This window comes from Arthrobacter sp. CAU 1506, assembly GCF_005047635.1.
GTDB lineage: Bacteria > Actinomycetota > Actinomycetes > Actinomycetales > Micrococcaceae > Crystallibacter.
This window is the reverse complement of record NZ_SUKC01000001.1, coordinates 56,556-517,928: the sequence shown is the minus strand read 5'-3', so window position 1 is coordinate 517,928 and position 461,373 is coordinate 56,556. Positions and strand designations below refer to the sequence as shown.

Sequence of the window (461,373 nt, the reverse complement as noted above, 5' to 3'; positions counted from 1 at the left end):
CACCGACGCCGGCATCCCGGACGAGGTCCGGTCACGCTATGCCGAACTCGGCGTCAACCTGCTGGTGGCCTCCGAAACGGGGGAACCGGCGTGACGGAACAGGATGCGCCCGTGGCGGGCACCGCCGTCGTTGTTCCGGAAGGGGAGCCGGTCACCGCCGTGACCAGTACCCGGCTGGCGGACGGGCGGGAACTGCTGTATTTCGACGACGGTGCGCAGCCGGTTCCGCGGACCACACAGGACACCCGGGAGCTTCCCGAACGGACGCCCGCCGGCGAGCTGCGGTACGACGTGCTGACCGGGGAGTGGGTGGCGCTGGCCGCGCACCGGCAGACCCGCACCTACTTGCCGCCGGCCGACGCCTGCCCGCTGTGCCCCAGCACGCCCGACTACGCCTCCGAGATCCCGGCCGCGGACTATGACGTGGCCGTATTCGAGAACCGGTTTCCCTCGCTCGGTCCGGACCTGCTGGCGGTGCCGGAACACCCGACCTGGGGCCGGGCCGACACCGCCGGCGGACGCTGCGAGGTGGTCTCCTTCACCTCGGCACACACCGGCTCGTTCACCGGCCTGGACACCCGCCGGGTGCGGACCGTGATCGACGCGTGGGCGCACCGGACCGCCGCGCTGAGCGCGATGGACGGGGTGGCACAGGTGTTCTGCTTCGAGAACCGCGGTGCGCAGATCGGCGTCACGCTGCACCATCCGCACGGACAGATTTATGCCTACTCGTACCTACCGCCGCGCGGGGCGGTGATGGCGGCGGCCGCGCAGCAGCACTTTGCCGCGTCCGGAGGGCGGGAGACGCTGACCGGATCGGTGCTGGCGAAGGAGCGTTCCGACGGCTCGCGGATGGTGCTCGAGGGTGAACATTTCAGCGCCTACGTGCCGTTCGCCGCGCGCTGGCCGCTGGAGGTGCATCTGGTGCCGCACCGGCAGGTGGCGGACCTGGCCGGACTCACCGGCGCCGAGCGGGACGAGCTGGCGGAGCTGTACCCGCAGCTGCTGGGACGCTTCGACGCGCTCTACGACAGCCCCACGCCCTACATCGCCGCGTGGCATCAGGCGCCCGTGGATCCGGCGCTGCGCGAATCCGGCTACCTGCACCTGCAGCTGACCTCGCCGCGCCGGGCGGCGGACAAGCTCAAGTACCTGGCTGGCTCCGAGGCGGCGATGGGTGCCTTCATCAACGACACGTTGCCCGAACAGGTCGCGGAGGCGCTGCGGGCGGCCGGCGGCGGGGCCGGTGCGGATGCCGGCAGGGCCGGTGTGGTCGCTGGCGGAACTGGTGCGGATGGCGCCGGGACTGATGCGGCCGGCGACGGGACTGATGCGGACGCTGTCCGGACTGATGCGGACGCCAGGAGCGGGCAGTGAGCGCCGACGCCCTGGCCGCCCGCACCGCTGACGCTTTCGCCGCACGGTTTGGCCGCACGCCGGCCGGGGTATGGGCCGGGCCCGGACGGGTGAACCTGATCGGCGAGCACACCGACTACAACGGCGGTTTTGTGCTGCCGTTCGCCATCGACAAAACAACGACGGCGGCGCTTGCGGTCCGTGGCGACCGCACCGTCCGGGTTGCCTCCGCCCTGTCCGGGACCGAAGCCGTGGAAGTCGACCTGGATGGCCTGCGCCCGGGCGCCGTGACCGGCTGGGCTGCCTACCCGCTGGGCGTGGCCTGGGCACTGGAGCAGGCCGGGGTGCGGCTGCCCGGCTTCGACCTGCTGGTGGACTCCGACGTGCCGGTGGGTGCCGGACTGTCCTCGTCCGCGGCGCTCGAGTGCGCCGTGGCGGTGGGCCTGGCTGAACTGGCTGGGCTGGATGGCTCGGTTCGGCGGGGAGGATTGGCTGCGCTGGGCGGGCCGGGCGGGCCGGGTGAACCCGGTGGCCCAGGTGGACTGGCGCGGCTGGACCGGCGGGCACTGGCCGCCGTCGGACGCCGGGCCGAGAACGACATGGTCGGCGCCCCTACCGGCATCATGGACCAGTACGCCTCCCTGTTTGGTGCCGCCGGATCCGCCGTCTTCTTGGACTGCCGCAGCGAAGAGGTGCAGCTGGTACCGCTGGAGTTGGACGCCGCCGGCTTGGTTTGCCTGGTCCTGGATACCAAGGTTTCGCACGCCCACGCCACCGGTGACTATGCCCGCCGCCGCGACTCCTGCACCCGGGCGGCGGAAGCCCTGGGCGTGCCGCTGCTGCGCGAGGTTCCGCTGGACCGGCTGCCGGAAGCACAGCAGTTGCTCGACGAAGAGACGTTCCGCCGCGCCCGACATATCGTGGCCGAGAACCAGCGCGTGGTGGAGACGGTGAAGGTATTGCGCTCCGAGGGGCCTGCGGCCATCGGCCGGCTGCTCGACGCCAGCCACGGTTCCATGCGCGACGACTTCGAGATTTCCTGTCCCGAGCTCGACCTAGCCGTGGATACCGCCCAGGCCAACGGCGCACTCGGCGCCCGGATGACCGGCGGGGGATTCGGCGGGTCCGCCATCGCGCTGGTTCCCGTGGGTGACCTGGATAAGGTGCGGGATGCGGTCTTGCGGGCTTTCGCCTCGCGCAGATACCGGCAACCCGAGCTGTTTACCGTGCTCCCGGCGGACGGAGCCCGCCGGCTGCTGTAAGCCCAACCTCCATCCAGATCGACTATTCAGATAACGCCCGTTCGGGCCTGAAAAGGGCGTTATCTGAACAGTCGTTGGGGACAGCCGATGAGGCGACGCGAGCGAAGCGAAGAGGTGTCTGGCTACCGGGCTCGGGAGCCAGGCCGGGTGCGCCAAGATTAGGCGGACTGGGCGGCTTTGAGCTGTGCCTGCAGCCCGGCGATCAGGGCCTCGAGCCCCAGCTGGAAGGCGGCGTCGGCGGCCGATCCGGTGTCGCTGAGATCCTGCGTCCGCACAGCGGAAGTGAAGACCGGGTTCGCCGCGGCCAGCTCTCCTGATTCGAAGATGTCGGCGGGCGCTGTCACATCGAAGGCCGAACCGAAAATGAAGGACTCCAGCGCCACGATCGCCGGCACCACCTGAGGTTCAGGCCAGCCCGCGCGCAGGAAGCCGGCCGCCACCGCCTCGTACATGGCCAGCGTGTGCGGCGCACCGGTCACGGGCAGCACCGCAATGACCGGAATCAGCGGGGCGTGGTGCGTGAAGACGTCCCGGTAGGACCAGGCCCAGCGGCGCACCGCGTCCGGCCACGGAAGTTCGGAGAAGGCAGCCACGTCGACGCGGGCCATCAGGTGGTCCTGCAGCAGCAGCAGGACGTCGTGCTTGGAGGCCACGTGGTTGTACAGCGCCGACGGGGCCACGCCCAGGCTGCGGGCCAACCCGGACATGGTCAGTCCCTCATAGCCGCGCGTTTCGATCAGGCCGAGCGCCGCCGTCGTCATGAGCTCCTTGGAGAGCAGCTTCTCGGTGGGGCGGCCGGCCGGCCGATGTCCGTTCGGGGGAGGGGCAGGGGCATCGTCGCGCGCCGAGCGTGTTGTCACGACAAACTCCTTCTTCCTTGTCCCCTCGGGGCTGCGGCGGTACAACCCGTGTCACCATCCTACGCAAGCCTTTTCAAGATCCTGTGGTGCAGGTTACAGTGGACGTTAAATGAATGCAGTTCATTTAGGCGGAGGCCGGAAACAGGCCGCGTTCCGCAGCAGTACTAACGGGAGTTGAGCAACAGTGAGCAAGTTGAAGCGGGACGTTGTGGTAATCGGGGCCGGACCTTCCGGGCTGACCGCGGCACGTGACCTGAAGCGGGCAGGTTTGTCCGTGGCGGTGCTGGAGGCGCGGGACCGTGTGGGGGGCCGCACCTGGACCGATGTGGTGGACGGCGCCATGCTCGAGATCGGCGGCCAGTGGGTGTCCCCGGACCAGACGGCCCTGCTGGAACTGCTGGGGGAGCTGGGCCTGGAGACCTACAGCCGCTACCGCGACGGCCAGAGCATCTACCTGGATCCCGTCGGCGAGGCCAAGCGCTACACCGGCGCCATGTTCCCGGTCAGTGACTCCACCGAGGCGGAAATGAACCGGCTGATCGGCCTGCTGGATGCCCTGGCGGCCGAGGTGGGCGCGGAGGAGCCGTGGGCGCATCCGAAGGCGCGCGAGCTGGACACCATCTCCTTCCACCACTGGCTGCGCCAGCAGTCTGCCGATGAGGAGGCCTGCAACAACATCGGCCTGTTCGTGGCCGGCGGCATGCTGACCAAGCCCGCGCATTCCTTCTCCGTGCTGCAGGCGGTGCTGATGGCCGCGTCGGCGGGCTCGTTCAGTAACCTGGTGGACGACGACTTCATCCTGGACAAGCGCGTGGTGGGCGGCATGCAGGAGGTGTCCGTCCGGATGGCCGCCGAACTGGGCGAGGACGTACTGCTGAACGCTCCGGTGCGCGCGCTGCGCTGGGACGACGACGGCGTGACCGCCATCGCGGACGGCGTCACCGTTGAGGCCCGGCACGCCGTGATGGCCGTGCCGCCGAACCTGTATTCGCGGGTCTCCTTCGAGCCGCCACTGCCGCGCCGGCAGCACCAGATGCACCAGCACCAGTCACTGGGCCTGGTGATCAAGGTCCACGCCGTCTATGAGACCCCGTTCTGGCGGGCCGACGGCCTCTCCGGCACCTGCTTCGGCGCGGGGTCGGTGGTGCAGGAGGTCTACGACAACACCAACCACGCGGACTCCCGCGGCACCCTGGTCGGTTTCGTGAGCGATGAAAAGGCCGACGCCATGTTCGAGCTCAGCCCGGAAGAGCGCAAGGCCGCGATCCTCTCCGCCATTGCCGACTACCTCGGCCCGGCTGCACTGGACCCGGTGGTGTACTACGAGTCCGACTGGGGTTCCGAAGAGTGGACCCGCGGCGCGTATGCCGCCAGCTACGATCTGGGCGGGCTGTCCCGCTACGGCAAGGACCAGTTGGCGCCGGTGGGGCCGATCTACTGGTCCTGCTCCGACCTGGCCGGTGCCGGCTACCAACATGTGGACGGCGCAGTGCGGATGGGCCACGCGACCGCCGCCCGCATCCTGGCGGCACATGCTGCGTCTCGCGGCGAGCTGGCCGGTGCTGCCGGGCTGAAGGGCTAGGGCGTGCGCCGGTACGTTGTTGCCTACACGGCCACCGACAGCGGACGCGAAGCGATTAATCTGGCAACGGCGTTGGCACGCCGACAGGGCGGGAGCCTGGACCTGGTCATGGTGCTGGCGGAGTCCTCGCCGTACTCGGGTGCCTACCCCAGGCCGGAATCCGGATACGACGCGATTCTCTCCGACCAGATCCAGGAGTGGCTGGCCGAAGGGCTCAGCCTGGTTCCCGACGACGTGACGGCCCGCGCCCACGTGCGCCGGGCCGAATCGAACGCAGAAGGCCTGATTGCTGCGGCCGAGGAATTCGATGCCGCGCTGATCGTGATCGGCGCCGGACGCAGCAGCGTGTTCCGCCGCTTCAGCGTGGGAACGGTGGCCAGCGGGCTGCTCCATGCCTCGACGGTGCCGGTGGCCCTGGCGCCCCGGGGCTACCGCCGCACCGAGCCGGTCACCCGAATCACCGTCGGGCTGGGCAATCGGGCCGGCGCCGACGACGTGTTGCACGTCGCCCTGGATGCAGCCCGGCGGCGCGGACTGGCCCTGCGCCTGCTCTCGCTGGTGACGCTCGATTCGTCCGACCTGGACGCCGTGTCCCGTGCCGAAACCCAGATGAAGGAGCGCCTGGCCCAGGCCGAAACCATGCTGGCCGGCCGGGTGACGGCCCACGTTGCGCAAGGCCGCTCCATCGAGGACGCCATCGATGCGCTGGAGTGGGACGACGGGGAAGTGATGCTGATCGGTTCCAGCCGGCTGGCACCCCATAGCCGGCTGTTCCTCGGGGCGACCGCCAGCAAGGTGCTCCGCGCCCTGCCGGTGCCCATGGTGGTGGTGCCTCGCGGCTATCGGAGCTCGCCACTACCCACTGACAACCCCGAGCTGTCCGAGGCTCCGGAACTTTTCGACGACGACGGCCACCAGGAGGCATGACCATGACCAGCACCATTGAACGGGCCGGAAAGGCTCCGGGCGGGTTGAGCCGCAAGGGATTGAAGTCGGGGTCGGTCGGCCTGCTGGGCGCCGTCGTCATCGGTGTTTCCTGCATTGCCCCGGCCTACACGCTGACCGGCGCGCTCGGCCCCACCATTGCGGAAGTGGGCGTGCATCTGCCGGCGATCTTCCTGGTGGGCTTCATCCCGATGCTCCTGGTTGCGCTGGGCTACCGGGAACTGAACAACGCCATGCCGGACTCGGGCACGTCGTTCACCTGGGCCACCCGCGCCTTCGGCCCGTGGATGGGCTGGATGGGCGGCTGGGGGCTGATCGCCGCCACGGTGATCGTGCTGTCCAACCTGGCGGCGGTGGCGGTGGACTTCTTCTACCTGATGCTCGCCCAGGTCACCGGCAACGAGGCGCTCGCCGACCTGACCAACAACCTCCCGCTGAACATCGCCACCACCTGGGTATTCATCGGACTGGCCTGCTGGATCTCGTACCGGGGCATGGAGACCACCAAGACCTTCCAGTACGTGTTGGTGGCGTTCCAAGTGGTGGTGCTGATCTGGTTTGCGGTAGCCGCCTTCGGGCACGTGGCCGGCGGCACCGCGTTCAACGCGCTGGAAATCTCGGCCGACTGGTTCAACCCGTTCGGCGTGGAGTCCTTCTCTGCCTTCGCTGCCGGCATTTCGCTGTCCATCTTCATCTTCTGGGGCTGGGACGTCACGCTGACCATGAACGAGGAGACCAAGAATCCGGAAAAGACTCCGGGCAGGGCCGCAACGGCCACCATCCTGGTCATCGTCGTCATCTACATGACCGTGGCACTGGCCGTGCTGGCCTACGCCGGCGTGGGCACCGAGGGGCTCGGGGCCGGCAACCCGGAGAACCAGGAAAGCATCTTCGCCGCGCTGGCCGGCCCGATCATGGGGCCGTTCGCCATCTTGATGTCGCTGGCCGTGCTGAGCAGTTCGGCGGCCTCGCTGCAGTCCACGTTCGTCTCCCCGGCCCGGACCATGCTGGCCATGGGACACTACAAGGCGCTGCCGGCCGGCTACGGGAAGATCAGCCCGCGCTTCAAGTCGCCCAGCTACGCGACCGTCGCCGCCGCGATTGCCGCGGGCGGGTTCTACACGGTGACCCGGGTGCTGTCCGAGAACGCGCTGTGGGACACCATCACCGCGCTGGGCATGATGATCTGCTTCTACTACGGCGTCACCGCGCTGGCCTGCGTCTGGTACTTCCGGGCCGAGGCATTCACCTCCCTGCGGAACCTAGGGCTGAAGTTCGCCGCTCCGCTGCTGGGCGGAATCATCCTGCTGGTGATGTTCGTGCAGACAGCCGTCGACTCGCTGGACCCTGACTACGGTTCCGGCTCCTCCATCGGCGGAGTGGGCCTGGTGTTCGTGCTCGGCTGCGGCGTGATCCTGCTTGGGGCAGTGCTGATGGTGCTGATGTACCGGCGCAACCCGGAGTTCTTCCGCGGCGCCACACTGCGCCGGGGCGTGGCTGCCGAAGACCTGGCGGACCGCTACTGACGCCAAGCGTCCACGGCTGGCGCAAAGTCACTGACGCGCGGACGCTGACGCAACTGACGCAAGGACGCACGACGTCGGTGCCGCACCCCGGTGGGGTGGGGCACCGCCGTCGTGCTGTCGCCTGAGGGACATCCGTAGCCGCCACAGGCCTACATGGCTACAGTGGCAGCAAGGCTGAAGGAAGGTGCCATGATCACTGCGGACGAATTCACGCCGGACTACGTGGCCGATCTTGCGTCCCAGAACGGGATGACGATCCAGCCGAAATCCGTGCGGTTCAATGAAGCCGGGCTGGATTACCTGGTGGCCTTCGCCACGGCCAAGGACGGCAAGAAGTGGGTGCTGCGGATCCCGCGGCGGCCGGACGTGTCGGCGAAGATCTCAGATGAAGCCAAGATCCTGGACCTGGTGAAGAACAAGATCTCCGCCGCGGTGCCCGACTGGCGGATCCGAAACCGATCGCTGATTGCCTATCCCGAACTGCCGGGCGAGCTGGGCCTGACGGTAGAAGACGGCGAACCGGTCTGGCATTTCGACCGCGAGTCGCCGGCCTACTGTGCCTCGCTGGGGCGCCTGATCGCCCAACTGCAGCGGATCAGCGCGGCCGAAGCACAGGCCAAGGGCGTCCCGGTGCTGACGCCGGCCGAAGTGCGCGACGAATGGCGCACCAACGTGGCCACGGTCAGCGCCGAGTTCCGGATTGCCGACGAACGGATGGAGCGCTGGACGGCATGGATCGGCGACAACAGCTACTGGCCCGACTTCACGGCGTTTGGGCATGGGGAGCTCTACCCCGCCCATTTGCTGCTGGACGAGGAGTATGAAATCCGGTCAGTGCTGGATTGGACGACGGCGAGGGTGGGCGATCCGGCAGCTGATTTCAGCCTCCACCACATGATGTCCACGGCCGAGGCCTTCGACTTGACGGTCCGGGCTTTTCTGGACGCGGGCGGGCGCGTGCCGCCGCGGCTCGGAGAACACTGCGCGGAACTGGTGGCCGCCGGCCCCGTGGTCTACGCCATGTACGCCCTGCAAACGGGACACCCCGATCACCAGGGCACGGCTGCCGCCCTGCTGGATCCTTCCGGCGCATGAGCTGACGGGCCGACACTCCGGCACGCGGGCTGGCGGCTATCAAGCCGGGCGCCTGAACTGGCGGGCCGCCCGCCCGGCCCGTGGCCCGGCGGCTGGTGTGTCCGGGCAAGAATGACCGGCGCCCGTTCGCTGGCGCCGGTCATTGGTCTAGAGGGGTGTTACTTTTTGCGGCCCTTGCCCTTGGCGAGGGGATTGGCCTTGGTGAGCGGCCGGGCGGTAGCAGCCAGGACGCTGGCTTCCGGTGCGGATGCCTCGGCCAGAAGCGGTTCCTGCACGATCGTCGTGCTGGCCGGGACGTCCGCTTTCGCAACGGCAGGGACAACGGACTCAGCCAGCGGGGCCGGTGCGATGAGCACCGAAGCCGGCCGCGCGCCGTCGTCGTTCGATGCCGCCTCCAGCTGGAGCCGGGCCGGAGCCGCCGGCAACGCTGCAAAAATGCGGTCGGCTACCAACGCCGGGGAAGCGGGGCCCTGAGCCGGACCGGCGGCAGTGAACGGCACGGCGTTGGAAGGAACGGGGCCGATGTCATCGGAATGCTCGAACAGGGCACTGGTGAAGCGGTCCGCGTAGCCCAGCCGCTTGGCAATCAGCCAGAGGGAGGCGCCGACAATGACCATGGTGGCGACCACCGCGATGCCGGTGCCGTAAATCCGCAGCAGCGCGTTGACCGGGGAGAGGGCATGGACCGGTGTGGTGTCCAGCAGCCAGACGATGGACCAGAACACCGCGGTGGCGGCCAGGGTCAGCAACGGAAACAGCAGGCCAGCGGTACGGACTTTCAGGACCAGCATCTGCCGGATGGCGGACAGGCGGGTAGAAAGAGTGAGCAGATCGTGTTTGCCACCTTGCTCAAGAGCCTTTGATGACATCGCCGGTCGTGTTCCTTTCCGAGTCGGTTCGTGGGGAGGGTTCACCGCGCAGGAGCTGCTCGGCGAAACGGGTAAAGAGTCGGGCAAAAGCCTCGCGGTCGTCGTCGGTCCAATCCGACAGGATTTCGTCGACAACGGCGGCCCCGGCCTTGCCAATGTTCCGGTGCATCCGCCGGCCGGCTGTGGAGGCGGTCAGCAGGGTGGCCCGGCCGTCGTCGGGATCCGCCTGTTTGTCCACCAGCCCCTTGTCCTCAAGGCGGCGGACCTGCGGCGTCATCGTGGACTTGTCCACCCCTTGCTGCGTGGCCAGCTCCGAAACGCGTACCGGACCCTTGTCGTCGATGTACTCCAGCAAGGCGACGTCGGTAGGTGTCAGGCCGGCTTCGCGCGGATCGAACAGCTGTTTCCGCGTGTCGGCATGGGAGGCCCAGCGCACCACCTGAGCCACGGCGTCACGGATCATGACACCCGGATCGGGCTGTTTGCGGGGGGTGGGAGGCATGTCTCAATCATAGTCCATTCCGTTTGGTTGTGCCAATCAAACCAACTGTCCTCTTGGAAGTGGATTCCAGGGGCCGGTTTTCGGCATTTCCGGATGGTTATTTGTGATCTGGATCATGGCTGCGGCGTTCTCGCCAGCGGTCCGACGACGGGCGGCGGGCCGGGGTGTCTGACGAAGGGTTTGGTCACCGCCCACCAGCCGGTTTCGCAAAGCCACAACAGCAGTGAGCCGGCGGCGGCTGCGGCGAGCACGGGGGAGAACAGGGCGAAAGCCGGAACCATCACGGCAAGCACCGGCCAGTCCCGGGCCCAGGCCAGGCACAGCAGGCCGGTCAGCAGCACGGCGGCGGTGACCGGCAGCGGTCCGGCACCCGCTGCGGTGAACCAGATGGCGGCAATGAACGCGAGCGCCCCCACCGCGACCGACGCCGCTAGCAGCAGCCCGCGCACCCTGGAATGCTCGAGGTAGGCCTGGATCGATATGCCGGCCCACATCAGCCGGGCACGCAACGCGGCCACTCCGGTATCCAGCAGGGCGCGGCGAAACTCTTCGTCATAGACGCGGCGCAGCCGCAGCGCTTCCCCGGCCGGCAGCGTTGAGCACTCGGCCATCCGCTGGTCATGCAGCAGGGCCGGGGCCGTTTGCCGCCCGTAGCTGGCGATGAGCCCCCACATCCAGGTGGGCACCGAAGCCAAATCCGTGGAGTTGTTGGTGAGTCCGGCGGAGAGATCGTGTGCGTCGATCCTGACGATGGCCGAAGCTTCCTCCGCCCGGTAGTAAATCGGTTGCGCTAACTGGAAGCATCTCTTGGTGCGCTGAACCAGATAGATGGCCGTCAGGGGCTCGGTGGCGGCGGCGTCCTGGTAAAACGGCATGTGGCCAGTGTGACATCCGGGGCAGACGTTGCCTATGGGCAACGTGGGGTAACGCCGCGCCACAAGCCGCAATGGCTGAGTCGAGTGCTGGCGATCAGGCCTTCCCGCGCGGTAGCGTCCAGAGCATGACCGTGACAGTTGTGGCAGGAAATCCCAAACCCGGCTCCCGGACGCTGGCCGCCGCTGAACAGTTGGCCGAACAGATCACCGGCGCGCCGGCGGACCACGCGGTGGATGTGGTGACCTTGGGCCCGGGCCTGCTGGGGTGGGGCGATGAGGGCGTGGCCGCTGCCGTCAAGACGGTGCAAGGCAGCGAATTGATCATCGTGGCCTCGCCCACCTTCAAGGCCACCTACTCCGGCGTGCTGAAACTGTTCCTCGACCAGTTCGCCACCGGTGACGGGCTCGCCGGGGTGGTGGCGGTGCCGCTGATGCTCGGCGCCGGGCCGGCCCACGCGCTGGCACCGGAGCTGCTGCTGAAACCGGTGCTGGTGGAACTGGGCGCCACGATCCCGGTTCAGGGGCTGTACTTGAACCAGGAGTCCTGGCAAGACCCGGAAAGCAGCGCAGCCTGGCTGGAGAAATGGCGGCTGGTCATCCAGTCCCTGCTCTGATTCCCGGTCCGGCCCCGGCAGTTACCTTCGCGGCGAGGGCATGGCAGACTCGTGGCATGAGTCCTGTGAGCCGCAAGCGCAAGCCGAAAAAGCCAAAGAACCGGCAGCCCGGCTCGGGCAGGCAGTCCGGGCCGGAGAGCGACCCGCTGCTGGAGCTGTACGTCGAGCTGGAACGCCCGTTTGCCGACACCCTGGAGACGGCCAGCCCGATTGAAGCCCACTCGTTGGGCGGCTACCTGCTGGATCTGTGGGACACCCAGGACGACGCCGGCCGGCAGCGCCGCAACGAACTGTTCTACGCCTGGCTGGACCTGGCCGAGGACCGCAACGGACCCGGCGCGGTGCCGATGCTGCGCGCATTGGCGTTTCTGATCGGCCGTCCGGAGATGCGCCGCGACGCCGAAACGCTGGCAGACCGGCTGGTAGCCGACGGCTTTACCGAGCCGGAGTGGGCCAAGCACCCGGTGACGGTGACGGCCCTGCACCGCTATGCGGACGTTTACGGCGACGAAGCCAACATGCTCTTCGAGTTCACTGCCGGGAACGAAAAAGTCGGCCTGCTGGCGCTGCTGGACGGCAATATTTTCGGCGGGACGGTGACGGAAACCGGGCTGGTGGACGACCCGGCCGCGACGCTCAAGGACCTGAACGAAGACGCCCAGGAAGAAGGGCTGGTGCTCGACGCCGACGCCGACCTGACCGGCACCGCACTGGACGCGTGGGAAGGGCTGGACGCCTCGTTGGACCTGCCCGAGCACATGGTGGATGAAGACTTCGGTGCCCGCCGCTGGGTGGCCCAGGCCTGGCTGCGCACCATCATCGAGCTGGCGGACGAGACGGAGGACGAGAGCGAGGACTGGCTCTCCGACGAGGACTACGCTGAACTCGACGACGCCGAAGCCGGGGCCGCACCCAGCGCAAGGCCGCAGCACGAAGATGCCCAACCGGCGGGCGGCAGCCTGGACGGGGACATCGAGGCGCTCCGGCAGGAACAAATCGACGAAATGGCCGCCCGCTATGTACGGGAGACCGGACGCGAATCAGCCTCGGAACTCGGCATGGTGAAACAGATCCTGGGCTACAGCTGGGATTACGACGGCGGACGGTTCACCCGGGTGAGTCCGGTCAAGTTGGATTTGATCAGCGAGACGCTGCTGGCGGAGGGCGGCTTGGAACCGGTGGACCCCGCCGAACTCACCGCGTTCCTGCACCGCTGGGTGGACTGGTGCGCACCGCGCGAAGAACTGTCCGAGCACGGCGTGGCGGCGCTGCACCAGCGTTTGAACGGCGAGTAGCCGGGCCGCGGCCGCCCCCGGGATCGGCACAACCCGCCGTCGTCAGGGGCAGGCGGCGGCCAACTGGTCCGGATCTGCGCGGTAGCCGAGCACCACGTCCGGGTCCAGTTCCACGGTTTCACCGTTGAGGATGTAGTCACGGGGCGTTCCGTGCAGCACATTCAAGGTGAGCCGCAGGATCGTCCCGTGCGCCACCGCGATGATGTTTTGTTCCGGGTAGGTGCGCAGCAATGCCTGCAGCCCGGCAATACCGCGGACCGCCACGTCCGCCTCCGGTTCGGCTTGCCGCATCAACTCGTCGATGCGCGGCCGGTCCATGCCGCGCAGGACGGTGCCTTCGATGCCGCGGTAATTACGCTCAAGGAGCTCGGGGACCGTTTCCTCCAGTTCCAGGCCCAGCTGGTTGCCGATGATCTGCGCGGTTTCCACGGCGCGTCCCAAAGGCGAGGACACCAAGACGTCCCAGCGGCCCGCGGACAGCGAGGTGCCGGCGTCGTGCGCCTGCTGCCTGCCCAAGCTGTTGAGCGGCACATCAGTGTGACCCTGCAGCCGCCCGGCCGCGTTCCAATCGGTTTGTCCATGGCGTACCAGTGCCAGCACCCTGCCCCCTTTGTCCGGTGGACGGGACGGCCCGCGGAGACGGACGATCCCGCCTACCACCATAGCCCGGCCGCGGCCCAGGGGAGCCCGGCGGTTGGGGAGGTGGGCTGTGGGCTGCTCTCGGTCACCGGGCGGCAACGGTCCGTGCCGGCCCGCTCCGGCGACGCCGGACCGGCCGAGACGGGGCGGGATGCGTCGTTCCCCGCGGACGTGACCGGAACCATGCTCGAGGGTGCCGCGATACCGGCGGGGTCGGGGATACCTTTAGTGCGTGGTCAAAGTTGTGGGAATCATCCAGCCGGTCGAAACCAAGGAATTGTCGGCTGAAGGCGAGTCGTATGCCGACGCCAGGGCTGCCCTCGAAGCGCAGGTGCCGGAAGGCTGGCGCTTGCTGCAGATCTTGACCAAGTAGTCCCGGCCGGAGGAGATAGTCCTGGCCCGGAGTAAACACTCCCGGTTAGAGGATGGACCCCGCGGGAAGGAACCACCGGGTACATCGCCGTGCTTGTCCGGGGCGGGAGCCTGTTGGAGCAGCGCGGCGCCGGATCTAGTCGCCGAACAGGCCGCGGATGTCGGTGGCGGTGAGCTTGGACGAGAACATGGCGTCGTCTTCGAGCACGGACGAGATCAGCTTGGCCTTCCGCTCTTTCAACGCCATTACCTTCTCCTCGATCGTCCCGCGGGCCACCATGCGGTAGACCATGACGTTCTTGGTCTGGCCGATCCGGTGCGTGCGGTCCACGGCCTGGGCCTCGGTGGCCGGGTTCCACCATGGATCCAGCAGGAAGCAGTAGTCGGCCTCGGTCAGGTTGAGGCCGAAGCCGCCGGCCTTGAGGCTGATCAGGAATACCGGCGCACTGCCGTTTTTGAACGTCTCGATCACCTCGGCACGGCGTCGGGTGGAACCGTCCAGGTAGCAATAGTCGATGCCGGCCGCGTCCAACTGCTGGGCGGCCTTTTTCAGATAGCCGGTGAACTGGCTGAAAATCAGGGCCCGGTGGCCCTCGCCGATGACGTCTTCGAGTTGTTCGAACAGCACGCCGAGCTTGCTGGATGGCACCGAGGCGTACTTCGAGTCCACCAGAGAAGGGTCCAGGCTCAACAGCCGCAGCAGGGTCAGCGACTGGAAAATGGTGAACCGGTTCTTGTCCATGTCCTCGACCAGCCGCAGGACCTTCTGCCGTTCGCGCTGCAGGTGCGTGTCGTAAATTCGCCGGTGCTTGGGCGTCAACTCCACCTCCAGTACCTGCTCCTGCTTCTCCGGCAGGTCGCGGGCCACCGCTTCCTTGCTGCGGCGCATCATCAGCGGTTTGATCCTGCGGCGCAGCTTCTGCAGCAGTTCGGAGTCCTGGTTGCGCTCGATCGGCCGCTGGTACTGGTCAACGAACCGTACGGCGGAGGGGAACAGTCCGGGCGCCACGATGGAGAAGATGGACCACAGCTCCATCAGGTTGTTTTCCATCGGCGTGCCGGTGATGGCCATCTTGAAGGGCGCGCGCAGATCGCGGGCACACTGATGGACCTTGGTGGCGCGGTTCTTCACGAACTGCGCCTCGTCCAGGATCAGCCCGGCCCAGTCCGTCTCCTGGTAGGTCTCGAAATCCAGCCGGAACAGCGTGTAGGACGTGACCACGACGTCGGCGCCCGCAGCGAGCTCCGACAGCGGCCGGCGGCTGCGAATCTGCGTGTCGGTAATGCCCTCGATCTTCAGGTCGGGGGCGAAGCGGCGGCTCTCGTGGACCCAGTTCGACACCACGGAGGTAGGTGCCACCACCAGGAACGGGCGGGCCACGGCCGGCTCGCCATTCTCCTTGGCATGCAGCAGCAGGGCCAAGGCCTGCAGCGTCTTGCCCAGCCCCATGTCGTCCGCCAGCACACCGCCCAGCCGGTGCCGCCAGAGGAAGGCAAGCCAGTTGAAACCTTCGGCCTGGTAGGGGCGGAGCTCGGCGTCCAGACCGGCCGGCAGGGGAGTCTGTTCCACTTCCTCCAGCGACAGCAGGCCCTGGACCGATTCCCGCCAGGTGCGGGCCTGCACCGTTTCGGTGGCGACTTCCTCCAGATCCTCCCAGAGCGAGGCCTGGTAGCGGCTGATCTGCAGTTCCCCGGATTCCCGGTCCTGCATCTGCCGGGCTTCATCCACCAGTTGGCGGAGTCGGTCGAAGACCGGCTGCTTCAGCGAGAGGTAGGACTTGTCCACCAGCAGCAGCCGCTTTTGGCCGCGGGCCAGCGCCTTGAAGATGTTTCCGAACGGCACGGTGCGGCCGGCGACGCGGACCATGACGCCGAGGTCGAACCAGTCGCTCTCCTCGGTCTCCACCGTGCTGATGGTCAGTTCGGGTGCTTCGGTCAGCTCCTGGTAGTCGGGCTTTTCGCCCACAATGTCCACACGTACGCCGTCCAGCTGCTCCAGCGCGGGCAGCGCATAGCGGGTGAAGTCCACCGTGGCCATGTCCCGCAGCGTGCGCGCCGCCGTCGTGCCCGCACCCGGCACCGCCGCGGCGGCCTCCAGCAGGTCCTGCTCGGCGGGCAGGTCGCGGTAGTGGCTGGTGTCCGGTTCCGCGTCGACGGGAAACCGCAGCGGCTTGTCCCCGTGGCGGTATTCGATGTGCCAGCCGAGCTGCAGCACGTTGCCCTTGCGGTAGGACGCGGTCAGCACCAGTGCCGGCGGGACAATCTCGGGGAAACTGACCGATTCGTCGCTGCTGGCCACCGCAATGCGCTGGCTGAGCGCCGGATAGTAGCGCTCCATGAACTGCTCGACGTCGGCGGCCGGCACCGTCAGCGGGGTGCCGGAGAGCAGCAGGTTCGCTTCCTGGTCGGTGACGGTATGCGCGGTGGGAGCCAGCGTGATGACGGTCTGGCCCGAGAAGTCGTAGTGGTACACGCCGTGCGTGCCGACAATGCCCGCGGTCTCCGTGGACAGCTCCTGGCCGTCGATCCGCAGCGACGGGGTCAGGACCAGGTCGGCGGTTCCCGGGTGGTCTCCGGCGCCGCTGTCCTCGGCACCGGCGGCCGACGCTGTCCCATCGAGATGGGCGTCCAGGCCGATCACGGCCTGCTGTCGGATTTCGACGACGGTGTCCGCCTTGGCGCCTACCAGTGCGATGCCCAGCCGCTTGGCTTCGGCGAAGAGCTCCCAGAGCAGCGGGCTGCTGAACTCGTCGAGGAAGAGCCAGTCGTTGTCTTCGCCGAAATAGGTCAGCCCGGTGGCCCGGTGCAGCGGCGCGAACTGGCTGAACCAGCGGTGCTGTTCGGTGTCCAGCGGCAGGCCGTAGGTCTTGTAGCTGATGGTGTTCCAGCGCAGTTTGCTCCGGATCCACCGGCCGGTCTCGTTTTGCAATACGGGGCGGACGCCCACCCGCAGCCGGTTTCCGGCCTTGCGGCTCCAGCTCGGTCCGGCTGCGGAGGTCTGCGGCATGGAGAGGCCCGAGGGTCGGTACTGGCGGTCGTTACGGCGGCCCGGCTCCATCAGCTCAAACTGCAGCCCCAGCCCGGACGTGCTTTTCGCCTTGGTCTTCGCGGTTTTGCCTGCACTGCCCGTGGCTCCGTCCGGGGTGCCGCCGATCAGGCCAGCGAGTGAATCCTGCCAGCCGGCCTGCTCCGGTTCCGGCTCGCGCGCAAAGGCCTGGCTGGTGATCAGGTGCTGGCTGTTGCTGTTGAGGAGCACCGCGGCCACGTGCTTGCAGTCGGAGCCCACCGGGCAGCTGCAGGAGGCCGAGGCCGGACGCCATTGGCCACTCTTGCCGATCTCCAGGTAGATCCGGCAGCGGTACGGCAGCGCGGCGGTACCGAGAACTTTGGCGGTCAGGAGCCGGACGGACGGGTCCCAGTCCAGCTCGGCCACGGATCCGTCGGAGGCATAAATTTTGCCGCGGGCAAAGGCGGCGCCGCCCACCAGCCTGATGATTTCGCTGACGTCAACCAGCGGAAAAGTGTGTGCGGCCATGGCCTCCATCATCTCATGGTGGAAGCGGCGGCCGGCACCGGGCGCTGAAGCTGTGGACAGCGAGAACGGCCGCCCGGGCAGGACCCGGGCGCGGCCGTTTTCTCCGCCAGAGAGCTAGGCGGTCGGGAGTACCGCCGGCTTCTTGTTCTTGGGATCCAGGATCAGGGCCAGCGCAATGCCAAACAGCCAGATGTCCTTGGCTACAGGGGTGCCCTCGGCACTGGGGCGGACGTTGTCCTCCTGCGTCATCTGCGGCGTCTTGAAGTACATGGCCAGCAGCGACCCGGAGAACGCGGCCAGGCCCAGTCCGGCCAGCCGGCTGGGCACGAAGGGCAGCAGCAGCGCCGCGCCCAATGCGGTCTCGCCGTAGGCAAGCATCTTGCCGAACTTCTCCGGATCCATCTGCTTCAAAGCGGGAAACGCACGGCTGCCCATCTGCTGCATGCCGGCGGCACTTTCCTTGTCCAGCTTCTGCTTGCCCAGCCCGGAGTTGAGGATGAACGCGCCGCTGGTGAGGCGCAACGGAATATGGCTCAGTTTCATCGGGAGTCCTCGAATCTGTGTTGTCCGCTGGTACGTTCGAGCCTACGGTCCCGCCGCACCGACCGCTAGACCCATACCCCGGCGGTCGACCAAGTGAGCGCCAGCGAACGCGTGGAGACCCCACGCGCCATACCTCCGGTGGTCGACCGGTCTCTACTCGGCGCTGGCGCGCCTCCTTCGACCACCGACAGCGCCAGCGAACGCGTGGAGACCGGTCAGCGCGGCGCCACCCCAGCCTTACTTCTTGGCGGCGCGGACAACCCGGGCCACGGCCCGGCCAGCGCACCAGACCAAGGGAATCAGCACAGCCAGCAGCGCCACGGTGTTGGGCCGGAACGTCGCGGGCCCGTCGCCGCGTCCGGCGTAGACTCCGAGCGGCAGGGCTATACCGCCTCCGCCACCGCCGGCGGCTCCATCGGCATCCCCGCCGCCGCCGAAACCGTACTGAACCCAGGCCACCGGGACCACGGTCTCGCCGCCCACCTGCAGCGGTTCTCCAAAGGTCCGGGCGACGCCCAGGGATTTGAGCTGTTCGGCCAGCCGTTCCGGTACGGACGGTCCGCCTGGTGGCCCCGGCGGCCGCTGGTCCTTCCGGGATGACGGGGCAGATTCGGGCGATACGGATCCGGTTTCTGTGGGCATGGGCACATCCTAGTGGAACGGGTCGAGGCGCTGAATAGCCGAATCTTTGGCTGAAGCATTCACCCGGCCAGGAAACCCAGCACGCCCCGGGCTTCTAGGTTCAGTTCCCGGCGCTTGACCCTGATGGCAAGCCGGTAATAGTCCACCAGCTGCTCGCAGAGGACCGGCCACGTCCGGCCCTGCACGGAGTGATGAGCCGCTTCGCCGAGCGCCCGGCGCTTGGTGTCGTCGCCGGTCAGGTCCCGGACGTACTCGCGCAGTTCGTCCAAGTTCCCGGGCCGGTAGATCCAGCCGGTCCTCGACGGGTCGACCAGGTCCAGCGGCCCGCCGCGGCCCACCGCCACCACGGGTACGCCGCTCGCCATCGCCTCCTGGATGGTCTGGCAGAAGGTCTCCGATTCGCCAGGGTGAACAAACAGGTCGAACGAGGCGATGCGTCGGGCCAGGTCTTCGCCGGTCTGGAAGCCGTCAAAATGCGCACCAGGCAATGCGGCCCGCAGTTCCTCCTTCAGCGGGCCGGAACCGACCACCACCAGCCGGGTCCCGGGGAGATCGGCCAGCACGGCCAGATCCGCCACTTGCTTTTCCGCCGCCAGGCGGCCCACATAGCCGATGATCCGTTCGCCGTTGGGCGCGACGGAAGCCCGCCAACCGGCGTCGTACTTGTCCGGATGGAAGCGGTTGGTATCCACCCCGCGCCGCCACAAGTGGACCCGGATGCCGCGGCTGCGCAGCTGCTGCATGGCGAACGACGACGGCGCCAGGGTCAGCGTGGATGCGTTGTGGATGCTCTCTACGCGCTGCCAGAGCAGTTCCTGCAGCCAGGGAGCGCCGTACCGGGCAGCATAGGCCGGGACCTCGGTCTGGTAAACGGAGACTGTGGGCAGGCCGAGCTGCTGCGCGGCCTGCACCGCGCGCCAGCCCAGAATGAAGGGGGAGGCTACATGGACCACGTCCGGCCGGAAGCCGGCCAACACCCGGCGGATGCGTGCCACGGTTCCGGCGGCCACGCGCACATTCGGGTAGCCGCGCAACGGGATGGACGGCAGCCGGTGGACCGGGTAGCCCTCCACCGTTGCCGGTGCGGTGTCTTCCAGCCACGACGACGTCGGTGCCACCACCAGGACGTCGTCTCCGCGGCGCCTCAGGTGGGCGATGACCTGCAGCAGGGAATGGGTCACACCGTTCATATGCGGCAGGAACGATTCGGCGACGATAGCTATCCTCACGCCATCCACCCTGCCTGCCGTCGGCAACGCGCAGGCAAGCAGGCGTGATCGTGTCGGTGAACGGCGGCCCAACTCCGCTCTGGCAGGGTGGTCGGGTGACCATGGGACTCTTGGCGCTGATCACCGGCGCGATCTTTTTCGGTTCGGTTGCCCAGCGCATCGCGGGCATCGGGTTCGCCCTGCTGGTGGCGCCGATTCTGGCCATCTTGTTGGGGCCGCACGAGGGCATCATGATGATCAACATCTGCGCAGTGGTCTCCTGCGGGCTGATTGTGCCGCGGGTGTGGCAGCAGATCGACTGGAAACTGCTGCTGTGGCTGTCCGTTCCCGCCGTCGTCGGCACTGTCGCTGGCTCTTGGCTGGCGGTGCAGGTCCAGCCCGCGGTGCTCTCTACCGTGGTCGGCGCGGTGGTGATGGCCGGGCTGGCCGTCGCGGTGGTGCTGGGCCGCGCGCAGGTCACCGTGTCCGGGCAGCTGCCCAAGGCGCTCGCCGGGCTCGGGTCGGGGCTGACCAACGCGCTCGCAGGAGTGGGCGGTCCGACGGTGAGCGCCTACGCCATCCTGTCCCATTGGCCTCCGCGACCATTCGCAGCAACGCTGCAGCCGTTCTTCCTGCAACTGTGCCTCATCACCGTGGGCGTGAAACTGGCGGTGGATCCAGGCAGCGTGCCGCACCTGGCGTGGTGGATGTGGGCGGTCATTGCCCTCGCGATCATCGTCGGCATCTTCGCCGGCGAACGGCTCGGCCGGCGGCTGCGTGACGAGCACGCCAGAGCTGCGGTGGTGGTGCTGGCCTTTCTGGGAGCGGCCGGTGCGTTGGTTAAAGGACTGGTGGATCTGCAGGCCTGAATGCCGTTCCTTTCCGTTTGTTTTGGCTCCCGGTGATAGGGGCTGGCTTTATTTCCTAAAGCGGGTATGGTCTCTAGCAAGACATCCCGCTTGAGAAAGAGGAGCAAGAATGTCCGGAAAAACACCTGCGCGCGAAAGCGCGAAAAAACAGGGCCGCAGCATTAAAGAAAAGCGTGCCGAAAAGCGCGAAAAGGCGAACTTGGAGAGTGAAACCATTCCCAAGCGCCGGAAGCGTTAGCGCGCCGGAACCGTCACCGTCCGTGGAAACGGCGGCCCAGTTGCGGGGCTGACGTTTCGAGGGGGCACGGGCCGATGGCGCCGGCAGAACCGTGGCAACACGGTTCGTGCTGACTGGCGGAACCACGGAAAGAGTCCGCGGAATGAGTCTTCCTGCGTTGAATTTCCGTTCGATGAATATCCGCCTGCGGGGCGGCCGGATGATTTCAACGTCATCCGGCCGCCCATTCCATTTAACAATTGCTTCCGCGAAGGCCGGCGCTCATTAACGTGCAGGTGGGTGCAGGGACGGGCGTCCGGTCTGGTCCGTCCTGGCGGGCCAAAAGTCTGGCGTGTCGCCGGTGAGCGGCGTACGGTTTTTCTTGCTGGGGGTCCAACATATGGAGAGGACCAGCGCCATGGAGTGGATCCGGCCGGAAGACTCCGGCTACGACGAGGCTCGAAAACTTTTCAACGCAATGATTGACCGGCGGCCGGCCGTCATTGCCAAATGCAGCAGCCCGGATGATGTGGGGGAGGCCCTGCGCTACGCCCGGGCGCATCAGCTGGACGTGGCTGTTCGGTCCGGAGGCCATTCAGTAGCGGGCATGTCCATGAACGATGGCGGACTGGTCATCGACGTCCGCCCGATGAAGACGGTGACGGTGGACGCCGAGGCCAGGACCGCCACCGTGGGCGGCGGCGTGACCTGGGGTGAGTTCGACCGGGCGGCCCAGCCCTTTGGACTCGCGACCACCGGCGGCCGGGTCAGCACCACCGGCGTGGCCGGCTTCACGCTCGGCGGCGGATCCGGGTGGATGGAACGGAGCTGGGGTCTGGCATGCGACAACCTGGTCTCGGTGGATCTGGTGACGGCATCCGGCGAACTGGTCACCGCCAGCGAGCGGGAGAATCCGGACTTGTTCTGGGCGCTGCACGGCGGCGGCGGAAATTTGGGCGTAGCGGTTTCGCTGACCTTTCGGATGCATCAGGTCGGCGAGCAGAGCTTGTCCGGCCTGATGTTGTGGCCCGCCGAGGCTGCGCCCGACGTGGCCCGCGCCTACCGCGACTTCGCACCGGATGCTCCCGCCGGAGTGGGGACAGCACTCGCGTCCGTGATTGCCCCTCCGGAGGAGTTCGTGCCGGCCGATCTTCAAAACAAACCCGCGCTCGGCGTGGTCTTTGTCCACGCAGGAGAGCCCGAAACCGGCGAACGAACGCTCGAGACCGTACGCAGCTGGGGGCCCGCTGCTGACGTTGTGGCGCCGCGGCCGTATGCGGAGTTCCAGTCGATGCTCGACGATCAACCCGACCAGTTCAACTATTGGTCCGCGGAATACCATGACGAGTTCCCGGACCCGGCAGTCGACGTCTTCCTGGAATACGGCGCCAAGTTGCCGCACCCGTCGTCGCAGCTGCTGCTGCTGCCGTGGGGAGGCGCCGTCGCCACGGCGGAAAGCGCCAGCACGCCGATGGCCCGGCGCGACGCCACTTGGGTGAGCCACCCCTTCGCGCTCTGGCAGGATCCTGCCCAGACCGAGGAGGCCATCGGTTGGGCGAAGGGATTCCGCCGGGAGATTTCCGACTTCGCCACCGGCGGGGTGTACCTGAACTTCATCGGCCATGAGGGGCAGGACCGGATCAAAGCTGCGTTCGGGGAAGAGAACTACAACAGACTGGCCCGGATCAAGCACACGTACGACCCACTGAATGTGTTCAACGGCAACCAGAACATCGAACCCGCCGCCTGAAGTCCGCCCGGCTTGACCCAACAGCAGGAGCCGAGCCCCCGCCGTCGTGCTCTGTGACAGTACGACGCCGGTGCGTCACAGCTGTGTGCCAATGGCTACGGCGCCGAGTCGCTGAGCGGGCCGGGGCACCCGGACTGGCACCATAGAAGCAATGAAACTCACGTCGCGACCGGGCGGTCAGGCCGGACTGCCGATGCCCCTGTGGCTGCAGGGTGCCTTCGAGTTCTTCCAGTGCGCCCTGCTCTCGGCCATCGTGGTGCTGTTGCCCCTGGTGGGCGTGTGGTTTGCGGACGGTTTTGACGATCGCAGTTTCGATTCGCTGGCTCGGCTCGGTGGCCAGGCCTGGCTGCTCATCCACGGTGTCCCGCTGGAACTGGCCATTCAAACCGGAGCCAGTTCGGCCGAAACGATGCGCGGGACGTTGTCGCTGGTGCCGTTGGGGCTCACGCTGATCCCGTTCTTCCTGTCCTGGCGGGCCGGGCGGCGGCTGGCCCGGGCCTCCTACACGGACCAACTGTGGCAGGCGCTGGCCGGTGCGCTCGGAACCTACGCTGCCGTGGGAGCGGCGACCGCCTACCTGGTACGGACCGATGAAGTGGAGATTTCCATCCTGGCCGGAGCGCTCATTCCGCTGCTGCCCGCGGGGGCGGGGCTGATTGTGGGCGCCTACCGGGAAGCCGGGTCCTGGGCCCGGCTGATCGGTGTCGACGCGGCCGCATGGGTGGCCCGCACCAGTCAGCACTCCCGCTGGGCCGGATCCTACGTGTGGGCCGGAGTCCGGGCTGGGCTGCTGGCGGTGACTGCTGCGGTGGCCCTTTCGGCGGTGCTGCTGGCGGTGGACCTGGGCCTGCACTGGGCCGAAGTGGTGGAAATCTACGAACAGCTCAGTCCCGGCATCGTCGGCGGCGTGGTGCTGACCGTGGCGCAGTTGGGACTTGTACCGAACTTCGTGGTGTGGGCGCTGTCGTGGAGCTCGGGTGCCGGATTCGCCATTGGCACCGGCAGTTCTTTGGGGCCGCTGGCCACCACGGTGGGACCCATGCCCGCCTTGCCGGTGCTGGGCGCGCTGCCATCCGGCGAGCTGACCTACGGGCTGGTCGCGCTGGCCGTGCCGGTGGTAGCTGGCGTGCTGGCTGGCTGGTGGTTCCTGCGCGAGGGGGAGAACCATTTCGACGAGTGGCTCTCCATCAAGATCCGGGCCCGCTGGTTCACCGCCACCACGTCCACGCTGCTCTTGGGGCTGTTCGTGGGCGCGGTCGCCGGGGCAGCGGCCGCCGCGCTGGTGTGGTTGTCCAACGGTTCGCTGGGCATCGGGCGGCTGACGGAGATCGGCCCGGACCCGTTGTGGACCGCGCTGTGGGTTGCCGGCGAGGTGGCGCTCGGCACCATGATCGGCCACGTCGTGGCGCCGTGGCTGGAGCGCGAACCGGCCAGGGCCCGCAGCCGGAAGTGACCTACTACGGGTTCAGCAGGTTGGAAAAGTTCAGCAGCTTGTCCTCATAAGTGCCCAGGCATGCTTCGCGCGCGGACTGCGTGACGGCTAGCTGGTTGCAGTCCTCGAAGGCAGCGGTCAGAGGCCAGAACAGCACCTGCGCCAAGGTGGTCAGCAGGAAGAACGCGCCGGCGCCGATGCCCAGTACATAGGTGATCCGCAGCGAGCCCGGCAGCCCTGCACGCACCGCTTTCACCAGGCCGATCACGGCCACCACGATGCTCGCCAGGGCCAGCGCCGGAGCCACCGCTTTCCACGGGAGCGGGAGAGCCGTTGCCAAGAAAGTGGACGCCAGCAATAGCAGGAGCACACGGACAAACAGCCCCGCCGACTTGATCTGTTCCTCGGTCGGCTCCGGGCGCGTGGTCTGCTGCATGGATTAAGCCTAGGCGAGAGGGACGCATAAAGTTGATTCCATGCGCATAGTGGTCCTCGTTTCCGGCTCCGGCACCAACCTTCAGGCCGTTATTGACGCCGTCCGGGAGGGCAGGCTGGAAGCCGAGATTGCCGCGGTGGGCAGTGATGTCCCCGGCTGCCGCGGGTTGGAACGTGCCGCCGCGGCGGGGATCCAGACGTTCACCGTGGCGCCCGCCGGTTTCGCCTCCCGGCCCGAATGGAACCGTGCCCTGGAAGAAGCCGTTGCGGCGTACAACCCGGAGGTGGTGCTGCTGGCAGGCTTCATGCGCATCCTTGACGCCGAATTCGTCAGTCGCTTCGAGGGCCGCCTGGTCAACACGCACCCGGCCCTGCTGCCGTCCTTCCCGGGCGCCCACGGCGTGCGCGACGCCATGGCCCACGGCGTCAAAGTCACCGGCGTGACCGTGCACCTGGTGGATTCCGGCGTCGATACCGGCCCCATCCTGGCCCAGGCCGCAGTGCCGGTGCTGGACGACGACACCGAAGAGTCGCTGCACGAACGGATCAAGGTGGAGGAACGCCGGCTCCTCGTGGAGACACTCGCCAAGCTGGCCTAGGCTTCCTTGAACCACGACGCCGGTGCTCGCCCAGGGGCGTCGGCGCGGTTCTCAGCGTCAAGACACCCGGTGTTTACCTGCCGCTGTCAAGGGTGGCGCACGCTTTCCACCTGCTGGACACCAATCCTGTGGAAAACCTCCGCATCCTCTAACGCGTCTGGTTAGACTGGCTCGCACTAAGCGTCCAGCCCGTCCAGCACCCGGGGGTCTGAGTGAGCCAGCAGCCAACACTCATAGGTACAACGCGCGCCCGAACCACCTTCCTCCTCCTCGCTGCGGCAGCCCTCGCCCTCTCCGCCTGCACAGGACCAGCCGGCGCCGAGCCGTCACCCAGCCCAACACCCGTTGCCTCGGCGTCAGCCAGGCAAAGTCCTGACGCCACTTCTACATACAAACCGGCGAGCGAAGAGGGGCCGGCAGAGAACGTTCCAGTCCCAGAAATGCCGAAAGACGCCTCGCTGAAATCCCAGCAGGGACTGGAGGCTTTCATTCCGTATTGGTTCGAGACAGTCTCGTATGCGTATGAAACCGGAGACTTGGAAAAGATCAAGTCAATAACGAGCCCTGAATGTGCGCTGTGCAATGCAGTGTTTGAAGATATCAGTTCATGGACAGTCGAGGAGCGGTGGATCGTCGGCGGCAAACTTCAAGTGACCAAAATTGAAGATCGCTATGTGCAAACGACGAGCGGGGGATACGCTCCTTATATCTTTTTTAGTCAAGAACCCCTTTCTTACTATTCAAGCGGCTCCCTCGAGGGCGAGTCCGACGGCATCGCAGAGCCAACCCTTTGGATTCCCGAAGTTCACTACCGTGCCGGTGCGTGGCATATGGTCGACTTGGCCCGTCCTGAAGGCGCCAAGGAATGAAAACGCGTAAGTACCTGCCCGGAATCACTTCACTGCTGGTTGCCCTGATGTTTGCCTTAGGAAGCGCACAAGCTTCTTGGTCCGCGGATTCCAACCTGCCGCCTATCAGGGGCGACTTCGAGGAGACCGACATCGTGTTGGGGGCGGAAGAAACAATTCCGGGAGCACCGCCTGAAAACAATAACCCGGCAGTACTGCCCATCGGTTCAGGTTCGGTTCCGGTGCCGCCACAGCGAAAGTTTGAACCGGTGTGCATCCCAAATCTTGCTGATGTCTCCATCGAGTGCGTTCTTGTCAACGCGAGCTGTTCCGTAGGCCCGGACGGAACGCTGATGCGCATTCTTGAAGCACCGGCGGGTCAGAATCCGCCTCAGTGGGTGGATACGACTAGAACCATTTGTCAGTACTCAGATAGGCCGCTAGAAGCGACTGCGGATGGTGGCGATGAAATGCCGGTGGTCACCATTGAGTTCTTTCGGCGGTTGCCTATTGCCCCGTCGGGTCTGACCGTTGAGCCTGTCCCTCACACTTTGGTCGGAGCTGAAACTAACGTCTATGCCACCCCGAATGAGCAGACATTCAATGAGGAAATTGACGGCTTTGATGTAACTGTTCGCGCGATTCCGACCTCATACACCTGGAGCTACGGCGATGGCTCCTCACTAGGTCCGACAAGCCAACCAGGAGGACCGCTCCCGGCTGATCGGCTGGGTGAGAAGACGGCTACAAGTCATCGATACACGGAGACCGGTGACGTCCAGATTTCGTTGACGACCACGTACCGGGGTGAATACTCCATCAATGGTTCGGCCTGGATTGCGATCTCGGGCGAGGCGCAGATAACTAGCGCGACAGTGGAGCTCAGCGTCTGGCGGTCAGTGGTGAATAACTACGCGGACAACTGTCTGGACAATCCGGAGGGCGCGGGCTGCTGAAGCGGCACACCATCCGTCTGTGATCTAGCACACTTGAAGCACTCTTTTCAGAGTTTGGTCCGTCTCCCGGCGGTAGGGTATCTGACGGTGCTGACGCCGCCTAGAGGCGTAGAAGTCGGTTCCCTCTCAATCCGTTATCCAAGGGGAGACCATGAAGAAGTTGATGATGTCCGGCGCCGTGCTGACTGTGGCAGCTGTTGCACTTGTGGGCTGTGGCAGCGAGGCCGCATCGGAGAAGCCCGAAGCTAGCAACAAGCCGATGTCGGCCACCACTGACGCGCCGGCGCAGAATGTCCGGACGCCGGAGAAGAACGACCGGATGGCTGAGGACACCGCGCAGGGTCTGGCGTCTTTCACGTATTACTACTTTGACACCAAGAACTATGCGATCCAGACCGGCGATGCAGACCTGATGCGTGAAGTCGCCGCAGACTGCGCCAGCTGCCTGGCCGAGGCGGACGACATCGAGGCCGTTTACGCCGACGGTGGCTGGATTGTGGGCGGCCAGCCGAAGGCACTGAACGTGGTGGCGCTGGACGAGGCCAAGAACGACAAGGGCAATCTCAGCGCCGTCGTCCCGTACATGGAAGACGGCAGCACGACCCTGGACAAGGACGGCAAGACCGTCGATACCAAGAAATGGGATTCGGACGGAACCACTCTGACGGTCACCGCCAATTACGCCGACGGCGCATGGTCGATGGTGTCTGTCAAGGAGACTCCGGACGCCGGCATCCCTCAGTAGGCTCTAGGACAACTACGTTGGCCTGCGCCCTTCCGCCTGGTGGCGGAGGGGCGCTTTTGAGCGTGGGCACCAGGCAGATTTCCCCCGAACTATAGGAGCTCTGCGCCTTTGGTCTCGGGGGAGAAGCGCGACATCCACAGTACGGCGAACAGCACCAAGATCCCGGCGATGGCGAACGACCATGCGAGGCCCAGATACGGCCACATGACTGACGCGAAGATCAACGGGCCAAAGCCGGCTCCAACGCGGGAGAACGTCGACGCCCAGCCGAAGCCCGACCCGCGCAGCTCGGTGGGGTAGAGCTCCGAGACGTAGGTATACAGCACCGGAATAGCGATCTGCACCACCATCCCGTACACCATCAGCAGGGCCACCACCGCCGGGGGCACCTCGATGAGGAGTGCGACGACGACGAGCATCAGCGCCGACAGCGGGCCGGTGATGGCGAGGATCCACTTTCGCCCGGTCTTTTCGACGAAGTATGCAGCGATGATGACGCCCACCAGACCGACGGCGGCCATGCCGGCAGTGGTCAGAAAGGCGCGAGCCGCGGCGAATCCGGCGTCGATAAGAATGATCGGCATCCACGTCAGCGCCAGATAGTAGACCAGCAGGATGCTGAAGAACAAGGCCCAGGCCGCCGTCGTAATCTTCCAGTTGAATTTCCAGACGGCTTTGAATTGCGCCAGGACGTTGACGGCGGACAAGCGTGGTGCTTCGGATGCTTCGGGCAGCCGCCATTCGCGTACGGTTCCGCCGGTGCGCTCGACCATGCTGTTGATGACTTCTTCGGCCTCCGCCGTGCGGCCGCGGCTGACCAGGTAGAGCGGGGACTCGGGCACCGACCTGCGCACCCAGAAGACCAACAGGGCGGGCAGCACCATGATCAGCATGGTGAAGCGCCAATCGGCCACGGTGGCCATGATGATCGCGGAAACAAAACCGCAGAGCGCGGCGCCCATGGGCCACCACCCGTCCATGGCGGTGAGGACGCGACCGCGCTGGCGGCGCGGCGTGAATTCGCCGACCAGCGCGTAGTCCACGGGTACGCAGCCGCCCAGTCCGAAGCCGGCGATGAACCGGAAAACGCAGAACCAGACAATGTCCGGTGCGAACGCTCCCAGGACAGTAAAGACCGAGAAGACCAGCAGCGTGGCGGTAAACGCCGTTTTGCGGCCGATGAGGTCGGCGATGGATCCCCAAATGAACGCACCTAGAGCCATGCCGATCAGATTGGCGGTGCCGATCCAAGCGGCTTGGGCGGGGACGAGGTCCCAATGGTCGGACAACAACGGGATGAGAACGCCGTTGAGCGTGACGTCCCAGGCATCGAACATGAAACCTAGTCCGCCAAGCAGGAAGATCTTGCCTTGGACCCGCCAGCGCCAGGGCAGTTCCTGCACAATTTGGTCGCCGGTGGGCAGGTGGGCGGTCTGCGTCATTCGTGGCCTTCCAGGGGAGTCGCTATCCACACTTTAGTCGCGTTCGGCAGATGAGAGGGTTCTCATGGAGTTCTCCTCAAGGTCTCACGTTGGGTGTGCATGCTTGAGCCATCATCACCTCCCAATGCACCGTGAAAGGCAGAACATGAACAAGCGCACCCTGTGGATCGCAACCGGAACCCTCGGCGTGATGGCAATCGGCGCCGGATCTGCGGTCGCGGATTCCGCCTTCGGGAACGAGGACTCAGGACCGGGCGTCGTCCAACAGGCGCAGATGCCCGCACTTGTCCCCGTCGCGGAAACCAGCATCTCCCCGGCTGCGGTAAATCTGGACAAGCACGACGTGAAGACCGCGGCGTCCGCGGTGACGGCCCAGAGCGCACCGTCGCCGGTATCCGCGCAGTCGGCGGCCAGTCCGGTGTCCGCGCAGAGTGCGCCGTCGCCTGTGTCTGCTCAGTCGGCAACCAGTCCGGTGTCCGCGCAGAGTGCGCCGTCGCCGGTCTCAGCACAGTCCGCTGCTTCCGCCCCGAGCGCCCAGAGCGCTGACTGACCAGCAGTCCTCAAAGCCCGCCAGGTCCCGGATCTCCCCACAGCATCGGGACCTGGCGCATTTAACCGCGGAATGCGCAGCGCGGCCGGGCCCGGCCCGGCGTCAGTAGTCCACGATCCTTCCGAACGACGGCGGTGCCTGCGGCGTGCGTCCGCAGACGATGCGTCCGCGCATCCGTTGGAAGATGTGCGGCGGCAGATCCAGCGCCGCGGCGAAATCCTGTTCCGAGCTAAAGCCGCCGCGCTTCCCTCGGGCCTCGACCGCCTTCTCGGCGAGCGTTCGGGAGAATCCGGGCAGGGCTTCGAGCTCGCTTGCGGAGGCGGTATTAACGTCCACTGCGTGAGTGTTGCCGGCTTCGGCCGCTGTGGCGGCGCCCGCCGAGGAGGCCACGCCCGCCGGACCCGAATGCATCGAGGGTGGGCTGCCGGCAGCGGTCCCGGTGCCGGCCGGAGTCGCCGAGCCGCGGCGTGCCGCACGGGATTTCCCCGAAGTCTGCGTACCTCGTGCCTTGGCGCTGCTGCGGGAACCGGCACGGGGCTTTCCATCGGCTCGGCTGGCCCGGTCCTGCGGCTGGCGGCGGGTGTTTAGTTGGCTGCCGGAGCGTGCCCGGGTGGTGCGCCCCGTGGTGCGGGACGGTTGGGCAGCGACGCGGTCGCGGTTCCACTTGAACCGCAGGTATTCGGGATTGATCGCGACGGCGAAGCTGCTCCCGGCCAGCCAGCAGGTCAGGAGCAGCCAGGTGGCGATCTCTTCCTGGACGCCGACACCATCGAGCAGGGCCAGCGCAACACCGCTGAGCGTGACGTGGACCAGGCCGAGGATCCACCACAGCGGACGCTTCGCGCGGGAACCAACCACCAGCAGGGCCGCTCCGCCAAGGAATCCAAAGGTCCCCACGGGTACCAGCAGCCACCAGCTCTGGCGGATGTTCCATCCCAGGGTGGGCTGTGCGGGAGCCATCAGTAATCCACCGACCTTCCGAAGGACACCGGCTGGGCCGGCGGGAGCTTGCAGGCTGCCAGAGGACGCAGCCGGACCAACTCGGATTCCGGGATCCCCAATGCGGTCCCGAAGTCTTCCAGCGAGCGGAACGGCCCACGGTCCCTGCGCAGCCGGACAGCCTTGCGTGCCTTGAGCCGGCTGAGTCCCGGCAGCTGCTGCAGCGCAGCCGCCGATGCGCTGTTGACGTCCACCGGAGGGGCCGGCGTCCGGGAAGGCCCGGCGGCGGTGGACTTGGCAGCGCCGGCGTAGTAGCTGCGGGGATCAAGGCCGGGATCATTGAGGAGCTCGGCCGCCTTGCCTGCGGGGCGCGGGGCAGGCGCCGTGCCGGGCGGGCGAGCAGCCGCGGCGCGGGACCTGCGGCCGAAGATCGCACGGGCGGTGGGATGAGCCGTCGTTGTGTCCGTGGCATTGTCCGCAGGTGCGCGGCAAACGAGGGCGGTCCAAACAGAGCCCGGGGACCCGGCGGCCAGCACCCAGCGGTGGCGCAGCCAAGACGGATTGATCCCGAGCGCATGTAGGGAACTGATGATCCAGAGCAGGGTACGGGCGGTGCCGCCGGCTTCCGGGTTCATGGCCAGGGAGACCAGCAGCACCACCAGATAGAGGCCGCCGGCGGAGAGCCAGGCAGCCCGCCGTGCCAGCAAGCCAATGATCAGGAAGCCCGCCCAGGCCAGGAATCCGACGCCGAGCAGCGGCAGCAACAACCACAGACTGCCGGCAGCCAGCCAGAGGACAGGCGGTTTGGCCGCCCGGGAGGCGAGGGCGGGGGAGTGGTTAGCGGCGGACATTCAGGACCATGGTGACGCTTTGGTCTTCTTCGACCGTCTCCGATGCGAGCTCCAGGCCAGCGGTGTGCGCCCGTTCACGCAGCTTCCGGACCACCGCTTGCTGGACCCTCCGGGCGTAGGCCTCATCGATGGCCTGGACGATTTCCGCCGCCCGCTGCCGGTCGACGTCCTCACCGCTGAAGTGGACCTGCCAGATACCTTCGCTGTCGCGATCGAACACCGCGGTAGCGTCCGTCCAAGCAGCTTCAAGGGAGTCCTCCGCAGCGCGGACGACCTCGGCCTGCGTGTCCGCCAAGGCAGCCTGCAACAGGTCCAGATCCCTCATGCGTGTCCGCACCTGGACCTGCGGCACCGCTTCAACCTCATCCGCCTTATTCGTTTCATTGTTCTTGGCTTTGTTGTCGATGGCGGCGTTGACGGCAGCAACTGCGGCGATGGCGGCAGGGATGAGCAGTACGGAAACACTCACGGGGTTTCTCCTGATCGGGTGTCGGCCGGGACCGGGCGGGGCGTGATGGTGGGGACAAAAGTGCGGCCGGATGCGGTGGAGCGGCCGGAGCGGGGCCGGTCCGCGGCGGCGCTGCCGGAGCCGGGGCGGTCGGCGCGGGTACCAAGGTCGGCCAGCAGTGCGTCCAATTGGTCGTCCGAGGCCCAGCCGTTCAGCCCGATGGTGCCGTCCGGCGCAACCCGGATCTCGATCCGGTCCGGTTGAGTACCGACGTCCTTCAGCAGGTCGCGGTAGCGGCTGGTCAGCGCGGTGAGGCCTTGGTTGGTGGAACCGATCCACGGCCGCTGCAAATCGGGCCGATCCTGCAGATAGGGGCCGTCTGCCAGCAGGTCGGTGGCAGCCAGCAGGCCGGCGATGTCCTCCCGCTCCTCGGCCCAGCGCTTCAGGTCTCGGTGATGGTAGCCGGTAAACGTCATCACCGAGAGCCCCGCGTCCCGGAAGGAACGCGCGACGACGGCGCTGGCCGCCGCCTGCTCGAACGGTTCGCCGCCCAGCAGGGTCAGCCCCTCGGACCCGCCGGCGATCGCCTGGTCAACAAGCCCGGCGGCGAAGTCGCCGGTCGGGACAAGGGCTGCACCGCGGTCCGCCCAGAGGTGGGGGTTGAAGCAGCCGGGGCACCTGATGGAGCATCCTTGCAGCCAGAGCGCAGCCCGCCGACCGGGACCTTCGGCATCGGTGGCGGGAAGGAACCGCGCATACCGGATGGCGCCGGCGTCGGTCCTCGGCGGGACGGTGCCGTTGTTGATCCGGGGGACCGGTGCCTGTCCGGTTAGCTGCTCAGGCGCACGGGGGCTACTCTGTCGACTCATTGCTTACGTAGTCACTGGCGGTGACCGCGGTGCGGGCGTAGTCCGCGGTGTAGGAGCTGGAGACAGTTTCGGCTTCCAGCAAGTCTTCCAACAGGGTGATGTAGTCCAGGCAGTCGCTGCCGAAGATGTTCTTGGTTTCCGCCGCCACGGTGCCGTCGGGGCCGACCATGACAATGAGTTGTTGCTGGTCCATCGCTTCTCCTTCGGGGTCGGGTGGGTCTAGAAGTCCACGGTGCGGCCGCCGCGGACCGGCTGCCCCGCCGCCACGGCCGGTCGGGCACCTGTGGGGTGCTGCGGATCGGCCGGCGGACGGGCGCCGCTGTCCAGGTCCTCGCTGGCAGTTGCACCGACGGCCCGCAAGGCTGCCCACTGCCGGATGGCACTGACTTCTTCCGCCTGCGTGATGGCCAGTGGAATCATGTTGGACACGGCGCGCTGCAGGTCGGCCAGGTGGACGTGGCGGTGTTCGGCAAAGGCGTCGAAGAGCGCGGCGATCACGGCCTGCTCGATCTCCGCACCGGAGTAGTTTTCCGAAGCGTCGACGAGCAGCTCGACGGCGGCCGGATCCTTGGCGATGACGCCCAGCTGGTTGGCGGGGGTGCTTTGGCCGGCCATCTGGATCTGCCAGATCGCCCGGCGTTCGGCGTCGCTGGGAAGGTCGACGAAGAAGATTTCGTCGAACCGGCCCTTGCGCATGAATTCCGGCGGCAGCCGGTCGATGTTGTTGGCGGTGGCGACGACGAACACCGGATGGCGTTTCTCCTGCATCCAGGTCAGGAAGGAGGCGAAGACCCGGGCGGAGGTGCCCGAATCACCTTCACCGTTGGTACCGGCAAAGCCCTTCTCGATCTCGTCGATCCACAGGATGGCGGGGGAGATGGCTTCGGCGGTGGCAATGGCGTTGCGCATGTTTTGCTCGCTGGAGCCGACCAGCCCGGAGAAAACCCGGCCGATGTCCATCCGCAGCAACGGCAGTCCCCAACCAGACGCCATCGCCTTGGCGGTCAGGGACTTGCCGCAGCCGGGAACGCCGGTGATCAGCACGCCCTTGGGCGAGGGGAGACCGAAGTCCGCGGCTGCATCCAGCCAGGATCCCTGGCGTTTGGCCAGCCATCGCTTGAGGTTGTTCAGGCCGCCGACCTCGTCCAAGTTGATCTTGACGTCGACGTAATCCAGCAGCCCGGACTTGCGGATGGTTTGGCGCTTTTCGTCCAGCACCACCTGGACGTCGTCAGCGGTCAGTTCGCCGTCGTCGACCATGGCGCGGGCGAAGGCGTTTTCTGCTTCCGCCATGGTCAGGCCGAGCGCCGCTTGGACCATGTTCTCCTGGTCGGCTTCGCTGAGCGCGACCTTGATCCGCCCGCCGTCGGAGTTCTGCCTGATCATGTGCGTGAGCATGGCCCGGATCTCGGCGTGGCTGGGCAGCGGAAAGTCCACCAGCGTGACGGCTTTGTCCAGTTCCGGCGGAATCCGCAGCAGCGGGGCCACGATGATCAGCACCCGCCCGGCGCTGCCCTGCCGGAACGCGGCGGAGACTTCGCGGACTTTCCGGACCACTTCAGGGTCCGCCGGGCGCTGGTCGGTGCCGAAGTAGGCGTGCAGGTCGAAGAAGATGAAAACGCCGGGGTCGTGTGTACCGAGCACCCGGTCCAAGGCCCGCGCCGGGGCAGTGGTGTTGGACTGCTGGCCGTCACTGGGGGAGAGCAGTCCTGTGCTGGCATTCCAGGTCCACACCGGCCGAGGTGTACGCAGCGCGGCGGCGCACTTGAGCACCTCGGCGTGGACCCGTGCTTCTTCGTGGCTCTCCACGTACAGCACGGGGATCCGGGCCTTGAACGCCTGGTCAAGCGTTTCGGCAAACGACATAGGTGTCTCCCCTTGAAAGAACTGAATCGGGATCTGGCTCTACTTTAGGCACAGTTCAGGCGGGGTCCTCAGCGGCCCACGCGGAAGCTCCATTGGCCGTCGGGGGTGTCGACCAGAAAATACGTCACCGGGTATGGCTGCCAGGAGAACTTGGCGGAGCTGCTGCCGATCTTGTTGACCACCAGGTTCCGGCGTGATTCCTGCCAGGTGTAGACGGCGATGTTGGATTCTCCGGTGTAGGTGAAGTCGGCCAGCACCTCTTCGCCCTCATAGCGCACCAGGGCTGGGCCATCACCAGTGAGCGTTCCATCTGCCAGATCGGTATAGGGAACCGGCCGGACCTCCAAGTGCCAGTCGCCTTCGGATTCGACGGTGAGGGTGAACTCGTCCCGTGCCGAGGCCAGCAGCCCGGTGGCCGGTCCGGTCAGATCGACGGAGTTGAAGAGAAAGTGGACCGGCCACTGCGGGTTGTCCGGGTCATCCACCGCGACGCTGACATCGACGCTGCTCTTGACGACCACCTCGAACGGGCCGTAGTAGCCGGACGGCCGCTGGTACTCAATGGCGCCATTGCGGGAGCCCGCGTAAATGCCGGGCCGGTCGGATTGCACCGGGGTTTCGTTCTCCGGGCCTGCCCCTGTGCCGTTGGCATCTCCGCCCTCGTCGGCTCCGCTGCCCCCGGCCTCCCCGCCGCCCCCGTTGGTTTCGCCGCCGTCGTCGGTTCCGGGAACCGGCGCATCGCCGGCGCCGGCCGCTGCTGCCGGTCCTGCCGCCGAATCTGCTGGGGAACCTGCCTCGCTGCCCCCGCCGAACAGGCGCGGCACCAGTCGGGGCACGGCAACGGCCAACGATCCGCCGAGGATCAGCAGCCCGACCAGCCACACCGCCAGTGAAAAGCGCCCGATCCGCAGTGCCGCGTCTTCCGCCGCCGGTGCTGACATGTTCTGCTGTTCTCCTTCTGCTGCCTTCATGAGGTTACCCACACCGCGGACCGGCTTCATACTCGGGGCCGGAGAGGTGCCCGGCGCTAGACTGGGACCATCCCCGAAGCCATCCATACTTGGAGTTTTGCGTGAGCTTGAAGCAGCTTGACCGTGTTCCCATTCGCCGTGCGTTGATCTCGGTGTACGACAAGACCGGGCTGGAGGAACTGGCGCAGGGCCTGCACGCCGCCGGAGTGAGCATAGTGTCCACCGGCTCGACGGCGAAGAAGATCGCCGCCGCGGGCGTTCCCGTCACCGAAGTTTCCGAGATCACCGGCTTCCCGGAATGCCTGGACGGCCGGGTCAAGACCCTGCACCCGCGCGTTCACGCCGGCATTCTGGCCGACCGCCGGCTGGACGACCACATCCGGCAGCTCCAGGAGCTCGACGTCGAGCCGTTCGACCTGGTGGTGGTCAACCTCTACCCGTTCGTGCAGACCGTAAAGTCCGGCGCCAGCCAGGACGACGTCGTGGAGCAGATCGACATTGGCGGCCCCTCGATGGTGCGGGCCGCAGCGAAGAACCATCCGAGCGTGGCGGTGGTCGTGGACCCGGCCGGCTACGGCGCTGTGGTGGAGGCTGCCGCGTCCGGCGGTTTTGACCTGAAGACCCGCCGCCGGCTCGCGTCCCTGGCGTTCGCCCACACCGCCGCCTATGACACCGCGGTGGCCAAGTGGACCGCCGAGCAGTTCGGCGACGACGCCGAGACCGCCGAATCCGGCTCGGCCGGGGCACCGAAGTTCCCGCCCTACGCGGGACTGGCGCTGGAGCGTTCCGAATCGCTGCGCTACGGCGAAAACCCGCACCAGGCCGCCGCACTGTATGTGGAAGCAGGCGCGGAGCCCGGCATCGCCCAGGCCGTGCAGCTGCACGGCAAGGCGATGAGCTTCAACAACTACGTCGACGCCGATGCGGCCGTGCGGGCGGCCTTTGATTTCGCCCAGCCTGCCGTTGCCGTGGTCAAGCACGCCAACCCGTGCGGGATCGCCGTCGCCTCTCCGGGCGCCGCAGATCCGATCGCCGATGCGCATGCCAAGGCGCACGCGACCGACCCGGTGTCCGCGTTCGGCGGTGTCATCGCGGCTAACCGGACGGTGACCGCCGGGATGGCGAACACCGTCAAGGACATCTTCACCGAGGTCGTCGTGGCCCCGGGCTTCGATCCCGAGGCCGTGGAGATCCTGTCGCAGAAGAAGAACATCCGGCTGCTGGTGCTGCCCGAGGGCTTCGCCCGGGACACGGTGGAGTACAAGCAGGTCTCCGGCGGCATGCTGCTGCAGGCTTCGGACCGGATCAACGCCGACGGCGACGATCCCGCCAACTGGACGCTGGCTGCCGGCGAGGCTGCCGACGAAGCGACGCTGGCTGATCTGGCCTTCGCCTGGCATGCGGTGCGCTCGGCGAAGTCCAACGCCATCCTGGTTGCAGCCAATGGTGCGGCCGTGGGCATCGGGATGGGCCAGGTCAACCGGCTCGATTCCTGCCGGCTCGCCGTGGAGCGCGCCAACACCCTCGGCGTCGCGGTCGGCGGCGGAGCCGATGCTGCCGGCGGGGCGGCCAACGTGCAGGACGCGGCAGCCCCCGAGCGGGCTCGCGGCGCCGTGGCAGCCTCGGACGCGTTCTTCCCGTTCGCCGATGGACTGCAGATCCTTATCGACGCCGGTGTCCGCGCCGTGGTGCAGCCCGGTGGATCCGTCCGCGATGAGGAAGTAGTGGCGGCGGCCCAGGCGGCCGGCATCACCATGTACTTCACCGGAGCGCGCCACTTCTTCCACTAACAGTGGCGGTCTCCGGCAGCATCCGCCCAGGGAACGAAACCGGGCCCACTCAGCGGAATGCTTGCCAGCGCGGTGCCGGGCACATAGGTTCAAAGGGAACCGGTGTGTCCGGCACCGGCGGTTAAAGGAGGCACACTGTGCTGGCGATGCAGACGACGACGGCAGCAGCAGGAACAGGCGACATCTGGCTGGGTGTGGTGATTGTGGCGGTCATCGTGGCCGGTGCCGCAGCCTTCTTCATGGCCTCCCGGCTGCGTAAACCGCGCTCCTACGAGTCGGCCAGCCGGCATGAGGCGGTGCGGGAGGCTGAGGCATCCCGGCCTGGCGGCGCCAAGGACTCCCACCTGGAACAAGGAAACGCCGCACACCGCTCGCAGGTCTTCGGCCCGGGGACCGGTCTCTGAGGCGAGCCGCCTCCGCAAGGCAGGGTGCCGCCGTCGTGCTTGGGTGCGGTCTCTGAGGCGAGCCGCCTCCGCAAGGCAGGGTGCCGCCGTCGTGCTTGGGTGCGGACTCTGAGGCGAGCCGCCTCCGCAAGGCAGGGGGCCGCCGTCGTGCTTGGGTGCATGTAGGGCGCGGCCCTCAGCCAGGGCTCGGCCCTTGGGCAGGGGACCGCGCCGCGCTGAGCCTCCCCGCGGCTGTTCATGATGAAGGGTGCGCGTCTTCGACCGGGACCGATTCAGTCTCCTCGGGTAAATTGGAGGAGTTGAGTAAACACTGAAGACCCACTTTTTGCAGGGAGACGCCTCACCCATGGCCAAGATTATCTATACCCACACCGACGAAGCGCCGATGCTGGCCACGTATTCGTTCTTGCCGATCGTTGAGGCCTACGCCTCCACGGCGGGTGTGGAAGTGGAGACCCGCGACATCTCGCTCGCCGGCCGGATCATTGCCGTTTTCGGTGACTACCTCACCGCGGAGCAGCGGATCGGGGACGCCTTGGCCGAACTGGGCGAACTGGCCAAGCAGCCGGAAGCCAACATCATCAAGCTGCCGAACATCAGCGCCTCCGTGCCGCAGCTGAAGGCCGCCATCAAGGAGCTGCAGGAGCAGGGCTACGCACTGCCGGACTACCCGGACGATCCGTCCTCCGATGAGGAGAAGGACATCCGCGCCCGCTACGACAAGATCAAGGGCTCCGCGGTCAACCCGGTGCTGCGCGAGGGCAACTCGGACCGCCGCGCGCCGCTGTCGGTCAAGAACTACGCCCGCCAGAACCCGCACAGCATGGGTGCCTGGACCGCCGATTCCAAGACCAACGTGGCCACCATGGACGCCGACGACTTCCGCTCCAACGAGAAGTCCGTGGTGATGCCGGCCGACGGCAAGATCAAGATCCAGCTGGTGGCCGAGGACGGCACCGTCACGGTGCTGAAGGACTCCTTCCCGGTGCTGGCCGGCGAAGTCATTGACGGCACCGTGATGCGCGCCGCCGCGCTGGACGAGTTCCTGGCCGCCCAGGTTGCCCGCGCCAAGGAAGAAGGTGTGCTCTTCTCCGCGCACCTGAAGGCCACCATGATGAAGGTCTCCGACCCGATCATCTTCGGCCACGTGGTCAAGGCCTACTTCTCCGAGCTGTTCGAAACCTACGGCAGCAAGCTGGCAGCAGCCGGCCTGAGCCCGAACAACGGCCTGGCCTCCATCCTGAACGGGCTGGACGCATTGGATCCCGAGGACCGCAAGGGCGTCCAGGAACTGATCGACAAGGGGCTGGACCAGGGACCGGCCATCGCCATGGTGGACTCGGACAAGGGCATCACCAACCTGCACGTCCCCTCCGACGTGATCGTTGATGCATCCATGCCTGCCATGATTCGCACCTCCGGCCACATGTGGGGACCGGACGGCCAGGAAGCCGACACGCTGGCGGTGCTGCCGGACAGCTCCTACGCCGGCATCTACCAGGTAGTGATCGACGACTGCCGTGCCAATGGCGCCTACGATCCCACCACCATGGGCACCGTTCCGAACGTCGGGCTGATGGCCCAGGCCGCCGAAGAATACGGCAGCCATGACAAGACCTTCGAGATCCAGACCGCCGGCACCGTGCAGATTGTGGACGAGGCCGGCACCGTGCTGATCGAGCACCACGTCTTCCCGGGCGATATCTGGCGCGCCTGCCAGACCAAGGACCTGCCGATCCGCGACTGGGTGAAGCTGGCCGTGACCCGCGCCCGCGCCAGCCAGACCCCGGCCGTGTTCTGGCTGGACGAGACCCGTGCGCACGACGCCAACCTGATCGCCAAGGTGAACGAGTACCTCAAGGACCACGACACCGAGGGCCTGCAGATCGAGATCATGTCGCCGGTGGAGGCCACCGCGTTCACGGTGGAGCGCATCCGCAAGGGCGAGGACACCATCTCGGTGTCCGGCAACGTGCTCCGTGACTACCTGACCGACCTGTTCCCGATCCTGGAACTGGGCACCAGCGCCAAGATGCTCTCCATCGTGCCGCTGATCAACGGCGGCGGCCTCTTCGAGACCGGTGCCGGCGGCTCCGCTCCGAAGCACGTCCAGCAGCTGCTCTCCGAGAACCACCTGCGCTGGGATTCGCTGGGCGAGTTCCTGGCCTTGGCCGTGTCCTTCGAGCACCTGGCCACCAGCACGGACAACGCCCGTGCGCAGATCCTGGCCGACACGCTGGACGCGGCCACCGGAACGTTCCTGCTGGAGAACAAGTCGCCCAAGCGCAAGGCCGGCGAGCTGGACAACCGCGGCAGCCACTTCTACCTGGCCCTGTACTGGGCCCAGGAGCTGGCCAAGCAGGCCGCCGACACCGAGCTGGCGGAGGCCTTCGCCGGGATCGCCGCCCAGATGGCCGAGCAGGAAGAGGCCATCGTCGGCGAGCTCAACGCCGTGCAGGGTTCCCCGGTGGACCTGGCCGGTTACTACCGGCCGGACGAGGCCAAGGCCGCCGAGGTCATGCGCCCGTCCGCCACGCTGAACAGCATTGTGGCCGCGCTGACCGCAACGAACTAACCCGAGAGGGGCGGAAGCCGGACGCTCCGCCCGGCTTCCGCCCTGCACAACGACGGCGGCCGGGCACCTTCACGCAGAAGGTGCCCGGCCGCCGTCGTGCCCGCCCAGCTCAGTCCGCTACCGGGACGGCATGGTCGTTCGCGTAGCTCACGCCCAGCTGGGCGCGCACGCCGTCGAAGAGCCGCATGGTGTCCACGGTGTCGGCCCAGGGCATGGTGGGACTTTGCAGCAGGCCGGCCTGGATGCAGCGGGTGACTTCCCGCAGTTCAAAGACGTAGCCGTGGCCGACACTCGGAAAGGTTTCCACCCGTACCTCGCCCAAATGCGGCTGGACGGTCAGCTCGGTGGGGTGGTGCAACGGTGCGTTGCTCTTCAGCCAGCCGCCGGTGCACGCCACGGTGGCGGTGCGCGGCGAAGATGCCTGCAGCGAGCAGGCAAGCTGCGCTTGCGCCCCCGAGCCATAACTGAGCGTCATGGCGTTCTGCGCGTCCACCCCGTCGTCGTTGACATAGCCGGTAGCGGAGACCGTCTGCGGGAAGCCCAGCGCTCCCAGCGCCCAGGTCAGTGGATAGACGCCCAGATCCAGCAGCGCACCGCCCCCGGCTGCCGGATTCCAGAGCCTGGCCGCCGGATCGTACACGGCCGGAAACCCGAGGTCGGCCTGCACCCAGCGGACCTCGCCGAGCTCGCCGGAGGCAAGGATCTCCCACGCGCGGTTGATGATGGGCAGGAACCGGGTCCAGACCGCTTCCATCAGGAACAGTCCGCGGGCCGCGGCCAGCTCGGTCAGCTCCACGGCCTCCCGGGCATTGATGGTCAGCGACTTTTCGCACAGCACGTGCTTTCCGGCTTCCAACGCCCGCCGTGCGATGGCGTAATGCTGGCCGTGCGGGGTGGCCACATAGACCACGTCCACCTCGGGGTCGGCGAAAAGCTGGTCGTAGCCGGCACCGGCAGCGCCGTCGAAATAGGCAGTGGCGAAACCGAAACGCCGCTGGAACGCCACGGCATTGGCCTGATTCCGCGAGCTGACCGCCTGCAGCACGGCATCATCCAAACGGGTGAGGTCTTCGCTGATCAGCGTGGCAATGGCGCCGGTGGACACCACTCCCCAGCGCAGCGGCCGCCCGGTGGCCTCGAGCGGGCCGGGAGAACCGGGCTCAACACAGGGCGGTGTCGCGATGCGGGGCATGTGTGTCATGGCTCCATCTTGCTGCCGGCCGGTCCGGACGTCCATGGGGCTGATCAACCATTGTCCCAACCCTCCCGCAAGGAAGCGGGGCCCTACCGGTGCCGACCTATGGGTGGTACAAAGTAAGCAGGCTCAGTATTTCCGACACTACGAGGAGGAACTGCACATGGATACCGGAATGCTTATCGGCATCATCGTCGCGATAGTCGTACTCCTGATCATCATTGGAGTCATCGTCTTCTTTGCTCGGAAGCGGAGCGAGCAGCGGAAGCTGGAGGAACAGGAAGAGCACCGTCGGCAGGCGGCGGAAATGCGGCAGGGCGCTCAAGCCTCGTCGGTGGAGGCGCGGGAGCGTGAGGCAGACGCCATGCAGGCGCAGGCCGAGGCCCAGCGCGCGGACGCAGAGGCTGAGCGCGCCAAAATGGAAGCCGAGCGGCTGCGCCAGGACGCGACGCAGCGGCAGCAGGACGCGCAGGGAATCCGCCGCGAGAGCGAAGACACGCTGCGCAAGGCCGATGACCTGGACCCGGACATCAACACCACGGACCGTGACAGCAGGTCGGACCGCCACCGCGACGGCGGTGCCCAGTACGACGGCGGCGCCCCGCGCGACGCAGGTACCCAGTACGACGGCGGTGCCCCGCGCGACGCAGGTACCCAGTACGACGGCGGTGCCCCGCGCGACGCAGGTACCCAGTACGACGGCGGTGCCCCGCGCGACGCAGGTGCCCAGTATGACGGCGGTGCCCAACGAGGAGGCGACTTCGATGCCGACCGTCGGACAGACACCGACACGACCCGCGGCACGGATGCCGGGACGGACCCGGCCCGCGACGGCGATACTTCCGCAGCGCAGGGCGACCAGGCAGGCCGGCACGCCGACGACACCCGGCATCCCGATGACCCCCGCCGCGGCGAAGGCGGCAGCCACAGCATCTAAGCGGAAGCCGGCTCTTTCGCCGTCGGCCGGCTGGCCCTTCTGAGCATCGGCAGGATACTCAACAGGCAGCCGGCCCCGGCCGCCAGCATCAACACCCTGTAGTCCACAAACCCGATCAGCGCGGCCGCACCCAAGGCCGCCATCACCTGCGGCAGGTTCAACAGCAGATTGGCTGCCGCACCGGTCCGGCCCTGCAAACGGGCCGGACTTTCGGTTTGCCGCAGGGTCACGTAGGCGATGACCGTCCACATCACTCCGCAGCCCACGAGGACCACTGCCGCCAGAAACAGCGCCACGGAGTTGCTGGCGAGCAGCGGGATCGCCACACCCAGCAGGACCAGTCCGAGGGCCATGGTGCGCTGCAGCCCGAGCATGCGGATCACTCCCGCTGCGGTCAGCCCGCCGAGCACCGAGAAAACCCCTTGCACGCTGGAGAAAAGCGCCAGGGACTCCGGTGGCAGTCCAACTCCTTGCTCGATCGCTGCAAAGAGCGTGACGTTGAGGATGCCGGTGGCCGCCACAGCAATCATCAAGGTCAACGTGGCCGGCCGCAATTGCCGGTGCCGCCACAGGAAACGGAACCCGGCCAGCGAACTGGACCAGAAGGTTTCACCTGCCTCCGGCTCGTGCTGGGTCTCGCTGACCCGCACGGTCAGCATGACGGCTGCCGCGGCCAGGAAGGAGACGCAGGTGGCGGCAATGACAGGTGCCATGCCCCACAGCGCGAAAATCCCGGCGCCCGCCAGCGGAGCTACGATGCGCAGGCCCTGGTCGATGGTGCTGAGCAGCCCATTGGCCGGAGCCAGCAGGCGGTCCGGCATCAGGTCCCGCAGCAGGCCGCCCTGCGCGGCGGCGGTGAGGTAGGAGGAGGCGGCATAGGCCGCGAGGACCAGATAGACCAGCCAGAATTGGTCGGCGTCCTGCACCAGCAGCAATGCCAGCACCACCGCCGCGGCCACGACGTTGTTCAGCACCATCAACCGCCGGCGGCTGTACCGGTCGGCAAGCTGGCCAATCAGGGAAGCGAACAGGGCCGGAGCACCGAAGGCAGCAAAAACCAGGCCCGCCGCCGCATCGGAACCGGTCAGCGTTTTAGTCCAAATGGCAGCCGTCAGGAACAACGCCGAATCGCCGAGGTTGGTCAACAGCCAGGCCAGTGCCAGCCGGCGGAAGGGCGCGACGGCGAGGGCCTGCCGGTTGCTGCCGACGTCGGCCGTGCGCTGGCTGCCGGCGCTGCTCACGGCTGCCCGGGATCGGGGTTGAGCACGCTGAACAGGTGGGTCTTCCGGGCACCCTGCGGCCGGAGCGATGGATCCTCGGCTCGCCCCTCGAAGCGCCGGCTGAGCTTGAGCAGGTCGTCGCGGAGTTGCTTGATCTCATCGGGTGTGGCGTAGAGCTGGGTGGAGCTGATGACCGACAGGTCCAATTCGTTCGCGGGCAGGTCCGCGGCGCGGCCGGTCCAGGCCCTGAGCCGTTGGAACTGGCGCTCGAGCTCCAGATCGGCCAGCGCTACGACGGCATGGCGGGAGCCGGGAAGGGTGTGGTCGATGGTCTGCGCGCGGCTGCGTGAGACGGGCTTCCAGGGTTTGTCCCGTCCGGCCCGTTCGCCCGGTTCGATGTACCCGTGTTTGGCCAGGATGCGCAGGTGATAGGAGCAGCTGGCCACGGATTCTCCGGTGGCCGCGGCGCACTCGGTCGCGGTGGCTTGGCCGGCACCATCGAGGACGTCGAGCAGTTCAAGCCGCAGGGGATGGGTGAGCGCGCGGATGTGGACCGGATCGCTGACCACCTGCTCTCCGGGAGCATTCTGGTGGCCGGGCCTGGTCTCTGAAGGCCGGGCATCGCCGTCGTCGTTGGTCGTCTGCATCTTGCTAAAGATATCTTTAGCAAGATTCCTTTAGCAAGGTTACCGCTGTCGCTGGAGCGTCGGCGGGCTCAAGGTGCCGGACGGCAGGACGGCGGCTGTTCGGCGAAGAGGAACCAGTCCGGAAGGTCCGCGGTGAAAGCCTGGGCGATGCCGGATGTGCCGGCGGAGCGCCAGTCCACCACCGCGTCCACCTCTACCTCGTTCTTGTTCCATTCGAACCAATTGACCATCTTCAGCTGCGGGTACTCCTCCGGGATGCTTGGATCGAACAGCTGCTGCCACCACGCCTGCTTGATCGCCAGCTCCTCGGCTCCGGCACGTCCGGGGATGCTCAGGGCGGCCGTCTCCGGGACAGCCACCGGCTTGCCGCGGACCTCGCCGTACTCGGCGTAGAAATCGGGGACGGCCGTGTCATCACCGCCGTCGCCGTTGTACGTGCCGGTCAGCTGCTGCAAGAACTTCCCTTCTTCCGGCACAACGTTGGCACCCCAGGGGTAGCTGTTGCCCCAGTGGTACAGCGACATCCCGACCCAGTCGACCGCCTCGTCGCCCGGATAGTACGGCGCGTACGGGTCGTCATCGCCGGTGATCTTCCCGTCCTGGTTCGTGTCCAGGTCCCGGAAGGCCTGGGTCTGCGGCTTGACCTGATGCCGTCCGCCCGCAAACGGGTAGCCGCCGCCGTAATTGGGCGCCCACATGGTGGCGCTGCCCGGGGCGATTCGGTGGATCGACTCCGCCACCCGGCGGAACGCCTTCTTGTACGCGGCCGGCTGCTGGCCCCATTCGTACCAGGAGCCGTTCATCTCGTGGGCAAAGCGGACGATGACGGGCACGCCGGCCCGGTTGTAACGGTCCGCGGTGGTGGCGAGATCATCCGTGACCTGGGACGTTACCGCTGACAGCCCCGCCCGCGGCTCGAGGGTCAGGAGCAGGATTCCGCCCTCCGACCTGACCTGTTCAAATGCTGCTTCGAGGTTTGCCGCAGCATCGCTGCTCAGCGGAAAGGAAGCGAAGCTGACGACCACGGCCGGTCGGTGGCGCAGGGCTGTGCCGTATTCCTGCAGCGTCTCCTGCTCCCAGTCCAGATTCACGCCGGAGAGGATTCCGGACGCCGGGGCCAACGAGGAACCGTCCTGGGGTACGCATACGGCAGGGGAGGGGGCTGCGGAAGACGGCGCGGGGTCTGCCGAGCAGGCGGACAGCCCCAGCATCAGCACCACTGAAGAAACCGCCGTCTGCCATACCCGATGCGAAGTCACGTTCCCCATTCTGCAATAAGACCCGCCGCGGACGGCTCAGCCCCGGGCGCCGAGGCTGAGCCGTCGGGGTCATCCCTTGACGGAGCCGCTCATCAGGCCGCCGACGAAGTACTTGCCCAGGATGATGTAGACCAGCAGCGTGGGAAGCGAGGCGATCAGCGCGCCGGCCATCGACGCGGCGTAGTCGGTCAACTGCCCGCCGGCCAGGAAGCTCAGCGCGATGGTCACCGGACCGTTGGAGCCGGAGGAGAAGAACGCGGCGAACAGGTAGTCGTTCCACGCCGAGGTGAACTGCCAGATCAGCACCACCACGAAACCCGGGGTGGAGATCGGCAGGATTACCGAGGCGTAGGTGCGCAGCAGCCCCGCGCCGTCCATCCGTGCGGCTTCGATCAGCTCGTTCGGGACGGACTCGTAGTAGTTGCGGAAGATCAGCGTGCAGATGGGCAGGCCGTAGACGATGTGCAGCACCAGCAGCGAGGGAATGCCGTTGGGTACCCCAAGGCCCTGCATCAACTGGGTCAGCGGGATCATCACGGCCTGGTACGGAATGAACATGCCGAACAGGATCAGCGTGAAGACCACGTTGGCGTATGGGAAACGCCAGCGCGACAGCACGAAGCCGTTCATCGAACCGAGGAAGGCGGAGATGATCGACGCCGGAATGACCATCGCGAAGGTGCGGCCGAGCGCCGGGGCCAGGGTGTCCCATGCCTTCTCCCAGCCCGCGGTCTCCCACGTGGTGGGCAACAGCCACGCGGTGGAGGGATCGGCGTCGGACGGGCCCTTGAAGCTGGTGATGAAGAGGACATAGGCCGGGATCAGCACCACGAACACGAAGAGCAGCAGGATGGCGTACTTGAGCGTCCGGTTCATTCGCTGCCGGCCGGTGCGCGGTGCCGGGGGACGGGGCTTGGCGACCTCGACGGGCGGCGGGACGGTTGCGGTGGTCATCAGCGTTTCTCCTGCCGCGAGGTGTAGACGAGGTAGGGCACGACCACCAGCGCCACGAGCACCAGCATGATGGTGCCGATGGCGGCCGAGTCGGCGTAGTCGCTGCCGATGTACTTGACCCACATCATGGTGGCCGGGACCTGGATGTCATACGTGTTGGCATCCGGGACGATCGCGCGGATCAGGTCGAACAACTTCAAGGACATGTGGCCGATGATGATGACGGCCGAGAGCATCACCGGGCTGAGCTGCGGGAAGATCACGTGCCGATAGAGCTTCCATTCACTGCAGCCGTCGATCCGCGCCGCTTCGCGCAGTTCTTCCGGGATGCCGCGGAACCCGGCCAGGAACAAGGCCATCACGTAGCCGGAGAGCTGCCAAATGGCCGGCACGGCGATGGCCGCAATGCCCCAGTTGGGGTCCGACCACCAGCTGTTCTGCAGGAAGCCGAGACCCACGCTGTCCAGCAGTCGGTTCAGGCCGGTGGTGCGCTCACCCCCGGACTGGTCGGTCTGCAGGCTGGAGAGCAGCCAGCGCCACACCACGCCGGAGGCGATGAAGGAGACAGCCATCGGGAAGAGGTAGACAGAGCGGAAGAAACCTTCGCCGAATGCGGGCCGTTCCAGGATCCAGGCCCAGAGGAAACCGAAGATCAGCGTGCCGGCCAGGAACACCACGGTGAGCAGGAGCAGGTTGCGCAGCGCGTGCTGGAAGTCTGCGTCCCCGAACAACCGGAAGTAGTTCTCCAGGCCGACGAAGTCCGACGACGGCCGGGCGGTGTGCTGGTTGGTCATCGAGATACGGACGTTTTCCGCAATCAGTGCATAGACAAAGACGGCCAGCAGGATGAGGGTGGGGGAGATCAGGGCCAGCGCCGGGCCCCAGGTCTTGACTTTTTTGAACATTGAATTCTCCTTGTGCCGCCGGCACACCGGTGGGACGTGGAAGGGCGGGCGCGGTGGTTCTGCCGCGCCCGCCCGTCCGGGGTGTGCTGGTTACTGCTGGAACTTCTCGGCGATGGACGCCGCCGATTCCTGCAGCGCCGCCACGTCCTGCGGGCCGCCGAACTTGCTCACCGCGGTGCTCAATTCGTTCAGCCAGGCCACGGGTACCGCGGCGCCGTGGGCCAGCGAGGACACGATCGTGTCGGTGGAGAAGTCCTCGATGGCGCTCTTCTGGTACTCGCCGAACTTGTCGGCCGGCACGTCCGTGCGGGCGGGGATGGAGCCCTTCGCCGCGTTGAAGGCCTGCTGGCCGTCAACGCTGGAGATCGTGGTCAGCCACGCCTTGGAACCATCGGGGTTCTGGGCGCCCTTGGGCAGCGTGAACGAATCCGCCAGGAAGTCGAAGACGCCGTCGGTCCCGGGGGTCGGGAAGTAGACGTAGTCCTCGCCGGGCTTCTTGCCGTCCTGCGAGAACTTGGCTTCGGCCCAGTCGCCCATCACGTTGTAGGCGGCGGCGCCGTCCTCCACCAGCTGCGTGGCCGGACCCCAGTCGCTGAGGGTGTCACGATCGGAGTTGGTGTAACTGAGTGCCTTCTTGTAGTTCTCGATGGCCTTGGTCACGTCTGCGCCGGCCCAATCGGTGGTGCCGTCCCAGAGGCCGTTGTAGCCTTCGGCGCCCAGGGTGGCCAGCAGGATGTTCTCGAACAGCTGTACCTGGGTCCAGGTGCCGGCCACGGCCAGCGGAGTGGTCCCGGACTCCTTGATCTTGTCCATGTCCGCGAACCAGGCGTCCAGGTCTGCCGGCGGCTTCTCCGGGTCCAGCCCGGCCTTCTCGAGCACATCGACGTTGGCCCACACCACGTTGGCCCGGTGGATGTTCGACGGGACGGAGTAGATCTGGCCGTCAACGGTGAGGCGGTCCAGCAGGTCCTGCGGGAAGGCCTCGTTCAGCTTCGCATCCTCGTAGAAAGAACTCAGGTCTTCGAGCTGGTCCGCGGCGATGTAGTCCTGCAACTCGGCGCCGGCGTGGGCCTGGAACGAGTCCGGCGGATTGCCCGACTTCAGGTTTGCGGCCAGGACGCTCTTGGCCTGGCTGCCGGCGCCGCCGGCTACGGCAAGGTTGTTGAACTCCAGGTCCGGGTACTGCTCGGCGAAGATGTCCACCAGTGCGTCCAGTCCGACCTTCTCGGAACCGTCCGCCCACCAGGTGAAGACTCCGACCGAACCCGTCGCTTCTGAGGGGTTGGCATCCTCAACCGCGCTTCCCCCGCCGCACGCGGACAGGAGCAAACCTGCAGCCGCAACGCTGGCGAGCATAGTTATGCGTCGCATAACGCCTCCATCAATCAACTGTCTGTGGCCACGGGGTCTGCACGACCCGCACACGGATGTGTGGCTTGAAGGAAGTTAACTCCGTCACAGGCCTTGTCGTCAAGAGTTGAACGCAAAGCGTTACGCAACCGTGGGTTTGGCGGCCAGCTTAGACAAACGGCAGTTCGGCCTGTTGGAGCACCAGCGTGGCTGCCCCCAGGGCCTCGGTGCGGCTGCCCAAGGTGGACATCGCCAGCTCAGTCGATTCACCGACGACCGGCACCACATGCCGCAGCAACCCGCGCCGCACCGGGTCGAGCAGGATGCTGCCGAGGCCCGTGAGCGGACCACCCACCACGATGAATTCGGGGTTGAGCAGGTTGCAGACATTGGCCAGGGCACGACCCACCGCCACACCCGCATCGTCGATCACCCGGAGGGCCGCCGGGTCTCCGTCCAGGGCGATCCGGATAATGTCTTCCGTGCCCAGCGGGGTGCCGCGCCCGTGGCTGAGCAAATCGATCATGGTGGAGGTGGACGCGACGGTCTCCAGGCAGCCGCGGTTGCCGCACCGGCAGATGATCCCGTGCTCGGCGACGGTGGCGTGCCCGATTTCGCCCGTCACTCCCATGTGGCCGTAAAACAGTTCGCCGTTGAGGACCAGGCCGGCACCGATGCCGGAGCCGATTTTCAGGAACACCAGGTTCTGGGCGTGCTGGAACGGGCCCCAACTGACCTGCGCGAGAGCGCCCAGATTCGCGTCGTTGTCCACGAACACATCCGCGCCGAACCGTTCCTGCAGCCGGCCCAGCAGGTTGATGCCCACCCATTCGGGCAGGATGGCACCGTGGATCACCGTGCCCGTCCGCCGGTCGATCGGCCCGGGAATCCCGGCCCCGACGCCGAGCACGGCCCCCGGAGAGACCGATTGTTCATCCAGCAGGCGCTGGACCAGCCGGGCGGCGGCGTCGATGCCCTGCTCGGCGTCGTGGCCGAGGGGCAGTTCCACGGCATCCGCGGCGAGCACCCGGTGGTCAAGGCTGACCAGCACAACCTGAACGTGCCGTCGGCCGAAATCCACCCCGACGGCGACCGCGCCGCGGCCATCGATCCTGACCGACAACGCGCGGCGGCCGGAACTGGTGGTTGGTGAGGTGCTGACCAACCCGTCGTCGGCCATGGCCTTGACGATGTTGGACACAGTCGCGGTGGACAACCCGGTCTGCCGGGACAGTTCGGCCTGGGTCAGCGGGCCGCGGGCCATCAGTGCCTGCAGGATCCGCTGGCTGTTCCGCCGGCGCAGGGCGCTCTGGGAGCCGGGCCGGTGCTCGGCTCCGCGCGGAACGGAGCGCGACGAGGCCTCGAGGGTGGGCGGCGGATCGGCTGACATACACAAAAGCGTGCGCCAGTGGCCGCTTGTAGTCAAGAAGTTAACGCAAGATTGTCCGGAATGAGACGCCGGGGCAGCCGGTACCGAGCGGGTAGAGCGACTGCGCCGCGGCGGCCGGTGGTGCGTTACGGACGGCTACTGCTCGGCGGCGTCGTCGATCGCGTCGCGGTGCAGGGCTGCAATCTCCACGTAGCGGGCGGCGTTGTCCAGCACGGATTGGTACTCTTCCTCGGTCAGCTCGCGGCGGACCTTGGCGGGGACGCCTGCAACCAAGGAGCGCGGTGGAATCTGTGTTCCCTCCAGCACGACGGCGCCGGCTGCCACCAGCGAACCTGCGCCCACCACAGCACCGTTCATGATGGTGGCGCTCATCCCGATCAGGCAGTTGTCCTCGACGGTGCAGCCGTGGATCACGGCGGCATGGCCGACACTGACGCCGGCGCCGACCGTGCAGGGAAAGCCGGGGTCCGCATGAAGGACCACGTTGTCCTGCAGGTTGCTGCGTTCACCGACCCGGATCGGAGCGGTGTCACCGCGGACGCTCACGCCGTAGAACGCGCTGGAGTCAGCGGCCAGGGCCACGTCCCCGCTAAGCGTGGCCGTGGGGGCAACGAAGGCGGACAGGTCGACGGCCGGCAGCATGCCGGCAATGGTGATGATGTGGGCCATTGCACCAGCCTAGCGTCCCTGAACTTGGTGCGCCGTGGAAGCCAGTCGGCGGAGCTTCAGTGGGTTCGTGACGGCGGGGCCGCCCAGTCACCGGCCCGGTCAGGGCTTGGTGACGATGAAGAACTGGTAGTGCCGGCCGGTCCCGGGGCGGTCCCAGGTGGTGAAGCCGGAGACCAGGCCGTGTTCGCCGAAGAGCCGGCGCACGGTGTCGTCTCGGCGGCGGCTGTAGAAGCGGTTGGGCTCGAAGTCATCGTGGGCAACGATGACCTCTTCGTCGTCGCCGGACCATAGCCCGACCGCCAGCGGAGCGCCCTCGGCCAGCACACGCATCGTCTCGGCCAGGACGTCGGAAAGGTCCTGATCGGGAATGTGCAGCAGCGTGCTCATTGTCCAGCCCGCCGAAAACGTGCCGCTGGCGAACGGCAGCTCGCGCACCGAACCGACCACCGCCTCCAGGTTCTTGGCTCGGGCGAATCGGACATTTTCCTCGGACAGGTCGACGCCGGTGTAGTGGATACCTGCGGCCTTGAACGCCAGCCCGTCCGCACCTGTGCCGCAGCCGATCTCCAGCACGCTGTGCCGGTGTGCCGCGACAAGGGATGCGATGAACGCCTGCCTGGCCTCGTCCCGTTTCGGATCCCGGGCGCGCAGGTCACGGTCGGGGGCTTGGCGGTCATAGAACGCCTTCAGCTCCGGCTCGTGGTTGCCCATCCGTCGAGCGTACGCCTCCGGGGCGCCGCGGCACAGAGCCGGGCGCCGCCGTCGTCATCAAGCGTCCCCGGGTGCACGGCGGCCGGAGCACTGTGGCACAGAGCCAGGCGCCGCCGTCGTGATCAGGCGTCCCCCGGGTGCTTTGCGGGCTGGACTAGTTGAAGACGACGGTGCGGTTGCCGTCCAGCAGCACACGGTGTTCGGCATGCCACTGCACCGCGCGGGCCAACGTGCGGGCTTCGACGTCGCGGCCCAGCGCCACGAATTGTTCGGCGGTGTGGGAGTGGCGGACCGGGATGACTTCCTGGTCGATGATCGGGCCCTCGTCGAGGTCCGCGGTGACATAGTGCGCGGTGGCACCGATGAGCTTCACGCCGCGGGCATGCGCCTGGTGGTAAGGCTTGGCGCCCTTGAAGCTGGGCAGGAAGGAATGGTGGATGTTGATCGCCTTGCCGGCCAGTTCGGTGCAGAGTTCGTTGCTGAGCACCTGCATGTAGCGGGCCAGGACCACCAGTTCCACGTCGTGCTCGGCGGCCAGGTCCAGCAGGGCCTGCTCGGCCTGCGGCTTGGTGTCCGGCGTGACGGGGATGCGGTGGAAGGGGATGCCGTAGAACGCGGCGAGATCGGCCAGATCCGGGTGGTTGGAGACGATGGCGGGGATCTCGATCGGCAGTGTTCCGGAGCGCTGGAGGAACAACAGGTGGTTGAGGCAGTGGGCGGACTTCGACGCCATCAGCAGCGTGCGCATCTTGACGCCCTCGCGGCGCAGCCTCCAGGTCATGCCGAACTCCTGCGCCACCGGCTGCAGCCGTTCGTGGAGCGCTGTGTAGGACTGGTGGGTAGCCACCGCCACCCGCATGAAGAAGCGACCCGACTGCGGGCTCTCATACTGCTGGGATTCGGTGATGTTCCCCCCGGCCTGCACCAGGGCGCCGGCAACGGCATGCACTATGCCGGGGCGGTCCGGACAGGAAAGCGTGAGGGTGTAGGCGGTGGGAGCGGCAGCGTCAGTCACGAGTCCTAGGGTACCGGCTGGGGTTCGGCTTCTGCGGCAAGGCGACGGGTGGCCGCAACGGCGGCGGCCCGCCCGGCGCGGGTGGCACCGACCGTGGACGCAGACGCTCCGTAGCCGACCAGGAAAAGGCGCGGCTCCTTGACCACCGAGACGCCATCCTCGGCCATCAAGATCCCACCGCCGGGTTCGCGCAGCCGCAGCGGCACCAGGTGGTCCAGCGACGGCCGGAAACCGGTGGCCCAGAGGATCACGTCCACCTTCTCCATGGAGCCGTCGGCGAACTCAACGCCGCCTTCGGTGATGCGCTCCAGCTTCCCGCGGGAGACGAGGATGCCGGCCTCAATGCCGCGCTGATACGTCTCGGTCAGCGGCAGGCCGGTGGCGGCCACCACGCTGAGGGTGGGCAGGCCGGCGCGGGTGCGCTCGTTGACGCGGCGTTCCACGTCGACGCCCCATTCCTTGTCGAACGGGGTGGCGGTGAAGTCGGGGGCGCGCCGGGTGGACCAGAGGGTGTCGGCCCCGGCGGCATCCAGTTGCAGCAGGAACTGCAGCGCCGAGGTGCCGCCGCCCACCACCAGCACCCGCTGTCCGCGGAACTCATCGGCCGACCAGAAATCCCGGGTGTGCAACTGGCGGCCGCGGAAGGTTTCCTGCCCGGGGTAGTGCGGCCAGTACGGCTTGTCCCAGGTTCCGGTGCCGCTGATCACAGTGCGTGCCAGCCATTCGCCGCCGGTGTCGCTGCGCACCCGCAGGAGGGCACCGTCGTCGTCGATTGAGGTGACACGGACCGGGCGGTGCACGGGCAACTCGAACTGCTGCTCGTAGGCACCGTAATAACGGCGGACGACGGCGGAGGACGGCTCGTGCGGATCCGGAACCCCCAGCGGCAGGCCGGGAAGGTCGTGCAGGCCGTGCGCGGCGTCGAAGGTCAGCGAGGGCCAGCGGTGGCGCCAGGCGCCGCCCGGACCGTCATTGGCGTCGAGCACCACGAAGTCGCGTTCGGGAACCAGCCCGCGGCGGGCCAGTTGGTAGGCGGCGCTCAGCCCGGCCTGGCCCGCGCCGATCACCACGGTCTGCAGTTGCTGGCCGCTGCCTGTTGCCTGGTCCGCCACGGTGCTCCCCTGTCGATTGTTGACGCTTCAACTTCTATGGGCTGTAACGGCGGCAGGCTTCAGGGTATTCCGGCGGGGGCTGCTACCCCGAAGCCGTTTTCTCCTGGCTCCGATGGGGCTATGGTGGCAGCAGCGATGACGGAAGGCCTTGCCATGACGCATCTGGAACGTCACAACTCGCTGCGCCGCAGAACCGGGCGGGTCCTAGTGGCCGCCGCAGTCGTTCTGGCCCTGGCCGGTTGCACCGGTAACGGCAGTTCCGGGCCGACCGGATCCGGCATGGCCACGCAGACGCAGGGCGGCGGGGGAGCGCAGACCGGGGAAGCCCAGCCGGCCCGAAGTATCCCTGACATCGTGCAGAGCGTGCAGCCGTCCGTGGTCACCATCTTCACCAAGGGTGGCTTGGGCAGCGGCGTGGTTTATTCCAAAGATGGACTGGTCCTGACTAACGAACACGTGGTCGGTGACAGCACCAAGGTGGAAGTAGCATTTGCCGACGGACAGCGCACTACGGGACAAGTTCTGGCGACGGACGCGGTGTCGGACCTGGCGCTGGTGCGGACCGTACGCAAGGGGCTCCCGGCCGTCACGTTTGCACCGGCATTGCCCAGGATCGGCGAGCTGGCCGTGGTGATCGGTTCGCCGCTGGGCTTCGAGAATACTGCCACAGCCGGCATCATCTCCGGCCTGCACCGCTCCATTCCCGGCTCGTCCTCGTCCAGTCTGGCGCTGGTGGACTTGATCCAGACCGACGCCGCGATCAGCCCGGGCAACTCGGGCGGCGCCGTCGTCAATGGCCAAGGCCAGTTGGTGGGCATCAGCGAGGCCTATATCCCGCCGGAGGCAGGCGCGGTGTCGCTGGGCTTCGCCATTCCCGCCGCAACCGCTCAGGAAGTTGCCGGGGAACTGCTCAAGAACGGCGTCGCCAAGCACGCCTTCATGGGACTGGCCCCTGCCACGATCACGCCGGAGATCGCGCAGCAGTTGGGGATGACGCAGGCCGGCGGCGTCGTGGCCCTCAATGTGACCAACGGAGGGCCGGCCGACAAGGCGGGAATCCAGCCCGGAGATGTGCTGGTGAGCGTGGACGGCGAGGATCTGGAAACGGCCGAGGACCTGCTGGCCGTCCTGCGGAAGCACGAGCCGGGCGATGTGGTCACGGTGGAAATCCGCCGCGGCAACGAAACCAGCACGGTGAAGGTCACTCTTTCGGACCGTCCGGCGGGGTGACTGGCTGTTAGGATTGGCTCGCCGCGACTGGCGTTAGGTGGGACACCACCAGGAAGCGGCAGCAGGGACGGGGAATCTTCGATTGCCGCTCCTGAAGATGCAGACCACGGATCGCACGCCTGGGACGTAAGGTCACGTTTGGGCCGGACTGTGTCCGGGGCCGGTAACGCGTCATGCGTGCGGTACCGGCACCCGGTAATCTGGCCTGTAGCAGTGAGATAAGCCCACCACCCAGGAGATTCTCCCCGTGACTTCCACGCCCTCTGTGACCGATCTGCCGTTGTCCCAGGTTGATCCTGAAATCGCAGCTGTGATCGACGCCGAACTCAGCCGCCAGCGCGACACCCTTGAAATGATCGCCTCCGAGAACTTCGCGCCGCGTTCGGTGCTCGAAGTCCAGGGATCGGTCCTGACCAACAAGTACGCCGAGGGGTACCCGGGACGCCGCTATTACGGCGGTTGTGAACACGTAGACGTCGCGGAAAACCTCGCTATTGAGCGGGCCAAGTCGCTCTTCGGCGCGGAATTCGCCAACGTCCAGCCGCACGCCGGCGCGCAGGCCAACGCTGCCGCCCTCTCCGCCCTCATCCAGCCGGGCGATAAGATGATGGGCCTGTCGCTGGCGCACGGCGGACACCTGACGCACGGCATGAAGCTGAACTTCTCCGGCAAGCTCTACCAGGTGGCCGCGTACGAAGTTGACCCGCAGACCTTCCGGGTGGACATGGACAAGGTCCGCGAGCAGGCCCTGGCCGAGCGCCCGAATGTGATTGTGGCCGGCTGGTCCGCCTACCCGCGGCAGCTGGACTTCGAGGCCTTCCGGTCCATCGCCGACGAGGTCGGAGCCTACTTCTGGACCGACATGGCGCACTTTGCCGGGCTGGTCGCGGCCGGTCTGCACCCGAACCCGGTGCCGCACTCGGACCTCGTGACCTCCACCGTGCACAAGACCCTGGCCGGTCCGCGCTCCGGCGTCATCCTCGGCAAGGAAGCCTTCGCCAAGAAGGTCAACTCCGCGGTGTTCCCGGGCCAGCAGGGTGGTCCGCTGATGCACGTGGTTGCGGCCAAGGCCGTGGCCTTCAAGATCGCTGCCGGCGAGGAGTTCAAGCTGCGTCAGGAACGCGTGCTGGAAGGCGCCCGGATCCTGGCCGAACGCCTGACCGCCGCGGATGTGGCCGAGGCTGGCGTCTCGGTACTGACCGGCGGCACCGACGTGCACCTGGTGCTGGTGGACCTGCGTAACTCCGACCTGGACGGCAAGCAGGCGGAAGACCTGCTGCACGAGGCCGGCATCACGGTCAACCGCAACGCCGTGCCGTTCGACCCGCGCCCGCCGATGGTGACCTCCGGCCTTCGGATCGGTACCCCGGCGCTCGCCACCCGAGGCTTCGGCACGACCGAATTCACCGAGGTCGCCGACATCATCGCCACCGCGCTCAAGGGCGGCGCCGACGTAGCCGCGCTGCGCGCCCGCGTGAAGAAACTGGCCGACGACTTCCCGCTCTACCCGGGCCACGAGGAGTGGTGATATGAACCTGTACTCAACCCCGCCGACGTCGCGCGTGCTGGATGGCAAGGCCACCGCGGCGCAGATCAAAAGCGAACTCACCGAGCGGGTCTCGGCGCTCAAGGCCAAGGGCATCGTGCCCGGACTGGGCACCGTGCTGGTCGGCGAGGACCCGGGCAGCAAGTGGTATGTGGGCGGCAAGCACAAGGACTGCGCCGAGGTGGGCATCGAGTCCATCCGCCGGGACCTGCCGGACACCATCTCGCAGGAAGAACTGGAAGCCGTCCTCGATGACCTGAACGCGGATCCGGCCTGCACGGGCTACATCGTGCAGCTTCCGCTACCCAAGCACATCGATACCAACCGCATTCTGGAAAAAATCGATCCGGCCAAGGACGCCGACGGTCTGCACCCGATGAACCTGGGCCGGCTGGTGCTCAACGTGGGCGAGCCGCTGGACTCGCCGCTGCCCTGCACCCCGCACGGCTGCGTGGAGTTGCTGCTCCGCCACGACATTGAACTGGCCGGCAAGCGCGTGCTGGTGGTGGGCCGCGGTGTCACCGTGGGCCGTCCGCTGGGGCTGCTGCTGACCCGGAAGACGATCAACGCCACGGTGGTCCTAGCCCACACCGGGACCCTGGACCTGGCCGCGGAACTGCGGGAGGCCGACGTCGTCATTGCCGCCGCAGGGATGCCGCACATGATCAAGGCGGCGGACCTCAAGCCCGGCGCCGTGGTGCTGGACGTGGGAGTGAGCCGGGTCGAGGACGAGGAAGGCAAGGCCCGGGTGACCGGCGACGTGGAGCCCGAGGCCCGCAACGTGGCCAGCTGGCTCTCGCCCAACCCCGGCGGCGTCGGCCCGATGACCCGCGCCATGCTGCTGGCCAACGTGGTGGAAGCCGCCGAACGCCAAGCGCGCTAAGCCCGCGTTACGCCAAGCGCGCTAAGCCGGCCTTCAAGGCCATAGGAAGGCGGCATCCCGGTCCGGGGTGCCGCCTTCCTGCCGATTCCGGGCGCCCTGCCTGGTGGCTTGGCGTTTTTGGGTAACCGGCAGTGGGCCGCCGGGCGCCCCGCCCGCGACTTGCTTGCCGCCGGGTGCAACGCCGACGACAATTGAGTGGCAGAAAATGGTCACAATATCCAGTCCGGAGCAGCCATTTTTCGCCACTCGATGATCTGTGGACAACGTCGGCGCCGAGAGACCCGGCACGGACATAATGTCCGCATGGAACCGGAACCCCCTACATCGTCGAACAACCCAAAAACGGAACTGGGCTTGGGCCCAGCGTCTGACGGCCCGGGACGGCGCAAGCCCCGGTCGCGCCTCGGAGAACGCCCGGTGCTTCAATCCTTGCCCGCCCACTTCCAAGATTCGGCGTTCACCATCGCAGATGGACACAAGCTGGGCCTCAGCCGGACCCAGTTGCGCCATCCGGCTTTGATCAGCGTCGGTCACGGAATCCGTGCCTTTCGGTCCGCTGACTTGGATCTGGCTGCCACGGTCCGTCCATTCACGCGCCTGAACGGTGCAAGCGCCGCCTCCCATGACACGGCTGCACGTCTGTGGAACTTCCCGGATCCTGAACGCCGCCCGTATGACCGGCGTGTCCACATCTCACGCCCCAGCGGCGGCGGACGCATGCAGCGCCCGGGCGTAGTCAGCCACCGTTCGCGCATCCTGCTCGGAGAAGTCACCATTGTGGAGGGGATATCCCTGACGACCCGGATACGTACCTGGCTGGACGTGGCGGAAGCTCTGGATCTGGACGACCTGGTGGTGATTGCGGACTACCTACTGCGCAATCCCCGGCCGGAGTTCGAGGGCAGGTCGGAGGCATATGCCACCCGGGAAGAGCTAGAGGAGATGCTGCGTCGCCATCCCGGGAAGAGGGGTCTGAGGCGCGCCCATCAGGCATTGGCTTTGGCCCGTGTGGGAGCGGACTCGCCGCCGGAAACCAGGCTGCGACTGGCCATGGCCCGTGCCGGGTTGCCGGAGCCAGAGGTGAACCAGCCGATCAGGAACCGCGACGGCGGCATCCTGCATTCGCCTGACCTGTCACTACCCGAATACCGGATCGCCATTGAGTACGAGGGCGAAAGCCATGGCATCGCAGACCAGATCGCGCGGGACATTGAGCGCGAAGAACGCGCACGGGCCGCCGACTGGATGAAGTGCGGATCTCCAAGCGGCACATGGCGAACGGCGGCAGACGCGCGGTCGAGAAAATCTCCGCGGCGCTCCGTCAGCGTGGCTGGCACCGGCAGAACGCAGCCTGATTGTTCGCCGCCTATGACCTGCAGTCGTAGCCCCTGACCGTTGCCAGGTGTGCTGCCCGAGTGCCCGAGCGGGAGACAGGCGACGAAACTGAGTTCCGGCAGCGGCTGGAGGTCTTCACAGAGACGCGGTCGCCAACAGGCGCGCACGAAAGAGCGGACCGCAGGCAGGACCGCAGAGCGGAAAAGGCGGGTGCCCTGCCGGAATCGCTTCCGGCAGGGCACCCGCCTGATGGTCAGCAGCGCTGGATCCGCGCAGCCCGTGTGTTCAGACGCCCACCTTGACGGCGTCGTCGGTGGAGACGCCGCGGCGCTTGTCGAAGATGGTGGCGCCAACTTCCTGCTCAGCCTGGTTCTTGATCGACAGGTCGATCCCCGGGCGGTCACGCAGGATCAGCACGGCGATGATGGAGATGACGGTCATGCCGAAGAGGTACATGGAGACCGAGCTGCTGGCCCCGGTGGCGTTGATCAAGGCCTGGGCGATGGTCGGGGCGAACGCGCCGCCGAGAACCGCGCCGAGGGCGTAGGCAATCGAGACGCCGGAGTAGCGCACCGAGGCCGGGAAGATCTCGCTGTACCAGGCCGCCTGCGGGCCGTAGCCCAGGCCCAGTCCAACGCTGAACAGGCCGACGGCAAGGTAAAGCATGCCCAGCGAACCGGTGTCAATGAGCCAGAACAGCGGGAAGACGGTCAGCAGCTGGGCGCTGAAGCCGATCAGGTACGTACGCTTGCGGCCGATCTTGTCAGCCAGGATCCCGGCGAGGGCAGTAAAGATGAACCACATGGCCGAGGCGAACGTGATGGCCAGCAGCACGTCGGTGCGCTCCATGCCGATGGCGTCGGACGTGGCGTAGCTGGGGATAAAGCCGCCGGTGGCCATGTAGCCGGCGGCGTTGTTGCCGGCGAAGACGAGAGCGGCCAGGATGACCAGCAGCCAGTGCTTGCGGAACAGCTCGACGACGGGGACCTTCTGCTGCTGCTTCTTGTCGGCAATCTCCTGGAAGACCGGCGACTCGTCCACGGCCCGGCGGACCAAGTAGCCGACCGCGATCAGCACGATGCTGAGCAAGAACGGGATCCGCCAGCCCCATTCCAGGAAGGCTTCGCCGGGGGAGATGACGCCAGTCATCAGTGTCATCACGCCGGAGGCCAGCAGCATGCCCAGCGGGACACCCAGCTGCGGGAACGAGCCGGCGCGTCCGCGGCGGTCGCGCGGAGCGTGCTCCACGGCCATCAGTACAGCGCCGCCCCATTCGCCGCCGGCGGAAATGCCCTGCAGGATACGCAGCAGCAGCAGCATGATCGGCGCGAGGACACCCACGGTCTCATAGGTCGGCAGCACGCCGATCAACGTGGTCGAAATGCCCATCAGGATCAGGGTGATCACCAGCATGGCGCGGCGGCCGAGCTTGTCGCCGTAATGGCCGGCCAGGAAGGCGCCCAGCGGCCGGAACAGGAAGCTGATGCCGACGGATGCGAACGCGAGCAGGAGGCCGATGGACTCACCGGCGGGCTCGAAGAACAGGTGCGCGAAGACCAGTCCCGCCGCCGTGGCGTAGATGAAGAAGTCGTACCACTCGATGGTGGTGCCGATGATCGTGGCAAACGCGACGCGACGCTGGTTGGCGCCGGTCGAATGCCCTGAAACTGCTGTACTCATGGTTTCCTTCAGGAACGGTTACGTCGAGGAGTTCGGCGTGGTGTTGGTGGGGCGAAGGGGATTAAACGACGACGGCGGTAGCAGTCGGCGCCGATGGATTCCGTGGCCGGAACCGGAGTGAAGCTCGCGGTTGCGACGGCATAGACAGGATCCGCCATCTGTGACGGACGCAACTATTGAACTTGTCACTTATTGTGACACGTCTTACTTCCCCCGGTAAACTTCAGAAAACCGGTGAACATCTTTGATTGGACTGAAGAACCATGGCGGACTTCACGCTGCGGCAACTGGAGCTCTTTGCGGCCCTGCCCGATCATTCGACGCTGGGCTCTGCGGCAGCGAGCCTGCGCATCTCCGAATCCGCGTTGTCCCAGGCCATCACGGCGCTGGAGCGGGCCGCCGGAGAACAGCTGTGTGTGCGACGGAAAGCGCGCGGCCTGCAGTTGACCCCCTCCGGGCAGTTCTTTGCCCAGCGTGCGCGCCAGCTGTTGCGCGACGCCGGCGCCCTCATCAACGATCTGTCCGGCGCCGCCGGCGAGCTCAAGGGCCCAGTACGGTTGGGCTGCTTCGCGAGCTTTGCCAGCACGGTCCTGCCCTCGGTGCTCGACCAGTTGCCGGAACAATACCCGGGCATCAGCGTGGACGTCACCGTCGGTTCACATGACGAGTTGCTCCCTGCGCTGGATGCCGGCCAGCTGGATTTGGCCATGGTCTACGACATGGAGCTCCCCGCCGGTTATCACCAGCGCACGATTTACCAGACTGAACTTCAGGCGGTGCTGCCGCCGGAGCACCCGCTGGCCGCGCAGCCCACCGTGGATCTGGCAGATCTGGCCGAAGAACCGCTGATCATGTATGAATCGAGCCCCAGCACCGCCAACACCTACCGGGTCTTCGCCGACCGCGGTCTCCGTCCCCGGATCGTTTCGTCGATGCCGCAAGTGGTGCTGGTCCAGGCGCTGGTCGGCCGGGGATTAGGCTACGCGCTTTTGATGTCTCGGCCGGAGGCTCCGGCCGTGACCGTAGAAGGCAGGAGTGTGGCGGTCCGTCCGCTGTCCCCTCCGGTATCCCGAACCACGATGTGCGCCATCTGGCCCGAGACCATGGTGCTCAGCCCGCGAGCCGAGGCCGTGCTGGGCCATGCGGTCAGGGCGCTCAGCGGTAGCACCATCAGGTAAAGCACGCCCGCGCAGTAATCCGGCGGCAGCGCTTAGCTGCCGGGGCCTAGCGGCCACGGTGGCCGAGGCAGCAGCGACTGCGAGAGCCGGAATGATGATGGCGGCTAGACCGAGACGCTCCAGCGGCGGCGTTAGACGGTGGCGGGTTGTTGTTTGGAGTAGGCCTTGAGATCGAAGTCCGGGTCGGCGGCTTGTTCCGGGGTGAGGGGGAGGCCGGCGGCGAGGAGGCGGCGGGCGGCCATGTGGTCGGCGGGTTGGTTGACGGACTCGACGGCCGTCAGGGTTCCGTTGCGGAAGCAGAAGACGGAGAACTTCTCCTCGGCCGGGTTGCCGCGGAGCACGGTCTGGTCGCCGGGGGCCACCAGGCCGGCGATCTGCAGGCGCAAGGGTCCTTGGTTGGACCAGAACCAAGGCAGGTCGGCGTAGCCCCCAAGCTCGGCGCCGGTGCCGCCCGCGGGCTCACTGCCGGGCATGCTTCCGGACTCGACGCCGGTGCCGCTACCAGGCTCTTTTCCAGGCCGACTGGCAAGGATAGCTGCGGCGGCGTGACGGGCCTGGTCGGTGGCGTTCTGCACGGATTCGAGCCGGGTGCGGGTGCCGGCGTGGGTGTTGGGGAAGGACGCGCAGTCGCCGAGGGCGTAGATGTTCGGGTCGCTGGTGCGCAGGCTGCCGTCCACCACGATGCCGTTGTCCACGTCCAGGCCGGCGGCGGCGGCGAGTTCGGTGCGCGGGGTGACGCCGACGCCAACCAGGACCAGGTCCGTGGGGTAGCGGTGCCCGGTAGTGGACACCGCGGCGGTGACGTGCCCGTTGTCGCCGTCGAACGAGGCGATGCCTTCGCCCAGCCGCAGGGTCACGCCGAGACGCCCGTGGGCGTCGGCGAAGAAACCGCTCATCACCGGGGTCAGGGCGCGGCCCATCGGCCGGTCGGCGTATTCCAGGACGGTGACGTCCAGGCCGCGGGCGCGGGCGGCGGCGGCGAATTCCAGGCCGATGAAGCCGGCACCGATCACGACGACGGAGCGGACCGTGTCGAGGCGGGCGTGCAGGGCTTGGGCATCGGTGAGGGTGCGCAGGCCGTGGATTCCGGCCAGGTCGGCGCCGGGCACGGCGAGTTCGCGGTTGGCGGCGCCGGTGGCCAGTACCAGGGTGGAATAGGCCAAGGTGGTGCCGTCGTCGAGGGTGGCGGTCCGGGCGGTGCGGTCGATCGAGGTGACGCGCACGCCGAGGCGGGCATCGACGTCGTGGGTGGTGAAGAACTTTTCCGGGCGCAGTGGCAGCGGGACCGGGTCCTTGCCCGCGGCAAGGTAGTCCTTGGACAACGGCGGGCGCTGGTACGGGTGGTGGGTTTCCTCACCGATCAGGGTGATGGCGCCGGTGTAGCCTTCCTTGCGCAGCGAATCCACCAGCTGGATGCCGGCCTGGCCGTTGCCAACAACAACCACGTTGTCAGGAGTAGTTATCGCGTTCATGGAGGGCCTTTCGGTAAGGGGGTGGGAGCCAGGCCGCGGTGGCCGGATCAGTCCTGTTCGTCGGGAATGTCGACTTCGATGGTGTTGAAGTGGTCTCCGGCCGTGAGCTGGCAGCCGAGGCGGCTGCGTGCCGGGTTGCGGGGAGAGACGGTGGTTTCAAGCATTTCTTCTTCGGCGCCACTGATGGCGGGCAGTCCGTCAAGGTATTCGTCGCGGACGTAGACGTGGCAGGTGGCGCAGATGGCCTGGCCGCCGCATTCACCGATGATGCCGTCTACACCGTGGATCACCGCAGCCATCATGACCGTCATGCCGGGCTCGGCGTCGAGGCTGTCGACGTTCCCTTTGGCGTGGTGGTAGGTGATATTCGCCAAGATTCTTCTCCTTTTGGGCTGAACCTTGATCGTAGGTGCTGTACGGCTGGCTGGCTGGCGGTAGCTGCGGCGGCTTTGGTCAGCTTAGGTTGCGGCTCGCTCACGATGGTCGGAACGCGCTGGGCCGCGCCACCCCTGGGCCGCGCCGGCTGCGATGCGCCGCGGCGGCCGCCCTGCCCCCGGCGCGGTGCCGGGTCGGCAGCGCCGCACGACCCGGCAGCGCACTGTCCTGGGTCCGCCGGTTCCGCAGAGCCGCACGACCCGGCAGCGCCCTGTTCCGGGCCGCACTGTCCCCGAACCGCCGGGTCCGCGCCCAGCCTAGATCTGGTCGTCGGGGACGTCCACTTCGATCTGCTCCAGTCCATCGCCCACCGTGATCTGGCAGCCGAGCCGGCTGCGGGTCTCGTCGCGGGGGCCAGCGGTGCACTCGAGCATCTCTTCCTCGTCGTCGCCGATGTCCGGCAGGCCGTCGAGGTACTCGGGCCGGACGTAGACGTGGCAGGTGGCGCACATGGCCTGGCCGCCGCATTCGCCGACGATGCCGTCCACGCCGTTGGTGACCGCGGCCCGCATCAGTGACGTGCCGGGGTCCACGTCCAGGACGTCAACGTTGCCGTCGGAGTGGTGGAAGCTGATCTTTGCCATGGGGGAGTCTTTCCTTGCTGTGGAGGTGGTGGTGGAGAGTTGGGATGACTAAGTACTGAGGGGTTTAGCCCCAGAGCACCGGCATTTTGGTCATACCGCGGAAGACCCAACCGGCGTCTACCGGAGTGTTGTCCGGGTCCAGGCGGAGGTTCGGCAGTTCGCGGAAGACCTGCGGCATGGCGATCTGCGCCACCGAGGCCCGGGCCACCCAGGCGCCGGCGCAGAAGTGGTTGCCGCCGCCGAAGGCCAGGTGTGGCTTCTTCTCCCGGTTGATGTTGAACGACTCGGGGTCTTCGAAGACCGCCGGATCGCGGTTGGCAGCGCCCACGACGATGCCGAGCCGGGCGCCGGCCGGCAACTGCACGCCTTCCAGCACGGTGTCGGCGGTGGTCTCCCGCGGGTACATGCCGATCGGGGCCACCCAGCGGACGGATTCTTCGAACGCCCGCGCGTACAGTGTCTCGTCGGCCAGCACCTGGGCCAGCTGGTCCGGGTTGTCCAGCAGGGCCCACACCGTGGTGCCCAGGACGTCGCGCGGTTCGTTCAGCCCTCCGCCGATGGTCATTTTCATGTTCGCCCGGATGGCTTCGAGCGGGATCGGCATCGACGTCATGCCGGAGAGCAGGCTGGCATCAGGGTTCTTGCGCAGGTAGGGCAGGATCTCGTCGATCGCGTCGTCGACTTCGTTGTAGGACTGTTCGGACTTGGCCCAGACCTCGGGATCGTCGGCGTAGTTGCCGGTGCCGTCAATCATGGTCTGCGACCAGCGCTGCATGTCTTCCTGGCTGGCGTTGTGGAAGCCCATGATCAGGCGCAGGTTTTCCGCGGCGTAGGGGGCGGCGTAGTCCCAGATGAAGTCGGAGCCCGGCCCGGCGGCCTTCAACTGCGCCAGGTACTTGTCGCTGTTGGCCTGGAAAATGGCGTTCCAGTGTTCCTTGATGGCCTTGGGCCGCAGCACGTTGCCGTAGGACTTCCGGTCGACGTCGTGTTCCGGGTCGTCCTTGCGCAGCATCGAGTGTCCCATGGCCCGCTTCATCAGCGAGTTGGTCTCGTCGGCGGAAAAGCGCTCCTGGTCCTGTTCGATCACGTGGCAGGCCTGATAGCTGGTGACCATGTACCGGTTGACGGCGGGCACCCAGTGCACCGGGGACTCGGCGCGCAACTTCTGGTAGATCGGGTACGGGTTCCGGTACAGGTCCGGGATGGTGACCCAATCCGCGGTGGGAACCGGGCGGGCGTCGGTAGCGGCGGCGGTCATGCTCAGGTCTCCTGATGTGTGGCGACCGGGACATATGCCCCGGTGGCTGTTCGGCTTACCCCTCGCCGTCGGCGTGAGGTGTGTCTCGAATGAGTGTGACAGCAGACATATCCGCCGGTAAAGTTCATATTTTGTGGAAATATCCACTGAAAAGGCGTGGTTTCTCGCTTGGCACGGCTGGAGGTTTGAGTGGTCCGCTATACGTTGCGGCAGCTGGCGTACTTCGTCGCGGTAGCGGAGAACGGAACTATTGCCGCCGCCGCTGATGAACTGCGTGTTTCGCAGACCGCGGTGGCCGCCGCCGTGAAAGAGCTGGAACGGATTTTCGGCACGCAGTTGACGGTCCGCCGCAAGGCACACGGAGTGACCCTTACCCCGGCGGGCCGGCAGTTGCATGCCCGGGCGGCGGCTTTCCTGCGCGAGGCGGAGGAACTGGAGCTCAGCACCAGCAGCGGTGGGGGAGAGCTGGCGGGGCCGCTGGTGGTGGGCTGTTACCTGACCCTGGCGCCGACCATCCTGCCCGGGCTGCTCGAGTTCTTTGCCGCCGAGCACCCGAAAGTGCAGTTGGATTTCGTCGAAGGTACCCAGGACGCCGTTCAGGACAAGCTGGTCGCCGGTGAACTGGACTTGGCCATTGTGTATGACATGGACCTGCGGCCCGGGCTGGAGTCGGTGCAGCTGGACGCCATGCAGGCCTATGCGCTGTTGCCGGCGGGCCACCGGTTGGCCAGCCGGGAAGCGGTGGCGCTGGCCGAACTGGCGGAGGAACCGATGATCCTGCTGGATGCCCCGCCCAGCAGCCACCACACCATGTCCGTGTTCCGCGACGCGTCGGTCGTGCCCAAGATCCGCTACCGCACCACGGACTTCGAACTGACCCGTTCGCTGGTAGGGCGCGGCATCGGCTACTCCGTGCTGGTGCAGCGGCCGGCCGGGGACGCCACGTACGAGGGCCGGCCGTTCACCGCCTTGCCGATCGAACCCGCGGTCCGCCCGGTGGACGTGAAGATCGTCTGGCCGGAAGGGATCAGGCTGACCGACCGGGCTGCAGAGATGGTCCGGTTTGCGGTTGAGGCTCATGCGCCTCGTCATGGTGGATCCGGTCGCTGAGTTCGCCCAGCGGCTGACCGCCGCCGCCCCATTGACTGGCGATGATCTCGGCCGCGATGGACACCGCGGTTTCCTCCGGAGTTCGCGCCCCGAGGTCCAGCCCCACGGGGCTGTGCAACCGGGACAGCTCCTCGCTGCTCAGGCCTGCTTCGCGCAGCCGCTGCAGGCGGTCGTCGTGGGTGCGCCGTGAACCCATTGCCCCCACGTACGCGGTCTTGCTCCCGCGCAGCGCCACTTCCAGCAGCGGGACGTCGAACTTCGGGTCGTGGGTCAGCACGCAGATGACCGTCCGCTCATCCAGCAGGTCCTGCTGGAGTTGCTCGGTCAGGTACTGGTGCGGCCACTGCACCACCACCTCGTCCGCTTCCGGAAAACGCGCTCGGGTGGCGAAGACCGGCCGGGCATCACAGACAGTGACCTGATACCCCAGGAAACTTCCCATCCGTGCCAGGGCGGCAGCGAAGTCGATGGCGCCAAAGACCAGCATCCGGGGCCGGGGCGCGAAGCTGCCGAAGAAGATCCGCATCCCCTCGCCGCGCCGGTGCCCGTCGGGCCCATAGGTCAGCGTGGAATTCCGTCCGGCGGCCAGCAAACCCAAAGTGTCGTCCGCGACGGCGTGGTTGACGCGCTCGGTTCCCAAGTCGCCGTCGAAGCCATCCGGCCGGACCACCAAATGCCGCCCCAGCCACTGCGGATCCGGGTGCTCAATCACCGTGGCGATGCCCACCGGGCGGGAGGCGGCGATGTCGGCGGCGACCTCATCGAGTCCCGGAAAGGTCCCGCGGGAGAGCGGCTCCACGAAGACGTCCAGGATGCCGCCGCAGGTCAGTCCCACCGAGAACGCCTCGTCGTCGCTAATGCCATAGCGCACCAGCGTAGGCTGGCCGCTGGCGGTCACCTCGGTGGCCAGTTCGTAGACCGCGCCTTCCACACAGCCTCCCGACACTGAGCCGATGGCTTCCCCGGCGGCGGTGACCGCCATCGACGCGCCCGCCGGCCGGGGTGCTGACTTGAAGGTCCGCACCACGGTGGCCAGGCCGGCCGTTTCCCCTGCATGCCAGCCGGGCAGCAACCCAGCCAAAACGTCGCGCACGGCTACACGCCTCCGGATCGCAGTATGGCCACGGCTTGCCGTCGTCCGGACCGGCGCCCGGCCAGGTGTGCCACCGCGGCGGCGACTACGACCAGGCCCAGCACCTTGCCCGGACTGCGCAATTGGTCGGCGAGCACTTGCTTGGCCAGGGCGAGGCCGTCCATACTGCTGCCGCCCTGCTGTCCCGCTCGCGCCGCAGCAGGGGCGGGGGAGGAGGACGACGGCGGTGCGCCCGGCGCCGTCCCGGCCGCGGACCCGGGCTTTGGCTGAGCAGCGGACGACGACGCCGAGCGCGAAGGCCTGCCGGCCGACGTGGCCGCCGATGAAGGTGCCGCAGATGCCGACCCGGCGGATGACGCCGCGGCCGACGAAGCTGCGGTCGGCGAAGACGCGGTCGAAGGTGCATCGGTTGAAGGTGCGGTGGATGAAGGCCCGGCAGATCCCGCTGCGGTTGACCCCGCGGCTGCAGAAGCGGGCGTTGCCTCGGCACTGTTGCCGGCCGCGTTGGTTTCCGGCGCCGAGATCATCTCCTGCAGGTTCTTGGTGAACACGGCCAGCATCTGGTCGGTGACGCTGCCGATCACGCTCTTGCCCATGGCCGCCGCCTTGCCGGACAGGGTCAGGTCGGCGTTGACGCTGCCCTCGGTGGCAGCTCCGGATTCGGACAACTGCATGGTCACCGTTGCCTCTGCGGCACCCTGTCCCCGTGTTTCGCGCGCCTTCCCCTGCAGCTGCGCCCGCCGGCCCGCGGCGTCGCGCTCGATCACGTACAACGTGCCTTTGTACTGCATGGTGACCGGCCCCAGTTTCACCTTCATGCCGACCTGGTACTCGTCGTCGGAGGTCTTTTCCAGGATCTGCGCTCCGGGAATGCACCCGGCCACCCGGTCGAAGTCCATCAGGGTGTCCCAGACCGTCCCTATCGGTGCGGTGACGGAAAACGTGCGTTCAAGCTGCATTACCGTGTCCTTTGCCTGGTGAACTGGTTGGTCCGCAGTCCGGAGCCCGGGCTGCGGTCGGAGCGGATGGCCGCAGCTACCTCCGCCAACGCGGAGTAGCTGTGGCCGCTGACAAACGCATCGCAGTATGGCAGGGCGGCCGCCATGCCGCCGGCCAGCGGTTGGTAGCCTACGGCCACCTTACGGGGATTGATCCAGATGATCCGATACGCCAGCCGCCGCAGGCGTTCCATCTGCGCCGCGACCTGGGCGGGATCGTCCTGCGCCCAGCCGTCCGAAATGACCACCACCACGGCGCCGCGGGCCATGCCTTGGCGGCCGTAGTCGTCGATGAACCGGTGCAGGCTTTCGGCAAGGCGCGTGCCGCCGGCCCAGTCCCGCACCTCGGCGGCGGCGCGGGCCAGCGCGGTGTCCGGATCGCGGACGGCCAACTGCCGGGTGATCCGGGTCAGGCGGGTGGAAAAGACGAAGGCTTCCGCCCGGGCCCCGGCAGCCGCGCCCTGCAGCAGCGAGAGGAAGACCCGGGTGTAGGACTCCATCGACCCGGAGACATCGCACAGCAGCACCAACCGGCGTGGCTTTGGCCGCCGTTGGGCAAAGACCAGCCGGGCAGCATCAGGGCCGTTGCGGCGCGCGGTCCGGGCGGTGCGGCGGATATCCAGCCGGGAGCTGCTGCGGGCCGATCGGCGGGTCCGCCGGCTGTCCCGCACCGGGGTGGAGAGCACAATGCGGCGGACCAGATTCCGCACGACGGCGGTCTCCTCCTCGGTCAGTCCCGCAAACGACGTGTGGTGCAGCCGCTCCTGGCCCGAAGCCATCAACAGCACCGATTCGCGTGGCGGACCCTCGCCGGAGCCGACGCCGTCCCGGCCCGGGAACATGCCCGGCGGCAGGGCCGTTTCCGGCACCGGGCGGTGGTCGGACGGGCTGCTGGCTCCGGTCGGCCGCTCGGTGGCGCCTTGGCCGGACCACGGCGGGTGGTGCGGATCGCCGCGGTGTTCAGCCGGATCCGGGACAAGGCCGGTGGCAGTACCGAAGACCGCCGCGAACACGGCGTCGAATACCGGCAGCTGCTCGCGGTCGGACACCAGCACCACGCGGCAGGCCCAGTACAACGTGGTCCGGTCCGCCGGCGGCAGCAGAGGCAGGGCTTCGGCCAGCCGCCCCGCGCGGTCCGGCGAGGTGGGCACCCCGTTACGGCGCAATGCCGTCGTGAGGCTGGCACAAAATGCCGCCGTATCAGCGGGCGGCACGGCGCCGTCCAAGCCGCGCTCAGTCATGGCTGCCAACCAGCCACGCGCCGCCTCGGGCGGCGATGAGTTCAAGGTCGTCCCGGTTCTTGAGCACGGAGCCCCAGGTCCGTTCGGCGCTCGCCGCATCCAGCCGGTCCGCGCCCAGCAGGCTGAGCGCGGACACCCAGTCGATGGCCTCGGCGATGCCCGGGGGTTTGACCATGTCCACCGTCCGCAGCCGGGCGATGGCGGCTGCCGCCTGCAGCGCGATGGATTCGGTGCTGGACGGGACCCGGCGCCGCACGATCTCGGCGATCTTCTCCGGGGCCGGATAGTCGATCCAGTGGTAAAGGCAGCGGCGGGTGAGCGCATCGTGCAGGTCGCGGGTCCGGTTGGAGGTGAGGACGATGATGGGCGGATGCACGGCCCGGATGGTTCCCAGCTCGGGCACGCTGACGGCCGCTTCGGCGAGCAGTTCAAAGGTGAAGGCTTCGAACTCGGCGTCCGCCCGGTCGATCTCGTCCAGCAGCAGCACGGCCGGCCGCGGACCGGGGTGCTCGATGGCCTGCAGCAACGGCCGGCGCAGCAGATATTTCTCGGCGAAAAGGTCGGTTTCGGCGAGGTCGGTGTGGTGGACCTCGGCCAGCCGGATGCCCAGCAGTTGGCGCTGGTGGTTCCACTCGTAGAGGGCTTCGCCGGCGTCGATGCCTTCGTAGCACTGCAGCCGGTACAGCGGAGTGTCCAGCACCTGGGCCAACGCCTTGGCGGCTTCGGTTTTGCCCACTCCGGCTTCGCCTTCGAGCAGGATCGGCTGCGGGAGCCGTAGGGCCAGGAACAAGGCGGTGGCCAGGCCCGCATCCGCGACGTAGTCGACCGCGTCCAGTGCGGCAATCAGCGATTCCACGTCAGGAATGCGTTCCCGAAGCTCCGCCCGACCGCCGTCCTGCGCGTCGGTCCGCGCCGCCGAGGTCATGGCGTGCTCCGCAGCTCGGCCAAGACCTGGCGGTAGTCGTCCTCGGTGTCCACGTCGCGCGGGACCGGGCCCGGCACGGCGACCTCGGTCACGTCGGCGGCGCGCTGCTCCAGCAGCTTCCACACCGCCTTGTCGCCGTGCAACTGGGCCAGCAGTGGGAACAGCGAGCGGTGGAACGCGAACGGGTGGCCCACGCCGTCGTCGTAATGGCACACCGCCAGCGGCGCGTCGCCCCGTGCAGCGAGCAGCGTGTGCACCGTTGCCGGTGTCACTCCCGGCTGGTCGCCGAGCAACAGCACCACCGCTTCGGTCCGCGGGTGCAGCGCCGGAATGGCCGCCGCAATGGAGGACGAGCAGCCGTCGGCATACGCAGGGTTGTCCACCACGTCGCAGCCGCTGGTGTTCACGGACCGGCACACCGCCTCGGCGGCCCCGCCCAACGCCAGGACGATTTGGTCAAACCCGGATGCGCGGGCGGTGCCGAGCACTGCATCAAGCAGCACACCGTTGCCGTAGGGCAGCAGCTGCTTGGGCCTGCCGAGCCTGCGGGATCCTCCGGCGGCGAGCACCAGGGCGGCGGTCCGGCGTTCAGGAGGCGACGGCATAATGCTCCGGATCCTTGAGGAACGCGGACCGGCAGCCGGCGGAGCAGAAGTAGATGGTCCTTCCGGCGTGTTCGGTGTGCAGCGTGGCATGTATGGCCGGAACCGTCATGCCGCAGACCGGATCCAGGGCAGTGGCGGGCTCAGCCGATCCGGCTTCAGCCGACGCCGACCCCGCTTCGTCCGACGCCGGTTCCTCGGCGGCTTCAGCGGCGCCCGGTTCGTGGCTTCCCGCTTCGGCCGACGCCGGTTCCTCGGCGGCTTCAGCGGCCCCAGCGCGAACCCCGCCTGCCGCCGGCGGAGCGGACGCCGCGGAGCGTTCAGAAACCAGCTCGGCCAGGATGGACAGCGCGGTTTCTTCCGGTGTGCGGGCGCCCAGCGCCAATCCTGCCGGGCAGTGCACCCGGGACCGCAGTTCCTCGTCCACGTCCAGCGAGGCGAGCACCTCATGGCCTCGGCGTCCGCTGGCCACCAGCGCCACGTAGGGGACGGAGGCCTGCAGCGCCGCGGTCAGGGCTGTTTCCTCCTCCCTGCCGTGCGAGGCGACGATGAGTGCGGCATCATCCGGCCGGGGTTCCGCCGCGCTGCCGGCCACCAGTTCGGGTTCGAACCCCAGCACCGACCCCAAGGCGGATAGCGCCTGGGCAATCGGGCCGGAACCCACCACCACTACGCGTGGGGCCGGCAGGTAGGGCTGCAGGAAGATTTCCACCGAGCCGCCGCTGAGGCACGGATTCGCCACGGTGACCGCACCCTCCTCCTGGTTGCGGACCGGCTCGCCCGGCATCACCCGCAGCAGCAGCGGTTCGCCGGAGGCCAAGGTCCGCAGCCCGTAGTCGCGCACCGAAGCTTCCACACAGTTCCCGCCGACGAACCCTTCGATCGCTCCACCGGCCAACACCAACGCGGTGTCGCCGGCGTGGGCGCTGGTCGGATGCTGGGCGCGGACCACGGTGGCGCGGACGTACGGTTCCCGCCGCCTGCTCAGTTCATCTGCCCTGGCGGCCAGGGCCAGCTCACGCGGCGGCATGTCACACCGGTGGCCTCGGCCGGCCCTGCATGGCCTCCCAGACGCGGGCGGGGGTGCACGGCATGTCCATATGCGTAATCCCGAACGGCGCCAGTGCATCGACCACGGCGTTGACGATGGCCGGCGGAGACCCTACCGTGGCGGATTCGCCGATGCCCTTCGCGCCGATGGGATGGTGCGGCGACGGCGTGACGGTGAAGCCGGTTTCCCAGTCCGGAACTTCCATCGCCGTCGGGATCAGGTAGTCCATGAAGGAGCCGCCCAAGCAGTTGCCGTCTTCGTCGAATTCGATGATCTCCATCAGCGCCATCCCGACGCCGTCGGTCAGGCCGCCGTGGATCTGGCCCTCAATGATCATCGGGTTGATCCGGGTGCCGCAGTCGTCCACCGCAATGAACCGGCGGACTTTCACGCGGCCGGTGCCGGGGTCGACGTCGACCACGCAGATGTAGGCGCCGAACGGGAACGTCAGGTTCGGCGGATCATAGGTGACCACGGCGTCCAGATTGCCGTCGATCCCTTCCGGCAGTGCGACCGTGCCGTGGGCGCCCAGGGCGATTTCCGCCATCGTCTTGCCGGCGCCCGGGTCGCCCTTCACGAACCAGCGGCCTTTCTCCCATTCCAGGTCCTCGGGACGGGTTTCGAGCATTGCGGCGGCGATGAACTTCGCCTTGTCCCGGACCTTGCGGGCCACCAGCGCCACCGCGCCGCCGCTCACCGGCGTGGAGCGGCTGCCGTAGGTGCCCAGGCCGAACGGCGTCTGGTCGGTGTCGCCGTGCACCACGTCGATGTCCTCCGGCGGGATGCCCAGCTCTTCGGCCACGATCTGCGCAAAGGTGGTCTCGTGCCCCTGCCCCTGCGATTGCACGGACAGCCGGACCACTGCCTTGCCGGTGGGGTGGACCCGCAGTTCGGCGCCGTCGGCCATGCCCAGGCCAACGATGTCGAAGTGCTTGCGCGGGCCGGCGCCGACGGTCTCGGTGAAGAAGGAGACTCCGATGCCCATCAGTTCGCCGCGCTCGCGCTTCTCGGCCTGCTCGCGGCGCAGGTCCTCGTAGCCGGCCATCTTCATGGACAGCCGCATCGCAGGTTCGTAGTTCCCCGAGTCGTACTCCCAGCCGGTCTTGTTGGCGTACGGGAACTGTTCCGGCCGGATGAAGTTCTTCAGCCGCAGTTCGGCCGGATCCATCTCCAGTTTCCGGGCCAGCACGTCCACCATGCGTTCCACCAGGTACACGGCCTCGGTGACCCGGAAGGAACAGGCGTAGGCCACGCCGCCCGGTGCCTTGTTCGTGTACACGCCGGTGACTTTGCAATGGGCCGCCTGCAGGTCGTAGCTGCCGGTGAAGATGCTGAAGAAGCCGGCCGGGTTCTTGGTGGGCTGGGCGGTGGCGTTGAACGCGCCGTGGTCGGCCAGCACATTGGTCCGCAGCGCCAGGATCTTGCCGTCCTTGGTGGCGGCGATTTCCCCGCGCATCAGGTAGTCCCGCGCGAAGGAGGTGGACATCAGGTTCTCCGACCGGTCCTCCACCCACTTGACCGGTTTGCCGGTGACGATGGACCCGACGACGGCGAGGACGTAGCCCGGGTAGATGCCCACCTTGTTTCCGAAGCCGCCGCCGATGTCCGGGGACACCACACGGATCTTGTGCTCGGGAATCCCGGCCACCATCGCATACAGGGTGCGGTGGGCGTGCGGCGCCTGCGTGGTCTCATACAGGGTCAGCGCGCCGTCGATCGGATCGAAATCCGCCACCGCGCCGCAGGTTTCCATCGGGGCCGGATGGACCCGCGGGTAGACCATATCCTGCGCGACGACGACGTCGGCCGCGGCGAACACGGCCTCGGTTTCGTCCGCATCACCCATCTCCCAATCGAAAATGTGGTTGTCGGTGCGGCCCTCGAGGTCGTCGCGGATGACGGGCGCATCGGCGTCGAGCGCTTTGCGCGCGTCGATGACCGGCGGCAGGATGTCATATTCGACGTCGATCAGTTCCAGCGCGTCGCGGGCCGCGTAGCGGTCTTCGGCGACCACGAACGCGACTTCCTGGCCTTGGAACCGGACCTTGTCCGTGACCAGCACGGCCTGCACGTCCGCGGACAGCGTCGGCGCCCACGCCAGGTTCAGGCCTTCCAGATCCTTGCCGGTAATGACGGCCTTGACCTTGGGGTGCGCCAGCGCTTCGGATGTGTCCATCGAGACCAGCCTGGCGTGCGCCACTGGGGCACGCAGGATCGCGCCGTGCAGCATGCCGGGCAGCACGATGTCGTCGACGTAGTGTCCCTTGCCGCGGATGAACCGCGGGTCTTCCTTCCGCTGGATCCGGCCGTATCCAATCGGGCGGTCCTTGTCTCCCGCGGCCGGATTGGACGGACGGGCGCTTTCTCCCTGTCCCGACGCCGGACGCTCCTGGGTGGTGGTCATGCTGTCACCTCTTCAGTGTCGCTCGGACCGGCAGCATCCGACGCGGCGGCGCCGCCGTTGGGGTGGTCCGCCGCCCAGTGGACCGAGCGGACGATCGTGGCGTAGCCGGTGCAGCGGCAGATCTGGCCGGAGATCGCTTGCCGGATCTCGCCGTCGTCCGGGTGCGGGTTCTTATCCAGCAGCGCCCGGGCGGTGAGCATCATCCCGGGGGTGCAGAATCCGCACTGCAGTCCGTGCTCCTCCATGAACCCTTGCTGGACCGGATCCAGTGCGCCGTTGCTGGCCAGTCCTTCGACGGTACGGATCTCGTGTCCGTCCGCCATTGCCGCCAGCACGGTGCAGGATTTCACCGGCTGCCCGTCCATCAACACCACGCAGGTGCCGCAGTTGCTGGTGTCGCAGCCCCAGTGGGTGCCGGTCAGGCCCAGTTCTTCGCGGATGAAATGGACCAGCAGCACGCGCGGTTCGATGTCGCGGGTCACTTCATTGCCGTTGACGCTCATGCTGATCTGCATGGTTCAGCCTTCCTGTTCTGCGGCGCGGGCGCAGGCACTGCGTAGCACCCGGCGGGTCAGTTCGTCGGCCAGATGCCGCTTGTAGTCGATTCCGCCGCGCTGGTCGGAGACCGGTTCGCAGGCGGCGGCGGCCATCCGGCCCGCCTCGGTGAATAGGTCTTCGTCTGGCCGCCGGCCGTGCAGCAGGTCGCCGATGCCGGAAACGGTGCCGTCCAGACCCACTGCGGTGAGCCCCACCGAGGCGTCGTCGATGGTGCCGTCGGCTGCCAGCACGACCGCCGCCCCGGCCGCAGCGACCGCCCAGTCGCCCACCCGGCGCTCGACCTTTTCGTAGGCGCTGCCGGACCTGTCACGGATGGGAAAGCGGAGCTCAACCAAGAGTTCGTTCTGTCCGACGGCGGTCTCGTACGGGCCGCGGTGGAACTCATCCATCGATACCGTGCGCTCGCCGGCGGGCCCCCGGATCACGGCCTCGGCCTGCAGCACATCGCAGACGGTGGACAGATCCTCGGCCGGGTCTGCCTGGCAGAGCGAGCCGCCGATGGTGCCCCGGTTGCGCACCACCGGATCGGCAATCACCTGTTCGGCATCGGTCACGATCGGGAACAAGCGCGCCACGTCGGACGACTCGAAGAGCGCGGTGTGGCGGGTCAGGGCGCCGACCCTGAACACGTTCCCTTCGCGCACCAAGAAGTCGAGTTCGGCCAGGCCGTTGATGTCGATCAGCCACTCCGGCCGGGCCAGCCGCAGTTTCATCATGGGCAGCAGGCTATGCCCGCCGGCCACCAGCCGGGCGTCCGGCCCATGGCGTTCCAACAGGGCAAGCGCGTTGTCCACGTCAGTGGCCCGCGCGTAATCGAATGGAGCAGGAATCTGCATGGTCTACCCCTCAAAGACACGTCGCCCTCACCGTTGAGGGCCCCCCATGGGGCACATGTTGCTCCCCGGCCCGAGGGGTGTCAAGATCCTCATAAGCGAAAGGTTATGACCTGCGATGGCGATGACTTTGAACCAGCTGAAGGCCTTTGCCCTGGTGGCACGGCTGGGTTCGCTGCGGGCCGCAGCCCAGGAGCTGGAGGTTAGCGAGCCGGCGGTTTCGGCCTCGTTGGCTGCGCTCCGCCAGGATCTGGGCGATCCGCTGTTCGTCCGGTCAGGCGGCGGCATTGCCCTGACGCCCGGCGGACGTGCGCTCGCGGCGCATGCCCAGGAGATCGTCGGGCTGGCCGACCACGCGCGCCGGGAGGTAGCCCACGCCGAGGCCGCAGCCGGCAGCCTGAGGGTGCTGGCCACCGCTGACTTTGCCGAGCACGCCGCCGGCCGGCTGGTGGACTACTACACCAAGCGGGTGCCCGGCGCGACGGTGGACGTGGTGGTGGAGCCAGCGGCGGACATGGCCGCCTTGTTGGCCAACCACGCCTACGACATAGCACTGGGAGCCCGACCGCAGCCGCCGCGGCATCCTGCCCTGGAGGTGGTCCCGTTCCTGCGCTACCAGCGGGTGCTGGTGGCATCGCCCGGCCACCCGCTGGCCCGGATGGAGGGAACGCTCCCGGCCGGGCAATTGCTGGGCCACCGCTGGTTCACCGGACCGGCCGGCCTGGACGGGCTCGATCTGCAGGGCTGGCTGGGAGCGCTGCCGGCCCCGGCGGAAACCATCGAGATGTCCAGCGAAACCAGCGCCTTGGCCGCCGTCCGGTCCGGTGAAGGCATCATGTTGGCCCTTGAGCACATCGTCCGTCCGGAGATAGCCGGCGGGGCACTGGTGCGGCTGCCCGCCGCCGGCACGCCGCTGTCCGGACTGTGGTGGGCCAGCACCCTGGACCACGGCCGTGCTTCCGCCGCCGCCCGGACCCTGCAGCGTATTGCCGGAACGGCAGAGGCCACCGCAGCCATGGTGGCGCCGGGAGGGCCCAGGGGACTGGCCCGGCGTGGCTCCAAAGTACACGTGGCCCTGTGGAGCTGAGCAGGAGATGACCCGATTGGCTTTCCTCAACCAGTGATGTGATCTAGGCTATAGCAGTGCCTCAAACATCTCTTTCACACCGGCTGCCCCAGCAGGCTCCCGCCGCCGTCATCACCGCCCGGGATGTGGTGAAGACCTACGGCGATTTCAACGCCGTCGATGGAATCTCGTTCGACGTCCAGCCGGGGGAGTCCTTCGGGCTGCTTGGGCCGAACGGTGCGGGCAAGTCCACCACCATGCGGATGATCGGCGGCGTCTCGCAGCGGACCGCCGGCGAGCTGAGCATCATGGGCCTGGACCCCGACCAACACGGACCGGAAGTGCGCGCGCATCTGGGGGTGGTGCCGCAGCAGGACAACCTGGATGAGGAACTGAAGGTCCGCGACAACCTGATCGTCTACGGCCGCTACTTCGGGCTGCCGTATTCCTACTTGCGGCCCAAGGCCGACGAGCTGCTGGAATTTGCGCAGCTGACGGACAAGGCCAAAGCGAAGGTCGATGCCCTCTCCGGCGGCATGAAGCGGCGCCTGACCATTGCCCGGTCGCTGATGAACGATCCGAAGGTTCTGCTGCTGGACGAGCCCACCACCGGCCTCGATCCGCAGGCGCGCCACATCCTCTGGGACCGGCTCTTCCGGCTCAAGGAAGCGGGCGTCACCCTGATCCTGACCACCCACTACATGGATGAGGCGGAGCAGCTGTGCGACCGGCTGATCGTGGTGGACAAGGGCAAGATCATGGCGGAAGGTTCACCTGCGGCCCTGATCCGCGAGCATTCCACCCGCGAGGTCCTCGAGCTTCGGTTCGGTTCCGAACGGAACACCACCGTGGCCCCGGAGCTGGGAGGCATCGGGGAGCGGCTCGAAACGCTGCCCGACCGCGTCCTTATTTATGCAGACGACGGCGAGGCGGCGCTTGAGCAGGTGTCGAACCGCGGGCTTCGCCCGATCACCTCGCTGGTGCGGCGCTCCAGCCTGGAGGACGTTTTCCTCCGGCTGACCGGCAGGAGCCTCATTGACTGAGCAACAGCCCTCACAGGTGCCCGGCGGGCAAGAAGCGGAAGCCGCCTCGCACGCCTCGGCTGAGCCCGCTGCCGGACCGGCCCAGGCACCCGAACCCGACGCCGCTGCGGCCGCCGGCTCGGTTGACGCCCGCGTCCCGGCGCAGCTGACCCTGCGCGAGGTCGACGCCCTGACCCGACCGGTGACCGGTCTGCGCTCGCCGCTGACGCCGCTGCAGTCGGCCGAACGAGCCCGCAACTTCGGCTCGTTCTACTACATGGAGCACTGGCTGCGGCAGCTGCGCGGCTACGGCTGGACGGTGCTGATGACGGCCGTCGGCACCCCGCTGGTCTACCTGTTCGCGATGGGTGTGGGCCTGGCGACGCTGGTGGACGCCAACACCGACGTGTCGCTGGACGCCGGCAACGGCCAGGCGGTGCCGTACCTGGTCTTCGTGGCCCCGGCGCTGCTGGCAACCGCCGCCATCATGGTGGCCAGCGAAGAGAACACCTACTCGGTCATGTCCGGCTTTAAATGGCGGAAGACCTACTACGGCCCGAACGCCTCCCCGCTGCAGAGCCAGCAGCTGGTCAACGGGCACTCCATGGGTGTGCTGGCCCGGCTGCTGCTCACCACCGGACTCTATTTCCTTTGCCTGGTGCTGTTCGGTGCAGTGGTTGAACCGACCGGCTGGGTGATGATCTTCACCGCCGCGCTGGCCGGGATGTCCTTCGGTTTGCCGCTGATGGCCTACTCGGCCGGCATCGAAGAGGACCGCGGCCAGTTCGCGCTGGTGCAGCGGTTCATCGTGATGCCGCTGTTCCTCTTCTCCGGTACCTTTTTCCCCTTGGACGCCATGCCGCTGCTGGTCCGCTGGATCGGCTGGGTTTCGCCGCTGTGGCATTCCACCGAGCTGGGCCGGGTGCTCAGCTACGGCTACGCGGAACCGCTCTGGCTGACCGCCCTGCACGTGGCCTATCTGGCTGTCCTCTGCGTGGTGGGGTGGATCTTCGCCCGCCGCGTCTACATCAGGAGGCTGGGCAAATGAGCCAGCACATTGCTTCGCAACCGCTGCGGCTGGAACCGTCCCGGCGTCCGCTCGGTTCGCTCTACGCCGGCAACGTCCGCGCCGTCTTTTCCCGCGGCGTGAAGGCCACCTGGGGCACCAACTGGGCGATCATGATCAGCGGTTTCGTGGAACCGGTCCTCTACCTGGTGGCGATGGGGATTGGCCTGGGCTCGCTGATCGGCACCGTCACCGGTCCCGGCGGGGCAGAAATCGGCTACGCGAACTACATCGCCCCGGCGTTGCTGGCAGTCTCCGCCATGAACGGTGCGGTGTACGACTCCACCTGGAATGTCTTTTTCAAGCTGAATTTCGCCAAGCTCTATGAAGGCATGCTGTACACGTCGCTGGGGCCGCTGGACGTGGCGCTCGGCGAAATCCTGCTGGCGCTGTTGCGCGGTGCGCTCTACGCCACGGGTTTCACCGCGGTGATGGGCGCGATGGGCTTGATCACGTCCCCCTGGGCATTGTTGATGATCCCCGCCGCCGTGGTGGTGGCTTTCGGCTTCGCGTCCTTCGGCATGGCGATCACCAGCTATATGAAGACCTTCCAGCAAATGGACTGGATCAACTTCATCATGCTGCCGATGTTCCTGTTCTCCGCGACGTTCTATCCGCTCACCGTCTACCCCGAGCCGATCCAGTGGCTGATCCAGGCCTTGCCGCTCTGGCACGGAGTGGAAATGCTGCGGCAGCTGAGTGCAGGCGTCTTCACCGGCGCCATCTGGATCCACCTGCTGTACTTCCTGGTCATGATTGTGCTCGGGCTGATCCTGACCACAGGCCGGCTCCGCAAGCTCTTCCTGAACTGAGGTGGAAGCGGGCGAAGGTATCCGATCGACACGCGGCAGGGCCGTGCGTCACGCTGTGGGCGGAGTCGGCGCACGCGGCCGCGCGGATTTGAGAGAATAGGCCCATGCGATCTCTTGGCCCCGAGTCTTCCTCTGTTTCGTCCGCCGCCCGGCAGATGCCGCTCAAAGCCGGCAACATCAGCCTGGCCGTCCTGGTGCTGGTCTTCCTGGTGGCAGTGGTCTTCGCCGCCAATGAAAACGACGTCATCGGCTGGATCGTCGTCGCGGTCTCCTTGGCCTGGCTGATCCTGGCCGCAGTTGTCGTCTTCAGCGTCCGCGGCGCCACCCGCAAGGCCAAGGAGAAGCTGGCCAGCGTTCAGGCCGACTACGCCGGCCGGGTGAACCCTGCTCCCGGCGGGGGCACCGCCGTCATCGATGAACAGGTGTCGCGGGCCAACGCTGTGCGGGACGAAAAGCTGGACCACAGCTTCAAGATCATCCAGGTCCAGGCCAAGGTGATCCGCGACTACCGTGGCAAAGATGAAGGCATGGTGGACCGCGCACTCGAAACGGTGGAAATCACCGCCCACAATGGCCGCGGCATGATCCACAAGGAAGAGGACGGCGGAACCGTCACCGGCACGGTTGTCAGCTGAACTGAAGGGTTGGGTAAGGTAGTCGGGTGACTTTGGCAACCGTTTCCTCCGCACCCACCACCTCCCGCGACGCAGCAGCCGGACTGATTCCGGCCGGCAAGACGCTGCGGATCGCCAGCGTCAACGTCAACGGCATCCGCGCAGCCTACAAGCGCGGCATGGCCGACTGGCTGGCCGCCCGGGACGTAGACATTCTGTGCCTGCAGGAAGTGCGCGCGCCCGACGCCGTCGTGCACGAGTTGCTGGGCAGCGATTGGCACATCCTGCACGCAGAAGCGGAGGCCAAGGGCCGGGCCGGCGTCGCCATCGCCTCCCGGGTAGCGCCGACGGCTACCCGGAGCCACATCGGCGACGAATATTTCCTGTCCTCCGGCCGCTGGGTGGAGGCCGACTTCGCCGTCGAGGGCATCGACGGCGAAAAGACGTTGACCGTGGTCAGCGCCTACGTCCATTCGGGCGAGGTGGACACCCCCAAGCAGGTGGACAAGTACCGCTTCCTGGACACCATGTGCCACCGGCTCCCGCAGTTGAAGGCCGAGCGGGACTACGCCCTGGTGGTCGGCGACCTGAACGTGGGACACACCGAACTGGACATCAAGAACTGGAAGGGCAACGTCAAGCGGGCGGGATTCCTGCCTGAGGAGCGGGCCTACTTCGACCGGTTCTTCGGCGAGGAGATCGGCTGGCGCGACGTCCACCGCTCGCTGGCCGGCGCCGTCAGCGGACCCTACACCTGGTGGTCCTGGCGCGGCCAAGCCTTCGACAACGATTCCGGCTGGCGGATCGACTACCAGGTGGCTACCCCGTCGCTGGCCGACCTGGCAACCGCGGCCGTGGTCGACCGCGCCGCCACCTACGACGCCCGCTTCTCCGACCACGCACCGCTGGTCGTTGACTACCAGTTCTAGAAAGCACCCCGATGAGCACAGGAACCACAGAACCGACCCACACCGCCCGGGCTGACAACGGCCAGACCGTGCCGCCGCAGGCTGCGCGCCCCAGACTGCTCTCCGGTATGCAGCCGTCGGCCGACTCGCTGCATCTGGGCAACTACTTGGGCGCCCTGGTCAACTGGGTCAAGCTGCAGGACGAGTATGAAACGTTCTTCTTCATCCCGGACCTCCACGCCATCACCGTGGACTACGATCCGAAGGACCTGGCCCAGCGCACCCGGGTCACCTGCGCCCAGTACATTGCCGGCGGCATCGACATCGAGCGCACCGCGCTGTTCGTCCAGTCGCATGTTCCCGAACACGCCGAGTTGGCCTGGGTGCTCAACTGCGTGACCGGTTTCGGCGAGGCGTCCCGGATGACCCAGTTCAAGGACAAGACCCAGAAGAGCGGTACCGACGCAGCCACCGTGGGCCTGTTCGCCTACCCGGTACTGATGGCGGCGGACATCCTGCTCTACCGCCCCTACGGCGTGCCGGTGGGGGAGGACCAGCGCCAGCACCTGGAACTGGCGCGAAACCTGGCCCAGCGGTTCAACCACCGGTTCGGCGAGACGTTCGTGGTGCCGGAAGCGGTCATCCCCAAGGAGGGAGCGAAGATCTACGATCTGCAGCATCCCACGGCAAAGATGTCCAAGTCGGCGGAATCGCCGGCTGGCCTGATCAACATCCTGGACAGCCCCAAGCAGGCTGCCAAGAAGATCAAGTCCGCCGTCACCGACGACGGCACCGAGATCCGCTTTGACCGTGAGGCCAAGCCGGGGATCTCCAACCTGCTCACCATCTACTCCACCCTCACCGGCAAGAGCATCGCCCAGCTGGAGGAGGAGTACCAGGGCAAGATGTACGGGCACCTGAAAGTGGATCTGGCCGACGTCGTCGTCGAGACCCTTGCACCGGTGCAGTCCCGGGCCCAGGAACTGCTGGACGACCCGGCAGAACTTGACCGGCTGCTGGCCCGCGGGGCCCAGAAAGCCCGTTCAATTGCATCGGCTACACTCGCTGATGTGTACAGCAAAGTCGGTTTCCTGCCCGCCGGAGGCGGACGCTAGCCATGAGCCAGCAGGACCAGGACAGCATCGCCCGCGTGGAGCACGACGGCGGTACTGACCCGGGTGCCCGGCCTGCAGTCGGGAGCGTCGGAGTGGTGATCGGGATCCCCGAGCCCATGGCCAGCGAACTGCGCGGCTGGCGGGCGTCCTTCGGGGACCCGCTGGCCGCGGTGATCCCGCCGCACATCACCCTGATCACCACCACCCCGGTGCACGACTGGGATGAGGCGACCGACCACGTGCGCTCGGTTGCCCGCCAGCAGGCCCCCTTCACGTTGGCCATGTGCGGAACGGGTAGTTTCCGTCCGGTCTCGCCGGTGGTCTATCTGGGCATCCGGGACGGTTTCAACGATTGCGTTGAACTGCACCGCAAGCTGCAGTCCGGGCCCCTGGAACGCGAACTCGAGTTCGACTTCCACCCGCATGTCACCGTGGCCCACGATGTCAGCGACGCCAGCATGGATTCGGCCGAGAGCAAGCTCGCCGGTTATGAGGCAGCCTTCCTCGTCAGTAGCATGGGCCTCTACGAGCACGATGCGACGGGTGTGTGGAAACTACGGGAAGAGTTGGCCTTTGGCGCCGAATCCGCAGGAGAAGGCTGACGGAAGGCCGGACCCGCTGCAACGGCAGCAAATGGTCCTCGCTGCCCTAAGGCTGCGGCGCGAAGCAGGCCGGGCCAGGCGCGAAGGCGGCAGATGGAAGGGGATGCTGGCCAGCGCCCAGTACCGGCTGGCGCAGCTCAATTCCTGGCGACTGATGCGGGTCTTCAATCTCTACGCACTGCGGCACGGGCCGCTGCTGGCCGCCGGCTGCGCCTACAACCTGTTCTTCTCGGTGGCAGCGATGCTGGTCGCAGGGTTCTCCATTCTCGGCCTGGTGGTCTCCGGCAACCGTGAACTGCAGCTGGCCATCATCCGGGTGCTGGACGAGACCACCCCAGGCCTGATCAACACCACCGGCGAAACCGGGGACGGCCTGGTCACACCCGAGCAACTGTTCTCGCTGGGCGGCGGATTCGGCGTCAGCCTCGTCATTTCCACGGCGCTGATGATCTGGACGTCACTGGGGTGGATCGCCGGACTGCGCACCGGCATGCGCGGCATCTTCGACCTGCCGCCGCTGAAGAGGAACATCGTTCTGGTCAAGCTCAAGGACACGGGAACGCTGCTGATCCTGGCCGTGGCCTTGATCGTGACCACGGCCCTCGCCGTCGTTGCTAATACCGCCCTGGGCCTGATCGTGGACTGGCTGCACTTCGAAGGCGCCGCTGCCGAACCGCTGGCGCGCATCGGCAGCATCGTGATCATGCTGCTGCTGGACATGGCGGTGGCAGTGGTCCTGTTCCGGGTGGCATCAGGGATCCGGATGCCGCGCCCCATCATGCTGCAGTGCGCGTTGATTGCCGGAGCCGGGAGCACCGTGCTCCGGTACTTCTCCTCGATCCTCTTGGGCAGTGTCGGCAACAATCCGCTGCTGGCCTCTTCCGCCGTCATCTTAGGCCTGTTCGTGTGGTTCTACCTGCTCAGCCAGCTGTACATGGTCGCCACTGCCTGGGGAGCCATCGGCAAGGCGGACGCGGTGGCCAGGCATGCGTTGGCAGGCGGCCGGGGCAGCCGCTCGCTGCGGCGGCGGGCATGGCGCCTGCGCCGCCGGAAGCCCGGGAAAGGACCCAGCCGGAACGGGGGAGCGGCGGTCGTCTGACAGCCGTCCGGACCGAGGCTTAGGTCCCCACACCAGCCCTAGGTCCCCACGCGAGCCTTCGGTTCCCACGCGGGCGTTAGGTCCCCCACGCGAGCCTTCGGTTCCCACGCGGGCGTTAGGTCCCCACGCGAGCCTTCGGTTCCCACGCGGGCGTTAGGTCCCCACGCGAGCCCTAGGTTCCCACGCGAGCCTTAAATGCCATGTGGCGCCGACTCCTGGGCGGAGTCGGCGCCACGTGGGGCTAGTCCCGGGATGACCCGTTGGACTGCTGGAGCAACTAGACGGAGCGGCTCAGGACGGCCTGCTTGACCTCGGCAATGGCCTTGGTCACCTGGATGCCGCGGGGGCACGCCTCGGTGCAGTTGAAGGTGGTGCGGCAGCGCCACACGCCTTCCTTGTCGTTGAGGATCTCCAGACGCATGTCACCGGCGTCATCGCGCGAGTCGAAGATGAAGCGGTGCGCGTTCACGATCGCGGCCGGACCGAAGTACTGGCCGTCGGTCCAGAACACCGGGCACGAGGACGTGCAGGCTGCGCAGAGGATGCACTTGGTGGTGTCGTCGAACCGCTCGCGGTCCTCCGCGGACTGCAGCCGCTCGCGGGTGGGCTCGTGGCCGTTGTTGATCAGGAAGGGCATGATCTCGCGGTAGGACTGGAAGAACGGCTCCATGTCCACGATCAGGTCCTTCTCCACCGGCAGGCCCTTGATCGGCTCCACCGTGATCGGCTTGGAGGTGTCAAGGTCCTTCAGCAGGGTCTTGCAGGCCAGGCGGTTGCGGCCGTTGATGCGCATCGCATCGGAACCGCAGACGCCATGGGCGCAGGAGCGGCGGAAGGAGACCGAGCCGTCATGCTCCCACTTGACCTTGTGCAGCGCGTCCAGAACGCGGTCCGTACCGTACATGGTGACCTTGAACTCGTCCCAGCGGGCTTCCGCGGAAACCTCGGGATCGTAGCGGCGAACCTTCAGGGTGACGTCGAAGCTGGGGATTTCGCCGCCGCCGCCGACCCCGGGAGCCAGCTCGACCTTAGACGGTCCTTCGGGAATTTCGGTCGGGGTGCTCATCAGTACTTCCTCACCATCGGTTCGTAGCGCGTGAATACCACCGGTTTGGTATCCATGCGGATGCCTGCCGTCACGTCGGTGACGGCATCGGCATCCAGGTAGCACATGGAGTGCTTCATGAAGTTTTCGTCGTCGCGGTCCGGGAAGTCCTCGCGGAAGTGTCCGCCGCGGGACTCCGTGCGGTGCAGCGCGGCCACGGTCATGACCTGGGCCATGTCCAGCAGGAAGCCGAGTTCCACGGCCTCGAGCAGGTCCAGGTTGAACCGCTTGCCCTTGTCCTGGACGCTGATGTTCTTGTAGCGCTCACGCAGCGACGCGATCACGTTCAGCGCTTCGGTCAGGGACCGCTCATCGCGGAACACCTGAACGTTGGCGTCCATGATGTCCTGCAGTTCCTTGCGGATCTGGGCGACACGCTCGGTACCGGCGGCACCGCGGACGGTCTCGAGCAGGTCCATCGTGTACTGCTCCGGGTTCTCCGGCAGTTCCACAAAGTCCGCGGTCTTGGCGTACTCGGCCGCGTTGATGCCGGAGCGCTTGCCGAACACGTTGATGTCCAGCAGGGAGTTGGTGCCCAGGCGGTTGGAGCCGTGCACGGAAACGCAGGCAACCTCGCCGGCGGCGTACAGGCCGGGAACAACGGTGTCGTTGTCCTGCAGCACTTCGCCCTTGATGTTGGTTGGAATGCCGCCCATGGCGTAGTGCGCCGTGGGGAAGACCGGCACCGGCTCGGTGTACGGCTCGACGCCCAGGTAGGTGCGGGCGAACTCGGTGATGTCCGGCAGCTTGGCGTCAATGTGCGCCGGCTCCAGGTGGGTCAGGTCGAGGAGGACGTAGTCCTTGTTCGGGCCGCAGCCGCGCCCTTCGCGGACCTCAAGGGCCATCGAGCGGGCCACAATGTCGCGCGGCGCCAGGTCCTTAATGGTGGGGGCGTAGCGCTCCATGAAACGCTCACCGTCGGCGTTGCGGAGGATTCCGCCTTCGCCGCGGGCGGCCTCGGAGAGCAGGATGCCCAGGCCGGCCAGGCCGGTCGGGTGGAACTGGACGAACTCCATGTCCTCCAGCGGCAGGCCGCGGCGGAAGGCGATGCCCATGCCGTCACCGGTGAGGGTGTGGGCGTTGGACGTGGTCTTGAAGACTTTGCCCACGCCGCCGGAGGCGAAGATCACGGACTTCGCCTGGAAGACGTGGAGTTCGCCGGAGGCGAGGTCATAGCTGACGACGCCGGCAACGCGCTTCTGCTTGTACGGCGTGCCGTCTTCGCGGACGGCGTCTTCCTCCACCATCAGCAGGTCCAGCACGTAGTACTCGTTGTAGAACTCAACGTTGTGCTTGACGCAGTTTTGGTACAGGGTCTGCAGGATCATGTGGCCGGTGCGGTCCGCGGCGTAGCAGGCGCGGCGCACGGGGGCCTTGCCATGGTCGCGGGTGTGCCCGCCGAAGCGGCGCTGGTCGATCTTGCCTTCGGGCGTCCGGTTGAACGGCAGGCCCATCTTTTCCAGGTCCAGCACGGCGTCGATGGCTTCCTTGGCCATCACTTCGGCGGCGTCCTGGTCTACCAGGTAGTCCCCGCCCTTGATGGTGTCAAAGGTGTGCCACTCCCAGTTGTCCTCTTCGACGTTGGCCAGCGCGGCGCACATGCCGCCCTGGGCAGCGCCGGTGTGGGAACGAGTGGGGTACAGCTTGGTCAGTACTGCCGTGTGCGCGCGCTGGCCGGATTCGATGGCCGCGCGCATTCCGGCGCCACCTGCACCGACAATGACGACGTCGTACTTATGGACCTGCATACTGGATGCTCTTTCTGTTGAACTGAAGATTGCCGCCGCTTCAAACCCGCGGCGAGGCAGCGGGACCGCGTTCTCCGCGGACCCGGTTACGGTGCCGGGCAGAAGGACGGCAGCAGCTCAGCGCTGGCGTTGGCCGGGCAGGGATCGAAGGTGAAGATCACCAGGGTGCCGAGCACGATGATGACGGCAGAGGCCACGTACAGCACCATCTTGAACCAGAAACGGGTGCTGTCCTTCTCCGCGTAGTCCTCAATGATGGTGCGGACACCATTGGTGCCGTGCAGCATAGCCAGCCAGAGCATGGCCAGGTCCCACACCTGCCAGAACGGGTCCGCCCACTTGCCGGCCACGAAGCCGAAGTTGATCGCATGGACGCCATCGCCCAGCATCAGGTTGACGAACAAGTGGCCGAAGACGAGCACGACCAGGATGAGGCCGGAGAGCCGCATGAACAGCCAGGCGTACATCTCAAAGTTGCCCTTGCGCCCCTTGTTGCGCATGTACTCGGGAGCAATGCGTGCGCTGCGGGGAGCCTGGATTTCAGAGTTGACCGACATGAGTTAGTGACCCCCGTTGAAGGCGAACGTGAAAGCGAGCGTGAGGTGGCGGATGAGGAACGGAATCATGACGATGACCGCCAGACCGACGACGCCCCACAGAAGCTTGGCCTGGTTCTTGGGGCCCTTCTTCCAGAAGTCGATGAGGATGATCCGCAGCCCGTTGAAGGCATGGAAGACGATGGCTGCGACGAGACCGGCTTCCAAGACGGCCATGATCGGGTTCTTGTACGTGGCCATGACGGCGTCGTAGGCACCCGGAGATACCCGGACCAACGCGGTGTCGAGTACGTGTACCAAGAGAAAGAAAAAGATTGAGACGCCCGTGATGCGGTGTCCTACCCAAGACCACATGCCTTCTCGGCCGCGGTATAAGGTCCCTGCTGGTGTCTTCGACACTGAATTACCCTCCCTGCATCGCAGAGGCGCAGCGTGGCTTCCACGCAAGAGTTGACGCCGGTGCGAGAGCGCTCTTTAGCTCAAGACTAATCTAGGCTTCGCTGAGGGCTTATTCAATTTAGGAACCAGCCAGTGTGACCTTTTTAACAGCAATCGGCAAGAGGGTGGCCCCGCCGCGGTATTCCGCGGGATTTCGGCGATATACGCAACTTAATCATGCCCTAATTGTGGTTTTTCGTTCCGTCCTGTGCGGGGCAACTGCCGTCGGCGCACGAAATCAGCCCCGGGGTGGAGGCCAGCAGCTTTTCAGGGGATTACCGTGGAGAGGGTGAAGACTCAAGATGCAGGCCGGGGCGCGGCCGATGATGCCGTGCTGGATCGTTTCTATGCCGTGATCCCGGCCGGCGGTACCGGGACCCGGTTGTGGCCGCTGTCGCGGGCGGCGGCACCTAAATTCCTGCATGACCTCACCGGGTCCGGGTCCACGCTGATCCGCGCCACGTATGCACGCCTGGAGCCGTTGTGCCACGGGCGGACGCTGGTGGTCACCGGCAAGGTCCACCGCCAGGCCGTCTGCGCGCAGTTGCCGGAACTGGAGGACGCCAACCTGGTGCTGGAGCCGGAACCGAAGGACTCCGCGGCGGCCATCGGCCTGGCCGCGGCCATCCTGCACCGCCGCGATCCGCGCATCATCATGGGATCGTTCGCCGCCGACCAGGTGATCACCCCGGTAGAAGATTTCCAGCAGGCGGTGCGGGAGGCAGTGCATACCGCGGCCGAAGGCTACATCGTCACGATCGGGATCACGCCGACCCACCCGGCCACCGGCTTCGGGTACATCCGCTCCGCCGGGGCGCTGCAAGTGCCGGGGGCTCCAAACGCGCATGCGGTAGCCGAGTTCGTGGAGAAGCCGGACGAGCAGGTGGCGCGCGGCTACCTGGCGACCGGGGAGTATTCGTGGAACGCGGGCATGTTCGTGGCCCCCGTGGACGTACTGCTCAAGCACCTGGAGACCAATGAGCCAGAGCTGTTCGCCGGGTTGACCGAGATCGCCGAGTCCTGGGACACGCCGGAGCGCGGAACGGTGATGCGGCGGGTCTGGCCCGGCCTGCCCAAGACAGCCATCGACTACGCGGTGGCCGAACCTGCGGCGGCCGCGGGGGACGTGGCGATGATCCCTGGTTCGTTCTCCTGGGACGACGTCGGCGACTTCGCCGCCATCGGGCGGCTGAACACCGCCAGCGAAACGTCCGGGCTGACGGTGCTCGGCGACGGGGCGAGGGTCTTCGCCGAGTCCGCTACCGGCGTCGTGGTCTCCGATACCAAGCGGGTGATCGCGCTGATCGGGATCGACGACGTCGTCGTGGTCGATACCCCGGACGCGCTGCTGGTCACCACCAAGGAACACGCGCAGAAGGTGAAGTCGGCCGTGGAACACCTCAAAGCCAGCGGCGATACCGACGTCCTGTAGCGGAACCGGCGGAGCGGAACCGGCGGAAGCTGGCAAAAGTTACCGGGAAACACCAGTGTCCGGCACCCCGCCTGAGTCGGCACGCGCGCAAGTCGCTAGAGTGCTTGTGTGCAGAAGATTTCAGAAACTCCGACGGCCAATCTCAATATCGGCGTCTGGGCATCGCCGCTGCTGGATGAGCTGAGGCACTTCCGGCGGGACCTGCACCAGCATCCCGAGCTGTCGCACAAGGAATTCCTCACCACCGAGAAGCTCGCGGCCCGGTTGGCGGCCGCAGGACTGGAACCGCAGCGGCTGGACGGGACCGGGCTTTTTGTGGACGTCGGCGAAGGCCCTCTGGCCATCGGACTGCGCGCGGACATTGACGCGCTGCCGATCCTGGAGGAAACCGGCCTGGCCTACGCTTCGGTCAATACCGGCATCAGCCACGCCTGCGGGCACGATATCCACACCACGGTGATGCTCGGTGTAGCGCTTGTGCTGCGCAAGCTCGACCTGGAAGGCGAGTTGCCAGCGCGCGTCCGGGTGATTTTCCAGCCGGCCGAGGAAACCATGCCGGGCGGGGCTTTGGCCGTCATTGAGCAGGGCGTCCTGGAAGGCCTGCCGCGCATCCTGGCGCTGCACTGCGACCCGCGGATCGACGTCGGACAGGTCGGTACCCGGATCGGCGCCATCACATCCGCCTCCGACACCATCCGCATCCAGCTCAATGGCCGTGGCGGACACACCTCGCGTCCGCACTTGACGGAGGACTTGGTGTTCGCGCTGGCCGAGATCGCTGTCAGTGTGCCGGCCGTGATCAACCGGCGGATCGACGTCCGCAGTGCTGTTTCGCTGGTCTGGGGACAGATCCAGGCCGGCGCGGCCCCGAACGCCATCCCGGCCGTCGGCTACATGGCCGGAACCATGCGCTGCCTCGACGGCGAAGCCTGGCAGGCCGCCGGGGAACTGGTGGACGAGGTAGTGACACAAGTAGCGGCACCGTTCGGCGTGGACGTGAAACTGGAACACATCCGCGGGGTTCCGCCGGTCATCAATACCGAGCGGGAGACGGCGCTGATCGAAGCCGCGGCCCGGAGCGAATTGGGTGAAGACGCGGTGACGCTGACCCCGCAGTCCATGGGCGGCGAGGACTTTGCCTGGATGACACAGGAAGTGCCCGGCGCCATGATGCGGCTGGGAACGCGGACCCCCGGGGGCGAAACCTTTGATCTGCACCGGGGCGACTACACCCCGGACGAGCATGCCATCGGCGTGGGCGTCCGGGTGATGGCCAAGGCAGCGACGCTGGCCGCACGGCGCCACCGGGATATCGCGGCCGGAGCTACCCAAAAGTAACAACTTTTCAACAATCCGGGCGCGCACGTCCGATGGCGTCGCCCGTTGCCCGGCGGCCCACTACTGTAGGCTCATCAACTGTGCACCTGCAGGCCAGGTGTTGTGCCACGCGGAGTACAAGGCATGCGCCGCACTTTGTGAAGCAACCATTGAACTGTGGCGTGGGCAGACATTCTTTTATGGAGGATAATTGAAGACTTCACTGCGCAAGATCAAGCGTGGCACCGGCCTCTCCGCCGCAGTGCTCGGCGCGTCCGCCCTGGTCCTGACCGGCTGCGGTGCTCCGCCGGCCCAGGAAGGCGGCAGCGGCAGCCCGGCAGCGGAAGCCACCGATTACCTGGGCTGCATCGTTTCCGACTCCGGCGGATTCGACGACCGTTCGTTCAACCAGTCCAGCTATGAAGGCCTGAAGATGGCCGAACAGGACCTGGGCATCAAGATCCGTGAAGCGGAATCCCAGGCCGAGACCGACTTCGGCCCGAACGTGGACGCCATGGTGCAGGCCGACTGCAACATGATCCTCACCGTGGGCTTCCTGCTGGGCGACGTCACCAAGGAAGCTGCGGCAGACAACCCCGAGACCAACTTCGCGATCGTCGACTACAACGACCCGGAGTTCACCGACAACGTCAAGCCGATCGTCTACGACACCGCCCAGGCTGCGTTCCTGGCCGGCTACGCCGCCGCGGCAACCAGCGAGACCGGCAAGGTGGCCACCTACGGCGGAATGAACATCCCGACCGTCACCATCTTCATGGACGGTTTCGCCGATGGCGTGGACTACTACAACAAGCAGAAGGACGCCAATGTTGAACTGCTCGGCTGGGACAAGAAGTCCCAGAACGGCACCTTCGTGGGCAACTTCGAGGACCAGGGCAAGGGCAAGACCAACACCCTGAACTTCATCAACGAAGGCGCCGACATCATCATGCCGGTGGCCGGGCCGGTTGGCCTGGGCACCCTGGATGCAGTGATCGAGGCCAACGCCGACGGCAAGGAGGCCAAGGTTGTCTGGGTTGACTCGGACGGCTACGAGACCGCGGGCAAGGCAGAGGAATTCATCCTCACCTCCGTGATGAAGCTGATGGGCAACGCCGTCGAGGACGTCATCAAGACCGACACCGAGGGCAACTTCGACAGCACCCCGTACGTCGGAACGCTGGAAAACGGCGGCGTGGCACTGGCTCCGTTCCACGATCTCGACGCTGCGGTATCCGACGACACCAAGTCGGAACTGGACACCATCAAGGAATCGATCATCTCCGGCGAGATCAAGGTCGAATCCAAGGCCAGCCCGCAGCAGTAAGCATGAAGCGAACCGCCGCTCTCCGTGCCGGACATCGGTGCCGAGGGCGGCGGTTCGTGCTGTCAGCAGCCGAATCGGTTTAGGCTAGGCACAGCTTGAAGGACCGGCACCGCCCGACGATGCCGGACGAGGACCGTCGTACCTACGGACAAAGAACAGGTGGGTTGGGGTTTGAAGCTCGAGCTCAAAGGAATCACCAAACGGTTCGGTTCCCTGGTCGCCAACGACCACATTGACCTTGTGGTCCAGCCGGGCCAGGTGCACAGCCTGCTCGGCGAAAACGGGGCCGGGAAGTCGACACTGATGAACGTCCTTTACGGGCTCTACGAGCCGACCGAAGGCCAGATTCTGGTCGACGACAAGCCGGTGACCTTCGACGGGCCCGGCGACGCCATGGCTGCCGGCATCGGCATGGTGCACCAGCACTTCATGCTGGTCCCGGTCTTTACGGTCGCGGAAAACGTGGCGCTGGGCAACGAGGCCACGAAGGCCGCCGGCATGCTGAACCTCGACGACACCCGGGCCCGGATCCGGGAGATCTCGGACCAGTACGGCTTCCAGGTGGACCCGGACGCCGTGATCGAGGACCTGCCCGTCGGCGTGCAGCAGCGCGTGGAAATCATCAAGGCTCTGGTCCGCGACGCCGAAGTCTTGATTCTGGACGAGCCGACCGCTGTGCTCACGCCCAAGGAAACCGATGAACTGCTGGGCATCATGGGCCAGCTCAAGGCCGACGGCAAAGCGATCGTCTTCATTTCGCACAAGCTGCGCGAGGTCAAAGCGGTTTCGGACATCATTACCGTGATCCGCCGCGGCAAGGTGGTCGGCGACGCCCCGCCGTCGGCTTCCACCACGGAATTGGCGGAAATGATGGTGGGCCGGGCGGTCAGCCTGACCCTGAACAAGGCAGCAGCGCAGCCGGGAGAGGAAACCTTCACGGTCTCCGACCTCACCGTGCTTTCGGCCACCGGCCAGCGCGTGGTGGACGGACTCAGCTTTGGCATTGCCCGCGGCGAGATCATGGCAGTGGCCGGCGTGCAGGGCAACGGACAGACCGAACTGACCGAGGCCATTCTGGGCTTGCAAGACCATGTGTCCGGCTCCATCCGGCTGGAAGGCCACGAGTTGGTGGGGAAAAAGGTCAAGGACATCATCGAAGCCGGGGTCGGCTTTGTGCCGGAGGACCGCAGCGTCGAAGGCCTGGTCGGTACCTTCTCCGTGGCGGAAAACCTCATCCTCAACCGTTATGACCAGCCGCCCTTCGCCCGCGGCCTGGCCATGAAACCGGCCGTGATCAACAAGAATGCCGAGCAATACATTGCCGAGTTCGACGTGCGCACGCAGTCGGCGGAAGCCGCGGCGGGCACCTTGTCGGGCGGAAACCAGCAGAAGGTGGTGATGGCGCGGGAGCTGTCGAGGCCCTTGAAGCTCTTCATCGCCTCGCAACCGACCCGTGGCGTCGATGTGGGCTCCATTGAGTTTCTGCACAAGCGGATCGTCGCCGAGCGCGACGTCGGCACCCCGGTGCTGATCGTCTCCACCGAGTTGGACGAAGTGCTGGAGCTGGCCGACAGGATCGCCGTGCTGTACCAAGGACGGCTGATGGGGATCGTGCCGGCGGGCACTTCGCGCGGCGAGCTGGGCCTGATGATGGCCGGCATGAACGCCGAGGAAGCGCAGGCACAGCAGGCACAGGTCGAAGCAGAACAGACAGACGTCGAAGGAGGCGAGGCATGAGTGCGGATGAGACCGGTCAGCAGACCGGGAACCGGCCGGAACACGGTGGCAAGCCAGCGGCCAGCGACGAGCAGCGGCTGCTAGCGGCCGCCGAACTCGGCGACGGCACCCAGGCGCCGCCGGCGGTCCCGGCCTCGGCGGAGCGGCTGCAGCCGGAACTGCGCGAGCAGCAGACCGTGATCCAGCGGATCGTCACCGGCAATGCCCTGGTATCGGTCCTCGCGGTGGTGCTGGCGCTGGTCGCCGGCGGCATCCTGATCGCACTCACCAACGAAGAAGTGGCCCGGACTTCCAGCTACTTCTTTGCCAGGCCGCAGGACATGTTGATCGCGGCCTGGACAGCTTCATCCGAGGCCTACATCGCCCTCTTCCAAGGGGCTGTCTTCAACGCCGACGGGTCCACCTTTACCCGGATGATCTACCCGCTGACCCAGACGCTGACGGTGGCGGCGCCGCTGATCTGCGCCGGTCTGGGCGTTGCGCTGGCTTTCCGTGCCGGGCTGTTCAACATCGGCGCCCAGGGCCAGATCATCATCGGCGCCACCCTGGCCGCCTGGGTGGGTTTCAGCTGGCACCTGCCGGTGGGGCTGCACCTGCTGCTGGTCATCCTGGCCGGCATCGTGGGCGGCGCACTCTGGGGCGGCCTGGTTGGCTTGTTGAAGGCCAAAACCGGCGCCCATGAGGTGATCGTCTCGATCATGCTCAACTATGTGGCCATCAACTTGGTGCTGTACCTGCTGACCATTCCGGCCTTCCAGCGCCCGGGATCCACCAACCCGATCAGTCCCCAGCTGGACGAGACGGCCATGTACCCGCCGCTCTTTGGCGACGCCTTCCGTCTGCATTGGGGCTTCATCGTTGCCATCCTGGCCACAGCCTTTGCCTGGTGGCTGCTCAACCGTTCGACGATCGGCTTCGAGTTGCGCGCCGTGGGCTCCAACCCGCATGCCGCCCGGACCGCGGGCATCAGCGTCACCAAGGGCTACGTCGTGGTCATGGTGATCGCCGGTGCGCTGGCCGGCCTGGCCGGCACCGCCCAGGTGGCCGGCACCGAACAGGTGTTGACCGCCGGTGTAGCGGCCAGCTTCGGCTTTGATGCCATCACCGTCGCGCTGCTGGGGCGCTCGACGCCGTGGGGAACGTTCGCGGCTGGTGTGCTGTTCGGCGCATTCCGCGCCGGTGGCGTCACCATGCAGACCAACACCGGCACCGCGATCGACATTGTGCTGGTGGTCCAGTCCCTGATTGTCCTGTTCATCGCCGCTCCGCCACTGGTCCGGGCAATTTTCCGACTGCCTGAGCCGGGCCGGTTGACGGCGAAACCCCGCAAGACCGCAAGCACCGGAGGTGCAGCATGAGCACGGCTACTGCCACCGAACCGCAACAGGGCTCGGCCCCCACGGACGTCGTGCGCAACTGGAAGACCCCGGTCATCCTCGCCGTGCTCTCCGTCCTGTCCCTCCTGGTCTTCGCCATCGGTGCCCCGGACAACTCCGTCACCTTCCGGCTGTCGGCTACCAACGACGCCCTAGTGCTGCCCGATATCGTGCTGTCGGCAGTCGTCACAGGCTGGGTCACCGCTATCCTGATGCTCGCCGCCGCCGTCTGGTCGTTCCAGCTGGTCCGGTCCGGCCGTAAGGTCCCCGGCTGGCTGGTGACTGTTTTTGCCGTCCTCTTCATTGTCGCTTTCCTGACCTGGGTGGTGGGCAGCGCCCGCACGCCGAACGTGGCCCTCTACGGGCTGCTGGCCGGTTCCTTCACCTTGGCCGTTCCGCTGATCTTCGGATCCCTCTCCGGCGTGCTGTGCGAACGGTCCGGCGTGGTCAACATCGCCATCGAAGGGCAGTTGCTCTTCGGCGCGTTCTCGGCTGCGGTTGCCGGATCGCTCTCCGGCAACGCCTTCGTTGGCCTGGCCGCCGCGGCCATCGGCGGCGTCTTGGTGTCGGCGGTGCTGGCGGTGTTCAGCATCAAGTACATCGTCAACCAGGTGATTGTCGGCGTGGTGCTCAACGTGCTGGTCTCCGGCCTGACCGGATTTCTGTTCTCCACCGTCCTCTCCTCGGATCCGGCCAAGTGGAACTCGCCGCCGCGCCTGCCGATCATCAGCATCCCGGTGCTGTCCGACATCCCGGTGCTCGGCCCCATCCTGTTTGAGCAGTCGGTGGTCGGCTACTTGATGTACATCGCGCTGGCGGTCATCTACGTGGGCCTGTTCCACACCAAATGGGGCCTGCGGACCCGTGCGGTCGGCGAGCACCCCAAGGCCGCCGACACACTGGGCGTGAAAGTCAACCGGATGCGGTTCATGAACGTGTTGCTGGCCGGCGTCGTCGCCGGGTTCGGTGGCGCCTTCTTTACCCTGGTCCTCGTCTCCAGCTTCGGCCGGGATATGACGGCCGGGCAGGGCTACATCGCGCTGGCGGCGCTGATTTTCGGCCGCTGGAACCCGCTCGGGGCCTTCTTCGCCGCCCTGCTGTTCGGTTTTGCCACCAACCTGCAGTACGTGCTCAGTGCCCTCGGCTCCACGGTGCCGAACCAGTTCCTGGCCATGCTGCCCTACGTGGTGACCATCTTCGCGGTCGCCGGTCTGGTGGGCCGCGCCCGACCGCCGGCCGCCAGCGGCGTGCCGTACATCAAGGGGTAAAGGATGGAACCGACGACGGGCCGACCGGTTGACTGGGACGCACTCCAACGAGCCGCAGCGGACGCCATGCAGCGGGCCTATGTGCCGTACTCGGGGTTCCCGGTCGGCGCGGCGGCACTGACCGACGACGGGCGGGTGGTCTCCGGCTGCAACGTGGAAAACGCGTCCTACGGGCTGACCCTGTGCGCCGAGTGTTCGCTGGTCAGCCAGTTGAACATGACCGGCGGCGGAAAACTGGCTGCCTTCAGCTGCGTGGACCGGGACGGCAGCGCGCTGATGCCGTGCGGCCGCTGCCGGCAGTTGCTGTACGAATTCCGGGCGCCCGGCATGCTGCTGATGACGCCGGCCGGCGTCAAGACCATGGACGAGGTGCTGCCGGATGCCTTCGGTCCGCAGCATCTGGCTTGATAACCCGGCACAGATCAAGTGAGGAAGAGGGCATGAACGAAACTTTTGACGCGGTGGACATCATCCGGACCAAGCGCGACAAGGGAACGCTGAGCCCGGAGCAGATCGCCTGGACCATCGATGCCTATACCCGCGGGGTCATCGCAGACGAGCAAATGTCCGCGCTGAACATGGCCATCCTGCTCAACGGCATGGACCGGGAAGAGATCTCGCATTGGACGACGGCGATGATCGCCTCCGGCGAGCGGATGGACTTTGCATCGCTCGGCAAGGCGACGGCGGATAAGCACTCGACCGGTGGAGTGGGGGACAAGATCACCCTCCCGCTGGCCCCTCTGGTGGCCGTTTTCGGTGTGGCCGTGCCGCAGCTGTCCGGACGCGGACTGGGCCACACCGGCGGCACCCTGGACAAGCTTGAATCGATCCCGGGCTGGCGGGCGCTGCTGACCAATGACGAGATGATGAACCAGTTGGCCGACGTCGGCGCGGTGATCTGCGCGGCCGGCTCCGGCTTGGCCCCGGCGGACAAGAAGCTGTACGCGCTGCGGGACGTGACCGGAACGGTGGAAGCGATCCCGCTGATTGCCTCTTCGATCATGAGCAAGAAGATCGCGGAAGGCACCGGCTCGCTGGTACTGGACGTGAAGGTCGGCAGCGGTGCCTTCATGAAGGATGAGCGCAACGCCCGCGAACTGGCCGAAACCATGGTGGCCCTGGGCAAGGACGCCGGCGTGAACACCGTGGCCCTGCTCACGGACATGAGCACCCCGCTGGGGCTCACCGCGGGCAACGCCATCGAAGTCGAGGAATCGGTGGAGGTGCTGGCCGGCGGCGGCCCCGAGGACGTGGTGGAGCTGACCGTCAAGCTGGCCGAGGAGATGCTGCAGGCGGCCGGCGTGGCCGACGCCGACCCGGCGTCAGCGCTGCGCGACGGCCGGGCGATGGATGTCTGGAAGTCCATGATCCGCGCCCAGGGCGGTGACCCCGACGCGCCCTTGCCCGTGGCCAAGGAATCCGAGGTGGTCTACGCGCCGGCTGACGGTGTGCTGGTCCAACTGGACGCCCTGTCGGTGGGCGTGGCGGCCTGGCGGCTGGGTGCAGGACGCGCCCGCAAGGAGGATGCCGTGCAGGCCGGTGCCGGCGTTCGGCTGCATGCCAAGCCCGGGGCAACTGTCCGCGCTGGCGAACCGCTCATGACGTTGCTGACCGATACCCCGGAGAAGTTCGACCGCGCCAAGGACGCGCTGCGCGACGCCGTCGTTATTGCTCCCGAGGGAAGCCGGCCTGCCCGCCGGTTGATCATTGACCGGATCGCCTAGCCCCAGCCGAAAACATCTGGGGATAGCCGTTTATAGATTCGCTGGATAAACCTCTTCCCGGCCTTACCACACCCCGCTACGATGATGTGTGCGGCCGGAGCCAGGGGGAGGGCTCCGGCGCACTGCAGGGTCTGCGGCATCGATCGTTGGGGGCCCGGTCAGGGATTTACCCGATAGCGGCACCAAATGCGGCATGGCATCGTTGGACTAGACATCCAGCGGACAGGAACACCTCGTGCAGACTTTTATGGACGCGCTCAGCGTCTTCATCATCGACGCGGCAGCACAATGGTGGATCTACCCACTGCTCTTGGCGCTCTGCCTGATCGACGGCATCTTTCCACCGGTACCCAGCGAATCGGTCGTCGTCGCGCTGGCCGCGATCGCCATCTCGGCCGGAGCGCCCAACATCTGGCTGATCGTTGCCGTGGCGGCGGCGGGCGCCATCGCCGGCGACAACATCGCTTATCTGATCGGCCGCAGCATCGGAGCGGACCGCTTCCGCTGGATGCAGCGCCCACGCGTAGCCGCCGCCTTCGCCTGGGCCCGCCGGGAACTGGACCGGCGCGGCGCCCTGCTGATCTTGGGCGCCCGCTACATCCCCGTGGGCCGGGTAGCAGTCAACATGACGGCCGGGGCCACCGGATACCACCACCGCAAGTTCGTCCTTTTCTCGGTGGCGGCCGGCATCTCGTGGGCCTTGTACTCGGTGGGCATCGGCGCGCTGGCGGGCCAGTGGTTCCATGACCACACGCTGCTGGCCGCGGGCCTGGCCATCGTGCTGGCACTGTCGCTGGGCCTGGTGCTGGACCATGCAATGAAGCTGGTCGGCCGCCGCCACGCCGCACGGCTGCGTGCGGCAGCACAGGCCGCGCACAGCCCGGCCGGGCCGGCCGGAGCAGGGCAGCAGGCCGCCGACGACGACGGCGCGTCGTCGGCCGCCGGGGCCCCAGCCCAGGCGTGGCGGCATCCCGGCGACCAACCGCCGGAATCCGGTTCGCGCACGGTGCGCTTTGAGCCGTACGTCCATGCCAGCGTGCCGTCGCGCAACCGTTCCACGGCCGCTCTGGACGATTGAACCGGCCCGCAGCAGGCGTGCCGGTTCAGGCAGGCCACGTGCTCGCGTAAGGTGGTGCGTGTGACTGAGCCTGATTACTCCGAAGACACCGCAGCCGACATGGACATCGACATCCGCAGCCTGCCGAAGGTATCTCTGCACGACCACCTGGACGGCGGTTTGCGTCCGGCCACGATCATCGAACTGGCCGCGGCCGTGGGCCACGAACTGCCCTCCACCGATCCGGTGGCCCTGGGCGAGTGGTTCCGCGAGTCGGCAGACTCCGGTTCGCTGGTCCGCTACCTGGAAACCTTCGATCACACGGTTGCCGTCATGCAGACCAAGGAAGGCCTGTTCCGGGTGGCACAGGAATTCGTCGAAGATCTGGCCGACGACGGCGTCGTGTACGGAGAGGTCCGCTGGGCGCCGGAGCAGCACCTGGCCAAGGGCCTGACCTTGGACGAAGCGGTGGAAGCCGTCCAGGCCGGACTGGAAGCGGGCGTGGACGCGGTCGAGGCCAGCGGACGGCCCATCCAGGTGGGACAGCTGATCACCGCCATGCGGCACGCCGACCGTTCACAGGAGATCGCCGAACTCGCCATCCGCCACCGCGACCGCGGCGCCGTCGGCTTCGACATCGCCGGTGCCGAAGACGGCTTCCCGGCCTCGCGCTTCAAGGACGCCTTCACCTACTTGGCCGAACACCAGTTCCCGGTCACCGTCCACGCGGGCGAGGCGGCCGGAGTGGACAGCATCGCGGATGCCCTGGTCAGCGGCCGTGCACTGCGGCTGGGCCACGGCGTGCGGATCGCCGAGGACATCACCGTGGACTTCGGCCCGGACGAGGAAGACGGCGAAGAGGTCGGTATGGTCACCCTGGGCCGCGTCGCCAGCTGGGTCCGCGACCGCGGCATCCCGCTGGAGTGCAGCCCGTCGTCCAACCTCCAGACCGGAGCCATCGCCGTCTTCGGCGAAGGCATCGAGGCCCATCCGTTCGACCTGCTGTACCAGACCGGGTTCAAGGTCACGATCAACACGGACAACCGTCTGATGAGCGGGGTAACGCTCTCGGACGAGTACGAGTTGCTGGTGGAGACCTTCGATTACGATCTGGACGACCTGTTGGAGATCACGCTCAACGCCGCAGAAGCCGCCTTCCTGCCGCTGGAAGAGCGCGAGGCACTGGTCGAGTTCATCGCCGAGGGCTTCCGCAGCCAGCTGGACTGACGGGACCATGCCCGACTCCGTTCCTCCATCACCCGGACGGCGCCGGGACAGCACGACGGCGGAGCCCGGCCCGGGCTGGGCGGTTCCGCGGCTGCTCGAGGTGGTCGCGCAACTGCGCGACCACTGCTTGTGGACTGCCGCGCTGACGCATGAATCGCTGATCGAGTACCTGGTCGAAGAGGCGCACGAGCTGGCCGAGGCGATCGAAACGGGCCACACCGGCCCGGCCGACGTCGCCGAACTCAGGGGCGAACTGGCCGACGTGCTGTTCCAGGTGCTGCTGCATGCCCGGTTGCAGGAAGAACGCGGGCATTTTGATTTCGACGCCGTGGCTGCCGCACTGACCGCCAAACTCATCCGGCGGAACCGGCACGTTTTCCGGCCGGACGGGTCCCTGCAGGAGACGTTCCCGGAGACCATCGCCGAGATCGTGGCCAGCTATGACGCGGTCAAGGCCGCAGAGAAGCCGGAGCGCAGCACTCCGTTCGACGGCGTGCCGACGTCGCTGCCGGCACTGACCCTGGCGGCTAAATCCCTGGACCGGGCACGCCGCTCCTCGGTCGTCGACCAAAGCGCTGAGTCCCGCCCCTCGGTCGTCGACCAAGGCGCCCAGCACCAGCCGTCGGTCGGCGACCAAAGCGTCCAGCACTGCCCCTCGGTCGTCGACCAAAGCGCTGAGTCCCGCCCCTCGATCGTCGACCAAGGCGCGCAGCGCCGCGTGGAGACGCAGCCGGTGCGCCACAACGCCGACCCTGCCGCGAAGGGACCGCATCTGCCAGAGGAACTCCGCGCGGCCTTTGAGGGCCTTGGCCGATCACCGGGGGAAGCCGAGGTCGGCGAGGCGCTGTTCGCCGTCGTCCGCCGCGCTGCAGAGGCAGGCGTGGACCCGGAGCAGGCCCTCCGGGCCGCAGTCCGGCGATTCCAGCAGCGCGTAACGGAAGAAAACTCCACCGGCTGATCTCGATTAGTCTTAAGCCGGACCTTGCGGCCGGCTGTTGCCTTGCCTGCAGACATTCCATCTTTCGTTCCAACGAACAGGAGCTACTCCATGGCGCTGATCGATGCCATCCACGCGCGTGAAATTCTTGATTCCCGCGGCAACCCCACCGTTGAAGTTGAGGTGCTGCTGTCCGACGGCTCGATGGGCCGCGCCGCAGTTCCGTCCGGCGCCTCGACCGGTGCCTTCGAGGCCGTCGAACGCCGCGATGGCGAGAAGGGCCGCTACCTGGGCAAGGGCGTCAGCCAGGCCGTGGCCGCCGTGCTGGACACCATCCAGCCGGCACTGGTGGGCCTCGACGCCACCGACCAGCGGTTGATCGACCAGACCATGCTTGACCTGGACGGCACGTCCAACAAATCCGATCTGGGCGCCAACTCCATCCTGGGCGTCTCGCTGGCCGTGGCGTCGGCCGCCGCCGAGTCCGCCAACCTTCCCCTGTACAAGTACCTGGGCGGACCGAACGCGCACGTGCTGCCGGTGCCGCTGATGAACATCCTCAACGGCGGTTCGCACGCCGACTCCGACGTCGACATCCAGGAGTTCATGGTGGTGCCGCTGGGCGCCGCAACGTTCTCCGAGGGGCTGCGCTGGGGCGTGGAGGTCTACCACAGCCTGAAGGATGTGCTGAAGGAGAAGGGCCTCTCCACCGGGCTGGGCGACGAGGGCGGGTTCGCTCCGAACCTGCCCAGCAACCGCGCAGCCCTGGACCTGATCACCGAGGCGATCACCCGCGCCGGCTACACGCCGGGCAAGGACATTGCCCTGGCCCTGGACGTGGCGTCTTCCGAGTTCTACCAGGACGGCGCCTACCAGTTCGAAGGCAAGGCCCTGACGGCAGCGGAGATGAGCGCCTACTACGGTCAGCTGGTGGCAGACTTCCCGCTGGTGTCCATCGAGGACCCGCTCGACGAATCCGACTGGGACGGCTGGGCAGCCCTGACGGCCGAGCTCGGCGACAAGGTGCAGCTGGTGGGCGACGACCTGTTCGTCACCAACCCGGAGCGCCTGCAGCAGGGCATCGACGCCAAGACCGCCAACTCGCTGCTGGTCAAGGTCAACCAGATCGGGTCGCTGACCGAAACCCTGGAAGCCGTGGCCCTGGCGCAGCGCAATGGCTACACCACCATCACCTCGCACCGCTCCGGTGAAACCGAGGACACCACCATCGCCGACATCGCCGTGGCCACCAACGCCGGCCAGATCAAGACCGGTGCCCCGGCCCGTTCGGAGCGGGTGGCGAAGTACAACCAGCTGCTGCGCATCGAGGAAGAGCTCGACGACGCGGCACGCTACGCCGGTCGCAGCGCTTTTCCGCGTTTCACGGCGTAGTTCGGCCCAACCCTCGGTAATGTCTTAAGCGGGGACCGGCCGTCAGCCGACGCCGGCCCCCGCACGACAACCACGGTGAGGAGCCCCCATGTCCACCCGACGCCCCAACATGCCGCGGGCTGGCCGTCCGGCCGGCAGCGGGCCTGCGCAGGGCGGCGGACAGGGGGCCGGAACGGACACCGGCGGCAGGGAACCAGAGACCGGAAAAGTCATCCGGGCCGACTTCGGCCGGACGTCTCCTGCGCCGGTGAACCGCGCGCCGGGGGACCGGACTGCCGCCGGCTCCCCGAGCACCCCGGAGGCGGGCCAGCGCCGGAGACCGAAGCCACCGGCGAAGCCGAAGCCGGCGCCCTCGGAAGCCCGCGCCGCCGAACGCCGGCAGCTGTCCGGGGGAATCAGGCAGCCGGAAGAACCGGCCATGCGCCGGGAACCCCGCGAACCTGCCCGGGAACCCCGCGAACCTGCCCGGGAAGCGCCTGCCGATGCCGTCCCGGTCCCGGCCAAAGCCTTCTCCGGCCGACTGCTGGCGCTGGCGGTGGTCCTGGTCTCGATCACGGTGCTGCTGGCACCGTCGGTGCGGGTTTTCATTGAGCAGCGGGCGGAACTGGCGGCCCTGCAGGAGGACATCGCCGCCAAGAAGGACTCCAACGAGCAGTTGACCAAGGAGCTGGCCCGTTGGGACGACCCGGCCTATATCAAACAGCAGGCGCGGGATCGCATATTCTATGTAATGCCGGGGGAGAAGCGGTACATGGTCACCGGCGCGGAAGGACTGGGTGAGTCGGACGAACACGCATCCGCCACGGCTCCCGAGGATTTGCCGTGGGTCGACGCACTGTGGAACTCGATGACCCGGGCCGCCACCGACGCGCCCGCCGCCGACTAACATCCCGCCAGCCACCGCTGCCGGATCACACGGCATGCTGCCAGACCAACCGCAGCGCCAGGAAGGACTGAGCCATGAACACCGCTCAGCGTACACCCACCCCCGAAGACCTCGACACGCTAAGCCGCCAGCTCGGCAGGCCGGTACGGGACGTCGTGGAAATCGGCGCACGTTGCGTCTGCGGAAACCCGCTCGTCGCCACGACCGCACCGCGGTTGGGCAACGGCATCCCGTTCCCCACCACCTACTACCTGACCCACCCGGTCATTACTGCCGCGGTGTCCCGACTGGAAGCGGCCGGGGTGATGACGGAAATGACCGAGCGGCTGGAGAGCGATGCTGAACTGGCCGTCGCGTACCGGCGCGCCCATGAGCAGTACCTGGCCGCGCGCGACGAGGTGGGCCACCGGGCCGGTATCGGGGACGTGCCGGAAATCGCTGGTGTGTCGGCCGGCGGTATGCCCACCCGGGTCAAGTGCCTACACGTGCTGGTGGGCCATTCGCTGGCCGCGGGCCCGGGCGTGAATCCGCTGGGCGACGAGGCGCTAGAGGGCATCGCGGAGTGGTGGACGGCCGACCGCTGCTATTGCGCCGGCGCCTGGGACGTTGAAGGTGCCGCGCCCGCCCGCGACCTGAGCCGGCATACCCGGACGCAGGGCCTGTCCGCCCACGAGCTGGCCGCCAAGAAGGCCCGGCGTTCCGTCAGCAAAGAATCCTCCGACGGCGACGACGCCGGAGCTCCGCAGACGCCAGCCGGTGGAGTGATCTCCTAGTGGCACGGGTCGGAGCCATCGATTGCGGAACCAACTCGATCCGCCTGTTGATCGCCGACGTTCAGGACAGCGGGCTCAGCGACGTGGTCCGGGAGATGAAGATCGTGCGGCTGGGGCAAGGCGTCGACGCCACCGGAGCGCTGGCACCCGAAGCGCTGGACCGGACGTTCGCAGCGGCGGAAGAATACGCAGAGCAACTGCGCAGCCTGGGCGTCGAAAGCCTGCGATTCGTTGCCACCTCGGCAACCCGCGACGCTGTCAACCGGCAGGTTTTTGTCGACGGTATCCGGGACCGCCTCGGTGTGGAACCTGAAGTGATCAGCGGCCGCGAGGAGGCCGAACTGTCCTTCGCCGGCGCCTCCAGTGTGCTGGCGCCGGCGCCGGGCGAAAAGGTCCTGGTGGTCGACCTCGGCGGCGGCAGCACGGAGTTTGTGCTGGGCACCGCCGACGGAGTGGTGGCCGCGCTCAGCACGGACATGGGCTGCGTCCGATTCACCGAGCGGCACCTGCGCTCAGACCCGCCCACTGCTGCGGAGATTGCCGAAGCCGTGGCCGACGCCGAACAGCATCTGGCTCGCGTGCTGGACGAGGTGCCGCTGGCGGAGGTGGACCGGCTGGTAGGGGTTGCCGGATCCGTCACCACGATCACCGCGCACGCCCTGCAGTTGGACCGGTACCGTTCCGAAGAGATCCACGGGGCTCGCCTGGAAGGGGACCGGCTGGATGCGGCCTGCACCTCCTTGCTGGAGATGACGCGGCAACAACGTGCTGCGCTACCGTACATGCACCCCGGGCGGGTGGACGTCATTGGCGCCGGAGCGCTGATTTGGCGGACCGTGTCACGGCGGCTCACGGCATTGACCGCCGGTCGGGTGGACGGCGCAACAGCCAGCGAACACGATATTCTTGATGGAATCGCCCTGAGTGCCGCCAGCCGGCTGCCCACCCAGCAAGCCCCAGGAACCTAGACAGCTGTGCCAACCGAAGGGACATCCATGCGCCACCGCGACAGTGAACGGCCAAGCAGGCGCTCGTCCGCCGCGAAGGCCCTTTCGCTGGGGTCGGCGATTGCAGTGCTCGCCTCGCTGGTACTGGCAGGACCGGCCCAGGCTGACTCCACCCGGGACAAGCAATACTGGCTGGACTCCTACGGGATCCGGGCCGCCTGGGAGGACTCGCAGGGCGAAGGCGTGAAGGTCGCCGTCATCGACAGCGGCGTCGATGGCACCCATCCGGACCTTAAAGGGGCCATGGCGGGCGGCACGGACGTCTCCGGATCGGGCGATCCGGACGGTCAGCGCGGGATCGGACAAACGCCCGAGCACGGCACACTGGTGGCAACCTTGTTGGCCGGGCGTGGACATGCCCCGGACAAAGACAACAAAGATGACAAGAAGAAGGACAAAGAACCCAATCCCAAGGACAAGGGAATCGGTGCCGGCACCGACGGCGTGATCGGCGTGGCGCCCAAGGCACAGATCCTGACCGCCTCAACCTGGCTCGGGACGCCGAACCCTTCCGGCGTCGGTGTCGACGAGCAGATCCCCGCGGCCGTCCGCTGGGCAGTCGATAACGGCGCCAAGGTCATCAACATGTCGCTGACCAGTTCCAGCACTTCCTGGCCGGAGAGCTGGGACGCCGCATTCCTCTATGCCGAACAGCATGACGTGGTGGTGGTTGCCGCCGCCGGAAACCGCGCCGGAGGGACCGAGCAGTCGGGCGCTCCCGCCACCATTCCGGGGGTCCTAACCGTGGCCGGACTTAACCGCGACGGCGAAGCCAGCCAGGAGGCCTCGGCCCAGAGCATCGTCATTGGCGTTGCGGCGCCGGCCGAGGACCTGGTCGGCGGGCTGCCCGGCGGGCTCTATGCCGACTGGTCCGGAACGTCCGGTGCCACCCCGCTGGTCTCCGGCGTGGCCGCACTGATCCGCTCCAAATACCCGGACATGAGCGCCGCCCAGGTCATCAACCGCATCATCAGCACAGCCAAGGACTCAGGCGTACCCGGACATGACCCGATCTACGGTTACGGTCTGCTGGACGCTGAAGCGGCATTGAACGCCGAAGTCCCCGAGGTATCAGCCAACCCGCTGGGTTCGATTGCCCAGTGGATCACCGTGCACCGCCGCGGCGAGGTTGCGGCGCCGGAATCGCAGTCTCCGGTGCAGTCCAAGGCCCAGGCCCCGGAGATTCCGGAACCGACCACGCCGGTGGCAGTTCCTCCGCGCACCGAAAACTCGGTACTGCCGGCCATCCTCGTTTTCTCATTCGGCGCGCTGATTGCCGGTGTCCTGGTGCTGGGCGCCGTGCAGACCGTCCGGGCGCGCCGGGCTGCCCGCGGAGCGCAGGCCGTCGAGGAAGCGGACACCGGCTTCATTCCGCCGATTCGCGACGGCCAGCAGAAGCCGACCAAGCGCTGATACTGTGGCTCCGGCCACTTCGTGAAAACTTTCACAAAAGGCGCTACACTGGAGGGCATGGCAAACACTGATGCTCTGTCCGATCGCCCGCGCGTCCTTGTGGTCGGCGGCGGCTACGTTGGTCTCTACGTTGCGCTGAAGCTCCAGAAAAAGGTAAAGCAGCACGGCGGCATCGTCACGTTGGTGGATCCGCTGCCCTACATGACCTACCAGCCGTTCCTGCCCGAAGTGGCTTCCGGCAGCATCGAAGCCCGGCATGCCGTGGTCAACCATCGCCAGCATCTGCAGGACACCGAACTCATCACCGGCCGGGTCACCTCCATCGACCATGCCGCCAAGAAGGCCGTCATCACCCCCGTAGCGGGCGAGGCCTTCGAACTGGACTACCGCGACGTCGTCGTTGCCGCCGGCGCCGTGACCCGCACCTTCCCGATCCCGGGGCTGGCCGAAGCCGGCATTGGCCTGAAGACCATCGAAGAGGCCGTGGAACTGCGGAACAAGGTGCTGGAGCGGATCGAGACCGCATCCCAGCTGCCGGCAGGGGCGGAGCGGACCCGCGCCCTGACGTTTGTTGGCGTCGGCGGCGGTTTTGCCGGCATCGAGGCGATGACCGAAATCGAGGATCTGGCCCGCGCTGCGGTCAGGAAGAACGCTCGGCTGCGCCAGGAAGACCTGCGTTTCGTGCTGGTTGAGGCGATGGGCCGGATCATGCCCGAGGTCACCGAAGAGCAGGCCAAGTGGGTTGTCGAGCACATGCGCTCCCGCGGCATCGAGGTCATGCTCAACACCTCCCTGGCCAAGGCAGAGGGCGGCGTGCTGGAACTGATCAACATGCCGGACAAGACTCCGGCCGAAACTTTCGAGGCCGATACCCTGCTGTGGACCGCCGGAGTGCAGGCGAATCCGGTGGCTCGCAGCTTTGGCTTCCCGCAGGATGAACGCGGCCGGATCAAGGCCGACGCCACCCTCCGGATTGTTGACGAGAACGGCCCGATCGACGGCGCATGGACCGCCGGCGACGTCGCCGCCGTGCCGGACCTGACCGGCGGCGGAGTGGGCGGTTTCTGCGTGCCGAACGCCCAGCACGCCATCCGCCAGGCCAAGCGGCTTGCCAAGAACATCTATGCGGCCCGCTGGGGTGTGGGCAGCGTCAAGCAGTACAAGCACAAGAACCTGGGTGCTGTTGCCGGCTTCGGCCTCAACAAGGGTGTCGCCAAGATCATGGGCATCAAGCTCAAGGGCTGGCCGGCATGGATGGCCCACCGCGGCTACCACGGACTGGCCATGCCCACCGTGGAGCGCAAGATCCGCGTGATCTCGAACTGGTTCTGGACCATCTTCCTGGGCCGCGACACCACGCGGTTGGCTGACCTGCAGACTCCGTACCGCCAGTTCCGCGAGGCCGCGTCCCCGCAGCCGCGCCCGCAGGCCGCCGCAGCTCCCCAGCCCGCAGCAGAGACCAAGGGCACCGAGTCGGACAAGGAACTCGCTTCCACCGGCCGCTAGCCACAGCAAGGCAGCAGGCCCGGCCACCGCACGGCGGTGGTCGGGCCATCTGTTTTAAGCCTGCTGCTTTGGGTCTGCGGCTTTGCCGCCTGGCCGCGGCATAGAATGTCTTGGTGCTCATGAGGACAGAACAACCAGCGGACCGTCCTGCCGTCCTCAACCTCGTGGCCCGGGCCTTCGCTGCCGGTGACGGTTCCGAACCCGTTGAATCCCGACTGCTGGCCGAGTTGTACGCCTGCGACGGGTTCCTGCCGGAGTTCTCCCTCGTCGCCGAGGATGCGGGAACCGTCGTTGGCCAGGTCATCAGCACCCGCGGTTGGATTGACGGGGCACCCGCGCTCGGACTGGGACCGATCGCGGTGGAACCGGACCGCCAACGTGCGGGCATCGGCGCTGCCCTGCTGGCCGAAACGCGCCGGCGGGCCGAGGCCGCGGGGGAGAGCGTCATCGTGCTGCTCGGAAGCACTGATTACTATCCGCGCTTCGGCTACCGTCCCGCGAGCGAGTCCGGCATCCAGGCGCCGAATCCAGCGTGGGGCGAGAACTTCATGGCGCTTCCGCTGGCATCAGTGCCGCCTACGGGGGCCTTTGCCTACGCTGAGCCTTTTGGGCGCCTGTAGGGCGGCAGCAGGCGATCCAGTACCCTAGATAGGTGCAGGAACGCCACGCCCCCGTAGTCCAATGGCAGAGACAACCGACTTAAAATCGGTCCAGTGTGGGTTCGAGTCCCACCGGGGGTACGCGAAGAGTGTGACGAGCGTTACAAGGATGTAACCGAAAACGCTTATTTTCAACAACAAATTCGACTAGTTTTCTCAGTAATCAGGAATACCTGGTAATCGCATCAAAGGTTCATAAACCTTTAGATCGAGGGGAAAACATACATGACTGCAACACGTAACGCAGTGCTTTTCGGCACCGGCGGCAACTCCGCGCGGGCGGGGAAGCTGGCCGCGCTCGGATTGGGGATCGCTTTGTTTGCCTCGGCCTGCGGCGGAGGGTCTTCCACGCCGTCGGAGACTGGAGGGGGAGAGTCCTCGGCACCGGCGGCGGCATCGGGTCTGACCTGTCCCGGCCCCGGCGAGGACGGGGGACCCACCGGCGGTGCAACCGGAAACCCGGCGGACGTTCCCGCGTCCAAGGGATCCACCGATACGCCGCTGAAAATCGGCACGCTGCTGCCGACCACCGGAACTTTGGCCTTCCTCGGCCCACCGGAAATTGCCGGCGTCCAGCTTGCCGTGGACAAGATCAACGAAGCCGGCGGCGTGCTCGGCAAAGACGTGGAAACTGTTCAGCGCGACTCCGGTGACACCACCACGGACATCGCCACCCAGTCCGTGACCGACCTGCTCAGCGAAAAGGTCAACGCGATCGTGGGAGCGGCGTCCTCGGGTGTTTCCTTTACCGTGATCAACCAGATCACCGGCGCGGGCGTCCTGCAAATCTCCCCGGCGAATACCTCGCCGGACTTCACCACGTGGGATGACAAGGGCCTGTACTGGCGCACCGCTCCGTCGGATGTGCTGCAGGGACGCACCCTTGGCAACTACATGGTGACCTGCGGTGCCCAGACCCTCGGCATGATCGTACTGAACGACGCGTACGGCACCGGTCTGGCAGACAACGTCAAGCAGGCCTTCGAAGGCTCCGGCGGCCAGGTGGTGGCAACCGAGATGTTCAACGAGGGCGATTCGCAGTTCAGCTCGCAGGTTGATGCTGTGGTCAACGCCAAGCCTGACGCCATCGCGCTGATTACGTTCGACCAGATCAAGTCGATCGCACCGTTGCTGCTGTCCAAGGGCGTCAAGGCCGACCAGCTGTTCCTGGTGGACGGCAACACCTCGGACCTGAGCAAGGAACTTGACCCGGGTGCCATGGCAGGGGCGCAGGGAACCATTCCCGGCACCTTCGCCAAGGACGAATTCCAGGCGCAACTGGCGAAAGTCGACGACAAACTGAATTCCTACTCATACGCGGGCGAGTCCTACGACGCGGTGAACCTCGTGGCGCTGGCCTCCGAGGCAGCCGGCAGCACCAAGGGCGAGGACATCGCCAAGGAGATGCAGGCTGTGTCTGAAGGCGGTGAGAAGTGCTATGACTTCGCCGGTTGTGTGACGCTGCTGCGCGACGGCAAGGACATCGACTACGACGGCATCTCCGGGCCGATCACGTTCGACAAGAACGGTGACCCGACAGAGGCCTACATCGGCATCTACCAGTACGACGACACCAACGTACCGCAGCCGAAGCTTGAGGAGTTCGGCAAGCTGGAGTAAGGCGGTTCACACTACCGTACTAGCGCAGAAGGCCCCAGTCATCGGCTGGGGCCTTCTGCCGTTCCGACTCTACGCAGGCCGCCTGAGGCCGCTCCGGGAACTGCAATCGGGTGCGCTACTCGACGCCCTGACAGGCCCGGGGAAGGCCGGCTACCGTGCGTTTGGCGACGACACTCTTGTGACGCCTCTCTGGCTGGCACGGAGGGCCGCGTACGGTGGGTCCAACGGAGGGACCAACGACAGCGGCGGACGACGGCTCGAAGCCCCTCGCCGGCCCGAACTGCCGCCCCGCGTGGATCGAGCGGAAGACCAACGACGGCGGCGCCCGCCCCGCGAAGGGCAGGCGCCGGCGTCGATCTGGTGGGGCTGGAGATGCCTAGGCAGTATCCGCCAAGGTGCCCAGGTAGAGCTGGATGACCTTCGGATCCTTGAGCAGTTCGCGGCCGGTGCCGGTGTACGCGTCCTTGCCCTGGTCCAGGACGTAGCCGCGGTCGCAGATCTGCAGGCAGCGGCGTGCATTCTGTTCCACCATGATGACCGAGACGCCGGCCCGGTTGATCTCGTGCACCCGCAGGAATGTCTCGTCCTGCTTCACCGGGGAGAGGCCGGCCGAGGGCTCGTCCAGGAGCAGCACCGCCGGGTTCATCATCAGGGCCCGCCCCATGGCCACCATCTGGCGTTCGCCGCCGGAGAGCGAGCCGGCCCGCTGCGCGCGCCGCTTGGCCAAGTCGGGGAAGATGCCGGCCACAAAGTCGAAGCGCTCCTTGAAGTCCTTGGGCCGCTGGAACATGCCCATTTCCATGTTCTCTTCGATGGTCAGCGCGGAAAAAACGTTGTTGGTCTGCGGAACGAAACCGATGCCGCGGCTGACCAGCTTATTGGCTTTCAGCCCGGTCAGGTCCTGACCGCGGACCACAACCGTGCCGGAATGCACTTTGACCAAGCCGAACATTGCCTTCAGCAGTGTTGACTTGCCGGCGCCGTTCGGACCGATGATGCCGATCAATTCGCCTTGGCGGGCTTCGATGCTGCAGCCGTTCAGGATGTTGACGCCGGGCAGGTAGCCGGCCACTAAGTCCCGCACGACGACCACCGCTTCCCCCGCCTCCACAGTGGTTGGGCTTGTATCCGCCCGGTGCGCATTCATGCCTGGTCCTTCCTGTTCGGGTCTTGGCCGGCTTCGCGGGCCTCATCCCCGCTCGAATCGTGCTCGCTGATGTGGCTGCCGAGGACACCCTCGTCAGCCGTGCCCACGACCGACTCCGCGTCCTGGGCGAGTTCCTCGGTGAGCGCTTCGACGCCTTCCGCGTCGCCAAGGTCCACGTCGTGGTGGGCGCCCAGATAGGCGTCAATCACGGCGGGGTCCTTCATGACGACGCCGGGCGGGCCCTCGGCCACGATCCTGCCTTCGGCCATGACCACCACCCAGTCCGCAATGTGGCGGACCATGTGCATGTCGTGTTCGACGAACAGCACGGTCATTCCCTCGGCCTTGAGGTTCTTGACATGTTCCAGCAGGGACTGGGTCAGGGCCGGGTTCACGCCGGCCATCGGCTCGTCGAGCATGACCAGCTTGGGCCGGACCATCAGGGCTCGGGCCATTTCCAGCAATTTGCGCTGGCCGCCGGAGAGCGAGGCTGCGTAGTCGTCCCGTTTGGCGTCCAGTTTGAATTTCACCAACAGGTCCTCTGCCTGCTCGGTGATTTCCTGTTCCCTGGGCCCCCAGATCTTTTTGAAGAGGGCCCTGAAAAGGTTCTCGCCGGACTGCTCCGTGGCGCCCAGGCGCATGTTTTCGATGACGGTCAGCTTGCCCATGACCTTGGTCAACTGGAACGTGCGGACCATCCCCATTCGGGCCACTTTGTAGGAGGGCACGCCTGCCAGTGAGTGGCCTTCGAACGACCACTCACCGGACTGCGGGATGTCGAATCCGGTGAGCAGGTTGAACAGAGTCGTCTTGCCGGCGCCGTTTGGCCCGATCAGCGCTGTGATCTGGTGCCGGGGGATCTCCAAATACTCCACGTCCACAGCGTTGACACCACCGAACTGGCGCGTGACGTCCTTGGCCACCAGGATGGGATCGCGCTTTCGGCAACCGGGACCAGGTTCGTCGGCCGCGATGGGCCGCGTGTCAGTCATGTACTCGTTGGTTACGGGTGATTGGTCCGGGGCGGCGGTGCCGCCGCCTGCCGCGATGCCGTCTTGTTCGCTCATGCGAATACCAGCTCTTTCTTGTTGCCCAGCACCCCTTGGGGCCTGAAGATCATCAGCAGCATCAAAGCGACACCGACCAGGATGTAACGCAGCTGACCGGCCTGGGTGGTGGTCAGGAAGGTGATGTAGCCCGCCTCGATGGCTCCGTAGAGCAGCCCCTGGGTCAGCGAGAGCACTACCCAAAAGATCATTGCGCCGACGACCGGGCCGAGGACAGTGGCCATGCCGCCCAGCAGCAAGCACGTCCAGAGGAAGAACGTCAGTTCCGTCTGGTAGTTGGCAGGTTGCACAGCTCCACGGGGGAGCGTGAAGATCATGCCCGCAAAGGTGCCCAGCAGGCCGCCGAAAATCAGTGACTGCATCTTGTAGGAGTAGACGTTCTTGCCCAAGGAGCGCACGGCGTTCTCGTCTTCGCGGATGCCTTTCAGGATCCGGCCCCAGGGGCTACGCATCAGCAGGAACACCAGCAGGCAGCAGAGGGCAACCAAGGTCCACGCAACGACCCGGATCCAGAGGTCCCGCTCGTTCATGCTCGTCAGGCCGAAGTTGTAGGTGCCCTGTGGGAACGGGTTCATAGCGTAGAACCCGCCTTCAAACGCGGCCAACCCGTTGGCCGAACCGGTGATGTCGGTCAGTTCGTTGGTGGTGACCACATACCGGATGATCTCGGCGGCGGCGATCGTGACAATGGCCAGGTAATCGGCACGCAATCGCAGGGTAGGGATGCCCAAGAGCAAGGCAAAGATCACCGATCCGACGACCGCAATCAGGACGCCGACGGCGAACGGGACGTCCCACAACAGGGTCGGTATGGCGAATCCATAGGCGCCGATGGCCATGAAACCAGCTTGCCCGAAGTTCAGCAGTCCGGTGAAGCCGAAATGGACTGCTAGACCCAGGGAAGCCAGGGCGTAGGCGGCCGTCGTCGGGCTGACGATCTCGCCGAGTGCGTTGGTAAATATATTGAGGAAATCCATGGTGTTGCCTCCTAACCCACACGCTCTCGACGGCCCAGGATTCCCTGAGGCCGGAACAGCAGGACGACGATCATGATCAGCAGGGCGCCGACGTACTTAAGGTCCGCTACGAGCCAGAGCGTCGACAATTCGACGAACAGTCCGACGATGACCGAGCCCACCAAGGCCCCGAACACGGTGCCCAGTCCGCCCAAAATGACGCCGGCAAACACGAGAAGCAGGATCTGCTGGCCCATATTGAAGGTGACACCTGGACGGTAGTAGGCCCACAGAATGCCGCCGAGGGCAGCCAGCACACCGCCCACTGTCCAGACAATCCTGATGACTCGGTCGACGTCGATGCCGGAGGCCGCCGCAAGCGCGGGGTTGTCGGCAACGGCTCGGGTGGCCTTGCCCAGCCGGGTTTTGAGCAGCAGCATGGCGATCAGGACGATCACCACCAGGCTGATAATCAGCGAGAGCAGGGTGTTGCGGCTGATGGAGATGACGCCAATCTCCACGATGGGGCTGCTGGCCCCGGGAAGCTGCTGAGTGGCGCCACCGAAAAAGAACAGGATGGTATAGCGCGCGGCCAGCGCCAATCCGATGCTAATGATCATCATGGGGATCAGCGCTGTACCCCGCCGCCGCAGTGGCTTCCAGAGCCAGCCATCCTGCACCCAGCCGAAGGCACCGCCGAAGATGACACCCAGCAGCATCGCCAGCCAGACGGGGAAGCCCGCAACAGAAAAACCGAACATCACGACCGCCCCGAGTGTGACCATCTCGCCATGGGCAAAGTTGGTCAGGCCGGTGGTGCCATAGATCAGCGACAAGCCTACCGAAGCCAGGGCCAGCAGCAGGCCGAAGCTCAAGCCCGCAATCACGCGTTCGACGAAGATCTCGCCGAAACTGGCGCTCTGCACCACAATGCCTTCGCCTAACGGAAAGACGGCTGCGGCATTGGACGTGTTGGTGAAGGTGACTTCGCGGGGATTCGGAGTCCCCTTGGCCAACTCCACGCCCTCCGGCAGGGTGGAGACGTCAACCTCCACTTGGTAGGTCCCTTTGACCGGAACTCCGATGGACCAGGTTCCGTTGTCCCCGGTGGTCGCCTCGCCGCTGAATCCCTCGCCCGTCGCCGTGATCCGCACTCCCGGGACAGGACCGTCGGTGTTCCGCATAACACCGCCGATCTTGTAGGGGGAGGGTTCCGCAGGCGCCGTCGTCGCTCCGGGCGCGGGTGAGGTGGTCGAAGCCAGTGAGGGGGGAGCGGACAGCAAGATCCCCGTGATGATCGCCAGTAAGGCGAGTAGCGTCCCCAGTGGCCGAACAAGCTTCGGCATCGCTATCAAAATATGAACCTCCACAGTGTGGGGTGGTCCGCCGGATCACCGGCAGGCACTGACAGCGTCTGTGACAAAAATCACCGACGTGTCGTTTATGTTACCTGCGCCTCAGGTGGTCGGGTGGTCGGTTCTGTCGCGATCAGGTAACAACTGTGAAGCAGTTGTTAAGCAAAGATAAAACGTTGGGGCACCACTGAGCAGGGCGGCTACAGAGAGCTGCGCGGACCAAGGTTGGCGCTCCTGTTCGGGCGGCTCCAGAGAGCGGCGCGGACGAGGCCGGTGCTGCTGTCCGGGTGGCTACAGATAGAGTCCGGTGCTGCTGTCCGCTTCCTCCGGCTGGGACACCGCGTGGATGTCACGCTCTCGGAGCAGGGTGTAGTCGGTGGCGTTGACCTCTACTTCCGCACGGTCCTCCGGGTCGAAGAGCACGTGGTCGCCCACTGCAACCTGGCGCACCTGCGGGCCGGCGGCTACCACCTCTGCCCACGCCAAGCGTTTGCCCATCACTGCCGTGGCCGGAATGACAATCCCTGATGATGAACGGCGCTCGCTGCTGTCCTGGTCCGGGGCCACCAATAGGCGGTCATGGAGCATCCGCAGGGGCAGTTTGTCCTGCGCGGAGGGGCGGGGCTTATTGGAAGGACTGGGAGGAGTCACCGGAGCAGTCTACCCGCGGCGGGCGCCGCCCGGGCCCGGCTGCTCCGCCCGCCCCGGCTGCTTCGCCGCGGGCGCCGCCCGGGCCAACTGCTTCGCCGCGGGGCTGCTCCTCTACGGGACGGCTGCTCCGCCGGGCAGGGCGCCGCCCACCGCGACGCGAAGGACCGCAATGCCATGTCCGGAAGAGTTCACCGGCACGTTATGGAATTTTCCGCGGTGTCGTTCGTTGGGATTGGTAGTGTAAGCATTAGCTCGCCCCCCTGACGATGGAGGACAACAAGATGGCAATCGGAGGAAATCCGGTTTTCAACAATCCCAACGCGTTCCGCAGTTCACCAGCGGGATCTGCGGCCGCCGGTTCGACCGCGCTGGCCGGCCAGACGCAACTGACCAGCCAGCAGTTGCAGGACCTGTACAACCAGCCGTCCGCTGGCCCTGCCCAGACTGGCCGGATGACCTACGACGATGTCATCTTCAAGACTTTGGCCTGCCTGTCCCTAGTGGTTGTGGGCGGCGCCATCGGCTGGATGTTCCCGATCCTGATGATCCCGGGCATGATCGTCGGCCTGGTGCTCGGCCTGGTCAACGCCTTCAAGAAGGAGCCGTCCAAGGGGCTCATCCTGGCGTACGCAGGCGCCGAGGGCCTGTTCGTCGGCGGGCTGTCCATGTTTATTGACGGCATGTACCCGGGCGTCGCCCCGCAGGCCGTGCTGGGCACCGTGTGCGTCTTCGCCGTCACCTTGATGCTGTTCAAGAGCGGCAAGGTCCGGGCCACGCCGAAGGCCATGCGCTTCTTCATGATTGCGCTGCTGGGCTACGCACTCTTCTCGCTGGTGAACCTCGGCCTGATGTGGTTTGGCGTGCTGGACAACCAGTGGGGCATGCGCGGCGCTGAGATCAGTATCATGGGCATCAGCATCCCGCTGGGCGTCATCATCGGGCTGATCGCCATCGGACTGGCCGCCTTCTCGCTAATCGTCGATTTCACCTCGATCGAGCAGGGCGTCAAGCAAGGCGTGGACCGCAAGTACTCGTGGACGGCGGCCTTCGGCCTGACCGTGACCTTGATTTGGCTGTACGTGGAGATCCTTCGCCTGCTCGCCATTCTGCGCGGCGACGAATAAACCCCAGTTTCCTTTTGAACCGACCCCGGCCCTGTGCCGGGGTCGGTTGTTTAAGCGGCAGCCGGTACGGTGGACCCTATGACGCGGGAGCGCGGCCACGGAGCCACCGGAGAACAGTTTGAACTACGGCGCGCCGGATCGCGGGCCGTGATTACCGAGCTGGCGGGCAGTCTCCGGCTGTTCGAAAAGGGCGGTGTGCGGCTGACCGAGACGTACGATGACGATCGCATCCCGCCCTCGGCCTGCGGCATCCTGTTGGCGCCGTGGCCCAATCGGGTCGCGGAAGGCCGCTGGACGCTCGACGGCGAGATCCAGCAACTGGACATCACGGAGCCGGGGCGCGGACATGCCATCCACGGGCTGCTGCGCAATACCGGCTACCGGCTGGTTGAACGGAGCGAGCACCGCTTGGTGCTGCGTGCCGAGATCTTCCCGCAGCACGGGTACCCCTTCCGGCTCAGCCACAGCGCCGAATACTCCCTGGACCAAGCCGGAGACCTGACCGTGCGGCAGGAGCTGCTGAACCTGTCCGGTGCGGCGGCGCCGGTGGCGCTGGGCGCCCATCCATTCCTTCGGCTGGGAGACGAGCCTGCCGACCGATTGACGTTGACGGTCCCCGCCGCACGATACTTCCCGGCGGATCCGCAGACCATGATTCCGGCGGCGGATGTCCCGGTCGATGAGCAGACCGATCTCCGCACAGGTGCCCGGCTGGCGGAACTGGCGATGGACCGTGCCTATACCGGGCTGTCTGCCGGGACTGGCGGCCGGGTGGTGAGCACCTTGGTGTCGGACAGCGGTTCGATGGTCGGTCTGTGGCAGGACGAAACATTCCAGTACGTGCATATATTCGTCACCTCCAAGTACCCGGGCAGGGCCTGTGCGCTGGCGGCGGAACCGATGACGGCGCCGGCGGACAGCTTCAATTCCGGCATCGGGCTGACATGGCTGCGGCCCGGCGGTTCTTTCGGCGGCAACTGGGGCATTACGGCGCAGCTTCACTGAACACATGTCGGGGTGACAATATGAAACTATTGGGTCTATGAACCGGTCATTCCCCGAAAACCGCCCGCTGCCGGCGGGACGATCGGCCGGCACCGACGGCAGGCACCACGTGCGCGAGGACGTGCCCTATGCGCTGCGGATCAGCGCGGCGTGGGCCTGGCGGGTGGGCCTGATCCTGGTTGTCGGCGGACTGTTGGTCTGGCTGCTCAGCTTCGTCTCGCTGCTGATCATCCCGCTGATGGTCGCCGCCCTGATTTCCGCCCTGATTTCACCGGTGGTCCGGTTCCTGCGCAAGGCCAAGGTGCCCAAGAGCCTGGCCGTGGCCATCACCATCCTTGGCTTCCTCGGCTTGATCGGTGGCGCGCTCTCCTTGGTCGGCCGGCAGCTTTACATCGGCTTCAGCGAGCTGTGGGACCAAGTGCTCCAAGGCATTGGCCAGGTTCAAGGCTGGCTGACCAATGGGCCGCTCCGGCTGACCAACGAACAACTCAACTCCTACCTGAACGAAGCCTTGCAGCAACTGCAGAGCAACAGCAGTGCGATCTTTTCGAGTGCCCTCAGCGTGGGTTCCACCGCCGGGCATCTGTTCACCGGACTGCTGCTGACCATCTTCGCGCTGATCTTCTTCCTTTACGACGGCGAGCGGATCTGGCGTTTCATCGTCGGCCTGTTGCCCAAGAAAGCCAGGGCGGCCGGCAACGGCGCAGGCCGCAAGGGCTGGACTTCCATGGTGCAGTACATCCGGGTCCAAATGTTCGTGGCCTTCGTGGACGCGGTCGGCATTGGTGTCGGCGCCGCCATCATCGGTGTCCCGCTGGCCCTGCCGCTCGGTGTTCTGGTCTTCCTCGGCTCGTTCATCCCGATCATTGGCGCGCTGGTGACCGGGTTCGTTGCTGTGCTGCTGGCACTGGTCGCCAACGGCTGGGTCAATGCGCTCATCATGCTCGCCATCGTGCTGGGCGTGCAGCAGCTCGAGGGGCATGTGCTGCAGCCGCTGGTCATGGGCAAGGCCGTGTCGCTGCATCCGCTGGCAGTCGTGCTTGCCGTGGCAGGCGGCTCGATGGTCGCCGGCATCGCCGGGGCACTGTTTGCCGTGCCCCTGCTCGCTATCCTCAACTCCGTCGTCAAGTACATCGCCGGGCGGGGATGGGAAACAGATCCGGCACTGGGGGCTCCTCCACCGGTGGAAGAGCCCTACATGGCCCCTGAGCCGGCGCTGGCTTCGCCCGGTCCGGGCAACCCGCCAGAGACTTCAGATCAGGAACCCGTCCGCCGACGCCGCGTCCAGCTGCGCAGAAAAGAGTCCGACAAGTGACAGCCACCACCCAACTGCCCGTCACGCTTGATGACATTCAGGCAGCACGGAAAACCCTTGACGGAGTCATCGCCAAGACGCCGATCGAACAATCCCGCGCGCTGGGCCGGATGGTCGGTTCCGATGTCTTCTTCAAGTGTGAGAACCTGCAGCGCGCCGGCTCCTTCAAAGTCCGCGGAGCCTATGTGCGCATGGCGGGGCTGACCGACGAGGAGAAGTCGCGCGGGGTCGTGGCCGCCTCCGCCGGGAACCACGCCCAGGGAGTGGCGGTGGCTGCGGCCCGACTGGGCATCAAGGCGCGCATCTTCATGCCCCTGGGCGTGGCGCTGCCCAAGCTGGCAGCCACGCGGGGCCACGGCGCCGAAGTGGTCCTGCATGGCCACAACGTGGACGAGGCCCTCGCCGAAGCCAAACGCTTCGCGGAGGAGACCGGCGCGGTGTTCGTGCACCCGTTCGACAGCCCGGACATCATTGCCGGCCAGGGCACGCTCGGCCTGGAAATCCTGGAACAGGTTCCCAACGTGGACACCATCGTCATGGGTGTCGGCGGCGGCGGACTGCTGGCCGGAGTCGCCACCGCCGTCAAGGCACGGGCCAAGGAGTTGGGCCGCGAGATCAAGGTCATCGGGGTGCAGGCGGAAAATGCTGCGGCCTATCCGCCGTCGCTCGCCGCCGATGCCCTGGTGCCGCTGCAAAAGGTGTCCACCATGGCCGACGGCATCGCCGTGGGTCGTCCCGGGCAGCTGCCGTTCTCGATCATCAGGGAACTGGTCGACGACGTGGTCACCGTCAGCGAAGACGCCCTGGCCCGCGCCCTGATCTTCTTGATCGAGCGGTCCAAGCTGGTGGTCGAACCGGCTGGCGCCGTCGGCGTGGCCGCCTTGATGGAGGGCGTCATCCCGAATCCGGGAACCACGGCGGTCATCCTCTCTGGCGGAAACATCGATCCCATGCTGATGCTGAAGGTCATCCAGCGGGGCCTGTACGCCTCCGGCCGCTTCATGTCCGTGCGGATCATGCTTGACGACCGACCCGGCTCGCTGGCCCAGATTTCGCGGATCATCGCGGAATCGGACGCCAACGTTACCCGTGTGGACCATACACGGATCGGCGGCTCCATCAGCATGGGCGACGTCGCCATCACCATCGACATCGAGACCAAGGGGCACGAGCACTGCGAACTGGTGCTCGGCAGCCTCCGCGCCGAGGGCTTCCAGCCCGTCGTCGTCCACTGACCCGTGGCCGGCAGTCAGGCCCTGCGCCCCGCCCAGGCCCTGGCCGGAGCCGGGGTATTTGCGGTGTTGCTCTGGGCAGCCTTTCTGGTCAATATGATCGCCGGAGGCTACTTCAGCCCGCTGCTGGGGATTGCGCCCCGGCGGGTGGACGGGCTGGACGGCGTGCTCTTCGCCCCGCTGCTGCATGCTGATACCAGCCACCTGTTGAGCAACACACTGCCGCTGCTGGTGCTCGGGTTCCTGACGCTGCTGGAAGGGATCCGGCGGTTCCTGGTGGTGCTGTCCTGCAGCTGGCTGGCCTCCGGGCTGGGCGTCTGGCTGACGGGCGCGGGACTGACGATCGGCGCTTCGGGCGTGGTCTTCGGGCTGCTGACCTATCTGTTGGTGCGCGGCTTCTACAACCGCAGTTGGCGACAGATCTTGCTGGCCGCGGTCATCTTCATTTTCTACGGCTCGGTGCTGTGGGGTGTGCTGCCGACGGCGGTGCCCGGCATTTCCTGGCAGGCCCACCTCTTCGGGGCAGTCGGCGGAGTGATCGCCGCCGTGCTGCTGCGCCGTCGAAAGCCCCGACTCGGCTGACCGCATGGGCGTCCGCCCGTCACGGCTGCCGGCTATCGACCCGTACAGACGCGGAAGGCGGGTTCCCTCAGGGAACCCGCCTTCCGCGTCTGTCAGCGTGCTTGATCAGCCGGTGTAAGGAGTGGCCGAGATGATTTCCACCGAAATCTGCTTGCCGTTCGGGGCAGCGTAGGTGGTGGAATCTCCCGCCCGCAGACCGTGGATGGCCGCGCCGAGCGGGGACTTTTCGCTGTACACGTCCAAGTCGGATTCGCCGGCAACCTCGCGGCTGCCGAGCAGGAAGCGCTCGGTGTCGCCGGCGACCTTGGCCTCGATGACCATGCCCGGCTCGACGACTCCGTCATCTGCCGGTGCTTCGCCCACGTGCGCATTCCGCAGCAGGTCGGTGAGCTGGCGGATCCGGGCTTCAGCCTTGCCCTGTTCTTCCTTGGCCGCGTGGTAGCCGCCGTTCTCCTTGAGATCCCCCTCGGAGCGGGCCTGTTCGATGCGGTCGACGATCTCTGCCCGGCCGGGGCCCGAAAGGTGATCCAGTTCAGCCTTCAGGCGGTCGTAGGCTTCCTGAGTGAGCCAGGCGACGGGTGCGCTGGAAGTGGACACGTAGTTCTCCTTAATTGCTGCCGGAGCCGCTGGACGCGGTGCCGGCACGGTGGCACTTTGCACAAAAGGCCGCCATGCCGGCGGCCACTTGATGCAAAGACCCCGCCGTGGTGGTGAATCAATTCGTTCTGGGATGTTCCCAGTTCACCAGCTTGGCGGGGCGGAATGTATTTGCTCAATTGTAGTCAGCCGTCGCCGGATTTCCCAATAACAAGGTGGTAAAGGAAGTTTTCACCCATTCGGGGTGCGGCCGGCCGGACCGGTAGGGGCCGGATGGCGCGGTACCGCGGTGAGTGCTGCGTCAGCTGTTGGCGTCGTCGGCCCAGCAGCTGTCCACACCGCCGGAGACCGCCATGGATTCAGTCCTGAGCTGGACACGGTGCGCTGTGGTCCCGGAAGTAGCTTCGTCGGCGGGACCAATCGTGGCCACCTTCCAGCCGACCACCGCATAGTTGTCGCTCAGGGCCTGCACCGCGCAGTGAACGGTGGCTTCCGGATCCTTGGTGACTTGGAAATCCACGGTGATGTGTCCGGCGTCGGCCACGGTGAAGCCAACGTCCTTGCTCTCAATCTGCGGCCCGTTTTGGCCCAGGGCAAAAAAGCCTGCGCCAATAACGGCGACTCCAAGGGCTCCGCCAGCCAGCGCAAGTTTGGCGCGGCGGGACAGCGATCGCCGTGGTGTGCCGTAACGGTTGGAAACAGTTAAGCTGGAGGAAGTCTGAGGAGTACGGGGGCCTGCGGTGCTCACGCCCTCAAGTTTATCCTCCCGCCCACGCCAGATTTCCCAGGAGCAGCCACGTGAGCTTCGATGCATCCCAGCCAGCGCAGAGTGACGGCCTGCGCCTGCTGGCGGTCCATGCCCATCCGGACGACGAATCCAGTAAAGGCGCGGCCTCGATGGCGCGTTATGCCGCCGAGGGCGTCCAGGTGATGGTTGCTACCTGCACCGGCGGTGAGCGCGGAGACATTCTCAATGCCGAGGCGGCCTCGGATCCGCAGGCGCACCGGGACCTTGCCGGGATCCGCCGGGTCGAAATGGCGCAGGCCGCGGCCGAGTTGGGTATCCAACAGCGCTGGTTGGGGTTCGCAGATTCCGGCCTGCCGGAGGGAGACCCGCTGCCGCCGCTGCCGTTCGGCAGCTTCGCCACGCTGCCGCTGGAGCGGGCCGCCGCGCCGCTGGTCAAACTGGTGCGTGAGTTCCGGCCGCATGTGGTGATCAGCTACGACGAGAACGGTGGCTATCCGCACCCGGACCACATCATGGCCCACAAGGTGGCGGTGGAGGCGTACCACGCAGCCGGTGACCCCGAGCGTTATCCGGAGGCGGGCAGCGCCTGGGAGCCGCTGAAGCTCTACTATGACCGTGCTTTCAACCCGGAGCGGTTCCGCGCACTCCACTATGCGCTGGAGGAAGCAGGGCTGCAGTCGCCCTACGCGGCGCGCCTCGCGGCATGGCTGGAGGCCGACGCCGAAGGCCACCAGCCGCCGATGCCGAACCACCGCACCACCACGCAGATCGACTGCGGCGACTTCTTCCGCCACCGCGACCGCGCGTTGCTCTCGCACCGGACCCAGGTGGAGCCTGCGGGGTTCTTCTTCGCCGTCTCCGAGGAGATGCAGCGGACGGTCTGGCCCTGGGAGGATTTCTCGCTGATCCACGCACGGGTGGAGACCAGCGTGCCCGAGACGGATTTCTTTGCAGGCATAAGATAGTGCCTGCAGCCAACCAGCGCCGGAGCCTCGTGTCCCGGCTGCACCCAGAAAGAGACTGATTTGCCCCTGATCCAGATCCTTGCCGCCGTCGCCGCCGGTGCCGGCGAGCCCACCCTCCGGCCCGGACTCGACGCGGACCAGGTTTCGCCTGGGCCGTGGGGCTTCTTCTTCACCTTTGCACTGGCCGCCGTCGTGGTCTTCCTGGTCTGGGACATGACCCGGCGCATCCGGCGGGTCCGCTACCGCTCGCAAGTGGACGAGAACCTTGCCGCGGATGCACGGCAGACCGGGCCCGGATCGGCCGGACCCGCCGGAGCCGGTAACAGCGGGACGGAGCACTATGCCGGGGGAGAGGCGCCGGCGGCCGGCGGAACCAGCGAAGCCGGCGGCGGCTCGGGCCGTCCGGACCGCGGGGACTGACCGTGGCCGGCAGACTGCGCTCGGAGGCCTCGGCCTACCTGCGCCAGCACGCCGGAAATCCCGTGGACTGGTGGCCCTTTGGTGACCAGGCCTTCGAACAGGCACGTCTGCGCGACGTGCCTGTTTTTGTTTCCATAGGCTATGCGGCCTGCCACTGGTGCCACGTGATGGCGGCGGAGTCTTTCGAGGACCAGGCCACCGCAGAATATCTGAACGAGCACTTCATCCCGGTCAAGGTGGACCGGGAAGAACGTCCGGACGTGGACAGCATCTACATGTCGGCCACTCAGCTGATGACCGGGCAGGGCGGCTGGCCCATGAGCGTGTTCGCCCTGCCGGACGGCAGGGCCTTTTACTCAGGCACGTACTTCCCGCCGCGGCCGCAGCCGGGCCAGCCGTCGTTCCGTCAGGTCCTGCAAGCGGTCCAGGAGGCCTGGGAGCAGCGGCGCGGGGCCGTGGAGACCACGGCTGCGTCGGTGGCGCAGGCGCTGGCACAGGCAGGGGAGGCGAACCGTGGGCTCCTCGGCGACCTTTCCGTGGAGCACGGTGGCGGCCCGCCGCTGCCGGCCGAAGGCCCGGAGGCCGGATGGGGGCCGGTACGGATGCCGCCCGCCGACGCCGGGGGAGATGACCGCCAGGCGGTCCTCGAAGAAGCCGTCGAAGTCTTGTCGGGCCAGGAGGACACGGTCTTCGGCGGTTTCGGCGGCGCGCCCAAATTCCCGCCGTCGGCCGTGCTGCATTTCCTGCTCCGGCATGCCGGAGCGTCCCGCTCCGAATCGGCGCAGCTCGCCGCCGAATTGTCCGCCCGCACGTTGCGGGCCATGGCGGGGTCCGCGTTGTACGACCAGCTTGAGGGCGGTTTTGCCCGCTACACGGTGGACCGCCGCTGGACGGTGCCGCACTTCGAGAAAATGCTCTACGACAACGTCCAATTGTTGCGCGCCTACACGCAATGGGCCGTCCAGTCGCCGGCGGGACCGGACCGGGAACTTGGTTGCGCCGTCGCGGCGGGCACTGCCGGGTGGCTTGTGGACCGGCTGCAGCTGTCCCACGGGGGCATCGCTTCCTCGCTGGACGCTGACACCGTCGTCGACGGCGTCCACCACGAGGGTGCCACCTATGTGTGGTCTCCCGCTGAACTGCGCGAGGTGCTCGGCGACGACGACGGCGGCTGGGCGGCGTCCGTCATGGGCGTGGGCGAGCGGGGCAACGTCACCGCCACGCGGTCGACGCTGCATCCCGGGCGGCCATTGGAACCCGACGAACAGCTCCGCTGGGCGGCGCTGCGTCCGGTACTGCTGGCGGCCCGGCAGCAGCGGCCACAGCCGGCGCGGGACGAAAAAGTTGTGGCCGGCTGGAACGGGCTGGCCGTGGCCGGGCTGGCCGAAGCGGGAGAGTTGCTGGACCGGGCCGACCTCACCGAGGCCGCCGTGGCGGCGGCCAACTATGTGCTGTCCGTGCATCTGGACGACACCGGCCGGCTGGCCCGCGTTTCGCACGATGGTTCGGCGCAGCCCTTTGAAGGGTTGCTGGAGGACTATGCCGGCTGCGCGGAGGGATTGTTCTCGCTGTACGCCGCTACCGGGAACAGCCGCTGGTACCGCGCCGCCGAGGGGCTGGTCCTCCGGGCCGAGACAGTGTTCCTGCGGGACGGCACGCTCAGCGACCAGGCTGTCCCGGCCGCCCAGGTGGCAGCCGCCGCCGGAGCCGTTCCGCCGGCTGACCCGCTGGAGAGTGCCACCCCCAGCGGCACCAGCCTGTTCGCCGGCGTGCTGGCCACCTACGCGGCCTACAGCGGGTCGGCAAAGCACCGCGAACTGGCCGGCCGGCTGCTCGGTTACCTGGGTCGGATCGCGGCCCGCGCGCCGCGCGCCGCTGGGTGGGGCCTGGCCGCAGCTCAGGCACTCGCGGCCGGACCGGTCGAGCTGGCCGTGACCGGAGCCCCGGGTGCAGCCGCTGACCTGATCACTGCTGCGCGTGCCAGCGGTAGCCCGGGCATCGTCGTCGCCCGCCACCCGGCGGAGCCAGGACAGGAAGGGCCGGCCCCGCTGCTGGCGGACAAACCGGTTCCGGCGGACGGCGCGTTGGCCTATGTCTGCCGCGGGATGGTCTGCCGCCGCCCGGTGCCAACCGCCGCTGCCTTGCTGACGGAGCTCGGCCTGACAGGGCCCGGCGCGGCAGGTCGCTAGCGCCGCAGGCAACAAAACGCCGGACGCCTCTGACGCCGGCGGCGGTCCTTAGCCGGTGGAGCCAAGCACCGCGATCATGATGGCAATGTAGTGGCAAACGAAAGCCACCACGGTGAAGGCGTGGAAGAACTCGTGGAATCCGAACCAGGTCACCGAGAAGTTCGGCCGCTTGATTCCGTAAACGACGGCACCGGCAATGTAGAACGCGCCGCCCGCGCAGATCAGCACCGCGGCGGGGACGCTGGCAGCGAAGAAGTCGGGCAAGTAGAACAGCGCCGCGAGTCCCAGCGCGCAATAGATCGGGACGTAGAGCCAACGCGGGGCGTGCGGCCAGAGCACCCGGAAACCGACACCGGCGATGGCGCCGGCCCAGATCAGCCAGAGCAACAGCGTGGCCTTCGGCGGTTCCAGCAGTGCCCACGCCAGCGGCGTGTAGGTGCCGGCGATGACCAGCATGATGTTGGTATGGTCCAGACGCTTGAGCAGCAGCTTGACCGGCGGGCTCCAGTTGCCGCGGTGGTAGACGGCGCTGACGCCGAAGAGCAATAGCCCGGTCAAGGCATAGACCGCGCAAGCCCATTTTCCGGTCGCAGTCGGCGCGAGCGCCACGAGGACGATCCCTGCTGCCAAGGCCAGGGGAGTGGCACCGGCATGCAGCCAGCCGCGAAACTTCGGTTTGATATTGAGTGCGTCCGCAACCTGCTCAACAGCCCGCTCGACCGGTCCGTCCGTCGCCTCTACCCGTGCCCTCGAACCGTCAATATCGCGTGGGTACGGCCCGGCAGCAGCACGGTGTTCACTCATGCGGATATTCTAGCGCCCGCGCGCCTTTTGTTACTCACGGGTAACAAGGGGTGTGTTCGGGACCGCCCGAGCGGGAGGATAGAATTCGAAGTCGTGAATGGGCGATCAGGAAGGCAGGGTGCGGTGTCACTTCCCGGCGTCCTCTACCGCCTCTATGAGCGTCGCCTGCAGCGCTCGCTGGCCCCAAACCGCATCCCGGGCCACATTGGAGTGGTGGTGGACGGCAATCGGCGCTGGGCCAGGCTGGCCGGAGCGCCGACGAGGGAAGGGCATCAAGCCGGCGCGGACAAGATTCTTGAGTTCCTCGGCTGGTGCGGCGACCTGGGCGTCAAGGTGGTCACGCTCTACATGCTGTCCACGGACAATATGGGCCGCTCGGAAGACGAGCTGCGGGAGTTGCTGGGTGTCATCGGCAATACCTTGGACCGGTTGGGCGAGGGCAAGAACGTGCGCGTCCATCCCGTCGGTGCGTTGGAGACGCTCCCTGCAGACCTTGCCGCCAAACTCCGCAGCCTGGGTGAGCAAACCGCAGCCGTGGAGGGTGTCCATGTCAACGTGGCAGTGGGCTACGGTGGCCGCCGGGAAATTGTTGACGCGGTCAAGGGCCTGTTGCGCCACGCAGAGGCCGACGGCAGGGGCCTGGCGGAGGTCGCGGACGCGTTGACCGTGGACGATATTTCCCAGTACCTCTACACCAGCGGCCAGCCGGACCCGGACCTGGTGATCAGGACGTCCGGCGAACAGCGGCTGTCCGGCTTCCTGATGTGGCAGAGCGCCTACAGCGAATATTACTTTTGCGAGGCGCTGTGGCCTGACTTCCGGCGCCTCGACTTCCTGCGGGCGTTGCGCGATTACGCCAGCCGGCAGCGGCGTTTCGGCGCCTGAGGCGGGCCGGCAGGAACAGCTGACGCGCCGGCGTCGTTCGGTTCATCCAAAATTCGCAAACTCGACATGGCTCCGGCTCTTGTGCTGGCGAATTACATCAGCGTAATTTGGGACCATCAGTCAGCAATCCGCAGATTGATCGGGAGGCCACCAGTTTGATGCGCAGAGCGAACGCTGCATCGGGGGAGGCCGGTTCCGGCCTGGTGGCCCTACCGTCCGCGCCCCGCACCAGAGCTTCGGAGCCGTCGTGCTCCGGACGGGAGCCAGCATGACCGCCAGCAATAACCAGCGCCGCACCGCCACGACCGGACTTGGGAAGCAGCCCGAAGCTGCCACCTCGTCCGGTCTTGTTGTTTCCGCCGGGGAAGCGGAAGCAACTCGGGCCTCTTATGTTCTGGACACTTCCGTGTTGCTGTCCGATCCCCGGGCACTGCTGCGGTTCGCCGAGCACGAAGTCATCCTGCCGGTGGTGGTGATCACCGAGCTTGAAGGCAAGCGGCACGATCCGGAACTGGGATATTTTGCCCGCCAGGCGCTTCGCCTGCTCGACGACCTGCGCGTGCAGCACGGCGGCCTCAACCAGCCCATCCCGCTTGGCGCCGACGGCGGCACGTTGCGGGTGGAACTGAACCACATCTCACCGGAGGTGCTGCCCGCCGGGTTCCGCGGCGGCGACAACGACAGCCGGATTCTGGCGGTGGCCAAGAACCTGGCCGACGAGGGACGCAACGTTACGGTTGTCTCCAAGGACCTGCCGATGCGGGTGAAAGCGTCCGCGATGGGGCTCCAGGCAGATGAGTACCGCAACGAACTGGTCAAGGACTCGGGCTGGACCGGGGTGGCCGAACTGGACGCGGCCGACGACGACGTCAACACTCTGTACGCGCATGAGCCGGTATTCATTCCGGCGGCAGCGGAGATGCCCGCCAATACCGGATTGGTGCTGCTGTCCAGCCGCGGTTCCGCACTGGGCCGCGTCGGCGCGGACAAACAGGTACGGCTGGTCAAGGGCGACCGCGATGTGTTCGGCCTGCACGGGCGTTCCGCAGAGCAGCGGCTGGCGATCGACCTGTTGATGGACCCGGAGGTGGGGATCGTCTCACTCGGCGGCCGCGCCGGAACCGGAAAGTCCGCGCTGGCGCTCTGCGCCGGACTCGAAGCCGTGCTGGAGCGGCGAGAGCACCGGAAAGTCGTGGTGTTCCGGCCACTGTATGCCGTCGGCGGGCAGGAGCTGGGGTACCTGCCAGGCTCCGAATCGGAAAAAATGAACCCGTGGGCGCAGGCGGTGTTCGACACCCTCGGCGCGCTGGTCTCTACCGAGGTTGTCGAGGAAGTCATGGACCGCGGCATGCTGGAGGTGCTGCCGCTGACCCATATCCGGGGCCGCTCGCTGCACGACTCCTTCGTGATCGTGGACGAGGCGCAGTCCCTGGAGAAGAACGTCCTGCTCACGGTGATGAGCCGGATCGGCCAGAACTCCAAGATCGTCCTCACCCATGATGTGGCGCAGCGGGACAACCTGCGGGTGGGCAGGCACGACGGCATTGCGGCGGTGGTGGAGACGCTCAAAGGACATCCGCTCTTCGGCCATGTGACGCTGACCCGGTCCGAACGCTCACCCATCGCAGCGCTGGTGACCGAGCTGTTGGAGGGCGCGGAGATTTAGCCAGCCCGGTCCGATCAGGCGTTGCTGCGGTTGGCCAGAATCGGGCTGTCAACGCCAGCGGACGGCAGGGTCACGGAGACTCGGGTTCCGGCACCCGATGCGGATTCAATATGCAAGGTGCCGCCGGCATCATGCACCGTGTCGCGTAGGATGCGGAGCCCGAGGTGGCCTTCGCGCGCCGCATCCGCCGGACTGAAGCCGTCGCCGTCGTCGACAATTTCGAGTAACACTGCGTCCCCCCAGTCCCTGAGCGACACCCGCACCACCTGGGCGGACGCATGCTTGGCGGCATTGGTCACGGCCTCCCGTGCAACCCGGTAGAGCAGGGCAGGCCGGACCATGTCCGTCGGGGCCGAAGCCTCGATTTCCAACTGCCACTCCGCCCCTCGTCTCCGGACCAGCTCGCCCAATCCGTCCAGGGCAACCGGCAGTCCCATGGCCGAGAGATCGGGCGGATACAGCGCCACGGTGATCCGGCGCAGACTGGCGATGCTGCCCTGGACAATGTTCTTGGCCAGCGTCTGGAAGGCGTGGTCTGGCTTTGTCTGCTGCTGTTCGCGTGATTCCAAACTGTAGGCCAGGGCAGCCAAATCCTGGATGACATCGTCATGCAGGGTGCGGGCCAGCTTCTGGCGTTCACGATCCGAAGCGGTAATCGACTGCTGGAGCAATCGGCGGCGGACTTCGCCGTCGTCTTGCAGGCGGCGCGCCATGCGGATGGCAGGGGCCAGCTGGAGCAATTGCAGCACCGCCAGCGCCACCAGGACGACGGGAAGGATGCCGAGCATCTCGTCTTCCATGCGGTTGATTTCATCCGGTGGATAGATCAACTCGAAGATGTAGTCGCTGCCGTTGCCCCCGGTCGCTTGGACGTAGACTTCCACGAATTTGTCGTGGTCCACTTCGAAGAGATCGGGGCCGCCGGTCGGCGCGCCCAACACCGAGACGGGTGTGCCGTCCTGGAGCTGGGCCGAGAGGTTGTCGGGAAGGTCGAACTGCTGTCCGACCAGCTCATCGAGGTCCGAATAGAGGATCGTCCCGTCTGCATCCCCGACCGTCACCCTGAGAATGTGGCCGTCGCGGATCAGCGGGTCAACTTCGGCATCCAGTTCCGCCACGGCTGCGGCATCCCCGGCCAGCAGGGCATCCGTGACGTCCGGGGCAAATTCATGCTCCACAATCTGCTTGGTGCGTTCGGCAACGTGAGCCAGCGCCTGGTCGACGGCCAAGGAACGGGCCACCACGACCACAGGAATCGCGACGATGATCAAGGCTGCCAGCCCGGACAGCGTGAAGCGCCGCACCGCCGCCTGCATTTCCGAGCCCTTCCGCCTCCGCCCTTCGCTCCCGGAGTCGAAGAGCACGCTGCGCCGGAATCGGGAGCCCAGGTCAACGCTCATGGCCAGCATCCAGCAGCTCCAGCCGTTGCGCCGTGGCGACGGCCTCAAGCTGCGAATGGGCACCGAGCTTGGCCAGAATCGACTTCACATAACCCCGGCAGGTGTGCTGGGAGATGCCCAGCGTCCGGGAATTGGTGCGGACGTCGTAGCCGGCAGCCATCAAGGCCAGCACCTGGTGCTCACGTTCGGTCAACGCCGGGGTACCCGGCGGCTTGGCAGCGGGCGTCCGGCGGTTTTGGCTGAGGATGGCGGGATAGACCACCATGCTGCCGCTCTTGGCAGAGCGGATGGTCTCCAGCAGGGTGGACAGCGATCCGTCTTTGGGCAGGAACCCGCACAGGCCCGAGCTGGCGGCACGGGCGAGTACCTCGGGCGACGGGTTGCCGGTCAGCAGGATGATCCGGGTAGCGGGCTCGGACGCAAGGATCTGTTGGGCGGCGTCCAGCCCGTTGCCGTCGGGCAGGTGGTAGTCCATGATCACTACATCCGGCCTGGCCCGACGGCACAAGGCGACCGCTTCACCAACGCCGGCGGCATTGCCGACGTTGATCAGATCCGGCTCCCTGCCCAGCGCATCAGACAACAGCTCCGCGAACGTGGTGTGGTCATCCACCACGGCAACACGGAGTTCATGCTCATTCCCCAAAGAGCTCATTTTTACCCCAACTCAAGACACTATGGACTTGACCCCACTATGAGTATGCATGGCCAGTGAAAGGTTGTACATACTCCGAACGGGGCAGATCTCCATGTTCTTCAGCCGGCCATGAGCGCCTTGGTCAGGAAGGTCTTGACGATATCCCCAGCCGCGGCGTAATGGGATTCGAGCGGGACAGAAGCCATCCGATGCGCGGTCGGGGTGCGGTTGTCCGACGGCGCCAACCGTTCGTTGAGGACCAGGAGCGCGCCGAGCACCTCCGACAAGCTGGACTCGGCGGTGGCGTGCAGCAGCCGCCCGTACACTTCCTGCAGGCCAGGACCCGGGCAACACCCCAGTTCGTCGCTGAAGAGACGCCGGCACCGTTCATAGGCCTGCAGCCCATCGGCATGCCGGTCGCTTTGCTCCAGCCCCACGATGAGTGCTGTCCAAGCCGCTTCGTTCAACGGAGCGGCAGCGATGCAGCGCTGCGCCCAGAGCACCGCCTCATCGGCCCGCCCTAGGGTCAACGCGGCCTCCGCCGCCAACAATTGGGCATGCTGCACCATCTCCGCGTGGGCGGCCCGCGCTTCCTCAGCCCATTCCGGCGTTAGTTCATCCCCGAGCAGGGGCCCGGACGCTAGCGAGAGCGCATCGGTCAACAACGGATAAGCGCTGGCCGGAGAGGCGAACTCGGCGGCGCGAAGCAGCCGCTGGAACCGGTACAAATCGACGTCGACCATCTCCCGGTCAATCATGTAGCCGCCGTTGGCTGTGCGCAGCGGCCCGGACTTGGCACTGCCGGGTTGCAGGTTGCGGCGCAAGATGCTGACGTAGCTTTCCAGAGTGGCCAAGGCTTCGCCTGGCGCCCGACCGCCCCACAACATGTCCACCAGACGGTCTTTGGACATCGGCGAACCGACGTTCAAGAGCAGGATCTCCAGAACCTGACGTGGTTTTGGTCCACCGAGCTTCTCCGCCGTCAACACGGTATTTCCCCGCGAAATACGCAAATTTCCGATCATTTGAACTGAAACGGGCACGGCCCGTCCACTCATTTGCTCCACGATTCCCCCTCGTAGCATGCACCCCCCAATGAGTACATAACCATCGTGTGATGTGATCGTCGTGGCAGGACAGCCCATCGTGGGGGATTCCTGCACCCCCAATTTGCGGGGGTGCGGTACAACACCGGGTTTTCCCAAGGAGCCCCGGCGATTCTGTCATCGTGCCTCCGAGGCCTGCGGTGCAGCGCACGCGGTACCAGTGCTGCACCGCAGGTCGGCCCGGAGCCCACGCCGCCGGGCCCTGGCCCTCGTCCCCCCAAAGCCAGGGCCCGGTCAGCGCCGGAGCAGAGCGGTCAAGCCGGATGAGGCCGGACCGGCCAAGGAATGTGTTCCCGCACATCGGTGAGGTTCATGCTGACCTCGAGGAACAGGTCGTCGAGCATGTACTCGTCCACACCCAGAATGGTCAGCGAATGGCCGCGTCCCTGCAGCGGCCCGTCCAAGGCAACCGCAGAGACACAAATTCCCGTCCGCCAGTCGATCCGCACCCGAGTGTGGCCTTCCAGCAGCAGCGGGTTGTCGGCGTCGTAGGGCCGGTAGGTGAGGTTGGGCGAGACGACGGCCTCCAGTGTGTGGCGGCCCCCGCGTTCGGTTTCGCTCAGTTCATGAATCTCGACCGGGTTGGCGAAGGGAGTTTCGTAGGCCACCGGAGCATTGCCGGCCAGTTCAACCGGATCCAGCATCGCCGACCAGCGTCCGTTGCCGAAGATCGGTTCCCCGTACGCGGCCTCGGGCCGGCGGCTCACCAGATCGATGCCGTTGAACACGGGTGTCACCAGATGCGGCGGCAGCAACCAGGACTTGCGGGTGGCGCTGACGTAGAAGCCATCGCGCGAGTCGTTGATACCTGTGGTGCTGTACAGCAACTGGCCCTCGGCCGACTCAACCCGGAGGGCACCAGGACGGCGGGTCCACGCACGCAACATGCCGGCAGACGGGTCCTCCTCCGCACCGGGGTTGACGGCGCGCAGTTCGAACCGCAGCGAGTCCCACTTCCACGGCGAGGACCGGCAAAGGCATCTGAAAACTTCCGCATTGCCGGCCGCGTCGCCGGTTCTCAGCACGCTGGCGCCGTTCATATCCACAGTGTAGCGGCCGGGTCACGCGGCCCGGCTCGGGGTGCAGTAGGTTGGGTCCATGGTCGAGGAATTGGTGCTGCTGTGGCCCGACCATACGCTGGCATTTTGGCTGCTGTTGGCCGCTGGCGGTTATCTGCTGGTCGTCGGGATTGGGTTGAGCTGGATCGATCTGCGCACGCACCGGTTGCCGAACCGGATCGTGTTTCCGGCCTATGCCGTCTCCTCGGTGCTGCTGCTCGCAGCCTCGCTGGCCGGCCACGACGGCCAGGTCTTCTGGCGCGTGTTGGCCGGTGGCGCCTTGCTCTGGGCGTTTTACTTCACCGTCCGGTTCGCTTATCCGGCGGGCATGGGATTTGGCGACGTCAAGCTCGCCGGCGTGCTGGGAATGTACCTCGGTTATCTGGGTTTCGAACACCTGCTGTGGGGAACGTTCGCCTCGTTCCTGTTGGGCGGTGCGTACGGACTGCTGCTGGTGCTGCTGCGGCGCGGCACCCTGAGCAGCCATGTCCCGTTCGGGCCGTTCATGGTTGCGGGAACGTGGGTGGCGCTGCTGATCCCGTAGCGACGTAGGCTTGGATGATGCCTACTCCCGATTTCGTCCTGCGGCTGCGCGAGAAGATTGGCCACGACCTGCTCTGGCTGCCAGGGGTCACAGCCGTGGTGCTGGATGACCGAAACCGGGTGCTGCTGGGCCGCCGCGCGGACAACGGGCGCTGGACGCTGATCACCGGAATCCTGGATCCGGGGGAGCAACCCGCCGTGGGCGTTGTGCGCGAGGTTCTGGAGGAGACCGGCGTCGTTGCGGTCGTTGAACATCTGGCCGAAATCTATGCGGGAGGTCCGATGGAATTCGTCAACGGCGATCAGGCCCAGTTCCTGACGCTGAACTTCCGCTGCCGGTACGTCAGCGGAGAGGCCCGGGTCAACGATGACGAATCGGCCGAGGTGGGCTGGTTTGGACTGGATGAACTGCCGGAGTTGACCGATTATCACCGGGCCAGGCTGAAGGCAGCGCTGGGGGCCACGGGCGTCCCCGACTTTGTCCGCTGAGGCAATGGGACGAAGCTATTGGACGTCCGAGTCGGGTGGTGGAAGGACCACTTGGCGGTCTTCGTCGACGGATTCGACGCCTTCGATCCCGGCAAGGGCCGCACGCTGTCCATCCGGAAGTGAACCGGTGATCATGCCCAGGGTGGAGAGCACGTTTTCCACGTGCATGCCTCCAGCCGTCAACTGCTCGGCAATCCGACCGGTATCGGAGAGGTAGTCGTGGCGCACCGTAACGGTGATCTGCATACCACCCATGATATGTCTCCGGCGGGTGGCCGGGGGAAGTGATTATTGCGGGGCAAGCACCAGCCCTGCGCCGACGTCGACCGACAGCAGGGGCAAACGCTCGGCTTCCTGGACCAGAGTGGCCCACAGTTCCAGTCCTCGCCGCCCGGTAGATTGCGCCCACAACGCCGCCACGCCGGCAGCATGCGGCGTCGCCATACTGGTGCCGCTGATGGTGTTGTACCGCTTGGGCATGGGCCAGGACGAGTACACATAGACTCCAGGACCGGCGCTGTCCACCTGCCCTCCGCGCAGCGGGAGGCTGCGGGCTGAAAAGAACGCGATGTCGAGGGCCTGGTCCAGGGCCGCCACTGCCATGATGAACGGGCTGTTGGCCGGGGAGCCCACAAATCCAAAGTCTCCTTTCCGGCGGTCGGCATTATTGCCCGCCGCCGCGACGATCAACGATCCCTGTTCCAGCGCCCGGCTTCCGGCCGCGGTGTAGGGCGGATGGATCTGTGCCACATCGGCGCCCAAGGACATGGAGATCACGGCACAACTGTTGCCCACCGCCCAGTCGATCCCGGCCAGGATGCCTGCATCGGTCCCGGAACCGGCATTGCTGAGCACCTTTCCGGCAAAGATCTCTGCTTCGTGAGCCACTCCGTAGCGCGGACCTGTCCCGGGAACCTTGGGGCCGCACGCGATCCCGATACAGTGCGTGCCGTGTCCGTGCCCGTCCTGGGGCGGCTCCCCGGTGACGAAGGACGCGCTGGTGATGCCCCGGCCGGCGAAATCCGGGTGCGAGCCGTCGACGCCGGTATCCAGTACCGCGACCCGCACCCCTTGTCCGGAGTAAGGGGATGAGACGGCCCTGGTCGCTTGAAGCCCCCACGTGAAGTTGTTGTTGTCGGCGAACTCTGCAGGTGCGGCACCGCTGTCCCGGCCAGTGTGCGGGCCTGCCGCCAGACGTCCGGCCAGGTCGGCCACGCCGTCGCGGTAGCCGGCAACGTAGTCGTCGGCCGACCCCAGCACATCGTGGATGAGTTCGGGCGAGACCGAAAGGACCCGGTGTTTGTCTGCCGAGCTCACCTGGAGCGCACCGATTTGGTCAGGCGCGGCGTCGACGACGGCGATGCCCAAGTTCGCGAAGAGGGTTGCCTCCGCGCCAGAGGCCATGTCCGGATCCACACCACGCGTGCCGAAGTCACGGCTGTCCGTCACGTTATTAAGCCCTGCTGCCTCGGCCAGGATGCCGGCGCAGTCATCGGAGCGGTCGGCGAAGACGACGATATAGCGTCCAGTAGTTTTCGGATGTTCCGGCAGGGGATAGTCGGCCGTCCTCAGGGACGGGGTCTGCGAATCGCCAATCATGGAGACCTCCTGGGCAGTTCGGCATGTCCCCGGGGATGGATCTGGCAGCTGCCGCATCCGGCTTCCACCGGCCGCCCAAGGGGCACGTGTGCGCTCATACTAGAGACGGCCCACCAAGGGCACAAGCCATTTTCAATCGTTTCAGCCTGCGAAGGTCAAAATCGCTGGAGGGCCCCGTCCTCACGGACGAAGCCCTCCAAAAACGGACACTCTGGATCGATGCGGAAAGCTTAGCTCCGCGCGCCCGACGGCGGTCCGGCTGCCTCATCGGCAGTAGGCGATGCCTGCCCTGCTGGCAACGGGTCGCCACCGGAATTTGTCTCCGTCTGGACGCTGTGCCGCCGGTCCGGATGTTCCGCTTCCTGCCGTTCCGCTTCCAGGCGTTCTGCCTCCTCGCCACCGATCGCTTCGCCGCGGGCGACCATGCCGGCCACGTCGGAGAGCGGTACTTGCTTGAGGAACAGTGCCAGCAGGAAGGCGGCAGCGATGAACGGCACGAGGTACCAGAACACGGGAGCCAACGAATCGGCGTACGCGGTCACGATACCGTCGCGGACCGGCTCCGGCAGCGCTTCCATGACCTGGGGGTCCAAGGTGGCGGTGGCATTGCCGGCGTCGGCGGCTGAGGCGCCGGCATCGGTGAAGACGGCAGTCAGTTTCTCGGAGAGATTGTTCGTGAAGATCGTTCCGAAAATCGCCACACCCAGTGCTGCGCCCACCTCGCGGAAGTAGTTGTTCGTGCTTGTTGCCGTCCCGACCATGTCAGGTGCCACGGCGTTCTGGACTACGAGAACCACCACCTGCATGATCAGGCCAAGGCCGGCACCAAAGACGAAGAGATAGGCGCAGATCAGCCAGATCGGCGTATCGGCAGACAGGGTGGTCAGGGCCAGCAGGGCGACGGCGGTGGTGACAGTACCCGCAATCGGGAACGCCTTGTACTTGCCGCTTTTGGTGATGGCCAGTCCCGACCAGATCGAGGTGCCCATCATGCCCACCATCATGGGCAGCATCAGCAGACCGGATGCCGCGGCCGAGGTGCCGGAGGACATCTGCAGGAACGTGGGTACGAAAGCGATCGCCGCAAACATTCCGATACCCAGGGTGAAGCCGATGGCTGTGGCGTTGACGAAAACCGGGTTTCGGAAGAGCGACAACGGGATGATGGGGTCGTCGGCGCGTGCCTCAACCCGGATGAAAGCCGCGACGGACAGCAGCAGGCCGGCGCCGAAGGCCCAGGTTTCCGGAGCGGTCCAGCCGTGTTCGGCATCGCCGCCGAAATCGGTGAAGAAGATCAGGCACGTGGTAGCGATGGACAGCAGCACCACACCGGCAAGATCGATCTTCCGGGTGGCTTTCTTGGACGGCAGGGTCAGGGCGAACCAAGCGATGGCGAAGGCAGCCAGACCGATCGGGATGTTGATGTAAAAGGCCCACTGCCAGGTCATGTGGTCCACGAAAAAGCCGCCGAGCAGCGGGCCCGCGACGGCGGAAAGCCCGAAGATCGCTCCCAGCGGCCCCATGTACTTGCCGCGTTCATTGGCCGGCACGATGTCGGCAATAATCGCCTGGGAAAGGATCATGAGGCCGCCGCCGCCCAAGCCCTGGAAGGCACGGAAGATGACAAAGCCCCAAAAATCAGTGGCCAGCGCACAGCCGACTGAGGCCAAAGTAAACAGTGCGATCGCAATCAGGAAGAGGTTGCGGCGGCCCAGCACATCGCCGAATTTGCCGTAGATCGGCATGACAATCGTGGTGGCCAGTAGATAGGCGGTGGTGATCCAGGCCTGGTGCTCCACTCCGCCGAGCTGGCCCACGATAGTCGGCATCGCGGTGGAGACGATGGTCTGGTCGAGGCTGGCCAGCATCATGCCGGCAATCAGCGCCGAAAAGATGATCCAGATGCGTCTTTGGGTCAGCAGCAGCGGCTCGGAAGCGCGCGCAGCAGTGGTAGTCATGGCTGTGTCCTTCGGAACGGTAACGGGCGGTGGAATCAGGAATCAGGAATCAGGAGTCAGGCCGCTCGGGGCGGCCGGTGGTCAGTCGGATGGCGGAGCGGGCGGAAGGTGGACCGCTCCGGTGGCGCCGGGCCGCGGCGCGACGGCTGCCAGCGCCTCGATGGCGGAGGTGAGGATGTCGCGGTAGCTGCGTGAGTTGTCCGGCGCGAAGAACATCGTCCCGGCGTACTTGGCCACGCTGGCCATGGCGCCGATGGCCATCTGCAGCCTCGGGTCATCGGCCGGCAAGGATTCCCGTTCCGCCAGCATTGCCACGTAGTGCTGCTCGACGGCGCTGGAACCGTGCATGGCTTGTTCCATCAACCGGGGCTCGGCCGTGATGGCATCCTTGAGGGCAACGACTTCCGCGCGGGTCATGGCCATTGACTCCATCATGCCGACGGCCAGTTCAATGAAGTCCGGCCAGAGGGAGTCGGAGACCACGTCTGGCCCTGTGCTGCCGCCGCCTGCAATAAACGCTTCCGCCAGGGCCTCCGGAATGTCATCGCCGGGGTGGCCCAGGATGGCATCTTCCTTGGTGGGGAAGTAATTGAAGAAGGTGCGCCGGGAGATGCCAGCGCGCTCGCAGACCTGCTCGACGGTGAACCCGTTGATGCCGCTGCGGGCTGTGAGCAGCCGGGCCGCGGCCGTGATGGCTGAGCGTGTGGCGGCGCGTTTGCGCTCGCGCAGGCCGCCGCCGTCGTTATTTGCATCATCTGGCACGAAGTGTACTTTTGCACTATTTGGTAAATAGTGCAACAAAGTGGTCTGGGCCACATCCGGCCGGCGAGGGGACGACGGCGCAGAGGAGGGCGACCCAGACAAGCGGGGGCGACCCAGACAAGCGGGGGCGACCCAGACAAACGGAGGGCGTCCCGGCCGAAGCCGGAACGCCCTCCGAAGCCCGCGGGGGAGCGGTGGACTACTTCGCCTGCGGCGGCACCGTCATGGAGAGCACGTCCAGGGCGGAATCCAACTGCTCTTCGGTCAGTTCGCCGCGCTCAAGGAAGCCAAGCGCGACGACGGACTCGCGCACGGTCAGGCCCTCCTTAACCGAGTGCTTGGCGATCTTGGCGGCGTTTTCGTAGCCGATGTACTTGTTCAGCGGAGTGACGATCGAGGGGGAGGCCTCGGCCAGGAAGCGGGCGCGCTCCACGTTGGCGGTCAGCCCGTCGATCATCTTGTCCGCCATGACCCGGGAAGTGTTGGCCAGCAGGCGGATGGACTCCAGCAAGTTGGCGGCCATGACCGGAATGCCCACGTTCAGCTCGAACGCGCCGTTGGTGGAGGACAAGGCAATGGTGGTGTCATTGCCCACGACCTGGGCGGCCACCATGATGGCGGCCTCGCAGATGACCGGGTTGACCTTGCCCGGCATGATCGAGGAGCCCGGCTGCAGGTCAGGGATGGCGATCTCGCCCAGGCCGGTGTTGGGGCCGGAGCCCATCCAGCGCAGGTCGTTGTTGATCTTCATGAACCCGTAGGCGATGTTGCGCAGCTGGCCGGAGGCCTCGATCAGGCCGTCGCGGTTGGCCTGCGCCTCGAAGTGGTTGCGGGCCTCGGTCAGCGGCAGGCCGGTGTCGGCCGCCAGCAGCTCGATCACGCGCTGCGGGAACCCGGCCGGTGTGTTGATGCCGGTACCGACGGCGGTGCCGCCCAGCGGGACCTCGGCCACGCGCGGCAGCGAGGCTTCAATGCGCTCGATGCCGTAGCGTACCTGTGCGGCGTAACCGCCGAACTCCTGGCCCAGGGTGACCGGGGTGGCATCCATCAGGTGGGTGCGGCCGGACTTCACTACGTCCTTGAACTCCTCCGCCTTGCGCTCCAGCGAAGCAGCCAGGTAGTCCAGCGCCGGGATCAGGTCGTTGATCAGCGCCGAGGTGGCTGCCACGTGCACCGAGGTCGGGAACACATCGTTGGAGGACTGCGAGGCGTTCACGTGGTCGTTCGGGTGGACCGTCTTGTCGCTGCCGGCGTCCTTCAGGGCGCGGGTGGCGAGCTCGGCCAGAACCTCGTTGGTGTTCATGTTCGAGGAGGTGCCGGAACCGGTCTGGAAGACGTCGATCGGGAAGTCGCCGTCGTACTGGCCGGTGGCTACCTGGTCGGCGGCGTCGGCGATCGCCTTGGCCAGTTCGCCGTCCAGCACGCCCAGCTCGGCGTTGGCGGTGGCGGCAGCCTTCTTGATCCGGGCCAGGGCCTCGATGTGGGCGCGCTCCAGCGTCTTGCCGGAGATCGGGAAGTTCTCGACGGCGCGCTGGGTCTGCGCACGGTAGAGGGCGTTGACCGGAACCCGGACCTCGCCCATGGTGTCGTGTTCGATGCGGTATTCAGCAGAATCAGCAGAAGTCATGGCTCCAAGCTTATGCCCGCCGCGGCGCGGGTCCGAATCGTGTTGCGCCCGCTGCCCGCGGTGCGACGGCGGCCCGTGCGAGGGGCCGCCCGGGCTACAGCGAACCGTGTCCTGCGACCAGGTCGGCGCGGCCGTCCGCCAGTCGGTAGGCAACGCCGACCACGGCGGTCCGGCCGGCGTCGACGGCTTCAGAAATGGCGCGCGAGCTGTCCAGCAGGCGTTCGGAGGACTGGCGCACGTTTTCGATCACCATGTCGTTGAGGTCGTCGTGTCCGGCACGCCGGGCGGCCAGGACCGACGGAGTGATCCGCTCCACCAGGTCACGCAGCCAGCCGCGCGGCATCACACCGGTGTCCACCGTGTCCTTGGCGGCGGTGACGGCGCCGCAGCTGTCGTGGCCCAGGATGACGATCAGCGGGACGTTGAGCACGTCCACGCCGTACTCCAGCGAGCCGATCACCGAGTCGCCGAGGACGTGGCCGGCAGTGCGGACCACGAAGGCATCGCCCAGGCCCAGGTCGAAAATGATCTCTGCCGCGAGGCGGGAGTCGGAACAGCCAAAGATGATGGCGAAAGGATTCTGTTCGTTGACCAACGAACTGCGCCGTGCGGCGTCCTGGTTGGGGTGGACCGACGTGCCTGCAACAAAGCGTGCATTGCCGTCGAGAAGTTTTTGCCAGGCTTGGGCGGGAGTCAGTGAGGTGGGCACGAAGCAACCTTACTGCTTGCAGCGGCACGGTCCGTGCATCCGGGACGCGCCGAGACGTTCGTTACTTGCGGTCCAGCTCTTTGGCGACGGCGGTGGCCAGTACGTCGAATTCGTCCAGTTCCGCTGTGCCGCTCAGGATGACGGTGACATCGCCGCGCTCCAGCACCAGGCTGCGCTCGCCCTTGCCGGCATCACGCAGTTCCCAGCTGGCCCCGGCCTTGCGGTCGCCGGTGACGGGTGCGTAGTCCGTCGTCTGGCCGATCCAGGTGGGATTCGCCTTGTCGGTTTGGACCAGCCCGATGTACTCCCCACCGGGCGTGAGGTAGCCGACTTCCCATGCCGGTACCTGGGCCGTGCCACCGGTGTTCCACCGGGCGTAGTTGGAGGTCCAGCCGTCCGGCAGGTCAACGGCGAGCGGCAGGTAACCAGCGGTGGATTCGGCCTGCAGCGCGACGCCCGGGACGTCAATATTACGTTTGTAGACATCGGGCTTACTGCCCGGGTTCAGGAACATCACCGGCAGCAGCACTGCCAGCGTGAGCCCTACGGCCAGCAGCATGCCCACGACCGGGGCTTTCGCCCGGTTGGCCTGCTTGGCCGTCAGCACGGGTTTGACCGGCAATTCAGCCGATCCAGCCGTTTCGGTCGATTCCTCGGGACGTACTTCACTCACCACTCCATGATCTCAGATACCCGCCGCCCGCGCGCACACCGGCGGCTGCCCACCGGCGGGACGCTGACCGCGACGCGTCTGGATCCCCAGGTGCTGACGACTATGATCGAAAGCAATGGAAGATGTCCGCACCGCAGATTCATCCACCACGGCACCACAGCCGGTGTTGTCTGAAGAGCTACTCGAAGATGAGGTCGAAGTGTCCCACGAAGCCCAGGCTGATCCCTTTTCCAACTTCCCCCCGTCGATGCGTGTCGGCGACAACGAGCCGGACCGCAACCTGGCCCTGGAACTGGTGCGCGTCACCGAAGCCGCGGCGATTGCCGGCGGCCACTGGGTGGGCTACGGAGACAAGAACGGCGCCGACGGCGCAGCCGTGGACGCCATGCGGGCGTTCCTGTCCACGGTCAGCTTCAACGGCGTGGTGGTCATCGGTGAGGGCGAAAAGGACGAAGCCCCGATGCTGTTCAACGGCGAAAAGGTCGGCGACGGCACGGGCGCCGAGTGCGACGTCGCCGTCGACCCGATCGACGGCACCCGGCTGACGGCGCTGGGCATCAACAATGCGCTGTCCGTGCTGGCTGTCTCCGAGCGCGGCACCATGTTCGACCCCTCGGCCGTGTTCTACATGGAGAAGCTGGTCACCGGCCCCGAAGCCGCGGACCTGGTGGACCTGCGCCTGCCCATCAAGCAGAACCTGCACCTGATCGCGAAGGCCAAGAACAAGAAGATCAACCAGATCAACGTGATGATCCTGGACCGCGACCGGCACAAGCCATACGTCGAGGAGATCCGCGCTGCCGGAGCACGCACCAAATTCATCATGGACGGCGACGTTGCCGGCGGCATCGCAGCGGCCCGCGAAGGCACCGACGTGGATGTCCTGATGGGCATCGGCGGCACGCCGGAAGGTATCGTCACGGCCTGCGCCATCAAGTCGCTGGGCGGCGTGATCCAGGGCCGGCTCTGGCCCACCAGCGACGAGGAAAAGCAAAAGGCCATCGACGCCGGCCACGATCTGGACCGGGTGCTGACCACCGATGACCTGGTCACCAGCGACAACTGCTTCTTCGTGGCCACCGGCATCACCGACGGCGACCTGCTGCGCGGCGTCCGGTACAAGAACCACAAGGTCCTGACCCAGTCGATCGTGATGCGTTCCAAGTCCGGCACCATCCGCTTCGTCGAGGGTGAGCACCAGGAATACAAGTGGGACCGCTTCGAGCGGAAGCTCTAGCCGCCCACCGGCATAACGAAAACCCCGCACCGGCCCAGGCTGGTGCGGGGTTTTCTGTTCCCGCCGGCACGCCGGCGGGGACAGCCGACGCCGGGTCAGCGGGGCAGCTTGCTTCGCAGCTTCCGCAAGGAGGGTACGACGGCGCTGCGCACCTTGTGCACGGCGGGCACGACGGCGGTGCGCGCCTTGTGCACGGCGGGGCCAGCCGACTCGCGGGCCTGGCGGGTGAGCAGGTAGGCCCGGTACATGAGCTGGTTGACCGGCAGGTCCCAGCTGCCCGGATAACTGACCTCATAGCCGCCGAAGGACCGTTTGAACCGCGAGAACCCGGCCCATTGATGGTCGGGCTCGTCTTCCGGGCTCACGCCCCACATATCGAAGCGGTCGATGCCGGCGGCACGGGCGTCCATCATCATGGTGACCACCAGCGGAATTCCGGCATTGAGTTTGCGGTGGGCATCGTCGGCGGCGGCGTGGGCATAGACCCGGGTCGATTCCGTGTCGTAGGAGAGCGCTGCCGCGATCGGCGTTCCCTCCAAGCGCGCAATGAAGATTTTGGCCGCGCCGGCCGGCACCAGGTTCCGGGCAGCCTGCCGCAAGTAGTCGTCCGACTGGGCCTTGAAATCGGCGCGCTCGGAGACATCGTGCAGGAACCCCAGCAGAATGCCGATGTCTTTGGGATCGGTCGAGACGTCGAAGGTGACGCCCTTCTTGTGGATGTTTCGGTAGAGGTTTCGGCTGGTGCTGCGCATGCCGGCCAGCAAGTCCTCTTCCGGCTGGCTGAGATCCAGCATCCAGGTCAGTTTCGGCTGGACGTCCACCGGGGCCTTGACCAGGCCCAGGGATTGCAGCGCAGCCTGCGGCCGCTGGCCGAGGTCCGTGCCGACGGGTTCGATCCGCACGTAGTGGGCGCGCTGTTCGCCAGCCAGCGAACGCAAGGCCGCCAGCGCGCGGACCAGTGCGGCGTGGTCTGCAGCCGCGGGGCCGTACGGGACATACAGGAACCGGCCCAGCGGCGTCTTTTCCGTAATGGCCAGGAAGGTCCAGCCGTCTCCGCTGCGCTCAAAAACCTCTTTGCCCAGGCTCCGTTGGAAGCGGGCCCACGGTTCGGACTGCAGGATCGAAGCGGTCAAAGTGTTGCTCCCGTTCGTTGTTCGTCGAATTCATGAGTGCTGCCGGACGTGGTGACCGCAAACAACACGGCGCCGGCACCGGTTCCGGCCGCCGGATGGACGTTCACTGGCTGTTCGGCAGCCGGAATGAAGGCGGCCTCGCCGCGGCTGATCGTCAGGTCGGATTTCGGCGAGTCCAGCAGCACGCTCCCGGAGACCGCCAGCACGATGGTGGGACCATGCTGCGCCAGCGGCACCGGGTTGCCGCCGTCGGACAATTCAATGCGCTGGAGCTGGAACTCGGCAAACGGCGGGCAGTACAGTTCCTGGCCCGCGTCGGTGGTGGTGCGTTCCACGAACGGAGGCGTGATCGGGCGGAAATCGGTGATCTTCACCAGCTCCGGCACGTTGATGTACTTGGGCGTGAGGCCGCCGCGCAGCACGTTGTCCGAGGTCGCCATGACCTCGACGCCAAGGCCCTGCAGGTAGGCGTGGATGTTGCCGGCCGGCAAGCACAGCGCCTGGCCGGGGGAGAGGGTGACGAGGTTCAGCAGTAGCGAGATCAAGGCGCCAGGATCGCCTGGGTAGAGTTCTGCCAGACGGGCGGCCGCTGCGTATTCGTTGCCCAGGCTTCCGGCGGGTTCAGCCGCCAGGACGCGGGCCGTGTCGGTGGCCAAAGCGGCGGAGCGGTCCCCGCCGTCGAGCAGGGCGACGAAAGCGCCTCGCAGGGCCGATTCTTCGTCGCCGGCCTCCAGCAGCTGCAGCACCTCGTCCAGGAGTTCAAGGCCGGCGCCGGACTCAACGAGCTTGGGCCGCAGGCCGGCCAGCAGCCGGGCGGCGTCGCGCGGGGAACGGAAACCGCACAGCGCCTGGAAGTCGCTGAGCGCAAAGATCATCTCCGGCTTGTGGTTGTCATCGCGGTAGCTGCGCTGCGGGTCGTTGAAGGAGATGCCGGCGGAGTTTTCCGCCGCGAATCCGGACTTTGCCTGCTCCAGCGTGGGGTGGACCTGAAGCGAGAGGGCGGAATCGGCGGCGAGGACCTTGGTCAGGAAGGGCAGGGTGGCGCCGAACAGGCCCAGCACCGGTTCGCCAAGGGTGGCGCCCGGATTCTCCTTGATGAATTCGTCCAGCGGTTGGTCCCCGTCGGCCAGCTGAACCGTGGAGGGGGAGTCCGGATGCGCGCCGATCCAGAGTTCTGCTTCCGGCCCGCCGGAGGGTTCCCGGCCGAACAGCTCGGCGATCGCCGTCGTCGAACCCCACGCGTAGGGTCGCAGTACATTGGTCAACCGGTACATCTTGAAGCCTCTTTCTCGTCCTTGGGTGAAATTCGATCCTGCCGGAACGACCAGGCGCGGCCCGTCAGTGGGAAGTCATCCCAGCCGGCACGACCCGGCCTCGCCGGAAAGCCGGATCAGGGGAGCGAGCATTTGCCGTTGTCGGCCAGCAGGGATCCGATCGTAGCGGTATCGCCAATCTCGGCCAGCTGCTGGAGGTATTCCTCAGTGATCTGCGGCTCCGCCTGGGCCGGGGTATCCGCCGGTTTCGGTGTGGACTTCTTCGGCTGCTTGGCGCCGCCGTTGGACCCGCCGCCGGAGCGGCCGTCGTCGTTCTTGGAGGTCTTCTTTTCAGTCTCCTGTTCCTGGGTGAACAATTCCTGAACCCGCGGGTGGATCTGGGAGAAGTCCGGGTACGTGACGAAGTTGTCCGCCGCGGTTCCGAAGTCCGGCGGTCCAATAGTCAGCCGCTCCGTCTTCTGGTCTTTGGCCTTCAGCGCCAGCGAGACGAAACTGCCCAGCTGGGAACTGGGGATGTCCGTTTCCACCACCTGCTCGCCGGCTTCGGCCAGCTGTTGGAAGCGGGTCAGCACGGTAGCCGGGTCCAACTGGTTGACCATCGCAGACATGACGCACTGCTGGCGCTGGACGCGGTCGTAGTCGGTGGCGAATTCGCGGGAACGGGCGTACCAGAGGGCGTGGAAGCCGTCGAGTTCCTGGACGCCCGGGGCAATCCAGCCCTTGGGCGGGTAATGCTGGTTGGTTCCGGGAATGGTCTTGTTGGAGATCGGCACCCAGCCGCCGGCGTCCACGGTGATGCCGCCCATCGCGTCCACGAGCGCCTCGAAGCCGCCCATGTCCACCAGCGCGTACGCCTGGATGTCGATGCCCAGGATGCCGCTGACGGCGTCCTTCATGGCTTCCGCCCCCGGGTTCTTGGCGTCCGGGTAACGGTCGGCATGGTTTTGCTCCACGTCCACGTACAGGGCGTTGATGATGCACTCGTCGCCGCAGTCGAAGCCTTCCGGATAGACCTCGTGCATGGGAGAGTCGGCCGGGAACGGAGCGTTTTGGAAGTTTCGCGGAATGCCGAACATGACGGTGTGGCCGGTCTCCGCGTTCACGCTGACCACCTGGATGCTGTCCGGACGCAGCCCGACCCGTCCCGCGCCGGCGTCGCCGCCCATCAGCAAGAAGTTGTAGCGGCCGTCGACCGGGTCGAACGCCGGGCGGGTTTCGAAGATGGTGCCGAAGGCATTGCGGCTCACGTTGAGGAGATACGCGGCGTAGCCCAGGCTGCCGCTGGTGACCACCATCAGGATGGCCAGTGCCACCGCCACCGCGGGCCGGGCTCCGGGAGCCAACAGGTTGGGCCGGATGATGCGCAGCGTGTTCAGGAACAGGAAGGCCCAGAACAGTGCCAGCGCGGCCAGCACAAGGATCAGGATCAGCGACGTCCAGCGGCCGGTGGCCAGGTTCACCAGCAGCGTCCAGTTCAGCAGGGCGATCATGCCGGTTGCCAGAATGGCAGCCCAGACCAGGAGCGTGACGGCCAGTGCTCGCCGGCCCAGCGCACGGTCCCCGGCCACCAATTGCGCACTGCCCGGGATGACCAGGGTCAGCAGCAGCAGGACGAACGCGCGCTTGGTCCGCATGGGCGCCGAGGCGTGCTGCGGATAGCGGACCGGATCCGTTATTCCGCGGGCCGACGCGCCGGACGGCCGCGTGGCCGGCTGGGGGCTCACTGGTTAGGCCTCGCCGGAGCCGGCGACACGTTCGCGCAGGGCGGCTCCCTTGTCATAGGCGGCCTGGCGCAGGCCTGAGGCGAACTCCAGCAGGGCCGGCTGCAACCGCTCGGCCAGCCCATCGCCGCCGGCAGCCAGCATGCGCACCGCCAGCAGCCCGGCATTGCGGGCTCCGCCGACGGACACGGTTGCCACCGGAACCCCGGCGGGCATCTGCACGATGGAGAGCAGCGAGTCCATGCCGTCCAAGTACTTCAACGGCACCGGCACACCAATCACCGGGAGCGGAGTCACCGAGGCGAGCATGCCGGGCAGATGCGCGGCACCGCCGGCGCCGGCGATGATGATGCGCAGTCCGCGGGTATGCGCCTCCCGGCCGTAGCTGATCATGTCCTCCGGCATGCGGTGCGCGGAGACAACGTCTGCCTCGTACGGGATGCCGAATTCTTCCAGCGCCTGCGCGGCGGCTTCCATCACGGGCCAGTCGGAATCCGAACCCATCACGACGCCGACTATCGGCTTTTGGCTCATGGCTTGCCTTCCTGAGGATCCACACCGTCACGGATGATCGAGGCAACACGGTCCGCGCGGCGGCGCAGGTCATCCACCTGGGATGCGTCCTGGCCCACCACGTTCACATGGCCTATCTTGCGGCCCGGGCGGACCGACTTGCCGTAGCCATGGACCTTGACGGCGGGCTCGGCCGCCAGCGCACGCGGGTAGGCCGAGAACAAGTCTGTATTTGCGCCGCCCAGATAGTTCTTCATCACGACGACGCCGCCGAGTGCCGAGGTATCGCCCAGCGGAAGGTCCAGGACCGCCCGCAGGTGCTGCTCGAACTGGCTGGTGACGGAGCCGTCCTGGGTCCAATGCCCGGTGTTGTGGGGGCGCATGGCCAGCTCGTTGATCACGAACCCGGGGCCACGGCCGGGCGTGGCGAACAATTCTGCGGCCATCACACCGGTCACGCCGAGTTCGTCGGCGAGCTGCAGTGCGGCCTGCTGGGCGGCTTCGGCGACGTCGGCGGGCAGGTCCTGCGCGGGTGCAATCACCTCGTCGCAGACCCCGTCCACCTGAATGGTGTGGACAACCGGCCAGGCCCGGGCTTCGCCGGACGGCGTCCTGGCTACCAGGGCCGAGAGCTCGCGGCTGAAGTCGACCTTCTCTTCGACCAGCAGCGCACCGCCGGTGAACCAGTCGGAGGCGTCGGCCGCCGCGGAAGCATCGTGGATCATCCGTACGCCCTTGCCGTCGTAACCTCCCCGCGGCGTCTTGAGTACCACCGGCCAGCCGGTCTGCTCACCGAAGGCCACGAGCTCGTCGACCGTGGAGACGGACCCCCAAGCAGGGTTCGGCAGCCCCAGCTTCTCCACCACCTCGCGCATGACCAGCTTGTCCTGCGCGTGGATCAGGGCGTCCGGATGCGGCTGGACATTCACGCCGTCCGCAATCAGGGCCTGAAGATGTTCGCTGGGAACATGCTCGTGGTCAAACGTCAGGACGTCCAGGCCGTGGGCGAAGTAGCGCAGGGCCTGCAGATCGCGGTAGTCGCCGACCGGTGCCTTGGCGACGGCGGAGACCGCCGAGACATCGTCGGCCTCGGCCAGAACACGCAGTTCAAAGCCGAGCTCCACCGCACAGGGGGCCATCATTCGGGCCAATTGGCCGCCGCCTACAACACCGATTACTGGAAAACTCACCTTGTCAGGTTACCGAACCGACTCTGGCAGAACTGCATTGCGCATCCCCCGCGCCGGGATGTCCTAGGTAACGTCCAGTTTTGGGCAATACAATGATGCGTTGGCCGGCGCGATTCCGGCGTCAGAACGAAAGGGCTCTTCCTTCGATCATGAATCGAACTATTTCCGAGCGCATCAGCGGCCTGGTTTCCCTCTTTTGGCGGGAAGTAGCGAAGTTCGGCACGGTCGGCGGGGTCGCCTTCATCGTGGACAACGGCGTGTACTGGTGGCTGATCAACGGTCCCATGGACGACAGCGTGGTGAAGGCGCGGTTCGTTTCCGCGTCCGTGGCGACGCTGTTCTCCTGGGTCGCGAACCGTTACTGGACGTTCCGCCACCGCCGCCAGGCGAACGCGCTGCGCGAACTTGTGCTGTTTGTGGTGATCAACGTCATCGGCATGGTCATTTCCGCCGGCTGCGTCTGGATTGTCCGGTACCCGCTGGAGGTGACCGAACCAACCATGCTGCTGTTTGCCGGCATCTTCGGTACGGTCCTGGCCACTGTCATGCGGTTCTTTGCCTACCGCTTCCTGGTGTTCAATGTGGAACTGGATGCCGAACCGGAGTTTGCCGCCGACCGGGAGATCTTCGAGAGCAACCGTGGCCAGCATGTGGCGGCCGAACTGCCGGCGGAAACCCCGGAGGTTGACGGCCCCGCCAACCCCACGAGGAGTTAGCCGGCCACGAGAGCCGGACCCGGCAGGAGCCGGGCGGACGGGGACCCGGGCCGTGCCCTGGCCGGACCCGGCAGGAGCCGGACGGCGGCTGCGGACGGTCCCCTAGAGCCGGTCGCTGACCCTTTCGCTGTCCAACAAGCGCTCGGTCACTTCCACGTCTGCGTGCACCAGGACCACGGTGCCGCCGCCCTGCCACGTGGCCAGGGACTCTCGCAACACTTCGGGCCAGGCTGTCTGCGCCGGTACCAGCAGGTTCCGAGCCGGCGACGGCTGGCCGAGCAGCTCGGCGAAGGTGAGGTCTCCGCCGTCGTACTCCAAGGCCCTGCCGTCGGCCGCCAAGCTATCCACCCCCAGATAAATATCGGCGTAGGACCGTACTTCCGCCGCGTAGTCCAGGGTGCCGTCCGGCACGTCCCCGGGCCAGCGCAGCTGGAGCGCCCCCGGGGCCACGAGCACTTGGTGCGTGCTGTCTCCGGTCAACTGGTCGGGATCGGCTGCCACGAGCACGTCGGGGGCGGGACCGGTCGGATCCAGCCGGACGGTAGCGCCGGCCTGCCATGCTGCCAGCACCCAGACCAGTGACCGCCAGTGGGGAGCCATGCGAAGGCCCACGGAGGTTCCTTCGCCGGCGTCCAGTTCCTCGGCCAGAAGGTTGGCGGTCTTCGCCACCCAGTTGTCCACGACGTGGCCGGACAACTCAACGCGCTCGCCCTCCGGTCCGTACCAAACCAAGCAGGGGGAGGAGTCCGGGCGCAGCCGGGCAAGCAGGTCGGTGATGGTGGCGGTAGGGTTCACGGTGTTCCTTTGGTGCGGACGGTGGACACCTGCCGCTTGATGCGGCGGCGGCCGGGGTTTCGTTAGCTGCAACGGGTGTGGCATGCGTCACGCTGGCAAGATCTTCGCGTGGCGTGCCCGGTTTTGGGTCCGCCTGTCTCTAAGATTCCCGCCGGCACTTGACTTGGACCGGATTACACCCGTGTAATTAGGTATTAAACGTGTAACAGCATTCTCGTATTCGGCGCTGAGATCCAGCACTGGAGTCGAACTTAGCACCATGCTGGTACAGCAACACCGGGAGGGCTGATGGGGCAGACAGAACGTATTGCGCACCGGCGAGAGCTCGAGGCACAGGCTTCGGCATCGCAGGGGTCGCGCGGCGTACCGGCAGATTGGTATGTGGATCCGGCTGATCCGGCGGCAGCAGAGCGCTTCCGTGAATCCAGCCAACAAACACTCGAGGATGCGGCCACCGCGTTCCTGGCCGCGCACGAAGCGCTGGCCCAGGAGCCTGAAGCCGAGGTGCTGGAACTGTCCGCACCGCGCCTGCTGCGGGAACCGGCCGAGGCCGAACCCGAGCAAAAGCCGCTGTGGATCGGACTGCCAGGTTTCGGGACCGGCTACGAGGACGAGGGCGAACTCGGCTGGCAGGCCGATGCCCTCTGCGCACAGACGGATCCGGAGGCGTTCTTCCCTGAGAAGGGAGGCTCTACCCGCGATGCAAAGAAGGTATGCGGGGCGTGCACAGTGCGCTCGCAGTGCCTGGAGTACGCGTTGGCCAACGACGAGCGTTTCGGCATCTGGGGAGGGCTGTCGGAGCGCGAGCGCCGCCGGCTACGGAAAAGAGCGCTCTAATTCAGCAGCAAGTTCGCGTTACCGCCGTTGTTGTAGCCCATAACGGCGCTTCCTACCTACCGCAGACACTGGCCGCGCTGACTCAGCAGACGCGGCCAGTCGACGTCTATCTCGGCGTCGACACCGGATCGTCCGATGGATCCGCGGACCTGCTGCGCACCCAGCTGCCTGCCGGGGCCCCGGTGGCGTCGGCGTCCGGCCGCGCAGGCTTTGGTGCCGCGGTTCGGGTGGGGCTGGCGGAACTGCCCAAGCACGCCGGAGAAGATTCTGCGGCCCAGGAGTGGCTCTGGCTGCTGCACGATGATTCCGCGCCGGCTCCGGACGCGTTGGAGGAATTGCTGCTCGCCGTGGAAACGGCGCCGTCCGTCACCATCGCCGGCTGCAAGCAGGTGGACTGGGAGAACCCGCGCCGGCTGGTCGACGTCGGCCTGACCGTGAGCCGCTGGGCCGAGCGGCTCACCATGATCGACCTGGACGAGCTGGACCAGGGCCAGTACAACGGCCGCAGCGACTTCTTCGCCGTCAACTCCGCCGGGATGTTGGTACGCCGCGACGTGTTCGACCAGCTGGGCGGATTCGACTCCGCCCTGCCCGGGACCGGCGACGACTTGGACCTGTGCTGGCGGAACAGGCTGGCCGGGCACCGCGTAGTGGTAGTGCCGACCGCGACGGTCCGCCACGCCACCCGGTCCAGTGACCACACCACCGCCAAGGCCGCCCGCAAGGCACAGATCCACCTGCGGCTGAAGCATGCGGCCTGGTGGAAGGTGCCGTTCTTGTGGATCGGCGCCCTGCTGGGCGGGCTGTACAGCTTCTTAGCCTCCGTAGTGGCCAAAGACCCGATGCACGGCTTGCGGCAGCTCGGCGCCACGCTCGTGGCCCTCTTCCGTCCGGTCGGCTACTTTGCCTCCCGGCGCCAGGCAGCCAAGACCCGGAAGACCTCGCGGGGGATAGTGCGTCCGCTGACGGTGCCGCAGCGCGAGGTCTGGGCCTACCGGCGGTCACTCGCCGAGTCCCTCCGCCCCGAACTCGCCGCAGGTGTGCTGGGGGACGGATCCGGCACGGACGCCGGCAGCGGTGACCAGCCCACCGGCGGGTCCGATGACTTCGCTGCGCTGGCGGCGCCCGCGCGGACCTGGGTCGGCACGGGACTGGTGGTCGCCGCCGTCGTGCTGGCCATCGTGTCCGTGGTTGGCATGTTCGACTTTTTCGGGGCCCCGGCGCTCGTCGGCGGCGGGCTGCTGCCGGTATCGGCGTCCGTCGCCGAGATCTGGCACAACGCGTCCAGCTGGTGGATCTCGCTGGGCTCGGGGCTGCCCGGGCACGGCGACCCCTTCGGCTACGTGCTCGCAGTCTTGGCGCTGCTGGGGCTGGGGAACGGCTCCGCCGCGGTGGTGACGCTGGTCATGCTGGCCATGCCACTGGCCGCTGCCGGGGCCTGGTTCGCCGCGGGGGCCCTCACGCAGCGGCGCGGCCTGCGCTTCTGGGCCGCCATCTTCTGGGCGAGCGTTCCCGTCTTCCAGGTCGCTTTGGGGACCGGACGTCTGGGTGCGCTGGTGGCCCATTTGCTGATCCCGTGGGCCGTGCTTGGCCTGTTGCGGGCCACCGGCTCGGCCGTGCAGCGCGTCGATGCCAACCGGCCGCTGTTGGCGCTCGAGACCGTGCATAAACCGGGCATCAACGGGAATCCTTCATGGACCGCGGCGGCAGCGGGCGGGCTCTGCCTGGCCGGTATCACGGCGTCGGCACCGGCTTTGTTGCCGGTAGCCGTTGTCTTCGTTGTCATCCTGGTGCTGTCGTTGGGCCGCCGGGCCAAGACCGTCTGGTGGTCGTTGGTCCCGCCGTTGGCACTTGCCCTGCCCATGGTCATTGCCGGGCTGGACGATCCGCGGTCGCTCTTGGGCGACCCCGGCCTGCCGCTGGCCTTCAACGCTGCCCCGCTGTGGCAGCAATTGATGGGTTTCCCGCTGGCCTTCGGCCCCGCCGACGGGCTCGCCGGCGCAGTTGTGCTGGAACATCTGGCGCAAGCGCCGTGGGCACTGGCCTACGCCTTGGTCGCGGCCGTGCCGATGCTCGCCTTGGCGGTAGTCGGCGCGATCGGCGGCGACGGAGCCGCCCGCGCGCGCTTGCTCTGGCTCGGTGCGTTCCTGACGCTGGCGGCTTCCTATGGCTCGTCGTTGCTCGCCACCGCCGTTGCGCCGGGAGCTGTGGTCACGCCGTTTACGGGGCCCTTTGTCTCGGTGTCGATGTTCTTGCTGCTGGCCGCGGCCTTGATCGCCGGAAACCGGATGCAGCGGGGCATGGATTCGTGGGACCGGTCGCGGAACGGCCTGCGGCGCACCGTGGCGGTAACCGCCGTCGTTCTTTTGGGGCTGGGCCCGGTGGTGGGCCTGGCGCACTGGCTGGTGCCTCAGTTCACCGGCTACACAGCCTCCACCGAGGCCCGCACACTGACCGATTTCGGCACGCAGATGTCCATCGAGCCCGGGGCCGACCGCACGCTTCCCGCCACGGCGGCTGACCGGGGAACCGGGCCGGAGCAGGCCCGCGCGCTGGTGTTGACCGCGGGTACCGGCGGCACGGTGACTGCGGCCGTGATGCACGGCAGCGGAACCACCCTGGACCAACTCTCCACCAGCTATGCGGCGCGCTCCTTGGAGGGTCCGCTGGTCGAGGCCAGCGTGGGTGACGACGACGAGGCCGACGCCGAACTGCGCAGCACGGTGGCTGTCATCGTGGCAGGTACCGGGGTGGACCCGCGGCCTGCGCTGGTGCGTCTTGGCGTTGACTTTGTGGTGCTGCAGGAATCCGACACGGCGGCGGAACTGCTGGCCGGCCGGATTGACGCCGTGCCTGGGCTGACCTCGGTGGGTCGCACCGATGCCGGCTGGCTCTGGCGTGTTGTTGGGACCGCGGGCGACGACGGGACGGAGGCCGGTGCGTTGACGGCACGGGTGCGTTTGGTCGATGCCAACGGCGCCCTGCTGCAAACGGTGCCGTCCGGCTGGACCGCGGCTGAGGCTGAAATTTCCGCCGGAGACTCCGGACGGCGGCTGATCCTGGCCGAGCGCAAGGATCCGGGCTGGACAGCAACCTTGAATGGCCAGCGGCTGGAAGCATCGGAGGACGGCTGGGCCCAGGCGTTCGAGGTCCCCGCTGCCGCTGGAACCGTGAAGATTGGCTATGCCAGTCCGTGGTCGCCGTGGATCGGCATCCTGCAGGTGCTCGCGATCGGCCTGACCGTCCTGTTGGCCATTCCGATCCCGGCGCGCCGGCGGTTCACACCGCGCCGAATCGACCACATCAAGACCACCGGGACCGATGCCAGCACCGCCGAGCTGCAACGTGCAGCTTTCGAGGACCCGGACGACGATGCCACCGCCGCGTTGGCCGGAAAAGGACAGCAACGATGACTGAGACGGGTGGCCGCGGCGACCGGCCGGAGGCGACAGGAGCAGGGACCGGGGCGGCACCTGCTCCCGGTCCCACCGAAGACGGTGTGAGCAAGCAGCACGACACAGCTGCTGCCCGGCCAGCCGACGCCGGGACCGAGTCCTCGGCCGACGCGGCAGCTGAGCCTACCCAGCCGGCCACAGCTGCTGGCGAGGCCGCTCAACCTGCTGCAGGTGAGCCAACCCAGCCGGCCACGGCCGCTGCCGAGCCGGGCCAACCGGCGTCAGCTGGGCCAATCCAGCCGGCCACCGACGCGGCCGAGCCGGCTCAACCGGCGGCGGCAGCGGAGGCCGACGCCGAACCTTCGGCCGCCGCATCCGGACCCGCACAACCAGCAGCATCCGAACCCGCGCCGGCTCAGCCGGCAGAAGCCGTGCAGCCGATCGACCGCAAGACTGCCCGCCGTGCCGCGCGGCGTGACCGGACACGCGATGCCGCCGCAGGCAAGATGCAGGCACGGTCGGGCGGTACCGCCGCACTCGGAGCAGGGCACAGCCGCGGCCGGCGGACCTTCGGCGCCGTCGCCGGAGCAGGAATTCTGCTGCTGACCGGCGCGGCGGTGGCCGCCGGCAGTCTCGCGGACGCACCGGGCGCCGCCACCGAGCTTCCACCCGTTTCCGCCGCCGTCCCGGCCGGCGACTACACAGCGGTCTGCCCGGAGCCGCTCCGGCTGCTGGATTCGGCCGCCGACGCCACCGATCCGCAATTCAGCCCGGTCTCCACCACGGCCCAGACCAGGGCACGGGCCCTGGTGCTCAGCGACCTCAGCGGCAATGTCCCCGGCAGCGAGCTGACCGAACTCGGCGAAGACACGCCGCTCAAGCGCATCGCCGAACCCACGGCAGAGTCCTCCGGCGAGACCAAGGTGGTCGCATCCGTCGTTTCCGGGCAGGAACTGTCCGCGCCCACGGTGCTGCGGGCCGATCCGGTCGGGGAGACCACAGCCTTGGCCGGCGCCGCGATGACCTACCGGGCCTCCGACGGCGACCTGCGCGGACTGGCCGCGGCCAACTGCATGGCGCCGGCCAACGATTTTTGGCTGCTCGGGGCCTCCACCACGGTGGGCACCACGTCGGTACTGAAGCTGCACAACAGCTCCGAAACCCCGTCCTCGGTCAACCTGGAACTGATGTCAGGCGAGGGGCCGATCCAGGCCGCCGGTACCCGGGGGCTGCTGCTGGCACCGGGGGAATCCCGGTCCATCGTGCTGGCGGGCCTGGCCGCAAACCAGGAATCACTGGCCGTGCGCGTCCAGTCCTCCGGCGGGCCGGTGACCGGCTTCATCCAACAGAGCGTCCTGCGCCAACTGACGCCCGGCGGCGTCGAACTGCTGCAGGCATCGGCTCCGGCCGGCACGCGCCAATTGGTCACCGGCATCACCGTCGAAGACGCCAAGCTGGCGCGGAAAATCCGCGAACAGGACGGCTATGAGAACGCGGCGCCGGCGTTGGAAGTTGCGGTACCTGGCGTAACCGACGCCGTCCTTGAAGTGCGGGTCATCGGCTCGGACGGACCGGTCAGCCTCCCGGGCGGCGGCGTCATCACTGCGGCCGCCGGCAGCGTCACACGGGTTCCGCTTGACTCGCTGCCCAACGGCACTTATTCCGTCGAAGTCAGCGCCGATGTTTCCATCGCGGCCGCCGCACGCGTCAGCCGGGCCACGGAGGAAGCGGCCCCGGTGGACTTCGGGTGGGCACCGGCCGCCGGCCGGCTGGGCAGCAACCACCTGGCTGTCGTCCCCGGAGGACTGAACTCCCGGATGGCCTTCAGCGCACCGGCCGGCGCGGCAAAGCTGGACATCACCCCGGTGGATCTGGAAGGCCGGCTGGGGAAGAAGCAGACGGTCGATGTTCCGGCCGGAACGACCGTGTCGCTCAACCCGAAGGCCAACGACGCCGATCCCGCGGCCTTGTTGATCAGTGCGTCGGGCGAAGCAGTCTACGGTGCCCAGGTGCTGACCAGCGGCGGTTCAGCCGACGTCGCCGTCCTGCCGGTGCCGGCCGGGACGCAGGCGCAAAACGCTGTCCCGGTCAATATCGGGTACTGAGTCAGGGGCGGGTCCGGCCGTAGCCGGGGTCGACGGCTTCCGGAGCCATGTTCAGCAACTGCGCGGTCTGCTCCACCACCACGTCGTGGATGATCTCCGGAAGTTCGGCCCGCAGCCGGGCCGCCATCTGCACCGGATGGCGGAATACGGTCACCACCGCCGGCCGGCCCGGAACGGCCGGAGTGAAGCTGCCCAGCGGTGCCGCTTGCCCGCGCGCCAACAGTTCCTCGAGATGCGGCGGAATGTCCTCGACCACGAATTGGGCCGCTTCGATCCGCTCGCCCCAGAAGTACTCCAGCCGCTCGGCAGACTCGGAAACCCACTGCTCGAACTGCTCGGGCCGGGTCAGATGGCCGGGCAAATGCGCGGGCAGCAGATCGCCGCGCAGGCCGCGGCCGCGGCGGTTCCGGCGTCGTACGGGAAAAGGACGGCGCCAGCCACCGCCGTCGCCACCCAGCGACACCGTCAGTGAAGGTCCGTTCTCCATATACCGACTTTAAGCCCGGCAGAGAGAATTCGGCACTGCCTATCGGCGGTGTGCCGGGAGGGCCCGCCGCGGCAAGAGGCTGGGTAGCCTGATTGTGACCTAATCTTTCCGGGCCTGTCCGTGCCGGTGGCCCGGAAGCAGAGCCGCCCGGAGTAGGATTCTTTCTCGTGGGATCCATTCGTCAATGTTCACGCTCGGCCTGTCAGCGGTCGGCCATCGCTACTTTGACGTACGTGTATGCAGATTCCACCGCCGTGCTGGGCCCGCTGGCCACCTACGCCGAGCCGCACTGCTACGACCTGTGCGCTGAGCACGCTGAGCGGCTGACGGTGCCCCGCGGCTGGGAAGTCATGCGGCTGGCGCTGCCCACACAGGCACCGGCCCCGAATCCTGACGACCTGCTGGCCTTGGCGGACGCGGTCCGCGAAGCTGCCCGCACACCGGAGGTCTCTGATGATTTGCCGCAGCCGCGCGGGCAGCGTGAACCGCTGGAACCGCCGGCCGGTGCTGCCGGCACCCGGCGCGGACACCTTCGCATTCTGCGCGGACAACCGTAGAACGATACGCTGGGAAGCGGGCAGCCCGCATTCCCGGCACCCTGCTGTCCGCTGCGAGGCCCCGCCCGCCGTCCACCTGACGCCGGCACAGCTGAAGCCGCTGATCGACCGAAGGACAACATCCGCATGGCACATCTGACACCCGAACTGCTGGCGGTCCTGCGCTGCCCGACGACCGGATCTTCCCTGGTTCAAGAGGGAGACGAGCTGGTAGCGACCGGACGCACCGCAGCAGGTGAGCGGCTGCGCTACCCGATCGAAGACGGCATCCCGGTGCTCTTGCCGCAGGCTGCCGTGGGCGCCGACGCCTCCGATTCCACCCCCGACGGCCCCGCTGACAACGCTTAGGAGCATGACTGTGACGATCGACTACAAGGTCAAAGACCTCTCGCTGGCCGCTGCCGGCCGGCACCAGATCCGCTTGGCGGAGCACGAAATGCCGGGCCTGATGGCACTGCGCGAAGAGTTTGGCGCAAGCCAGCCGCTGGCCGGTGCGAGGATCGCCGGGTCACTGCACATGACCGTGCAGACAGCGGTGTTGATCGAGACCCTGACTGCCCTCGGCGCCGAGGTCCGCTGGGCTTCCTGCAACATCTTTTCCACCCAGGACGAGGCCGCCGCCGCCGTCGTCGTGGGCAAGGGCACGCCGGAGGACCCGCAGGGTGTGCCGGTCTTCGCCTGGAAGGGCGAAACGCTCGAAGAATACTGGTGGACGGCCGAGCAAATCCTGACCTGGCCCGGCGCGGCCGAAAACCCCGAGCTGGGGCCAAACATGATCCTGGACGACGGCGGCGACGCCACGCTGCTGCTGCACAAGGGAGTGGAGTTCGAAGCCGCAGGTGCGGTGCCGTCAGCCTCCGCCGAGGACCCGCACGAGTTCACCATCATCCTGGATGTGCTGCGCGCTTCACTGGCCAAGGACCCGCAGAAGTTCACCCGGGTGGCCGCCAGCATCCGCGGCGTCACCGAAGAAACCACCACCGGCGTGCACCGTCTGTACCAGTTGGCCGAGCAGGGCCAGTTGCTGTTCCCGGCCATCAACGTCAATGATGCAGTCACCAAGTCCAAGTTCGACAACAAGTACGGCATCCGCCACTCGCTGCCGGACGGGATCAACCGGGCCACCGACGTCCTGATGGGCGGCAAGACCGCGGTTGTCTGCGGCTACGGCGACGTCGGCAAGGGCGCAGCCGAGGCGCTGCGCGGCCAGGGCGCGCGGGTTGTGGTGACCGAGGTGGATCCGATCTGTGCCCTGCAGGCAGCCATGGACGGTTACCAGGTCACCACCTTGGACAAGGTCGTGGGCGAGGGGCACATCTTCATCACGACCACCGGCAACAAGGACGTCATCATGGCGTCCGACATGGTGAAGATGCGAGACAAGGCCATCGTGGGCAATATCGGCCACTTCGACAACGAAATCGACATGGCTGGGCTGGCCCAGGTAGCGGGCGTGCAGAAGGTGGAGATCAAGCCGCAGGTCCACGAGTGGGTCTTCGACGCCGGCTCCGGGGCCGAACGCTCCATCATCGTGCTGTCCGAGGGGCGGCTGCTGAACCTCGGCAACGCCACCGGCCACCCGTCGTTTGTGATGAGCAATTCCTTCGCCAACCAGACCATCGCGCAGATCGAACTGTTCACCAAGCACGGCAAGCCGGCCGAGGGATCGGCCACCGGCGAGCCGGAGTACGCCAAGCAGGTCTACGTGCTGCCGAAGGTGTTGGACGAAAAGGTTGCCCGGCTGCACCTGGACGCACTCGGCGTCGAACTCACCGAACTGAGCAAGGAACAGGCCGAGTACCTGGGCGTGGACGTTGCCGGCCCGTACAAGCCGGACCACTACCGCTACTGATTCCTGACTAACGACGACGGCGATGGGCACCCACGCGGTGCCCATCGCCGTCGTCGTTCCCGGGAAGGTTACCGGATTGTTGGACGGCCTACGCCGCGCCGTGGCCCGGCGCATGCCCCCGGGCGACCTACCATGGAAGCAGGGCCGTGCTGTGCCCGGGCGGCGAGCACCATGCCGTGAGTCTCGTGAGTTTGGGTTGGGATGACTGAGGAAAAAAAGAAGCGCAAGGGCCTGAAGATCGCACTGCTGTGCATCGCCGGCGTGCTGGTGGCTGCCGCGGCCGCCGTCACCGCAGCTACCGTGGCGTCGCCCACCTTTGCCGCCCAGTTGGGCCGTGTGCTGGCCGTCGCGCCGGCCGAGCGCCCGGGATTCTCGGAGCCGGTTGCCAAGGCGATGTCCTTCGGCGTCTCCCCGGAGGACAAGGCTGTTGAGGTCAACCCGGCCACCGTCGCCACGATTACCGCCAAGAATGCCACCATCAAGGACGTGGTGCTGGCCCCGGCGAAGGGCGGTAAACCGGTTGCCGGTGAACTGTCCCAGGACGGCAGCGCGTGGAAAGCCACCGAGCGGCTGGACTTCTTGACCACCTACGACTTCAGCTACACGCTGGTGGACAGCGCCGGCGACGAGACCGCCAAGCAGCAGAGCTTCACCACGGTCCTGGCGCCCAACCAGGCCGACGGCTGGATGTACCCGTTGGACGGACAGAGCGTGGGCATTGCGCAGCCGCTGGAGTTCAATTTCAGCGAACCCGTGCTGAACAAAAAGAAGGTGGAGGAGGCCATCAAGATCACCACCTCCGCCGGGCAAAAGGGCGAGTTCTACTGGTACTCGGACACCAAGGCCCGGTACCGGGCGGCCAAGTACTGGGCACCCAACAGCACGGTCACCGTGGACATGAAACTCTTCGGCGTGGAGTTCGGCAACAAGATGATCGGGATGAACGACGAGAAGATCACGGTCAACATCCTTGATGACCGCCGGGCCATCGTCGACAACAAGACCAAGACCATGAAGATCTACGTGGCCGGCAAGCTGGCCCAGACCTTCCCGGTCACGCTGGGCGACCCCAACTGGCCGTCCAGCAAGGGAATCCACCCGATCATGGACATGCACAAGTCGCTGCCGTTCAACCCGCGCAGCATCGGACTCAAGCCCGGGGACCCCGACTGGTATGAGCCGTTCGACGCCAAGTACGCCAGCCGGCTGAGCAACAGCGGCGAATTCGTCCACACCACGCTGGACCCCTCGGCGCTGGGCGTGCGGAACATTTCACACGGCTGCGTGGGCATGTCCGAGGCCGGCGCGAGGTATTTCTACGAAACGATGCGCACCGGGGACATCGTGGATATCCGCAACACCGACGGCGCCTTCCTGGACTCGACGGACGGCTTCGGCGACTGGAACGTGGACTGGAAGACCTGGACGTCGCAAGACAAGGGCTAGCGGCTGCTGAGCGGACGAACTCAGCGGACCGGCCGGTGCTCCTCATCCTGGAAGGGCAACGAATGCAGCCGCGCGCCGCGCTGCACGGCGCGTTCGTGCTGCCGGGCCAACCGGTAAAAGTCGCGTTCGCGCCGTTCAGCCATGACCGCCAGCAGGTACATTTCCGGCGGAGTCCCCGCCGGCGGCGGGGGAGAGACGTAGCCGGAGGCCTCATTGGCCAGGGCGGTGGCCAGCCTGGCCCGGGAGGCGGGGATCATTTTGGGCGCCTGGGACAGGAACTGCACAATCCTGCGCGCCAGCGGTTCCGGCAGCCTGCCCATATCGGCCAGCTTCACCCACGGCTCCAGCTGCGGGCGAACCTCCGGCAGGACCTTCGGCATCACGCCGACCCGCTCCCGCATACTGTAGGTGCCGGCCAGGAGATCGCCCAGCCGCTTGGACCTGTCGTTGAACAGCGCGGCCATGAACGCAACCGAACCGAGCAGCAAGTACAGCTCGAACACCGCCAACAGCCCCCGGATGAGGGCATGCCGGAAACGGATGGCACCGCCGTCGTCACGGACAATGCGCAGCCCCATGACCCAGCGGCCCAGCGACTTCCCGCGGGTCAAGGTTTCGACGGCGATGGGCACCACTACCAGGAAGAACAACACCACGGTGATGGCCAGCGCCCGGGCGGCCGCGGCGTCGAAGCCCACATCCAGGGTTTCAGCCATCAGTACGAAGGCGGCTATCAGCAGCGCCACGTTGGCGAGTACATCGATGATCGAGCTGAGCGCGCGGACCCCGAAGGACGCCGGCCGCAGCTCCAGCACCACGGCCTCGCCGGTGATGACGTTGCTCATCGGACCCCTTTCCCGGGCGGCCTGTGCCGCCTGGTTCCACTCTATCCATCCGTGCGCCGCTCGGCGGCCCTGCGGAGCGTTGCCCCGGCCCGGTGCCGGATAGGCTATGGGTGTGGATATCGATGCCTTCACCGCTGTGCACCAGCACGATTGGAAGCGGCTGGACGAACTGAGCGCCAAGCGCAGGCTCACCGGGGCTGAGGCTGATGAACTGCTGGTGCTCTACCGGCGTACCTCGACCCACCTGTCGATGATCCGCTCCGTGGCCGCCGAAGGCCAACTGTCGGCGGCCCTCTCCACGCGGCTGTCCCGCGCCCGGACCCGCTTCACCGGTGCCCGCTCCAATTTTGCCCGGGACGTTGCCGAGTTCTTTGTGCTGTCTTTGCCTGCCGCGTTCTACCGGCTGCGGTGGCTGACCGTGATTATCGGCGCCGTGTTCATCCTGGTCGCGTGGCTGTTCGGCTCCTGGGTTGCGGGGAACCCGGAGGTCATCAAGGCCATCGGCTCGGACGAGGAAATCCGGAAGTACGTGGAAGAAGACTTCGTCAATTACTACTCCGAAAACCCCAACGCGTCGTTCGCCGGAATGGTGTGGACGAACAACGCCTGGATCGCGGCGCAGGCAGTGGCGTTCGGCGTCACCGGGCTGTGGGTGCCGTACATCCTGTTCATGAACGCCCAGGGCGTCGGCATGGCCGGTGGAATGATGGCGGCCTACGACCGGTTGGACGTTTTCTTCCTGTACATCCTGCCCCACGGGTTGATGGAACTGACCGCCATCTTCATCGCCGCGGCGGCCGGTCTGCGGATCTTCTGGTCCTGGGTCTCGCCCGGGCGGCTGACCCGCACCGCATCGCTGGCCCGGGAGGGCCGGTCGCTGATCACCGTTGCCCTGGGCCTCGTCCTGGTGCTCTTCATCTCCGGCCTGGTCGAGGGCTTCGTGACGCCCAGCCCGCTACCGGACTGGCTGCGCCTGGGCATCGGCGCGCTGGTGCTGGCGGGCTACTGGGTCTACACGCTGGTGCTGGGCCGGCGGGCCTACCTGGCGGGGGAGCGCGGCGACCTGGGCCGGTTCGACGCCGGCGAGACCGCCGTCACCGGCTAGAAGCCGGGCGGGCCGCGCCCGGGGTGGCAACCGCGAAGCATCGCCGGCCAGCGGTAGTCTCATAACCAGAGAGGCCAGCGGTACAGAAAGAGGCGACGGACGTGGCAGTCGAACAGACGAACCCCGGCGGAGACGGACGCAGAGCCCGAACGGCGCCCGTAGAGGCAGCCGGTGTTGAGCCAGAGCGGGCTCCCGCACCCCCGGTACCTGCCGCCAACGGCCGTTTTCGGGACGGAGCCAACCCGCTTCCGATGCGCCGGCCCAGCAGGCTGCCGGATTTGAGTGCCGTGGGGCAAGATCGCGGGACCGCGCCCGACGGCCGAGCCGCGGATAGGTCCGGAGCCGAACCTGCGACGGCGGCTGCTGCCGGGCGCCCCGACCGAAGCGGACCGGCGGCTGCCCCCGCCGCTGCCGCCTCAGGCAAGGAGGGCCAGAGCGGCAGCGCAGGCCCGTCCCGTCCCGACACCGCCAACGCAGGCATGACCGGCCCGGACGCCGGCAGTGCCGGCCCGGCCGGCGCGGAGGGCGAAGTGCCCGCTGCCCGGAGACCGGTACCGGCTGTGGCAGCGGCTCGGCCCGCCGGAGCGGACTCGACCGCCGGCGGCGACGCGAATCCTGCGACCACCGCGCTCTCGGTTCGTCCGCCGCGTTCGGAAGTGGTACGGCGCACTACCGCGCGCGAGGAGGCAGTGAACGCCAAGCCCTTGGCCGGACGCATCCTGCAGGTGGTGCTGGCCGTGCTGTTCCCGCTGCTGCTGATCATCGGGGCCATCCGGCTGGTGGCCACCCCGCTGTTCCTCTGGGTCGAATACCACCGGCCCGGCTTCCCGGCCGACAGCTTCGGCTTCAGCACTGAGGACCGAATGACGTTCGGCTCCTACGCGGTGGACTACCTGCTGAACTTCGCCGGCCCGCGGTACCTGGGCGACCTCACCGGTCCGAACGGCGGCAGCCTTTTCCTGGACTCTGAGGTCAGCCACATGGCTGACGTGAAAAGCGTTTTCCTCGCGACCATGATTGCCGGAGCGGTGATGCTGATCCTGGCAGTGGTGTGCGTGGTGTACCTTGCCCGCCGCTACCACGGCGGTGTCCGGCGCGGTCTGTTCGCCGGTTCGGCCGCAACGTTGATCCTGATCCTGGTGCTGGGCATCCTCGGGGCGCTCAATTGGCAGCAGTTCTTCACCGACTTCCACCGGATCTTTTTTGCTGACGGAACCTGGACCTTCTATGTGGACGATACGCTGATCCGGCTGTTCCCCGCCCAGTTCTGGATGGACTCCGGAATCGTCATCGCCCTGCTGGTGCTGATGGTCTCCTCGCTGGTGCTGGCCCTGACCTGGCCGACACGCGGACGGCGGAACCGGAGCGCGGCCGCTGCGGAAGAACAGCGGCGCCGGCATGAACTGCTGCTGGCCCGGGAGCAGGACCAGACAGCCTAAGGCTGCAAGCGGGCCGGCCGTCACCGGGGCAGGGCGGACGTCGCCAGGGCAGCCCGGCCGCCACGGGGGCAGGGGCTAGCTGTAGAGTCCGTCGATCTGCCCGGCGAAATCCTCCAGCACGGTCATCCGCTTAAGCTTCAGCGACGGCGTCAGATGCCCGGAAGCCTCGGTCAGGTCCTGCCGCAGCACATCGAATTTCCGGATCTGCTCCGCCCGCGAGACCAGCCGGTTGGCATGATCCACGGCTTGCTGCAGCTCGGCCCGCACCGCCGGATCTTCCGCCGCGGCGGTGAGGTCCATTGGGCTGCGGCCGGCCGCCGCCAGCCATCCGGTGAGTCCCTCTTCATCGAGGGAGACCAGTGCCCCGATGAAGGGACGGCCTTCGCCGACCACCACGGCCTGGGAGACCAGCCGGTGCTCGCGCAATGCGTCCTCCAGCGGCCCCGGAGCCACATTCTTGCCGCCTGCTGTCACCAGCAGATCCTTCTTCCTGCCGGTGATGGTGAGGTAGCCGTCGTCGTCCAGTGTGCCGACGTCGCCGGTGCAGAAGTAGCCATCCCGGAAGGATTCGGCATTGGCTGCCTCGTTGTTGTGGTAACCGGGAGTGATGCCGATGCCCTTGATCAGGACTTCGCCGTCGTCCGCGATCCTGATGGTGGTGCCGGGCAACGGCAGGCCAACGGTGCCGATCCGGTTGGCTCGCGGCAGGTTGACCGCCGCGGGGGCGGTGGACTCGGTCAGCCCGTAGCCTTCCAACACCGGCACGCCGATGCCGGTGAAAAAATGCGCCAGCATCGGATTTAGCGCCGATGCACCGGAGACGGTGTACTCCACCTGGCCGCCGAAGGCCGCCCGGAGCTTGCCGTACACCAGCTTGTCGAACACGGCACGCTTGGCCTTCAACGCCAGGCCGGGGCCGGCACCGGCGCCGCGGGCCTGGGCGTCCCGCGCCTCCGAGTAGGCGACCGCCGTCTGCGCTGCGGCGTCGAAGATCCGGCCTTTGCCGCCGTCGTGCGCCTTCTGGCGGGCAGTGGCGTAGACCTTTTCGAAGACGCGCGGAACCACCAGCAGGAACGTCGGCTGGTAGCTGGCCAGGTCTTCGATCAACTCGGCCATGCTGGAGGTGTGGCCCATCTTCACTCCGGCGGCCAGGCAGATCACCTGCACCGCCCGGGCCAGGACGTGGGCCAGCGGCAGGAACATCAGCGATTTGGCATCCGGACGCTTCAGGATGTCCGGCAGGAACTCCACCGTGTTGACCGCCAGTTCGGCGAAGTTGCCGTGGCTGACAATGCAGCCGCGCGGCCGACCGGTGGTGCCCGAGGTGTATACCAGCGACGCCGCGTCCGCCATGCCGCGGGAGGTGCGGCGCAGTTCGAGGGCCTCGTCGGTGATGTCGGTTCCGGCTGCCTTCAGCTGGGCCAGTCCATCGGCGTTCCGGTCCAGCTGCCAGACCAACAGTTCGGCCGGCAGGCCGGACATGGCCTGGCCTACCACGGCCGCCTTGGCAGCGTCCTCGGCGAACACCATCTTCGCCGCGGAGTCCTGCAGTATCCACTGCACTTGGAGCGGGGAGGACGTCTCATAGATGGGAACCACGACGGCGCCGGCGAACCAGCCCGCCAAATCCACCACCGTCCACTCAAACCGGGTCTTGGACATCACCGCAATGGTGTCGCCAGGCTCGATGCCGGAAGCCATGAGACCCTTGGCCAGCGCCGTGACCTGGCCCAGGAGCTCCGCCGCCGAGACATCGGACCACGCGCCGTTGCGCTTGACGGCGTAGAGCGCCCGCTGCGGGTCGCGCTGGTGCTGTGCCACCAGGATGTCCGTGATGTTCGACCCCGCCGGCATGGTCGCCAGGAGTTCCGTTACCGCTTCTCGCACTTCGTGCCCACTTTCTGCTTCCGGTAAAAGTTGTGCAGTCTTGCCTGCATTAGATCCAGCTCGGCATCCACATGCGCCAGCGCCACTGGTTGTAATCGATCAGCTCTGCGGTCCACACCGGCAGGAAGAAGGCCGATACCAGGAGCGCTGCCGCCACAAAGAGCCCGACCACCAGCACGCCCTGCCGCCGGCGCCATGGCGGGTCGGTGGGCCGGCCCAGCGCCAGCCCCAGTGTGTAGGTCAGCGCCAAGACCAGGAACGGCTGGAAGGAGATGGCGTAGAAGAAGAAGGTAGTCCGTTCCGGGTAGAGGAACCACGGCAGGTAGCCGGCCGCGACACCCGCCAGGATGGCACCCGCACGCCAGTCCCGGCGCCCGGCCCAACAAAACAGCAGCACCAGCAGGCAGGCCGCAGCAGCCCACCAGATCAGCGGATTCCCGACCACCGTGACGGCTTCGGAACAGCCCCCGGCCGCATGGCAGGCACCCTGGCCGGCTTCTTCGGACTGGTAGTAGAAGGAGGTGGGGCGGCCCATGAACAGCCAGGTCCAGGCGTTGGATTCGTATGGATGCTCCGAATGCAAGCCGTTGTGGAAGGTGTAGGCGCTGCGGTGGTACTCGGCCAGGGAACGCAGCCAGTCCGGTAACCAGCCCCAGCTTCCGGAAGGGTTCGACGCCGCCCAGTTCCGGTCATACGCGTTGTTGGAGCGCAGCCAGCCGGTCCAGGAGGCCAGATACGTCAAGGCCGCCACAGGAATCATGGTGAAGAACGCCGGCACACCGTCGCGGAGCACACCGGCCGAGAACCACTCGCTGATGCCGGCGGTCCGGCGGGCGCTGAGGTCCCAGAACACGCACAGGAGCCCGAACACCGCGACGAAGGCCAGTCCGGACCACTTGGTTCCCACCGCCAGGCCCAGGGAGACGGCGGCGGCAAGCCGCCACGGCCGCCAGAGGATCCACGGGCCGTACAGCAGCCGTGACGGGTGCGGTACCCCGGAGGAGCCGGTGAGCCGGGCAATTTTCGCGGCCAGCCGGCGTCGTCCGTCGCTGCGGTCCAGCAGCAGGCAGCCGAACGCAGCGACAATCCAGAACATCAGGAAAATGTCCAACAGCGATGTCCGGGAGTGGACCAAATGGTGGCCGTCGATGGCGGTCAGCAGGCCGGCGATCCCGCCCAGCGCCGTCGACTTGAACAGGGCCTGCGCGATCAGGGCGATGAGCAGGATGGACAGGGTGCCCGTCAGCGCGGCGCCGAACCGCCAGCCGAAGGCATTGTCCGAGCCAAAGAGCCACATCCCGGCGGCGATCATCCATTTGCCGACGGGTGGGTGCACCACATACTCGGGGGTGTCCAGGAGGACGTCCGGACGGCCAGCGTTGAAGGACTCGTTGGCGTCGTCGGGCCAATCCCGTTCATAGCCGGACTGCAGGTAGGAGTAGGCGTCCTTGACGTAGTAGGTTTCGTCGAACACCAGCGAACCCGGTTCGCCCAGGCGGTAGAAGCGGAGCACGCCGCCAAGGACGGCGATGAGCAAGGGAAGCAGCCAGGCCCAGATGCCGAACTGTGCCGGAACACCCAGCAGGCGGCGGCGCAGCACGGCCTCGCTGAAGGCCCGGCCCGGTGTCTCCAGCCAGCGTCCGCGGCGGGCTTCCGCAGCAGGAGCGGGCGTGCTATGGGTCACGGCCATCATGTTACCGGCCGGTAAGTATGTGGGTGTGCCGCGACGCCAAAGGGGTTGCCGGCCGCACCAAGGCGGCCCTCGCTGCGGTCGGGCACATACTGACTCTATATAAGGTGCGGGCGAAACAGGCCATGGGCTTCCGCCGAAAGCGGCTGGATCCCCGTCCGCCGGGCTGCGGGTAGGGTTGTCCATGTGAATGAGCGGGAAGCTGGCGGTCCGGCACTGGGCCAGCCAGGGCAGATTGTGTTGGCGGGGACACCGATCGGCAATGTCAGGGACGCCTCACCGCGGCTGGTTGAACTGCTTCAGACAGCCGATGTGGTCGCGGCGGAAGACACACGCAGGCTGCATAAACTGCTGCAGCTCCTGGGCATCACCGCCGGCGGCAAAATCATCAGCTACCACGAACACAATGAAGCCAGCCGCACCGCCGACCTGCTGGAACTGGTCCTGGCCGGCAGCACGCTGGTGATGGTGACCGACGCCGGCATGCCGGCCGTCTCCGACCCCGGCTTCCGTTTGGTCGAAGCGGCCGTGGCGGCGGGAGTCCTGGTTACCGCGGTGCCCGGCCCCTCGGCTGTGCTGACGGCGCTGGCGCTGTCCGGTCTCCCCACCGACCGCTTCACTTTCGAAGGATTCCTGCCCCGCAAGCAGGGGGAGCGCGCGGCGCGGCTGGCGGAGCTGGCCGGTGAGCGGCGGACCATGGTGTTCTTTGAAGCACCGCACCGGCTGGCGGCCATGCTGCGCGCGCTCGATGCCGGGTTCGGTCCGGAACGGCAGGCAGCCGTGTGCCGGGAACTGACCAAGCTGCATGAAGAAGTCCTGCGGGGTCCGGTCCGCGAACTGCTCGAGTGGGCAGAAACAGAAGAAGTACGCGGCGAGATTGCCGTGGTGGTGGCCGGTGCTCCGGAGGCAGCCCCCGAACGGCCGGAAGACCATGTGCAGGACGTCAACGCACTGGTGGCCCAAGGCGCCCGCCTTAAAGAAGCGGTGGCCGCAGTGGCAGCCGATGCGCGGATCAGCAAGCGGGAACTGTACTCGGCAGTCCTGGCTGCCCGATCCGACACCGTCAGCTAGGCGCGGACGGTGTCGGCCGCCGTCGTCGTCACATAACGCCCTCGCCCGGGTTCGATGCAGGTGCTGCGGGGCAGCCGTTGATATTGTCGATCTGCACAGTAGGGACCGCGGAATGTAGTGCACCCTCGCATTTACACCTGTGAAGCGGAAACCTACTGTGAAGGAAACCGGGCACTGCGCCCACGGACTCAATCCTGAACATTTGGAGGCACCGCCATGGCTGAAACCGCAGCCCGCGAAGCAGAACTGCTCGCCAAAGTACCTACCGGCCTGCTGATCAACGGCGAATGGCGCGACGCCTCCGACGGCGGCACCTTCGAGGTGGCGGATCCTGCCACCGGCAAGGTGCTGGCCACCTTGGCGTCTGCCACCAGCGAGGATGCGCTCGCCGCCCTCGACGCTGCCGACAAGGTGCAGGCCTCCTGGGCCCGCACCGCTCCGCGTGAGCGCGCCGAGATCCTGCGCCGCGGTTTCGAACTGGTGACTGAGCGGGCCGAGGACTTCGCCCTGCTGATGACCATGGAAATGGGCAAGCCGCTGGCCGAATCCCGCGGCGAGGTCGTCTACGGTGCCGAGTTCCTTCGCTGGTTCTCCGAAGAGGCTGTCCGCGACTACGGCCGCTACCTGACCACGCCGGAGGGCAAGAACAAGATCCTGGTCCAGCGCAAGCCGGTCGGTCCCTGCCTGCTGATCACCCCCTGGAACTTCCCGCTGGCCATGGCCACGCGCAAGGTCGGGCCCGCCATCGCCGCCGGCTGCACCATGGTGCTGAAGCCGGCCAAGTTGACCCCGCTGACCAGCCAGCTCTTCGCCCAGACCATGATCGAGGCGGGCCTTCCGGCCGGTGTGCTGAACGTGGTTTCGTCCAAGAGCGCGTCCGGGATCTCCGGTCCGCTGATGCAGGATTCGCGGCTGCGCAAGGTCTCCTTCACCGGATCCACCCCGGTGGGCAAGCAGCTGCTCAAGGACGCCGCCAACAACGTGCTGCGCACCTCGATGGAGCTCGGCGGAAACGCCCCGTTCATCGTGTTCGAGGACGCCGACCTGGATAAGGCCGTCGAGGGAGCCATGGCCGCCAAGATGCGCAACATGGGCGAGGCCTGCACCGCGGCCAACCGCTTCCTGGTCCAGGCCTCGGTGGCCGAGGAATTCACCACCAAGTTTGCCAATGCCATGAAGGCGCTCAAGACCGGACGCGGCACCGAGGCCGACACCACGGTGGGCCCGCTGATCGACGGCGGCGCCCGCGACGACGTTCACGCCTTGGTGACCGCAGCCGTGGAAGCCGGAGCGTCCGTCAGCACCGGCGGTGCGCCGGTGGACGGTGACGGCTACTTCTACCAGCCGACCGTGCTGGCCAACGTTCCGAACGACGCCGACATCCTCCGCAGCGAGATCTTTGGCCCGGTCGCACCGGTGACCACGTTCGAAACCGAGGAGCAGGCCATCGCCCTGGCCAACGCCAGTGAGTACGGTCTGGCTTCCTACATCTACTCGCGTGACGTGAACCGCATGTTCCGCGTCTCCGAGCAGATCGAATTCGGCCTGGTGGGCTACAACGCCGGCGTGATCTCCAATGCGGCCGCCCCGTTTGGCGGAGTGAAGCAGTCCGGCATGGGCCGCGAGGGTGGCGCAGAAGGCCTGGACGAGTACACCACCGTCCAGTACATCGGGATCGCGGACCCCTACGCCAAGTAGTCTTGATCCGCCCGTCGGCCGTCCGCTCCGGACGGCCGGCGGCTGAACAGCGAGGCGGGCCAGAACAGCCCCGCCAAGCGCCGCTTCCAGCCGGCCCGCTCTTGGAGCCGGCCCTTGACGGCTTCCACGTCCGCCCAGCGGGCAGCGTTGTGGCCGTCCGGCGCCGGAGTCTCCGGTGCTGCATACGCCGCCCGTTCGTAGCCTGCCCGCAGCCGGGACAAGGCGGCGGAAGACTCACCGGTGACCACTCCGGCGTCGTCCAGACGTTGTTGGAAAGCCCGCGGCGTCTCCGTTGCGGCCGCTGCCCAGCCGAGGTCCTCTGCGACGTCCACGGCTTCTACCCACGCGGCGACGGCGGCCCTGCGTCCGGTTCCGCCGGCTGCCAGCGCCGCCCGGCGCCGACTGGTGCGACGGCGGCGCAGCAGCAGCGGCGTCAGCAGGAGGCCCAGCACCACGGCCGCAACCGCCGCCGACCACAGCTGTCGGGACAGCACGTCGTCCTCGGCAGGAGCCGGCGAATTTGGTTCCGCCTGCTCGCCGGCGGCGCCGGCGCCCGGCCGGGGCTGGTTTGTGGGCCGGAGAACGTCCTCCGGCTGCGTGGGGGAGCCGGGGGTGGTTTCGGTCTGCGCGTACGCCGGCAACACGCCGCGTGACGGGGTTGGCTCGAAAGAGACCCAGCCGACGCCGCTGAAGAAAAGCTCCGGCCAGGCGTGGGCGTCCCGGGAATCGATCTCGTACTCCTTCAGGTCCGCACCAGGGCCGTCAGTGAGCACGGTTCCGGTGGGACGACCCGGTGCATAGCCAACCGCCATCCGGCTGGGGATGCCGGCGATCCGGGCCATGATGGCCATGGTCGCCGCGTAGTGGATGCAGTAACCGGACTTCTCCTCCAAGAAGGCCGCCACCACGTCGAATCCGCTCTGGTCATAGCCGCCGTCCACGGGGGCCTGTTCGGAGTACACAAAACCGGAGGTCCGCAGGTAGGTCTGGATGGCCATGGCCTGCTCGAACGGACTGTCCAGTCCGTCAAGAACCGACGCGGCGGTATCGGTAATGATGTCAGGCATGTTGCGCGGAAGCTCGGAGAAGACCGGGTCGACCACAGCATTGTTGGCGGGCTCGGCGGCGCGGAGTATGTCCCGGGTCAGCCGAGGCTTGACGCTGCGCACTTCGTAGTCCTGATTGGCGGTGGTGGTGCCCGATTCCCCGCGGATATTCAGCGTGCTTGGATCCCAGCTCCATTGGCCGCGGGCACCGGAGACTTGCGCCGGAGCGTAGGGAACCAGCAGCCACGGGCTGGTGAAAGACGCCGTGCTGATGAGCGTGGTGGTCACCTCGCCGGATGCCAGCAGGTTCTGCACGCCGGGTACGTCCAGTTCGTCGATGCCGGTTCGTTTGTTGCCCCCGAATGGGCTGGGGCTCCAGCGCGCACCGGTCAGGTTCTCCAGCGTGACCGATCGCAGGTACAACGGCTCTTGGGCATCGGTGGCATAGGTCATCCGGCCGAAGGCCCCGGGCCGCCGGAGGTTGTCGCCCAGACTGACCACCGGATTCAGCCCGGTGGGCGCCCCCCAGTTCAGCCGCGACCCCTCCGGGAACAACCCGGAGGAGAAGCCCGGAATGGCCAGCGGGAGCACCAGCGCGGCCGCCAATCCGGCCGCGGCGATGCCTGAGGCGCGGCGCAGATGCTCAGACGATGCCAGGCGGCCCCGGCCGCTGCCGTCGGCGGCGAGCCAATGCGCGCATCCCAGCAGCAGCAGATAACCGGCGGCGGCCGCCAAGAATCCGGCCGCGCCGATGCTGTTCGGTTTGATCATTGCCGGAACAGAGACCAAACCCAGCAGGCCCAGACCGCTGATGGCCGGCATCTGCAGCGGGACGGCCAAGGTGTCCACCAAAAGGGCGATCAATCCGACTCCCACACAGGCCGCCAGGGCAACACCCGGGTTGACCAGCACCGGCGCCACCTGCGAGACCACGGTGTCCCGGGCTTCCTCCAGCAGGGGATCCAGGGCCGCGAAGGTGTCCGGCCCGGGGATGACGCCCAGGAAACTGGTCGGAGCCAGGAACATGGCATTGACCGACATCACCAGAGCGGCAAGCCCCAGCAGCGCCCCGGTCAACGGCGGCCACTCCAACCGGCGTGCCAGACCGGTGGCGGCCTCGATGGCACCAACCGTGACGGCGACTTGGAACAGCCAACTCCAGCCCTCGAGGACTCCGTGCAAGTTGGCGGCGGTGAGCAGCACAGCCACGGCGACGGCGGCGCTCATCAGCCACGGCGCGAGGCCGGGGGAGGGAGGCCGGCCGCCAGCGCGGCGGGATGTTCCCGGCGCCAGGCGGTCGGCGGGCTTGTCCAGCGTGACGGTCACGACGCCGCTCCTGTTCCCACCGGCTCGATGCGATCGCTGAGGTCGAAGTGGGCCCAGGCAGCCGACACCGAGGCTTTGGGACTGACCGCCACGGTCCGCCAGCCACCGGTGCGCAGGAGGTCCATGGCGGCCCTCGCCTGTTGCGGGCGTTCGGTGACGATCAGTGCGAAGGCATGCGAGCCGAATTCGGCAGCAGGTGCCAGCAGGCGAGCTTCGTCGACGCCGATCTGGCCCAGGATCGCGACCAGCGGCCCCTTGTATTTGTGCGCCGCAAGTTTGTCCATCAACCGGTCCCCGAACGCAGGCGCGGCCGGATGCCGCTCGGACTTGCGGTGGTCGTCGGCCAGGCCCAGCGCGGCCAGCCCTTCAGCCAGATCCTGATAGCCCGCCGGCCCGTCGAATTCTTCCTGACCGGGCGACGGAGCCGACGGGGACTCCAGGACCGCCGCCGCGGCGTGTGGGTCGAGGAGCCGCACAGTGTAATTGCGCTGGAGGAAGTCGTTGGCGGCCGAGGCGACGGCGGTGACGGCCCATTCGAAGGTGGGCGAGGTATGCAGCAGATCGCCGTGATGGCTGCCGCCATCGCCGAACGACGGCAGGAGGCCGGCACCGAAGGCCGACGCGCGCCGGTCCAGCACGATCGTCGCTTGCGGGGTGGTCACTGATTCTTCCTGCCGGACCATGAGCTCGCCCTGCCGGGCGGTCGCTGCCCAGTGGACCCGGCGCATCGGATCGCCGTACCGGTATTCGCGGGTCATGACGTCGTCGTCGCTGGGATTGGCTTGCCGCCGGGTGCTCGCCGTGCCGTCGGAGCCGCGTGCCCCGGTCAGCGACGTGGCAGGCAGTTGCACGGGGGCCGGGGTGACCACCAAGGGGCTGGTTTCCCCCAGATGGTGCCGGTGATTGGCCAATCCAAAGGGATCAGTGAAATCTGCAGTGACCGGTCCGATGGCGAACAGCCCGCGCTGGCTGGAGCGCAGCTTGTATTCGTAGATGCTCGCTCCGGACCGGGACGGGTGCCGCGCCGGGAACCGGAACGACGGCGGCTTGCCAAAGCGCAGCGGCAGCTGCTCCTCCATGTAGACGAGCCCGGGCGAACCCCCGCCGCGGCGCACCGTCAACTCGACCTGGGCGACGACGCCGGTTTCGACGGCGGCGGGCCGGAACTTCCGTTCCACGGTGAACTGGGGCTTCAGGAGCACCATCGCCGCCGCCGCCAGCAGCGGCAGGGCGATGAGGAACACGCCCAGCGCCAGCAGGTCGCGGCGTCCCAGCACCTGCGCCAGCAGCAGCGCCAGCGTGCCGGCCGCCACAAATCCCCAGCCGCGAAGCGTGATGTACCGGGTAGGCAGCCAGCCGAACGCGTCCATGGCCGTCAGGGGGAGACGCGGCGGGACTCGCCGCCCACCGGGACCTTGGCCACCACGGACGCCACCACGCTGGAAGCGTCTTCGCCGGCCGTCACGGCTTTCCGGTCGAGGATCAACCGGTGGGCCAGCACGGCTTCGGCCACGCTGGCTACGTCGTCGGGCAGGACGAAGTCGCGGCCGTTCAGTGCCGCCGTCGCCTTGGCCGCACGAAGCAACTGCAGCATGGCCCGCGGGCTAGCCCCCAGTCGCAGATGCGGATGGTCCCGGGTGGCCCGGCCGATGTTGACCGTGTATTCCTTCACGGCGGGCGAGACGTAGACATCGCGGACCGTTGCGACCATGCTGCGTACCTCGTCCACTGTGACCACGGGACGCACGTTTACCAGCGGTGAGACGGACTGGTGGGTCTCCAGCATGTCCATTTCCGCACGCAGGTCCGGATAGCCCATGGAGATCCGCGCCATGAAACGGTCCCGTTGGGCTTCCGGCAGCGGGTAGGTTCCTTCCATCTCAATCGGGTTCTGGGTGGCGATCACCATGAAAGGAGTGTCCAACGGGTAGGAGGTGCCGTCCACCGTGACTTGGTGTTCTTCCATGCATTCGAGCAATGCCGACTGCGTCTTGGCCGAGGCACGGTTGATCTCGTCGCCGATGACGATGTTGGCGAACACCGGTCCCGGCCGGAATTCGAACCGGTGCTTGTCCTGGTTGTAGATGGAGACGCCGGTGACATCGGAGGGCAGCAGGTCCGGGGTGAACTGGATCCGGTGCACACTGCAGTCGATGGTCTTGGCCAGTGTTTTCGCCAGCATGGTCTTGCCGACGCCAGGCACGTCCTCCAAGAGCAGGTGCCCCTGGGCGAGCAGAACGGTCAATGCAAGCCGGGCCGCTTCCGATTTGCCGTCGATGACGGTCTCGATCGCAGCCCTGATCCGACCACAGGCGTCGTGGAACTCGGCGAGCGCGAGCCCCTCACCTTGTCCCGGCTCAGCGCTGTGTCCCAGCCCAGCGCTGTTGGAGCGGATAGTCCCGGCCTCTGCCATGTCCTGCTGCGTATCCATGAAAGTACCTTCCGGTATGCCTTCCCCGAGGGCCGGTTGTCTCAACCCTACTTGCTGCCTGTGTGATGCGGTAGACACATGAAACGTTTGTTTGAGACGCCGCTGACGGCCGCTCAATCGCAGCCGGAGCTTCAGTAGGCTGGCATCATGGCCAATTTTCCAGCCGCGATTGCCGGCGAAACACCCCCCGCCTACACAGTTGACAGCACAGCAGCCAAGGCGTCAGCCGTGCGCAGCCCCACCGAGGGCGACGGCCGTCGTCGTAATCTGAGCTATCCGCCGGCCCCCGAGCCGCTGCCGGTGCCGGTGATGGACAACCACACCCATCTGGACTTTCGCGACGGGCTGGTGTCGGTCACGGTCCGGCAGGCAATGGACGCTGCCGAGGCGGTTGGCGTCGCCGGTGCCGTCCAGGTTGGTTGCGATCTGGAGTCCTCGCGCTTCACGCTCCAGGCGGTCCAGGCCGAGCCCAGGCTGCTGGGTGCGGTGGCCATCCATCCCAATGATGCGCCGCCGCTGGCCGAAGCAGGAACGCTGGAGCAGGCCCTGGCGGAGATTGAGGAGATAGCCAGGCACCCGCGCATCCGGGCCATCGGTGAGACCGGCCTGGACTACTACCGCACGGGAGCCGGCGGCCGGAGTGCCCAGCACGAGTCGTTCCGCCGCCACATCGACATGGCCAAGCGACTGGGCCTGGCCCTTCAGATCCACGACCGCGACGCCCACGAGGACGTGGTCCGGGTGCTGCGCGAGGAGGGCGCACCGGAAAAGGTGGTGTTCCATTGCTTCTCCGGGGACGCGTCGCTGGCCAGGATCTGCAATGACAACGGCTGGCACATGTCCTTCGCAGGCACTGTTAGCTTCAAGAATGCCGACGGTCTGCGCGAGGCGCTGGCCACGGCCGAACCGGAACTGGTGCTGGCCGAAACGGATGCGCCGTTCCTGACGCCGCATCCCTACCGCGGTCGCCCCAACGCCAGCTATCTGGTGCCCTACACCGTGCGTTCGATGGCCCAGGTGCTGGACAAGGATCTGGCCACGTTATGCACAGAAGTGGCGGAGAACACGCAGCACGTTTACGGCTCGTGGCGCAGCGAATGACACCTAGGTGTTTTTCCTAGCCAGCCCCCGAAAGCAGGCAGGCGAGGCTTCCGGAGTCAGCTGCTGCGCAGTGCGGCCCGTGACTACCCGCCGGTAGCCCGGCTTGTCGCCATGTCACGTTTCGATTACGGTAGGTAGCTAATGGCCGGGGTCGGGGAAGGCATCCGGACATTGCCACACCTTTAGCGGTTGCCGTTGGACGTTCCGTTCGTACGCCCAAACAGCCGTTGTAGGTGCTGCCTGCACTCGCATCGTGCCGTGGAAATCGGCGCGCCCTTGGCGTGTGCCTTTATGTCCCCGTGCCCGGATACTGCAACAGATTCGGGAACCGTGACTAACGCGCTGAAGAACCGCTGGGTGAAAATCGCCGGCCAGGTCGTCGTCATGACCGCACTGGTCCTTGGGCTGGTTGCTTTTGTAGGCAACAACAAGTCCGTGACGCTGACGGTAGACGGGCAGGCCAGCACTGTCTCCACCTTCGGTTCGACGGTGGCGGATGTACTCGCCGAATCCGAAGTTGAGGTAGGCGAACTCGACGACGTCACACCAGCAGTCGGTGAGGAAATCTCCGACGGCGCCAGCATTGAGGTGGTCACCGCCAAGCCGGTGAACGTCAACGTGGACGGCGACAGCTCCACGGTCCACACGACGGCCGCGACGGTCCGGGAACTGCTGGACGAGCTGGAAGTGACGGACAAGTCCGCCCTGTCGGCTCCGCTGACCGCCGAACTGGCCTCGGTGGGCGCGGTCACCATCTCGACCCCGAAGCGTGTCACGATTGCCGTCGACGGCAAGACCCGCAAGGAAGTCACCACCGCGACCACCATCGGGGACCTGCTGCAGGAGCATGACATCAAGGTCCGCAAGGACGACAAGCTCTCCGTTGCCGCCAAGGAGCCGGTCGAGGAGGGCATCAAGGTCAAGGTGACCCGGATCGACCGCGAGCGGGTCGAAGAGACCGAGTCCATCGCGTTTGGTACCGACGAGACGACAAACTCCGGCATGTACGCCGACGAGGAAAAGGTCACCCGGGCCGGCGAGGCCGGCGAACGGGTCAAGGTCTACGAGATCGTTCTGACCGACGGCAAGGAAACCAGCCGGAAGCTGGTCAAGGAAAAGGTCACCCGCGAACCGGTCAGCCAGAAGGTCACTGTCGGCACGAAGAAGCGCCCGGCCAAGGTCAACAACGCCAACGTGGGCGGCACCTGGCAGGCGCTCGCAGAATGCGAGTCCGGCGGCAACTGGTCCATCAACACGGGCAACGGCTACTCCGGAGGCCTGCAATTCAGTGCCAGCTCATGGCTGGGCGCCGGCGGCGGCAAGTACGCCCCGTACGCCTACATGGCCACTCCGTCGGAGCAGATCGCGACCGCTGAAGTGCTGCGCGGCAACGGCGGATGGGGCCACTGGCCGGCCTGTGCCTCCAAGCTGGGATTGCTCTAAGCATCCCGCCAGTTATTCCTCCCTCGTCGGGCCCGGGCATCACTGCCCGGGCCCGACGTGCATTCAGCGGGCGGGGCGGCGTCCGCCCCGGCAGCGGCCGCCGGACCGATACGATGGCACAGTGACAGAACCACATTCCGCTCCCGGCACCGGCTCCCGGCAGAACGACGGGGAAGCCGCGGCCGCACCCACCAAGCCGCTGCTCGGGGCAGCCGACATCCGCCGGCTCGCCGCCGAACTGGACGTTCGGCCCACCAAGACCCTCGGTCAAAACTTCGTGATCGACGGCAATACCATCCGCAGGATCGTGGCCACCGCTGACGTTGAGCCCGGCGAGACCGTGCTGGAGGTTGGTCCCGGCCTCGGCTCCCTCACGCTGGGACTGCTGGATGCAGCCGGGCACGTGGTCGCCGTCGAAATCGATCCCAAGCTGGCCGCCCGACTGGAGCAGACGGCGTCCGAATGGCGTCCCGAGGCTGCCGGCCGGTTGGACGTGGTGCTGGCTGACGCGCTGCAGGTCACCGAACTGCCGAAGGCGCCGGACGCACTGGTTGCCAACTTGCCCTACAACGTTGCCGTGCCCGTGGTCCTGCACCTGCTGGAGCACTTCCCGTCGCTGCGGCACGGCCTGGTCATGGTCCAGGACGAGGTGGCCGACCGGCTGGCGGCCAAGCCCGGCTCCAAAATCTACGGCGTTCCCAGCGTCAAGGCCGCGTGGTACGGCAGCATGCGCAAGGCGGGGGTGATCGGCATGAACGTGTTTTGGCCGGCCCCGAAGATCGCCTCAGGCCTGGTGGAATTCACCCGCGGCGCGCCGCCGGTCACCCGTGCCCCGCGCCGCGAAGTCTTCGCCGTCATCGATGCAGCCTTCGCGCAGCGCCGCAAGACGCTGCGGGCGGCCCTGGCCGGGTGGGCCGGGAGCGCGGCGCGGGCGGAGGAAGCGTTGCGCCAGGCGAATGTGGATCCCAGCGCCCGCGGGGAAGTGCTGGATGTTGCTGCCTTTGCCCGGATCGCGGAATTCAACCATCCGCTTGTCGGCTAGGAAGATGGTGGCATGAGCAGAACACGTCCGGTCCGCGTGATGGCGCCGGGAAAGATCAACGTCTCCTTCCGGGTGGGCGGTCCCCGGGCGGATGGCTACCACTCGGTGGCCAGCGTTTATCTGGCGCTGTCGCTCTACGAGGAAGTCACCGCCACGGCACGCGACGACGACGCCATCACGGTGAGTGTGCGCAATGGAGTGGGACTGGACTTCGACCTGGACGGGATCCCGCTGGACGCCTCCAACCTGGCTGTGCAGGCCGCGGAACTCATCCGCGAAACCTCCGGCCATCCGCAGGGCGTTCACCTGGACATCACCAAACGGGTCCCCATTGCGGGCGGGATGGGCGGCGGTTCCGCCGACGCGGCTGCCGCCCTGGTGGCCTGCAGCGCGCTGTGGAACACCGGCTACTCGCGCGATGAACTGATCGGGCTGGCCGGCGGACTCGGCGCGGACGTGCCGTTCGCGCTGCACGGCGGAGTTGCGGTCGGACTCGGGGTGGGGGACCGGTTGACTCCGGCGCTGGCGCGCAGCGAAATGCACTGGGTGCTGGTTCCGGCCTCGTTCGGTCTGTCGACGCCCAAGGTTTATGCCGTGGCGGACGACCTGCGGGCCCGCCGGGGAGAAGTGCCGGCCGAGCCCGAACAGGTGGAGCCGGCGATTCTGCAGGCGATGCAGTCCGGCGACGTTCACCAGCTGGCGGGTTATTTGCACAATGACCTGCAGGAGGCAGCCATCGAACTGGCACCCGAGCTTGCCGATATCCTGGAACTGGGCCGGGTCGAAGGCGCGCTGGCCGGACTGGTTTCCGGTTCCGGCCCCACCGTCGCCTTCCTGACCGCAGGACGGCAGGAAGCGGCAGAACTGGCACAGCGGCTCTCGGACGTCGCCGGTGTGGTGGCCTTGCCGGTCCGCGGACCGGTACACGGCGCCCGCATTATGGCTTGAGGCCCCGGCCGCGCGAGGCCAGCCTACGGTCCGCCTGAAGCACTCAGTCAAAGCAACAGAAAGCAGCATCCTTGGTCCACTTGCTCGGCGCAGAAAACGTCAGCGTCTCCTTTGCCACCCGCACCATCCTGGATTCGGTGTCCCTCGGCTTGAACGAAGGCGACCGGATTGGCATGGTGGGGCGCAACGGCGACGGCAAGTCCACCTTGATGCGGCTGCTGTCGCAGCGAAGCACGCCCGACGACGGCCGGGTCACCAAACGCGGCGACGTGAACGTGGGCTATCTGGACCAGCAGGACGTGCTTAACGGCGACCTGCCGGTTGGCGTGGCCATCGTCGGTGAAGCAGCCGAGCACGAGTGGGCGTCGAACCCGCGGATCCGCGAGATTATGGACGGGCTGGTGGGCGACGTCGACTGGCATGCCACGGTGTCGTCGTTGTCCGGCGGGCAGCGGCGCCGGGTGGCCCTCGCCAAGCTGCTGATCGAGCCGCATGACGTGATCATGCTCGACGAGCCGACCAACCACCTCGACGTCGAAGGCGTGGCATGGCTTGCCCGTCACCTCAAGACCAGGTGGCGCCCGAATGAGGGTGCCTTCCTGGTGGTCACCCACGACCGCTGGTTCCTGGACGAAGTGTGCACCCGCACGTGGGAAGTCCACGACGGCGTCGTCGACCCGTTCGACGGCGGATATGCCGCCTACGTTCTGGCCCGTGCCGAACGCAACCGGATGGCCGCCGTCGTCGAAGGGAAACGGCAGCAGCTGGTCAAGAAGGAGCTGGCCTGGCTGCGCCGCGGGGCGCCGGCCCGGACCGCGAAGCCGAAGTTCCGGATCGAAGCCGCCAATGAACTGATCGCCGATGTGCCCGAGCCCCGGGATACGGTGGCGCTGAACAAGATGGCCACCGCCCGGCTGGGCAAGGACGTGCTGGACCTTGAACATGTGACGTACACGCCGCCGCCCCGGCCCAGCGATCGACCAAGCGAGGAACGAGCGCGCCCCGGTGATCGACCAAGCGAGGAACGAGCGCGCCCCAGTGATCGACCAAGCGAGGAACGAGCGCGCGGAGATCTCAACGGCGGATCCGGTCCGCTCTTCGACAACATCACCCTCCGGCTGGCACCGGGCGAGCGGCTCGGCCTGGTGGGCGTCAACGGCGCAGGCAAGACCACCCTGCTGCGGCTGCTCAACGGAGAAATCGAGCCGACCGCCGGCAAGGTGAAGCGGGGCAAGACGGTGCAGACCGCCATGCTGACCCAGGAGGTCCGCGAACTCGACGATGTCTTGGACCTGCGGGTGGTGGAAGTGATCCAGCGCGAACGCCAGGTCTTCAACATCGGCGGGCGCGAGGTGTCAGCCGGGCAACTGGTGGAACAGCTCGGCTTCTCCAAAGAGAAGCAGTGGACTCCGGTGCGGGACCTCTCGGGCGGCGAGCGGCGGCGGCTGCAATTGCTGCGGCTGTTGGTCGGCGAGCCCAATGTGCTGATGCTGGACGAGCCCACGAACGACCTTGATACGGACACGCTGGCAGCGGTGGAGGATGTGCTGGACGGATGGCCGGGCACGCTGGTGGTGGTCTCGCACGACCGGTACCTGCTGGAACGGGTGACGGACCACCAAATGGCGCTGCTGGGCGACGGCAAGCTCCGCGGGCTGCCTGGGGGAGTGGACCAGTACCTTGAGCTGCGCGAAGCGGCGCTGGCCGGCAAGTCTTCGGCGGTTCCGTCCGGCGGCAGCGACTCTGCCGAAACGGCTGCCGGCACCGTGCATTCCGAAGCGGACAAGCGTCAGGCGAAGAAGGACCTCAACCGGATTGAACGCCAGCTGGGCAAGCTGGGTCAGCAGGAGGTCAAGCTCAAGGAGCAGATGGACGCAGCCGGCGCCAAGGCCGACATCGATTTTTCCGGGCTGGCGGAGATGAACCGGAAGCTGCAGGAGATCGCCGAAGAGAAGGAAGGTCTGGAACTGGAGTGGCTGGAGGTCTCCGAAATCCTGGAGTGACCGCTGCCGCCCAGGGAGAGTTTCCGGTCAGGACGCAGGTCCACGGCGTCCTGCCGCCCCGAGAGAGTTTCCGGTCAGGACGTCTTTCCGGTGTTCCCCCAGAGGCCGGCGTCGCGGACGGACTGCTGGATCTTGGTGGTTGCCGAGAGCAGCGCCTCGCGCTCCGCGGCCGAGAGCGGATCAAAAACGTTCTCCCGCACAAAGGTCACGTGGCCGGGCGCCGCCTGATGGATGACATGCCAGCCGGCCTCGGTCATTGAGACGTTGAAACCGCGGGCGTCGGTGGGGCAGGTTACCCGCTTCACCAGTCCGCGGGCTTCCATGCGCTTGAGCAAGTGGGACAGCCGGCTTCGCTCCCAGTCCAACTGCTGGGCGATGTCCCGCGCCCGCATGACTCCTTCCTCGGCCTCCGACAGGGAGGCCAGGACCGAATACTCCACGGCGGAGAGGTCGGAGTCCCGCTGCAGCTGCCGGTCCAAGGCCGACTCGAAGCCCCAGAGCAATTCGCGGAAGGCGCGCCAGATCTCCTGCTCGTGATCGTCCAGCCAACGGGTTTCGGAGTTCACGCTGTTCCCTTTCTCGCCCTTAGTTGACAATTCAAGTTTGCGTCCTGCATCATTGACGTGTCAACAAAACCATGACGTGTCAACAACATCGGCACGTCGGGACCAGACCTCGAAGGGGTTCATTCATGACCAAGATCGCTATCGTCACCGGCAGCACCCGTCCGGGTCGAGTCAACAAGCAGGTTGCCGACTGGGTTCTCGCCCAGGCAGCCGGCCGCACCGACGCCGAGTTCGAGGTTGTCGACATCGCCGACTTCAACCTGCCCCTGCTGGACGAAGCTTACCCGGCCGCCTACCAGAACTACCAGAACGACCACACCAAGACCTGGTCGGCCAAGATCAGCGAGTTCGACGGCTTCATCTTCGTCACCGGCGAGTACAACCACACCGTCACCCCGGCCCTGACCAACGCCCTGTCCTACCTGAACGTCGAGTTCAACAACAAGGCTGCCGGCATCGTTTCCTACGGTTCGATGGGTGGCGCCCGTGCCGCCGAGCACCTGCGCAACATCCTGTCCGAACTGCAGATCGCCCACGTGCGCAACCAGGTCATGTTCTCGCTCTTCACCGATTTCGAGAACTTTGCCGATTTCAAGCCGACCGAGCAGAACGCCGGCACCCTGGCCCCGATGATCGACCAGCTGGTCCCGTGGACCAAGGCCATGGAGTCTGTCCGCGCCGCCGCTGTCGCTGCCAACTAACCTGCGGAACCGGCGGCCTCTGGCTGCCTGACGCTCCCCGCAGCAGGGCGCTCTGTGCTTCCCGGAAGGGAGCCGGGGCGCCCTGCCGCCGTTAAAACCCTGCGCTGTTAAGCTGGTTCCCGGCCGGAGTGGCTGGACGCATGGAATCGACAGCAGCCTGAAGCACAGCCTTGCGGGGGATCGGGAGAAGGAGGGCCTGCGTGGACGCGGGAAACACTGCGGCGGGCCTGCCCAGCAAGGCGCGCACCCGGCGACGCCTGCTGGACCATTTCGAGCGATCCGCTTCCGCTGCCGGCTTCCGCCTGGATGGCGACCAGCAGGAGGCGGTGCGGTTGCTGGCCAATGCCGGTGCCTCGTTGACGGCGGGCACTGCACTGGCGCTTCCGGGCAGGCGGCGCGGGCTCTACCTGTGGGGGCCGGTGGGGCGGGGCAAAAGCTGGCTGGCCCGAGAGTTTTTCGAAGCGCTGGATCTGCCGGAGAAAAAGCGCTGGCACTTCCACGACCTCTTCCGCCAGCTGCACGCCCACCGGCGCGATGCGCAGGATCCGGCTGCCCGGCCGCCGGGAACCAGCGCCGTCGACATGGCCATTGCCACCTTGCTGAAGGACTGTTCCCTGCTGGTCGTGGACGAGTTCCACGTCCATGATCCAGGCGACGGCCAACTGCTGGCGCGGCTGCTGCGCGAGATACACCGCCGCGGAATCACCCTGGTGGCCACCTCCAATTATCCGCCCGAGCGGCTGATGCCCAGCGAGAACTTCCATTCCCTGTTCGAGCCGACGATTGCGTTGATCCACAGCACCATGCACGTTGCCTCCATCGCCGGCCCCATGGACTACCGAACGCTGTCCGCCGGCCGGCCGAGCGGCCAGAAGAACGACGGCGGCGCCCGCCCCAAGCGGTTCAGCGACGGCGCCATGGTGCTCGCCCCGGAAGGCCCCAATGACACGCGGATCGCCGAAGCTGGCCTTGCGTGGCCGACAGCGGCCGAGGCCCGCGAGCTGCGACCGGGGAGCCAGCCGCTCCCCGCGCTCCGGTGCACGGCGGATGAAGCATGGTTCGATTTTCAGGATCTGTGCGAAGGCCCCACGGCGGCCTCCGACTATTTGACCCTGCTGCCGCACTCGGCCCACTGGGTCATTTCCGGAGTGCCGCGCCGCGGAGACATCAGCATGAATGGATGGCAGCGCTTGAGCAATATCGTGGACATCCTCTATGACGCGGACGTGCCGTTGACGCTGATTTGCGCTGAGCCGCTGGACCTGGGGCCGTCAGCCAGCCCGTCCGCGGTGGACGTCTCCCGCATTGCCAGCCGGCTGCGGACGCTCGGCAGCGTGGGCGTCGGCGGCTGACTGCCCCGCCTGCCGGCCGCGACGGCGGGAAAGGGCCACGCCCAGCAGGCAGACCATGCCGCCGATTACGGCCACCGCCGTCGGAACTTCCCCGAGGAACAGCCATCCGAGCAGGATGGCAACCGGTGGAACCAGGTAGGAGGATACGCTCAATTGCCCGGCCGGCATCCGCGCCAGGGCATACCCCCAGGTGCTGAAGGCCAGCGCCGTGGGAACAACGCCCAAATACACCACGCCCATGGTTGCTGCCACCGGCGCACTGGCCAGGTCGGCCAGGAGCTCGCCGGCGAAGGGCAGCGATGAGACCGCCCCGACGGTGCAGGCCAGCCAGGTGACTTGGCTCGGGGGAACGCTGCCCAGCGCTGGCTTCTGCAGCAACACGCCGGCCGAATAGGTCAACGCCGCCGCCAGCGCCCACAGCAGTCCGGTCCCTCCGGCGCCGCCGCCGCCGGTGCCGAAGCCAATCAGGACCACGCCCAGGAAGGCAACGCCGGCACCGACCGCCAGCCAGCCGGGAATGCCCTCACGCAGGAACAGCCCGGCGCCCAACGCCGTCAGGATGGGGGCGAAATTGACGATCATGGCGGTAGTGCCGCCGTCGAGCGTCTGCTCGGCGGTGTTGAGGGCAAAGTTGTAGACGCCAAACCACATGAGTCCGCAACCGATGATCAGCAGCCACGCCCTGGGGTTCGGCGTCACCCAAGGCCGGCCAATCAGCAGCAGGGCGAGTACGGCCGAGCCGATGGCGAGCCGCAGCAGACTGAGCGCACCGGGTCCGAAATGCGGCAAAACGCCGCGGATCACGATGAACGCGCTGGCCCACGCCAACACAGTCACCGCGATGGCCGCGAGGACCAGCGGCGGGATGGCGCTGATCTGCCGCGCGACGGGTGGCTGTGCTGCGGCCTCGCCACTCAGGTGCGGTTTCATATGGTCTGTTTCTTGGTGGTGCGGATGCCGATCGCCAGCCCGACGGCGGCCGTCAGCACAGCGGCCAGCAGACCCCAGAGCACATCCGTGCCGATGTTGCCGGCGAAGAGTTCCCGTTCGGCGTTGACCAGATAGGTGAGCGGGTTGTACCGGCTCAGCACCTGCATCCAGCCAGGCCCTGCCTCGATCGGCAGCATAATGCCGGAGAGAATCATCAACGGGAAGAGCAGGGTTTGCTGCACGCCCCAGAACACCCATTCGGTGCCCTGGGTGATGAGGGCCAGGGTGTAGGAGAGCGCGCCAATCCCGATCCCGAAGATTCCCAAAATGAGCAGGCCCAGAAGTACGTGCAGCGGATAAAAAACGAATCCGAACGGGATGCAGACCAGCGCGATGAGCAGCCCTTGTGCCACCAGCGGCGCCCATTCCTTCAGCGCCCGCCCTATCATCAGCGAGGACCGGGACAACGGCGTGGCCAGAATCCGCTCGTACGAGCCGGTCATTAATTCGTACTGCAAATTGGATCCGGTCATGGTGGTGCCGAAGAGGGAGATCATCACGACGACGCCGGGCAGGAACCACTGCAGCGAGCTCTCCCCGCCGAAAGCCTCAGTGCCAACGGCGGCGCCGAGCAGGGGACCGAACAGTGCCAGGAAAATCAGCGGCTGCAGCAGCGAAAAGACCAGCGAGAACGGATCCCGCAGAACCAGCAGCAGCTCACGCCAAAACACGAACCTGGTGTCCTGGACAATTTTTCCCAGGCCCGGTTTGGTGACGGCGGCACCGTCGGGGTGGGCGAGATCTATCGATGAGGCGTGCATTAGACCTCGGCTCCTTCCCGCAGGCTGCGGCCCGTCAGTTCCAGAAACACGTCGTCGAGGGTCGGTGGGTTCAGCTTTAGCGACGTCGCAGGAGCGCCGGCATCGTCGAGCGCTTTGAGTAGCCCGGGCGCAAGCCGCGCCCCATCGGGCAGCCGGACACGGAAACTGGCACCGCCGTCGTGCCTGCTCTCTTCCAATTCCCCGTCCGCTGCCGCTTGGCCCAGAACAGCGCGCGCTGCCGGGACGGAGGCGAGAGCGACCTCCACCGCCAGCAGGTCTCCGGCCAGATTGGACTTCAATCGGGCAGCTGTGTCGTCGGCGATGATCTTGCCGTGGTCGATCACGATCACCCGTTCGGACATGGAGTCCGCCTCGTCCAAATAGTGCGTGGTCAACACGATGGTGGTTCCGTGCTCCGCGCGCAACCGCATGATGTGGTCCCACAGGTTCGCACGGTTCTGGGGGTCCATGCCGGTTGACGGCTCGTCGAGGAACAGCAACTGGGGCGAGTGCATCAGGCCCAGAGCCACATCCATCCGGCGGCGCTGGCCGCCGGAGAGCTTGATGACCGTCCGCTTTTCCAGTTCCTGCAGGTCCATCGTGACCAAGAGTTCGCGGGCCCGGGCGCGGGCATCGGCGCTGTTCATGCCGTAGAAGCGGCCCTGCATGATCAGCTCGTCGATGACCCGGTAGCTGTGGCCGCCGCCGTTGCCTTGGCCGATGTAGCCGATGCGGGAGCGCACTCCAGCGGGATCTGCCACCACGTCGACGCCGGCCACCCTGGCACTGCCCGAAGTCGGGGAAAGCAGCGTGGTCAGCATCCGAAGCGTCGTGGACTTGCCGGCTCCATTGGGGCCGAGGAAGGCCACCAGTTCGCCTGGTGCGATATCGATGTCGACGCCTTTGACCGCCTCCACCGTTTCCTTCTTGTTCTTGAAGTGCTTCGTGAGCTTGTCGGTATGGATCACTGGATTTCCCCGGTCGGTGCCATGCCCAAAACGCTACGCCCACGGGAGTGGCGAGTCTATGGAGTGCGGAGGGATTCAGGACAGGAACGGTCCTTGAACAGCTGGCCCCGGGCGGAGTCGCTCCGCCGAGGTCCGGTGTCTTCGCCGCGGTTGGGAACTCCTGCGTAATCTGCCATTGACCGTCCGAGTGCACTGCTAGTCTTCATTCATAACGTCAGGGGGACCGGGACGACGCCGGGCCGCGTTCAACGCAGGAGGAATCGCCGTGCGGACCGTTGCAGGTGAGCTCGGGCCAGCAGTTCGCCCAACGGTACTGGTCGGTGCAACCGATGCTGCCATCCGGGAGTTTGTGAGCGCAGTCCTCGAAGCCGACGGGATGACCGTGACGGCCTATGCCACCGTCGCACAGGTGTTGGACGAGCTGCAGCGAAATCCACCGGACATCCTCCTGGTGGACGCCGGCGACATGTCACTCGCAGGGATGGAAGCCGTTCGACGGCTGTCCGACCGCCAGTCCGGCAGCCAATGGCGCGTGATGCTGATGGCTACCGAAGACGAACTGCCGCTGGTTGAACGCGGCTATGCAATGGGCGTCTCGGACTATCTGATCAAGCCGCTGTCGGAGTCCACCGTAGGCAACCGCGTGCGCGTGACGCTCGCCAGGTCGGAACAGCGGAGGCGCGAGCGCAACGGCGTGGCTGTCCTCCGAGACCAGATCCGGCGCGTATCCGAGGGCATCCGCAGCACCAACGACCCGAACGAGATGATTTCCCTTGCGCTGAGTGGGATCGGCGCGGCCTTTGAAGCGGACCAAGTCTGGATCCGCACCTTGGACGATGAACGGGTTCCGCACACCGACGCCCAGTGGGCCTGCGAATCCGCGCAGGACACCATGGCCATGCCGCACCGCACCGAGGAGCAGGTGCTGCAACTGGCCTCCGCTCTCTGGACCAAGGGCAGCGTCCTCACGTCGGCGGACGACGGCAGGATCGACACTGCAGACCACCCCGACCTGGCCGAATGGTTTGCTACGGCGCGTGGCAAGGCGTCAGTGTTGGCGCCGCTGGGACAGGGGACGAAAGCGTTCGGGCTGATGTGCCTGATCCGGCACGGCCAGCCGCGGCCGTGGTCACCGGCCGAAATTTCGCTGCTGCAGCATGTGGCCGGGAATCTGGCCCACGGCCTGATCCAGGGGCACTTGATCACGGCGCAGCAAGAAGTCGTGGAAAAGCTCCGCGAACTGGACCAAGCCAAGTCGAACTTCGTGGCCACGGTCAACCACGAGCTCCGGACCCCGTTGACCTCGATCACCGGATACCTGGAACTGGTGCTGGACGGAGACGCGGGCGAAGTCCCGGAGTCCGTCGCCCGCATGCTCAAGGTCGTGGGGCGCAATGCCACCCGCCTGCGCGAGCTGATCGAAGACATGCTGACGCTGTCCCGCATGGACTTCCAGAGCAGCGGACTAACCACGGAACCGGTAGACCTGCCGCAGTTGCTGCGCATGGTGGCCACGGCACTCGAGCCGGCGGCCCAGGCCAAGAACGTCAGACTTGTGGCCGAGGGACTGGATACCCGGCTTGCCGCAGACGGTGATGCCAAGATGCTGGAACAGGTCTTCGCCAACATCATGTCCAACGCCGTCAAGTTCACCCCGCAGGATGGGGCGGTGCGGGTCACCGTCGGCTCCGGCCCTGATAACGACGACGGTGTTCCCTGCGCCATTGTGACCGTCGCTGACAGCGGGATCGGCATTCCGGAAGAGGACCTGCCGCAGCTGTTTTCCCGTTTCTACCGCGCTTCCAACGCGCACGCCATCCAAGGCACCGGTCTGGGCCTGGCGATCGTCAAGGGAATGGTGGACCAGCACCGCGGCAGCGTTTCCGTCGAGTCCACCGTCGGAGTGGGCACTACATTCACCATCACGCTGCCACTTTCGGCCGACGACGGTCAGCACCGCGCCGCCGAAGCCACAGACTCTGTGACTGTTTCCTAAAGCACAAAGGCCGTGACACGCATCCGAAGATGCGCATCACGGCCTTAGCCGGTGAGCGGAACGCATCCCGCTCAGCTCAACTACTTAGTGCGGCCAGTTGCCTGCGTTGGTGGAGAGGCCACCATTGAAGGTTTTGCTTTGCACAACAATGTTGGACAAATCGGAGGAATCTGCTGCTGCGGCAGGCGCGGCTGCACCGACCACTGCAAGGACGGCTGCAACCAAAACGGTTGCGGAAAACTTCTTCATGGAGACTCCCTCATTCACTTGTTATGCATGGATCTGCAAATCCATGCAGGACCTGCCGACATTGCAAGTGTACAGAGCAGGCAGCTGTGGAGCTAGAGGTGAAACGACACATTTCGCTGCTCCCGTAGACATCTCGCTTTGCGAATAAGATCAGTGTGAGAGTCGTCTGATCTGCGCAGGTGGCAAAACAGTGGGAGAGGAACGCACATGGTGATAGCAGCTGGTGCTGGCGATGGCATATTGCTAGAGCTGAGGGCGCGGGATGCCTTTGCCAAGCGTGACTATGTATTGGCGCGCAATATCGCCAGGGAGCGCGCAGAGCAGGCTGCTGCCGAGGGCGATCAAGGGACATGGTGGCACATGACGTTCTTGGAAGCTGAATGCTTCCGAGATGCGGGCCTCTTTTATGAATGCATTAACACCGCCGGGATGCTCGAAGCCCACGCGCTGACAGGTGACTCTCCTGAACTACTTAGCCGGGTGTTGACGATAAAATCAGTCGCCGCTCAGGGAGCAGGTGAACTGTCGGACGCGCTGACGTTCGCAACCTCGGCTGTGGCATTGAGTGAGTCCGCTGAACTGCGGAGTGAGATCAGAGTGTCCGCCCTGACGGCTCTTGTCGCAGCCTTGGCTGAAAACGATCGAATGGATGAAGCCTGGCAGCAATGCGAGTGCCTCATCAAGCTGCTGGAGGCATCGGACGACGCTCAAATGGCGGGAAAGGGATACTGGGCGGTTGGAAATGTCGCTTTCCTTCGCCAGGACCCGCGAGAGGGCGTAAGGTACCACCAGCTTGCGGCGGAACACCTGTCTCCGTCGAATGATCTATCGCTTTGGGCCTGGTTCAATAGGGCCTCGGCAGCGATGAGATTCGCCGCTGGAATTGCCGACACTGAAGCGGAAGACTGCATGGACCGTGCAGAATTGGCAGCTTCCATCATCGGCTTGACGGATGACGTCCGCCGCATGAACCAATTGAACCGGGCTCACTGGCACTTTCAGCGAGGCGAAATTGATGAAGCTGCCCAACTTCTGGTGCCGATCTGTGAGGAGTCGCCGTCAATGGCTCATCAAACCGCCGGGGAAGCCAACTTGCTGCTCAGCAAGACGCTCAGAGTGAAAGGTGATTGCTCGGCGGCGCTGCGTCATTTGAAAGAAAGTCGAGCCTATTTCGACCAGTCGGGTGCCAAGGACCGTGCTGCCCAGGTTGCGGCGGAGATCGCAGGGTTCCCGCAGGCTTCGTAAATGTATTATTCGTCGTGTCATTGCGCGTGTCGTGAACACCGTTCGTTTACGCTATGAACAAATGACGGACAGTCGTTGTGGCAGTAGGTAATGAAGCAGTAAGTTCTGGATTTGTTGGACGGGAGCGCATGCTCCCTTCGAATCGTTGGGGAGCGAATGCACGTGTTAGGTCATGGCTGGTCCGAAAGGGTTACAGGAGAAGTATCTAACGACAACACGGCCGTATGGGCCGCGTAGCCGGCGCGGTCGACGCCGCTGCTGCAGACATCAGCCGTTCCGGCGACGGAATTATCAGCGTCGATCTGCCGAGGGGCGCTGCTTTCACGGACGAAGTTGCCGTCAGCACCTCGTCACAGCTTCAGGTTCTCTCCGGCGGCCGACCCTGCCGCGTGCTGATGCGGTTGAAGGGCGTGGCTTCGATTTCGCGCATGGCTCGTTCGATGCTTGGCCGGCAGACGAACGCTTCCGCGATTGCCTTGGTCGGTGAATCGCCCGTGGACCGGGTGATTGCCAACTTCGTGCTGGGGGCTGAACCTTCCGACTGCCCCGTTCGCTATTTTGACTCCGAACCGCAGGCCCTTGAGTGGCTGGAACGGGATAATGCCGCATAACCCCGACCCGCGGCTGCAGCGGCTGGTCGATGGCATGGTTAGCCTGGCCGGCGGGGACCTGACCACACGAGTCGAACCGTCGGCGGCACGGGACGAGATCGACGCGGTGATCACCGGGGTGAATCTCCTGGCTGAGGAATTGCAGCTGAGCTACTCGGAGCTGGAACGGCGCGTTGAAACCCGCACCGCGGAGCTGCGGCAGGCTCATCGGGACATGAGCCGGATGGCACTGACCGATGCCCTGACCGGTCTGGCCAACCGAACCGCTTTGGCCAACGAGATGGCCGCCGCCCTCGAGGACGCACGATCCGGCCAGCGAGCTCCCGCCCTGCTGCTACTGGATTTGGATTCCTTCAAGCAGGTCAATGACAGTTTCGGACACGACGCCGGCGACCGCGTGCTGACGGTGGTTGGCAACCGGCTTCGGTCGATCGTGCGTGATGTAGACACAGTCGCGCGGTTGGGCGGAGATGAATTCGCTATCCTGCTGCCGCGTGCCACCACCGATCTCGCGCTCCAGGTGGCCCACCGGATCCTGGGCGTCCTGAACGACGATATCCGGCTGGACGAACTGACGGTGTGGCCGCAGGCCAGTATTGGCGTGCGAGTGGCAGATGCCGGGCAGAGCTCGCAGAGCCTGCTACTGGACGCGGATACGGCCATGTATGAGGCGAAGAAGGATCCGCAGAATCGCATCAAGATCTTCCAGTCCCACATGCTGCAAGCGCGCCAGCTGCACAACCAGATGGCGTCCGAACTCCGCGGGGCCATAGCCACCGGGGGATTCGAGCTGGAATACCAGCCGGTGGTGGATCTGTGCACCGGGCGCCCGCTGGGGGTGGAAGCACTGGTCAGGTGGAACCACCCGATTCGGGGCCGCATCATGCCCAGCGACTTCATTCCGATGGCCGAGCAGACTGGCCTGATCATTGACCTGGGGCGTTGGACTCTGTCGGCGGCTGCGCATCAGTTTGCTGAGTGGTCCGCTGCGCTGGACTTGGACCCCGGGTTCCAAATCCGTGTCAATCTCTCGGTAGCCGAACTGCAGCGGATCGACTTGGTGGACTACGTCCGTGGCGTCTTGAGGGATTCCGGGATAGCCGCCGAATCGCTGGTCCTGGAAATCACCGAAACCGGCCTGGTCACCGGCGGCGAAGTGGAAACTTACTCGTTGCTCGCCCTGCGCAAACTCGGCATCGGCATCGAAATAGATGACTTCGGCACCGGCTACTCGTCGATCAGCTACCTGCGCGAGTTGCCGGTGGACCTGGTCAAGGTCGACCGCTCCATCATTGCCACGCATTCGGCCGACGGATCGCAGCAGGATTTCATCGCGGCGGTGCTGCAGCTCATCCGTGCGGCGGGCTTGGATGCGATTTTCGAAGGAATCGAGACGCGGGAACAGGCCGAGCAGTTGCGTGATCTGGGCTGTACCGGGGGCCAAGGGTTCTACTTCAGCAAACCCGTAGCAGCCGACCGGATCGCCCATCTGCTGCGCAGCGGCGCTCGGCTCCCCGTCGCAACCGAGGCAGTAGACACCGACCTCGCCGGCATGGCGTCCTCGGTGCTCCCCGAATAGCGCCCCGGTCGCAGTTCGGTAGGCCGTGGAGTTAGTGGGCTACGGGGTAAGTGGCCACCGGGCGCCCGGGCCACGTTGAGGGCAAACGCTCCCGCAACAGGTCCATAGCCGCCGGCGGATTCACCGAAACGACACCAGCCGGACGCCAAGTCGCATTGGGGTCGGAAACCGTGGCAAAATGGACACTTGTGCCGAGCAGGTAATCCTGCTGCGGCACATTCCGCCCTGGTGTAATGGCAGCACCCCAGCCTTTGGAGCTGCGGAGTATAGGTTCGAATCCTATGGGCGGAACGATCACCGGCCGGTGAAGATGCGGTGTGGCGGGTAGGATGCCGTTAACCCCAATGCTCCGGCTACACCGGAATCAGCGCAGCGAGGAGTGCCACTTAGTGAGCCCCCAGGACGTCCCTGAAAAAAACGTCACATCAGCTTTATCGCCGGCAGCGGTCATTGTTCTGGCCGCGGGGGCAGGCACCCGGATGAAGTCCAAGAAGCCGAAGATCCTGCATGAGATCGGCGGCATTTCCATGGTGGGCCACGCCCTCGCCGCAGCCCGCGGTCTGGCACCCGAGGTGCTGGCCGCCGTCGTACGCCATGAGCGGGACCGTGTGGCTGAGCACATTTCCGCACATGACCCTGACGTCCTGGTTGTCGATCAGGACGAGATCCCCGGCACCGGTCGGGCCGTGGAGGTGGCACTCGAGGCGCTCCCGGCAGGGCTGAACGGAACCGTGGTGGTCACCTACGGGGATGTGCCGCTCCTGACCAGCGAATTGCTCCACGACCTGGTGGCCGAGCATGCCTCCAGCGGCAACGCCGTCACCGTGCTGACCGCGGTCCTCGACGACGCGGGCGGGTACGGCCGCATCATCCGGGCCGCCGACGGCAGCGTGCAGGGGATCGTTGAGCACAAGGACGCGACCGAGGAACAGCGCGCCATCCGCGAAGTCAATTCCGGCATTTATGCCTTCGACGCCACGGTGCTTCGCGGTGCGCTGGCCCAAATCACCACCGACAACGCCCAGGGCGAGAAGTACCTCACCGACGTGCTGTCGCTGGCGCGGGCCGACGGCGGGCGCGTGGCCGCCGTCGTTACCTCCGACCGGTGGCAGGTGGAGGGCGCCAATGACCGAGTTCAGTTGGCCGCCCTTGGAGCGGAGCACAATCGGCGGATTCTGGATGCTGCCATGCGCTCCGGCGTCAGCATCGTGGATCCCGCGTCCACCTGGATTGATTCGACCGTGACGTTCGGAACCGACGTGACGCTCCTGCCCGGGACGCAACTGCACGGGACAACGCATGTTGCCTCGGACGCGGTGGTGGGGCCGGACACGACGCTGAAGAACGTGACGGTTGGCGAGGGGGCATCCGTGGTCAGGACACACGGTTCCGACTCAGAGATCGGACCCGGTGCCACGGTGGGCCCCTTTACCTACCTGCGCCCCGGAACCGTGCTGGGTGAGAAGGGCAAGATCGGCGCATTCTACGAAACCAAGAATGTGACCATCGGCAAGGGCGCCAAACTGTCCCATCTTGGCTACGCCGGGGATGCTGAAATCGGCGAGAACGCGAACATCGGCTGCGGCAACATCACTGCCAATTACGACGGCGAAAAGAAGCACCGCACCGTCATCGGCGCCAACGTGCGCACCGGCTCCAACACGGTCTTCGTCGCCCCCGTGCAGGTTGGTGACGGCGCCTATTCGGGTGCCGGTGCCGTGATCCGCAAGGATGTCCCGGCCGGTGCGCTTGCCGTCAACGTTGCGCCACAGCGGAACCTGGAAGGGTGGGTCCAGAAGAACCGCCCCGGCAGCTCCTCCGCGGAGGCTGCCTCTCGAACCTCCTCCGATCAATCTCCAACTGTAGAAAGTGATCCTTCATGAGCGGAATCAAGGCACAGGGCGAAAAGAGGCTGGTACTGGCTTCTGGACGCGCACATCCTGAACTGGCGCAGCAGATCGCCAAAGAACTGGACATCGAACTGCTGCCGACGTCCGCCTACGACTTCGCGAACGGCGAGATCTACGTGCGGTTCGAGGAAAGCGTCCGCGGCACCGACGCCTTCGTCCTGCAGGCGCACCCGGCCCCGATCAACGAGTGGCTGATGGAGCACCTGATCATGGTGGACACCCTCAAGCGCGCCTCGGCCAAGCGGATTACGGTCGTGGCGCCGTTCTACCCGTATGCCCGGCAGGACAAGAAGCACCGCGGCCGCGAGCCCATCTCGGCCCGCCTGGTGGCGGATATGTACAAGACTGCCGGCGCGGACCGGTTGATCTCCGTAGACCTGCACACCGCGCAGATCCAGGGATTCTTCAACGGACCGGTCGACCACCTGATGGCCATTCCGCTGCTTGCCGACTACGTCCGCACCCGGGTGGATCTGGACAACGTCACGGTGGTTTCCCCGGACACGGGCCGCGTCCGCGTCGCCGAGCAGTGGGCCGAGCGCCTTGGCGGTGCCCCGCTCGCCTTCGTGCATAAATCCCGCGACGTCAACGTGCCCAACCAGGCGGTATCCAAGCAGGTCGTGGGCCTGGTTGAAGGCCGCACCTGCGTGCTGATCGATGACATGATCGACACCGGTGGAACCATTTCCGGTGCCGTCCAGGTCCTGAAGAACGCCGGCGCCAAGGACGTAATTATCGCGGCCACGCACGCAGTGTTCTCGGATCCGGCTGCCCGCAGGCTCTCCGAAAGCGGAGCCCGAGAAGTGGTGGTGACCAACACCTTGCCGATCCCGCCGGAGAAGAACTTCAAGGAACTGACCGTGCTGTCGATCGCCCCGCTGATCGCCCGTGCGGTCCGGGAGGTCTTCGAAGACGGCTCGGTGACCAGTTTGTTCGACGGTAAGGCCTGATAAAGGACGTTGCCGGCTGAGTTTGCCTCGGCCGTCACGGCTCCCTGCGAGGGGCCGACGATGGGAAGCCTGAAGAAATTCGGGCCAGCCCGTGCCATCGTCGGCCCCTTTGCCATGTCCCCGTTTCACGCCTAAGTTCTGTGGCCGCCGCTGGTCAATCCACCGTATGAACCGGAGCTGACCCCCCTCCCCGTCAACCCGTGCGGAGCACATACCCAGCCGAGTGTTCGCTACAGTCCCGCTGCGCCGGACCGCCTGCTGCAACGTTCAAGGTTTGCCCAAGAATCGGGTGATATTCCTAGGACGTCAGCATCACCGGAGGGGGGCCGCAGCATGACTGTGGTAAGTCGCATGCCGCTAGGCTACGCAGGCAAAGGGCGGTTCCGCGGCTCCTCCGAGCCGCACTCATTCCCACGCGTCAGCCGTTCAACCCAACGCGGCTGGAGGCGTTTCCTGCCGATTGGCCTACTGGTGTCGGACACGGTCGTGATCGTCGGTTCCGTCGTCTTCGCCCAGAGTCTGTGGGCCGGAAGGAGCCTGGAGCGGCTTCAGATGACAGGGTCCTCCTGGCTTCTCGCGGGGACGCTGTGCGCCGTCTGGCTGGCAGCGATGTCCGTCGGCCAAAGCCGCGCGATTCCGATCCTGGGCTCAGGGACCGATGAGTACCGGCGCGTCATCAATGCGACGTTTGCGGCCTTTGGGCTATTCGCCATCTGTGCCATGCTGCTGAAAATCGACGTGGCACGAGGCCTGTTGGTCACGGCGCTTCCGACTGGGGTAGCCGCGCTGTTGCTGACCCGACACTGCTGGCGGCGCTGGCTTGCGAACAAGCGGGCCGCCGGCGCGCTGTGCGAGCGGGCGCTGCTGGTCGGACCCGCCGCCGATGTGGAGTTTGTCGGCCGCCGGATGCTCAAGACGCCTGGTTGTGGCTACCGCATCGTCGGCGCCGCGGTTGGCGAGACCAGCCCGGCGGACGACGAGCCCGGCAGCGTCTTGACCATTCCGGTCGTGGCAACCCCGGACGATGTGCATGAAGCCGTCAGGCGCTTGGAGATTGATGCCGTGGTGATCGCGGGATCCGAGTTGGACCGGACCGAGCTCCGCGAGCTGGGCTGGGCGCTGGGGGAGACGGGCACAGTCTTGGTGGTGGCCAGCAGCGTGGGGGACATCTCCGGACCCAGGATCAACTGGCGTCCGGTCGAGGGGCTGCCCCTGATGCGGATTGAGTTGCCGCATTTTGACGGTGCAAAGTACGTCCTCAAGCGGGCCTTCGACGTGGTTGCGGCAGGTGCTGGACTGATGCTCGCCTTGCCGCTGCTGTTGGTGGTGGCGGCCGCTGTCAGGCTGGACAGCCCCGGACCGGTCCTGTTCGTCCAAGAACGGATCGGGCTGGGCGGCAAAGCGTTCCGGATCCTCAAATTCCGCTCCATGACCGTCGATGCCGAGCAACAACTGCTCAAAGTCCTCGGCGGCGGAATGAGGGCGTTCTATAAGACGAAGCGGGATCCCCGGGTCACCCGGGTCGGGGCCTTCATCCGCAAGTACTCCATTGACGAACTGCCGCAGCTCATCAACGTTCTCCGCGGCGACATGTCGCTGGTAGGCCCCCGCCCTCAGGTGGCAGAAGAAGTGGAGCTTTACGATGCGGCCATGCGTCGGCGGCTACTGGTCAAGCCCGGCATCACCGGGCTATGGCAGGTCAGCGGGCGCAGTGACCTGGACCTGGACGAAAGCGTCCGGTTGGACCTGTATTACGCGGAGAATTGGTCGCTCGCCGGTGACGTGGCCATCGTCCTCCGGACGGTTCGGGCTGTGCTCCGCGGAGCTGGGGCCTATTGATGGCAGCGCCAGGAGTCAGCGTTGTCATCCCGGTATTCAACCGCGCCGCCACTGTGGAGCGGGCGGTGCGGAGCGTCCTCGAGCAGTCCCCGCCGGTGCTGGAGGTACTGGTGATCGATGACGGCTCCACGGACGAGACAGCCCGTGTGGTCGGCCAAATCGCCGCACAGGACTCCAGGATCCGGTATATCCGGCAGCCGCACGCCGGGGCCAACGCCGCGCGCAACCGGGGCATCGAGTTGGCGGAAGGAACACTGGTTGCTTTCCAAGACAGCGACGACGAGTGGTTGCCGGGCAAGTTGCAGGCGCAACTGACGGCGCGGCAAGCCGCTGGGGGACCGGCGCTGGTATTTTGCCGGCAGGCCGTGCACGAGCCGGGCAGGCCTTGCCGGCTGGTACCCGACGGCGTGGATCCTCCCGGGGGGCACCGTCGTCAACTGCTGCGTGAAAACCACATCTCGACCCAGACGGTGTTGGTCGACAAGGCGCTGTTGGCTGCCAGCGCCGGGTTCGATCCTGTGTTGCGCAGGCTCCAGGACTGGGACCTGTGGCTGGGAATGCTGCGGCAGCGGAGGCAGCAGGTGGTGCTGGTTCCGAAGGTGCTGGTCAACGTCTACCGGCAGCCGGACAGTATCAGCGAAGACGACCCAGCGTACTACGCCGCCTTGGAACGTATAGTCCGCAAGCATTGGCCCCTGCTGGCTGCACACCCGTACGCTCTACTGCGGCATTTGTACCGGATCGCCAGGGGCCGGCTCGCAGGTGCGATGCCGCCGTGGCTCTTTGGTTCCGGCCGGACGGCACCATGACATCCGCGCACCTGGGCCGTTACGTGGCGCTCACCACCTTCGGCAATCTGGTGCCCCCGCTGGCGGGCCTGGTCATCGCCCCACTGCTGGCCCAGTCCCTGGGCGTCACGGGACGTGGAGAACTGGCAGCGGCCAACGCCGTGTTGCTGGTGGCCACCATTGCCGCTGCTTTCGGACTGCCCGAAGCACTGACCTACTTTGTGGCGCGGGGCCGGGACTATGTAGGAGGCCTCCTGGCCCGCTCCGGGGCATTACTTCTGCTGGCGGGCATCGTCGGCACGGCAGTGCTCATGGCGGCCGCCCCGCTCTTGTCCGGAGGGGACGATCGGGTTGTCGGCCTGATCCGGCTGGCAATTCTGGCCCTGACACCAGCCCTTTTGGTAGGGGGTTTGCGGGGCGCGGCCGCCGGCTGTCAAGCGTGGGGGCTGATCAGCGCGGACCGCATCCTCGCCGCCCTGGTCCGGCTGGCCGCCGTTGCCCTGTTGGCGCTGTCCGGGAGTCTGACCCCCGAGTCTGCGGTGGCCGCCATCGCGGTGAGCTATTTCATTGGTGCAGCCGTCTATATCCGGCTGCCCGCCCTGGTCCGGCAACTCCCGGGCTGCCGTCCGGACGGCCCGGTGAGCGACAGCGGGCTGTTCAGGTACGGAATGGTTCTGTGGCCAGGAGCTTTGACCGGGATTCTGTTGATGCGGGCAGACCAACTGCTGCTTGCCCCGTTGGCGGGCGTCGCGGAGCTGGGCATCTACGCCGTTGCCGCGACGATAGCCGAGGTCTCCTTGGTGTTCAATGCGGCGGTGAAGGACGTCATTTTCAGTGCTGAATCGGCTGACCAGGACGAGCATCGCCTGGGGGCGGCAGCACGGATCTCCACCTTAATCACCGTCCTGGTTGCCGCCGGCCTGATCGCGTTGTCAGCCTGGGCTGTGCCGCAGTTTTTCGGGACTGACTTCCTGCCGGCTGTGCCGGTCCTGTGCGTGCTGCTGGCCGGGACGGTGCTCGGCAACCCGGGTTCCGTGGCCGGCGCCGGGCTTGGCGCGCGGGGCCGACCGGGGCTGCGCAGCTGGTCTTTGGGGGCCGCCTTGCTGGCCAACGTGCTGCTGCTGATGTTGCTGGCCGGACCATGGGGTGCCATGGGGGCGGCCATTGCGGCCTTGGCTGGCAACGTCCTCGCCGGCGGGCTGAACGTCTTGTGGCTGTGGCGTTGCTTCGCCATACCACCGGGGCTGCTGCTGCGTCCGCGCCGTTCAGACCTCTGGGCGCTGGGACAGGGGCTGAGAACGGCGACCGGCCGGCTCTCGGTTCGGGCCCGGGCGGATCGGACCACGAGGGTACCGTAGGCACCGCAACGGCTCTCCTGCAGGGGAGCCGGACAGAAACCAGACGAAGCATGCGCAGGCCCATGCCTGCGGAGAACGTCGAAGGTGAAGCCGAATCAACGCTCCAGCGCCACGGCGGGGCTATGGATTTCGGCCGGGTTGGAAGCCGCTATCCCGGTAACCAGCGGCGACGAGGGAACCCCGTGGTGCGCGGCATGAACGGCACGTTCCCGGTGATCGCGGCGCTCGCGGGCACTGCGGGAGGGCAGGCGGTTCATCACCACACCCAATATGGACGCGCCAGCCCGCGCCAGGGAGCGCACGGCGTCACCCAGTTCGTCGTCCTGGGTATCCTCCCGAACCACCACCAGCGCCCCGTCGGCCATCTTGGTCAGAACCGCCACCTCCGGCGCGGACCGAAGCGGTGGCGCGTCCACCAGCACAATAGCTCGCTGGGCCAGCTGGGCGAGCAGGACTCCGGCGGCGGGCGTGCCGAGCAGCTCATCAGGTTCGCCCATGCTGCTGCCTGCCGCGATCACCTGCAAATTGCTGCGGCGTGCCCAGGTTTGCAGGACGTCCTCCGGTCGGCAGGTGCCGGCCAGTAATTCGCCGAAGCCTGGGCCCTCTCGGACGCCAAAAATATCGGAGATGGAGCGTGCATGTAACTGGGCGTCGACCACGATCACCGGCTGACCGGATGCCGCAATAGTGACGGCCAGTTGCGCGGTGAGGAAAGAGCGCCCCGACCGCGGCATCGGACTGGTAATAACGATGGAGCGCAGCGGCCTGCCGACGTCGGTAAAGCGCACGCCGGTCCACAATGACCGCAGAGCATCCTGCATCGCCTCGGAACGGGGCCACGGCAACTCGACGCCGGTTCTCCCGCGGACATGCCGGCGGTTCCGTTCCCGCGGCAGGACGCCGAGCACCGGCAACTGGAACATTGCTTCTACTGTCTCTGCGCTGCGAACCCGGCGGTCGCTCGCAGAGCGCACGACGGCGATGGCCAGGCCGACGACCAGGCCGCCCAGTCCGCCGAGTCCTAGCGCCAAGACGGGATTCGGGAACACGGGTCGAAGGGGCAGGGACGCCGTACCGAGGGGATCCAGCCTGATGAGTTCGTCGGCACCGCCGGAGTGCCCTTCAATCTGGCGGATTTGCCTCGCCAAGGCCGCAAGCCAGGCGTCAGCCAGGGTGACTGCGTCTTCAGCCTTGGCCGCCTCCGCCGTGATGCGCAGGATCGTCGTTCCCGTGGGATTGTCGACGCTGATTTGCTCCAGCAGTTGCGCGGCCGGAACGGATAGACCCAGTTCGGTACGGACGCGCTCCGCGACGGGAAGGGATTCGGCGATGAAGAGATAGCCAGCGGTTTTGGACTGTGCCACACTTTCCGCCGACTGCAATGAGGCCACGTCCGGTCCCGGTGTCACAACGATGTATCCGCTGGCCTGCGTGGCATACAGCGGGCGTTGGACTTGAGTCCATGCCAGGGCGGTGCCCAAGCCAAGCGCAAGACAGGCCACCACGATGATCCAGTAAGTTGCGAGCAGGCGTCCGTAGTCGCGAATCTCCACCGGACCGCGCTTCGCACCGGATGATGCATCGTTCATTTCCGTCTCTCCCCCAAGTCGACGCGATGCCTCGCAGTCTAGTCCAGCCACGACCCGCCAGCCTTGGGATTTTCTGACGAACGGCTGTCGGAAGCCCTGAAAGTCACCTACATTGAGCGGATGGGGATGCGCGTGGGGGACGCTCGGCCAGCCGTTCGGCAGGCGCCGGCTGCTGCACCGCTGTTGGCGGCCGGACTCATTGCCGCTGTGTTCATGAGCGGGATCATCAACTTGTTGCCAGCACCGGCCGGGATAGCGCCGGGCAGCCTGGTCATTGACGCACTGGTCATGATGATGGCGTTGGCGGCCGTGGCAGAAACCATTCGCTGCCGTGGCAGGGTCGTCGTCCCGGCGTGGCTGCCTGCATTCGGGCTCCTCCTTGCCACCTACTTGGCTCTGCTGCCGCACGGGCCGGAGGCATTCCCTGCGAAGCTGCTCGACCTGCGGAGCCAAGTGCTCTACATCGTGGCGGGGGTCGCGGTAGCCATTGCGGTGCCCCGAAGCAGCGATCGACGGATGCTGGTCCGGGTGGCGATGTGGTCGGCCTTCGCCAGCGCGTTGTTCGGTATCTGCCAGTTCGTTTTCCGCGGCGTGCTGCCGGTGTGGCTGCTGCATCCGGCAGACGCAGACCTCTTTGGCTATTGGGGGACGGATATTATCCGGTCCAACGGGTTGCTCGGCAACACCATTGTCTACGCCAACGTGCTGGTGCTTTTCCTTGCGCTGTGGGCCGCCCAGTTGGCTGTCGGGTTTAGCTGGCGACGGCTTGCCGCCGTGTGCGTGCTGTTCGCGGCGGTTCTGACCACCTTTTCCCGGATCGCCATCGTAGGAGCCGTGGCCATTTGCGCCGTGCTGCTCATTCCTGCGCTGCTACGGTGGGGCGTTCGGCTACGCCGGATGAACCGTGGAGCTGCCTGGGGGCTTTTCGGCCTGCTGCCTGCCTCGGCGGCGCTCGCCGGTCTGGCACTGGGAGCCGCGGGGGCGTTTGACCGGGTCGCCTCAACCTTCCTGATTGGGGACCTCTTCCTCAATCGAAACCCCTCCGTGCAGGCCTCGACGGCGATCCACAACGATTTCATCGATGTCGCCTGGCGGATTCTTTCCCAGAGTCCCCTGGTGGGGGAGGGCATCCACTCTCAGAGGGCCGATTCGATCAACGCACGAAGCTCGGTGGTGATTCTTGATGGCGCTGCCTGGCAAGTACTGGCCGAGGGGGGTCTGCTGCTGTTCGCCGCGTTTGCTGTGCTGGCGGCCGCGGTGGCTTTGGCGCTGGTGCGGCTGATCAAGGCAACCGGGCACTTCGCAGCAGCAGGGCTGTTGGCTTTCTGGATCTACGAGTTCTGCGCCGCTGTGTTCGTGAACTCGGCCTTGTTCGGAAAGGCGAGCTTTCTGCTGATGTGGGTATTGGTCGGCGCAGTCACCGCGGAGGCTGCGTCGCGAGACCGGGGAGAGCTCCATCGGATGCTGACGCATAGATCGATTCAAGACGCGCCGTCGTCCTCATGATGTCGAAGTCCCTGATCACCCGCTCCCTGCCAGCCAGTCCCATTCGGTCCCGTAAATCTGCGTCTTCAAGCAGAGCGGTGATGTTGGCCGCGAGTTGCTCCATGTCGCCCTCCGGTGCCAGCAGGCCGGTTGTTCCGTCTTGGACTGCCTCCGGTATGCCTCCGCTTTGGTAGGAGGCCACCGGAAGACCGTGCGCGGCCGCTTCCAGAAACACCAATCCGAATCCTTCAGTCTGGTGTGTGGAAGTAGTCACCGAGGGCCCAACGAAGACTTTCGCACCGGCGAGCAGGGTGTGGATACCAGGCCCGTCCAGCATGCCCAGGAAGTCCGCTTGAATACCAAGCCGTTGGGCAAGAAGGACCAGTTTGTCACGCTCTGGTCCGTCCCCGGCGATGCCGACGCGGATTTTCCTGTTGCCGTTCCGTTCTGCTGAAGCGACCGCACGCAGCAGATGGTCCACGCCTTTCACCGGCACCAGGCGGCCAACGAAGACAACATCGTACCCGGGGGTGCGGTCCACCCGGTCCGGCACCGGAATACCCACATGCGCCACGCTGCAATTCGGTTCGCTCGCCCCCAACGCGACTGCTTGCGCCTTGGTGAAATCCGAAACGGCAATGACATGGGCGGCGCCGCGGAGCACCCGCGCAACCGAGCGCCGGTATAGGTACCCCATGAATCCCGGCCGGCGCGGCGCCTCGGTCACGTCGTTGCCATGAACGGTCACCACATACGGAATGCCCAGCCTCCGCGCGATCAGGTCCACGCCCCGCGCCTCGGAGGCGAAATGGATGTGGATGAGGTCCGGCTGCAGGGATTTCAGGTAGGCTGCGAGCCGCGGATGCCAGCCACAGAAGGTCAGAAGGCGTTCTTCCAGGCCGCCACGCAGACCCGGGCGCCCCAGCAAGATATCGGATTCGCGGGCCAACGGGCTTGGCTGCCGCCGAAGCCCCAGCGGCGTCGGGGTCCAATTGACCAGGGCATCCATCTGGTGGCGAATGAAGGTCTCCGAACCGGGGAGCCAGCAACTCTTCCACACCACGACCTCGCCCACGAATGCCCCTTTCTTGGTCTTAGCTCCGCGCCGCCACCGCTGAACGCAGCTCATCAACGGCGGCATGCCCGCTGCCGGAGCCAGCTGCCAGCCCCAGCTTGAGGCCCCGCATCACCCAGCGGGACGCTGCCCACTCACCGCGCAGGACGCGCACACCCAGGCGGAGCATGGCGCGCCAAGCCAGCCCACAGTAGGCCGTCCCGCCAAGCCGCCGAGCCAGCACCGCCAGTCCCATCATCGAGTACGCATCAATCCATCCTCCCGCGCGTCCATGCGAGGCGGACAGCCGATGCAGCACTGTCGCGTCGGGCACAATGTGTGTCTCCAGCCCGAAGCGGCGGCAGCGCAGGCAGTATTCGACGTCTTCCCAGTACATAAAGAAGCCTTCATCGAGCGTTCCTACCCGGTGGAGAACATCGATGGGCAACAGAACGCAGGCGAAAGTGGCGAAGTCGGCGATGCTGCCGGCCGCCAGCGGCAGCACGGACCCGGTGGTTGGCCGGAAGCGGTGCCCGGCAGATTGGAGCCTGCCATCCGGGAAGCGGATCACCGGGGCGATGATACCGGCCTCGGGGCGGCGGACGGCATGGCGGATCAGGAGGTCCAGGCACCCAGGCGCCAGCTCGGCGTCGTTGTTCATCAGCAGCAGATATCTGGTGCCTGGGCTGCGGGAATTGATTCCCAAATTCACGCCGGCGGCGAACCCCAGGTTTTTTCGGGACTCGATCAGCTGAACCCGTCCGGTATGTGCCGCAGCAAACTGGCGCAGCGAACCGCTTGATTCGTTGTCCACGACGATCACCTGGCCCGGTCCTCCCGGGGTCAGCAGCGATTCGACGCACCGGCTGGTGCCCACCGGATCCTTCCAATTGAGCACGACGGCGGTGACGGCGAGCAGGTCAGAGCCCACGCAGAACACCCCCTACCCGGTCAGCAACCCTGTTCCAACAAAAGCGTCCGGTGTCGAAGCCACTAACCGGCTGAGGCTGCTCCAAGGCATCGCGGAGCGCCACGCGCCACTGCCCGACGTCCGTGGCCGATTCAACGGCGGTGCCATAGCCGGCGCAGATTTCGCGAACGCTTTTGCAGCCCTGCCAGTAGACCACGGGCGTGCCGCAGCTCAGCGATTCCACTGCCGGCAGCCCAAAGCCCTCCGCCGTGGAGGGCAGCACGGTGGTGGCCGCGCCCCGGTAGAGGGACGCCAGCCTGCGGTCGTCCAGCCCGGAGAGCACTTCGGCCCGTTGGCTGAGTCCGTGCCGTGCGAGCGCTGTACTGAAGCGTGTGTGGTCGGGGGAAACCACGATCAACCTTGCCTCCGGCAACCCGGCGAGTGCCGTCAGCATGGTCGGAACGTTCTTGTGCGGCCGAAGCGCCCCAACATAGAGGAAGTAGGGTCGCCTCGGCCTGGACGCAGCAGCACCCGGTGTGAACTCACTGGAGCAGCCGTTTCCCGCATTGATGACTTCGACCGTGTCGTCACGGACCCATCGGCGGATTTCTTCGGCGGAGGTTTCCGAAACCGTGAGGACCCGCCCGAGCCGCCTGATGACTGGACGGATCAATGCTTCGTAGTAAGCCAGACGTCGGGAGCGATTGGGCAGGCCTGGCCGCAAATGGATCAAGTCGTGCAGGGTCAGCAACTGCGGGACCGCGCTGGCAAGCGGGTTGAAGCCGGGCGAATAGAACAGGCGGGTGCTGCGGCCCAGCCGGAACCCGTCCAGCAGCCCGGCAGGAGACGACGGATTGCGGCCGCTGCTCAATCCTGACCATTCGAGCCCGCTGAGCCGGCCCGTGACCTCTCGGGCGTAGCGGGCTATGCCATGGTGTCCCGAAAACCGGGTGTCGATGGTGATCACCGTTGGGCTCCCGGGCCAGCTGCCGCCGTCAGCAACGGGGCTGCCTCGCCGGTGTGGCGGCTGACCCAAGCCCCCATCCGCTGTTGGAAAATGTCCTCGCCGAAGTCCATCGCACGCTGGCGGGCGGCAATGGCGCCACACGTGAGCGCGGCGGCGATCCCCGCGCGGAGTGAGTCCTCGTCGTCGAAATCGGCCAAGCCGCCGGTGACGCCATGGACTACGGTTTCTGCCGCCCCGCCGAGAATATTGGCCAACACGGGAGCCCCGGCGGCCATCGCCTCCACTGGCATGATCCCGAAGTCTTCAACCGCAGGAAAGACGAACAGCCGGCATCGCTGGTAGAGGGCGAATAGCAAAGCGTCCGAAATCCTGCCGGTCAAGTGAACGGGCACGCCGGCGGATCGGCCTGCTGCCGTGAGTTGCTGGGCCAGCGGACCCATCCCGGCGATGACCACGGGCAACTGCAGCAGACGGCCGGTTTCGATGACCTTGTCCAACCGCTTATAGGGGACCAGCCGGGAAGCGCCCAGGACAAAGTCTGCCGGTAGCGCCGCCAAGGCGGCGGACTCCTGCTCCGATAACAGCGACGACCAGTCGCCAACTGAAGCGATCCGGTGGACACCGACGGGAGGGTGGATGACCTCGGCGTCTCGTCCCCAGTACCGCCGGATCCGTGCCCGGACAAAGCTGCTGTTGGCGGCCACCGCGGAACTCTCTTGGGCACGGGAGGCATCCAGTGGTTTGAGCGCGGCCGCGGCTGCGCGAGCCAGCGGATGGCTTCCGCGGGGGTCGAATTCGGGCGTCCACAGGTAGCGGGCGGGGGAATGCACATAGGAGAGCTTGGGGGTATCCCGGGTGCAGTGGGGGAACTGGACATGGTGGGCGAACAGATGGGAGCTGGTCAGTATCCAGGAATAGCGTGCGGGGGCACGCCGGTAGCGCCAGACGAGGGGCATCAGGGGAAGCGCCGCCAGCTTGTGCCTGCGCAAGGGCGTGCGGGCCAGCCAGCTCTCGTTCACCGTCTCCGGCAGGAATCGATCGGGGGCATCGTTCCACAGGCAATGCAGGTGGGCCGTCGGGTACAACCGGCTCAGCGCTGCCAGGACGTTTTCGGAGCCGCCCAGCGGCGCGATCCATTCATGAACCAATGCCCCGACCATGATGATGATCCTCCGTCCCGCCCGTTCGAATGACAGGAGGCTAGGTCCGACCGGATGGGAAAACCTTGGGGTCATAACCTTGGGCTCCACTAACGCTTGATCGGCTGCTGGCTCAGTTCCGCCGACCCCGCAGTTTTCCGCTGCTGCCGCAGCACTGGTAAAGTAGGGCCATTGCCTAGGCGAGGGAGAGCGAAACCGGCTCTCCGTTATCGACGGTGGCTAGCAGCTTCGCTTCTCTGCGCTGGTATTCGGTGCGGCGGGACGGTTTCTAGACACCCGCCCTGAACCATCCAGCACAAGGAGAAACACCATGTCCGAGCAGAAGCTCGCCGCTGAAGTCCGCAACGAATTCGGTAAGGGTGCCGCACGACGCGCCCGCCGCAATGCACAGATCCCCGCCGTGATTTACGGCCACGGCGCAGAGCCGCTGCACGTTCTGCTGCCGCAGAGGGCCACCACGCTGGCGCTGCGTACCGCCAACGCCCTCCTGACCCTGGACGTCGACGGAGCAGAGCACCTGGCCCTGGCCAAGGACGTCCAGCGCGACCCGATCGCCCAGATCATCGAGCACGTTGACCTGCTGACCGTGCGCAAGGGCGAGAAGGTGCACGTCGACGTCAACATCCACGTTGCCGGCGAAGTTGCCGCCGGCGCCGTCTTCGATCTGGAAGAGTTCACCGTTCTGGTTGAAGCCGATGCGACCGCTCTGCCGGAGACCCTCACCATCAACGTGGAGGGACGCGAGATCGGCGAGCATGTCCACGCCACCGACATTGAGTTGCCTTCCGGTGTCAGCCTGCTGATTCCGGAAGACACCGTCATCGCTACCGTTTCCGCACCTGCAGTGGCAGAGCCTGAGCCTGAGGCCGCGGCAGCCGAAGCCGCTCCGTCCGCCGAAACCCCGGCCGAGTAGCAACTCCCCGTCGAAGCCCCCGGCGACTGCCTGACGCATTCGCCGGGGGCTTTGGTCTATCCCTAGGATGATCCTGGGTCCCCTGCATCTACCATCCAAGGAGCACCTGTCCCGTGAGCAGCGACACCTGGCTGATGATTGGCTTGGGCAACCCCGGCCCGGGATACAGCGGCAATCGCCATAACGTCGGCCAGATGGCCCTCGACGAGCTGTCCCGCCGTATCGGCGGTTCGTTCAAGTCGCACAAAACCCACGCGCAGGTCGTGGAAGGCCGTCTGGGCATCGGAGGGCCACGGGTGGTGCTGGCAAAGCCGCTCACGTTTATGAACCTTTCAGGAGGTCCGACGGCGGCGCTGTGCAAATTTTTTTCGATCGCACCAGACCATGTGGTTGCGCTGCACGACGAGATCGACATTCCGTTCAACACGATTAAGCTCAAGATCGGCGGGGGAGAAGGCGGGCACAACGGCCTGCGCGACATGTCCAAGGCGCTGGGTACCAAGGACTATTACAGAGTCCGCATCGGTGTGGGCCGCCCGCCTGGACGCATGGACACAGCGGACCATGTGCTGCGCGATTTTTCCACGACGGAAAAGAAGGATCTCCCGTTCCTCGTGGACGACGCCGCCGACGCAGCCGAAATTCTGGTGCGCGAGGGACTGCTGGCGGCGCAACAGAAATTCCACGGCACGGCGAAGCAACAGTGAACCTCTAGCGTCACAAAACCGTCGATTGGCCAGTCCGGGCGCGGTTGCCTAGAATCGACTTAGCCATATTTGGCTCCACAAGCGGGGGTCGACGATGGGCGGCTTACGAGACTGGGCCACCCCCATCCCATCGTCGGCCCCTTTCCAATGCCCACGTCCGGCCAGCGACACCGTTTCGGTGGCTGGCCGAAGGAACGCCGGCAACGAAGACGAGTTCCGGGCGTCTTGCGGGCAACTGCCGGGACGTGAATCCGTGCACGCATGCGCCCCGCCGACCGGCTTCGTTTCCCCAATGTACCGAGGTCGCCCTGAAAAATGGCCCTGTTGGGAATCGCGATTTGCAGGTACGCTGAGCTTCAGCCAGCAGGAAGGCTCATCGAGCGGGGGGCCTGCGGCTGAAATTTAGGTATTGAATCCGGACTTGGGGGTCCGAATTCAGTAATAACGGTTTCTTGGGGGGACCGGTATGACCCAGCCAACTTTGTTGTGGCCTTTCTCCGGCCGCACAGCTCAGGTCGAGGCTCTTGAATCGCTGCTGTCCGGTCCTGGCCGGCGAGGGGTTGTGGTTGTCGGCGAAGTTGGAGTGGGAAAGACGGCCCTGATCCAGCACGTCCTGCGACGTGTAGGAGGCCAAGCGCACGTAGTACATCTGCGCGGTTCTGCTTCACTCGAAGGCACGTCCTACGGGGCATTCAACGTCATCCTCAGCCGGCATCAAGAGGAACTGAGCCATCCTTTGCGGATCCTCAGTGGCATCGCGGATGCGATCCGAACCAAGGCGGCAGGCCGGCCCGTGATCTTGTTCCTGGACAGCGCGGAATTTCTGGACAGCCACTCCGCCCTGACCGTCGCACAGTTGACCGCAGCCGGCATCGTGACTCCGGTGGCCGCAGTCCGGGATCTGACCCACGCCCCTGAGCTGATGCGCATGTGGACTGACGGCGCACTGGAGCGGTTTGATCTGGAAGGGCTGTCGCCCGAGGAATGCCGGGAGATGCTCGCCGAAGCCCTCAGCGGCCCCATCTCAGAGACGGTCACCATGCAGCTCTGGGGAGCGTCAAGCGGCAATCCAATGCTTCTTCAGGCGCTGGCAGAGGAACAACGCGACGCCGGCCATCTGCTGCAACGCGAGGGCGTTTGGGTTTGCCGCGATGACCTGATCGAACACGGCGGACGCATCGCCGAAGTCGTGGATCTGGGTCTCGGACATCTCACCGCGGCCCAGCGTTCCCTCTTGGAAATGTGCGCGCTGGCAGGGGAACTGCCGCTGTGGGTGGCGACCGCGCTGGCAGGCCGGGACGACGTGGACCAACTGGAGGCCCGGCGTCTGGTCAGTATCAGGTTGGTCAACGGGCCGGTGCTGGCCGTGGGCAGTCGGTTCTTGAGCGAGGTCATCCGGGACAACGTGCCTCCCGGCCGGGCCAACAGACTGCTGGAGCGGCTCGAAGGACTCACCGATGACACGGGCTTAACCCCCAACGGTCGGCTCGCGCACACCCTGTGGCGGCTTGAATGCCGGAGAGACGCAGACCGTGGACTGGCCTTGGAGAGCGCCCGATTGGCGAACCGAGCAGGGGATTTCGAGACGTGCTTGCGGATTCTTGACTCGCTGGGAAACGAAAACCGCGATCCGGAAGTAACCCTGGTCCAGCTAGTTGCCCTGGTCGGTTCCGGACAGGAAAACAAAGCCCGGCAGTTGCTTGAATCGCTGGGCGCCATGCAGCTCGACCCCAGCGCACAGCTGGAACTGGACCTTGTCACGGCGGAACTGGCCGAACACGGCGGCGACCACGAATCCGCCCATCGGACGATCGCTGCAGCCAAGGACCGGATAGGAAATGTCCCAGAGGACGCCGACAAGGCGGAGCTGCGCCTTCGGATCGAGCTGGCCGAAGCCGAGTTGTTCGCGCGTGAAGGCCAGCATGCCTCATCCATTCCGGGGTTGGAGCAGGCTCGGAAGGACCTGCCAAGCAACGGTGGAGAAGATTCTCTCCGTGCGGACTGTCTCCTTGCCGAAGCCATGGCTGTGGCGGGCAGGAACGAGGAAGCGTTGCAGCTCGCCCAGACGCTTCTGGAGCGGCACAAGCGGGAGGGACACCCCGCCGAGGTACTGGAATCAGCCGCCCGGGGCCTGTCCGTAGTCCGCCTTACTGCCCGGGAATGGCAGGTGCCCGACACCGTTTCCGGGGTCGAGCAGTCTCCTGAGGCCGCACAGGGGCGCATTCCCAGCGCAATTCCCAGCGTGGCAGCGGGCGTCATGCAGGTCCATTGCGGCCGTGCAGCCCAGGCCTTGAAGACGCTCCGACCACTGACCAGCCAGTTGCGGCAGTTTGATCCTGACGGTCTCATCGGGATCGCCTCGGCTGCGGCCGCTTATGCAAGCTGCCTTTGCGGCGATGTGGAAGAAGGCCGGCAGTATCATCGCATGGCCCAGGAAAGCCGCAGCGTTCACAGCAGAGCTGCCTGGATCTTCGACTGCGACAGGGACTACTTCCTGGAGATGGCGACTGCTTCCTTCACGTCCAAAGATGTGGCCGCCGCCAAACTGCTCGAACAGGCCGAACAGCACCGCTTACGAGGGGCGCTGACCGCCGAACTGTTTGCCATCAGTGGCGCGGTGCGCCTTGGAGAATCTGAGGCCGCGGAAGAACTAGCCACCAAGGCCTCGATTGTCCAAGGTGCATTCGCCAGGATCTGCGAGCACTATGGAAAAGGATTGGCGGGCGGGGACCCTGATCAGCTGTTGTTGGCCGCCGAGCGCGCCCACCTTATCGGACATGATCTGTTTGCCCTGGACGCAGCATCGGCTGCGGTCTCGTTGGCTCAGGTCGCCAACGATGGGCCAAGGACCGCAGCGGCGAGGGCACGCACCCAGCAGTATCGGGCATTGTTGGGACCGGTCGGAGTGCAGAGTGAATCACACATCCCGCTCACCGCAAAGGAAACGGATATCGCTTTGCGCGCCGTCGGCGGCTTGACGAACCGACAGATCGCGGACGAACTCGTCGTGTCCGTCCGGACCATTGAGAGCCACTTGTACCAGATTTACGCGAAGCTGCATGTCAGTGGCAGGGCGGAGCTCTCAGATGTCCTCGAGGTGTCCTGCAAGTGAGCCCCTTCGGCGCGGGAAACGCTTCCTTCGTCGGCCGCGCCTTTTTCCGCCAAGGTCTCACGTCGAGTCTGGAATCGGATCTGGTGAATGGTGCAGTGCTCGTGGCCGAGGCCGGGATGGGAAAGTCCGCGCTCGTCCGCCACGTTCTCAAGGACCCAGCGGGTGGAACACTGGCCATCTGGATCCAAGGGTCTCCGGTTCTCAGCGCCGTCCCGTTCGGTGCGATGGCGCCGCATCTATCCCTCGGGACCTTTGCGGATGCACTCTCCGCGCTCGCCGTCCTGCGCGGATTTCGGGAGTTTTTGGAGATATTTCAAACGGGCGCTGGGGTCCGGCCAGTGGTTGTTGTTGACGATGCCCAGCATCTCGACACGGACTCCGCGTTGCTTCTGGCCCAGCTGACAGCTGCCGAAGAAGTGCGGCTTGTGGTGCTCACCCGGTCGATAACAGAGTTGCCGCATGACCTGCTCGCGTTGGGCAAGGATGGGCTGCTGCGTCGGATCGATCTGGCGCCTCTGACGGCTGCAGAGGCACACGGTCTGTGCGCTTCCCACCTGGGAGGCGATGTCCTGCCATCCGCGAGCCGATATTTCCACGCCGCGGCCGGGGGCAATCCTTTGCTCATGAAACTGCTCATTGACCGTAGCCGAAGCGTCGGCCACGTGGTGCAGCGCAAAGGGTTCTGGATGCTGTCGGGAGAACCGCCCAAGCCCGGCCGCCTGATTGGTGACCTGGTGCAGGCCCAACTGTCCAGCCGTTCCGCATCAGAGCGGATGCTGCTGGAAACTATTGGACTGGGCGAACCGGTGCCGCTTTCGGCGCTGCTGGACCTGGGCAACCCATCGGCCGTGGACGCCCTGGAAAACGACGGACTCATTACGCATGAAGGCTCGCCGACGGGCCTCACTCGGCTAACGCAGCCCCTCGTCGGCGCCGTCATCCGCGAAACCGTACCTATGGGACGCCGGATGGGCCTGAGGAATGCGCTGACCCAGGTTTTCAATCCGGAGGATGAACCCGCGGCACATACACTCCGCTGGGTCGAGTGGGCGCTTGACTGCGGTAGCCCCGTGTCCTCCAGCGGCCTCCTGCGTGCTGCAGCCGAGGCCAACCAGTTCTTCGATCCGGACTTTGCCATTCGGACTGCCACAAAGATCACGGACCCAGAGCTGGCTGTAGAGGCAACAGTTGAACTTGCCCGCGCACGGATGCTCCGAAATGAGCTCGAAGATGCGGAGGACCTTCTCAGCGGCCTCATAGCTGCTGCAACGAGTCTGCAAGCGGCTGAAGCTGCGGCGTGGATGTCGGCCAGATATGTTTTGGCGGCCAAAAAACCCGGATCACGGGTGGGGAAATACGCCGAAGAATGGCGCGCAGCGATTGAACGCATAGCGCAGCAGCCTGACAGCGATACATGCCCTGAGCAGTTGAAGATCGCCCGGGAGAGCAATCAGTTGCTGGAGTATTACGCGCTGAACTGTGAGGGCCTGTACTCACGTTCGCTGCCCGGATTGACTGCCATGGCCCAGCAGGACGCGAGTACACCGGTCAACAGAATGCTGGCGCTGGCCCTGTTGGGCGAGGCCCTGGCGTTCTCCGGAAAAACTGAATCAGGGCTCCGGGCCAGCGCTGAAGCCATGCACCTGATGGGCGCCGGCGGCCACGCCACGGCGGTTCACGCCGGGCTGGTAGTTCGCCGGCACCTGGAACTGCTGATCCTCGGGGGCAGATGGGAACAGATTGAAGCTGTCCTTGCCTTGTACCCGTTCACCGAACCGCGGGCATCGACTTACTTCGGCGGCACAGTCGGTCTGGCCCAGGCAAGGGTGCTGTGCCGGCAAGGCCGGTTTGACCTGGCGTTGCCGCAGATCGGCATGAGCATCGAAGCACTGCACCAACATGACATGGAACAGCTGTTGCCACTGGCCCTGGGATTGGGCGCATACGCCGCGGCTGTCTGCGGCGAAAGAGAACTGGCTGAACGCTACAGCGACGAATTCGAGGCGGGGCGTGCCACCGGTCATGCCCCCACGTTGATGCTCGGCCGCTGTTACGTTGTGGCGGCGCGGGCAGCCATGGACGAAAACTCCGCGGAGCTGATGAAACTGGCGGACCAGTTAGCCTCCCTCGGGCTGGTCGCCGTCGAAACACAAGCTCTGGAGCTGGGCCTTCATTTAGGACGCGTCGACCTGCTGCTCCGCCTTGCGGAGACCCCGGATCAGGGGGAGGGGGCGGACCGCAGGATTCTGGTCCGCATGGCGAAGGCCTACGTCGAAGGAGACGTTGAAGCCATGGTCTCCGCTGCAGCCGAGGCCACCGAAGGCGGCTATACGCTGATTGCTGCCGCCTGTTTGGACAGCGCCCTAGCGTACGCGCAGGAGCTGCCCCGCCATCCTCAGCTCGCCAAGGTGCGCCGGGACATCATTGCCGCCAGAGAGCAGCTGTCGGAGGTTCCCAAGCCCGTACCGGCCCTGGCGGCAGGAGCACTGCCGCAGCTAACCCGCAGGGAGTCGGCGATAGCTGCACTGGTGCGGCGCGGTGCTTCGAACAGGGAAATCGCCAATGAGCTCTCCGTGTCCACACGCACGGTGGAAGGCCATCTTTACCGGATGTTTTCGAAGCTGGGTATCAGCCGACGGGAAGATCTTCCCAAACTGATCGGCAAATAGACGTACCGCCACGAGCGCTGCCCGCGCTTGGGTTGCCCCTGACAGGCCGCTGGGCATTTTTGGTGAATCGTACTTCCGAGTACCCGTCCGCCGGTACTGAGTGGGAGCCCCCGGATGGCCCAAAGACTTCAGATAAAACCCAGTGGTGAGTACTCGTGAGAGCCCATGACCGGATCCGTAGGCTTCTGGACACGAAGAACTTCTCAAACGGTTTTCCTGTTTGTGGGGGTTTAGCTGGGGGTAGTTGGGGTTTTGAAATGATCGATGGTCTTTTCGGGGGAAAAGTGCGGCCCGGCCGCTCTCCCATCCTTAATCTCGCGTGTTCTGCCGGCCGGTGGGGGGATACCCGCCGGGAGCACGCAGATCGCCCTGCCTGCCGCTGCCATAACGCAGCCGAGCCGAGCCAGGGCCCCCAATACGGAGCCGGCGGCGCATGGGCTTGAATTCAAAGCCCTGCCCCCAGCCGCCGCCGGCTCCTTACACGTCCAGACCGGGAGGCCGCCCCGGTTCCAGTTCTCGACGCTCAGGCTGAGGGAGAATTGCTGTGCATAGTCCTATGACCTTGACCCGCGAATTAGGCTTTCGCACCGTCGTCCCGCGACCGCAGACAAGGGCTGCGGTTCATTCCGGAGTTGCGTGGCGCCGGCGCTACCTGCTGATGCTCCGACTCACGGATGGTTTGCTGATCGCCGCGACGATGGTGGCTTCGACGATCTGGCTGGATTCGGCCGGCGAGCAATCGTCACGAGCCGTCCTCGGCCCCGCCGCGGTTGCGGGATTCATCGCCGTGGTGTGGTTCGGGATGACCAGCCTGATGCGCACCCGGGATCCCAGGCTGATCGGCGTCGGTGCGGGCGAGTACAAGCGCGTCGTGGACGCCAGCGCAGCGACGTTCGGACTGGTGGCTGTGTGCTACGTGTTCCTGGACGCTCCCGGCCCGCGCGGATTCTTCTTCCTGACCTGGCCCGCGGGGCTGATCTTGCTACTGGCGGGGCGATGGTCCTGGCGGCGCTGGCTCAACTACCAGAGCCGCTTCGGGCACTATCTGTCCAAGGTCATCGTGATGGGGAACCGCCACGACGTGGGCTACGTGGTGGCGCAAATCGCCCGAAAATCCGGTGCCGCCTACGACGTCGTCGGTGTGGCGCTGGAAGGAAAGCTGAAGTTCCCGGCCCTGCAGGTCGGAAAGAACGCCGTGCCTGTCCTGGGGAATCTGGATACGATCCAAGACGCCGTAGCTGCCAGCGGCGCCGACGCGGTCATAGTCGCCGGACAATTACACCGCGGGAACGGGTACATCCAGCGGCTCAGCTGGGACCTGGAGAAGACCTCCACCGAACTGGTAGTTGCCTCCGCCCTCACCAACGTGGCCGGACCGCGCATTCGCGTTCGGCCGGTTGAAGGCCTGCCGTTGATGCATGTCGAACTGCCGTCATTCACCGGTGGCCGGCACGTCATCAAGCGCTGTCTCGACGTCGTTGGATCACTCATCGCGCTGACCATCCTTGCCCCGGTCATCGCCATCCTGGTGGCGGCCGTGAAGCTGGACAGCCGCGGCCCTGGCTTTTTCGTCCAAGAGCGAGTGGGCAAGGGCGGACGGACCTTCCGGATGTACAAGCTGCGCTCGATGGTGGACAGCGCAGAAGACGAACTTGCACAACTCAAGCATTTGAACGAAGGCAACTCAGTCCTCTTCAAGCTTCGGGACGACCCCAGGGTCACCCGGGTTGGCCGCTGGATCCGGAAGTATTCGCTGGACGAGTTGCCGCAGCTATACAACGTCTTGCGAGGGGACATGTCCCTGGTGGGTCCGCGCCCGCCTCTGCACGATGAAGTCAGCAAATACGAAACCCATACCCACCGGCGCCTCTTCATCAAGCCGGGCTGCACCGGACTGTGGCAGATCAACGGACGCTCTGACCTGAACTGGGAGGAGAGCGTCCGACTGGACCTCTATTACGTGGAGAACTGGTCGGTCTTGGGCGACCTGATCATCATGTGGCGGACAGCGAAAGTCATGCTGAATCCCGTGGGGGCCTACTGATGAAAAGAGGTGGGCGCCTCATGGCCGCCGCAGCCCTGATCGCCGCCTTGACCGCGTGTTCCAATGCAGCCGCCGTCGCAGAGCAGCACCCGGGGCCGGGAACCGCAGGCGCTTCGGCGGCGCCAATCGATGACCCCAGACCGAGTCCGGAAGCAGGGCAGCCTAAGGGCCCCATCGGGGGCCCTGCCTACGAGGCCAAGAAGCCCGGGTTCGCCATGGTTGACCGCGGGAAGAGCGGGAAGCAGAAACGAATAGCGGTCTCAGCCGCCAGTTTCGCCGGCCAAGCGAAGTACGACGACGGGGTCACCGTTTCGACCGGCAACTTCAGCGAGGGAGTGGTCACCGAGCAGGGCGCCGGCGCGATGACCGGGGCACGCTACGTGCGCTTCACGGTCACGGTCCGCAACGGTTCGGCGGAAACGCTGGATCTAGCGGCAGTAGTGCCCACTCTGCTGTACGGCTCCGATCAGATACCGGCCGCGCCGCTTTACACCGGCGTCCAGGTAGCGGATCTGGTCGGCACCGTGGCTGCCGGCGCTTCGGCGGAAGGAACGTATGCCTTCTTGGTCCCTGAGGATGCACCGAAAACGGTGCTGTACCTTGACCTCAACGGCACCCACGCTCCGGCCTCCTTCACGGGTGATCTGCCATGATCGCCAGGCGGATACCTGCTTCCCTGACCGGCGCCTTTTGGGCGCTGGCTGCCCAAGGCAGCCAGGCAGTCGGCAGTTTCCTGATTATGGCCCTTGCGGCCAGGACTCTGGGGATCGAAGAGCTGGGCAAACTGGGCGTCCTTTACGGTGTGCTGGTGCTCTGCGCGGCGACGACGAGCGGTTTTGTTGGAGATTCCCTCACCGTGCTGGACCGCTCGGGCAGAAGACTCCGGGCCGGGATGCAGCTGTGGCTGCTGACGTTGAGCTGTGCCTGCGGTGTCCTGGTGCCGGTCGTTAGCCTCACCATCGGCTTCGTGTCCGGAATGGAAGCACTACTGCTCGGCCTGGCCGTTGCGGCGTACCTTGTGGAGGATGTGCTCCGTCGGCTGCTGATGGCACATCTCGGCTTCGCGCGGATTGTCGTGATGGATCTGTCGGTCACCTGCGTCGCACTGTCCATAGTGTGGCTGCAGAATGTGAACGGGCAGCCGTCGCTGACCGGATACCTGGCCGCGATCGCCTGCGGCCAGGCAGCGGGAATAGTTGTAGGCGCACTGCTGGTCCCGGGGCCGGACCGCTACCTGGTGCGGCTCAACGGCGCGGATTGGAAAGCCGTGGCAGCCTACGGATCGTGGCGAGCGGCCCAGCAGATGCTTCGACCGGGCCTCATGACCTCCACGCGGCTGGCGCTCCTGGTTCTGGTCTCACTCGCGGCCACGGGCCAACTGGAGATTGCGCGTATTTACGCGGCTCCGGCCATGCTTTTCGTGGGCGGGATTTCTTCCTACCTCTTCGCGGCCTACGCGAAGAACAGGGCCTCCACGGTTGCAGCCCTGCTGGCGCAAGCCGACCGCGCCATCCTCGCGGTTCTGGGCATCACTGCCGCAGGCGCTGCCCTAGCGCTGTGGGCGCTGCCCGTTGCCGGACCGCTGGCAACTGGCCAGACCCCCAACTTCCTCGCAGTTGCCGGCTGGCTGGCCTATGCCGCCTCAGTGGCCCTCGTTTCGCCCTATGGGGCACTGGCTGCCATCAAGGGGAGCGCCAAGCGTGTTTTCGCGCTGCGGTTGGCTGACACGGTCCTGTCGCTGGCCTGCGTTGTTCTGGTCTTGCACCTGACCGGGGAATTCGCGCTTGCTCCGTGGGCAGCGGCGCTGGGGTCAGCCCTCGGCGGTGTCGCCATTCGACTTCTTCTGTTGGTTCCGCTGACACGGGACGAGATGCGGACAGCCCGCATAACGTCACCTTACGAAAGGCAGTCGGGTACGCATGTCTGAATCTAAACGGCACGTCGATGTTTACCCCGGCGCCTCCGCCAGTCGGGGACGTATCCGGCGCAGCCAGGTGCTCCTTGTCGCTGGCGCCATGCTGGCCAGCCTGTTTGCCGCATTACCGGCGCACGCTGCGGACTCAACGCAGGAAGGCACGGTGCTGCCGCAGACGGTGAGCGCGGACGTCTTACCCACCCCTCAAATCAACGGCGTCGTCTGGAGCACCGCGGTGAACGGGAACACCGCCTACGCCGTCGGCAGCTTTACCCGGGCCCGGCCGTCCGGGGTTGCCGCCGGCGGCGCAGGCGAAGTCCTCCGGAATAACGCCATGGCGTTTGAGATCAGCACCGGGAAAATCCTGCCGTGGAATCCGAACCTGAATGCCCAGGGCAAAGAGGTGGAAATCAGCCCGGACAAGACGCAGATTTTCGTCGGCGGGGACTTCAGCGCGGTCGGCGGCCAGCCGCGCAGCAAGATCGCAACATTTGACCTCGGCACAGGGGCTCTGCAAAGCTTCGGCACCAGCGTCGGCGGCCAGGTGGAGACCATCTCCGTCACCGGGAGCACGGTCTACATCGGCGGCTCCTTCGGCAGCGCGGGAGGCCAGCCCCGACAGAATGTCGCTGCCCTCAATCGATCCAACGGCGCGCTCCTGCCGTGGGCTCCAGCCGCGGACAGCATCGTGCACGGCGTCATCGCCTCGGCCGACAACAGCCGGGTCGTTATTGGAGGCCGGTTCCAGAATCTCAATGGCGAGCGCAAAATCGGCATCGGGGCCGTCAACGGAATCACTGGTGCATCGCTGCCCTGGAGCAGCACTCCGATCCCGCAAACCCGAGGCGTCGACACCTCGTGGGTAACCCAGATGATCGAAAAGGACGGGGTTGTCTACGCCGGGGCCAACGGAATGGGCGGGCACTGGTTCGACGGCCGGTTCGCCGCCGACTTCGCGACCGGCGACCTGATCTGGATGGACAACTGCTACGGCTCCACCTCAGACATCGCGGTGATGGACCAGGTCATGTACAGCGTCTCGCACGCGCATGACTGTTCTTCGCTGGGCGAGTTCCCGGAGGAGGATCCGCAGGTCTGGAAGCGGGCGCTCGCGGAGACCACCTTTGCTACCGGAACGGACCAAGCGCCGCCGGGCAGCAACAGTACATACTCCGGCCAGCCTGTTCCCACGCTGCTGCACTGGTATCCGGCACTCAACACCGGCTTCTTCACCGGCCAATACCAAGGCGGGTGGGCGCTGGCCAACAACGACACCTATCTGGTGGCCGGCGGAGAGTTCACCACGGTGAACGGCGTCGCGCAGCAGGGGCTGGCCGTCTTTGCTTCCCGCACCGTCGCACCGAACAAGATCCGGCCCGAGTACACCGCCGACCTCAAGCCGTCGACCGTTTCGCTCTCGGCCGGATCTGTCCGCGTCGCCTGGCCCACCACCTGGGACTACGACGACGCAACGCTGACCTACGAAGTCCTGCGGGACAACAGCCTCACGGCCATCGCGACCCTGAACGAACCCTCCATCTGGTGGAAGAAAAAGTCCATCGGTTTCATCGACACGGGGCGGACGCCGGGGGCCACACACACTTATCGAATCAGGGTCAAGGATCCCGCCGGCAATGAGTACATCGGGCCGCGGTCCGCCCCGGTGACGGTAGCCGCCACGGCGCCGAACGCTTACGGCGACGTCATCAAGGCGGACGGGGCATCCACCTACTATCCGCTGAATGAAACCTCCGGCACAGTCGCCTTCGACCATGCCGGGTTCAACGACGGCGATGCCGGCGACGGGGTCACCCGCCCCGTCGAAGGGGCGATGCCCGGCGACACCGCAGCAGGCTTCAGCGGTGCCGGCACGGCGTCGATCGCCACCCGGAACTTCGCCCCGGCACCGGATACCTTCTCGCTGGAGACCTGGTTCCAGACCACGTCCACCAGGGGCGGCAAGATCGCGGGCTATGGCAATACGCGCACCGGTGACTCGGGCAGCTATGACCGCCACGTCTGGATGGATAATTCCGGCCGGCTGTGGTTTGGAACCTGGCTGGGCTATGCCGCCACGGTGAACTCGTCGAAGAGCTACAACGACGGCCAATGGCACCAGCTGACTGCCACCCTGGGGCCCCAGGGCATGGTGCTTTATGTTGACGGCGTGCGCGTGGCCGATCGCTCAGATGTGACCTCCGGGCAGAAATACGGTGGCTACTGGCGGATTGGCGGCGACAATCTCAACGGGTGGCCGAGCCAGCCGAGCTCGAGCCGCTTCACCGGCAACCTCGACGACGTGGCCATCTATCCGACAGTGCTTGACCGGCTGACCGTGGCCAACCATTATCGGGCCAGCGGGCGCACGCCGGACATCGCTCCGGTGCCGACGGACGGGTACGGGGCCGCGGTGTACGCTGACGATCCTTCCCTCTACTGGCGGCTCGAGGACGCCAGCGGTCCCACCGCAGCGGACACCAGCCTGTACGGCAACCCGGCCCGCGTCGCGGGCGGTGTCACGGTGGGAGTGCCCGGCGTCATCAGCGGACCGGGCGGCAAAGCGTTCGCCTTTGACGGCGCCAGCGGCATGGCCGCCGCCAGCAGCGCCGTCAACAACCCCAGGGTGTACTCCGCGGAAGCGTGGTTCAAGACCGGCACCGTCCGGGGCGGCAAGATCATCGGCTTCGGCAACTCGAACACCGGGCTCTCCAACAGCTACGATCGCCACGTCTATATGCGCGACGACGGAAAACTGACCTTCGGCACGTATACCGGAGCGATGAACACCATCACCACCGCACTGCCGTACAACGACGACAAGTGGCACCACGTGGTGGCGACCCAGTCCGGGGCGGGCATGAAGCTGTATGTGGACGGGATGCTGACCGGCTCACATCCGCAGACCGCCGCCGAACCCTACACCGGCTACTGGCGCATCGGCGGGGATCGGGTCTGGGACGGGGCCTCCAGCGGCTATTTCGCGGGGACCATAGATGAAGCCGCGGTCTATTCGACCTCCCTGACCCTGGAACAGGTGCAGGCGCACTACGCCTTCGGCGGCACCCTGAACAAGGCCCCGGTCGCCGACTTCACCAGCGTCGTGGACGGCAAGAACGTGGTCTTCGATGCCCGGGACTCCTCCGACGCAGACGGCCGGATTGTCGCTTACAGTTGGGACTTTGGCGACGGTACAACGGGTGAAGGGGCCGGCATCCAGCACCTCTACAACGAGGTGGGAACGTTCACGGTCACCCTGACTGTCAAGGACGATGGCGGTGCCACGGCGAGCAAGCAGGCGGAGGTGACCACCGTCCGACCGAACGCGGCTCCGACGGCGGCTTTGACCAGTACCTCCACCGGGCTACGGGTTTCTTTCGACGCCACCGGCTCGGCAGATTCCGACGGCACGATCGCCGGCTATGCCTGGGACTTTGGCGACGGCAGTACGGGGACCGGCGTCGACCCAGTCCACCGCTATGCAGCCGGCGGCGAATACCAGGTAACCCTGACCGTTACGGACAATGACGGAGCGTCGGCCGCCGCCACGGTTCAGTTGGTGGTGGCTAATGCCGAGCCGTCCGCGGTGTTTAGCTTCAGCACCGATGGGCTGGACGCTGCCTTCGATGCGGGCGGATCGGACGATCCGGATGGCGGGGTTTCCGGGTACGCCTGGGATTTCGGTGACGGCAGTACCGGTAGCGGCAAGACAGTCTCCCATCGCTATGCACAGGCCGGCACCTATGAAGCAGTGCTCACCGTGACTGACGACTTGGGCGCCAGGAGTACGGCGAGCCAAAGCGTGACCGTGAACGTGCCCGAAGGGCCCGGCGCTGTCTTCAGCAAGGAGGTCACCGGCAGGACCATCCGGCTGGACGCGTCCGGCTCCGGTTCGCCCAACGGCACGGTGACCGGTTACGCGTGGGACTTCGGCGACGGCGAGCGCGCTGCTGGCGCCACGGTCAGCCACGCCTTCGCTGCCGACGGCACCTACACGGTCACCCTCGTGGTGACGGGCAGCAACGGCGGGACCAGCAGCTATTCCGAAGAGATCACCGTCGCCAATGCTGCTCCGGTGGCCGTCTACCAGTCCACGGCGGACGGGCTAAACGTCGCTTTTGACGCCGCCGGATCCAGCGATCCGGACGGCACGGTGGAATCCTACGCCTGGGACTTCGGCGACGGCAGCCAGGGAACGGGGGCCACGGTCGAGCACCAGTACGGCGCTTCAGGCGACTACGAGGTGACCCTGACCGTTACCGACAACGCCGGCGCCGAGGCAACGGTCACCGGGACCGTTTCCGTGGAGGGCAGCCAGGGTCCGCTCACCTACGCGCAGGATTCGTTCGGCCGCAACGCCACGGGCGGTTGGGGCCAAGCGGACCAAGGCGGAGCCTGGCAGCGCCTGGGATCGGCCGCCAACTTGAGCGTGACAGACGGCCAAGGCAAGCTGCGGATGGGCAGCCCGGGTGCCGGGCCGAGGGTCACTTTGCCGGGAGTCGAGGCCAGCGACACGGAAATCGCCGTCCAGCTTGGCAACGACAAGGCCGCCACCGGAGGCGGTGTCTACAACCACATCGTGGTCCGCGAGGTTCCGGACGTGGGCAGATACGAGGCGGCCGTGCGGTTCCGCGCCAGCGGCCAAGTAGCGGTCAGCCTGTACCGCGTCCTCAACGGCGTGGAAACGTTCATCGCCAACGAGACGGTCATTTCCGGCCTCACGATCCAGCCAGGGGACCTGCTGAACGCCAGAGTGCAGGCAACCGGGACGTCGCCGACCCAGATACGCTTCAAGATTTGGGGCCAGGGCTCCTCCGAACCCGGGCAGTGGCAGTTGACCGCGGCCGACTCGACGTCCGCCCTGCAGGTGCCGGGACGGATCGGACTCGGAGCCTACCTGTCAGGCTCGGCCACCAACGCACCGGTCCACTCCCTATGGGACAACCTGTGGGTGGGCCAGACCAGGGCCGAGTGATACCAACGAACACACTCGCCGGCCGGTCGTCGATGGCGCGACCGGCCGGACGGGACTAAGGAGGAAGGTAACGGTGCGGAAACGCACCCGCCGCCGGTGTGCCGCGGGTGCTATGTTGTGTACACCTCCGGTTGGGGCACTGGAAAGGTGGGAGCAATGGATTTGCGCGACTACGGCCGGGCATTCGTGAGCCGCTGGGTCATCATCCTTGTCTTGACGCTGGCAGGCATCGCCGGTGCCTTGGCAGCAAGCAATGCAATGCCCCGGGTCTACGAGGCGCATGCCACCTTGTTCGTGAAGGTTGAAACAGGCTCGGGTTCGGCCTATGAAAGATCCCAGTTCAGCCTGCAACGGGTCAAGTCCTATCCGAGCCTGGTCAAGAGCCCGGAAGTCTTGGAACCGGTGATCCGCGAACTGGACCTCGATCTCAGCCTGAGCGAACTCAGGGACAGCATTGCGGCGGACAACCCGTTGGAGACGGTCTTCCTCAACGTCAGCGCCGAGTCGTCCGAACCGCAAATGGCGGCGGACATCGCCAATGCGGTGGCAGAACACCTGGGCCAGCACATCCAGCGGCTGGAAACCACATCCGGAGACAGCAGGGTTACCGTCGTCCCGGAGCTGACAGTCCCGGCCTCGGCGCCGTCCAGCCCTGCTTCGCCGCGGACCGTTTTGAATGTGGCCGTGGGAGCGCTGGTCGGACTGTCCGGCGGCCTGCTGTTCGCCATCGCTGCCTTCCGGCTAGACTCCCGCCTTCGAACCAGCCGAGACGTTCAGTCCGCCGTCGGCATGGCGGTAGTGGGGCAGCTTCCCCGCTACCGCGGCCGGGACGGTAAACCGGGCGAGTGGCCTAGCAACAGCAAGCATTGGTTGGCGCACCGCGAACTCCTCACCAACCTGCTGCTGGCGGGGCGAACGGCGCTGCCGCCATTGCTGTTGTTGGTACCTGCTTCCACGCGCGCCGGCGCTACTTTCCAACGCAGGAACTTCGCGCTTATGGTGGCGGAGCTGGGTAAGGACGTCTGCGTTTTGGAGGCGGACTCCACGCTGCCGCCGGCCTTCGGACACGAACAAGACGGCGCTGGGCTGACCGAAGTCCTCAGCGGGAAGACGAACCTGCCCGCCGTCATCAGGACCACCGAGTCCGAGTCCGTCTCCTATATCTTGCCGGGCAGTTCTGCGAACACGAAGGGCCGCAGCCTCGACAGGGCGCGCCAAGCCGTGCCCGTCCTGGACGAACTCAAGGTGCGATTCGACATGACGCTGGCCGAAAGCGCCGTAACGTCCAGCCCCTTGAACGCGCAGCAGTTGGCTCCTTCCGCGGACTACACGCTGGTGATCTGCCGCTACGGCAAGACCAAGAGGGACGATTTGCGCCGGACTTTTGCGGAACTGGCCGCGGCCGGGAGTTCGCCGCAAGGAGTGGTCATGACGGGGGTGCCGTTGCGCAGGCGGCCTTCCGCCGTGCCGCTCATCCATCAGGCGGAGGCAGTGGCCGGCCGGCATTCGCGGGTCCGCGACGCTGACGTGAATGCCTGAAACCGGCGTCAAGCGGGCAGTTGTCCCGTTTTTGATCTGGCTGCTCGTGGTCGTCAGCCTGGTGCGTTGGCGTCAGGGCAGCATCTACAGCGGAGGCGCCGATCCGGTTGTGGTGATCAAGGCAATGATCCAGTGCGTCGCCCTGCTGGCAGCCGTGGTTGTGCTCATCCGTACCCCGGTGCGGCAACCAGTGGGCGGACGCTCCCTGGGCCTGTTGCTGTTAATCGTGGCGGTATCATCGATCGGCGCCTACGCTCAGGGCACCACGGCGCCTTCCACGGTACTGGCGCTGCGCGTGGTGCTGCTGGCCGCTACCGTGATCATGCTGCTGCTCTCGTTTCCCGCCCGGTTGGCGGTGAAAACACTGCTGGCGGCCATGGCGGTGGTGGGAGCATTCAGCGCCATCACCGGCCTCGGGCTGATGCTCTCCGGGGGAAGGCTGGGCGGAGGCATCCCGCCGTTGTCGCCCAACGACATTGCCTCGCTGTGCGGCCTTCCCGCCCTGGGCGTGCTGCACGAGATCGTCCACGGGCGCGGCTCGGGCAAACTCGTGGCTGTTTTCGCCGGGCTTTCGGGCCTGGTTTTGGCCACCGGATCCAGGACGGCACTGTTCGCTTTGGTCGCAGCGATGCTTGTGGTGCTGCTGCAGGTGCGCAGGCCACCGATCGCCGTCGCCGCCATGGTGCTCATCGCGGTGCCCACCGCCGTCGCAATCATCGCGTACACGCCTACCCTGGCCAACATCGTGACCAGGGGGGACAGCTCGTCGCTGGTCACACTCAATTCCCGCACCATCAGCTGGGAAGCGGTGCTGGAGATCCCCTTCCATACCTGGCAAAGGTGGCTGGGCAGCGGGCTCTCGGTGAAGCAGATTGCGGTGGCCGGCCAATACTGGGATGAGCAGGTTTTCGACTCCAGCTGGATCTCCGCGCTGGCCCAGGCCGGGCTGGTCGGAACTGCGCTGCTGGCCGTGTGGGTGGTGCTCACCTGCTGGGACAGCCTGCGCACGCCACACCTCGGCACGTTCACCAACGGGGCGCTGCTGTTCATCCTGTTCCGCAGCGTGACCGAGAACGGACTGGTTGATGCCAGCGTAGACTTCGTGGTTTTCTTCACCTTGTCCGTGCTGCTGGAAAAGGCCAGCGCAGGCAGCCCGCCGGGTGCAGCGGCCGGCTCCGCTTTCCCGGGTCCGAAGGAATACCCCGCCACGTCACCATCCCGGTTCTGAGGCCCCGGCCTTTGAGGCCTCGGCCCTGAAACCCCGGCTTTTGAGACCCAGGCCTTGAGGCCTCGGACGGGAGGCCACCAGAGGCAGGCCATTCCGACCCGGCCGATCTTCCACAATGTGCAGGGCAGCGCCCGCCTGCTGTGAGTACATGCCGGGTCACTATCAGTACTGCGCGACCTGCTGCGAGTAATGGGTCCGGTTGACTTACGTACCACTCACTCATGTGCCCTCAGCTGATTTTTCCTAGGCTGTGGCTTGGGGCAGCGGAGCGGCCAAACGATCCCTGAATTCGGTAGTTGCCGCGCCGCTGAGCAATGCATGTGTGATCCATCTGGGGGAATGACCATGACTGTAGTTGGCTACGCGGCAGGAGCATTCGATCTGTTCCATGTTGGCCATCTGAATATCCTTCGCCAAGCACGCTCACGGTGCGACTACCTGATTGCCGGTACGGTGTCCGACGAGATCTGCTACGCGACCAAGGGCCGTTATCCGGTGGTGCCGCTCCAGGAACGCTTGGAAATCGTCCGCCACATCACCTTCGTTGACCGGGCCGTGGCCGAGGTTTCGCCGGACCGGCTGCAGACCTGGGCGGAGGTCGGTTTCGACGTCTTCTTCAAGGGCGACGACTGGAAGGACACCGAGAAGGGGCGCCGGCTGGAGCGTGATTTCGCCACTGTTGGCGTCTCAGTGGTCTATTTCCCGTACACCGTCCACACCTCGAGCACAGCGCTGCGCCAGGCGCTGGCCACCCTCGACGGCACACCGTCGTCCCGGGGCAGGTCCGGCACGGCGGTGAATGAGTAGCCGACCGCCGGGTTGCGGCCAAGTAACCGCACCATACACAGACACAACCATGCTGGGGATGGGGATATGTCAAAATCACCTGAAGACCGAAGGCCGTTGCGCATCGCGCTGATGGGAACGAGGGGAGTACCTGCGCGCTACGGCGGATTCGAGACCTGTGTGGAGGAAGTCGGCCGGCGGCTGGCTGCCCGCGGCCATGAAGTGGTGGTCTACTGTCGGAACACCACCGGAGCCGACGCCACACTGCGCGAGTACGCCGGCATGCGGCTCGTGTACCTTCCCGCGCTGCGCCGCCGCAGCCTGGAGACGCTGAGTCATTCCGGGCTGTCAGCCGTTCATCTGGCGGCGAACCGCGTAGACGCCGCCGTGGTGTTCAACGCAGCGAACGCCCCGTGGCTGCCGCTGCTGCGTGCCGCTCGAATTCCAGTGGCCACGCACGTGGACGGGCTGGAGTGGAAGCGGGGCAAGTGGGGGCCGGTCGGGCGGAAATATTACCGGCTGGCTGAATCCATGGCGGTGCGTTGCTCGGACGCCCTGATCGCAGACGCCGCCGGCATCCAGGATTACTACAGCGACCAATTCGGTGCCGCCACCCGGCTGATCACCTACGGCGCGCCCCTCATTGCCCCGGGACGGATGGAGCGGCTAGCCGAACTCGGGCTGGAACGGGGCCGCTATCACCTGGTGGTGGCCCGCTTTGAGCCGGAGAACCACGTCCACTTGATCGTGGAAGGCTATGTTGCCAGTGAAGCACGGTTGCCCTTGGTGGTGGTCGGCGGCAGCCCCTATGGCGACGAGTACACGCGCCGGGTCATGGACCGGGCAGACGAGCGGGTCAGGTTCCTGGGCGGGGTGTGGGACCAGGAGTTGCTGGACCAGCTCTATGCCAACGCACTGGTCTACTGGCACGGGCACTCCGTGGGCGGCACCAATCCCTCGTTGCTGCGGGCCATCGGCGCGGCGGCCCCCACCAACGCCTTCGACGTGAACTTCAACCGCGAGGTGCTCGCCGAAACCGGCAACTACTTTTCCACGGTTGCGGAGGCAGCCGCCCTGGCTTCAGAAGCCGAAGCGAGTCCGGAGGCCGCCAAGACCCGGGGCCTGCTGGGGCAGCAGCGCGCCGCACAATACGACTGGGACGTGGTCGCCGACGGTTATGAGCAGCTCTGCCGGGATCTCCACGCACGCAGGGTGCGGCAGTCCGGTGGCCGCCGTCGTCCCTCCGCCGCTGACCGGACCCCGGCCGGTGTGGCATGACCCGCCAGTTGCTGGGACGGGAGCGGCCGGGCTACCTGGAGACGGTCCGGATCCTGGCCAAGGCGCAGAAAACGGTGGCCCCAGGAGCCCCGGCCTATTCGGTGCTGGTCAACCGCCGGGCCGGCAGGTTGCTCGCCGCTGCAGCCTACCGGGCCGACCTGACACCGAACATGGTCAGCGCGATCAGCGCGCTGTTCACCCTGTCCGCCATCGCCTTCCTGGCCTTCACGCCGACGAACGGCGGGGCAGACGGCCCGGCGGGGCCCGTGGTCTGGGCCGGACTGGTGGTGTGGGCCGGGCTGGCCGTTGGCTATGCGTTTGACTCCGCGGACGGGCAAGTGGCGCGGTTGCGCGGAGGGGGTTCGCTCAGCGGCGAGTGGCTGGACCATGTGCTGGACAGCCTGAAGAACTCCAGCGTGCATCTTGCTGCCCTGGTCTGTGCTTACCGCACGTTCGGGTTGGAGGATCCGGCCTGGCTGCTGATCCCGATCGGCTACTGCTTGGTGGACGGGGTGGGTTTCTTCACGATGATCCTCACCGAACAGCTCCGGAAGACGCATTTGTTGAAGTCCGGCACCGCCGCCACACCGCGCAGCGGGTCCAGACTGAAGTCGCTGGCCCTGTTGCCGACAGACTACGGAATCTTCTGCTTTGTGTTCCTCTTCGTGGGCGCACCCGTGCTGTTCATGTGGCTCTACACGCTGTTCTTCGCAGCGAACCTGGCCTACCTCATGTTGGCCGGCGTGAAGTGGTTCCGCGAGCTGGGCCGTCTGGATCCGGCGGTCCCCTCTGCCGACGGAGGTGGACGGAATGCCTGAACGCAGCGACGAAACCGAGGCCGGCATGCCCGAATCCGGCAACGCGGAGCGCGGACGGCGCAAACAGCGCTGGATTGCGGCCGCTCTGGTCGGCGTCGCGGGAGCGGCGGTGGCCGTCGCCGCGGCCTGGTCCGCCTGGACCGGCGCGGGAACGACGACGGCGCCCCCTTCGGACGGCGCGGTGGCTTCCGCCGCGGCGGGCCAGGAGGCAGCTTCCGGAAAGACCGGTCAGACGGGCGAGACCGTGACGCCCTCCGAAGACGATGCGGAGAAGTCCGATAAAAAATCCGAGGAGGAGAAGACCGACCAGGCCAAAACGAAGCCCAGTGAAGCGGCAAAGGAATCCGGGGACGGATCCGTCGATAACTCACCCTCCGGCTCGCTGGCCGTGGCCAAGGACGCCGATCGCGCTGCCACACCGAAGCCCGTTGCTCCGGCCGTCGAACTGGAGGAGACCGCCGATGTCGCGGGCGGCGTCGCCACGATCTCCAAGATCGAGGCCATCGAAGCCAAGGCGGAAGGCATTGGGCAGATCGCCGGGCCGGCCATCCGTTTTGTGGTGGAAGTACGGAACACCTCGGACCAAGAACTGAAACTGGACACCGCCGAGATCACCGTGGAGGCAGGCGCGCAAAAGCTACCCGCCATCCGGCTTGACGGTTCCGGCACCAAGCTCTTCCCGCTGGAAGTCGCGGCGGGCAAGAGGGCCTCCGGCACCTTTGTTTTCCTAGTACCCGAGGACCAGCGGGGTCAGGTGCGGATTTACCTGAACTACGCTGCGTCCGAGTCTGTGGTTGCGTTCGAAGGCGCAGCTCCAAGAAAGGCAGGATAGCTATGCATACACGCTGGCGCAGGAGCGCCGTCTTCCTATCCTCAGCAGCATTGGCAGCCTCCATAGCCATCGTGGGTGTTCCGTCCGCGACCGCGGACTCACTGCCGGAGAACCCAGCGGATCCGCTGACTCCGGCCACCGTCACTGCCGACCGGCTGCCGACGGCGCAGATCAACGGCGTCGTCTGGTCCCAGGTGATCATCGGCAACACGGTGTATGTCGGCGGGAAGTTCACGTCCGCCCGGCCGGCGGGTTCAGCGGCTGGAACCAACGAGGTGGCCAGGTCGAACATCATGGCCTACAACCTCACCACAGGGGCGCTGATCGGTTCATTTGCCCCGCGTTTCAACGCCCAGGTGCTCACCCTCGCGGCCTCACCGGACGGATCGCGGCTGTACGTGGGCGGGGATTTCACACAGTACAACGGGACCACCCCGGTCTCGCGGATCGTGGCACTGAACCCGTCGACGGGTGCGTTGATCCAGGGCTTCCAACCGCAGGCCTCCTCGTCCGTCCACGGCATCGTGGCCACGAACAACACCGTCTATTTCGGCGGCGACTTCAACTTTGTGGGGAGCGTGGCGCGCGGCAAGCTGGCGGCTGTTCGGGCGTCGGACGCGGCGCTGCTGAACTGGACACCCCAGGCAGCGGGCGGCCAGGTCAACGGGCTGGCCCTGTCTGCGGACAACACCAAGATCGCCGTCGGCGGCGCGTTCACCAGCCTGAACGGATCGGACCGGCCCGGCTACGGGCTCGGCGTACTGGACACGGCAACCGGAACCCAGTTCCCGCTGCCAGCCAGCGCCTACATCCGCAACGGCAGCGACAACGGCTCAATCACCAGCCTGACCTCGGACGGAACCCACTTCTACGCCAGCGGCTACACCTTCGGCCGCATCAGCACACTGGAGGGCGTGGTCTCCATCAGATGGTCGGACCTGGGAACCGAATGGGTCAACGACTGCCACGGTGACACCTACTCGGTTTACGCGGGTCAGCGCGATCTGATCTATCTGGCCGGGCACCCGCACCACTGTGCCAATGTTGGCGCCTTTCCGCAGGAAGTGGATTGGGAATGGCATCGCGGTATGTCGTTCAGCAAGGCTGTGGGCGGCACAATCACGCGGGAGCTGTACGACTACACCAACTTCGAAGGCCTGCCGCGGCCGGAGCTGCAGAACTGGTTCCCGGACATGAACTCGGGTACTTTCACCGGACAGTTCCAGGGTCCGTGGTCAGTCACCGGTAATGACCAGTACGTGGTGATGGGCGGCGAGTTCACCAGGGTGAACGGCGTGGCCCAGCAGGGACTGGTGCGCTATACCGTGCGCCAGAATGCACCGAACCTACGGGGACCGGAAGTCAGCGGGGCCAATTTCGTCCCCACGCTCAGCTCCCCGAAGAAGGGGACTGTCCGCGTCCGCTGGCAGGCCAACTGGGACATGGACAATAAGAAGCTGAGCTACAAGGTGATCCGTGACGGCAACCTTGCCAGTCCGGTCTACACCACGAGCGCTTCCACAACGTTCTGGGACCGGCCGGGCATGACCTTCCTGGACACCGGGCTGGTGCCCGGACGGCAGTACTCTTACCGCATCATCGCCACTGATCCCACCGGTGTGGAGGTCCGCGGCAACACGGTCACGGTCACCGCAGCGGCGGAGGATCCGGCGGCCAGCGCCTACGCAGCCACAATCAAGGCCGACCAGCCAGCCAACTACTGGAGGTTCGGCGAAACATCGGGTGCCGTGGGCATCGACCAGTCGGGCAAGGACGACCTGCGGCTGAACGCCGGAGTGACCCTGGGCACTGCCGGAGCGGTGGCTGGCGATGCGGACGCTGCCGGAACCTTCAATGGAGCGTCAACAGGGTTTGCCTCTACAACCTCCCGGGTGAAGCCGGCGAACACGTTCAGCACCGAAATGTGGTTCCGCACTACCACCACCCGAGGCGGGAAGCTGATCGGCTATGCCAACTCGACCACCATCAACTCGGACCTGATGGACCGTCACCTGTACATGGCCAACACCGGCCAGTTGTACTTCGGCGTCATCCAGAACGGTTCGCGGCAGACGGTCAACAGCACCGGCAGCTACAACGACGGCAAGTGGCATCATGCCGTGACCACGCTTGGCGCGAACGGCATGCAACTGTTCGTCGACGGGCAGGTGGTGGCCCAGCGGGCGGACGTGACCAAGGGCCAGGAAGTCCTGGGCTACTGGAGGATCGGCGGAGACAGCCTGAGCCGGTGGAGCCCGCGGCCGACCAGCGCCTACTTTGCCGGCGATATCGACGAAGTAGCCATCTACCCGGCAGTGCTCAGCGCCGCGCAGGTGCAGAACCACTTCACAGCCGGCACCACGGGGACGCCATCCAACGCGGCTCCGACAGCCTCCTTCACCGCCACGACCAATGGCCTTGGCGTGGCTGTGGACGGGTCCGGGTCCTCGGATCCGGACGGCACCATCGCCAGTTACGCGTGGGAGTTCGGCGACGGCGCGACGGCCAGTGGCGCGACGGCGTCGCACACCTACGCGACGGCCGGCACCTACACGGTGAAACTCACCGTGACCGACGACGACGGCGAGGCGCGGAGCAGCAGCCAAGAGGTCACCGTCGATGCCGGGCCGCCGCCCGCGACCAACATCGCGGCGGACGCCTTCGGACGGACCTTGGCCTCCGGCTGGGGGAGTGCCGACACCGGAGGGGCATGGACCCTGCGCGGATCGTCCACGCACTTCACCGTCGCCGATGGGGCCGGACGGATGCGGATGAACGCCCCGGGGCACGGGCCGGGCTCTTCACTGAATGCAGTCTCGGCGACCGGCACGGACACCAACGTGCGGTTCTCATTGGATAAGCCGGCCACCGGCGGCGGAATTTATGTAGATGTCGTCGGGCGGCAGGTCGGCACCACCGGGCAGTACATGGCCACGGCCAGGGTGGCATCCAACGGGGCGGTGACACTGCAGGCCGTGCGGGCCGTCGGCTCCACGGAGACCACGTTGCGGCAGGCCACAGTTGCTGGGCTGACCTATCAAGCCGGACAGCAACTGCAGCTGCGCCTGGAAGTCACGGGCACCTCGCCGACCACCGTTCGGGCCAAGCTATGGCCGGCCGGGACGGAGGAGCCCGCGGACTGGCAAGTGTCCGTCACGGATACGGCGCCGGAACTGCAGGTGCCGGGAGCCGTTGGGCTGGGGGTCTACGCCTCCGGCTCCGCGACCAACACACCGGTGTTCGCTTCGTTCGATGACCTGACGGTGAAAGCGAGCAACTGACACCACCGGGTTGCGGCGCCACGCTGGGGCGGGACCTTCACGGTCCCGCCCCAGCTTTCGTTCCGGCGCCCACCGCGCTTCCGGCGCCCATCGCGCCTTCGGCGTCCATCGCGCCTTCGGCGTCCACCGCGCTGCCGGCGCCCACCCCCAATTCACGGAGACGGACGGAGCAGCGACCAAGCCCTGTCCGGCGCGGCTCCAGGGGAGCGGACTATCTGCCAAAGGCGCCGAGCGAGCGCGTACCGGCCGGCTGGCCAGCCAGTTGCGCGATCTCCCGGGGCAGCGGCTGGGCGAAGGTGGAATTCCTGCTGGTGATGATGTCGCCTGGCCGGTAGCCGGAATCGAAGGGAGCAGCACCTTCGAGGTACAGGTGCTGGAGTTCCTGGCCAGTCGCTGACATGAAGTCGTCCGGACGGGCGAACAGTGCGGGTTCACCGGCATCCTTGGCCCAGATCACGGCTGACCCCGGTGACGCGGGCCGGGCGCGATGATAGACGTTGCCCAGGGCCGTGACCCTGAGCTGATCGGCACTGTAGGTTCCGGAATAGTCCTCCACGCACAGCAGGCAGTCGGCAGGCGAGCCCGGGTTGGAGATGATGTTGTTGCGGATCTCAACCGGGCCGTTGATCCAGGACATCGCCGGATCCGGGAAAGGCTGCCGCGGGTCATGCCCGGGCGTGTCCGGGTCGCTGGCACGCCTGCCGTCCTGGACGATATTAACCGCGCGCCCGCTGGCGCTGATGGTGTTGTTCCAGATGCGTACATCGCTGGTGTTGTTGACTTTCAGGCCATGCCCGGCGTTGCCGGCTATCACGTTGTTGACGACATCGGCCTGGGCCGAAAGTTCAAGCGTCAGCCCGTGGCCGGAGTTGTCCAGCATGTCGTTCCCGTGGACCGCCGCATCAAAGACCGACTCGTCCAGCCACAGGCCCGGTCCGGCATTGTCCCGGAAGACCGAGTCACTGATATCGACACCGCGGCTGCGGCCGACCTTGACGCCGCCGGAAACCGGTGCGGTGTTGAAATGTTCGGTGTTGTTTCGTTCCGCTAACAGGCCGGACACCTGCAGCCCGTCGGCATAGGTGGCCGCCGCCCCCAGCATCCCGTTGCCGACCAGACTGACCTTGCGCAGCGCCACGCTGCCGGCCCCAACGAAGAGGCCGGTGGTTGCATTGTCGGTGATGGCCACGTCGTCCAGCACGGCGTTCGGGGCTTCCACGGTCACCGCCCCCATCTGTGGAACCGCGGTCGCGTAGCGCCGGATCCCCACGCCGTGCAGTTCGGATCCGGCTCCTTGGATGCTGAGCGCCCTGCCCAGCGTGCTGGCCCGGACGGTGCGGTCCTGCGGATCCGAACCGAGGTACAGGCGGTCCGCGGCATAGTCCACGTAGAAGGTGCCCGCCGTGACCTCGGACCGGCTGCCCACCTGCCGCTGCGGAACGCCGTCGATCCAGACCTGGTCGGGATGCGCAGCCATCGGGTGCTGATCGCTGACAAACTGCCACCCCTGCGATGTCCCGTCGGGGGCACCGCGCTTGTAGGTGGGGCTGGCATCGAACTCGGCTGTCCAGCCGTCGACTACATAGACGTTGCCCTGCCGGGCGAAACCGGTCACCGGCTGGCTGCCGTCCAGCCACACCTCTTCCCCCGGGTAGGACCGCAGAATCAGTTTCTTGGCTGGTGGAATGGTCACGAACTCGTGATAGCTTCCGGCACGAAGCACGATCGTTTGGCCGGAGGCCGCCCTCGCCACGGCGGCCCGGACGGTGCGCAGCGGTGCCGCCGGTGAGCCGGCCGCGTCGTCCGACCCCTCGGGCGAAACCACCACGGTGCCGGGCACAGCCGCTGCCGCAGCGGAAAGCCCTGCAGCGGAACCCGACGTCGCAGCCTGGCCGGCGGCGGACGGAACGGGAGGCGGCGGAGACAGGCACAGCAAGCCAACAGTCGCTACGGCACCGGCGACCAGGAACTTCACTGGCGGCCGATGGTGTGGCGAGGTGGAACCATCCGTCATCGCAGATCTCCCCGCTCTGGTGGAGGCGGAAGTTGCACAACTTTATTGCCGTTGGCCGCAAGCCGCAACCTGTCCGCTAGACTGGCGCGCACCGGTTGGCCGCAACGGGGCGGCCTGCTCGAGCGCATCGACGGCGGTACGCATGTCCCCTGGGGCGGGCGCGTCCGCCCGAACCGAAAGGGCTGATTATGTCCGGCTTCACCGTGCAGCGCGAGGACGACTTCGACTTCCTCAGCAGTGAGTATGACGACCTCTTTGCGCTATCCGCTGCGACGCCGTTCCAGCACGGCGTGTGGCTGGACCGCCTGTACACCCTGCTCGCACCCGCCCGGGAGGCGGCAAAGGTGGTGGTGACGGTACGGCGCGACGACGGCCACCTGGTCCTCGTCCTGCCGTTTGTCCGCCGTCGCGTGGGTCCGATCCGCCTCGTGGAATACGCCGACTTGGGCGTGGCCGACTACGCTGCCCCGGTACTCGACGGGACCGCCGGTCTTGGTGCCGACCCCTCGGTGGCCCGCCGCATTCGCGAGGCCTTGGGCCGGTTCGATCTGCTGCGGATCGAACGCGTCGCCGACTCGCCCGATGCCGTGACCGCACTGCTGGCTGGCGCCACGAGTGCCAGGCATCTCTACGACACCCATTTAATGTCGCTGGCTTCTTCGGTAGAGGAATGGCGAGGCGGCCTGGACGCCGGTTTCGTCCGCCATCTCGACCGTAAGCACAAACGGCTGCGGCCCAAGGGCGAGAAGCGCCTGCTGGAGATCACCGACGTCAGCGCCGTCGACGACCTCATGCGGCGCATGCAGGAGTTCCGGGCCGCGCGCTTTGCGGAGCGCCGGGGGATCGATCTGGTGCAGGACCCTGACTGCTTTGAGTTCTACTGCGCGGTGGTCCGGGACAGCGTCAAGACCGGGGCACCGGGAACGTTGGCCGTGCTTGAGGTGGGCGGCGAGCCAGTGGCGATTGCCTTCGACCTGATCGCTCCGGACCGCGACCTGTTCCTGCTGGTGGGCTATGACATGCAGCGGCTGCGCAACTACTCGCTGGGCCTGCTGATCGTGGAGGAACTCGCCAAGGACGCGATCGGCCGCGGGCAGCGGTTCTTCGACCTCACCGTCGGTGACGAATCCTATAAAGCTGATTTTGGCGCCTGGCGCCGTCCGCTGTACGAGGTGCGGGTCATCGCCACCCTGCGCGGCCACGCCTACGTTCTGGGCAGGACCGCTTATTTAAGGTCCAGGCGGATGGCCAAGAAGACCGTGGAAGCATGGGCGCGGCTCCGGGCGGCCAGGGCGGCGAAGAAAGCCACGTCGCCCGCTTCCCCATAAAGTCCAGCAGGGCCCGGCGGAACGAACCGCCGGGCCCTGTCAGCAGGAAGCGACGGATTACTCCACGACGTCGAAGGTCAGCGTCTCGGTGAACTCCCGTCCGTGGACGTCGGTAGCGGTGACCTCGGCAGTGTGCTTGCCGACGGCGAGATCGGCCGGCAGTTCCAGCCGCCAGAGGTGCATGGAGCGGTCGGCCAGGCCGCCACCGTGGACAAACTGCTCCTGGATGGCCGTCGGGTCAGACCACTCAGCGCCGATCAGCGGGGTTTCGCCCTGCATTTGCTGGGTGCGGACGGCCTCGGTGGTGTCGCCGCCGTCCAACGTGACCTTCACGGTGGAACCGGTGCTGCCCATCCAGAAGTTGGTGGTCAGCCAGGTGTGGTCGGCCAGTTCCTCGCGCGAAACCTGCAGCGGATTCTCCAGGGCCGGAGCCGTTCCGCGGGGCTTGGTGACGTGCTCGGCATACCAGGTGCGGTAGGCCGGGGTGTTCAGGCCCAGTGCCATCTGCTGGGTTTCGTCGCCGCCGCGGATGGTAAAGCGTTCCTTGACCTCGGTGTTTTTGATATCCAGGGTCAGCACGCCGGGAGGAGTGCCGTCACGCTGCACCGCGGTGGGGTAGCCCTCCCCGAGGACGCGTCCGCCGTACCAGTGCCCGGAGACTGCCGGCACTGTCAGGTGGGTAAAGGGCAGGCCCGCGTCGCCGACCTCGTCGCGCCAGCCGGCCATGAGATCGCCTTCACGCAGGTTCTCGGCCATGTGGGTATGGCCGCCGAGCGAAACGACTTCGCGGCCCTCAAGGATTCCGTAGACCTCTTCCAGTTGCTTCATCGTGTGGGAGTCGCTGTAGAAGAACTCCAGCAGTGGGCTGTGGCCGGCCAGCACAATCACCCGGTCCTTGGGCACCTTGGCAATGTCCGCGCGGAGCCACTCGAGCTGGCGCTCGCCGAGGGAGTACGTGTAGTTGCTCTTCTTGGCGGGGATCGTCGTCGGATATTCGATGTTGCTCAGGGCGACCACATGGGCCTTGCCGGCGTCGTAGGAGTAGTACTCCGGGCCGAACTGGCTGCGGTAGGTATCGAACTCGTGCTCGCCGTCGAGGGCGTCGAAATCGAGGTCGTGGTTGCCAGGGAGGAAACGGGCCGGACCGTTGAGCATACCCGTCAGTTCCCGGGTTTGCTCGAAGAGGGACAGATCGTCGCCCACAATGTCACCGATGAATAGGGCGCCGCAGCCTGCATAGTCGATGCGCCCGGCCAGATCGGTGAAGACGCCGTTGCGCGCGAACTCCACCTCCTCCTGGTTGTAGGTCTGGACATCGGCGCCGAAAGCGCAGTGCTGCTCGGGCGACTGCGTGAGCTGGCTCTTGACCAGCGGGAAGTTCACCTTGTCAGGCAGTGCCCCGGTTGGTTGGATCCCGCCGAATTTCAGATCAGGGGAGCCTTCGGGCAAATGGTTGTAGAAGAACTGGGCCACGTTGTCCTCGTCCACCGGCACCTGGTAGCCGCGAGGCTGGGTAACGAAGACGGTCATGTTGTCAAAGACCGGCAGCTGGTAGCGGCCGTGGCTGTCCGTGGTCACCACATCGCGGCCATTGGAGACGGTTACGCCGCGCACGCCGGATTCGTTCACGTCCTGCTTGGAGTTTTTGTTCTTGTCATCGAAGACCGTGCCATCAAGGGTCTGCTGGTCAGGGTCTGAACCACTGACGACGTCGATGCCTCCTCGGTAGGCCGAAGCGGCCCAGTCGTTGTCGGCCGGTGCGGGGCCGGGCGCAGCGGCGGCGGGAGCAACCCCGGTGCCGGCGGCGAGCAGAGCCAGGGCACCGACGGTCAGGCGCAGCAGTCGGGACAGTCGGCTTGTTGGCGGAGTGGGAGATGAGTGCATGGAAATTGGACCTCCGGTCGAGTGATTACCGGCCGTTCAGATGCCGGCACGGCCCACTGTTGCCCATGCGAATGAACGGGCAGCCCCGCGGGAGGAATGTCCGCGTCGCCTGCTGGAAACGCGGCTCAGCGGAAATTAACGGCGAATGCGCCACCGGACTTGCCGGGCAAATTCATGGGGTCGATTCGGCACCTGGAAAGGTTCGGGCGGACTCGGGGCCCTTCCCATGGTGAAGGCCCGTCCGCTCGCTCCGCGGGCGTCAGCGCCTGCGGCCCGCGCCGGGCGTCCCGGTGATGACTTCGGCGATGCTGCGTCGGTACCGGTGCGGGGCGTGGCGTTCCAGGGCGTCAGCGGCGTCGTCGGCGGCGGCGGCACGGTAACGCTCCCAGTCCACTGCCACCCGCTCCAGGGCATCGGCGAGCGCCGCGGCGTCATCCGGTGCGGTGAACTGGGCGCAGGCATAGTGCCCGGCGGCCTCGCGGAGCCCGGGGACCGAGCTGGCTACCAGCGGCCGGCTGGCCAGCACCGCCTCCACGGCAGTGTTGCCGAACGACTCGTCCAGCCGCGACGGAACCACCGCGGCGTCCGCGTCGGCCAGAACGTCCCAAGGGGTGGGCTGGAAACCGTGGAAGAGGACCTCCTCGCCCAGACCGAGCTCGCGGACGCGGCCCCGCAGGGCGTGCTCGTAGTCCTCGTAGCCGGGGACCGCGGTGCCGACAATGGCCAAAGTGGCGGCCACACCGCGCTGCCGAAGCCGCGCGACCGCTTCCACGGCCACGTCGGCTCCCTTGCGGTGCGACAGCCGGCCCACGTAGGCCACCCGCAGGCCGCCGTCGAGCCCCATGCGGGCGGGCAGCGGCCCTTCCGGTCCCGGCACGCCGTTGTAGACAACCCGGGCCTGGCCGCGCAGCGCCGGCAGTACGTGTGCCAAGGTGTCCGCGGTGAAGCGGCTATTGGCCACGATCAGGTCCGCCAGCAGCAGCGGCAGCGCTGTCGCCAGCTGCAGCCGGCGCGGGGTATGGCGCTCTGCTTCGTGGACGTGGGCCACGGTGGGTACGCGGTACAGCCAGCCCACCAGCGGCCACAACGGGACGGCCACGGTGTTCACGTACAGTACGTCCGGACGGTAGCGGCGCATCACCCGCATTCCCCTCCAGAACCCGTAGAGGCCTTCGCCTGCCAGGCGCAGCAACCCGGTCGGCGAGAGCAGGGAGCGGCGCAGCACCAGGGTGGGGCTGAACTCCACCAAGGCGCCGCGTCTGGTCAGCTCCTTCACCAACGGCCCGGGGCCGGGCAGGGCCACGGCCACTTGATGTCCATGTTCCAGTAGCGCCTGGACGGTTTCCAGCAGCACCCGGTCCGATCCGTACAGGTCCGCGGAGGGGTGGGCCACAAGTACGTGCAGGGGAGTATCTGTTGATGTCATCGCATTCCCTCCATGGGCCAAGGCCGCCTCGTTTCGACTGCGCCGATGTTGCTCATCGCGGCGCGAAGTACGATTCCGGTGCCGCCGGTATCCGGCCGTCGGGGAACAACGCGTCGGCTTGTGTGTCGTATTGGCGGATCCAGTGCTCCTTGGCCTCGAGTCCCTGGTCCCACAGCCAAGGTTCCAACTGGTGTTGGGTGAGGAAGGCAGCGTCCGGTTCGGCGGACTGGTTGTAGGGGAAGTCGGAGTAGTAGACCACCTGCTCGGGGAAGGCCGTTCCCAGAGCCCTGGCCACCAAGTGGTCCACATGCCTGCCGACACCGAGTGGACAGAAAATGAGTTCCGCCTGTGTCTGTTTCATCAGCCACGCCACCTGGCTGCGCAACTCGGCCATCAGGCGGCGGTCGCCGCGGGATATCCGTCCGCGCACAATGTTGAACCGATAGGTGGGGTAGGTGTGCACCAGTTCCGGCAGGAAGCGGGCCAGAAGATCCGGGGCCGCCGCGGGCTTCCGGCGACGGTAGATGGCATCGGTGGCGCCGAGGTGGAGATACTTGACGCCCAGGTCCCGCAGCACGGCGAGGTCTTCGGCGCGGCGGGCCTCGAAGAGCGCGGCGGCGTCCTCTACCCGGGCCAGCCGCATGAAGGTGCGCGCCGACCGAGTGTGCGGCGGCGGTGCCGATTCGGTGAAAATGGTCGCGACCGTGACCTCGCGGCGCGTGGCCTCGGCCTCAATCAGGGCGCCGCAGGACAATACTGCGTCATCCAGGTGGGGCGACAGGAAGAGCCAGGGGTCGTCGGCGGACACCGCGCTTGCGATCCGGCGGGGGACTGGGAGCGTCACTGGGTGGGCCCTCCGGAAACGGTGAGTGGAGGTGATCCGGCCGCCAGCGGACCGCACACGGGATCCGTGGCCAGATAGTCGCGCAGTGCCGCGAAAGCCTCAGGCGGCCTGAAGCCGGTGGCTTCGATTTTCGCCAGCTCCAGCGTGCTCCGTTCCGGCCGGGGCGCGGCCGGACGGGAAGCACGATAGTCAGCTGTGATCACGGGGATCACCTGCTGTGGGTCCTTGCCCAGCAGCCGGTAGATCTCCGCCGCGACCTCGGCCCAGCTGGTGACCGGTCCGGAGTTGGTCAGGTTGTAGGTGCCGAAGGGCGCACCGCTGTGCAGCAGGTGCCGGATTCCCGCCGCCAGATCGCGGGTGAAGGTGAGGCGCCCGTACTGGTCGGCCACGACCGACGGCGAGGCATCGCGGGCCGCCAGCCCCGCCATGGTGCGGACGAAGTTTTTGCCATCCCCGACCACCCAGCTGGTCCGAACGATGTAGTGCCGCGGAGCGGTCGCCGCGGCGGCGTCGCCGGCGGCCTTGGACTGGCCGTAGACACCCAGGGGCGAGGGCGGTTCAGCCTCCGGGTGCGGTTCCTGGGAACCGTCGAACACATAGTCGGAGGAAAGGTGGACGAGCGTGAGCCGGTGTTTGGCCGCGATGGTCGCCAGCCGCGAAACGGCGGTGGCGTTCAGCTGCCAGGCCAGGCGGCGGCCCTCGCTGGACTCCGCACCGTCGACGTCGGTGTAGGCGGCGGCGTTGATGATGGTGCGGTAGGCACTCCAGTCCCGTGACCGGTAGGACTCTTCACGCGTGAGGTCGAAGTCAGTCCGGGACGCGAATTCCGCGTCCGGCAGCGCCTGACGCAGGGCCCGGCCCAATTGGCCGTCCGCCCCCAGCACCAGAATGCGCTGTGGCTTCATCGGCACCACGGATCGCAGGGGCGGGTGGTGCAGGTCCTTCTCCGACAGTTCGGCCTCGGCCAGCGGGATCGGCCACGGGATGGCGGCGGCCTCGTCGCCTGCGTTCAGGTACACGTAGTCCTCTTGGGCCCGGGCGTTCCAGTGGTCATTAACCAGATAGCTGTACACCGTGTCCGGCTCCAGCGTTTGAAAACCGTTGCCGACACCGCGCGGCACGAACACCGCCCTGTCCGGTCCCAGTTCCAAGCAGAACCGCTCGCCGAAGCTAGGCCCGTCGCGCAGGTCAACCCAGGCGCCGAAGATCCTGCCGGCAGCTACGGAGACATATTTGTCCCACGGCTCGGCGTGGATGCCTCGGGTGGTGCCGACCCTGGCGTTGAAGGAGATGTTGTTCTGCACCGGGCCGAAGTCCGGCAGCCCCAGCGACACGAGCTTCTCTCGCTGCCAGTTTTCCTTGAACCAGCCACGGTTGTCCCCATGGACAGGCAGGGAAACCACCAGCAGACCGGGGATCGATGTCTGCTCGATGCCGTGCTGCGGGGCGCTCACTGGCCGCGGCCCGAGTAGAACAATTCAGTGGATGCTTTGGCGCCGGACCAGAAGTCCGGGTTGTCCCGATACCAGTCCACGGTGTCCGCCAAACCGGTCTCCAGGTGCACGAACTTGGGCTCCCAACCGAGTTCCTCGCGCAGTTTGCTGGAGTCGATGGCGTAGCGCAGGTCGTGTCCGGCACGGTCCGCCACCAGGTCGAAGTCGTCGGCGCGTCGGCCCAGCAAGCCCAGCAGGATGCCCAGCACCTCGCGGTTGCTGCGCTCGCCGTCGGCACCGATCAGGTAGGTTTCCCCGGGGCGTCCGTCGTCGAGAATCCGCAGAACAGCCGAGGAATGATCCTCCACATGGATCCAGTCGCGCACATTCCGGCCGTCCCCGTAGAGCTTGGGCCGGCGCCCGGTCAGGATATTGGTGATCTGCCGGGGGATGAACTTCTCCACGTGCTGGTAAGGACCGTAGTTGTTGGAACAATTGCTCAGCGTGGCGTTGACTCCAAAGGAGCGTACCCAGGCACGGACCAGCAGGTCGGAGCCGGCCTTGGTGGATGAATACGGGCTGGACGGGTTGTACGGGGTGTGTTCGGTGAACCGCTCGGTCCCGTCCAGTGGAAGATCTCCGTAGACTTCGTCGGTCGAAATGTGGTGCAACCGTGTGCCATGGCGGCGCGCTGCCTCCAGCAAGGTGTACGTGCCGATGACGTTGCTGTGCAGGAACGGCTGCGGGTCCGCCAGCGAATTGTCGTTGTGGGTCTCCGCCGCGAAGTGCACCACCGCGTCATGGTCGGCCAGCAGCCGGTCCACCAGTCCCGGATCGGCCACATCGCCCCGCACCAGGCGGCAGCGGTCCGACGGCAGGCCATCGAGGGAAGCGGCATTGGCCGCATAGTTCATCTTGTCCACTACGGTTACCTGGTCATCGGTATGGGCCAGCACGTGGCGCACAAAATTCGATCCGATGAAACCGGCACCCCCAGTTACCAGTAGCTTTCGCATAGGCCCTAATGTAGCCACCGCTGGACCGCGCGACTAGAGTTGCGGCCAGATTGGCGGACAACGATGCGGGCAGGTCCGCTCAACCCCCATAGCGGGTGCTCTCCAGCAGGTCCAGCAGATAGGTGCCGTAGCCGCTCTTGGCCAGCGATTGGCCGTGGCCGTGGAGCTGCTCGTCGTCGATGTACTTCATCCGCCACGCGACTTCTTCCGGCGAGCCGATGGGCATGCCCTGGCGGCTGGCGATCGTCCGGATGAAGTTGGAGGCGTCGTTGAGCGAATCGAAGGTTCCGGTGTCCAGCCACGCAGTTCCGCGGGGGAGGATCTTGACGGTCAGGCGGCCCTGGTCCATATACAGCCGGTTCAGGTCGGTGATCTCCAATTCGCCCCGGGCCGAGGGCCGCAAGGTCCGCGACATCGCCACGACGTCGTTGTCGTAGAAATACAGCCCGGGAACCGCGTAATTGCTTTTGGGTTTCTGCGGTTTCTCTTCAATGGAAACCGCTGTGCCGTTGGCATCGAATTCGACGACGCCGTAGGCGCTCGGATCCGCCACCCAATAGCCGAAGATCGTGCCGCCGTCGACTTTGGCAACGTCCTCGAGTTGCGTGCCCAGACCGGGACCATAAAACAAGTTGTCGCCCAGCACCAAGGCGCACGCGTCGGTTCCGATGTGGTCCGCCCCGATGACGAAGGCCTCGGCCAGCCCGTTGGGCGCCGCCTGCTGCCGGTAGGTCAGCGAGATGCCGAACTGGGACCCGTCGCCGAGCAGGGCCTGGAACTGGGGTGCATCCACCGGTGTGGTGATGATCAGAATGTCCCGGATTCCGGCCAACATCAGTGTGGACAGCGGATAATAAATCATCGGCTTGTCGTAGACCGGTACTAGCTGTTTGCTGATGCCAAGGGTGATCGGATGCAACCGCGATCCTGTTCCCCCAGCCAGAATTATCCCCCGCATAGCGTTATTTCTAGCGTGGCGGCACCACTTTGTATAGAGGATGGCCGGCTTTGACGCGAGCGGCTTTGACCGCCCCGCAGTCTGCAGCGGCTGCCGTGCCACCGGCCGGCTAGCTCCTGGCTACTGGTCCTCCACGGATTCCAACAGCCCCGCATCCTCCCGGACGGCGGACAGCGCGATGTCCTTGTAGCCGACTGACTCGAACAAGACCGTGATGCGGTCGGGCTGGGTCCCCATCACGATGCCCGGTCCCCATTCACGGTGTTTCACCGGCCGCTGGATCTCATATCCCTCCGGCATCTCAGCCTCCCACGCTTCAGCCACGGCCTCCGACCCGGCTTCGCAGTTATCGCAGTTCCCGCAATAGCCGTCGGTCTCTTCGCCAAAGTAGTTCAGCAGCCAGTCGCGCCGGCAATGGTCCGTCTCGGCATAGCCGCGGGCCATTTCGATCCGCGATTCATCGATCCGGTGCTGGGATTCGGCTTCGGCCACTGCTTTGTCCGCAGCCGACGAGGGATCCACCCCACCCACCGCCCGATAGCCGTTGCGGTCCACGGCGATGCTGCCGCTGTGTTCCAAGAGGTTGAGCAGCCGGGCCTGTTTGCGCTGCGAGAGGCCGGTCCGTTCGGTCAGCGCGGCCGGGCGGAGCGGACCTTGCTCCCGGACGGCGCCGTACACCGCGGCGAGATCGCCTGGATCGGGGGCACCGCCGGCAAAGAAGCGCTGCAAACCCAAGTCCGCGGACCGGTAGTGCAGCACTGCCCGCGCGGGTTCGCCGTCCCGGCCGGCGCGGCCGATTTCCTGGTAGTAGCTGTCCAGCGAGTCGGGGATATCCGCGTGCACCACAAACCGGACGTCCGGCTTATCAATGCCCATCCCGAACGCGGACGTGGCCACCACCACGTCCACCTCGCCATCGAGGAACCGTTCGTGGATCGCCACCCGGTCGGCGGCCCGCCGGCCGGCGTGATAGGCGTCCGTGCGCAGGCCGCGCTCGGCCAGTTCGGCGGCGTAGCGCTCCGTGTCCTTGCGGGTGGCCGTGTAGAGCAGCCCCGGCCCACCGAATCCGGCCACCTGCTCCACCACGGCTTGGCGCTTGCCGCGGTCTTCGTGGTGCCGCCGCACCTGAAGGTTGAGGTTTGGCCGGTCGAAGCTCTGCACCGTGACGAACGGGTCGCGCATGCCCAAGCGGTCAATGATCTCGGTGCGGGTATGCGGCGATGCGGTTGCCGTCAGTGCCACCACCGGCGGGTGCTTCAGCCGCTTCACCACCGGCGCGAGGGTCAGATAATCGGGCCGGAAATCGTGGCCCCACGAGGAGATGCAATGCGCCTCGTCCACCACGAACAGCGAGATCTCCAGCTCCGCCAGCCGCTGCAGGGTTTCTTCGCGGGCCAGCTGTTCCGGTGCCAGGAACAGGAACTTTGCCCCGCCGCTGGCCGCGGCGTCCCACGCGGCGCGTTCGGCCGACGCCCTCAGCTGCGAATTCACGGCGAAGGCCCGGCCGGCGCCCAGATCGTCGTTAATGGCATCCACTTGGTCATACTGCAGCGCGATCAGCGGCGAAATAACGACGGCGGTGCCCGGCAAGGCGACGGCTGGCACCTGATAGACGGCTGACTTCCCATGCCCGGAGGGCATCACGGCCAGCACATCCTCGCCGCGGGCGGCTGCGGCCATCGCATCCAGCTGCCCCTCCCGGAGGACGGTCCAACCGAACGATTCTTCGGCGACCCGGCGCAGTTCGCCGTGGTTAGGTGGCACAGGATGAGTCGGCATGGGGCTCCAGAAGTTTGGTTCGGGACGATGGTGCGTAGTTTCGTTTCTAACCACCCGGCGGGCCGTTGTATAGGGCGGGTGAAGGCCGTGAAGAGCAGTTCCGGCAGCAGGACCCCCGGGAATCCGGGGCCAGGCGGCAACCCGCAGGATCCGAGTAAGGCTGGGCTCACGTGACCGGCGGCGAGCGAAGTGGGATGATTAGCGCAGACTTGTCTTGCGTATTGTCGGACGTTGGCCGCGCCACGTGCGGGACAAGCCGGTTCCAACCATCGATCCAAGGAGCACCCCAAGGTGTCTGTGGTATCCACGCCCGCAACGCTCAAACATGCCGCCGGCATGATCGACGACGCCGAGGCCCGGCGCATCCGCAACGACTTCCCGATCCTCAGCCAGCAGGTGAACGGCTCGCCGCTGGTCTACTTGGATTCCGGGGCCACCTCGCAGAACCCGCTGTGCGTGCTGGAGGCGGAGCAGGAGTACTACGAACAGCGCAACGCTGCGGTGCACCGCGGCGCCCACATGCTGGCGGTATCGGCCACGGATGCCTTCGAAAACGCGCGCGAAACCGTGGCCGGCTTCATCAACGCCGGTATGGACGAAGTGGTCTGGACATCCAACGCCACCGAGGCGATCAACCTCATCGCGTACGCCTTCTCCAACGCCAGCGTCGGACGCGGCGGAGACGCCGCGGCGCGGTTCGTGGTGGGGCCGGGCGACGAGTTGGTGGTCACCGAGATGGAGCACCATGCCAACCTGATTCCCTGGCAGGAACTTGCCTTCCGCACCGGGGCCACGTTGCGCTATATCCCGGTGGACGACGCCGGGGCGTTGCGCCTCGACGAGGCCGAACACATCATCGGCCCGCGCACCAAGGTCGTGGCCTTCACGCACGCTTCCAATGTGCTCGGGACCATCAACCCGGTGGCCACCCTGGTGCGGCTCGCACGGGAGGCGGGCGCCGCCGTCGTCCTCGATGCGTGCCAATCGGTGCCGCACATGGGCGTGGACGTGAAGGCGCTGGACGTGGACTTCGCCGCCTTCTCCGGGCACAAGATGCTTGGTCCCACCGGCATCGGCGTGCTGTACGGGAGGGCGGAACTGCTCAATGCGATGCCGCCGTTCCTGACCGGCGGTTCCATGATCACCACCGTGACCATGGAAAAGGCCGAGTATCTGCCTTCTCCGCAGCGGTTCGAAGCCGGGACGCAGCGGATTTCGCAGGCGGTGGCATTGGCCGCGGCCGTGGACTATCTGCGCGAAACGGGCATGGACCGGATCCATGCGTGGGAAGCCGAACTGGGGCAGCGGCTGGTCGCCGGTCTGGAGGCCATCGACGGTGTCCGGGTGCTCGGCCCCGCCGCGGGCGCCGAGCGGATCGGGCTGGCAGCCTTCGATGTGGACGGCGTGCATGCCCACGATGTGGGGCAGTTCCTGGATGACAAGGGCATTGCCGTGCGCGTGGGCCATCACTGCGCGCAGCCGCTGCACCGGCGCCTCGGACTGGTGGCGACCACCCGGGCCAGCACCTACCTGTACAACACCACCGACGACGTCGACGCTTTCCTGGACGCCGTCGCCGGGGTCCGCCCGTTCTTTGGAGTCAACTGACGTGAGCGCCGAACTGCAGCAGCTGTACCAGCAGATCATTCTGGAACATGCCAAGAAGCGGAACGGGTCGCCGTTGGCAGATCCGCCGCCGGGCGACAAATCCGGTGAATCGCACATGCTGAACCCCACCTGCGGGGATGAAATCACGCTGCGGGCAGCCGTGCACAACGACGGCGCCGCCACCACCCTGTCCGCCATCAGCTGGGACGGCCAGGGCTGCTCCATCTCGATGGCCTCGGCGTCCGTGCTCAGCGACCTGGCGCAGGGCATGGACCGGGAGGAACTGCTGAAAGTGGTGGACAACTTCCGCGAGCTGATGCGTTCCCGGGGGAGCATCGAGGCCGACGAAGAAATCCTGGGCGACGCCGCCGCGCTCTCGGGCGTCTCCCGCTACCCGGCTCGGGTCAAATGCGCCATGTTGGCGTGGGTGGCGCTGGAGGAAGCCCTGTTGGCGGCGAACTGACCCTCAACGCCGCAAGGGCCGGGCAGTTCGCTGCCCGGCCCTTGCTATGTCCTGCTGCCTACCCCGCGAGTCCGCGGGCGCCGATCACCAACGTGGCAATGCCCAGGATCATGGAGGTGGTTGCCTTCATGAACTCCATGGTGAAGTAGCGGGTCATGGCGCCCTTCTCGTCCTTGGACCGAGGGTCCTTCCACACCCGGATGAGGTGCGGCACCCAGACGAGCAAAGCCCACAGGCCGGCGAGGACCAGAACCCAGGCCAAGGCGGCTGGAATGTTCACTGCTGCGGCCCCGGGTTAGGAGCGTCCGGACAGCCAGGCCTCGGCCTGCTGCGCCTGGATGTTCAGAGCCTTGCCCAGCATGGGTTCGGCCGCGGCGGCGATCTTGCCACCCAGGAACGGGATGGAGGATTTCACATCGCCGGTCAGGTCCACGCGGGTGGAGCCCCCGTCGGCAACCAGCTGCTGGACCGCGTTGACGTCCACCGGCGCTCCGGCCACCTTCATGGTGACGTCGGCAGTCCGCGAGCCGTCGGCCGCAGGCGCCTGCCACCGTTCAGTCTGGGTGACGGTGAGCGAATCGCCCAGCATCTTCTTGGCGATCTCGGGCAGCCGTGCGCTGGGAACCTTGCGGACCACGGTCAGGGTGAAGGCGCCGGACACGTCGCCGTCGCGCTGCACCGACTCCAGGGAGCCGCCGACCAACTCGCTGATGTGGCGCAGAAACGCCTCGTCGGTAAAGGTTTCGGTGACCTTGGCTGCGGGGTAGGGCAGGGTGGTTGAAGCGCTGAGCGCCATAAAGACTCCCGGATTTCTCGGAACTAGTTGGGCCAGCATCCATCCTACTGTGCGCGGTAAAGTTGGTTTTCTGACCCTCAGTTCCGCCGAACTGGAGGGTATTCGTGTTGCGCCCCGACCGGAAGAAGATGGAAACAATGAGCCTGAACGGACTGCGCACAGCCCTCGCCCAGGACGATTCGTTCGCCAAGGTGCGGCTGCAGTCGGCCCGGCCGGTGGCAGAGCGCAGCGAGGATCTGCAGATCGGCGCCCCGCCCGGGTTGCGCGCAGCGCTGCTCGCGGAGATGGTGCAGGGGCTGGAGACAGATCTCCACGCGGCCGCGGGCGGCCTTGGTCGATCACCGGAGGGGGCCGCGGGCGGCCTTGGTCGATCACCGGAGGGAGGGTCTCCACGCGGCGCTGGCGCGCCTTGGTCGACCACCGGCGGGGTGGTGCTGGCGGTCACGGCAACCGGGCGGGAAACGGAAGACCTGGCCGCTGCGCTGCGGAGCTACCTGCCGGATGAGTCCATCGAGGAGTTCCCCAGCTGGGAGACGTTGCCGCACGAGCGGCTGTCGCCGCGGTCAGACACCGTGGGGCGCCGGCTCTCGGTGCTGCGCCGGCTAAAGCACGACGACGGTGCGGCGCCGCTTCGCGTGGTCATCGCGCCGGTGCGCGCAGTACTTCAGCCGCTGGTCCAGGGGCTGGGAGAGCTGCAGCCGGTCGCGCTGGCGGTCGGCGACGAGGTCGCCTTTACCGACGTGGTCCGTCGGTTGGCCGACGCGGCCTACGCCCGGGTGGACATGGTCAGCCGGCGCGGCGAGTTTGCCGTGCGCGGCGGGATTTTGGATGTCTTCTCGCCCACCGACGACCACCCGGTCCGGATTGAGTTCTTTGGCGACGAAGTTGAATCGATGCGCTGGTTCGCTGTGGCAGACCAGCGCTCCTTGGCCGGCGAGCACGTCAAGCACCCCACCCGGCTGTATGCCCCGCCGTGCCGGGAGCTGTTGATCACGCCCTCGGTGATGAGCCGTGCGGCCAAGCTCAAGGACCAGATGCCGGCGGCCGCGGACATGCTGGAAAAGATCGCCGGGGGCGTCGCGGTCGAAGGCATGGAGTCACTCTCGCCGGTGCTGGTGGATGCCATGGTGCCGTTTGTCGGCGAGTTGCCGCCCGGATCCATCGCAGTTGTCATTGAGCCGGAGAAGGTGCGCAGCCGGGCACACGATCTGGAGACCACCAACGACGAATTCCTGGCCGCTGCCTGGGCCACCGCCTCCGAAGGAGGCGACGCGCCGCTGGACCTGGCGCTGCAGGGGGACTTGGAGCAGGCAGGCTTCCGCTCGCTGGGCGACACGCGCACGGCAGCCGGCAAGCATGAGGTGTCCTGGTGGTCCATTACCTCGTTCAACCCCGACGACGAAACCGTGCTGGACATCGACACGCTGACCATCGCGGCCCGGGAACCCAGGGGCTATCAGGGCGACGTCGCCGAGATGATGGAGTTCATTGGCTCCCGCGTACGCGACCAGTGGCGCGTGGTGGTGGCCACTGAGGGTCCCGGACCCGCCTCGCGCATGGCCGAACTCTTCCATGACGCGCAGATACCGGCCACGCGGGTGGAATCGCTGGAGAACGAACCGCAGCCGGGAATCATCGAAATCACCACGGCCAGCACCGGCAAGGGGTTCGTTTTCGACGGATTGAAGCTCGGCCTGCTGACCGAGGCCGATCTGCTGGGCCGGGCCTCGGCACGCTCCACCAAGGACATGCGGAAAATGCCGTCGCGGCGGCGCAATGCGGTGGATCCGTTGCAGCTGACCGAAGGCGACTTCGTGGTGCACGAGCAGCACGGCGTGGGCAAGTTCGTCGAGCTGGTGCAGCGCTCCACCGGAGCCGGGCCCACCAAAGCCATGCGCGAGTACCTGGTCCTGGAGTACGCCCCGTCCAAGCGGGGTGCCCCCGGGGACCGGCTGTTCGTGCCGACCGACCAGTTGGACCAAGTCACCCGGTACGTGGGCGGCGAGACTCCGGTCCTGTCCAAGATGGGCGGCTCCGACTGGGCCAAGACCAAGAGCCAGGCGCGCAAGGCGGTCAAGGAGATTGCCGGCGAGCTGATCCGCCTGTATTCGGCCCGGATGGCGTCCCGCGGGCATGCCTTCGGACCGGACACGCCCTGGCAGCGTGAGCTGGAAGAAGCATTCCCGTACATCGAGACCCCCGACCAGTTGACCACCATCAACGAGGTCAAGGCGGACATGGAGCGGGAAATCCCGATGGACCGCCTGGTCTCCGGCGATGTGGGCTACGGCAAGACCGAGATTGCGGTCCGCGCTGCCTTCAAGGCGGTCCAGGACGGCAAACAGGCGGCAGTGCTGGTACCCACCACGCTGCTGTCCCAGCAGCACTTCGAGACCTTCAGCGAACGCTTCTCCGGATTCCCGGTCAGGGTCAAGGCGCTGTCCCGCTTCCAAACGTCCAAGGAAGCCAAGGACACCATGGAAGGGATCAAGAACGGCAGCATCGACGTGGTCATCGGGACGCACCGGCTGCTCTCCAAGGAGGTCCAGTTCAAGGACCTGGGCCTGGTCATCGTGGACGAGGAACAGCGGTTCGGCGTCGAACACAAGGAAGCGCTGAAGAAGATGCGTACCAACGTGGACGTGCTGGCCATGTCCGCGACGCCGATCCCGCGGACCTTGGAGATGTCGCTGACCGGCATCCGCGAGACATCCACGCTGGCCACCCCGCCGGAGGAGCGGCACCCGGTGCTGACGTACGTGGGCCCGTACACGGACAAGCAGACGACGGCGGCGATCCGGCGCGAGCTGACGCGCGAAGGACAGGTCTTTTTCGTGCACAACCGCGTCTCGTCCATCGAGCGGCAGGCGGCGCGGATTCGGGAACTGGTCCCCGAAGCCCGGGTGGAAGTGGCGCACGGGCAAATGAGCGAGTCCCGGCTGGAACAGATCATCGTCGATTTCTGGGAAAAGCGGTTCGACGTGCTGGTCTGCACCACCATCATCGAAACCGGGCTGGACATCTCCAACGCCAACACGCTGATTGTTGACCGCGCGGACCGCTACGGCCTCTCCCAGCTGCACCAGCTGCGCGGCCGGGTGGGCCGCGGCCGGGAGCGCGCCTACGCCTACTTCCTGTTCGACGCCGAGAAACCGCTTGGCGAAGTGGCGCTGGAGCGGCTCAAGGCGGTGGCGGCGCACAACGAACTGGGCGCGGGCATGCAGCTGGCCCTGAAGGACCTGGAGATCCGCGGTGCAGGCAATCTGCTCGGCGGGGAACAGTCGGGGCACATTGCCGGCGTCGGCTTCGATCTGTACATCCGGCTGGTCGGCGAGGCCGTGGCCGACTTCCGCGGCGAAACCGAGCAAAAGGTTGCCGACATGAAGATCGAGCTGCCGGTCAACGCCCACCTGCCGCACGACTACGTGCCGGGGGAGCGCCTGCGCTTGGAGGCCTACCGGAAGCTGGCGCAGGCGGCCACCGACGAGGCCATCGCCGAAGTGGTTGCCGAACTCACCGACCGCTACGGCGAGCTGCCGGAGCCGGTGCAGAACCTCGTCGCCGTGGCACGTTTCCGGGTCCGGGCCCGCGCCGCCGGACTGACGGACGTAGCGGTACAGGGCAACTTCATCAAGTTCGCGCCGGCTGCACTGCCGGAGTCCAAGGCGATGCGGCTAACCCGGATGTACCCCGGCTCGCAGGTGAAGCCCGCGCTGGACTTCATCCTGATCCCCAAGCCCAAGACCGCCAGGATCGGGGGCAGGGACTTGGCCGACCAACAGATCCTGGAGTGGGCGCAGGGTGTGATCGACGCGGTGTTCACCGACTAGCGGCGCCGCTTGCTAGGCAGCCAAGGCCGCATAGCGGCCGTCGGCGTCGAGCAGTGTTTCGTGGGTGCCGCGTTCCACGATGCGCCCCGCCTCGAGGACAGCGATCTGGTCCGCGTTGCGCACGGTTGAGAGCCGGTGGGCGATGGTGATCATGGTCCGGCCGGCAGCCAGCCGGTCGAACGCCTGCTGCACGGCGTGCTCAGTCTGCGTGTCCAATGCGCTGGTCGCTTCGTCCAGCACCAGCACCGGCGGGTTGCGCAACAGCGTGCGGGCAATGGCAATGCGTTGCTTTTCGCCACCGGAGAACCGGTGCCCGCGTGAACCGACGACGGTGTCATAACCGTCCGGCAGCGCCACGATATGGTCGTGGATCTGGGCGTCCCGGGCGGCCTGCTCGATGTCGACATCACTGGCATCCGGCTTGGCGTAGCGCAGGTTTTCACGCACCGTAGTGTGCAGCAGGTAGGTGTCCTGGCTGACCACTCCGACGATGCGCGCCAGATCGGCCAACCGCATGGACTTCAGGTCCACGCCGTCGATGGTGATGCGCCCCGCCGTCGGATCATGCAGGCGGGCCACCAGGGCGGCCAAGCTGCTCTTTCCCGAACCGGTCGGTCCCACCAGGGCCAAGGTGGAACCGGCAGGGACAGCCAGGTTCACCTGCCGGAGGGCCGGTGTTTCGCTGTCCGGGTAGCTGAAGCTGACGTCCTCGAAGCGGACGTGTCCGGCTACCTGTGAAGGCACAACCGCAGCTGGCGAGGCCGGTTCGGTGATCTCCACCGGCAGGTCGAGATACTCGAAAATCCGGGCGAAGAGCGCCAGCGAACTGGTGACGGTGATCGTGACGTTCAGCAGTCCCAGCAGCGGTCGGAACAACCCGCCTTGCAGCGCGCTGAACGCCACCACGGTGCCGATGCTGATGTTCCCTGCCGCCCCGGGCAGGCCGGCGGCGAAGTAGATGACGGCCGGTACCGCGGCGAAGATGATGCTCATCGTGGCCATCCGCCAGCGTCCGGCCAATTCCGAACGCAGTTCCAGATCGGTCAACCGCTCGGATGACGCCGAGAACCGGGCGGCGAGGTCGGCCCCGGTGCCCAGGGTCTTGCTCAGCTGGATGCCGCTGACCGAGAGTGACTCTTCGATGGTCACGTTCATGTCTGCCAGTTCCCGCTGGCGGCGGGCGGTAAGGGCCCGCCGAACCTTGGCCACCCTGCGGGTCAGCACCACTGCCGGGGGCATCACCAGCAGCGAGATCAGCGACAGTTGCCAAGACAGTGCCGCCATGGCGACGGCGGTGGCGACGACGGTGGTCAGGTTGGTCGCGATGCCAGTGGCGGTGGACGTCACGACGGACTGCATGCCCCCGATGTCTTGGGTGATGCGGGATTGGATTTCCCCGCTGCGGGTCCGGGTGAAGAAGCCAACAGACTGGCGCTGCAAGTGGGAGAAGACATCCGTCCGCAGGCTGTGCATCACGTGCTGGCCCACTTTGGTGGCAATCCAGGTCTGCAGGACGCCGAACAGGGCGGTGACGGCCGCGACGGCCAGCATACCTGCGGTCAGCAGGGCCAGCAGCGGCAGTTGCTGTTGGGGCAGGGCCGTGTCGATGACGGCGCGCAGCAGGAACGGCGAGGCCATGGCGGCGGCCGAGGAAGCAACGATGATGGCCGTGACCAGGGCCAGCTGTCCCCGGTAGGGACGGAAGAGGGCCACGATCCGCTTGAGCGGAACGTGCCGTGCTTGTTCTTTTTCTGCAGCCGTCGGTTCCTTCACGGGACCGCGGCCGGGGTTCATTCCGAATGTTTCCGTCGGAACCACCTCGTTTCATGATGGTGCGGTTGAGAGACAACTGCCCGGATTGCTGAGGTTACCTCACTATGAGGCTACAACAGGGAAACTTGATAGCCTATTCCCGTGGCTGATGACAATCTACTCGACGCGTTCTGGGCCGTGTCGCGCCAACTGAGGAAAGCCACCCGGCAGGGGATGGACCCGCTAGGGGTGGCGCCGTCGCAAGCGCGCGCGCTTCGTATGCTCCGCCATCACGGCTCGTTGCGCCTGGGCGAACTCTCCGAGCGGCTCCGGATAGCACCGCGATCGGCCACCGAAATCGTCGATGGCTTACAGGAGCGCGGTTGGTGCGTCCGCGAGCCCGATCCGACCGACCGGCGCGCCACGGTGGTTGTCCTCACAGAGGCAGGGCAGGACATCGGGCGAACCATCCGAAAAGTCCAAGTGAAACATGCGGAAGAATACTTTGCCGCGCTGTCCGCAGCGGAGCGCTCAGAACTCTCGGCGCTCTTGGGCAAGCTGACAGCGGCCGAAGGCTAAAACGCTAGCGGACGAACAGGAACCAGAGAACGGCTGCCGCAGCGGCAAGGACGACGGCGGTAGCCACGGCCCAAGCGGTGCCGCGACCCTTCCCCCGCTTGGCTGCTGGCGCGGGCTGGGCATCGGTACGAACGTACCGGGTCGTGCCATCGGCTTGGCCGGAGGCCGGCGGAACCACCTGGATGAGGCCGGTGCGCAGTTCGCGCCGGGCAGGCAGGGGAGTTCCGGAGGGGGCGGAGACCAGCGGCACCACCGGGATCATCCCGGTGGGCGGGGCTGGTTCAGCGGCGCCGGTGCGGACGTCGCGGCGGCGCGGGAACGGCGTGCCGTCGGGAGTGGGACTCATCAACTCGACTTTCAACCGGGCAACCGGAGGTCAGGGAAGGTTGGACAGCACAGTGGCCCGGTGATCTACACGGGATGGTGCCTACAGCCATCCTATGTCTGGCAAGGGCCGAATCCCGGGAAGCCGGGCGTGCGTAACATCTCAATGCCGCATCATTTACGGCCATCGGCTGTTCGATGGGCGGCGGTCGGCCTCGGCTCCACCCCGGGGGCGGCGCCGGGGCGGAGCCCGGGGAAAATCATGCGTGCGGAGCAAACAGGCCGGATGGAATCTTCTTGTGATGGATTCGCCCTGTTTGTTCCCGGGACCGGCGCGTATCCTGACGCTAAGGGAACGGACTAAAAGGCCATCGTTCCGTCGTGATCGAAGGGGTGCTTCATCATGGTAGATCTGGGCTTGGTGTGGCTGTTCGGCCTCCTGCTAGTGGCCATCGTGGCAATGCTGGCCATCCTCGTGGTCAGGGCGTTTATGGGGCTGCGCCCAAGCACCGTGGAGGATGCTGTTGCGGTGGCTTCTGCAGCCGGCAGGATGGACCGACCGCACGGACGCAGCACCGCACGGCAGATTCTGGACCAGCGCTTTGCCCGGGGCGAGCTGACCGCTGACGCATACCGCGAGGGCCTGCGGGTCTTGGGCGAGGACCGTTAGCCGCCCGCAGGCAGCGCCCGCAGATATTGGTCCAGGGTGTCTCCGCGCAGCGCCCGGCCGACGGCCGCAATGGCTGCTTCGTCGCGCAGCACAATCGACTGCCCGTCGTCGGACGTACCGATGCCTGCCGTGGGAAGAGTGAACATCTTGATGTCGTCTGCCCGCAGGTCGCGGAGTTCCAGGGCAAGACCTGCGACGCCTGCAGCATTCAGCCCTTCGTCCACGGCCACGTAGGGAGCGGTCTTGGAGACCACGTCGCTGATCCGGCCAGGGTTGGTCAAGGTCTCCATGGTCAGGAACTTCGCCAGCGCGGCGCGGATAAATTCCTGCTGGTTGCGCACCCGTTGATAGTCTCCGTCCGAGTAGGCATAGCGTTCGCGCACAAAAGCCAGCGCCTCCTGGCCGTTCATCAGCTGTGGCCCTGCATTGAAGCGCCGGCCGGGCAAGTGGCTTGAGTCAAAGGCCTGGTCCACGGTGATCTCAACCCCGCCCAGGGACTCCGTCAGTGAGCCGAACCCCTCAAAATCCATCACAGCTACGTGGTCTATCCGGGTGCCGAACATCTCTTCCACGACGCGGACGGTCAGCGGCGCTCCGCCATGGGCGTAGGCGGCATTGATTTTCGCTTCGCCATAGCCGGGGATGTTGGTCCACAGATCACGCATGATGGACATGACGTGCAACTGTTGCCGGTCGGCCGGCAGATGGAGCAGCATCATGGCGTCTGTCCTACTGCCCTGGGAGCCGGCGACGAGCGGGTCCCCATCGGCTGCCACCGTGTCCGTTCCGAGCAGCAGAATATTGATCGGGGACCGCGAGTCGGGCCGGGGCTCCGCGGCAGCTGGCCGCAGAGAGGCCTCCGGGAAGGCTTGGGGGATGCGCACGGCCTGTGAATCGAAGGCGTCCGAGAGCTGCGCCAGATAGGTCACCGCGGCAGCGCCCCCGGCCGCCACCACCAAGACCACGGCCAACAGGACTGCGGCCAAGCGTCGTCTCCACATACGGCCCCCTCGCCGGTCCAACTCCGTCAGAGAATTCCTGGTTTGCCCGCCGTTGACACGAAGGCCTTGAACACGCCGGACAGGTCCTTCCCCGAAACCGTCTCGGCCAGCTTCCGGAAATCCTTGGGCGAGCCTGAACCGTCCCTGACCCACTGACGAAGGATCTTGGAGAAGTTCTTGTTGCCTACCTCGGTCCGCACCGCGTGCAAGGCCATGGCCGAGCGGGTCTGCAGGCTGGTGGAGTACAGGTTGTCCGGTCCCGGGTCGGACAACCTGAACTTCCAGAACGGGTCGGCGGCATCGATGTCTGCATAGAAATCGAAACTGTCCTGGGCGCTTCCGGGATCCTGGTCTTCCGCCCAGAGCCATTGCGCGTAGGTCCCCAGACCCTGGTTGAGCCAACTGTCCTTCCACCGGTCGATCGGCACCTGGCTGCCGAGCCACTGCAGCGCGAGTTGCCGGACAACGAAGGAGTCGCCGCTGGCCTCGCTGTAGAAGTAATCCATCGGGTAGACCGGCCTGGCCTGGGTCTCCAGGGCGAAACCGAGGTCCTCGACGTTGTCGACGATGCCTCCGGCACTGGCCAGCGGATACTTGCCGAACACTGAGGAGAGGAACTCGATCATCTTCGGCTGCTTGTCCAGCGACTGCTGGATCTTGTACCCCTGCGACGGCGGCGTGCTGCTCCCGGCCGTCCATTCGTTGTCGTTGCCGGGGCTTCCCTTGGGCGCCCCTTTCGGGCTCCAACCGTCCCAGCGGTCGCCGTCGCTGTCGAAGGAGGTTGAGCCGTTGCCGCCGGACAACTGTATGTCCTCGACAAAGACGCCGTCGTTCTGTCCGGTGATGTCGCTGGCATAGGTGATGGAAAGCTCCACATCCTCCCCGGCGAAGTCCGCCAGATCGAACTCCCAGCGCTCCCAGCCGTCGCTGGTACCGGTGGCCGCCCACCACTGTCCGGTGGACCCCTTCGCGGAACAGGTACCGTCGTCGTCGCTTTGGTAATGCTTCAGGAATGGATGGACCTGATGCCACGCCGGGCACGAATTTCCGGTGCTGTCCTGCGCGATTCCGGTGGTGTCCTTCAACGTGGTCCAGTTGTCCTCGCCCGGCGTACGCGCCTCGACGAAGGCGTAGTCCCAGCCGGGTTCGGTGTCGCGGAGCATCCAAAAGGAGAACTCCGCGCCGTCGTCGGGCACGCTGATCGTTTGGCTGAGGCGCTTGTAACTGGCGTCGTCGGTTTGCGACCAGGCCAAGCCGTCGCCGTTGCGCGGAATGACCGTCTTCTTGAGCGCCGGGTCCATCGCGTCGACGTACGTGATGCCGCCCTTGGCATACTCGTCCAGGGCGAAATGCCCGACGGCGATGGTCGCCAGATGCGGCGAAAGCGGCTCCTGGGCCTCCCACTGGTAGACAGTGCGGCCCGGGGTGCGACTGGTCCCGTGCGGCAGCCCGTTGGCTACGGCCTGCCATCCGTCCGGGACCGAGATGTTGAACTCGTAGCTGGCACGGTCACCGGGGTAGTTGTTGACCGGAAACCAGCTCGGCGCGCTCCTCGGATGGCCCGTGACAATGGCTCCGTCATTGGTGTGGATGAATCCCGCAGGACCGGGCAAGGCAAGCGTTTGGGGGACACCGGAATACTCCACCACCGTGGTGAAAGTCCGTCCGTCCGGTACGCCGCGGGCAGGTGTGACGCTGAGCTTGGTGCCTTTGTGCTCGAAGCGTGCTTCCAGCCCGTCAACGCTGACTGAATGGACCATCAGCCCGTCCAGATCCAAGCTGAAGCTGGCCAGGTCCTGGGTGGCGCGCGCCGTTATCGTGGCGTGGGCGCCGAGTTGGTCTGTCGGCGGGTCATACAGCAGATCCAGCTGATAGTGGCTGGCGTTGTAGCCCGTATTGCCCGCGTCCGGGAAGTAGGGATCGCCGATGCTGGCAGCGCCGGGTTCAAAATAGGGCTGGCCCGGATCGGGGGCTGCCGCAGCCGGAGCAGCCGGGAGCAGCAGGCAGGCGAGACCGAGGGCAGCACCCGCGGCAAGAACCCTACTGCGCCGAGTCATCTCTACTTCGTCCCCCCATTCGGCCAGCGCATCCGGGCCGGACCCGCAATCAGCTAGGGTCGGCGGCATTGGCGCTGGCCATCCACCTAACATGCTCCTGTTTGCGGGCCCTGTCAACGGATGCGCGATGGGCCCGTACAGCTTGGCTGTACGGGCCCATTGTGGATGGCGGAACTTGGAAAAACGCTACGGGCGTCCGATGCCCTTGAACGTCCAGCCGGCTTCACGCCAGGCCACGGGGTCCAGCACGTTGCGCCCGTCCAGGATCTTTTTCTCGGTCACTTGGTTCGCCACCGCGGCCGGATCCAGCTCGCGGTATTCCTTCCACTCGGTCAAGAGCACCAGGACATGGGCACGGTCAATCGCGGTCTTCGTATCGGGTTCGTAGCTGAGCTCCGGGAAACGCTGCTTGGCATTCGCCAGGGCCTCGGGGTCGGTGACCGTGACGGTGGCGCCCTGCAACTGCAGTTGGGCGGCAACGGACAATGCCGGAGAGTCCCTGACGTCGTCGGACTCGGGCTTGAACGCGGCTCCCAGCACAGTGATGCGCTTGCCGATCAGTGATCCTCCGGCCAGCTCGCGGGTCAGTTCGACAACCCGGCTGCGGCGCCGCATGTTGATGGCGTCGACCTCCCGCAGGAATGTCAGGGCTTGATCCGCCCCGAGCTCGCCGGCCCGGGCCATGAACGCCCGAATGTCCTTAGGCAGGCAGCCGCCGCCAAAGCCGACCCCCGCGTTGAGGAACTTGCGGCCGATGCGCTCATCCATGCCGATCGCGTCGGCGAGTGCCGTGACGTCGGCGCCGGCAGCGTCGCACACCTCCGCCATGGCATTGATGAAGGAGATTTTGGTGGCCAGAAAGGAGTTCGCGGCCGTCTTGACCAGTTCGGCCGTGGCGTAGTCCACCACCAGTCGGGGCGTCCCCTGCGACAGCGGCACAGCATAGACCTCGTCCAGGGCTTTGGTGGCCGCTTCGCCGGCGGGGCCGGAGGGAACGCCGTAGACGAACCGGTCGGGCGTCAACGTATCTTTCACAGCGTGGCCCTCCCGTAGGAACTCCGGGTTCCACGCAAGGACAGCCTCCGGAGAGATCTCCTGGACTTCATCAGCCAGCCGGGCGGCGGTGCCCACCGGCACGGTGGACTTGCCGACGACCACGTCGCCGGGATTCAAGTGTTCAGCCAGCGACGTGAAGGCGGCGTCGACGTAGCGGAGGTCTGCGGCGTTCTCGCCTTTGCGCTGGGGCGTGCCCACGCAGACGAAGTGCACGGCGGCACCCGCGGCCGCTGCCATGTCCGTGCTGAAGGCAAGACGGCCGGTTTGCTGCGCATCCGTCAGCAACTCCGGCAGCCCAGGCTCAAAAAACGGTGCCCGTCCCGCCTGCAACTCGCTGATTCTGCGCGCATCCACGTCGATCCCGATCACGTCGTGCCCGAGTTTGGCCATGGCGGCCGCGTGAACGGCACCGAGGTAGCCGCACCCGATGACGGAAATACGCATACTGGTCCTTTGTCCGTGCGGTGAGAGAGACTAGTTCGACTTTATCGTGTTACCGGGCGCCGGTTGCGCCGCTCCAACCAGGCATACGCCAGCACCGTGCCCAGCGCGGCCCCCAGTGTGTTCACCCAAACATCCTGAAGGGATGCATACCGGTCCGGCAGGAACGACTGCTGGCACCATTCGATCGCGGCGGAGAACACCATCGCTCCGGCCGGCGTGAGCCAGCGTAATCCGGAGGGCAGCAGCAGGGCAGCCAGGAAACCAAGCGGGACGAACATCACAACGTTGGCGCCGGACTCCACCAGGTTGTAGTCGAGCCAGTCGGGCAGCCCCGCGCGGTGCAGCGCCGACAGGACCTCCTGGATGAAGCCCTGAGCGGCCGCGTCCACCGGCGTGGGCCACAACACGACGAGGGCGACACCGAAGACGTAGACGGCCAGCATCGCAGCCGTGAGGGCGCGGGCGCGTGCCGCAGGTGTGCCAAACCGCATGGGCGTCCTTCCCCTCAGGCCGACCGGGCTGAAACAGGTCAGGCAGCAGGCCATCATGCTACCGGTGAGGGCATTTTGGTCTATTTTTGTTGGTTTCAGCACCCAAACCATTGCCAACTCTTTTGCAATTGCTTCAGATCGGGTAGCTTCCGGGCAGGATCCTGCTACGGGGATAGCGGGATCCATCATCGCACCCTATGGAGGAACCAGCATGAAAACTCACCGTTTCAGGCGCGGAGCGGCCATCACCGCCGCTACCGCTTTGGCCCTCGGGATCGGGCTGCCGGCCCAGGCCGACAACGGAACGGATACCAGCGCCCTCCGGGACGCTGTCACCGCCGAGAACATCTTTAGCCATCTACAGGCTCTGCAGGACGTGGCCGATGCCAATGGCGGCAACCGCGCCGCGGGCACCCCCGGCTACGAGGCATCGGCCCAGTACATCGAAGCTCAGTTGACGGCCGCCGGCTACACCCCGGTTCGGCAGACGTTCTCCTATGAACGCTTCGTGCTCAACAGCGCGGACTTCGAGCAGGTGGCGCCGACGCCGACCGTCTACACAATGTCAGAGGACTTCCTGGGCATGGATTACTCCGGCTCCGGCGACGTGACGGCACCGGTGAGCGCGGTGGACATCAATCTGGCAGGGGACAGGGCGTCCACCAGCGGCTGCGAGACCACCGACTTTGCCGGCTTCCCGGCAGGAAACATCGCGTTGATCCAGCGGGGTAGCTGCGACTTCGCGGTAAAGGTGGCGAATGCCGCGGCGGCAGGAGCCGTGGCGGTAGTGATCTTCAACCAAGGTAACGGCGGTACGCCGGACCGGCTTGAACTGTTCGGCGGTACGCTGGGCACGCCGCAGGCCATCCCTGCGGTGACCACCAGCTTCGATCTGGGTGCTGAACTGGCCGGCACGGCCGGCCTCGAAGTGCGGATCGCGGTGGACGCTGAAATCGTCCAGACCGAGACGTTCAACATTCTGGCCGACTCAGCTGGACGTGCGGACCGCACCGTGGTGGTCGGCGCCCACCTGGATTCGGTCTCGGAGGGTCCGGGCATCAACGACAATGGTTCGGGCAGCGCGGCGATTCTGGAAACTGCGCTGCAGATCGCAGCCAGCGGAGACGAACCGCGCAACCGGGTGCGGTTCGCCTTCTGGGGCGGTGAAGAAGACGGCTTGCTCGGATCCGAGTACTACGTTTCGCAGTTGACGCAGAAGGACATCAAAAACCATGCGCTGAACCTGAACTTCGACATGGTTGGTTCGCCGAACGCCGTCCGCTTTGTCTATGACGGCGACGGCGATGCGTTCGGGCTGACCGGACCGAATGGGTCGGCGAACATCGAGCACATCTTCGAAGACTATTTCGCCTCGCAGGGGCTGGCCACGGAGCCGACGGCGTTCGATGGCCGCTCGGACTACTTCGCGTTCATCAACAACGGTATCCCGGCCGGTGGTTTGTTCACCGGTGCCGAGGAGATCAAGACCGAGGAGCAAGCAGCCATCTACGGAGGTACGGCGGGTGAGGCCTACGATCCCTGCTACCACCAGGCCTGCGATACCATCGCCAACGTGGACCCCGTGGTTCTCGAACAAATGGCCGACGCGATCGCGCACAGCACGCTGACGTTCGCGGAGACCACCTCGGCGGTGAACGGCACCGCCAAGGGCAAGGGCAAGGGAACCGATACCAGCAAGATGATGTTCAAGGGCCACCAAGCCATTCGTTAGAGCCAGGCAACATCCGGCCAGCTGTCGGCATCACCGGTTTACGCCGGCAGCTGGCTCAGGGAGGCCGTCTTCGGGCGGCCTCCCTTTTCGTCGCGCAGCGGGATGGCGACCCGGAACGTGGTGCCGGATCCGAGCACGCTGCTAAAGGTCAGCGTGCCGCCGTGTGCCTCGGCAATCGACTTGCTGATGGCCAACCCCAGCCCCAGGCCGGGGATCGCAGCTTGCCGGACAGAACTGGTCCGGAAAAACTTGGTGAAGACTTCAGCCTGGTCGGCTTCCGACATGCCCATTCCCGTGTCGCTGACCTCCAGCACGGCTGCGCCGTCGGATTCCAGCGCCCGCACGGTGACCCGGCCGCCACCGGGCGAGTATTTGATGGCGTTGGAGAGCAAGTTGTCCAGAACTTGTCCGATCCTGGTGGGATCGACGTCGGCTACGACCGGTTCGGCGGCATCGATCACCAATTCCACGCCGGCATGTTCTGCCCTGGGCAGCGCCGAGGCGACGCTGCCGGCCACGATTTCTGCCAGTGCGGTGCTGCGCGGTTCAATGCTCAGGGTGCCAGCCGCCGTGAAGAGCAGATCTTCCACAAGTTGGAGCAGGCGCTCGGAATTGCGCATCGCGATGGTGAGGGAATGGATGACGTGTTCCGGCAGCTGGTCGGCGTCCTCGAGCGCAAGATCCAGATAGCCCATGATGGAGGTCAGCGGTGTGCGAAGCTCGTGGGTGACGCTGGAGACGAACTCTTCCTTGACCGTGAGCGCGTTGACCAGGTCGGTGACGTCGCTGAAGGCCATGACGGTTCCGTCGAACCGGCCGGTGTCGTCCTGCATGGGGCGGGCCGTGCACAACATGGCGCGTTGGTTCTCGCCGGCGCCGATCCAGACCAAAACGTCCGAAAAGGTCTCCCCGCGCACGGCCCGGCGGATGGGCCGGTCCTCAAGGGCGAAGGGCGTTTTCCGGTCGGCTTCGAAGACCAGCAGGTCGGCCTCGTCCGGATTCTCGATTCCCTGCGGCATGGCCACCGAGCGGTCCCGCTGTTGTTGCACGTTGCTCAGAATGTCGCGCCCGTTGGCGTCGGTGACGAGGACGCCCACGGCGACGGCGTTCAAGACGGTATCCAGCCGGCGCACGTGGACCTTGCTCTCTTCCAGCAAGGCGCGCAGTTCGCGGTCTTTGCGCGCCAGGGTCAGTTGCTGCGCCGTCGAGCTCAAGGCGAAAACGGAGGCGGTGACGGACACCGTCAAGGTCACAATCGGGACCAGGGCCGGGCCGACCAGAGCTTCAGCCGTTACCGGCTCCGGTCCGGTGAACACCGGGATCCAGATGATCAGCAGCGGGGCAACAAAACTGATGAGGCGCGCAGCAGCGGGCGCGATTTCGGACCATGCCATCCAGAAAACCGGGAAGACGGCCAGCAGGCTGATCCCGGAAAGCTCCGACCCGCCGCCCTGGCGGAGGAATCCGATGGCAACGAAATCCAGCAGCGGGATCACCCAGTAGGAGGGGTAGGGCAGCCGATCCCAAGGCACCACGGCGCTGAGGATCAACAAGACGCCGACGCCGGCCAAACCTGCGATGAAGTGCGGGTTGGACAACAGTTCCGAGAAGAACACCGCAGCGAGCAAAGCCGTGAGCGCCACAGACACGCACAGCGGCAGATGGCTCAGGACGACCCGTGCACGGAGGGATAGCTCATGGAACTGCTGGCGGCCGATCAGCAATGACACCAGCGGGCTTGGTGCGGCAGACACGCTCGAAGATCCCCCTTCTCCGGGCAGCCCACCTGCCGGCTACTCTGCGGGGCACGGGCTGGCCATAACTGGTTCAGTATGGCACGGGCCTGGCTGCAGATAGCGGAACCGTACGCTGTGTGACGCGGGTCGCAACGGCAGCGCCGCAGCGGGCCGGAGGCAACCAGGAGTCAGCCGGTTGCGCCCCGGCCCTGCTGATAGACGTCCGGGATGCCGTCCTGGTCGGCATCGGCGGTCTCCAACTCCTCAACCTGGCGGTAATGCCGGTTGCGGGCACGCAGCAGGACCGCAGCCAGCACTGCCGAGGCCAGGGAACCGGCCAACACGGCCACCTTCGCGTGGTCGTGGTGTTCGGTGCCGAGCGTGAAGCTCAGGTCATTGACCAGCAGCGAAACGGTGAAGCCCACCCCGGCCAGCACCGCCACGCCGAGCACATCGATCCACTTCAGTGACGGATCCAGGCTGGCCTTGGTGGACTTTGTCAGCACCCAGGTGGTGAGCATGATGCCCAGCGGCTTGCCGATCACCAGTGCTGCGACGATGCCGATAGCCACCGAATCGGTGAAGGTGCGGCTGATGCCCTCCCAGCCTCCGAGGGCCACACCGGCGGCGAAGAATGCGAATACCGGCACCGCGAACCCGGTGGAGAGCGGCCGGAAGCGGTGTTCCAGTTGTTCTGCCAGCCCGGGGCCGGCGTCCGGGCCGCCGTGCTTCTTGCTGCGCAGCACCGGGACCATGAAGCCGAGCAGTACACCGGCAACAGTTGCGTGCACGCCGGAGGAGTGCATCAGCGCCCAGGTGACAATGCCGAGCGGAAGCAGGATCACCCAGGCCGCCAGATGGCGTTGGGCAAAGAACTTGGGGAATCTGTGGGTCAGGAACGCGAAGGCACCCAGCGGCAGCAACATCCACAGCAGGTACGGCACCTGGACGTCGGAGGAGTAGAAGAACGCGATGATGGCGATCGCGATCAGGTCGTCCATCACGGCCAGGGTCAGGATGAAGATCCTGAGCGCACTGGGCAGGTGCGAACTGATCACGGCAAGGACAGCGACGGCGAAGGCAATGTCCGTCGCCGTCGGAATGGCCCAGCCGCGCAGCGCTTCAGGACCGGCGCTCAGGTTCACGATCACGAAGATCAGGGCCGGCACCGCGACACCGCCGAAGGCCGCGGCAATGGGGACGATGGCCCGGGCCGGGGAACGGAGGTCGCCGGCCACGAACTCACGCTTGAGTTCCAAACCGGTCAGGAAGAAGAAGATCGCCAGCAAGCCGTCAGAGGCCCAGTGGCCGATGCTGAGGTTTAGGTGAAGGGGTTCGATGCCGACCTGGAAGTCGCGGATGGCGAAATAGCTGTCGGCTGCGGGCGAGTTGGCCCAGATGAGTGCCGCGACGGTTGCGATCAGCAGCAGGATCCCGCCCACCGTTTCCTTGCGCAGCAGTTCGCTGATCCGGAGGAACTCGGGATAGCTGCCGCGGCCCAGGATGGTTTTCTGGCCGGAAGGTGGGGGAGTTGCCATGCATGGCTCCTGACGGTTGGTCGCCCTGAGGGCTCGGTCGATTACCCGACGACCAGACTTCCCGTCACACCGTATGCCAGTTTACACGCCCGGCACGCACCGGCGCCGTCGTGCTTAAAGGCGCCGGGCGCGCAGCCAAGGGGGCAGATCCTGCCGTGCCCTTGGCTGCGCGCCCGGGAAGCCTTCAGCGTTGGCTCAGGCGTCGTGGTAGGTGTCGGAGCGCCCGATGATTTGCTTGGGAATGAAGAAGGCCAGCGTGAACAGGCCCAGTCCGATGGCGAACGCCGGGATGGGGCCGATGACCGATTCCAGGCTGAAGGCGTACAGGGAGCCGAAGAAGATCAGCATGATGATCACGAACGTGATGATGTTGCTGACCAAATGTCCCTCGCCCGAATGGGTGCGCTGCTTGGGATGGGCCATGGGGTGTTTCTCCTCAATAGTGCGATGCGGCATCAGTAGCCGCCGGCGGCTTGCTCACCCTTAACAATAGCCACTGATGAGCTGGCGCCAATTCGTGTTGCGCCGGCCCGGAGCATGGCGCGCGCGTCATCGATGGAACGCACGCCGCCGGAAGCCTTGACACCCAGGTGCGGACCCACGGCATCACGCATCAGCGCAATATCTTCGACGGTCGCGCCCCCGCCGCTGAATCCGGTGGAGGTCTTGACGAAGTCCGCGCCGGCCTCGGCCGCCGCTTCGCAGACCATCCGTTTTTGCTCGTCGGAGAGCAGATGGGTTTCCAGAATGACCTTGAGGATGGCGCCGCCGGCGTGGACGGCATCCGCCACCGCTGCTATGTCCGCCAAGACCGCGTCACGGTCATTCGCGCGGGCGGCGGCAATGTCGATCACCATATCGATCTCGTCGGCGCCGTCGAGGTTGGCGCCGCGGGCCTCATAAACCTTCACGTCGGTAGGCGTGGCACCGAACGGGAAGCCGATCACCGAGCAGGTCTTGACGCCGGACCCCTTGAGCGTGCTGTGCACCAGGGCAGTCCACAGGGGGTTCACGCAGACTGCGGCGAAGCGGTATTTAGCCGCCTCCTCGCAGACGGTGATGATGTCCTCGCGGGAAGCTTCAGGCTTCAGCAGGGTGTGGTCAATGACCGAAGCGATCGACGTCGGGTCGTGATAGGTCTCGCTCGGCGCGGATCCGGGTGTGCTGTCTTCAGACATGGCCATCCCTTTCATCTGCTGGGTCCAGGAACATCCATCCTTGCATATCGACGACACCTGCCGGGGGAGCCCAGCGCACAGCTCCGCCCGGGCAGGCGGCGCAGGGCCTACCTGTCAGTGCCTGCCGCCGGTCGGATGGCCGTGCTGCTCGGCGTCGCGCCGGTGCTCCTCGAGCTTGTCCTCGGCGTCCTTCCGCCGGCGGGCGATGGCACGCTCGTCGTCGGCCGGGCCGTGTTCTTCCGACGCCCTGTGTTCCGGCTTGTCGTCGGGACTCGGGTGCCTGCCCCCCGCGGCTGGCGAATAGTCCTCATCAATGGCCATTGCAGCATCGTCCCACAGTCGTGCCTAGCGCAAAAGGTGCTATTCCGCCAGTCCCAGGGCTGCGCGGATTTCCGCCTTGATCGCCTGCAGAGCGTCTGCCGCCGCGGCGCGCACGGCCGGCAGCTGCGCCGCCGATCCGACCGGCCGGATGACCTCCAGATAGCACTTGAGCTTGGGCTCGGTGCCGCTGGGCCGGATGATCACACGGGTCTGGTCCTGGCTGAGGAACAGCATCCCGTCGGTGGGCGGCAGCGCTTCGCTGCCCAGGGATAAGTCCGTGTGGGCCGTCACCGGGGACCCGGCGAATGACGACGGCGGCTGTTCGCGGAGCCGGTCCATCATGGCCGGAATCAGGGCCAGGTTTTCCACCCGGACGCTGAGCTGGTCGGTGGCGTGCAGCCCGTAGCGCAGGGCCAACTCGTCGAGCAGGTCGAAGACCGTGCGGCCGGAGGCATGCACGTCGGCGGCCAGCTCCGCGAGCAGCAGGGCCGCGGACATGCCGTCCTTGTCACGGACCAGATGCGGTGCCACGCAGTAGCCCAGGGCCTCCTCATAGCCATAGACCAGCCCCGGGACGCGGGAGATCCACTTGAAACCGGTGAGGGTCTCGACGTGTTCCACGCCCGCATCCGCCGCGATCTTGCCCAGCAGGCGGGACGAGACGATGGAATTGGCGAAGACGCGGCTTTGGCCGGGCGCACCGTTGTCCGGGGCCAGCTGGTCCTGACCGGCGAAGCGTGCCGCCATGTGGGCGCCGAGCAGGGCACCGACCTCGTCGCCGCGCAGCATCCGCCAAGCCCCGGTCCCGGGATCTTTGGCCGCCAGGGCAGCACGGTCGGCATCGGGGTCGTTGGCGATGACCAGATCGGCATCGACGTCCGCCGCGGTTTCCAAGGCCAGATCGATGGCTCCGGCTTCCTCCGGGTTGGGGAAGGCCACGGTGGGGAAAGCCGGATCGGGGTCCGCCTGCACGGCAACCATGGTGACGTCAGTGAATCCAGCCTGCTCAAAGACCGCCCGCATGGTGGCCCCGCCCACCCCGTGCATGGGGGTGAGCACGATCTTCAGTCCCCGCTGCGGGAACAGCCGGGCATCGGCCAGGGCGGTCACGGCCGCGGTGTAGTCATCGGCGATCGCGTCAGGCAGGACTGTCCAGCCCTCTGCCGCCAGCCGGATCGATTCCAATGCCGGGCCGTAGTCGATCCGGGCGGCGATCTCGGCGTCGTAGGGTGCCACAATCTGAGCCCCGCGCCCGCCTTCGTCCACGGCGCGTCCGCCCAGGTAGACCTTGTAGCCGTTGTCGTTGGCGGGGTTGTGGCTGGCGGTGACCATCACGCCCGCTTCGCAGCCCAGCGCCCGGACCGCGTACGCCAGCACCGGCGTCGGCAGGGCCGAGGGCATGAGGAAGGTCTCGATCCCGGCGGCAGTGAAGATGGCAGCGGATTCGGCGGCAAAAACGTCAGAATTCCGGCGCGCGTCGAAGCCGACCACGGCGCGCGGGGTGTACGCGCCGTCGGCGGTGTCCAGCAGGAACCGGGCCAGCCCGGCCGCGGTCCGGCGAACCACCACCCGGTTCATCCGGAACGGACCGGCGCCCAGGGCAGCCCGGAGTCCGGCCGTACCGAAAGCGAGGGGGCCGGAAAACCTGTCAGCCAGTTCTGCCCGGGCATCAGCGGCATCCGGGCCATCGCCGCCCGCAGCGGCCACCAAGTCCTGCAGTTCCTGCCGGGTCTGCGGGTCAGGGTCCGCCTCCAGCCAGGCGAGGGCAGCGGCCATGAGCTCGTCGGTTGTTGCGGTCAAGTCGCTTCCGTTCACAGCTTGGCGACGATGCCGGCCAGCAGCCTGGAGATCCGCGGTCCTGCGGCCTGTCCGGCTTCAATGACCTCGGCATGGCTCAGCGGAGTGTCGCTGATGCCGGCGGCCAGGTTGGTCACCAGTGAAATGCCGAAGACTTCCATGCCGGCATGACGGGCGGCAATGGACTCCAGCGCCGTCGACATGCCCACCAGATCGGCGCCGATCCGCTTGGCGTACTGGACTTCCGCCGGCGTTTCGTAGTGCGGGCCGGTGAACTGGGCGTACACGCCTTCGTCCAGGCTGGGGTCGACTTCCCGGGCCACAGCGCGCAGCCGCGCCGAGTAGAGGTCGGTCAGGTCGACGAACGTTGCCCCTTCCAGCGGTGAGGCGGCCGTGAGGTTGATGTGGTCGCTGATCAGCACCGGCGTCCCGGGTGCCCATGCCGGGTTGAGCCCGCCGCAGCCGTTGGTCACGACCAGGGTCTTGCAGCCGGCCGCTGCTGCGGTGCGGACGCCGTGGACGACGGCGCGCACACCCTTGCCCTCGTAGTAGTGGGTGCGGGCTCCGAGCACCAGAACACGTTTGCCGTCCGGGGTCAGGACGGACCGGATGGTGCCCACGTGGCCTTCTACGGCGGGGGCGGAGAACCCGGGGATGTCTGCGGCCGAAATCGTATGCGTGGTCTCGCCGATGAGGTCGGCGGCCTCGCCCCAGCCGGAGCCGAGCACCAGCGCCACGTCATGGGTATCAACGCCGGTCTGCTGGGCCAGGAAAGCGGCTGCCTCGGCGGCCAGTTCAAAGGGATCTGTAGTCACAGCACCTAACCTACCCGGTGCCCAACTGCTGCTGAAAGCACCGGGCGCGGCTCCGCCGTCGTCGAACGGACCTTCCGGAAGCCCGCGGCCGGCCCCAAGGCAGTCAGCACCCTGCTGCGCGTGCGGTGCAGGTTGAGGCCGTGAGGGGCATGCGACAGAATGAAGTCCGTGACAAGCCAAATAGATTTCAGTGCCCCGCGTCTGGCGATCCTGGGCGGGGGCCCCGGCGGGTATGAGGCGGCCATGGTGGCCAATTCGCTCGGCGCCAAGGTGACCATCATCGAGCGGCAGGGACTCGGCGGCTCGGCCGTGTTGACCGACGTGGTGCCGTCCAAGACCCTGATCGCCACCGCGGATGCCATGCGGCGGGTGGCCAGTGCCCATGACCTGGGTGTGCGGTTCGATGAGCATTCGAAGGCTGCCTACGCCGATCTGCGTACCGTGAACGACCGGTTGCTCAAGCTGGCCGAGAGCCAGTCGGCGGACATCCACCACGGCCTGGAACGTGCCGGCGTGCGGGTTATTCTGGGCGACGGCAAGCTGGCCGGGCCGAACACGATCGTCGTCACCACCGATTCGGGGACCCAGACCGTGGAAGCCGATGCCATCCTGCTGGCCACCGGCGCCACGCCGCGCGAACTGCCCACCGCCAAGCCCGACGGCGAACGGATTTTCAACTGGGCCCAGGTCTATAACCTGACCGAGATTCCCGAACATTTGATTGTGGTCGGGTCTGGCGTCACCGGAGCAGAGTTCGCCTCCGCCTACCGGATGCTGGGGACCCGGGTCACGCTGGTCTCCTCGCGTGACCGCGTACTGCCCGGCGAGGACGCGGACGCCGCCGCAGTGCTCGAGGACGTCTTCGCCCGCAGCGGCATGACGGTGCTCTCCAAGTCACGCGCCGCGGGGGTTGAGCGCACGGACGACGGCGTGCTGGTCACGCTGGCCGACGGGCGTGTGGTGGAGGGCTCGCACTGCCTGCTGGCCGTCGGCGGTGTGCCGAATACCGCCGGGATCGGGCTGGAAGAGGCCGGGGTTGCGCTGAGCGAGAGCGGCCACATCAAGGTGGATGGCGTCTCCCGCACCACGGCGCCGAACATTTACGCGGCGGGCGACTGCACCGGCGTGCTGGCCTTGGCATCAGTGGCCGCAATGCAGGGCCGGATCGCCGTGGCCCACCTGCTCGGCGACTACGTCAAGCCGCTGAAGCTGACCCAGGTGGCCTCCAACATCTTCACCAGCCCGGAAATTGCCACCGTCGGCGTTACTGAAGAAGATGTCGCCTCCGGTCGGTACCAGGGCGACATCATCAAGCTCTCGCTGAACACCAACGCACGGGCCAAGATGATGAACGTCTCCGACGGCTTCGTCAAGATCATCGCCCGCCGCGGTTCCGGCACCGTGATTGGGGGAGTGGTGGTGGCGCCGCGGGCCTCCGAACTGATCTTCCCGATCGCCTTGGCCGTCACGCAGAAGCTGCATGTGGACGATGTCGCCAACACCTTCACGGTGTACCCGTCGCTGACGGGCTCGATTTCCGAGGCCGCGAGGCGCCTGCACGTCCATCTGTAGGCGGCAGGTCCGCCGTCATTCCTGCATAAAGTGCGCCACATTGTCCGACTATGCGACTACAATCACCATTAAGTAGTGGTTGAAACGATGAACCATCGTAGATCGGTTGGGGGACAAGGAATGAGCGAGCAGCGAACTGCCGTCATTGTGGAGGACGACCTGGACATCAGGGAGCTGATCTCCACGGTGCTGTCCAGCTCCGGATTCACGGTTCATACTGCATCGTCCGGCATGGAAGGCGTGGCCGCGATCAAGCGCCACAATCCGGATGTTGTCACGCTGGATCTCGGCCTGCCGGACATCGACGGCTTCGAAGTCGCCCGCCAGGTGCGGCGCTTCAGCGATACCTACATCATTATGCTGACGGCGCGGGCCGAAGAGCTGGATACGTTGTTGGGCCTGGAAACGGGTGCCGATGATTACCTGACCAAGCCGTTCCGTCCCCGGGAACTGCGTGCCCGGATCACCGCCATGCTGCGGCGGCCGCGCGCCACCAAGGACAACGACGGCGGTGTCGCTGCAGGCGGGGAGACGCCCTCGGCCGACCTGGCCGCAACCAGCGCCGCCCCGATGCCGGAACCCGTCCTGCAAGCTGCCGGGGTGGGAGGCGGCGGGCAATCCGGCCTGCAGCTGTCACCGTCCGGCGTGGCACCGGCCGCCGCCGGAGCCGGCACGGTCCTTGCGGTCGCGGCCGAGGCCGGCGTCGAGTCCACCCATTCGGTGGCAGTTCCGACCGCAGACGGAGTGCTGGAGCACAACGGGATCGTCGTGGACAACCGTTCCCGGACGGTCATCCGCTCCGGACGCGAACTGGACCTGACCCGCAGCGAATTCGACCTGCTCTACGCGTTGATGGAGAGCGGGCGGGTGGTGCGGACGAAGGCCGACCTGGTTCGCCGGTTGCGCAACGAGCCGTACAACACGGGCGGCTACATTTCAGACTCCGACGAGCGCACGATTGAAGTGCACATGGCGAACCTCCGCCGCAAGCTCGGCGACGATACCAAGGCCCCGCGCTGGATCAAGACCGTCCGCGGTGTGGGCTACAGCTTGGCGCCGAAGCGGTAGGCGTCCCGTCACCGAGCGGCCACGGCCTCGGCCGCCGCTTCAGTGGCGGGGCTTGTGCTGGAAGGTGTCCGGTCCGCTACTGCGCCAGATGGTAGTTGCGCAGCTGTGCCGTGGTCGACATCCCGCACGCGCGCAGGTCATCCAGCAGCGTGGCGGCGGCATCGAACAGCTGTCCCTGGACCAGTCCTTCAAAGTGCTCGGCCATCCGGCCAAGTCGGCCTGCCCCCACCATGCTGCTGGAGATCTTCAAGCTGAGGATGGCATCCATGGCATCTTCGGCATCCCGCGCCAGCACTGCACCCGACACCCGGCCGTAGCGGTGCTCCCACAGCTCCACGTAATTAGTGATGAAGCGCCGGCGCATGCTGCCGTCATGATCGCCGAGATCCGTCGAGAGTTTCTCCAGCACGGAGTCCAGCACCAGCGGAACCTCTGCTGCCACGGCGGTCATGCCGTCCCCTCCGTGTTGGAAGCGGAAGGGCGCCCGGAATCGCACATGGGGCGGTGCTCCTTCCAACTGGTTGCGTTTTAGAACTACTTCTCATCGTAGGGGACTGCCGTGTCCAACCGGGGTGAGCGCGCCAAACCTTGGGTAACTCTTGAGCACCAATTTTGGCTGCTGCCCATTGGCGGGGCCGTGTGCGGCTCCGTCAGCGGGGCCGTGGGTGCCGCAGCGGGCGTCGCCGGATGCTGCCGGAATGCAGCCGGATGCGGACGGCGTCGCCGTGTCCCAGCCGTTGGCGCCTCGAGGCGCTCAGCGAAAACTGATGGAGTCTTTGGCAAACCTGATGCCCACCTTAAGGAGCCTCGGTCAGAGTTTTGTCAGAGGTCGCAGGTCGCATCAGGCCTGGACCTCGTCTCCGCAAGTCCACCATCCGTGGGGAACAGCAGCCCAGCACCTTGTGCATGGTCCGGAGGGAGTGCTCCGGCCGGGTCACGGTGCCGGGCTGCTGGTTCTCTATCTGCCGAGCCCGGCCCGCCGCAGAGCCTCGGCCATAGCCGTGTTGGCGGACGCTCCGCTACCGGACCCCCGCTGATCATGTCCGCCGGGCTTCTTGCCGTCCCGGCTGCCGGACCGGCCTCCACCCGAGCCCGAACGTGAGCCGTCCCTGCTGCCGCGTGCCTCCCCGGGACGGCCGGCCTGGCCAGCACCTCGGCGCTGCTCCCCGGCGGGCGCTTCGTCGTCGAGCCGAAGAGTCAGCGAGATGCGTTTCCGTTCCGGGTCGGCCTCCATGACCTTGACCTTCACCACTTGGCCGGACTTGACCACCTCGTGCGGATCCGAGACGAACTTGTCCGACATCGCGGAGATATGCACCAGACCGTCCTGATGCACACCGACATCCACGAAGGCGCCGAAAGCGGCCACGTTGGTCACGGTGCCTTCCAGCACCATGCCCGGCTTAAGGTCTGAAATCTTCTCCACGCCCTCGGTGAAGGTGGCGGCGGTGAAGTGCGGGCGTGGATCGCGTCCCGGCTTTTCCAGTTCGGAAATAATGTCCTGCACCGTGGGCAGGCCGAAGCTTTCGTCGACGAACTGCTGGGGGTCCAGCACGGCCAGCGACTGGCCTCCTCGCGCGGCCGCCGTGGCGGTGGTGCCGGCCGCGGCAAGGATCTTCCGGGCCACGCCGTACGCTTCCGGGTGCACGCTGGAAGCGTCAAGCGGCTCGGCCCCGCCGGTAATGCGCAGGAAGCCGGCGCACTGCTCGAAGGCCTTCTCGCCCAGCCGCGGCACCTTTTTGAGCTCGGCGCGCTTGGCGAACGGACCATTAACATTGCGGTAGGCGACGATGTTTTCGCTCAGTTGCGAGCCGAGTCCGGCCACCCGGGACAAGAGGGACGGCGAGGCAGTGTTCAGGTCCACGCCGACGGCGTTGACACAGTCTTCGACCACGGCGTTGAGCGACCGCTCCAGCTTGGTGGCGGTGACATCGTGCTGGTACTGCCCGACGCCGATGGACTTGGGGTCGATCTTGACCAGTTCGGCCAGCGGATCCTGCAGGCGGCGCGCGATCGAGACGGCACCGCGTAGCGAGACATCCAGTTCGGGCAGTTCCGCCGAGGCCAGTGCCGAGGCGGAATACACCGACGCCCCGGCCTCCGAGACCACCAGCTTCTGGAGCTTGCGGGTGGAACCCATCAGCTTGATCAGCTCGGTGGCCAGCTTGTCCGTCTCGCGTGAGGCGGTGCCGTTGCCAATGGCGACGAGCTCGACTGCATGCTTGTCCGCCAGCCGTGCCAGCGCGGCCAGGGACTCGTCCCATTTCTTGGCGGGAGCATGCGGGTAGATGGTGTCGGTGGCCACCACCTTGCCGGTCCCGTCGACCACGGCGACTTTCACGCCGGTGCGCAGCCCGGGATCCAGCCCCAAGGTGGCCCGGTTTCCGGCCGGCGCCGCCAGCAAAACGTCCCGGAGATTGGCAGCGAAGACCCGGACAGCCTCGTCTTCGGCTGCGGTAAAGAGCCGCACGCGGAGGTCGATGGCCAGCTTGACCAAGATCCGGCGCCACCCCAGCTGCGCGGTCTGCATCAGCCAGCGGTCTGCCGGCCGACCCTGATCCGCCACGCCCAGCCGCGATGCCACCGCGTTCTCAAACCGGCCGCGCGCCTGTGCGTAGTCCTCGGAATCCGCGGGGTTGCCCTCGCTGATGTCCAGGTTAAGTACCCCTTCTTTCTCGCCCCGAAGCAGGGCCAGCACGCGGTGCGATGGAAGGCCGGAGGGGTCCTGGGCGAAGTCGAAGTAGTCGGCAAATTTTTGCCCGGTTTCCGCCTGGCCTTCGCGGACCTCGGCCCGGACCAGGCCCTGCTTCCACAGCCGTTCCCGCAATTCGGAGACCAGATCGGGATCCTGGCTGATCTGCTCCACCAGAATGGCCCGCGCGCCGGCCAGGGCATCCGCCGGCTCGTTGATGGCGTGCTCGGGATTGAGGAATTGCGCCGCGGCGGCCAGCGGATCCTGCGAGGGGTCGGCCTGCAGGCCCATGGCAAGCGGCTCCAGCCCGGCCTCGCGGGCGATCTGGGCCTTGGTGCGCCGCTTGGATTTGTAGGGCAGGTAAATATCCTCGAGCCGGGCCTTGGTATCCGCTGCGTTGACGGCGGCTTCCAGCTCAGTCGTCAGTTTGCCCTGGGCGGCAATGGCCTCCAGCACAGCGCGACGGCGGTCTTCCAGCTCGCGCAGATAGCGGAGCCGTTCTTCGAGATCGCGCAGTTGGGCGTCGTCCAGCGTCCCGGTGGCTTCCTTACGGTAGCGGGCGATGAACGGGACCGTGGCACCGCCGTCGAGCATTTCCACCGCCGCCTTGACCTGCCAGACATTGACTCCCAGCTCCTGGGCGAGCTGGGCATAGATCCGCGCATTGAGGGCGGCTGGATCAGGAGCAGGCAGAGTCGTGAGGAGGGCGGGCTGTGCAGGCGCTGATGTTTCGGTCACCGATCCATTGTGCCGCATGGGCTGGCTGCCTTACCTGCCGGGATAGTAGAAGGCGTAGTCATCGTAGGGGTCGCGCCAACTGGATTCGTCCCGGTGGATGCGCCGGACCTTGCCGGCCGGTACCCACGCCGTCCGGGCCGACCCCTGCACATCAATCCACTTCAGCTGCACGCTGGTCCGGTCCCAGGAGACTGCCTTGGCGTGAAGCGTGGTGCCGTCCAGATCCACCTGCACGTACGGCTCACGGCAGTAGGGTGCGCGCACGGTCTGTGACGGGTGCGCAATGGCGCCGGGGACACGTCCGCCGTGCGAGCTGGCGTACCTGCTGGCAGTCATCACATCGACTTTGTTCATGGTGGCAGGCTGTCAGCCGGTCCGGACATTTTTGGCGGCAGGACACTGACGTCGGGCATCCGCACGTCGGGACCTGCGCTATCTTTGCCCGCCTGCCCTGTGGTCTGGCTAACAGCAGACACCGCTTAGCTGCTCCGACGAATGCAGTCACCGCAGCATGCCCTCTATATGTGATCTACGGCTCCCTACCACGACCGTCCACATAATGAAATGGATGTCCGAAGTGCGGACTCTTCAGCATAGAATCTATGCGATATTCATCCGAGCGAAAGCCGTTATTCAATGTCCACACCAGCACCAGTCACCCAGGGGGCGCCGGCCGCGCCGGTGAACTCCCGTGGCCGCGTCATCGTCGCCAGCCTTGTCGGCACGTCTATCGAGTTCTACGACTTCTACGTCTATGCCACCGCAGCCGTGCTCGTTTTCCCGGCGCTGTTCTTCCCGAATGCCAGCGGCGCCGTCGCACTGCTGAGCTCGTTCGCGGTCTTTGGCGTGGCGTTCATCGCGCGCCCGCTGGGATCGATTGTTTTCGGGCACTTCGGCGACAAGTACGGCCGCAAGGGCACCCTGGTGGCATCCCTGCTCACCATGGGCATCGCCACGTTCCTGATCGGCTGCCTGCCCACCGCGCAGGTGGACGGTTGGTCCTTCTGGGCGCCGGCCCTGCTGGTCGTGATGCGCTTTGCCCAGGGCCTGGCCCTCGGCGGCGAATGGAGCGGTGCCGCACTGCTGGCGACCGAAAACGCGCCGGCTAACAAGCGGGCCATCTACGGCACGTTCCCGCAGCTGGGAGCGCCGATCGGGTTCATCATCGCCAATTCGCTGTTCCTGCTGTTGAGCATCAACCTGAGCAATGACCAGTTCATGGCCTGGGGTTGGCGCATTCCGTTCCTGGCCAGCGCCGTGATGGTGATCATCGGTCTGTGGGTCCGGCTGAAACTGGTGGAAACCCCGGCCTTCCAGAAGGTAGTGGACAAGGGCGAAGTGACCAAGCTGCCGCTGGGCCGCGTGTTCAAGACCAGCTGGCGCCAGCTGATCTTGGGCACGTTCATCATGCTGGCGACGTACGTGTTGTTCTACCTGATGACCACCTTCACGCTCTCCTACGGCACCGCCGCCACCAACACGGCGGACGCTGCCGCGGCGGCCGAAGCGGCTGGAAAGCCGTTCGACCCGGACACCTTCGCCGCCGGCCTGGGCTATGCCCGCAACGACTTCCTGCTGATGCTGATCATCGGCGTGGTGTTCTTCGGAATCTTCACGCTGGTGGCTGGTCCGCTCGCCGAGAAGTTTGGCCGGAGGAAGACCTTGATTTGGGTGTCACTGGGCATTGTGGCCTTCGGTTTCCTCTGGGTGCCGCTGTTTGGCGGCGGCTTCGCTGGCACCATGGCCCACCTGATCATCGGGTTCACCCTGATGGGCCTGACCTTCGGACCGATGGGAGCGATTCTGCCGGAGCTGTTCCCGACCAACGTGCGCTACACCGGCTCCGCCGTGGCCTACAACTTCTCGTCGATCCTCGGCGCTTCGGTGGCTCCGTTCATCGCGGTGGCGCTGTGGCAGGCCGCAGACGGAAGTACCTTCCTGGTTGGCCTCTACCTCAGCGCAGCCGCAGTGCTGACCTTGATCGCGCTGCTGCTCAGCAAGGAAACCAAGGACATGGACTACGAGAACCAGTCAAGCTGATTGGTCCGTTGGACACACGGGAGGACCCGCGGCCGGTGGCCGCGGGTCCTCCTTTGTTTACTGGCTCAATGCCCCCTATTCAGCAGCTAGCGGGTTGGCCGGGCTGGGCACTATACCGGTGGCGTTGGAGCGGGCCGTCTCGGCCTGTCCGCGGTCATCGGTGTAGCTGATGGTGAGCCGGATCTGGTGGTCCTGCTGCGCCGTGGTCACGATGAACGTGTTGGCGGTAGCACCGTTTCCGGTTGCACCGGGGATGTCGGCCCAGGTGGAGCCGTCGGCGCTCTGCTGCCAGGTGTAGACGCCACCCGGCTCTTCCAGAACGCTTTCGGCGCCGTCGGCGTCCTCCAGTTGCTGGCTGATCCGCAGAATGTCACCAACACTCGGATTAGCCGGTGCGATTGTCAGCCCCGTGGGTGCATCATTGATGTTCGCCACCTCTTCCGTTGCGTCGGAGGCAATCTGCTCGTGGATTCCAGCGCCGTCCACGTAGGTCACCAGGACACGGACCGGGAAACCGACCTCGGCATCGCCAAGGGTGAATTTGCCCGTTTCGTTCGCCTGCGTAGTGACCCACATGTTGGTGAAGGGATCCGTACCGGCCTCGGTCAGGATCTGCAACGAGTAGGTCAGCTTCGAATCGATGCCGTCAGAGTCGGTGACTCCGGAGGCGTCGGTGGTGAGCGTGCCGTTCTCGGTGATCGGATCCGTGTAGTTGAGGACAACTTCGCCCTCGGCTTGGCCGCAGTTTCCGGTGGTACCCAGCGGCAGGCAGACAACCGAGTCGTTGAACTTCAGCCGTTCGATGTTCCGGACCACGTTGGCCATCTCCGGAGCTTCCAAGGTGTTGGAAACCTCGAAGACGCCCGGCTCGAGTTCCGTGATGGTGTAATCCTCACGGATGCCCTCGAACACCGCGGTGTCAATGACGCCCGGCTGGTTCTCCAGCTGCTTGATCTCGCGGACGATGTGCAGGTCGCCCGGGTTGATCTGGCCCCTGAACACCCTGGTGGTGAAGGCACTCATCGAGTTGGCGGATTCCACCGGGCCGCCAGCCGGGCGGTGCTCCACCCGAACGTTCAGCCAGGCATCGCCGTCGACGAAGTTGCGCCCTTGCCGCGGTTCGATCAGGTCGCTGCCCAAACCGCCGATGATGATGTTGTTGTTCACATCGCCGTCGTAGCTGACCGGATCATCCTTCAGGAACGGGCGGGCATACTCGGGAACGGCTCCGCCGCCGAGCAGGTCGCGCAGGCCGGCAATCCGGTCCAGGTTCTCCTGGGTCAGATCGTGGCCGTAGCCGATTTGCTCGTTGCCGAAGGTCAGGTCGATGCCGCCTTGGGAGCCGCGCAGAATATCGTTGCCGTTGCCGCCGGACAGTGCCTCGGTTTGCAGGTACCGGTCACGGATACCCGTGAGGTCCTGCGGCATGCCGACGATGAAGCCCATGTCGGCGTTGACCATGTTCGGCTGGTTCTTGTAGCTCACCCAGTCGAACCCGAGGACACCGGAGAACCGTTCGGTGCCCGGACCGGCGATCATGATGTCGTCGCCGCCTTCGGCATCAAAATCGGTGTTTCCGCCGTTGCTGATGATCACGTCGTGACCGCCGTGGTACAGGTTGGGGTCATTGAACAACGTGTTGCCCATATCGCCCTGCAGCAGATCCGCGTTTCCACCGCCTTCCAGCCAGTCGTTGCCCTCGTCGCCGTACATCGTGTCGCGCCCGGTTGAACCCAACATGAAGTCGTCGCCGAGGCCGCCGTGGGCGGTCACCCCGTCATGGCCGCCGAGCATGAAGTCCTTGCCCGAGCCGCCGAAGGTCAGGTCGGCAATGCCCGGTCCGGGGTTGAGCGCGTCGTTGCCCGCTTCACCCTGGAGCCTGTCGCCGTCGCCGAACAGGTCGGTGATGATGTCGTTGCCATCGCCGCCCATGAGCGCGTCGATGCCATCGTCGCCTTCGAGCCGGTCGTTGCCGCCCTTGCCCCAGATGGAGTCATCGCCCAAGCCTCCGCGGATAGTGGAGGGCTGGTCGGTGTCCTGGATGGTGACGTGCTCCGCGCCGGTGAAGCGCCATCCGTTGGCCTGGCTACCGGTCAACCCGGCAGCGTTCAGGTCCGCCTGCGAGCTGTCCAGATCGAAGGTCAGCTGCGGCGCCGCGAACACGTCGTGCGGCACACGGTCCGCGGTGGTGTTCCGGATGACGAGCTGGGAGAGCGAGTTGGCCTCCAAGGAGTGGAACAGCGTGTTGCCCAGATTGCGGGTCAGGTAGTAGAAACGGTCGCCGTTCTGCAAATCTTCGAGCTGCTTCTCGAACACGTAGTTGAACGTGGCCCCGAGCATGCCGCCGAAGATGTAAGGCTTCTCCGCCAGGCCTCCCATCCAGAAATCGACGTCGTCGAGACCGGTCTCTGCAGCGGGGGCGTTCATGAAGTCCGTGTCCGCTGCCAAGGCCTCGCCGGCGGCGCGCTTGGCTTTCAGCGTGGTTGCCTCCTGCACCGACGGGTGGATGCCGTAGGCCGCGATGAAGTTGGAGATGGACTCCGGGTTCTTCATCGAGAGCCGGAAGTCTTCCCAGCTTTCATACGGCTGCAGGGTCGGATCGCCGGACTGCTCGAAGAACGTCGCCCGGGCTGCCTGCATCCCGGGCGTGCCGGTGTCACGAGCACGCATCATATTGATGGCGGGCAGATCCAGCGGCAAGCCCAGCAACTGGTTCCGCAGCGTATCGGTGACGAACTCATCGATGCCGTTGGCGGTCTGGTTGGCCAGGCCCTTCAGAACGGATCCTGCAGCTTCTTCTCCGCTGAGCGCTGTGCCGTCCGGCGCCGTCCCGTAGGCCTTCGGATTCAGGAACGCGTCGAACAACGGAATGTCGACAATCTCTCCGTTGACCTCGCGCGGCAGCGTCTCGCGCAGCATCGAGTGCCCGAACCGGTAGACCACATGCGCGAACTCAGCGTTGATGGCCGAGTTCACCTGCGGCTGGTAGGAGTTCTCGTTCAGGACTACCGCGTCGATCGACGGGGCAATCCGCCGCGCGAACTCTTCGAACACCAGGTGCTGGTACTGCATCTCGGTCATGAACCGGGCCGCCTGGAAGAGCCGTTCGCCGTAGTCCCAGAAGCCGTCGGCCTCGTAGCGGGCCTGCAACTCCTCGGGCATGGTCTGCAGCTCATCATGGATCTGTTGCATCATTCGGTTGTGCTCGGCGTGGAACACATGGTGGACCGAGGTCAGACCGATGTTCTCGTTGCCGCGGCCGTCGCCGGTGATGAAGTGCTCGCCGAGGGCCACGTTGTCGTAGCCCGGGATAACCGGGCCGCCCGGGTTATTCGGATCTACCGGCCGGTCCGGTGCGGGTGTCGCACCATGGGCGATGTCGTCCAGGAAGGACACGTTCGCTGTCTCCCCGTCGGTGGCTACCGGGTTGTCGCGGTTGCCTTCGATGAAGCCGCCCTCGTCGGCGATCTGGGCCTGGCCGTTGGCGCCCAGAATCAGGTGGCCGTACGGGTCGGTTGCCAGCAGCGGCACATCCAGGGCGTCAAAGTCGTCCATCTCGAAGCCGAGGACGTCCCGCGCCTGATTCTTGACGTCGTTCCACGTCGGCAGTCCGCCGTTCACTCCGTTGAGGATGCGGCCGGTGGGCTTCGGGCTTCCGTCGGGGCCGACCTCGTACTGCCGCATGAACGCGTTGTGCGCGGCGTGCGAGCCGTAGGTCTGGTTCTGGTCCACGAACGGGGTGGTGCGGTTGGTGTGTTCGCGGCCTTCGCCGTCGGCGATGGTGGCCCGGCTCAGCGTGAGGAAGTTGGTGCGCGATCCTTCCACGTACAGCGGATCGTCTTCCTTCAACGGGACGACGATCGTGCCGTTGCCGCCCTTTTCCACCAGGTCCAGGCCGTGGTCGAAGAACTGGCCGAAGATCACGAACAGCGATGTCGCGGAGGCGGAGAGGCCTTCGTCGGTAGCGATGTCCGGGATGAATACGTTGGTTCCCGTGGTCAACGCCTGGGCCTCCTGCAGGATGGCGTCGCTGACCGTTGCGGTTCCGCCCAGGACGTTGATGCGCTGTGGGCTCAGCCGCGCGATCTCGGCGGCAACGCTGGCAGGAATGGCACCCCCGGAGGGGACCAACAGGATGGGAGCCTTCTTTAGCGCGGCAGCCGGGATGGCAGCCAGCGCATCCGGAAAGTTCTCGCCGGTCGCAAGCCAGACCTCAGAGGTTGACGCGTCGTAAGTGGCAGCGGAAATCATTGCTGCGGTCTCGTACCGGGTCGCTCCGCCCAAACGGGTCACCGTCCCGCCATTGGCGTAGGCAGCCAAGTCGGTCTCGACCTGGCTGCTGATGGTTGCCGCGCCGCCCAGCACCACAATCTCGCTTGGTGCCAGCCGGGTCAGTTCTGCCGCGGTCGGGGCCGGGATGTCCTGTGTATTGACCAACAGGATCGGGTGCCCGTCACGAGCGGCCGGAGCCGCGGCGGCGAGGGCATCCGGGAAATTGTGGCCGAAGGCGATGTAGACCTTGTCCGCTCCGTCCGGGAAAGCGTCCGCGCTGAGCCGTGCCGCAGTCTCAAAGCGAGTGTCTCCGGAAATCCGCTCAACGGTTGCCTCCGGATGCGACGAGGTCAGTTGGTCGAGCACGCCATTGCTGACAATCCCTTCGCCACCCACCACAACAATGCGTTCGGGCTGTAGACGAGCCAGTTCATCTGCCGTGGCCTGCGGAATTCCACCACCAGTCACCAGCAGAAGCGGCCCCTTGCCGGCGCTCGCAGCCGGTCCGGCCGCCAGCGCGTCGGGGAAGTTTTCCCCGGTGGCCAGGTAGACCACGGGCACATTCGGCGCGAAGTTCGCCTTGCTGACCTGAGCGGCCGTGTCATAACGGTCCAGGCCGGCGGTCCGGCGTGCTTCGCCCGTCCCTTCGATGGAAGCGCCCTCGATCCGCTCGGCGGCACTGACGGCTGCCGGGTTGGACGTCGTTTGGTCGACGATGAGGTTGCTGATGGTGCGCGGTTGCGAGTCGTAGACAAAGCCGTCGGTCTGCTCGTAACTGGTCATTGGGCCGGGAGTGGGCAAATTGTTGCCCGGGGCAAAAGGCGGAGTGACTTCTGCCTGCTTATAGTCAGCCTCCAACAACCGGGGGAACGTCGTGCCCGCCGTGCCGTAGCCGTCTTGGCCGGGCATCAGGTTGTTCCACCGTCCGTCGACCGTGCGCAGGCCAAACGGCAGCAACGGCGATCCCACGCAGGGATCGCCGTCGAGGTCGTAATGAGTCTGCTCGGGGACATTGAAGGTCGATGTCGATTTGCACAGCGGCGACGAGTTCGGGTTGGTCAGGGTGTCCTCGGCGTGCGCCTCGGAAATGTCGATCTGCTTGATGATGAATTCCAGATCTCCCTGCGAAACATTGAAGTCCTGGCCCGGCGGCGGTGCCGCCGCAGCCACTCCGCCGGGTAGCATCACCCCGGACAGAATGACGGCGCTGCCGGTGGCCAGCGCTGCCAGACTGAGACTTGTTCGGCGGCCCGGTGACCGGTGCCGCGGTGAGTTGCCCATTTTTTCTCCCCATCTCAGGGGGCCCGGCTCTTGGGCGCCGAACCCGCAAAGCAATGGCCGTTGCTGCCGGACTGGTGCGCAGACCGGCAGGGCCACTGGTGTGGAGGTTGTCACGGGCACCCTTGGGAAAACCTGCGGGCATGTACGCGGCGGCAGGGCAAGGCAGCTCCGCTGGCAGGAGCGGGGCACAGCAAAGGCCCGCCGCCCCGGAGGGGACGGCGGGCCGGAAACCGCTGAAGGAGCAGCTCAAGCGGTCACAGTCAGACGGTGCTGCTCCTCCTGTTCGTGATGAAGCCCCAGATCACCAGCACGATCAGGGCTCCAATAATCGCCCAGATCCACGATGCGAGGCTGAAGAAATCGTTCATATTGACACTCGCTACCATGCCGCCGATCCATCCGCCCAGCAGGGCGCCGATGACGCCCACGATCAGGGTGGCGATCCAGCCGCCTCCCTGCCGTCCCGGAAGGATCAGTTTGGCGATGGCGCCGGCAATCAGTCCAAGCAAGAGGAATGCTAGAAAACCCATGACGTGCATCTCCTTGATGTAGGTGATACTTCATTTGTCTCCCGGCCGGGCGGCCGGGTCCTGCTCCTTGTAAGCATCACGGTACAGCATAGGAAGCCTGCTTATAAGTTCCCGCGCCCACTTGGCGCTAAAACGTGACGGAACTACAACGGCTGATACAGTCGGGCCGGAAAAGCGCTGCTAGTCCACGATCGTGGCCAGCACCGCACCGGCGGAAACAGTGTCCCCGGCCTTGGCGGAAAGCCCCGAGATCGTCCCGGCCTTATGGGCCGTGAGCGGCTGTTCCATCTTCATCGCCTCGAGTACGACGACGAGATCGCCTTCCGCAACCGCGTCGCCTTCGGCGACGGCGACTTTCACAATCGTGCCCTGCATGGGCGAGGCCAGGCCGTCGCCACTGGCGGCGGCGCCGGCGGACGCGCCGGACCGCCCGCGGGCGCGCTTGGGCTTGCCATTGGACTTTGCGGCGGCGCCCGTGCCCGAGCCGAGGCCCGCCGGAAGCACGACCTCCAACCGCTTGCCCCCGACCTCGACGGTCACGCGCTGGCGCTCACCGTCCTCGTCGGCCGAGGCTGCCGAAGCGGGCTGGAAAGCCGGAATATCGTTCTGGAACTCGGTTTCGATCCAGCGGGTGTGGACGCTGAACGCCCCATCCTCGGGGGCGAACGCCGGGTCGGCCACCACGGCGCGGTGGAACGGAAGCACGGTCGGCATGCCGCCGATTTCCATCTCGTCCAGCGCCCGCCGCGCCCGTTCCAGGGCCTGGCTGCGAGTGCTGCCGGTGATGATCAGCTTGGCCAGCATGGAGTCGAAGTTTCCGCCAACAACTTCGCCTGCTTCGATGCCCGAGTCCACGCGGACGCCGGGGCCGGTGGGAAGGCGCAGGGTCTCGACCACACCCGGGGCGGGCATGAAGTTGCGCCCGGCATCTTCGCCGTTGATGCGGAATTCGAAGGAGTGGCCGCGCACTTCCGGGTCCTCGTAGCCGAGCTCTTCGCCGCGGGCCAGGCGGAACTGCTCGCGGACCAGGTCAATGCCGGTGACTTCCTCCGAGACCGGGTGCTCAACCTGCAGGCGGGTGTTGACCTCCAGGAAGGAAATGGTGCCGTCCTGGCCGACCAGGAATTCGCAGGTGCCGGCGCCCTGGTACTTGGCTTCGCGCAGGATTGCTTTGGAGGCGGCGTAGAGGCGTTCGTTTTGCGCAGCGGACAGGAAGGGTGCCGGAGCTTCCTCCACGAGTTTCTGGTTGCGTCGCTGGAGCGAGCAGTCGCGGGTGGACACCACCACCACGTTGCCGTGCGCATCGGCGAGGCATTGGGTTTCCACGTGCCGCGGAGCATCCAGGAAGCGCTCCACGAAGCATTCGCCGCGGCCGAACGCCGCCGTGGCTTCGCGGACTGCTGATTCGTACGACTCGGCGATGTCCTGTCGGTCGCGGACCACCTTGATGCCGCGGCCCCCGCCGCCGTAAGCGGCCTTGATGGCCAGCGGCAGGCCGTGGGCGTCGGCGAAATCAAGCACTTCCTGCACGCTCGCCACCGGATCAGGGGTGCCGGGCACCAGGGGAGCGCCGACCCGTTCGGCGATGTGCCGTGCCTGGACCTTGTCGCCCAACTGGGCGATCGCGTCGGGGGAGGGGCCGATCCAGGTCAGGCCGGCGTCGATGACCCGCTGGGCGAACTCGGCGTTTTCGGAGAGGAAGCCGTAGCCGGGGTGGACCGCGTCGGCACCGGCAGCCTGGGCCACCTGCAGCAGCTTGTCCATCACCAGATAGGATTCGGCGGCGGTGTTCCCGCCGAGTGCGAAGGCCTCGTCCGCCAGCCGGACATGCAGGGCATCCCGGTCCGGGTCGGCATAGACAGCGACCGAGGCAATGCCCTCGTCGCGTGCTGCACGGACTATGCGGACGGCAATTTCACCACGGTTGGCGATCAGTACCTTGGTGATGCGCTGGGTCATTCGATGCTCCTTCTATCCTTGAGGAGCCTAGCTTGCTTTTGCGGGAATCGCTCACGAATCATGCCGTTTGTGCGTGTGCCACGGCTGTTCTTTGTAGGAGTCCTACAAAATCGTTGGGAGGGTCATTTCCAAAGGTCGGTGATGGGGACGTTGGCACTGGCCAACAGCCGGCGCAAGGTGGAGACAGACAGCCCGACCACGGCATGCGGGTCGCCGTCGACGCGTTCGATAAAGGCCCCGCCCAGCGAGTCGATGGTGAAAGAGCCGGCAACATGGAGGGGTTCACCGGTGGCCACGTAGGCGTCGATCTCGGCGTCGGAGAGCTGGGCGAAATGCACCGCGGCGGAGGCGACCGCCCCCACGGTGGCGCCCGATCCGGCGTCGTGGTTTTCCGAGTCCTCGGTATCGAAGGCAGTGGGACGGCAGTCCACCAGCCAGTGGCCGGTGTGCAGCACGCCGTGCCGGCCGCTCATCCTGCGCAGGCGTTCGCGGGCGACCTCCGGCTCATGGGGTTTGCCGTACGGCTCGCCGTCGAGTTCAAACACCGAGTCGCAGCCGAGCACCAGGGTGCCCTCGGACTCGGGCAGGGCAGCCACCGCTTCGGCCTTGGCCCGGGCCAGCAGCAGCGCGGTGTCGTGCGGGTCGGTGGTCCCATAGCGGGCCGTGACGGCGTCCTCGTCCACCTCCGAGACCAGGACCTGGTGCGTTATGCCGGCTTCGGACAGCAGCTTGGTGCGGGCGGGGGACGCGGAGGCGAGGATCAAGTGGAGGTCGGTCACCCGGTCTAGCCTAGCCGCTGCCGGAAAAACCAACCTTGCTTAGCGTGTTTTCGCCCTGTGACCTGAGCGTAAAGATTCGCCGCGGTTACCCGCTGGCCCGGTTGCCTGACCGTACGATCTTTCGCGGGAGCCGCTGCTCCCGCCGGAGAGTACGCCCCGCCTGGGGTCGAAGGGACCCGGCACAGGAAAGGGCCGGTGCACCGTTGGGGGATGCATCGGCCCTCCTGTTTGCCCGCAAAAGCCCGCGGATAAGTCAGCTCTCGGACGGAGCCGACTCGTCGCCTAGCAGCGCGCGCCGCAGGGTATCCAGGCCGACTGAGCCAATGTTCAGCGCCTGGCTGTGGAAAGCCTTGATGTCGAATGCCGCGCCCTCCCGGCGCCGCCGCTCGTCGCGGATTTCCTCCCACAGCTTCTGCCCCAGCTTGTAGGACGGGGCCTGGCCCGGCCAGCCGAGGTAGCGGGTGAACTCAAAGTCCAGCTGGCCCTTGCTGATCGCAATGTTCCGGCGCAGGAACTCGTAGCCCTTCTCCGGATTCCAGGTTCCGGATCCCCAGCGTTCGGGGACATCAAGTTCCAAATGGACGCCGATGTCGAACACGACGCGGGCCGCCCGCATCCGTTGCGCGTCGAGCATTCCCATCCGGTCGCCCGGGTCGGCCAGATAGCCCAGTTCTTCCATGAGGCGCTCGGCATACAGTGCCCAGCCTTCGCCGTGGCCGGAGACCCAGCAGATGTTCCGCCGCCAGTTGTTCAATAGCTCGCGGCGGTAGGTCGCCGTGGCAACCTGGAGGTGGTGGCCGGGAACGCCCTCATGGTAGACCGTGGTGGTTTCTTTCCAGGTGGTGAAGCTGTCCTCGCCTTCCGGCACTGACCACCACATGCGGCCGGGGCGGGCGAAGTCGTCGCTGGGCCCGGTGTAGTAGATGCCGCCTTCATGGGTCGGCGCGATCATGCACTCCAGCCGGCGCATCGGCTCGTAGATCTCAAAGTGTCCGGACAGCTCGTCCACGGCCTTGTCGGACAGGTCCTGCATCCACGCCTGCAGTTCATCGGTGCCGTGGAGCTGCCGCTCCGGGTCGGCATCCAGCAGTTCCATCGCTTCCTCGATGCTGGCGTCGGGCTTGATCTGCTCGGCGACTGCTTCCTGCTCCGCGATGATCCTGTCCAGCTCCGCCACGCCCCAGGCATACGTCTCTTCCAGGTCCACCGCGGACCCCAGGAACCGGCGCGACATCAGCGCGTAGCGTTCGCGGCCGACGGCGTCCTTCTCCGGGGCAGCCGGCAACACTTCGGTCTCCAGCACCTCAGCCAGCTGGCTGTAGGCAGCGGCCGCGGCTTCGGCGGCCGCAGCCAGCCTCTCGCGCAGGTCCTCGGATAGCTCGCCCTCTTCGACCGCAGCCTGCCCGGCCAGCGTCCGGAAGAAACCGTCCTCGGCCGCATAGGCTGTGGTCTGCTCCATGACAATGCGCACCTGCCGCTTGGCAGCGACCAGCCCGCGGTCCCTGGCCTCGCGGAGGGAGGACACATAGCCGGCGATCGCGTCGGGGACGTTGGCCATCCGGCCGGCGATATTGTTCCAGTCCTCGACGGTCCGGGTGGGCATCAGGTCGAAAATGGCGCGGATGTCCTGGGACGGCGAGGCGATGTTGTTCAGGTCCGCCAGATTCCAGCCGGTTTCGTGGATCTCCAGATCGAGTCCCAGCCGCTCTTGCATGGCGTGCAGCGTGACCCGGTCCACGTCGTCGGTGGGTTCCAGATCCTCCAACCGCCGCAGGGCTTCCCGGGTGGCTTCGGCGAAGGCTTCCGCTCCTGCCGGGGAGAAGTCCGGGTATTCGGTTTCGTGTCCGGGGATGCCGAGGGAGGTCGCCAGCGACGGGTCCAGTTCCAGCAGGGTTGCCGTGTAGGCGTCCGCTACGGCGTCGATGGCGGACGGAATGCGCCCGGTTTCCGGGGTCTTGGTCAGTTCAGATGTCTGCTCAGTCACACCGAGAGCCTACCGGCAACCAGTTGCCTTGGGCCACGTAACGCTGCCGCGGCGGCCATCCGCGCCCGGAATCTCGCTCTGCCGGCAGTTGTCACCGGATCGTAGCCAGCGGCATCTGGCCCCTGACCCCGCCAGCGCCTAGGTTGGGGTCAACAGTCAGGAGAACAGGGTGCGACGAAGGACGACGGCGGCGCTTGCCGCCTTGGGATTGGCGCCGGCGGTCATGCTCGGCGGCTGCGCGGCGCCTCCCGAGCTGATGAGGGCGGAAGGCGTGGCCAGGGCCGACGCGGCGGCCGCAGAGTTTCCGGCCGAGATCGACGCACTCCGGCGTTCGGCCTTCACGCTGGGGGCGGCCATGCTCGCTGCCGCGCCGGAGCAGAACCAGGTCACCGGGCCGGTGAGTTTGCTCTACGCGTTGGCGATGCTCCGCGCCGGCGCCGGCGGCACCACTGCGGAGGAGATGGACAGGGTCCTGGGCCTGCCGGAGCAGAACCTGGACGCCGCCTTGAACTCCCTGCTGGCCCAGTGGGAAGAATTCGACGGCGACCCCGGCTCGGTCGATGAGGAAGAGCCGCCCGGCAGGCCGCTGATGCATCTGGCGAACGGGGTCTTCGTGGATGCGCAGACGCCAACCGGCGACAATTACCTGCGCCTGCTGGCGAAGTATTACGGTTCCGGCGTCTACCCGGTGGACTATTCCGCTCCCTCCACCAAAGCAGCGATGGACGCCTGGGTGGACCAGCACACCGGCGGCCGGATCACCGAGGCGCCGGGCAGCTACGACCCCGGCAACACGCTGACCCTGCTCAATGCGGTGTATTTCGCGGCCGCCTGGGAACAGCCCTTTGACCCGTCGGCCACGGAGGACGCAGCTTTCACCACTGCGTCCGGGGAAGAGGTTTCCGTGCCGATGATGGGAAACCTGGTGCAGGCTTGGTACGCGCGTGGGAAGGGTTGGCAGGGCCTGGACCTGCCCTACGGCGACGGCTTCGTCATGCGGCTCGTCCTGCCCGACGGCGGCAGCCCCGTGCTGGATCAGGCCGGGCTGGCGGAGGTGGCGACAGTGATGGATAACGCGGGGGAGGCCCTGGTCGTTCTGGAGCTGCCCCGCTGGAACCACACGCACCGGCAGGATCTGCTGCCGACCCTGCACGGCCTGGGACTAGACGAGACCTTTGGGCCGGATCCGGATCTGGAGGCGATCCAGCAGTATGCCTCGGTGACCGGCGCCGCTCAGCAGGCCAACATCACGGTCGGGGAAAAAGGAACCATCGCCGCGGCGGTGACCCAATTCGATGTGATGTCGGGATCGTTGCCGCCGCAGCCTGATATCGAGCTTTCGTTCGACCGGCCCTTCCTCTACCAGATCATCCACCTGCCCACGGGTTTCCCGCTCTTCCTCGGCACGGTGATGGATCCGCGCTGAGCAACCGATCAAGCGGGCACACCGCCGTCGGAATGATCTAGCGGAAGGTGTGCCGCCAGGCTCCCGGGCCGTGCGAGACGAAAGGCCGCAACAGCGGCCGCCGGGGACGCCCGGCGCGGCGCGACGGTGTGCCGGGCTGCCCCGAGGACTGGAGGGCGGCAACGACGGCGGTCAGGGCCGCGAGTTCCTCGGGAGTCGGGTTGCCCTTGGCCACCGTCAGCAGCGGAGGCATCCGCTCGGCATCGTTGCCGGACTGAAATCCGGCGGCGTCGGTTGCGGGCGCTGCGGTTCCTGGCTGATTACTCATAGCGGAATGTTCCCGTGCTTCTTGTGCGGCATGGTGGCCCGTTTGTCGCGCAGCGCGCGCAGGCCGCGGACCACCTGGAGACGCGTTTCCGACGGGGCGATCACGGCGTCGACGTATCCGAGTTCGGCAGCCTGGTAGGGGTTGAGCAACTCTTCCTCGTACTGCGCGATGATCTCCTGCCGGCGGGCCTCGACGTCGCCGCCATCCGCGGCCACGGCGGCAAGGTCACGGCGGTAAAGGATGTTGACGGCGCCTTGGGCCCCCATGACTCCGATTTGCGCCGTGGGCCAAGCCAGGTTGAGGTCGGCACCGAGCTTCTTGGAGCCCATCACGATGTAGGCCCCGCCATAGGCCTTGCGGGTGATGACGGTCAGCTTCGGCACGGTGGCTTCTGCGTACGCGTAGAGCAGCTTGGCGCCACGCCGGATGATGCCGTTGAACTCCTGGTCCTTGCCGGGCAGGAAGCCGGGCACATCCACCAGGGTGAGGATCGGGACGTTGAACGCGTCGCAGTGACGCACGAACCGGGCAGCTTTTTCCGAGGCATTGATGTCCAGCGTGCCGGCGAACTGCATGGGCTGGTTGGCCACGATCCCAACCGTGTGTCCTTCGACGCGGCCGTAGCCGATGATGACGTTCGGCGCATACAGGGACTGCATCTCCAGGAAGTTGCCGTCGTCGACGACGTGCTCGATCACGGTCCGCATATCGTACGGCTGGTTGGCCGAGTCCGGAATCAGCTCATCCAGGGTCAGGTCGTCATCGGTGATCTCGAGTTCTTCGTCGAAGTCGAGTGGCGGGGCCTCCGCCAGGTTGTTCGAGGGCAGGAACTCCAGCAGTTCGCGGACGAATTCGATGGCGTCGGATTCATCGGCGGCCAGATAGGTGGCGGTGCCGGTGGTGGCATTGTGCTGCCGTGCCCCGCCCAGCGTCTCCATGTCCACCTCTTCGCCGGTGACGGTCTTGATCACGTCAGGTCCGGTGATGAACATGTGGCTGGTCTTGTCCACCATCACCACAAAATCGGTCAGGGCGGGGGAGTAGGCGGCGCCGCCGGCGCACGGACCCATGATCAGCGAAATCTGCGGCACGACGCCGGAGGCGGCAACGTTGTTGCGGAAGATGTCCGCGAACATCGCCAGCGAGGCCACGCCTTCCTGGATGCGGGCGCCGCCGCCGTCGTTGATGCCGATCACCGGGCAGCCGTTGCGTAGGGCGAATTCCTGCACCTTGACGATTTTCTCGCCGTTGACTTGGGAGAGCGAGCCGCCGTAGACGGAGAAGTCCTGGCTGTACAGTCCCACCAGGCGACCATCGACGGTGCCGTAACCGGAGACGACGCCGTCGCCGAGCGGCTTCTTTTTCTCCATCCCGAACGCAGTAGACCGGTGCGTTGCCAAGGCATCGAACTCGACGAAGGAGCCCTCGTCTACCAGCATTTCGATGCGTTCCCGGGCGGTGTTCTTGCCACGAGCATGTTGCTTCTCGATCGCCTCGGCGCCGGAGGGCTGCAGGGACTCTGCCTGGCGGCGGCGGAAGTCCGCAATCTTGCCTGCAGTGGTCTGCAAGTCAAGGTCTTGATCGAGGCTCATGAAATCTCCGGATTCTGCCGAGGGTGTCGGACGCTGGCGGCCTGCAGGCTGTTAAGTAGGTTTCGTACAAAACAGCGGAGCACAGGCGCGTCGCTGAACCAAGTCTAGTGAGCAGTAGCGGGACGCCTGCTGTAGGAACCCTACAATTTCGCCGCTACTGCTTTTGGCCACCACCTGTGCTCAGCCGTGGCTGGCGGAAGACCGGAGGGATCGCGGCCCGCCGCACGGCTCTTCAGCAGCCTGCGGTCAGTAGGATGGAACACATGAGCCAGAGTTTTCCCGACGTCGACCGCCCGGCCCTGGACTTCGACGGTCTCAGCGACGCGCTCTGTGCACCCTTGGGCCCGTACCGGAAGCTTGAACTGGTGGAATCCACCGGCTCCACCAACACCGATCTGGCTGCTTGGGCAGTGGCGGACAAAGTGGGCTGGTCGGACCTCAGCATCCTGGCCGCCGAGGAGCAGACGGCGGGCCGCGGCCGACTGGAACGCCAATGGACCGCGCCGGCGCGCTCATCCGTGATCGTGAGCATCCTGCTGCGACCCTTCAACCGAGCCGGCAACCCGGTGCCTACGCAGAGCTACGCCTGGTTCTCGCTGCTGGCGGCCGCGGCCCTGGCAGAGGCGCTGGGCGAGTACGCGCAGCTCAAGGCAGAGGTCAAATGGCCGAACGACGTGCTGGTCTCCGGGCGAAAGATCGCCGGAATCTTGGCCCAAGTCGTCAACTACCCGGACGGGTCGCCGCCCGCCGTCGTTCTCGGCACTGGCCTGAACGTGACGCTCTCCCGGGACGAGCTTCCCGTTCCCACCGCCACCAGCGTGGCCATTGAAAAAGGGCGGACTACGGACCGCAACATTCTGCTGATGTCCTATGTGCGCGTCTTCGCGAAGCGGTACCGGCAATTCTGTGATGTCAATGGCGACCCGGCGGCTGGATGGAATGACGGATCGAGTCTGCTCTCGCGGATGCGCGATGTGATGGTCACGCTGGGGCAGCAGGTGCGGGCCGAGCTTCCGGACGGAAAACAGATCATCGGCGAGGCCTTTGGCCTGGATGCCTACGGTGCCGTCAAGATTCGGGATGCTGAAGGCACCGAACACGTCGTGGCGGCCGGCGACGTCGTGCACCTCCGGCCGCACGAGGGCTCCTAAGTTGACCCGGACCCCCAGCCGGATCCGGGAGCCGCATTGCGGTTGAAACTGGATCCGGGGGAACGCGTGATTGTCATGACGCGGCCTCAGGCCCGGAAACTGACGTGGCCGGTAGTGGCCGCACTGCTGGTGCTTGGCGGCGGCTCCTATCTGCTGGCGAACCTGAGCAGCTCCAACCCGCCGGACTGGATTATCGAGTGGCGGCCACTGCTGCTCTCCGGACTGGCCGTGGTGGTGGTGGCGCTGCTCTCACGCCTGTTCCTCTTGCCGCTGATGCGCTGGATGAGTACCCGGTACGTGCTGACCAGCAAGCGGCTGATCGTCCGCCGGGGCATGGGGCGGCGGCATGAGCGCCAGCTGCTGCTGGTGACCATCGCCGAGCTGCACAGTGAGCAGTCGATCATCCAGCGGACGCTGCGCAGCGGCAACCTCACGATCGACCTCGGGCACGGGCGGACCAGCCGGATCGTTGACGTTCCCGAGGTCTTCCGGTTCAGAGCTTTGGTGGTGGAGGCGATTGAGCAGCTGCCGCGGACCGCCATGTTTGATGGTGTAGACATGGAAACAGAAACCGAGTGGAACAGCTGGGACAGCTGACAGAGGAGGATGCACAGTATGGACACGAGCAGCGCGCAGGATGAACCGCGCCGGCCACCGGTGCCGCGTGATCCCGAGCTGCCCCAACTGCTGCGCCGCGAAGTACCGCCGCCGGCCGCGGACGAGCCGGACGAAGAGCTGGAAGAGACCCGGCCCGAGGACCCGGAACCCATCCTAGAAGCAGAGCCGGTACCTGAAGACGTGCGGGCCACCGGTGGGCACCCGGCTGGCGAGCCTGAGCCCCTTACGCTGTCCATGCCCCGCGTGCCGTTGCCCGCCCAGACCGCTCCGGCCGGCGACTCCAACGGGAAGGTGGACCGGCAAGCGATCAAGGACCTTGAAGTCCGCCTGCTCGGCTCGGAACGGACCATGAAACGCCGCGAAGTGGCCGCCGGCGCCGGTGTGTCTCTGTTGTCGGCCAGGAAGATCTGGCGCGCCCTCGGCTTCGCCAACCTCGGCGATGAGGATCTGGCCTTCACTCAGGCCGACCTGGACGCGCTGACCACCATCATTGACCTGGTCCGCGAGGAGCGCCTGACCGAGGAGGCGGCGATTTCGATCACTCGGTCTGTCGGCCAGATGACCGACCGCATGGTGGTATGGCAGGTGGAGGCCCTGGTTGAAGAGATGGTGCACCAGCGGGGCCTCACCGATGCGCAGGCCCGCCAGCGGCTGGTGCATGAACTGCCGAACCTGATCGACTCCCTGGAAAAGGTCCTGGTCTACTCCTATCGCCGGCAGCTCAATGCCGGGGTAGCCCGCCTGACCGTGCGGGCCGAAGCCGGCCTGGGAGCAGGAACCGGTGCGGACGAGGACGACTCGCTGCCCTTGTTGCGGGCCGTGGGCTTCGCAGACCTGGTGTCCTACACCAGCCTGTCCCGTCAGATGAACGAGAAGACGCTGGCTCAACTGGTCCAGCGCTTTGAAAACCGGTGCGCCGAGATCATTTCGGTGGGCGGCGGCCGGCTGGTGAAGACGATCGGCGATGAAGTGCTCTACATTGCATCGTCACCGCAGGCCGGAGCTGAAATCTCGCTGGCACTGGCTAAGGCGATCGGCGACGATGATTTGCTGCCGTCCGCGCGGGTGGCCATGGTGTGGGGCAGGGTCCTGTCCCGCCTCGGCGATATTTACGGTCCCACGGTCAACCTGGCCGCGCGGTTAACCACACTCGCCGAACCCGGAACCGTGCTGGTCGACGCCACCACTGCGTCGACACTCGCCGGCGACGAGCGGTTTGTGCTGATCCCGCAGAAAGTCCGCACCGTTCGCGGCTTCGGCGAGGTCAACCCGGTCACCCTTGCCCACGGCACCGGCAAGGGCCTGGTCGTCGACTAGCTTTGGCTCGCGGACCGCTCGCGCCGCCTGATGCGCTCGCTGTCAAGCCGTGCCCTGCGCCGGCGGACCAGAACTTTCTTCGCCTTTCTGGTTGCTAGCTCGGCATGGGGTGCTGCTGCTGAAGTTGGCCCGCTCGGCGGCGTGCTGGGCAGCTGCGGTGCGGTGGAGGTGTAGAAGTGGGTGTGGCCGGGCAGCGGCGGTGCGGTGCTGGTGTAGGTGTGGCCGGTCGGGGCGGTCGTTTTCACCTTGTGCCGTGGGCCGTCGATGGGTGTGGCGGTCCAGCCGTCGGCTGCTTTGGCGTGTTTGCAGCGTTCACACAGTCCTTGCCCGTTGGCGAGGGTGGTGGGCCCGCCCTCGGCCCAGGCGATGATGTGGTCGATGTGCCGGATCGGTGCGTCGCACCAGGGACTGCTGCAGACCGCGTCCCGGGCCATCACCATCCGCCGGATCCCGTCCGGGAACTTCCGGGCCTTCGAATCCATGCCCAGCAACTGCCCGGTCCCCGGCGCGGTATAGAGCCGCCGGATCCACACGTCCTCCACCCCGCCGATCTTCAGGTTCCGCAACCGCTCCCGCCGGGCCGTCTCGCGGGCGGCCTGCCAACCCGGCTCGGTCCCCGCCGGCGGAGCCTTCCGCCCGAAGCCGTCACCCGGCGGGCCGGCCAACCGTTCGCGCGGCGGGCCTTGGCCTGCCCGGGTTCCGCCGGGCGGGCTTTGGCCTGCCTGGCCGCCTCTTGGATCGGCATTGGCACTCTCGGGCGGGTTCTGGGGCAGGCGGATCAGGTCGCGGGCGTATTGGGCCGGGACGATGCCGTAGCCGGTCAGCCAGGCAGGTTCGCGCTCGCCCTGCAGCAGGGCCCGGTCGGTCATCACCAGCTGCACTTCCAGCCGGGCCGGGTCGGCGGTGCTGCGGCCGGTGACGCGTTCAAACACGGTATCGGCCATCACCTGCCCCCGCGACCGGGGATCCCCGGCGTTCGCCAGCCGGTCGGCTTCCCGTTTCAGGGCGGCCATCACCGCAACGCCTTGCGCGACCGGCAGCAGGGTGCGGACCGAGACCATCACATCGGGTTCGGGCCGGGAGGAGACATGCCGGTCCGCTTCGGCTTTCGCGGCCCGTTTCACCACTGCGTGCGGGTCCAGCCGGTACGCGGCGCGTTTGGCTTCGGCCTCGAGCTGCCGGTTCCCGAGCCCGTGCAGGCGTTCCGGGTTCCCGGCCAGTTCCGCATCCACCAGCGCGCGGTGTTCCGGGGTCAGGCAGTCGGTTTCATTGACCAGGATCGCCGCCCGCCGCTCGTTCAGGACCCCGGCCTCGAGCGCTTTGAGCGTGTGCGGCATCTCAGTGACCAGAACCCGGGCCCGGCCCAGCAGCAAAGCGCCGCAGTTCGGGGACTCCCGGCGCGCCAAACCGACCTGCTTGGCGATCCCTTCACCCCGCCGGGCAGCGGGCACGCCCTTGGCGGCCCGCTCGGCCAGCATCTGCTGCTCCAAGGCGACGATGAGCTGGGCCTGCTCTGCGGCGATCGCGTCCTTCGCGTTCTCCCGCGCGGTGATCTGGTCCACCAACTCCGCCGCAGACGCCTCCAGATCCACCGGGGGCAACCACACCGCGGACCCGTTGCCCGCGGGCAGGCCGCCCGCAGACACCCCACCGTCAACATTCCGGGCCGGGTCAGGCTGGACGGAGGCCGGCGCCGCGCCAGGCGGTTCAGGTACTGGCGGATCAAACATCTTGAGCGTCTCAATCTTCAGCGCGCCTCAAGGACACGGCATCGAATACGAACGGTCGCGGAACAATGCCCGCAGACGCCATCAGGAAACCCCCACCCCAATGACCAACGATAGGGACTGAACTTCTACTGGAATCAGCCTATGGGCTGCTTCGGACAGTATCGGGAGTCTTTTTATGGTTGTGGCCAACTATCGCTCTGCAAAGGTTGTGTAGGACGGGAGGCCGGTGCGACTTGGGACGCGCGGAAGAGCGCTGCGGCTGGGGAAGCTGAGGAAGAAAGGGAGGCCGGTGAAGGGGATGAGCGCACAGAGAGCGCGAGTGACGCACAGTCGGCGGCAGCTCTGTCTACCGCCCGAAACTGCTGCAAATGAGCAGGAAAATATCAGGGGAACCACAGCGGAAGGTCAGGCAGCGCTCAAGCGGAACGCACCGCCGTCGTGCCCAAACAGGGGAGTTCTCCCCATCTGTCGGGTTTACGCCCGTTGGTTATACGTGCAATAGTCGGTAAGGGTCCGTGGCATGTCAGGGGCCGTCTTTCGGTGCCTTTCGGGCAGGGTCGTTGCCTGCTGCAGGCACAAACGAAACCGTGTGCTGACAAGGGAAGAATGACATTGCGGGGGAAGATGTTGGGGCGGACGCGGCGGCGCAAGACGCTTGCATCAACGACAACTTTCTCCGTGGCGACGGCCCTGGTGGTGGGCGGCGCCATCTACTACCAAGGTTTCCCCACCGCTGATGTCGATCTGAACGACGGCGGTGTGTGGGTCACCAACAACAGCCAAGGCATGGTGGGCCACCTTAACTACCAGTCCCAGATCCTCGACGGCGGCTTCCGCGCCAACAGCGACGGGTTCGATGTCATGCAGAGCGCGGGCACGGTGTTCATGGAGAACCAGGACCAGGCCATGCTCAGCCCGGTGGACGTGGCGCAGATGGAACGCGGGTCGGAGCAGCAACTGCCGGGCACCGCGGACGTGGCTTTCGGCGATCAGTTGCTGTCCATCACGGATACCGTCAGGGGCCAGATCTGGATCAGTCCGGCCAACGAGCTGGGCTCGTTCAACGAGGAGACGGCCGAGCCGCTGCTGACCGATGCCAAGGGCAGCGTGGCCACTGTATCGAAGCAAGACACCGTCTTCATTGCGGACCCGGAGGCCGGCGAAGTAGCCCGCTACAAGCTCAATGAAGAGGGCGTAGCCGAACGCACCGGCGCCGACCGGGTGGACGCTCTGGCCGAAGCCGGGGATCTGCAAATAGCGGCGGTGGGCGAAAAATCCGTGGTGTTCGACGCCGAGGCCGGACTGCTGGTGCTGCCCGGTGGCCGTGAGGTCACGTTGCCGGACACCCGAGGCGGCGTGTTGCAGCAAAGCGGCGACGACAGCTCTTTTGTGGCGGTGGCCACCGAATCCGCGTTGATCAAGCAGCCGCTGAACGGGTCGGACGCTGACATCACGCCGATGGAAGGCACCGGAACGCCGGCGGCCCCGGTTCAACTGGCGGGCTGCCTGCACACGGCCTGGGCAGGGATCAACCACTACCTGCGCGACTGCGGCAACGACGCCGACGATCTCGCCCAGCCAATCCAGGGGATCGGGGCGAACGCGTCGCTCGTGTTCCGGGTGAACCGGGATGTAGTGGTGCTCAACGACGTGAACGCCGGCAACGTCTGGCTGGTGCTCGAAAACATGCAGTTGGTGGACAACTGGAGCGACCTGATCCCGCCGGAGCAGGAGAACGAAGAGGACGAAGAGGACTCGGCGGACGAAAACCCGGTCAACACCCTTCCCGACCGCACCGAAGAAAACCAGCCGCCGGTGGCGCAGGATGACACGTTCGGTGTCCGGGCCGGCCGCACCACCACGCTGACCATCTTGGACAATGATTCGGATCCCGACGGCGATGTCCTCACCGCCCGGCTGCGCGGCGACGGTCCGAGCATCGGCGAGGTCCAGGGAATCTACGACAGCACCGGCCTGCAGATCCTGGTCAATGGGGACGCGTCTCCGGGCCGGTACACCTTCGGTTATGAAGTGGACGACGGGCGCGGCGGCACGGATACGGCCCGGGTGTCCATCGACGTCCGCGCCGATGGCAGCAATCTGCCCCCGGAACCGAAGCGGAAGACCACCATCTTGGTGGAACAGGGCCGGGAAATCAGCCAGAACATCCTCAGCGACTGGATCGATCCGGACGGCGACGACCTGTTCCTGGAGGGCGCGGACAACACCGCCGACGGCGACCTGGTCCGCACCCGGCCCGACGGGCTGCTGACCTTCCAGGATGTTGGCAAGACCTTCGGCAAGAAGGACGTCACCGTCAGGGTGTCGGATGGTTCCGAAACCACCGAAGAGGTGGTGGTTTTCGACGTCCGGCCACCCGGCGCGCTGCCGCCGCTGGCCAACGCGGATCATTTTTCCGCGACCGTGGGCGAGGAAATCCAGGTCGCGCCGCTGAAGAACGATCAGGACCCTAACGGCGGCGAGCTGCGGTTGGCCAAAACGGGCTCGGTAGCCAACGCCACGATCGTCCCGGATTACGACGCCGGCACGGTCAAGTTCACCGCGGACGAGGCCGAAACCTACTACTTCACCTATCTGGTCACCAACGGCCCGTCCAGCACCACCGGCCTGATCCGGATCGATGCGACGGAGGACGACGGCGACGGCGCTCCGGTGGCTGTGCGGGATGTGGCATTGCTGCCGCAGAACGGGCAGGTGCTGGTGGATGTGCTGGCCAACGACTCCGACCCGGCTGGCGGCGTCCTGGTGGTCACCTCGGTGGAAGCGAACGGCGCGCCGGTGGCCGTCGAGGTGCTGGACCACAACATTCTGCGCATCTCCGATGTGAAGGGACTGCATCAGCAGGCCACCATCGGCTACACCGTGTCCAACGGCACCGCCTCGGCCACGGGCGAGGTCAGCGTGATCTCCGTGGACGGCTCAAAGAAACTGCTGCCGCCGCAGGCCGAAGCCGATACTGCCACCGTGCGCGTCGGCGATGTGGTGACCGTTGACGTGCTGGCGAACGACACCCATCCCAACGGCGAGACCTTGACGCTGGCGGACGAACTTCCGGAGACCCCGGACCCAGCCGACGGCCGGATCTTTACCGCTGAGAACACCGTGCGCTTCATCGCCGGGCAGCAGGCGAAAACCGTGTATGCGGTGTACGAGGTGACCGATCCTGCCGGCCAGAAGGACTCCGCCCAGCTGCGGATCAACATCATCCCGCGCGACGACGAGTCGAATTCCCAGCCCGCGCCGAAGAACCAGGAAGCCCGGGTCATTGCGGGTTCCACCGTCAGGATCCCCATCCCGCTTAACGGCATTGATCCCGACGGCGACTCCGTGTATCTGACGGGTATCGCCACCGCACCCGACCAGGGCGCGGCGGTGGCCGGACCCAACTACATCGATTACACCGCGTCCGCACAGGGCGCCGGGACGGACAAGTTCACGTACCAGGTCAAGGACCGGCTGGGCGCCGTCAATACCGCCACCGTTCTGGTGGGCATTGCCGCGGCACCGGAGAGCAATCAGAACCCGGTGGCGATCGACGACGCGATCACGATCCGGCCGGGCAGAACCGTGGCCGTGGACGTGCTGAAGAACGACTCTGACCCGGACGGTGACCCGCTCCGCCTGGTTGCCGACAAGGTTGTCGGCGAGCCCGAGTCCATTGGCGCCAAGGCGGAAGACGGCCGGGTCTACCTGACCACCCCTGTCGAAGCCGGCACGGTCAACGCGCGGTACACCGTGGACGACGGCCGCAACGGCTCCGCTGTGGGCACAGTGACGGTCCAAGTGGACCCGGACGCGCCGCTGGAGGCGCCGCTGGCCCGCGACGACCGGGTGGAATCGGCCGATATCAAGGGGCGCACCGCCGTCGACGTCCCTGTCTTGGAGAACGACGAGGATCCCGACGGTGTGGCCAAGGAGCTGGAAGTCATCGTCGACGGTGACTACCCGACGGCGCGGGCGGTTGCCGATGGCCAGGTCAACGTGGAACTGACCGAGGACGTGCAGCTGATCCCTTACACCGTGCGGGACGTGGATGGGCTGCAGGCCACCGCGGTCATCTGGGTGCCGCCGCTGGGCGAGCAGTATCCGGTGCTGCGCGACAACACACCGCGCGAGGTGACCGCAGGGGATGAGCTGCAGCTGGACCTGACCGAACTGGTGGAGGTCCGGCCGGGCCGCACGCCGCGGATCACCGAAGCGGAGAACATTCGGGCGATCGGCACCAGCGACGACGAGTGGATGGCGGATGAGAGCACGCTCAGTTACAAGGCGGACATCGACTACGCCGGCCAAGGCTCGATCACGTTCGAGGTGACCGACGGTTCCGGGCCCGACGACCCCGAGGGGCTCAAGTCCACGCTGACCATCATGACCAAGGTAATCCCGAACGCGGACCGGAATTTCCCGCCGGAGCTGACCACCGGCACGCTGGACGTCGCCAAGGGCGAAGACGCCGTGAGCTACGACCTGCGCCCGCTGGCCAGCGACCCGAACCCGGAGGACCTGGAAAAGCTGGAATTCGCCGTGGAAGGCGGGACCCCGGAAGGCTTCGACGTCCGTCTGGAGGGCAGCGTGCTGCGGGTGTCGGCGGATGCTGAGATCGACACGGGAGCCACCGGCGTCGTCAATTTCTCCGTGACTGACGGCCGCTCGGACAAGGTGACCAGCCGGGTGACGGTGGCCGCGACCGCTTCCACCCGTCCGCTGCCTGTGGCCAATGACGACGAGGTGTCGGACGCTGTGCAGGGCGAAGCGCTGCCGGTGGATGTGCTGGCGAACGACGTCAATCCGTTCCCGGAAACACCGCTGACGATCGTGAGCGCAACGGCGGGCAATGGCGGCACCGCGGAAATCGACGGCGAGCGGATCATCGTGACGCCTGGCGCCGACTTCTCCGGCACCATGAATGTGGAATACACGGTGGAGGACAAGACCCGCGAAGGCAGCCGGCAAGCGACGGCGAACGTCTCGCTGGTGGTCAAGGGCCGGCCGGAAGCACCGAGCACGCCGCTGGTAGATTCGGTCCGCAACCAAAGCGTGGTGCTGTCCTGGACGGCCCCGAGCGACAACGGCGACCCGATCACCGGATATACCGTGAATGCCGCCGGCGGGGGATTCAGCCAGCAGTGCGCAACCACCACCTGCACGCTGACCGGCCTGACGAACGACGTGGAATACACCTTCACCGTGACGGCGGAGAATAGCGTGGGCACGTCCGACCCGTCTGCGGAGTCTGCTGTGGCGCGGCCGGATGTGCGGCCCGCAACGCCGGCGGCGCCACAGCTGAAGTTCGGCGACAAGTCCCTCAGCGTCTCCTGGACCGCCCCGGAGAATGAGGGCTCGGCGATCGAGAGCTACACCCTGGAGATCTCGCCGGCACCGCCGAACGGGCAACTGCAGAAGACCGGCCTGACCGGGACCAGTTACCAATGGGAGGGACTGGAGAACGGGCAGGCCTACGAAGTCCGGGTGCAGGCGCATAACCGTGCTCCGGAGCCCAGCGAGTTCAGCGCCTACTCGGCTGCGGAGGTGCCTGCCGGTCCGCCGGCTGCCCCCACCGCGCCGGCAACCGAGCGGGTCAAGTCGGTGGGCGACCAGAGCCAGCTGAAGGTCAGCTGGGCGGCACCGTCCAACAACGGCAGCGAAATCCTCGACTACACCGTGCGCGAATACCAGGGCGGCAAGCTGACCCGGACCTTCCCCGCGGTGAACGCGACCTCGCAGACGGTGACGGCGCCCAACTCGGAGACCGCGTACACCTATTCCGTCACGGCGCGGAACAAGGCCGGCTCCGGCGAGGCCAGCCCGCAGTCCAATGCCCGGCGCGCGGTCGGGGCGCCGGACGCGCCGACGGGTGTTGCCCTGAAGGAAGCGCAGACCGGAGGCGCAGGGCGATCGGTCACGGTCTCCTTCAACGAGCTCACCGCCGCACAGCGCAACGGCGCCCAGGCCGGCGAAGTCAGCTACCGGGCGACTTTCAGCGACAGCCGGACCATGGCCATTTCGAACGGCCAGCAGGTGGGCGGCTTCACCAACGGCAAGGCCGTCAACGTCCGCATCACCGCCGTGGCCAACAGCGACGGCGCGAGCTACTCCAGCGCGCCGAGCGCTGCCTCCGCGAATGCGACGCCGTACGGGGCTCCCGGCAACGCTACAGCTTCGGCCACCGGGCAAAGCGGGGAGACCAACAGCCCTCAGGTGACTGTCAACTGGGGCCCGCCCAACACTGCCAGCCATGACGTTGCCAAGCTGCAGATCAACGTCGAGGGCAAGGGCTGGGAGAACGTCTCCGTCGCGTCCGGCAGCCGGACGGTCAACGTCGGCCACAGCACCAAAGTGGACATCAAGGTCCGAGCCGTAAATTCCAAAGGCAACAGCGGTGCAGTCGCATCGGCCTCCGCAACGAGCGGCAGCAAGCCCAAGCGGAAGCCGCCGACGTCATGGACGCTGACAGTGGGCGGACAATTGCCGGAGGGACACCGTACCTGCATGGATGAACGGGTCGGTACAAACTTCAATCCGGGACCACCCGTTTCGTGCGACGGCGATCATTGGGCAAACGACCGGGATAACCCACATCAAACGCTCGTATCGAATTGTTGGATCAAGCGTTCGGGCGATATTTATTGGTATCAGCAGAGCGGTGGCGGCCGGTCCAAGAACATTGGCCTGTTCGTCAAGGGCATCCACGTCACGCACGGCGGAGGGTCGGACTTGGGCAACGGACCGCCCAGTGGCATGCCTGGGTGCGGCTGAACAAGGTCTGGATATGGGACCAGTGCAGCCCACTCCGTAAAGTAACTAGAGGCTTTTGACACCGATGCACGACGAAGAGAGATCGAGAACAGCATGACGATGACTTCCGAGCAGGCCGAGTGGTTCGCCGAGACGTTCGAGAAGCTGGCCGCCAATGTGGGCCAGGCGGTGCTGGGTAAGAACCAGGTGGTGCGTCTGGTGCTCACCGCCATGCTGGCCGAGGGGCATGTGCTGCTGGAGGATGCACCGGGGACGGGCAAGACGATGCTGGCCCGGTCGCTGTCCGCCACGGTGCAGGGTTCGAACTCGCGCATCCAGTTCACGCCGGATCTGCTGCCGTCGGACGTCACGGGCATCACGATTTACGACCAGAAGACGCAGAAGTTTGAGTTCCACAAGGGCCCGATCTTCGCCACGGTGGTGCTGGCGGACGAGATCAACCGTGCCTCGCCGAAGACCCAGTCGGCGCTGCTGGAAGTGATGGAGGAAGGCCGGGTGACGGTGGACGGCGTGACGTACGACGCCGGCCGCCCCTTCATGGTGATCGCCACGCAGAACCCGATCGAGCAGGCCGGTACCTACCGGCTGCCGGAAGCCCAGCTGGACCGCTTCTTGATCAAGACGTCCATCGGTTACCCCGACCGGGCGTCGACGGTGGAACTGCTGGGCGGTGCCAGCACCCGGGACCGGTCTGCGGCGCTGACTCCGATCATCACCACCGACGCGGTGCGGGACATGGCGGATCTGGCCGCCACCAACCACGTGGACACCTCGGTGCTGGAGTACGTCTCGCATTTGTGCGAGGAAACCCGTAATGCGGTGGAGTCCCGCTTGGGCGTGAGCGTCCGCGGCGCCTTGGCCATGGTCCGCGCGGCCAAGGTCTGGGCCGCGAGCCAGGGCCGGAACTTCGTGCTGCCGGACGACATCAAGGAACTGGCTCCGGTGGTCTGGAACCACCGGTTTGTGATGGACCCCGAGGCGGAATTTGCCGGCGCGACGCCGGAGGCCGTGATGTCCCGCGTGCTGGCAGAGGTGCCGGCCCCGCAGCAGCGGGTGACGGTCTAAGGCCGTGCCCGAGATACTTTCGCGGCTGGAAGCGGCTGCATGACGGAGACGACGACGAAGCGGGAGCCGGACCAGACCAGCAGGCTCGGCGGGCTCGGCGAAACGATTCGCCAGGTAGCCCCGCACAAGTCCAGCAAGCTGCATCCGGCGTCGTTGGCGGCCGAAGCTGCGTCACTCACCGAGCAATACATGCTGCCGGGCTGGCACCGGATCCGACGGACCACGGGGCATTACCTGAGGCCGGTACTGGATACGGTCAGTCCGCTGGGCTGGGTAGTGGCCGGCAGCGCCCTGCTGTTGGTGGTGCTTGGAACGGCCTTCGGATGGCAGGAAGCCAAGATCGCAGCGCTGATGGGACTGTTTCTGCTGCTGCTGGCCATCGGTTTTGTCATCGGCCGTTCGTCCTACGGCGTGGAATTGGACTTGGCGCGCACCAGGGTCGCGGTCGGTGACCGGGCCGTGGGCAGCGTGGCCGTAACAAACACCGCGGACAAGCCGTTGCTGCCGGCCGCGCTGGAGCTGCCGGTAGGAGCAGCCACCGCCGTGTTCCAGCTGCCGCGGATGAAGGCCGGGCAGGTGCACGAGGACCTGTTTACCATCCCGACGCAGCGCCGCGCCGTCATTGTGGTGGGTCCGGTCCGCTCGGTGCGCCAGGATCCGCTGGGCCTGCTGCGCCGCCAAATGATGTGGACCGAAGCGACCGACCTGTTTGTTCATCCGCGCACCACCGCATTGGGCAGCTCCGCGTCCGGCTTCATTCGCGACCTCGAGGGACTGCCCACCAAGGAATTGGCCAGCGCCGACGTCTCCTTCCACGCGCTGCGCGATTATGTTCCCGGCGACGACCGCCGCTACATCCACTGGAAGACAACGGCACGCACCAACTCGCTGATGGTCCGCCAGTTCGAGGAAACCCGCCGCGCGCACCTGGCCGTGGCGGTCTCCACCAACACCGAGGAATACAGCTCGGAGGAGGACTTCGAGCTGGCCGTCTCCGTGGGGGCGTCCATCGGGCTGCAGGCCATCCGCGAGCAGCGCAACCTGAGCGTGCTGACCCAGCGGGGCCCGCTGCGCAGCGAAACCGGCCGCATTCTGCTCGATGAAATGACCCGGATCGAAGGCAAACCGCAGCGGTCCACCGCGGTTGAGTTGGCCCGAAGCACCGCCGAGGCCGTGCCGAACGCTTCGGTCATGTTCCTGATCGTCGGCGACCAGGTGTCCGCCACCCAGCTGCGCCAGGCGTCGTCCGCGGTGCCGGCCGGCATCCGTGCCTTCGCCATCCGCTGCGGCGGGGGACTCGAGGCCGCTCGGGCGACCATCGGCGACCTGTCTGTGTTGTCGCTGCCTAGCCTGGACGATCTGGCCATCGTGCTCCGGAAGGCGGCCGCATGAATGGCGGTGGAAACGCTTCGTCGCCGGGCCGGCGGCCTGACCGGGCCCGCCGTCGTGCGGCGGGCGCAGTGAACGGCGCCCGCGGGGGACTGGGGGCGTGGCTGCCACGGCCCGGACGCCAACTAGCCATCGACGCTGCGGCCTTGGTGCTGCTGCTCGGACTGGGGCTGGCTGGCTTCCACCATGTTTTCGGCGGCAACGGCCGTTATCTGACCGCGGGATTCGGCGGCATTGTCGTCGGTCTGCTGCTGTCGCTGGCCTGTGCCCGGTACCGGTTGGGGCTGTTGTCCACGGCCACCGCCGGGCTCGGCGCCTACCTGCTGCTGGGCAGCGCCTTCGCCGCTCCCACCGAAGCCATCGGCGGAGTGCTGCCGTCGCTCGAATCCTTGCGCACCGTGCTGACCGGCTTCGTCTTCGCGTGGAAGGACATCCTCACCGTTGCCCCGCCGGTGGGAGTCTCCAACGGCATGCTCGTGGTGCCGTTCCTCGGAGCACTGGCCGCGGCCCTGCTGGCCGGCACTTTGGCCTGGCGCGTCCGCAGACCGTATTGGCCGCTGCTGCCGGTGCTGGCATTCTTCCTGCTTGGCATCGCCTTCGGCACCGACGTGCCGGCCCTGCCGGTGCTACGCGGCGTGCTGCTGGTTGCTGTATCGGCGGCCTGGCTTGCGTGGCACCGCCATCTGGTCCGCGGCGATGCGTCCGCGGGCGTGGCGGCCAGCCCGGCGCTGGCCGACCCGGCCGCGCACCGGGCGGGGCTGCGGCGCAGGCTGGGCATGGGCGCCGGCATGCTGGCGGGCGCGGTGGTGTTGACGGCGCTGGCCGGCCCGGCACTCACGGCGCGGGGCGATCGCGAGGTGCTGCGCGACGTCGTCGTTCCGCCGGTCAATCTGTATGACTACCCGAGCCCGCTGATGGAATTCCGCGGCTACGTGAAGGACCGGCCCGACGAGACGCTGTTCACCGTGGCGGGGCTGCCGGAGGGCCAGCGGGTGCGATTGGCGGCGCTTGATACCTTCGACGGCACGGTGTACAACGTCAATCCGGAAAGCGGCGGTAACTTCACACCGGTGGGCGACGCCGAGTCGCTGGGCCAGATATCCGGCGACGGGACGCGGTTGGACATCCAGATTGCGGACTACAGCGGGGTCTGGCTGCCGGTCGGCGGCCGGATCAACGGCGTGGCGTTCCACGGCCAACGGTCCGGCGAGCTGGGCGGTTCGTTGTTCTACAACGACGACGCGAAAACTGCGCTGACCACGCGCTACCTGCAGGCCGGCGACGGCTACACGGTGGAGACCACGTTCCCGAGCCGGTGGGAAGACGCCCAGCTGGCCCAATACGACTTCGCGTCCGTCCGTTTGCCGGAACCGGCCCGGGTGCCTGACATCATCGCGGCGAAGGCCAACGAGTTCGTCGGCGAAGCGACGGTACCGATTGAACAGGTCCGCCAGTTGGAGCGGAACCTGCGCGAGAACGGTTTCTTCAGCAACGGCAAGGAAGACGAGGCCCGCAGCCTGTCCGGCCATCATGCCGGGCGGATGATCCAGCTGCTGGATGCCGACCAGATGATTGGCGACGACGAGCAGTACGCCGTCGCCATGGCGCTGATGTCCCGGCATCTTGGCATCCCGGCGCGGGTGGTGATGGGTTTCTACCCGGATCCGCAGGAGGACCGCTCCGGCTCGGCACCGGTGGAGATCAAGGGCGAGGACGTGCACGCCTGGGTGGAGGTGGCGTTCGAACACGCCGGCTGGGTCGCGTTCGATCCCACGCCGGACGAAGACAACGAGCCGACGCCGCCGCAGCAGGAGCCCAAATCCACGCCGAAGCCGCAGGTCCTGCAGCCGCCGCCTCCGCCGCAGGAACCGGCCGAATTGCCGCCGGACACGGCGCCGGAACCACAGGACGCCGAGCAGCAGGACAGGTCCTTCTGGGACCAGTGGGGCTGGCTGTTTGTGGCGATCGGGATGGCAGCCATTCCGCTGGCGGTGCTGCTGGCGCCGCTGTTGCTGATCGCCTGGCTGAAGCTGAGCCGGCGCAAGCGGCGGGCCAGCGAAGGCCTGCCCAGCCAGCGGGTGGGCGGAGGCTGGCGCGAAGTGGTCTCGCTGGCCACGGACATGGGAGCACAGGCCGCCAGCAACGCGACCCGGCGCGAGCATGCGACCGCCTTGGCGGAGCAATTCCCGACGACGGCGGCGGGCACCACGCTGCTGGCGCACCGGGCCGACGCAGCGATCTTCGGGGCCGCCGAGCCGACCGAGGTCCAGGTGCAGCAGTATTGGGACCATGTGGACCAGTCGCTGGCGGAGATGAAGGGCTCGCTGGGCTTCTGGCAGCGGCAGCGGGCCAAGTACACCCCGCGGTCGCTGGTGGCCGACGCCAGGCGGCGGCTCGCGCAGCGCCGGAGCGGTCCGGCCGCCGCTAGAATCCCTAAAGTAGACTCACAGGCCGGACGGTCGGAAAAAGGCGGGAGCAGCACGTGGCAGCAGGACTGAATCTGGTCAGCGCCTCGGCCGGAAAACGGCTCGGGGCGTGGCTGATCGACAAGATTCCGCCGGCCGTCCTGATGCTGGCCGCCTACGCCGCCACCGTTCCGGCGCTGATGCAGGCGGCAGCCTCGGGCAGCGCCTCCGCGGCCGCCTCGGCGGTGGGCGGAATGTTCCTCTGGATCGGCCTGGCTTCGCTGCTGTCGCTGGCCTACACGGTGTGGCTGTGGGGCTGGGAAGCCACCACCGGCAAGACTCCCGGCAACCTGGTGCTGGGCCTCCGCACCGCCAACGAGGACGGCCTTGCGGCGGGCTGGGGCGCCATCTTCCTGCGCGGCCTGATCATCGCGGTGGGCGGGCTGGCGCTGGCCGTCGGCGCCGTCGTCGTGGTGGTCTCCAATGTGTGGGACCGGAACCACAAGCGGCAGGGCTGGCATGACAAGGTGGCCAAGACCCTGGTGCTGGATGTGGCGCAGGGCCGCGACCCGCTGACCACCGGTGGACTGTATGGGCCCGCGGCCTTTGCGCCGGAGGGCACCGACGTACACACCGGTTTCGCCGGCGCGGCTGCGCAGGCACAGCGTCCAAACGAGGCATTCCCGGTGGAAGCGGCCCGGCAGCCTTCCGGCGTTATTTCCGCCATCCCTGGATTCGGCTCCGACGCGGCACCGGCGGTCGCGTCAGCGGCTGCGCCCGTCCCGACCGCTGCGCCGGCCATCGCCCAGGTGCCGCCGAGCTCTCCGATGGCTGGAGACCACGCCAGCCGCGATGCCGAGCCTTCGTACGCCTTGGCCGCGGCGGGACCGGCAGCGCCGGGACAAGTCGCGGCGGGACCGGCAGCGGGAGGTGCGGTTGCGGGCGGTCATCCCGACGATGAATTCGCTGCCACCATGGTCCGCGCCTCCAACACGCCTGCAGGCCCCCTCACCATTACCTTCGACGACGGGCGCGACGTGGTGCTTGAAACGACTGCGCTGATCGGGCGCAACCCTGCGGCAGCCGCCGGCGAGGACATCGACCAACTGATCGATTTCGCGGACATGGGACGCTCGGTATCCAAGACCCATGTGCTGCTGCGCGTCGACGGCGCCACTGTGTGGGTCACCGACCGCAACTCGACGAATGGGAGCGCCGTGACCGGTGCAGACGGCATCCGCCGGCCACTGGTTCCGGGGATACCGGTGGCAGCGGTACCCGGTGCCACCGTGGAATTCGGCGACCGCAGCTTCACCATCGGAGCGGCATGAACGCGGCTTCGGGTGCCGGCGACATCCGGCTCAACGTCGGCGCGGGCTCCGATCGCGGACTACGGCGGATGCTGAACGAGGACGCCTATCTGGCCGACGGCACCATGTTCGTCGTGGCCGATGGGATGGGCGGACATGAGGCCGGGGAAGTGGCCAGCCGCATCTGTGTGGAAACAATGCGCGATTATGTGGCGAGCCACGAGCTGGGCGCGCACGAGCTCGAACAGCTGATTGCCCGGGCCGACGCGCGGATCAGGGATGCAGCCGCCTCCCGGGCGGGCACTACCGTGTCCGGCGCGGCGCTGGTTTCCGAACGCGGTGTGCCCTACTGGCTGGTGTTCAACGTGGGCGATTCGCGCACTTACAGGCTGCACCAAGGCAGGCTCGAACAAATCAGCGTGGACCACTCCGAGGTGCAGGAACTGCTGGAGGCCGGACGGATCACGGCACAGGAGGCCCTGGTCCACCCGCGCCGGCACGTCGTCACCCGGGCGCTGGGAACCGGCGAAGACAACCAGCCGGACTTCTGGATGGTTCCGGTGGAACCCGGGGACAGGATCATGATCTGTTCCGACGGACTGACCTCGGAGGTCAGTAACGACCACATCTACACGATCCTCACCTCTGTGTCCCACCCGCAGGAAGCTGTCGATTCGTTGATCCAGGCGGCGCTGCGCTCCGGCGGCCGGGACAACATCACCGTGGTGGTGATTGACGCCGACGGCCTCGACGGCGAGCCCGAGGACGCCTCGACCGCGCCACGGCAGGAGGACACGACGACGCTGCCACGACTGCCGGCTCCCGGAGAGCCGGCCCCGGAGGAGGATGACCGGTGACCGGCCTGACCTACTCCCCGGGAGCGTGGATCGGTCTGGTCAGTGGCGGTACCGCCGTACTTCTCGAACCCGGTGCCGCCGATGACCTGGTGCAGCAGCTCTGGCGGGAGTTGGAGTCCGGCTCCACGCTGGAGTCTTTGCTGGGTACCATCGTGTCCTGCTGCGGCGCCAACCTGTCCGCCATGCCGCAGTTCGGCATCATCTCCTCAACCGGAGGCATCCACGCGGTGCTCCGTGGAGACGTGGTGGTTTCTGCCGATTCGGACGGCCAGGAACTCAGCGGGCGGGGAGTCTCCAGCTGGACCGAGGGACGGCTGGCGTCAGACAAGGTGACTATTGCGGCCGGATCCGGTGCGAGCGGAACAGCAGCCCAGCCGGGACCATGGCTGCCGTTGCGCGCCGGAGCCGTCCAGTTGGGGATCCTTCGGCTGGGCCGTGTGGTCGAGGCTTCCGATGATGCCCGGGCGTCCGGTGCCAGCTCCGACACCGCCAAACCCCGGCCCGAAGCCGCCGTGCGGCCGCGGCATGCCGAAGCCGCTGCACCGCGGCAGGCCGGGGCCGCCGTACCGGTGCCCGCTTCCGTGGGAGCCGAATCAAATCTGGACATGACCGGCATCTACGTGCCAGATGACGAGCTCGTGGACGAGCCCGACGATGAGCTCGACGACGCTGCGGCCGCGGCTGACCCGGCCTCTGCCGTCGAACAGCCGGCCGGCGGCCAGGCGGACACGCACGGCGAGGCAGCCGTTGACGATCTGGACCAGACGGTCATCCACGCCGCCGCCCAACGCGCCAACTTGCCACCGGCACCGCCGCAGCAGTCGAACGTGCAGGGGAGGGGAGCCGCCGTCGCGCCCGACACCCCGGACGGCCGGGCAGGCGGGAATCCGACCCGACCGGCAGACCTGATCGACGCCGTACCCTGGCTGACGCGCTCCGCTTCGGCGCGCGCTGAGGTCCCGCCGACCGGGCAGCAGACCGCGCAGCCGACCGTGCTGCCGACCGTGCAGCCGACCGCGCAACCCGCCGGGAGCGACGAGGGCGACCACGACGGGCAGACGCTGATGCGCAGCGAGCTGCCCGATCTTTCCGCAGTGCCCGCTGCCCCGACGCCCGCTTCGGCGTCGAGCACCGCGCCGAGCACGGCGCCGATGGTGCTGGCCCGGATGTGCCGGCACGGCCATGCCAACCCGCCGACCACTTCCGCCTGTGCCCTCTGCGGCGCTGCGCTGGAGCAGGACGCCCAGGAGGTGCAACGGCCGGCACTTGGCCGGATGCGGATTTCCACCGGCGACGTGGTGGAGCTGGACCGGCCGGTGATCGTCGGACGGCAGCCTTCGGCCAACCGGGTGCAGGGCAGCGTGATGCCGCGGCTGGTCCCGGTCCACAGTGCCAGCGGGGATATTTCGCGCTCGCATGTGGAAGTCAGGCTGGAAGGCTGGCACGTGATCCTGTCCGACCTGAAGTCCACCAACGGCACCGTGCTGCTGCGCGGCCGGCAAGCCCCGCGGCGGCTGGGCCACGGGGAAGCGGTCATGCTGCTGGACGGCGACATCGCGGACCTGGGCGACGGCATCTCGCTGCGCTTCGAGGACCTTCCGTGAGCGTGAAGCGCCCGCCCGCACCGCCACCGAACATTGACGGTTACCGCTATGTCCGGCTGCTGGGCTCGGGCGGATTCTCCGACGTGTACCTTTACGAGCAGGACCGGCCCAGGCGCCAGGTAGCCGTCAAGGTGCTGCTGTCAGGGCTCAGGACCGAGGACGCACGCCGCCGCTTCGAGTCCGAGGCGAACCTGATGGCGCAGCTGTCCACGCACCCGTTCATTGTCACCATCTACGAAGCCAACCTCACAGCCGACGGGCATTCCTACCTGGCCATGGAGTACTGCTCGCGGCCAAGCCTGGATGCGCGCTACCGCCAGGGACCGCTGGGCGTGGACGAGGTGCTGACCCTCGGCATCCAGGTGGCCTCCGCCGTGGAGACCGCGCACCGGGCGGGAATCGCGCACCGTGACATCAAACCGGCCAACATCCTGGTCACCGATTACAACCGGCCGGCGCTGACCGACTTCGGCATCTCCTCCTCCGGCACCGACGCCGCGGACAGCGACGTGGGGATGTCCATTCCGTGGTCGCCGCCGGAGTCCTTCAAGGGCGACGCCGGAAACGGCACCCGCGGCGATATCTGGGCGCTGGGCGCCACGGTGTACACACTGCTGGCCGGCCGCTCGCCGTTCCTGCAGCCGGGCGGGAACAACTCGCAGCGCGAACTGATGGACCGGATTTCGCACGCACCGCTGCCGCCGCTGGGCCGCGCCGATGTGCCGGCCTCGCTGGAGCTGGCCCTGGCCACCGCGATGGCCAAGGCGCCCGCCTCGCGGTTCAAATCCGCCCACGCCTTCGCGCTGTCCCTGCAGCGGGTGCAAGCCGAACTGAACCTATCCGTCACCCCGTTCGAGGTACTGGAGGAGGCCCCGTCTGCCGGCGCGGGGGATGCCGACGACGGCGAGGCGACCCGGGTCCGCGGGATCGTCTCGATCGACCCTGCCGCGGCACCGCCGTCGGCAGGATCCGTTTTCCCGGAGCGCACCGAACGGCTGCCCGCACGGCAGGACGGACGTCGCCTGGAACTGGAGCCGGAAGCCTCCACTGTGCTGAGGGACTCCACAGCAGACCAGCGGACGGAATCCGGCAGCGGAGCGCGTCGCCGTCCCTGGACGTGGGTGGCCGGCGCTGTCGCCGCGGCGGCGGTGGCCGCCGGCGCGATCTTCGTGCTCAACGGACCGGCGCCCGAGGCAGCCGTGCCCGATGCGCCGGTCAGCCGGGCGCCGGCCAACGCCTTGGAAGGCCTGTCCGGCAACGTGGTGCCGCCGGAGGAGTTGGACGGCCGGGTAGAAGGAACCGAAGCGGTTTTCAGCTGGACCAATCCTGACCCGCGCGACGACGATCTGTTCATCTGGACGCCCGTCACCGCACTGGGCCAGGGCGAGCCCGAACGCACCGGCGAGCCAACGGCGGTGCTGCCGTTGGCGGAAAACGACCGGACCTGCATCGAAGTAGTGGTGGTGCGGGCCAACGGCCGGGCCTCCGACCCGGTCCGCGGCTGCGCCGACGAATAGCCGGGTGCCCGCTGGAATAGAGTTAGAAGGCGGGACCATGAAACGATCAACTCGCGTCGACCCGTTCGGTCAACACAACATCAAGGGGGCTACCGGTGGCGGATGTGAGCATTGAGTTCTGCGGGGAATGGTATGAACCCAAGGACGACGACGTGTTCACCATTGGTCGTGAAGGCGACCTGGAGATCGACGACAATCCGTACCTGCACCGCAAGTTCCTGCAGGTCGCCCGATACGACGACATTTGGTGGTTGGCCAACGTAGGGTCCCTGATCTCGGCCACCGTCGCCGATTCCACCGGCGGCATGCAGGCCTGGCTGGCGCCGGGCGCACGGATCCCGCTGGTCTTCAGCCTGACGAACATCGTGTTCACTGCCGGCCCGACCACGTACGAGTTGTCCGTCCACGTCAAGACGCCCTCCTTCCGCCAGGAACACCGGGACACGGACGCGGTGGGGGAGACCACCATCGGCCCGGTGATCTTCACCGACTCGCAGAAGGCACTGATCCTGGCCCTGGCCGAACCCATGCTCAAGCGGGACGGCACCGGGCTGAGCTCGATTCCGTCGTCCTCACAGGCGGCCGCCCGGCTGGGCTGGCCGTTGACCAAGTTCAACCGCAAGCTGGACAACGTCTGCGACAAACTGGACCGCGTGGGCGTCGCCGGACTGCGCGGTGGCGGCGGCAAGCTTGCCACCAACCGGCGGGCGCGGCTGGTGGAACACGCGGTGACGTCCCATCTGGTCACCGCGGCGGACCTGGCGCTGCTCGACCAACAGTTGGATGCCGAAGACTGAGCGCAACGTGCCGTCGCCCGCGGGCCGCGGCACCGCCGTCGTCGCCTGAACCGGGCTCCTGGGGCAAGATAGTCAGGTGAGCACAGTCGAAACATCTGCCAACGAGATTCCGAGCGATGAGATCCGGGACGAATACGAGCAGCTGACCGAGAACGTCCGCAAGTACCGCTACGCGTACTACAACGAGGACGCCCCGCTGGTCTCGGATGCCGAATTCGACGCGCTGTACCGGAGGCTGGAAGAAATCGAGGCGCTGCACCCGGAACTGGTGGCCAACGACTCGCCCACCCAGGAAGTCGGCGGCGAAGTCTCGGCCGCGTTCGCCCCGGTGGAGCACCTGCAGCGGATGTACTCGCTGGAGGACGTCTTCTCGCTGGAGGAACTGAAGGCCTGGGTGGACCGCGCCACCGCCTCCGTGGCGAACCTGGGCAACGGCAGGAAACTGCGCTGGCTCAGCGAGGTGAAGATCGACGGACTGGCCGTCAACCTGCTCTACCGCAACGGCGAACTGGTCCGTGCGGCCACCCGCGGCGATGGCACCACCGGCGAGGACATTACCCACAATGTGCTGACCATTGGGGACATTCCGCGCAAGCTTACGGGCAGCAATTTTCCGGCCGAGGTGGAGATCCGCGGCGAGATCTTCATCCCCACGAAAGACTTTTTGGCCCTGAACGAACGGATGGTGGAGGCCGGCAAGGCGCCGTTCGCCAACCCGCGCAACTCCGCGGCCGGCTCGCTCCGCCAGAAAGACCCGAAGGTGACGGCGGAGCGGCCGCTGCACATGTTCGTGCACGGAATCGGGGCCCGTGAAGGACTCGACGCGGAAAGCCAGTCGGACACCTACGCCCTGCTGAGCGGCTGGGGCCTGCCCACCAGCCCCTACTTCAAAGTGGTGGACAGCTACGAGGACGTGCTCGCCTTCATCGAGCACTACGGCGAGCACCGGCACGACCTGCTGCACGAAATCGACGGCATCGTGGTCAAGGTGGACGATTTCGGCTTGCAGCGCGCGCTCGGCCACACCTCCCGCGTGCCGCGCTGGTCCGTGGCCTACAAGTACCCGCCGGAGGAAGTCCACACCAAGCTGCTGGACATCCGCGTGAACGTGGGCCGCACCGGCCGGGTCACGCCCTACGGCGTGATGGAACCGGTGAAGGTGGCCGGCTCCACGGTGGAGATGGCCACGCTGCACAACCAGGACGTGGTCAAGGCAAAAGGCGTCAAGATCGGCGACATCGTGGTGCTGCGCAAGGCCGGCGACGTGATCCCGGAGATCGTCGGCCCGGTCATGGCGCTGCGCGAGGCGCAGGATCCTCCGGTCCGCGACTTCGTCATGCCCACCGACTGCCCCTCCTGCGGTACGCCGCTGGCGCCTGCGAAGGAGGGCGACGTCGATATCCGCTGCCCCAATGCGCGCTCGTGCCCTTCCCAGCTGCGTGAGCGCGTCTTCCACCTTGCGGGTAGGGGTGCGTTCGACGTCGAGGCACTGGGTTGGGAGGCCGCTGTCGCCCTCACCGCGGGGCCGGGCCCGGACCCGGCGACTATCGGCGGCTACCCGGCGCCGGAGGGTCCCGGGGTCCTGACGGACGAGGCCCGCATCTTCGAGCTCGCTGAGGATTACCCCGACCCGTCACTGCGCGAGGCGCTGGCAGAGGTCAAAGTGTGGCGGGAAAAGCGCTCGAAGGGTACGGGCACCGGCCAATGGGAACTCGTTCCGTACTTTTGGACTAAGCCGACGGCCAAGACCCCATCGAAGCCCGCCGCCAACACGGAAAAGCTCTTCAAGGAGGTCAAGAAGGCCAAGACGCAGCCGCTGTGGCGTGTGCTGGTCGCCCTGTCCATCCGGCATGTCGGGCCCACCGCTTCGCGTGCGCTGGCCACCGCCTTCGGGTCGATGGACGCCATCCGGGCAGCCAGCGAGGAGCAGTTGGCGCATGTGGACGGCGTAGGCCCGACCATCGCTGCCGCATTGAAGGAGTGGTTTGCCGTGGACTGGCACGCCGGGATCGTGGATGCCTGGGCGGCAGCCGGCGTGCGGATGGCCGACGAGGTGGACGAGAGCACGCCGCGCACGCTGGAGGGGCTGACCGTGGTGGTGACGGGCACGTTGCCGAACTTCAGCCGCGACGAGGCCAAGGAAGCAATCATTATCCGCGGCGGCAAGGCCTCCGGATCCGTCTCGAAGAACACCAGCTACGTGGTGGCCGGCGAGAACGCCGGGACCAAACTGGACAAGGCCGAAGCCCTCGGACTGCCGGTCCTGGACGAGGACGGGTTCCGCCGACTGCTGGAAACCGGCACAGCATGACGGCGGAGCGGCCGGCCGCCGACGTCAGCTGGCAGCGGATCCTCTCCACGCTGGCCAGTCATCGGCTGCGCGGACTCTACGCTGCGCTGGTGCTGGGCCAGCAGCCCGAGATGACCGCCAAGGAACGGCAGAAGCTGCTCGACGCCGGCTTGGTGATGGACGACGGCGGTGCCCTCACCATCGCGCCGGACATCTTCAAGGAGGCACTGGCGTCGGCGCGGACGCCGGAACCCACCGGCCCGGAACGCTTCCTCGCCGGCGGGCTGGTGGTGCTGCCGCACCGCGCGGCCGACCGGCTGGAACTCCTGGGCTACCTCGGCGACCGCGTCAGCGCCGCCGGAGAAACGTTGGCCGAGAAGGAACTCAATGCCAGGCTGGCCGCCTTCACGGAGGACGTGCCGATGCTCCGGCGCGCCATGGTGGACTACGGCTTCTTGGTCCGCGAGCCGGACGGCAGCGCCTACCGCCGGGCGCCGGGGCAATAGCCCAGCGGCCTGCTGCAGGGTCCGAACCAGAAACGCAGGCGTGACTCGCATCACCGGCCATGGGAGCATGGACGTGTGGAGCGGCCATGAACGAGTTTTTCGCCGATGGTTTTCCCTGGTGGTTCATCTGGGTGGGCTTCGCTGTGGTCTCCGGCATGGGGCAGCGGGCCAAGCGCGCCAGGCGCCAGCAGGCCCGGAACCGGGCGAGCGGCCAGCGCCGCGAATCCGCGTGGTCGGAGGCCGCCCGCCGGGAGGCAGACCGTCGGCATGCCGCCGCGGCCGCCCAGCAGCAGCGGCTGCGCGATACCGAGAAACTGATGGCGGAACATCATGCGGTGAACGTTCGCTGGCTGGACTATGAGCTGGATGTGGCGAAACTGATCGACTACCCGATGATGTCCGACGTTCGTGAACCGCTCACCGTGGCGTTCCTGCGCGCCAAACGGACTGCGGACGGGCTGCTCCCGGTCACTGCTGCGGAGATCGCCACCGACGAGCGGCTGCGCGACTATCGAGAGGCGGTGCGCGCCTACGAGGTCGCCTTCGACATAGCCGAACGCGAAGCCCGTCGGATCCGCGACCAGCACTTCAGCGGCCCGGAACGGTTGCGGCTGAATACCGCCCGCCGGCTGCTCACCATCGCCGTGGACCGAGCTGCCACACCGGCCGAGCGGCAACTGGCCTACAGCCGGGCGCGCAAGCAACTGGACGGCCTGTTGGCTCTGCCTGCCGAGGCGCTGGCGGCCCTGCAACGGCAGGTCAATCCCGAACTGCTGCCGCTGCCTGACCCGCAGGCTGCGCCACTGTCTGACCCGCCGGCTTCGCCGCGGCGTGGCCGGCCCGAGCAGCGTCCCGGGCCTCTCTCCGACCCTCAACCCGGCTGAACCGGAACCGTCCCGGGCCGCCATACCTGCGCCCGCACCTCGGTGGTCGACCAAGGGAGCGCCAGCGACCGCACCTCGGTGGTCGACCAAGGGAGCGCCAGCGACCGCGTGGAGACCGCGGATCTCCACGCAGGCGCAAGCGCCTTTGGCCGATCACCGGACTGGCCACCGCACCTCGGTGGTCGACCAAGGGAGCGCCAGCGACCGCGCGGAGACCGCGGATCTCCACGCAGGCGCAAGCGCCTTTGGTCGATCACCGGACTGGCCACTGAATTCGCGCGCACCGCGCGCGGTGCGCGAAACTGGTAGGGCACGCACCGCCGTCGTGCTTTCCCCTTTTCCCGCGAGGACCCGCCCCAGCACATGCACATCACCATCCGCCCCGCCACCGCTGCTGATTACGACGACGTGGAGCGCCTGACGCGCGAGGCGTACCTCGCCGCCGGCCATTTCCCGGCCGCCGACCATCCCTACTTGGTACACGTCTCCGACGTGGCGCACCGGGCCGCACGCGCGGAAATCTGGGTGGCCGAGCGCGGCGGGCACGTCGCCGGCGCGGTGACGCTGGCGACAGCGGGCGGGGAGTATGCGGACATCGCCCGGGAGGGTGAGCTGGAGTTCCGGATGCTGGCGGTCGATCCGGGCCTGCAGCGGTCCGGTGTCGGGCGGGCGCTGGTGGAAGCGATCGTGGCCCATGCCCGCACCCTGGACGGAATCGACGCGGTGAGCCTGACCACCGGCAGCGACTGGACCGCCGCGCACCGGCTGTATGAGTCACTCGGGTTTGACCGCGTACCGGAGCGGGACTGGCCGGTGCCCGGCACCGATATCCGACTGCTGGTCTTCGTCAAGCGGCTCTAACCCGCAGCCCCGCCGCCGCGCCGCCGCGGCGGTGGCACGCTGCGCGGGCTCAGCGCCGGCGCAGTGTGAAGGAGTCGGCGAAATCGCCGCCGCCGGCACGGACGAACTCGGCGCTGAGCGCGTTGTCGGTGGCCCGGATCTGCAGAAACCCATGCGTCGGGTCCGCATTCCTCCCCGAATAGGCGGCGAAGTACGGCGCCTCGGCATCCTTGGTGTTGACGTCGCGCAGCGGCCGCCCGCCGGTGCCGACGGTTGCAAAGACCGTGCCGGCGCCGGACTGGAAGTTGCCGTCGGTGTCCGCGATGCACGCGCTGCTGCTCTTCGCCGGCACCAGCGAGGGACAACCGGGGCCCAGCGCCAGTTGCTGTGTGCGCTGGTAGAGGTGCTCGTGGCCGTTCAGCACCAGGTCCACCTTTTTGTCCAGCAGCAGATTCGTCACTGCGGAACCCGGATCGCACCCGTAGCGGCCCATCGTCAGGCACGGCAGGTGCGTGGCCACCACGACCCACGGGATGTCCGCATCACGGGCGGAGTCGATGGCCGACGCAGTCCAGTTGTAGTGCTCGTTTCCGGGCACGTAGTCCCATCGGCCGGATTCCGCGAACCGCAAACCCGGCGAAATCATGATCAACCGCAGCACGGGATGCTGCTGCGGGATGTCCACGAACCATTGGCGCCCATAATCGCCTTTGACGCCGGGCAAACGCGGAGGCAGGCAGTCCGCGAATGCATCGATGGAACCATTCCGGCCATCACTTTCGTGGTTGCCGGAGAGCAACTGCAACGGAAGGTCCGGCCCCAAGTGGTCCGTGACGAAACTGCACCACGCCGATTCCGTGCCGCGGCTTCCATAGGACAGGTCTCCGAGCGCCAGGCCGAACTGTGAGGTGCTGCTGGCCATCGCGTCCAGGACCTTCGCGGCGGTCTCGCCGTCACCGAAATCCCCGGCTGCCGCGAAGTCCACCGTCCTGGCGGTGCTGCCGGCCGGATTCGAGGCGGGCGGCGGCTGGCTTGCCGCGCCCGGGACGCTGGTCTGCGGTGCCGGAGCGGGGGAACTAGGCGGAAGCGTGCCGCAGCATGAGAGCAGCAGGGCGCCGAGGGCCGCTGCTGCCAGTCGAGCCGCACGCATTCAGGCCTCCTCGCCACGGACGGGGCGCCAGTCTAGGCACTGGGCAGATGGCAGTCAACGTGATCACGCCGCCGTCGTGCGGCCGGGGAGGGGCCACAGTCGGATGCCCTGCCAGCTTGGCCACTCCGGACCATTCTGCGCCGGTAGACTGAACTGGAAAAGCAATCCATCCGCGTAGGAGACTCATGTCTGAGATCAATCGTGCGGCGGTGGCGCATCTGGCGCGCCTGGCCCACATTGAGATGACCGCCGAAGAACTGGACAAAATGGCCGGGGAACTGGACGTTATTGTCGATTCGATCAAGTCCGTCCAGGAAGTTGCCCGGCCCGACGTGCCGGCGACGTCACACCCGATCCCGCTGACCAACGTGTTCCGCGAGGACGTGGTGGGGGAGACCCTGAGCCAGGAACTGGCACTGGCGAACGCACCGGACGCGGCCGACGGCCGGTTCAAGGTTCCGGCGATCCTGGACGAGGAGTAGGACGCACCCATGAGTGAATTGATTACGCACAGCGCCGCGAAACTGGCGGAACTGCTGGCCGCCTCCGAGGTCTCGTCGACCGAGGTCACCCAGGCACACCTGGACCGCATTGCCGCGGTCGACGGCGACGTCAACGCCTTCCTGCACGTGAACACCGATGAGGCGCTCGCCGTCGCAGCTGACGTGGACAAGGCGCGTGCCGCCGGCGAAGAGCTGCATGCGCTCGCCGGCGTCCCGATTGCGATCAAGGACCTGATTGTCACCGTCGGCCAGCCCACCACCGCCGGCTCGAAGATGCTCGAGGGCTGGATGAGCCCGTACGACGCCACCGTGATCAAGAAGATCCGTGCGGCGCGGATGCCGATGCTGGGCAAGACCAACTTGGACGAATTCGCCATGGGTTCCTCCACCGAACACTCGGCCTTCGGCCCCACCCGCAACCCGTGGGACCTGGAGCGGATCCCCGGCGGATCCGGCGGCGGTTCAGCGGCGGCGGTATCGGCCTTCGAGGCCCCGCTGGCGCTGGGCACGGATACCGGCGGTTCGATCCGGCAGCCGGCCGCGGTGACCGGCTCGGTGGGCGTGAAGCCGACCTACGGCGGAGTCTCCCGCTACGGCGCCATCGCGATGGCGTCGTCGCTGGACCAGATCGGGCCGGTCACCCGGACCGTGCTGGATGCCGCGCTGCTGCACGAGGTCATCGGCGGGCACGACCCGGCCGACTCCACCTCGCTGACCGATCCGGTGGGCGCGCTGGTTGAAGCCGCCCGGAGCGGCGATGTGCACGGCATGCGCATCGGCGTGATCAAGGAACTGCAGGGCGAAGGCTACTCCGCCGGCGTACAGGCACGCTTCGACGAGGCACTCGAGTTGCTGCGCGGCGCCGGCGCCAACGTGGTGGAGGTGTCCTGCCCGAACTTCAAGTACGCGCTGGGCGCCTACTACCTGGTCATGCCCTCGGAGGCCTCCTCCAACCTGGCCAAGTACGACGGCGTCCGCTACGGGCACCGGGCGCTGCCGGAGGACGGCTCGATGACCATCGAACGCGTCATGGGGGCCACCCGGGCGGCCGGCTTCGGCGACGAGGTCAAACGCCGCATTATCCTGGGTACCTACGCCCTGTCGGCGGGCTACTACGACGCCTATTACGGCTCGGCGCAGAAGGTCCGCACCCTGGTGCAGCGCGATTTCGCCGCGGCTTTTGAAACCGCCGACGTGCTGATCTCGCCGACCGCTCCGACCACGGCCTTCAAGCTGGGCGAAAAGCTGGACGATCCGATGGCCATGTACCTCAACGACGTGGCCACCATTCCGGCGAACCTGGCCGGTGTCCCGGGCATTTCGGTGCCGGGCGGCCTGGCCGACGGGCTGCCGGTGGGCATCCAGTTCCTGGCCCCGGCCCGTGAAGATGCCCGCCTGTACCGCGCAGGCGCCGGCCTCGAAAACCTGTTGGAAGCCACGTGGGGCGGCCCGCTGCTGGCCCAGGCTCCCGCTCTCGGAGGTGTGAAGTAAATGGCTGAAACTCAAGAACTGGTCGCCTTCGACGAAGCGATGGCCAAGTACGATCCGGTCCTCGGCTTCGAGGTCCACGTTGAGCTGAACACCAAGACGAAAATGTTCTCGGCGGCTCCGAACGCGTTCGGCGATGTGCCGAACACGAACGTGTCGCCGGTGGACCTTGGCCTGCCCGGTACGCTGCCGGTGGTCAACAAGTCGGCGGTGGAGTACTCGATCATGATCGGGCTGGCGCTGAACTGCAAGATCGCCGAATCCTGCTTCTTCGCCCGGAAGAACTACTTCTATCCGGACACCCCGAAGAACTTCCAGACCTCCCAGTACGAGGATCCGATCTGCTACGACGGCTACTTGGACATCGAGCTGGAAGACGGCGAAGTGTTCCGCGTGGAGATCGAACGCGCACACATGGAAGAGGACGCCGGCAAGCTCACCCACCTGGGCGGCGCCACCGGGCGCATCCAGGGTGCCGAGTACTCGCTGGTGGACTACAACCGCGCCGGCGTGCCGCTGGTGGAGATCGTCACCAAGCCGATCGTCGGAGCCGGCTCCCGTGCCCCCGAGCTGGCCCGTGCCTACGTGGCAGCCGTCCGCGAGATCGTCAAAAACCTGGGCGTGTCGGATGCCCGGATGGAACGCGGCAACGTCCGCTGCGACGCCAACGTGTCCCTGATGCCGAAGGGCGCCACGCAGTTTGGCATCCGGTCCGAGACCAAGAACGTGAACTCGCTACGGGCGGTCGAGCGCGCGGTCCGCTTCGAGATCGAGCGCCACGCTGCGGTGCTGGAATCCGGACAGAAGGTTGTCCAGGAAACCCGCCACTGGCACGAGGACACCCGGTCCACGACCTCCGGCCGACCGAAGTCGGACGCCGACGACTACCGCTATTTCCCGGAGCCGGACCTGGTGCCCGTCGTCACCACCGAAGCGTGGGTCGAGGAACTGCGGTCCCGGTTGCCGGAGCCGCCGGCCGAACGCCGCAAGCGGCTGAAAGCCGACTGGGGCTACTCCGATGCCGAATTCCGCGACGTCGTCAACGCCGGCGTGATGGATTCGATCGAGGAAACCATCGCCGCCGGTGCCTCTGCGGCAGTGGCCCGGAAGTGGTGGATGGGCGAGATTTCACGCCGGGCGAAGGAAGCCGAGGTCGAACCGTCGGAGCTGGGCGTAAGCCCGCAGACCGTGGTCGAGCTGGACCGCCTGGTGCAGGCTGGCAAGATCAACGACAAACTGGCCCGCCAGGTGCTCGACGGCGTGCTCGCCGGTGAGGGCAGCCCGGAAGAGGTCGTGGACAAGCGCGGACTGGCCGTGGTGTCCGACGATTCGGCGCTGCTGGATGCGATCGACGCCGCACTGGCCGCGCAACCGGACGTGGCGGAGAAGATCCGTGGCGGCAAGGTCCAGGCTGCCGGAGCAATTGTGGGCGGGGTCATGAAGGCCACCCGCGGGCAGGCCGACGCCGGCCGCGTCCGTGAACTCATTTTCGAACGCCTCGGCGTTCAGGCCTAGTTAGGGGAGAACTCATGCACAGGATTGCTCTGGGATCGGCTCGCACCGATATTGGCCCGGTTCCTCGGCGCGTCGTCCGCACCGGTCGGGGCACGTCCACCGGCACCGACATCGGACCGACGCCGCTGACCTAGCGGTTCCACAGGCCACGGCCTGCTGTCGACAACGCCCCTGCCGTCACCGGCGGGGGCGTTGTCGGTGTTGGGCGTTGTCGAGTGTGGTGTGCAGCAGCGTGTCCGGTTGGCCCCGGGCGCTCGCGGATGATCTGATGGAAGTCCCGCATCAGATCTTTCGGCCGGCAATCGCCCGGGCCGCTGGCGGGTTCTGCCTCTCGATTGAAGGAAGTACGGAAACAGATGGCCTTGATGCCCGCTGCGGAAATCGACGTCACCAATGACTTGGTGCAGCGGTTGTTATCCGACCAGTTTCCGGACCTGGCCCGGCTGCCCTTGGTGCGCGTGGCCAACGGGTGGGACAACGTCACCTTCAAACTCGGCGCCGAGTTGGCCATCCGGCTGCCGCGTCGCGAGGCGGCCGCGGACCTGGTGGTGAACGAACAGCAGTGGCTGCCGTCGCTGGCCCCGGAACTGCCGGTGGCCGTGCCTGCGCCGGTGCGCTGCGGCAGGCCGTCGTCGTACTATCCCTGGTCCTGGTCGGTGGTGCCGTGGCTCGAAGGCAGGCCGGCCTTGCGCCTGCGCGCGGAGGAACGGCGCTCGCTGGCCCCCGGCTTGGCTGCGTTCGTGGCCGCGCTGCACGTGCCCGCGCCGTCCGGCGCACCGATGAATCCGGTCCGCGGGGTCCCGCTGGCCTCGCGCAATGCCGCCATCCTGCAGCGCTTGGATTCGGGCCTTATCCCGCAGCCAGAGCGCGTCGCGGCGCTGTGGCGGCAGCTGGCGGGGTTGCCGGCCTGGGACGGACCCGCGCTGTGGCTGCACGGCGACCTGCACCCGGGCAACCTGATAGTGGACGGCACCCGGCTGTCCGCGGTGATCGACTTCGGCGACATCACCGCGGGCGATCCGGCCACTGATCTGGCCGCCGCCTGGCTGGTGTTCGACGGTGCGGGACGCCGGGACTTCATCGCCGCGGTCGAATCGCGCACCGATGTGACACCGGAGACCTGGCAGCGCGGCCGCGGCTGGGCGCTGGCCATGGCGACGGCGCTGCTCGCCGGTTCCGACGACAACCGGCTGTTGCGCGGCGTCGGGGAGCGCGCACTGTCCGGGGTCCTGTCCGACAGCTAGGCGGCCGTGCCGAACCCGCAGTAGGCTGACTGACCGCAGGACAGTTGGCTGGATCGGAGGAGGGACGATGCCCGGAAGCGAAGGATTGCGGCTGCACGCCACCGTTTTGGGCGCCCCTGATCCGTTGGCCCTGGCGGACTTCTACGGCCGGCTTCTGGGCTGGGACATACGCACTCAGGAGCCGGATTGGGTCACCCTGGCCAATCCATCCGGTGGTCCAGGGCTGTCCTTCCAACTGGAAGATGGCTACCGCAGGCCGGTCTGGCCGGAGCAGCCCGGTGAGCAACAGATGCTGGTGCATCTGGACCTTCTGGTCGATGATTTGGCCGCTGCCTGCGCCCATGCGGAAGCCGTGGGCGCTGAACTGGCGGCATTCCAGCCTCAGGACGACGTCCGCGTTTACTTCGATCCGGCCGGCCACCCGTTTTGCCTTTTCGAGCACTAGAATCGCTCGGCCGCCCACACTGGTGGCAGCACGACCGTGCGACGGCGCCCGGCAGCACGACCGTGCGACGGCGCCCGGCAGTGCTGCCGGGCCCGGCTCAGCTGTCGAAGAGCCGGGAGCGGATCAGGAAGCGCTTGCCCTCGGGTGCCTCCACGGAGAACCCGCTGCCGCGCCCGTCCACCACATCCACCGTCAGATGCGTGTGCTTCCAGTACGCGAACTGCTCCCGCGACATCCAGAAGTCAAGGCTTCCGCGGTCCGGAAGGTCGAACGTGCCCAGCAGCACATCCGCATCTGCTGTGAGGAATTCGCCGGCCGGATAGCACATCGGCGACGACCCGTCGCAGCAGCCACCGGATTGGTGGAACATCAGCTGCCCGTGGGTATCCCAAAGCTTTTGCAGCAACCCGACGGCCGGACCGGTCAGCGCCACCCGGGAAAAGTCTTCCCCGGGCAGCGCTGCCGTGGCCTCGAGCGCCGCCTCGTGTTGTGCAGCGGGAGGGCTGGATGCACCCGGCCGCTGCGATGAAGCCGACGCCATGAGCGGACCTGTCTCTAGAAGAAGCCGAGCTTGTTCTCGTTGTAGCTGACCAGCAGGTTCTTGGTCTGCTGGTAGTGGTCCAGCATCATCGCGTGGTTTTCGCGGCCGATGCCGGAGGACTTGTAGCCGCCGAACGCCGCTCCTGCCGGGTAGGCGTGGTAGTTGTTCACCCACACCCGGCCGGCCTGGATTTCGCGGCCGGCCCGGTAAGCGACGTTTCCGTTGCGGCTCCAGACGCCGGCACCCAATCCGTAAAGGGTGTCGTTCGCGATCTCCAGGGCCTCGTCGTAGCCGCCGAACCGGGTCACCGAGACGACCGGCCCGAAGATCTCCTCCTGGAAGATGCGCATGCTGTTGTTGCCCTCGAAGATGGTCGGCTTCACGTAGTAGCCCTCGGCCAGGTCCCCGTCCAGGATGTTGCGCCCGCCGCCGGTCAGGACCTTTGCCCCCTCCTGCTTGCCGATGTCCATGTAGGAGAGGATCTTCTCCAACTGGTCGTTGGAGGCCTGCGCGCCAATCTGGGTGTCCGTGTCCAGCGGATTTCCCTGGATGATCGCCTCGGTCCGCGCCAGTGCATCGGCCATGAACGAGTCGTAGATGGAGTCCTGCACCAGCGCCCTCGACGGGCAGGTGCAGACCTCGCCCTGGTTGAACGCGAACAGGGTGAAGCCCTCCAGCGCCTTGTCGTAGAACGCATCGTTCTCCGACGCCACGTCGGAGAAGAAGATGTTCGGGCTCTTGCCGCCCAGTTCCAGCGTGACCGGGATCAGGTTCTGTGAGGCGTACTGGCTGATCAGCCGGCCGGTGGTGGTCTCGCCGGTGAAGGCGATCTTGCGGATCCGCGGGCTGGAGGCCAGCGGCTTGCCCGCCTCCACGCCGAAGCCGTTGACGACGTTGACCACGCCGGCCGGCAGGATGTCCGCGATCAGTTCCATCAGCACCAGGATGGAAGCCGGGGTCTGCTCCGCAGGCTTAAGTACGACGGCGTTGCCCGCCGCGAGTGCGGGCGCCAGCTTCCAGGTGGCCATCAGGATGGGGAAGTTCCACGGAATGATCTGGCCGACCACACCCAGCGGCTCGTGGTAGTGATAGGCGGTGGTGTCGTCGTCGAGCTGGGAGAGCCGGCCCTCCTGCGCGCGGATGGCGGAGGCGAAGTAGCGGAAGTGGTCGGCGGCCAGCGGAATGTCCGCCGCCAGCGTCTCTCGCACGGCCTTGCCGTTGTCCCAGGTCTCCGCCACGGCCAGCAGTTCGAGGTTCTCCTCAATCCGATCGGCGATCCGGTTCAACACCGCCGCCCGGTCCGCTACCGACGTCTTGCCCCAGGACGGTGCCGCCTTGTGTGCGGCGTCGAGGGCCAGATCAATGTCTTCTGCGGTGCCGCGTGCCACCTCGCAGAACGGCTTGCCGGTCACGGGGGAGATGTTCTCAAAGTACTGGTTCTTGACCGGGGCGACCCATTCGCCGCCGATCCAGTTCTCGTACCGCTGCTTGAAGCTGACCGGTGATCCCTCGGTTCCGGGCTGGGCGTAAACAGTCATGTCGACTCCTTCGGCTTCGGTTCCGGACCACGCCGGTCCGGCAGACTGCACTGTCTGTGCTGACGAGCCTAGGGAAGTGAAGGTTGCATCGAGGTTGCACCCGGCACGGCGTGGTCGGTTCGGGGCGGCGACGGTAGCGTGGGGCACGCCGAGGGCTCCCGGTGTGGGCAGGCCCGGATCCCCCGTCATCGGAGGAGTCAGTCATCCTCGAAGGAACCGGTCAACGAACGGAGAAGGTCATGGGAAAGGTCATTATTCATGCCACGGTGACGCTGGACGGCTTTATGGCGGACAGCACCGGCGGCGTTGACTGGATGTTCGATTTTGAGGCTGCGGACGAGGACCGCGAGGTGCTGAACACCATCTGGGACGAGATAGGCGCCGTGGTGGGCGGCGCGAACAAGACGCAGACCATCGAAGAAGGGGAGATGCCGTACGGCGGCATGCTGAAGGTGCCTGTTTACCTGATGACGCACAGCGCCCATGAACCGGTGGAAAAGGACGGCACCACGTATACCTTTGTTGTCGACGACATCAGAGAGGCGGTTGAAGCTGCCAAGCAGGCTGCCGGCGACAAAAGCGTCAGCCTGTTGGGCGGCAGCATCTCGCGGCAATGCCTCGCCCTGGGGCTGGTGGATGAAATACAGCTGCACATGCTGCCCCTGCTGCTCGGCGAGGGCATCTCGCTCTTCGGCGGGCTGGGTGAGCGCATCGCCCTGGAGCGGGTAGAGACGGCAGCCTACGCCAGCGAGACCCACCTGCGGTTCCGCGTGGTTCGCTAACCGCTCCCCGGAGGGACGGGCCGGCAGGGGCGTCGGGCGTGGTCAGCCGTCTCCGGCCTCCAACTGCTCCAAGCGGGCGACGACGCCGGCCCGCTTAGGCGAGCGCGGCGGCAGGAGGCGGAGCGCTGCCAGCCAGGCATCGCCGTCGTTCTTGGCCTCAGGCAGTTGCAGGTAGCGCATTACCGTTTCCGTGGAGGCATTGCTGAGCACCGACTCGCGCAGCGTGGCGCTGACTCGGTGGCGGAAATCGACGACTCCCGGAGCCTCCGACCCCGGAACGAGCTGGCCTTGGTACAGGTCGAGTGCCTGGCGGTAGGAGCCGCGGGCCAGGCACTGCAGGACCCGCTGCGCGTCGACGGCCAGCGGCTGAGGCAGGCGGTACGGCCGCGATTCGGGCACCGCGGCTGCGCTGATGCCGGCCAGCAGTTTGCGCAGCCGGACCATCTCGGCCCGCAGCGTGGCGCCGCGGGCGTGCGGGTTCAGCTGGTCGGCCAGTTGCTCGGCCGTCAGGCCGCCCGGGTGCAGGGCCAACAGGGTGAGGATCTCGGTGTGCCGCTGGGACAATTCGATCCGCCGGCCGGCCAGCTCCAGCAGGCCATGGTCCCGGCCCGTGATGGTGAGGCCGGCTGGCTGTTGAGTGGCCCGGTTGCTGGTTCCGGCTTGCAGGCGGATGATCCGCAATTCGGCCTCGGCGGCAGCCACTGCCGCCCGGACCAACGAGAGCGTCTGCGGGGCGGCGGCTTCCTCCCGGCCGGTCAAATCCACCACGCCGAGCACAGCGCCGGAATCAGGATCGTGGATGGGGACGGCGGTGCAGCTCCACGAATGGACCGCCCGGCTGAAGTGTTCGGCGCCGGCGATCTGCACCCCCTGGCCCAGGGCGAGGGCCGTGCCGGGGGCACTGGTGCCCACCGACGCCTCGGACCAGTCGGTGCCCGGCATGAACATCATGCCCTCCGCGCGTTGCCTGAGCCGCGTGTCTCCGTCCACCCAGAGCAGCCGGCCGTGTTGGTCCCCAACGGCCACCAGCATTCCCGCCTCATGACTGGGTTCCACCAGCAGCCGGCTGAAGACCGGCATGATGGCGGCCAGCGGATGGTCCCGGCGGAAGGCGTCCAGTTCGTCGTCAGCCAGCACCAGCCGCGCCAGCGCACGGTCCGGGTCGGCGGCGTGCCGCAAGGACCGTTGCCACGAGTCGCGGACCACCGGGCGCAGGGCGCCGAGGCGCAGGCTTCCGGAACGGCCGGTCAGAGCTTCCGGATCAAGCCCTTCGTGGGCTTTGTAGGCTCGGTCCTGCACGGGCCGGGACGTTGGCTGGGCAGAGTGCGGCACTGGAGATCCCCCTATGTACCGGATCACCGCCACGGATCTGTGGCAGGAGTCACAGTCTAGCCTGCGGTGGTCGGGAGGTTCCACCGAGCGGGGGCTCAGGCCGGCAGCAGCCGCAAGGGCAGCGAACTGTAGCCCTTCAGTGTGTTGTGTAGGTACGGCACCGGTTCGCCGGCAGGCTCGATCCGCTCCACGTTGTGGGCCAGCCAGGTCAGGACAACATGCATCTCCAGCCGGGTGATGGGCTGGCCGACGCAGCGGTGGATACCGTTGCCGAACGCGATCATGCTGGCGGCGTCGCGTTCAATCCGAAAGACGTCCGCATCCGGACCGAACTGGGCTTCGTCCCGGTTGGCCGAACCCAGGAACAAGGCCAGCTTGCTGCCGGCCGGTAGGCTGACGCCGGCGATCTCCGTGTCGGCGGACGTGGTCCGGTAGAACGACTGGAATGGGGACTCGAAGCGCAGCACCTCGTTGATGGCCAGCGATACCATCCGCGGGTTGTCCCGCAGGATGCTCCATTGTTCCGGATGCTCGGCAAAGAGCTTGAGGGCGTTGCCGATGCCGATCACGGTGGTATCCAGGCCCGCGGACAGCAGGGCCCTGACCACCAGCGGGGCCATCTCCGCCGGCAGATCGCCGCTGTCCACGTACTGCCACAGTTGTTCGCCCATGCCTCCGGGGCTGAGGTTTTCCCGCCGGGTCCGGTCCATCACCCACTCCGGTGTTCCGGCACCTTGTTCGAAGTAGTAGCGGTGGCGTTCGTTCTCCGGGCCGAAGTGGCTGAAGTTCATCGCCCCATGGGTCAGCAGGTTCTCCTCGCGGCCCTCCTGCGGAATGCCGACGGCGTCGCCGAACGCCCGGAGCGGAAACACCTCGGCCAGATCCTTGACGCCGTCGATCGAACCACGCTCCAGCAGTTCCGGCAGCAGTTGTGCCGCGAAGGCTTCGAATCCGGCCCGCAGCGCCCGCGTCCCCTTGGGCGAGATCACCCCGGCCATGGCGTTCCGCATCACGGTGTGCCGCGGCGGGTCGGACTCAAGGATGCCCTGCGGCCGCCAGTTTGGTTCCTTCAACAGGTCCTTGGGACCCACGCCGGCGCCGGAGATGAAGGTCCCGTGGTCCGCGAGGATGTCGCGGCACTCCGCGTAGCGAGCGAAGGCCGGCACCTGGTACTTCTCCAGCCAGACCGCCGGGCCGGCTGCCCGCATCCGGCCGAACAAGGCGTACGGGTCGGCCAGCACGTCGTCGGAGTACGGGTCGTCGGCGATCGCCGGAAGGATCTGATGGGTCCTGGTTGCCACGGGCAGGTCTCGCTCACGTCGAAAGGGGATAGAGGAAGTGCTTGCCAGCAAAGCTACCCCGCCGCACGCCGAGCGCGCACTGTGACGCGCTCCACTTCGCCGGGGCACTTACGTAGAGTTGGCCTAGTGACCCGGACCACCGTCCGGGCGGCCGCGTGATCCCGGCCGGACCAAGAGACCCGGCCGGACCAAGAGATAAGGACAACGCATGAAGGCGCTCTTCAAGTCCGGCCCACAGGCCGGCTTTGAGCTGGTGGACCGACCGGAGCCAGAACCCGGCTTCGGCGAGGTCAAGATCAAGGTACTGACCACCGGCATCTGCGGCACTGACCTGCACATCCAAGCGTGGGACGACTGGGCGGAGGGCTCGGTGGCCAGTCCGCTGATTCCCGGCCACGAGTTCTACGGCGAAGTGGTGGCCGCGGGCCCCGGCGTGCGGGACGTGCAGGTCGGGAACCGGGTCTCGGGCGAGGGGCACATCGTCTGCGGCACCTGCCGCAACTGCCGGGCCGGCCGTCGGCAGATGTGCATCCGCACGATCAGCGTGGGAGTGCAGCGGGACGGCGCCTTCGCCGAGTACGTGGTGATACCGGAAACCAATGTCTGGGTGCACACTGATCCGGAGGTCACGCCGGAACTGGGTGCCATCTTTGATCCGTTCGGCAACGCCGTCCACACTGCCCTGAGCTTCCCGCTGGTCGGCGAAGACGTCCTGATCACCGGTGCCGGGCCCATCGGACTGATGGCGATTGCGGTGGTCCGGCACGCCGGCGCGCGCAAGGTCGCTGTCACGGATGTGTCAGCCTCGAGACTGGAGCTGGCCAAAAGGATGGGCGCCGACATGGTGGTCGATGTGAGCCAGACCCGGGTGGCGGAGGCACAGCGGCAGCTGGAGCTGGCCGAAGGTTTCGACATCGGACTGGAGATGTCCGGCCGTGGCTCGGCGCTGCAGGCGATGATCGACAACATGACCCACGGCGGACGGATTGCGCTGTTGGGGCTACCGGCCGAAGACATCAGCATCGACTGGGCCAAGGTGGTCACGCACATGCTCACGCTGAAGGGCATCTACGGCCGCGAGATGTTCGAAACCTGGTACGCGATGAGCGCCATGCTCTCGTCCAGCCCCGCACTGCACCAGGCGATATCCTCGGTGATCACGGACGTGCTCCCGGCCGCCGAGTGGCAGCGCGGGTTCGACATCGCCCGGCACGGCGAAGGCGGCAAAGTGGTCCTCGACTGGACCCGGATCTAGGGGGAAGCATGTACGGAACGTTGAAGGAGCAACTGGCAGCCGAGCTGGAGGAGATCCTGGATGCCGGACTGTTCAAGGCAGAGCGCCGCATCACCACACCGCAGTCCAGCCACATTAGCGCCGGCCCGCTGGACGGCGCCGCCCGCGAAGTGCTGAACTTTTGTGCCAACAACTATCTGGGGCTGGCGGACCATCCGGAGATCATCGCCGCCGCGAAAGCCGCCATGGACGAGCGCGGGTTCGGCATGGCCAGCGTCCGGTTCATCTGCGGCACGCAGGATCTGCACCTGCAGCTGGAACAGGCGGTGTCCCGCTTCCTCGGAACCGAAGACACCATCCTGTTCTCGTCCTGTTTTGACGCCAACGGCGGGGTTTTCGAATCCCTCTTTGGCCCAGAAGACGCAATCATCTCCGACGCCCTGAACCACGCCTCGATCATCGACGGCATCCGGCTGTCCAAGGCGGCGCGCTTCCGCTACGCGAACCGGGACATGTCCGAACTTGAGGCCAGGCTGCGGGAAGCGGCGGAGTTGAACGACGGCGCGGGCGCCAGGCGGACGGTCGTCGTCACCGACGGGGTCTTCTCCATGGACGGCTACCTGGCCCCGTTGGAGCAGATCTGCGAACTGGCCGTAACCTACGGAGCGCTGGTGATGGTTGACGACTCGCACGCCGTCGGCTTCATGGGAGCCAGCGGCGCCGGGACGCCGGAACATGCAGGCGTATCGGACAACGTGGACATCTACACCGGCACCTTCGGCAAGGCCCTGGGCGGCGCCTCCGGCGGCTACGTGTCCGGACGCCGCGAAATCGTGGCGATGCTCCGGCAAAAGGCCCGGCCCTACCTGTTCTCCAACTCGGTTGCCCCCGCCATCGTTGCCGCCACGCTGAAGGCGCTGGAGCTGGTGGGCGGTTCGGCCGAGCTGCGGTCCCGGCTGCAGGACAACACCGCGCTGTTCAGGAGCCGGATGGCGGAAGAAGGCTTCGACCTGCTGGAAGGTGTTCATCCGATTGTCCCGGTGATGTTCCACGATGCCGTGCTCGCCGGCAGGACCGCCGAGGCGATGCTGGACCACGGCGTGTACGTCACCGCCTTCAGTTACCCGGTGGTCCCCAAAGACGCCGCGCGGATCCGCGTGCAGCTCTCGGCCGCCCACACGGCGGAGGACATTGAAGCCTGCGTCGCCGCATTCGTCGCCGCCCGGCAGGCGGTACAGACCGTATGACCACGATCAGCTGTGACGTCCTGATCATCGGCGGCGGCATCGCCGGGCTGTCGCTGGCGGCCGAACTGGCCGGCCGGGTGCGCGTGGTGCTGGCGGAGGCCGAACCCACACTGGGCTACCACACGTCCGGCCGATCGGCACGGCAGCTGGTTCCCAGCTACGGTCCGCCGGCCATCCAGCAGTTGACCGTCCGCACGCTGGACCTGCTGCACCGCCGGCAAAGCGAGGCCGGGCTGCGGGTCCTCAGCCACCGGTCGTTCCTGTTGATCGGATCGAAAGCGGCCGTGAAGGAGCATGCCAGCGGCCAGATGGAGTTCATCGGCCCGGACGATGCGCTGGAGCTAAGCCCGGAGCTGCGGCCCGGCGCTTTCGAAGCAGCCGGACTGGACCGAACGTCGTTCGGCTGCCGCACGGACGTCCTGCTGCAGCACCACCAGGACACCGCGCGTGCCGCGGGGGCGCGGTTCCTGACCGGAGCGCGTGTCGAATCGGCCCGCCGGCACGGCAGCGGCTGGCGGGTGGTCGCGGGAGGAGAGACGGTCGACGCCGGAACAGTGGTGAACGCAGCCGGCGCGTGGGCAGAGCAGGTTGCTGCCTTGTTCGGAGCGCAGCCCCAGGGGCTGGTGCCGTATCGGCGGACCGCGGCGGTGGTGGACGTGGCCCGGCCGCTGTCGCCGCGGCAGCCCATGGTGGCCGCGGCGGATGACAGCTTCTACTACCGGCCGGAGAACGGCCAGGTGCTGGTCTCGCCGTCGGAAACCGTGCCGAGCGAGCCCGAGGACGCGCGTCCGCGGGACACCGACGTGCAGCGGGCCATCGCCCACGTCAGCAGGAGCACCACCCTGACCATTACCGGTGTGGCCATGGCCTGGACCGGGTTGCGGACGGAGCCTGCCGACGGGCATCCGGTGGTGGGCTTCGATCCCGAGGTCGAAGGCTTCTTCTGGCTGGCCGGGCAGGGCGGTTACGGATTCCAGACGTCGGCCGGAATCGCCGAGCTCGCCGCGGGACTGATCCTGGGCGAGCACGACGGCGCCGGCGACGTCCCCGCCGCCCTCAGCCCGCACCGTCGTACCTTCACGCGCTAAAGGCCCCAACAGGGGCGCTGTTACGCGGGCTGTCCGGCGGCCTCGGCTTCGTAGGCGCCGTAGAAGCGCAGTCCCAGTTCCCGGGCGCCGGCCGCGTTGTAGTGGATGTGGCCTTCGTCCTGGCCGGCTCCGGCGGGTCCTTCGACGAACGCAGTCCGCGGCCGGAGCGAGGGGATGGCGCGGTGCGCGGCATCGATGCCGCGGCGTCCCGGATCGCCGGGGAGCCACTCCGGCACCATGCCGCCGATCAGGAACGGCGCCGGGCCCAGGGCCTCGCGGACCAGATCGATGATCTGCAGCAGCTTGGCCTGGTACCACTCCTGGCTGGAGCCCAACACGGCATCCGCCTCGCCCTGGTGCCAGAGGACCGCGGCCAGGCGATTGTGTGGATTCAAGGCCAGGGCGCGGCGGCCGGCATCCACTGCGCGATGGAACAAATTGGTCCGGGCGGCGGTGTTGTCCGGGTCCCAGGAGTAGTCGGCGTTGCCGGTTATCGACGTGCCGCCCAGGGCCGCAGGCACCAGCAGTACCTTGCGGCCGGCTGGCTGAGCCAGCCACAGCTGCCGGGCGAATTCAAACCCAGGACCGACGGCGGGCCGGCCCTCCACCCGGACGCTGGAGACGTGGCAGAGCGGTTCGCTGGCGGTCATGACCTGGCCGGTGCGGGGACCGGAAGCGGCCAACTGATCGATGCCGTCCAGCTCCACATCGATGGCGGGGTCGAACGGCAGTCCGCAGCCCTGCATGTTGGACTGGCCCAGCAGCAGGACCACGTCGTAGCCGGCCTGCCGGGGGTCCACCCGCCCGTTCGGGGCGGTTCTCACCGCCGCCGTCGCCGTCGGTGCCAGGAGCTGGACCAGCGCGCGGTGGGTGGCCGACGTCGGATCGGCGACCAGCCGCGCGAGCTGCTCGTCGCCGGGGGTGGCATCAGGCCGCACCGAAGCTGCGGCACCGGCCGTGCCGAGCACCCCGGCACCGATTCCGGCGGCGAGCACAGGCACGGTTCGCTGCAGCAGTTTGCGGCGGCTGGGCCGGGCTTCGGGTGTGTCGGCGCCCATGCGGCAGGTCCTTCTCCGGCGCCGGCCCCCCCATGATCCCGACGTTGGTTCCGGCCCGGCGATCCGGAACCAACGGTGTTTCCGGCACCAGTGTAGTGCCGTTCGGGTCAGATCAGTGCGCTCCCGGCAGCCTGCTCGGCGGCGTCCAGCAGCGCGCCGCTGTCCACCAGCACGCGGACGGCCTCGATCTCCGGGGAGAGGTAGCGGTCGGTGCCCGGCCCGGCCACCACCGTGCGGATTTCACGGCGCACGGCGGTGACCGCAGGCGCGGACTTGGACGACTCCACACCGCCGTCGCGCATGTCCAGGGCCCGGGCGCTGGTGAGCAGTTCGATGGCCAGCACCCGGGTCAGTCCGTCCAGGGCGCGGCGCAGCTTCAGCCCGGCAGACCAGCCCATCGAGACGTGGTCTTCCTGCATGGCCGAGGACGGGATCGAATCCACCGACGCCGGATTGGCCAACCGCTTGAGCTCGCTGACAATCCCGGCCTGGGTGTACTGCGCGATCATGTGCCCGGAGTCCACACCTGGGTCGTCGGCCAGGAAGGCGTTCAGCCCGTGACTGCGGGCGGTGTCAAGGAACCGGTCGGTGCGCCGTTCGCTCATCGAGGCCAGGTCGGCCACGGCAATGGCCAGGAAATCCAGGGCGTAGCCCACCGGAGCGCCATGGAAGTTGCCATTGGACTCCACCCGGCCGTCCACGGTGACCACTGGATTATCTACGGCGGAGGACAGCTCGTAACCGGCCACCGACTCCACGTGGGCCAAGGTGGCGCGTGCTGCGCCGTGCACCTGCGGGGCGCAGCGCAGCGAGTACGCGTCCTGGACCCTGGTGAACCGGTGCTGGCCGTGCTTTTGCTCCTCGATCAGGACGGACCCGGCCAGGACGGTGCGCATGTTGGCGGCGGCGGCAATCTGGCCGGGATGCGGCCGGAGCGCGTGCAGGTCCTCGGCCAGCACCGCGTCCGTTCCCAGCAGGCCTTCAATGCTCATGGCGGCAGCGAGGTCGGCGGTCTTCAGCAGCCGGTGCAGGTCCGCCGAGGCCATGATCAGCATGCCCAGCATGCCGTCGGTGCCGTTGATCAGGGCCAGCCCTTCCTTCTCACGCAGTTCCACCGGTTCCAGCCCGGCGGCAGCCAGCGCGTCGGCCGCAGCGACCAGTTCGCCGTGCTTGTCGCGCACCTGGCCTTCGCCCATCAGGGCGAGCGCGCAATGGGCCAGCGGCGCCAGGTCGCCGGAGCAGCCCAGCGATCCGTATTCACCGACGATGGGGGTGATGCCGGCATTGAGGATCCCGGCGTAGGCCTGGGCCACCAGGGGCCGGACGCCGGTGCGGCCGGTGGCCATGGTGGACAGCCGGTTGAGCATCAGCCCGCGGATCACCTCCCGGTCGACTTCGGCGCCCGAGGATGCCGCATGGCTGCGGATCAGGCTGCGCTGCAGTTGCGTGCGCAGGTCCACCGGAATCTGTTTGGTGGCCAGGGCACCGAAGCCCGTGCTCACCCCGTAGTGCGGCACGTCGTCGTCCACCAACGCCTCGATCACCTTTCGCGAGGTGGCCATCGCCGCGAGCGACTCCTCGCTGAGTTCCACGGTGGCCCCGTGGCGGGCGACGGCGACGACGTCGGCCGGGGAGAGGGGTCCGACGGAGACGGAGACTGAAACGGTCTGGAGCTGGGACTGTGACATGGTGCCTTTCAAGCAGTAACGGGATGGCCGGGGTGCCGGGGGCTAGTCGGCGATCAGCGCCTCATAGTCGGGGTTGTTCTTCAGCACGCCGTACTTGACCGCGGCCGACCCGAGCTTCTCCAGGCCCTCCCGGTTGATCTCCGGGTACCAGCGGGACATCACCACGGTCTCTGCGAGCTCGGGCGTGATCTTCGCGTAGTCCTGGATGACGGTGCGTACCTCGTCGTCATTCTCCGCAGCGAACTGGAAGGACTTCTCCAGCGCCCTTTGGAACCGCTCGACGAGTTCGGGGTTCTCCTGCATGGTCTGCTCGGACGTGAAGTAGAAGGCCGAATCGAAGTCTTGGGTGAGGTCGGTCATCGGGCTGGACACAATTTCGCCGCCGGCTTCGAGGATCTGGGTGCGGAACGGCTCGGTGGTCCAGGCCGCGTCAACGTCGCCGCGCTCCAGCGCCGCCGGCATGTTCGGGTAGGGCATTTCCACGAAGTCGACGTCGTCAGGGTTCCCGCCGGCTTGTTCAACGGCGTTCCGGATGGTGACATCGGCAAAGTTGTTCAGTGCGTTGACGGCGACCGTCTTGCCCACCAGATCGGCCGGGTTCTCGATTCCAGCGTCCGGCAGCGCGGCGACCTCGGTCACGTCCTTGCCGGCGACGTTGGTGGAGCTGGAGCCGTTGGAGACGACGGTGATCGGCAGCCCCTTGTCCCGGGCGATCAGCAGCGACACGACGTTCGAGTAGCCGAACTGGTATTCGCCGGTCATGACCGCCGGCACAATAGCGGCGCCGCCCTGGGCCAGCTGGACCGAGAGCTGGATGCCTTCGTCCTCGAAGTAGCCCTCCTGGATGCCCAGATATACCGGCGCCACGTCCGTGATCGGGATCAGTCCCAGATTCACCTGGTCCAGGGCGGCGTCCGCCGACTGGTCCGCGGGTTGCGATCCGCCGCCGGGTGAGGAGGGGCTGCCGGAGCCGCAGCCGGTCAGCAGGAGCGCGCCAGCCAGCACGGCAGCCGAAGCGGTGGCCAGAAGGGGACGGCGGGCGCTGGGGGCCGCGGACAACAGGTGGGGCATCAAGGTCTCCTTTTTTCTGCCGATGCATGGCATGCCCGTTTCGATCAGTAAAACAAGCGGGCTGTTACCTGAAACTACCCAGCCGACGTGTGGGGGGTCAATACTTTTGGCGATAATTCTTGCCGCTGAATGAAATTGGTGTTTTACTGGCTGCAATAAATCCAACACAGCGGAGGAGCAGCATGGTGCCAAAAGCGAGCGCGGATCCCACCACCAGGGCGGCCGACCGCGCGCTGGCGCTGCTCCGCATCGTCTGCGAGAACGACGGCGTCAAGCTCGCCGACGCGGCGAAGGCAGTCGACTTGTCCGCCTCAACGGCGCTGCGCCTGCTGCGGACCCTCGAAGCCAACGGATTCGCGGCCAAGCGTGGGAACGCCTTGTACCGGCCGGGCTTTCGGATGGTGCAGCTGGGCGTGCAGGCGCTGAGCCACGAGTCGCTGGTCGACGCCAGCCGCGATGTCCTGCGCGCGCTGGTAGACCGGACCGGCGAATCCGCCTACCTGAGCGTGACCGCCGGGAGCGAGCACGGACTGTACGTGGCTATCGAAGAAGGCACCCACACCGTGCGGCACGTGAACTGGGTGGGTCGGACCTTCCCGATCGCGGGCAGCGCGGCCGGAGCTGCCCTGAGCGGCCAGGTGGACCGCGGCACGTTTACCGTCATGGCGGACAGCGTGGAGGCCGACGTGACCGCCGTCGCGGCTCCTGTCTTCGCCGGAGACAAAGTCGTCGCTGCTCTGAGCATCGTCGCCCCGAGTTACCGCACCACACCGGAGGCAGCAGAAAAATTCGGGCTGCTGTTGGCCGAACAAGCCGGCGCACTCTTCACCGAGCCGGAAACCACGTCCTAGCCAGTTGCCCCCCCAGATTCATCCAGACCCAATTCTTCCCAGCCAAATTCGTCCCAGCCAGAAAGGGCACAACAATGACGTTCACCCAGCATGATCCCTCCCGGAGCATCCGGGCTTCCCGCGGCACCACACTGACCGCCAAGAGCTGGCAGACCGAGGCGCCGCTTCGGATGCTGATGAACAACCTGGACCCCGAAGTGGCCGAGCGGCCCGAAGACCTGGTGGTCTACGGCGGCACCGGCCGCGCCGCGCGGTCCTGGGAAGCCTACGACGCGATCGTCAAGACGCTCGAGGACCTGGAAGAGGATGAGACGCTGCTGGTGCAGTCGGGCAAACCGGTCGGCGTGCTCCGGACCAACCCGTGGGCGCCGCGCGTGCTGCTGGCCAACTCGAACCTGGTGGGGGACTGGGCCAACTGGCCGGAGTTCCGTCGGCTGGAAGCCGAGGGCCTGATGATGTACGGCCAGATGACCGCCGGTTCCTGGATCTACATCGGCACCCAAGGCATCCTGCAGGGCACCTTCGAGACGTTCGCCGCCGTCGGGGCCAAGCTGCACGAGGCGGGCAAGACCGGATCACCCACGCTGGCCGGGACGCTGACGCTGACCGGCGGCTGCGGCGGCATGGGCGGGGCCCAGCCGCTGGCGGTCACTCTCAACGACGGTGCCTGCCTGATCGTCGACGTGGACGAGGCCAGGCTGCACCGCCGCGTGGGCAAGCGCTATCTGGACGAGGTGGAGACGGATCTGGACACCGCCATCGCCAAGGTCCTGAAGGCGAAGGAAGAAGGCCGCGGCTGGTCCGTGGGCTACGTGGGCAATGCCGCCGAAGTGTTCCCGGAGATCCTGCGCAGGCACCGGGCCGGCGAGCTCACCGTGGACGTAGTCACCGACCAGACCTCCGCCCACGATCCGCTGTCCTACCTGCCCGAAGGAATCTCGGTGGCGGACTGGCAGCGCGAGGCAGAGGCCGATCCGGAGGGGTTCACCAAGAAGGCGCAGGCCTCGATGGCCCGGCACGTGCAGGCGATGGTGGAGTTCCAGGATGCCGGCGCAGAGGTCTTCGACTACGGCAACTCGATCCGCGACGAGGCACGCAAGGGCGGCTACGACCGGGCCTTCGAGTTCCCCGGCTTCGTTCCGGCCTACATCCGTCCGCTGTTCTGCGAGGGGCTCGGGCCGTTCCGCTGGGTGGCGCTGTCGGGCGATCCGAAGGACATCGAGGTCACGGACGCTGCGCTGAAGGAACTCTTCCCGGAGAACGAACACCTGCACCGCTGGCTCGACGCCGCCGCCGAGCGGGTGGAGTTCGAGGGGCTGCCGGCCCGCATCTGCTGGTTGGGCTACGGCGAGCGGCACCAGGCCGGCCTGCTGTTCAACCGTCTGGTGGCAGAAGGCAAGGTCTCGGCACCGATCGTGATCGGCCGCGACCACCTTGACTCCGGCTCTGTTGCCTCGCCCTACCGCGAGACCGAGGCCATGGCCGACGGCTCCGACGCCATCGCCGACTGGCCGCTGCTCAACGCGCTGACGGCCGCGAGCTCCGGAGCCACCTGGGTCTCCATCCACCACGGCGGAGGTGTTGGCATCGGTCGTTCCATCCACGCCGGCCAGGTCTCGGTGGCCGATGGCACCGAACTGGCCGCACAGAAGCTGGAGCGCTTGCTGACCAACGATCCGGGCATGGGTGTGATCCGGCATGTGGATGCGGGCTACGATCGGGCCGTCGAGGTGGCGGCCGAGCGCGGTGTCCGGATCCCGATGAACGACTAGGTAGGCGGCCTGCGGCCGGCTTTCGCCGGCGCTTCGACACCTCGCTCGTTCCTCGCTCGGCGAGGCGCGCCTACACGAAAGCCGGCCTCCGGCCTTTCTCACGAATGTTCGGGGATGCCTGCATACGCTGATTTATGTATCCAGGCCATCGGCCCTCCCAGTAGCTAAGAAGGAAGTTGGTTTATGCAGACCGTCACGTCACTCTTGGAGTCCATTGCTGATGTCGGGCGGGATGGGCAGCGCGGGGGGTATTCGCGGCCGGTGTTTTCGACCGCGGAGCTGGATTTGCGCGGCTGGTTCATTGAGCAGGCCGGGCGCCGTGGCCTGGAGGTGGAAACGGACCGCAACGGCATCATCTGGGCGTGGTGGGGCGGGCCGCAGCGCGGTGCACTGGTCACCGGAAGCCACCTGGATTCAGTGCCGGGCGGCGGAGCCTTCGACGGTCCGCTGGGCGTCGCCTCCGCGCTCGCCGCCGTGGACGTGCTTAAAGAGCGCGGCGTGCAGCCGAACAGGTCGCTGGCCGTCACGGTCTTTCCGGAAGAGGAGGGTTCGCGGTTCGGTGTGGCGTGCCTGGGTTCGCGGCTGCTGGCCGGGGCCATCGATCCGGACAGGGCCCGCAACCTGCGCGATGAGCACGGCACCACCTTTGCCGATGCCGCCCGGGCCAATGGGCTGGATCCGGCGCACCTCGGGCGCGACGACGAGGCGCTGGCACGGATCGGCGACTTCATCGAGCTGCACGTGGAGCAGGGCCGCGGCCTGGGCGAGGACGGCCCGGCCATCGCCGTCGGCAGTTCCATTCTGGGCCACGGGCGGTGGCGGATCAGCGTCGCCGGACAGGGCAACCATGCCGGCACCACGCTGATGGCCGACCGCGCGGATCCGATGGTGGCCGCCGCGCAGATCATTCTGGCCGTGCAGCAGACGGCCGCCAAGCAGTCTGACGCCCGGGCGACCGTCGGGCGGATCCAGCCCGTTCCCGGCGGCACGAATGTGATTGCCTCGCGGGTGGATTTGTGGCTGGATGCTCGGCATCCCGACGACGCGGTCACCGCGGAGCTGGTCGAGACCATCCACGGCAAGGCCCAGAAGATTGCCGCCTTCGAGGGCTGTTCGGTGTCACTCACCGAGGAGTCCTACAGCGGCACCGTGCACTTCGATTCCGCCCTGCAGCGCCAGCTGGAAAATGCCCTGCCCGGTGCCCCGGTGCTGGCCACCGGCGCCGGCCACGACGCCGGCGTGCTGGCCGCGCGGGTGCCGTCGGGCATGCTGTTCGTGAAGAACCCCTCCGGCATCTCGCACTCGCCGGAGGAATACGTGGAGCCGTGGGACGCCGACGCCGGCGCCGCCGCGCTCGCCGATGTCCTGGAGGCGCTGCTGTGAGCCGCATTTGGTGCGAGCGTGCCTGGCTGGGGCCGGAGGGCGTGGCGGATAACATCCTGCTGGAAAACGACGACGGCGGTGCCATCACCCACGTGGGCACGGCACCGCGGCCGGATCCTGGCGCCGGCGTCCTCACGCTGGACGGCGTGGTCTTTCCCGCCGCGGCCAACGCGCATTCGCACGCTTTCCACCGCGCGCTGCGCGGCCGCACGCATACCGGCAGGGGGGACTTCTGGACCTGGCGGGAGCAGATGTATCGGGCGGCCGGTGCGCTGACCCCCGGGAAGTACGAGCGGCTGGCCACCGCCGTGTTTGCCGAGATGGTGACCGCCGGTTTCAGCAGCGTGGCCGAATTCCACTACGTCCACCACCGCCCGGACGGCGCTGCGTACGGCAGTGCCGCGGCCGGGGACGGTCCAGAGGGCGCCGGCCCCCGGGGCGAGGATGATGACCTCGACAGCGAGCATGCGATGGAACTGGCGCTCTGCCGGGCCGCGGCAGCAGCCGGAATCCGGCTGACCCTGCTGGACACCTGCTATCTGGCCGGCGGGATCGGTAAGCCGCTGGCCCCTGAACAACAGCGGTTCGGCGACGGCGACGTACACGCCTGGCTGGACCGGCTGGATTCGCTCCGGAAGGCGGTTGCAGCCCGGTTCGACCCGGCCCGGATCACCGTGGGCGCAGCATTGCACTCGGTGCGCGGCGTGCCCGAATCCGCGCTGCCGGTCATTGCCGACCGGCTGTCGCCGGAGCTGCCGCTGCACATCCATTTGTCCGAGCAGCCGGCCGAGAACGAAGCCTGCCTGGCCGAGTACGGCGTCACGCCCGCCGGACTGCTGGCGCGGCACGGCCTGCTGTCGCCACGGTTGAGCGCCGTCCATGCCACCCACCTGACCGCCGAGGACATCGACCTGCTGGGCGGTGCGGGCGCCACCGTGGTGATGTGCCCGACGACCGAAGCCGACCTCGCCGACGGGATCGGTCCGGCCCGGGCTTTGGCCGACGCCGGCGCCCGCATCGCCCTCGGCACCGACCAGCATGCCGTGGTGGACCCGTGGCTGGAGATGCGGGCGCTGGAGCACGGCGAACGCCTGGCCAGCGGGCAGCGCGGCCGGTTCACTCCGGATGAACTCCTGCAGGCCGCGTCGGCCGGAGCCGTCGCAGCGATGGGGACTCCGACCGCGGGCATCGCCGTCGGCTTGGCAGCCGATCTGGCCGCGGTCAACCCCGCGACCATGCGGACGGTGGGCTCGGATCCCGGCCAGTTGCCGTTGACGGCCACGTCAGCGGATGTCACGGCCGTCGTCGTCGGCGGGGAACTGCTGGCGGCCAACGGCGTCCACTCGCGGCTGGGCCAGCCGGCCGACCTGCTGGCCGCGGCATTGAAGGAGATCGCATGAGCACCGTCATTACCCATATCGGCGAACTGCACACGCAGGATCCGGCCCGCGGCGCCGAGGCAGTGCTGCACGATGCCGCCGTGATCATCGAGGGGGAGCGGATTGCCTGGCTCGGCCCCTCGGCGCAGGCGCCGGAGGCCGACGAACAGTTCGACGCCGGCGGTCGGGCGGTGTTGCCGGGCTGGGTGGACTCGCATACCCACTTGGTCTTTGCCGGCGACCGCACCGCCGAATTCGAAGCCCGGATGGCCGGACAGTCCTATCAGGCCGGCGGGATCGCCGTCACCACCGGCGCCACCCGCGAAGCCAGCGACTATGATCTGACCCGGCTGCTGCTGGCCCGTGTCGCGGAGGCATCGGCCGGCGGTACTACCTACCTGGAGACGAAGACCGGCTACGGCCTGGACGTGGAGCAGGAGGCCCGCAGCGCCCGGATCGCCTCCACGGTGGTCGACGAGGTGACCTACCTGGGCGCGCACCTGGTCCCGGACGGCATCGACGCCGACGAGTACACCGACCTGGTCTGTGGCGACATGCTGGCTGCGGTCCGGCCCTATGTCCAGTGGGCGGATGTGTTTTGCGAACGCGGCGCCTTCACCGAGGAGCAGTCCCGCCGGGTGCTCGCTGCCTGCCGAGATGCCGGGCTGGGGCTGCGCGTGCACGGCAACCAGTTGGGCGAGGGGCCCGGCGTCCGGCTGGCGGTGGAATTCGGCGCGGCCAGCGTGGACCACGTGAACTACCTTTCCGACGACGACGTCGCGGCGCTCGCCGGAACCTGGGCGGGCTGGGACCGCGCCAGCGGCACGGGGGAGCGCGGCACGGTGGCCACCTGCCTGCCGGCCTGCGATCTGTCCACCCGGCAGCCGCTGGCGCCGGGCCGGCAGCTGCTGGATGCCGGCGCGGAAATTGCCCTCGCCTCCAACTGCAACCCCGGCACCTCCTTCACCAGTTCCATGAACTTTTGCGTGACGACGGCGGTGCTGCAGATGGGATTGAGCGTCCAGGAAGCTGTCCGCGCGGCGACCTACGGAGGTGCCCTAGCCTTGGGCCGCCACGTAGGCCGGGACGCGGACGGGCAGCGGGCAGTGGGTTCCATCGCCGTCGGGCACCGCGCCGATCTGCACTTGCTGAACGCGCCCTCGGCCACGCATCTTGCCTACCGGCCCGGCATGCCGCTGACGGCCGCGGTGTGGCGGGCCGGCATGCGCTCGGCCGGGAGGGGCTGAGCCGGGCTCCGACGCAGGTACGGGACAGCGCGCGGGTATTCAGCCGATGTGTTCGTAGCGGTTGGGGTCTTTGACGTCGTGGCAATGCGCCAGCACCTCGACGGCGCGGTCCGGGTCCTGGTCCTTGAGTGCCTGCAGAATGCTGCGGTGATCATGGATGACCTTGGCCTGGTGGTCGGGTCCCTGCCGATAGGTCAAGGTAATCCTGTGCTGGATGGGGTGGTTCCAGATGGAGGAAATGACGCCGCGCAGGTAGTCGTTGGCAGCGGGTTCCACCAAGGCCAGATGGAACGCGCGGCCTAGCCGGAACAGTTCGCCGCTGTCCTGCGGATCAACGATCTCTGTCTCGTCGATGAGGCCGCCCAGCCGCACCAGCTGCTGGGGTGTGTAGGAGCCGATGGCGTTCCGCACCGCGAGGGATTCCAAGGCGTAGCGGACCTCGAAGACGTTTTCAATCTCGCGTTCGTCGAGCTGGTTGACGATATAGCCCTTGCCGGGGACAAGCGTGGTCAGTCCCTCCAGTGTCAGTTGGGTGAGAGCATCGCGGACAGGTGTGCGGGACACGCCGTATTGCGCTGCCACCCCTTCCTGGGCCAAAGCGGAGCCTGGCTTGATGGTCCCGCTGATGATGTCGGCGCTCAGCTGCTCATGGACGCGGACCGCCAGCGGTCTCACGTCATTCGGTATCGCAGCCACAGTGGCCTCCTTCTGTTGTTCTTTTGTGCACTCTAGCGTTCAGCAGGCAGCAGGACGCGCAGCGAGCCGGAAAATCGGGTGAAACGGTAACCTGCTGATCCTTTTGCGGAAAGTGCTTGACGTCACATCTACGCTCTGAATACAGTGTATACACACGTGATGGAGGAGAACCGAAAATGTATGTGCTGAACACTTGGTATGTGGCTGCGTGGTCAACGGAGGTCACGCGCAAGCCGGTGCGCCGGGTTATCTGCGAGCAGCCGATCGTCCTGTTCCGGACCCAGGACAACGAAGCCATTGCCCTGGCGGACCGCTGTGCGCACCGCGCCTTCCCGCTCTCCGAGGGCCGGACCGTCGGTGACTCGGTGGAGTGCGGCTACCACGGTTTTACCTACGGCCCGGATGGCATGTGCACCAAGGTGCCGGCGCAGACGTCGATCCCGGAACGCGCCAAGGTGCGCAAGTACCCGGTGGTGGAGCAGGACGGCTGGATCTGGGTCTGGACCGGCGATCCGGAGCTGGCCAATCCCGCTGACGTCCCGGACACCCACTGGATGGTGGACCCGGAGTGGGCCACCGTCACGCATTCGTACCACTTCAAGTGCCGGGCCGACTTGATCCACGACAACCTGTTGGACCTGACCCATGAGTCTTTCCTGCACCAGACCACGGTGGGTGACGACTACATCTACGAGCACGGGATCACCGTCGAGGTCGACGGCAACGTGGTCAGCGTCGACCGCCTGATGCCCTCGGTTGAAGCGCCGCCGCTGTACGCCGAAACCATGGACGCCCGCGGACTGTTCGACCGCTTCCACTGCACGGAATTCTTCGTCCCGAACCTGCATGTGCTGCACTCGGGCATCACCGGCGAGGGCAAGCCGCGCGAAGAGGGCTTCCTGATCAAGGTGCTGAACGGCATCACGCCGATCGACGCGCACAACTCCTGGTACTACTACGCCTTCAGCCGCAACTTCGCCGTCGACAACGAGCAGGCAACCGAGGACCTGCGCATCGGCCTGGCCACGGTGCTGGACGAGGACGCTTCCGCGCTGGAGGCACAGGAGATTGGCATGCAGACCCGCCCCGAGGGCGAGTTCGACGTGCTGATCGCCCAGGACGGCGGCGTGGCCCGGGCCCGGCGCATCCTGGCTGCGCTGCTGAAGCAGGAACAGCAGGCGAAGGATGCGGCCCGGCCGGCCGCCCGCCGGGAGCCGGTCGCTCCCCGGACGGCATAGGTCCCGCCCATGTGGATGCTGATCAGAGCCAACCCGCTGGGCGGCGAAACGGCCGCCGAAACGGGCGCCAAGATCCTGGCCGCATGCCCGGACTCGGCTGAGCGCGGCGACCCGTGGCGGTGGACGGTGCAGCTGGACGAAACCGGCCCCGAACCCACCGTTGAACTCGAAGCCGATGCCCGCTATATCGCCTCCGAAAGCCACCGCTACACCGGCAGCTACACGGGCACGCTGCAGCGCGGGCCGGGCGAGCAGCTGATCGTCACCGGACTCGGCGGCGAAGCACTGGTCGCGGCGGCGGACGGCCCCTGGGAACGCTGGTTGCGGGCCGGCGACGTCTTCATCGTCGAGGGCGAGGAAGCCGAGACCATCCGGCTCTCGCTCGCCGCCGGCGAAGCCGCCGTCCAGGTCATCACCCTCGCCCCGCGGAAAGCCAAGGTCCTGCGGTGGGTCCCTTGACCGACCACGCCCTTGTCACGAGTCGCCGGACGCACCTCCCTGCTGCACGTCGAAACCGAATTTCTAGCACCGAGGCACTGGTCGTCTCCTGACCAGTGCGGATATCCAGACCCGGACAATGCCGTCCGGACCATGAAAGGAAAGTCCATGCGTCATTCACATCACCGTGCCAGCCGTTCCTACCTCTTGGCCGGATCCGTCCTGCTGGCCGTGTCGCTGACCGCCTGCACCAACGCCTCCGGCGCGGCCACGGGTCCAGCAAATACCGGTGCGCCAGCAGATGCCGGCGCTGCAGCAGGATCCGTGGAAGTCAACGAAGCGGCCCGGGACCTGCTGCCGGACGCGATCGTGGCCTCCGGCACGCTGAAAGTCGCCTCCGACCCGACCTACGCCCCGTTCGAGTACTACGACACCGACAACAAGACCATGATCGGCTTCGACGTGGACTTCGCGGATGCCGTCGGCGCGGCCCTAGGACTGAAGGTGGAGCACGTTCCGGCAACTTTTGACACGATCTTGGCCGGCCTGGCCTCCGGCAAGTACGACATGGCGATGTCGGCCTTCTCCGTCACTGAAGAACGCGAGAAGATCGTCGACTTCGTGGAGTATCTCTACACCGGCACGGGCATCGCCGTCGCTCCCGGAAATCCACTGGGCATCTCAATGGACCCGCTGAGCATGTGCGGAAAGAAGATTGCCGGCCAGAAGGGATCGATCCAGTCGATGGAGTACCTGCCGGGGTTCTCCAAGGAATGCAACGCGGCAGGTAAAGAAGAAATCAAGATCCAGAACTTCCCCGGGCAGACCGACGCCAACCTGGCGCTGGCTTCCGGCCGGGTTGACGGGGTTATCGCCGACAGCGTGCCGCTGGCCTACCAGGGCAAGGAATCCAACGGCCAGTTCGAACTGGCCGAGGGCGAGGACTACGATGCCGTGCCGTTCGGGATTGCCCTGGCCAAGGACACCGGTATGAAGGAAGCCGTTGCCGCCGCAGCGAAGGGAGTCATCGCCGGGGGCCACTACCAGGAGCTCGGCGACAAGTGGGACTTCCCGGAGTCCGTGCTGATCACCGCCGACACGATCGACCAGAAGTAGCGGAGAGGACGCAGCCGCATGACTGCCGTGACTACCCGAAGCGAGCAAACAGCCCCTACGGCCGATGGCTACACCGTCGTCAAGGCCAAGCATCCCGGCCGGTGGCTGGCCGCAGCGGTGATTGTTGTGATCGCCGGACTGCTGGCGCGGTCCGTGATGACCAACCCCAACTTCGGCTGGGACGTCGTCGGACTCTACCTGCGCGATGTGTCCATTGGCCGGGGCATCCTGGTCACGCTTGGCCTGACCGCGGTCAGCATGGCCATTGGCATCGTGCTGGGCGTTGTCTTCGCAGTCATGCGGCTCTCCGTGAATCCGGTGGTGCGCAGTGCCGCCTTCGCCTACGTCAACTTCTTCCGCGGCACGCCGGTGCTGGTGCAGCTGCTGTTCTGGTTCAACCTGGCGGCACTCTATCCGGTCATCACGCTCGGCATTCCCGGCGTCGAACTGGACGCCAACCAGCTGATCACCCCAATGACGGCAGCAATCCTCGGTCTTGGCCTCAACCAAGGGGCATACATGTCCGAGATCGTCCGGGCCGGAATCCTGTCCGTGGATCACGGGCAAACCGAGGCAGCGGAGGCCCTGGGCATTACCCGGATGCAGACCATGCGCCGGGTGGTGCTGCCGCAGGCGATGCGCGTCATTATCCCGCCCACCGGCAACGAAACCATCGGCATGCTCAAGACCACCGCGTTGGTCAGCGTGATCTCGGTGCCGGAGCTGCTGTACTCGGCGCAGATCATCTACGCACGAACGTTCGAGACCGTGCCGCTGCTGATCGTCGCCAGTCTCTGGTACCTGCTGATCACATCGATCCTGACCATCGGCCAGTACTACCTGGAGCGTCGCTTCGCCCGCGGCAACCAGCGGAACCTGCCGCCCACGCCACTGCAGCAGCTCAAGCGGTTTTTCGCCACGCATGACGCTCTCTCCCTGAAAGGCACCAAGAAATGACGGTTACGCACGGCGTTGAGCCGATGGTGAAAGCCGACGCCATCTGTAAGAATTTCGGCTCCAACCAGGTGCTGAAAGGCATTGACCTGCACGTCCAGCCGGGGGAGGTGGTCTGCCTGATCGGTCCTTCAGGATCCGGCAAGAGCACGTTCCTGCGCTGCATCAACCATCTTGAAACGGTCGACGGTGGCCGCATGTGGGTCAACGGCAAAATCGTGGGCTACGACCTCAAGGGCAGCAAGCTTTATGAACAGAGCCACAACGACATCTGCCGCAGCCGCACCGAAGTCGGCATGGTCTTCCAGCAGTTCAACTTATTCCCGCACATGACCGTGATGGAAAACCTGATCGAAGCACCGCGGCTTGTCCGCAAGGAGAAAAAAGCCACTGCCATGGCCCGGGCCATGTCCCTGCTGGAGAAAGTCGGGCTGGCGGAAAAAGCCGACGCATATCCGCGCCAACTCTCCGGCGGCCAGCAGCAGCGGGTGGCAATCGCCCGCGCCCTGTGCATGGAGCCGCAGCTGATGCTCTTTGACGAGCCGACCTCGGCCCTGGACCCCGAGCTGGTTGGCGAGGTCCTGAAGGTCATGAAGGACCTGGCCAACTCCGGCATGACCATGGTGGTGGTGACGCACGAGATGCACTTTGCCCGCGACGTCGCCGACCGGGTGGTCTTTATGGCGGACGGCTATGTGGTGGAGCAGGGACCTGCCCGCGAGGTCATCACGAACCCTCAGAACGAACGCACGAAGGCCTTCCTTGCCTCGGTGCTCTCCGAACCGGCCGCGGCCTGACACGGCGGAGGTGAATCATGACTGAAGAATTTTTCGACGTCGAGGTCCGCTCCATCCGGCGCGAGTCCAGCAGCGTGGTCTCGTTGGAGTTGGAACACCCGCTGGGTGAGGACCTGCCCGAGTGGGAAGCCGGCGCTCACGTGGACGTCCTGCTGCCCAACGGCCTTTTGCGCCAATACTCGCTCTGCTCGGAGCGGTCCAGCCGCTCCGCTTGGCGTTTAGGCATTCTGCGCGAACCCGAGGGGCGTGGCGGTTCGGCCTATGTGCACGACTTGCTGAGACCGGGGACCAAAATCCAGGTCCGTGGGCCGCGCAACAACTTCGTCTTGGCCCCCGCGGGCAGCTATGTCTTCATCGCCGGCGGCATCGGTATCACCCCGATTCTGCCGATGATTCGCGAGGCCGCAGCGCTTGGAGTGCCCTGGCGCTTGGTTTACCTGGGCCGGAGCCGCTCTTCGATGGCTTTCCTCGAGGAGATCCAAGCGCTCGGTGGAGATGTTCACATCCACGCTGACGACGAGAGCGGACTCTACCCGCTTGCCGAACTGTTGGCGGACCAGCAGTCGGACCTGCACGTCTACGCCTGCGGCCCCGGGCCGCTGCTCAATGTCATTCAGTCGATTGCCGACGGCTGGGAGGAGCCCGGACGATTCCACTGTGAGCGCTTTACAGCCACGGGCGAGGCCAAGGCGCCGTCGGAGGTCCGGGACACGGCCTTCACGGTAGAACTCGTGGACGGGACGGAAGTCCCTGTTGGATCCGATGAAACCATCTTGCAGGCCCTCGAAGCGGTCGGGATCAACCCCCTGAACTCCTGCCGTGAAGGAATCTGCGGCACCTGCGAGACGGCGGTGCTGGGCGGCGAGATCGATCATCGTGACTCGTTGTTGTCCGACCACGAACGTGAAGCCGGGGACACCATGATGATCTGCGTTTCACGATGCAAGGGCAATCGGCTGCTGCTGGACCTTTAGAAGCGTCTGGGATTCTGCTACCAGAAAGGAAGTTCTGACGGTGGAAAGTGAGCAACCGGTACGGATATTTGCCGCGAAGCGAATCATGGCCATGGACGGAACGGAACCGGAGGCCTTTGCCGCACAGGACGGCAGGATCATTGCGGTTGGATCCCGGCGTGGACTGTCCGCGCGCTTTCGGTCGGCGGATCGAATCGACCTCGACGGCGCCTTGGTGGTCCCGGGCTTCAATGACGCTCATAGCCACGTCTCGCAAGCGGCATTGGCCCGCGTCCGGGTCGACCTTGCCGACGTAACCGATGCAGAAGAGCTGCAACGGATGATGAGTGAACGTGCTGCACTGGTCGGCGAGGACGATTGGGTGCTCGGACACGCGTTCGACGAACGGAACCCCGGCCTGGGAGGGATGGACCGTCGTTTTTTGGACGGAGTATCAACGACCCGGCCGCTGGTGCTGATTCATTACAGTTTCCACAAAGCGGTGGGCAACAGTCGGGCCCTTGAATTGATGGGATACCGCAGCGCGCAAGACGCACCGGCCGGTGGAGAGCTGATGACCGATGCCGACGGTCGGTTAAATGGGTGGATGTACGAACGGGCCTGGCTCGATCCCTGGCTGCCCGGGCTTCAGGGAACATCCGTCGCTTCCGCCGGCGAGATGAGAGCGCAGGTCGCCGCCCTGCGTGCCGTCAACGACGAGATGCACGCCGTCGGCATCACCTCCTATTGCGATGCAATCGTTACCGCCGTGGAGCAGGACATGTATGCCGCTGCGCTGGCTGACAACGTCCTGACACCCCGCGTGAACATGCTGCAGTGGTACAGCTGTTTTGATGAGCAGGCTGGATCGCCCTCCTTCAGCAACCCGGAACGATTGCGGTTGGCTGGTGTGAAGATGATGCTGGACGGGGCGCTGTCCGGAGGCACCTGCTTATGCCAGCGTCCCTACCAAAGCGCCACGGGGTCGGACAACGGGCTGCAGATTCTCGGAGACGATGAGTTCGCCGCTATCGTCCGCCGAGTCCATGGCGCTGGGCAGCGAGTCGCTGTCCACGCCAACGGCGATGCCGCTGTCGACAAAGTGTTGCAAGTCTATGAATCCCTGCCGCACCCGGCGGGTCAACGGATGAATCACCGCATCGAGCACTGCAGCATGGTCGATGACTCGCTCATTGCCCGGATGAAGGCAATCGGCGTCACGCCCGTTCTCTTCGGCGCATTCATCCACTTTCACGGGCAAGAAATCTCTTCCTTCTATGGGCCGGACTGGTCGCGAATGATCTGTGCACACAAGTCCCTGCTGACTGCCGGCGTGGAGGTTGCCGGCTCGTCCGACTACCCGTTGGTGCCTGCCGACCCGCTCATGGCCGTGCAAAGCATGGTCACACGGCGAAGTTCCGAGGGTCTGTTGCTCGGTCCGGAGCAGCAGTTGAGTGTGTCGGAGGCACTGGGGGTCTATACGGTCGGCTCCGCGCATGCGACCGGGGAGAGCCACATCAAGGGCCAACTAACCGTCGGGCGACTGGCGGACTTCGTCGTACTGGACCAGGATCTAACCGCGATGGAACCGTCCGAAATCGGTACAGCCGGGATCCGCTCCACGTGGGTAGGAGCCGAATGCGTTTGGCGAAACTCTTGAGTCGCCGTTTCACTCTGTTCTGATCGGCTATGGGGAATCCGGTTCGGTGAGCGACTGCCCGCCGTCGACACACGGCAAGATAGTGGCTATGGACAAGCAGAAGGTCATCACCGCGAGCGCGCCGCGCACGCTGAGTTACTACCGGGCGGAAGTGCTCATTGTGCTCGGGGTTTCGCTGGGGCAGTCGGCGGTCTACGCCGTGGTGAACCTGCTGGAGAAGATGACCCGCGCGCCGCTGGCCTCGCAAACCACCACGTTGAATCCGGTACTGAACTCGCGGGAAATCTTCGATTTCGTGTACCAGATGCTCGGTATCTGCTTTGCACTGGTGCCGGTGGCACTGGTGCTGCTCCTGATGACCTCGCCCGGCCAATCGGCCTTCCGGTCGATCGGCTTCACCTTCTCCCGGCCCCGGGTGGACTTCGGCCTGGGCTTCCTGCTGGCCCTGGTGATGGGTGCCGGCACGTTGGCGGTCTACGCCGCCGGCAGGGCGCTGGGAATCACCACCGCAATTGTGCCCGCGGCCCTGGATGAATATTGGTGGACCGTGCCGGTGCTGGTGCTGTCAGCACTGCGCCACGCCATCCTCGAAGAAGTGATCATGGTGGGCTACCTTTTCGACCGGTTCGCCAAGTTCGGCTGGGGGATCTGGACCACGATCTTCGTCAGCGCCGCCCTACGCGGGACCTACCACCTGTATCAGGGGATCGGCCCGGGTATCGGGAACTTCCTGATGGGCCTAGTGTTCGGCTACGTCTATTCGAAGGTCAAGCGGGTGATGCCGCTGGTGATCGCGCACGCGCTGCTGGATATTGCGGGTTTCGTCGGCTATTCGCTCGTGGGGCCGGCCATCGGTATCGGGAGCTGATCCTGCCGATACCTTCGGGGCAGGCAGCAGACCTGCAGAGCACTCGGGCGCGGATGCTCACCGGGGCTGGTCCTTTGCCGCCGGGTGCCGCTCATTCCCGTTTTACCCGCCAGCCGCTCCTGTTCGTTGGGGAGCGCTCCCGGTGGTGACTGGCGCTCCCATTCGTTGGGGAGCAGACGGTCAAACCGGAGCGGCCAAGGGTGGGACTCGAGGAGCCGCTACATGCCGTCCCATACGTTGCGGTGATCTTGCCGGAGCCCGGCTTGGAGGAGTTGCTGGGTAAGCCCCGGCTGGTTTCCTCCGGCCGGGAACAACGCCGACCACATCCATCTGGCCATGCCTACCCCGGTTGCCCGGATCTTGTCTTCGCGCTGCTTCTCCTTGATGAGAACGTCCGCAGCCAATTGGCCCTGGAGGCACTCATTTCGTCCGTATTTGACGGAACCATCAAACTCTCCGACCAGACGGTTGGCCCTCCAGAAGTAGTCGACAACACCGATCCGCACGCCGCTGGAGTCGAATATAGGCACCTGCAGTTCAGGCTGCGGGAAGTGGTTCAGGTACATCAGGGCACGGGAATACGACTCTCCTGCCGACTACGCGAGGGGATCAGCGAAGCTTAGTACTCGTTCAAACCGGCGGCGCCTTCCCGCGGGCAACAGCTCTGCCAGCCGTGACAGCTGTTCCGGTTCCAGAGCGCGCAGACCCCGTCCTCGGTCGTTGCGCAAAACGTGGTCCATCACCGGTATAGCCTCCTCAAACCGGCAGTAGGCGGCTATGTCGACGGCAGTCTGGGCCCTCGAAGTCACCATGAACCCGTTGTGTCTGACTACTGGTTCCAAGAGGACCCGGGCATGGTGTCGGACACCCGCTCGGGCGCGGCCGTGGGTGCCGTTGCGGGCCAAGACCAAGACGTAAAAAGAGCGTCCGATCGTCGGTATTCCCCAGATCGCGGCGGCCGACTGCTGGATAAGTACTTGTTCGCTGCGCCGAGTTCCAACGACTGCATCAAGGTGTACCAAGCGCTGCTCCCACCAGGGAAGCGCGCGGTACTCGGCGGACGGAACGTAGACACCACGGCGGATACGAGTGAGCCTTCCCGACTTTTCTTCGCGGACCAGCAGTTGCCGGTCGAGCCCGGCCCTGTCATAATCCCGGGTGTAGATGAGTGCAAGCGCCATGAACCACAGCCTGCGGCGGAATCGCTGTGCTGGAAACCGGATCAGCACTTTTGTGGACAACGCACGCGCAGTGCAACGGACTGGAGGACTGGAGACAATCCGGCTTCAACGCCGGTTCGTCTCTTCGTCCGGCTGTTTGCCCTGAGTGGACATGCAAAAGGCTCCCTGCCCACCTCGTGGGCCACCTAGGGGGCCAGAGGTAGGGCGGGAGCCCTTGCGAAAACGGGGGCTGGGTAGCCCGACGAGCCGCGGAACCTTAGAGTTCGACGATGCCGTGTGCCGTTTCGAAACGGACCGACATGATGCCCGGTGTACCGTTCGGGGCGGTCCAGGCAACCTTGACGTCGTCGAGCAGGTCATCCACCGGGGTGCCCAGCCAGTCAGCCACGCGGTCCGACGAACCGGCAATGGTCAGACCGATCAGCTTGACGGTGGCCGGCCGGGCGTTGGAAGGGTGGAGCGCCTCGGTGCCTTCATCCCAGCGCAGCATGTAGGGAACCTGCGGGTCGGCGATCAGGCCCTTGATGCCGATCTGCTGCCAGCTCAGTTCCTGTCCATCCGGGAATTTGCGGTTTCCGGGTACCGCGTGGCGGCCCAGTCGCTCTTCGAACGGGGTCAGGTCGTCCACTTCCACACACCAGCCCATCCAGCCGCCGCCGGCTTCGGACCGGGCACGCACAGCCTGGCCGAAGGGTGCCTTGTCGGATGCGGGGTGGTCCAGGACCTCCACCACTTCCAGGTAGTGGTGGTCAGTCAGAGGGAAGATCATATTGCGGGTGCCGAAGCGGGGGTGCACCCCGCCCTTGACTGCGTCGATACCCAGGGCTTTGGAGATCCGCTCTGAGGTGGCAGCCAAACCGTCGGGCTCAACAGCATAAGAAACGTGGTCGAAGCGCATGGACATATCTTGGCACTTTGTGAACCCTCTCTCGACTTAGGGTGACCTAAGTCACTGAGTTTTCGCCGTGCTCCTCCATGTCAAGCCTTGACACCGAGGATGACGCGGCAGCCCGGCGAAGCAGGCCAATAGGCCCGATACGGCGGTCATAAGGTGTCACATTGTTGCGGCCGGCCGGGCTCTCCGCCGAGACTGTACCCAGGTCATGAGTGCCAGCGTGAAACCCCGGTTTGCTGGCCGGCAACCCTCCAACCGCGGTGGGGTGCCCCGGGTGAAGACCAGGCAGCCGCCACAAGGCGGTGCGCAAGCGCGGGTCACACCCGGGATAGACATGCCGGCACGGCCGGATCCCGGATGACCCCTTCCGTTGAAGGAGTTGCACCATGTCCAATGCAGACTGGTCTTTTGAAACCCGTCAGATCCACGTCGGCCAGGAGCCGGATGCCGCCACCGGTGCCCGGGCGCTGCCGATTTACCAGACCACGTCATTCGTGTTCCCCAGTGCCCAAAGCGCCGCAGACCGCTTCGCCCTGGCCGAACTGGCGCCCATTTACACCCGGATCGGCAATCCGACCAGCGAGGCCGTCGAAGCCCGGATCGCCAGCTTGGAAGGCGGTGCCGGCGCGCTGCTGCTGGGCTCCGGCCAGGCTGCTTCCACGTTCTCCATCCTGAACCTGGCCGAGGCCGGCGACCATATTGTGGCCAGCCCCAGCCTGTACGGCGGAACCTACAACTTGCTTCGTACCACGCTGCCCAAGTTCGGCATCGAAGTGACCTTCGTCGAGGATCCGGACAACCTGCAGCAGTGGCGCGACGCCGTGCGGCCGAACACCAAGGCGTTCTTCGGCGAGGTGGTCTCCAATCCGCGCCAGGACGTGCTGGACCTGGAGGGCGTCAGCGGTATCGCGCATGAGAACGGTGTGCCGCTGATCGTGGACAACACGCTGGCCACCCCCTACCTGATCCGCCCGATCGAATGGGGCGCAGACATCGTGCTCCACTCGGCCACCAAGTACCTCGGCGGACACGGGACGGCGATCGGCGGCGTGATCGTGGATGCTGGAACTTTCGATTTCGGGGCCGACCCGGAGAAGTTCCCGGGCTTCAACACCCCGGACGAGACATACAACGGGCTGGTCTTCGCCCGCGACCTGGGGGTGGGAAGTGCGCTCGGCGCCAACCTCGCCTACATCCTCAAGGCCCGAGTGCAGCTGCTGCGCGATCTGGGCTCGGCCATCTCTCCGTTCAACGCCTTCCTGATCGCCCAGGGTTTGGAAACGCTGAGCCTGCGCGTGGAGCGCCACGTGGCCAACGCGCAAAAGGTGGCGGAGTTCCTCGAAGCGCACGACGACGTTGCTTCCGTTGCGTACCTCGGCCTGCCGTCGAGCCCGTGGTACGACCGCGGCCGCAAGTACGGACCGAAGGGGACCGGCGCCATCGTGTCGTTCGAGATCAAGGGCGGCATCGAGGCGGGCAAGCGTTTTGTGGACGGCCTTGAATTGCATTCGCACGTGGCCAACCTCGGCGATGTGCGCTCGTTGGTGATCCATCCGGCGTCGACCACCCATGCCCAGCTTTCGGTCGAGGAGCGGGTCTCCGCCGGCGTGACCGACGGGCTGGTCCGGCTCTCGGTTGGCATCGAAAACGTCAATGACATCATTGCCGATTTGGAGGCCGGGTTCCGTGCCGCCAAGGGCTCGGACGACTAGGCAAGCAGGTAGAACGCAGCGTGACGATCGTGCAACCGCAGGAACTGGTGGATCAGGCGACGGATGGCATCCTGCGCAGGATGCCTGTTGGTGCGCTGGAACTGGAAGCCGGCGGCTACCTGCCCGAGGTGGTCCTGGGCTTTGAAACCTGGGGCACGCTGAATGCGGATGCGACGAACGCGGTCCTGATCGAGCACGCCTTGACCGGAAGCACGCATGTGGCCCGGGGTGCTTCGGATGAGGACGGCTGGTGGGACGACCTGGTCGGTCCCGGTGCCACTATCGACACGGAGCGCTATTTCGTGGTGGCCGCCAACATGGTTGGCGGCTGCTACGGCTCCACCGGTCCGGCGTCGCCGGCACCGGACGGCTTGCCGTGGGGTTCGCGGTTCCCGTTCGTCACCATCCGGGACTCGGTCCGGGCCGAGGCGCGGCTCGCCGATGCACTGGGCATCCGCCGCTGGCATGCCGTGCTCGGCGGCTCGATGGGCGGGGCGCGTGCGCTCGAGTGGGCTGCGACGTTCCCGGACCGGACGGCCCGTTGTGCAGTCATGGCGTGCGGGGCTGCCAGCACGGCCGAACAGATTGCGTTTGCCCAGGCCCAGGTCGCAGCTATCCGGCTGGACCCGCACTTTGCCGGCGGCGACTACTACGGCGGTCCCGCCCCGGACGCCGGGCTGGGCATCGCCCGGCGGATCGCCCACATCAATTACCGTTCCGAGCCGGAACTGGAGTTCCGGTTCGGCCGCTCGGCGCAGGCGGAGGAACAGCCGTTTGGCGGCATCACGCCCGCGGCCCGCGGCCGCTATGCGGTCGAAAGCTACCTGGACTACCAGGCGGAAAAACTGGTGTCCCGCTTCGACGCGAACAGCTACATCCTCCTCACCGAGGCCCTGGTCAGCCACGACGTGTCCCGTGGCCGCGGCACGCTGGAGCAATCCCTGGGCAGCCTCGAGGAGACAGAGTTCTTCATCGCGGCGGTGGATTCCGACCGCCTCTACTTCCCGGAACAGTCGCGGCAGCTGGCCGAGGCGCTGCCGGGATCGGTCAAGGTGCACACCATCGAAACGCCGCTGGGCCACGACGGTTTCCTGACCGATGTCCACCAGCTGCATGACGAGCTCAGCCAGGCGTTTTTCCCCCCGTCCTGACCGCTGTTACTGCCAGCGCGCCCATCGGACCCGGACATGGGCGATGATGAGCTGGGCCTAATATTGCAGTTTGATCACGGTTGAAAAGAATAAATCCATTTGATGGAGCCCATCGGTAGCATGCCCGTAGGCTCGCGACCACGCCAACGGCGTCTGGCCCGGAAGCCTCCACTACGAGGGGGAACCATGCTGCGTGACTACCGATTCAAAGTGTCCCTGATGGCCGTTGGAGTGCTGGCGCTGACCGGCTGTTCCGGTGGCGGCGGAGGCGGAGAAGGGGGAACCTCCCAAAGCTCCGCACTGCGGATTGTGTACCAGACCACCGAGGCCAACGCCACGATGGATGAGGTGATGAAGAAGGCGAAGGCCGACTTTGAGGCTGCGCACGACGGCGTGACGGTCAACTTGGAATCCATCACCGGCAGCGACGAAGACTATGCGACCAAGCTCGCCTTATCCCAGCGATCGCCGGACACCGCCCCGGACGTGTTTTACGAGGACACCTTCAAGATCCGTTCGGACGTTGATGCCGGCTACCTCCTGAATCTCGATCAGTATTTGGCCGGGTGGGACGACTGGGCGAATTTCAATGAGGGGGCCAAAGAGGCCGGCCGGGCGGACGATGGCAGCATCTATGCTGTCCCTCTGGGCACCGATACTCGGGCCATTTGGTACAACAAGAACGTCCTGCAAAAGGCCGGCGTGGACGTCCCCTGGGCGCCGAAGGACTGGAACGCCATCCTGGAGGCGGCCCGCGCCATCAAGTCCTCGCAGCCGGACGTGGTCCCGTTCAACCTCTACGCGGGCACGGGTACCGGCGAAGGCACCGTCATGCAGAGTTTCTACCAGTTGCTCTACGGTACCGGCGACACGCTCTATGACGACGCTGAAGGCAAGTGGGTGGTCGGTTCGCAGGGCTTCATCGACTCGCTGGCCTTCCTGCAGACGCTCTATCAGGAGGAGCTGGCCGTCACTCCGGCCGAGGCCCTGGACCCGAACGTATGGCAGATGGTCTTCGGCCAACTGTTTCCCGAGGACAAACTGGGCGGAACCGTGGAAGGCTCCTACTCGCCGTCGTTCTGGCAAGAGGGAGGGTTGGTGGACTGGCCCGAATATGGTGACGTGATGGGCGTTGCCCCGTTCCCCACGCAGAACGGCCAGGAGCCCGGTGCGGTCAGCATGTCCGGCGGTTGGACCCTGGCGGTGGGAGCCAATACAGCGAATCCCGATCTCGCGTTCGAGTTCCTCACGGAGGTCATGAACCAGGAGAACTCGCTGCAGTACACCGTGGCCAATTCGCAGATCGCAGTCCGTACCGATGTGGCCAAGGACCCCGCTTACTTGGACGCCAATCCATTCGTGGGCGACGTTTCCGAACTGGTCTCGGTGACGAATTACCGACCCGCCACAGCCGACTACCCGCAGATATCCACCGCCGTCCAGGAAGCCACCGAAGCAGTGATGATGGGGAAGCAGACGCCCGCGGAGGCCGCGGCCGAGTTTGACGCCGCCGTCACCGACCTTGTCGGCGCAGAAAACACAGTACAGAAGTAGCCGGCAGTGACAGCCGCCGAGGTGGTGGCCCGTGACGCCGAAACGCGTCGCGGCACTGAGCAGCGCGGCCGGGGCCGCCCGCCGCGGAGGGGCGTCCTGCGGCTGGTGCCGCTCGGCCCTGCCGTGCTGCTGCTGGGCGTGTTCCTGGCCGGCCCGATCCTGTGGGCTTTCTACGGGTCCCTGACCAATGCCGCCCTGACCGGCGTCGCGGCCAAGGACCCGCAGTGGGTCGGGCTGGAAAACTACACTGAGCTGCTCAGCGACCCGGACTTCCTGCAGTCGCTCTGGCTGACCGTCATCTTCGTCCTTGTCTCCGCCGTGCTCGGCCAGAACCTGCTGGGCCTGGCGATCGCGCTGCTGATGACGAAGGCCAGCAAAGCGGTTTCCGCTGTGGTGGGGGTCTGCGTCGTCGCGGCCTGGGTGTTGCCGGAAATCGTGGCCGGCTTCGTGGCCTATGCCTTCTTCAACCGGGACGGAACCCTGAACCAGCTCACCGCGCTCTTCGGCATCGACGGGACCGACTGGCTGTTCACGGTCCCGATGCTGGCGGTGATCCTGGCCAATATCTGGCGGGGAACCGCGTTCTCCATGATGGTGTACCAGGCGGCGCTGAACGATGTGCCGGAGGAAATCACCGAAGCGGCGATGATCGACGGCGCCGGCGGGTCAAAGCGGTTGTGGTACATCACGCTGCCGATGATCCGGCACAGCATTGCCACCAACCTGATGCTCATCACCCTGCAGACGCTTTCGGTCTTCACCCTGATCTACGTGATGACGGCCGGCGGCCCGGCAGGAGCCAGCACCACGCTGCCGCTCATGGCCTACGAGGAAGCCTTCCGCTACAGCGACGTTGGCTACGGCACCGCAATCGCCGTCGTCATGCTGTTGATCGGGGCGGTCTTCTCCATCATCTATATCCGGGCGCTGCGCGAAAGGAAGGGCTGATCCGATGAACCGTCCAGGTCCGCTGTCAGTGGCTTCCGGCCGGCGCAGTACCGTTGCGGCGCTGGCGAACGTCTCCTTGCTGGTGATTGCGGCATGTTTCTTGCTGCCGTTGAGCTGGTTGGTCCTGGCATCCCTGGATGCGGAGGCCAGCTATCAGACACAGATCCCCAATGAGGTGTCTACGGCCAACTACACGGCGGTGCTCACCCCGGAACTGACGTTTGTGCCACTTCTCAACAGCTTCCTGCTGTCCGGCGGGACCGCGGTGGTCACCGTGCTGGCGGCGGTGCTCGCGGCCTATCCGCTCTCGCGGTACCAGCTGCGTTTCAACAAGCCGTTCCTGTACGTCGTTTTGTTCGGGACGTGCCTGCCGATCACGGCGATCATGGTCCCGGTCTACAGCCTGTTCGTGCAGCTGAACTTCCTCGATTTGCTGGCGGCCACCACGCTGTTCATGGCGGCATCCTCCCTGCCGATGGCCATCTGGATGACGAAGAATTTCATGGATTCGGTCCCGGTCAGCCTGGAAGAGGCGGCCTGGGTAGACGGCGCCTCGGCGATGAACGCCCTCGCCAGGATCGTGGTGCCGCTGATGCGTCCGGGACTTGCAGTGGTGTTCATCTTCGTCTTTATCCAGGCCTGGGGGAACTTCTTTGTGCCCTTCATCTTGCTGCTCTCGTCAGCCAAGCAGCCGGCGGCAGCGAGCATCTTCAGCTTCTTCGGCCAACATGGTGCCATAGCCTACGGGCAGTTGGCGGCGTACTCGGTCCTGTATTCGGTGCCGGTGGTGCTGCTCTACATCCTGGTGTCGCGCGGGATCGGCGGTTCCTTCGCGATGGCTGGTGCGGTCAAGGGCTGATGCGGCAGATCTGACGGAGAGGGCGGTGCCATGCACGACGACGGGGCCCAGGTCCAGGCGCGAATCAGCCGGTTTATTCTCGAGCGGCTGCAACCGGCCGTCTATCCGGCAGCGGTTCCGGCCCGGCTCGGGGCCTGGCATGTTCCGGGCGAGCCGGTCCCGTTCGCCGAGGCGGTAGCGGCCGGCTTCTCCGAATTCACCACGGGCAGCGCCTGGGGGCCGCCCTGGTCCACCAGTTGGTTCCGGCTCACCGGACAGATCCCGGCGGCATGGACAGTGGACGCCGGGCACCGGCCGGAACTGCTGCTGGATCCAGGATTTACCCCCGGGATCCCGGGTTTCCAAGCAGAAGGGCTGGTCTACACCCCGCAGGGCAGCATCATTAAGGCCATCGAGCCGCGCAACCCCTACGTTCCGCTGGACGCCCAGCCCGGCGCCGCCGTCGAGCTTTATCTGGAGGCCGCGGCCAACCCGGACCTGATCGGGAACTTCACCTTCCAGCCCACGCTGCTCGGAGACCCGGCCACCTCTGGGCAGACCCCGTGCTACACGTTCCGCCAGGCCGACATTGCGCTGCGCGACGTCGTGGCATGGGAACTGCTGCAGGACTTCACGGTGCTGGAGCAGCTCATCCTCCAACTGGATCCGGGCCAGCCGCGCCGCGCCCAGATCCTGCGCGCGCTGGAGCACGCCCTCAGCGTGCTGGACCCCGCGGACATCGCCGGCACCGCGGCAGCCGGCCGGGCAGTGCTGGAGCCCGTGCTCTCGGCACCCGCAGCCCACAGCGCGCACCGGATCCATGCAGTCGGCCACGCGCACATTGACAGCGCATGGCTCTGGCCGGTCCGCGAGACCAAGCGCAAGATTGCCCGGACCTTCGCGAACGTCGTCGCGCTGCAGGAGTCGGACCCGGAGTTCGTCTTCGCCGCCTCCTCTGCGCAGCAGTATGCCTGGCTGAAAGAGTCGCAGCCGGAGCTGTTCGCACGGGTGGCGGACCAGATCCGGGCCGGCCGCTTTGTCCCGGTCGGCGGGATGTGGGTCGAATCGGACACGAACATGCCCGGTGGAGAGGCACTGGCCCGCCAGTTCATCGCCGGGAAGAAATTCTTCCTGGCCGAGTTCGGCGTCGAACCGCAGGAGGTCTGGCTCCCGGACTCCTTCGGCTACTCCGCGGCCATGCCGCAGATTGCCCGCGCCGCCGGATCCCGCTGGTTCCTGACCCAGAAACTGTCCTGGAACGAGACCAACACCTTTCCGCACCACACCTTTTGGTGGGAAGGAATCGACGGCAGCCGTATTTTCACCCACTTCCCTCCGGCAGATACCTACAACGCCGAGCTGACCGCGGCCGATCTGGCCCGGGCCGAACGGCACTTCGCTGAGAAGGGGGCCGCCAACACCTCGCTGCTGGCTTTCGGCTACGGCGACGGCGGCGGCGGGCCCACGCGCGAGATGCTCGCCGCCGCGCACCGCACGGCCGACCTGGAAGGCTCGCCGCGGGTGCAGCTCTCCAGCCCGGAGCGGTTTTTCCGCGCCGCCGAGGAAGAGTACGACCGGCCGCCGGTCTGGTCGGGGGAGCTGTACCTGGAGTACCACCGCGGCACCTACACTTCGCAGTCACGCACCAAGCGGGGCAACCGCCGCAGCGAGCACCTGCTGCGCGAGGCCGAGCTCTGGGCAGCGACGGCGGCGGTGCGCGGCGCAGCGGCCTACCCTTACGACGCGCTGGAGCGGGCGTGGCAAACCGTGCTGCTGCAGCAGTTCCACGACATCCTGCCCGGATCCTCGATCGCCTGGGTGCACCGCGAGGCCGAGGCCAACTACGCCAGACTGGCGGCAGAACTGGCGGGCCTGATCGATGGCTCGCTGCGTGCGCTGCTGGGCCGGGGCGCCAGCAGCGCTGTGGCCAATGCCGGGCCGTATCCGATGGAAGGCGTGCCCGCGCTGGGTGCCATCAGTACCTCCGGACCGGCCGAGCCGGCCGCGCCAAGCGTGGTCATTGAACCGAACGGTGACGGCTGGTTGCTGGACAACGGCCTGCTGCGGGTGGTGATCGATTCCGAAGGCCTGATTTCCTCGCTCATGGACGTGGATACCGGCCGGGAAGTGATCCCGGGCGGCATGTCGGCGAACCTGCTGCAACTCTTCCGCGACACACCGACCAGATGGGACGCCTGGGAACTGGAGGAGCACTACAAGTCCGTCTGCCAGGAACTGCGGGAAGTTCATGCCGTCGAGGTGTTTTCCAGCACCGCGGACAGCGACGACGCCCGTCCGGAAGCATCTCACCCTGGCGATGCCCCTATCGGTCCGGTGCCGCTCCGGGGTCCCTGCGCCGGGCTCCAAGTCAGCCGCCGGTTCGGCAGCTCGCAGGTTACCCAGACGGTCTGGCTGGCCGCCGGCTCCCGTTCACTGGAATTCGAGACGACAGTCGACTGGCACGAGCGCCAGAAACTACTGAAGCTGGCCTTCCCGCTGGACCTTCAGGCCGACCGGGCGGCATCGGAGATCCAGTTCGGCCACGTCTTCCGGCCCACGCACAGCAACACGTCATGGGACGCGGCACGGTTCGAAACCTGCGCGCACCGCTGGGTGCAGGTGGGCGAGCCCGGCTTCGGCATCGCTGTCGCTAACGACTGCAGCTACGGGCACGACATCCGGCGGACTGATTCGACTGCCACGCCGGCTACCGTCGTGCGTCAGTCGCTGCTGCGGGCGCCGCTGTACCCGGACCCGCAGGCCGACCAAGGCGAGCACACGTTCCGCACGTCCTTGGTGGTCGGTGCCGGGATTCCGGAGGCGGTCCGGGCCGGGTACCGGCTCAATCTGCCGCCGCGTCGCGTGCAGGGCGTGGGGGCCGGCCCGGTGGAACCGCTGTTCACTGTGGACAATCCGGCAGTGGTCATCGAGGCCGTCAAACTGGCCGAGGATCGAAGCGGCGATGTGATCCTACGCTGTTACGAGGCCTTCGGCAGTCGCGCGGAGGCCACGATCGGCGCCGGTTTCGGCTGGGTCCGGGTTTCGGCTACGGATTTATTGGAGCGGGACGTGGCCGGTGTCCGGCTGGAGCAACCGGCGGAGCGCACAGTGAGGTTCGAGTTGCGCCCGTTCCAGCTGTTGACGCTCCGCTTCCACCGCGGGGCCAGCGGCTGACGATCGCGGTTCAGGCCGGTTCCAGCGTGAGCGGTCGGCGCAGGAACGCCGCGTAGCGTGCCACGGCACGGTCTATGGCCACGTGCTCCGCAGGGCTGAACGCGCGCAGCGGCCTGAGCCGCAGTTCGGCGAGTTCCGGCTTGAGGACGTGTTTCCAGTTCCCGGCCATTTTGCCGTCCAGCAGCAGCACATGCTGCGGCACCGCGCTGCTCAGCGCGGCGGGGGCCGACCCGCCCAAGTAACCGCGGGTTTTCGTGTAGCCCATGACGTACTCGTCGTAGCACTGGATCAAGTCAGCGCGGGGCCCGGCATTCGCCGCCGAGCGGGCGCCGCCGCCGTCCCCGGCTGCGGGGGAGAACCACAGTTCCACGCCGTCGGCTTCGGCCCGCTCCAGTCCTTCGTGCGCGCCGGCCTCCAGGCCGCGCCGGATGTCGGCCTGTGGCAGCTTGGACCAGTCCGAGCAGTCCTTCACCGAGGCCGGTCCCCGGCTGGTGAAGTACCGCGCGGTGAGCTGTGCCAGTGCTGCGTCGCGGTCAAAGTCCGTTGCCAGCGGCGGGACGCGCTCGTCGAAGGATGCATACGTTTGCTGCACCGTGCCGGAGTCCGCGGACCGCGGCGTTCCGCTGACCAGGATCCGCGACATTTCGGCGTGAAACACCAAATGACCCAGCCGCTGGCCGCGCAACGGGGCGCCATTCAGCTTCGCCCCGTCGTCCTCAAGCAGCCCCGCTTCGGTGAGCCGGGCAGCCAGCTCGTCCCGGGTGCGGTGCCGGCCATCGGCAACCGTCTCGGCCAGCAGTTCGTTGCTGCGCGCGACCGTCGTCTCGTCCAGTCCCAGCTGCCGGTCCCGGCCCTTATTGCCTGCCTTGAGCCGGGGTTCGGAGAGCAGCATCAGCCAGCGCAGATCGCTGTGGTGCACGAAGTGCCAGGTGGGCCGCAGAACGTGCGTGCGCAGGATCGTTCCGGTGGCGATTGCCGCGTCAATGGGCGCTGCGCTGTCCCGGGCCGCTCCGCCGGTCCGTTGCGCCAACGACCAGCGGGCATAGGCATACTCCTGCGATTGGAAGGCGAGGAGCCAGCGCAAGGCGGCCTCGGCGTCGTCCGCGGGACGGTCCCAGAGCCGCTGGGCCCGCAACCGGTGGCGGCGGACGTCTTGGGCATCCGGCTGCTGCATGCCGGGTGCCGTTATCCGGCGGTGCCGGGAGGCATGCCCGGGCCGAAGAACGGATCCGCAGCCGGACGCTTCGGCAGGATCCCGTCACCGGAGGACTGGTGCCGGAGTCGCCGCAGCACCCAGGGGACCAGGTGTTGGCGGGCCCATACCAGGTCCTCCGTGCGGGCGGTGCGCCAGCGCTTGGGCGGGAGCGGTTTGGGCGCTTCCGGCTGCAGCGAATGCTCGACGTTGAGGGCGTCCAAGACCATGGCGGCAATGGTGTGGTGGCCGAGCGGCGAGAAATGCAACCGGTCCGGTGCCCACATCTGCGGCGCCTTCAACTGCCGCAGCGCCCACATGTCGGCAATGATGGCGTCGTGGCGGGCGGCCACCGTCCGCAGGTTCTCGTTGTAGATGGCCGCCTTGCCGCGGACACTGCCGATCAGCGGGGTATCCCCGACATCGGGCGCGGTGAACAGCACAATGGTGGCCCCCGAGGCAGCCAGCTGGAAGACGGCCCGGTCGATCTTCTCCGCCAGGGCATCCGGATCGGCCCGGGGGCGGATCACGTCGTTGCCGCCGGCACAGATCGAAATGAGGTCGGGCTTCAGCGCCAGAGCGGGTTCGATCTGTTCATCGACGATCTGCTGCAGCAGGCGGCCGCGGATGGCGAGATTGGCGTACGCGAAGTCCTCGTGGCCGCGGGCCAGTTCCTCGGCCACGCGATCGGCCCAACCTCGGTAGCCGCCCGGGCTGCCCGGATCAGGGTCGCCGATGCCTTCGGTAAACGAATCACCAATGGCCACATAGCGGCTCCAGGGGTGGCCGGCGGCACCGGCGGAAGAGGGAGCTTCGGGACGGGACAAGTTACTCACAGGTACATCCTGCCAACAAGCAGCCGCGGATGCACAGAGATGCCCGTAGAAAAACCTGAATCATCTTTCAGGAAAGCATGGCCTGCGGGAAAATCTTTGGCTAGTCTGTGAGCTGGAGCCGGCCATCTCGGCCGACCGGATCTCGAGGAGCTCAGATGGAATTGCTGGCGGGAATCACTGCGCGGCGGGTGCCGACCGAGCGGCTGACGATGAACGTCCTGGAGCGTGCCGGTGACCGGCCTGACGGCATTCCGGTGATCCTGGTGCACGGGAACGTCTCCTCCTCACTGTTCTGGCAGGAGACCATGCAGGCGCTGCCGCCGGAGTACCGGGTGCTGGCGCCGGACCTGCGCGGATTCGGCCAGACCGACACCGCCCCGGTGGACGCAAGCCGCGGGTTGCGTGACTTCGCCGACGACCTCCATGGGCTGCTTGAGGCTCTGCACTTGAGCCCCGCGCACGTGGTCGGCTGGAGCATGGGCGGTGGTGTGGTGATGCAGTACGCGCTGGAGCACCCGGTTCTCAGTCTTGCGCTGCAGGCGCCGGTCTCGCCGTACGGCTTCGGCGGCACGGCAGGTCCGGAGGGGCGGAGGCTCACCGAGGACGACGCCGGGACCGGCGGAGGGGGTGCCAACCCGGACTTCGTCGCCCGGCTGGAGGCGGGCGACACGAGCGACGACGCGCCAGCCGCGCCCCTGTCGGTCTACCGCTCCACCTACGTGCATGCCGGCTTCGAATCCCCGCACGAGGACATCTGGATCGAATCGATGCTCAGCACCAAGACCGGCCCCGACAATTATCCCGGGGATTCCGTCCCGTCGCAGAACTGGCCGGGCTTCGCACCAGGGCGCCGCGGCGTGCTCAACACGATGGCGCCGGGAGTCTTCAATACCAGCGCCATCGTGGATCTGACGGACAAGCCGGACATTCTGTGGATCCACGGCGACAGCGATGCAATCGTCTCCGATGCGTCGTTCTTTGACCTGAACTGCCTGGGCAAGGCCGGTGTGCTGCCCGGCTGGCCGGGGGAGGAGACGGCACCTCTGCAGCCGATGGTCTCGCAGACCCGGGCAGTGCTGGAAAAGTATGCGGCCAACGGCGGACGCTTTACCGAGGTGCTGCTGGAAAACTGCGGGCATTCGCCGCACCTGGAATACCCCGAGCGGTTCATCGACGAACTAACAGCACACATCGGGCGGAGCGGCGCTCCGGCATAGCTCCGGGCTTCCGAGGGACGGCGGGCAGATTCTGGACGTCGGCCAGTCAGGTTGCCGACGGCCGCCCCTGGATGACGGCGGCCCGCTTGTGGACGACGGCGGCCTGCTTGCCGACGGTCGGACCGCTTGGCGACGGCGGCCCGCTTGCCGACGGCCAGCCCACCAAAAGGCGGCCACCCCGGAGAAACTCAAACTTTCAAGTAATGACGTTTCTGTGCGATCATGGACGGCATGACTGAAACTACTTATCAGCCCGTGGTTGCCTGGTCCAAGCCCGAGCAGGAACGGGCAGGCACGCCGCTGCTGGTGCTCTTCCACGGCTACGGATCCCACGAGCAGGACCTGATGGGCCTGGTGCCCGGACTGCCGGAGGAATTCACCGTGGCGGCTGTCCGCGCGCCGGTGGCGATGGGCCCGGGCTTCACCTGGTTCCCGCTGATGCACGAGCCGGACTTCTCCGTGGATAAGGTGACCAAGGCCGTCAGCGACGTGGTGGCCTGGCTGGACAGTGTCAAGGGCCAGCACAGCAGCGTTTCGGTGCTTGGCTTCTCAATGGGCATGGCCGCGGCCACGTCGGTGCTGCGCCACCGGCCGGAGGAGATCGCCGCCGTCGTCGGGCTCTCCGGGTTCGCCGTGCCCGCCGACGGCAACGAGTTCTTCCGCGACGAGGCCGTCAAAGCCATCAAGCCGCCAGTCTTCTGGGGCCGTGACCAGGATGACCCGGTCATCACCGCTGACAAGATCGAGTTCACGCACGAGTGGGCGAACGAGCACGTGGAGCTGACCAAGGTGCTCTACGCCGGGATCGGCCATGGCATCAATGCCCAGGAACTGTCGCACGTGAAGGAGTTCCTGACCTACAAGGTGCTGAACGCCCAGTAACACTCACCTGGTGGTCGATCCCGGTGGTCGATGGAGCCGCGCCAGCGCCGAGTAGAGACCTGGTCGACCACCGGGGTCTCCGCGCGTTCGTTGGCGCTCTCTTGGTCGACCACCGGGGAGACGGGTCGGTGGTCGACCAAGAGAGCGCCAGCGCCGAGTAGAGACCCGTCGACCTCGGGTCCATGGAGGCGTCAGGCCGAACGAGGGTCGATGGAGGGGCGTCAGGGCCGGACTGGGGTCGGACTGATGGGTTCGCGTGATTCGCTCCCACGTATAGGGCTAACTTCCCTTGTTTCAGAACGTTTAAATAGCGCTGACTAGGGGAAACGTCACGGGCCGCCGCTAAGACGTGGGAGCGAACGAATGGTGACTTACGTCCAGCCTCCCGACCTCTGCTGGAGCCAAGTGGGGTCCTGCCGGCGCCGATCCCGGTGGCCGATGGAGGCGCGCCAGCGCCGAGCATGTACTTGGTCGACCACCGGGTCTCCACGCGTTCGCTGGCGCTCTCTTGGTTGACCACCGGGGTCTCCACGCGTTCGCTGGCGCTCTCTTGGTTGACCACGGGGTCTCCACGCGTTCGCTGGCGCTCTCTTGGTCGACCACCGGGGTCTCCACGCGTTCGCTGCGTTCGGGGGTCGATGGAGGCGCGCCAGCGCCGAGTAGAGACCGGTCGACCACCGGAGGAGTCTGACGGCCGTCAGGCGCGGCTGACGCGCACCGTTTCGCCGTTGCAGCTGACCGTGTCCCCATCGTGGAGCTGGCGCCCGCGGCGGGTCTCGATCTCGCCGTTGACCTTCACCAGCCCGTTCTCGACGAATTCCTTGGCCTGGATCCCGTCCTCGGCCAAGTTGGCCAGCTTGAGCAGCTGGCCCAGCCGGATCATTTCGTCACGGATCGGCACGTCATACATTTCGTCGGAAGCCATGCTTCCATCATGCCTGACCGCGCCCGGCATAGGGTGTCCTGTGTGTCCAGTAACTCGCCTCTGCCGCTGATCCTGAGCCTACCGCTGGCGGTCGGCACCGGGCTGGCCATCCCGGTGCAGGGTCGGATTACCGGTGCGCTCGGTGCGGAGCTCGACGACGGTCTGGCCGCCGCCGTCGTCAGTTTCAGTGTGGGGCTGGCGGTGATGGCGACGGTGTCCCTGGTGCTGCCCGCCGGTCGGGCCGGAATCCGCCGGATTGCCCCTGCCCTGCGCGAACGGTGTTTCCCGCGCTGGTACCTGCTGGCCGGGTGCCTCGGCGCCTTCATGGTGTTGTCCCAAGGCCTGACCGTCTCGCAGATCGGCATCGCGCTGTTCATTGTGGCCACCGTCGCCGGCACCTCGGTCAGCGGCCTGCTGGTGGACCGGCTGGGGCTGGGACCGGCGGGACGGAAGGCGATCACCGCACGGCGCATCGCCAGCGCGGCGCTGACCTTGGTGGCTGTCGCCTGGGCGGCGTCGCCGAAGTTCTCCGTTGAGGCAGGCGGCCTCGGGCTGTTGCTGGTGCTGCTGCCGTTGGCGGCCGGCTTCCTGCGCAGCTTCCAACAGGCGATGAACGGAACCGCCACCGTGCATTACGGCACACCGCTGACGGCCACGCTGATCAATTTCGCCGCGGGCAGCGCTGCGCTGTGGCTCGCCTGGCTGGTGAAGGTGGCGGTGGCGGGCACGGGCAATCCGCTGCCCTCGGACTGGTGGTACTACCTGGCCGGTCCCATGGGTTGCGTGTTCGTGGTCTTTGCCAACATCCTGGTGCGCTCGCTCGGCGTCCTGCTGGCCGGAATCGGAATGATCGCGGGGCAACTGCTCGGGTCGCTTGCGCTGGATGCATGGTTCCCCGTGCCCGGAAGCCTGCTGGCTCCCGCCACCGTGCTGGGGACGCTGCTGGCCATGGCCGCGCTGCTGCTGGCCACGGTGCCGGCGCCGCGCTGGACGGCGGGACTGCGAAACCGGCCGGCGGAGCAATCCGGCGCTAGGACGGCAGGGCAGCCCGGGATCGGGGCGCCGCGCTGGACGGCGGGACTGCGCAACCGGCCGGCGGGACAGCCCGTGACTGAGGCGGCGGAGCGGTCCGGGATCGGGGCGGCGGAGCGGTCCGGCACCGACGCGATGCCACGGCGGTGAGAGCACCACGGCCATAAGGTAGTTGGTGTGTCTGTCCACCATCGTCTTCCGCTGGCCGTTGGCCTGCCCTTGGCCGTTTTTGCTGGTATCTGCATGCCGATCCAAGGCCGGATCAACGGTGCCCTCGGCGCCCGGCTCGACGACGGGCTGGCGGCCGCCGTCGTCAGCTTCAGCATTGGCCTGGTCCTGCTGGCAGCGCTATGCCTGCTGCTGCCGGCGGCCCGCCGCGGGCTGCGTCGGGTGGTTCCGGCGCTACGGGAGCGGAAGTTCCCGCGCTGGTACTTGCTGGCAGGCTGCAGCGGCGCATTCCTGGTTCTGAGCCAGGCTGAAACAGTGGCGCTGATCGGCATCGCGCTGTTCACGGTCGCGGCTGTCACCGGGCAAACCGTCTCGGGTTTGCTGGTGGACCGGCTGGGCTGGGGCCCGGGCGGTCGGAGTCCGGTAACGGGGATCCGCCTGATCAGCGCGGTGCTGACCGTGGTGGCCGTGGCCTGGGCGGTGTCGCCCAAACTCTCGCTCGGCGGCCCGGCCGGCGCCTGGCTGCTGCCGGTGATGCTGCCGCTGGCCGCGGGCTTCCTGCAAAGCTTCCAGCAGGCCCTGAACGGCGTGCAGACCATGCACTACAGGTCGCCGTGGCCCGCCACGTTGATCAATTTCGTGGTGGGCGGCGCGCTGCTCTGGGCGGCCTGGGGCATTAAGGTGGCGATCGCCGGCACCGGCAATCCACTGCCGTCCGAGTGGCGGTACTACCTGGGCGGCCCGATCGGTTGCGTTTTCATCGCGCTCGCGGCGGTGCTGGTCCGTTCGCTGGGCGTCCTGCAAACCGGCCTGGGCATGATTTCCGGGCAGATCCTGGGCTCGCTCCTGCTGGATCTCACCGTTCCGGCTCCGGGCACCATCATTACGACGGCGACGGTGCTGGGAACGCTGCTGACGCTCCTGGCGGCCGTGCTCGGCACACTGCCGTGGCGGCGCCGTGACTTCGGCTGACGGAGCCGTGGTTGCGTCGGGCGCCTTATTCGGGTTCGGGGGAGCGTTTTCGGTAGGCTAACGTTGTAGCTTCGCTATGCGCCGATCCGCATCCGGAACCGCCGGACGGGTCTGTGCCATAACAACCCTCGGACCGCACCCAGCGGCCCTGGAGAGATACGGAGAACCACCTCATGGCAGCAGCCAAATCAGTCCTCGATTCGATCATCTCGCTGGCCAAGCGCCGCGGCTTCGTTTTCCAGGCTGGTGAGATTTACGGTGGATCCCGCTCCGCATGGGACTACGGGCCGCTCGGCGTCGAGCTGAAGGAAAACATCAAGCGCCAGTGGTGGCAGACCATGGTGCGCGGCCGCGACGACGTGGTCGGGCTGGACTCCTCGGTAATCCTGCCGCGCCAGGTCTGGGAAGCCTCGGGCCACGTGGACGTCTTTTCCGACCCGCTGGTGGAATGCCTCAACTGCCACAAGCGCTACCGCGCCGACCACCTCGAGGAAGAATACGAGGAGAAGAAGGGCCGGGCGCCGGAAAACGGCCTCAAGGACATCGCCTGCGCCAACTGCGGCACCAAGGGCGAGTGGACCGAACCGCAGGAATTCTCCGGCCTGCTCAAGACCTTCCTGGGCCCGGTGGCGCACGAGGAGGGCATGCACTACCTGCGCCCGGAGACCGCGCAGGGCATCTTCGTGAACTTCAACAACGTGCTGACCACCTCGCGGAAGAAGCCGCCGTTCGGCATCGGCCAGATCGGCAAGAGCTTCCGCAACGAAATCACCCCGGGCAACTTCATCTTCCGCACCCGCGAATTCGAGCAGATGGAGATGGAGTTCTTCGTGGAGCCGGGCACGGACGAAGAATGGCACCAGTACTGGATCGACGCCCGGCTGCAGTGGTACGTGGACCTGGGCATCAACCGGGACAACCTGCGCCTCTTCGAGCACCCGCTGGAAAAGCTGAGCCACTACTCCAAGGGCACCACCGACGTCGAATACCGCTTCGGTTTCCAGGGCTCGGAATGGGGCGAACTGGAAGGCATCGCCAACCGCACGGACTTCGACCTGTCCACCCACACCAAGCACTCCGGCACCGACCTGAGCTACTTCAACCAGGCCACCAACGAGCGCTACACCCCGTACGTGATCGAGCCGGCCGCAGGCCTGACCCGGTCCTTCATGGCGTTCCTGGTGGACGCCTACACCGAGGACGAGGCACCGAACGCCAAGGGCGGAGTGGACAAGCGCACCGTGCTGCGGCTGGATCCGCGGCTGGCCCCGGTCAAGGCCGCGGTGCTGCCGCTGTCCCGCAACGAGGACCTCTCGCCCAAGGCCAAGGAACTCGGAGCGGCGCTGCGCAAGAACTGGAACATCGACTTTGACGACGCCGGCGCCATCGGCCGCCGCTACCGCCGCCAGGACGAGATCGGCACTCCGTTCTGCATCACGGTGGACTTTGACACCCTTGAGGACCAGGCCGTGACCATCCGGGAACGCGATTCGATGGCCCAGGAACGCGTCTCGCTGGACAAGGTCGAAGGCTATCTGGCGGCCCGTCTGATCGGCGCCTGACAGGAGCCTCGAGCATCCGCTACCGTCACAGGAACCGCCCGTTCCAGGGCCTCGCACCCGCTGAACGCACCCGCTGAAGGAGAACCATGGCCCAGCTGACCTACCGCGACTGGCGCGAAGACGATGACCTGGCCCTGCTGGAAATTTGGGGCGATCCGGAAACCGGCCAGGCCGGCCATTTCCGTGCCATGCTCAGGCCATCCGCGGACCAGCCCTGGTCGCGGTGCATCGTGGCGGAGGACCAGGGGATAGCGGTAGCTGCCGGCGCGGTCTACGAGACCAGCCTGCACCCGGACCGGTTGTGGGTCTACGTAGAAGTGGCCCGCGATCACCGCGGCGCCGGAGTGGCCAGCGACCTGCTGGCGCGCCTCCGCGCCGAAGCCGAGCAGGCGCCGTCGGGCGTGCGGAAGCTCCGGGCCAAAGTGGAGCCGGACACCTCCGGTGCCGCGTTTGCCCGGGCTGCCGGCCTGACCCAGATCCAGAGCTCGCGCGTGGTGCAGGTGTCGCCGGGGGCGCTGCCGCTGCCGGCCCTCGGCGAAACCGGCCCGCAACTGGAGGAGGCGGCCACCGGATCGGTGGAGCTGACCCGGGCAGTGGCGGACTTCTACAATTCCGTCCACGTGTGGGACCGCGCGGACATGACGGTGGGCCGGGCACAGCAGATGCTGCTTAGCGAGTCCGCGGGAGCCGGTGGCGCGGTTGTACTGCGCGGCGCCCCGAAGGCTGAAGGCGGCACCATCCAGGCCTTCGCCATCAGCTACACGCACGAGCGCACCGACGCACCGGCGGACGTGCTGCTGGGCTACGACACCGCCCTGCCGGCCGACGAAGCCGAGGCCGCGGTGCGTGCCTTGCTGGCCATGCTGGTGGCCCAGCATCCGGTGCAGCTGGAGGTGGACGATTCGATGACCGCCGTGCTGGCCGTGCTGCAGCCGCTGCTGGACTCCGGCCTCGCCCGGCAGCTGGGCCCGGCAACCTCCATCGTCAGCGACTGACCCGCCGAGGCAAGGAGCGGACATGAAGGGCGTGCTGTTCGACGTCGACGGGACCCTGGTGGACTCGAACTACCTGCACGTACTGGCCTGGTGGCAGGCCTTCCGGCAGGCGGACGTAGACGTTCCGATGGCCGCCATCCACCGCTGTGTCGGGATGGGCGGTGGCCGCCTGGTCGAGGAGTTGCTTGACGGCGGCCGCGACCGGTCCGGAGACGAACAGATCAAGGCCGCACACGGCGCCGTGTTCTCCACCTACTGGCCATCGCTGCGCCGGTTTGAAGGTGCCCGGGAACTGGTGGACCGCGCGGCGGCGGAGGGACTCGCCGTCGTGCTGGCCTCCTCTGCCGAAGAAGCCGAGCTGGCCGTGCTGCGCCGGGTGATCGACGCCGACGGGTCGATCACCGCCGCCACCAGCTCGGCGGACGCTGACAACAGCAAACCGGCGCCGGACATCCTGCAGGCGGCCCTGGACGCGGCCGGATTAAGGGCCGAGGACACTGTTTTTGTGGGCGACGCCGTCTGGGATATCCAGGCGGCCGGCGAGCTGGGGATTCCCTGCATCGGCCTTGAGAGCGGCGGAACCATGGCGCAGATCCTGACCCAAGCAGGCGCCCGGGAGGTGTACCGGAACCCGCAGGACTTGCTGGAGCACTTCACCGAAAGCGCCCTCGGCGGCCTGCTGCGCGCCTAAACGGTGAAAGCGCCCCGGATTCCGGCGGTGGCCGGGCACAGCCCACAGCGGCGGGACGATCCACAGGCGGGCTGGCGGCCGCGCGGATTTGCCCGGTTTTGAGAGAATAGACGGGTGACACTTACCGCTGCATCCGAACCGGCCGCCAAGCTTGAGCTTCCACCGCTCAAACTCGGCCCGATCACCGTCGACACACCCGTCGTCCTGGCCCCCATGGCAGGCATCACCAACAAGGCGTTCCGCCGGCTCTGTCGCGAGTACGGTGGCGGTCTCTACGTGGCCGAAATGGTGACCTCCCGGGCGCTCGTCGAACGCAACCGGGAGTCGATGCGGATCATCTCCCACGACGAGGACGAGGACGTGCGCTCCGTCCAGTTGTACGGTGTGGATCCGAAAACGGTGGGTGCTGCCGTCCGGCTGCTGGTGCAGGAAGACCGCGCCGACCATATCGACCTGAACTTCGGCTGCCCGGTTCCGAAGGTCACGCGCCGCGGCGGCGGTTCCGCGCTCCCGTGGAAGACCGAGCTGTTCACCGCGATCGTCCAGGCGGCGACGCGCGAAGCCGGCAAGGGCAACGTGCCATTGACCATCAAGATGCGCAAGGGGATCGACGACGACCACCTCACGTTCATCGAGGCCGGCAAGATCGCGCGCGACGCCGGGGTGGCCGCCGTCGCCCTGCACGGCCGCACGGCCAGCCAGTTCTACTCGGGCCAAGCGGACTGGAACGCAATCGCCGAACTGCGAGAAGCGCTGCCGGACATCCCGGTGCTGGGCAACGGCGACATCTGGAGCGCCGAGGACGCGGTGCGGATGGTGCAGCAGACCGGAGTGGACGGTGTCGTCGTCGGCCGTGGTTGCCAGGGGCGCCCCTGGCTATTCGGTGACCTGCAGGCGGCTTTTGAGGGGACCGACACCCGTTTCCGGCTGGGGCTGAAGGATGTTGCGGACAGTTTCTACCGGCACGCCGAGCTGCTGGTGGACTATTTCGAGGACGAAGGGAAGGCGCTGCGGGATATCCGGAAGCACGTGGCCTGGTACTTCAAGGGATACGCGGTCGGTGGCGAATTGCGGGCCGCGCTGGCCCAGGTGCCCACGCTCGAGGTGCTCCGCGAACTGCTGGCCGAGCTGGACGCCGAGGCGCCCTACCCCGGCGCGGACGCCGAGGGTCCGCGGGGCCGCGCCGGTTCGCCCAAGCGGCCGGCGCTGCCGGACGGCTGGCTGGCCAGCCGGGAACTGAACGCCGAACACAAGGCGATGATCGCCGCAGCCGAACTGGATGTGTCCGGTGGTTGAGGCGCGCACCGGTCGCCCGGCGCCGCCAACGCCCGGATACACGGACTTTGATCAAGAGCGCTGGTACGCGGAGGAACCGAAGAGCACCTACCGGACGCAGTTCGAACGGGACCGTGCCCGCGTGCTTCATTCGTCGGCTTTGCGCCGCCTGGGCGCCAAGACGCAGGTGGTGTCGCCGGATACGGACGATTTTGTCCGGACCCGGCTGACCCACAGCCTGGAAGTGGCGCAAGTGGGCCGCGAACTGGGCCGGACGCTGGGCTGCGACCCGGACGTGGTGGACGCGGCCTGCCTCTCCCACGACCTGGGCCATCCTCCGTTCGGGCACAACGGGGAGACCGCGCTCAACGCGGCCGCGCATGCCATCGGCGGTTTCGAAGGCAACGCCCAGACCCTTCGGCTGCTCACCCGGCTGGAGCCGAAGATCCTGCGCCCGGACGGCTCTCCGGCCGGCCTGAACTTGACCCGGGCCAGCCTGGACGCGGCCTGCAAGTATCCGTGGGCCGCCAACGACGCACCGGTCATCCACGGCAAACGCACCAGCAAGTTTGGCGCCTATGAGGACGACCTTCCCGTGTTCAATTGGCTGCGGGAAGGAGCTGCCGAGCGTCGCTCCTGCCTGGAAGCCCAGGTAATGGATTTGGCCGACGACATCTCCTACTCTGTGCACGACGTCGAAGACGCCATTGTGGCCGGACGGATCCAGCTCAAGTGGCTGGACAGCGCCGACACCCGCAGCCGCGTGATCGGCTACACCCAGCAGTGGTACCTTCCCGCCAGCGACGCCCAGGAAGTGGATGACGCCCTCACCCGGCTGGAGCAATCCGGGGTATGGGTGCGCGAAGCCGACGGCAGCCGCAAAGCGATGGCCGCGCTGAAGGACATGACCAGCCAGCTGATCGGCCGTTTCTGCTCCAGCGCGATGGAAGCCACCCGCTCCATTTACGGCCCGCAGCAGCTGACGCGCTACGAGGCCGAACTGGTGGTACCGCAGGCGACCGCCACCGAGATTGCCGTGATGAAGGGGCTGGCCACCACGTTCGTGATGACCACGGATCTGCGCCAGCCGGTCTACGAGCACCAGCAGGAAATCCTGCACGACCTGGTCAGCGAGCTGCACGCCACCGGGGAGAAACATCTGGAAGAGCCCTTCGCCGCCGATTGGCGGGACGCCGACGACGACGGCGCCCGCCTGCGCGTGGTGATCGACCAGATCGCCTCGCTCACCGATGTCTCCGCGCTGGCGCTGCACGAACGCCTGATGGGGGCCCACCGCACGCTGCTCTGATGCCGCGGACCTGCCGACTCGCCCTCCACAGGCGGCCGCCGGGGCATCGCCGTCCCCAGCGGGCACGGCGAGCGGCGCCGATTTGGCGCCGCTGCATAACATAGGACTATGGCCGGACTCATTAAACGTGAAGACATCGATGAAGTCCGCCAGCGTACAGACATCAAGGAAGTCGTCGACGGCTACGTCACGCTGAAATCGGCAGGCATCGGTTCCTTCAAGGGCCTGTGCCCGTTCCACGACGAGCGTTCGCCGTCGTTCCATGTCCGTCCGCAGGTGGGAACCTACCATTGCTTCGGTTGCGGCGAAGGCGGGGACGTCATCTCCTTCCTGCAGAAGATGGACCACACCACGTTCTCCGAGACCGTGGAGAAGCTGGCCCACCGGATCAACTACACGCTGCGCTACGAGGACGGGGGGACCGGCCCGCGCCGGGAAGACGTCGGCAAACGGCAGCGGCTGCTGGATGCCCACAAGGTCGCCGCCGAATTCTTCCGCGAGCAGTTGCAGACTCCGGGCGCGGCCGCCGCGCGGGAATTCCTGTCCGGGCGGGGCTTCGACCAGGCAGCCGCAGAGCATTTTGCGGTGGGCTACGCGCCCCAAGGCTGGGATGGCCTGCTCAAGCACCTGACCGGCCGCGGCTTCAGCCAGGACGAACTGCGCCTGACCGGTATGTTCTCCGGCGGGTCGGACGGTTCCGACGGCAGGAACAGCCGGATCTACGACCGTTTCCGCGGACGGCTCATCTGGCCCATTCGCGATTTGACCGGCGCGACGATTGGTTTCGGCGCCCGCAAGCTGTACGAAGACGATCAGGGACCCAAGTACCTGAACACCCCGGAGACGGTGCTGTACAAGAAGTCGCAGGTCCTCTACGGGATTGACCTGGCCAAGCGGGACATCGCCCGCAGCCGCCAACTGGTGGTCGTGGAGGGCTACACGGACGTGATGGCTTGCCACCTCTCCGGCATCCAAACGGCTGTGGCGACCTGCGGTACGTCCTTCGGCACGGACCACATCAAGATTGCCAGGCGGCTGCTGTCCGATGATGGAACCGGCGGCGAAGTGATCTTCACCTTCGACGGTGACGAGGCCGGCCAAAAGGCCGCGCTGCGAGCCTTCGAAGAGGACCAGCGCTTTGTTGCCCAGACCTATGTTGCGGTGGAGCCCAGCGGCGCCGACCCTTGCGACCTCCGCCTCAGTCATGGCGAAGGCGCGGTGCGCGAACTGATCGGTTCCCGCCGTCCGTTGTTCGAGTTCGCCATCAAGGCCACGTTGAAGAAGTTCAATCTGGATACCGTCGAGGGGCGCGTCTCGGCGCTGCGGGCCGCCGCGCCGGTGGTGGCCGAGATCAAGGACCCGGCGATGCGGCCCGGGTACTCGCGTGAGCTGGCGGGCTGGCTAGGCATGGACGTTGAGGACGTCGCCCGTGCGGTGGCCGGTGCCGTCAAGCGTGGGCAGGCCGGGGCCGCCGGAAAGACCGGCCGGGAGCGGGACCAGCAGGGCCGCGGGCAGGACCAGCCCAACCGCGGCGGGCAGCAGCCGCAGGCGCGGGACTGGCAGGGCAGCAACCGTTCGCCAAACCGGCAAGGCGGATGGAACGCAGCCGCCCCTTCCCGGCCGCAACCGGACGGCCATGCCGGGGCTCCGCCGTACGACCAGGCTGCGCAGCACTCCTACCGCGACGGCGACCAGCACGGCGGTTTTCCTTCCTATGGGCCGGAATCCGGCCAGATGCCAGCACCGGAGCCGGCCTACCCGCGGCCGGACCTGCGGGACCCCGTCGTCCGGTTGGAACACCAAGCGCTGGAAGTGGCCATCCAGCAACCGGGCCTCCTCGATGCGAACCAGTGGGAACAGTTCATGCAGGCCCGTTTTCTGGCGCCCATGCACGTAGCCGTCCATGGCGCCGTGAGGGCGGCCGGCGTGTCCGGGGCCACGCCGTCGCAGTGGGTGGAGACCATTCGGCAAGAGGTGCCTGAGGAACTGCGCAGCTTTGTCTCCGAACTGGCCGTCACGCCGCTGCCGGCACAGAACGACGACGCCCTGCGGCTCTATTGCCGGGGGATCCTCAATCGAATGCAGGACCTGCAGATCACCCACCTCAAGGCGGACAAGCTAGGCCAATTGCAGCGGATGGATCCATCAGCCGATCCCGAGGCCTTCCAGCAGATCAACCGTGAACTGATGGAACTGGAGATGCAGCGACGCGCCCTTCGCTCGGAATAGCAATGCGGGGGAGCGGCCGTGGGTGCCTGGCGTGTTAGGCGCGCCACAAGGCGCCCGATGGGCAGTCCACGATTGGCAAGTTCCGGGCTGCATTGAGTATGCTGTTGGAGGTCAAACCGCCGATGGCGGATGACTGCTTTCCCCCGTAGCTCAATTGGCAGAGCATTCGACTGTTAATCGAAGGGTTACTGGTTCGAGTCCAGTCGGGGGAGCGGATGCACCGGATCCCTGTCCTCATCGTGAGGGCGGGGATCCGTTGTTTTGTGGCCTTGCGGGCTGAGGCACGTGAAGCTTATGGGCCAAAAGCGTGTGTCTGGCCTATAACCCGCATGTGATGTTTTCCACGGTCGACGCGTCCCGACCTGTGCGTAATTCCCGACGCCCGCGCCCCGGGTGATTCTCGATTTCGCTCCGTGTCGGCGGACTGCTAGAGTTTTATTCGCTTCATTCCCCCGTAGCTCAATTGGCAGAGCATTCGACTGTTAATCGAAGGGTTACTGGTTCGAGTCCAGTCGGGGGAGCTCAAGGAAAAGATCCCGCACCGATGTCCGGTGCGGGATCTTTTTTCGTGCGGTGCCTTTACGGGGCGGTGCCAACCTGGTTGCTGGCCGCGACCTGGGCATACCAGCGGCCGCTGGACTTCACCGTCCGCTCCAAGGTGTTGTAGTCCACCCGCGTCAATCCGAAGCGCTTGGCGTATCCCCAGGCCCACTCGAAGTTGTCCATCAGGGACCAACCGAAGTAGCCCCGGAGATCCACGCCGGCCTGAATGGCGCGATGGCATTGCACGATGTGGGCGCGGAGGAACTCGAGCCGGTGCGGGTCGTGGACTGCGCCGTCGTCGGAGACCTCGTCGTCGAACGCGGCGCCGTTCTCCGTAATGTAGAGCGCCGTCCCGGCCGGACCGCTGTATTCGTCCTGCAGTCGCAGGAGCAACCGGTACAACCCATCGGGCTGGATTTCCCAGCCCATCGCCGTCGTCGGCAGGCCGCGGGACACGGAACTGACATGGTCGGCTGCGGGGTAGGCCGGAGCTATCTGCCGCTCGACAGGGGCGGCATGCGCGTTTTCGGCATCCGCCCGCGGATGGCCGGTCACCGCTTCACCGTGGTAGTAGTTGACCCCCAGCGTGTGGATCGGGGTCCGGATCAGGTCAAGGTCGCCGTCCCGGATCTGGGAATCCAGTCCGTACTCCTCCACGTCCGCCAGAAAATCATGCGGATACTCCCCGTTGAAGATCGGATCGAGGAAAGCGCGGTTGAACTGGCCGTCGATGCGCCGGGCGGCATCGACGTCGACCGGGTCGTCCGGGTCCAGGGGGTCTGCGATCGTGAAGTTCAGCGTGAGGCCCAGCTTGGCGCCCGGATCGCGGCGGCGCAGTTCGTCCACCACCAGGCCGTGGCCGAGGAGCAGGTGGTGCATGGCGGCCAGGGCCTGGGCCCGGGACTGTATTCCCGGCGCATGGACCCCTGAGCCATAGCCGAGGAAGGCCGAGCACCATGGCTCATTGAGGGTGGTCCAGACCCGTACCCGGTCCCCGAGCGCCGCATGGACGTCCAGGGCGTAGTCCGCGAAACGGTAGGCCGTGTCACGGTTCGCCCAGCCGCCCTGTTCCTGCAGCGCCTGGGGCAGATCCCAGTGGTAGAGCGTGAGCCACGGCTTGATGCCGGCGGCACACAGTTCATCGATGAGTCGCGAATAGAAATCCAGCCCGGCCGGATTCACCGCTGCGTCGTCCGGTTTGATCCGCGGCCACGATGTGGAGAACCGGTAAGCATCCAGATTCAGGGAGGACATCAGGGCAACGTCCTCGCGGTACCGGTGGTAGTGGTCGCACGCGGTCCCGCCGTTCTGGCCGCCGACGACGGCGCCGGGAAGCCTGCAGAAGGCATCCCAGATTGAGTCGGTACGGCCGTCTTGGTCCGACGCGCCTTCGATCTGGTAAGCGGCCGTGGCCGCACCCCAAAGGAATTTCTTCGGAAAGTGCAGGACCTTGCTCATGGGTTGATCTCCCGAGGGGGCGGATAGTGACTGCCTGCCAGCCTAGATGGCGCGGGATACGAACGTAAGCGTTTACTCACAATTTTTGTCCCACGGCACTGCAATGAATGTCCTCCCTACGACTGAGGAGCCGAGCTGGGGCAGAATGATAATTTGATGGTGTGGACACTCGCGCACTACCGACAATGATGGAGGCAGAGCCCATGACCGGTCCGGAAGGCCCCAGAAGCACCGCAACCGGTGCGAAGATGTCGACGGTGGAACTGGCACGGCTTGCAGGCCAACTGACACCCCGCCAGCTTCAGGACGAAGTCTCGCTCGCCCTGCTCGAGCTCAAAGGCAAGGGTGTCAAGGTCGGCGTTGCTGCCGGAATCGTGGTGGCGGCCGTGGTGTTCTTGGTGGCCATGGCCATCTCCATCTTGGTGGCGGCGATCATGGGGCTGGCCCTCGTGATGCCGGCCTGGCTGGCGGCACTGATTGTGGCGGCAGTCTTCCTGGTGTTGGGAAGCATTCTGGCTCTGATCGGATATGCGGCCGTGAAGCGGACCATGCCCCTCCTGCCGGCCGAAGCCATCCGTGGCGTCAGGTACGACGTCGGTGTGCTGCGTGAGGGAACCAGCTTCGATCCGGCGACTTTGGAGGAGAAGCCGGTGAAGGAAGCCCCGCCGGAGAAGCCGGAGCGGGAGGAGCCCAAGCCGCCGGCCCCGACGCTGGAGGAGCTGCGTGCCCGCACGTCCGAACGGCGCGACCACCTGGCGAGCATCAGGGACGATCTCGGCCGCCGGGTCGACCCCCGTCCCCGGGCGGAGCAGGCCAAGGCCCGCGCGAAGCATGCCGCAGATACAGCCACCGAACGTCTGGTGGCCGGCGCCGACTCAGTGGGCGAGGCTGCCCCGGAGTTGAAGGAGCGCTGGAAGCCGCTGGCCACGCTGGCGGTCTCGCTGACGGCGATGGGCGTCATGCTTCGGCGGCTGCTGCACAAGTAACTCATGACGTGCCGCACAACGGCGTCGGAGCCGGCTGTAGGTCAGCCGGCTGACGAGCATGGAACAACAGCTGAGGGGAGGGACAGCGTTGAGGATTATCGGTGCCGGAACGCGGCGCGATTTCGAATACCGTGAACTGCACACATTCTGGACCATCCCGAACCTCATTACGGTGCTGCGCTTTCTAGCCGTACCGCTGTTCGTCTGGCTCATCGCCAAGGAGTCATACGGTGCCGCCACCATCACGCTGGTGGTGCTGGGATCCACCGACTGGGTAGACGGCTACGTAGCGCGGCGCTTCAATCAGATGTCTTCCGTTGGCAAGTGGCTGGATCCGTTCGCCGACCGGCTGGCACTGATCATCGTGGCCATCACCTTCGTTGCTGCAGGTATTGCGCCCTGGTGGCTGCTGCTGTCGATCATCATCCCGGATGCCATCTTGCTGGTGTTCTCGTTGATCCTTTTCCATGGCAGTCCGGACCTTCCCGTCACGGATATCGGCAAGATTCGCACCGCTTTGCTGCTGGTGGGGACTCCGCTGCTGCTGCTCTACCGGGTTGAAGGCTTCGGCCACGACTGGCTCCTGACTTTCTCTTACATCATCCTGGCTGCGGGCTGCGTCGGGCATGTCCTCGCCTGGCTGGGATACATGCGGGCGGCCTGGCGAAAATACAAGGGCCAGCAAACAGTTGCCGAGGACGGGCCAAGCCGTGGTTGACCCGGCGTTGGGCCTTGACCGGGTCCCTGCCGATGGGACCCCATGGTCTGGTTAGCAATCCTCTGTGCCCTGCTGGGCGCTTTCTTCCTCGCGCTCGGTACGCAGCGCCAGGCCAGTGCTGTGCGAGCCAACACCGGCGGCCTGGCCATGAGCGTCTCCGGCTTGCTGCGGATGCTGCGCAATCCGCGCTGGGTTCTGGGCCTCGTGATGTTGGCCACCGGCATGGCCCTGAACGTCTTCGCGCTAGTCAGCGCGCCGTTGACCGTGGTGCAGCCAATCGGCGCCATTGCTTTGGTGATTACCACCATCATCAATTCCAAGGATCAGGGAATCCGGCTCAACCGGATCACCGTGGTGGCGATCTCCGCCTGCGTCGCCGGCAGTGCCGTGTTCGTACTGTTGGCCGTCAATGTCACCGGCGAAAGCCATCATGTCCGGCCGGATGAGGAACTCTCGGCGGTCCTCCTGCTCGCGGTGGTGATTGCCGTCTTCCTCTCGCTGGAGTTGATGTTCCGGCACCGGCTCAATGCCTTCGCGTACATCTTGGGCGCCGGCATGCTGTTCGGATTCGTGGCCGTACTGGTGCGGATCATCGGGCTGCGGTTGCTGGAGCCGGGCGGCGGTTTCATCGCCAATGTGCCCATCTACACCCTCATCGCAGTAGCAGCCGCCGGCGGCCTCGGATCCTGGTTTGTGCAGAGCGCCTACGCCAGCGGACCGCCCGATTTGGTGATCGCCGGGCTGACCGTCATTGATCCGCTGGTGGGCATTTCGATCGGTATTTTCATCCTCGGGGAACTGAGACCCGACGTCGAACCGGTCTTCGCGATCGGCATGGTGGGAGCGGGATTGGTTGCTATTGTTGGGGTCATCGCCCTCTCACGGCATCATCCCGACGTCCTGCAGAAACAAGAAGAAGCCCGACGACGGGCCCAAGCCTCGGGCAAGAAGCCGTAGCTTCCGTGCCGATGAAGATAACTGCCACAACAACCAAGGAGTCCTGCCGCAGGTGAGCGACGACATCGGACCTAAACCCCTGAAGATCCTGATTGCTGCCGATACCTATCCGCCGGACGTCAACGGAGCGGCGGTCTTTGGCTTCCGTCTGGCCACAGCGATGACCAAGCGTGGGCACAGCGTAGACATCATCGCCGGGCGCAGCGAGAAGGGCCCGACCTTCTTGGAGCAGCGTCCCGAGGCGCAAGTGCACCGGCTGCGCTCGCACTCGGTGCCGACGCATGAGACGTGGCGCATCTGCCTGCCGTGGGAGATCAAGCGCGATATCAAGCGGGTCTTCGATGAAGTACAGCCGGATGTGGTGCATATCCAGTGCCATTACATGATCGGACAGGCCACCATCGCCGAAGCGGTGCGACGCGGCATCCGCACCATTGCGACCAACCACTTCATGCCGGAGAACCTGGAGCCGTTCCTGCCCTTCCCGCAGTGGTTCCTCAACATCGTGGCCAAGAACTCCTGGCGCGACATGGGCAAGATCATGGGCAAGGCAGCCGTAGTGACCACGCCGACGCCGCTGGCTGCCAAGGCGATGCGTGACCATGCCTTCCTGCACAAGGTGCTGCCCCTGTCGAACGGCATCGACGCTGCCGCCTACGAGTTGGCGCCGGGGGAGAGCATCGACATGCCGGAGCACCCCACGGTGTTGTTCGCCGGTCGGCTCGCGGTGGAGAAAAACGTGGATACGCTGATCGAGGCGCTGGCCATGACAGACCCCGCGCTGAACGTCCACCTCGAAATCGTCGGCGACGGCGATGAGCGGAAGAACCTCGAAGGCCGGGTTGCCGCTATGGGCCTGGGCCGCCGGGTTTCCTTCCTCGGCCACGTCGACGACGACGAGTTGCGCCGGGCGTACCTGCGCGCCACTGTTTTTTGCCAGCCGGGAACCGCGGAGCTGCAGTCCCTGGTGTCGCTGGAGGCCATGTCCGCCAGCAAGCCCGTGGTGCTGGCCAATGCGATGGCCCTGCCGCATCTCGTGGAAGACGGCGTCAACGGGTATTTGTTTGCTCCCCGCGACCCTGCCGATCTGGCGGCCAAGCTCAATGCCGTCCTCGGGCAGAGCCCGGAACGGATTGCGGCGATGGGGGAGGCAAGCCATGCGAAAGCGGTGCGGCACGGCATCGACGAGACCATGGACACCTTCGAGCAGCTCTACCGCGGCGGTTCTGCCGACGACTACCTCAACTGATTCGTTGTGCCGCGCCGTGCCGGTTTCAACATCGTGGTCGGCATTCAGTAACATCGAAGGGCACGGGGCGATAGCTCAGTCGGTTAGAGCAAACGACTCATAATCGTTCGGTCGTGGGTTCAAGCCCCACTCGCCCTACTGTGTGCATACGGACCGGGTCCTGGAGCCAGAGCTCCTGGACCCGGTCCGTTGTTGCAGGGGAGAAATGCGCAGGTGACGGAGGCCTCGGGGGTCCCGGACGCCAGCGTGATCGTTCACAGAAATGTGCGGAGCAACGGGTGGCTGTGCCCGCTGTTCCGCACATTGTGGGCCGGAGCCTCACCCCGGCTGGATGGTGCGTGTGTCAGTAACGATCGTGCTACCGGTGATCGCAGTCCCTGTACCACCCGCGTTCCCAGTGATCGTGATGACGGTACCAGCCATAGTTCCATTCGCACCGGTCGTTATGCCGACGCTCGTGGTGCCGGCGGTGCTCTCGGTGGTCGCGGCCGTCGCCGTGGTGATTGCCGTCGTGACGATTGCCGTTATGGTCATGGCGGTAACTGTTGGCGGACACGCTTTGAACCGTGCTCGCCGACGCAGGAGCGGCGGTCATTGCCAGGCCCGTGAAGCCGAATGCGGCAACCAGCAGAGAAGACCCAACGACGCGCAGCTTTGTGGTGTTCATGATGATTCTCTTTTCCAGTCTTGCTTCTACAGCGGCTGCATTTTGCGCTGTAGTTTCGGACAAGAAAAACGCTACTCGCCCTGTGACGGACGGCACCCGCCCGGGGAATTGTTACGTGGTGAACCGTCGCGACACGCCCATCAGGAAGCGCCCGGTTAAACGTGCAGTTGCAGCTGCGAAGGGCGTAAATAAGCCAAGCGGAATGCTTACCGAAGCGCCCTAAACTCGCGCAAATATTAACGTTCCATCAGGCAATTTGTGACGCGTGACCACCCCTCTGGGCCGCGTCGAGGTGCAGTGAAAATCGACTCGCGCGCGGCGGGCTGGTTGGTGCCGTCCGGGGGTGCTGACGCCCCTGCGCGAGGAGCCGTGCCGGGAAGTAGCACTGGGCCGCCGTCCGGATGTGTTCGCGAACTGCCACGGGCTCAGTCGGGACTCGGGAAAATCGTTGCCTGGGGACCGCTTCTGCGCTATGTTACTGCTCAGTAACTTCGCGGCGCCCCTCTTGCCATTTCGCCGGCGCCGGACCCTGCCTGATTGAAAAAGGAAGCCACTATGGGCCAGCGCGTCATTGATCCCAACAATCTCCCCTACGCCGACGGAGACTTCTACGCCTTCGAGTCGCTGCTCTCTGAAGCGGAACGCTCCCGGTTGCGCGACATCCGCGACTGGCTGGCCAAGGAAGTCCGCCCCATCGCCGTCGACTGTTGGAACCGGGCCGAATTCCCGATGGAAATCATTCCCAAGCTGGCGGAGCTGGACATGGTCAGCCCGGTCAGGCGGCAGGGGCACTCCAATTTGTTCGCCGGTCTCATGCACGCGGAATTTACCCGTGCGGATACATCCATTGCCACGTTCATGGGGGTCCATGACGGGCTGTTTACTGGATCAATTGAAGCGCTGGCCTCGAAAGAGCAGCAGGACGCGTGGCTGCCGGACATCTATGCCATGAAGAAGATTGGTGCCTTCGGGTTGACGGAGCCGCTGGGCGGTTCCGACGTCGCAGGCGGCACCCGAACCACCGCCCGGCGCGACGGCGGTAACTGGATCCTGAACGGTGCCAAGCGCTGGATCGGCAACGCGACGTTCTCCGATTGGGTGGTGATCTACGCCCGCGACGTGGCTGACAACCAGGTCAAGGGATTTCTGGTCGATACGTCCACGCCCGGCTACAGCGCCACAAAGATCGAGAACAAGATCAGCCTTCGGACGGTGCAGAACGCAGACATCACCCTGGAAAACGTGGTGGTCTCCGACGACTTCCATCTCAAGGGAGCCAACAGCTTCCGGGATACCAACAAGGTTCTGAAGGTAACCCGGCTCGGAGTAGCTTGGCAGGCCGTCGGGCAGCAACTGGCTGCCTTCGATGTGGCGCGGCGCTACGCGGTGGAGCGGTATCAGTTCGGTAAGCCGTTGGCGTCATTCCAGTTGGTGCAGGACCAGTTGGTCCAGATCCTCGGCAACGCCGTGGCATCGATGGGCATGATGGTCCGGTTGGCGCAGATGGAAGATGCCGGCCAGGCCAAGGACGAACATTCCGCGCTGGCCAAGGCGTTCACCGCCGCGCGGATGCGGGAGAGCGTGGCTCTGGGCCGCAGCATCCTGGGCGGGAACGGCATCGTCGCCGACTACGAGATGGCCAAGATCTTTGCCGACGCCGAAGCCATCTACTCCTACGAAGGAACCCACGAAATCAATTCCTTGGTCACCGGCCGGGCCATCACCGGCGTGGCAGCATTCGTCTAGCCGTCCGGCACCGCCAGCAACACCGACGGCCGCAGATCCATGACGAACTGCAAGGGGTTGATGTAGGTCTCGCCGCGGCGCACTCCCCAGTGCAGGCAGGCGGTCGGGCAATGCCCGCCCTCGGCGACGGTTCCGACCGAGTCGCCTGCGGAGACCGTGTCCCCTGCCTGTAGGTCGGACGCCACCGCCAGCAGGCTGCTGCGCAGTCCGTCGCCGTGGTTGATCGTGATCACTCGGCGGTCCACCACCCAACCGGAGAAGCTGATCCGGCCGTCGGCGGGGGAGAGGACTGCGGTTCCTGCCGGGACGGCCAAGTCGACCCCGCGATGGCCGCTCAACCACGGTTCGGGCGGCGGATCAAAGCCACGCAGTACAGCGGGCGCCGGCGATGCAGGCCAGCTCCACGGCGCATCGGCCGGGTCGGCGGCCACGGAGGTGGCCGGGGCGGCGGGGCCTGCGGCCAGTAGCAGCATGACCGAAGCTGCGGCAGCTGCGCAGCGAGTGGCGGGTGGCTTCATGGCACCCATCGTCACTGCAGACGAGGGCCAAGGAAGCGGCGTGCACCCACCGTGTGCAAAAACCCATGGCGTGGACGCCTGTGGAGGGCTGGAAGGCGCGGGATTGGGCCGCCTCCTGTAGTACACTGGGCGAAGCAGTTTTCCGTCCATGACGCATGTCCGGACTGAGGCTGACTACGCGTGTCTGAAATCCATCGTCGCAAATTCGCTGCGCTGGAGTGTGCCCAGGCGGTCCGGAAACCCGGTCCGGGCACATGCACCGCCGTCCAGGCGGGGCCGACAGACACCAGGAGCTTCGCCCGCCGGGCGAGAAGCTAATAACCGTCTATGAGGCAGCAGCCCAGGCCCAGCCGGATGCTGCCGGAAGGAGTGACGACATGCCAGTCGTTACCATGCGCCAGCTGCTCGACAGCGGCGTGCACTTCGGTCACCAGACCCGCCGTTGGAACCCGAAGATGAAGCGCTTCATCTTCACCGAGCGCAACGGCATCTACATCATCGACCTGCAGCAGTCGCTGTCCTACATCGACCGCGCCTACGAGTTCGTCAAGGCCACCGTTGCCCACGGCGGCACCGTGCTGTTCGTCGGCACCAAGAAGCAGGCTCAGGAAGCCATCGCCGAGCAGGCCACCCGCGTTGGCCAGCCGTACGTCAACCAGCGTTGGCTCGGTGGCATGATGACCAACTTCCAGACCGTCTCCAAGCGCATCTCGCGCCTGAAGGAACTCGAAGAGATCAACTTCGACGACGTTGCTTCCTCCGGCCGCACCAAGAAGGAACTGCTCCTGCTGCAGCGCGAGAAGAACAAGCTCGAAACCACGCTGGGCGGCATCCGCAACCTCACCAAGACCCCTTCGGTCATCTGGGTTGTCGACACCAAGAAGGAACACCTGGCCGTCGACGAGGCCCAGAAGCTCGGCATCCCCGTTGTGGCCATCCTGGACACCAACTGCGATCCGGACGAAGTTGACTTCCCGATCCCGGGCAACGACGACGCCATCCGCTCCGTGAACCTGCTGACCCGCGTGGTCGCCGACGCCGTTGCCGAGGGCCTCATCGCTCGGAACAACCGCGCCGCAGGCAACACCGAAGCTCCGGCCGAGCCGATGGCCGAGTGGGAGCGCGAACTGCTCGAGGGCTCGGCAGAAGCACCGGCCGCCGACGCTTCCGCCGCCGAAGCACCGGCTGCTGAAGCCCCGGCTGCCGACGCACCCGCAGCGGACACCGAGAAGTAAATCCGACTCAACCGGCGGCGCCTTGTGCGCCGCCGGACTTCCGCTGGCGGCCGGCCGGTATCGGTCCGGCGCCAGCGGTACCGCACACTACGTATTACGGGAGGACTGGAGTCCAAATGGCGAACTACACCGCTGCTGATATCAAGGCCCTGCGCGAGCGCACCGGCGCCGGCATGATGGATGTCAAGAAGGCCCTGGACGAGGCCAATGGAGATGCCGAGAAGGCCATTGAGCTGATCCGCATCAAGGGCCTGAAGGGCGCCACCAGGCGCGAGGGCCGTTCCACCGCCGAGGGCCTGGTTGCTGCCAAGGTCATCGACGGAACCGTTGGCGTCATGATCGAGGTCAACTGCGAGACCGACTTCGTCGCCAAGTCCGCCAAGTTCATTGAACTCGCTGACAAGGTTCTGGCCGTGGCCGTTGAATCGGGTGCCGCTGACCTTGAGGCGCTGCTGGCCGCAAGCGCCGGCGACAAGCCGCTGGCCGACTACGTCGTCGAAGAGGGCGCTGTGCTGGGCGAGAAGGTCGTCGTCCGTCGCGTAGCCCGCGTCGAAGGCAAGACTGTCGATGCTTACCTGCACAAGACCTCCAAGGACCTGCCCGCGCAGGTCGGCGTCCTGTTCGCCGTCGACGGCGAAGGTGACGCAGCCTTCGAGGCCGCCCACGATGTCGCAGTGCACAGCGCTGCCTTCGCGCCGACCTACCTGACCCGCGAAGAGGTCCCGGCCGAGACGGTGGAGAACGAGCGCCGCATCGCCGACGAGACCGCACGCGCCGAGGGCAAGCCCGAAGCCGCGCTCGCCAAGATCGTCGAAGGCCGCCTGAACGGTTTCTTCAAGGAAATCGTGCTGCTGGACCAGCCCTTTGCCAAGGACCCGAAGAAGTCCGTCGGCAAGGTGCTGGAAGAGGCCGGCGTCAACGCCACCGCCATTGCCCGCTTCCGCGTCGGGGCGTAACCTCGGTCCAACCGCCTAGGCGAACTGGCTGATTCAATGACAAGGGGGTGGTCACCAACCGGTGACCGCCCCTTTTTCATGTCCGGATCAGCAACCCGCCGTCACCGCTGAGCCTTCACGTAATCTTTTCCCAGAACCACGCACGCCGGGAGGCACCATGGAACCCCAGAACACCCAGACCACCACCGATACTGTCAAGCGCCGCCGTGTGCTGCTGAAGCTGTCCGGCGAAGTCTTCGGCGGAGGCAAGCTCGGCGTCGACCCGGACACCGTCCGCGGCATCGCGAAGCAAATCGCCGCCACCGTGGGCCAAGTGGAAGTGGCGATCGTCGTAGGCGGCGGCAACTTCTTCCGCGGTGCCGAACTCTCGACGTCGGGCATGGACCGGTCCCGAGCCGACTACATGGGCATGCTCGGCACCGTGATGAACTGCCTGGCGCTGCAGGACTTCCTCGAGCAGGCCGGTGTGGACACCCGGGTGCAGAGTGCGATCACCATGGGCCAAGTGGCCGAAGCCTACATTCCGCGGCGGGCCATCCGGCACATGGAAAAAGGCCGCGTAGTGATTTTCGGAGCCGGCGCCGGCCTGCCCTACTTCTCCACGGATACCGTGGCCGCCCAGCGCGCCCTCGAGGTGCACGCCGACGTGGTCCTGATGGCCAAGAACGGCGTGGACGGCGTTTACACCGCGGATCCCAAGAAGGACCCGGCCGCCGAAAAGCTCGACACCTTGACCTACGACGAAGCCATGCGCCGGAACATCCGGGTGATGGACCAGACTGCCTTCAGCCTGTGCCGCGACAATAAGCTCTCCATGGTGGTCTTCGGCATGGAGGGCGAAGGCAACGTGACGCGCGCAATTCTGGGCGAGCAGATCGGCACCTACGTCACTGCCTGACGTCGCCGGCCCGGCCGCCGGATAGCCTAGGATGGAAAGCAGAGTCAGGACCGCGGACACCGCGGAGCGAACGAAGGACGTGAAGGAGAGACCGTGATAGACGAGACGCTGCGCGAAGCTGCCGAGAAGATGGACAAAGCAGTGGAGGTGGCCAAGGAAGATTTCGCCACCATTCGCACCGGCCGCGCCAATCCGGCCCTGTTTTCCAAGGTCACGGTGGACTACTACGGAACGCCGACCCCGCTGCAGCAGTTGGCATCGTTCCAGAACCCCGAGCCGCGCACGCTGCTGATCACCCCGTATGACAAGGCGGCGCTGAACGACATTGAGAAGGCCCTGCGCGATTCCGATGTCGGCGCGAACCCGGCCAACGACGGCGTGGTCATCCGCGTGGTCCTGCCGGAACTGACCCAGGAACGCCGCAAGGAATACGTCAAGGTAGTCCGGGGCAAGGCCGAAGACGCCAAGGTCTCCATCCGCAACATCCGCCGCAAGGCGATGGACACCATCGGCAAGCTGGTCAAGGACGGCGACGTCGGCGAAGACGAAGGCAACCGGGCCGAAAAGGACCTGGACGCCAAGACCAAGTCGCACACGGACAACGTGGACGAACTCCTCAAGCGCAAGGAAGCCGAGCTGCTCGAGGTCTGATGAGTACGGACCAGCCTCAACCCGTGGCTGGCGGTTCGCCGACTCCGGCGGCTGGTCCGGGATCGCAGCCGGGCGGGTCCAGCCGGCGTGCACTGCGGGCCGCCGCCAAGCCTTCCCGCGCCGGACGCAATCTGCCGGCCGCCATCGCCGTCGGCATCATCCTGATGGCGGTGGTCTTGGTAGGGCTTTTCCTGCTGCCGGACGCCTTTGTGATGGTTGTGGCGGGGTTCTCCGCCGTCGGCGCGTGGGAGGTTTCCCGAGCCCTGACGGTGAAGAACATCAAGGTGCCGCTGCCGCCGCTGTTCGCGGGAGCGCTGGCCATGCCGATGGCGGCATATTACGGCGGGCCGGAAGGGTTGGCCTTCGCCCTGGTGGCGACCTGCGTTGCCCTGATGGTGTGGAAATGCCTGGACAGTACCGAGGGCGCGGTCCGCAGTGTGCTCAGCGGAACCTTCATCCTGTGCTGGGTGCCGTTCTTCATCAGCTTCGCGCTGCTGTTGCTGCTGGAGGAATCGGGTGCGCTGAAGGTTGCCACCATGCTGTTGTTGGTGGTCTCCAACGACACCTTCGGCTACATCGTGGGCGTTCTGTTCGGCAAACATCCGATGGCGCCCAAGATCAGCCCCAAAAAGTCATGGGAAGGGTTTGCCGGTTCGGTCAGCGGTGCCGTTCTCGTCGGGATCCTGTGCTCGGTCCTCCTGCTGGACCTGCAGTGGTGGTTCGGGCTGGTGCTGGCGGTCGCCACCGTCGCCGCCTCCACCGTGGGCGACCTGGCCGAATCGATGGTCAAGCGGGAACTGGGCATCAAGGACATGAGCAACATCCTGCCGGGCCACGGCGGCGTCATGGACCGGTTGGATTCCATCGTTTTTGCCGCTCCGGTTGCCTACCTGCTGGCATCGCTGCTCGCCCCGGGAGCAGTGTAGGCGCAGGCCTTGCCCGGGATTCAGCACTCTTCCGGCATAGACTGGGCAGCGAACACAAGCGGAACGTTTTGAAGGAACAGGAACTCACAGGACACCATGGCGCGACGAACCATTGAAGCCGGCAAGGGCAGTGCCCCGTTCGACCATGTGGACCGGCGGGACTTCGGCTACAACGCCCGTCAGGTGGACGACTTCCTCGGGCAGGCCCGGGAGTACTACAACAGCCCCGAGCCCGACGACGTGCCCATCACCAGCCGCGATGTGCGGGCCAAGACGTTTGATCCGGCCAAGGGCGGTTACGACCCGCGCGCCGTGGACGCCGCGCTCGACCGGCTGGAGGACGTCTTCGCCCAGCGGGAACGCGACGCACTGATCAGCCGCGAGGGCGAGCAGGCCTGGCTGACGCAGATTGGCCGCGTCTCAGCGATGCTGCGTGCCCGGCTGCACCGTGCACCCGGAGAACGCTTCCGCCGCCCCACAAAGCGGAATGCGGTCAGCTACGACATCGAGGATGTGGACGCCCTCTGCGTGGAACTGCTGGGCTATTTTGAGCACGACCAGCCGATGAGCGTGGACGTGGTCCGTCGGGCCGTGTTCCGCGAAGCCAAGGGCAAAGACGGCTACGAGGAAAACCAGGTGGATGCCTTCCTGGACCGCGTGGTCGAGCTCATGGCCTCAATCGACTAACCAGCCGGGACGGCCACTGACCCGGTCATTCCGCCGGGCGGTCCCTGCGTGGCCGGCCGACCGGAGCCCGGTCTTCTGCCCGTTCAGGGGTGTGCAGCCGCGCCATCACGCGGGCAACCGTCGCCGGCCTGCGTGAAGCGGTGGCCAGCGAGACGGCCACCGTGACCAGGAAAGCCGTCGGAACGGTCCAGGCTGCCGGCTGTCCAAGCGGCTCGGCCCACGCGCCCAAGTCCGGCCCGGCTACTGTCGCCGCCAGCAGCGAACCGCCACAGAGCACGGCTCCGGACACCATGCCCGCAATGGCCCCGGCATCGGTCAGTCCGCGCCACCAGATGCCCAGCAGCAGCAGCGGACAGATGGTTGACGCGGTGAAGGCAAACACCGTGCCCACGCTGCCGGCCAAGGCCAGCGACTCGGTTCCCATGGCAATGCCCAGCGGCACGATGGCGGACAGCACCGCGGCCAGCCGGAAACCCTTGACGCTGCCGCGGAACAGGTCCTGGCTCACCACACCGGCCAGCGACACCACCAGCCCGGAGGTAGTGGAAAGGAACGCGGCGAAGGCGCCGGCCACCACGCAGGCGCTCAAGAGGTCGCCGGCCACCCCGTCCACGATCCGCCCCGGCAGCAGCAGCACGGTGGCGTCGGACTGGCTGCCGCCCGCAAGCCGCGGCGTGTGCAGACGGCCGAGCACACCGTAGATGGTGGGGAAGAGGTAGAACAACGCCAGCAGGCCCAGGACCAGCTGCGTGGTGCGGCGGGCAGCAGCGCCGTCGGGATTGGTATAAAAGCGAACCAGCACATGGGGCAGGCCCAGGGTGCCGAAGAGCAAAGCAACGATCAGAGAGATATTCCGGTAGAGGGATGCATCACCGGAGACATCCAGCGCCGGGTCGAAGGCCGCGCCGCCGCCGGTGGGCGATTGGCCCGAACCGGTGAGGACAAGCAGGATGAAGACCACCGGGACGGCCAACGCGGTGAGTTTGAGCCAGTACTGGAAGGCCTGCACGAAGGTGATGGAGCGCATCCCGCCGGTCACCACGGAGAGCACCACCACGACGACGACGATGACGGCGCCGGCCCAGCCCGGCAGGCCGGTGGCGATGCGCATGGTCAGGGCGGCCCCGTGGAGCTGCGGCACAATGTAGAGCCAACCGACCGCAACCACCAAGAGACTGGTCACGCGCCGCGCCGCGGTGGAATCGAGCCGGGCGGCGGCGAAGTCCGGGATGGTGTACGCGCCGGAGCGGCGAAGCGGTGCGGACACGAACAGCAGCAGCATCAGGTAGCCGGCGGTGTAGCCGACCGGGAACCAGAGCGCATCGATTCCCGAGATCAGGATCAGTCCGGCCACGCCCAGGAAGCTGGCCGCGGAGATGTATTCGCCGCCGATGGCCGAGGCGTTCCACCACGGCTTGACCGTCCGCGAGGCGACGTAAAAATCACCGGTGGTCCGGGAAATCCGCAGTCCATAGATGCCGATCAGCACGGTGGCGGCGCACACCGCTGCCACAGCTGCCAGACCGACGGCCGTGTTCACTGTTTGGTCCCCGGCTCGGTCCAGTCGGCCGTCAATTCGCGGAATTTGCGCTCATTCCGGGCAGCTGCCTTGTTGTAGAGCGCGGCGCAGGCCAGGATAACCGGGTAGATCCCGATGCCCAGCAGCAGCCAAGGGAGCGGGATGGTGGCAATGGTCAGGGTGGCGGTGACGGGCACCAGCGCGATCAGCACTGCCACGCCCAGCAGGATGAGGCCAAACCCCGCCGCCACGACGACGGCTAGGCGCAGTTGGGAACGGACCAAGGACCGGACGAAGAGCTCGCCGATCTCGGACTGCTCGGCCAGCTCATGCGAAAAGGTGTAGCCGCCCGGCGGCTGGGGCGCGGCCGAACGGGGCGCCACTACCCGGACCCGCTGTCGGAAGGTGCCGGACGCCAGCCCGGCATCGCCGTCGGGCAGCGGGGCGTCGCGGTCGGGGAAGGGCTCGCCGCCGTCGGGCAGCGGGGCGTCGCGGTCGGGGAAGGGCTCGCCGCCGTCGGGCAGCGGGGCGCCTCCGTCGGGCAACAGTGCATCGCCGTCGGGCAGCGGGGCGCCTCCGTCGGGCAGCGGGGCGCCTCCGTCGGGCAGCGGGGCGCCTCCGTCGGGCAGCAGCTCATCGCCGTCGCCGTGTGGGCCACCGCTCATCCTCGGGGCCTGACCCGGGTGGCTTCCAGCTTGTCCCGGACGGCGGGCAGGTGCCGCCGGCTGACCGGCAGTTCGGCGCCGCCGACCAGGATGCTGGCCCGGCCCGCGCTGATCCGCATCTGCTGGATCTGGTCCATGGCCACCAGGTAGGAACGATGGATCCGGATATAGCCGGCGTCGGCCCACTGGCGTTCCAAGTCATTCAACGGCACCCGGATCAGGTAGCTCGCCTCGGCGGTGTGCAGCCGGGCGTAGTCGCCCTGCGCCTGCACATACTTGATTTCGTCGCGCCGGATCATCTTGGTGATGCCGCCCTGGTCCACCGTGATGACTTCCGGCTTGGCCGCACTGCCGTCTTCCATCAGTTCACAGATCCGGCGCACCGATTCCGCCAGCCGGTCGGCGCGGACCGGCTTGAGCAGATAGTCCACGGCAGCCAGTTCGAAGGCCTGCAGCGCCTTGTCCTCGTCGGCCGTCACGAACACGACGGCGGGCGGGCGGCTGAAGCGGGAAATGACCTTGGCGATGTCCAGCCCGGTCAAGGCCGGCATATGGATGTCCAGGAAGAGCGCATCGACGTCGTGGCGCTCCAAGGCACGGAGTGCTTCCGCCCCGCTGGTGGCTTTGTGGATTTCCCCGATCCGGGAATCCTGCCCCAGCAAGTACGCCAAGGCCTCGACGGCGGGAGCTTCGTCATCGGCGACAACCACATTGACCATGGGCCACAGTCTATTCGCCCGCAGCGGCCGGCGCGGCTCAGCCCCGGCCGGCCTCATTCCACGAGGTTGCCGGGCTGGAACTTCGGCACACGCAGGGTGACCAGCGTACCGGCGCCGGGAGCGGTGTCGATGACCAGGCCGTGTTCTTCGCCGTAGACCTGCCGCAGCCTCACATCCACATTCCGCAGGCCCACGTGGTCGCCTTCGGCGTGGCCGGCCAGCACGGCGCGCAGCCGCTCCGGGTCCATGCCCACGCCGTCGTCCTCGATGGTCACCTCGGCATATGCTCCCGCGTCCTGCGCGGTGATGGTGATCCGGCCCGGGCCTTCCTTGGCTTCGAGCCCGTGCCGCACGGCGTTCTCCACCAATGGCTGCAGGGACAGGAACGGGATGACGGTGCTGAGGACTTCCGGACCGATCTGCAGGCTGACCGTGAGCCGGTCGCCGAACCTGGCTCGTTCCAGCAAAAGGTAGCGGTCAATCGACTTCAGCTCTTCGGCCAGCGTGGTGAAATCGCCGTGCCGGCGGAAGGAGTAGCGGGTGAAATCGGCGAACTCGATCACCAGGTCACGTGCCCGGGCAGGATCGGTAAGGATGTAGGACGCGATGGCGTTCAGCGCGTTGTAGATGAAGTGCGGGCTGATCTGCGCCCGGAGTGCCCTCACTTCGGCTTCCATCAGCAGTGTCCTTGATGTGTCCAGCTCGGCCAGCTCGATCTGGGTGGCCACCCAGGCCGCGACTTCCGTGGTGGCCCGCACCAGGGAAGCCGCCACGTGTCCGGTATATGCCCCGACGGTTCCCACTACGCGCTCCTGGACCCGGATCGGGGCGAAGACCGCTTCGGGCAGCGCGTGCCGGGCACCGGTACCCGGCGGGACGCGTCCGTCCGGCAGCAGCTGGTTGCCTCGGAAGACCTGGGTCCGGCCGGACTTCATCGTCTTGGCGGCGAGGCGCAGGGCCGACTCCGGAGGCTGGCCGGTTCCGTCCCAGCCCAGCACATCATCCGGGCCGGTCAAGACCAGAACATCGGAGCCCAACAAGCCGCGCAGATGCTTGCTGGCCTTGGCCGCGCCGGTCGGCGTCAGCCCGGAGCGCAGGTATTGCCCGGCGAGTCCGGCGGTGTGGAGCGTGGCATAGGTTGCACGATCGGCCTCGGAACCCAGGTCGCGGTAGGAACGGGTGAGCTTGAACCCCACCAGCGCGATCATCGCCACCGCCACCACGGCGACGGCGGCGATGATCGCGATGTCCACGGCCGGGCTGAGCATGCTGACCAGCCTAGCTGCCGGCCCGTTCTGCGGCGCGCAGCTCGGCGCAGATGAGCGCCATTCACCGCAACTGGTGAACCGTTCAGCGATGCGCCCCGCACGGTTGCTGGCCTCCGGAACCGCGAGCTAGCAGAGTGAGCGCAGTCACACCCTGCGTGTGCCCGATGAGGAGGAAAAGATGGGTAACGACCCCAACCCGGACGCCGGCACCGCCGCTGCCGTGGACTTCCAGGCGGTCCAGAGCAGTCCTGAGTTCACCGAACTCCGCAAGCGCCACCGTTCGTTTGTGTTCCCCATGGCAGTGGCGTTCCTGCTGTGGTATTTCGCCTATGTGCTGTTGGCCGACTACGCGCACGACTTCATGTCCACGAAGCTGTGGGGCAACATCAACGTCGGCTTGGTACTGGGCCTGCTGCAGTTCGTGAGCACGTTTGCCATTACCACCTGGTACGTCCGCTACGCGAACAAGAAGCTGGACCCGATCGCCACTGACATCCGCCACAGCCTCGAAGACGAGGGCGTCGGCCTACCGGAGGAGACCAAATGAGCCACGCCGTGAACATTCCGCTGGCCGTCACGGCGGATGACATCAAGGATTCCACCTGGATCAACATCCTGATCTTCGCGCTGTTCGTCGGCGTCACGCTGGTGGTGGTGCTGCGCGCCAGCCGGAACAACAAGACCGCGGCCGATTACTACGCCGCGGGCCGGTCCTTCAGCGGCGGGCAGAACGGGACGGCCATTGCCGGCGACTACCTTTCGGCGGCGTCGTTCCTGGGCATTTGCGGTGCGATCGCCATCAATGGTTACGACGGCTTCCTGTACTCGATCGGCTTCCTGGTGGCGTGGCTGGTGGCCCTGCTGCTGGTGGCGGAACTGCTGCGCAACACCGGCAAGTTCACCATGGCCGACGTGCTCTCCTTCCGGCTGCGGCAGCGCCCGGTGCGGATTGCCGCCGCGATCACCACGCTGGCGGTGTGCTTCTTCTACCTGCTGGCGCAGATGGCCGGAGCCGGCGCGCTGGTATCGCTGCTGATCGGCATCGACTCCAGGCTGGGGCAGTCCGTGGTGATCACCGTGGTGGGCGCCCTGATGATTCTCTACGTCCTGGTGGGCGGCATGAAGGGCACCACCTGGGTGCAGATCATCAAGGCCGTCCTGCTGATTGCCGGTGCGTTCATCATGACCGTTTGGGTGCTGGCGCTGCACGGCTTCAACCTGTCCGAACTGCTGGGCAGCGCCGTGGAAACCGCCGGCAATCCCAATCTGCTCAACCCTGGCCTGCAGTACGGTGTCTCGGAGGCATCCAAGCTGGACTTCATCTCGCTGGCGCTGGCCCTGGTGCTGGGCACCGCGGCCCTGCCGCACGTGCTGATGCGCTTCTACACCGTGCCCACCGCCCGGGAAGCCCGCCGGTCCGTGGTGTGGGCCATCTGGCTGATCGGCGCGTTCTACCTGTTCACCCTGGTGCTGGGCTACGGCGCGGCTGCGCTGATCGGTCCCGAAGCCATCAAGACCGCCCCCGGCGGCGTCAACTCCGCCGCACCGCTGCTGGCCTTCGCGCTGGGCGGTCCGGTACTGCTGGGCCTGATCTCGGCAGTCGCCTTCGCCACCATCCTGGCGGTGGTGGCCGGCCTGACCATTACGGCAGCTGCCTCCTTCGCACACGACATCTACGCAAACGTGGTGCGCAAGGGCCAGGTCGACTCGGCAGGCGAGGTCAAGGTGGCCCGCCGCACCGTGGTGGTCATCGGCGTCGTCTCCATCCTCGGCGGCATCGGTGCCCAGGGCCAGAACGTGGCCTTCCTGGTGGCGCTGGCGTTCGCGGTGGCCGCCTCGGCCAACCTGCCTACCATCGTCTACTCCCTGTTCTGGAAGCGTTTCACCACCCAGGGCGCGGTGTGGAGCATGTACGGCGGCCTGACCGCGGCCATCGTGCTGATCGCGTTCTCGCCGGTGGTCTCCGGAAAGGAGACGTCGATGATCCCAGGCGCGGACTTCGCCATCTTCGGCCTGAACAACCCGGGCATCATCTCCATCCCGCTGGCGTTCTTCCTCGGCTGGCTGGGAACCGTGCTGGACAAGAACCGCGAGGATGCGTCCAAGCAGGCGGAAATGGAGGTCCGTTCGCTCACCGGCGTCGGTGCCGAAAAGGCGGTGGACCACTAAAACAACGACGGCGGTGCGCACCAGCCTGGGTGTCCCCACCTGCAGCCACGCGGGCCCGGCCGAGGACGGCCGGGCCCGCGTGGCTTTGCCCCGGGATCAGCGGGAGTGCGCCAGCCGCACCGGTTCGGAAACGATCTTGCCGTCCCGGGTGCTGAGTCCCGGCAGCAGTTCCGGACGCCGCGTGGCGGCGGCATCGAAGCCTTCGTCCGCAATCAGTTTGGCGTAGGGGAGCGTGGCGTTGGTCAAGGCATAGGTGGAAGTGCGCGGCACGGCGCCGGGCATGTTGGCCACGCAGTAGAAGACCGCGTCATGGACTTTGAACGTAGGATCGGCGTGGGTGGTCGGCCGGGAGTCTTCGAAGCAGCCGCCCTGGTCAATCGAGACGTCCACCAGCACGGCCCCGGGCCGCATCTGGCTGACCATCTCGTTGGTCACCAGTTTTGGCGCCTTGGCGCCGGGAATCAGCACCGCTCCGATGACCAGGTCCGCGGCCAGGACGGCTTCCCGCAGCTCCAACGCGTTGCTGGCCAGCGTCACCACCCGGCCCTGGTACAGGTCGTCGAGCTGCTGCAGCCGGCGGACGTTGGTGTCCAGCACGGTGACGTTGGCCCGCATGCCCACCGCCATGGACACCGCATTGGCTCCCGCCACCCCGGCACCGATCACCACGACGTCGGCATGCTGCGTGCCGGGGACGCCGCCCATCAGGACGCCGCGGCCGCCCAGCGGCTGCATCAGCGAATACGCCCCCACCTGGGCGGCCAGCCGGCCGGCGACCTCGGACATCGGGGCCAGCAACGGCAGTGACCGGTCCGGCAGCTGGACGGTTTCATACGCTATCGACGTGGTGCCGCGGGAGCACAGCTCCTCGGTGAGTGCGGCATCCGCAGCAAGATGCAGATAGGTGAACAGGGTCAGGTCGCTGCGGAGCCGGTGGTATTCCTCCGCCACGGGCTCCTTCACCTTCAGCACCAGCTCGGCTTCCTCCCAGAGGGCGTCGGCCGAATCGATGATGCTGGCGCCGGCCGAGGCATAGTCCTCGTCGGAAATGGAGGAGCCCCGGCCTGCCCCTGCCTCCACCAGCACCTGATGGCCGGCGCTGCTCAGCTCGTTGACCCCGGGCGGCGTGATGGCCACCCGAAATTCATTGTTCTTGACCTCGCGTGGCACTCCAATGCGCATGGACGCCGTCCCTTCTGTTCGGGCCGCCGGCCGGTGCGATGGGGACCCAGGGACGCCGCCGGCGGTACAGGGCTTGCTCGATGGACCGAGCTTACCGCCAGCCTCGCCGACGTTAGCCGGCGGGCCGGGCTCCGCGGGCCAGCAGCGGCTCGATCCGGAAGGGGATCAGTTCGTGCATGGCCAGCGAGGTGTCGGTCCGCTCGACGCCGTCGATGGCCAGGATGGTGCCGTTGATCCGGAACAGGTCCTCGGCGCCCTCCGAGACCACTCGGGCCAGGATGTCCGCCTGCCCGGTCACGCCGAAGGCCTCGAGGACTTCCGGAATGCGGGCCAATTCGTCGGTGATCTGCTGCAGCTTCGGCTGGTGTACGTGGATGTGGATGAAGGCCGCCAGCGGGTAGCCCAGTGCGGCCGGGTTGATCCGCCGGTCGAAGGAAAGGAAGACCTGCTCCTGCTCCAGCCGGGACATGCGGGCCTGCACCGTGTTGCGGGCGAGGCCGAGCTTCTGCGCCAGGGCCACCACGGTCCGCCGGGGATCCTGCGCCAGGGCACCGAGCAGCCGCAGGTCGGTGCCGTCCAGATTCCGCATAATGCGCAGGCTAGCACGGCCATGCCCCGGCGGACAGGGCAGAATGCTCAATTCTGGCGTTGATCATTGCGCTACTTGCCGGACGTGAGTAGTGTCACAAACACCCGCGGGCAACGGTGCCGGTGGGTCTGTCCGGCGCCGGAGATCCACAAGATCACTCCCGGCCCAGAAGACGCAAAGGGAGTGTCGCAAGTGTCCTTACCAGGCACGGACCCGACCGGTCCGCTCAATGATGAAAGCTATATCCAGCTGCTCGCGCCGGACGGAACACGGATCACCAGCGCGGAGTTCGACCCCTGGCTGGAAGATATCGACGGCGACCGGCTCGCCGGTCTGTACGAGGACATGGTGGTGGTCCGCCGGCTGGACCAGGAAGCCACCGCCCTGCAACGGCAGGGAGAGCTGGCCTTGTGGCCGCCGCTGCTGGGACAGGAAGCGGCCCAGATCGGTTCCGGGCGGGCCTTGCGCAAGGACGACTTCGTCTTTTCCAGCTACCGGGAGAACGGCGTGGCCTACTGCCGCGGTGTCGACCTGACGGACATGATCCGGGTGTGGCGCGGCAACAGGCCTTCCGGCTGGGACCCGTATGAGATCAACATGGCCACCCCGCAGGTGATCATCGGGGCGCAGACCCTGCATGCCACCGGTTATGCCATGGCCGCCAAATTCGACGGCGACGACGCCGTGGCGGTCGCCTACTTCGGCGACGGCGCCACCAGCCAGGGCGATGTGAACGAGGCCATGGTCTTCGCGGCGAGCTTCCAGGCCCCGGTCCTCTTCTTCTGCCAGAACAACCAGTGGGCGATCTCCGAGCCGGTCGGCCTGCAGGCCCAGGGCAAACTCTCCGACCGCGCGCCGGGATTCGGCATTCCAAGTTACCGGGTGGACGGCAATGACGTGCTGGCCTGCCTGGCCGTGACCCGCAAGGCCCTCGACCATGCCCGCATCGGCGGCGGGCCCTCCTTCATCGAAGCGGTCACCTACCGGATGGGACCGCATACGACGGCGGACGATCCCACCCGCTACCGCGACGCCAACGAACTGGAGGACTGGAAGCGCCGCGATCCGATCGACCGGCTGGCGGCCCTGCTAAGCGCCGAAGGGCTGCTCGACGAAGCCCTGCGGCAGCGGGTCCAGCAGGCCGCGGACGACGCCGCCGCCGAAATGCGCGCCGGCTGCATCAACATGGCCGAACCGGGCGACCTCGAGCTCTTCGAGAATGTCTACACCGCCCCGCACCCGGTGCTGGCCCGCCAGCGCCAGCACTACGAGCGCTATCTTGATTCATTCGAAGCTGCGGAATGGGGCCACTGATGACCACCATGACGTTCGGACGGGCCATCAATACCGGGTTGCGCAAGGCCATGGAGAACGACCCCAGGGTGGTGATCATCGGCGAGGATATCGGTGCCCTGGGCGGGGTCTTCCGTATAACGGACGAATTGCAGAAGGACTTCGGGGCGCACCGGGTGATCGATGCTCCACTGGCCGAATCAGCCATCCTGGGCACCGCCGTCGGGATGGCCTACCGCGGCTACCGGCCGGTCTGCGAAATCCAGTTCGACGGGTTCATTTATCCCGCGTTCGACCAGATCGTCAGTCAAGTGGCCAAACTGCACTACCGCACGCGCGGCCGGGTCAGGATGCCGCTGACCATCAGGGTGCCCTTCGGCGGCGGAATCGGTGCGGCCGAGCACCACTCGGAATCTCCGGAAGCGTATTTCACCCACACCTCGGGACTGCGTGTGGTGGCGGTATCGAATCCCCAGGATGCCTGCACCGTGATCCAGCAGGCCATCGCCAGCGACGATCCGGTGCTCTACTTCGAGCCGAAGCGGCGTTACCACACCAAGGGCGACGTGGACGAGAACGCGCTGGAGGACGCGCTGCCGATGGACCGCGCGCGGGTGGAAGTGCCGGGGACCGACGTGACGCTGGTGACCTACGGTGCGTTGGTGCAGACCGCCCGCGAGGCGGCGCGGGCAGCCGAAGACGACGGCGTGTCGGTGGAAGTCATAGACCTGCGCTCGCTGTCGCCGCTGGACTATTCCACCGTCGAGGCGTCCGTGCGGAAGACCGGCCGCCTGGTGGTGACGCACGAGGCGGCCCGGACCGGGGGACTCGGCGCGGAGATCGCGGCCAGCCTGACCGAGCGCTGTTTCTACTACCTGGAGCACGCCCCGGTGCGGATTACCGGGATGGACATCCCGTACCCGCCGGCCAAGATGGAGCGGCACCACCTGCCGGACCTGGACCGCATCCTTGACGGGGTGGACCGGGTGCTCGGCCGACCCAACTCATTGACCGGACTGGAGGACTGAACCCGTGGGGATCAAGGTATTCAAACTCCCGGATCTGGGCGAAGGGCTCACTGAGTCGGAGATCGTCAGCTGGCATGTGGCCGAAGGCGACGCGGTGCAGCTGAACCAGATCCTGGGCGAAGTCGAAACGGCCAAGGCTGTGGTGGAGCTGCCCTCGCCGTTCACCGGTGTGGTGCGCACCCTGCATGAAGGTCCCGGGACCACAGTCAGCGTGGGCGAACCGATCGTTTCCATTGAAGTGGAAGACCAGGGTCAGCCGGACGACGGCGGGAATGCGTCCGGGGAGCAGATGCAGCAGCGGCAGCCGAACTTGGTGGGCTACGGTGCCGCCGCCGAGCGGAACGGCCGGCCGGCCCGGCGCCCGCGACGCGTAGGCGGGGCAGCAGGAGCGACCTCCGGGCCGGTTGCCCAGATGGCAGCAACGAACGTTGCGGCCTTGCCGGTTGCCCAGGGTGCGGAGCCCGGACCGGCCGCCGCGGTCACTGATCACGGACCCGCTGGCTCGGTCGGGGAGCCCGCGCCGGCCGCACCGGCTGCGGAGCGGCCGCGCTCCACCCCGCCGGTCCGGAAGCTGGCCAAGGATCTCGGCGTCGACCTGGCGCAGGTCAGGGGAACCGGGGAGCGGGGGCTGATTACCCGCGGGGATGTGCAGGATTTCCACGACGCCGGTGCGGCTGCCCCGTCCGGGTCCACGGCGCCTGCGCCTGCCGGCGGCTGGCTGGCCGGCGCGGCCGGACCGGAGACCCGCATTCCGATCAAGGGGGTGCGCAAGCTGACCGCCGAGGCCATGGTGGCCAGTGCGTTCACCGCACCCCATGCGTCGTCGTTCCTGACCGTCGATGCCACGGCCAGCATGGAGCTGATCCAGCGGCTCAAGGCGCACAAGGCGTTCGCCGGGCTGAAGCTCACGCCGCTGACCATCACGGCCAAGGCATTGTGCCTGGCGTTGGGACGCCATCCCGAGTTGAACGCCCTCTGGGACCAAAATGCCGGTGAGATCGTGCAGCAGAACTACGTGAACCTGGGCATAGCGGCTGCCACCCCGCGTGGACTGACAGTGCCGAACATCAAGGACGCACACCGGATGGATCTGCGCGGGCTGGCCGAGGCCTTGGGGGAGTTGGCCGCAACCGCCAGGGCCGGCAAGACCGCTCCATCCGAGCTGCGCGGCGGGACCATCTCCATCACCAACATCGGCGTCTTTGGCATCGATGCCGGCACGCCCATCCTCAACCCGGGGGAGTCGGCCATTCTTGCCGTCGGGGCGGTGCGCCGGCAACCGTGGGAGTACCGCGGCGACGTGGCGCTGCGGGACGTGGTGACGCTGAGCCTGTCCTTCGACCACCGTGTGGTGGACGGCGAGCAGGCAGGGCGTTTCCTGGCCGACATCGGCAGCATCCTCTCGGATCCGGGGATGGCGCTGACCATGGTGTGACGTGACCCGGGGCCGAGGCATGAGCCCTGGTTCAAGCCGTCAGCAGCCGAGAGCCCGTGCAGCAGAACGCTGCACGGGCTCTCGGACGACGGGCGGAAGCCGGGCTCAGGCCAGTTCGAGGATCTCCTCGGTCACCACGGCGCCGCGGGCATTGGCGAACCCCTGGGCTTCACCAACGGTGCGGAAGCCCAGTTTGTGCAGGACCTTGACCGAACCCAGGTTGTCCTTGACCACGCGGGCGCGGATCGGGCGGGCGGTGAATTCCTTCAGGAACGCCTCGACGGCGGCCGTGGTGACGCCTTTGCCCCACTGCGACTTGGCCGTCCAATAGCTAAGTTCCGGGTACCCCTCGTTCGGGTAGGCCAGCACGCTGCCCACCACTTCGCCGTCGACGGTGACGGTGCGAACGGTGATGGTCTCGTCATCGAGCAGGCTTTGCCAGTGCAGGTTGAAGACGCCGCGGTCAGAGGGATTCTTGGCCGCGAAGGCGGCCATATGGTTGGCGTCGGGATCCTGCTGGTACTCGAAAAACTCGTCGAGGTCGGCAGGCTCTACAGGACGAAGCTCAATCACAGTAGACCTTTCGGCTAGTTGGTATCTGATACACATTACTCGGCTTTCAATGCCGCCCATGCCATTTGTTCCAGCAGATTGCGCCGCCAGGCTTCGCGCGGCGGCCGGCTCCGATGGGTCGAGTGCGGGGTGGAGTTGATCAGCCCGAAAGCGGCGTGGGCGCGCACCCGCAGCTGGGCCGCGTCGGCCTCCGGCAGCAGCCGGGCCAACACGGAGACCCACACTTCCACGTAGGTGCGCTGCAGCGTCCGGACGAGGGTCGAATCGTCGGCGGGCAGGCTGTCCAGGTCCCTGTCGTGGACGCGGATGACGTCGGGATTTTTCAGGGCGAAGTCCACATGGAAGGCGACCAGCCCGCGGAGCGCTTCCTCGGCGTCGTTCCGGCTGGCAGCCACTTCCTGGCCGCCGTCCAACAGGTCCTGGCTGACGCCCGTGAGCAGCGCGGCCAGGACCGCATGCTTGCTGTTGAAATGGCGGTACACGGCAGGGCCGCTGACGCCCACCGCCGACCCCAGGTCCTCGATGGAGACGCCGTTGAAACCGCGCTCGGCAAAGAGGCGGGCGGCCGCATCCAGCAGCGCGGCGCGGCGGGTGGCCTTGGCCCGGCTGCGCCCGGTCTGCCGGATCTCGGCGTCGGCATGCGGTGCTGTCGGCATGGATCGGCTCCCTCGCGCGAATGCTGGATGACTGCTGGACAAGGATGAATGCTGGACAAGACAGTATGCGGCAACTAGCCTGATTTCAGTTAGTACAGACTAACCAAAATGCATCTAGCAGGCCAGTTGTTTCTGCCCCGATCGGCGGCGGGCTGCGGGATGCGCAACGGCTTCGGCCAGGAAGGTGTCGATGGAGACACTGGCTTCCCGGGTGGACACTACCAGTGAAAGCTTCCGGACCAATGATGCGGCGCAGCGCAAGCTGGCGGCGGAACTGCACGACCGTCTGGCCTCGGTGGCCTTGGGCGGGCCGGAGAGTGCGCGTGCGCGTCACCTGGACCGCGGCAAGCTGTTGCCGCGGGACCGGGTGGACACGCTGCTCGACGACGGCAGCCCGTTCCTGGAGATCGCCCCGCTGGCCGCGGAAGACATGTACGACGGCGATTCGCCCGGCGCCGGGATGATCGCCGGCATCGGCCTGGTCCATGACCGCCACGTGCTGGTGGTCTGCAACGATGCGACCGTCAAGGGCGGCACCTACTATCCGATGACGGTCAAGAAGCATCTGCGCGCCCAGGAAGTGGCGCTGGAGAATAACCTGCCCTGCATTTACTTGGTGGACTCCGGCGGCGCGTTCCTGCCCAAGCAGGACGAGGTGTTTCCGGACCGCGAGCACTTCGGGCGCATCTTCTACAACCAGGCGCGGATGTCGGCCGCCAAGATCCCGCAGATCGCCGCGGTGCTGGGGTCCTGCACCGCCGGCGGCGCATACGTGCCGGCGATGAGCGATGAGACCGTGATCGTCCGCAATCAGGGCACCATCTTCCTGGGCGGCCCGCCGCTGGTGAAGGCCGCCATCGGCGAGGTGGTCACCGCCGAGGAGTTGGGCGGCGGGCAGCTGCATGCGCAGACCTCGGGGGTGACCGACCACCTGGCGGAGAACGACCTGCATGCGCTCCAGACCGTCCGCGACATCGTCTCCACGCTCCCGTCCCAGCCACCGGCGTGGGAGGCGGCAGCTGTCGAAGAGCCGGCCGCCGAAGCGGAGGAAATCTACGGCGCAGTTCCGGTGGACGTCAACGCGGCCTACGACGTGCGGGAGGTGATTGCCCGGTTGGTGGACGGCAGCCGGTTCCATGAGTTCAAACGGGAGTACGGCACCACCCTGGTCACCGGTTTCGCCCGCCTGCACGGGCACCAGGTGGGCATCGTGGCGAACAACGGCGTGCTGTTTTCCGAATCCGCGCTCAAGGGCGCGCATTTCATTGAACTGTGCGACCAGCGCGGCATCCCGCTGGTGTTCCTGCAGAACCTCTCCGGCTTCATGGTGGGCCGCGACTACGAGGCCGGCGGCATCGCCAAGCACGGCGCCAAAATGGTGACCGCCGTCGCAACCGCACGGGTGCCGAAGCTGACCGTGGTGATTGGCGGGTCGTTCGGTGCCGGCAACTATTCCATGTGCGGACGCGCCTACTCGCCGCGTTTCCTCTGGATGTGGCCGGCCGCGCGGATCTCCGTGATGGGCGGCAACCAGGCCTCCTCGGTGCTGGCCACCGTCAAGCGTGACCAGATGGAGGCCCGCGGAGAGCAATGGAGCAGCGAGGCCGAGGACGAGTTCAAGGCCCCCATCCGGGAGCAGTACGAGGCCCAGGGGAACCCGTACTATTCCACCGCCCGGCTCTGGGACGACGGCATCATCGACCCGGCGCAGACCCGCACGGTGCTGGGCCTCGCCCTCGATGTCTGCGCCAACAGCCCGCTGCCGGAGTCCGCTTTCGGCCTGTTCAGGATGTGAGAGACGTGTTCGAGACCGTCTTGGTTGCCAACCGCGGCGAGATTGCCTGCCGCGTCATCCGTACCCTGCGCGGCATGGGTATCCGTTCCGCGGCCGTCTATTCAGACGCCGACGCCGGTGCCCGCCACGTGCGCGAGGCGGACATCGCCGTGCGGATCGGTCCTGCGCCCGCTGCCGAGAGCTATCTGCGCATCGACGCAGTGATTGAGGCGTGCAAGGCCACCGGGGCCGAGGCGGTCCACCCCGGCTACGGATTCCTCAGCGAGAACGTGAACTTTGCCCATGCGCTGGAGGCGGCGGGCATCGTCTTCATCGGGCCCAACGTCGGGGCCATCGGGATCATGGGGGACAAGATCCGCTCCAAGAACCATGTGGCGTCACACGGGGTTCCGGTGGTCCCCGGGATCGACGAACCCGGGCTCGACGACGCGCGGCTGGTCCTGGCCGCCGAGAAAGTCGGCTATCCGCTGCTGATCAAGCCGTCCGCAGGCGGCGGCGGCAAGGGCATGCTCGCGGTGCAGCGGCCGGAAGAACTGTCCGCCGCTCTCGCCGCCGCCCGGCGTGTGGCAGCCTCCGCCTTCGGGGACGACACGCTGTTCCTGGAGCGGCTGATCACCCGGCCCCGGCACATCGAAGTGCAGGTGCTCTGCGACCAGTACGGCAACGCCATCCACCTGGGCGAACGCGAATGCTCGCTGCAGCGCCGGCACCAGAAAGTCATCGAGGAAGCGCCGTCGTCGTTGTTGGATGAAGCCACCCGCGCCAGGATCGGTGAAGCGGCCTGCGAGGCCGCGCGTTCGGTGGACTACACCGGGGCCGGAACCGTTGAGTTCCTGGTCTCCGACGACACCCCGGACGAGTTCTTCTTCATGGAGATGAACACCCGGCTTCAGGTGGAACACCCGGTCACCGAACTGGTGACCGGACTGGACCTGGTCGAATGGCAGGTGCGGATCGCGGCCGGCGAGGCGCTCGCCATGGCACAGTCCGACGTCGTGCTCACCGGACATGCGGTGGAAGCCCGCGTGTATGCCGAAGATCCGGCGCAGCAGTTCCTGCCCTCGGCCGGCACGGTGCTGGAACTTGCCGAAGCGGCGGGCGAGGGGATCCGGGTGGACAGCTCGCTGCTGCCCGGCCTGGCCATCCCGTCCGAGTACGACCCGCTGCTGTCCAAGGTGATCGCCTGGGGCACCGACCGGCAGCAGGCGCTCGCGCGGCTGGACGGCGCGCTGGCCGACACCTCCGTGCTGGGCATCCACACCAATGTTGAGCACCTTCGCAGCCTGCTGGCCGACGACGATGTGCGGGCCGGCCGGCTGGACACCACGATGATCGACCGGAAGATCGTGCAGCAACAGTTCCGGCGCCCACAGGATGCGGAACTGGCCGTCGCGGCGGTGGACTGGCTGCTCCGGGAGCGGGAGACACGGAGCCGGACCGGGGCGGCTCCACGCGCCGGGTCCGCGTGGCGAAGCGACGGATGGCGGATGAGCGGGCCGCGCCCGCACACGGTCAGCTTCGATCTGGGCGGCGGTGAGCACCGCGAGGTGTCTGTGGCCTGGGCGGGGGAAGCGGCATCAGGTCCACGCGGCGGTGCCGTGGTCAGCACAGCCGGCGGCAGCTACGCCGTCGTGCCGGACCGGGACGGGCAGGCGGTGGAAGTCGACGGGGTCCGCCGGCCGCTGCGCCACGCCTTCGGCGAGGACGGCTCGATCTGGCTGGGCGACGCCGGCTGGTCGGCCCGGTTGTTGGTCCGCAGCCGGGAGGATCGGCTGGCGGGCCTGTTGGCGGAGGTCCAGCAGAGCGAAGGCCAGACTTCTCCCGAGGTGCGCTCGCCGATGCCGGGCACGGTCACGTCCGTGGCCGTGGCTACCGGGGAGCAGGTGTCGGCCGGCCAGCCGCTGCTCACGGTGGAAGCGATGAAGATGGAACACCAGTTGAGCGCCGGGATTGCCGGCGAAGTCAGCATCAACCTGAAACCTGGCGATCTGGTCAAGGCCGACCAGATTGTCGCCGTCGTGCGGGCAGCAGATCCTGCCCCAGGACATGAACAGAAAGGGGCATGACCATGCCTGACTTTTCGCTGAGCGAGGACCATCAGGACCTGGTGGACACCGTCCGGGACTTTGCCCGCGAGGTGGTGGCCCCGGCATCCGCCAAGCACGACGAGGAGCACAGCTTCCCGTACAAGGTGGTGGAACAGATGGGCGAGATGGGTCTGTTCGGCCTGCCGTTCCCAGAGGAGTACGGCGGCATGGGCGGCGACTATTTCGCGCTCGCGCTGGCCCTGGAACAGTTGGGCGCGGTCGACCAATCGGTGGCGATCACGCTGGAAGCAGGTGTCTCGCTGGGCGCGATGCCCATCTACCGCTTCGGCAGCGAGGAACAAAAGCAGCAGTGGCTGCCCATGCTGGCCAGCGGCGAAGCGCTCGCCGGTTTCGGCCTGACCGAACCGGAAGCAGGCTCGGACGCCGGCGGCACGAAAACGCGGGCCGACCTGGTCGACGGGCAATGGGTGGTCAACGGGCACAAGGAGTTCATCACCAACTCCGGTACCGAGATCTCCAAACTTGTCACCGTCACCGCCGTCACCGGCATCTCGGAGCGCGCAGACGGCTCGATCAAGAAGGAAATATCCACCATCCTGGTCCCCACCGACACACCGGGTTTCACCGCCGAAAAGGCCTACAACAAGGTGGGCTGGAACGCCTCCGACACGCACCCGCTCACGCTGGACAACGTCCGGGTCCCGGAAGAGAACCTGCTGGGAGCGCGGGGCCGCGGCTATGCCAACTTCCTGCAAATCCTGGACGAAGGCCGGATCGCCATCGCGGCGCTGGCCACCGGCGCCGCGCAGGGCTGCGTGGACGAGTCAGTGCGCTACGCCAAGGAGCGCCAGGCCTTCGGCACCAACATCGGCGCCTTCCAAGCCATCCAGTTCAAGATCGCCCGGATGCAGGCCCGTGCGCACACCGCGCGGTTGGCCTACTACGACGCGGCCGCCCGGATGCTGGCCGGCCAACACTTCAAAACGCAGTCTGCGATTGCCAAGATGGTGGCAGGCGAGGCCGCCATGGACAACGCCCGCGACGCCACCCAGATTTTCGGCGGCTTCGGTTTCATTAACGAGTTCCGGGTGGCGCGCCACTACCGCGACTCGAAAATCCTGGAGGTCGGGGAAGGGACCACCGAAGTGCAGTTGATGCTCATCGCCCGCGAGCTGGGCCTGTAACAAGGCCCCGCGGTGATCGACCAAGGGCCGCCAGGCCCGCGTGGAGATCCTGGCCCCCGGTGATCGACCAAGGGCCGCCAGGCCCGCGTGGAGATCCAGGCCCGCCCGGTGCTTGACCAAGGGCCGCCAGCCCGCGTGGAGATCCTGGCCCAGCCCCCGGTGATCGACCAAGGGCCGCCAGGCCCGCGTGGAGATCAGGAACCGAACGCACTAGACCAAGGAGGACTCAGTGATCAACAAGGTAGTAGCAACCGCCGCGGAGGCCGTGGCGGACATCCCCGACGGCGCCTCGCTGGCGGTGGGCGGCTTCGGTCTGTGCGGCATTCCGGTGGCCCTGATCCAGGCATTGCACGACGCGGGCACCACGGACCTTGAGACCATCAGCAACAACTGCGGCGTGGACGACTGGGGACTCGGCGTGCTGCTGGCCGACGGCCGGATCCGGCGCACCATCAGTTCCTACGTGGGCGAGAACAAGGAATTCGCCCGGCAGTTCCTGGCCGGCGAACTGGAAGTGGAGCTGACCCCGCAGGGCACGCTGGCGGAGAAGCTGCGGGCCGGCGGTGCCGGGATCCCGGCCTTTTACACTGCCGCCGGGGTCGGCACCCAGATCAGCGACGGCGGGCTGCCGCGCATGTACGACGCCGATGGGTCGGTGGCCGTGGCCTCGGAACCGAAGGAGGTCCGCAGCTTCGGCGGCGCCGACTACGTGCTGGAGGAATCGCTGCGTCCGGACTTCGGGCTGGTCCACGCAGCCAAGGGCGACCGGCTGGGAAACCTGGTCTTCCATGCCACGGCCATGAACTTCAATCCGCTGTGCGCGATGGCCGGGAAGATCACCATCGCCGAGGTGGAGGAACTCGTGGAACCCGGAGAACTGGATCCGCAGCAGATCCACACCCCGGGCATCTTTGTCCAGCGCGTGGTGCTGGCCCCGGATGTGGAGAAACGGATCGAAAAACGCACGGTGCAGCTGGCTGGCCAAGCCACCGGCGGAGCCGGGAAGTAGAAGGAGCACGCCATGGCACTAACGCGCAATGAGCTGGCCGCACGCGTGGCCCAAGAGCTGGAAAACGGGCAGTACGTCAACCTCGGCATCGGGATGCCCACGCTGATCCCGAACTACATTCCCGACGGTGTGGAAGTCATCCTGCATTCGGAAAACGGCATTCTGGGCGTCGGGCCCTATCCCACCGAGGACAAGCTCGATCCGGACCTGATCAACGCCGGCAAGGAAACCGTGACGCTCAACCGCGGAGCGGCGATCTTCGATTCGGCCGCGTCGTTCGGCATGGTCCGCGGCGGGCACGTGGATGTGGCCGTCCTCGGGGCCATGCAGGTGGCGCAGAACGGGGACCTGGCCAACTGGATGATCCCGGGAAAGATGGTCAAGGGCATGGGCGGAGCGATGGACCTGGTCTTCGGCGCCAAGCAGCTGATCGTGATGATGGAGCACGTGGATAAGAGCGGGAACCCCAAGATCCTCACCGAATGCACGCTCCCGCTTACCGGCAAGGCCTGCGTCGACAAGATCATCACCGACCTTGCCGTCATCGACGTCACGGAGCAGGGCCTGGTGCTCCGCGAGACGGCCCCGGGCGTGGAGGTCCAGGACGTGGTGGCCGCCACCGGCGCCGAGCTCCGGACCGACCAGTTCCAGGCGCGTGCCCGGTGAATACCGACGCCGGGGCGGCGGCGACGCCTTCCGAAGCGGCCGGTGCGCAGAAAGTCATCGTCCAGCGCGGGCTGTATTTCGAAGAAATCGAGCCGGATGTCATCTATGCCCACCGGCCGGGCCGAACCGTCACGGAAGCGGACAACGTGCTGTTCACCACCGCCACCATGAACAACCAGGCGTTGCACCTGGACGCGGCCTGGGCTGCCGAGCAGCCGTTCGGGCAGCGGCTGATGAACTCCATGTTCACCCTCGCCACCGTGGTGGGCCAGTCGGTCGGCCAGCTGACCCAGTCCACGATTGTGGCGCAGCTGGGCCTCACGGACGTGACCTTCCCGCACCCGCTCTATCACGGCGACACGCTGTACACGGAGACGGTGGTCACCGACAAGCGGCTCTCCAGGTCCCGGCCCGGCACCGGCGTGGTGACCATGCACCACACCGGCCGGAACCAGCACGGCGACGTGGTGGCCACGGTGACCCGCAGCTGCCTGATGTGGACCGAGGACGGGCACGCTGCCGCGATTGCGGGCTCTGAAACCAGCGACGCGGAACTGTGGGACGGCCGGCCCGAAGGCGGGCACCGGTGACCGGGTTCGAGATGGGCCCGGCCATCCTGTTCTGCCCGGCAGACCGGCCGGACCGCTACGCGAAGGCCGCCGCCCGCTCCGACGCGGTGATCCTCGACCTGGAGGATGCGGTGGCCCCGGCGGAGCGCGCCGCGGCCCGGGAAGCCGTCATCGGCCACCCGCTGGACCCGGAACGCACCATCGTCCGGGTCAACCCGGTCGGCACCGCGGACCACGCCCTGGACATGGAGGCCGTCGGCCGGTCCGGCTACCGCAGCATCATGGTGGCCAAGGCGGAGGATCCGTCGGCGGTGAAGCAACTGGGGGAGTATTCGGTGGTGGCGCTCTGCGAGACAGCGCTTGGCGTGCTGCATGCTGCCGGGCTGGCAGGGTGCACGAATGTCACGGCGCTGATGTGGGGCGCCGAGGACCTGGTCGTCTCGCTGGGCGGCAACTCCAGCCGGTTCGCGTCCGGGACGTACCGGGACGTCGCCCGGCAGGCGCGCTCGCAGGTGCTCCTGGCGGCCGGCGCACACGGCAAGGCCGCGATCGACTCCGTCTACATCGACATAGCGGACCTGGAGGGGCTGGCAGCGGAAGCCGAAGATGCGGCAGCATCGGGTTTTGCGGCCAAGGCCATCATCCATCCGAGCCAGGCCGACGTCGTCAGGGGCGCCTACCGTCCCGGCCAGGCGGAAGCGGACTACGCGGCCGCTCTGCTGGCTGCCGCCGCCAACGAACCCGGGGCTTTCCGGTTCCGCGGCAAGATGATCGACGGGCCGCTGCTCAAGCACGCGGAGCTGACCCTGCGGCGGGCCAACATTCCGTCCTAGCTGCCGGTCAGGAGGTAGAACTTCTCCGGCCGGCCGGCGGTGCCGTAACGCGGCGTGATCCGGGCCTCGCCGCGCGAGACCAGGTACTCCAGATAGCGCCGCGCACTCACCCGTGCCAGCCCCAGCCGCCCGGCGACTTCGGAGGCCGACGACGCCGCCCCGATGGCGTTGAGGTCTGCGATGACCGCCTCCAGGGTGGGCAGGGACAGGCCCTTGGGCAGCGGGACCTGTGCCCGGGAACCCGGGAAAGCGGCCAGCGGTGCCCCGGTCCGGTGGCGGCCCCCGGCGGCGGCTGCCGGCCGTGGCGGACCGGCGGTCGGCTCGGCGGGCTGGCCGGATGCCTGTCCGCTGCCGCCTGCATCCGCGGTCTCCCGGGCGGACGTACTGCCGGCGTTACGCGCGGGTGCCAGCAACCGGTCGATGCCGTCTTGGTCCAGCACGGCGGCTTGTCCGCTGCCGCTGATATGCCGCCGGTGCTCTACATAAGCGTCCAGCCGGTCCATCAGCACTCGGGCGGTGAACGGTTTGACCAGATAGTGGAGCACGCCGCCCGCCATGGCCGCCCGCACGGTGTCCAGTTCGCGGGCAGCGGTGATGGCGATGACGTCGACCGGTTCGCCCGGCAGGTTCCGGACCGCGCGCAGTACCTCGATGCCGCTCAGGTCCGGCAAATGGATGTCCAGCAGCACCAGTTCCGGGCGGAGGGAGGAAATCATGGCCAGCCCGTCCGCCCCGGTGTAAGCGGTGCCCACGGCGTCAAAGGATCCGTGGGCCAGCAGGAAGCCGGTGTGGACGCCGGCGACTTCCTTGTCATCGTCGACGACGACGGTGCGGATCTGGTTCATGGGACCGGGATTCCTTGTGGGCGGGCGTTCGACGGGGTCGGCGAGAAGCTTACCGTGAACTCGGCACCGCCGGAGGCCGACGCCGTTACCCGGGCCGAACCGCCGCGCCGGGCAGCCACCCGGCTGACCAGGGCCAAGCCGAAGCCGCGGCTGCCTGGCAGCGCAGCCTCCTTGCTGGAGAAGCCCGGTTCGAAGATCCGCTCACGTTCCTCCGGCGGGATGCCGGGGCCGTCGTCGGCGACAGTGATGGTGCAACCATCCGCCTCCTCGGTGATGGACACGGCAATGGTTCCGTGCGGTCCCACGGCCTCCATGGCGTTGTCCACCAGGTTGCCCAATACCGTGACCGGATCGGTGGTGCCGTCCGGTGCCAACACGGAGGCCGGATCTATGACCAACTGAATGCCCTTTTCGTCGCAAATGGTGGTCTTGGCCATCAGCAGGCTGGCGGCATCCGGGTCGGTGATTCCCGGAGCCAGTTCGCCAGCCACCACGGAACCCCCATGCCCGGACCGGGAGATGAAATCCACAGCTTGCTGTGTGCGGCCGAGTTCCAGCAAGCCGGAGATCACATGCATCTTGTTGGAAAATTCGTGCGCCTGCGCGCGCAGCGCCTGGGTGACGTCCCGTGCACCGTCAAGATCCTGCAGCAGTTGGTGCAGTTCGGTCCGGTCGCGCAGGATGAGCACACTGCCCACCCGACGGGAGTCAACCGTGGCGGCGTTGGCCCGGGCCAGCAGCACGCGCTCGCCGGCAAGCACAGTTTCGTCGGCCCCGCCGTTGGCGGCCAGCATGGCGGCCAGCCCCGGCTCCAGAATCGTCGTGGCAGGGCGGCCGAGCGCCGCGTCGGAGACATCCAGCAGGCGTTTCGCCTCGTCGTTGAGCAGGGCGATGCGCCCGCGGTCGTCGACGGCGACGACGCCCTCGCCGATGCCGTGCAGCATGGCGTCGCGGGTTTCGAGCAGGGCGGCGATCTCTTCGGGCTCTAGCTGGTAGATCCGCCGCCAGACCAAACGCGAGATGTAGATGGCGCCGGCCGAGCCCACCAAGGCCGCCGCGATGAGCCACGCCAGCAGGACGGGCAGGTCGTCGTTAAGGTCCTTGCGCAGGGTGGACTCCAGCGTTCCCACCGAGGCGGTGCCAATCACGGTGGCGCCCGAGCGGTCGTAGATCGGTACCTTCACCCGCCATGACTCGCCCAGAGTCCCGGTCTGCCGGCCAATGTAGGTCTCTCCGGACAGTGGGATCGACGGATCGGTGGAAACCATCTGCCCGATCAACGAGTGGTTCGGATGCGAGTAGCGGATGCCGCGGTGGTCTGTGACCACCACGTACGTGACCCCGGTCGACTGGGCGATCAGCTCGGCGATGGGCTGGATGGTTTGGCTGGGGTTGGCATCGTCGAAGGCCTCCACGATGGACGGCAGTTGGGCTACCGAGCGGGCCACGCCGACCATGCGACCTTCATAGGCATCGCGGATCTGCTGTTCCTGCATGGAGATGGCGACTGAACCGGCCACCAGCACGACGACGAGCAGAATGAACAGCTGCAGCACGAACAGCTGGGCGCGCAGCGACAGGGAACGAAACACCCCGCCATCTTCCCATGCTGTTAGCTGCGCCACAGATGTCTGTGGTGATGACCACAATGACCAATACGGCCACAATGACCGCATTCTTCCGGCCCGCCGGGCTGCTCTCTACGCTGGGGCGACGGCGTGGTGATGCCCATCACGCTGGTTGGAGGAGGAAAACCTAGATGAAGCTCGACCGTACGATGAGACGCCGCTCGGCCCTGGTGGCCGCCGCGGCAGCATCCGCGTTGGTACTGGCCGCCTGCGGCTCCACCGGTGCCGGCAACGGCTCCGAAGAGGCCGGCATCGACAAGCTCAACATCATTGTCCCGGCGGACCCGGGCGGCGGCTGGGACCAAACCGGCCGGTCCATGCAGAAGGACCTGCAGGAAAATGACCTGGTCTCCAGCGCCTCGGTGGTCAACATCGGCGGCGCAGGCGGCACCAACGGCCTGGCAAAACTGGCCACCGAAAAGGACCCGAACACCCTGATGGTGATGGGCTACGTGATGGTCGGCGCCGTGGAGACCAACAAGGCCGCAAACCGGATCGAAGACACCACACCGATCGCCCGGCTCACCGAAGAGCCGCTCGTCGTCGTGGTGCCCGCCGATTCGCCCTACCAGACCATCGATGACCTGCTCGCCGATATCAAGGCCAAGGGCAAGGGTGTCTCCATCACCGGCGGCTCCGCCGGAGGCGCCGACCACATTCTGGCCGGCATGATGCTCAAGGAAGCCGGCATCGGTGCCGACAGCCTGAACTACATCCCGTACTCCGGCGGCGGCGAATCCCTGGCAGCGCTGCTGGGCAACAAGGTTTCTGCCGGTATTTCCGGCGTGGGCGAGTACGCCGAGCAGGTCAAGGCCGGCAAGCTGCGCGCCCTGGCCGTTTCCGGCCCGGAAGCCGCCCCGCAGCTGCCCGAAGTCAAGCCGTTGAAGGAACAGGGCCTGGACCTGGTGCTGACCAACTGGCGCGGCGTGGTGGCTCCCGGGTCCATCGACGATGCGCAGGCCGAGAAGCTCACCGCGCTGGTGACCGACCTGCACGGCACCGACGCCTGGCAGAAGACCCTGACCACCAACAACTGGGCAGACGCCTTCCTGGCCGGCGAGGAGTTCTCGAGCTTCCTGACCGAGGACATCGAGACGGTCACCGCAACCCTGACGGATATCGGTCTGCTGAAGTAACCATGGGTTCTTCCACTACTGGAGCGGTCCGGGGCGGCAGCGATGCCGCCCCGGTCAAGCCGCTCGGAGAAATCATCTTCGCGGCAGTCATCCTGAGCATCGGGATCGTCGGCTTCGTGGCCGGGGCAGGGATCCAGACGCCCGACTCGGCCAGCGACATTGGTCCGCGGGCGCTTCCCTACATTGTCTCCGGCCTGCTGGTGATCGTCGGCGCCGGGCTGATCGTGCAGCTGCTGCGCGGCAAGACCGGCGAGGCGGATGAGGGCGAAGACATCGACCCCGATGTCCGGACCGACTGGCTGACCGTGGCCAAGATGGCGGGCACCGTCGTCGTGCATATTTTCCTGATTATTCCGCTGGGCTGGCCGGTTGCCGCGGCGGTGCTGTTCTTCGGCGCCGCGTGGGCGCTGGGCGCCAAGCCGTTGTGGCGGGCCGCCGCGGTCGGCGTGGTCATGGCGCTGGTGCTGCAGTTCGCTTTCGGCGGGCTGCTCGGCGTCTCGCTGCCTGCCGGAGTGCTCGAAGGGGTGCCGTTCCTGAATGGATAATTTCTACGCCCTCCTGGAGGGCTTTTCCGTGGCGATGCAGCCGATTTACCTGCTCTACGCCTTGGGTGGCGTGCTGGTCGGCACCGCAGTCGGTGTGCTGCCGGGCATCGGCCCGGCCATGACCGTTGCGCTGCTGATGCCCATCACGTACAGCCTGGAACCGACGGCGGCGATCATCGTCTTCGCGGGCATCTACTACGGGGGCATGTACGGCGGGTCCACCACCTCGATCCTGCTCAACACGCCGGGCGAATCCGCGTCGATTGTCACGGCGCTGGAAGGCAACCGGATGGCGAAAGCCGGCCGGGGAGCCGCGGCGCTGGCGACGGCGGCGATCGGCTCGTTCATCGCCGGCACCATCGCCACGGTGCTGCTGAGCTTTGTGGCACCCTATGTGGCCGCATTTGCCGTGCAGATCGGTCCGGTGGAGTACGTGGCCCTGATGGTGGTGGCGTTCCTGACCGTGGGCGCGCTGCTGGGAGCCTCCGTGTTGCGCGGTCTGGCGTCGCTCGGCCTGGGCCTGTTCCTGGCGTTCATGGGCGTGGACCTGATGACCGGGCAGCAGCGCTACACGTTCGGCAGCCCGTTCCTGGCGGACGGCATCGACGTGGTGCTGGTCGCCGTCGGCCTCTTTGCCTTGGGCGAGGCGCTGTACGTTGCCTCCCGGCTGCGGCATGGCCCGGTCAAGGTCATCCCGGTGACCGGCGGCTGGACGTCCTGGATGAAGAAAGAGGACTGGAAGCGGTCCTGGAAGCCCTGGCTACGCGGAACCTTTATCGGCTTCCCGATCGGCACCATGCCGGCCGGCGGCGCCGACGTGGCCACCTTCCTGTCCTATGCGGCGGAGAAGAAACTGGCCAAGGGCACGCACAAGAAGCAGTTCGGCCGCGGCGCCATCGAAGGCGTGGCCGGGCCGGAATCGGCCAACAATGCGGCTGCGGCCGGTGTGCTGGTGCCGCTGCTGACGTTGGGCATTCCGACGACGGCGACGGCGGCGATGATGCTGGTGGCGTTCCAGCGTTACAACATCCAGCCGGGACCGCTGTTGTTCGAGGTTGAAGGCGCCCTCGTCTGGGCGCTGATTGCCAGCCTGTACGTGGGCAACCTGATGCTGCTGGTGTTGAATCTGCCGCTGGTGGGCATCTGGGTGAAGATCCTGCAGATCCCGCGTCCGTACCTCTACGCCGGCATCTTGGTCTTCGCCGCCTTGGGCGCGTTCTCGGTGAACTTCACCCCGGTGGATGTGTTCGTGCTGCTGGTCATTGGCGTGCTCGGGTTCGTCATGCGCCGCTACGGCTATCCGATCGCTCCGCTGGTGGTGGGCATGATCCTGGGGCCGATTTTTGAGAGCCAGCTGCGGCGTTCGCTGGCCATTTCCCAGGGCGACCCGCTGGCCTTGGTGTCCACGCCGATCGCGGCCGGGATCTACATCTCCCTTGTGGTCATCTTCGTGCTGTCCTTCTGGATGAAGAAGCGCCAGCGCCTGATGGAATCGGCAACGCTCGACGACGAGAGCCCGCGGGGCAAGGAGGTCAGCGCATGAGTACGATCGTGGTGGGGTATGTCCCCAACGCTCTCGGCGATGCGGCCCTGGCGGCAGCCATCGACGAGGCCGGACGCCGGGCGGCCAAGCTGCTGGTGGTCAACGCCACCAGGGCCGACCGCTTGGTGGATCCCGGCTACGCAGACGCCGCGGACGTCACCCGGCTGGAGGCCGTGCTGCACGGGGCAGGAGTCGGCTTCAGCATCCGGCACGGAATTTCGGACGGGCTGCCTGCCGAGGAAGTGCTGGACGCCGCCGAAGAGTCCGGAGCGGAGCTGATTGTGATCGGAGTGCGCAACCGCACGCCGGTCGGAAAGCTGCTGCTGGGCTCGACGGCGCAGACGATCCTGCTGTCCGCGCCCTGCAACGTGCTGGCGGTCAGGCAGCCATAATCGAGGTGCGGCGATGCTGGCGGTCCGGCAGCCCTGACGCCGCGCCGCACGCTTTTATGGCCACCGGTTTCGTCGGAGCAGGGTATCGCTGCCGGTGCAGGGTCCACGGACCCTGCACCGGCGGATTTACCCTGTCCCGGTGGTGCGGAGCTTGGCGGCGTTTTTGAGGTCAGGGGTTACCGTCGAGATGACCTGTTGCAGAGGGTCATCTGACCACGGTTACAGGGGATAGCTTCGAACGCACCCCCTGCAGCCGGTGATCTCGAGGCCAGAGGGTGATCTCGTCCGCGGGCGCTCAAGCCAGGCAGTTCCGGGCGCCGCTTCTCTAGCCGCGTATGCATCCTAGGGGCGATCCGGGCGCCGCGTACCCATCCGCAGGGCGATCCGGCGGCGGCGTCTCCAGCCGCGTCTCCATCCGCAGAGGCGATCTCGGCGCGGGGACCCCCGAGACGGGCCGTCCGGGTGGCCGGTGACGGAGCAGCGGTGCTGGATAATTGACCGCATGGAGTTCCGCGATCCACCCCACGCCGCCCCGCCATCCGCCCGCCGCAAGGTGGTGCTGCTGGGGTCCACTGGCTCGATTGGCACGCAGGGCATCGACGTCGTGGACGCCGCCCCGGAACGTTTCGAGGTCACGGCGCTCGCCGCCGGCGGCAACCTGGAACTGGCCGCCTGGCAAGCGGTCCACACCCGGGCGCAGGCAGTCGGCGCCGCCGCGGGCTCGGTGGATGACCTGGCGACTGCGGTCAAGGCGGCAGCGGCGGATGCCGGAGTATCCGGCTACGCTCCGGAACTGTTTGCCGGCCCCGACGCAGCGGCGAGCATCGCCGCCTGGCCGGACGCCGACGTCGTGCTCAATGGCATCACCGGGTCCATCGGCCTGGCGCCGACGCTGGCGGCGCTCCGAGCCGGGCACGTGCTGGCCCTGGCGAACAAGGAGTCCCTGATCGCGGGCGGTCCGCTGGTCAAAGAGGCGGCGCGGCCGGGGCAGATTGTCCCGGTGGACTCGGAGCATTCCGCGCTCGCCCAGGCGCTGCGCTCGGGCACAGCCGGCGAGGTGGACCGGCTGATCGTGACCGCCTCCGGGGGACCGTTCCGCGGTTTCAGCAAGGAGCAGTTGCGCGGTGTCACCCCGGCGCAGGCGCTGGCCCACCCCACCTGGGACATGGGCCGGATGGTCACCACCAACTCGGCGACCATGGTCAATAAGGCGCTGGAAGTCATCGAAGCGCACCTGCTCTTCGACGTCCCGCTGGACAGGATCGATGTGGTGGTTCACCCGCAGTCGGTGGTGCACTCCATGGTGCAGTTCACCGACGGATCCACCATCGCGCAGGCCTCGCCGCCGGACATGCGCCTGCCGATCGCCCTGGGAATGGGCTGGCCGGAGCGGGTGGCTGGGGCGGCGCAGCCCTGCGACTGGAGCCGGGCCACCAGCTGGACCTTCGAGCCGCTGGACGAGGAAGTGTTCGGTGCCGTGCGGCTGGCCAAACACGCGGCGGCCAGCGGCGGCACCTTCATGGCCGTCTACAATGCGGCCAATGAAGAGGCCGTGGATGCTTTCCACGAGGGCCGGATCCGTTTCGACCAGATCGTGGAGACGGTGGCGGCAGTAGTGGAAGAGCATGCGCCCTCCGGCGAACCGACCGTGGCCACGGTGCTGGCCGCAGAAGATTGGGCACGCTCGCGGGCCCACGAACGTTTGGCTATGTTGTGACCATTCTGCTTTTCCTCTTCGGCGTGCTCTTCGTGGCCGTCGGCATCGCCGTGTCCATCGCCCTGCATGAAGTGGGCCACCTGCTGCCCGCCAAACTGTTCAAGGTGCGGGTGACCCAGTACATGGTGGGTTTCGGCAAGACGCTGTTCTCCCGACGGCGGGGCGAGACCGAGTACGGCATCAAGGCCATCCCGCTGGGCGGCTACGTCTCGATGATCGGCATGTACCCGCCGGCCAAGGACGGCCACGACGGCGATGGCGTGGTCCGCCGATCCAGCACCGGGATGTTCCAACAATTGGCCAACGACGCCCGGCAGGCGGAAGCGGAGCGGCTGCAGCCCGGCGACGAGACCCGGATGTTCTACCGACTCCCGGTCTACAAACGCGTCATCATCATGCTCGGCGGCCCGTTCGTGAACCTGGTCATCGGCACGGTGCTGATCGGCATTGTGCTGGTGGGCTTCGGCACCGCGCAGGCCACCACCACCATTTCGTCAGTCAACAAATGCGTGGTCCCGGCATCGCAGGCCGCCGAGACCGGGCAGACCGATTGCCTGCCCAGCGACCCCGAAGCCCCGGCCACCGCGGCCGGCATCCGGCCCGGCGACACCGTCACCGCCTTTGACGGCAAGCCGGTCACCGACTGGTCACAGCTGACCGCCTGGATCCGGGAGGCCGCGGGGGAGAAGACGCCGATCACGCTGCTGCGCGATGGCCAGGAAATCCAGACGAGCATCACCCCGATTCTCACCGAACGCCCGGTGTACGACGACGCCGGACAACCGGTGCTGGACGGTCAGGGCAAACCGGTCACGGAACAAGCCGGGTTCGTCGGCATGGGTGCCGCCACGGCGCTGGTGCCGCGGCCGGCAACCGAAGTGCTGCCGGCAGTGGGGGAGAACCTGCAGGCGATCACCGGCGTCGTGCTGCATCTTCCGCAGCGGCTGGCCGACGTGGCGGAAGCCGCTTTCAGCGATGCTCCGCGCGACCCGAACGGGCCGATGAGCGTGGTGGGCGTGGGCCGGATCGCCGGCGAAATCAGCGCGATGGACGAGATCCCCTTGGAGGCGCGGGCCGCCACGCTGATCGGGTTGGTTGGATCGGTTAATCTGGCCCTGTTCGTGTTCAACCTGATCCCGCTGCTGCCGCTGGACGGAGGGCACGTGGCCGGGGCGCTCTGGGAAGCTATACGGCGCACCGCCGCCAAGCTGTTCCGCCGGCCGGACCCGGGACCGGTGGACATTGCCAAGCTGCTGCCGCTCACCTACGTGGTGGCCGTGGTGCTGATGGGCATGGGCGCGCTGCTGATCTACGCGGACATCGTCAAACCGGTCAACATTTTCGGTTGACGCCTTCGCGGCGACTATCGGGCCGCTTGCACTGGCCCCGCTGGGCGCTGGAGTACGGGTCGTCTGCCTGCCCTGGGGCTGGATCTCGGTGCGGCCGCAAGCGGCCTTACTCGGATCACCGGGGTGGCGGGCTGGCAGCCAATTCGTGAGGGCGGGGTAGATCGGTCAGGGCGGGGTCCATGGAGGCCGCCCTCACCGATTTACCCCGCCCTCGCTGGCTGCCATGGCGAACAACGACGGCGATTGCCGCGCGCGTCTGCGTGGCACGCCGTCACAGGGCTGGGGTAGCCGCACGGCCGTGGTTAGACTGGCCCGAACCGGCGAAGGGAGCCAGCCGCCGTGAGTGCAGCAGCGCGGACAGTCCGTACCGAACCGAGCCTCCGGACCGTCATCCGGCCGGCAACAACGCACCGCCGAACAAGGGTTGCAACCGGCATCGCCGTCGCTGTGGCGGCCGCCCTGGCCATGGCCGGCTGCACCGCCCCGGGCGAAGCGCAAGGTCCCGGCTCGCCGGCCGTTTCCAGCGCTGCGGGCCCGGACCGCGTGCAGTTGAACAATGCGGCCGCCGGTCCCCAAGTCATTCCCGGCTCCGATGCGGAAGCCTCGCTGGCCGCCAGCCAGGCGTTGTTCGCGTCCAGTCCGGTGGCGTTCGTAGCCGCGGCCGACGACGCCAAGGCAATAGCGGCAGCAGAAGCGGAGTCGGTGCCGCTAGGCGTGCCGCTGCTGCTGGCAGGTGACGGCCTCACCAGCGAGCTGGAGCGGCTCGGCGTGCGACAGGTCAAGGCCTTTGGGCAGCCGCCAACGGAGCCCGGAGCCAGCCCCAGCAGCGCGCCGGATGCAGCGTCCACCAGTGCACCGGCAAGCGATGGCGCCGCGTCCGGGGAAGCCTCCGGGGCAGCGTCCGGGACCGGCGCGGCATCCGCTGCCGACCCCGAGGAAGCTTCCGCCTCCGCGGCCACCGAATCCGCTTCTTCCTCCGCTTCCACCTCCGCTTCCACCTCCGCCTCCGGCGCCACCGAATCCGCTTCCGCCTCCGCTTCCGCCTCCAGCGCGACCGGAGCCGCTACGGGTTCGGGCGGCGGCATCACCGGGTGGGCCGCCCTGCTGCCGCGGGTGGAGGTCCTCCCGCCGGACGGACAACTCGATCTGCCCGAAAGTGCGGCGGAGCCAGCGGCGGTCTCGGTCTTGATCGATCGGAAGGGCGAGCGGGACTATCCGGCAACACTGGCCGTAGCCGAGGCGGCCGGCGCACGTGTCTTCCACGACCCGAAAGCCGATCCACGCCAGAGCAGCGCGACCATCGACTTCCTCCGCGCCGAGCCGGAGCGCCGGGTGCTCGGCATCGGCAAGGCGTTCGGCAACAATGACACGTTCGGCCGCCGGGTGCAGGCGGCATTGGAGGTGCCCGAACTGCCGGGCGGCGGCCAGTTGGCCTTCCCGTCGCGCAGGATGGTGGCGCTGTACGGGCACCCGGCGGGGCCGGCGCTGGGCGCCCTCGGTGAACAGGGCATCAAGGAGTCCATCCAGCGCGCCAAGAAACTGGCCAAGCGCTACCAGCCGCACAGCAAGGAACCGGTGATCCCGGCGTTCGAAATCATCGCCACGATCGCTTCGTCGTCGGCCGGGAAAGACCGCGACTATTCGGCGGAGACGGACGTGGACGAACTGCGCCCCTGGGTCGATGCCGCCGGCGAAGCAGGCGTCTACGTGGTGCTGGACCTGCAGCCCGGGCGGTCGGACTTCCTGGCCCAGGCCAAGATGTATGCGGACCTGCTGAAGGAGCCCCATGTGGGACTGGCGCTGGATCCGGAGTGGCGGCTGGGCAAGGGCGAGCGGCACATGGAGCAGATCGGGTCGGTCAGCGCCGCCGAAATCAACAAGGTCAGCGACTGGCTGGCAAACCTGACCCGGAAGCACTCGCTGCCGCAGAAGGTCCTGATCCTGCATCAGTTCCAGCACCAGATGATCGCGGACCGGCAGAAGCTGAAGACCACGCACCCGGAGCTGGCCATGGTGCTGCACGCCGACGGCCATGGGAATCCCGGCCAGAAGATGGAGACGTGGCGGGCGCTCCGCCACGACCTGCCGAAGAACATCCGGATGGGCTGGAAGAACTTCTACGACGAGGACACTCCGACGTTCAGTCCCGAGCGCACTTACACCGAGGTGAAGCCGGTGCCTTGGTTCGTTTCCTACCAGTAACGTCCGCCATCCGGGGCCGGGTAAGGTGAAGGCCATGAGTGTTTTCGCCGTTGAATACGTGTATGCCCCCGATTCCGAAGCCGGCCGGGACGAACACCGCCCGGCCCACCGCGCCTGGCTGGGAAGCTTCGTGGACCAGGGCCGCTTGCTCGCCTCGGGACCCTACGCGGACGGCACCGGCGCGCTGTTGATCTTCACCGCGGAGAGCGAAAACAGCCTGTTGGACGAACTGAAGCAGGATCCCTTCAATGTCCACAACTTTGTCTCCGGACTGAAAACCACGGAATGGGCACCCGTCACCGGGGCGTTCGCCGACTACGCATGATCCACACCACTCCCGCAGCACGTGCCATGGCCGTGCCGGCAGGGGGATAATGAAATCTGTTCAGCAACTGCCGACCGGCACATGGAGGACGTCTTGACCTCGGTCAATCTTGGAATGCCAGCTTCACCACCGCCTGTCCTGGCGCCCCGCCGGAAGACCCGGCAGATCAAGGTCGGTTCGGTCGGCGTTGGTTCGGACTCGCCGATCAGCGTGCAGTCGATGACCACCACGCCGACCACGGACATCAATGCCACCCTGCAGCAGATCGCCGAACTGACGGCGTCCGGCTGCGACATCGTCCGGGTGGCCTGCCCCAGCGCGGATGACGCCGAGGCCCTGCCAATCATCGCGAAGAAGTCCCAGATCCCGGTGATCGCGGACATCCACTTCCAGCCCAAGTACGTCTTCGCCGCCATCGACGCCGGCTGCGCTGCGGTCCGGGTGAACCCGGGCAACATCCGCAAGTTTGATGATCAGGTCAAGGAAATCGCCGCCGCCGCCAAGGACGCCGGAACCTCGATCCGGATCGGCGTCAACGCCGGTTCGCTGGATCCGCGGCTGATGGAAAAGTACGGCAAGGCCACCCCTGAGGCCCTGGTCGAATCCGCCGTCTGGGAAGCCTCGCTGTTCGAAGAACACGACTTCCACGATTTCAAGATCTCGGTCAAGCACAACGATCCGGTGGTCATGGTCCGCGCCTACGAGCTGCTGGCCGAACGCGGCGACTGGCCGCTGCACCTGGGCGTCACCGAGGCCGGCCCCGCGTTCCAAGGGACCATCAAGTCCGCCACTGCTTTCGGTGCGCTGCTTTCGCAGGGCATCGGCGACACCATCCGTGTGTCGCTGTCGGCCCCGCCGGCTGAAGAGATCAAGGTGGGCCTGCAGATCCTGCAGTCGCTGAACCTGCGCGAACGCAAACTCGAAATCGTCTCCTGCCCGTCCTGCGGCCGCGCTCAGGTGGATGTGTACAAGCTGGCCGACGAAGTCACTGCCGGTCTGGAGGGGATGGAAGTACCGCTGCGGGTCGCCGTCATGGGGTGCGTGGTCAACGGACCGGGTGAAGCCCGCGAAGCCGACCTGGGCGTAGCTTCCGGAAACGGGAAAGGCCAGATTTTCGTGAAGGGCCAGGTCATCAAGACTGTTCCGGAAGACCAGATTGTTGAGACACTCATTGAAGAAGCAATGAGGATTGCCGAGGAAATGGGTGACTCCGATGGCGAAAATGCTGTCAAGGGTAGCCCCGTGGTTAACGTCAGCTAGCCGAGAGGCAGCGGGTACGGCAGACGCCGTACCCGCCAATCCGTATGCCGGAATCCGGCCGCTGGAACATGCGGACACCGAGGTGCTCTGGGAACTCGTCTGCACCGATCCGGTCGCCAACGTTTTTCTGGCCGCCCACCTCGAATCCGCCGGCACCGCCGGCCCCACCCCTTCCGGGGCCCAGATTTTGGGAGTGTACGACGACGGTGCACTCACCGGGGCCTGCTGGGCCGGGGTCAACGCGGTCCCGGTCGCGCTGGACGCCGAACAAGGCGCCCGGCTGGGGGCCCACTTGGCTGCCGGCAATCGCCGGATGTCCTCGATTTTCGGCCCCGCGGAAGGCGTGCTGGGCATCTGGTCGTCGTTCCGGCACGCGCACCCACGGGCCTTTGATGTGCGGCCCAACCAGCCGCTCATGGAGCTGCGCGGCACCCCGGACGTAGCCGCCGATCCGCAGGTGCGGTATTCCACCGACGACGACTATGACGTGCTGGTGCCCGCCTGCGTGGCGATGTTCGAAGAAGAAGTCGGATACTCGCCGTTGGCCGGAGGCGGCCAGCACTACCGGCAGCGCGTGGCAACCCTGATCCGCAAGGGCCACTCGCTCATCCGGCGGGACAGCCACGGGCAGGTCGTGTTCAAGGCCGAGCTGGGCAACGTCAGTGCCCAAGCCGTGCAGATCCAAGGCGTGTGGGTGAACCCCGCCTACCGCGGGCAGGGTCTCGCCGCCGGCTGCATGGCAGCCGTCGTCGAACTGTCGCGGAAGTTTGCCCCGGTGGCCAGCCTTTACGTCAACGACTACAACCACCGGGCGGTGGCTGCCTATACGTCGGTCGGTTTCTCCCAGGTCGGCACGTTCGCCACCGTGCTGTTCTAGCCGCGCTGTTATCCCGGCCGGTGGCACCCGGCCCTGCTGCGGCTTCAGCCCGGAGCCCGCGCTGTCCATTGCGGTAGGCCGCCGCTGGTCGCAAGCATGCGCACGGAGCCAGTAGATTAGAAGGCAGTTGTTTTCGCGGGCCGGTGCTGGCCCAAGCCTTGAGAAACGGATTCTTGCAGTGGTTCTTCGCCTGTCCAGCTTGTTCCTGCGCACCCTGCGCGATGACCCGGTAGACGCCGAGGTGGCCAGCCACAAGCTGCTGGTGCGCGCCGGGTACATCCGCCGTGCCGCCCCCGGCATCTACTCCTGGTTGCCGCTGGGGCTGAAAGTGCTGGCCAAGGTGGAGGCGGTCGTCCGCGAGGAGATGAGCGCGATCGGTGCCCAGGAAGTGCACTTCCCGGCGTTGCTGCCGCGCGAACCGTACGAGGCGACCAACCGCTGGACCGAATACGGCGAGGGGCTGTTCCGCCTGCAGGACCGCAAGGGTGCGGACTACCTGCTGGCCCCCACGCACGAGGAAATGTTCACCCTGCTGGTCAAGGACCTGTACTCCTCGTACAAGGACCTGCCCGTCACCCTGTACCAAATCCAGAACAAGTACCGGGACGAGGCCCGGCCGCGCGCAGGGCTGCTGCGCGGCCGGGAATTCATCATGAAGGATTCCTATTCCTTCGATATTGACGACGAAGGCCTGGACATCAGCTACGACGCGCACCGCCGCGCCTACCTGCGGATCTTCGAGCGGCTCGGCCTGGAAGTGGTGACGGTCAAGGCGACCTCCGGCGCCATGGGCGGGTCCAAGAGCGAGGAATTCCTGCACCCCACCGTCGTCGGCGAGGACACCTTCGTCCGTTCGCCGGGCGGCTACGCTGCGAACGTCGAAGCCGTCACCACCGTGGCGCCGGAACCGATCGATTACGCGGACGCGCCGGCTGCCGAGGTCAAGGACACTCCGGACACGCCGACCATCGAGACCCTGGTGGCCGCGGCCAACCAACTGGCCCCGCGCGCCGACGCGGAATGGACTGCGGCCGATACGTTGAAGAACGTCGTCTTGGCGGTCAAACTGCCCACCGGCGAGCGGATCGTCCTGGTCATCGGGGTGCCCGGCGACCGCGCCGTCGATCTCAAGCGCGTCGAGGCGAACATCGGCGCCTTCCTGCCGATCGGCGGCGAGGTCGAGGTCGAGGCCGCCACCGAGGACGACCTGAAGCGGCACCCCGGCTTGGTCAAGGGCTACATCGGGCCCGGCGACAGCCTGGACGCCGCGGTGCTGGGAACCGAGTCCGCCACCGGCCTGCTGTACCTGGTGGATCCCCGGGTGGTGCCGGGCTCGCGCTGGATCACCGGCGCGAACCAGGACGGCAAACACGTGTTCGGACTGGTTGCCGGCCGCGATTTCCAGTGGGACGGCATCATCGAGTCCGTCGAGGTCCGCGAAGGTGATCCGGCACCCGACGGTTCCGGACCGCTGGAGGCGGCCCGCGGTATCGAAATGGGCCACATCTTCCAGCTCGGCCGCAAGTACGCCGAGGCGCTCGGCCTGCAGGTCCTGGACCGCAACGGCAAACTGGCCACCGTCACGATGGGGTCCTACGGCGTCGGGGTCACCCGCGCGGTGGCCGCCCTGGCCGAGGCGAACCACGACGAGAAGGGCCTGGTGTGGCCCCGCAACGTGGCCCCGGCCCATGTGCATATTGTCGCCACCGGAAAGGGCGAGGAGATCTTCGAGGCGGCCAACAAGCTGGCCGAGGAGCTGTCCGGCGCCGGCGTCGAGGTCATCTACGACGACCGGCCCAAGGTCTCCCCGGGCGTGAAGTTCTCCGATGCCGAACTGATCGGCGTGCCCACCATCGTGGTGGTCGGCCGGGGCTTGGCCGACGGCGTCGTCGAAATCAAGGACCGGTCCACCGGCCAGGCCGAAAACGTGCCGGTGGGCATGGCGGCTGCGCACTTGGCTGCCCTCGCCGGGAAGTGATTTCCGGACTCGAAGAACTGCAGCTGGCCACCCTCGCCCTCGTGGTGGTGGGTGGCTTTGCTGCGGGTTGGGTGGACGCGGTGGTGGGAGGCGGCGGCCTGATCCAACTGCCGGTCCTGCTCCTGGTCCCCGGGATCAGCCCGGTCCAGGCGCTGGCCACCAACAAGATGGGGTCCATTTTCGGCACCACCACCAGCGCGGTGACCTATTACCGCCGGGCGCATCCGGATCTGAAAACCGCCCTGCCCATGGCCGGCGTAGCGCTGGCGGGCAGTTTCGGCGGCGCCATTGTGGCCACCGTGCTGCCGGCCGAGGTCTTCAAACCGATCATCGTGGTGGCGCTGATCGCGGTGGCAGTGTTCACCGCGCTGCGGCCGACGGCCGGTACTTTGACGCGGCTGCGGTACCAGGGCGTCCGGCACCTGGGCGCCGCGGCGGGAATCGGTCTGGTCATCGGCTTTTATGACGGACTGATCGGCCCCGGCACCGGGTCGTTCCTGATCATCGCGATGGTGGCACTGCTGGGATACAACTTCCTGGCTTCCAGCGCCAAGGCCAAGATCGTCAACATGGCGACCAACCTCGGTGCCTTGGCCTTCTTCCTGCCCAGCGGCGCGCTGCTGTGGGGACTCGGGCTGGTGCTCGGCCTGGTCAACATGGCCGGGGGCTATGTCGGCGCGCGGATGGCCGTCACGCAGGGCAGCAAATTCATCCGGGTGGTCTTCTTGTTCGTCGTCGCCGCGTTGATTCTTAAGCTGGGCTATGACGTGCTGCAGGAGAACGTGCTCGGCCGTTGAGCAGCGCCGGAACGGGGCCGGGCCAACCGCTCGGGCCAACCGCTCAGGCCGGTGCCGCCAAGGCGTGCGCCGGCGGAAGATCCGGCAGGGTCCTGCCGGCCAGCGTGGACGCGACCCAGAGCGACCGCAGGGCGTCGCCGGCCGCACGGTGCTGCAGGTAGTCCAGGGCATTGTCCACCTCGCGCGCCACCGCCCATTCGCGGGCAGTTTCCGGGTCCAGCCCTGCCGCCTCAGCCAACTCCACACACCGGCGGCGTAGCTGGCGGCCGGCATCGGCGGTAGACAACTCGGCGATCCGGTTCCAGAGCATCGGCGCGACGGCGAATTCGGGTTCGCCGGTCAGCGGCTTGGGGTCAATGGCGGCAAAACGGTCCGGGGAGTCCAGCCGGGCCAGGATGTTCCCGTAGTGCAGGTCGCTGTGCAGCAGGACGTCTCGGTCCTCCCGCCGGCCGACGCTGCCACGGACCTGGCAGACTTCCAAGGCGCACTCCAGCAGCCAGGTGGGGAAGGGTTTGCCCAGTTCAAGCCAACGGGCCGGGAGGGTGTCCGTCCATTCTTCCGCCAGTGCCGAGACCTGGTCGAAGCTGCCTGCCGGGGCCGGGGTCGGGGCTGGGGCTGGGGCTGAAGCTGGGACCGGGGACGGCTGCAACTGGCGCATCAGTCCGCCCCAGATGCCGACGGTGTCATCCAGCGGGACGGCGGAGAGCGGGCGGCCGGCATCTAGGCGTTCCAGCAACAGCACGAAGGGGCCGCGATCGGCCAGCAGCCGGACGGCTCCGCGGCCGTCCCAGAGCGTCAGGGCCCGGGCTTCGCCGGCGGCCTCTTGATGCGGAAAAGTCAGCTTCAGCACCGCAGCGGCACCATCGGGTGCCAGCACGGGGAAGACCGCCGCGGTCTGGCCGAACCACGGGCCGCCGGGCGTGGTCTGCAGGTTCCAGTCCCGCATGGTCCCGGCATAAAGGTCGTTGAAGCCCCGCAGCCAGTCCCGGCCGGCAGCAGATCCGGCCGCGCTGCGGCGCAGCGCCGGGGGCAGGTCTACGTCGGTATTCACGGGGCGGTGGTGGGAGCAGCCCGCAGTTCGTCGTCCAGGCCCGGTGCCGGCAGCACCTCGCCGGCTGACGCTGCGAGTTCCGCGGCTGCCTCGGCGAGCCCGGCCACCGCGTGTTCCCGCACTGTTCCGTCGCTGAGCGCGACCAGGTCGGCCAGCGGGGCGAGGGCGGCGGCTTCGGCGTCCTCAAGCGCCGGAAGCGGGTCGCTGGCGAACTCGCGGTCCAAGGGGTAGACGGGTTCGGGCAACGGCAGGTCGAGGCACTCGGCCACCGCCAGCGATCGCCAGTGTTCTGCTGAGTCGGTGTGGCCGGCGAGCCTGGCGGCGGCGGCCGCACGGTCCGCGCCGGCCGGGCGCGGCAGCACGGTTTCATAGGCGTAGGCCAGGCGCTCCTGGCTGAGGACGACGACGGCGATGGCTTCCGCCGTCGTGGGCGAGGCGGGCGTTGCCGGACCGCTCTCGTCCTCCGTTGGCGCCGCAGCAGGACACCCGGTTGGCTCCAGCGGTATCTCCGGATCTTCCCACGGTTGCGTCACCCCGGTTCCGCCCGGCAGCGTCTGCGCCTGGGCGTAGAGGCCAGCACCGATCGACGCGAGCAGCCGGGCGAGTCCGGGATCGGTTTCGCGGGCGTCGGCGAGCAGGCTGCCGGCCAGTTCGGCCAGATCCTCGGCTCCGGGCTGTTTGGGGGCCGACGGTGCGCCGGAGCCGGCGGCGGACGGGACCTCGGTGGTTTCAGCGGCCGCCGGGGAGCCGGAGGGCCACGACGTGGTCAGCGTCAGCAGTTCGGCCTGGCTGCGAAGCAGGGCAGCGGTGGGGGAGTCGCCGTCGTCGTGCTTCTCAAAAGCAGCCGCCAGGTCCTCAAGCCCTGCCAAGGCGTCCAAGCGTGCCTGCTCAGTGGTGCTCGGCGGCGGAGCCGACGCGGTGATGCTCGCCACCACGGTTCCGGTGCTGACCACGAGCGCAGCGGTCAACAACAGCAGCGGCACCCGGCGCCAGGCCCGGGATGGCGTGGCTGGTCCGCCGTCCCGGCGTCTTGAAGTAGATCCCACAACTGATGATGATGTCACGGGTTTGGCTTCCGCTGCACCGGCGGGGACAGCTGCTGGCGGCGGGAGGCCACCACTCACGGTAAAGTCGCTAGTCTAGAAGTCAGACGCACCAGAACAGGGAGACAGCATGGCCCAGCGGCGCAATCAAGGCGGCGTGCCCACTACCGGAGGGAAATCCGGTACCGACACGATCGCGGAAGCCGCACGCCTGAAAGAGCTGCTGGAACAGGCCGTGGCATCCCACGGATTGTTCCTCGAGGACGTTGAGATCCGGGTTGCCGGAGCACTCCGCACCGTGCACGTCATCGTCGACCTGCCCGAGGATCAGACCGGCGGCGTCGGGCTGGACGCCATCGCCGAAGTCTCACAGACTCTCTCCAAGACCCTGGATGAGGACCCGCAGGACGACGGCCGGCCCTACAGCCTGGAGGTCTCTTCGCCGGGACTGAGCCGGCCGCTGACGCAGCCGCGCCATTGGCGCCGGAACGTAGGCCGACTGGTCAAGGTCAAGCTGGTGGCCGGTGAGGACTTCACCGGCCGCGTGCTGGAGGTAGGCGCCGACGGCGTGACCATGCGGCCGGAGGAAGCCCCGAAAAAGGGCATGAAGCCCCGCCCCGGGGAACCGGTCCAGGTGGAATTTGCGAACATTCGCTCCGGCAAGGTGGAAGTGGAGTTTGCGCGGTTGGACGAAGAAGAAATATTGGAAAACCCGTCTGCCGAGGCCAACGGCGAGCTGGAGAACGAGGAGGAGGCCTGAGATGGATATCGATATGAGCGCCCTGCGGCTGCTTGAGCGCGAACGCGAAATTCCGCTGGACCTGCTGATCCCCACCATCGAGCAGGCTCTGCTGGTGGCCTATCACAAGTCTCCGGGCTCCATCGAGCGTGCCCGCGCCGAGCTGGACCGGAAAAGCGGGCATGTCACCATCTGGGCCGCAGAGGTGGACGACGACGGCACCGTGGTGGGCGAGTTCGACGATACGCCCAGCGGGTTCGGCCGGATCGCCGCGAGCACGGCGCGCCAGATCATCCTGCAACGCCTGCGCGACGCCGAGGACGACAACGTGCTGGGCGCTTTCCGCGGCAAGGAGGGCGAACTGGTCTCCGGTTTGATCCAGCAGGGCCACAACCCGCACATGGTTCAGGTGGACCTGGGAACCGTGGAAGCGCTGCTCCCGCCGCCCGAACAGGTGCCGGGGGAGAGCTACCAGCACGGCACCCGGCTGCGCGCCTACGTGGTGGATGTCCACCGCGGCATGAAGGGCCCGTCGATCACGCTGTCCCGTTCACACCCCGGTCTGGTGCGCAAGCTTTTCGAACTCGAGGTCCCCGAGATTGCGGACAAGAGCGTGGAGATCGTGGCCCTGGCCCGCGAGGCCGGACACCGCACCAAGATCGCCGTCAAGGCCAATGTGCCCGGGCTGAACGCCAAGGGCGCCTGCATCGGCGAAATGGGCTCGCGCGTGCGCGCCGTGATGACCGAGCTGCACGATGAGAAGATCGACATTGTTGACTTCAGCGAGGATCCTGCGACGTTCATCGCCAGCGCGCTGTCGCCGTCGCGGGTCAGCTCGGTGACCATCACGGATGCCGAGACCCGCTCTGCCCGCGTGGTGGTTCCGGATTACCAGCTCTCGCTGGCCATCGGCAAGGAAGGCCAGAACGCCCGGCTTGCCGCTAAACTGACGGGCTGGCGGATCGATATCGTCTCGGACGCCGCCACCGCGGAACAGCGGCGGTAGAAGCGAAGACCCACCAGGCCACGCGCCTGAAACACGCTCGGTTCGTTGGCCGGGCACTGGAAGCGGTAGAATATCCATGGCCGGGTTTCCCGACAGTCACAAACCCATGCAGCAGCGTGCCCCCGAGGCCGCGCCGCCCCAGCGGACCTGCATAGGCTGCCGGCGCCGGGAAGACCAGGCCGTTCTGCTGCGGCTGGCAGTCGAGGAAATTGGTGGCGTTGCCACCGTCGTCGTCGATCCTGTCCGCCGCAGGCCCGGACGTGGTGCCTGGATGCACCACGAACCGGAATGTGTGGAGCTGGCAGTCAAGCGGCATGCCTTCGGCAGGGCCTTCCGGGCCAAAGTCGACAGCAGCGCCGTTGTAGACCAGTTCCGTGCTCACGACGAGGCCGCCACCACGGCGGGTCCTCGTCACACCAACCGTCCAACCTGAAAGCGGGTCAGAAAACTGATGGAAACCCGATGAGTGCCAAGTGATGAGTACTTCATTGTGCTCCGCCCGCGGTATTTCAGCCGATTCTGCTGAAAGCCGCAGCAAGAAATAGACGGTTCGTGCCCGGCAGCCCTGCCTCGTGCGGACCGAGACAGGAGAAATGTGGCCAAGGTCCGCGTACACGAGCTGGCAAAAGAGCTCGGTATTACCTCGAAAGACGCAGTGTCCAAACTGCAGGAACTGGGCGAATTCGTCCGTTCCGCCTCATCCACCATTGAGGCACCCGTCGTGAAGAAGCTTCGCGACGCATTCCCCGCCGCCGCTCCGAAGAGCGAGCAGGCGGCCCCCAAGGCAGCTCCCAAGCCTGGCGCCAAGCCTGCTGCGAAGGCAGCACCGGAAGCCCCGGCTGCAACACCGGCGACTCCGGCCCCGGCTCCGGCAGCACCGGCACCGGCTCCGGCCGCAGAACCGGCCAAGCCCGCCCCGGCAGCTCCTGCTGCCGAAGCACCGGCTGAAGCTCCGGCGGCCAAGCCCGCATCTGCTGCACCCCGTCCCGGCGGCACCGCCGCTGCGCGCCCGGGGGCCCCGCGCCCCGGTGGCCCGCGCCCGGGCAACAACCCGTTCGCCACCTCGCAGGGCATGCCCCGCGGCCGTGGCGGCGACCGCGATGCCGAGCGCGCACCGCGTCCGGGCAACAACCCGTTCGCCACCTCGCAGGGTATGCCGCGCCCGGGTGGGCCGCGTCCTGCCGCAGGCCAGGGTGGCCCGCGTCCGGCGGCACCCCGTCCCGGCGCAGCCGCACCCCGTCCGGGTGCTCCGCGTCCCGGTGCACCCCGTCCGGGTGCTCCGCGTCCCGGCGGCGCCGGCGGTTCCCGCCCGACGCCCGGCATGATGCCTAACCGCACCGAGCGCCCGGCCCCGGCCGGCCGCGGTGGTGCTCCCGGCCGTCCGGGTGCCCCGGGCGGCGCTCCGGGCCGTCCCGGTGCCGGCGGACCGCCGGCCGGTGGTGGCTTCGGCAAGGGCGGCCGCGGTCGCGGCGGTACCCAGGGTGCCTTCGGCAAGGGAGGCGCCGGTCGCGGCAAGCAGCGCAAGTCGAAGCGCGCCAAGCGCCAGGAACTGGAGCAGATGAGCGCACCGTCGCTGGGGGGTGTCTCGGTACCCCGCGGCGACGGCAACACCGTTGTCCGGCTGCGCCGCGGCTCCTCCATCACCGATTTCGCCGACAAGATCGAGGCGAATCCGGCAGCGCTGGTCACCGTGCTGTTCCACCTTGGCGAGATGGCCACGGCCACCCAGTCCTTGGACGAAGACACCTTCGAACTGCTGGGCGTGGAACTGGGCTACAAGATCCAGGTTGTCTCCCCGGAGGACGAAGAGCGCGAACTGCTTGACTCGTTCGACATTGACCTCGACGCAGAGCTTGAGGCCGAAGGCGAAGAGGACCTGGAGAAGCGCCCGGCCGTTGTTACGGTCATGGGCCACGTCGACCACGGTAAGACGCGACTGCTGGATGCCATCCGCAACACCCAGGTCGGTGAAGGCGAGCACGGCGGCATCACCCAGCACATCGGTGCCTACCAGATCGACTTCCAGCACGACGACCGTGATCGCAAGATCACCTTCATCGACACCCCGGGCCACGAGGCGTTCACCGCCATGCGTGCCCGCGGCGCGAAGGTCACCGACATCGCAATCCTGGTGGTGGCCGCGGACGACGGCGTCATGCCGCAGACCGTGGAAGCCTTGAACCACGCGCAGGCGGCCGACGTGCCGATCGTCGTCGCGGTGAACAAGATCGACAAGGACGGCGCCAACCCGGAGAAGATCCGTGGCCAGCTGACCGAGTACGGCCTGGTTCCCGAGGAATACGGTGGCGACACCATGTTCGTTGACGTGTCGGCGCGCGAGAGCCTGCACATCGACGACCTGCTCTCGGCCGTGCTGCTGACCGCGGATGCTGCGCTGGACCTGCGGGCCAACCCGAACAAGGACGCCCGCGGCATCGCGATCGAGGCGAACCTGGACAAGGGCCGCGGTGCGGTCGCAACCGTGCTGGTCCAGTCGGGAACGCTGCGGGTGGGCGACGCGATCGTTGCCGGCAGCGCCCACGGCCGTGTCCGCGCCATGTTCGACGAGGACGGCGCGTCCGTCACCGAAGCCGAACCGTCGCGTCCGGTCCAGGTGCTGGGCCTGTCCACGGTGCCGCGCGCCGGCGACACCTTCCTGGTGACCGACGACGAGCGTACCGCCCGCCAGATTGCCGAGAAGCGCGAAGCCGCTGACCGCAACGCTGCGCTGGCCAAGCGCCGCAAGCGCATCAGCCTGGAAGACTTCGACAAGGCTGTGGCCGAGGGCAAGGTCGACACCCTCAACCTCATCCTCAAGGGCGACGTGTCCGGTGCCGTGGAGGCCCTGGAAGACTCGCTGCTCAAGATCGATGTGGGCGAGGACGTCCAGCTCCGGGTCATCCACCGCGGCGTCGGTGCGATCACGCAGAACGACGTCAACCTGGCGACCGTGGACAACGCGATCATCATCGGCTTCAACGTGAAGCCGGCCGAGCGGGTGGCGGAACTGGCCGAGCGCGAAGGCGTGGACATGCGCTTCTACTCGGTCATCTACGCGGCCATTGATGACATTGAGCTGGCGCTCAAGGGCATGCTGAAGCCGGAGTACGAAGAGGCGCAGCTCGGCACCGCCGAGATCCGCGAGATCTTCCGTTCCTCCAAGTTCGGAAACATCGCCGGCTCCATCGTCCGCTCGGGCACGATCCGCCGTAATTCCAAGGCGCGGGTCAGCCGTGACGGCAAGGTCATCGGTGACAACCTCACCGTCGACTCGCTCAAGCGGTTCAAGGACGACGCGACCGAGGTCCGCGAAGGATTCGAATGTGGTATCGGACTTGGGTCGTTCAACGACCTCAAGGAAGGCGACATCATCGAGACCTTCGAAATGCGCGAAAAGCCGCGCATCTAGCAGTCGGCTTGCAGCGGGCGTCTGGTGGCATCGCCGCCGGGCGCCCGCTGTTCCGCCATCATCATCAGAATTGAGGAGGGGTTATGGCAGACCCAGCACGCGCCGCCAAAATGGCCGACCGGATCAAGGTCGTGGTGGCCCAAGCGCTTGAGCGCCGGGTCAAGGACCCACGCCTCGGGTTTGTGACCATCACTGACGCCCGGGTGACCAACGACCTGCAGCACGCCACTGTCTACTACACGGTCTTCGGCACCGATGAAGAGCAGGACGGTACCCGCAAGGCGCTGGAATCCGCCAAGGGCATCCTGCGGGCGGAAGTGGGCCGGAACATCACCGCGCGGCTGACGCCCACGCTGGAATTCGTCCCGGATGAAATCCCGGTCAACGCCAGCCATCTGGAGGAACTGTTGCGCACCGCAAAGGCCAAGGATGCCGAGGTGGCAGCGATGGCCGAAGGAGCCGCCTTCGCCGGCGGCGAAGATCCGTACCGCAAACCCGGCGACGAAGACGAGGACGAATCGGCCCGCGGGCCGCGCCCGGAGTAACCAACCACTGCACGACGACGGTGGGCCACCTGCTGCACGCGGGTGGCCCACCGTTGTTTGTTATGCCGCTGAGCCAGGCCGTCAGCGCAGTTTGATCTTGAGGATCTTTCCTGCGGGCGGTGTTGGACCGGTGAAGTCGGGCAGGGCATGCGTCGTGGCGTAGAGCCTGTTGTCATGAATCTCGAGTGCACCCGGGGCGGTCGCCTCAAGCAACGTCCGAGGCTTGTGGTACCCCTTCTTCACCACGGAAATCTTGTTGCCAAACATCTCCGCAACGTAAATGTCACCCCGCGAACTGACGGCCAGGTTCGTGGCGCCGGAGAAGCCGCTGGCCAGCTGTACCACCTTGCCGGATCCGGAGTGGACCTTATACACCCGTCCCAGCGCACCAAGGCTCCCGTCTTCCGGTCCGCCCGGCAGCGACGTGACGTACAACCAGCCGTGCTTGCCAAACTCCACATCCGTGGGCACCGGCTCCAGGTAATACTTCTCGCCAACCACGCAGTCCGGCAGGCCCATGCCCGCGGCGAGGACTGCGGTGATGCGGACGTAGGTCGCCGGCAGTACCGCCACGGTGCTGACCCGCTTGCTGCGCTTGTCCACCTTCAGGATCGCATTGGCGCCGGCGTCGGCCACGTAGATGCTGCGCTTGTCGACTGCGGTGGCGTAGACATGGGAGTCAACCTGGCCTTGGTACTTCCCCGGGATTCCCTCGGGGATCTGGTCCAGGCATCGTTGGTCCCGCACATTGCGGAACCCGTAGGTAATCCGGCCGTCCGGGTTCCGCTTGGCCTCATAGGCGGCGATATCCGCGATCTTCTGCGGCGAGGCCTTGCGGTGATTGTCCAGCGACTTGATCCACTGTTCGTTCGGCTGGCCGTCCATGCCGCCGGCGCCTTCCGAAAAGTAGACGGTGTCCTTGTAGAGGGAGACGGATCCGACCTCGGGGGGCGGGACGGATCCGACTTCGGAACCCCCGGAACTGCGCACAACTTTGGGAGCGCCGTTCGACTTGACCTTATTCAAGATGCCGGCGAAATTCTGGGTTACGTAGAGTCCGTGCCGACCAGCAGCCAGGCTCAAGGGAGACAGCAGGCCATCGGCAAGCGTGGCGGTCGCGGGTGGCTTGGCGCTGTAGCGGTCGGCGGACGATGCCGGCGCCAAGCCAGCACTGAGCGACAAGCCGAGCACCAAGGGCAGGGCAAGATAGAGCCTTCTGTTGTTCACGGATCAGCTCCTGTAAGAAGCCGCGGGGCACCTCAGATGTCTCGCAGTTCGGCGGAATAACTGGAGTAAAGCGCAAGTGATGCCAAAAAAGGCGACTGTGCCCAGCCTGTTGTTTCCCCCTGCTGATGTTCCCCTCAGGCCGAGTGCGGCACGCAGTGAGCTCAAGCTATTCCGGCCGACAGGGGCTGTCAACGATTCATGCTTTAAGCCCCGAGAACCGACCCGCACCCGGGACGCCATATACTGAAAGGCGTGACTTCTGGCCTGCTCCACTCTGGACTGATACTTGTTGACAAGCCGCAGGGGTGGACCAGCCATGACGTGGTTGGACGCATGCGCCGCCTGTCCGGAACGCGAAAAGTCGGCCATGCCGGCACGCTTGACCCGATGGCCACCGGCGTCCTGGTGATCGGTGTCAACAAGGCAACCCGACTGCTGACCTACATTGTCGGTGCCAGCAAAACGTATGACGCGACCATCCGCCTGGGCCAGTCGACGGTAACCGACGACGCCGAAGGCGATATCACTGCGGAAACCATCGCCGCGGCCGTGACTAAACAACAAATCCGTGATGGCGTCGCCGCGCTGACCGGTGACATCCAGCAGGTGCCGAGCAGTGTCTCGGCCATCAAGGTCAACGGCCAGCGGTCCTATGCCCGTGTCCGTTCCGGCCAGGAGGTGTCGCTGCCGGCGCGGCCGGTCACCATCCACCGGTTCGAGATCCACGATATCCGGCGCGAGCGCGGCGGGAAGGTGCAGGACGTGGACGTGACCGTCGAATGCTCGTCGGGCACCTATATCCGTGCCCTGGCGCGCGACCTCGGGGAAAATTTGGGGGTCGGCGGTCATTTGACCGCCCTGCGCCGGACCCAGGTGGGGCCGTTCCGGATCGAAGACGCCGCTACCCTGGAACAGTTGGCCGACAACCTGAAGTTGACGGCGTTGGACGATGCCGCCCGGGTGTTGTTCCCTGCCCGTGAACTCAGTGCCGCGGAAGCCGACGACGTCTCCCACGGCCGGCGGATTCCGGCCGGGGGAGCCGCGGGCGCCACCGCGGCGTTCGCCCCGAACGGGTCACTGGTAGCGCTGCTGGAGGACACCGATTCGCAAGCCAAGCCGCTGCTCGTCTTCGCACCGGGAAACGAGGCGGCAGACAAATGATGTTCGACGGATTCTTCATTGCAGGCATCGTGATTACGCTGCTGGCGGCTGTCATCTGCGTGGTCGCGGCCATCCTGAAGCACGGTCCGAATGACATCACGATTCTCTCGCTGGCGGCGGTGGAGTTGTTTCTGCTGGTCTACGCTGTGGCCGGCATCATCCGGCAGGCTTCCGGTGAAAACGTCGCCGGGGAGGCCTGGGAATTCTGGGGCTATCTGATCACCGCGCTCCTGGTGCCGGTGGCGGCCTTCTGGTGGTCGATCACTGACCGCAGCCGGTGGAGCAATCTAGTGCTGGGCGCCGCCGCCGTGACGGTCTTCGTGATGTTGGTAAGGATGGAACAGATTTGGGACGGACCAATCGTCGTATGAACACGGGCAGGGAACAACAGCAGGTCCAGCGGGGGCAGGACACCAACGAGGTAGCGCGCCGGGCCACCGGTTTCGGGCGTCTGCTGGTGGCCGTCTACGGTGTCTTTGCGCTGTCCGCCACCGCGCGGGCGGGATACCAGATCGCCACCAAGTTCGACGAAGCCCCGGTGGCCTACCTGCTTTCCGCCTTCGCCGCCGTGGTCTATATCCTGGCGACCATTACGCTGGCCAAGTCCGGAATCCGCTCCTACTGGCTGTCCGTGGCCGCCGTGGGCATCGAACTTCTGGGCGTCGTCGCCGTGGGACTCCTCAGCCTGCTGGACCCGGAACTGCTGCCGCAGGACACCGTGTGGTCCGGCTTTGGCAAGGGCTACGGCTATGTCCCGTTGCTGCTACCAGTGGTCGGTCTCTGGTGGCTCTGGCTGCACCGGCCGGCCGCCGGGCAGAAGCCCGCGGAAGATCGTCCATAATGGAAGGTGCCCGGCGCGGGGCCGCAACCGCTCAAGGCCCAATCAACGAGGAGTTCACTGTGCACTACTGGAAAGACCTGGCCGACGTACCCCGTGGCTTTGGTCCATCAGTGGTGACACTGGGCAACTTCGACGGCGTGCACCGCGGCCACCAGCAGGTGCTGCGCCGGCTGGTCGAGACGGCTGCCGACCGCGAAGCGCAGGCCGTGGCCATCTCCTTTGACCCGCATCCCTCACAGGTGCACCGGCCGGACGCGGCCCCGCAGCTGATCATGGGGCTGGAAGACCGCGTCGAGGCGCTGGCAGCCAGCGGCCTGGACGGCCTGCTGATGATGACCTACACACTGGAACTGGCCGGGGAGACCCCCGAGCAATTTGTCCGCAACGTTTTCGTGGAGACCCTGGGCGCAACGGCCGTGGTGATCGGACACGATACGCGCTTCGGCAAGGACAACGCCGGCGATGTCAGCACCATGCAGGAACTCGGGCGGCAATTCGGATTCGCCGTCGAGGTGGTTGAGGAATACGAAGCAGATGCGGATGGCGGCTCCGACGGCAGCCGGCGCTGCTCGTCGTCGTGGGTGCGCGAGGCACTGGCCGCCGGCGACGTGGCCATGGCAGCCGAGGTGCTGGGACGGACCCACCGGATGCGCGGCGAAGTGGTGCACGGCGACGCCCGCGGGCGCGAACTCGGCTTTCCCACGGCCAATCTCTCGAAGCATTCCTCCGGGCTGATCCCGGCCGACGGCGTGTACGCCGGCTGGCTGGTGGATGAGCGCGGCACCAGATGGCCGGCCGCCATCTCGGTGGGCTCGAACCCCACGTTCGAAGGCGCCAGCCGCCGGGTCGAGGCACACGTCATTGACCGGCCGGAGGAGAGCACCGACGACTTCGATCTTTACGGCCAGCAGGTCGTGGTCGAATTCGTGCAGCGGCTGCGCGGCATGGTGGCCTACACCGGCCCCGAGGCGTTGATCGCCCAGATGTACGACGACGTGGCGCGTACGCGCAGCCTGCTTTCGACAGACTGAGTCCGCAACAGGTAAACTTGCCGGTGGATTCGGCTGCGGTCCGTGGCGGCTGTATCCCTCTGTGCTCGGCTTCCGGCAGTCTCTGCCTGCCGGCGAATGGTACGGAGCCCCCGGCAGCGAAGTGCTGACTCGGGCCTCACGGCACAACTTCTAGGAGTTATTGTGGCATTGGACGCCGCGCTCAAGCAGGAAATCATCAAGGAATACGCCACGCACGAGGGCGACACGGGTTCCCCCGAGGTACAGATCGCTGTTCTGTCCCGTCGCATCTCCGACCTGACCGAACACCTGAAGATGCACAAGCACGACCACCACACCCGCCGCGGCCTGATGGCCCTGGTCGGCCGTCGCCGTCGTATGCTCACCTACCTGCGTGAAACCGACATTACGCGCTACCGTTCGCTCATCGAGCGCCTCGGCCTGCGCCGCTAGTCAGTGAAGGAGGCGGCTCTTCCGTTCATCGCAACAAGCGAACAGAAGAGCCGCTTTTTTCCTACCTCGCCCTACCGGCGCGGCAGGAGACGGCCAGCGGGACACCGCTGGGCGATAACTACATCAACTGGAGACTTCCGGTATCGCGGCATTCGCGGTCCTCGGTAGTGGCTTCCGGGACGTCCCTTGGACAGCCCGTAGGTCTCGATCGAAGACCGGGTGGCGTACAGGCAGGCCGGCCGTGCAACGGCCGCAGGTCTGGGCAGATACCGGCAGCCTCCGCTCACTCGAAGAAACGGAGGTGACTCTCTTGGAGGGTCCCGAAATTCAGTTCTCAGAAGCGGTCATTGATAACGGCCGCTTCGGCCAGCGTGTGATCCGGTTCGAAACCGGCCGTGTTGCCCAGCAGGCGGCCGGCTCGGCGATGGTCTACATCGACGAAGACACCGCCCTGCTCTCCGCCACGACGGCGGGCAAGTCGCCGCGCGAAGGCTTCGACTTCTTCCCGCTGACCGTCGATGTGGAAGAGCGCATGTACGCCGCCGGCCGCATCCCGGGCTCGTTCTTCCGCCGTGAAGGCCGTCCGTCCACGGAAGCGATCCTGGCCTGCCGCCTGATGGACCGCCCGCTGCGTCCGGCCTTCGTCAAGGGGCTGCGCAACGAGGTCCAGATCGTGGTCACCGTGCTGGCGATCAACCCGGACGTGCTGTACGACGTCGTGGCAATCAACGCCTCGTCCATGTCCACCCAGCTGTCCGGCCTGCCCTTCTCCGGTCCGATCGGCGGCGTCCGCGTGGCGCTGGTGGACGGCCAGTGGGTGGCCTTCCCGAAGCACTCCGAGCTGGAACGCGCCGTGTTCAGCATGGTCGTGGCCGGCCGCATTGCCGGTGACGACGTCGCGATCATGATGGTCGAGGCCGAGGCAACCGACAACGCCTGGAACCTGATCAAGGAAGAGGGCGCCACCGCACCGACCGAAGAGGTTGTGGCCGAGGGCCTGGAGGCGTCCAAGCCGTTCATCCGCGCGCTCTGCGACGCCCAGTCGGATCTGGCCGCGCGGGCCGCCAAGCCGACCGTCGAGTTCCCGATCTTCCGGGACTACGAGGACGACGTCTTCGCCGCCGTCGAGTCCGCCGCCGCTGCCAAGCTGACCGAGATCTTCTCGATCGCCGACAAGCAGGAACGCAACGACGCCGCCGACGCCTTCAAGGCAGAGGTCCTGGCTCAGTTCGCCGGCACCGAGACCGCCGAATTCGCCGGCCGGGAGAAGGAAATCTCCGCAGCCTTCAACTCGGTCACCAAGAAGGTCGTGCGCCAGCGCATCCTGACCGACCAGGTCCGCATCGACGGCCGCGGCCTCAGCGACATCCGCAAGCTCACCGCTGAAGTGGAAGTCCTGCCCCGCGTCCACGGTTCGGCCATCTTCGAACGCGGCGAAACCCAGATCCTGGGCGTCACCACCTTGAACATGCTGAAGATGGAACAGCAGATCGATTCGCTGTCGCCGGTCACCCGCAAGCGCTACATGCACAACTACAACTTCCCGCCGTACTCCACCGGTGAAACCGGCCGTGTGGGTTCGCCGAAGCGCCGCGAAATCGGCCACGGCGCACTGGCGGAGCGTGCCCTGGTGCCGGTGCTGCCGTCGCGTGAAGAGTTCCCGTACGCCATCCGCCAGGTCTCGGAAGCCCTCAGCTCCAACGGCTCCACCTCGATGGGCTCGGTCTGCGCCTCCACGCTTTCCATGCTCAACGCCGGTGTGCCGCTGAAGGCTCCGGTGGCTGGTATCGCCATGGGCCTGGTCTCCGACCAGGTGAACGGCGAGACCCGCTACGCCGCGCTGACGGACATCCTGGGTGCAGAGGACGCGTTCGGCGACATGGACTTCAAGGTCGCCGGTACCTCGGAGTTCGTCACGGCCATCCAGCTGGACACCAAGCTCGACGGGATCCCGGCCTCCGTGCTGGCCGCCGCGCTGAAGCAGGCCCGCGAGGCCCGGCTGCACATCCTCGGCGTGATCAACGCCGCGATCGACCGTCCGGACGAAATGAGCGAATTCGCCCCGCGGATCATCTCGGTCAAGATCCCCGTGGACAAGATCGGCGAGGTCATTGGCCCCAAGGGCAAGATGATCAACCAGATCCAGGAAGACACCGGCGCGGACATCTCCATCGAAGATGACGGTACGGTCCTGATCGGCGCCACCGACGGTACCGCCGCCGAAGCTGCCCGCGCGGCAGTGAACGCGATCGCCAACCCGCAGGTCCCCGAGGTGGGCGAGCGGTACCTGGGCACGGTCGTGAAGACCACCACCTTCGGTGCGTTCGTGTCGCTGACCCCGGGTAAGGACGGGCTGCTGCACATCTCCGAGCTGCGCAAGCTGGCCGGCGGCAAGCGGGTGGACAACGTCGACGACGTGGTGTCGGTGGGCCAAAAGGTCCAGGTCGAGATCACCAAGATCGACGACCGCGGCAAGCTGTCGCTGGCTCCGGTGGTCGCCGAGGAGGCTGCAGCTGAAGAAGCCGCAGCCGAAGAGGCCGCGGCCGAGTAAATATGGCCGTTGTCGCCCTGCCGCTGGCCGGCAGCATGCAGCATGCCGATGCCACCGAGCTCGGCGGGTCTGACCCGACGCTGATCCACGGCGAACCGGGCGGCGCCATCGTGCGCCGCTCGGTGCTGCCCGGGGGAGTGCGGGTCCTGACCGAAGCAATGCCCGGCCAACGGTCGGCGACGATTGGTTTCTGGGTCGGTGTTGGCTCGCGGGATGAAGCCGCGGGCCAACACGGCTCGACCCACTTCCTGGAGCATTTGCTCTTTAAGGGCACCAAACGCCGCACCGCATTGGATATCGCGTCCGCTTTTGACGAAGTCGGTGGCGAATCGAATGCGGCCACGGCCAAGGAAAGTACCTGCTACTACGCCCGGGTCCTCGATTCGGACCTGCCAATGGCCATCGACGTCATCGCTGACATGATCACGTCCGCGGTCCTGGATCCGCAGGAACTCGAGCAGGAACGCGGAGTCATCCTCGAAGAGATCGCCATGGACAATGACGATCCCGCGGATGTGAGCCACGAAAAATTCGTTGAGGCAGTGCTCGGCGGGCATCCGCTGGGCCGGCCGATCGGCGGCACCCCCGAAGCGATCAAAGCCGTGGCCCGCGACTCGGTCTGGTCCCATTACCAGCGCTACTACCGGCCGGATGAGCTGGTGGTAACCGCTGCCGGCGGGCTGGACCACGACACGGTGTGCACCCAGGTGCTCGCCGCGCTGGAATCTGCCGGCTGGCACCTTGAACCCGGCGCCGTGCCGGTGCCGCGGCGACAGACCGCCGCAGCAGCTGTCACCCCGGTTGCCGGCACCTATGTGCACCGCCGTCCGGTGGAGCAGGCGAACATCGTGATGGGCTGCCCGTCCATCAACGCCACCGATGAACGCCGCTTCGTGATGAGCGTGCTGAACGCGGTGCTGGGCGGCGGCATGTCCTCCCGGCTGTTCCAGGAGATCCGGGAGAAGCGCGGGCTGGCCTACGCCACCTATTCCTTCTCCGGCGCGTACGCCGACGCGGGCTACTTCGGCATGTACGCCGGGTGTTCCCCGGCCAAGACCGGCCAAGTGATCGACCTGCTCGGTGCCGAACTGGACCGGCTGGCCGCAGACGGCATTACCTCCGACGAGCTGCGCCGGGCCGTCGGCCAGCTGTCCGGCGGCATTGTGATGGCGCTGGAGGACAGCGGCTCAAGGATGTCCCGGCTGGGCCGCGCCGAGTTGGTCTCCGGGGAGTTCCTGGATATCGACGAGTCGCTGGCCCGGATCAAGGCGGTCACCGTCGAGCAGGTCCGGGAACTCGCCGCCGAATTGGCAGCGGCGCCCCGGGTGGTCACCGTCGTCGGTCCGTTCGACTCGGCAGCAGACTTCGCCAGCTAGGCCGTGTCCAGCCAGCTAGGCCGGGCCGACCGCAGCCCCGCCTGCGGGTCAGCCGCCGGCAAACGGCGGCAGGATGTCAATCACGTCAGTTGCCTGCAGCGGCGCCTGCCGGTCTTTCCACGCCACCTCGTTGCGCAGGAAGCTGCTGCGGGCAAGCACTGACTCCATCGAGGGGGCCGACGAGTGGCGAGCTGCCGGCGCTGACGACGGGGCCGCCCCGGCTCGAGCCGATGCCCCGCTTCCAGAGGCGGCGGTTGCCAGCACCCGTTCCTGGCTCTCCGCCCGATCCGCGCTCTCCGGAGTGTGGCGTGCCACGATTACCTGCAGCAGCGCCTCCAAGGTCGTGCCGTCGGGCAGTTCCAGGGTTTCCTCTTCGACACCCGCCGCGGCCTGGGCCGCGCCGAAATACCGGATGATCATCTATCCGCCTATCGCACTCATGGTCCGGTCCGGCTGGACGAAGTCCGCGCCGCCCAGTCCTGCATGGTCCATCCCGTGGGCCTTGGGTTTGGCCCACATCGCGTCGCGCCAGCGTTCCGCCACAGCTTCGTCGCCCGCCTCACTGCGCAGCAGGGCCAGCAGGTCGGTTTCCTCGTGCGAGAACAGGCAGGACCGCACCTTGCCCTCCGCGGTGACCCTGGTGCGCCGGCAATCGGCGCAGAACGGTTCCGTCACGGAGGCGATAATCCCCACCGTGCCGGCGACAACGTCGGGGGAGCGCCGCCGTCGTACTTCCCACCGCTGGGCCGGAGCCCCGTCGCGTTCGCGCGGGTCCGGGGAGAGCAGGAAGTCCGGCTCCAGCAGGGCGCGGATCTCGGCGGCCGCCAACATGTTCTGCCTGGTCCAGCCGTGATCGGCGTCGAGCGGCATTTGCTCGATGAAGCGCAGTTCGTAGCCGCGGTCCACGGCCCAGTCCAGCAGCGCAGGAGCCTCGGCGTCGTTGATGCCGCGCATCAGCACCGCGTTGATCTTGACCAGGCCCAGTCCGGCGGCGTCCGCGGCCTCGATGCCGGCGAGCACCCGGTCCAGGAACGGACGCCGGGTCAGCTGGGCGAAGGTGTCCGGGTGCAGCGAGTCCAGCGAGACGTTGATTCGGGTCAGGCCAGCCGCCTTCAGCGCGGCGGCCTTCTTGTCCAGCCCCAAGGCATTGGTGGTCAGCGAGACCGGCAGATCCGGGTGGTTATTCCTGATGGCGGCGATGATGTCCACCAGGCCGGCCCGGACCAGCGGCTCGCCGCCGGTCAGGCGCAGTTCGCGCACCCCCAGATGCTCCACGGCGATCCGCACCAGCCGGACCACTTCCTCGTCGCGGAGGACCTGCTGCTTTGACAGCCAGTCGAGGCCTTCGGCAGGCATGCAGTAGGTACAGCGGAGGTTGCACTTGTCCGTCAGCGAGATCCGCAAATCGGTAGCAACGCGGCCGAATCGGTCCACGAGTGTGGGGCCTGCGGCGGCCGGGCGCGCAGGTGCAGCAGCCGCTGCAGCGCCGGGAACCCGCGGCATGCCCAAGTCAACGCTCATACCACGAGGGTACGCGAGGAAGCCGGTTGGTGCAGGGCCGGTCCGCCTATCGGGAAGGCTCGAGGTCGGCGACCCTACCGGATTCCTCATTTGAGGAACTAGACTCGCTTTTATGACGCAAATACGCATCTCTGACGCAGCGCGGTTCATGGGCGTCAGCGACGACACCGTCCGGCGTTGGCTCGACGCCGGCACCCTGACCAAGCACAAGGACGCCTCCGGCCGGGCGACCGTGGACGGCGCGGAGTTGGCCGCCCTGGCCCGGGAGCAAGCGGCCCTGCCGCAGGACCCCACCGGGATCGGCAGTTCGGCCCGCAACCGCTTCGTGGGCATCGTGACGGAGGTTCTGCAGGACACGGTCATGGCACAGGTGGAGATGCAGTGCGGACCGCACCGCGTGGTGTCGCTGATGAGTGCCGAAGCCGTGCGCGACCTGGGCATCGAGCCCGGCTCCGTGGCCGTCGCCGTCGTGAAGGCCACGATGGTGGCCGTCGAGACGCCACTCGGAAAGGACTGACATGGCACACTCTGCACCCCCGAGGAGCGCAACGAAGCGCACCGCCCGTCGCCGTCTGTTGGCCGTGTTGCTGGGCGGGGTCCTGCTGGCGACCACGGCCTGCTCGGCGGGAGGGCAGGGCCCGCAGCAGGCATCCGGGTCCGGATCACCGGGGTCCGGCGAGCTGAATGTTTTCGCCGCGGCCTCGCTCAACGGCGTGCTGACGGACCTGGCCGCCGAGTTCGAGGACGACCACCCGGGCGTGACGGTACGGCTCAACTTCGCCGGTTCCTCCGACCTGGCCACCCAGATTCTCTCCGGCGCACCCGCGGACGTGTTTGCCTCGGCCAATCCGGAAAACATGGACAAGGTCACGGCGCCCGGGCTCGCAGCCGGGGACCCTGTCACGTTTGCCACGAATGAGCTGCAGATCGTTGTCCCGGACGGGAATCCGCACGGCATCACATCGCTGGCCGACCTCGCAGACCAGCGGATCAAGACGGTCATCTGCGCCCCGCAGGTGCCGTGCGGTGCGGCCACGCAAAAGGTCTCCCAGGAAGCCGGCGTCGAGATCCCCGCGGTGAGCGAGGAATCATCGGTGACGGATGTGCTGGGCAAGGTGGTGTCGGGTGAGGCCGATGCCGGCCTGGTCTACGTGACCGATGTGAAGAACGCACAGGGCCAGGTCGAAGGTATCGACTTCGCCGAAGCCGGTGCCGCGGTCAATGATTACCCGATTGCGCGGCTGGCCGAGAGCACCAATCCGGACGCCGCGGAGGCATTCGTGGCGCTCGTGACGGGACCGGACGGGCGAAAGGCACTGGCGGACTACGGCTTCGGAACACCGTAACCGCCGGTGCGAAGAACGCCGCACGAAGGCTGGACACGGGTGCAGGGAACTAAGACGGACCGGCAGAGGACGGATCGAAGACCATGGATACAACGACGGCGGCGCCGGACACGGTGACCACGGTGCCGGATGCCACGACGGCGGTGCGCGCTCCGGTGCCGTACTGGATCTATCCGCTGGCCGCTGCCGGGGCCATTTTTGTGCTGCTGCCGCTGGCGGGGATGGCTGCCCGGGTGAATTGGCAGGAGTTCCCACAGCTCGTCACGTCCGAGGCATCGCTGGCCGCACTCGGCCTCAGCCTGCGGACGGCCACCGCCAGCACCGCGTTGTGCATCGTGCTGGGCATCCCGATGGCCCTGGTCTTGGCCCGCAGCAGCTTTCCGGGGCAGCAGGTGCTCCGCTCCCTGGTGCTGTTGCCGCTGGTGCTGCCCCCGGTGGTGGGCGGACTGGCCCTGCTGTACACCTTTGGCCGGCGCGGGCTGCTGGGCGGGACCTTCGAGGCGTTCGGGCTCGAGATCGCCTTTTCCACCACCGCCGTGGTGCTGGCGCAGACCTTCGTGGCGCTTCCATTCCTGGTCTTGAGCCTTGAGGGGGCGCTGCGCACGGCAGGAACCCGGTACGAAGCCGCCGCGGCGACGCTGGGCGCCGGGCCGTCCCGCGTGCTTCGCACCGTCACGCTGCCGCTGGTGCTGCCCGGGCTGGTCTCCGGGGCGGTCCTGTCCTTCGCCCGGTGCCTCGGCGAATTCGGGGCCACGCTGACCTTCGCCGGGAGCCTGCAGGGGGTCACCCGCACACTTCCCCTGGAGATCTACCTGCAGCGGGAAACCGATGCCGATGCGGCGGTGGCGCTGTCACTGGTCCTGGTGGTGGTCGCCGTCGTGGTGGTGACGCTGGTCCACCGCCGGTCCGGGCTGCCCCTGGCGGCGGGTATCCGGTGAGCCTGGAACTGACCGCACGGCTTCCGTCCCGCGGATTCGAGGCGGACTTCGGCGTTGCCGACGGGGAGACCGTGGCCGTGCTCGGCCCGAACGGTGCCGGCAAATCCACGCTGCTGGGCCTCATCTCCGGGCTGCTGCGACCGGGGTGGGGCCGGGGGCAGTTGGACGGCACCGTGCTCTTCAGCGCCGGGCAGCAGCAACCCGACCGCTGGGTGCCCGCCCACGCGCGCGGCATTGGCCTGATGGCGCAGGAGCCGCTGCTGTTCCCGCACCTGAGCGTCCTGGCAAATGTTGCTTACGGCCCGCGCAGCCGCGGAGCCTCCCGTGCCGAGGCAGACAAGACCGCTCGCCACTGGCTGGCCGAACTGGACGCCTCCGAACTGGCCGGCCGGCGCCCGGCCCGGCTCTCCGGCGGCCAGGCACAGCGGGTGGCAGTAGCCCGCGCCTTGGCCGCCGAACCCTCTCTGCTGCTGTTGGATGAGCCGATGTCAGCCCTGGACATCACCGCGGCACCGGCCCTGCGCAGGCTGCTGCGCAGGGTGTTGGAAGGACGCAGCGCCGTGCTCGTGACCCATGAGCCACTGGACGCGCTGCTGCTGGCGGACCGGGTGGTGGTAATGGAGGGCGGGCGGATCGTCGAGCAGGGACCGGTGCGCGAGGTGTTTGCCCGGCCGCGCAGCTCCTTCGCGGCAGGCATGACGGGCCTCAATCTGGTCACCGGCACCGCCACCGACACCGGTTTGGTGGATTCCGACGGGGTGCACTGGAGCGGCGAAGCCGAGGCCGGACTGCGCCCCGGCGACCCCGCGGCGGCCGCGTTCCGCCCTGCCTCCGTGGCGCTGTTTACCGATCTCCCGGCCGGCAGCCCGCGCAACGCCGTGGCGGCCACCGTGACCGACCTGGTGCCGCACGGCGGCCTGGTCTCGGTCCGGGCCGGCTGGCTGGCGGCCGAGGTGACACCGGCCGCGGTGTCCGACTTGTCGCTGGCGCCGGGGGAGCGCGTGCACTTTGTGGTCAAGGCGGCCGAGGTAGCGATCTATCGCCGGTGAGCCGGTAAGCCGTTGAAAGCGTGCAGGCTTCCCCTAGGATGACAGCAGACCATGTACCGCGGCGGACCGGTCCAGGCGCACCGCGCGGCGCCGGTCCCGTTCGCTCACCAAGGAGGGCCCGTGGCCAAAAGCGTTGCCGAACACCGTGCCGAGGTGGAGGAACTGCTCCGGTTCGCGGCACGTGCCAGCCTGGCCGGCAGCGAGTCGGTGGCGGTCGAAGCGGCGTACGGGCGTGTGCTGGCCGCCGATGTGGTCGCGCCGATGAGCCTGCCGCCGTTCGCGAACTCGCAGATGGACGGCTACGCGGTCCGCAGCGCGGAAACGTCCGGCGGGGCGGAGCTCCCGGTGGCCGCGACGATTCCCGCCGGATACGCCGCGCCGGCGCTGGCTCCGGGCTCGGCCGCCCCGATCATGACCGGGGCCATGCTGCCCGAGGGGGCGGACGCCGTCGTGCCGATCGAGGAAGCGGTGCCGGACAGGTTCCTGGCCGAAGACGACGGACGAACGGTCAGGCTCCCGGAAACGCCTGCCGGCCGGTTTATCAGGGGCGTCGGCAGCGACATTGCCGCCGGCAGCCTTGCGCTGGCCGCCGGAACGGTGCTCAAGGCGCCGCAGCTGGGACTGCTGGCGGCCCTGGGCCTGGCCTCGGCCGCGGTGAGGCCGCGGCTGCGCGTGCTGCTGCTGAGCACCGGGGACGAGGTGGTGGCGGCCGGCGGAGCGCTGGACGCCGGGCAGATTTTCGACGCCAACAACACCATGTTGGCGGCCTCGCTACGGGAAGCCGGCTGCGAGGTGGTGGAGAGCCGGATCCTGGCCGATGCGGCGCCGGAGTTCCGCCGCCTGCTCGACGCCGAACTGCGCCGCCAGCGGGCGGATCTGGTGTTGACCTCCGGCGGCATCTCCAAGGGCGCCTTTGAAGTGGTCCGGCTGGCGCTCGAGCCCGAAGGCGTTGCCTTCGGCCCGGTGGCCATGCAGCCGGGCGGCCCGCAGGGCGCCGGCCGGATCGGCGACGCAGTGTTCCTGGGCTTCCCCGGCAACCCGGTCAGCTGCCTGGTTTCTTTCGAGATGTTCCTGCGCCCGGCGCTGACCGCCGCGCTGGGCACTCCGGCGCCGCGTACCGTGTTGCGCGTTCCGCTGGCGGACGCCGCCGATTCGCCCGCGGCCAAGCACCAGGTGCGGCGCGGCCATTACGACGGCGGCCGGGTGCGGCTGGTGGGCGGTGCCGAATCCCATTTGGTGCACGCGATGGCGCAATCCAACGCCCTTGTCCACCTGCCGGTTGGAACCGGGCACGCGGAAGCCGGCCAGGACGTGGAAATATGGCTGCTATGAGCGAAGCAGAACGACTGACCCACGTCCGCGAAGACGGCACGGCACACATGGTCGATGTCAGCGGTAAGGACGAAACCACCCGGCAGGCCACCGCGCAGGCCGTGCTCTCCACCCGCTCCGACGTGGTGGACCTGCTGGCCGCCGGCTCGCTGCCGAAGGGCGATGCGCTGGCCGTCAGCCGGGTGGCCGGCATCATGGCAGCCAAGCAGACCCCGCAGCTGATCCCGCTGTGCCACCCGCTGCCGATCAGCAAGGTCACGGTCGATTTCTTCCCGGCAGCGGACTCGGTGCGGATCGAAGCCACGGTCAAGACCCGTTCGGTCACCGGCGTCGAAATGGAGGCGCTGACGGCCGCCTCGGTGGCGGCGCTCAGCCTGTATGACATGGTCAAGGCGGTGGACAAGCACGCGGTGATCTCCGACATCAAGGTGCTGGCCAAATCCGGAGGCAAGAGCGGGGACTGGGTCCTGTGAGCGCCAGGACCGCCGGCATCATCATCGCCTCCACCCGCGCCGCGGCCGGAGCCTACGAGGACGAATGCGCGCCGTTGATCTCCGAATGGCTGGCCGGCCATGGCATCGCCGCCGGAGTCCCGCAGATCGTTGCCGACGGCGAGCCCGTCCGCCGGGCGCTGCGGACCATGCTGGCCGCGGGGCCCCGCGTCATCGTCACCAGCGGAGGAACAGGACTTGCTGCCGACGACCGCACCCCGGAGATCACCGCCGTCGTGCTGGAACGCGAACTGCCGGGCGTGATGGAAGCCATCCGTGCCTACGGACGCACCAAGACGCCGCTGGCGGCGCTGAGCAGGGGAGTAGCCGGTACCGCCGGCTCCACCTTTGTGGTCAATCTGCCCGGATCTCCCGGCGGAGTGCGCGACGGCCTGGCCGCACTGGACCCGCTGATCGGCCATATTTGCGCCCAGCTGGAAGGTCACACCGACGCCGGCCACCCGGGGCCGGGGGATACTGGAAGAAACCAGCGGACGGAAGGACAACCATGACCAGCACGGTGTTGTACGCGGCGGTGACCGGCGAAGCGATCGACGCCGCCGAGGCGACTGCCGCGGTGGACTCGGTCGAATGCGGCGCCGTGGTCAGCTTCAGCGGCGTGGTCCGCAACCACGACGGCGGGCAGGCCGTGGCGGCGCTGTCCTACTCGGCCCACCCCAGCGCCCAACGCGTGATCGCCGAGGTCGCCGGCCGGATTGCAGCGGAGCACGACGGCGTCCGGATCTGGGTGGCGCACCGCACCGGCCCGCTGGCCATCGGCGACCCTGCCTTGGTGGCCGCCGTGGCATCGGCGCACCGGGCCGCTGCCTTTGCCGCCTGCTCCGAGCTGGTGGACCGGATCAAGGAAGAGGTGCCGGTCTGGAAGGAACAGCACTTCGCCGACGGCAGCACCGAATGGGTCGGCATCGGCCATTGACATCCTCCCCGTAGTGAATAGGGGGATTCCTCAGGCGGGCGCTTGTGCGACCACTCGCAGGATGGTTCCTGTTTCATCGGGGTGGGCCGGCGCTGACGCCGGGCTTACCTTCCCTCCACAGGCATTTAGGGTCTCCGCATGCCCTGCGGCGACTCGCATCAAGTTTATTGCGGCATTATTGTCACGGTCGTGCACAGCCCCGCATTTGCAGGTCCAAGACCTGACTTTCAGTGGTTTGGTTTCGCCGAGGAATCCGCACGCCGAGCAGAGTCGAGTGGATGGGAATGACCGTTCCGCTTTGATGAGGGTGCGTCGGACTCAGCGGCTTTTTCCCCGATCAGCCGCAGGAGCATGCCCCAGCCTGCGTCGTGGACGGACTTGGCCAGTCGGGTCCTGGCCAAGCCCGTAATGCCCAGGGTTTCGGCACCGATGACTTGGTTTTCGTCAACGATCCTGCGGGCAAGTTTGTGATGGTGATCAGCCCGGGTCTCCCGGACCTCGCGGTGGAGGATCGCGACCCTGCGACGGGACTTCCTTCGGTTAGCCGATCCCTTCTGTCTGCGGGCCAACTCCTTTTGGGCCTTGGCCAGCTTGGCAAGCTTCTTCTTCAGAAGCCGCGGGTTCTCAACCTTTTCACTGGTGCCGTCGACGTATGCGATCGTGGCAAGATGCTCCAAGCCCAGATCGATGCCAGCCACTTCATGCTTTGGCAAGGGGCGGTGGACCGAGGACACCCCGACTACAAACGAGGCATAGTAGCGGCCGTCCGCTTCCCGGATCAGGGTCACGCTGCTTGGTTCCGAAGGCAGCGGCCGGGACCAGGCAACCCTCAATGCACCGATCTTGGGAAGCACCAGCCGGCCTCCGCCTGGACTCGTATTGGCCCAGCCGCCGTTGACTCGGAACCGTGCGTTCCTTGTGAACCGGGCAGTCTGGGTGGCATCGCGCCGCGACCTGAACCGCGGAGCACCCACTCGATGACGCTTGCGGCGGCCGGTGACTGAGTTGAAGTGATTCCGGTGAGCCCTGTCGGCATCCGCCAGCGCTTGCTGCAATGGAATCGCCGACACCTCAGCAAGCCACGCACGCGCCGGGGTCTGCTTCGCAGCCGTCAGCTCGCGAGACAGTTCCGCGGCAGACGGAAGCCCTTCACCCTGTTCACGGGCGGTCCGGCGTGCAGCGATGGCATCGTTGAACACCACCCGGACGCAACCGAACAGCCGGGTCAGACGCTGCTCCTGGTCCGGCGTCGGGTAGGCGCGGTAGCGGTAACGCTTCGACATACTTCCAAGGTATTCGCTGCCTACGACAAAAATCGGTGTCTAGAAACTAAAGCCCGTGCTCCAGGACACCAGTATTTTGTACATGACCAAAGTGCGACAGTGGGGAATTTGAAGAGCTCCCTGATGTGATCCCACTCGCAGTTAGAGCCCACAGTTCCCGAAGCCGGAATGGCTTTACCGGAACAACATGCGGCGTCACTCCGGGCAATACTTCGCTGGATCCGTCGTTGAACCGTTCGCTGGACGTCATCCGAGAGTACGTGGATCCACAAGTACGAACTTGTTGGTGTCGAACGCGAAGCCTACGCCGACACACGGACTTTTCGCGCAGTGCCTCATCCAGTAGCGATACGCTGGAGGGCATGACTGAGCAACTTGCGGTGGCCGTGCTGGGCGCCGGCGGACGGATGGGGAGCGAGGCCGTCATGGCCGTCGAAGCCGCCCCCGACCTGGAACTGGTGGCAGCGCTGAAGCGCGGCGACTCCCTCGAAGAACTGGTCTCCGCCGGAGCCCAAGTGGTGGTGGACCTGACCACACCGGAGAACACCGAGGCTAACGTCCGGTTCGCCGTCGAACACGGCATGCATGCAGTGGTCGGCACCACCGGCTGGGACGAAACCAAGCGCGCCTCGCTGGCCGAGCTGCTGGAACAGCACCCCGGAACCGGGGTCCTGATCGCGCCCAACTTCGCGCTCGGTTCGGTGCTCGCATCCTCGTTCGCCGCGACGGCGGCCAAATACTTCGAATCGGTGGAGATCATCGAACTGCACCACCCGGACAAGGTGGACGCCCCCTCCGGCACCGCCATCCGCACCGCGCAGCTGGTGGCAGCCGCCCGCGACACCGCCGGCGTTCCCGCCGGCCCGGACGCCACCACCAAGGCGCTGGACGGCGCCCGCGGCGCGGAGGTGGACGGCGTGCGGGTGCACAGCGTGCGGCTGCGCGGCCTGGTGGCGCACCAGGAGGTGCTGCTCGGCGGGCCGGGCGAACAGCTCACCATCCGGCACGATTCGTTCGACCGCGCCTCTTTTATGCCCGGTGTGCTGCTGGGCGTCCGGACCGTCACAGGGCATCCCGGGCTGACCTACGGACTGGACGGGTACCTGGAACTCTCATGAGCAACACCGAACACACGGCCGGCGGGCTCGACAACGGCAGCAACAGCGTCGGCTGGTACACCCGGCACGGGGCCAAAATCTGGGTCGGCGTGATCATCGTTCTGCTGGTGGGCTACCTGGTCGCCACCTTGCAGCGGGCCTGGCTGATGCTCAACGAACCGGACCTCGTGGCCAAAGGACTGGGCGTGGCCCTGGTGATCCTGCCCGTGATCGGCGCCTGGGCGCTGAGCCGGGAATTGCTGTTCGGCTCGCGGATGTCCAAGCTGGCCCGCACGCTGGAAGCCGAAGGCGGCCTGCCGGTGGACAACCTGCCGCGCACGCCCGGCGGCCGGATTGTCCGCGAAGCAGCCGACCAGGAGTTCCTCAAATACAAGGCCGAGGCCGAGGCGGCACCGGAAGACTGGCGCAGCTGGTTCCGGCTCTCCTGCGCCTACGACGCGGCCGGCGACCGCAAACGCGCCCGCGAGTCGATGCGCCACGCGATCGGACTCAGCCGCTCCTGACCGGCTGAGTGGGATCGTCGTTGTTAAGCGGCTGACCCCGCTCGCCAGCGCTCAAGCGGGCGGGCGCTGCGGAGGAACCCGGGCAACCCGCCGCTTGGGCCGCTCAGCGGGAGCGGCTGCCGGTGGGCCTGAGCGCATCCCGGGTGAGCCAGGACGCAGTGGAAATCACCAGTTCGAACGGTCCGCGCCAGCCCAGCGCGTGGAAGACCATCCCGATGGCGATCGCTGCGAGGGCCTGCCACAGGTAGACCGGCAGATCCGGGGCATCCGGGGGCAGCGTGCTCATCACCCAGACATGGGCGGAGTAGAGCGTCAGGGTCATGGCGCCCGCGCCGGAGAGCGGCAGCAGCAGCCACGGCAGCCGCGAGGTCAGCAACAGGCACAGCGCCAGGACCACGGCCGAGGTGCCCACCGTGTGCAGCAGGTCAAAGCTCGTCCCGGAGTGCGGCGACGCGCCGCCCAGCCACCACCAGGAGCCGCGCTGCTCCACCCAGCTCATGTTCACCTGGTACACCAGATCGAAGTCGGCCCGTTGTGCCGGCTCGGTGGCCGCTACTTCGGCATAACCGCCCATCCGGTCCATGACCAGCCAGGAGCCGGTCTTGGCTGCCACCGCCAGCACCGCGCCCACGGCCAGCAGCCCCAGCTGCACGCCGGTGCGCTGCAGTTCCATCCGGCCGATCAGCAACCCGGCAAGCAGGTAGCCCAGCCACTGCACCACCGGGTAATAGCCGGTCAGGAAAACGTCGCTGAGCAGCGTCGCCGGTGTGATCAAGTCGTAGACCATCGGATTGTGCCCCAGCTCGGCCGGCTCCACGGCAGCTTCCACCACGGGGCGCAGCAGATGGGCCAGCACCGGGGAGAGGACGATCCATCCCGCGGCCCACAACGCCAGCACCCGGCGGCGCAGCTGGAGGAATGGCAGTGCACACAGGAACAGCACGGCATAGTGGACCAGGATCACCGCAATGTTCACTTCCAGCAGGCCCAGCATCATGCCGACTGTTGCAATCAGTAGGGCGCGTACCGCAATTCCGCCGCGGTCCGCTGCCAGGCTGCCGCCCTGGTGGCCGCGGCTGCCGCCTGTCAGCAGGGCCAGCCCTACCCCGGCCAGGACCGCGAACAGCGCCGACGACCGGCCGGACAGCACCAGGCCGACGAAATTCGGCTCCGGATCCGTCCCGGCAGTCCACGGCGCGAAGATGTGGGTAGCCATCATGCCCAGCAGGGCGATGCCGCGGGCGGCGTCGATGCCGGCAATCCGGTGGCCGGCGGGGACAGAGGGCATGCACCGATATTCTCACAGCCGGCCGGAGGTCCGGTGGGAAAATTCGCGGCCGGCACGCGATACCGTGAAGGAATGGACACCTTCGCATACT

394 protein-coding genes, 5 tRNA genes, 1 pseudogene and 1 riboswitch (1 of these 401 cut by a window edge) are annotated in these 461,373 nt (G+C 66.7%); of the genes and pseudogenes, 241 read left to right on the top strand and 159 right to left on the bottom strand.

What is annotated here, in order from left to right; all coding sequences use genetic code 11:
- The 3 genes in view from E4J89_RS02255 to E4J89_RS02245 are tightly spaced (at most 11 nt apart) and all read left to right on the top strand, a layout consistent with a single transcriptional unit that may run on beyond the window.
- A protein-coding gene (locus tag E4J89_RS02255; protein ID WP_136784444.1) for a DeoR/GlpR family DNA-binding transcription regulator crosses the window boundary here: on the top strand, positions 1-94 show its 3' end. It extends 695 nt beyond the left edge of the window; only the last 94 of its 789 coding nucleotides appear in the window; its start codon lies off the left edge, out of view; the stop codon is at positions 92-94.
- On the top strand, positions 91-1,377 hold the full coding sequence (gene galT / locus E4J89_RS02250) for a galactose-1-phosphate uridylyltransferase (RefSeq protein ID WP_240691637.1): 1,287 nt from the start codon (positions 91-93) through the stop codon (positions 1,375-1,377). Before E4J89_RS02255 ends, galT begins: the two co-directional genes overlap by 4 nt.
- Before the next feature lie 11 nt (positions 1,378-1,388).
- Entirely contained in the window at positions 1,389-2,618 is a 1,230-nt protein-coding gene (locus E4J89_RS02245; RefSeq protein ID WP_136784577.1) for a galactokinase, read from the top strand.
- A 158-nt stretch (positions 2,619-2,776) separates the two neighbouring features.
- Here E4J89_RS02245 and E4J89_RS02240 read toward each other — a convergent pair whose 3' ends face one another.
- Positions 2,777-3,478: a TetR/AcrR family transcriptional regulator C-terminal domain-containing protein gene (locus E4J89_RS02240; RefSeq protein WP_240691636.1), complete on the bottom strand. Its 702-nt coding sequence runs from the start codon at positions 3,476-3,478 to the stop codon at positions 2,777-2,779.
- A gap of 184 nt (positions 3,479-3,662) precedes the next feature.
- On the opposite strand from E4J89_RS02240, the gene E4J89_RS02235 reads away from it, so the two are divergent.
- The 4 genes from E4J89_RS02235 to E4J89_RS02220 all read left to right on the top strand — a co-directional run bounded on the left by E4J89_RS02235 (position 3,663) and on the right by E4J89_RS02220 (position 8,626).
- Positions 3,663-5,060 carry an NAD(P)/FAD-dependent oxidoreductase gene (locus E4J89_RS02235; protein WP_136784443.1) on the top strand — a complete coding sequence of 466 codons (1,398 nt, stop codon included), beginning with the start codon at positions 3,663-3,665 and terminating at the stop codon, positions 5,058-5,060.
- 3 nt (positions 5,061-5,063) lie between these two features.
- Positions 5,064-5,987 carry a universal stress protein gene (locus tag E4J89_RS02230; protein ID WP_136784442.1) on the top strand — a complete coding sequence of 308 codons (924 nt, stop codon included), beginning with the start codon at positions 5,064-5,066 and terminating at the stop codon, positions 5,985-5,987.
- Positions 5,988-5,989: 2 nt separating this feature from the next.
- Positions 5,990-7,531 carry an APC family permease gene (locus E4J89_RS02225; RefSeq protein WP_136784441.1) on the top strand — a complete coding sequence of 514 codons (1,542 nt, stop codon included), beginning with the start codon at positions 5,990-5,992 and terminating at the stop codon, positions 7,529-7,531.
- A 189-nt stretch (positions 7,532-7,720) separates the two neighbouring features.
- Positions 7,721-8,626, top strand: coding sequence for a macrolide 2'-phosphotransferase (locus E4J89_RS02220; RefSeq protein ID WP_136784440.1), 906 nt, complete (start codon positions 7,721-7,723; stop codon positions 8,624-8,626).
- A 158-nt stretch (positions 8,627-8,784) separates the two neighbouring features.
- On the opposite strand, the gene E4J89_RS02215 is transcribed toward E4J89_RS02220, so the two are convergent.
- The 3 genes from E4J89_RS02215 to E4J89_RS02205 all read right to left on the bottom strand — a co-directional run bounded on the left by E4J89_RS02215 (position 8,785) and on the right by E4J89_RS02205 (position 10,872).
- Positions 8,785-9,495, bottom strand: coding sequence for a hypothetical protein (locus E4J89_RS02215; RefSeq protein ID WP_136784439.1), 711 nt, complete (start codon positions 9,493-9,495; stop codon positions 8,785-8,787).
- On the bottom strand, positions 9,476-9,997 hold the full coding sequence (locus tag E4J89_RS02210; protein WP_136784438.1) for a MarR family transcriptional regulator: 522 nt from the start codon (positions 9,995-9,997) through the stop codon (positions 9,476-9,478). The genes E4J89_RS02215 and E4J89_RS02210 overlap by 20 nt, the downstream gene beginning before the upstream one ends.
- Before the next feature lie 113 nt (positions 9,998-10,110).
- Positions 10,111-10,872 (bottom strand): DUF1353 domain-containing protein, encoded by a 762-nt coding sequence (locus tag E4J89_RS02205; protein ID WP_136784437.1) that lies wholly within the window; start codon positions 10,870-10,872, stop codon positions 10,111-10,113.
- Between the two features lie 125 nt (positions 10,873-10,997).
- Between E4J89_RS02205 and E4J89_RS02200 the strand changes: the two genes are divergently transcribed.
- The gene (locus E4J89_RS02200) at positions 10,998-11,486 is read left to right on the top strand and encodes an NAD(P)H-dependent oxidoreductase (protein ID WP_136784436.1); all 489 of its coding nucleotides are present in this window, start codon (positions 10,998-11,000) and stop codon (positions 11,484-11,486) included.
- Between the two features lie 56 nt (positions 11,487-11,542).
- On the top strand, positions 11,543-12,781 hold the full coding sequence (locus E4J89_RS02195; RefSeq protein WP_136784435.1) for a hypothetical protein: 1,239 nt from the start codon (positions 11,543-11,545) through the stop codon (positions 12,779-12,781).
- Positions 12,782-12,823: 42 nt separating this feature from the next.
- Here the strand turns inward: E4J89_RS02195 and E4J89_RS02190 are convergent, their stop codons facing one another.
- Positions 12,824-13,381, bottom strand: a complete 558-nt coding sequence (locus E4J89_RS02190; RefSeq protein ID WP_169303898.1) for a histidine phosphatase family protein — start codon at positions 13,379-13,381, stop codon at positions 12,824-12,826.
- Positions 13,382-13,652: 271 nt separating this feature from the next.
- Between E4J89_RS02190 and E4J89_RS19335 the strand changes: the two genes are divergently transcribed.
- Positions 13,653-13,793, top strand: a complete 141-nt coding sequence (locus E4J89_RS19335) for a hypothetical protein (RefSeq protein WP_169303897.1) — start codon at positions 13,653-13,655, stop codon at positions 13,791-13,793.
- Between the two features lie 135 nt (positions 13,794-13,928).
- Here the strand turns inward: E4J89_RS19335 and E4J89_RS02185 are convergent, their stop codons facing one another.
- The 4 genes from E4J89_RS02185 to E4J89_RS02170 form a co-directional block, all read right to left on the bottom strand.
- On the bottom strand, positions 13,929-17,327 hold the full coding sequence (locus E4J89_RS02185; protein WP_169303896.1) for a DEAD/DEAH box helicase: 3,399 nt from the start codon (positions 17,325-17,327) through the stop codon (positions 13,929-13,931).
- A 114-nt stretch (positions 17,328-17,441) separates the two neighbouring features.
- Entirely contained in the window at positions 17,442-17,870 is a 429-nt protein-coding gene (locus E4J89_RS02180; RefSeq protein WP_136784431.1) for a hypothetical protein, read from the bottom strand.
- Positions 17,871-18,107: 237 nt separating this feature from the next.
- Positions 18,108-18,512 (bottom strand): hypothetical protein, encoded by a 405-nt coding sequence (locus tag E4J89_RS02175; RefSeq protein ID WP_346763368.1) that lies wholly within the window; start codon positions 18,510-18,512, stop codon positions 18,108-18,110.
- Positions 18,513-18,571: 59 nt separating this feature from the next.
- Positions 18,572-19,741 carry a glycosyltransferase family 1 protein gene (locus E4J89_RS02170; RefSeq protein WP_136784430.1) on the bottom strand — a complete coding sequence of 390 codons (1,170 nt, stop codon included), beginning with the start codon at positions 19,739-19,741 and terminating at the stop codon, positions 18,572-18,574.
- A 101-nt stretch (positions 19,742-19,842) separates the two neighbouring features.
- On the opposite strand from E4J89_RS02170, the gene E4J89_RS02165 reads away from it, so the two are divergent.
- The 4 genes from E4J89_RS02165 (at position 19,843) to E4J89_RS02155 (ending at position 24,009) form a co-directional block, all read left to right on the top strand.
- Positions 19,843-20,589 carry a sulfite exporter TauE/SafE family protein gene (locus E4J89_RS02165; RefSeq protein ID WP_240691657.1) on the top strand — a complete coding sequence of 249 codons (747 nt, stop codon included), beginning with the start codon at positions 19,843-19,845 and terminating at the stop codon, positions 20,587-20,589.
- 109 nt (positions 20,590-20,698) lie between these two features.
- Entirely contained in the window at positions 20,699-20,827 is a 129-nt protein-coding gene (locus E4J89_RS19870) for a hypothetical protein (RefSeq protein WP_276606329.1), read from the top strand.
- A gap of 397 nt (positions 20,828-21,224) precedes the next feature.
- Positions 21,225-22,556: an FAD-binding oxidoreductase gene (locus E4J89_RS02160; RefSeq protein ID WP_136784428.1), complete on the top strand. Its 1,332-nt coding sequence runs from the start codon at positions 21,225-21,227 to the stop codon at positions 22,554-22,556.
- A gap of 151 nt (positions 22,557-22,707) precedes the next feature.
- Positions 22,708-24,009: a DUF6350 family protein gene (locus tag E4J89_RS02155; protein ID WP_136784427.1), complete on the top strand. Its 1,302-nt coding sequence runs from the start codon at positions 22,708-22,710 to the stop codon at positions 24,007-24,009.
- 4 nt (positions 24,010-24,013) lie between these two features.
- Here the strand turns inward: E4J89_RS02155 and E4J89_RS02150 are convergent, their stop codons facing one another.
- The gene (locus tag E4J89_RS02150; RefSeq protein ID WP_136784425.1) at positions 24,014-24,424 is read right to left on the bottom strand and encodes a hypothetical protein; all 411 of its coding nucleotides are present in this window, start codon (positions 24,422-24,424) and stop codon (positions 24,014-24,016) included.
- 40 nt (positions 24,425-24,464) lie between these two features.
- Between E4J89_RS02150 and purN the strand changes: the two genes are divergently transcribed.
- From purN to E4J89_RS02130, 4 genes are all read left to right on the top strand, one after another.
- A complete protein-coding gene (gene purN / locus E4J89_RS02145) occupies positions 24,465-25,022 on the top strand; it encodes a phosphoribosylglycinamide formyltransferase (protein ID WP_136784424.1) in 558 nt (185 codons plus the stop codon).
- Between the two features lie 212 nt (positions 25,023-25,234).
- Entirely contained in the window at positions 25,235-25,891 is a 657-nt protein-coding gene (locus E4J89_RS02140; RefSeq protein ID WP_276606328.1) for a DUF6318 family protein, read from the top strand.
- Positions 25,888-26,826, top strand: a complete 939-nt coding sequence (locus E4J89_RS19635) for a hypothetical protein (protein ID WP_240691635.1) — start codon at positions 25,888-25,890, stop codon at positions 26,824-26,826. The genes E4J89_RS02140 and E4J89_RS19635 overlap by 4 nt, the downstream gene beginning before the upstream one ends.
- A 151-nt stretch (positions 26,827-26,977) precedes the next feature.
- Positions 26,978-27,571, top strand: a complete 594-nt coding sequence (locus tag E4J89_RS02130) for a DUF6318 family protein (protein WP_136784422.1) — start codon at positions 26,978-26,980, stop codon at positions 27,569-27,571.
- An 89-nt stretch (positions 27,572-27,660) separates the two neighbouring features.
- Here the strand turns inward: E4J89_RS02130 and E4J89_RS02125 are convergent, their stop codons facing one another.
- Positions 27,661-29,013 carry an MFS transporter gene (locus tag E4J89_RS02125; protein WP_136784421.1) on the bottom strand — a complete coding sequence of 451 codons (1,353 nt, stop codon included), beginning with the start codon at positions 29,011-29,013 and terminating at the stop codon, positions 27,661-27,663.
- A gap of 145 nt (positions 29,014-29,158) precedes the next feature.
- On the opposite strand from E4J89_RS02125, the gene E4J89_RS02120 reads away from it, so the two are divergent.
- Entirely contained in the window at positions 29,159-29,563 is a 405-nt protein-coding gene (locus E4J89_RS02120; RefSeq protein ID WP_136784420.1) for a hypothetical protein, read from the top strand.
- A 102-nt stretch (positions 29,564-29,665) separates the two neighbouring features.
- Here E4J89_RS02120 and E4J89_RS02115 read toward each other — a convergent pair whose 3' ends face one another.
- The 7 genes from E4J89_RS02115 to E4J89_RS02085 all read right to left on the bottom strand — a co-directional run bounded on the left by E4J89_RS02115 (position 29,666) and on the right by E4J89_RS02085 (position 35,477).
- Positions 29,666-30,523 carry a helix-hairpin-helix domain-containing protein gene (locus E4J89_RS02115; RefSeq protein ID WP_136784419.1) on the bottom strand — a complete coding sequence of 286 codons (858 nt, stop codon included), beginning with the start codon at positions 30,521-30,523 and terminating at the stop codon, positions 29,666-29,668.
- Positions 30,523-31,353 carry a helix-hairpin-helix domain-containing protein gene (locus E4J89_RS02110; protein ID WP_136784418.1) on the bottom strand — a complete coding sequence of 277 codons (831 nt, stop codon included), beginning with the start codon at positions 31,351-31,353 and terminating at the stop codon, positions 30,523-30,525. The genes E4J89_RS02115 and E4J89_RS02110 overlap by 1 nt, the downstream gene beginning before the upstream one ends.
- On the bottom strand, positions 31,340-31,822 hold the full coding sequence (locus E4J89_RS02105; protein WP_136784417.1) for a hypothetical protein: 483 nt from the start codon (positions 31,820-31,822) through the stop codon (positions 31,340-31,342). The genes E4J89_RS02110 and E4J89_RS02105 overlap by 14 nt, the downstream gene beginning before the upstream one ends.
- Positions 31,819-32,670 carry a 4Fe-4S single cluster domain-containing protein gene (locus tag E4J89_RS02100; protein ID WP_136784416.1) on the bottom strand — a complete coding sequence of 284 codons (852 nt, stop codon included), beginning with the start codon at positions 32,668-32,670 and terminating at the stop codon, positions 31,819-31,821. The genes E4J89_RS02105 and E4J89_RS02100 overlap by 4 nt, the downstream gene beginning before the upstream one ends.
- On the bottom strand, positions 32,654-32,863 hold the full coding sequence (locus E4J89_RS02095; protein ID WP_136784415.1) for a DUF2997 domain-containing protein: 210 nt from the start codon (positions 32,861-32,863) through the stop codon (positions 32,654-32,656). The genes E4J89_RS02100 and E4J89_RS02095 overlap by 17 nt, the downstream gene beginning before the upstream one ends.
- 26 nt (positions 32,864-32,889) lie before the next feature.
- Positions 32,890-34,536 carry an AAA family ATPase gene (locus tag E4J89_RS02090; protein ID WP_136784414.1) on the bottom strand — a complete coding sequence of 549 codons (1,647 nt, stop codon included), beginning with the start codon at positions 34,534-34,536 and terminating at the stop codon, positions 32,890-32,892.
- A 68-nt stretch (positions 34,537-34,604) separates the two neighbouring features.
- Complete coding sequence (locus E4J89_RS02085) at positions 34,605-35,477, bottom strand: hypothetical protein (RefSeq protein WP_136784413.1); 873 nt, start codon at positions 35,475-35,477, stop codon at positions 34,605-34,607.
- 131 nt (positions 35,478-35,608) lie between these two features.
- On the opposite strand from E4J89_RS02085, the gene purH reads away from it, so the two are divergent.
- The 3 genes from purH (at position 35,609) to E4J89_RS02070 (ending at position 40,276) form a co-directional block, all read left to right on the top strand.
- Positions 35,609-37,297 carry a bifunctional phosphoribosylaminoimidazolecarboxamide formyltransferase/IMP cyclohydrolase gene (gene purH, locus E4J89_RS02080; RefSeq protein WP_136784412.1) on the top strand — a complete coding sequence of 563 codons (1,689 nt, stop codon included), beginning with the start codon at positions 35,609-35,611 and terminating at the stop codon, positions 37,295-37,297.
- Between the two features lie 137 nt (positions 37,298-37,434).
- The gene (locus tag E4J89_RS02075; RefSeq protein ID WP_136784411.1) at positions 37,435-37,701 is read left to right on the top strand and encodes a hypothetical protein; all 267 of its coding nucleotides are present in this window, start codon (positions 37,435-37,437) and stop codon (positions 37,699-37,701) included.
- Between the two features lie 346 nt (positions 37,702-38,047).
- On the top strand, positions 38,048-40,276 hold the full coding sequence (locus E4J89_RS02070) for an NADP-dependent isocitrate dehydrogenase (RefSeq protein ID WP_136784410.1): 2,229 nt from the start codon (positions 38,048-38,050) through the stop codon (positions 40,274-40,276).
- A 109-nt stretch (positions 40,277-40,385) separates the two neighbouring features.
- Here the strand turns inward: E4J89_RS02070 and E4J89_RS02065 are convergent, their stop codons facing one another.
- On the bottom strand, positions 40,386-41,468 hold the full coding sequence (locus E4J89_RS02065; RefSeq protein WP_240691656.1) for a Gfo/Idh/MocA family oxidoreductase: 1,083 nt from the start codon (positions 41,466-41,468) through the stop codon (positions 40,386-40,388).
- A 166-nt stretch (positions 41,469-41,634) separates the two neighbouring features.
- Here E4J89_RS02065 and E4J89_RS02060 point away from each other — a divergent pair, with 166 nt between their 5' ends.
- On the top strand, positions 41,635-42,408 hold the full coding sequence (locus tag E4J89_RS02060) for a hypothetical protein (protein ID WP_136784408.1): 774 nt from the start codon (positions 41,635-41,637) through the stop codon (positions 42,406-42,408).
- Here E4J89_RS02060 and E4J89_RS02055 read toward each other — a convergent pair.
- The 11 genes from E4J89_RS02055 to E4J89_RS02005 all read right to left on the bottom strand — a co-directional run bounded on the left by E4J89_RS02055 (position 42,405) and on the right by E4J89_RS02005 (position 53,640).
- A complete protein-coding gene (locus E4J89_RS02055; protein ID WP_169303895.1) occupies positions 42,405-43,649 on the bottom strand; it encodes an MFS transporter in 1,245 nt (414 codons plus the stop codon). The two genes, E4J89_RS02060 and E4J89_RS02055, sit on opposite strands and share 4 nt — an antisense overlap.
- On the bottom strand, positions 43,646-44,275 hold the full coding sequence (locus E4J89_RS02050; protein WP_136784406.1) for a helix-turn-helix domain-containing protein: 630 nt from the start codon (positions 44,273-44,275) through the stop codon (positions 43,646-43,648). The genes E4J89_RS02055 and E4J89_RS02050 overlap by 4 nt, the downstream gene beginning before the upstream one ends.
- 68 nt (positions 44,276-44,343) lie before the next feature.
- Entirely contained in the window at positions 44,344-45,534 is a 1,191-nt protein-coding gene (locus E4J89_RS02045) for a glycosyl hydrolase (RefSeq protein WP_240691634.1), read from the bottom strand.
- A 69-nt stretch (positions 45,535-45,603) separates the two neighbouring features.
- Complete coding sequence (locus E4J89_RS02040; protein WP_136784405.1) at positions 45,604-46,488, bottom strand: carbohydrate ABC transporter permease; 885 nt, start codon at positions 46,486-46,488, stop codon at positions 45,604-45,606.
- Entirely contained in the window at positions 46,488-47,393 is a 906-nt protein-coding gene (locus E4J89_RS02035) for a sugar ABC transporter permease (protein WP_136784404.1), read from the bottom strand. Before E4J89_RS02035 ends, E4J89_RS02040 begins: the two co-directional genes overlap by 1 nt.
- Before the next feature lie 90 nt (positions 47,394-47,483).
- Positions 47,484-48,764, bottom strand: a complete 1,281-nt coding sequence (locus tag E4J89_RS02030) for an ABC transporter substrate-binding protein (RefSeq protein ID WP_136784403.1) — start codon at positions 48,762-48,764, stop codon at positions 47,484-47,486.
- A 148-nt stretch (positions 48,765-48,912) separates the two neighbouring features.
- Positions 48,913-50,133, bottom strand: coding sequence for an ROK family transcriptional regulator (locus tag E4J89_RS02025; protein ID WP_136784402.1), 1,221 nt, complete (start codon positions 50,131-50,133; stop codon positions 48,913-48,915).
- Between the two features lie 135 nt (positions 50,134-50,268).
- The gene (locus E4J89_RS02020; RefSeq protein ID WP_136784401.1) at positions 50,269-50,802 is read right to left on the bottom strand and encodes a gamma carbonic anhydrase family protein; all 534 of its coding nucleotides are present in this window, start codon (positions 50,800-50,802) and stop codon (positions 50,269-50,271) included.
- A 99-nt stretch (positions 50,803-50,901) separates the two neighbouring features.
- Positions 50,902-51,513: a class I SAM-dependent methyltransferase gene (locus tag E4J89_RS02015; protein ID WP_136784400.1), complete on the bottom strand. Its 612-nt coding sequence runs from the start codon at positions 51,511-51,513 to the stop codon at positions 50,902-50,904.
- 154 nt (positions 51,514-51,667) lie between these two features.
- Entirely contained in the window at positions 51,668-52,528 is an 861-nt protein-coding gene (gene purU / locus E4J89_RS02010) for a formyltetrahydrofolate deformylase (RefSeq protein WP_136784399.1), read from the bottom strand.
- Positions 52,529-52,533: 5 nt separating this feature from the next.
- Complete coding sequence (locus tag E4J89_RS02005) at positions 52,534-53,640, bottom strand: FAD-dependent oxidoreductase (RefSeq protein ID WP_240691633.1); 1,107 nt, start codon at positions 53,638-53,640, stop codon at positions 52,534-52,536.
- Positions 53,641-53,760: 120 nt separating this feature from the next.
- Here E4J89_RS02005 and E4J89_RS02000 point away from each other — a divergent pair, with 120 nt between their 5' ends.
- From E4J89_RS02000 to E4J89_RS01985, 4 genes are all read left to right on the top strand, one after another.
- Complete coding sequence (locus E4J89_RS02000; RefSeq protein WP_240691632.1) at positions 53,761-54,870, top strand: trypsin-like peptidase domain-containing protein; 1,110 nt, start codon at positions 53,761-53,763, stop codon at positions 54,868-54,870.
- 238 nt (positions 54,871-55,108) lie between these two features.
- Positions 55,109-56,398 (top strand): serine hydroxymethyltransferase, encoded by a 1,290-nt coding sequence (gene glyA / locus E4J89_RS01995; protein WP_136784397.1) that lies wholly within the window; start codon positions 55,109-55,111, stop codon positions 56,396-56,398.
- Between the two features lies 1 nt (position 56,399).
- On the top strand, positions 56,400-57,299 hold the full coding sequence (locus E4J89_RS01990; RefSeq protein ID WP_136784396.1) for a bifunctional methylenetetrahydrofolate dehydrogenase/methenyltetrahydrofolate cyclohydrolase: 900 nt from the start codon (positions 56,400-56,402) through the stop codon (positions 57,297-57,299).
- A gap of 417 nt (positions 57,300-57,716) precedes the next feature.
- Complete coding sequence (locus E4J89_RS01985) at positions 57,717-58,691, top strand: hypothetical protein (protein WP_240691631.1); 975 nt, start codon at positions 57,717-57,719, stop codon at positions 58,689-58,691.
- Positions 58,692-58,919: 228 nt separating this feature from the next.
- On the opposite strand, the gene E4J89_RS01980 is transcribed toward E4J89_RS01985, so the two are convergent.
- The gene (locus tag E4J89_RS01980) at positions 58,920-60,314 is read right to left on the bottom strand and encodes an MFS transporter (RefSeq protein WP_136784395.1); all 1,395 of its coding nucleotides are present in this window, start codon (positions 60,312-60,314) and stop codon (positions 58,920-58,922) included.
- 263 nt (positions 60,315-60,577) lie between these two features.
- Between E4J89_RS01980 and E4J89_RS01975 the strand changes: the two genes are divergently transcribed.
- Entirely contained in the window at positions 60,578-61,492 is a 915-nt protein-coding gene (locus E4J89_RS01975; protein ID WP_136784394.1) for a LysR family transcriptional regulator, read from the top strand.
- 131 nt (positions 61,493-61,623) lie between these two features.
- Here E4J89_RS01975 and E4J89_RS01970 read toward each other — a convergent pair whose 3' ends face one another.
- From E4J89_RS01970 to E4J89_RS01955, 4 genes are all read right to left on the bottom strand, one after another.
- Positions 61,624-62,964, bottom strand: coding sequence for an FAD-dependent oxidoreductase (locus E4J89_RS01970; protein WP_205754366.1), 1,341 nt, complete (start codon positions 62,962-62,964; stop codon positions 61,624-61,626).
- A 47-nt stretch (positions 62,965-63,011) separates the two neighbouring features.
- Complete coding sequence (locus E4J89_RS01965; protein ID WP_136784393.1) at positions 63,012-63,338, bottom strand: 2Fe-2S iron-sulfur cluster-binding protein; 327 nt, start codon at positions 63,336-63,338, stop codon at positions 63,012-63,014.
- Positions 63,339-63,656: 318 nt separating this feature from the next.
- Positions 63,657-63,983, bottom strand: a complete 327-nt coding sequence (locus tag E4J89_RS01960; protein WP_136784392.1) for a 2Fe-2S iron-sulfur cluster-binding protein — start codon at positions 63,981-63,983, stop codon at positions 63,657-63,659.
- Positions 63,984-64,047: 64 nt separating this feature from the next.
- Entirely contained in the window at positions 64,048-65,241 is a 1,194-nt protein-coding gene (locus tag E4J89_RS01955; RefSeq protein ID WP_136784391.1) for a cytochrome P450, read from the bottom strand.
- A gap of 189 nt (positions 65,242-65,430) precedes the next feature.
- Between E4J89_RS01955 and E4J89_RS01950 the strand changes: the two genes are divergently transcribed.
- Complete coding sequence (locus E4J89_RS01950; RefSeq protein ID WP_240691630.1) at positions 65,431-66,351, top strand: LysR substrate-binding domain-containing protein; 921 nt, start codon at positions 65,431-65,433, stop codon at positions 66,349-66,351.
- Here the strand turns inward: E4J89_RS01950 and E4J89_RS01945 are convergent.
- The 9 genes from E4J89_RS01945 to E4J89_RS01905 are packed head-to-tail and all read right to left on the bottom strand — an operon-like array spanning position 66,269 to position 76,059.
- Positions 66,269-67,444 carry an XdhC/CoxI family protein gene (locus E4J89_RS01945; protein WP_136784390.1) on the bottom strand — a complete coding sequence of 392 codons (1,176 nt, stop codon included), beginning with the start codon at positions 67,442-67,444 and terminating at the stop codon, positions 66,269-66,271. The two genes, E4J89_RS01950 and E4J89_RS01945, sit on opposite strands and share 83 nt — an antisense overlap.
- Positions 67,445-67,446: 2 nt before the next feature.
- Positions 67,447-68,403, bottom strand: coding sequence for an SRPBCC family protein (locus E4J89_RS19520; RefSeq protein ID WP_205754365.1), 957 nt, complete (start codon positions 68,401-68,403; stop codon positions 67,447-67,449).
- Positions 68,403-69,683, bottom strand: a complete 1,281-nt coding sequence (locus E4J89_RS01935) for a VWA domain-containing protein (RefSeq protein WP_136784389.1) — start codon at positions 69,681-69,683, stop codon at positions 68,403-68,405. Before E4J89_RS01935 ends, E4J89_RS19520 begins: the two co-directional genes overlap by 1 nt.
- The gene (locus E4J89_RS01930) at positions 69,676-70,608 is read right to left on the bottom strand and encodes a MoxR family ATPase (protein ID WP_136784388.1); all 933 of its coding nucleotides are present in this window, start codon (positions 70,606-70,608) and stop codon (positions 69,676-69,678) included. Before E4J89_RS01930 ends, E4J89_RS01935 begins: the two co-directional genes overlap by 8 nt.
- Positions 70,605-71,213 carry a nucleotidyltransferase family protein gene (locus E4J89_RS01925; RefSeq protein ID WP_136784387.1) on the bottom strand — a complete coding sequence of 203 codons (609 nt, stop codon included), beginning with the start codon at positions 71,211-71,213 and terminating at the stop codon, positions 70,605-70,607. The genes E4J89_RS01930 and E4J89_RS01925 overlap by 4 nt, the downstream gene beginning before the upstream one ends.
- Complete coding sequence (locus tag E4J89_RS01920) at positions 71,197-72,240, bottom strand: XdhC family protein (protein WP_136784386.1); 1,044 nt, start codon at positions 72,238-72,240, stop codon at positions 71,197-71,199. The genes E4J89_RS01925 and E4J89_RS01920 overlap by 17 nt, the downstream gene beginning before the upstream one ends.
- A 1-nt stretch (position 72,241) precedes the next feature.
- Complete coding sequence (locus E4J89_RS01915) at positions 72,242-74,665, bottom strand: aerobic carbon-monoxide dehydrogenase large subunit (RefSeq protein WP_205754364.1); 2,424 nt, start codon at positions 74,663-74,665, stop codon at positions 72,242-72,244.
- Positions 74,662-75,180: a (2Fe-2S)-binding protein gene (locus E4J89_RS01910; protein ID WP_136784385.1), complete on the bottom strand. Its 519-nt coding sequence runs from the start codon at positions 75,178-75,180 to the stop codon at positions 74,662-74,664. Before E4J89_RS01910 ends, E4J89_RS01915 begins: the two co-directional genes overlap by 4 nt.
- Positions 75,181-75,183: 3 nt before the next feature.
- Entirely contained in the window at positions 75,184-76,059 is an 876-nt protein-coding gene (locus E4J89_RS01905; RefSeq protein ID WP_136784384.1) for a xanthine dehydrogenase family protein subunit M, read from the bottom strand.
- A 115-nt stretch (positions 76,060-76,174) separates the two neighbouring features.
- Between E4J89_RS01905 and E4J89_RS01900 the strand changes: the two genes are divergently transcribed.
- The 9 genes from E4J89_RS01900 to E4J89_RS01860 all read left to right on the top strand — a co-directional run bounded on the left by E4J89_RS01900 (position 76,175) and on the right by E4J89_RS01860 (position 84,360).
- Positions 76,175-77,143 carry a LysR family transcriptional regulator gene (locus E4J89_RS01900; protein ID WP_240691629.1) on the top strand — a complete coding sequence of 323 codons (969 nt, stop codon included), beginning with the start codon at positions 76,175-76,177 and terminating at the stop codon, positions 77,141-77,143.
- A 56-nt stretch (positions 77,144-77,199) separates the two neighbouring features.
- Positions 77,200-78,165: an ATP-binding cassette domain-containing protein gene (locus tag E4J89_RS01895; RefSeq protein WP_240691628.1), complete on the top strand. Its 966-nt coding sequence runs from the start codon at positions 77,200-77,202 to the stop codon at positions 78,163-78,165.
- Positions 78,166-78,334: 169 nt separating this feature from the next.
- Complete coding sequence (locus E4J89_RS01890; RefSeq protein ID WP_240691655.1) at positions 78,335-79,192, top strand: ABC transporter permease; 858 nt, start codon at positions 78,335-78,337, stop codon at positions 79,190-79,192.
- Positions 79,189-80,022, top strand: coding sequence for an ABC transporter permease (locus E4J89_RS01885; protein WP_136784382.1), 834 nt, complete (start codon positions 79,189-79,191; stop codon positions 80,020-80,022). The genes E4J89_RS01890 and E4J89_RS01885 overlap by 4 nt, the downstream gene beginning before the upstream one ends.
- 104 nt (positions 80,023-80,126) lie before the next feature.
- On the top strand, positions 80,127-80,657 hold the full coding sequence (locus E4J89_RS01880; protein WP_136784381.1) for a hypothetical protein: 531 nt from the start codon (positions 80,127-80,129) through the stop codon (positions 80,655-80,657).
- An 83-nt stretch (positions 80,658-80,740) separates the two neighbouring features.
- The gene (locus E4J89_RS01875; protein WP_136784566.1) at positions 80,741-81,565 is read left to right on the top strand and encodes an exodeoxyribonuclease III; all 825 of its coding nucleotides are present in this window, start codon (positions 80,741-80,743) and stop codon (positions 81,563-81,565) included.
- Positions 81,566-81,576: 11 nt separating this feature from the next.
- Positions 81,577-82,659, top strand: a complete 1,083-nt coding sequence (gene trpS, locus E4J89_RS01870) for a tryptophan--tRNA ligase (protein ID WP_136784380.1) — start codon at positions 81,577-81,579, stop codon at positions 82,657-82,659.
- A 2-nt stretch (positions 82,660-82,661) separates the two neighbouring features.
- Positions 82,662-83,261, top strand: a complete 600-nt coding sequence (locus tag E4J89_RS01865) for a 2'-5' RNA ligase family protein (RefSeq protein ID WP_136784379.1) — start codon at positions 82,662-82,664, stop codon at positions 83,259-83,261.
- Positions 83,262-83,364: 103 nt separating this feature from the next.
- Positions 83,365-84,360, top strand: a complete 996-nt coding sequence (locus E4J89_RS01860; protein ID WP_169303894.1) for a YihY/virulence factor BrkB family protein — start codon at positions 83,365-83,367, stop codon at positions 84,358-84,360.
- Positions 84,361-84,637: 277 nt separating this feature from the next.
- On the opposite strand, the gene E4J89_RS01855 is transcribed toward E4J89_RS01860, so the two are convergent.
- The 4 genes from E4J89_RS01855 to sdhC form a co-directional block, all read right to left on the bottom strand.
- Positions 84,638-85,426, bottom strand: a complete 789-nt coding sequence (locus E4J89_RS01855; protein WP_136784377.1) for a succinate dehydrogenase iron-sulfur subunit — start codon at positions 85,424-85,426, stop codon at positions 84,638-84,640.
- On the bottom strand, positions 85,426-87,213 hold the full coding sequence (gene sdhA, locus E4J89_RS01850) for a succinate dehydrogenase flavoprotein subunit (protein WP_136784376.1): 1,788 nt from the start codon (positions 87,211-87,213) through the stop codon (positions 85,426-85,428). The genes E4J89_RS01855 and sdhA overlap by 1 nt, the downstream gene beginning before the upstream one ends.
- Before the next feature lie 86 nt (positions 87,214-87,299).
- A complete protein-coding gene (locus tag E4J89_RS01845; RefSeq protein WP_136784375.1) occupies positions 87,300-87,770 on the bottom strand; it encodes a succinate dehydrogenase hydrophobic membrane anchor subunit in 471 nt (156 codons plus the stop codon).
- A gap of 3 nt (positions 87,771-87,773) precedes the next feature.
- Entirely contained in the window at positions 87,774-88,169 is a 396-nt protein-coding gene (sdhC, locus tag E4J89_RS01840; protein ID WP_136784374.1) for a succinate dehydrogenase, cytochrome b556 subunit, read from the bottom strand.
- 328 nt (positions 88,170-88,497) lie between these two features.
- On the opposite strand from sdhC, the gene E4J89_RS01835 reads away from it, so the two are divergent.
- The 20 genes from E4J89_RS01835 (at position 88,498) to E4J89_RS01740 (ending at position 110,869) form a co-directional block, all read left to right on the top strand.
- A complete protein-coding gene (locus E4J89_RS01835; protein WP_136784373.1) occupies positions 88,498-89,640 on the top strand; it encodes a mannose-1-phosphate guanylyltransferase in 1,143 nt (380 codons plus the stop codon).
- Between the two features lie 108 nt (positions 89,641-89,748).
- On the top strand, positions 89,749-90,978 hold the full coding sequence (locus tag E4J89_RS01830) for an amidohydrolase (protein WP_136784372.1): 1,230 nt from the start codon (positions 89,749-89,751) through the stop codon (positions 90,976-90,978).
- A gap of 190 nt (positions 90,979-91,168) precedes the next feature.
- The gene (locus E4J89_RS01825; protein WP_169303893.1) at positions 91,169-92,284 is read left to right on the top strand and encodes a BMP family ABC transporter substrate-binding protein; all 1,116 of its coding nucleotides are present in this window, start codon (positions 91,169-91,171) and stop codon (positions 92,282-92,284) included.
- Between the two features lie 171 nt (positions 92,285-92,455).
- Positions 92,456-94,021 (top strand): ABC transporter ATP-binding protein, encoded by a 1,566-nt coding sequence (locus E4J89_RS01820; RefSeq protein ID WP_136784564.1) that lies wholly within the window; start codon positions 92,456-92,458, stop codon positions 94,019-94,021.
- The gene (locus E4J89_RS01815; protein ID WP_136784371.1) at positions 94,018-95,379 is read left to right on the top strand and encodes an ABC transporter permease; all 1,362 of its coding nucleotides are present in this window, start codon (positions 94,018-94,020) and stop codon (positions 95,377-95,379) included. The genes E4J89_RS01820 and E4J89_RS01815 overlap by 4 nt, the downstream gene beginning before the upstream one ends.
- A complete protein-coding gene (locus E4J89_RS01810; RefSeq protein WP_136784370.1) occupies positions 95,376-96,665 on the top strand; it encodes an ABC transporter permease in 1,290 nt (429 codons plus the stop codon). Before E4J89_RS01815 ends, E4J89_RS01810 begins: the two co-directional genes overlap by 4 nt.
- A gap of 3 nt (positions 96,666-96,668) precedes the next feature.
- Positions 96,669-97,073 carry a cytidine deaminase gene (locus E4J89_RS01805; RefSeq protein ID WP_136784369.1) on the top strand — a complete coding sequence of 135 codons (405 nt, stop codon included), beginning with the start codon at positions 96,669-96,671 and terminating at the stop codon, positions 97,071-97,073.
- Between the two features lie 32 nt (positions 97,074-97,105).
- The gene (locus tag E4J89_RS01800) at positions 97,106-98,392 is read left to right on the top strand and encodes a thymidine phosphorylase (protein WP_136784368.1); all 1,287 of its coding nucleotides are present in this window, start codon (positions 97,106-97,108) and stop codon (positions 98,390-98,392) included.
- 235 nt (positions 98,393-98,627) lie between these two features.
- Positions 98,628-99,470: a DedA family protein gene (locus E4J89_RS01795; protein ID WP_136784367.1), complete on the top strand. Its 843-nt coding sequence runs from the start codon at positions 98,628-98,630 to the stop codon at positions 99,468-99,470.
- Positions 99,471-99,569: 99 nt separating this feature from the next.
- Complete coding sequence (locus tag E4J89_RS01790; RefSeq protein ID WP_136784563.1) at positions 99,570-100,676, top strand: adenosine deaminase; 1,107 nt, start codon at positions 99,570-99,572, stop codon at positions 100,674-100,676.
- Positions 100,677-100,683: 7 nt separating this feature from the next.
- Positions 100,684-101,634: a MazG nucleotide pyrophosphohydrolase domain-containing protein gene (locus E4J89_RS19630; RefSeq protein ID WP_240691627.1), complete on the top strand. Its 951-nt coding sequence runs from the start codon at positions 100,684-100,686 to the stop codon at positions 101,632-101,634.
- A gap of 90 nt (positions 101,635-101,724) precedes the next feature.
- Positions 101,725-103,005 carry a phosphopyruvate hydratase gene (gene eno, locus E4J89_RS01780; RefSeq protein WP_136784366.1) on the top strand — a complete coding sequence of 427 codons (1,281 nt, stop codon included), beginning with the start codon at positions 101,725-101,727 and terminating at the stop codon, positions 103,003-103,005.
- An 88-nt stretch (positions 103,006-103,093) separates the two neighbouring features.
- Positions 103,094-103,891: a septum formation initiator family protein gene (locus E4J89_RS01775; RefSeq protein WP_136784365.1), complete on the top strand. Its 798-nt coding sequence runs from the start codon at positions 103,094-103,096 to the stop codon at positions 103,889-103,891.
- 74 nt (positions 103,892-103,965) lie between these two features.
- Positions 103,966-104,664 carry a DUF501 domain-containing protein gene (locus tag E4J89_RS01770; protein ID WP_136784364.1) on the top strand — a complete coding sequence of 233 codons (699 nt, stop codon included), beginning with the start codon at positions 103,966-103,968 and terminating at the stop codon, positions 104,662-104,664.
- Positions 104,664-105,632, top strand: coding sequence for a Ppx/GppA phosphatase family protein (locus tag E4J89_RS01765; protein WP_136784363.1), 969 nt, complete (start codon positions 104,664-104,666; stop codon positions 105,630-105,632). The genes E4J89_RS01770 and E4J89_RS01765 overlap by 1 nt, the downstream gene beginning before the upstream one ends.
- Before the next feature lie 27 nt (positions 105,633-105,659).
- The gene (locus tag E4J89_RS01760; RefSeq protein WP_136784362.1) at positions 105,660-107,084 is read left to right on the top strand and encodes a S8 family serine peptidase; all 1,425 of its coding nucleotides are present in this window, start codon (positions 105,660-105,662) and stop codon (positions 107,082-107,084) included.
- A 57-nt stretch (positions 107,085-107,141) separates the two neighbouring features.
- Positions 107,142-108,590: an FAD-dependent oxidoreductase gene (locus E4J89_RS01755; RefSeq protein ID WP_136784361.1), complete on the top strand. Its 1,449-nt coding sequence runs from the start codon at positions 107,142-107,144 to the stop codon at positions 108,588-108,590.
- 119 nt (positions 108,591-108,709) lie between these two features.
- Positions 108,710-109,210, top strand: a complete 501-nt coding sequence (locus E4J89_RS01750; RefSeq protein ID WP_240691653.1) for an N-acetyltransferase — start codon at positions 108,710-108,712, stop codon at positions 109,208-109,210.
- A 47-nt stretch (positions 109,211-109,257) separates the two neighbouring features.
- Positions 109,258-109,330 (top strand) — tRNA-Leu (locus E4J89_RS01745).
- Between the two features lie 144 nt (positions 109,331-109,474).
- Positions 109,475-110,869, top strand: a complete 1,395-nt coding sequence (locus E4J89_RS01740) for an ABC transporter substrate-binding protein (RefSeq protein ID WP_136784359.1) — start codon at positions 109,475-109,477, stop codon at positions 110,867-110,869.
- A 376-nt stretch (positions 110,870-111,245) separates the two neighbouring features.
- On the opposite strand, the gene E4J89_RS01735 is transcribed toward E4J89_RS01740, so the two are convergent.
- The 5 genes from E4J89_RS01735 to E4J89_RS01715 all read right to left on the bottom strand — a co-directional run bounded on the left by E4J89_RS01735 (position 111,246) and on the right by E4J89_RS01715 (position 115,982).
- Positions 111,246-112,016: an ABC transporter ATP-binding protein gene (locus E4J89_RS01735; RefSeq protein WP_136784358.1), complete on the bottom strand. Its 771-nt coding sequence runs from the start codon at positions 112,014-112,016 to the stop codon at positions 111,246-111,248.
- On the bottom strand, positions 112,013-113,008 hold the full coding sequence (locus E4J89_RS01730) for an ABC transporter ATP-binding protein (RefSeq protein ID WP_169303906.1): 996 nt from the start codon (positions 113,006-113,008) through the stop codon (positions 112,013-112,015). Before E4J89_RS01730 ends, E4J89_RS01735 begins: the two co-directional genes overlap by 4 nt.
- 71 nt (positions 113,009-113,079) lie before the next feature.
- Positions 113,080-114,060, bottom strand: a complete 981-nt coding sequence (locus E4J89_RS01725; protein WP_136784356.1) for a branched-chain amino acid ABC transporter permease — start codon at positions 114,058-114,060, stop codon at positions 113,080-113,082.
- 11 nt (positions 114,061-114,071) lie between these two features.
- A complete protein-coding gene (locus E4J89_RS01720) occupies positions 114,072-115,385 on the bottom strand; it encodes a branched-chain amino acid ABC transporter permease (RefSeq protein WP_136784355.1) in 1,314 nt (437 codons plus the stop codon).
- 300 nt (positions 115,386-115,685) lie between these two features.
- Positions 115,686-115,982: a co-chaperone GroES gene (locus tag E4J89_RS01715; RefSeq protein ID WP_136784562.1), complete on the bottom strand. Its 297-nt coding sequence runs from the start codon at positions 115,980-115,982 to the stop codon at positions 115,686-115,688.
- A gap of 344 nt (positions 115,983-116,326) precedes the next feature.
- On the opposite strand from E4J89_RS01715, the gene E4J89_RS01710 reads away from it, so the two are divergent.
- From E4J89_RS01710 to E4J89_RS01690, 5 genes are all read left to right on the top strand, one after another.
- Positions 116,327-117,169, top strand: coding sequence for a Bax inhibitor-1/YccA family protein (locus E4J89_RS01710; RefSeq protein WP_136784354.1), 843 nt, complete (start codon positions 116,327-116,329; stop codon positions 117,167-117,169).
- A gap of 78 nt (positions 117,170-117,247) precedes the next feature.
- Positions 117,248-118,174 (top strand): aldose 1-epimerase family protein, encoded by a 927-nt coding sequence (locus tag E4J89_RS01705; RefSeq protein WP_136784353.1) that lies wholly within the window; start codon positions 117,248-117,250, stop codon positions 118,172-118,174.
- A 37-nt stretch (positions 118,175-118,211) separates the two neighbouring features.
- Positions 118,212-119,489 carry an AI-2E family transporter gene (locus E4J89_RS01700; protein ID WP_136784352.1) on the top strand — a complete coding sequence of 426 codons (1,278 nt, stop codon included), beginning with the start codon at positions 118,212-118,214 and terminating at the stop codon, positions 119,487-119,489.
- Positions 119,486-120,724: a threonine ammonia-lyase gene (gene ilvA, locus E4J89_RS01695; protein ID WP_136784351.1), complete on the top strand. Its 1,239-nt coding sequence runs from the start codon at positions 119,486-119,488 to the stop codon at positions 120,722-120,724. Before E4J89_RS01700 ends, ilvA begins: the two co-directional genes overlap by 4 nt.
- Positions 120,725-120,727: 3 nt before the next feature.
- A complete protein-coding gene (locus E4J89_RS01690) occupies positions 120,728-121,303 on the top strand; it encodes a rhomboid family intramembrane serine protease (RefSeq protein ID WP_240691626.1) in 576 nt (191 codons plus the stop codon).
- 105 nt (positions 121,304-121,408) lie between these two features.
- Here the strand turns inward: E4J89_RS01690 and greA are convergent, their stop codons facing one another.
- Together greA and E4J89_RS01680 are read right to left on the bottom strand one after the other, a co-directional pair.
- The gene (gene greA, locus E4J89_RS01685; RefSeq protein ID WP_136784350.1) at positions 121,409-121,900 is read right to left on the bottom strand and encodes a transcription elongation factor GreA; all 492 of its coding nucleotides are present in this window, start codon (positions 121,898-121,900) and stop codon (positions 121,409-121,411) included.
- 301 nt (positions 121,901-122,201) lie between these two features.
- On the bottom strand, positions 122,202-122,648 hold the full coding sequence (locus E4J89_RS01680) for a DUF4307 domain-containing protein (protein WP_240691625.1): 447 nt from the start codon (positions 122,646-122,648) through the stop codon (positions 122,202-122,204).
- Positions 122,649-122,698: 50 nt separating this feature from the next.
- Between E4J89_RS01680 and mca the strand changes: the two genes are divergently transcribed.
- The 3 genes from mca to E4J89_RS01665 are packed head-to-tail and all read left to right on the top strand — an operon-like array spanning position 122,699 to position 126,222.
- On the top strand, positions 122,699-123,613 hold the full coding sequence (gene mca / locus E4J89_RS01675) for a mycothiol conjugate amidase Mca (protein ID WP_136784348.1): 915 nt from the start codon (positions 122,699-122,701) through the stop codon (positions 123,611-123,613).
- 60 nt (positions 123,614-123,673) lie between these two features.
- Positions 123,674-124,033 carry a hypothetical protein gene (locus E4J89_RS01670; RefSeq protein WP_136784347.1) on the top strand — a complete coding sequence of 120 codons (360 nt, stop codon included), beginning with the start codon at positions 123,674-123,676 and terminating at the stop codon, positions 124,031-124,033.
- Positions 124,034-124,035: 2 nt separating this feature from the next.
- Positions 124,036-126,222: a thioredoxin domain-containing protein gene (locus E4J89_RS01665; RefSeq protein ID WP_205754363.1), complete on the top strand. Its 2,187-nt coding sequence runs from the start codon at positions 124,036-124,038 to the stop codon at positions 126,220-126,222.
- A gap of 48 nt (positions 126,223-126,270) precedes the next feature.
- On the opposite strand, the gene E4J89_RS01660 is transcribed toward E4J89_RS01665, so the two are convergent.
- Positions 126,271-127,026 (bottom strand): hemolysin III family protein, encoded by a 756-nt coding sequence (locus E4J89_RS01660; protein ID WP_136784346.1) that lies wholly within the window; start codon positions 127,024-127,026, stop codon positions 126,271-126,273.
- 123 nt (positions 127,027-127,149) lie between these two features.
- Here E4J89_RS01660 and E4J89_RS01655 point away from each other — a divergent pair, with 123 nt between their 5' ends.
- A complete protein-coding gene (locus tag E4J89_RS01655) occupies positions 127,150-127,911 on the top strand; it encodes an isoprenyl transferase (RefSeq protein WP_136784345.1) in 762 nt (253 codons plus the stop codon).
- Positions 127,912-128,179: 268 nt separating this feature from the next.
- On the top strand, positions 128,180-129,577 hold the full coding sequence (locus E4J89_RS01650) for a PhoH family protein (protein WP_240691624.1): 1,398 nt from the start codon (positions 128,180-128,182) through the stop codon (positions 129,575-129,577).
- Positions 129,578-129,591: 14 nt separating this feature from the next.
- Here the strand turns inward: E4J89_RS01650 and E4J89_RS01645 are convergent, their stop codons facing one another.
- From E4J89_RS01645 to E4J89_RS01630, 4 genes are all read right to left on the bottom strand, one after another.
- Complete coding sequence (locus E4J89_RS01645) at positions 129,592-130,977, bottom strand: ATP-binding protein (RefSeq protein ID WP_169303892.1); 1,386 nt, start codon at positions 130,975-130,977, stop codon at positions 129,592-129,594.
- Positions 130,967-131,623 (bottom strand): response regulator transcription factor, encoded by a 657-nt coding sequence (locus E4J89_RS01640; protein WP_169303891.1) that lies wholly within the window; start codon positions 131,621-131,623, stop codon positions 130,967-130,969. The genes E4J89_RS01645 and E4J89_RS01640 overlap by 11 nt, the downstream gene beginning before the upstream one ends.
- Before the next feature lie 110 nt (positions 131,624-131,733).
- A complete protein-coding gene (locus tag E4J89_RS01635) occupies positions 131,734-132,627 on the bottom strand; it encodes a BTAD domain-containing putative transcriptional regulator (RefSeq protein WP_240691623.1) in 894 nt (297 codons plus the stop codon).
- Positions 132,628-132,974: 347 nt separating this feature from the next.
- A complete protein-coding gene (locus tag E4J89_RS01630) occupies positions 132,975-133,760 on the bottom strand; it encodes a hypothetical protein (RefSeq protein WP_136784341.1) in 786 nt (261 codons plus the stop codon).
- Positions 133,761-133,818: 58 nt separating this feature from the next.
- On the opposite strand from E4J89_RS01630, the gene E4J89_RS01625 reads away from it, so the two are divergent.
- Together E4J89_RS01625 and E4J89_RS01620 are read left to right on the top strand one after the other, a co-directional pair.
- The gene (locus E4J89_RS01625; RefSeq protein ID WP_136784340.1) at positions 133,819-134,322 is read left to right on the top strand and encodes an A24 family peptidase; all 504 of its coding nucleotides are present in this window, start codon (positions 133,819-133,821) and stop codon (positions 134,320-134,322) included.
- Between the two features lie 17 nt (positions 134,323-134,339).
- A complete protein-coding gene (locus tag E4J89_RS01620; RefSeq protein ID WP_136784339.1) occupies positions 134,340-134,810 on the top strand; it encodes an NUDIX domain-containing protein in 471 nt (156 codons plus the stop codon).
- A 15-nt stretch (positions 134,811-134,825) separates the two neighbouring features.
- On the opposite strand, the gene E4J89_RS01615 is transcribed toward E4J89_RS01620, so the two are convergent.
- From E4J89_RS01615 to E4J89_RS01585, 7 genes are all read right to left on the bottom strand, one after another.
- On the bottom strand, positions 134,826-135,056 hold the full coding sequence (locus E4J89_RS01615) for a ketohydroxyglutarate aldolase (protein WP_136784338.1): 231 nt from the start codon (positions 135,054-135,056) through the stop codon (positions 134,826-134,828).
- Positions 135,057-135,098: 42 nt separating this feature from the next.
- On the bottom strand, positions 135,099-136,409 hold the full coding sequence (locus E4J89_RS01610) for a S8 family serine peptidase (protein WP_136784337.1): 1,311 nt from the start codon (positions 136,407-136,409) through the stop codon (positions 135,099-135,101).
- A 230-nt stretch (positions 136,410-136,639) separates the two neighbouring features.
- Positions 136,640-138,367 carry an MDR family MFS transporter gene (locus E4J89_RS01605; protein ID WP_136784336.1) on the bottom strand — a complete coding sequence of 576 codons (1,728 nt, stop codon included), beginning with the start codon at positions 138,365-138,367 and terminating at the stop codon, positions 136,640-136,642.
- Between the two features lie 81 nt (positions 138,368-138,448).
- The gene (locus E4J89_RS01600; protein WP_169303890.1) at positions 138,449-139,129 is read right to left on the bottom strand and encodes a TetR/AcrR family transcriptional regulator; all 681 of its coding nucleotides are present in this window, start codon (positions 139,127-139,129) and stop codon (positions 138,449-138,451) included.
- A gap of 199 nt (positions 139,130-139,328) precedes the next feature.
- On the bottom strand, positions 139,329-140,756 hold the full coding sequence (locus E4J89_RS01595; RefSeq protein ID WP_136784334.1) for a class II fumarate hydratase: 1,428 nt from the start codon (positions 140,754-140,756) through the stop codon (positions 139,329-139,331).
- A 94-nt stretch (positions 140,757-140,850) separates the two neighbouring features.
- Complete coding sequence (locus E4J89_RS01590; RefSeq protein ID WP_136784333.1) at positions 140,851-141,465, bottom strand: carbonic anhydrase; 615 nt, start codon at positions 141,463-141,465, stop codon at positions 140,851-140,853.
- 61 nt (positions 141,466-141,526) lie between these two features.
- The gene (locus E4J89_RS01585) at positions 141,527-142,138 is read right to left on the bottom strand and encodes a DUF4245 domain-containing protein (protein WP_136784332.1); all 612 of its coding nucleotides are present in this window, start codon (positions 142,136-142,138) and stop codon (positions 141,527-141,529) included.
- 247 nt (positions 142,139-142,385) lie between these two features.
- On the opposite strand from E4J89_RS01585, the gene glpX reads away from it, so the two are divergent.
- On the top strand, positions 142,386-143,375 hold the full coding sequence (gene glpX, locus E4J89_RS01580; RefSeq protein WP_136784558.1) for a class II fructose-bisphosphatase: 990 nt from the start codon (positions 142,386-142,388) through the stop codon (positions 143,373-143,375).
- Between the two features lie 95 nt (positions 143,376-143,470).
- Here glpX and E4J89_RS01575 read toward each other — a convergent pair whose 3' ends face one another.
- The 5 genes from E4J89_RS01575 to E4J89_RS01555 all read right to left on the bottom strand — a co-directional run bounded on the left by E4J89_RS01575 (position 143,471) and on the right by E4J89_RS01555 (position 149,206).
- Positions 143,471-144,508, bottom strand: coding sequence for a peptidoglycan bridge formation glycyltransferase FemA/FemB family protein (locus E4J89_RS01575; protein ID WP_136784331.1), 1,038 nt, complete (start codon positions 144,506-144,508; stop codon positions 143,471-143,473).
- Positions 144,505-145,782 (bottom strand): mannose-6-phosphate isomerase, class I, encoded by a 1,278-nt coding sequence (gene manA / locus E4J89_RS01570; protein ID WP_136784330.1) that lies wholly within the window; start codon positions 145,780-145,782, stop codon positions 144,505-144,507. The genes E4J89_RS01575 and manA overlap by 4 nt, the downstream gene beginning before the upstream one ends.
- A 116-nt stretch (positions 145,783-145,898) precedes the next feature.
- Entirely contained in the window at positions 145,899-147,416 is a 1,518-nt protein-coding gene (locus E4J89_RS01565) for an LCP family protein (protein WP_136784557.1), read from the bottom strand.
- A 93-nt stretch (positions 147,417-147,509) separates the two neighbouring features.
- Positions 147,510-148,037, bottom strand: coding sequence for a 5-(carboxyamino)imidazole ribonucleotide mutase (gene purE, locus E4J89_RS01560; protein WP_136784329.1), 528 nt, complete (start codon positions 148,035-148,037; stop codon positions 147,510-147,512).
- Positions 148,034-149,206: a 5-(carboxyamino)imidazole ribonucleotide synthase gene (locus tag E4J89_RS01555; protein WP_136784328.1), complete on the bottom strand. Its 1,173-nt coding sequence runs from the start codon at positions 149,204-149,206 to the stop codon at positions 148,034-148,036. Before E4J89_RS01555 ends, purE begins: the two co-directional genes overlap by 4 nt.
- A 149-nt stretch (positions 149,207-149,355) precedes the next feature.
- On the opposite strand from E4J89_RS01555, the gene E4J89_RS01550 reads away from it, so the two are divergent.
- Complete coding sequence (locus E4J89_RS01550; RefSeq protein WP_136784327.1) at positions 149,356-149,922, top strand: GtrA family protein; 567 nt, start codon at positions 149,356-149,358, stop codon at positions 149,920-149,922.
- Between the two features lie 102 nt (positions 149,923-150,024).
- Here E4J89_RS01550 and E4J89_RS01545 read toward each other — a convergent pair whose 3' ends face one another.
- Positions 150,025-150,717 (bottom strand): TIGR03089 family protein, encoded by a 693-nt coding sequence (locus E4J89_RS01545; protein ID WP_169303889.1) that lies wholly within the window; start codon positions 150,715-150,717, stop codon positions 150,025-150,027.
- 288 nt (positions 150,718-151,005) lie between these two features.
- Between E4J89_RS01545 and E4J89_RS19625 the strand changes: the two genes are divergently transcribed.
- The 3 genes from E4J89_RS19625 to E4J89_RS01530 are packed head-to-tail and all read left to right on the top strand — an operon-like array spanning position 151,006 to position 157,054.
- Complete coding sequence (locus E4J89_RS19625) at positions 151,006-151,554, top strand: WhiB family transcriptional regulator (protein ID WP_136784325.1); 549 nt, start codon at positions 151,006-151,008, stop codon at positions 151,552-151,554.
- Positions 151,440-154,967 carry a glycosyltransferase family 2 protein gene (locus tag E4J89_RS01535; protein ID WP_346763367.1) on the top strand — a complete coding sequence of 1,176 codons (3,528 nt, stop codon included), beginning with the start codon at positions 151,440-151,442 and terminating at the stop codon, positions 154,965-154,967. Before E4J89_RS19625 ends, E4J89_RS01535 begins: the two co-directional genes overlap by 115 nt.
- The gene (locus tag E4J89_RS01530) at positions 154,964-157,054 is read left to right on the top strand and encodes a DUF5719 family protein (RefSeq protein WP_240691622.1); all 2,091 of its coding nucleotides are present in this window, start codon (positions 154,964-154,966) and stop codon (positions 157,052-157,054) included. Before E4J89_RS01535 ends, E4J89_RS01530 begins: the two co-directional genes overlap by 4 nt.
- Before the next feature lies 1 nt (position 157,055).
- Here the strand turns inward: E4J89_RS01530 and E4J89_RS01525 are convergent, their stop codons facing one another.
- Entirely contained in the window at positions 157,056-157,541 is a 486-nt protein-coding gene (locus E4J89_RS01525) for a metallopeptidase family protein (RefSeq protein WP_136784323.1), read from the bottom strand.
- 167 nt (positions 157,542-157,708) lie between these two features.
- Here E4J89_RS01525 and E4J89_RS01520 point away from each other — a divergent pair, with 167 nt between their 5' ends.
- The 4 genes from E4J89_RS01520 to E4J89_RS01505 all read left to right on the top strand — a co-directional run bounded on the left by E4J89_RS01520 (position 157,709) and on the right by E4J89_RS01505 (position 161,396).
- Entirely contained in the window at positions 157,709-158,098 is a 390-nt protein-coding gene (locus E4J89_RS01520) for a DUF3499 domain-containing protein (RefSeq protein ID WP_136784322.1), read from the top strand.
- 126 nt (positions 158,099-158,224) lie between these two features.
- Entirely contained in the window at positions 158,225-158,446 is a 222-nt protein-coding gene (locus E4J89_RS01515) for a hypothetical protein (protein WP_136784321.1), read from the top strand.
- Between the two features lie 10 nt (positions 158,447-158,456).
- Positions 158,457-159,950, top strand: a complete 1,494-nt coding sequence (gene ahcY, locus E4J89_RS01510) for an adenosylhomocysteinase (RefSeq protein WP_136784555.1) — start codon at positions 158,457-158,459, stop codon at positions 159,948-159,950.
- A gap of 201 nt (positions 159,951-160,151) precedes the next feature.
- Positions 160,152-161,396 (top strand): Ig-like domain-containing protein, encoded by a 1,245-nt coding sequence (locus tag E4J89_RS01505; RefSeq protein ID WP_136784320.1) that lies wholly within the window; start codon positions 160,152-160,154, stop codon positions 161,394-161,396.
- Positions 161,397-161,416: 20 nt separating this feature from the next.
- On the opposite strand, the gene E4J89_RS01500 is transcribed toward E4J89_RS01505, so the two are convergent.
- A complete protein-coding gene (locus E4J89_RS01500) occupies positions 161,417-162,241 on the bottom strand; it encodes an RDD family protein (protein WP_136784319.1) in 825 nt (274 codons plus the stop codon).
- Between the two features lie 112 nt (positions 162,242-162,353).
- Between E4J89_RS01500 and E4J89_RS01495 the strand changes: the two genes are divergently transcribed.
- Positions 162,354-163,346 carry a stage II sporulation protein M gene (locus tag E4J89_RS01495; protein ID WP_205754362.1) on the top strand — a complete coding sequence of 331 codons (993 nt, stop codon included), beginning with the start codon at positions 162,354-162,356 and terminating at the stop codon, positions 163,344-163,346.
- 479 nt (positions 163,347-163,825) lie between these two features.
- Positions 163,826-164,785 carry a TIGR01906 family membrane protein gene (locus E4J89_RS01490; protein ID WP_240691621.1) on the top strand — a complete coding sequence of 320 codons (960 nt, stop codon included), beginning with the start codon at positions 163,826-163,828 and terminating at the stop codon, positions 164,783-164,785.
- 75 nt (positions 164,786-164,860) lie between these two features.
- Here E4J89_RS01490 and E4J89_RS01485 read toward each other — a convergent pair whose 3' ends face one another.
- Together E4J89_RS01485 and E4J89_RS01480 are read right to left on the bottom strand one after the other, a co-directional pair.
- Positions 164,861-166,672 (bottom strand): AMP-dependent synthetase/ligase, encoded by a 1,812-nt coding sequence (locus E4J89_RS01485; RefSeq protein ID WP_136784317.1) that lies wholly within the window; start codon positions 166,670-166,672, stop codon positions 164,861-164,863.
- Positions 166,673-166,721: 49 nt separating this feature from the next.
- Positions 166,722-168,365, bottom strand: coding sequence for a phospholipid carrier-dependent glycosyltransferase (locus E4J89_RS01480; RefSeq protein ID WP_136784316.1), 1,644 nt, complete (start codon positions 168,363-168,365; stop codon positions 166,722-166,724).
- A gap of 183 nt (positions 168,366-168,548) precedes the next feature.
- On the opposite strand from E4J89_RS01480, the gene rsmI reads away from it, so the two are divergent.
- Both rsmI and E4J89_RS01470 read left to right on the top strand, forming a co-directional pair.
- The gene (gene rsmI, locus E4J89_RS01475) at positions 168,549-169,433 is read left to right on the top strand and encodes a 16S rRNA (cytidine(1402)-2'-O)-methyltransferase (protein WP_136784315.1); all 885 of its coding nucleotides are present in this window, start codon (positions 168,549-168,551) and stop codon (positions 169,431-169,433) included.
- Between the two features lie 216 nt (positions 169,434-169,649).
- The gene (locus tag E4J89_RS01470) at positions 169,650-171,131 is read left to right on the top strand and encodes an NAD-dependent succinate-semialdehyde dehydrogenase (protein WP_136784314.1); all 1,482 of its coding nucleotides are present in this window, start codon (positions 169,650-169,652) and stop codon (positions 171,129-171,131) included.
- Here E4J89_RS01470 and E4J89_RS01465 read toward each other — a convergent pair.
- From E4J89_RS01465 to E4J89_RS01455, 3 genes are read right to left on the bottom strand one after another with little or no spacing between them, the layout of a single operon-like run.
- Entirely contained in the window at positions 171,119-173,503 is a 2,385-nt protein-coding gene (locus tag E4J89_RS01465; protein WP_136784313.1) for a DUF3488 and transglutaminase-like domain-containing protein, read from the bottom strand. The two genes, E4J89_RS01470 and E4J89_RS01465, sit on opposite strands and share 13 nt — an antisense overlap.
- Entirely contained in the window at positions 173,500-174,873 is a 1,374-nt protein-coding gene (locus E4J89_RS01460; protein ID WP_136784312.1) for a DUF58 domain-containing protein, read from the bottom strand. The genes E4J89_RS01465 and E4J89_RS01460 overlap by 4 nt, the downstream gene beginning before the upstream one ends.
- Before the next feature lie 5 nt (positions 174,874-174,878).
- Positions 174,879-175,934 (bottom strand): MoxR family ATPase, encoded by a 1,056-nt coding sequence (locus E4J89_RS01455; RefSeq protein ID WP_240691620.1) that lies wholly within the window; start codon positions 175,932-175,934, stop codon positions 174,879-174,881.
- A gap of 147 nt (positions 175,935-176,081) precedes the next feature.
- Between E4J89_RS01455 and E4J89_RS01450 the strand changes: the two genes are divergently transcribed.
- The 5 genes from E4J89_RS01450 (at position 176,082) to E4J89_RS01430 (ending at position 182,471) form a co-directional block, all read left to right on the top strand.
- Positions 176,082-177,035, top strand: a complete 954-nt coding sequence (locus E4J89_RS01450) for a TatD family hydrolase (RefSeq protein WP_136784311.1) — start codon at positions 176,082-176,084, stop codon at positions 177,033-177,035.
- 330 nt (positions 177,036-177,365) lie between these two features.
- A complete protein-coding gene (locus E4J89_RS19865) occupies positions 177,366-178,478 on the top strand; it encodes a resuscitation-promoting factor (RefSeq protein ID WP_276606326.1) in 1,113 nt (370 codons plus the stop codon).
- 199 nt (positions 178,479-178,677) lie between these two features.
- The gene (gene rsmA / locus E4J89_RS01440; protein ID WP_240691650.1) at positions 178,678-179,520 is read left to right on the top strand and encodes a 16S rRNA (adenine(1518)-N(6)/adenine(1519)-N(6))-dimethyltransferase RsmA; all 843 of its coding nucleotides are present in this window, start codon (positions 178,678-178,680) and stop codon (positions 179,518-179,520) included.
- Between the two features lie 12 nt (positions 179,521-179,532).
- Positions 179,533-180,468 (top strand): 4-(cytidine 5'-diphospho)-2-C-methyl-D-erythritol kinase, encoded by a 936-nt coding sequence (locus E4J89_RS01435; RefSeq protein ID WP_136784309.1) that lies wholly within the window; start codon positions 179,533-179,535, stop codon positions 180,466-180,468.
- A gap of 71 nt (positions 180,469-180,539) precedes the next feature.
- Positions 180,540-182,471 (top strand): ABC-F family ATP-binding cassette domain-containing protein, encoded by a 1,932-nt coding sequence (locus E4J89_RS01430; RefSeq protein ID WP_136784308.1) that lies wholly within the window; start codon positions 180,540-180,542, stop codon positions 182,469-182,471.
- A gap of 74 nt (positions 182,472-182,545) precedes the next feature.
- On the opposite strand, the gene E4J89_RS01425 is transcribed toward E4J89_RS01430, so the two are convergent.
- Positions 182,546-183,037, bottom strand: a complete 492-nt coding sequence (locus E4J89_RS01425; RefSeq protein WP_136784307.1) for a MarR family transcriptional regulator — start codon at positions 183,035-183,037, stop codon at positions 182,546-182,548.
- A 125-nt stretch (positions 183,038-183,162) separates the two neighbouring features.
- On the opposite strand from E4J89_RS01425, the gene E4J89_RS01420 reads away from it, so the two are divergent.
- Together E4J89_RS01420 and zapE are read left to right on the top strand one after the other, a co-directional pair.
- Complete coding sequence (locus E4J89_RS01420; RefSeq protein ID WP_136784306.1) at positions 183,163-183,738, top strand: NAD(P)H-dependent oxidoreductase; 576 nt, start codon at positions 183,163-183,165, stop codon at positions 183,736-183,738.
- A 200-nt stretch (positions 183,739-183,938) separates the two neighbouring features.
- Complete coding sequence (gene zapE / locus E4J89_RS01415; protein WP_169303888.1) at positions 183,939-185,090, top strand: cell division protein ZapE; 1,152 nt, start codon at positions 183,939-183,941, stop codon at positions 185,088-185,090.
- Here zapE and E4J89_RS01410 read toward each other — a convergent pair.
- From E4J89_RS01410 to E4J89_RS01400, 3 genes are read right to left on the bottom strand one after another with little or no spacing between them, the layout of a single operon-like run.
- Positions 185,010-186,020, bottom strand: coding sequence for a DMT family transporter (locus E4J89_RS01410; protein WP_136784304.1), 1,011 nt, complete (start codon positions 186,018-186,020; stop codon positions 185,010-185,012). The two genes, zapE and E4J89_RS01410, sit on opposite strands and share 81 nt — an antisense overlap.
- Positions 186,017-186,841: an ABC transporter permease gene (locus tag E4J89_RS01405; RefSeq protein ID WP_136784303.1), complete on the bottom strand. Its 825-nt coding sequence runs from the start codon at positions 186,839-186,841 to the stop codon at positions 186,017-186,019. Before E4J89_RS01405 ends, E4J89_RS01410 begins: the two co-directional genes overlap by 4 nt.
- Positions 186,841-187,809 (bottom strand): ATP-binding cassette domain-containing protein, encoded by a 969-nt coding sequence (locus E4J89_RS01400; protein ID WP_136784302.1) that lies wholly within the window; start codon positions 187,807-187,809, stop codon positions 186,841-186,843. The genes E4J89_RS01405 and E4J89_RS01400 overlap by 1 nt, the downstream gene beginning before the upstream one ends.
- Positions 187,810-188,074: 265 nt before the next feature.
- On the opposite strand from E4J89_RS01400, the gene E4J89_RS01395 reads away from it, so the two are divergent.
- Entirely contained in the window at positions 188,075-189,805 is a 1,731-nt protein-coding gene (locus tag E4J89_RS01395; RefSeq protein WP_136784301.1) for an ATP-binding protein, read from the top strand.
- 84 nt (positions 189,806-189,889) lie between these two features.
- Here E4J89_RS01395 and E4J89_RS19330 read toward each other — a convergent pair whose 3' ends face one another.
- Complete coding sequence (locus tag E4J89_RS19330) at positions 189,890-190,054, bottom strand: hypothetical protein (protein ID WP_169303887.1); 165 nt, start codon at positions 190,052-190,054, stop codon at positions 189,890-189,892.
- A gap of 207 nt (positions 190,055-190,261) precedes the next feature.
- On the opposite strand from E4J89_RS19330, the gene E4J89_RS01390 reads away from it, so the two are divergent.
- From E4J89_RS01390 to E4J89_RS01350, 9 genes are all read left to right on the top strand, one after another.
- On the top strand, positions 190,262-191,299 hold the full coding sequence (locus E4J89_RS01390; protein WP_136784300.1) for a hypothetical protein: 1,038 nt from the start codon (positions 190,262-190,264) through the stop codon (positions 191,297-191,299).
- A gap of 224 nt (positions 191,300-191,523) precedes the next feature.
- Entirely contained in the window at positions 191,524-191,910 is a 387-nt protein-coding gene (locus E4J89_RS01385) for an STAS/SEC14 domain-containing protein (protein WP_136784299.1), read from the top strand.
- The gene (locus tag E4J89_RS01380) at positions 191,900-193,489 is read left to right on the top strand and encodes a bifunctional diguanylate cyclase/phosphodiesterase (RefSeq protein WP_136784298.1); all 1,590 of its coding nucleotides are present in this window, start codon (positions 191,900-191,902) and stop codon (positions 193,487-193,489) included. Before E4J89_RS01385 ends, E4J89_RS01380 begins: the two co-directional genes overlap by 11 nt.
- Before the next feature lie 219 nt (positions 193,490-193,708).
- A tRNA-Gln gene (locus E4J89_RS01375) sits at positions 193,709-193,780 on the top strand.
- 53 nt (positions 193,781-193,833) lie between these two features.
- Positions 193,834-195,372, top strand: coding sequence for a bifunctional UDP-N-acetylglucosamine diphosphorylase/glucosamine-1-phosphate N-acetyltransferase GlmU (gene glmU, locus E4J89_RS01370; protein WP_136784297.1), 1,539 nt, complete (start codon positions 193,834-193,836; stop codon positions 195,370-195,372).
- Positions 195,369-196,349 carry a ribose-phosphate diphosphokinase gene (locus tag E4J89_RS01365; protein ID WP_136784296.1) on the top strand — a complete coding sequence of 327 codons (981 nt, stop codon included), beginning with the start codon at positions 195,369-195,371 and terminating at the stop codon, positions 196,347-196,349. Before glmU ends, E4J89_RS01365 begins: the two co-directional genes overlap by 4 nt.
- Positions 196,350-196,820: 471 nt before the next feature.
- Positions 196,821-198,188, top strand: a complete 1,368-nt coding sequence (locus E4J89_RS01360) for a sugar transferase (RefSeq protein WP_169303886.1) — start codon at positions 196,821-196,823, stop codon at positions 198,186-198,188.
- On the top strand, positions 198,188-198,997 hold the full coding sequence (locus E4J89_RS01355; RefSeq protein WP_136784294.1) for a glycosyltransferase family 2 protein: 810 nt from the start codon (positions 198,188-198,190) through the stop codon (positions 198,995-198,997). The genes E4J89_RS01360 and E4J89_RS01355 overlap by 1 nt, the downstream gene beginning before the upstream one ends.
- Positions 198,964-200,334 carry an oligosaccharide flippase family protein gene (locus tag E4J89_RS01350; RefSeq protein ID WP_136784293.1) on the top strand — a complete coding sequence of 457 codons (1,371 nt, stop codon included), beginning with the start codon at positions 198,964-198,966 and terminating at the stop codon, positions 200,332-200,334. Before E4J89_RS01355 ends, E4J89_RS01350 begins: the two co-directional genes overlap by 34 nt.
- Positions 200,335-200,429: 95 nt before the next feature.
- On the opposite strand, the gene E4J89_RS01345 is transcribed toward E4J89_RS01350, so the two are convergent.
- A complete protein-coding gene (locus E4J89_RS01345) occupies positions 200,430-201,923 on the bottom strand; it encodes a polysaccharide biosynthesis tyrosine autokinase (protein ID WP_136784292.1) in 1,494 nt (497 codons plus the stop codon).
- 288 nt (positions 201,924-202,211) lie between these two features.
- Between E4J89_RS01345 and E4J89_RS01340 the strand changes: the two genes are divergently transcribed.
- Positions 202,212-203,429, top strand: coding sequence for a hypothetical protein (locus E4J89_RS01340; RefSeq protein WP_136784291.1), 1,218 nt, complete (start codon positions 202,212-202,214; stop codon positions 203,427-203,429).
- Here the strand turns inward: E4J89_RS01340 and E4J89_RS01335 are convergent.
- The 4 genes from E4J89_RS01335 to E4J89_RS01320 are packed head-to-tail and all read right to left on the bottom strand — an operon-like array spanning position 203,341 to position 207,499.
- Positions 203,341-204,483 (bottom strand): glycosyltransferase, encoded by a 1,143-nt coding sequence (locus E4J89_RS01335; protein ID WP_169303885.1) that lies wholly within the window; start codon positions 204,481-204,483, stop codon positions 203,341-203,343. The two genes, E4J89_RS01340 and E4J89_RS01335, sit on opposite strands and share 89 nt — an antisense overlap.
- A 19-nt stretch (positions 204,484-204,502) precedes the next feature.
- Positions 204,503-205,393, bottom strand: coding sequence for a glycosyltransferase family 2 protein (locus tag E4J89_RS01330; protein ID WP_169303884.1), 891 nt, complete (start codon positions 205,391-205,393; stop codon positions 204,503-204,505).
- Complete coding sequence (locus E4J89_RS01325) at positions 205,383-206,339, bottom strand: glycosyltransferase family 1 protein (protein WP_169303883.1); 957 nt, start codon at positions 206,337-206,339, stop codon at positions 205,383-205,385. Before E4J89_RS01325 ends, E4J89_RS01330 begins: the two co-directional genes overlap by 11 nt.
- The gene (locus tag E4J89_RS01320) at positions 206,336-207,499 is read right to left on the bottom strand and encodes a glycosyltransferase (protein ID WP_136784287.1); all 1,164 of its coding nucleotides are present in this window, start codon (positions 207,497-207,499) and stop codon (positions 206,336-206,338) included. The genes E4J89_RS01325 and E4J89_RS01320 overlap by 4 nt, the downstream gene beginning before the upstream one ends.
- A 310-nt stretch (positions 207,500-207,809) precedes the next feature.
- On the opposite strand from E4J89_RS01320, the gene E4J89_RS01315 reads away from it, so the two are divergent.
- The 15 genes from E4J89_RS01315 to E4J89_RS01245 all read left to right on the top strand — a co-directional run bounded on the left by E4J89_RS01315 (position 207,810) and on the right by E4J89_RS01245 (position 233,593).
- Positions 207,810-208,412: a 50S ribosomal protein L25/general stress protein Ctc gene (locus tag E4J89_RS01315; RefSeq protein ID WP_136784286.1), complete on the top strand. Its 603-nt coding sequence runs from the start codon at positions 207,810-207,812 to the stop codon at positions 208,410-208,412.
- A gap of 134 nt (positions 208,413-208,546) precedes the next feature.
- Positions 208,547-209,119 carry an aminoacyl-tRNA hydrolase gene (gene pth, locus E4J89_RS01310; protein WP_136784551.1) on the top strand — a complete coding sequence of 191 codons (573 nt, stop codon included), beginning with the start codon at positions 208,547-208,549 and terminating at the stop codon, positions 209,117-209,119.
- A gap of 466 nt (positions 209,120-209,585) precedes the next feature.
- On the top strand, positions 209,586-212,231 hold the full coding sequence (locus E4J89_RS01305; RefSeq protein WP_136784285.1) for a LuxR C-terminal-related transcriptional regulator: 2,646 nt from the start codon (positions 209,586-209,588) through the stop codon (positions 212,229-212,231).
- Positions 212,228-214,900, top strand: coding sequence for a LuxR C-terminal-related transcriptional regulator (locus E4J89_RS01300; RefSeq protein ID WP_136784284.1), 2,673 nt, complete (start codon positions 212,228-212,230; stop codon positions 214,898-214,900). Before E4J89_RS01305 ends, E4J89_RS01300 begins: the two co-directional genes overlap by 4 nt.
- Positions 214,901-215,558: 658 nt before the next feature.
- A complete protein-coding gene (locus E4J89_RS01295) occupies positions 215,559-216,944 on the top strand; it encodes a sugar transferase (protein ID WP_240691618.1) in 1,386 nt (461 codons plus the stop codon).
- A gap of 20 nt (positions 216,945-216,964) precedes the next feature.
- Complete coding sequence (locus E4J89_RS01290; protein WP_136784282.1) at positions 216,965-217,597, top strand: DUF4352 domain-containing protein; 633 nt, start codon at positions 216,965-216,967, stop codon at positions 217,595-217,597.
- Positions 217,594-218,871: a hypothetical protein gene (locus E4J89_RS01285; RefSeq protein ID WP_136784281.1), complete on the top strand. Its 1,278-nt coding sequence runs from the start codon at positions 217,594-217,596 to the stop codon at positions 218,869-218,871. Before E4J89_RS01290 ends, E4J89_RS01285 begins: the two co-directional genes overlap by 4 nt.
- The gene (locus E4J89_RS01280; RefSeq protein ID WP_136784280.1) at positions 218,864-223,831 is read left to right on the top strand and encodes a LamG domain-containing protein; all 4,968 of its coding nucleotides are present in this window, start codon (positions 218,864-218,866) and stop codon (positions 223,829-223,831) included. Before E4J89_RS01285 ends, E4J89_RS01280 begins: the two co-directional genes overlap by 8 nt.
- 156 nt (positions 223,832-223,987) lie before the next feature.
- Complete coding sequence (locus E4J89_RS01275) at positions 223,988-225,370, top strand: Wzz/FepE/Etk N-terminal domain-containing protein (protein WP_136784279.1); 1,383 nt, start codon at positions 223,988-223,990, stop codon at positions 225,368-225,370.
- Entirely contained in the window at positions 225,363-226,598 is a 1,236-nt protein-coding gene (locus tag E4J89_RS01270) for an O-antigen ligase family protein (protein ID WP_136784278.1), read from the top strand. The genes E4J89_RS01275 and E4J89_RS01270 overlap by 8 nt, the downstream gene beginning before the upstream one ends.
- Before the next feature lie 345 nt (positions 226,599-226,943).
- Positions 226,944-227,405: an adenylyltransferase/cytidyltransferase family protein gene (locus tag E4J89_RS01265; protein ID WP_136784277.1), complete on the top strand. Its 462-nt coding sequence runs from the start codon at positions 226,944-226,946 to the stop codon at positions 227,403-227,405.
- A 66-nt stretch (positions 227,406-227,471) separates the two neighbouring features.
- On the top strand, positions 227,472-228,662 hold the full coding sequence (locus tag E4J89_RS01260; protein ID WP_136784276.1) for a DUF1972 domain-containing protein: 1,191 nt from the start codon (positions 227,472-227,474) through the stop codon (positions 228,660-228,662).
- Positions 228,659-229,480 carry a CDP-alcohol phosphatidyltransferase family protein gene (locus tag E4J89_RS01255; protein WP_136784275.1) on the top strand — a complete coding sequence of 274 codons (822 nt, stop codon included), beginning with the start codon at positions 228,659-228,661 and terminating at the stop codon, positions 229,478-229,480. Before E4J89_RS01260 ends, E4J89_RS01255 begins: the two co-directional genes overlap by 4 nt.
- Positions 229,473-230,312, top strand: coding sequence for a hypothetical protein (locus E4J89_RS01250; RefSeq protein WP_136784274.1), 840 nt, complete (start codon positions 229,473-229,475; stop codon positions 230,310-230,312). Before E4J89_RS01255 ends, E4J89_RS01250 begins: the two co-directional genes overlap by 8 nt.
- A gap of 50 nt (positions 230,313-230,362) precedes the next feature.
- Positions 230,363-233,593: a PKD domain-containing protein gene (locus E4J89_RS01245; RefSeq protein ID WP_240691617.1), complete on the top strand. Its 3,231-nt coding sequence runs from the start codon at positions 230,363-230,365 to the stop codon at positions 233,591-233,593.
- A 211-nt stretch (positions 233,594-233,804) separates the two neighbouring features.
- Here the strand turns inward: E4J89_RS01245 and E4J89_RS01240 are convergent, their stop codons facing one another.
- Complete coding sequence (locus E4J89_RS01240) at positions 233,805-235,607, bottom strand: right-handed parallel beta-helix repeat-containing protein (protein ID WP_136784272.1); 1,803 nt, start codon at positions 235,605-235,607, stop codon at positions 233,805-233,807.
- 188 nt (positions 235,608-235,795) lie between these two features.
- On the opposite strand from E4J89_RS01240, the gene E4J89_RS01235 reads away from it, so the two are divergent.
- Positions 235,796-236,935 carry a GNAT family N-acetyltransferase gene (locus E4J89_RS01235; RefSeq protein WP_136784271.1) on the top strand — a complete coding sequence of 380 codons (1,140 nt, stop codon included), beginning with the start codon at positions 235,796-235,798 and terminating at the stop codon, positions 236,933-236,935.
- A 57-nt stretch (positions 236,936-236,992) separates the two neighbouring features.
- On the opposite strand, the gene E4J89_RS01230 is transcribed toward E4J89_RS01235, so the two are convergent.
- From E4J89_RS01230 to E4J89_RS01200, 7 genes are all read right to left on the bottom strand, one after another.
- Complete coding sequence (locus tag E4J89_RS01230; RefSeq protein WP_136784270.1) at positions 236,993-238,819, bottom strand: calcineurin-like phosphoesterase family protein; 1,827 nt, start codon at positions 238,817-238,819, stop codon at positions 236,993-236,995.
- A gap of 259 nt (positions 238,820-239,078) precedes the next feature.
- On the bottom strand, positions 239,079-240,245 hold the full coding sequence (locus E4J89_RS01225; protein ID WP_136784269.1) for a glycosyltransferase: 1,167 nt from the start codon (positions 240,243-240,245) through the stop codon (positions 239,079-239,081).
- A 52-nt stretch (positions 240,246-240,297) separates the two neighbouring features.
- Complete coding sequence (locus tag E4J89_RS01220; RefSeq protein ID WP_240691616.1) at positions 240,298-241,089, bottom strand: PIG-L family deacetylase; 792 nt, start codon at positions 241,087-241,089, stop codon at positions 240,298-240,300.
- A complete protein-coding gene (locus tag E4J89_RS01215) occupies positions 241,086-242,543 on the bottom strand; it encodes a bifunctional dTDP-4-dehydrorhamnose 3,5-epimerase family protein/NAD(P)-dependent oxidoreductase (RefSeq protein ID WP_136784268.1) in 1,458 nt (485 codons plus the stop codon). The genes E4J89_RS01220 and E4J89_RS01215 overlap by 4 nt, the downstream gene beginning before the upstream one ends.
- Positions 242,540-243,538, bottom strand: coding sequence for a dTDP-glucose 4,6-dehydratase (rfbB, locus tag E4J89_RS01210; protein WP_136784267.1), 999 nt, complete (start codon positions 243,536-243,538; stop codon positions 242,540-242,542). The genes E4J89_RS01215 and rfbB overlap by 4 nt, the downstream gene beginning before the upstream one ends.
- A 79-nt stretch (positions 243,539-243,617) precedes the next feature.
- On the bottom strand, positions 243,618-244,496 hold the full coding sequence (rfbA, locus tag E4J89_RS01205; protein ID WP_136784266.1) for a glucose-1-phosphate thymidylyltransferase RfbA: 879 nt from the start codon (positions 244,494-244,496) through the stop codon (positions 243,618-243,620).
- A gap of 120 nt (positions 244,497-244,616) precedes the next feature.
- Positions 244,617-246,275: a RecQ family ATP-dependent DNA helicase gene (locus E4J89_RS01200; protein WP_136784265.1), complete on the bottom strand. Its 1,659-nt coding sequence runs from the start codon at positions 246,273-246,275 to the stop codon at positions 244,617-244,619.
- Positions 246,276-246,566: 291 nt separating this feature from the next.
- Between E4J89_RS01200 and E4J89_RS01195 the strand changes: the two genes are divergently transcribed.
- Together E4J89_RS01195 and sufU are read left to right on the top strand one after the other, a co-directional pair.
- Positions 246,567-247,883 (top strand): cysteine desulfurase, encoded by a 1,317-nt coding sequence (locus tag E4J89_RS01195; RefSeq protein ID WP_136784264.1) that lies wholly within the window; start codon positions 246,567-246,569, stop codon positions 247,881-247,883.
- Between the two features lies 1 nt (position 247,884).
- Positions 247,885-248,346, top strand: coding sequence for a Fe-S cluster assembly sulfur transfer protein SufU (gene sufU / locus E4J89_RS01190; RefSeq protein WP_136784263.1), 462 nt, complete (start codon positions 247,885-247,887; stop codon positions 248,344-248,346).
- A gap of 58 nt (positions 248,347-248,404) precedes the next feature.
- Here sufU and E4J89_RS01185 read toward each other — a convergent pair whose 3' ends face one another.
- Together E4J89_RS01185 and E4J89_RS01180 are read right to left on the bottom strand one after the other, a co-directional pair.
- Positions 248,405-248,626, bottom strand: coding sequence for a hypothetical protein (locus E4J89_RS01185; protein ID WP_136784262.1), 222 nt, complete (start codon positions 248,624-248,626; stop codon positions 248,405-248,407).
- Between the two features lie 15 nt (positions 248,627-248,641).
- Positions 248,642-249,142 carry a DUF2505 domain-containing protein gene (locus tag E4J89_RS01180; protein ID WP_136784261.1) on the bottom strand — a complete coding sequence of 167 codons (501 nt, stop codon included), beginning with the start codon at positions 249,140-249,142 and terminating at the stop codon, positions 248,642-248,644.
- Positions 249,143-249,279: 137 nt separating this feature from the next.
- On the opposite strand from E4J89_RS01180, the gene mfd reads away from it, so the two are divergent.
- Positions 249,280-252,972, top strand: coding sequence for a transcription-repair coupling factor (gene mfd / locus E4J89_RS01175; RefSeq protein ID WP_136784260.1), 3,693 nt, complete (start codon positions 249,280-249,282; stop codon positions 252,970-252,972).
- A gap of 12 nt (positions 252,973-252,984) precedes the next feature.
- Here the strand turns inward: mfd and E4J89_RS01170 are convergent, their stop codons facing one another.
- Positions 252,985-254,766 (bottom strand): ABC transporter ATP-binding protein, encoded by a 1,782-nt coding sequence (locus E4J89_RS01170; RefSeq protein ID WP_136784259.1) that lies wholly within the window; start codon positions 254,764-254,766, stop codon positions 252,985-252,987.
- A 120-nt stretch (positions 254,767-254,886) separates the two neighbouring features.
- Here E4J89_RS01170 and E4J89_RS01165 point away from each other — a divergent pair, with 120 nt between their 5' ends.
- Positions 254,887-255,303 carry a MarR family transcriptional regulator gene (locus E4J89_RS01165; protein WP_205754361.1) on the top strand — a complete coding sequence of 139 codons (417 nt, stop codon included), beginning with the start codon at positions 254,887-254,889 and terminating at the stop codon, positions 255,301-255,303.
- 4 nt (positions 255,304-255,307) lie between these two features.
- On the opposite strand, the gene E4J89_RS01160 is transcribed toward E4J89_RS01165, so the two are convergent.
- Entirely contained in the window at positions 255,308-255,649 is a 342-nt protein-coding gene (locus tag E4J89_RS01160) for a hypothetical protein (protein ID WP_136784257.1), read from the bottom strand.
- A 381-nt stretch (positions 255,650-256,030) separates the two neighbouring features.
- On the opposite strand from E4J89_RS01160, the gene E4J89_RS01155 reads away from it, so the two are divergent.
- Positions 256,031-256,297, top strand: coding sequence for an SHOCT domain-containing protein (locus tag E4J89_RS01155; protein ID WP_136784256.1), 267 nt, complete (start codon positions 256,031-256,033; stop codon positions 256,295-256,297).
- Here the strand turns inward: E4J89_RS01155 and E4J89_RS01150 are convergent.
- The 4 genes from E4J89_RS01150 to E4J89_RS01135 form a co-directional block, all read right to left on the bottom strand.
- A complete protein-coding gene (locus E4J89_RS01150) occupies positions 256,294-257,283 on the bottom strand; it encodes an LCP family protein (protein ID WP_240691615.1) in 990 nt (329 codons plus the stop codon). The two genes, E4J89_RS01155 and E4J89_RS01150, sit on opposite strands and share 4 nt — an antisense overlap.
- Before the next feature lie 41 nt (positions 257,284-257,324).
- Entirely contained in the window at positions 257,325-259,355 is a 2,031-nt protein-coding gene (locus E4J89_RS01145) for a M1 family aminopeptidase (protein ID WP_169303882.1), read from the bottom strand.
- A 186-nt stretch (positions 259,356-259,541) separates the two neighbouring features.
- The gene (locus E4J89_RS01140) at positions 259,542-260,855 is read right to left on the bottom strand and encodes a UDP-glucose/GDP-mannose dehydrogenase family protein (RefSeq protein WP_136784253.1); all 1,314 of its coding nucleotides are present in this window, start codon (positions 260,853-260,855) and stop codon (positions 259,542-259,544) included.
- A gap of 41 nt (positions 260,856-260,896) precedes the next feature.
- A complete protein-coding gene (locus tag E4J89_RS01135) occupies positions 260,897-261,346 on the bottom strand; it encodes a VanZ family protein (RefSeq protein ID WP_169303881.1) in 450 nt (149 codons plus the stop codon).
- Between the two features lie 211 nt (positions 261,347-261,557).
- Between E4J89_RS01135 and E4J89_RS01130 the strand changes: the two genes are divergently transcribed.
- Positions 261,558-263,078: a M20/M25/M40 family metallo-hydrolase gene (locus E4J89_RS01130; protein WP_136784251.1), complete on the top strand. Its 1,521-nt coding sequence runs from the start codon at positions 261,558-261,560 to the stop codon at positions 263,076-263,078.
- A gap of 38 nt (positions 263,079-263,116) precedes the next feature.
- Here the strand turns inward: E4J89_RS01130 and E4J89_RS01125 are convergent, their stop codons facing one another.
- From E4J89_RS01125 to E4J89_RS01095, 7 genes are all read right to left on the bottom strand, one after another.
- Positions 263,117-264,832, bottom strand: a complete 1,716-nt coding sequence (locus E4J89_RS01125) for a PAS domain-containing sensor histidine kinase (protein ID WP_240691614.1) — start codon at positions 264,830-264,832, stop codon at positions 263,117-263,119.
- A 170-nt stretch (positions 264,833-265,002) separates the two neighbouring features.
- Positions 265,003-266,352, bottom strand: coding sequence for a Na+/H+ antiporter NhaA (gene nhaA, locus E4J89_RS01120; RefSeq protein WP_136784250.1), 1,350 nt, complete (start codon positions 266,350-266,352; stop codon positions 265,003-265,005).
- Between the two features lie 195 nt (positions 266,353-266,547).
- Positions 266,548-266,775, bottom strand: a complete 228-nt coding sequence (locus E4J89_RS01115; protein WP_136784249.1) for a hypothetical protein — start codon at positions 266,773-266,775, stop codon at positions 266,548-266,550.
- A gap of 32 nt (positions 266,776-266,807) precedes the next feature.
- Positions 266,808-267,530, bottom strand: coding sequence for a deoxyribose-phosphate aldolase (deoC, locus tag E4J89_RS01110; RefSeq protein WP_136784248.1), 723 nt, complete (start codon positions 267,528-267,530; stop codon positions 266,808-266,810).
- Between the two features lie 114 nt (positions 267,531-267,644).
- Positions 267,645-267,851, bottom strand: a complete 207-nt coding sequence (locus tag E4J89_RS01105) for a hypothetical protein (RefSeq protein WP_136784247.1) — start codon at positions 267,849-267,851, stop codon at positions 267,645-267,647.
- Between the two features lie 39 nt (positions 267,852-267,890).
- Complete coding sequence (locus E4J89_RS01100) at positions 267,891-269,627, bottom strand: phospho-sugar mutase (RefSeq protein ID WP_136784548.1); 1,737 nt, start codon at positions 269,625-269,627, stop codon at positions 267,891-267,893.
- 35 nt (positions 269,628-269,662) lie between these two features.
- Positions 269,663-270,463: a purine-nucleoside phosphorylase gene (locus E4J89_RS01095; protein WP_136784246.1), complete on the bottom strand. Its 801-nt coding sequence runs from the start codon at positions 270,461-270,463 to the stop codon at positions 269,663-269,665.
- A 168-nt stretch (positions 270,464-270,631) separates the two neighbouring features.
- Between E4J89_RS01095 and E4J89_RS01090 the strand changes: the two genes are divergently transcribed.
- Together E4J89_RS01090 and E4J89_RS01085 are read left to right on the top strand one after the other, a co-directional pair.
- Positions 270,632-272,035, top strand: coding sequence for an NAD(P)H-quinone dehydrogenase (locus E4J89_RS01090; RefSeq protein ID WP_136784245.1), 1,404 nt, complete (start codon positions 270,632-270,634; stop codon positions 272,033-272,035).
- 120 nt (positions 272,036-272,155) lie between these two features.
- Positions 272,156-273,103 carry a response regulator transcription factor gene (locus E4J89_RS01085; protein ID WP_136784244.1) on the top strand — a complete coding sequence of 316 codons (948 nt, stop codon included), beginning with the start codon at positions 272,156-272,158 and terminating at the stop codon, positions 273,101-273,103.
- A 76-nt stretch (positions 273,104-273,179) separates the two neighbouring features.
- On the opposite strand, the gene E4J89_RS01080 is transcribed toward E4J89_RS01085, so the two are convergent.
- From E4J89_RS01080 to E4J89_RS01070, 3 genes are all read right to left on the bottom strand, one after another.
- Positions 273,180-273,554 (bottom strand): hypothetical protein, encoded by a 375-nt coding sequence (locus E4J89_RS01080; RefSeq protein ID WP_136784243.1) that lies wholly within the window; start codon positions 273,552-273,554, stop codon positions 273,180-273,182.
- A 507-nt stretch (positions 273,555-274,061) separates the two neighbouring features.
- The gene (locus tag E4J89_RS01075) at positions 274,062-276,488 is read right to left on the bottom strand and encodes a Tex family protein (RefSeq protein WP_240691649.1); all 2,427 of its coding nucleotides are present in this window, start codon (positions 276,486-276,488) and stop codon (positions 274,062-274,064) included.
- A gap of 75 nt (positions 276,489-276,563) precedes the next feature.
- Positions 276,564-276,887 (bottom strand): hypothetical protein, encoded by a 324-nt coding sequence (locus tag E4J89_RS01070; RefSeq protein ID WP_136784241.1) that lies wholly within the window; start codon positions 276,885-276,887, stop codon positions 276,564-276,566.
- Between the two features lie 282 nt (positions 276,888-277,169).
- Here E4J89_RS01070 and E4J89_RS01065 point away from each other — a divergent pair, with 282 nt between their 5' ends.
- On the top strand, positions 277,170-278,573 hold the full coding sequence (locus E4J89_RS01065) for an MFS transporter (protein ID WP_136784240.1): 1,404 nt from the start codon (positions 277,170-277,172) through the stop codon (positions 278,571-278,573).
- A 75-nt stretch (positions 278,574-278,648) separates the two neighbouring features.
- Here the strand turns inward: E4J89_RS01065 and E4J89_RS01060 are convergent, their stop codons facing one another.
- From E4J89_RS01060 to E4J89_RS01040, 5 genes are all read right to left on the bottom strand, one after another.
- The gene (locus tag E4J89_RS01060; RefSeq protein WP_136784239.1) at positions 278,649-284,126 is read right to left on the bottom strand and encodes a peroxidase family protein; all 5,478 of its coding nucleotides are present in this window, start codon (positions 284,124-284,126) and stop codon (positions 278,649-278,651) included.
- Positions 284,127-284,386: 260 nt separating this feature from the next.
- Positions 284,387-284,656 (bottom strand): GlsB/YeaQ/YmgE family stress response membrane protein, encoded by a 270-nt coding sequence (locus tag E4J89_RS01055; RefSeq protein ID WP_136784238.1) that lies wholly within the window; start codon positions 284,654-284,656, stop codon positions 284,387-284,389.
- A 180-nt stretch (positions 284,657-284,836) separates the two neighbouring features.
- The gene (locus E4J89_RS01050) at positions 284,837-286,615 is read right to left on the bottom strand and encodes a biotin carboxylase N-terminal domain-containing protein (RefSeq protein WP_136784237.1); all 1,779 of its coding nucleotides are present in this window, start codon (positions 286,613-286,615) and stop codon (positions 284,837-284,839) included.
- Between the two features lie 122 nt (positions 286,616-286,737).
- On the bottom strand, positions 286,738-287,394 hold the full coding sequence (locus tag E4J89_RS01045; RefSeq protein WP_240691613.1) for a Maf family nucleotide pyrophosphatase: 657 nt from the start codon (positions 287,392-287,394) through the stop codon (positions 286,738-286,740).
- A gap of 253 nt (positions 287,395-287,647) precedes the next feature.
- The gene (locus tag E4J89_RS01040; protein ID WP_205754360.1) at positions 287,648-289,378 is read right to left on the bottom strand and encodes a DUF885 domain-containing protein; all 1,731 of its coding nucleotides are present in this window, start codon (positions 289,376-289,378) and stop codon (positions 287,648-287,650) included.
- A 169-nt stretch (positions 289,379-289,547) separates the two neighbouring features.
- On the opposite strand from E4J89_RS01040, the gene E4J89_RS01035 reads away from it, so the two are divergent.
- On the top strand, positions 289,548-290,804 hold the full coding sequence (locus E4J89_RS01035) for a serpin family protein (protein ID WP_240691612.1): 1,257 nt from the start codon (positions 289,548-289,550) through the stop codon (positions 290,802-290,804).
- A 37-nt stretch (positions 290,805-290,841) separates the two neighbouring features.
- Here E4J89_RS01035 and E4J89_RS01030 read toward each other — a convergent pair whose 3' ends face one another.
- Both E4J89_RS01030 and E4J89_RS01025 read right to left on the bottom strand, forming a co-directional pair.
- Positions 290,842-291,111: an acyl-CoA carboxylase epsilon subunit gene (locus E4J89_RS01030; RefSeq protein ID WP_136784236.1), complete on the bottom strand. Its 270-nt coding sequence runs from the start codon at positions 291,109-291,111 to the stop codon at positions 290,842-290,844.
- Complete coding sequence (locus E4J89_RS01025; RefSeq protein WP_136784235.1) at positions 291,108-292,703, bottom strand: acyl-CoA carboxylase subunit beta; 1,596 nt, start codon at positions 292,701-292,703, stop codon at positions 291,108-291,110. Before E4J89_RS01025 ends, E4J89_RS01030 begins: the two co-directional genes overlap by 4 nt.
- Before the next feature lie 263 nt (positions 292,704-292,966).
- Here E4J89_RS01025 and E4J89_RS01020 point away from each other — a divergent pair, with 263 nt between their 5' ends.
- From E4J89_RS01020 to E4J89_RS01010, 3 genes are all read left to right on the top strand, one after another.
- Positions 292,967-293,854 carry a biotin--[acetyl-CoA-carboxylase] ligase gene (locus tag E4J89_RS01020; protein ID WP_136784234.1) on the top strand — a complete coding sequence of 296 codons (888 nt, stop codon included), beginning with the start codon at positions 292,967-292,969 and terminating at the stop codon, positions 293,852-293,854.
- A gap of 36 nt (positions 293,855-293,890) precedes the next feature.
- The gene (locus E4J89_RS01015) at positions 293,891-294,451 is read left to right on the top strand and encodes a PH domain-containing protein (protein WP_136784233.1); all 561 of its coding nucleotides are present in this window, start codon (positions 293,891-293,893) and stop codon (positions 294,449-294,451) included.
- A 255-nt stretch (positions 294,452-294,706) separates the two neighbouring features.
- Complete coding sequence (locus E4J89_RS01010; protein WP_136784544.1) at positions 294,707-295,789, top strand: adenylate/guanylate cyclase domain-containing protein; 1,083 nt, start codon at positions 294,707-294,709, stop codon at positions 295,787-295,789.
- Here E4J89_RS01010 and E4J89_RS01005 read toward each other — a convergent pair.
- A complete protein-coding gene (locus tag E4J89_RS01005) occupies positions 295,786-297,435 on the bottom strand; it encodes an HNH endonuclease signature motif containing protein (RefSeq protein ID WP_240691611.1) in 1,650 nt (549 codons plus the stop codon). The genes E4J89_RS01010 and E4J89_RS01005 overlap by 4 nt on opposite strands.
- Before the next feature lie 762 nt (positions 297,436-298,197).
- Between E4J89_RS01005 and E4J89_RS01000 the strand changes: the two genes are divergently transcribed.
- The 13 genes from E4J89_RS01000 to E4J89_RS00940 all read left to right on the top strand — a co-directional run bounded on the left by E4J89_RS01000 (position 298,198) and on the right by E4J89_RS00940 (position 319,781).
- A complete protein-coding gene (locus E4J89_RS01000; protein WP_136784231.1) occupies positions 298,198-304,296 on the top strand; it encodes an Ig-like domain-containing protein in 6,099 nt (2,032 codons plus the stop codon).
- A 93-nt stretch (positions 304,297-304,389) separates the two neighbouring features.
- Complete coding sequence (locus E4J89_RS00995; protein WP_136784230.1) at positions 304,390-305,361, top strand: MoxR family ATPase; 972 nt, start codon at positions 304,390-304,392, stop codon at positions 305,359-305,361.
- A 189-nt stretch (positions 305,362-305,550) separates the two neighbouring features.
- Positions 305,551-306,753: a DUF58 domain-containing protein gene (locus E4J89_RS00990; RefSeq protein ID WP_240691648.1), complete on the top strand. Its 1,203-nt coding sequence runs from the start codon at positions 305,551-305,553 to the stop codon at positions 306,751-306,753.
- Positions 306,750-309,248 (top strand): transglutaminaseTgpA domain-containing protein, encoded by a 2,499-nt coding sequence (locus E4J89_RS00985; protein WP_240691610.1) that lies wholly within the window; start codon positions 306,750-306,752, stop codon positions 309,246-309,248. The genes E4J89_RS00990 and E4J89_RS00985 overlap by 4 nt, the downstream gene beginning before the upstream one ends.
- Positions 309,233-310,486 carry an RDD family protein gene (locus E4J89_RS00980; RefSeq protein WP_136784228.1) on the top strand — a complete coding sequence of 418 codons (1,254 nt, stop codon included), beginning with the start codon at positions 309,233-309,235 and terminating at the stop codon, positions 310,484-310,486. The genes E4J89_RS00985 and E4J89_RS00980 overlap by 16 nt, the downstream gene beginning before the upstream one ends.
- Positions 310,483-311,322 (top strand): protein phosphatase 2C domain-containing protein, encoded by an 840-nt coding sequence (locus E4J89_RS00975; RefSeq protein ID WP_136784227.1) that lies wholly within the window; start codon positions 310,483-310,485, stop codon positions 311,320-311,322. The genes E4J89_RS00980 and E4J89_RS00975 overlap by 4 nt, the downstream gene beginning before the upstream one ends.
- Positions 311,319-312,926 (top strand): FHA domain-containing protein, encoded by a 1,608-nt coding sequence (locus E4J89_RS00970; protein ID WP_136784226.1) that lies wholly within the window; start codon positions 311,319-311,321, stop codon positions 312,924-312,926. The genes E4J89_RS00975 and E4J89_RS00970 overlap by 4 nt, the downstream gene beginning before the upstream one ends.
- On the top strand, positions 312,923-314,443 hold the full coding sequence (locus E4J89_RS00965; RefSeq protein WP_136784225.1) for a serine/threonine-protein kinase: 1,521 nt from the start codon (positions 312,923-312,925) through the stop codon (positions 314,441-314,443). The genes E4J89_RS00970 and E4J89_RS00965 overlap by 4 nt, the downstream gene beginning before the upstream one ends.
- A 95-nt stretch (positions 314,444-314,538) precedes the next feature.
- The gene (locus E4J89_RS00960; RefSeq protein WP_136784224.1) at positions 314,539-315,240 is read left to right on the top strand and encodes a hypothetical protein; all 702 of its coding nucleotides are present in this window, start codon (positions 314,539-314,541) and stop codon (positions 315,238-315,240) included.
- 76 nt (positions 315,241-315,316) lie between these two features.
- The gene (ligA, locus tag E4J89_RS00955; RefSeq protein WP_136784223.1) at positions 315,317-317,551 is read left to right on the top strand and encodes an NAD-dependent DNA ligase LigA; all 2,235 of its coding nucleotides are present in this window, start codon (positions 315,317-315,319) and stop codon (positions 317,549-317,551) included.
- Positions 317,548-318,036 carry a DUF2087 domain-containing protein gene (locus tag E4J89_RS00950; RefSeq protein ID WP_136784222.1) on the top strand — a complete coding sequence of 163 codons (489 nt, stop codon included), beginning with the start codon at positions 317,548-317,550 and terminating at the stop codon, positions 318,034-318,036. Before ligA ends, E4J89_RS00950 begins: the two co-directional genes overlap by 4 nt.
- An 86-nt stretch (positions 318,037-318,122) precedes the next feature.
- Positions 318,123-318,920 (top strand): hypothetical protein, encoded by a 798-nt coding sequence (locus E4J89_RS00945; protein ID WP_205754359.1) that lies wholly within the window; start codon positions 318,123-318,125, stop codon positions 318,918-318,920.
- Positions 318,921-319,283: 363 nt separating this feature from the next.
- Positions 319,284-319,781 carry a GNAT family N-acetyltransferase gene (locus E4J89_RS00940; RefSeq protein ID WP_136784221.1) on the top strand — a complete coding sequence of 166 codons (498 nt, stop codon included), beginning with the start codon at positions 319,284-319,286 and terminating at the stop codon, positions 319,779-319,781.
- A gap of 49 nt (positions 319,782-319,830) precedes the next feature.
- On the opposite strand, the gene E4J89_RS00935 is transcribed toward E4J89_RS00940, so the two are convergent.
- Positions 319,831-320,910, bottom strand: a complete 1,080-nt coding sequence (locus E4J89_RS00935; protein ID WP_136784220.1) for a metallophosphoesterase — start codon at positions 320,908-320,910, stop codon at positions 319,831-319,833.
- A gap of 185 nt (positions 320,911-321,095) precedes the next feature.
- Between E4J89_RS00935 and gatC the strand changes: the two genes are divergently transcribed.
- From gatC to E4J89_RS00910, 5 genes are all read left to right on the top strand, one after another.
- Positions 321,096-321,392 (top strand): Asp-tRNA(Asn)/Glu-tRNA(Gln) amidotransferase subunit GatC, encoded by a 297-nt coding sequence (gene gatC / locus E4J89_RS00930; RefSeq protein WP_136784219.1) that lies wholly within the window; start codon positions 321,096-321,098, stop codon positions 321,390-321,392.
- Between the two features lie 9 nt (positions 321,393-321,401).
- Complete coding sequence (gene gatA, locus E4J89_RS00925) at positions 321,402-322,904, top strand: Asp-tRNA(Asn)/Glu-tRNA(Gln) amidotransferase subunit GatA (RefSeq protein WP_136784218.1); 1,503 nt, start codon at positions 321,402-321,404, stop codon at positions 322,902-322,904.
- Positions 322,905-324,416, top strand: coding sequence for an Asp-tRNA(Asn)/Glu-tRNA(Gln) amidotransferase subunit GatB (gene gatB, locus E4J89_RS00920; protein ID WP_136784217.1), 1,512 nt, complete (start codon positions 322,905-322,907; stop codon positions 324,414-324,416).
- A 356-nt stretch (positions 324,417-324,772) separates the two neighbouring features.
- Positions 324,773-325,660, top strand: a complete 888-nt coding sequence (locus tag E4J89_RS00915; protein WP_136784216.1) for an aminoglycoside phosphotransferase family protein — start codon at positions 324,773-324,775, stop codon at positions 325,658-325,660.
- A 67-nt stretch (positions 325,661-325,727) separates the two neighbouring features.
- The gene (locus E4J89_RS00910) at positions 325,728-326,105 is read left to right on the top strand and encodes a VOC family protein (RefSeq protein ID WP_169303880.1); all 378 of its coding nucleotides are present in this window, start codon (positions 325,728-325,730) and stop codon (positions 326,103-326,105) included.
- A gap of 97 nt (positions 326,106-326,202) precedes the next feature.
- Here E4J89_RS00910 and E4J89_RS00905 read toward each other — a convergent pair whose 3' ends face one another.
- Positions 326,203-326,646 (bottom strand): DUF779 domain-containing protein, encoded by a 444-nt coding sequence (locus tag E4J89_RS00905; RefSeq protein ID WP_136784215.1) that lies wholly within the window; start codon positions 326,644-326,646, stop codon positions 326,203-326,205.
- A 14-nt stretch (positions 326,647-326,660) separates the two neighbouring features.
- The gene (locus E4J89_RS00900) at positions 326,661-328,184 is read right to left on the bottom strand and encodes an aldehyde dehydrogenase family protein (RefSeq protein ID WP_136784214.1); all 1,524 of its coding nucleotides are present in this window, start codon (positions 328,182-328,184) and stop codon (positions 326,661-326,663) included.
- Between the two features lie 239 nt (positions 328,185-328,423).
- Here E4J89_RS00900 and E4J89_RS00895 point away from each other — a divergent pair, with 239 nt between their 5' ends.
- Positions 328,424-328,966, top strand: coding sequence for a dihydrofolate reductase family protein (locus E4J89_RS00895; RefSeq protein ID WP_136784213.1), 543 nt, complete (start codon positions 328,424-328,426; stop codon positions 328,964-328,966).
- Between the two features lie 42 nt (positions 328,967-329,008).
- Here the strand turns inward: E4J89_RS00895 and E4J89_RS00890 are convergent, their stop codons facing one another.
- Both E4J89_RS00890 and E4J89_RS00885 read right to left on the bottom strand, forming a co-directional pair.
- Entirely contained in the window at positions 329,009-330,265 is a 1,257-nt protein-coding gene (locus tag E4J89_RS00890) for a GAF domain-containing protein (protein ID WP_240691609.1), read from the bottom strand.
- A gap of 128 nt (positions 330,266-330,393) precedes the next feature.
- Positions 330,394-331,599: a cytochrome P450 gene (locus E4J89_RS00885; protein ID WP_240691608.1), complete on the bottom strand. Its 1,206-nt coding sequence runs from the start codon at positions 331,597-331,599 to the stop codon at positions 330,394-330,396.
- A 208-nt stretch (positions 331,600-331,807) separates the two neighbouring features.
- On the opposite strand from E4J89_RS00885, the gene tdh reads away from it, so the two are divergent.
- Genes tdh through E4J89_RS00870 form a run of 3 tightly spaced genes read left to right on the top strand, consistent with a single transcriptional unit; the run spans position 331,808 to position 335,168 of the window.
- On the top strand, positions 331,808-332,854 hold the full coding sequence (gene tdh, locus E4J89_RS00880) for an L-threonine 3-dehydrogenase (RefSeq protein ID WP_136784211.1): 1,047 nt from the start codon (positions 331,808-331,810) through the stop codon (positions 332,852-332,854).
- A gap of 8 nt (positions 332,855-332,862) precedes the next feature.
- A complete protein-coding gene (locus E4J89_RS00875) occupies positions 332,863-334,080 on the top strand; it encodes a glycine C-acetyltransferase (RefSeq protein WP_136784210.1) in 1,218 nt (405 codons plus the stop codon).
- A complete protein-coding gene (locus tag E4J89_RS00870; protein WP_136784209.1) occupies positions 334,077-335,168 on the top strand; it encodes an FAD-dependent oxidoreductase in 1,092 nt (363 codons plus the stop codon). Before E4J89_RS00875 ends, E4J89_RS00870 begins: the two co-directional genes overlap by 4 nt.
- Before the next feature lie 20 nt (positions 335,169-335,188).
- Here E4J89_RS00870 and E4J89_RS00865 read toward each other — a convergent pair whose 3' ends face one another.
- The 3 genes from E4J89_RS00865 to E4J89_RS00855 form a co-directional block, all read right to left on the bottom strand.
- A complete protein-coding gene (locus E4J89_RS00865; protein ID WP_136784208.1) occupies positions 335,189-336,226 on the bottom strand; it encodes a sialate O-acetylesterase in 1,038 nt (345 codons plus the stop codon).
- A 107-nt stretch (positions 336,227-336,333) separates the two neighbouring features.
- Entirely contained in the window at positions 336,334-337,914 is a 1,581-nt protein-coding gene (hutH, locus tag E4J89_RS00860; protein WP_136784207.1) for a histidine ammonia-lyase, read from the bottom strand.
- Positions 337,915-337,956: 42 nt separating this feature from the next.
- Complete coding sequence (locus E4J89_RS00855) at positions 337,957-338,985, bottom strand: ABC transporter substrate-binding protein (protein ID WP_169303879.1); 1,029 nt, start codon at positions 338,983-338,985, stop codon at positions 337,957-337,959.
- A gap of 182 nt (positions 338,986-339,167) precedes the next feature.
- Here E4J89_RS00855 and E4J89_RS00850 point away from each other — a divergent pair, with 182 nt between their 5' ends.
- The 5 genes from E4J89_RS00850 (at position 339,168) to hutI (ending at position 345,617) form a co-directional block, all read left to right on the top strand.
- Positions 339,168-339,836 carry a helix-turn-helix domain-containing protein gene (locus tag E4J89_RS00850; RefSeq protein ID WP_136784205.1) on the top strand — a complete coding sequence of 223 codons (669 nt, stop codon included), beginning with the start codon at positions 339,168-339,170 and terminating at the stop codon, positions 339,834-339,836.
- A gap of 74 nt (positions 339,837-339,910) precedes the next feature.
- Positions 339,911-341,608, top strand: a complete 1,698-nt coding sequence (gene hutU, locus E4J89_RS00845) for a urocanate hydratase (protein WP_136784204.1) — start codon at positions 339,911-339,913, stop codon at positions 341,606-341,608.
- Between the two features lie 183 nt (positions 341,609-341,791).
- Positions 341,792-342,991: an allantoate amidohydrolase gene (locus E4J89_RS00840; RefSeq protein ID WP_136784203.1), complete on the top strand. Its 1,200-nt coding sequence runs from the start codon at positions 341,792-341,794 to the stop codon at positions 342,989-342,991.
- Positions 342,988-344,391, top strand: coding sequence for a formimidoylglutamate deiminase (locus E4J89_RS00835; protein WP_136784202.1), 1,404 nt, complete (start codon positions 342,988-342,990; stop codon positions 344,389-344,391). The genes E4J89_RS00840 and E4J89_RS00835 overlap by 4 nt, the downstream gene beginning before the upstream one ends.
- Entirely contained in the window at positions 344,388-345,617 is a 1,230-nt protein-coding gene (gene hutI / locus E4J89_RS00830; protein ID WP_136784201.1) for an imidazolonepropionase, read from the top strand. Before E4J89_RS00835 ends, hutI begins: the two co-directional genes overlap by 4 nt.
- 39 nt (positions 345,618-345,656) lie before the next feature.
- Here hutI and E4J89_RS00825 read toward each other — a convergent pair whose 3' ends face one another.
- The gene (locus tag E4J89_RS00825; RefSeq protein ID WP_136784200.1) at positions 345,657-346,313 is read right to left on the bottom strand and encodes a GntR family transcriptional regulator; all 657 of its coding nucleotides are present in this window, start codon (positions 346,311-346,313) and stop codon (positions 345,657-345,659) included.
- A 200-nt stretch (positions 346,314-346,513) separates the two neighbouring features.
- Between E4J89_RS00825 and E4J89_RS00820 the strand changes: the two genes are divergently transcribed.
- The 8 genes from E4J89_RS00820 to E4J89_RS00785 all read left to right on the top strand — a co-directional run bounded on the left by E4J89_RS00820 (position 346,514) and on the right by E4J89_RS00785 (position 354,337).
- Entirely contained in the window at positions 346,514-347,551 is a 1,038-nt protein-coding gene (locus E4J89_RS00820; RefSeq protein WP_240691607.1) for an aromatic ring-hydroxylating dioxygenase subunit alpha, read from the top strand.
- A 9-nt stretch (positions 347,552-347,560) separates the two neighbouring features.
- Positions 347,561-348,010 carry a hypothetical protein gene (locus tag E4J89_RS00815; protein ID WP_136784198.1) on the top strand — a complete coding sequence of 150 codons (450 nt, stop codon included), beginning with the start codon at positions 347,561-347,563 and terminating at the stop codon, positions 348,008-348,010.
- Between the two features lie 147 nt (positions 348,011-348,157).
- Positions 348,158-349,105: an ABC transporter substrate-binding protein gene (locus E4J89_RS00810; protein WP_136784197.1), complete on the top strand. Its 948-nt coding sequence runs from the start codon at positions 348,158-348,160 to the stop codon at positions 349,103-349,105.
- 18 nt (positions 349,106-349,123) lie between these two features.
- Complete coding sequence (locus E4J89_RS00805) at positions 349,124-350,062, top strand: amino acid ABC transporter permease (RefSeq protein WP_136784196.1); 939 nt, start codon at positions 349,124-349,126, stop codon at positions 350,060-350,062.
- Positions 350,059-350,856, top strand: coding sequence for an amino acid ABC transporter ATP-binding protein (locus tag E4J89_RS00800; RefSeq protein ID WP_276606323.1), 798 nt, complete (start codon positions 350,059-350,061; stop codon positions 350,854-350,856). The genes E4J89_RS00805 and E4J89_RS00800 overlap by 4 nt, the downstream gene beginning before the upstream one ends.
- A gap of 17 nt (positions 350,857-350,873) precedes the next feature.
- A complete protein-coding gene (locus E4J89_RS00795) occupies positions 350,874-351,830 on the top strand; it encodes a PDR/VanB family oxidoreductase (protein WP_136784195.1) in 957 nt (318 codons plus the stop codon).
- A gap of 91 nt (positions 351,831-351,921) precedes the next feature.
- Entirely contained in the window at positions 351,922-353,469 is a 1,548-nt protein-coding gene (locus tag E4J89_RS00790; RefSeq protein WP_169303878.1) for an amidohydrolase, read from the top strand.
- Between the two features lie 88 nt (positions 353,470-353,557).
- Positions 353,558-354,337, top strand: a complete 780-nt coding sequence (locus tag E4J89_RS00785) for a CPBP family intramembrane glutamic endopeptidase (protein ID WP_136784193.1) — start codon at positions 353,558-353,560, stop codon at positions 354,335-354,337.
- 218 nt (positions 354,338-354,555) lie between these two features.
- Here the strand turns inward: E4J89_RS00785 and E4J89_RS00780 are convergent, their stop codons facing one another.
- The 3 genes from E4J89_RS00780 to E4J89_RS00770 all read right to left on the bottom strand — a co-directional run bounded on the left by E4J89_RS00780 (position 354,556) and on the right by E4J89_RS00770 (position 356,416).
- Positions 354,556-354,903: a hypothetical protein gene (locus tag E4J89_RS00780; protein WP_136784192.1), complete on the bottom strand. Its 348-nt coding sequence runs from the start codon at positions 354,901-354,903 to the stop codon at positions 354,556-354,558.
- A 30-nt stretch (positions 354,904-354,933) separates the two neighbouring features.
- Positions 354,934-355,518, bottom strand: a complete 585-nt coding sequence (locus E4J89_RS00775; RefSeq protein ID WP_136784191.1) for a type IV toxin-antitoxin system AbiEi family antitoxin domain-containing protein — start codon at positions 355,516-355,518, stop codon at positions 354,934-354,936.
- Between the two features lie 256 nt (positions 355,519-355,774).
- Positions 355,775-356,416, bottom strand: a complete 642-nt coding sequence (locus E4J89_RS00770; RefSeq protein ID WP_136784190.1) for a VOC family protein — start codon at positions 356,414-356,416, stop codon at positions 355,775-355,777.
- Between the two features lie 201 nt (positions 356,417-356,617).
- Positions 356,618-356,732, top strand: a riboswitch (SAM riboswitch).
- Positions 356,733-356,799: 67 nt separating this feature from the next.
- Here E4J89_RS00770 and E4J89_RS00765 point away from each other — a divergent pair.
- The 6 genes from E4J89_RS00765 (at position 356,800) to E4J89_RS00740 (ending at position 365,790) form a co-directional block, all read left to right on the top strand.
- Positions 356,800-358,125, top strand: coding sequence for a bifunctional o-acetylhomoserine/o-acetylserine sulfhydrylase (locus E4J89_RS00765; RefSeq protein WP_136784189.1), 1,326 nt, complete (start codon positions 356,800-356,802; stop codon positions 358,123-358,125).
- Between the two features lie 80 nt (positions 358,126-358,205).
- Positions 358,206-359,276 carry a homoserine O-acetyltransferase gene (locus E4J89_RS00760; protein WP_136784539.1) on the top strand — a complete coding sequence of 357 codons (1,071 nt, stop codon included), beginning with the start codon at positions 358,206-358,208 and terminating at the stop codon, positions 359,274-359,276.
- Positions 359,277-359,462: 186 nt separating this feature from the next.
- Positions 359,463-360,830: an extracellular solute-binding protein gene (locus E4J89_RS00755; RefSeq protein WP_136784188.1), complete on the top strand. Its 1,368-nt coding sequence runs from the start codon at positions 359,463-359,465 to the stop codon at positions 360,828-360,830.
- A gap of 96 nt (positions 360,831-360,926) precedes the next feature.
- Positions 360,927-361,778, top strand: a complete 852-nt coding sequence (locus tag E4J89_RS00750; RefSeq protein ID WP_240691647.1) for a sugar ABC transporter permease — start codon at positions 360,927-360,929, stop codon at positions 361,776-361,778.
- A gap of 4 nt (positions 361,779-361,782) precedes the next feature.
- Positions 361,783-362,637 (top strand): carbohydrate ABC transporter permease, encoded by an 855-nt coding sequence (locus E4J89_RS00745; RefSeq protein WP_136784186.1) that lies wholly within the window; start codon positions 361,783-361,785, stop codon positions 362,635-362,637.
- 30 nt (positions 362,638-362,667) lie between these two features.
- On the top strand, positions 362,668-365,790 hold the full coding sequence (locus tag E4J89_RS00740) for a glycoside hydrolase family 38 C-terminal domain-containing protein (RefSeq protein WP_136784185.1): 3,123 nt from the start codon (positions 362,668-362,670) through the stop codon (positions 365,788-365,790).
- 10 nt (positions 365,791-365,800) lie between these two features.
- On the opposite strand, the gene E4J89_RS00735 is transcribed toward E4J89_RS00740, so the two are convergent.
- Together E4J89_RS00735 and E4J89_RS00730 are read right to left on the bottom strand one after the other, a co-directional pair.
- On the bottom strand, positions 365,801-366,964 hold the full coding sequence (locus tag E4J89_RS00735; RefSeq protein ID WP_136784184.1) for a winged helix DNA-binding domain-containing protein: 1,164 nt from the start codon (positions 366,962-366,964) through the stop codon (positions 365,801-365,803).
- 11 nt (positions 366,965-366,975) lie between these two features.
- Positions 366,976-367,818 carry an SGNH/GDSL hydrolase family protein gene (locus E4J89_RS00730; RefSeq protein ID WP_136784183.1) on the bottom strand — a complete coding sequence of 281 codons (843 nt, stop codon included), beginning with the start codon at positions 367,816-367,818 and terminating at the stop codon, positions 366,976-366,978.
- 155 nt (positions 367,819-367,973) lie between these two features.
- Between E4J89_RS00730 and E4J89_RS00725 the strand changes: the two genes are divergently transcribed.
- Together E4J89_RS00725 and E4J89_RS00720 are read left to right on the top strand one after the other, a co-directional pair.
- On the top strand, positions 367,974-369,035 hold the full coding sequence (locus E4J89_RS00725; protein WP_136784182.1) for an alpha/beta hydrolase: 1,062 nt from the start codon (positions 367,974-367,976) through the stop codon (positions 369,033-369,035).
- Between the two features lie 231 nt (positions 369,036-369,266).
- On the top strand, positions 369,267-369,917 hold the full coding sequence (locus E4J89_RS00720; protein WP_136784181.1) for a dienelactone hydrolase family protein: 651 nt from the start codon (positions 369,267-369,269) through the stop codon (positions 369,915-369,917).
- Positions 369,918-370,614: 697 nt separating this feature from the next.
- Here the strand turns inward: E4J89_RS00720 and E4J89_RS00715 are convergent.
- Complete coding sequence (locus tag E4J89_RS00715) at positions 370,615-370,842, bottom strand: RNA-binding S4 domain-containing protein (RefSeq protein WP_136784180.1); 228 nt, start codon at positions 370,840-370,842, stop codon at positions 370,615-370,617.
- A gap of 9 nt (positions 370,843-370,851) precedes the next feature.
- Between E4J89_RS00715 and E4J89_RS00710 the strand changes: the two are divergent.
- The 10 genes and pseudogenes from E4J89_RS00710 to E4J89_RS00665 all read left to right on the top strand — a co-directional run.
- Positions 370,852-371,829 (top strand): annotated as a pseudogene (locus tag E4J89_RS00710) (DMT family transporter); the annotation flags it as partial.
- Positions 371,830-372,051: 222 nt separating this feature from the next.
- Positions 372,052-373,014: a DMT family transporter gene (locus E4J89_RS00705; protein ID WP_136784179.1), complete on the top strand. Its 963-nt coding sequence runs from the start codon at positions 372,052-372,054 to the stop codon at positions 373,012-373,014.
- A gap of 173 nt (positions 373,015-373,187) precedes the next feature.
- Entirely contained in the window at positions 373,188-374,576 is a 1,389-nt protein-coding gene (locus tag E4J89_RS00700; RefSeq protein WP_136784178.1) for a glycine--tRNA ligase, read from the top strand.
- A gap of 86 nt (positions 374,577-374,662) precedes the next feature.
- Positions 374,663-375,571 (top strand): GNAT family N-acetyltransferase, encoded by a 909-nt coding sequence (locus tag E4J89_RS00695; protein ID WP_136784177.1) that lies wholly within the window; start codon positions 374,663-374,665, stop codon positions 375,569-375,571.
- Positions 375,572-375,593: 22 nt separating this feature from the next.
- Positions 375,594-376,262: an HAD family hydrolase gene (locus tag E4J89_RS00690; RefSeq protein ID WP_136784176.1), complete on the top strand. Its 669-nt coding sequence runs from the start codon at positions 375,594-375,596 to the stop codon at positions 376,260-376,262.
- A gap of 114 nt (positions 376,263-376,376) precedes the next feature.
- Entirely contained in the window at positions 376,377-377,558 is a 1,182-nt protein-coding gene (gene dusB / locus E4J89_RS00685) for a tRNA dihydrouridine synthase DusB (protein WP_136784175.1), read from the top strand.
- Entirely contained in the window at positions 377,551-378,846 is a 1,296-nt protein-coding gene (locus tag E4J89_RS00680) for a deoxyguanosinetriphosphate triphosphohydrolase (RefSeq protein ID WP_240691606.1), read from the top strand. The genes dusB and E4J89_RS00680 overlap by 8 nt, the downstream gene beginning before the upstream one ends.
- A gap of 108 nt (positions 378,847-378,954) precedes the next feature.
- The gene (dnaG, locus tag E4J89_RS00675; protein ID WP_136784173.1) at positions 378,955-381,075 is read left to right on the top strand and encodes a DNA primase; all 2,121 of its coding nucleotides are present in this window, start codon (positions 378,955-378,957) and stop codon (positions 381,073-381,075) included.
- A 139-nt stretch (positions 381,076-381,214) separates the two neighbouring features.
- Positions 381,215-381,287: transfer RNA gene (locus tag E4J89_RS00670), tRNA-Asn, on the top strand.
- A 236-nt stretch (positions 381,288-381,523) separates the two neighbouring features.
- Positions 381,524-381,596 (top strand) — tRNA-Asn (locus E4J89_RS00665).
- 58 nt (positions 381,597-381,654) lie between these two features.
- Here the strand turns inward: E4J89_RS00665 and E4J89_RS00660 are convergent.
- Positions 381,655-383,076 carry a GH1 family beta-glucosidase gene (locus tag E4J89_RS00660; protein WP_136784172.1) on the bottom strand — a complete coding sequence of 474 codons (1,422 nt, stop codon included), beginning with the start codon at positions 383,074-383,076 and terminating at the stop codon, positions 381,655-381,657.
- Between the two features lie 203 nt (positions 383,077-383,279).
- On the opposite strand from E4J89_RS00660, the gene E4J89_RS19860 reads away from it, so the two are divergent.
- The 5 genes from E4J89_RS19860 to E4J89_RS00635 all read left to right on the top strand — a co-directional run bounded on the left by E4J89_RS19860 (position 383,280) and on the right by E4J89_RS00635 (position 387,124).
- Complete coding sequence (locus E4J89_RS19860) at positions 383,280-384,062, top strand: phage holin family protein (RefSeq protein WP_276606322.1); 783 nt, start codon at positions 383,280-383,282, stop codon at positions 384,060-384,062.
- 58 nt (positions 384,063-384,120) lie between these two features.
- Positions 384,121-384,780, top strand: coding sequence for a CDP-alcohol phosphatidyltransferase family protein (locus E4J89_RS00650; protein ID WP_240691605.1), 660 nt, complete (start codon positions 384,121-384,123; stop codon positions 384,778-384,780).
- 42 nt (positions 384,781-384,822) lie between these two features.
- Positions 384,823-385,737 (top strand): DMT family transporter, encoded by a 915-nt coding sequence (locus tag E4J89_RS00645; RefSeq protein ID WP_136784171.1) that lies wholly within the window; start codon positions 384,823-384,825, stop codon positions 385,735-385,737.
- Between the two features lie 52 nt (positions 385,738-385,789).
- A complete protein-coding gene (locus E4J89_RS00640) occupies positions 385,790-386,986 on the top strand; it encodes a glycosyltransferase (protein ID WP_136784170.1) in 1,197 nt (398 codons plus the stop codon).
- A 64-nt stretch (positions 386,987-387,050) separates the two neighbouring features.
- Positions 387,051-387,124, top strand: a tRNA-Ile gene (locus E4J89_RS00635).
- A gap of 220 nt (positions 387,125-387,344) precedes the next feature.
- Here the strand turns inward: E4J89_RS00635 and E4J89_RS00630 are convergent.
- The gene (locus tag E4J89_RS00630; RefSeq protein ID WP_136784169.1) at positions 387,345-387,653 is read right to left on the bottom strand and encodes a hypothetical protein; all 309 of its coding nucleotides are present in this window, start codon (positions 387,651-387,653) and stop codon (positions 387,345-387,347) included.
- Between the two features lie 555 nt (positions 387,654-388,208).
- On the opposite strand from E4J89_RS00630, the gene E4J89_RS00625 reads away from it, so the two are divergent.
- Positions 388,209-389,399 carry an acyl-CoA dehydrogenase family protein gene (locus E4J89_RS00625; RefSeq protein WP_136784168.1) on the top strand — a complete coding sequence of 397 codons (1,191 nt, stop codon included), beginning with the start codon at positions 388,209-388,211 and terminating at the stop codon, positions 389,397-389,399.
- On the opposite strand, the gene E4J89_RS00620 is transcribed toward E4J89_RS00625, so the two are convergent.
- On the bottom strand, positions 389,396-389,917 hold the full coding sequence (locus E4J89_RS00620; RefSeq protein ID WP_169303877.1) for a M23 family metallopeptidase: 522 nt from the start codon (positions 389,915-389,917) through the stop codon (positions 389,396-389,398). The two genes, E4J89_RS00625 and E4J89_RS00620, sit on opposite strands and share 4 nt — an antisense overlap.
- A 377-nt stretch (positions 389,918-390,294) precedes the next feature.
- Here E4J89_RS00620 and rpsB point away from each other — a divergent pair, with 377 nt between their 5' ends.
- The 6 genes from rpsB to E4J89_RS00590 all read left to right on the top strand — a co-directional run bounded on the left by rpsB (position 390,295) and on the right by E4J89_RS00590 (position 395,270).
- Positions 390,295-391,152: a 30S ribosomal protein S2 gene (gene rpsB / locus E4J89_RS00615; protein ID WP_136784166.1), complete on the top strand. Its 858-nt coding sequence runs from the start codon at positions 390,295-390,297 to the stop codon at positions 391,150-391,152.
- Between the two features lie 116 nt (positions 391,153-391,268).
- Positions 391,269-392,108: a translation elongation factor Ts gene (gene tsf / locus E4J89_RS00610; RefSeq protein WP_136784165.1), complete on the top strand. Its 840-nt coding sequence runs from the start codon at positions 391,269-391,271 to the stop codon at positions 392,106-392,108.
- A 157-nt stretch (positions 392,109-392,265) separates the two neighbouring features.
- Positions 392,266-393,006, top strand: coding sequence for a UMP kinase (gene pyrH, locus E4J89_RS00605; protein WP_136784164.1), 741 nt, complete (start codon positions 392,266-392,268; stop codon positions 393,004-393,006).
- Between the two features lie 93 nt (positions 393,007-393,099).
- Entirely contained in the window at positions 393,100-393,657 is a 558-nt protein-coding gene (gene frr / locus E4J89_RS00600; protein WP_136784163.1) for a ribosome recycling factor, read from the top strand.
- Positions 393,657-394,583 (top strand): phosphatidate cytidylyltransferase, encoded by a 927-nt coding sequence (locus E4J89_RS00595; protein WP_136784162.1) that lies wholly within the window; start codon positions 393,657-393,659, stop codon positions 394,581-394,583. The genes frr and E4J89_RS00595 overlap by 1 nt, the downstream gene beginning before the upstream one ends.
- Positions 394,584-394,679: 96 nt before the next feature.
- Complete coding sequence (locus tag E4J89_RS00590) at positions 394,680-395,270, top strand: DivIVA domain-containing protein (protein WP_136784161.1); 591 nt, start codon at positions 394,680-394,682, stop codon at positions 395,268-395,270.
- A 25-nt stretch (positions 395,271-395,295) separates the two neighbouring features.
- Here the strand turns inward: E4J89_RS00590 and E4J89_RS00585 are convergent, their stop codons facing one another.
- The 4 genes from E4J89_RS00585 to E4J89_RS00570 are packed head-to-tail and all read right to left on the bottom strand — an operon-like array spanning position 395,296 to position 399,441.
- A complete protein-coding gene (locus E4J89_RS00585; RefSeq protein ID WP_136784160.1) occupies positions 395,296-396,810 on the bottom strand; it encodes a cation acetate symporter in 1,515 nt (504 codons plus the stop codon).
- Positions 396,807-397,454: a hypothetical protein gene (locus E4J89_RS19920; RefSeq protein WP_346763366.1), complete on the bottom strand. Its 648-nt coding sequence runs from the start codon at positions 397,452-397,454 to the stop codon at positions 396,807-396,809. The genes E4J89_RS00585 and E4J89_RS19920 overlap by 4 nt, the downstream gene beginning before the upstream one ends.
- The gene (locus tag E4J89_RS00575) at positions 397,451-398,173 is read right to left on the bottom strand and encodes a LytTR family DNA-binding domain-containing protein (RefSeq protein WP_136784159.1); all 723 of its coding nucleotides are present in this window, start codon (positions 398,171-398,173) and stop codon (positions 397,451-397,453) included. The genes E4J89_RS19920 and E4J89_RS00575 overlap by 4 nt, the downstream gene beginning before the upstream one ends.
- Positions 398,174-398,226: 53 nt before the next feature.
- Entirely contained in the window at positions 398,227-399,441 is a 1,215-nt protein-coding gene (locus E4J89_RS00570) for a histidine kinase (RefSeq protein WP_136784158.1), read from the bottom strand.
- Positions 399,442-399,619: 178 nt separating this feature from the next.
- Between E4J89_RS00570 and E4J89_RS00565 the strand changes: the two genes are divergently transcribed.
- Both E4J89_RS00565 and E4J89_RS00560 read left to right on the top strand, forming a co-directional pair.
- Positions 399,620-399,988 carry a DUF485 domain-containing protein gene (locus tag E4J89_RS00565; RefSeq protein ID WP_136784157.1) on the top strand — a complete coding sequence of 123 codons (369 nt, stop codon included), beginning with the start codon at positions 399,620-399,622 and terminating at the stop codon, positions 399,986-399,988.
- Positions 399,985-401,610, top strand: a complete 1,626-nt coding sequence (locus E4J89_RS00560) for a cation acetate symporter (protein ID WP_136784156.1) — start codon at positions 399,985-399,987, stop codon at positions 401,608-401,610. The genes E4J89_RS00565 and E4J89_RS00560 overlap by 4 nt, the downstream gene beginning before the upstream one ends.
- 96 nt (positions 401,611-401,706) lie before the next feature.
- Here the strand turns inward: E4J89_RS00560 and ald are convergent, their stop codons facing one another.
- Positions 401,707-402,792, bottom strand: a complete 1,086-nt coding sequence (gene ald, locus E4J89_RS00555) for an alanine dehydrogenase (RefSeq protein WP_136784155.1) — start codon at positions 402,790-402,792, stop codon at positions 401,707-401,709.
- 112 nt (positions 402,793-402,904) lie between these two features.
- On the bottom strand, positions 402,905-403,381 hold the full coding sequence (locus E4J89_RS00550) for an Lrp/AsnC family transcriptional regulator (RefSeq protein ID WP_136784154.1): 477 nt from the start codon (positions 403,379-403,381) through the stop codon (positions 402,905-402,907).
- A 192-nt stretch (positions 403,382-403,573) separates the two neighbouring features.
- On the opposite strand from E4J89_RS00550, the gene pdhA reads away from it, so the two are divergent.
- The 3 genes from pdhA to E4J89_RS00535 are packed head-to-tail and all read left to right on the top strand — an operon-like array spanning position 403,574 to position 407,137.
- Positions 403,574-404,695: a pyruvate dehydrogenase (acetyl-transferring) E1 component subunit alpha gene (gene pdhA, locus E4J89_RS00545; protein WP_346763365.1), complete on the top strand. Its 1,122-nt coding sequence runs from the start codon at positions 403,574-403,576 to the stop codon at positions 404,693-404,695.
- Positions 404,695-405,702: an alpha-ketoacid dehydrogenase subunit beta gene (locus E4J89_RS00540; RefSeq protein ID WP_136784152.1), complete on the top strand. Its 1,008-nt coding sequence runs from the start codon at positions 404,695-404,697 to the stop codon at positions 405,700-405,702. The genes pdhA and E4J89_RS00540 overlap by 1 nt, the downstream gene beginning before the upstream one ends.
- A 4-nt stretch (positions 405,703-405,706) precedes the next feature.
- On the top strand, positions 405,707-407,137 hold the full coding sequence (locus E4J89_RS00535) for a dihydrolipoamide acetyltransferase family protein (RefSeq protein ID WP_136784151.1): 1,431 nt from the start codon (positions 405,707-405,709) through the stop codon (positions 407,135-407,137).
- A 105-nt stretch (positions 407,138-407,242) separates the two neighbouring features.
- Here E4J89_RS00535 and E4J89_RS00530 read toward each other — a convergent pair whose 3' ends face one another.
- On the bottom strand, positions 407,243-407,710 hold the full coding sequence (locus E4J89_RS00530) for a GNAT family N-acetyltransferase (RefSeq protein WP_205754357.1): 468 nt from the start codon (positions 407,708-407,710) through the stop codon (positions 407,243-407,245).
- Positions 407,711-407,745: 35 nt separating this feature from the next.
- On the bottom strand, positions 407,746-408,366 hold the full coding sequence (locus E4J89_RS00525; protein WP_136784149.1) for a TetR/AcrR family transcriptional regulator: 621 nt from the start codon (positions 408,364-408,366) through the stop codon (positions 407,746-407,748).
- Between the two features lie 190 nt (positions 408,367-408,556).
- Here E4J89_RS00525 and E4J89_RS19605 point away from each other — a divergent pair, with 190 nt between their 5' ends.
- From E4J89_RS19605 to E4J89_RS00485, 7 genes are all read left to right on the top strand, one after another.
- The gene (locus E4J89_RS19605; protein ID WP_136784148.1) at positions 408,557-410,161 is read left to right on the top strand and encodes a carboxyl transferase domain-containing protein; all 1,605 of its coding nucleotides are present in this window, start codon (positions 408,557-408,559) and stop codon (positions 410,159-410,161) included.
- Entirely contained in the window at positions 410,158-412,227 is a 2,070-nt protein-coding gene (locus E4J89_RS00515; protein WP_240691604.1) for a biotin carboxylase N-terminal domain-containing protein, read from the top strand. Before E4J89_RS19605 ends, E4J89_RS00515 begins: the two co-directional genes overlap by 4 nt.
- Positions 412,228-412,229: 2 nt before the next feature.
- Positions 412,230-413,393: an acyl-CoA dehydrogenase family protein gene (locus E4J89_RS00510; RefSeq protein ID WP_136784146.1), complete on the top strand. Its 1,164-nt coding sequence runs from the start codon at positions 412,230-412,232 to the stop codon at positions 413,391-413,393.
- 229 nt (positions 413,394-413,622) lie between these two features.
- Positions 413,623-414,402, top strand: coding sequence for a CoA transferase subunit A (locus E4J89_RS00500; protein WP_136784145.1), 780 nt, complete (start codon positions 413,623-413,625; stop codon positions 414,400-414,402).
- Between the two features lie 12 nt (positions 414,403-414,414).
- Positions 414,415-415,068 (top strand): CoA transferase subunit B, encoded by a 654-nt coding sequence (locus E4J89_RS00495; RefSeq protein ID WP_136784144.1) that lies wholly within the window; start codon positions 414,415-414,417, stop codon positions 415,066-415,068.
- Positions 415,065-415,658, top strand: a complete 594-nt coding sequence (locus tag E4J89_RS00490; RefSeq protein WP_136784143.1) for a MaoC family dehydratase — start codon at positions 415,065-415,067, stop codon at positions 415,656-415,658. Before E4J89_RS00495 ends, E4J89_RS00490 begins: the two co-directional genes overlap by 4 nt.
- A gap of 11 nt (positions 415,659-415,669) precedes the next feature.
- A complete protein-coding gene (locus tag E4J89_RS00485; protein ID WP_136784535.1) occupies positions 415,670-416,470 on the top strand; it encodes an aldolase/citrate lyase family protein in 801 nt (266 codons plus the stop codon).
- Here E4J89_RS00485 and E4J89_RS00480 read toward each other — a convergent pair.
- Together E4J89_RS00480 and E4J89_RS00475 are read right to left on the bottom strand one after the other, a co-directional pair.
- Positions 416,467-417,315, bottom strand: a complete 849-nt coding sequence (locus tag E4J89_RS00480) for a response regulator (protein WP_136784142.1) — start codon at positions 417,313-417,315, stop codon at positions 416,467-416,469. The two genes, E4J89_RS00485 and E4J89_RS00480, sit on opposite strands and share 4 nt — an antisense overlap.
- Positions 417,312-418,907, bottom strand: coding sequence for a sensor histidine kinase (locus tag E4J89_RS00475; RefSeq protein WP_240691603.1), 1,596 nt, complete (start codon positions 418,905-418,907; stop codon positions 417,312-417,314). Before E4J89_RS00475 ends, E4J89_RS00480 begins: the two co-directional genes overlap by 4 nt.
- 167 nt (positions 418,908-419,074) lie before the next feature.
- Here E4J89_RS00475 and E4J89_RS00470 point away from each other — a divergent pair, with 167 nt between their 5' ends.
- The 12 genes from E4J89_RS00470 (at position 419,075) to E4J89_RS00410 (ending at position 433,064) form a co-directional block, all read left to right on the top strand.
- The gene (locus E4J89_RS00470; RefSeq protein WP_136784140.1) at positions 419,075-420,079 is read left to right on the top strand and encodes a tripartite tricarboxylate transporter substrate-binding protein; all 1,005 of its coding nucleotides are present in this window, start codon (positions 419,075-419,077) and stop codon (positions 420,077-420,079) included.
- Positions 420,080-420,081: 2 nt separating this feature from the next.
- Entirely contained in the window at positions 420,082-420,624 is a 543-nt protein-coding gene (locus E4J89_RS00465; protein WP_136784139.1) for a tripartite tricarboxylate transporter TctB family protein, read from the top strand.
- On the top strand, positions 420,617-422,167 hold the full coding sequence (locus E4J89_RS00460; protein ID WP_136784138.1) for a tripartite tricarboxylate transporter permease: 1,551 nt from the start codon (positions 420,617-420,619) through the stop codon (positions 422,165-422,167). Before E4J89_RS00465 ends, E4J89_RS00460 begins: the two co-directional genes overlap by 8 nt.
- Entirely contained in the window at positions 422,164-422,559 is a 396-nt protein-coding gene (locus tag E4J89_RS00455) for a universal stress protein (RefSeq protein ID WP_136784137.1), read from the top strand. Before E4J89_RS00460 ends, E4J89_RS00455 begins: the two co-directional genes overlap by 4 nt.
- A 502-nt stretch (positions 422,560-423,061) precedes the next feature.
- Entirely contained in the window at positions 423,062-424,276 is a 1,215-nt protein-coding gene (dxr, locus tag E4J89_RS00450; RefSeq protein ID WP_136784136.1) for a 1-deoxy-D-xylulose-5-phosphate reductoisomerase, read from the top strand.
- Positions 424,273-425,625, top strand: coding sequence for a site-2 protease family protein (locus E4J89_RS00445; protein ID WP_136784135.1), 1,353 nt, complete (start codon positions 424,273-424,275; stop codon positions 425,623-425,625). The genes dxr and E4J89_RS00445 overlap by 4 nt, the downstream gene beginning before the upstream one ends.
- Positions 425,626-425,964: 339 nt before the next feature.
- Complete coding sequence (locus E4J89_RS19325; RefSeq protein WP_169303875.1) at positions 425,965-427,827, top strand: hypothetical protein; 1,863 nt, start codon at positions 425,965-425,967, stop codon at positions 427,825-427,827.
- 34 nt (positions 427,828-427,861) lie between these two features.
- A complete protein-coding gene (locus E4J89_RS00430; RefSeq protein ID WP_136784132.1) occupies positions 427,862-428,152 on the top strand; it encodes a YciI family protein in 291 nt (96 codons plus the stop codon).
- 93 nt (positions 428,153-428,245) lie between these two features.
- Positions 428,246-429,412 carry a flavodoxin-dependent (E)-4-hydroxy-3-methylbut-2-enyl-diphosphate synthase gene (gene ispG, locus E4J89_RS00425; RefSeq protein ID WP_136784131.1) on the top strand — a complete coding sequence of 389 codons (1,167 nt, stop codon included), beginning with the start codon at positions 428,246-428,248 and terminating at the stop codon, positions 429,410-429,412.
- Complete coding sequence (locus E4J89_RS00420) at positions 429,366-430,289, top strand: GNAT family N-acetyltransferase (protein ID WP_346763364.1); 924 nt, start codon at positions 429,366-429,368, stop codon at positions 430,287-430,289. Before ispG ends, E4J89_RS00420 begins: the two co-directional genes overlap by 47 nt.
- A 178-nt stretch (positions 430,290-430,467) precedes the next feature.
- Positions 430,468-432,267, top strand: a complete 1,800-nt coding sequence (locus tag E4J89_RS00415) for a proline--tRNA ligase (RefSeq protein ID WP_136784130.1) — start codon at positions 430,468-430,470, stop codon at positions 432,265-432,267.
- Positions 432,264-433,064: a TSUP family transporter gene (locus tag E4J89_RS00410; RefSeq protein ID WP_136784129.1), complete on the top strand. Its 801-nt coding sequence runs from the start codon at positions 432,264-432,266 to the stop codon at positions 433,062-433,064. The genes E4J89_RS00415 and E4J89_RS00410 overlap by 4 nt, the downstream gene beginning before the upstream one ends.
- Positions 433,065-433,107: 43 nt before the next feature.
- Here the strand turns inward: E4J89_RS00410 and E4J89_RS00405 are convergent, their stop codons facing one another.
- A complete protein-coding gene (locus tag E4J89_RS00405; protein WP_240691602.1) occupies positions 433,108-434,115 on the bottom strand; it encodes an aminoglycoside phosphotransferase family protein in 1,008 nt (335 codons plus the stop codon).
- Positions 434,112-435,161: a DUF4439 domain-containing protein gene (locus tag E4J89_RS00400; protein WP_169303874.1), complete on the bottom strand. Its 1,050-nt coding sequence runs from the start codon at positions 435,159-435,161 to the stop codon at positions 434,112-434,114. The genes E4J89_RS00405 and E4J89_RS00400 overlap by 4 nt, the downstream gene beginning before the upstream one ends.
- A gap of 154 nt (positions 435,162-435,315) precedes the next feature.
- Between E4J89_RS00400 and rimP the strand changes: the two genes are divergently transcribed.
- The 5 genes from rimP (at position 435,316) to rbfA (ending at position 440,857) form a co-directional block, all read left to right on the top strand.
- On the top strand, positions 435,316-435,918 hold the full coding sequence (gene rimP / locus E4J89_RS00395; RefSeq protein ID WP_346763363.1) for a ribosome maturation factor RimP: 603 nt from the start codon (positions 435,316-435,318) through the stop codon (positions 435,916-435,918).
- 1 nt (position 435,919) lies between these two features.
- Entirely contained in the window at positions 435,920-436,903 is a 984-nt protein-coding gene (gene nusA, locus E4J89_RS00390) for a transcription termination factor NusA (RefSeq protein ID WP_136784126.1), read from the top strand.
- A 76-nt stretch (positions 436,904-436,979) separates the two neighbouring features.
- The gene (locus E4J89_RS00385; protein ID WP_240691601.1) at positions 436,980-437,336 is read left to right on the top strand and encodes a YlxR family protein; all 357 of its coding nucleotides are present in this window, start codon (positions 436,980-436,982) and stop codon (positions 437,334-437,336) included.
- A gap of 162 nt (positions 437,337-437,498) precedes the next feature.
- Positions 437,499-440,312 (top strand): translation initiation factor IF-2, encoded by a 2,814-nt coding sequence (infB, locus tag E4J89_RS00380; protein ID WP_136784125.1) that lies wholly within the window; start codon positions 437,499-437,501, stop codon positions 440,310-440,312.
- 83 nt (positions 440,313-440,395) lie between these two features.
- The gene (gene rbfA / locus E4J89_RS00375; protein ID WP_136784124.1) at positions 440,396-440,857 is read left to right on the top strand and encodes a 30S ribosome-binding factor RbfA; all 462 of its coding nucleotides are present in this window, start codon (positions 440,396-440,398) and stop codon (positions 440,855-440,857) included.
- Between the two features lie 81 nt (positions 440,858-440,938).
- Here rbfA and E4J89_RS00370 read toward each other — a convergent pair whose 3' ends face one another.
- Positions 440,939-442,084, bottom strand: a complete 1,146-nt coding sequence (locus E4J89_RS00370) for a ScyD/ScyE family protein (protein ID WP_136784123.1) — start codon at positions 442,082-442,084, stop codon at positions 440,939-440,941.
- Positions 442,085-442,336: 252 nt separating this feature from the next.
- Here E4J89_RS00370 and truB point away from each other — a divergent pair, with 252 nt between their 5' ends.
- The 7 genes from truB to E4J89_RS00335 all read left to right on the top strand — a co-directional run bounded on the left by truB (position 442,337) and on the right by E4J89_RS00335 (position 449,476).
- Entirely contained in the window at positions 442,337-443,245 is a 909-nt protein-coding gene (truB, locus tag E4J89_RS00365; RefSeq protein WP_276606321.1) for a tRNA pseudouridine(55) synthase TruB, read from the top strand.
- Complete coding sequence (locus tag E4J89_RS00360) at positions 443,242-443,616, top strand: hypothetical protein (protein WP_136784122.1); 375 nt, start codon at positions 443,242-443,244, stop codon at positions 443,614-443,616. The genes truB and E4J89_RS00360 overlap by 4 nt, the downstream gene beginning before the upstream one ends.
- Positions 443,613-444,086 (top strand): hypothetical protein, encoded by a 474-nt coding sequence (locus E4J89_RS00355; RefSeq protein ID WP_240691600.1) that lies wholly within the window; start codon positions 443,613-443,615, stop codon positions 444,084-444,086. Before E4J89_RS00360 ends, E4J89_RS00355 begins: the two co-directional genes overlap by 4 nt.
- Positions 444,086-445,117 (top strand): bifunctional riboflavin kinase/FAD synthetase, encoded by a 1,032-nt coding sequence (locus E4J89_RS00350; protein ID WP_136784121.1) that lies wholly within the window; start codon positions 444,086-444,088, stop codon positions 445,115-445,117. Before E4J89_RS00355 ends, E4J89_RS00350 begins: the two co-directional genes overlap by 1 nt.
- A 162-nt stretch (positions 445,118-445,279) precedes the next feature.
- Positions 445,280-445,549 carry a 30S ribosomal protein S15 gene (gene rpsO / locus E4J89_RS00345; RefSeq protein WP_136784120.1) on the top strand — a complete coding sequence of 90 codons (270 nt, stop codon included), beginning with the start codon at positions 445,280-445,282 and terminating at the stop codon, positions 445,547-445,549.
- 310 nt (positions 445,550-445,859) lie between these two features.
- Complete coding sequence (locus tag E4J89_RS00340) at positions 445,860-448,100, top strand: polyribonucleotide nucleotidyltransferase (RefSeq protein ID WP_136784529.1); 2,241 nt, start codon at positions 445,860-445,862, stop codon at positions 448,098-448,100.
- A 35-nt stretch (positions 448,101-448,135) separates the two neighbouring features.
- On the top strand, positions 448,136-449,476 hold the full coding sequence (locus tag E4J89_RS00335; protein ID WP_136784528.1) for a pitrilysin family protein: 1,341 nt from the start codon (positions 448,136-448,138) through the stop codon (positions 449,474-449,476).
- Positions 449,477-449,524: 48 nt separating this feature from the next.
- Here the strand turns inward: E4J89_RS00335 and E4J89_RS00330 are convergent, their stop codons facing one another.
- Complete coding sequence (locus E4J89_RS00330) at positions 449,525-449,896, bottom strand: MoaD/ThiS family protein (protein ID WP_136784119.1); 372 nt, start codon at positions 449,894-449,896, stop codon at positions 449,525-449,527.
- Positions 449,897-450,997 carry a GTP 3',8-cyclase MoaA gene (gene moaA, locus E4J89_RS00325; RefSeq protein ID WP_205754355.1) on the bottom strand — a complete coding sequence of 367 codons (1,101 nt, stop codon included), beginning with the start codon at positions 450,995-450,997 and terminating at the stop codon, positions 449,897-449,899.
- Between the two features lie 112 nt (positions 450,998-451,109).
- Between moaA and E4J89_RS00320 the strand changes: the two genes are divergently transcribed.
- The 8 genes from E4J89_RS00320 to E4J89_RS00285 all read left to right on the top strand — a co-directional run bounded on the left by E4J89_RS00320 (position 451,110) and on the right by E4J89_RS00285 (position 457,090).
- A complete protein-coding gene (locus E4J89_RS00320) occupies positions 451,110-451,514 on the top strand; it encodes a TOBE domain-containing protein (RefSeq protein WP_136784118.1) in 405 nt (134 codons plus the stop codon).
- A gap of 1 nt (position 451,515) precedes the next feature.
- On the top strand, positions 451,516-452,343 hold the full coding sequence (gene modA / locus E4J89_RS00315; protein ID WP_136784117.1) for a molybdate ABC transporter substrate-binding protein: 828 nt from the start codon (positions 451,516-451,518) through the stop codon (positions 452,341-452,343).
- Between the two features lie 83 nt (positions 452,344-452,426).
- Complete coding sequence (locus E4J89_RS00310) at positions 452,427-453,281, top strand: ABC transporter permease (protein WP_136784116.1); 855 nt, start codon at positions 452,427-452,429, stop codon at positions 453,279-453,281.
- Positions 453,278-454,330 carry an ATP-binding cassette domain-containing protein gene (locus E4J89_RS00305; protein ID WP_136784115.1) on the top strand — a complete coding sequence of 351 codons (1,053 nt, stop codon included), beginning with the start codon at positions 453,278-453,280 and terminating at the stop codon, positions 454,328-454,330. The genes E4J89_RS00310 and E4J89_RS00305 overlap by 4 nt, the downstream gene beginning before the upstream one ends.
- A 120-nt stretch (positions 454,331-454,450) precedes the next feature.
- Positions 454,451-455,662, top strand: a complete 1,212-nt coding sequence (gene glp / locus E4J89_RS00300; protein ID WP_240691599.1) for a gephyrin-like molybdotransferase Glp — start codon at positions 454,451-454,453, stop codon at positions 455,660-455,662.
- Positions 455,650-456,135: a cyclic pyranopterin monophosphate synthase MoaC gene (moaC, locus tag E4J89_RS00295; RefSeq protein ID WP_136784113.1), complete on the top strand. Its 486-nt coding sequence runs from the start codon at positions 455,650-455,652 to the stop codon at positions 456,133-456,135. Before glp ends, moaC begins: the two co-directional genes overlap by 13 nt.
- Entirely contained in the window at positions 456,132-456,665 is a 534-nt protein-coding gene (locus E4J89_RS00290; protein ID WP_136784112.1) for a MogA/MoaB family molybdenum cofactor biosynthesis protein, read from the top strand. The genes moaC and E4J89_RS00290 overlap by 4 nt, the downstream gene beginning before the upstream one ends.
- Complete coding sequence (locus E4J89_RS00285) at positions 456,662-457,090, top strand: molybdenum cofactor biosynthesis protein MoaE (RefSeq protein ID WP_136784111.1); 429 nt, start codon at positions 456,662-456,664, stop codon at positions 457,088-457,090. Before E4J89_RS00290 ends, E4J89_RS00285 begins: the two co-directional genes overlap by 4 nt.
- A gap of 227 nt (positions 457,091-457,317) precedes the next feature.
- Here E4J89_RS00285 and E4J89_RS00280 read toward each other — a convergent pair whose 3' ends face one another.
- Entirely contained in the window at positions 457,318-458,373 is a 1,056-nt protein-coding gene (locus tag E4J89_RS00280; RefSeq protein ID WP_205754354.1) for an RNA-guided endonuclease TnpB family protein, read from the bottom strand.
- Between the two features lie 362 nt (positions 458,374-458,735).
- On the opposite strand from E4J89_RS00280, the gene dapB reads away from it, so the two are divergent.
- Both dapB and E4J89_RS00270 read left to right on the top strand, forming a co-directional pair.
- On the top strand, positions 458,736-459,491 hold the full coding sequence (gene dapB, locus E4J89_RS00275) for a 4-hydroxy-tetrahydrodipicolinate reductase (RefSeq protein WP_136784110.1): 756 nt from the start codon (positions 458,736-458,738) through the stop codon (positions 459,489-459,491).
- Positions 459,488-459,994, top strand: coding sequence for a tetratricopeptide repeat protein (locus E4J89_RS00270; protein WP_240691598.1), 507 nt, complete (start codon positions 459,488-459,490; stop codon positions 459,992-459,994). The genes dapB and E4J89_RS00270 overlap by 4 nt, the downstream gene beginning before the upstream one ends.
- 103 nt (positions 459,995-460,097) lie before the next feature.
- On the opposite strand, the gene E4J89_RS00265 is transcribed toward E4J89_RS00270, so the two are convergent.
- A complete protein-coding gene (locus E4J89_RS00265) occupies positions 460,098-461,282 on the bottom strand; it encodes a heparan-alpha-glucosaminide N-acetyltransferase domain-containing protein (RefSeq protein ID WP_136784109.1) in 1,185 nt (394 codons plus the stop codon).
- Positions 461,283-461,373 lie beyond the last annotated feature (91 nt).

What these genes read in the sequence shown, in the direction of transcription:
- E4J89_RS02225 (WP_136784441.1), top strand. Translation starts at nt 5,990, where the DNA reads ATGACCAGCACCATTGAACGGGCCGGAAAGGCTCCGGGCGGGTTGAGC.
- E4J89_RS02220 (WP_136784440.1), top strand. Translation starts at nt 7,721, where the DNA reads ATGATCACTGCGGACGAATTCACGCCGGACTACGTGGCCGATCTTGCG.
- E4J89_RS02215 (WP_136784439.1), bottom strand. Translation starts at nt 9,495, where the DNA reads ATGTCATCAAAGGCTCTTGAGCAAGGTGGCAAACACGATCTGCTCACT.
- E4J89_RS02210 (WP_136784438.1), bottom strand. Translation starts at nt 9,997, where the DNA reads ATGCCTCCCACCCCCCGCAAACAGCCCGATCCGGGTGTCATGATCCGT.
- E4J89_RS02205 (WP_136784437.1), bottom strand. Translation starts at nt 10,872, where the DNA reads ATGCCGTTTTACCAGGACGCCGCCGCCACCGAGCCCCTGACGGCCATC.
- E4J89_RS02200 (WP_136784436.1), top strand. Translation starts at nt 10,998, where the DNA reads ATGACCGTGACAGTTGTGGCAGGAAATCCCAAACCCGGCTCCCGGACG.
- E4J89_RS02195 (WP_136784435.1), top strand. Translation starts at nt 11,543, where the DNA reads ATGAGTCCTGTGAGCCGCAAGCGCAAGCCGAAAAAGCCAAAGAACCGG.
- E4J89_RS02185 (WP_169303896.1), bottom strand. Translation starts at nt 17,327, where the DNA reads ATGGCCGCACACACTTTTCCGCTGGTTGACGTCAGCGAAATCATCAGG.
- E4J89_RS02180 (WP_136784431.1), bottom strand. Translation starts at nt 17,870, where the DNA reads ATGAAACTGAGCCATATTCCGTTGCGCCTCACCAGCGGCGCGTTCATC.
- E4J89_RS02175 (WP_346763368.1), bottom strand. Translation starts at nt 18,512, where the DNA reads ATGCCCACAGAAACCGGATCCGTATCGCCCGAATCTGCCCCGTCATCC.
- E4J89_RS02165 (WP_240691657.1), top strand. Translation starts at nt 19,843, where the DNA reads ATGGGACTCTTGGCGCTGATCACCGGCGCGATCTTTTTCGGTTCGGTT.
- E4J89_RS19870 (WP_276606329.1), top strand. Translation starts at nt 20,699, where the DNA reads ATGTCCGGAAAAACACCTGCGCGCGAAAGCGCGAAAAAACAGGGCCGC.
- E4J89_RS02160 (WP_136784428.1), top strand. Translation starts at nt 21,225, where the DNA reads ATGGAGTGGATCCGGCCGGAAGACTCCGGCTACGACGAGGCTCGAAAA.
- E4J89_RS02155 (WP_136784427.1), top strand. Translation starts at nt 22,708, where the DNA reads ATGAAACTCACGTCGCGACCGGGCGGTCAGGCCGGACTGCCGATGCCC.
- E4J89_RS02150 (WP_136784425.1), bottom strand. Translation starts at nt 24,424, where the DNA reads ATGCAGCAGACCACGCGCCCGGAGCCGACCGAGGAACAGATCAAGTCG.
- purN (WP_136784424.1), top strand. Translation starts at nt 24,465, where the DNA reads ATGCGCATAGTGGTCCTCGTTTCCGGCTCCGGCACCAACCTTCAGGCC.
- E4J89_RS19635 (WP_240691635.1), top strand. Translation starts at nt 25,888, where the DNA reads ATGAAAACGCGTAAGTACCTGCCCGGAATCACTTCACTGCTGGTTGCC.
- E4J89_RS02130 (WP_136784422.1), top strand. Translation starts at nt 26,978, where the DNA reads ATGAAGAAGTTGATGATGTCCGGCGCCGTGCTGACTGTGGCAGCTGTT.
- E4J89_RS02125 (WP_136784421.1), bottom strand. Translation starts at nt 29,013, where the DNA reads ATGACGCAGACCGCCCACCTGCCCACCGGCGACCAAATTGTGCAGGAA.
- E4J89_RS02120 (WP_136784420.1), top strand. Translation starts at nt 29,159, where the DNA reads ATGAACAAGCGCACCCTGTGGATCGCAACCGGAACCCTCGGCGTGATG.
- E4J89_RS02115 (WP_136784419.1), bottom strand. Translation starts at nt 30,523, where the DNA reads ATGGCTCCCGCACAGCCCACCCTGGGATGGAACATCCGCCAGAGCTGG.
- E4J89_RS02110 (WP_136784418.1), bottom strand. Translation starts at nt 31,353, where the DNA reads ATGTCCGCCGCTAACCACTCCCCCGCCCTCGCCTCCCGGGCGGCCAAA.
- E4J89_RS02100 (WP_136784416.1), bottom strand. Translation starts at nt 32,670, where the DNA reads ATGAGTCGACAGAGTAGCCCCCGTGCGCCTGAGCAGCTAACCGGACAG.
- E4J89_RS02095 (WP_136784415.1), bottom strand. Translation starts at nt 32,863, where the DNA reads ATGGACCAGCAACAACTCATTGTCATGGTCGGCCCCGACGGCACCGTG.
- E4J89_RS02090 (WP_136784414.1), bottom strand. Translation starts at nt 34,536, where the DNA reads ATGTCGTTTGCCGAAACGCTTGACCAGGCGTTCAAGGCCCGGATCCCC.
- E4J89_RS02085 (WP_136784413.1), bottom strand. Translation starts at nt 35,477, where the DNA reads ATGTCAGCACCGGCGGCGGAAGACGCGGCACTGCGGATCGGGCGCTTT.
- E4J89_RS02070 (WP_136784410.1), top strand. Translation starts at nt 38,048, where the DNA reads ATGGCCAAGATTATCTATACCCACACCGACGAAGCGCCGATGCTGGCC.
- E4J89_RS02065 (WP_240691656.1), bottom strand. Translation starts at nt 41,468, where the DNA reads ATGCCCCGCATCGCGACACCGCCCTGTGTTGAGCCCGGTTCTCCCGGC.
- E4J89_RS02060 (WP_136784408.1), top strand. Translation starts at nt 41,635, where the DNA reads ATGGATACCGGAATGCTTATCGGCATCATCGTCGCGATAGTCGTACTC.
- E4J89_RS02050 (WP_136784406.1), bottom strand. Translation starts at nt 44,275, where the DNA reads ATGCAGACGACCAACGACGACGGCGATGCCCGGCCTTCAGAGACCAGG.
- E4J89_RS02040 (WP_136784405.1), bottom strand. Translation starts at nt 46,488, where the DNA reads ATGACCACCGCAACCGTCCCGCCGCCCGTCGAGGTCGCCAAGCCCCGT.
- E4J89_RS02035 (WP_136784404.1), bottom strand. Translation starts at nt 47,393, where the DNA reads ATGTTCAAAAAAGTCAAGACCTGGGGCCCGGCGCTGGCCCTGATCTCC.
- E4J89_RS02030 (WP_136784403.1), bottom strand. Translation starts at nt 48,764, where the DNA reads ATGCGACGCATAACTATGCTCGCCAGCGTTGCGGCTGCAGGTTTGCTC.
- E4J89_RS02025 (WP_136784402.1), bottom strand. Translation starts at nt 50,133, where the DNA reads ATGTCAGCCGATCCGCCGCCCACCCTCGAGGCCTCGTCGCGCTCCGTT.
- E4J89_RS02020 (WP_136784401.1), bottom strand. Translation starts at nt 50,802, where the DNA reads ATGGCCCACATCATCACCATTGCCGGCATGCTGCCGGCCGTCGACCTG.
- E4J89_RS02015 (WP_136784400.1), bottom strand. Translation starts at nt 51,513, where the DNA reads ATGGGCAACCACGAGCCGGAGCTGAAGGCGTTCTATGACCGCCAAGCC.
- E4J89_RS02000 (WP_240691632.1), top strand. Translation starts at nt 53,761, where the DNA reads ATGGTGGCAGCAGCGATGACGGAAGGCCTTGCCATGACGCATCTGGAA.
- E4J89_RS01990 (WP_136784396.1), top strand. Translation starts at nt 56,400, where the DNA reads ATGAACCTGTACTCAACCCCGCCGACGTCGCGCGTGCTGGATGGCAAG.
- E4J89_RS01980 (WP_136784395.1), bottom strand. Translation starts at nt 60,314, where the DNA reads ATGAGTACAGCAGTTTCAGGGCATTCGACCGGCGCCAACCAGCGTCGC.
- E4J89_RS01975 (WP_136784394.1), top strand. Translation starts at nt 60,578, where the DNA reads ATGGCGGACTTCACGCTGCGGCAACTGGAGCTCTTTGCGGCCCTGCCC.
- E4J89_RS01970 (WP_205754366.1), bottom strand. Translation starts at nt 62,964, where the DNA reads ATGAACGCGATAACTACTCCTGACAACGTGGTTGTTGTTGGCAACGGC.
- E4J89_RS01960 (WP_136784392.1), bottom strand. Translation starts at nt 63,983, where the DNA reads ATGGCAAAGATCAGCTTCCACCACTCCGACGGCAACGTTGACGTCCTG.
- E4J89_RS01955 (WP_136784391.1), bottom strand. Translation starts at nt 65,241, where the DNA reads ATGACCGCCGCCGCTACCGACGCCCGCCCGGTTCCCACCGCGGATTGG.
- E4J89_RS19520 (WP_205754365.1), bottom strand. Translation starts at nt 68,403, where the DNA reads ATGCAGCTTGAACGCACGTTTTCCGTCACCGCACCGATAGGGACGGTC.
- E4J89_RS01935 (WP_136784389.1), bottom strand. Translation starts at nt 69,683, where the DNA reads ATGACTGAGCGCGGCTTGGACGGCGCCGTGCCGCCCGCTGATACGGCG.
- E4J89_RS01930 (WP_136784388.1), bottom strand. Translation starts at nt 70,608, where the DNA reads ATGACCTCGGCGGCGCGGACCGACGCGCAGGACGGCGGTCGGGCGGAG.
- E4J89_RS01925 (WP_136784387.1), bottom strand. Translation starts at nt 71,213, where the DNA reads ATGCCGTCGCCTCCTGAACGCCGGACCGCCGCCCTGGTGCTCGCCGCC.
- E4J89_RS01920 (WP_136784386.1), bottom strand. Translation starts at nt 72,240, where the DNA reads ATGCCGCCGCGTGAGCTGGCCCTGGCCGCCAGGGCAGATGAACTGAGC.
- E4J89_RS01915 (WP_205754364.1), bottom strand. Translation starts at nt 74,665, where the DNA reads ATGACCACCACCCAGGAGCGTCCGGCGTCGGGACAGGGAGAAAGCGCC.
- E4J89_RS01910 (WP_136784385.1), bottom strand. Translation starts at nt 75,180, where the DNA reads ATGCAGATCAGCATGAGCGTCAACGGCAATGAAGTGACCCGCGACATC.
- E4J89_RS01905 (WP_136784384.1), bottom strand. Translation starts at nt 76,059, where the DNA reads ATGCAGATTCCTGCTCCATTCGATTACGCGCGGGCCACTGACGTGGAC.
- E4J89_RS01900 (WP_240691629.1), top strand. Translation starts at nt 76,175, where the DNA reads ATGGCGATGACTTTGAACCAGCTGAAGGCCTTTGCCCTGGTGGCACGG.
- E4J89_RS01885 (WP_136784382.1), top strand. Translation starts at nt 79,189, where the DNA reads ATGAGCCAGCACATTGCTTCGCAACCGCTGCGGCTGGAACCGTCCCGG.
- E4J89_RS01880 (WP_136784381.1), top strand. Translation starts at nt 80,127, where the DNA reads ATGCGATCTCTTGGCCCCGAGTCTTCCTCTGTTTCGTCCGCCGCCCGG.
- trpS (WP_136784380.1), top strand. Translation starts at nt 81,577, where the DNA reads ATGAGCACAGGAACCACAGAACCGACCCACACCGCCCGGGCTGACAAC.
- E4J89_RS01865 (WP_136784379.1), top strand. Translation starts at nt 82,662, where the DNA reads ATGAGCCAGCAGGACCAGGACAGCATCGCCCGCGTGGAGCACGACGGC.
- E4J89_RS01860 (WP_169303894.1), top strand. Translation starts at nt 83,365, where the DNA reads ATGCTGGCCAGCGCCCAGTACCGGCTGGCGCAGCTCAATTCCTGGCGA.
- E4J89_RS01855 (WP_136784377.1), bottom strand. Translation starts at nt 85,426, where the DNA reads ATGAGCACCCCGACCGAAATTCCCGAAGGACCGTCTAAGGTCGAGCTG.
- sdhA (WP_136784376.1), bottom strand. Translation starts at nt 87,213, where the DNA reads ATGCAGGTCCATAAGTACGACGTCGTCATTGTCGGTGCAGGTGGCGCC.
- E4J89_RS01845 (WP_136784375.1), bottom strand. Translation starts at nt 87,770, where the DNA reads ATGTCGGTCAACTCTGAAATCCAGGCTCCCCGCAGCGCACGCATTGCT.
- E4J89_RS01815 (WP_136784371.1), top strand. Translation starts at nt 94,018, where the DNA reads ATGAGTGCGGATGAGACCGGTCAGCAGACCGGGAACCGGCCGGAACAC.
- E4J89_RS01810 (WP_136784370.1), top strand. Translation starts at nt 95,376, where the DNA reads ATGAGCACGGCTACTGCCACCGAACCGCAACAGGGCTCGGCCCCCACG.
- E4J89_RS01805 (WP_136784369.1), top strand. Translation starts at nt 96,669, where the DNA reads ATGGAACCGACGACGGGCCGACCGGTTGACTGGGACGCACTCCAACGA.
- E4J89_RS01800 (WP_136784368.1), top strand. Translation starts at nt 97,106, where the DNA reads ATGAACGAAACTTTTGACGCGGTGGACATCATCCGGACCAAGCGCGAC.
- E4J89_RS01790 (WP_136784563.1), top strand. Translation starts at nt 99,570, where the DNA reads ATGGACATCGACATCCGCAGCCTGCCGAAGGTATCTCTGCACGACCAC.
- E4J89_RS19630 (WP_240691627.1), top strand. Translation starts at nt 100,684, where the DNA reads ATGCCCGACTCCGTTCCTCCATCACCCGGACGGCGCCGGGACAGCACG.
- eno (WP_136784366.1), top strand. Translation starts at nt 101,725, where the DNA reads ATGGCGCTGATCGATGCCATCCACGCGCGTGAAATTCTTGATTCCCGC.
- E4J89_RS01775 (WP_136784365.1), top strand. Translation starts at nt 103,094, where the DNA reads ATGTCCACCCGACGCCCCAACATGCCGCGGGCTGGCCGTCCGGCCGGC.
- E4J89_RS01770 (WP_136784364.1), top strand. Translation starts at nt 103,966, where the DNA reads ATGAACACCGCTCAGCGTACACCCACCCCCGAAGACCTCGACACGCTA.
- E4J89_RS01760 (WP_136784362.1), top strand. Translation starts at nt 105,660, where the DNA reads ATGCGCCACCGCGACAGTGAACGGCCAAGCAGGCGCTCGTCCGCCGCG.
- E4J89_RS01755 (WP_136784361.1), top strand. Translation starts at nt 107,142, where the DNA reads ATGGCAAACACTGATGCTCTGTCCGATCGCCCGCGCGTCCTTGTGGTC.
- E4J89_RS01750 (WP_240691653.1), top strand. Translation starts at nt 108,710, where the DNA reads ATGAGGACAGAACAACCAGCGGACCGTCCTGCCGTCCTCAACCTCGTG.
- E4J89_RS01740 (WP_136784359.1), top strand. Translation starts at nt 109,475, where the DNA reads ATGACTGCAACACGTAACGCAGTGCTTTTCGGCACCGGCGGCAACTCC.
- E4J89_RS01735 (WP_136784358.1), bottom strand. Translation starts at nt 112,016, where the DNA reads ATGAATGCGCACCGGGCGGATACAAGCCCAACCACTGTGGAGGCGGGG.
- E4J89_RS01730 (WP_169303906.1), bottom strand. Translation starts at nt 113,008, where the DNA reads ATGACTGACACGCGGCCCATCGCGGCCGACGAACCTGGTCCCGGTTGC.
- E4J89_RS01725 (WP_136784356.1), bottom strand. Translation starts at nt 114,060, where the DNA reads ATGGATTTCCTCAATATATTTACCAACGCACTCGGCGAGATCGTCAGC.
- E4J89_RS01720 (WP_136784355.1), bottom strand. Translation starts at nt 115,385, where the DNA reads ATGCCGAAGCTTGTTCGGCCACTGGGGACGCTACTCGCCTTACTGGCG.
- E4J89_RS01715 (WP_136784562.1), bottom strand. Translation starts at nt 115,982, where the DNA reads ATGCTCCATGACCGCCTATTGGTGGCCCCGGACCAGGACAGCAGCGAG.
- E4J89_RS01710 (WP_136784354.1), top strand. Translation starts at nt 116,327, where the DNA reads ATGGCAATCGGAGGAAATCCGGTTTTCAACAATCCCAACGCGTTCCGC.
- E4J89_RS01705 (WP_136784353.1), top strand. Translation starts at nt 117,248, where the DNA reads ATGACGCGGGAGCGCGGCCACGGAGCCACCGGAGAACAGTTTGAACTA.
- E4J89_RS01700 (WP_136784352.1), top strand. Translation starts at nt 118,212, where the DNA reads ATGAACCGGTCATTCCCCGAAAACCGCCCGCTGCCGGCGGGACGATCG.
- E4J89_RS01660 (WP_136784346.1), bottom strand. Translation starts at nt 127,026, where the DNA reads ATGAGTGAACACCGTGCTGCTGCCGGGCCGTACCCACGCGATATTGAC.
- E4J89_RS01650 (WP_240691624.1), top strand. Translation starts at nt 128,180, where the DNA reads ATGACCGCCAGCAATAACCAGCGCCGCACCGCCACGACCGGACTTGGG.
- E4J89_RS01645 (WP_169303892.1), bottom strand. Translation starts at nt 130,977, where the DNA reads ATGAGCGTTGACCTGGGCTCCCGATTCCGGCGCAGCGTGCTCTTCGAC.
- E4J89_RS01630 (WP_136784341.1), bottom strand. Translation starts at nt 133,760, where the DNA reads ATGAACGGCGCCAGCGTGCTGAGAACCGGCGACGCGGCCGGCAATGCG.
- E4J89_RS01625 (WP_136784340.1), top strand. Translation starts at nt 133,819, where the DNA reads ATGGTCGAGGAATTGGTGCTGCTGTGGCCCGACCATACGCTGGCATTT.
- E4J89_RS01620 (WP_136784339.1), top strand. Translation starts at nt 134,340, where the DNA reads ATGCCTACTCCCGATTTCGTCCTGCGGCTGCGCGAGAAGATTGGCCAC.
- E4J89_RS01615 (WP_136784338.1), bottom strand. Translation starts at nt 135,056, where the DNA reads ATGCAGATCACCGTTACGGTGCGCCACGACTACCTCTCCGATACCGGT.
- E4J89_RS01610 (WP_136784337.1), bottom strand. Translation starts at nt 136,409, where the DNA reads ATGATTGGCGATTCGCAGACCCCGTCCCTGAGGACGGCCGACTATCCC.
- E4J89_RS01605 (WP_136784336.1), bottom strand. Translation starts at nt 138,367, where the DNA reads ATGACTACCACTGCTGCGCGCGCTTCCGAGCCGCTGCTGCTGACCCAA.
- E4J89_RS01595 (WP_136784334.1), bottom strand. Translation starts at nt 140,756, where the DNA reads ATGACTTCTGCTGATTCTGCTGAATACCGCATCGAACACGACACCATG.
- glpX (WP_136784558.1), top strand. Translation starts at nt 142,386, where the DNA reads ATGCGTGTCGGCGACAACGAGCCGGACCGCAACCTGGCCCTGGAACTG.
- manA (WP_136784330.1), bottom strand. Translation starts at nt 145,782, where the DNA reads ATGTACCGGTTGACCAATGTACTGCGACCCTACGCGTGGGGTTCGACG.
- E4J89_RS01565 (WP_136784557.1), bottom strand. Translation starts at nt 147,416, where the DNA reads ATGCGGACCAAGCGCGCGTTCGTCCTGCTGCTGCTGACCCTGGTCATC.
- purE (WP_136784329.1), bottom strand. Translation starts at nt 148,037, where the DNA reads ATGAGCCAAAAGCCGATAGTCGGCGTCGTGATGGGTTCGGATTCCGAC.
- E4J89_RS01550 (WP_136784327.1), top strand. Translation starts at nt 149,356, where the DNA reads ATGAATCGAACTATTTCCGAGCGCATCAGCGGCCTGGTTTCCCTCTTT.
- E4J89_RS19625 (WP_136784325.1), top strand. Translation starts at nt 151,006, where the DNA reads ATGGGGCAGACAGAACGTATTGCGCACCGGCGAGAGCTCGAGGCACAG.
- E4J89_RS01530 (WP_240691622.1), top strand. Translation starts at nt 154,964, where the DNA reads ATGACTGAGACGGGTGGCCGCGGCGACCGGCCGGAGGCGACAGGAGCA.
- E4J89_RS01525 (WP_136784323.1), bottom strand. Translation starts at nt 157,541, where the DNA reads ATGGAGAACGGACCTTCACTGACGGTGTCGCTGGGTGGCGACGGCGGT.
- E4J89_RS01515 (WP_136784321.1), top strand. Translation starts at nt 158,225, where the DNA reads ATGGCACATCTGACACCCGAACTGCTGGCGGTCCTGCGCTGCCCGACG.
- E4J89_RS01505 (WP_136784320.1), top strand. Translation starts at nt 160,152, where the DNA reads ATGACTGAGGAAAAAAAGAAGCGCAAGGGCCTGAAGATCGCACTGCTG.
- E4J89_RS01500 (WP_136784319.1), bottom strand. Translation starts at nt 162,241, where the DNA reads ATGAGCAACGTCATCACCGGCGAGGCCGTGGTGCTGGAGCTGCGGCCG.
- E4J89_RS01490 (WP_240691621.1), top strand. Translation starts at nt 163,826, where the DNA reads ATGACCGGCCCGGACGCCGGCAGTGCCGGCCCGGCCGGCGCGGAGGGC.
- E4J89_RS01480 (WP_136784316.1), bottom strand. Translation starts at nt 168,365, where the DNA reads ATGATGGCCGTGACCCATAGCACGCCCGCTCCTGCTGCGGAAGCCCGC.
- E4J89_RS01470 (WP_136784314.1), top strand. Translation starts at nt 169,650, where the DNA reads ATGGCTGAAACCGCAGCCCGCGAAGCAGAACTGCTCGCCAAAGTACCT.
- E4J89_RS01460 (WP_136784312.1), bottom strand. Translation starts at nt 174,873, where the DNA reads ATGGACGCGTTCGGCTGGCTGCCTACCCGGTACATCACGCTTCGCGGC.
- E4J89_RS01455 (WP_240691620.1), bottom strand. Translation starts at nt 175,934, where the DNA reads ATGGATACGCAGCAGGACATGGCAGAGGCCGGGACTATCCGCTCCAAC.
- E4J89_RS01450 (WP_136784311.1), top strand. Translation starts at nt 176,082, where the DNA reads ATGGCCAATTTTCCAGCCGCGATTGCCGGCGAAACACCCCCCGCCTAC.
- E4J89_RS01435 (WP_136784309.1), top strand. Translation starts at nt 179,533, where the DNA reads ATGAGCAGAACACGTCCGGTCCGCGTGATGGCGCCGGGAAAGATCAAC.
- E4J89_RS01420 (WP_136784306.1), top strand. Translation starts at nt 183,163, where the DNA reads ATGACCAAGATCGCTATCGTCACCGGCAGCACCCGTCCGGGTCGAGTC.
- E4J89_RS01410 (WP_136784304.1), bottom strand. Translation starts at nt 186,020, where the DNA reads ATGAAACCGCACCTGAGTGGCGAGGCCGCAGCACAGCCACCCGTCGCG.
- E4J89_RS01405 (WP_136784303.1), bottom strand. Translation starts at nt 186,841, where the DNA reads ATGCACGCCTCATCGATAGATCTCGCCCACCCCGACGGTGCCGCCGTC.
- E4J89_RS19330 (WP_169303887.1), bottom strand. Translation starts at nt 190,054, where the DNA reads ATGAAGAAGTTTTCCGCAACCGTTTTGGTTGCAGCCGTCCTTGCAGTG.
- E4J89_RS01390 (WP_136784300.1), top strand. Translation starts at nt 190,262, where the DNA reads ATGGTGATAGCAGCTGGTGCTGGCGATGGCATATTGCTAGAGCTGAGG.
- E4J89_RS01385 (WP_136784299.1), top strand. Translation starts at nt 191,524, where the DNA reads ATGGGCCGCGTAGCCGGCGCGGTCGACGCCGCTGCTGCAGACATCAGC.
- E4J89_RS01380 (WP_136784298.1), top strand. Translation starts at nt 191,900, where the DNA reads ATGCCGCATAACCCCGACCCGCGGCTGCAGCGGCTGGTCGATGGCATG.
- glmU (WP_136784297.1), top strand. Translation starts at nt 193,834, where the DNA reads ATGCTCCGGCTACACCGGAATCAGCGCAGCGAGGAGTGCCACTTAGTG.
- E4J89_RS01365 (WP_136784296.1), top strand. Translation starts at nt 195,369, where the DNA reads ATGAGCGGAATCAAGGCACAGGGCGAAAAGAGGCTGGTACTGGCTTCT.
- E4J89_RS01355 (WP_136784294.1), top strand. Translation starts at nt 198,188, where the DNA reads ATGGCAGCGCCAGGAGTCAGCGTTGTCATCCCGGTATTCAACCGCGCC.
- E4J89_RS01345 (WP_136784292.1), bottom strand. Translation starts at nt 201,923, where the DNA reads ATGAACGATGCATCATCCGGTGCGAAGCGCGGTCCGGTGGAGATTCGC.
- E4J89_RS01340 (WP_136784291.1), top strand. Translation starts at nt 202,212, where the DNA reads ATGATGATGGCGTTGGCGGCCGTGGCAGAAACCATTCGCTGCCGTGGC.
- E4J89_RS01320 (WP_136784287.1), bottom strand. Translation starts at nt 207,499, where the DNA reads ATGGTCGGGGCATTGGTTCATGAATGGATCGCGCCGCTGGGCGGCTCC.
- E4J89_RS01315 (WP_136784286.1), top strand. Translation starts at nt 207,810, where the DNA reads ATGTCCGAGCAGAAGCTCGCCGCTGAAGTCCGCAACGAATTCGGTAAG.
- pth (WP_136784551.1), top strand. Translation starts at nt 208,547, where the DNA reads ATGATTGGCTTGGGCAACCCCGGCCCGGGATACAGCGGCAATCGCCAT.
- E4J89_RS01305 (WP_136784285.1), top strand. Translation starts at nt 209,586, where the DNA reads ATGACCCAGCCAACTTTGTTGTGGCCTTTCTCCGGCCGCACAGCTCAG.
- E4J89_RS01295 (WP_240691618.1), top strand. Translation starts at nt 215,559, where the DNA reads ATGCTCCGACTCACGGATGGTTTGCTGATCGCCGCGACGATGGTGGCT.
- E4J89_RS01290 (WP_136784282.1), top strand. Translation starts at nt 216,965, where the DNA reads ATGGCCGCCGCAGCCCTGATCGCCGCCTTGACCGCGTGTTCCAATGCA.
- E4J89_RS01285 (WP_136784281.1), top strand. Translation starts at nt 217,594, where the DNA reads ATGATCGCCAGGCGGATACCTGCTTCCCTGACCGGCGCCTTTTGGGCG.
- E4J89_RS01280 (WP_136784280.1), top strand. Translation starts at nt 218,864, where the DNA reads ATGTCTGAATCTAAACGGCACGTCGATGTTTACCCCGGCGCCTCCGCC.
- E4J89_RS01275 (WP_136784279.1), top strand. Translation starts at nt 223,988, where the DNA reads ATGGATTTGCGCGACTACGGCCGGGCATTCGTGAGCCGCTGGGTCATC.
- E4J89_RS01270 (WP_136784278.1), top strand. Translation starts at nt 225,363, where the DNA reads ATGCCTGAAACCGGCGTCAAGCGGGCAGTTGTCCCGTTTTTGATCTGG.
- E4J89_RS01265 (WP_136784277.1), top strand. Translation starts at nt 226,944, where the DNA reads ATGACTGTAGTTGGCTACGCGGCAGGAGCATTCGATCTGTTCCATGTT.
- E4J89_RS01260 (WP_136784276.1), top strand. Translation starts at nt 227,472, where the DNA reads ATGTCAAAATCACCTGAAGACCGAAGGCCGTTGCGCATCGCGCTGATG.
- E4J89_RS01255 (WP_136784275.1), top strand. Translation starts at nt 228,659, where the DNA reads ATGACCCGCCAGTTGCTGGGACGGGAGCGGCCGGGCTACCTGGAGACG.
- E4J89_RS01250 (WP_136784274.1), top strand. Translation starts at nt 229,473, where the DNA reads ATGCCTGAACGCAGCGACGAAACCGAGGCCGGCATGCCCGAATCCGGC.
- E4J89_RS01240 (WP_136784272.1), bottom strand. Translation starts at nt 235,607, where the DNA reads ATGACGGATGGTTCCACCTCGCCACACCATCGGCCGCCAGTGAAGTTC.
- E4J89_RS01235 (WP_136784271.1), top strand. Translation starts at nt 235,796, where the DNA reads ATGTCCGGCTTCACCGTGCAGCGCGAGGACGACTTCGACTTCCTCAGC.
- E4J89_RS01230 (WP_136784270.1), bottom strand. Translation starts at nt 238,819, where the DNA reads ATGCACTCATCTCCCACTCCGCCAACAAGCCGACTGTCCCGACTGCTG.
- E4J89_RS01225 (WP_136784269.1), bottom strand. Translation starts at nt 240,245, where the DNA reads ATGACATCAACAGATACTCCCCTGCACGTACTTGTGGCCCACCCCTCC.
- rfbB (WP_136784267.1), bottom strand. Translation starts at nt 243,538, where the DNA reads ATGCGAAAGCTACTGGTAACTGGGGGTGCCGGTTTCATCGGATCGAAT.
- rfbA (WP_136784266.1), bottom strand. Translation starts at nt 244,496, where the DNA reads ATGCGGGGGATAATTCTGGCTGGGGGAACAGGATCGCGGTTGCATCCG.
- E4J89_RS01200 (WP_136784265.1), bottom strand. Translation starts at nt 246,275, where the DNA reads ATGCCGACTCATCCTGTGCCACCTAACCACGGCGAACTGCGCCGGGTC.
- E4J89_RS01180 (WP_136784261.1), bottom strand. Translation starts at nt 249,142, where the DNA reads ATGGCGCTCAGCGCTTCAACCACCCTGCCCTACCCCGCAGCCAAGGTC.
- mfd (WP_136784260.1), top strand. Translation starts at nt 249,280, where the DNA reads ATGAGCCTGAACGGACTGCGCACAGCCCTCGCCCAGGACGATTCGTTC.
- E4J89_RS01170 (WP_136784259.1), bottom strand. Translation starts at nt 254,766, where the DNA reads ATGAACCCCGGCCGCGGTCCCGTGAAGGAACCGACGGCTGCAGAAAAA.
- E4J89_RS01160 (WP_136784257.1), bottom strand. Translation starts at nt 255,649, where the DNA reads ATGAGTCCCACTCCCGACGGCACGCCGTTCCCGCGCCGCCGCGACGTC.
- E4J89_RS01155 (WP_136784256.1), top strand. Translation starts at nt 256,031, where the DNA reads ATGGTAGATCTGGGCTTGGTGTGGCTGTTCGGCCTCCTGCTAGTGGCC.
- E4J89_RS01145 (WP_169303882.1), bottom strand. Translation starts at nt 259,355, where the DNA reads ATGACTCGGCGCAGTAGGGTTCTTGCCGCGGGTGCTGCCCTCGGTCTC.
- E4J89_RS01140 (WP_136784253.1), bottom strand. Translation starts at nt 260,855, where the DNA reads ATGCGTATTTCCGTCATCGGGTGCGGCTACCTCGGTGCCGTTCACGCG.
- E4J89_RS01135 (WP_169303881.1), bottom strand. Translation starts at nt 261,346, where the DNA reads ATGCGGTTTGGCACACCTGCGGCACGCGCCCGCGCCCTCACGGCTGCG.
- E4J89_RS01130 (WP_136784251.1), top strand. Translation starts at nt 261,558, where the DNA reads ATGAAAACTCACCGTTTCAGGCGCGGAGCGGCCATCACCGCCGCTACC.
- nhaA (WP_136784250.1), bottom strand. Translation starts at nt 266,352, where the DNA reads ATGGCAACTCCCCCACCTTCCGGCCAGAAAACCATCCTGGGCCGCGGC.
- E4J89_RS01115 (WP_136784249.1), bottom strand. Translation starts at nt 266,775, where the DNA reads ATGGCCCATCCCAAGCAGCGCACCCATTCGGGCGAGGGACATTTGGTC.
- deoC (WP_136784248.1), bottom strand. Translation starts at nt 267,530, where the DNA reads ATGTCTGAAGACAGCACACCCGGATCCGCGCCGAGCGAGACCTATCAC.
- E4J89_RS01105 (WP_136784247.1), bottom strand. Translation starts at nt 267,851, where the DNA reads ATGGCCATTGATGAGGACTATTCGCCAGCCGCGGGGGGCAGGCACCCG.
- E4J89_RS01100 (WP_136784548.1), bottom strand. Translation starts at nt 269,627, where the DNA reads ATGGCCGCTGCCCTCGCCTGGCTGGAGGCGGACCCTGACCCGCAGACC.
- E4J89_RS01085 (WP_136784244.1), top strand. Translation starts at nt 272,156, where the DNA reads ATGAGCGAGCAGCGAACTGCCGTCATTGTGGAGGACGACCTGGACATC.
- E4J89_RS01080 (WP_136784243.1), bottom strand. Translation starts at nt 273,554, where the DNA reads ATGACCGCCGTGGCAGCAGAGGTTCCGCTGGTGCTGGACTCCGTGCTG.
- E4J89_RS01070 (WP_136784241.1), bottom strand. Translation starts at nt 276,887, where the DNA reads ATGAACAAAGTCGATGTGATGACTGCCAGCAGGTACGCCAGCTCGCAC.
- E4J89_RS01065 (WP_136784240.1), top strand. Translation starts at nt 277,170, where the DNA reads ATGTCCACACCAGCACCAGTCACCCAGGGGGCGCCGGCCGCGCCGGTG.
- E4J89_RS01060 (WP_136784239.1), bottom strand. Translation starts at nt 284,126, where the DNA reads ATGGGCAACTCACCGCGGCACCGGTCACCGGGCCGCCGAACAAGTCTC.
- E4J89_RS01055 (WP_136784238.1), bottom strand. Translation starts at nt 284,656, where the DNA reads ATGGGTTTTCTAGCATTCCTCTTGCTTGGACTGATTGCCGGCGCCATC.
- E4J89_RS01050 (WP_136784237.1), bottom strand. Translation starts at nt 286,615, where the DNA reads ATGACCCAGCGCATCACCAAGGTACTGATCGCCAACCGTGGTGAAATT.
- E4J89_RS01030 (WP_136784236.1), bottom strand. Translation starts at nt 291,111, where the DNA reads ATGAGTAATCAGCCAGGAACCGCAGCGCCCGCAACCGACGCCGCCGGA.
- E4J89_RS01025 (WP_136784235.1), bottom strand. Translation starts at nt 292,703, where the DNA reads ATGAGCCTCGATCAAGACCTTGACTTGCAGACCACTGCAGGCAAGATT.
- E4J89_RS01020 (WP_136784234.1), top strand. Translation starts at nt 292,967, where the DNA reads ATGAGCCAGAGTTTTCCCGACGTCGACCGCCCGGCCCTGGACTTCGAC.
- E4J89_RS01010 (WP_136784544.1), top strand. Translation starts at nt 294,707, where the DNA reads ATGCCCCGCGTGCCGTTGCCCGCCCAGACCGCTCCGGCCGGCGACTCC.
- E4J89_RS00995 (WP_136784230.1), top strand. Translation starts at nt 304,390, where the DNA reads ATGACGATGACTTCCGAGCAGGCCGAGTGGTTCGCCGAGACGTTCGAG.
- E4J89_RS00990 (WP_240691648.1), top strand. Translation starts at nt 305,551, where the DNA reads ATGCTGCCGGGCTGGCACCGGATCCGACGGACCACGGGGCATTACCTG.
- E4J89_RS00985 (WP_240691610.1), top strand. Translation starts at nt 306,750, where the DNA reads ATGAATGGCGGTGGAAACGCTTCGTCGCCGGGCCGGCGGCCTGACCGG.
- E4J89_RS00975 (WP_136784227.1), top strand. Translation starts at nt 310,483, where the DNA reads ATGAACGCGGCTTCGGGTGCCGGCGACATCCGGCTCAACGTCGGCGCG.
- E4J89_RS00950 (WP_136784222.1), top strand. Translation starts at nt 317,548, where the DNA reads ATGACGGCGGAGCGGCCGGCCGCCGACGTCAGCTGGCAGCGGATCCTC.
- E4J89_RS00945 (WP_205754359.1), top strand. Translation starts at nt 318,123, where the DNA reads ATGAACGAGTTTTTCGCCGATGGTTTTCCCTGGTGGTTCATCTGGGTG.
- E4J89_RS00940 (WP_136784221.1), top strand. Translation starts at nt 319,284, where the DNA reads ATGCACATCACCATCCGCCCCGCCACCGCTGCTGATTACGACGACGTG.
- E4J89_RS00935 (WP_136784220.1), bottom strand. Translation starts at nt 320,910, where the DNA reads ATGCGTGCGGCTCGACTGGCAGCAGCGGCCCTCGGCGCCCTGCTGCTC.
- gatC (WP_136784219.1), top strand. Translation starts at nt 321,096, where the DNA reads ATGTCTGAGATCAATCGTGCGGCGGTGGCGCATCTGGCGCGCCTGGCC.
- gatA (WP_136784218.1), top strand. Translation starts at nt 321,402, where the DNA reads ATGAGTGAATTGATTACGCACAGCGCCGCGAAACTGGCGGAACTGCTG.
- gatB (WP_136784217.1), top strand. Translation starts at nt 322,905, where the DNA reads ATGGCTGAAACTCAAGAACTGGTCGCCTTCGACGAAGCGATGGCCAAG.
- E4J89_RS00915 (WP_136784216.1), top strand. Translation starts at nt 324,773, where the DNA reads ATGGCCTTGATGCCCGCTGCGGAAATCGACGTCACCAATGACTTGGTG.
- E4J89_RS00910 (WP_169303880.1), top strand. Translation starts at nt 325,728, where the DNA reads ATGCCCGGAAGCGAAGGATTGCGGCTGCACGCCACCGTTTTGGGCGCC.
- E4J89_RS00905 (WP_136784215.1), bottom strand. Translation starts at nt 326,646, where the DNA reads ATGGCGTCGGCTTCATCGCAGCGGCCGGGTGCATCCAGCCCTCCCGCT.
- E4J89_RS00900 (WP_136784214.1), bottom strand. Translation starts at nt 328,184, where the DNA reads ATGACTGTTTACGCCCAGCCCGGAACCGAGGGATCACCGGTCAGCTTC.
- E4J89_RS00895 (WP_136784213.1), top strand. Translation starts at nt 328,424, where the DNA reads ATGGGAAAGGTCATTATTCATGCCACGGTGACGCTGGACGGCTTTATG.
- tdh (WP_136784211.1), top strand. Translation starts at nt 331,808, where the DNA reads ATGAAGGCGCTCTTCAAGTCCGGCCCACAGGCCGGCTTTGAGCTGGTG.
- E4J89_RS00875 (WP_136784210.1), top strand. Translation starts at nt 332,863, where the DNA reads ATGTACGGAACGTTGAAGGAGCAACTGGCAGCCGAGCTGGAGGAGATC.
- E4J89_RS00870 (WP_136784209.1), top strand. Translation starts at nt 334,077, where the DNA reads ATGACCACGATCAGCTGTGACGTCCTGATCATCGGCGGCGGCATCGCC.
- E4J89_RS00865 (WP_136784208.1), bottom strand. Translation starts at nt 336,226, where the DNA reads ATGGGCGCCGACACACCCGAAGCCCGGCCCAGCCGCCGCAAACTGCTG.
- hutH (WP_136784207.1), bottom strand. Translation starts at nt 337,914, where the DNA reads ATGTCACAGTCCCAGCTCCAGACCGTTTCAGTCTCCGTCTCCGTCGGA.
- E4J89_RS00855 (WP_169303879.1), bottom strand. Translation starts at nt 338,985, where the DNA reads ATGCCCCACCTGTTGTCCGCGGCCCCCAGCGCCCGCCGTCCCCTTCTG.
- E4J89_RS00850 (WP_136784205.1), top strand. Translation starts at nt 339,168, where the DNA reads ATGGTGCCAAAAGCGAGCGCGGATCCCACCACCAGGGCGGCCGACCGC.
- hutU (WP_136784204.1), top strand. Translation starts at nt 339,911, where the DNA reads ATGACGTTCACCCAGCATGATCCCTCCCGGAGCATCCGGGCTTCCCGC.
- E4J89_RS00840 (WP_136784203.1), top strand. Translation starts at nt 341,792, where the DNA reads ATGCAGACCGTCACGTCACTCTTGGAGTCCATTGCTGATGTCGGGCGG.
- hutI (WP_136784201.1), top strand. Translation starts at nt 344,388, where the DNA reads ATGAGCACCGTCATTACCCATATCGGCGAACTGCACACGCAGGATCCG.
- E4J89_RS00815 (WP_136784198.1), top strand. Translation starts at nt 347,561, where the DNA reads ATGTGGATGCTGATCAGAGCCAACCCGCTGGGCGGCGAAACGGCCGCC.
- E4J89_RS00810 (WP_136784197.1), top strand. Translation starts at nt 348,158, where the DNA reads ATGCGTCATTCACATCACCGTGCCAGCCGTTCCTACCTCTTGGCCGGA.
- E4J89_RS00805 (WP_136784196.1), top strand. Translation starts at nt 349,124, where the DNA reads ATGACTGCCGTGACTACCCGAAGCGAGCAAACAGCCCCTACGGCCGAT.
- E4J89_RS00800 (WP_276606323.1), top strand. Translation starts at nt 350,059, where the DNA reads ATGACGGTTACGCACGGCGTTGAGCCGATGGTGAAAGCCGACGCCATC.
- E4J89_RS00795 (WP_136784195.1), top strand. Translation starts at nt 350,874, where the DNA reads ATGACTGAAGAATTTTTCGACGTCGAGGTCCGCTCCATCCGGCGCGAG.
- E4J89_RS00790 (WP_169303878.1), top strand. Translation starts at nt 351,922, where the DNA reads ATGGACGGAACGGAACCGGAGGCCTTTGCCGCACAGGACGGCAGGATC.
- E4J89_RS00785 (WP_136784193.1), top strand. Translation starts at nt 353,558, where the DNA reads ATGGACAAGCAGAAGGTCATCACCGCGAGCGCGCCGCGCACGCTGAGT.
- E4J89_RS00780 (WP_136784192.1), bottom strand. Translation starts at nt 354,903, where the DNA reads ATGTACCTGAACCACTTCCCGCAGCCTGAACTGCAGGTGCCTATATTC.
- E4J89_RS00775 (WP_136784191.1), bottom strand. Translation starts at nt 355,518, where the DNA reads ATGGCGCTTGCACTCATCTACACCCGGGATTATGACAGGGCCGGGCTC.
- E4J89_RS00770 (WP_136784190.1), bottom strand. Translation starts at nt 356,416, where the DNA reads ATGCGCTTCGACCACGTTTCTTATGCTGTTGAGCCCGACGGTTTGGCT.
- E4J89_RS00765 (WP_136784189.1), top strand. Translation starts at nt 356,800, where the DNA reads ATGTCCAATGCAGACTGGTCTTTTGAAACCCGTCAGATCCACGTCGGC.
- E4J89_RS00760 (WP_136784539.1), top strand. Translation starts at nt 358,206, where the DNA reads ATGCCTGTTGGTGCGCTGGAACTGGAAGCCGGCGGCTACCTGCCCGAG.
- E4J89_RS00755 (WP_136784188.1), top strand. Translation starts at nt 359,463, where the DNA reads ATGCTGCGTGACTACCGATTCAAAGTGTCCCTGATGGCCGTTGGAGTG.
- E4J89_RS00745 (WP_136784186.1), top strand. Translation starts at nt 361,783, where the DNA reads ATGAACCGTCCAGGTCCGCTGTCAGTGGCTTCCGGCCGGCGCAGTACC.
- E4J89_RS00740 (WP_136784185.1), top strand. Translation starts at nt 362,668, where the DNA reads ATGCACGACGACGGGGCCCAGGTCCAGGCGCGAATCAGCCGGTTTATT.
- E4J89_RS00735 (WP_136784184.1), bottom strand. Translation starts at nt 366,964, where the DNA reads ATGCAGCAGCCGGATGCCCAAGACGTCCGCCGCCACCGGTTGCGGGCC.
- E4J89_RS00725 (WP_136784182.1), top strand. Translation starts at nt 367,974, where the DNA reads ATGGAATTGCTGGCGGGAATCACTGCGCGGCGGGTGCCGACCGAGCGG.
- E4J89_RS00720 (WP_136784181.1), top strand. Translation starts at nt 369,267, where the DNA reads ATGACTGAAACTACTTATCAGCCCGTGGTTGCCTGGTCCAAGCCCGAG.
- E4J89_RS00715 (WP_136784180.1), bottom strand. Translation starts at nt 370,842, where the DNA reads ATGGCTTCCGACGAAATGTATGACGTGCCGATCCGTGACGAAATGATC.
- E4J89_RS00700 (WP_136784178.1), top strand. Translation starts at nt 373,188, where the DNA reads ATGGCAGCAGCCAAATCAGTCCTCGATTCGATCATCTCGCTGGCCAAG.
- E4J89_RS00695 (WP_136784177.1), top strand. Translation starts at nt 374,663, where the DNA reads ATGGCCCAGCTGACCTACCGCGACTGGCGCGAAGACGATGACCTGGCC.
- E4J89_RS00690 (WP_136784176.1), top strand. Translation starts at nt 375,594, where the DNA reads ATGAAGGGCGTGCTGTTCGACGTCGACGGGACCCTGGTGGACTCGAAC.
- dnaG (WP_136784173.1), top strand. Translation starts at nt 378,955, where the DNA reads ATGGCCGGACTCATTAAACGTGAAGACATCGATGAAGTCCGCCAGCGT.
- E4J89_RS00660 (WP_136784172.1), bottom strand. Translation starts at nt 383,076, where the DNA reads ATGAGCAAGGTCCTGCACTTTCCGAAGAAATTCCTTTGGGGTGCGGCC.
- E4J89_RS19860 (WP_276606322.1), top strand. Translation starts at nt 383,280, where the DNA reads ATGACCGGTCCGGAAGGCCCCAGAAGCACCGCAACCGGTGCGAAGATG.
- E4J89_RS00650 (WP_240691605.1), top strand. Translation starts at nt 384,121, where the DNA reads ATGGAACAACAGCTGAGGGGAGGGACAGCGTTGAGGATTATCGGTGCC.
- E4J89_RS00645 (WP_136784171.1), top strand. Translation starts at nt 384,823, where the DNA reads ATGGTCTGGTTAGCAATCCTCTGTGCCCTGCTGGGCGCTTTCTTCCTC.
- E4J89_RS00630 (WP_136784169.1), bottom strand. Translation starts at nt 387,653, where the DNA reads ATGAACACCACAAAGCTGCGCGTCGTTGGGTCTTCTCTGCTGGTTGCC.
- E4J89_RS00625 (WP_136784168.1), top strand. Translation starts at nt 388,209, where the DNA reads ATGGGCCAGCGCGTCATTGATCCCAACAATCTCCCCTACGCCGACGGA.
- E4J89_RS00620 (WP_169303877.1), bottom strand. Translation starts at nt 389,917, where the DNA reads ATGAAGCCACCCGCCACTCGCTGCGCAGCTGCCGCAGCTTCGGTCATG.
- rpsB (WP_136784166.1), top strand. Translation starts at nt 390,295, where the DNA reads ATGCCAGTCGTTACCATGCGCCAGCTGCTCGACAGCGGCGTGCACTTC.
- tsf (WP_136784165.1), top strand. Translation starts at nt 391,269, where the DNA reads ATGGCGAACTACACCGCTGCTGATATCAAGGCCCTGCGCGAGCGCACC.
- pyrH (WP_136784164.1), top strand. Translation starts at nt 392,266, where the DNA reads ATGGAACCCCAGAACACCCAGACCACCACCGATACTGTCAAGCGCCGC.
- E4J89_RS00595 (WP_136784162.1), top strand. Translation starts at nt 393,657, where the DNA reads ATGAGTACGGACCAGCCTCAACCCGTGGCTGGCGGTTCGCCGACTCCG.
- E4J89_RS00590 (WP_136784161.1), top strand. Translation starts at nt 394,680, where the DNA reads ATGGCGCGACGAACCATTGAAGCCGGCAAGGGCAGTGCCCCGTTCGAC.
- E4J89_RS19920 (WP_346763366.1), bottom strand. Translation starts at nt 397,454, where the DNA reads ATGAGCGGTGGCCCACACGGCGACGGCGATGAGCTGCTGCCCGACGGA.
- E4J89_RS00575 (WP_136784159.1), bottom strand. Translation starts at nt 398,173, where the DNA reads ATGGTCAATGTGGTTGTCGCCGATGACGAAGCTCCCGCCGTCGAGGCC.
- E4J89_RS00570 (WP_136784158.1), bottom strand. Translation starts at nt 399,441, where the DNA reads ATGCTCAGCCCGGCCGTGGACATCGCGATCATCGCCGCCGTCGCCGTG.
- E4J89_RS00565 (WP_136784157.1), top strand. Translation starts at nt 399,620, where the DNA reads ATGGGTAACGACCCCAACCCGGACGCCGGCACCGCCGCTGCCGTGGAC.
- E4J89_RS00560 (WP_136784156.1), top strand. Translation starts at nt 399,985, where the DNA reads ATGAGCCACGCCGTGAACATTCCGCTGGCCGTCACGGCGGATGACATC.
- ald (WP_136784155.1), bottom strand. Translation starts at nt 402,792, where the DNA reads ATGCGCATTGGAGTGCCACGCGAGGTCAAGAACAATGAATTTCGGGTG.
- E4J89_RS00550 (WP_136784154.1), bottom strand. Translation starts at nt 403,381, where the DNA reads ATGCGGAATCTGGACGGCACCGACCTGCGGCTGCTCGGTGCCCTGGCG.
- E4J89_RS00540 (WP_136784152.1), top strand. Translation starts at nt 404,695, where the DNA reads ATGACCACCATGACGTTCGGACGGGCCATCAATACCGGGTTGCGCAAG.
- E4J89_RS00525 (WP_136784149.1), bottom strand. Translation starts at nt 408,366, where the DNA reads ATGCCGACAGCACCGCATGCCGACGCCGAGATCCGGCAGACCGGGCGC.
- E4J89_RS19605 (WP_136784148.1), top strand. Translation starts at nt 408,557, where the DNA reads ATGGAGACACTGGCTTCCCGGGTGGACACTACCAGTGAAAGCTTCCGG.
- E4J89_RS00510 (WP_136784146.1), top strand. Translation starts at nt 412,230, where the DNA reads ATGCCTGACTTTTCGCTGAGCGAGGACCATCAGGACCTGGTGGACACC.
- E4J89_RS00495 (WP_136784144.1), top strand. Translation starts at nt 414,415, where the DNA reads ATGGCACTAACGCGCAATGAGCTGGCCGCACGCGTGGCCCAAGAGCTG.
- E4J89_RS00485 (WP_136784535.1), top strand. Translation starts at nt 415,670, where the DNA reads ATGGGCCCGGCCATCCTGTTCTGCCCGGCAGACCGGCCGGACCGCTAC.
- E4J89_RS00480 (WP_136784142.1), bottom strand. Translation starts at nt 417,315, where the DNA reads ATGAACCAGATCCGCACCGTCGTCGTCGACGATGACAAGGAAGTCGCC.
- E4J89_RS00470 (WP_136784140.1), top strand. Translation starts at nt 419,075, where the DNA reads ATGAAGCTCGACCGTACGATGAGACGCCGCTCGGCCCTGGTGGCCGCC.
- E4J89_RS00465 (WP_136784139.1), top strand. Translation starts at nt 420,082, where the DNA reads ATGGGTTCTTCCACTACTGGAGCGGTCCGGGGCGGCAGCGATGCCGCC.
- E4J89_RS00460 (WP_136784138.1), top strand. Translation starts at nt 420,617, where the DNA reads ATGGATAATTTCTACGCCCTCCTGGAGGGCTTTTCCGTGGCGATGCAG.
- E4J89_RS00455 (WP_136784137.1), top strand. Translation starts at nt 422,164, where the DNA reads ATGAGTACGATCGTGGTGGGGTATGTCCCCAACGCTCTCGGCGATGCG.
- dxr (WP_136784136.1), top strand. Translation starts at nt 423,062, where the DNA reads ATGGAGTTCCGCGATCCACCCCACGCCGCCCCGCCATCCGCCCGCCGC.
- E4J89_RS00430 (WP_136784132.1), top strand. Translation starts at nt 427,862, where the DNA reads ATGAGTGTTTTCGCCGTTGAATACGTGTATGCCCCCGATTCCGAAGCC.
- E4J89_RS00420 (WP_346763364.1), top strand. Translation starts at nt 429,366, where the DNA reads ATGGCGAAAATGCTGTCAAGGGTAGCCCCGTGGTTAACGTCAGCTAGC.
- nusA (WP_136784126.1), top strand. Translation starts at nt 435,920, where the DNA reads ATGGATATCGATATGAGCGCCCTGCGGCTGCTTGAGCGCGAACGCGAA.
- E4J89_RS00385 (WP_240691601.1), top strand. Translation starts at nt 436,980, where the DNA reads ATGGCCGGGTTTCCCGACAGTCACAAACCCATGCAGCAGCGTGCCCCC.
- rbfA (WP_136784124.1), top strand. Translation starts at nt 440,396, where the DNA reads ATGGCAGACCCAGCACGCGCCGCCAAAATGGCCGACCGGATCAAGGTC.
- E4J89_RS00360 (WP_136784122.1), top strand. Translation starts at nt 443,242, where the DNA reads ATGATGTTCGACGGATTCTTCATTGCAGGCATCGTGATTACGCTGCTG.
- E4J89_RS00355 (WP_240691600.1), top strand. Translation starts at nt 443,613, where the DNA reads ATGAACACGGGCAGGGAACAACAGCAGGTCCAGCGGGGGCAGGACACC.
- E4J89_RS00350 (WP_136784121.1), top strand. Translation starts at nt 444,086, where the DNA reads ATGGAAGGTGCCCGGCGCGGGGCCGCAACCGCTCAAGGCCCAATCAAC.
- E4J89_RS00335 (WP_136784528.1), top strand. Translation starts at nt 448,136, where the DNA reads ATGCAGCATGCCGATGCCACCGAGCTCGGCGGGTCTGACCCGACGCTG.
- E4J89_RS00330 (WP_136784119.1), bottom strand. Translation starts at nt 449,896, where the DNA reads ATGATCATCCGGTATTTCGGCGCGGCCCAGGCCGCGGCGGGTGTCGAA.
- moaA (WP_205754355.1), bottom strand. Translation starts at nt 450,997, where the DNA reads ATGAGCGTTGACTTGGGCATGCCGCGGGTTCCCGGCGCTGCAGCGGCT.
- E4J89_RS00320 (WP_136784118.1), top strand. Translation starts at nt 451,110, where the DNA reads ATGACGCAAATACGCATCTCTGACGCAGCGCGGTTCATGGGCGTCAGC.
- modA (WP_136784117.1), top strand. Translation starts at nt 451,516, where the DNA reads ATGGCACACTCTGCACCCCCGAGGAGCGCAACGAAGCGCACCGCCCGT.
- E4J89_RS00310 (WP_136784116.1), top strand. Translation starts at nt 452,427, where the DNA reads ATGGATACAACGACGGCGGCGCCGGACACGGTGACCACGGTGCCGGAT.
- moaC (WP_136784113.1), top strand. Translation starts at nt 455,650, where the DNA reads ATGGCTGCTATGAGCGAAGCAGAACGACTGACCCACGTCCGCGAAGAC.
- E4J89_RS00285 (WP_136784111.1), top strand. Translation starts at nt 456,662, where the DNA reads ATGACCAGCACGGTGTTGTACGCGGCGGTGACCGGCGAAGCGATCGAC.
- E4J89_RS00280 (WP_205754354.1), bottom strand. Translation starts at nt 458,373, where the DNA reads ATGTCGAAGCGTTACCGCTACCGCGCCTACCCGACGCCGGACCAGGAG.
- dapB (WP_136784110.1), top strand. Translation starts at nt 458,736, where the DNA reads ATGACTGAGCAACTTGCGGTGGCCGTGCTGGGCGCCGGCGGACGGATG.
- E4J89_RS00270 (WP_240691598.1), top strand. Translation starts at nt 459,488, where the DNA reads ATGAGCAACACCGAACACACGGCCGGCGGGCTCGACAACGGCAGCAAC.
- E4J89_RS00265 (WP_136784109.1), bottom strand. Translation starts at nt 461,282, where the DNA reads ATGCCCTCTGTCCCCGCCGGCCACCGGATTGCCGGCATCGACGCCGCC.